Consider the following 330129-nt stretch of genomic DNA (forward strand, 5'->3'; position numbering starts at 1 on the left):
AAAACTTTGAACAGCTAAAGACATAATTAATCAAAAATTTAAGAATCAAAAAAAGAACTCTACTCTAAAAACTCTAAAAAAAATGTAGCAGAAAAATATATGAATATAATAGACGAAAAATATAACACTAAGTGTGCAATACTTAATTGCCCACTAGAAGAAAAAATAAAAATATTAGAAATAGGCAAACAACACAGAGAAAAACTTACAAAGGCTCTTCCAAACAAAATAAAGATAGAAAAAGAATATCATAATCTAAGGTCATTATATGATCCAAAAAAAGCAAAGGGATACTATTACCCACTAAGGAATTTTCAATTCTTGAAAATAATCTAAGAACTAGGTTCAAGCAACTGGGGGATAGAAGTCAATGATAATCCCCTCCCCCATAAATGATAAATGTGGTCACGGGGACTCCGTCACTTTCGTGCCGATGCCAGAGTGCCCTAGGGCACGGTTCTTCGATCCGTAGTGAAAGGAAGAAGAGATCCTAACTCTGCCTTTCGCTTCCTTCTTGAGCAATTACTTATAGACGTACCTTGCTCCAGCTCGATCGTCTCTTAAGAAACGAACAGGTGAATTAACATATGAGCATGAGGCTTACCACTGGCATGTGCCTCATAAGTAATAAGATAACGCAAATGCTTACCAGTATTGAATCGTAAACGCTTCAAAAACCTGGTAATCTTTTAACCAAAATCAAGATAAAGCAAATGATCTTCCTTGGTCTCAGCATTATAAATGGTTTATTTATAATGCTGTACCTCATCACGAAAACGATAACTAAGAAAAGTAGACAACATAGTAACAAAACTATCAGAGCCAAATAAAGAATTAGACAGCCCATAATAATTCGTACAAGGAAAAACAGGATATTTATAATTTATTGAAAAACTTCCTTCAGAATCAAAAATAATAGAAGAATAAATATTTAAAAAAAAAGGACTTTTAGTCTAAAATCTAATGAATAACTCAATTTATTAACTCGTTTTACTATAACCAGCTACGTAAAATTGAAACACGTTTAGTTACTTACGTTAATTAAACGAGCGCCTCCAAACTATCCTAAAATCGATTAATGAACAAAAAAGCTTAGGGCTGAACTTGCTCAGGAGATTAATAACTCTTTTAATAAAACTGAGCTCGAAGATCTCTACTTACCTACCCATGGCGGGATTCCACTTTGGTTAAATATCGACCAAAGAACCTTGGCTTATAAATTTGCTGTTCCAAACAGCACGATTTCGTTTACTTGACGTGCTGTCCTGATCTTATTTTGCTTCAACAACGCAAGACTTCTCATAATACTTTGATTAATAATTTGTTGTGTAAAGAATCGTTTATCGACTTCACTAATCGCTTTTAATTGTTAATACTTACAAAGTCCTAATCCCTTGTGCGCTGAAAATTGTTGATAATCAGCAGTTAATAGTTTGTGCAACGAGCCAAATTCTTTTTATAAGTTTTCAGCCAATATTAAAACCGGAAATCCAAGAAATCATGTGCGAATAAAAATGGCCAAAAGCTCTTGATCAATTAATTATGATGCCCCATAAGATAAAAGCTTTTCTCTAGGTTGAAGTGCATAATTTATTTCGTCCATATGTTTTTCCTGTCTATTTCCTTGTAGCTTTGACAGTTTACAGCATGCCAAAATATAAGCAAAAATTTTCTAGCTTAGTTGCGTAGCTTTTTGCAAAAAAGTTTTTTTATAGATAAAAATTGATGGTACTATCACCTAAACTTCAGCTTATGGTAATATCAGTAGACTCATCACTTGAATTTGGATATATATGATGGCAGAACTTACAGGTAAACATATCGTACTTGGCATTGGTGGTGGTATCGCTGCTTATAAAACACCAGAATTAGTTCGTCGTTTGCGTGACCATGGTGCAATTGTACGTGTGGTAATGACGAATGCCGCCAAATCTTTCATTACACCGTTGACGCTACAGGCTGTTTCGGGCTATTCAGTTGCAGATGATTTATTGGATCCTGCCGCAGAGGCTGCAATGGGTCATATTGAATTAGCTAAATGGGCAGATTTAATTATTTTAGCGCCTGCAACTGCAGATTTGCTGGCTCGTTTATCCGTTGGTATGGCTAATGATTTATTAACAAATGTCTGTTTAGCTTCAAAGGCAAAAATAGCTGTCGTACCGGCAATGAATCAGCAAATGTATCGCGCTAATATTACTCAGAAAAATATTGCAATACTTAAAGAACTCCATGTTTTAGTTTGGGGCCCAGATGAAGGTAGTCAAGCTTGTGGTGATGTTGGCCCTGGTCGAATGTTAGAGCCGTTGGCTATTGTTGAATTAGCTAAGAATAGTTTTCAGCATAAGCTAGATATGGTAAACCTGCATTTAGCAATTACTGCGGGACCAACAAAAGAAGAAATTGATCCCGTTCGTTTTGTGACTAATCATAGTTCAGGGAAAATGGGTTTTGCGATAGGACAAGCTGCTGCAAAACGAGGAGCTAATGTAACACTTATTACCGGTCCAGTTAATTTACCAACACCTGCAGGCGTTAAACGTATTAATGTTGTCAGCGCGTTGGAAATGTATAGTCAAGTACATAATATAATTGACAAACAAGATATTTTTATTGGATGTGCCGCAGTTACTGATTATCGACCAAAAGAGTTTACAAAAGAAAAAATTAAAAAGCAGGCAGATGAAATTACTCTGACATTGGTAAAAAATCCTGATATTGTGGCAAGTGTTGGTAAATTGACTAAAAATCGTCCTTATGTCGTTGGATTTGCAGCAGAAATACAAAATTTAGAAGAATATGCCCGTAATAAGCTTACCCAAAAAAATCTGGATCTCATTTGTGCAAATGATGTTTCATTAGCTGATCATGGGTTTAATTCAGAAAGCAATGCCTTGAATTTATTTTGGGAAGATAAAGAGATACATTTACCACATAGCCATAAATTAGAGCTTGGTCAGCGTTTACTCGATGAGATACTTCAACGTTGTGAAGAAAAAAATAGACATTAAAATTCTTGATCCTCGTGTAGGAAATAAATTTCCGTTGCCAAATTATGCGACAGAAGGATCTGCTGGGTTAGATCTACGAAATTGATTCAGGCTATTCAATTAGAATCAGGTCAAACTGAGCTATTACCTACAAGATTAACAGTGCATATTGCAAATCAACAAGGGTCAGCGCAGAGGAAGTTATTGCTTTTCATGAAATTAAGTTAAGGTGTTTTTTAAAATTGTTAGACACACTTGTATTGCTATGGTCGAGAATGTTGCAACAAAAAAATTAAAATATTTGTTTTTTTGCTTATAAAAAACTCACTTCAAGCTTTTTTGATGATTTTTTACTATAGTAAATATTTAAATACTCAATAGTATAAATTTTTTATTTACTATATAAGATTATATCTTGCAATTAGTGCACATATAATAATATAAAATATTTAGTTGTATAACGAATATATATATAAATATTTTCCATATTATATTAATTCTAAAATAATCATTAAATAAAGTGTTTTAATTTATAAAAACTTGATTTAAATATGCCAAATGATCTACTAACTATAAAAAAAATATTAATAGGAATAACAATGATATTATTTCCTATTTTATCAATATTGGTTATCTTATATTATTTTTATTTAATGAAAAATACTACGATAAGTTGGTTGCCCTTTAGCTTTGTTACTCTTTTAATTGTTTGCATTGGATGCGGCCCTATACCGTCACTACTAATCAACAACTTACAATATCAATATAAAGATAATCTATTATTTTCTGAGTTAAAAGAAGAGAACATAATTATTTTACTTGGCAATGGTACAACTACTATCAAAGAAAATCCTATAATTAAGGTAGATCCTTCTCCTCAATCTTATTCTAGAATTTTTGAAACAATCCGACTTTATAGATTATGCAAACAAAATCGCAAAAATTGTACAATTATAATCAGTGGTGGAGATCCACAAAAACATGGTATATCAGAAGCTGATGTATATGGTGAAAAATTATTAGAAGTAGGAATAGATAAAAAAGACATTAAACTTGAAACAAAATCATTGAATACATTTCAAAATGCAAAACTATCTCTTCCTATAATAAAATCAATTATGGGTGATAAATCAAAAACCAACATAATACTAGTGTCTTCTGCATATCATTTACAGCGTAGTCAATTGTATTTTAAAAATTTAGGGATTAATACGATAGCCTCTCGTGCAGACTATATTAATGTTAAGTATAGCTTTATCCCTTCAATTATCAATTTTAATATTACTGCAATCGCTCTTAAGGAATATTTAGGGATAGGTATTTGGTTTTCAAATATAATGAGCTAATATATTAATAGATTTAATCTTAGCAAGATCTATCATTAGTATATATGAAATTATATCCTTATTTTATTATTAATGCTAGAAATGATATTTTTTATAAAAGTAACATTTATAATAACGGAATTATTGTCTATGTCTGAATTTAAATCTGATTTTCTTAGAACCCTTTCTGAGAGAGGATTAATTTATCAAATATCTAATCCTCAAGAGCTTGATGATCTATTTTGCAAAACAATAGTAACAGCATATATTGGATATGACTTAACAGCCCTTTCTTTACATGCCGGTCATTTAACTCAGCTAATGATACTTCATTGGCTGCAAAAGACAGGTCATAGGCCTATTTCTCTAATGGGTGGCACAACCAGCATGATAGGTGATCCATCTTTTAAAAATGATAGCAGAGTAATGTTGGGTTCCGAAGAAATTAAAAAGAACACTTTAGCTATTAAAGACATATTCTCAAGATTTTTAAAATATGGAAACGGCCCTACCGATGCTTTAATGGTAAATAATTCAGATTGGTTGTCAGAAATTAAATATATAGATTTATTACGTGATATTGGTAGTCATATTTCAGTTAATCGTATGCTTTCATTTGATTCTGTGGCGCTACGCTTGAAACGTGAACAATCGTTATCTTTCCTTGAGTTCAATTACATGATTTTACAAGCTTATGACTTCGTAGAGCTTGCAAAAAATTATAATTGCCGTCTACAGGTAGGAGGATCAGACCAATGGTGTAATATTATATCTGGTATTGATCTGGGCGCCCGCTTAGAAATGGAAAAGTTGTTTGCACTTACCTCTCCCCTTTTAACTACTTCTTCTGGTACAAAAATGGGAAAAACAGAAAAAGGAGCAATTTGGCTTAATAGTAAAATGACAACTGTATACGATTTTTGGCAATATTGGCGTAATGTAGAAGATAATGATGTTGTACGTTTTTTAAAAATTGTTACAACCTTACCAATGTCCGAAATTGATAAGATATCAAAATTAAAAGGTAAGGAAATAAATGAGGCAAAAAAAATATTAGCAACAGAGATTACAGCAATAGTACATGGAAGATCTGCAGCAGAACAAGTTGCAGCTACAGCTACAGAAGTATTTGATATGGGTATAAATTCTCACAATATGCCTAAATTATCTATTTCAAAAAATGAGTTAGAAAAAACTATAGGGATTTTGAATGTTATTGTAAGAGCAGGTTTTGCATCTTCAAATACTGAAGCACGTCGACATATAAGAAGCAATGCTATAAAAATAAATAACGAAGTAATTTCTGATGAAAATATGAATATTGGTATGAAAGATTGCAATGATGATGGAATTTTCAAACTTTCTCTTGGGAAAAAACGTCATATAATTTTTTATATTTGTAATTGATATTATGATCATATCATATACTATTTAAGATATAAATATTTTAATACTATTTAAGATATAAATATTTTAATACTATTTAAGATATAAATATTTTAAAAGCAGTGTTCAATATCTTAGGTAATTATAGAATATAATCAGTATGCATTGTTATTTATCAATTCTACTTTAGTTTAGCTTTATGATATCATTTGCGGAATCTAAACTTTAGTATAAAACGATTTTTTAATTATGATATCAAGTGAATTTTTAAGAAGGATCTTTTCTTATTCCGTTTTCTATAAAATAAGTTGGGTGATACATTGTTACCAATTCTTCCGATGAAGTAGGATGTAATGCCATACACCGATCAAAATCATCTTTTGTACATCCGGCTTTCAAACAAATTCCCAAAACCTGAATAATCTCACTAGCTTCATTACCAAGTATATGCACTCCAATAACTTTACGATCATCAACGTTTACAATAATTTTAATTATTGAACTTTCAGAACGTTTAGAAAGAGCTGATTTCATAGGATAATATTTTACTTTATATACTTCCAGCCTGTTGAACTTATTTGCAGCATCTTTCTCTGTTAATCCAACAGAACCAATCTCTGGATGAGAAAAAATTGCAGTAGGGATTAAATCGTAATCAGGAACAGTTGGATTGCCTTTAAATTCTGTTTCAATAAAACAAGCAGCGGCATGTATAGCCACAGGTGTTAACTGAATTCTACCAGTAACATCACCAAGAGCAAAAATTGACTTAACATTAGTACGAGAATAATTATCCGTAATAATAGCTCCATTTGACATATCTATTCCCAATTTTTCAATTCCTATATTCATAGTGCGAGGAATACGACCTATTGCAAGCATAATTTGATCAGCAAATATAATCTCTCCAGATTTAAGAACTCCTTTTAATTTCCCACTTTCTCTAATCACACTATCAATTGTATCATTGTTAATGATTCTAATTCCTTTAGATATCATAATATCGGTCAATCCATCTGTAATATCTGAATCAAAATTGGAAAGAATACTATTGCTACGAGTAATTAAAGTTACCTTTGAACCTAAGGAATTCAATATACATGCGAATTCAATAGCTATATATCCACCGCCTATAATCAAGATAGAATGAGGTAAACTTTCTAGAGAGAAAATATCCTCTGAAGTAATACAAAGATCACAACCTTCAAAATCAATTCGATTTGGTAATCCACCTGTCGCGATAACAATATAGTTAGCTGTAACGGTACGATCCATATTTGAAAGATAAACAGAATGAGGAGAACTAATAATCGCTTTACTTTTAAATAAGGAAACACCTGTGTCGTCTAAAAGACGAGCATAAAAAGATTCAAGACGAGCAAGTTCCCTATTTTGTGCAGAAATAAAATAATTCCAATCAAAATTGATATGATTAATACTCCATCCAAAACCTTTTGCATCCTCAAAATGATCAGAATATTGAGACGCATAAAACATCAATTTTTTAGGAACACATCCCCTTATTACACAAGTGCCCCCAACTCGATATTCTTCACAAATTGCAACTTTTTTTCCAATTTTTGCAGCTAAACGTGCAGCGCGAACGCCAGCAGATCCAGCACCTATCACAAGCATATCATAATCGTAACCAGGCATAAAAAACCTCTTAATTCTAATATATCTTAAGAGAAAAATAATACTATTACTCTATCTAAAGTATTATTAACTAATATGACTTATATCATAAAAAACAGATGATTAAAGAATATTATTCTAATAATACGTTACTGCTAATCCATATAAACAAAAAACACTAAATTCAATAAGAAAATATATTAAATTATATCGTTATTAAGGCATCTTATATAACAGATGATAGATAACCTAATAAACCCTATAACAAAAATAATCCAATAAATAAAACAACAAAAATACATGTAATATATATCCCCCTATATTTTATTTATTATGCTTTTAATATAGAACATGTACCATCGTACATTCCAACTATAGCGCACTCAGCCATACCTATAAACATGCCATGTTCAACAACTCCAGGTATAGCATATAATGCATCAGAAATAAATCCTGGATCAGGGATAAATCCGAAATAAGCATCAATAATATAATTACCTCCGTCACTAACGAATAAATCAGAGCCATTGCGACGCAAAAGAAATTTTTCATTTAATCCAAACTGAAATGCCAATTTTTTAAGAGCAGAAATTGTTGCTTTAATTCCAAATTGATCAATTTCTATTGGTAGAATCCCTTGACCAATAGGATTAGATATTTTGCTCTCATCTCCAATAAATATTACACGAGAAGAGGCATTAGCTATTATCTTTTCACGTAATAGAGCCCCACCATATCCTTTAATAAAACGTAAGCGAAAATCTACCTCATCGAAGCCATCTATACTTAGATCAATACAAGATACATCTTCAATTGATAACAAAGGAATATTATTTTTTTTACAGAAATTCTCTGTATCTACAGAAGTTGCAACAGCCTCAACACTCAAGCCATCCATAATCTTTTGAGCAAGCAAAAGCATGAATTCCTTGGAGGTTGTTCCTGTTCCCATTCCTAAAATCATACCATCCTCAACATACTGAATCGCTTGTCGGGCAGCATTTCTCTTCATATGAAGAGATTCCATTATATTTACTCTTTTCTATATATTATTATTTAATAAGATAAAACATAGCAAAATATACTCGTATTTTAAAAAAATAATCGTGGCATATCTTTACATATGTATTACGAATATCAAAATTAATTACATGTGAATTGGCCTATCAAAGTTAGCCAACGCTGCCTCTCTTACAGCTTCTGACATAGTTGGATGAGCATGACAAATACGAGCAAGATCCTCAGAAGAACCTCCGAACTCCATTAAAACAACTGCCTCATGTATAAGTTCTCCAGCTCCAACACCAATAATATGCACTCCTTCTACTCGATCAGTATTCTTATCTGCAAGTATTTTGACAAAACCATCAATAGAATTTATAGCACGAGCTCTGCCATTAGCACTAAAGGGAAACTTTCCCACTTTATAAGATTTATTCTCAAATATCAACTGCTCCTCAGTCTTTCCCACTGAAGCAATTTCAGGATTTGTATAAACTACACTAGGAATCACCGAATAATTAACATGCCCTCTTTGTCCAGAAATAATCTCAGCTACAGCAATTCCTTCATCCTCAGATTTATGAGCCAACATCGGACCACGAACGACATCTCCAATAGCATAAATATTTGGAACAGAGGTCTGAAAAACATCTCCTATTTCTATGAATCCACGAGAATCAACCTTTATTCCTAGATCTCCCAAACCAAGACCTGAGGTATATGGCTTACGACCTGTAGCAACCAAAACAGCATCAGATTCAAATTCTACACGTTTACCATCTGCAACAGATTCACAGATAACTTTCGCCTTATTCTTAATTTTATTAATGGAAATAACTTTCAATCCAAACCTTAAATCCATACCCTGTTTAGATATAATACTTAAAAACTGTTTTGAAACCTCCTTATCTACACCATTTAACAGAATATCAGAATGTTCAATAACAGTGACTTTAGAACCAAGGCGCATCCAAACAGATCCTAATTCCAAACCAATAACCCCTGCCCCTATAACCAATAAATTTTTCGGCACAGAACTAAATGATAAAGCACCTGTAGAAGATACAATTACATCATCCTCATCTAAATTAATCGATAGTCCAGGTATAACAGATGCATTTGACCCAGTCGCAACGACAATATTTTTGGCTTCTATAATTTTTTCCAAACCTTCATTACAAACAGAAATTTTACTTGAAGAAATAATTTTCGCTATCCCATGATAAGTAGAAATTTTATTTTTCTTTAAAAGAAAATCTATTCCCTTAACATTCGCTTGCACCACAGATTTTTTATAAAGCATCATCTTTTCTAAATTCAATCTAGTAGATGGAATGATTATTCCCATATCATCCATTCCTTTAGAAACATGCGAATAAACTTCCGATGAATGAAGTAATGCTTTTGAAGGAATGCAACCAATATTCAAGCAAGTTCCACCATAAGTTTTTTCTTTTTCAATTATGGCAACTTTGTTTTTTAGCTGAGCAGCCTTTATCGCACAAGCATAACCCGCTGGACCTGCTCCTATCACAACAAGATCATACATCATCAACATTCTCGCTTTCATATGATTAAATTTTAAAATAATTCAATAAGCAACTAAAAAATAAACCAGTATCAATTGCGTAAATATTGCAATTTAATGGGATATCAAGCAACAATAAAAAACAATAACTATCAAAAATTTAATGAACAACCTCTATATCTTTAAATATTTAATATAAATCTCTCAGGATCCTCAAGCAATTCTTTAATACGAACTAAAAATGTAACAGCTTCCTTACCATCAACTATACGATGATCATAAGACATAGCAATATACATCATAGGACGAGCTACTATCTGCCCATTTTCTACAATAGGCCTTTCTTGAATCTTATGCATTCCAAGAATACCTGACTGCGGAGGATTAAGTATTGGTGAAGATAAAAGAGATCCATAGACACCACCATTAGAGATAGTAAATGTACCTCCTTGTAAATCTTGCATCGATAGCTGACCTGAACGAGCGGTTTTTCCTAGACGATTAATTTCTTTTTCAATTTCTACAATAGACATTTGATCAGCATGACGTAAAACAGGAACAACAAGCCCCTTATCCGTGCCAACTGCTACACCAATATGGCAATATTTATTATAAATGATGTAATCATCATCAATTGCCGCATTAATAATTTTAATTTCTTGAAGAGCATGACATACAGCTTTAGTAAAAAATCCCATAAAACCTAATTTTATACCATGCTTTTTCTCAAAAAGATCCTTATATTGTGCACGAATAGAAATTATACGAGACATATTAATTTCATTATAAGTAGTCAGAATAGCTGCAGTATTTTGAGCATCTTTTAGACGCTTAGCAACAGTATGACGAAGACGAGACATCTTAACACGCTCTTCTCCGAGAGAATTTTGTTTATCAGGATAATTATTAATCGAAATACTTCCCTGTTCAGATGAAAAGGATTTTACCTTATTAGATATAGATTCAGTAGAATTATTAATTACAGAAACAACATCTGATTTAAGTATTTGCCCTCTTTTTCCTGTACCATTGATATCAGAGGGAGATAAACCTGCTTCCTCAATCAACTTAGCAGCTGATGGAGATTGAGGCATACGATATTCATCTTTTTTAGTTTGTTCGGAGATATTATTCGAAGTAGAAGAAACTGATTTTTTCGCAGATGTAGGCTCATATTCTGAATTTTCAGAAACAAATCCCAGGAATCCGCCAGGAGATATTATCTCACCTTCTGAAACAGAAATTTCAGTCAACTTGCCCGAGATAGGAGAAGGAACTTCAATAGTAACCTTATCGGTTTCAAGCTCCAATAAGGGTTCACCAATTTCTACAATATCACCAATCTTCTTAAGCCAAGAACCAACTGTTGCCTCTTGTACAGACTCCCCTAAAGAGGGAACTAAAATTTTTGTAGCCATAACATCAACTTTCATTTTCTAAACAATAAATTGCAAATAATACAAGTATTTTCTAATTATCTAGAGCTTCCTTAATAAAAACAGATAACTGTGATAGATGACGCGATATATTACCTACAGCTGTAGATGCTGATTCTGGACGCCCAACATAACGAAAACGAGAATAACTAGATCCAACAGACTTAAGTACCTTTTCTAAATAAGGTTCAATAAAATTCCATGCACCCATATTCTTAGGCTCTTCTTGACACCAAACCATCTCAGCCTTTACAAAACGCGAAAGAACTTTTACCAAATCATCAAATGGAAATGGATATAATTGTTCAATGCGCAACAGATAAATATCTGAAATATTTCTAGAATCACGATTTTCTAAAACATCATAATATACCTTTCCTGTACAAAGTATAACACGACGAATCTTAGAATCATCTACAAGTTTTAAAATATTATATTCATCCTCTAATAATATAGGACTAAAAGAACTTCCACAATCCATCGCGGATAGAGAAGAGATAACTCTCTTATGTCTCAATAAAGACTTTGGAGTCATTAATATCAAAGGCTTGACTGAATCAGAGTAAATCTGACGACGTAAAATATGAAAATAGTTGGCAGGAGAAGTACAATTAGCAACACGCATATTATTTTCTGCACACATTTGCAAAAATCTCTCAAATCTAGCAGAAGAATGTTCTGGGCCCTGACCTTCGTATCCATGTGGCAACAAACAGACAAGATTAGAACAGCGTGACCATTTTTGTTCACCAGAAGAAACAAATTGATCTAATATAACCTGTGCACCATTAGCAAAATCACCAAATTGTGCTTCCCATATAGTAAGACAATTTGGGTTCTCCAAGGAATAACCATATTCAAATCCTAAAACAGCTTGTTCAGATAGAAAAGAATTAACAATTTCACAATGACCCTGATTATCTGATATATGAGATAGGGAAAGATATCGCGATTCTGTTTCCTGATCATATAAAGCCGCATGACGATGCGAAAATGTACCCCGTTCACAATCCTGTCCCGATAAGCGAACCTTATACCCCTCATTACAAAGAGAACCAAAAGCTAAAGCTTCAGCCATAGCCCAATCAATCCCCTCACATTTATCTATCATTTTTCTGCGATTTTCCATAAGACGTTGAATAATCTTATGCGCCTTAAAAGTCTTTGGAATAGAAGAAATCTTATAACCTATATCTTTAAGTATATCTATAGAGACAGAAGTATCATTAGGATCCCTACCACTAACACTATTAATTATATTAGAAGAATGATTAGATTTAATATCTACTTTTTGAGGAGTATAACCATCTATCTCCTTAAATTCACTTTCTAGATGAGAACGCCAATTAGCATTCAAGGCACTTAAATCATTTTCAGAAATCACATTTTCAGATATTAACTTATCAGCATATTGACGAAGAACAGATTTATGTGAACGTATTTTTTGATACATTTTAGGTTGAGTAAAAGACGGCTCATCTCCTTCATTATGACCAAAACGGCGATAACAAAACATATCAACCATAACTGATTTATGAAATTTCATACGAAATAGCGTTGCTATTCTTATAACACGAATAACAGCTTCTGGATCATCCCCATTAACATGAAAAACAGGAATATCCATAGCTTTAGCAACATCTGAAGGATAATGACAAGAACGAGCTGAAGAAGGATTAGTAGTAAATCCTATCTGATTATTAATAATTATATGAACACTCCCTGCGACAGTATATCCAAATAAACCAGATAATTCAAAAGTTTCATATACAACTCCTTGACCAGCAAAAGAAGAATCACCATGAATAATAATCGGTAAAACCTTTGATCGATTTACCAATGAAACATTATCTTCTCCAGATAATGATCCTATAATATCTTGTTTGGCACGCACACTTCCAATCACAACGGGATCAACAAATTCAAGGTGTGAAGGATTATTGCTCAACGATAATTTAACTTCTTTCCCAAAAAAATCACGCTTACAAAAAGCACCTAAATGATACTTAACATCTCCTGAATAACTTGCGTCTCCATTATATTCACCCTTAAATTCATAAAATATAGCACGCGCCGGCTTATTCATTATCTGAGATAAGACATTAAGACGACCTCGATGAGCCATTCCTAAAACAATCTCTTCAGATCCGTGCTTCACTCCTTGTATAATAACTTCTTCTATGGCAGGGATAATTGATTCAGATCCATCTGCACCAAAACGTTTTGCACCTTTATATTTAATATCAATAAACTTTTCAAAGCCTTCTGCTTCAATTAACTTATCTAAAATAGATTTTTTCTCTTCTATTGAAAGAATAGAAGAGAAATTATATTTTTCAATAGAACTTCTTATCCAATCCCTTTCTTCAAGATTAACTATATGCATAAACTCTACACCTATATTTGCGCAATATAAACGTAAAAGTAGCTTTAAAACTTCATTAATAGTAGTAATACCAAGGCCTAATACTCCTTGCATATCAATCTTGCGATTATAATCTTGTTCAGTAAAACCATAATAAGAAGGAGATAACTCTTGTAATTTTACGCGCTTGTAATTGTTTAATGGATCAAGATTAGAATTTAAATGACCTAGAGAACGGTATGCATCAACCATTCTCATCATATTAAAATAATCTTTCAATGGTTGTTCATTATTTGAGACACGATTAAAATCGCAATCTTTTTTTTCATCAGAAAAAACTTGGTTAGCCACCTCTGTTTCTTTTAAAAAACAAGCAATACTTTCTTCTAAACTATCACAATTACCAGATTTATCGTCAAGAAATAAAAAAAAAGGATACCAATCTTTACAAACACTAAACGGATCATCTTTATAACTGATATATAAATCTTCAATATAAGATAAATTTGCGCCGTCTAAAAAAGAAGCAAAAGAAAAATTTTTATTTAAATTACTCTGCACCATTCATTTCTTTCATTCTTACTAAAAATAAATTTCTTAATTCTTAATCTCTTAATCCATAAAAACGTCAGTATAACAAAACTATAAACTATTTAAAAGCTCTGTGAGAGTTCTACCAATACTAGCAGGAGAAGATGCCATACGAATACCTGCTTCTTGCATAGCAGCTATTTTATCTTCAGCTCCTCCTTTCCCAGCCGATACAACCGCTCCAGCATGACCCATAGTACGACCAGGAGGCGCTGTTAATCCAGAAATAAATCCAACAACTGGCTTTTTATGTCCACACTTAAACTCATCTTTTAAAAACTGAGCAGCCTCTTCTTCTGCTGTTCCACCAATCTCACCAACCATAATAATTGATTTAGTATCATCATCAGATAAAAACAATTCAAGAATATCAGTAAACTCTGTTCCCTTTATAGGATCACCACCAATACCAACGGCAGTACTTTGCCCCAAACCTTCCTGAGTTGTTTGCAATACAGCTTCATAAGTAAGAGTCCCAGAACGAGATAAAATACCTACAGATCCTTTGCGAAAAATAGAGCCAGGCATAATACCTATCTTACACTCTTCAGGTGTCAATAATCCAGGACAGTTAGGCCCAATAAGACGAGAAGAAGAATTCTCAAGACGAGCCTTTACTCGAACCATATCCAAAACAGGAATACCTTCAGTAATGCAAATAATTAAAGGAATATTTGCCTCAATAGATTCAATTATAGCATTACACGCACCACTAGGCGGAACATATATAACAGAAGCATTGGCACCTGTGCGCTCTTTTGCCTCTATAACTGATGAAAAAACAGGAACCTTGCTATTTGCACCAGACCAATAAGATCCACCCTTAGAAGGATGTATACCTCCAACAATTTGAGTTTTACAATAAATAATGGATTGTTCAGTATGAAAAGTTCCGGCTTTACCTGTTAAACCTTGGACAATTACCTTAGTATTCTTATCAATTAAGATAGACACAGCTTTTAACCTCCTTTAACTGAATTAACTATTTTTTTAGCAGCATCATCTAAATCAGTTGCTGTGATAACATTCAACCCACTATCCATTATTAATTTATTACCAATATCTACATTAGCTCCTTCAAGACGAACAACAAGAGGAATATCTATACCTACTTCCTTGATAGCAGATAAAATTCCTCTAACTAAAACATCACATCTCATAATTCCACCGAATATATTGATCAATATACCTTTTACAGAAGGATCTAACGTTATAATCTTAAAAGCCGAAGCAACTTTATCTTGATCTGCCCCACCACCAACGTCAAGAAAATTAGCCGGATTCCCGCCATAATGTTTAATGATATCCATGGTTGCCATAGCTAAACCAGCTCCATTAACCATACAGCCTATATTCCCATCAAGAGCTATATAAGAAAGATCGTGTTTTTTTGCCTCTATCTCTCTATCATTCTCTTCAGATAAATCACGTAATTCAAGAATATCTGGATGCCTATATAATGCATTATCATCAAAAGAAACCTTAGCATCCAAAACTCTCAGGTGCCCATTTTTCATAATAATCAAAGGATTAATTTCCAAAAGGCTCATATCCTTTTCATAAAAAGCCTTGTAAAGGCAAGGAAAAAGATTCTCAGCATCAATACGAGCTTGATCTTTCAAATTAAGGGCATAGCATAAATCAGTAATATCTTTAGAAGTTATACCTTTGATGATATCAATGGTTATCTTATGGATATTTTGCGGACAAGTTTTAGCAACCTCTTCAATATCCATACCACCTTGGCTAGAAGCAATAAAACAAATTTTACCAGATGATCTTTCTATCAATAATGAAAGATAAAGCTCTTGAACAATATCAGCTCCATCCTCAATATATAAAAAATTAACTTTCTTGCCGCTATCTCCTGTTTGTTTTGTAACAAGAGTAGAACCTATCATCTCACGACAATCATCAATAACAGATTCAATAGATTTCTCAATTCTAACTCCACCTCTAAAATTAGAAGGTAGTTCTTTAAATTTACCTTTACCACGCCCTCCAGCATGAATTTGACTTTTGACAACATACAAAGGGCCAGGAAGATCTTTGACCCTCAAGTTAGCTTCTTCGACAGATGAGACTAAAACTCCTTCAGCAACTGGAACACCATATCTTTTTAACAAACTCTTAGCTTGATACTCGTGAATATCCATATTAAAATCACTATTCCCATAAAAAAATTATACTAGACTAGGCACAAATTTAGTACAAGTATTACATAAACCAACAGTAGCTTTTACCGATTTTTCAAAAGCGGTTTTTTCATCAGAAGAAAGATCCAATTCAATTATCTTTTCAACACCTCCACGACCAATAACTACAGGAACACCAACATAAAACCCATCAACACCATATTGCCCTGAAAGACGAGCTGCACATGGTAAAACATTCCTTTTATTTTTAAGATATGACTCAGCCATTGCTATAGCAGAAGAAGCTGGAGCATAATACGCTGAACCAGATCCAAGCAATCCTACAATTTCCGCCCCACCATCACGAGTTCTCTGCACAATTTGGTCAATTTTTTCCTGCGTAGTCCAACCAAGTTTTACAAGATCAAGAACGGGAATGCCAGATACAGTAGCATATTTTAACATGGGAATCATCGAATCTCCATGACTACCCAAAACAAGAGCTGTAACAGCTTCAACGGAAACATTAAATTCCTGTGCTAAGAAATATCTGAACCTAGCTGAATCTAGAACTCCAGCCATACCTACAACCATATGGCTTGGCAAACCAGAAAATTTCTGCAAAGCCCATACCATTGCATCAAGAGGATTAGTAATACAAATAACAAAAGAATTAGGTGCATACTTTCGTATACCAGCAGCTACCTTTTCAATAGAATTTAAATTATCAGATAGCAAATCATCACGGCTCATAGAAGGTTTACGCGGAATACCAGCTGTAACAATACAAACATCTGCGTCAGCAATATCAGAATAGTCGTTTGTTCCATATAAATTAGCATCAAAACATTCAACAGGAGCAGATTCTGAAATATCGAGAGCTTTACCACGTGGCATACTATCAACTATATCAAGCAAAACTAGATCTCCAAGCTCTTTGAGAGATGCAAGATGTGCCATCGTCCCTCCTATCATTCCAGATCCTATAAGAGCAATCTTATTCGACATTATTAATAATCCTTCCCTATCTATATAAAGGCAACATATCTAATTTATAGGCTATATATCATTTAAAAATAATATATCAATTAACTTGATAACAAAAACTTACAAGCATCTATTACATTTTTATGATTTTTTATATATTTTACACTAAACATCTCAAACAAACGTGAAACAGTTCTCCTAAATTCAAACTCATCCAATCCTAAACGGTTAGAAAAAAATTTTTCTATACCTATTTCAGATGACATTATCAAACAAACCTTATTCTCATAAAAAACATCTATAAGCATAATAAAACGTTTAATCCAATCGCGTCTATCACCATCAAAAAATGGAACATTATCTATAAATATTATATTAAATCTATCGGCAATTTCCATAAAATCACTAGCAGAAAATGCTTTATCACAAAGATCAAAAAAAGAAAATCTAGATACTTTACCAGAGGAGAAAGGAACATGAATATTATATCCTCCTTTAGCAGTAATATCTAAAGAAATAGATGGATTATCTCCAATTATATAAAACCATAATTTATCCATAAGTTCTGATGTATAGGAATTTAATGGACTAATATAAGTAGGAAAAAAAGAATGTTTTTCTCGACGATAGTCTGTTTCTGATTCTAATGAAATAACTTCCATCTTATCTTTTAAAAGATTAATAAATGAAGCAAAAAAATCACCATTAATTTCATCTTTATAAAGATTATCTGGTTTAACATTAGAAGTTAAAACCAAAATACAACCAGCCGCAAATAATTCAGTAAATAGACGGGATAAAATAACAGCATCAGCAATATTTGTTACCATAAATTCATCAAAGCATAATAATTTTGATTCCATAGCAATGGAATGTGCTACCAATGGTATTGGGTCATATTCTTTTGATCTACCTGATTCAATTTTATTGCGATGCTCGTTAAGTCTACAATGAACATCTTTCATAAATTCATAAAAGTGAATTTTACGTTTTTTTTCTACACAAGCCAAAGAAAAAAAAATATTCATCATCATGCTCTTTCCCTGGCCAACACCACCGTACAGATAAATGCCCTTAATAAAGACATTCTTACCTGTAAAATAACGCCATAACCTAGAAAAAAATTCAAAAATACTTTTATCAGCTTGTTTATGAAGATCAGTTAAAAGACGATCAAAAGAAGTTGCTACCCTATGCTGTTCAGAACTGTATTTTAATTTTCTATTCTGAACTAACAATAACAGTTTACTACTGACAAAACGAATTGACATTTAGTTATACAACAAAGTAAATATTGGAATATAAAATATTTTATACCTTTCGAACGAGATAAACTGTTTCATCTTTACCACTAAATCGCCCCTCAAAGTGTTGATCATCTATTTTGTCTAAAACAATTATATTATCACCACGAAAATTTTTAAGCTCAAGTTGATCATCAACTATATTCCAAGCAGATAATAATGCTAATTTACCGTAACAATCTCGTGAAGTTCCTCTAAAATTTTTCTTAAATTTAGTTAGCGTCAAAATAACATCACATTCTGTATCTTGATAAGACATTTTCCACGCACCAATCATATAAACCTTTAATGCATAATAATCAGTTGATGGAACAGGAATATTTTTTACATTCGACAATTCATATTCTGAAACAGGTGGCGGCAAAGTTTCTGATTCAATTATAGGAAAATTAGCATCTCCTTGTTTTTTTTTTGAAAAAAAATCAAAATATTCTAAATTAATACAGCCGGAAGATAATGTTATGCAACAAAACAATAAAAAAAACCTGCAGTATTGCATATATCATATTCCTATATCTAAATAAATAAAACTAATAACACATCATAACTAAAAACTATATCAAAATAATAAAAAAATACATAATTATATTATTATATTTTACGATCTAACATCAACATCTTTATTTTCGAAATCGCCTTAGCAGGATTGAGACCTTTAGGACAACTTTGAGCACAATTCATAATCGTATGGCAGCGATATAGACGGAAAGGATCTTCTAAATCATCAAGACGATCGCCTTTTTCCTCATCTCGAGAATCGACCAACCAACGATACGCCTGTAACAATACCGCAGGGCCAAGATATCTATCACTATTCCACCAATAACTTGGACAAGAAGTAGAACAACAGGCACACATAACACATTCATAAAGACCATCTAATTTCTGACGATCAACATGACTTTGTAGTATCTCCTTAGATGGTTTTGGAGAAACAGTTTTAAGCCAAGGATCAATTGAACGATGTTGTGCATAAAAATGAGACATATCAACAACTAAATCCTTAACAACAGACATGTGCGGGAGTGGATATATCTTTATTACACCTTTAACTGAATTCATATCTTTGATACAAGCTAAAGTATTAGTGCAATCTATATTCATGCCACAAGATCCACAAATACCCTCTCTACATGAACGACGTAAAGTCAATGTAGGATCAATCTTATTCTTTATATATAAAAGACCATCAAGAACCATAGGTCCACAATCATCTAAATCAACATAATAAGTATCAATAGAAGGATTTCCTCCTTCGTCTGGATTCCATCGATAAATACGATATTCGCGTAAATTACTTATATTAGAAGGAGCTTCCCAAGTTTTTCCTTGCTTTAAACGAGACTTCTTTGGCAATAAAATTTCAACCATATATACACCTACTATTAATAAACACGTGCCTTAGGAGCAATCTTAGAAAGATCAATTCCATCCTTAATTAAATCAGTATGAACAGGACGATAATCAATTTTTATCTCACCTGTTTTATCAATCCAACACAGTGAGTGCTTGCGCCAGTTCACATCATCACGACCACCAAATGCTCCATCTTTAAAATCTTCTCTCGCATGTGATCCTCTACTTTCCTTACGAGCTTCAGCAGAATAAACTGTAGCTATTGCATTAACCATTAAGTTCTGCAATTCAAGTGTCTCCATAAGATCAGAGTTCCAAATCAATGATCGATCATAAACTTTAAGATCTTTCATTTCATCCCAAATTAAAGAAATATTCCGACACCCTTCTGATAAAGATTCCTGTGTTCTAAAAACACCTGCATCTAATTGCATCGAACGCTGCATTTTTTCACGTAAAACAGCAGTTGGAATATTGCCATTAGAATATCTCAAACTATCAAATCGATCAACAATAAGTTCGCAAACACGCATATCTAAACTAGGCACAGGCTCTGATTTGTTGATTATTTCAGTAGCACGGATAACAGCAGCTCTACCAAAAACAACCAAATCAATCAATGAATTAGATCCAAGACGATTAGCGCCATGAACAGAAGCACAACCAGCTTCACCTATAGCCATAAGACCAGGAACCACTATATCAGTATTTTTATCATTAGAATTTAAAACCTCACCCCAATAGTTCGTTGGAATTCCACCCATATTATAATGGACCGTAGGCAAAACAGGTATTGGATCACGTGTTACATCTACACCTGCAAATATCCTAGCAGAATCAGAAATACCAGGCAATCTTTCATGTAATACAGAAGGATCAAGGTGATTTAAATACAAGTATATATGATCTTTATTCTTGCCAACACCTCTTCCTTCTCGTATTTCAATCATCATACAACGAGAAACGACATCCCGAGAAGCAAGATCCTTTGCTGTAGGGGCATAACGTTCCATAAAACGTTCTCCTTCAGAATTAACAAGGTACCCACCTTCCCCCCGAGCACCTTCAGTAATAAGGCAACCAGCCCCATAAATACCAGTTGGATGAAATTGCACAAATTCCATATCCTGTAAAGGCAAACCAGCACGAGCAACCATACCTGATCCATCACCTGTACAAATATGAGCTGATGTAGCCGAAAAGTATGCACGACCGTATCCACCTGTGGCCATTATAACTAACTTAGCAGAAAAACGATGTATTTCACCAGTTTCTAGCTGCCAAGCCACAACTCCAACACATCGACCTTCTTCATTAATTACAATATCAAGAGCAAAATACTCAATAAAAAACTCTGCATTATTTTTTAATGCTTGACCGTATAGAGTATGCAAAATAGCATGACCTGTTCTATCTGCAGCAGCGCAAGTTCTTTGCACCGGAGGACCATTGCCATAATTTTGCATATGACCACCAAAAGGACGCTGATAAATTTTACCTTCTTCATTACGAGAAAATGGAACCCCATAATGCTCAAGTTCATATAAAGCTTTCGGAGCTTCCATAACAAGATACTGGATAGCATCAACATCGCCAAGCCAATCAGATCCCTTAACAGTATCATACATATGCCATTGCCAACTATCAGGTGTCATATTGGCAAGAGATGCGGCAATACCTCCTTGAGCTGCAACAGTATGAGAACGAGTTGGGAAAACTTTTGTGATACACGCCGTCTTAAATCCCTGTTCAGCCATACCCAAAGTAGCACGTAAACCAGCTCCTCCGGCGCCAACAATGACAACGTCATAACAATGATCAACATAAGTATAAGCAGATCTATGATTAGAATTATCCTTCATAATTTACCTACAAAAACAATTTTAAAAATTGAAGCCAAAAATAAAACAAAAGAACAAAACACGAAGAACCTATTAAATAAAAGAAGTAAAATCTTTAAAAATTTAGAATGAATATAATCTTCAATTATAGTCTGCATACCAAGATGCATATGTACAGAAATAGAAAAAAATCCTATTGCCATAACAGATGATATAAAAATATTAGAAATAGCAGATATAATTTCTTCATACGGCCTAGAGCTATAAATAATAAAAAATGCAATAAAAAATATTACACAAGGAATATTTGCAATAGCAGTAACTCTCTGTTTTAAAAAATGGATAGATCCATCTTTAGCAGATCCCATCCCTCGAACTTTTCCTAAACTGCTACTCATAACGCTAAAATCCTCATATAATCTTGATAAACATTCTTAATGATCCATATTATTAAAACCAATAAAACAGAAGAAAAAATGTTTATTTTTGCAAATTTCGTAGCAAGATGCTTATCAAAACATAACCCAGCATCCCAAATAAGATATCTCAAACCACCCAACATATGATGTATAACAGACCAAGTATACAAGAAAAGACATATCTCAAATAAATTATTATCAGCATAATATTTAAAAGTATTAAATGTATCAATTCCACCTGCTAAAGACAAAAAATATAAAACAAAAAATGTAGTTCCAAAATATAAAAATGCCCCAGTTATACGATGCACAATAGATACAAGCATAGTTGGGATCAATTTATAGATCTGCAAATGTGGTGAAAGAGGACGATTATTAGTTTTATTTGACATTAAATTTAAAATTGCCTTTCGAACTATATCCAAAAAATATTAATATTATTAGTTATCTATATAATAACTTTAAAATTAATTATATCATTAATGATCAAAATTTTATTAATCAAGAGGAGGATTTAAAAGATTGCCCATACGACATACTTCAACATACTCCAAAAATGTTACAGGCTGAACCGAAAGACGAGGAAAAGAAATTAGAGCCATTTCTGATAACATAGGATTACACTTTATATCATGAAGACTAATATGAGAAGGCATACTACAAACTGCACGTATATCAACACATTCCCATCTAGACGACAAATCAGATGTAGGATCAGGATAAGAACTCGCAATCACTTCAAATATACCAACAATTTCACGCCCATAATTAGAATGATAAAAAAAGCCTTTGTCACCTATCATCATTTTTTTCATATAATTAAGCGCCTGATAATTGCGCACGCCTGTCCAAGCTTCTCCTATAAATCCTTTATTTTGTTGCATATCCCAAGACCAAACATTTGGTTCGGATTTAACAAGCCAATATGCCATATTATATCTTTCAATATACTAAAACAATAACTATATAATGAGCTGATAATATATAAAATCATCATAATTTAAAAAAATATTTTTTTATTTATAGATAAAAGAGCTTTTAAAAAAATTTTTTATAGCTTCATCCACAGTAATATTACCAACAACAACATCTGATATAGCCTTGAAAATAGGCAAATTAAGGCCAAAATTAAACGCTAATTGAATTGCTCGTGAAGCAGCAAAACCCCCCTCCACAAGTCCCATTTTGTCGACATCATACTGATTGCCTTTTCCAAGCAGTACTCCAAAACTAAAATTACGAGATTGTTCACTCGTAGCGGTCAATACTAAATCCCCCAAACCAGACAAGCCATAAATAGTATCAGAACGACCTCCCATAGCATGCGATAATGCGGCCATTTCTGATAAACCACGCACCATAATTACTGCACGAGATGAATCACCAATTTTTCTACCCTCTAAAATGCCGATAGCTATAGCAACAATGTTTTTTAAAGCACCTCCTAATTGAACACCAATACGATCATCCGAACAATCAATACAAAAAGAATTATTAGAAATAATATCAGCAATATATCTTGCTCTTTTAATATCTTTTGAAGCCAAAGTGACTGCTACTGGTAATCCTCTTGCAAGTTCAGTAGCAAATCCAGGCCCAGAAAGAACTGAAAAATTATGTGACGGCAAAGTTTTTTCAGAATAATCGCTTAAAACTGTTCCAGTATGACGCTCAAACCCCTTAGAGCAAATAACAATATCCGCCGAATCACTCAACCATTTTCCATAAAAATTAATAGCTTCTCCATATCCATAAGAAGAAGTTGCAAAAAAAACGATATCAGCTTCTGACAATCGTTTATAATCTGTTGAAAAAAATAAACGATTGGAAAGTTTTATGCCCGGCAAAGCTTTAGTATTAATCCCAGAATATTCTAATTGTTTTATCAAAGCTTCTTGCCGTCCTAGCAATGTAACACAAGACTTACCAGATGAAGCAATAACACTAGATAAAGCCGACCCAAAAGCTCCAGAACCAACAACAAATATTATGGGATATTTTTTCATGCTTTGGCTCCACGCTTTCCAAATCCTATTTTAGAACACGATTTTTCGTCTAGAGGCCAGCGAGAACGTGGCGATACTAACAAACCATCTGACATGAAACCAGCCTCCATCCTTTCCAAAGCTGCCCAAGCAATCATTGCTGCATTATCTGTGCATAAATTCAATGGAGGAGCAATAAAAATAAAATCATTCAAAGAACAAAGGTCCTTAAGAGAAGAACGAATAAATTGATTAGAAGCAACGCCTCCAGCAACGACCAGCACAGGTTTTTTGTCTGGAAATTCTTTGCGAAATCGAACTAATCCTTGCTCTAATCTATTACAAAGAATACGAGTAACTGTAAATTGAAAAGACGCACTAACATCAGAAATATCACTTTTATCAAGAACACCAAGAGAACGTATTTTCTGTTGAACTGATGTCTTTAATCCAGAAAAGGAAAAGTCATATACTGAATCTTTTACAATAGGACACGGAAATTTAAACCTTTTAGCGTCTCCCGATAGTGCATTTTTTTCTATTGATACCCCTCCTGGATAAGATAATCCCAAAGATTTGGCTACTTTATCAAAACATTCTCCAAGAGCATCATCAATTGTAGTAGCCCAACGATCATATTGAGAAATGCCCCTTACTAATACTAACTGTGTATGGCCTCCTGATACCAATAGCACAAGGTAAGGAAAATCCAATCCATCCGTAAGACGAGCTGTCAAAATATGCCCCTCTAAATGATTAATCGCATATAAAGGCTTATTACTAGCATAAGAAATAGCTTTAGCTGTCATAATTCCTACTATTAATCCTCCTATTAAACCTGGGCCAGATGTAACTGCTATTGCATCCATATCAGAAATTTGCATACTAGCATTAGATAATGTCTCTTTAATTAAAATATCTAAAACTTCTATATGAGCACGAGCGGCAATTTCAGGAACAACTCCACCGTAATCACGATGTTTATCAATCTGAGAAAAAACAACATCTTCAATAATATGACCACGAGGACCTTCACGATGAACTAAAGCAACAGCTGTCTCATCACAGCTAGTTTCTATACCTATAACTTTGTATTCTTTTTTAATCATTGCAATGCTTAAAGTTGTAATATTTAAATTAATATAAACAGTTATTGTCTTAACCACTATAATAGATGAATACAAATGGGAAAAAAAGTTTTTAAAATAGGAACACGTCGCAGCCCATTAGCAATAACACATGCATTTGAAGCACGATCTCGCCTTATGGAGTATCACAAACTATCCGAAGAAAGATTTGAAATCGTTCCTTTATTAACAAAAGGTGATATAATGACAGATATAGCATTACGCGAAATTGGTGGAAAAGGACTATTCACTGAAGCGATAGAAAAAAAATTAATATCTGGAGAAATTGATTTTGCCGTACATTCTGCAAAAGATATGCCCACAAAATTATTAAAAGGGATTAAAATTTCAGCTTATCTAAAACGAGAAGATATTCGCGATGTTTTAATTAGCAAAAATAAAAAAGGATTGAATGATCTTTCTATTAATAGCGTTATTGGAACATCATCTTTACGCCGCAAAGCACTACTACTTAGATGGAACCCCAATATATCAGTTATAGACTTCCGAGGCAACATAAATACACGTATTAATAAACTAGCAAATAACCAAGCTGATGCTATCGTTTTAGCTTTTGCGGGAATTAAAAGGCTGAAAAAGGAGACAATAATAACAGAAATTCTTAATCTTGAAGACTTTCCTCCTTCTCCTGCACAAGGAGCAATATGTATTGAAACACATGAAAGTAATATAAAAGCGCAAGAACTTGCATCAGCTATTAATCATAAAAATACATGGGATGCTGTAAGCTGCGAACGTGAATTCCTTTCCGAACTTGACGGATCTTGCAAAAGTGCAATAGCTGGATTTGCATATTGTAGAGAACAATATCTTTATTTTTATGGAATAATTTTGACACCAGATGGCAAACTTTTTTATGAAGTATCTAAAAATGGAAAGTGTGATGACGCCGTTCATATAGGACGTGAAGCTGGTAAACACATAAGGCTTATAGCTAATAAAAGTGTTTTTAGTAGTTAGATATAAAAAAATAATATGTAAATTAATAGTGTATATATTTTATAATAAAGGCTTCAAATATTGTTAATTTATAATATTAGGTCTAAATATTTGCCTTAGGATATAAAAAATTACAACCTTAAAAGAAATCTTAAAATAAATTTATACAATCTTGGGAACTTGATAAAAAATAAAGTCATGCGCATTGTTATAACAAGGCCTAAAGAAAAAGCATTTTGCACGTCGGAAAAAATAAAAAAAATGGATCATACACCTATTATGATGCCATTATCATATTTTACTCACGATAAAGAAGCTGTAAAAATAGCTTGTCAGCAACCATATGCGGCTATAGCCATAACAAGTAGTGAAGCTATAAAGACATTACCTCCTAATGTTTCTCATCATACGCCGATATTTGCTTCTGGAGAAAAAAGTGCATTAATAGCTCAAAAAAAAGGATTTTATAATATATTTCACGGGATTGGTCACAGTATTGATCTAGCTCAAAAAATTATTCAACAAAAAAAAATATTTAAATCAAAAATCCCATTATTATATTTAGCTGGGAAATCTAGAAACACCTATTTTGAAAATTATATGATCGAACATCAAATACCTATTAGAATAATTGAATGCTACAGTACTTGGAGCATTACTTACACTAAAAATGATGTAAAAAAATCACTACAAAATGCAGATGCAATACTTTTTTATGCAAAATCTGCAGTTTCCCGTTTTTTCCTGCTGCCTTCATACATAAAAAAATCTGCTTATTTGTTTTGTTTAAGTCATAATATAGCAAAAGAAATACCTGAATCGTGCAAAAACAAGGTTTTTATATCAAATTTACCAAAAGAATCTTCAATATTAGAATTATTAAAAGACAATATTTAATTTTCTATAAAAATTAATATGTTATTTGTATTATGTTTACAAATATTATAATCAATTAAATATAGTTAAGAAAAAAATAACATTATATTGATTTATTATTATCAATATTAGCTTAATCAGTCAGGATAAATGCTTATGACGCCTAATGATAATAATCCCCCAAAGGAAAACAATAAGTCATGCAATAAAGAAAATATGGACCATATCGACAACAACATTGATTGCCAAGAAAAAATATGGAATACAGAATTAGGTGGCTATCAGTATAATAAAACATATCGAATAATTGCTAGAATACTTATTGGAATACTGCTATTATCCTGTCTATTTGGAATTTCATTTGCTATCGTTTTAGGAATAAAACTTTATCATGGAAGTAGCATATTCTTTACATATAAAGATCCATTATTGGAACAAATATCAAATCAAAAAAAAGAAGAAAGTCATAATAATAGCATAAATCAATATGATCTAGATCAATCATTGACATATATCCATGATAATCAACAAATAAAAAATGCTGATAATTCAGAAAAATCAAATGGAAATAATAAGGATTTAAATCAAATAAATCAACTTATATCTGATCAAAAACATAAAGAATCAAAGGATTTATACAAACAAGAAAATGTTAGTGTAAAATTATTTAACGAAGAAATATATCATTTAAAAAGATTAATATTAAATATTAATAAAAGCTATGACGATATTAAAAGTCGTCTGGAAAAAACAGAGAAAATAATTGAAAATCCACTAAAAAATTCCAATATTCAACGAATGATATCTTTGATTATCATTAATGACTCGATAAATAGAGGTGAATATCCATTTGATAAAAAAATGATCACAGATGGAATATCCATATTAGATCCATGTACCTCTGTACTTATGAAATTCGCTAATGCAAAAATACCAACACTTTTAGAAATTGCCTTACAATTTCCGAAAGTTTCTGAAGAGATGATTGCAGAAACTGAATCTATGGATAAAGATATGGGATTTATAAAATATTTGTTTTACCAATTAAAAAAATTAATCAAAGTACGTTTTATAGGAAATACTGAGGGTGATAACATAACAGCATTAATTTCACGAATCGAAAATAATCTAAAAAATGGAGATCTTATAAAAGCCTCTTCTGAATGGGATAAAATACCAGAAAAAGCACAGAAACCTGGTATATTTTTAAGAAATGCAATTGATGCACATATCTGCTCTGATAAGATAATAAAAGAAGAATTGGCAAAAATTTCAAATAAAAACCTATAACAGGATATATAATGCTACGTATCACATATTATTTTTGCATAATATTTATTGTTATATCGAGCTTAATTACTGCTTCATACTATTCAAAAGATATATCCATCATATTAGGAAATCAAGTTTATCAAACTAGCTCTATAGTTGCACTATCTTTTGTTTATGTTCTGCTATTCGCATTAACATTTATATTGGCAATATTAAGATTTTTTTTCGACTGTCCACATGCTATAGTTCGAGTATTCAACAAACACAACTATAATAAAGGATACAATGATTTATCAACGGGATTAATAGCACTTGCAGCTAAAAATAAAGTTTTAGCTAGAAAAATAGCTTCAAATATATCAAGTAAAATAAATCCCACCACTGAACCATTAGTACTTCTACTAGAGTCACAACTTGCTATAGCTGATCATCAGCACCTTGTTGCACTTGAAAAATTCGAAATGATGTTAAAGATACCAGCGACAAAAGAATTTGCACTTTATGGATTATATAATGAATCATGTCGTATAGGCGATTTAAAATCAGCAAAATATTATGCAGAAGAAGCAATAAAAAAATCTACTAATTTAGAATGGTGTATTGATGCTGTTTTGCAACACTATGTGCATGAAAAAGATTGGTCTAATGCTATCAATTTTTTAAATCAGCAAAAAAAGAGTAATTGTATTAAAGATTATAATCGCAAAAAATCTATACTCTTGATAGCTAGATCATTAGAAAATTTATCAATTGATAATGCAACATCTGCTTACAACGATGCTATGGAAGCTCTAAAAATATGTAATGATTCAATTGTTGCCGCAATATCTGCTGCTAAAGCTTTAATTATACAAAATAAGATTAATAAGGCTGAAAAAGTTTTAGAACAAATATGGAAAATTAATACTCATCCTGAAATTGCTAATATTTACATAACACTCTCATCAAAAAATTCATCAGATAAAATAAAGAGAGCCTTAAAATTAGAATCTATCAATAAAAATAATGTAGAATCTCTAATCGCTGTTGCAAAAACTTTGTTGAAAGAAGGAAATATAAATCAGGCACGCAAGAAAGCAATGTATGCAGCTGAAAAATATCCTAGAAAAGGAATATTTTTGCTTCTAGCTGAAATAGAAAAATCCTTTCCTGAGAATATTAATTCTGTAATATATTGGACAGAAAAAGCAATAAATGCTATACCAGACCCAATTTGGATAGCAGAAGACGGCTCATTATCTGAAGAGTGGATTCCTGTATCACCCGTCAGCGGTAAAATATGTATATTTTCATGGAATATAATCACAAAAAACAATGAATATATTTATCATAAACATCAAACATCATTTTTCAGACAAAATATTCCTGAAAATAATTTAAACCTATCTAAACAAAATAAAAAAATACCAAAAGAATCAAAGGTTTTCATAAACTACCATTCCAACAATAGACATCAAGAAAATAATTTATTACGACAACCAGACGATCCAGGGGTAGACAAAAAACATTCTAATATCGTATGAAATAATATTTAAAAAATAATTGTTAAAAGTTATAAAAATGATGATTTTATTCACGATATATATTATTTGAAGAGAAAATAAGCAAGCAAATAAAAATCATTAAGTAGTTACTGCTTGTATTATTATATTCTATTTATTAATAAAGTATAATCTTTAATAAATCATATTTTTAAAATTTGATCTCATATAAATATACAAATTGTATATTTTTCTAATACAAAAATAATTTTCATTTATAATATTAGCATATAATATAAATTTTGTTTAATTGTGATATATCAATTAAATATGACAAAATGATATTATAGGTTTTAATTACTATCTATATATTCTTTCATAGAAAGGGCATTTTTGGATAAATGAAAATTACACAAGCTTTTACATTTGAAGCCGCACATAGACTTCCACATGTACCAAAAAACCATAAATGCTATAGAATGCATGGACATTCTTATAGGGTAGAGCTTATAATGGAAGGAGATATAGATCCTAAGACAGGATTTGTAGATGATTTTTTCAATATTGAAAGATATTTTGAACCATTACTTGAAAAATTAGACCATCAATATCTTAATGAAGTTCCAGGATTAGAAAATCCTACAGCAGAAAATATTGCTATATGGATTTGGGAACGTTTACATAATGTAATAAAAATATTATCAGCAATACGAATTTATGAAACACCAATGTCATGGGTCGAATACACGGGTGATTTATGAATGATAATATAAAAAATAAATATTCCGCTCTATTACTATTTTCTGGAGGACAAGACTCTTCTACATGTCTCGCGTGGGCGCTAAACAAATTTGATAGTGTAAAAACTATTGGATTTGATTACGGACAGCGCAATAAAATAGAACTAAAGTGTAGAATTAATATACTTAAAAAAATTATAAAATTAATACCAGAATGGCAAGAATCTTTAGGAGAAGATTTTATATTACCACTTACAACAATTGGAGAAATTTCTAATTCATCCCTAACAAAAAATATTGAAATGAAGATTAAAAATAACGGCTTACCTAATACATTTGTTCCGGGACGTAATATAATTTTTTTAGTATTTGCAGCAGCATTAGCATATCGTCTTGGTATAAAAAATATTATAGCTGGCATGTGTGAAACAGATTATTCAGGATATCCTGATTGTCGCGATAATACCATTAAAGCTGTTGAAACAGCTCTTAATTTAGGGATGGAAAATAATTTCATCCTACACACGCCGCTAATGTGGTTAAAAAAATATCAAACTTGGCAAATGATTCAAGACATTGGAGGAAAAAAATTAGTAGATCTAATCATTGAAGAAAGCCATACTTGCTACTTAGGAATAAGAGACAAACGCCATGAATGGGGATATGGATGCGATTCATGCCAAGCATGTAATTTAAGGAAAAAAGGTTGGATAAAATATAATAAAGGTATAAAATTATGAAATAGAAATAATTACAAAATGATCTCATATAAATAACTTAATATCATATACAGGAATACAAGTAATATACATATATATTATAGATATATAGCGTAGATTTCCTTTCTTAAAGAAAAATTAGTTTTAATAAACGTATTTGATAATTATCTAATTGTTTACTAAATTATATGTGATAAATAGATTTTGTTAGGTTGTTTTTTATACAAACTATATATATTCGTATGAAAAACTACTTTCGAGCATTAAAAATAAGAAAGATCAAGGATGTTTTTAAAGAAAATAGTTGGATTGAACTATAAACATAAAAAAGCACTATTTTATATATTTTCTATATCAATAGGCATACTCTCGGGAGTAAGCAATATTCCTATTTTAAATGAATTAGCAGAGTTTATTGCTAATGCTTTTGTAAGGATTTTTGCATTTATCAGTTTACCATTAGTATCTTTGTCATTAATTGTAAGTTTATCAAGATATTCTCCTGAACAAGGAATGGGAAATATATGGTTAAAAACTGTATTTTATGCAATGTTAACAACTGTAATTGCAGCATCTGTGGCATTGATATTGTATAACATAATTTCCCCTGCTAATATGACAATCAAAGTAGATAATAATCTTATTATATCAAAAAGCAGTTATTTTTCATATATCTCTACATTAATTCCAAATAACTTCATATATCCATTCTTGCATGGTCAAGTGATAACAATACTTGCTATATGTCTATCTATAGCAATTGCTATCAATTTTATTGAAAATGAGCAGGTAAAAGGCACCTTAATATCATTTTTTAGGGGAATGCATAGCGTATTCCTAACAATCACTGGATGGATTATGAGTGTCATACCTATAGCTGTAGGAGCTTTTATAGCATCAACTATTTTACGAATTAAATCCGGATCTGATGTTAGTGGCTTAGGAGAATACTTCTATGTCATAATCTTATCTAATCTAGTGCAAGGAATGATAGTTTTACCAATATTCCTATCACTATACGGCCTAAATCCATTGAAAATTGCTAAAGGTATGATGCCAGCTATATTGGTAGCTTTTTTCTCTAAATCGTCGACTGGTACCTTACCAGTAACAATGCAATCTATAGAAAAAAATCTCGGTGTTTCCCCTCAAATTAGCAGAGCAATTTTACCTTTTTGCACATCTATTAATATGAATGGCTGTGCTGCTTTTATATTTACAACTATAGTATATGTAATGCAAAATAACGGTATAGAAATGAGCCTTAGTCAAATGTTTTTATGGGTTATAATTGCATCTGTAGCTGCAGCTGGAAATGCAGGAGTGCCTATGGGATGCTTCTTTTTAGGTGGTAGCCTCTTAGATAGCATGGGTGTCCCTACAAATATAATGGGAATGATTCTACCGTTTTATGCCGTAGTTGATATGCTTGAAACAGCATTGAATGTATGGTCAGATGCTTGTGTGACAATAGTGGTGGATAAAAAATTCAGTCATAATAAACAAAAATTAGAAAATGAATAACTAAACAATATATCTAAGGAGATAGTATTTTAAAATAAATAAATGAAAATATTTCTTATTACATTCTATTTTTGATCTCATCTTAAATCGTATGTATTGAAATATATAAATTATATCTTTTAATATATAGTTTTCATTATTTAGTATTAATTTTTATTAAATATTATTATAGAAAGAATCTAAATAATTAGATATTGCAATATTATAGTTAAATCTTTTTTAATACTATTTTTGTTAAAATTTAGGAATATAATCTTATAATGATATAACTAAAATTTTTACCTAAATTAATTATATATTTCATAATTAAAAGGCAAAACTTAAACAATATATTCTCATTTGTTTTTAAATATAACAATCACATATAATAATAAAAAATTTAATAGTCCTAAATAATATAAAGAATCAGTAGCAATAAAAAAATTATAATACAATAAATTTTAATTCAAACATATTTAATTAAAGATAAAAAATCATTCTCATACATGATTTCAATACCAAGTTTATCTGCCTTATTAACTTTAGTTCCAGCATTACTGCCTACTATAACAATATCTGTTTTACTAGAAACAGAGTTAGAAACTTTAGCTCCTAATTTTTCAACTAATTCTTGAGCCTTATCACGATTAATATTATTAAGAGTTCCTGTAAATACCAACCTCTTGCCTTCTAGACGTGAACTAGATTTAGATATATTTTGATCCATGATTGGCTTTATTTTTACTTCCTGCAAAAGAGAAGCTATAGCACGATTATTACCATCATTTTTATAAAACTCTACAATAGATTCTACTATTACATCTCCAATAAAAGGTATTTTTTTTAATAAAACATCACTACCATTTATTTTATTAATAATATTGCTTATATCATTTATAAAATTATCATAGGAAAGATAGTATTTTGCTAAAGATTTAGATATATGCTTTCCAACATTGCGAATGCCTAATGAAAATATAAATCTATCTAAAGAAATTTCACGCCTCTTATTAATAGATTCGTATAAATTAGAAACACTTAATTTTGCAAAACCAGGAATATTCTCAAGATTTAAATTCGAATTTGCCTGACGATATTGCAGAGTAAAAATATCTGCAGGAATTTTAATTGAAAGGGAATAGTCATTTGATTTAAAGAAAAAATCAAGTTGTTTATCTCCTAGACCTTCTATGTTAAAAGCATTACGTGATACAAAATATTTTAAATGCTCTAATTGTTGGGCTGGACATATATAATCTCCTGTACAACGTCTAACAGAATCAACTTTGCCTGTTTTAGAATTGAAGCAACGGATTGCATCACTTTTACAAACAGGACAAACAGAAGGGAAAGAAAAAACCGCTGTATCAGTTGTACGATGTTCAATTAATACATCTATAACCTGAGGAATAACATCGCCTGCACGCTTTACGACAACCATATCCCCTATCCTAATATCTCTACCTTCACGAATTATTTTACCAGAAGAATCACATCCTCTAATATAATCTTCGTTATGTAATGTTGCATTACAAATAAGCACTCCACCTATATTAATTGGCTCAAGACGAGCCACCGGAGTGAGGGTTCCTGTGCGACCAATCTGAATATCAATATCTAAAAGACGAGTAATACCCTTATTAGCGTTAAATTTATGAGATATAGCCCAATTTGGACTAATAGAACTAAAACCTAACTTTTCCTGAAAATCAAATTTATCAACTTTATACACTACTCCATCAATATCATATTCTAAGCTAGAACGTATTTTTTCAATTTCATGGTAATAAGATAAAATATCATTAAATATATAACATATTTTGTTTCTGTCATTTACTGGAAATCCTAAATTACTAATTTTTTCGAACATTTCTGATTGGGATTCAGCAAACTTTTCAGAGACACTTCCTATTCCATGAACTAAAAATTTAATATTATGAGTTGCTACAAAATTATAGTCAAAAAATCGTATTAATCCAGAAACAGCATTTCTAGGAGTAGAATAAGCACTTTTCCCTGATTCAATTCTTTTCTCATTAATAACTAAAAAATCACTTTTTGAGATGTAAATCTCACCACGAACTTCTAAAACTTTTGGTACTTTTGATGATAATACCTGTGGGATCATATGAATAGTTCGTATATTGCGACTGACATTTTCTCCACTAAAACCATCTCCACGAAGTCCAGCATGAATAAATTTTCCATTCTCATACCTAATTGAAATAGATACACCATCTATTTTTGGCTCAAGAATAAAAGGAATACTATTTTTAACTTTTATTTTTAATCGCCTATAAACACTAGAAAAAAAGTTTTTAAGATCTTTTTCTGAATAAGACTTTTTTAGTGATAACATCGGAACAGAATGTTCAACCTTAAAAAACTTAAGATTTTTTTCTTGTCCTACTGCGATTAAATGCTTATTTGCAGGTTTAAGCTCGGCTAAAGATGGAAAATATTGCGCTATAGATTCATAACGTTGATACAATTGATCATATTTAGCATCAGAAATTATAGGTTTTGATTTATCATAATAAAGATCATTATGATAAGATATTTCACTTGCTAGAAATAAAAAATCATTTCTAGCCTGCTCAAAAGTTAAACTTTCGAGAGGAATAATTTCCTTAATAGACATTAATTATTCCCAAATAATTTATCAAAGCCAAATAAAAAAATAATTTATTAATGAGATATATTTCCATTATAGAAAAGTAGCATCATTATTAAATGGTTTATATTATTTATAAACATAAAAATATTCAAAATAAATTAATCCTTAGAATTATCTTTAATTGCTTTGTAAATATATTTTATATATTTGTTATATACTAACGACTTAAATTATGATTTAGTCTAGGAATTGCAGATAATAGTGATTTAGTATAATCACTGCTTGGATCTTTAAAAATTTTTTCTGTAGTACCTCTTTCAATACAACGACCTGAGTACATAACCATCACATAATCAGCAATATGCTCAACAACTGATAAATCATGAGAAATAAAAACATACGATAAAGCAAAATCTTTTTGCAAATCCATCATTAAATTCAATACCTGTGCCTGAACAGATACATCTAGTGCAGATACCGGCTCATCGGCAATCAAAATATTAGGCTCAAGTATTAATCCTCGCGCAATTGCAATGCGCTGTCTCTGTCCACCTGAAAACACATGCGGATAACGGTATAAATGCTCTTCACTCAAACCGACCTTTTTCATAATATTTAATATTTTTTCCCTACGTTCAATATTAGACAATTGAGTATTAATTAATAATGGCTCTTCTAATATCTGACATATTCTTTTCCGAGGATTAAGCGACGCATAATAATTTTGAAATATAATTTGGATCTTTTGACGCCATAATTTCTTAACATTTTTATCTTTATTAAATATAAGATGATCTTGATCATGGTAATTAATATCACCAGATGTTGCAGTATCTATCATAGTTAAAATACGTCCTAAGGTAGATTTACCACAACCTGATTCTCCAACTATAGCTAATGTCTTACCCTTATATACCTCTAGTGAAATACCATCCAAGGCTTTAACTACCTTAGCGGATGAAAAAATTCCACTTTTAACAGTATAATATTTTTTTAAATCTACTGCTTTTAATAAGGGAGATGTTGATTTATCATTACATTCATTCATATTTTTAACTTACCATTATCATCAAGATAAGAATGGCATTTCACTTTTCTATCCGAAATAACATTAAATGACGGCTCATTAATCAAGCATTTTTCCATGACATAAGGGCAACGAGAATTAAGCAAGCAGCCATTTGGACGATTATACTTTCCTGGAACAACACCAGGTAATGAATCTAAACGCTGCTTATTAATTGCAAATTCTGGCAAAGATCTTAATAGTGCCTGAGTATAGGGATGACGAGGAACAGAAAAAACATCCTTAGCTTTTCCAGACTCAACAACTTGCCCAGCATACATCACAATAATATGATCAACTGATTGTGCTACTAATGCCAAATCATGTGTAATCAATATTAAAGCCATATTATTTTTTTTATGTAGTCTCAATAAAAGATCCATAATTTGTGCTTGAATGGTAACATCAAGTGCAGTAGTTGGTTCATCGACAATCAATAACTTAGGTTTGCATGCAAGGGCCATAGCAATAATAACACGCTGGTTCATTCCTCCTGATAATTGGTGAGGATAACAACTAAAACATGATATTGGATCAGGAATTTCAACCATAGTCAATAATTCAATAGCCAATTTATAACGGCTATGACGATCACATCTTTGATGAATTTTTATGGCTTCAATAATTTGATAACCAACAGTAAAACAAGGATTAAGACTAGTCATAGGATCCTGAAAAACCATTGCTATTCCAGAACCAACCAACTTAGATCGCTCTTTTACTGTCATTTTTAATAGATCTTGACCATTAAAATTCAAAACATCAGCAACCACATGGCCATGATTATCAATCAATCCCATAATAGCAAGCGAACTTACAGATTTCCCTGAACCAGACTCACCAACAATACCAATGATTTCTCCTTCTTCTACCTGATAACTGACATTATCAACAGCACGAAAAGATGATTTTTTATCACCAAAACTAACAAAAAGATTTTCTACATCTAATAATGCCATAAGATCACCTATTTATTGTTTTAGTTTGGGATCAAAAGCATCACGCAAACCATCACCCATTAAGTTAAATGCTAACACCGTTAGCAAAATAGCTAAACCAGGAAATGTAACTATCCACCAAGCACTTTGCATAAATTGCAAAACATCTGATAGCATAGATCCCCATTCTGCGATTGGTGGCTGAACCCCCATTCCCAAGAACCCAAGAGCAGCCATATCTAAAATAGCATTAGAAAATGATAAAGAAGCCTGAACAATTAAAGGGGTAAGACAATTGGGTAAAATATTAATAAACATTTGACGTAATGCACTAGATCCAATCGATTTAGATGCCAGAACATACTCGCGATTTACTTCCACCAATACTGTTGCACGTGTCAAACGTACATAATGAGGGGAAGCAATAAAAGCTAGTGCTAAAGACGTATTAATAACTGAATGACCTAAAATGACTACCAAAACCAATGTTAATAATAAACCAGGTAAGGCTAACATAATATCAACAATACGAATAATAATAAGATCAATCAATCCACCAAAATACCCCGAAATCAATCCTAATGATACTCCTATAATAAAAGAAATAATAACTACTAAACAACCAACAAATAATGACAAGCGAGTAGCATGAATTAATCTTGATAACATATCTCGACCTATATCATCAGTTCCTAAAATAAAATTCAAACTGCCACCTTCTTGCCAAAAAGGTGGATTTAATAAACTATTTCTAAATTGTTCAGTAGGTGAATAAGGAGCAATAAAATCAGCTAATAAAGCAACAATAAGCATCAGAAAAATATAAAACATCCCAAAAACAGCAGCTTTATTTTGACTAAAATAGCACCAAAATTCTTGTAATACTGTCAAAGACTTAGGAAAATTATCTTTTTTGATTTTAACCAATTTAGACATTTTTAAATTCCCTATTTTTTGCAGCGTATTCTTGGATCTATGATCCCATATAAAATATCAATCATCATATTAACAAATATAATAAAAATTGAGATCAACAAAACTCCACCCTGCAAAACTGTATAATCACGACTTTTCAAACCTTCAACAATCCAACGACCCAAACCAGGCCAAGCAAAGATTGTTTCTGTTAAAATTGCTCCAGACAATAACATACCAACTTGCAAACTTATTACCGTAATTATAGGAAGCAAGGCATTACGTAATGCATGAACAAAAATAACCCTCATTCTACTCAATCCTTTAGCCCTAGCTGTTAGAATATAATTCTCACCTAGAACTTCTAACATTGAAGAACGCGTCATACGTACAATGACAGCTAATGGCACAGTGCCTAAAACAATAGTTGGCAATATTAAATGTCTTAACGCATCAATAAAACTACCACTACTTCCCCAAAACAAAGTATCAATTAACATAAAGCCAGTCAGTGGATAAGCGCTATCATCAATAAAAAAACTATCACATACCCTACCTGCAACAGGTGTTATCCCCAAATGAACTGATAACAACATTATCAGCATTACTCCCCACCAAAAAACAGGCATAGAGTAGCCAATTAATGAAAAAAAATAGATAGATAGTCTATAAAAGAACCAACTTTAACAGCCGCTAACACTCCGAAAGGTATACCAACTATAGTTGCAAATATAATTGCACAAAATCCCAATTCTAAAGTGGCCTTAAAACGCGGCCAAAATTCATCCAAAATAGGCAAATGACTAACTAAAGAAACACCTAAGTCTCCTCTTAATAAACCATAGATGTAACTTAAATATTGCCGCCATAATGAACGATCTAATCCTAATATCTTCATAACATTTGCATGATTTTCAGAGCTTAATACGCGTTCACCCATCATAATTGTAACAGGATCACCAGGAAGCATACGAATAAAAGTAAATGTAACTAATGTAATGCCAATAAAAGTGACAACAAAAATGCCTAAGCGTCGGGAAATAAATTGTAACATCAACTTAATCCTATATCAAATGTTGACCTGATATTATCAAGTCTTATGGAATAACTAATAAATCAAATGATATAATAAATCAGCTAGATAAGCCGATTTTTAGTTTATGATATCAATTTTCCCAAAATAATGACTACCCATAGGGCTCATCACAAAACCGCTCACTTCTTTACGTACAACATCATATATAGTTGAATGAGCCATAAAAACAACAGGGGATTGTTTATGCATAATAACCTGAGCTTGCTTATATAATTTAATACGTTTATTTGTATTAAACTCCACACGAGCTTTACTGATTAACCCATCAAAATCCTTATCATGCCATCTAGAAAAATTCATCGAGGCATTTGCAAATAAAGAAAAAAAGTTATCTGCATCTCCATTATCACATATCCAACCTAGTGTTAAAGATTGATGTTCTCCATTCGTAGCACGCTTAAGGTATTCACCAAACTCATAGCTAACTATTTTTGCTCTAACACCAATTTTGCGCCCAATCAAACTGAATCATTTCACCCATACGACGGGGGTTAGGATTATATGGACGATTCACCGGCATAACCCAAATATCGATATCAAAACCATCAGGGAAGCCAGCCTCTTTTAGCAAACTCTTAGCTTTTTTAGGATCATAATTATAATCCTTAAGAGATGAGTTATATCCCAATACTGTTGGAGGAATAAGAGTTTTAGCTTTCTGCCCTGTACCCTGATATACAGCATCAATAATAGAATCTTTATCAATTGCCATTGAAAGCGCCTGCCGAACTTTTACATTATCTAAAGGCTTCTTCTCAACATTAAACAAAATATAACCGATATTCAGAGCAGGATATTGCATCAATACAATATTTTTATTTTTTCTAATACGATCAATATCAGATGGGTTTGGATATGACATAATCTGACATTCATTTTTTTCTAACTTAGCTTGTCGGATTGAAGGATCTGTAGTAATTGAAAAAACCAAACGATCAATCTTAGGCTTACTTCCCCAAAATTCAGGATTAGCCTTATAAATAATACGAGAATCTTTCTCATATTTAACTAACTGAAACGGACCAGTACCAATCGGATCATTATCAAATTTCTCAGGATTACCTGCCGCCATCATTTTATCTGCGTATTCTGCCGATAAAATAGATGAAAATCCAGCAGCAATATTAGATAAAAACACAATATTAGGAAGTTTAAGAGTAAAACGTACGGTATAATCGTTAACTTTTTCTACTTTATTAATTATTCCATCTAATAAGCTATCAAAAATTGTATATTTTCCACCAGAAACATTATGGTATGGATGAGAGGGATCCATCTGCCTCATGAAACTATAGACAACATCATCTGCATTAAATTCACGACTTGGCGTAAATTGTTTGCTTTGTTGCCATTTGACACCTTTTCGTAAATAAAAAGTATAAACCTTCCCATCATTACTAATTTTCCATCTCTCAGCTAACCCAGGCTAAGATCTGTCGTGCCTTCTTTAAACTCTACTAGGCGATTATATATAGTATTAGCAACTGCATCAAAATCAATTAAGCTCATATTAAACTGTGGATTAAAAGATCCATTAGGAGATCCCTCAGAACAATATACAAGAGTTTTCGCTTGCGCTATATTAGAAAAAAATATAGAAATTGGACTAACTAAACCAGCCAATAACGCAAATTTTCTAATAATACTCTTCATACTAAAATTCCACTGATCTAATTTATTACAACTAAAACTAAAGATATAATCTTATAATATAGTGCAACTAATTTAATAAATTTAGGGCAGTAAATCAGTTAATAATTAATATGTCAATGCTAAACAATTAAATTAATAATTGTGCTATTATCAGATAAAAAAAATATTTTAAGGATTTTCTGATAAAAATAAGTCTCATAACTAAGCAAAAATAATAGATAATTTATGCATGATATAAATTATTTTTATAAAAGTATAATTTAACCAACCAAATATAGTTCTATTTTATACTTATAATCTATTACAACCAATCTGATTAAAATCTAAAAGTCTTCTCGCAGCAGCCCTAGCTTCTTCAGTTATATGACTACCAGCTAACATACGAGCAATTTCTTCACAACGTTCTTGTTTTGTCAGAATTGAAATATGTGTTTCCATCCTTTTTTCTGTTTTAGATTTGTTTTTTTTGTATACTAAAAAATGGTTATCGGCAAGAGCAGCTACTTGTGGTGCATGAGTAACAACAAATAATTGAGATTTTGCCGATAGCTTCTTAAGACGACAACCTATAGCATCTGCAACATCACCACCTATTCCAGAATCAACTTCATCGAAAACCAATGTAGGCACTGTACCTTTATCAAAAAAAGCAATTTTAAAAGCCAATAATAGCCTAGATAATTCACCTCCTGATGCTAATTTCATCAAAGGGCCTATGGCCTCTCCCACATTAGTTCTTACATGAAACTCTACTTTATCAATTCCATAAGGAGAAATATCATCAACATCTGAAGCAATATTCACTACAAAACTGACATTCTCAAGTTTTAACGCAGGCAACTCGCCCATAACACTATTTTCTAATATTTTTGCAAATCGACGCCGTTTATAAGAAATATCTTGTGCAAGTTCATTATAGATATTTCTAGCTTCAAGAACCGACTTTTCTAAAAATGAAATTTTTTCACTACCTGAAGAAATATCAGAAAATTCAGCAACCATTTTCTTCTCTAGATCAGGCAAATCATCAACTGAAACAGAATATTTACGGCTAATTGCACGCAATGCAAATAATCGTTCCTCAATTTTTTCTAACTCTTTTGCATCATATTGAATCTCAGAAAAAACTTTTTCCATCTCATTTTGTGCCTCAGATAAATTATCAAGAGCTTCATTTAAATAACAAATACTTTGACTTAATAAGTCAGGAAATTCAAAACTTTTACGTTCCATTCTACGTAAAAGAGACGAAATAACCGAAATGGGCGAAGAGGACTTATTAAATTCTTCAATAATTTCCGACAAATCAACAACTATACGTTCACGCTTTAATATAGATGATCGAATTTCAGATAATTCAGCTTCTTCTCCTGGCTTTACAGCAATATCTTGTAATTCTTTGACAGCAAAACGCAAAAAATCAACATCTTTTTCAGAGGATTTTATTTTCTCTTTATAGTCTTGCAATTCATTCTCTGCTTTTCGAAAATTTCTATATAATCTGCCAAGATTTTGAAGATCTACTTCTATTCCAGAATAAGAATCAAGCATTCTACGATGTCCACTTATATCAATTAAAGCACGATCTGAATGCTGACTGTGAATTTCAACAAGAACTGATCCGACCGAACGCATAAAACTGACACTAACGGGCTGATCATTAATATAAGCCTTTGTCCTACCATCAGGAAATTGAATGCGACGCAATATCAAATTATCCTCAATAGGAATACCAGCTTCATCAAAAATATTCTTAAGTGATTGATAATCAACGGAATCAAAAACAGCGGTTACCTGTCCTTTTTCAGAATGATTACGAACAATACTACCATCTCCTCTTCCCCCAATAGCAAGTGAAATAGCATCTAATAAAACAGATTTACCAGATCCAGTATCTCCACTTAATATAGAAAGGCCAGAAGAAAAATCTATATCAAGATTCTCAACAAGAACAATATTACGGATTGAAAGATGAATTAACATATCAAAACAACAATAATTCTAGAAAAATAAATTTTATAGATAAAACTAATCATTACTCATAGCATCGCTATTTATGGAATAGATTTCATAATTTTTTTGGCATATTGACACCAAAATCCTTGAGGATAATTATTCTGTAGAATATACGATACATTACTAGCTTCATTAACTAAACCCATCATAACATAAACTTCAATAATTCTAGCAAGCGCCTCTTCTATCTGCTCTGTATCGAAATATTCTCTTACAACATTATGAAACCGCAAAATAGCTGATGTATATTCCTTATTTTGAAGATAATAACGACCTATATCCATTTCCTTAGCAGCCAGTTGATTCCTGCCAAGACGAATATAGAATCTAGCACTTTCTACATAGTTAGAGCCAGGATACTCTTTGACTATCTTATTCATATATTCAATCATACTAATCGAAGATAGCTGATCATATGATACGTCACGTATCATATTAGCATAACATACCCCTATAAGATAATAAACATAATCAATATTGGGATACCTAGGATATTTATCAATATATTGCTTACCTATAGCCGCAGCTTTTGAATATTCTTTTATACTGTACTTGACAAAAGCAGACATCAAAAGAGCCTTACGACCATCTTCAGAAAAAGGAAAATTAACAGATATTTCTTTAAATTTATTATAGGCATCGCTAAATCTTCTATTTTGAAGATAATCTAATCCTTGAGAGTACAAAACATTTTTCGGTTGAGAACTGATCCCAACCTTAGAAATGTCTATATAGCCACCACATCCTATCAAAGAAAATATGGTAATAATAAGAAATATATTTAACGACAACTTATACAAACAAGATCTCACTGCTTAAAAATAAAAACTATATTGATTATACATTAGGTAATAATAGTAATTAACACTTTAACAGAACATGTTAACCTATCATTATAACTAAATCAAATTGATTATTATATACAAATAAAATTATATCTTATACAATATATTGAAGATGATTTATATGTAATAATATGATAAATATAATGAGTATTTCTTAAAATAAAATATCATATATAGTTAATATATAATTATCTATATTTATAATTTTTGTTTTAATTAATAATAAATGACAATTAAAATTGTCAAAAAAAATTAACTATAATATATAAATATAACATATATAAATGTATAAATATTATTTTTATTATATAAATTTATATCTATATTATAAATTATATTTTTATTGTTTAATACTTTTATAAATAGTAACTATTATACTTAATAATTATACATTGCCTTAGATATTATCTATGGCATTTAAAATCGATAATTATAGGAGAAGACTGATGTATAATATAAAATCTAAATCCATCTACTGTGCATTTTTTTTAGGATTACTATCTTCTAGTTCTCTTGCTGACACAGGAAATTATTTTGCTTTTGTCCCTAATAAAGCAAATAATAGTAGTTTTTTTACGACAAACAGCAATGTACCATCCTGGCAAGGCATATATATAAATTCAAAATATACCAATTATGATAAAAAAGATAATATATCTATAACAGGAGTTTCTATAGGCTACGATTCACAAGATGGAAATCTTGTATACGGTATGTCGCTTGGTTTAGATAAAATGGATCAATATGACATAAACGAAAAGTCAAAATATTTAGGAGAAAAACCCTATTTATCAGCATCTATACGTAGTGGGTTTACACTTAATAATGACAACTCATCAATATTTCAAAACACTCTATTCTATGGATTAGCAGGAGTTCGCGCTAAAAATATAGAAAAGGGAGATATAACTAATTTAAATAGATTTGTCGATAAAATTAAATCTGTTAACAAAGACAATACAGATATGTTTGTCGGCGTTGGTCTTGAGAAAAAATTAGCTAGCTTTCTATCTTTAGACTTATCATATCGCTACACATTCGATCATTTAACAGAACTAAAATCATATGATAAAATTTTAAATAATGCGCTTTTTTCCGCTGGATTATCAATACGCTTATAACGAATATAAGTAAATTATTAAAATAATTAATCTGCAAAAATAAATCGCAAATATAAGTATCCCGAACGTTTTTTCAAATGACGCTCGGGATATATAATTAAAACAAGGGCAAAAGAAACAAAAAATAAATCTTATATTAATTTAGATAGTATTAGTTCAAACAATTTACATAATATTCAAATAAATAATTTAAATCATCTTTATAAGAAATTATAACTAATAAATATTGTTACATTTCATAATAACAAGGACCATCATCTCCTTGCGGAGGTTTCCATTCAATATTACGATTAGGATCTTTTACTACACATGTTTTGCAATGAATACAATTCTGTGAATGTATAATATATTTATACTCACCGTTATGCTCATGCCATTCATATACTCCTGCTGGGCAATAGCGCATTGAAGGACCGGAATATACACCTAGTTCTGATTTTTCTTGTAAAACTTTATCTTTAACAATAATGTGATTTGGCTGATCTTCAGAATATCTGACCTTAGACAATAAAAGGGAAGAGCTAATATCAAATGTTAATTTACCATCATATTTTGGATAATTTATTCTTTTATGTTTATCGGCAGAATCTAGAGAAGCATGGTCTAATTTATAATGTTTTAAAGTACCTAAAAAAGAAAAACCTAAAATTCTTTGAAACCAAATATCAATAAATCCTAAAGATAATCCGATCAATATACCAAAACGAGATAATAAAGGCTTAAAATTCCTTACAATCCATAAATCCTTACCTATGCATGTATTGCGCCAACTACTTTCAATTTCAATTGGATCATCATTTTTATATCCATTAGACAAGCGATCTACAATTTTTTCTGCAGCAAGAATTCCTGATAAAACAGCATTATGAGAGCCTTTAATACGAACTAGATTTACGAAACCAGCTGAACATCCAATTAGGCTGCCTCCAGGAAAAGAAAGCTTGGGCACTGACTGCCACCCTCCTTCACTTATAAGGCGCGCTCCATATTCAATACGCTCTCCACCATCAAATATAGACTTAATATTAGGATGTGTCTTAAAACGTTGTAATTCATCATAAGCAGATAACCAAGGATTTTGATAATCAAGATGCAGTATAAAACCCACAGAAACCAAATCTTGATTAAATTGATATATAAATCCACCTCCAGAAGTTTTCATATCTAGCGGCCAACCAAAACTGTGAAGAACAGATCCTTTCGTATAGTTTTTAGGATTAACTTTCCATAATTCTTTAACGCCAAGACCGAACTTCTGAGGTTGACATCCTTCAGATAAAGAATAGCGTTCTATCAATTTTTGAGTTATAGAACCGCAAGCGCCCTCACCTATTAGCATATATTTACTTAGTAATAGTGTTGGAGCAATATAGTTTTTACCTAATGTTCCAGAATAATTTCTACCTTTTTCTCCAGTAAATATTCCAATAGCTTCACCGTTTTTTCCATAACAAATTTCAGCTGCTGTAATGCCACAATAAATTTCTACACCTATTGCTTCAGCTTTAACCTTCAACCAACGACAAACTTGACCTAAAGAAACAATATAATTGTTCTTATTATCCATAAAATTTGGAACAAAAAATCCTGGTAGATTGATTGATTTTTTTGAATTTAAAAAACAGTAAATATCTTGTTCTACTAATGTTAGAAATGGATGGTCTTTTTCTTCACGCCATCTTGGTAATAATCTATCTATTCCGATTGGATCAATAATAGCACCTGAAAGAATATGATCTCCAACCTCTGCAGATTTTTCAATTATAACGACAGATAATTTAGGATTGATTTGTTTGCAACGTATAGCAGCAGCTAAGCCTGCTGGCCCTGCACCAACAACTACTACATCATATTCTAATACATCTATATCAAAAGACACAATCCACCTGTATAATAAATAGATCCTATCCTTTGAAAAGGATAGATAAAAAAATAATATAACATTCTTATAAACATTTTTAACAAATTTAACAAATAAGAATTCTTCTTTATAGAAAAATGCAATATATTATAATTTCTATTATATTTTGAGTACTTAGCGATGCAATCATAATATTTATTATTTAGTCCATAACATTGAATTAATCAGAATAATTTACTCTTTAGGAAATAAAAAAGACTATTGATCATAAAAATATAGATAAATTTAACATAAATTAATATTTATTTTGTCTGGACAAATAATATAAATACTGTTACCTGCTCTCTCAGAGTTCTGATAATTTTATAGAATCAGAATTTTGATATAGGAAATTTTATGTAATTGACCAATAACAAGGTATGAATGTAAAATATTATGATACAGCAATACAACACAGAATATAAAAAGGTATATCCTGGTAAAAGATGGATAGTCCACTGTAAGATGATATCTTTTTATATTATAACCGGAATTACAATTAGTCTTTCAGATATAATAAGCACAATGTTTTCATAGTGACTTTATCAGTAAAAATTGTCCCATCAATCCTAGCAGCAGATTTTTCTCGACTAGGGGAAGAGGTATACGAAATAACCAAAGCAGGTGCGCAACAGATACATTTTGATGTTATGGATGGCTGTTTTGTTCCCAATATTTCTTTTGGTGCGGATGTTATAAAGTCATTGAGAAAATATAGTACGGCTATTTTTGATTGTCATCTGATGATTTCATCTGTTGATCAGCATCTACAAAAATTTGTAGATGCTGGATGCGACATAATAACAATACATGCGGAAGCTTCTACAGATATAAGTAAATCATTAAAAACTATACGAGATATGGGGAAAAAAGCAGGAGTTGCAATAAATCCAGCCACTCCAATTGCAGTATTAGAAAAAATTATAGATGATATTGATATGATTATAATAATGACGGTCAATCCAGGTCTTGGTGGCCAGAAATTAATTGATCACACTATACCAAAAATAAAACAAGCTAGATCCCTAATAAATGGAAGATCTATAGAACTTGAAGTTGATGGCGGTGTTAAATTGCAAAACATTGGATTATTAGCAAATGCGGGAGCCAATCTTTTTGTAGCCGGATCGGAAATTTTTAATCGAAAATCAGAAATATCTTATGAAGATTGCTTAAACAAATTAAAAAAATCAGCATTAAAATATATCAAATAATAAATCTATAGGATCATAATTTTATTTAAATACTGCACTATTCTTTCTGTAATTAAATTAATGTTTTCAAAAAAAATAAGCTTGATGTAAAGATTTTTATATTTTAGTGTCTTGATATTAAAAGTATTTACTAAAACAATATATCTATTGCTTGTTTTTTAGACTTTTAATTAATAGCGTATATATTCACCTATTATTAAAACTAAAAATGGCTTATATCAACGATCGGCTTAAATATGATACCTCGCTACTCTAGAAGAGAAATGACATCAATATGGTCACATGAAACAAAATTTAGAATATGGTTTGAAATAGAAGCGCATGCATGTGATGCATTAGCTGAAATTGGCGTTATCCCTAAAGAATCGGCACGAAATATTTGGGAAAAAGGCGGCAATGCAAATTTCGATATTGAGAGAATATCTGAACTTGAATCAGTGATAAAACATGACGTAATTTCGTTTCTAACACATCTTGCAGAAATCATAGGATCTGATTCGCGTTTTATTCATCAAGGTATGACCTCTTCAGATGTTCTTGACACATGTTTTAGTATTCAGCTTACTCGATCTACTGATATCTTGTTAAAAGATATTGATTTATTATTAGAAAGCCTTAAAAAACGAGCTTTCGAACATAAATATACGATGACTATTGGCCGCTCCCATGGAATACATGCTGAACCAACAACTTTTGGTCTTAAACTTGCAATGGCTTATGCAGAATTTTCTCGTGCAAAAAAACGCCTTCTCAATGCTAGAGAAGATATAGCGATTTGTGCAATTTCTGGTGCTGTTGGCACCTTTTCAAATATACATCCATATGTTGAGCAACACGTTGCAAAATCTATGGGCCTAAATCCTGATCCAATTTCAACACAAATCATTGCTCGTGATCGTCATGCAATGTACTTCGCAACAATCGGGGTAATCGCATCATCTATTGAAAGATTAGCTACAGAAATTAGACATCTTCAACGCACTGAAATACTTGAAGTAGAAGAGCTCTTCCATGCAGAACAAAAAGGATCATCATCGATGCCGCATAAGCGTAATCCTGTTTTAACTGAGAATTTGACAGGATTGGCTAGATTGATTCGATCGCATTCAATACCAGCAATGGAAAATGTAGCACTATGGCATGAGAGAGACATATCGCACTCTTCTGTTGAACGAGTGATAGGACCTGATGCAACAATTCATCTTGATTTTGCACTAATAAGACTAAGAGATGTTATAGAAGAGTTAATTGTTTATCCTGAAAATATGATGAATAATCTTGAACAACTTAGAGGATTAATTAATTCTCAGCGTATCCTTCTTGCTCTAACACAAGCCGGTCAATCGAGAGAACAAGCATATCATCTTGTTCAGCGTAATGCCATGAAAATTTGGAGAAATAAAAATAGCTTTCTAGATGAATTACTTATGGATCCTGAGATACTTAAAGTGCTATCCGAAGAGGAAATTCGTGATAAATTTGACTATAGCTATCATACAAAACACGTTGATACTATTTTTAAACGTGTCTTCGAAATGAATTAACTATCAATATATTTGTATGTATTATAATATTAAGCTATGATAGCAAGGATTTATATCAAAGATATATCTCAGATAATATTATAATTAAGGAGAGGATTTATGAAACAACGAAATCCTATTCATGAGATAAAAGCTAAAATTATTTATGAAGGACCTGAACCTGGAACCCTTATCCAATATTTCAAAGACGATGATATTACAGAGGATGAACATAAGTTCATTATTATAAATGGAAAAGGAATATTAAATAATAAAATATCTGAACATATATTCATTCAATTAAATAAAATTGGCATACATAGCCATTTTATTCGCAGATTAAACGTAAGAGAACAATTAATAAGAGAATCTGAAAATATTCCTTTAAGAGTTGTTATAAGGAATACCGCTGCGGGATCTTTGTCTAAAAGACTAAGAATTAAAGAGGGACTAAGCCTTCCAAGATCGATTGTTGAATTTTATTATAAATACGATTCTATGAATGATACATTAGTATCTGAAGAGCATATAACCGCTTTTAATTGGTTAAATCATTCTGAGCTTGAAGATATAACGTCATTGGTAATTAGAATAAATGATTTCATGACAGGCCTATTTTTGGGAATAGGAATTCATCTTGTGGACTTTAGCATTGAGTTCGGACGCATAATGGACGGAGATACAGTTCGTATCATCATTGCAAGTGAAATTTTTCCAGACTGCTGTCGATTATGGCATATTGAAAAACAAGCAAAATATAATAACAAATTATTTATTCAAAATTATCAATCATTAAAGGATTATAATGAAATTGCACGTCGTTTAGGTATATTTAAAAGAAATGATCCAGAAACAATCGAAACAACTATAACGCCAATTAGAAAATAAAACAGGAGAATTAATTTGTGATAAAGGCTAGCGTCATCGTTAAACTGAAAAAAGACGTTCTTGATCCTCAAGGGAAAGCGTTAAAAGTAGCTCTTTCCAATATAGGATTTCATAACATTAATCAGATTCGTCAAGGAAAAATATTTGATATAGAGATAAAAGAAACAGATTACGACGCAGCTCTAAAAGAACTTGAAACCATATGCAAAAATCTTCTTGCTAATCTAGTGATAGAAGATTACGATATCCGCATCAAAAATCAGTAAATTTTAAGTAATATATGATGTATTATTTTTATCTATTTTATAGTGATTATATTACTTTTTAGATTACATTGAGGTTTTTGTATTTTTATTATTTGATGTTGTATTAAAAACCATTTCCAAGGTAAATTCGGAATATATTGATGAAAGTTGCCATAGTACAGATACCAGGTCTAAATCGAGATAAGGATATGGTTATGGCTGTTGAAAAGGTAATCGGCATCACTCCTAGTTTGATATGGCAAACAGATAAAAACATACCTGATGTTGACTTAATTATTATACCAGGCGGTTTTTCTTATGGGGATTATTTGCGTTGCGGAGCAATTGCAGCACGTACTCCTGTCATGCAAATTGTTAAAAAAAAAGCTCAAGAAGGAGTAAAAGTTCTTGGAATATGTAATGGATTTCAAATTCTTTTAGAACTAAATTTGCTCCCTGGTGTATTAATGAGAAATGCTTCATTGAAATTTACTTGTAAACACGTTTCAATATCAGTGGCTAATTCTAAGACAGCATTTACAAAATCTTATCGAGATAATCAGATTTTAAAATATCCCGTTGCTCATCACGATGGAAATTATTTCATTGATTCAGTAGGACTAGAAGAATTAGAAAACAATAATCAGATTATATTTCGCTATTCCTCTGATACAAATCCTAATGGATCAATAAACGACATTGCAGGCATTATCAATCGTCAAGGAAATGTATTAGGAATGATGCCTCATCCTGAAAACATAATAGAAGATATCCATGGAGGAACGGATGGGCGTGGTATATTTACATCTCTAATCAACTGAATAATTCATCAAAATTAAAATTGTTATTATAGCGACTAACTAAATCTAATCCTTTATAAAAAATAACAGTAGTTTTTAAGATTTTTTATAGCAATATAAAATATATGCATTCGAAATGTTTTTAGAAACTACAAATAATATATATTGTATATGATGTATAATTTGTCTTATCATATGAATACAAAATATTTTGTTGTCTAACAATCGTCGAGTATTTCGTGAATTATACTATATTAAAGTTATGCCGAGATATCAATTTATAAATGTCTAATATAATATTTATAGTTTCTGTTTAAGTATTTACTCTTCTCAACATAGGTTAAGTAATAATTAATGTCTACTAAATCACTTTATATAATTGAATTGCTTACTAAGCATGGTCTTACTCAGAGTGATCAAGATAGAGTTTTTAAAATTATGAAACGAGAACCTACATTGACAGAAATAGGAATTATATCGGCAATGTGGAATGAACATTGCTCGTATAAATCTTCAAAAAAATGGCTAAGAACTCTACCAACTACTGGAAAGAATGTTATTCAAGGACCAGGAGAAAATGCTGGAGTTATTGATATCGGAGATGGTGATTGCCTAGTATTTAAAATGGAAAGCCATAATCATCCATCGTATATAGAACCATATCAAGGAGCTGCAACAGGTGTTGGCGGCATACTAAGAGATATCTTTACAATGGGAGCTCGACCAGTAGCCTTAATGAATTCTCTGCGCTTTGGATCTATCGATCATCCTAATACCAAACATCTACTCTCAGGAGTAACATCAGGCATTGCAGGTTACGGCAATTCTTTTGGGGTTCCAATGCTAGGAGGAGAAGTTGAATTTAATGATTGTTATAATGGTAATATCATAGTCAATGTATTTGCCGCAGGAATTGCTAAAAAGAATGCAATTTTTTCTTCAAAAGCACAAGGGATTGGACTGCCTATCGTATATTTAGGAGCTAAAACAGGTAGAGATGGTATTGGCGGCGCTTCTATGGCTTCGGAAGAATTTGATGCAAATATAGAAGCAAAACTTCCCACTGTACAAGTAGGCGATCCATTTACAGGAAAATGTTTATTAGAAGCTTGTATGGAACTAATGAAATCAGGAGCTGTTATTGCAATTCAAGATATGGGAGCAGCAGGATTAACATGTTCAGCAGTAGAGATGGGTGCCCAAGGAAATCTTGGAATTAAACTAGATCTTGATAAAGTACCAACATGTGAAGAAGGAATGTCAGCCTATGAAATGATGCTTTCGGAAAGTCAAGAGCGCATGCTGATGATTCTAAACCCAGAAAAAAAAAAGGAAGCAGAAAATATTTTTCAAAAGTGGGGCCTTGATTTCGCAATAATTGGTATCACAACAGATGATAAATTATTTCGCGTTATTCATCATAATGAAGAAATGGCTAATATACCCATAAAAGCTCTAAGCGATGAATCTCCAGAGTATGATAGATGTTGGAGTGAACCACCTCTTATTTATCCTTCTGATCCTAAAATATTTCATTCAAATGAAAACTATTCATCCATACTTCTAAAGCTATTATCTTCTCCTAACATATCTTCTAAAAGATGGATATATGAACAGTATGATACTATTATCCAAAATAATTCTATACAACTTCCAGGTGGTGATGCAGGAGTTATTAGAGTTGATGGGAATGATAAGAAAGCATTAGCTTTTTCTTCGGATGTAAATCCTAGATATGTTAAATCTGATCCATTTGAAGGAAGTAAGCAAGCTGTTGCTGAATGCTGGCGTAATATTATATCTACTGGCGCAAATCCAATAGCAATAACAGATAATCTAAATTTTGGAAATCCTGAAAAAGAAGAAGTAATGGGTCAATTTGTTTTATCCATAAAAGGTATTCGTGAAGCTTGTCAAATTTTGGATTTTCCCATTGTTTCAGGCAATGTATCATTTTATAACGAAACAGATGGTAGGCCTATATTTCCTACTCCCACAATTGCTGGCGTTGGCATAATTCCAGATTTATCACTGATGATGCGAATTGGAAGTGCTAAGGAAGGTGATCTCGTTTATATGATTGGGAATGATGGATCGCATCTTGACTGCTCAACATACAGTCTTGAATGCACATCTGCAAATATCGGCCCTCCTCCTAAAGTTGATTGTAATATTGAAAAAAATCATGGAGAATTTGTACTTTCAATGATACGCAATAAACAAATTACAGCTTGTCACGATATTTCGACAGGAGGATTAATCATTTCTTTGGCTGAAATGATTATATCTTCTGGAAAAGGAATGAAAATTTCTATACCTGAAACTCAAGATTTAACAGCATTTCTTTTTGGAGAAGACCAATCTCGTTATGTAGTTTGTATATCTAGAGAAATGCGCGATGTAATAACACATAAATCTTATGAAGATAATATTCCTATTCGCTATTTAGGTGAAATATCAGGCAATAAATTCCTTATTAATGATGTATTGAATATTCCTGTATATATGTTACAAAAAAAATATGAATCATGGTTACCTGAGTTTATGAATTAAAAGATATTAAGATAAACTAAGATTGTAGAGGCAATAAAATGTCGATGGACTTACAGGAAATAGAAAGAATGATCAGGCAAGGAATACCTGGTTCAAAGGTTACTATCCACGATTTAGCAGGAGACGGAAATCATTATTCCGCAGAAATTATTTCTGATAAATTTTATGGTAAAAATCGTGTTCAGCAACATCAGATGGTTTATACCGCATTAAAAGGTAAAATGGGAAATGATCTTCATGCTCTTGCGATTAAAACTTCAGTTCCAACATCTGATAATGTAAATGATAGATGATATGTTCGTTTGTTTTTATCATAACAATTTAATTAAATGCTAAGATTTATATGGGAGTGTTGATATATATGATTGATATAGTTAATTCTTATATACAAGAGGAAATTAAGAAAAATGATGTAGTATTATTTATGAAAGGATCTCCAGAATATCCGCAATGTGGATTTTCCGGAAAAGTAGTACAAATTCTTGATTCTCTTGATGTAATATACAAAGGAATAAACGTTCTTGAAGATGAAAATCTTCGTCAGGGCATTAAAGAATACTCACAATGGCCAACTATTCCTCAATTATATGTAAAAGGTGAATTTATCGGTGGTTGCGATATTATATGTGAAATGTTTCAATCAGGAGAAATTCAGAAAATTCTAAAGTAAATAAAAATATATTATCCATTGTATGATTAGAATCATATACACCGATGAAAATACTATTTGTAAAATTATGTATTAGTTATTACATTATTTTTTATACGCAACTATTAGTTTTGAAAGATTCCTATCGTGAGATATCAACCTACCCTAAAACTAAAAAATGTAAATGTTAGCCATAGAGAATTTGTAATAATAATAGCAATGTTGATGGCTATCAACTCTCTTGGGATAGACATAATACTTCCATGCTTGCCACAAATTAGTAAATTCTTGGGGATTGAAAATGAAAACCACAGACAACATCTAATATCTTTTTATCTTATTGGTTATGGAATTGCACAAATTTTCTATGGACCGTTATCAGATCGTTTTGGTCGCAAGATAGTAATGATATGCGGACTAATTGTATATATAGTATCTACAATAGCGGTATTATTTGTAAGCTCATTTTCTGAAATGCTTTTTGTTAGATTTATACAAGGCATAGGAGGAGCAGCTCCTCGTATAATCACGATTTCAATTGTACGTGATATTTATGATGGGAAAAAAATGGCAAAAGTATTATCTATTGCCATGATGATTTTTATGATTATACCGATTATAGCTCCAAGCATAGGTCAAATTATAATGTTCTTTTCAGGCGATTGGATAGGAATATTTACTTGCATGGGTATAGGAACTACAATGATTACACTTTGGTATTATATACGTATGCCAGAAACGCTTGATCCTCGAGATGTTCGTCCTTTAAGCTTCAGCTTGGTAAAACATAGCTTTTCTCTCATATTTAAAAATAAAACTGCGATATATTATAATATTGCAAATAGCTTAACAATGGGTGCTGTTTTAGGATTTGTAAATTCTTCACAGCAAATCTATACTGAAGTGTATAATCTTGGCCACTGGTTTCCCATTGCTTTTGCAATAGGTGGAGTGGCGATGTCTATCTCTTCTTTTGTTAATTCTAGTCTAGTAGATAAATTCGGAGTAAGAATTGTATCACATTATTCGCTTTTATCACTACTTATAATCACAGGAATATGGCTTGCATTTCAAATAAACAATGGAGAGTCCATAAGTATCTTTTTATTTATTTTCTTTTTTTTCTTGTCATCTTTTCAATTTGGATTAATTAATTCTAATTGCAGCAGCATATCTATGGAGCCTTTTTCTAATCTTGCTGGTACAGCATCATCTGTATTTGGTTTTATAAACACAGTAATTAGCACAATTGTTGGAACTATTATAGGACAATCATTTAACGGAACAACTTATCCAATAACCATAGGATTTTTTGTAATATCAGTTTTAAGTATACTTTCTGTTATTTCTATTGAGAAAATTAGATTTTGTAAAAGATAATAAATATAATTATATTGATCTATAATAATGAAGGTAAATTATAAAATTAAATGGTATTTAAATGATATAATCTTATTAATAAATATTTATCGGTATTTATTAAAATATTTTGTATAATACAACTGAGTATATAAATATAAATAATAGGTCAGATATTTATAATCTAAATAAATAAATTATCTTAAAAAAATGTATTAATAAGAATTAATGTTTAATTTATATCTACCACCCTATTCTCATATGTTATAAATTTATAAAATAAATACAAAAGAATATACTTATAACTTAAAAGTACTTATTATAATTAAAATATTATAATTATATTTTATTGTGATGAATCAAATAAAATTTTACCTTTTAGCTTTTCAACAATATTATCAACTATTGGGAAAAACATAACTCTCTGCGGATCGATGGGAGCAGGAAATATAATAGCTTTCCATGGGACACTTTTAAATCCTAATCTACTATAATAAGAAAAATCACCAACTAATATAACTACGTCAGATCCTTTAGATTTCGCAGCATCAATAGCCATCTGTATTAATTTTCTTCCAATTCCTTTATTTTTATATGATGGACGAACAACTATAGATCCCAGAAGATATCCTTTGACTATACCTATATAAATAGGAGTCATACGAACTGATCCAATAATCTCTTCATCATTTCTACAACAAAAAGAGGAGTTGATATCATGCTTTCCTGTCTCACGCAATAATACAGCTGCTCTAACAAAACGACCAGGACCAAAAGCCTCTTCATTCATTGCACAAATAGCAGAATCTTGATCAGGAGTTTCAGTAGAAAATATTAATTTTTTTTCTTTAACAATTATAATCTACCTCAAAAAATATCTTATTAATGAAATACAACAGCATACGTAATAAATGAATTAATAATATAACTATATATAACTATATTATATAACACTATATAATACATTATGGTTTAAAATATCGAATGAATACAGATTATAATAGTATAAATATAACTATTGATTATAAATGATTATCAAATGTGAAAATTCAATAATCATTTATATTACTCTATAAGATAACTTTTATAGCAATTATTAGCAATGCAACGGCGAAAATTCTATTCTGCATTTTTACAAAATTAGAAGATCTAAATATTAATCTCAAACGACTAGATATAGCAGAATAAAATAAAAGAACCATAGTATCCATCGCAACCATTGTCATAGTTGTAATGGTTATTTGTGGACACATGGGATATCTGTTATCAAGATAAGCTGGAAGCATTGATACAAATAACGCAATTGCCTTTACATTAGTAATATCTGTTATGAAACCTAGTAAAAAGCGAGATAAATTACTGGTTTTAGGGATAGAATCAATAGAAATATCAAAAACGGGAGAATTCAACACATTCCAAGCAGTATATACTAACCAAATGGAGCCCAATATTTTAACAATTAACATAACAGTAGTAAAATCAAAGACTGATTTTAGGCCTATATTGACCAAAAACATCAAAGTAAATACTGCTAATTCTTGACCAAGTATCAACATCAGAGTTGGCTTCCATCCGTGCTGTATAGAATGATTAATTGTTAAAATACATCCAGGACCAGGAAGTGAGGTTATTATAAAAGCAAATAACAAAAAGGACAACCAATTTTCAAAAGACATAATATCTCTCCTTTGTTAATTGTAATATCAAAACTAATAAGAAAATCAATTTCATAACTTAAAATCAATAATTTTATATGTGATGTTTTATTAAAAAGATCAAATTATGATATATAATAAGGTTATATTAAAGAGATTATATAACCTATATCAATGATTTACAATATATTAATAAAAAGAGTAAAAAACAACTTTTAATTTATAAATTAAAAAATAATATTTATATATATTAAGTGATAATATAAATTACAATTTATCTATTTAAACAAAAATATTATAAACTTTAGCAATAAAAAAGTTAGTTGATTAATTTATGATCAGGAATAATTGTTGTCCAGTATATATATTTTCCATAACAATTAATCTTAAAGATTTACTTTAAGATTAATTCCTATAATCAAAGATAATCATAATAATAGATTTGCTTATAAATATTACTTATTTTGATCACAGTTTATAACTTTATATTTGTTGACAACATAAATGATAATTTAGATGTTAATTGGAAATATCTAAAAAATAAAAATATAATTTGATAATAATCATTAAATTACGGAATATTTATAGAAATAATTTATTTATAAAATAATACAATTATTGATAATGATAAATCATATTTATACTGAAGTATATAATAATAAAACATCTTAAAATAATTATGATAAATTAAAATACAATTCCCTTATTTAAAAATATAAAAAATCCCAGTCATATTTATGGCTGGGATTTAGAAAACTAGTCGTCATAATGTCACTAAAAAATTAATTTTAGTTTTTTAAAAAACTATCCAAATATTTTTTGATTTTTCCTTCATTAACATAAACAGGATAATTGTTTTTAATTCCAACAACAAACTCAAGAATAGTATCAGCTCTAAACATCTTTTGATAATGATCAAATATTTTTTTGCCTCTTTCTCCATTATCAACAACAACTTTAGAAGTCTTAACTGTGAAAATAATATTTTGTTCTCCATTCTTAATAGGAATAACCCTAGTTATTCCTATAGGTCCAGAAAATACTTCAGATACTCCATCTTCTCCTAAAATATCACGCTTAGAAACATCAGATGGAATAAAAGGAAAACGACTAATACCATTAATACTTAAGATTTTTTTATTTAGTTTAAATCCTATATCCCCTAATTTTTTATTATAATTAATCAATTTATTAGCTTTGAGAGATAGTTCTTCCTTCTGTTTAGCAATTTTCCAATCTTTTTTAACTTGTTCTATCACTTCACTTAATTTCTTATTACGAGAAGCAACAATATCTTTTACATTAATCCAAACATAGCTCCCATTATCCAATCTAATGAGCTGAGTTTTATTAGCACCATCTCTCAATGAAAAAGCAAAATTTAATACCATATTGGGAACATCTAAATTGAACTTTACTCCCAGCATATCTTCCGCTGATTCACTAAGTAAAGGAAGATCTGTAATTGAAACATTTTCCATCTTAGCAAGATCTACAATACTACTGCCAGAAGATATCATAGACTGCTGTTTTTTAATATCATCTGACATCATCTGAGACGCACGTGAATAACGGACTTCTTTTTCCAGAGTTTCTTTTACATCATTGAATGATTTAACATAAGAAGGATTTATCTCACTCACACGAACAATAACAAATCCATAAGATCCCTTGATAACACCTGTATATCCGCCTTTTTTAGCAACAGAGAAAATTGAATCCGCCAATTTATTATCAGGAACATTTTCTTTAGAAAAAGTTCCTACTAGCATGTCACTAGCGGTTTTCCCTTTTTGATTAGCTAATTGCTCAAAAGATTTACCTTTTTGCAATGATTTAAAAGCTTCATTTGCCTCATTTTCATCTAAAAAGAACAATTGATCATATTTGCGAGTTTCTGGAACAGAATAACGAGACTTTACTTTCTCGTATTCTACACGCAAATCATTATCTGAAAGATTAACTTTATTTAACTTATCATTAATATTGATCATCATATAAGATATTTTCCTATATTCAGGAGCAATATAATTCTTCTCAAACTTATCAAACCATGCTTTGAGAACTTCTTCTGACGGATCAGCAGGAACAGGCATATCGCTTCTATTGATAATTAAATAATCTATATCTCTTTTTTCAAAAAGTTGTCGTTTAATCTGATCAAGCATTATACTAGGAAGGTAAATACTCTCTGAAATCATTTGCAACAAACTATCACGGGATATCATTTTTCTAAAGGAATCAACGAAATCTCTTTCACTAATCATTGATTTTTTTATCATATCTAAAAATAAGTCATGACTATATTTTCCATCTTCTCCATGGAAGGCTGGATATCCTTGAATTATATCAAACGCGTGTTTTAAGGGAGTTATAAAACCTATATCTTCATTAAACTGATTTATAGCGCACTCAATTATGAGTTGCTGAATAACTTGTTGATCTATTTCCATAGATATAAGATCTGCGACAGATATATCATATCCATATTGTTGTGATAAAATGTATAATGTCTTCTTCAACCTATCAACGAATAGATCAAAAGATACTTTCTGTTTTCCAACAGAGACAACTGTTTCTGATCTCTTATAAAAAGAAAAAATGCTAGACAAGCCCCATACAAAAAAAGGAGCAATCAAGATAACAAGAAAAATTTTTGCAACCCAAGTACGAGAAGCTTTACGCATCATTTCTATCATGAAAATTATAATCCCCTAAGCTATTTGAAACAATTTATCACATCTCATTACTATATAATACAAATAATTACTATATAATACAAATTCGCTCTATCAATAGCACTGTAAAATAACACACACACATTACAAATGACTTATATAATCTAATATTTATATACATAATAATTAAGCAAATATCTTATAAACACACACACTTTATCTTACACTTCGTTCTAATTAACTAATTCAAAAACTCATGTTATAAAAGCAAATTAAAAATAATAAGCAAATAAAAAAAACCAGTTATTTATAATTTTATATGACAATAAAATTATCGAATATCAATTCAACAATCAATATACCATATCTTTATATTAGATAAATTGTTAATCTTACAATAAATCCTCAATGAAAATAAGCAATAAGAAAGTTCAGAATCACTTATACATTAACTATATATAATAATAAATACCAACAATAGCAATTATTTAACCTGTGACAATAATTTTCTTAAATATGAAAATTAGTACCTAATAATTTCATTATAATGTACTAATTAATAGATTCAAGATAAAGATTATGATAATCTATTAATCATATAATATCTTTGTGATCCAAATAAATATTATACAGTTATTTTGAATTGCATAGTACAATATTTAATCGTGCTTTTCCTATTATGGTACAATAAAGTGTATATTTATGAAATATAGCTCCAATATTAAACGATTATTTGTCGATTTTCCTTTATCGAACGGATATAAAGGAAAAGCCAGTGAGTATCAGTATAACTATCTATCAAATGTATTGCGTATGAAAGAAGGAGAAAACATTCTACTTTTTAATGGAAAAGACGGAGAATGGATGGGAGAGATTTCTTATAAAGATACTAAAGGAATTATATTAAAAGTAATAGATCAAACTAAAACTCAAACTCAACCATTTGATTTACAATATATTTTCTCACCAATCAAAAACAAACGCCTTATTTATATGATTCAAAAATCAGTCGAAATGGGAGCAGGTTCCATTCATCCAGTTATCACTAAATACACACAAAACAAGAATTATAATATGGATCGTATACGGACTTATATAATAAGTGCAGCAGAACAATGCAATATTATCTCAATTCCTTCTATATATCCTCCAGTTGAACTAGATGTTATTTTGGAAAATTGGGATAATAATCGACTAATCATTTTTGCAGACGAAACATATAACGAAAAAAATTCTTTGAATATTCTTAAGAAAATACCTAATAAATCTCCCCTAGCAATCCTTGTAGGACCAGAAGGAGGATATCATCCTGAGGAAATAAAAAAATTACGATCTCTTCCTTTTGTAATTCCTATATCATTAGGACCAAGAATATTGCGATCTGATACCGCAGCGGTTGCAATAATGGCATTAGTTCAATCTATTTGTGGAGATTGGTATAGATTACTATAAAGCATTAAGAATGATTATTTACCCAAAAAGTTACTAATTATGATTAATTGGATTTTGCGTACATATCAATTTAAGCATTGTTTTTCATATATTTTAAGGAATAAATATGATTTCTAATTTATCGAGAGAAAATATCGTAATTTCTATAGAGGATCTAGTTAATCATATCGCATCTGGTGTTAAATCAAAACACGATCTTTACATCGGAGCAGAACATGAAAGCTTTATCTTTTCACAAAAGGATAATAGCCCTGTCCCTTATAAAGGCGAAAGAAGTATTGAAACTATTTTATCTAATATCAAAAAAAAACTTATATGGGAACCAATTATGGATCAGCAAAATCTTATTGGGCTCAAAGATCCTTTTAGCAAAGCTGCAATATCCCTAGAGCCAGGAGGACAATTTGAATTATCAAGTACAACTTTAAAAAACATACATCAAATCAAAGAAGAAATGTTTAAATATATAAAAAATCTAAAAGAGGTTACAAATGACCTTGATATGAAAATTATGGGAATGGGAGCTAATCCAAAATGGAAAATAAGTGAAATTCCAATAATTCCTAAATCACGATATAAGATTATGAAAGAATACATGCCACAAATAGGAACGAGCGGTCTAGATATGATGTTTAGAACTTGCACCACACAAGTAAGCCTTGATTTCCATAGCGAAAAAGATATGGCGGTCAAGTTGCGTGTATCTTTAAAATTACAGCCAATTATTACAGCAATATTTGCATCTTCTCCTTTTACTGAAAAAAAAATTAATGGATTTCAATCATGGCGTAGCGAAATATGGATCAATACAGACAAAAACCGCACAGGAATTATTCCATATGCTTTTGAAAATAATTTCGGATTTGAAGATTACACCCAATGGGCTCTTGATATTCCAATGTATTTTGTTATACGCGACGATCAATATTACAAATGCACAAATATAACGTTTCGTCAGTTTATAAATGGAGCCCTCAAAGGAAAAATTAAACAATGGCATGCTACAATAGAAGACTGGGAAAATCACCTGTCAACATTATTTCCAGATGTTCGTTTAAGAAATTGTCTCGAAATGCGTGGCGCAGATTCAGGAAGGCCAGAACAGATTCTTGCTATATCAGCTTTTTGGACAGGTATTCTTTATGATGATTCAGCATTGCAAGAGGTAAATAATTTAACATCTGAATGGTCTTTTGATGACATCAATAAATTACGCTATAGCGTGACACATAAAGGAATAAGATCGAAAATTAAAGGTCAATATATATCAAGTATTGCAGATAAAATTATTAATATTTCTAGAAATGGTTTGAGAAATCGAGGACATTTAAATCATAGGAAAGAGGATGAAACTATTTTTTTAAAACCAATAGAAAAAATAATTAATGAAAATAAAAGCCCTGCTGATGAAATGATAAATTCTTATCATGGAAAATGGAAAGAATCAGTAGAACCATGCTTTGAAGAATATACTTATTAAATTAGCCTAATACATAGCTTTTAAACAAGTAAGCATATAAATATTTGATAATAATTACATAGTAATCTTATCTAAGATAAATCTAAAACATTTATCTTATCAAGATATAAATTATATATCCTGACAATAATAACTATATAAAATAATTTTTATAGATTTTTTTTAAAATAAAAAATAAAATTGCGGCATGCATGTGAATGCTTGAATATAAATTATGATATAAGCTTAATTAATAGAATTGTTTAAATTAAGATAATTATTTAATATTTTACATATTTATAAAAAATATTTTTTTATGGGTATAACATAAATTTTTCCCATTTATCCATAATTGTCTTACGAGAAAATACAATCCGCTCATGAAGACGATAAGGTCGTTCTTCCCAAAATTCTATATGCAAAGGACAAATTCGGAAACCACACCACCAAACAGGCCGAGGTATTTCACATGATTGGTAGATACTTGTATACTTTTCCACTGATCTTTTTAAAATATCAGCAGATTCCATTATCTGCGATTGTTTAGAGGCCCAAGCGCCTATTTGACTACCACGTGGACGAGAAGCATAATAGGAATCTGATTCTGAATCGCAGCACTTGTTAACAAATCCACGCAAACGAACTTGCCTACACAAAGATTTCCAATAAAAACATAATGATACCTTTGGATTATCTTTCATTTCATAGCCCTTACAACTCTCACTATTTGTATAGAATACAAAACCATCATTATCAAAATACTTCACAAGAACTACACGAGCATTAGGAAAACCATCTTTATTAGAAGTTGCTAACACCGCCGCATCAGGATAATGCGGCTCACAACGTTGCGCATCTTCCATCCATTGAGAAAAAAAAGAAAGAAATTCGTAATCATCAACGATATGATCTTTTTTCACTTTATAAACCGCCTACTTATTGCTTATATAAAAAACATGCAAAAGCAACGCTTTTGATATTTAGTCAAACTTGAATCTATAAAAAATCTATGTAATACAAATATTAAAATTAGATCAAGTAGTTTTTAGGAGTTTTAGTATGCCTCAAATAGATGGCCTAATGAAAAATAAACGGGGCATTGTTTTCGGTGTTGCAAACAATCGCTCTCTTGCGTGGTCAATTGCTAAAATGTGCCATGATGCAGGCGCTGAGGTTGCGCTGACATGGCAAGGGGATGCAGTGAAAAAACGTATTGAAAATTTAGTTGATGGAATGAATTTTTTTATGGCCGGACATTGCAATGTTTCTGATGTAGAAACAATTAAAAATGTGTTTAGAAATGTAGAAAAACGTTGGGGAAAAATAGATTTTATTGTCCATGCTGTTGCATTTTCAGAAAAAAGTGAATTGACAGGTCCTTACATAAATACAAGCCGCGAAAATTTTATTAACACAATGGATATATCAGTATATTCGTTTACGTCATTAGCTGCTCACGCGGAACCAATGATGAATGCCAATGGAAGCATGTTAACTTTAACTTATATTGGATCAGCAAGAGTTATGCCTCATTATAACGTGATGGGTCTCGCTAAGTCAGCTCTGGAAACTTCTGTTAGATATCTCGCTATGGATTTAGGGAAAAAAGGGATTAGAATAAATGCAATATCTGCTGGGCCTGTTAAGACCCTTGCATCATCTGCTATTGGTGATTTTAGATATATTTTAAAATGGAATGAGTATAATTCTCCTCTAAGACGTAATATAACTTATGATGAAGTTGGGAAATCTGCACTTTATATGCTATCTGACCTTTCTAGTGGCGTTACTGGTGAATGTCACTATGTAGATGCCGGGTACCATGTTGTTGGCATGAAAGTAGAAGATGCTCCAGATATATCTGTTGTCATGGATAACAACAATAAAACAGAATAGATATCCTATATACAGCACGTAATTAACTATATCCCGAATATAATACATTGGGATATAGTCTTGTTTTTTTTGTTTAGGGTAATAATAAAAATCTAACATAATTTACAATATGATTTTTAGATTATTTTTTGATTTAAAATCAAATGGACATAACTAACAATATGCGGAATGATAAATTTTAAACCAATAACTATATTAATAGCCGTTTCTATTGCTCATCTTTAAAGTCAGAAATTTTAGAATTAGTTATAATATCAGCAATTAAATTATTAGAATAATAGTATTCAGGTATCAAAATAACAGATTCATGTTCAGAGGATGATAGTTTAAAGAAATTGCGTTGACTCGAGTTCTTCTTTAAAATTTCCAAGAGATAATTATTAGGAATACCATCTACAGTAACATCAATTATTCTTTGAAAAGACATAATAGCTTTCCTAGTCATATCGTTAAAAGATCCGTCACAATCACCATGGTATAGATCACGTTTTTTTAATTCTTTTTGTATTTCTTCTAATAAACTAATTTTATTATCGCTAATAATAGAACTTTTAAATGAAGATTTTTCATCATTATATTCTACTCTTTCTAATCTAAAAGTCATGCCATCATCTTTAATAGGATCCATCATACTGCGAATAGAACCTAAAATAATCTGATCAAATTGATAATTACGAGTAACTAATAATGGTGAAGGATGCCTACCCTTCTGATGATATAACGCATTATATAATATCCATATAAAAATTATACCATATCCTATTGTAATAGATATGAATTTAGGATGCATATATATAATTTTTCTAAATAATTTTATAAAATAAGAAAAAAAACCAAGAAAACTAATATTATATCCTTTTCTAAACATTATCTCTATAAACACCTATAATATATGTGTATACATATATTTTTTAATAGATTAATTCAACGAACAATTATTAGCATAAAAAACAAAATCCTATATCAATAGAAAGCAACAACAAATAAATCTAAAAAAGATACTACATGATCAATAGAACTGAAAATCATGCAAACAATCAATAAATATTATAAATTAATTTCTTTATTCATTTAATTTAATTTTTTTATATTAATAAATTACATAAATATATATAATAAAAAACACATGTTATAAAATAATAATAATAAATTTAAAAATGCACGCATATACTTTTTTTAAAAATATAACTAAATTCCTTAGCTATTGTAAGGCAGATCTTACATACAAATGATAAATCTAAACTACTATAAGAAGATTTATATAAGTATATTAAAAGTAAATTATAATGAATATTAAATACTGGTTTAATAATAATCAACAAAATTAATCATATTATACTATTGTTATCGAAATTTGATTTGTTATAATGGTGTGTCATGATATTAACTTTGGGATAGTTGATAGGGTGTTTTCTATTTTTAAAAAAATCTTCTGGATATCAATGGCTTTTTTTATTTTGTCAAAATTATATCCAGAACATCTTAGTAAACAAGAAAAATCAGAATCAGATATTCACTCTGACATAAAAGATATAGCAACTATCACATCTAATACATTTAATTACGCAAGTAATGTTTGCAACGTACAACCTGATACATGCGTCGTATGGCATAGAGTAGTTTCTAGCTTTAAAAAACATACTATACACGGCGCAAAAATTGCATATAGATTTATAAAATCAAGTATTGATTCTAATGAGAAAAATCCTAAAGTAGAAATAACTAATCAAAGCAATGATTTAAGGAAACATACCTAGATTTTCTTTAAATTGTTATTGATTGTATATTATGATTATTACATCTTGAAATATAACTTTATACTGGTATATACCGTGATTCATATTGACCAAATTATAAAAGATATGGAAATAATGGACGATGATAACGACCGTTATCAATATCTAATAGAATTAGGTAAAAAACTACCTATTTTCCCAAAAGAAAAACAGATAGAAAGCAATATGGAGAAAGAATGTGCTAGCGCTTTATGGAGATCTATCGAATTTGAAAATATAGAAGGCGATTATCACATTATAAAGCTATATCTATTTTCAGATTCTCATATAATACGTGGACTTTTATACATAGTTCAAAGTATATATGAAGGCAAAAAAGCTCATGAAATAGCTAAAATAAATTCTACAAAAATCTTTAATGAGATGCAATTAATTGAAATTTTATCTATAAAACGCACTAATGGAATTTATTCAGTAATAGGAAAAATTAATACAGCAGCCAAACAATGTATGATCAATAATCATTTAAAATAATAGCAAAAAACATAAATTAAAATATTTTTCTATCTTTTTATTTATAAATATATACTTTGTTAATTGATAAATATATATTTATCGTGATAAAGTGATACATAAGAAGGTTATTATTTTTATTAAAAATATCAATAAAATATAAAGGAATGATATATTATATTCCCTTTGATTATTATGTTTTTTATATAATATAATTTTTGATTATAGTGGATTGTGTTTTAAGCCCTTGTAGCTCAGCTGGTAGAGCGCCTGATTTGTAATCAGGAGGTAGCGGGTTCGAGTCCTGCCGGGGGCACCAAAAAAGTTATAACTCATTTATCTTACATCGTTTTTTTATAAATTTGGTCGTACCTTTTAAAAGGTAACACCAGAAATATTTAATTTTACACACTTAATAATTCCGCTTACGCTTCTCTTCTAACCACTAATACTTTTAACTTTTTTCTAATATCTAAACCAATCTTGTACATTATTTATATTCTTCTTCAGAATTTTATTAATTCACCTTCTTTTTAAAAGTGATTTTGAGATATCTGATAATACCAAGATTAAACATAAAATTTTTTAACATCTTATATTATTCAGTTTTTATTATAATCCAGAAGAATTAGGCCCCCATTAAAAACGTGATATAAACATTTATAAATATATTTACTATAATATCTTCTGATCGATTTTTAATAATGTTTAAACCTTCGTAAAAATCACATTCAATATGTTCATCACTTAAATATAAAACACAATGAACACAGATAAGCTGTTAAATACAAACCTTCAAACCGCTTGATTAAGTATATTAATTTTTAGGAATATCATTTATATATTCTTTCTTTTGCTTGTATTATATAGTTATGAATAACAATGTGGCAAAATAAAAAAGCTAAAACATATTATCCTAATATTCTTACAGAGCATCTCTTAACTTTTATTGAAGAAAAAATATGATAGGATGGAGGGAAAAATAAGATATCTTATAAAGATCATACTCGTTTTGATTTTCTTATCAATAAAATATATAAAAAGTATAAAAGATCAGATCACCGCATGTAGCATTATTTCTGATTGAATTTTGGGGATTTCATAGCTGTTGCTTTTGGGATTGGCAAAAAATAATTGCTAAAGGATTATCATTGATATTATCCTAAATCCTATCTTGCACAGTTTTATATGTCTATCAAAAGCCTGTAATACAGGATATTTATATCCTATGGTCTGTTGACTTTATCTACCCATAAGATAAATAAACAACAACGGATAAAAAATAATGATAAATAGAATGAACTAAAGCATTAAATTAATCTATCCTATCCATTTTAGATAGTTGATCTTTAATCTGAACTAATCTGATAAGTTTATATGCTTTAAGTTATTCAATATCCACTCTGCAAGATCAATTTTAGTATAATTATTTTGTCCAATTCTAACATCATCTTATCATATTATATCGACTGTTTATACATCAGATATTCTGCTACAAAATCAACTATTTTCTCAAAAATGAGGGAACAAAACGAATAAGAAACCTTAATATACCATATCGCTAAAAACGATGTAATAATTGTGAAAACATTTTTTAAAACTTATTATAGAATAGATAAAGTATTCTATAGAAGAAAAATTTGTATTTTTAAATATTCCTGTTTCTTAGCAATTGAACTTTTCTTTTACGATATTTTACTTATAAAACTTCTGAACTTTGTTGGAATCAAATTATCATAAAACTGAATCTTTTAAATAAGTTAGTTAAAAAGTTATTACATGCATGTTAGATCATGTTAGATATTGAATAAAATTTATAATGATTGTAATTTTATATGAAATAAATCATGAGTTTTTTTATTAATAATAAATTAAAAACATCTACTTTAATGCTACTTAGTATGGCAACACCAAGTTATGCACTAGCTGATGCTTTTGATCTACGCCAAGTAGCAATGAAAGCCCACAAAACGTTGGTAATATATAGCTGCTAACCAAGATGCTGCAAAAGTCAAGAAGGAAGCGCACAAAATACTGGTTCTGATCAAGGAAGTGCGCACAACAGTAGTGATAACATCCCAACATATGTTAATACTACATTAAATCCATCTTATGGGCCTTATGTAACAAACTGGAGTGATACTGAAAGCAATTGTATTTATCCTACATCTATCCCTTATGAAAATTTTTATGATCAATCTTCAGAACCTTCAAGACCAGATCCATTAGATGATTATCCTAGATAAACTTCATAGAAGCATTCTTCTAAATCAAAATATAGAAATTAAATACCGAGAAATGCTATTATCTAGATGTTAACGCTAAATTATTGCTAGTATTAATGTGATTTATCTCAATTATTAAAACTTAATATTAATATTTCACTATACATTTAAATCGATATTTATTGGATACTAATGCGATAATTTCATTACGCAAGTATATCGCAAAAATTAAGGGAAAGGCTTAAAGGCTATTTCCCTTAATTTGTCTTGAAAGAATAGTATAAAACTCATCAGCAAATTCTTCCATTTGCACAGAAAATTTCCTTACATTTTCCATCAATATATTATAAGCAAATGTTGATGTAATTGAAACTAATAAACCAAGCATAATACTAATCAAAGCTCCTGTTATCTCTGGCAGAACAACAACAATACTTGTAAACCTATATGCAGCAATAATTTGAAGAGAATTTATTAAACCTAAAACTATTCCTAACAAACCTATAAGGAAGCTAATTGATGCTATAGCAGATAAAATGCCTAATTTATCGACTATATCCTCTAATTCACGGGAAATAGCAACGTTCATCATACGATCTATTCTACCTTGCACCCCACCATCATGAGAACATGCACCTTTCTCAAAACTTTTTTTCCATTCGCACATAGCAGAAATGAATATTAAAGCTGATCCTATATTTTTACGATCTATTAGTAATTTATACAATTCTTCCAGAGATTGACCTGACCAAAAAATCTGATCAAATTCCTTAGATTTTTGACGTATTATAGCAAATTTCAAGACCTTTTCAATAATAATGCTCCAAGAAAAAATAGAAAGAAAAATCAATAAAATTATGATAAACTTAATCGCTATTCCTGTTTGAATAAACAATGAAAAAATATTCACATCCACAATATCTAATGCAGCACTACTCACAGCTCCCCCATAAATAAAAATCAGATCTAAATCATATCAAATAAATTTCAAAGAAAAATAATATTATTATTTATAACTTATAACTAATAATAAAAATTTGATAATAATGATCAGCTCAAACTTATACTAAAAAATCATATCTTAAAAATTGATTTAAATCTAATTTTAAAATTTCAGACAAAAATATATCTAAATTTTAATATTATTTTGTTCTGATCTTTTGAGCAAAATATATTGAGTATTATCCTTATAAAATTAGTTATTAAAAATTATAATACTATAGCATAGTTTAAATTATTTAGATAAGGATCAACAAACAGATCTATTTTAACTTGTTATTACTATCGCTATCATCTTTTGAATAATTCATCGGATATAAGAGACCAAGATGTTCAAAAGCAATAGGCATCAAGATTCGTCCACGTGGGGTCCTCTGAATAAAACCTCTTTGTATCATATAGGGTTCTATTAAATCTTCTATTGCATCGCGTGGTTCAGAAAGTGCTGCTGAGATGGTTTCTATTCCAACTGGGCCTCCTCTAAAATTACAAGCGATCATATTTAAATAGCGCAGATCAAGTTGATCAAATCCCATCTTATCAACATATAAGCGTATAAGAGCGTCATTTGCAATATTCTTAGTAATGGTATCAAAATGCGCGACTTCAGCGAAATCCCGTACACGACGCAAAAGTCTACCAGCTATACGAGGTGTTCCCCTAGAGCGCATAGCAATTTCATAAGCAGCATCATCTGTTATAATAAGACCTATTAATGAAGCACCTCTCTGTACTATTTTTTTCAAATCATCTATCTCATAAAAATTCAATCTGATTGGAATGCCAAAACGGTCTTGCAGAGGATTACTCAAAAGACCAGCCCTAGTAGTAGCAGCTATAAGAGTAAAACGAGATAAATCGATTTTTACAGAACGAGCAGCTGGCCCTTCTCCAACCATAATATCAAGTTTAAAATCCTCCATAGCAGGATAAAGAATTTCTTCTACAACGATACTTAATCTATGTATTTCATCAATAAATAAAACATCACGATCTTCTAAATTAGTTAACAAAGCTGCAAGATCACCTGCTTTAGCTATTACAGGACCTGAAGTTGAACGAAAATTAACCCCTAATTCTCTAGCAACAACTTGTGCAAGAGTAGTTTTACCTAATCCTGGAGGTCCTACAAATAAAACGTGATCCAATGCCTCAGAACGAGCCTTTGCCGCCTCTATAAAAACCTTTAAATTAGCACATACCTCAACTTGACCAATGAATTCATCTAAGCTATTCGGACGAGATAAATAAATATCATTTTCTTCATTAGATGCATTATGAGATAGTAATCCATCGCGATTCTTCATCTTACTAATATCTTAATAGCAATAACATGTCTAAAACTATTAATTAACATGACACTTCCTTCAAAGCTAATTTAATGATCTGACCATCACAAGTAATATTTTTTTCTCGTTTGATAACTGCAGAAACAGCAATTGTCGCTTGATCACGGCTGTAACCCAAGTTAACTAATGCTGATATAGCATTATTTGCGACAGATGAGATAGAATCTAAATTAGAATTCTTATCTCCATTAGAATTAATAATCTGCCCCTGTGAATAGCTTGATAAAGAAATTGCCTTATCTTTAAGTTCTGTAATAATACGACTGGCTACTTTCAGACCAATTCCAGGAATTTTAGCAAGAACCTTATTATCCTGCAATATTATAGAATCAACTAATTCTGAAGGAGCCATATGAGATAATATACTAATAGCAACTCTTGCACCTATACCTTGTACATTTTGTAATAAAACAAACCATTTACGATCTAAATCAGATAAAAACCCGTAAAGTTTAATTTGATCTTGCCGGAAATGTGTTTCAATGAATAAAATACAGCTATCTCCTAACTCTCCAATATTAGACAATGTACGCATAGGACAATGTATTATATAACAAACGCCTTTAACGTCAATTAATACATAATCATCATATAATTCATCAATATTACCTTTGATTTTTCCTATCATATCCTATCTAATTCCCTGATCATATATTAAAATAATATGATATATTAATAATTCAATAGTTTCCATAATTTGAATGATGAGCATGACAAACAGCTATAGCTAATGCATCAGCAGCGTCTTTGCCTTTAAACATAACTCCTGGCACTAACATTTCTAGCATCATATGAACTTGTTTCTTATCTCCATGACCAACACCTGTTATTGCCTTTTTAATGGTATTTGGAGCATATTCAGACACGGGAACCCCTACAATAGCAGGAGATAAAATTGCTATTGCACGAGCTTGACCCAGCTTAAGAGTAGATGCTGCACCCTTATTAACAAAAACTTGCTCAACAGCAGCCATCTCAGGATCCCACTCTTTAATTACACTGCTTAAACCGTTATACAACTGACATAGGCGATGATCCAGAGATTTTTGTGCAGAAGAGATTATCGTACCAGAAGAAACAAAAATTAAATTATCACCTATTACATCAATAATTCCCCATCCAGTACGACAAAGACCAGGATCTATACCTATAATTCGATTTGATTTTCGCATCATTTAAATGGCTTCCTTAAAGTATAGAAAATGTTATCTTTTCCTATATAAGAAAATTATATCGTTGCATATGATTATAATCGAGATTATGCTGAAGCTTATCAAATATAAAGCGTAAGAATAATATATCAAACATCATATTATAAAAGATATATATTTGTAAATTGATTAAAAAAAAGATGATCTTTTATAAGTAACTATTATTTTTATATTAATTGATGATATTTTTAAAAGTGTAATGCCTTTTAGATATTACTGTAAAGGTCCCGTAGCTCAGCAGGATAGAGCACCAGATTCCTAATCTGGTTGTCGCGCGTTCGAATCGCGCCGGGATCACCATAAAAAATATAAATAATTGATTTTATATCTTTTTTATAATTTTAGGCGCACCTTTTAAAAGATAATATTAAACCAGTACACACCAAAATATAATCTTATAAATATCAAAGTTTATTAAAATATAGCCAATTATATATTAAATTGTTGACATAATTAATAAGTTAATGATAAAGAGCGAGCGATATTTTTAGTTAAATATTCTACGATAGAGTGTAAATAAGAATGATTTATTAATGTATTTTATTGTTGAAAATCAAAAATAGACCAACCTGTTTTAGACGATAAAAGCTCAAGAGCATTTGCCCCTAACAAAGAATTACCAGCTTTATTCAAACCAGGAGACCATACTGCAATAGATGCTTTAGACGGAACGACAGCTAAAATTCCACCACCAACACCACTTTTGCCAGGCAAACCAACACGACATGCAAAATCACCAGAATTATCATAATGACCACACGTAAGCATTAAGGAATTTATAAATTTACAATGTTGCGGAGATATTATATGTTGATTTATTAACGGATCGAAACCACGACATGAAAGATATAATCCCGATCTTGCAAGTTGCGCACAATTCATAACAATAGCGCAATGATTAAAATAAACTTTTAAAACATCCTCAATATTATGATTTAAATTTCTATATGAATGAATAGAGTTTGCAAGAGCATAATTACGATAGCCAGTAGAAATTTCTGAATCTGCAACAATAGAATCTATATAAATAGATTGATCATCAGAAATCTTTCTCATAAAAATTAGGAAGTTTTCTATTGCACAATCAGTAGAAATTCCTTCAAGCATCATATCAGCCATAACTATAGAGCCAGCATTAACAAACGGATTACGCGGGACACCATGCTCATATTCAAGTTGAATTATTGAATCAAAAGACCATCCTGTTGGTTCACGACCTATACGTTTCCAAACATCATCACCAAAATTTTGCAAAACCATCGTGAGAAGAAAGACTTTTGAAATACTTTGTACTGAAAAAAATACATCAAAATCTCCTACAGAATACACATTTCCATCTGGCAGAGCAATAGACATTCCAAAGTGATCAGGATCCACTTTAGCTAATTCAGGGATATAATCAGCCACAAGGCCTTGACCAATGCAAGGCTTTATATCTTCATAAATATCATATAAAATTTTCTTTAAATCCAAATATCATATGCTCCAAATATCAATAAAATTCATACTCAATTATTATCTAGAGTAAAACTCAACAACAAGATTTGGCTCCATCACAACTGGATAAGGAACATCGCTTAAAGAAGCAGGAACCCTTACAAAAGTTGCAACCATCTTCTCATGATCAACACTGATATGATCAGGGACATCTCGTTCAGAAAGCTGTATGGCATCTAAAACAGAAGCGAGCTGCTTAGACTTTTCCTTTACTTCAATAACGTCACCAGCCTTACAACGATAAGATCCAATATTAACAGATGAACCATTAACCAAAACATGACAGTGGTTAACAAATTGACGAGCAGCAAAAATGGTTGGAACAAATTTAGAACGATATACTATCGTATCAAGACGAGATTCAAGGAAAGATATCAAGTTCTGAGAAGTATCTCCTCTAGCACGATCAGCTTTTTTAAATATTGAATGAAATTGCTTTTCACTAATATCACCATAATATTTTTTCATCTTTTGTTTAGCACGCAATTGCAATCCAAAATATGAAGGTTTTAACTTACGACGCTGACCATGTAAACCTGGACCATAAGAACGAGTATTAACAGGCGATTTTGGACGACCCCAAAGATTTTCACCTAGACGACGATCTATTTTATGCTTGGCCGATTCACGTTTACTCATTACATTCCTTTCAAATTACCGTTTCCGTAGATTTATATATAAATTGCATAACCAGGAAACGCACCCTCCTTATATTTCACAATGAAAATTTGACAGATCATAGAAGATATAAATGCTTAAAAGCATCAAAACTATGATCACGGGATACGTCTAACTAATAAAAAAAGCAAAACATTAATTTAATATAGCACTCTATAAAGCTAATCTATATAAAACAATCCACTTATAAGATCAATAATAAAAACAACATCATATTACTTATAACTAATTTTTTTTAAACTTTCTTATAAAAAAACTAATAATACAATAAAAAATACAATATAAGAAAACTTAAATTATAATTATAAAAGAATTTTTTGGGATTATTATTTTGAATCAAAAAAAGTGAAAACTTATAAAAAGCAATAATATAAAATATTTATATACACAGTTATAAATTTTACTAAAATAGTTTAGGATTTTAAACCAAATCCCTGCACTAGTCGTCGCATATTAATATCAGGCTTCCCTGATATAAAAACAGCGAGATCATTAAATGATCCAATCTGATAATTATCAATTTTAGGGCATAATGAGCGTGCATGACGCGCAATTGAATCTGCAGTGTCGATCCAATCAACTGGCCAAGGAGCCAATCGCCTAAAGAGGCATATCATAAATGGATAGTGCGTACAAGCAAGCACTACGATATCTGTCCTTCGATTATCTTTTATGACGAAGCAATCATTTATCTCACTTTTTACTTCTTCTTCACAAATCATTTTGCCACAAGCATATTCCTCTACTATAGACGCTAGTTTTGAAGAAATAACAAATTTAATATCACAGTGAGATGAAGAAGAAGAATTAATAACATCGCTATTATATACGCGTCTTAATGTTGCAGGTGTAGATAAAATAGAAATCAGACCAGTAGATGTATAGTTCATCGCCTGCTTTATAGCAGGAACAGCACCAATAAAAGTCATATGCGGAAAAATCGATCGCAATTCATCTTTAGCAAGGGTAAAAGCCGTATTACAAGCTATTATTGATAATGTTGGATTATACCTATCCAATATATCTGAAAAAATAGATATTATACGATTTTTAAGCGAAGCATCTTCCCAATTTCCATAAGGAAAACCTACATCATCAGCGACATAAATAAAATTATACTCAGGTATCAGAAAACGAACTTTCTGCAAAACACTTAGTCCGCCAACACCACTATCAAATATAATTATATTATTTTTTTTCTTTATTAACACAATTAGATCTTGCGATTATGATTGTTCTGATCTTTAGAAAGAAATCTATTTCCACGTGGATTTTTTCTGGAAAAACGATCTAAAGCAGAAACAATTCCACGCAATAAAAAAACCTCATTTCGCGTAAATTCAGAAAGAATAAACACGGAACGCAAATCATCCAACATCTTTTTCTTCCTCTCAACAGGACGAAAATATCCACGCTCTTCTAAAGAATTCTCAAGATAAGATAAAAAACTAAATAGCTCACCTTTTGTAGCAGGAGAACCAAAATCTTTTACATCTTTTTCTAAATAAAATTCACAATTTTCCATCCACTCCCAAGCCATTAATAAAACAGCTTGTGAAATATTTAAAGAAGGAAAATTTGGATTAACAGGAAAACTTATAATAGCATCAGATAATGATATTTCCTCATTCGTCAATCCCCAACGCTCACGACCAAAGACAATACCAACTTTTTGATCCGCATAAACCCTATTTCTCAATATAACAGCCGCTTCTTTCGGGCAAACAACAGATTTAAAATTATTACGATTTCGAGCTGTAGTTGCATAAGTAAAATTAAGATCAGCGATGGCTTCTTGCAGATTAGGAAAAACACGTACCCCATCTATAACATAATCTGCATTAGCAGAAGAAGATCTTGCTTTTTCACTAGGCCAACCATCTCTAGGATTAATAAGACGCAACTGCGTCAATCCAAAATTATACATAGCCCGTGCAACCATACCAATATTTTCAGCAAGCTGTGGGTCGACAAGAATAATAACCGGAGCATTTTCAGAATTGATTTTCTTTTTGTCATATTCCGACATGAAAACTCCTATTATCGTAAAATCAATTAATATTGCTGTTGATATCACATATATTTATTAAAATAATGATATATAGCAATCAAATGCATAAAAATATGTAAAATATCTTAATATTTTTGAAGAAAATACATTTTCTATCTAGACAAGCAGAATCTGCTTTGATTCACTGTTTATAATTCAGGGAAAGTAACAACCGTTTCCCAATATTATTATTTAGATTAAATTCCAAGGAAATTCTCATGGAAAATCTGCAAAACGTCGCATCAGAATGTGAAACATATTATCCGTGCAATAAAAATAAACTATCTCAATTCTTAATGCAAATGTTAAGCAGAGTAAAAGAATATATAAGGGGCATTATGCCCCCTTATTATTTGTCATCTAATTATATAATATCAACGACAAGCATATTTTTAATTGTTTTTATGGGTATATTTATTATAGTAAAAGTTAATTTAAATTATGCAAAAATGGAGAAAATATCAAATCAAACATCACTTTTCATTTTAAAGTCAATTGAAAATATTTTTGAAAAAGATGATATGACATTTGATTTAAAATTCAGAAAAGAAGCAGAAGAAATACTAAAAAAAATCATTGCAGATCAGAAATTATTAGTAGAAAACTTGATCTTTCTTGTTCAGAAAGATGGAATAGTTTTTGCATCATCAATTGATAGTTCAATATATATAGGAGAAAAAGTTGGAAAAATTATTCCAAAACTTTCAACTATAGATAATATCCAAATATCAGAATATTATTTTGACGAAAAACCATATCAGATTTTATCAAAAAGCATTAAAAATAACAATGGATCAATTGTGATCGCAAGATCTCAAGCGCAACTTTTAGACTTCTGGCGCAATGAAGTAACATCAGGAGTAACACTATTTTCTAGCACTTCTGCTATCATGTTGTTCATACTATTAAGTCATTATCAACAAATAAAACGCACAAAAGAAATTGATGATATTTTATTGGAAGCCAATACATGTATTGAGGCCGCTTTATCTCGAGGAAGATGCGGAATTTGGAATTTTAATTTAATAAACAAAGAATTTAATTTATCACAATCTATGTATGAAATACTTGGTATTCCATATTCCGATAATCCAATATCATTTAGAAGTGTGGCGCGTCTCATACATTCAGATGATAAAAAAATATATGACATAGCACGATCAATATCAAAAGGAGAAACTTCACAATTAGATAAAATATTTCGTATTCGTCATTCCAACGGAACATATGTCTGGATAAGAGCTCGTGGTCAAGTAATGCATAAAGAATCAGTAGGAATTAACATCATAGGCATAGCAATGGATGTCACAGAACAGCATTATCTGGAAAAACGTTATGCAGAAGCAGATAAAAGATTAGCAGAAGCAATTGAATGCACTTCCGAAGCTTTCGCCTTATGGGATAAAAATGAACAGCTGGTGATGTGCAATGTTCATTATCAACAAGCTTATGGATTGCCTGATCACATACTTTTGCCAGGAACAAAACGTTCGGTTATTAAAAAGGCTGAAACTCATCCAATTATCGAATACTATGTACCTGATCCAGAAAATTCAAGTACAACTAATAAAGAAATAAAACTTGCTGATTCAAGATGGTTACAAATTAATGAATGGCGCACTCATGATGGTGGAACTGTTTCAGTAGGGACTGACATTACACAAATAAAGCGCAATCAGAAAAAACTAATAGAATCTGAACGTAGGCTCATGGCTACAATAAATGATCTTTCAACTTCGAGACAAATACTTGAACGCCAAAAAACTGAACTTTCAATTGCTAATTCTAAATATCAAGCTGAGAAAGAACGCGCTGAAATGGCAAATAAAGCTAAATCAGAATTTTTAGCAAAAATGTCTCATGAGCTAAGAACACCTCTTAATGCTATTTTAGGATTTTCTGAAGTTATTAAAGAAGAAATATTTGGATCATTAGGATCAAGTAAATACTATGAATATGCAAAAGATATTCACTATAGCGGAAAACATCTGCTAAATCTTATTGATGATATACTTGAAATGTCAAAAATAGAAGCAGATCATATCAATATCAATAAAAAAACTATTGATTTAACTCCAATCATTAAGCAAAGCATAAACTTGATCTCTGCTTCTTGTATGAATAAAAATATCACAATTGAAGAAAAAATTTCACAAGAATTAATTATTAGTGCTGATGAACGTATTATCAAACAAATTCTCTTTCATATCCTTTCTAATTCTCTTAAATTCACTAATAATGGAGGAAAAATAATAGTTCGCGCCTCTAAAATAGGTAAGCTTACTATTATAACAGCCGCCGATACAGGAATAGGCATTCCTAAATCAGATTTAGAAAAAATTGGGAAACCTTTCGAACAATTGCAAGATCACTATTCAAAGAACAAGAGTGGATCTGGCCTTGGCCTTGCAATATCTAATGCTTTAATTAATCTACATGGAGGAAAATTAAAAATTCTATCTCAAGAAGGAAAGGGAACAACCGTCATAATTTGCTTGTCAAAATAAAATTTATATTCATCCATAAAATAATATTTGCTGACACATATATCAATTAAAAAATCAAATATAAATCATCATGAGCTATCGCAGGAAATATCTGATATAAGTTATTTATGAATATTACAATATTTTGCCATATATACTTGATTGATTATTAGACAATATATTATGTATTATAAGTTTTAACTTGAATATGAGTAATAGAAGCTATTTTTAGCAAACTTTGCTTGATATGGAATAAGGCCATGTAAAAATTTATTTACTATAGCTAAATAACTATAAAATAAATATTTTAATCAACTAATAACTAAACAAAACAATATATCAACAAATATAATTGATTATAAGCGAGTATTTTTATTTATAATAACACAGTGCATCTTTGATAAGATTAAATTATAAATAATTTTTCATAAACAATACCACCTATTCTTTTATTTTTTTACCTCATCCATAAGATAAATATAAAGCAATTATAAACTAATTAATTGTGAGATATGTATCTCATCATATCTATCCCAAAGGGAAAGATAGTATCCGTATATGGATAATAACTTCACGAATTATTTACTAAGTGATTAAGTTGGATATTCCAAAATCGCAAAATAAAAAGCAAGGAATATCTGTAAAAAATATTAAATAAAATACTTAATATCGTTTTTAAATATTCCGATATTAGGACACGATTAACGATTTAATTTAGAATAAATTTATCTTATTGAGAATGGAAAAGATATAACTGACAACAGTCATAATAAGTATTAATACAATAAAATAAATTGTTATTTAAGATAAATATAAATTATATATATTTTTTATTGTATTATTATATATAATTTTATTATATATAATAATACAAATACATAGTTATATTATTATACATAACAATATAACTATATTTTATTAATCATATATTAGTATATTTTAACAAAAACATTGCAATAATATACTATAGCATATATAAGAACGTAATATATTTATATATATAATATGTTTTAATTTATTATATTATAAATATATCATATTAATTTAATAAAAATATATTTTATGAAATATAACATATAATTTATATTAATAATTAAACTTATAAAAAAAATATACTTAAAATTTATATGATTGGAGAAATAAACAATGAATATAAAAAAATATATTATTATCTTTAATTCTATCAACCTCTGCAGTTGAAGGATGCATTTTCAAAATAGAAGATCAAAATAATGAACAAGTAACAACAAATAAAAGAGAACCGGAAATAGAAAAAGAAAAAGAAACTAAAGATCAAGTAAAATCTATTACGCCACCTAATACTTTCGCCTTTCATACAATTAATTTTTAAAAATAGATTAAACAGCTAGTCAGACAAAATAAAAAATAAGCAAGACAAAATCAGTTAAAAATCAGCTAGGGAATGTAATAGAAAAAAGATGAGATAAAACATCATTATAGTCAATCAAGGAAGGCAATTCTATAAAATAAAGATTAGCAATATTAATTCACTAATCTAATAAAATAGAAGCCAAAACCAACATATCGATTGGGAGATATAAAATAAATCCCAATCGATAATAAAATCAGTAACATTAAGAATGTCATACACATTTATTAATTTTTTCTAAATGCTAAAATGAAGAGATATATGCCAATAAAAAACACATAAGGGAACTAAACAGGAAAAAGTAAATTCCACACCTATTAATTCCTCCTCATCTTTTATATTATTTTATCGATTATTTAAATTATAGCTATCCATTGGAAATCTCATAATCATCTTTTTTATAAAATTTATACAAAAACCGAAAAAACTTTAAAATAAATAACTTATCTATCCCTAACCCCTATTCGGTAAGTCATTGATTATACTTAGTTTTCCTTATTGCAACCCCGCACCTTTTGAATTATATACGGCAGGATGGAAAAGGGATTAAAAAATTACAAACAAATCCGAAAAAGACAACATCTACAATTCACCTTTAGAATGCAGGGTGATATTACTTGAAAATGGATATGAATGACTTGAGAAGAAAGTTGATAGTCTCTCTGATAAAATCGATCAAGAGTTTAAAAGTATTCGTATTGATATGAGTAACGAATCTAAACAGGTCTTTAAAGAAATAGGCAATGTTTGTGTATAAATGCGGGATATGATATGGAAAATACCTGCATTATTGGCTGTTATCATGATCATAGTTGGAGAAATAGCTAAAGGCTTCCACTGGATTTAACCCTCCCTTCTCTACTGAATAATTTTATATTTGACTTAAATTAAAGAAACTATTTGATTATACAATACTTATCGATTTTTTTTGATGTTTAATTTTGACTACTAGTGCCGATTTATAGAAATAAGTTGTCTTTGAATCGATTACAGTACATAATTATCTTAAATGGAGAAAATTATGAACATATTGTCTAATGAAAGATCACACGATTCCAGAGCAGTAGCTAATTATATTTTAGAGAAATCAAGGATTAAAAATAAAGGTGTAGATTGCCTTACAGTAATGCATCTTTTAAAGCTTGTTTATTTTGCTCATGGTTGGTCGCTTGCGGATAGTGATACTCCTATTGTAGAACAATCGCCTAAAGCATGGCTATATGGTCCTGTCTATATAGAAATATATAACCCGTTATCAAAGTTTGGGACAAAACCTATCAAAACCCTTATTGTTGACAAAGAAAGCAACATACCTTATGGGTGTGAGCTGTCAGATAACCAGAAAAGAGTTATAGATTTTGTATTGACTAAATACGGAAACATAGATCCCTTAAAGTTATCTCAAATTACACATGAGAAAAATTCTCCTTGGGATATGGTAATAAAGGCATTGGGTAAATATTCAGAAATAGACAATGACGTGATACAAAGATATTATAAAAAACAAAAAATAAATAGAGATTATGCAATGGATATAGAGTGTAATAGCCGAGATGAATAATCCCAAAGATAAGACAGAAGATAAGGAAGAAAATAAGATATGTATTTTAGAGCAAAATATCCGTAATATTACTGGAAATACGGAGTGTTTAGCATTAACGATAGATCAAATTGATCAAAAAATCTGTGGATATACAAAATTGCAAAAAGAATTGCAAAAATCATCTGATGAGTACGTCAAAGAATGCAAAAGAGAAATAAATAATGCATTAGTTTGGAGAAATAGTTTTTTAATAGGGTTATCCATTTATTTTGTAATGATAAATATTTATGTATTTTGTATAGTGTTTGGAACATCGACAACTATTGATAATAGTGCAATTAACTTGTTTTATGTTTTAATGGTTCACAACGCTTGTATTTTGATTACCCCTATTGTATCTTTGTTTAAATCTTATGGAGAACGAAATAAAAATGAATATTTCCCTCCTGCTATGAGGACCGCAATGGACTTGGCTAAGAAAAAAATTAGCCAGATTACTAACTAAATTACCTTCTCTTCTGGCACTATTTATCCCTATACCAAAAGCCTAAGATGCAAGCGACAATCTCTTGTGTGAATGGACTTAACATCATTATAAAGAGGCACTAGTTATTATGCCCTCTTTAACTAGATAAAGTGTCAATAAAGGATAAACAATAATCCAAAAAAGAGTTGTTATAGGACGCACTAAAGCCTTAAAACCATCAATCCACTTAATGCCACTTTTGGCTTGTTGAGACTTAATCTTAGCCAATCTTATATGTTTATCTGCTTTTAATTCTTCGATACCGTATTTAATCTCCGCAAGATCTATTTGAGTATAACCCTTTATTCTAGCTAATTCTAGCTTAATTTTAGTCTTTATCTTATAAATAAATATAAAAAATCAATAATTAAAAATAAGATCATGACAGAAATAAAACTATCTTAATTCAAATCAGATGAATGTGGAGCAACTAAACAAGAATTAATGACAACCTATTTTTAAAACATCAATAACTAAAGTTAAAGAATACATCCAAATGAAAAGATAGTATATGGATAATAACTTCACAAATTATTCCATAAGTTAATAAGCAGCAAACAATAAAGCCAATTACGATTTGTAAAAAAACAAGATTAAATCAAATTCTTAATGTTGTTTTTGAATATTTATATAAATATTTTATCATATTTAAATTTACTGCCATAATATTTAATTATTTAATAGCCATAAAAAATCACATATGATATACTTAGCTATTTTAAAGTCATATATTTATATCATTTTTATTGATTAGGTGTTACAATTGATTAATCATCTTTAGTATTATTTGTAGTATAATTTAGTTTTGATCTATTTTAGGATTGACTTACGTGAAAAAAATAAAAGTTACTAACCCTATTGTAAATCTAGATGGCGATGAAATGACTAGATTGATCTGGAAACTAATCCAAGAAAAGCTCATATCTCCATACCTAGATCTTAAAATAAAATACTTTGATCTATCGATTCAAAATCGAGATTTAACAAATGATCAGGTAACAATTGATGCAGCTAATGCAATTAAAAAATATGGCGTTGGAATTAAATGCGCAACCATCACTGCTGATAAAAATCGTGTTAAAGAATTTAACCTGAAAGAAATGTGGAAATCACCCAATGGGACTATTCGCAATATTATTGGAGGAATTATATTCAGGGAGCCTATAATTTGTAAAAATGTTCCTCGACTTATCCCAGGATGGAAAGAGCCGATTATAATTGGAAGGCATGCTTTTGGAGATCAATATAAAGCAACTGATTTTCAATTTTCTGGCAAGGGAAAATTAATTTTAAAATTCGTTGGTGAAGATGGAAATATCATAGAAAAAGAAGTTTTTAATGCTCCTAGTGATGGAATCGCAATGGCGATGTATAATCTAGATGAATCAATTAGAGAATTCGCACGAGCATCGATGCAATATGCTTTAAAACGCAACTTTCCTTTATACCTTTCTACAAAAGACACTATTCTTAAAACTTATGATGGACGCTTTAAAAATATTTTTGACGAAATATATGAAACTGAATTTAAAGAAAAATTTGATCAACTTGGCATTTATTATAATCACCGTTTAATTGATGATATGGTAGCATCATCTGTAAAATGGTCTGGAGGTTATGTATGGGCTTGTAAAAATTATGATGGAGATGTGCAATCAGACATAGTAGCTCAGGGATTTGGATCACTTGGACTTATGACTTCTGTTTTAATTACAGCAGATGGAAAAACAATGGAAACAGAAGCAGCCCATGGAACAGTCACAAGACATTATCGCCAACATCAAGAAGGAAAAGAAACTTCTACTAACTCTATTGCTTCTATTTTTGCTTGGAGTCGCGGCTTACTTCATAGGGCAAAATTGGACGATAATTCTGAGTTGAAAAATTTTGCTCAAAAATTAGAGAAAATATGCATTAAAACAGTAGAAGATGGCTTCATGACAAAAGATTTAGCATTACTCATTGGCCCCAAACAAGATTGGTTGTCAACCAACGGATTTATTGAAAAAATTAGTGATAATCTAGAAATAGCATTGAGATAGTTATCAATATTTTTAAATTAGTATCTAATAGCTTAATTAATTCATGGAAGGATGATTCTTTATTCGCCATCATTCTGGTTAATTGTGTATATAATCGGACTGTTTTTTCGACATTAATTGCTCAATATCATTACATATGATATTATAATAAACAAAAAACAAACTTTATTAGTTTATATCACCACATTAATAATTATTTTTATAAATAAAATGCCTTGTAAAATATAAAAGAAATATCCAGCATCTATTAAATATGATAAAAAATTCTAGATTATAAAATATTACTATATTGAAAACTATATTACATAAGTAATATCTCATCAGTACAGCTATTAACAATTAGAAGATGATTTATTTGCTTTTTTATTTTAATAAATATAAATCAATAACTTAAGGATTTATAAGATATCAAAAAATATTCAAATTAAAGGTTAAGAAGATATATAAGTATTATTATATAATAGAGATGCTTTAATAAAACTTACAAAAAGAGGATGAGGATGTAAAGGACGGCTCTTAAACTCGGGATGATATTGCACTGCAACAAACCAAGGATGATGCTTATATTCAACAACTTCAGGAAGTGAGTTATCTGTAGAAAATCCTGAAAAAATCAAACCACACTCTTCTAATACATTCATATAATTAAGATTAACCTCATATCTATGCCTATGACGTTCTGAAACTTGGCTAATACCATATATTTTATGAACATGTGTCTGTTCTTTTAAATAAACATCATAAGCTCCTAATCTCATGGTTGATCCCATATTACTAGATTTCGAACGTATTTCTTGCACCCCTCCTTTCATCCACTCATTCATAAGAGCAATAACAGGCTCTCCATCTTTGCATAATTCAGTAGAACAAGCATTAGGAATATTTGCTAAATTACGAGCAGCTTCTAAAACAGCCATTTGCATACCAAAACAAATACCAAAATAAGGTATATTATTTTCGCGTGCATATTTTATAGCAACTATTTTTCCCTCTGAACCACGCTTATCAAATCCTCCTGGGACAATAATACCATCCATTCCCTTAAGATAAATTTCTGGATTTTTATTTTCTAAAACATCTGCTTCAATCCAAGACAAATTAACTTTTGTATAATTTGCAATTCCAGCATGACGTATTGCCTCTATCAAAGATTTATAAGCATCTTTAGTATTAGTATATTTACCTACGATAGCAATTGTAATCTCATGTTTAAGAGAAAAAGCACGATCACAAAAACTATTCAAAACTTCTAATTTTAATGATTTAACATGATCAATATTAAAGCAACTTAATACAGCACTATCTATTCCCTCTTCATGATAGACAATAGGAACTTTATATATATTATCAACATCAAGAGCTTGAATAACTGCTGACATTGGAACATTGCAAAATAACGATATTTTGCGACGCTCTTTTTCAGGAATTTTTCGATCAACACGTATCAATAGAATATCTGGATGCACACCCAAAGCTTGCAATTCTTTAACAGAATGCTGTGTAGGCTTTGTTTTAAGTTCACCTGCTGAAGGGATATACGGCATTAGAGTCAAATGGATATAAATAGATTTACTACCTTGATCAAATAAATCATTACCAAGCTGACGAATTGCTTCTATAAAAGGCATTGCCTCAATATCACCGACAGTACCACCAATTTCGCAAATTACAAAATCAATACCTTCATTCCCTTGAGTAATAAAATTCTTGATTTCATTTGTAACATGAGGAATAACTTGCACAGTAGCCCCAAGATATTCGCCTCTACGCTCCTTATCAATAATATTTTTATATATACGCCCAGTGGTAATGTTATCAGATCTAGTAGAAGAAACTTCCATAAATCTTTCATAATGACCAAAATCCATATCAGTCTCAGCACCATCATCAGTAACAAAAACTTCTCCGTGCTGAATAGGACTCATTGTACCAGGATCAATATTAATATATGGATCAAGTTTACGTATTTTAACCTGATATCCACGAGCTTGCAACAACATTCCAAGAGATGCTGCAGCTACTCCCTTGCCAAGAGAAGAAACAACCCCGCCGGTTATAAAAATATATCTAACCACTGATATCCTTTTCAAAATACTAAATACCTAATTACATTATATATATTATCAAGGATCAACCTAATTCAACGTAAAACCATTAAAAATATTCAAAATTATCTATTTTTTAGAATTATGTGGGATAGATTCATTTTTTCTACTATTGGACATAGAAGATTTTTTTGAGGAATTATTAGATGCAGAAGGTTCATTACGTACAGCAACTTTCTTATCAGTTACAGACGATGACTTAATAGGATTATAATCTACTGTTTTATCTTTAGAAGCTACTACATCTTTATGCATACTTTTCGTATATTGCATATATTTATATCTCGAAATAAATCCAAGAAGAATAGAAGTAGAAAAGAAAAGAAAAGCAAGTACAGCAGTAATACGAACTTGAAAATTATTAGAAGCACCCCGACTTAGAAACCTAGACGGCGAAGAAGATCCAAAAGCAGTACTATCAGATGATTGAACTAAAATCACACATACTAGTCCAAATACAATTAAAAGATGCATGACTATAACAAAAATTTCCATTAAACAGTTCCATTCATTATATTTTAAAAGATCAATATAAGTTAATATTTAAGTGACATTTTTACAAATATGAATCAATATATACACGTTCAAAAAAGTCAACTATCGTTAAAAAAACCTCATGTTGAAGACTAGCACCACCAACTAATACACCATCTATGTTATCAACGTGTAAAAATTCTTTTACATTAGAAACACTAACAGATCCGCCGTAAAGAATACGTATATTATGACCATCATCAGGAAAACGATCAGATAAAAAACAACGAATAAAAGAATGGACTTTTTCAAGATCAGAAGCAGACGGCAAAAGCCCAGTACCAATTGCCCATACCGGCTCATAAGCAATTACTAAATTATATGCTTTTAATATATTTGGCAAACTAAATTCTAGTTGTTTTTGTAGAATATCAATTGTTCTACCACAACGGTATTCATCATCGGTTTCTCCAATACATACTATCGGAATAAGTCCAGCTTCACATGCAGCTTTTACCTTAGATTGTATAATTTGGCTTGTTTCTTTATGACCTATACGTCGTTCAGAATGCCCTAAAATTACAAAAGAGGCTCCGCTATCAGCTAACATATTAGCCGAAATATCACCTGTATAAGAACCAGATTGATACATATGACAATCTTGCGCCCCAATCATTAATGTAGACCCTACACAAAGACGCGATGAAGGATATATGAGAGTCGCTGGAGGACATATAGCTACATCAACCCTACAATCTTTAACATTAGTGTGTTCAGCAATCTTTTCAATTTTTTCAAGAGATGAACACAAGCCATGCATTTTCCAGTTTCCAACGATAAGTGGACGTATGCCTACTCTCATAATAACTCCTTTTTAAAAACAGTATGATTGAAAGATATATTAATAAATCGTATATCCACAATTATTGTAACGATATATTACAAATTTTTCTTATAAATGAATCACTATTTCATAAAATAATTCAAATGTTCATAATTATTAAATAATATCTATAGTATCTAATTAAGATCACATATACTAAATTTATAATCAAGCAACAGTTATAATAATTTAAAAACACCTGAATATTAAAATGACTTGTTATTATAAATTGAAATTTTCATCATACTGATTATACAGTTTAATTTTAATACACACAATAATAAAAAAATTGAACTAATTTTATAAAACTATAATTTAATCGATCTAAAGATAAAAATTATAAAAGTAGCATTAGTATATAATTATAATATACCTTCATATATAAAAAATATTTATTATATCTTTAAACATTATATCACATCTTATTTATAAAATATGTAATAAAATTTAATATAATAAAGTAATGCAATATCTCGTTATACAATAATGATAAAATATAGCCATATACATTAATCACGTAGATATATAAGCAATTTTATAATACAGAGATGTACTTAACATATAAAACAATAAGTATTATGCAAGCGAAGAAACTAATTCTAATATTAAAACCAGCAAATCATGTAAATAATTAGAAGTTAATGATAACCTAAAAAATCTTCTGCAATATATTAATATAAGAAATAAAAAATATAACCGTATATAATATTTGTAATCTAATGAATATATAGATTATTGATCATGCCCATAATAAAATCCAAAAAACAGAAAACGTAATTGGGAAAAGGTATTATCAATATATTATGTTGCGACAACATGGTAAAAAATTTTTAATATAATCAAATTAGTTAAATCACAAATTTTATAATTTAAGCATTCACTTGTAATTAATATTTAATATCTTTAATAATATAGATATTAACTGATTGAAATATTGCCTCAATGGATAGTATAATATCGGATAGTGTAATATCCGGGCATTGTAAATCAATATATTTGATTGCATCATTGTTTTTCTAATGCAATTAATTATATAAATAATTGTAGGTTAGGAAAATTTTTTTATTAGTATGCGATTAAAATTATAAAATGGACGATAATACTGATCTTTTTTCAAAATCATCAATTACAAACAAAGAAACATCTGAAAATAAAGACTATTTAAAAGATGATTCTATGAATAATAATATAGATGTAAATCAAAGAAATTCTGAAGACTACGATGCATCATCTATTCGCATTCTAAAAGGATTAGAGCCTGTGCGAATGAGGCCTGGCATGTATATAGGTGGAACAGATGAAAATGCACTCCATCATCTGTTTTCAGAAGTAATTGATAATGCGATGGATGAGGTTATTGCTGGGCATGCAGATGTTATTGATGTATCTTTAGATGATGAGGGATTTATAACCGTTACTGATAATGGACGTGGAATACCTGTAGAAAGACACCCTCAATTCCCAGAGAAGTCAACTCTAGAAATTATTATGACCACATTACATTCTGGAAGCAAATTTGATGGATCTGCTTATGAAATTTCTGGTGGATTACACGGCGTAGGGATATCCGTAGTAAACGCCCTATCGGAAACGCTAGAAGTTACCGTCATAAGAAAAAACGAAATATTCTTTCAAAAATTTTCCCGCGGCATCCCATTGAAACCTATTGAAAAAATTGGTAAAATTCGCAATAAGCGGGGAACTAGCATAAAGTTTCGCCCTGATCCAAAAATATTTGGACCAATGACTATTTTCAATGCTGCTACTATTTTAAAAATGACCAAATCTAAAGCCTATTTATCTGGTCGGGTAAAAACTTGCTGGTTATGTAGTAAAAGAATAGCAGAAAAATACAAAATTACAGAAAAAGCAGAGTTTTATTTCCCTGGTGGATTAGAGACTTATCTACAAACTAAACTAAATGATAAATTACTCATTTCTTCTGAGATATTTTCTGGTAAATACGAAAGAAAAGGCAAAAACAGCGGTACTGTTGAGTGGGCAATAGCCTGGTGCGAAGAAGAGCCAGAAATCATATCATACTGTAATACCATTCCTACAGATGAAGGAGGATCTCATGAAGCCGGATTAAGAATTGCTCTTACTAAAGGAATAAAAAAATACGCAGAGCTAACTCAAAATAAAAGAGCATCTGCAATAACTAGTGATGATCTAATCATTTCAGTTGTAGGAATTTTATCCATTTTTATTCGCAATCCTGAATTTGTGGGACAAACTAAAAACAAACTATCATCAGTAGATGCCCAGCGTTTGGTTGATCATGCGTTACGAGACTCTTTTGATCATTACTTAATTAAAAATCCTATCAATGCAAGTAAACTGCTAGAATCAATTATTGAGCGATCTGAAGAAAGACTTAAGAAAAGAAAACAAAAGGACGTTAACCGTAAAACTGCAGTACGAAAGCTTCGTCTTCCAGGTAAATTATCCGACTGTTCACAAAATATTTCTAAAGGGACGGAGCTATTTATTGTAGAGGGAGATTCTGCAGGCGGATCAGCCAAACAAGCAAGGAATAGAAAAAATCAAGCAATTCTACCACTAAGAGGCAAGCTTCTTAACGTTGCAAGCGCAGGTGCAGATAAAATTAGAAATAATCAGCAGCTTACAGATCTTATTCAGGCTTTGGGATGCAATACAAGATCGCAATATCGTGAAGAAGACCTAAGATATGAAAAAGTTATTATAATGACAGATGCTGATGTAGATGGGGCACATATAGCATCTCTTCTTCTAACTTTTTTCTATCAAGAAATGTATAGCCTTATTGAAAAAAAACATCTTTTTGTTGTGTTACCTCCACTTTTTAAAATTACTCAAGGATCAATGTCAGTATACGCTCGTGACGAAGCACATAAGGAAGAAATCTTAAAAACACTCAAAAACAAAGGGAAAATAGAAATTAGTCGTTTTAAAGGACTTGGAGAAATGCTAGCATCACAACTGAAAGAGACTACTATGGACCCTAAAAAACGTACTCTTTTGCGAGTAGAAGTTAATAAAGACAAGGAATCTTTATCAAAAACACAAGATTCAATTAATAAATTGATGGGAACAAAAGCAGAAGAAAGATTTAGATTTATCCAAGAAAGAGCAACTTTTGCAGATGACAAAGATGTGTAATATACTAAATGAATAATAATGATATGTGATATATGTTATACTGTATGTTATATGGCATAACATATTACTTCATAAATTAATGTTGAATAGCAAAAAATAAGTTAAATCTTAAAAAAATACAAATTTTTTTTAAATATCAGGATATTAAGATATAATTAGTGAAGGCATAAACATGAGAGAAGAAATATTAAATCCTAAAGGATTAACTCGATGGACTATAATCTTTTTGAGTTGTATAACTCTTTACTTTCTAAAAGGTTTTTTCGCTCCTGTTCTTGTGGCTCTAGTCATAGCTTTTACAACTTGGCCTATATATAGTTTGTTTATTAGTAAGGAAGATAAATCCTCAACTTTTATGGCTACATTAGCAATCTTAGCTATTATTGTTTTGATTATAGTTCCAACATCATTTATTAGTTATCATGCAAGTGCGGAAATAAAAAGCTTGGCATTTAAAATTATATCATTAAATGAAAAAGGATTACCAGCTCCTAATTTCTTGTATAAATTAACTTCATCAGAAAAGATGATAAAAAAATGGAATGACGCAATAGCCAAACCTAAAGGTCCGGAAGCTTTTGTTGAAGGTTGGTTAGATAAAGATGAAATAATAGGCGCTATATTAAGTTTCAGCTCCCTCATTGTTGATTGTTTTCTGTCTACAGTCTTTATGATTATAGCTTTATTTTTTATGTATCGTGATGGCGTTTCAATATATCGACAATGTAATACATTGGGAGAATATATTTTCCCTGCATATTGGCATAAATTATCAGCAATGATCCCTAAGATTATTAGATCAACTTTTCTTGGAATGACTATTATAGCAATTGGTGAAGGAATTATATTAGGATATGCTTATTGGATTGCAGGCGCTCCATCACATGTTCTTTTGGGGATTTTAACAGCTATAATGGCTATAATACCTGGAGGCGCACCTTTATCGTTTACATTGGTATCAGTTTATCTAGTATTAGAAGGAAATGTTTTTAATGGTATTTGTCTATTATCTTGGGGAACGATTGAATTGTTTATTATTGATAAGACACTTAGACCATTTCTTGTTGGAGGTCCAATAAAGCTTCCATTCCTACCTACTTTTTTAGGTTTAGTTGGGGGAGTTAGAACGATGGGATTATTAGGATTATTCATCGGCCCAGTCCTAATGGCACTAATAACAAATATTTGGAAAGAAGTTATAATAGCCCTAAGAGAAAATAATAAAAAACAAAAAATCAGAGGATAAATAAATTTATATGAATACAATAGTATTTTTATAAGATTTTATAAGATATTAATTTTATGTAGCTATAAAATAAATAATAGTGCTTTATTAAATAGATATTCGACGATCTATTTATTTAAGATATTACTTTTATAATTAATGTAGAGTAAATATTTAAATGTAGTATTGGTAATTTATTTTTTAAAAGATAAAAATAAACATCATATAATATAAAATTATCATTGATTTATTAAAGGAAAATAATTAGCAATCACAACCGTAATTTTGTTATTAAACTATTGTTTTAGAAGGATTTTATAAGTTCCTGTAAAATATTTAGCAAATCTTTACGTGATAATTGAAAAAAAGAATTTATCCACTCATCCTTGCAATGATCTAAAATATAGCCAACTTTTTTACCTGGATTTATTCCTAATTTAAGAACATCATATCCTCTCAAGGGGAAAATAGGCTTTCTCCAATAAGGAATATCTTCAATAATTTTAATAATTTTATATGCATACTGATTATCAATATGTCTGTGATTAAGAGCTAAAAATATTTTCAGTTTCGCTATTACTACATCTGATCCATAAATATAAAATAATTTAATAATCTCTTTTTCTGTAATATTAATAGGTATATTACACTGTATAAAGGCAAGAAAAAAATGTTTTATTGCAGTGGATAAACATAATTTTTTTGATATATAGCGGATAAAATTTTCATCTTGTGAATAAATTAGTACAATAAAACGCAATAAAGGATCAATGCTCCATTTGAATTTTTGTTCTCCTTCAATAAGAAAAGAAAATTTATCAATGTGAAAACATTGTATATATGGGAATATTTCTTTAAATACACCACTATCATGCATGTGTATAACTGCTTGGATTGGATTTTTTGCTTCCAATAATTTTTTAATTTCTGACCAGATACGCTCTATAGAAACTATTTTTAAGCCTACTTTTGTTTGTTTAATTGCAGAAAATCCATTAAAATCAATATTATCTTTACCATAGTGAGCAAAAAAACGAAAAAATCGTAGAATACGAAGATAATCTTCCTCAATCCTATGATGTGCATTCCCAATAAATCTTATAGTATTATTCCTGATATCATTTAATCCACCTACATAATCAATAATCTGACCATATCGATCGGCATATAAAGCATTTATTGTAAAATCTCTTCTGAGTGCATCCGCATGCCAATCTTTGGTAAAAATAACTTTTGCATTACGTCCATCAGTGATATAATCACTTCTTAAAGTTGTTATATCAAAACATTTTTTACTCAATAATACTGTGACAGTGCCATGATAAATTCCTTTTGGAATAACTGCACACTTAGTTTTAGAAAAAATCTTAATCACTACATCTGGCAATATTGTGGTAGCAATATCAACATCTTTCACATCAACGTTCATCAGGCTATCCCTAACAGCCCCTCCCACAATGCAGGATTTTTCGTTTCCTTGATTTAGCAAAGACATTATATATATAAGATCTGGATCACAAAACCATTTACATTTAGCAACTGATACCATTTATATTCCCATGGGATCTTATATGATTATAGATTTATATACTACTCTTCAAAAAAATGACAAAATATATAAAAATGTTTATATAATCATGACTATATGTTTAGCGATCATTATAAAACAAAAATCAAAAAAATATAAAATGATGTTAATTATTTTATAAAAAATAATTAACATATCACGCAAGATAAGTATCTTTCTAGAATATAATTTATATTTAAGTAATTCACGATATATCTTGCAACATAAAATTAACTAATATAAACCAAAATCATATTTCAATATCAAGATTATACTGTATAAAGTTATAATAAATTATATACTGATTATTTAAATTATGACTTTAGCACACCTAAAAAAATATTTTTACCTGCATTATATCAAAAAAAAACGTCATAATTCTAAAAAATATATGATGTATCAATTTTGATTATATAGATTCAGATTTTGATCTAATATCAGATATATATGATCGAATAACACGAATACGTACACCATCGCATATTTCTACTTCTAACTCAGAATTATCCAAAATCCTTGTGACTTTTCCTGTGATTCCTCCTGCTGTAAGCACATGATCTCCTCTGCGCAAACTATTTAATTTTTCTTCACGAAGCTTTATCTGTTGACGCTGCGGACGAATAATTAAAAAATACCAAACAAAGGCTAGAAGGAGAAATAAAGAAATAAGTTCAATAGGTGATGTTACAGAGCCTATAGATTGAACATCTGATTGTGCATAAACTTTTGTAAATAACATAAAAAAAACCTCTCCTCTCACAGGACACAATAATAATTTTACATAAATAAATTATAAAAACGGTGCTACTTCATAACTAACTATAGAACAATTGCATATCTATTTTAAGATATATAACAAAAAAAACTCAACGTCATTATTAAACATGTTCGTTTCATATTCAATATATTAAAATAAAATAATCCAAACAATTCAAAAATTAAAAATATTGTTTTCTAATATTAAGAAGAAATCACTGGGGAAAAATATTTTTATGATAGTAATATTTTAAGCCCAATAAAGATGAAATACATTAAAAAACAAAATATGGTTCAATTAACTTCTAAATAATTGATAAAATAGAAAAATCTTATTATCAAATATATGGATTAATTCAAAGGTATTAGTTTATATCATTTATAATTAAGGTATTAGTTTATACCATTTATAACAATTAATAGTTTTATGGTCTAATAATATTTAATGATGACTAAAACGGATTATTATAGCTGCATATTATATAATAAGTAGGTATATTAATTATTATATTAATTAATTTTTAGTATTGTTGAGAGTCATGAATTTAAAAAATAAATACACTATTGTTATTCCTTTAATATTATCTACATTATCAGGATGCGGGGAAAATGATGATGTAATTTATTATAATAAAATGGCATCTATATATATAGATCAAATAGATAATATTGATAAAAAACTTAATGAAGTTAATACAAGAGTTAATACAAAACTTAGTGAAGTTAATACAAAACTTAATGCACTTGATAAAATAGTTGATACAAGTGTTAATAAAAACTTAACGACCCTAGCAAATAAGTTACAGTACGTACGGGATTTTAAAATAGCACTTCAAAATTAGCTAATAATAAGTAAATAAATATTTTTATATAAAAATAAATTTTACGCAAGAACGTCTATATATTATATATGTTAGTATTTATATAAATGTAATTTACAATATAACTATATGCAATAATTCAGCATTATCTTATATATCTGTACATTAGTTAAAGCAAAAGTCTTAATTATAGTCTAATTCACATTAATATCATGTATACATTTATTATTAGTATTTTAATTTTATTAATTATAAATATATTTATATATATTTATTAACTAATAATAAAATAAATCGGAGAATAATAATTAAATATATCAGTAGCAAAACAAAGCGACGAAATCCACTAACTGGTTTGTATATCACTGTAAATAAAACTAAAGATAGATTCATCAATAAATCTACTAAAAAATCAACATTACTATTTTGCTTATACCACAACACTATAGAATCTATAAAGGCGATAAGAATTATCATGTCTCTTATAAGGAACATAAAGTTTCTCCTAGCCTTAAAAATAATTGACATAACTATTCCCAACAAAAAATATTTACATAAACAAAGGTTTTAATATAATTAGTAAAATATTATATATAATGTTAAAAAAATCTCAATAAAATATATTTATGTACATTAAATTATAATAATGACATACCTTATAATCAATAATTTAACCATTTTATAAACTCAAAAGAATGTTAAAATAAGATCATTGATTATACTATGTTTTACTTTTATTATTTCATAACTTTTTTACATCAATATCTGAATAAAAATATAGAAAATTATTAGTTAATTGATAATTAAATTATTTACAGCAGATAATACAATATTTTGTTAAGATTTATTTACATTTATTAAAGATTAGCAAAATAAATTTGAGTCTTAAATACAAGAATAATTACCCGCTTAATTATGCAAAAAAACATATTAACTCGATAAAAGCTATGCCTTAGACCTCTGCAGATATAATTTAACCTCATATCCTAATTCCAAGATGAATTTTGGGATTAGCATGAATGACTAATGTAGGCATAAACGATTTCTTGTATTTTTTGCTAATTCATTTATCCGATGGTCTGATATTTTTAAAATTAAAACCATGATCACCCATTGAAAATATTTTATATTCAATCAAAAAATACATTTAATATAATGAGTAATAGTATGAAAAAATATCCATAAAACAGAATTATAGAAACATTAATACCGTTCTATAGGTTTAGTATGAATAATTTAGCGATAATTATTTAAAAAATACCATTTGAATAAATTTAATTATATTAAAAAATAAGTTCATATATATTAGCTATAAAATATTGTACTATATTGATAATAATACTATTTAAAACTAATACTTCATGCATTCAAAACGATACTATATTTACTTTTAGAGATAGAATTAGAAATATTTTTAAAAACTTTCAAGAGAGAATTAATATCTGATACATTATAGTAGTCTTCAATAGAACTAGCACACTTTTTCAACAGATTCACTCCTACTGCTGGAGCATTAATAGATATCGTAAATATTCTTATGGAGTGATTCTTAGCTTTGTTGCATGTTTTAAGGGTCCTTTTATCACTTGATACATTATTATTTTCTCCATCAGTCAGGAATACAATATATTTACGAAATGAAGTAGACGGAACTTTGAATCTTGTAAGAAATATTCTGTTAAAAAAATTAGTTCTCTCATCGGCAGTCAATATTTTATATGCTTTTTTCATCGCTGGACTAGAATCAGTTTCAGCAAATTTAACTGCATCCATTCCTTTTAGAGTATATTCCCTTATATCTTCTCCACCCCATGATGGAGATATTTGCTTAACAATCTTTTCTGTATATCCGATTAATCCCATATAAAATCTTTTTGTCACATTTGGCAAACTCTCAATAGTATCAAGAAGAAGCAACATTGCCTTCTTGAGAGCTGTTATTTTAGAGCGTTTTCTATCTTTTACGCAAGGAACGGAAGAAGAATTAAGATTATTTTCCGGATTATCATCTATGGGACAATGCATAGAACCAGATAAATCTATTAAAAATTCCAAAAAAGAAACATCATCATTAGTGCTATCCATAGTTAAAACAGCAGATACAAAAGAAACAACTGTAGCATATTTATTATCACCTAAAATATTTCCTAAAAGTGGAAAATGATAATAATAATATGTTGTCAAATTAATGTCATAAACATTCTTATAATTATTACGGGGAGATATATTAATATTAACATTATCAGATATAAAGTTTATATCCTTTTTGTCAAATATAGATACAGATAGAGATTCTTTAATATTATTCTTAATAAATGTTTTTATATTATATATAATAACCCCTTCCGAATATTTGCTAATATTATTGCTAAAATAACTAAAATTTGATGCCATCTTTGATCCAGCAGATAATATGACAGAATTGATCGTAGTATCAATTGCTATTTTTTTATGATATAAATCAACCAAAGATATAATAAAAAATATGATTATCAATAATGGAATTATAGAATAACAAAAAATGATTAGCAAACTTGCTTTATCAGATAAAATAATTCCTTTTATCTTAGATAAGAATATCCTAAATAAACGCATTAAAAAGTCTTTATATTAAAAATTTATTACTATACAAATATATAAAATAAATAGTCCTATTTCGATTTTTGATTAAAATCAATTATAACTTTTAATAAAAAATATAGTATTACTATATAGAACACTCTTTGTCTATTTTAGACTTTAATGCTTAATCTATTATGCATAAGGTAATCTAAATATTATATATCTAATTTATGAGGCTATCAATCTATTGAAAGAATTATAACATATATTAAAGTATAGAAAAAAATTATCATATAAGTCAGATTAGAGATTAACTCACATTATTTTATTAAGCTCAATTTTGAATAAAATAAAAGAAATATACTCAAAAACAAGTTAAATATAAATTACAAATAAACAAATTATATTGATATGTATCATTTATAAGAATTTTAAAGTTATACCCCATCTTCATTTAAAAATACATCAATTAAAATAGGACTGATATTAGAAAGTTAATATTTGATAGAACATATATAAGCGATTATAGCGAATGCCATCGAAAAATTGATTCCATAATCTCATTATATGATATAATGCTTATCAATAGTGAAATAAAATATAAATAATTATTCTTTAAGAGGAATAAATTGATGAATGATATTGCACGATTGAAATTACAAGACAATTCAAAGCGCATAGAATCTATACTAGATCGTCTATTATCTAGAGAAAATTTCCAATGTAAATCACATAATGATAGACTAATATCTGCAATGAGGTACGCTATCTTAAATGGAGGTAAAAAATTACGTTCTTTTTTATTAGTTGAGTGTGCAGCTCTATTCGAATTTTACGATCCTGTAGTCTTGCAAATAGGAGCTGCTATCGAATGTATTCATTGTTATTCTTTAATACATGACGATCTACCATCAATGGATGATGGTCATATTCGCCGTGGGAAACCAACTGTTCATATAAAATATGATGAAGCAACTGCTATTCTTTCAGGAAATAGTTTATTAACATATGCTTTTGAGATAATTTTCTCGCCAAAAACAAAATTAGAAGATAAAATAAGATGTGAGTTGGCTTTTTCGCTATCATGCAGTTCAGGAGCAAAAGGTATGCTCGGTGGGCAAATGATGGATGTTCAAGATGAATATCCCGACGAAAACAATCCTTTCATAGTACCAGAGATGAAAACAGGAGCGCTGATGAGATTTGCCTGTGAAGCAGGAGCAATTATCGCAAATGCAAGTCAAGAAGACAAAATAAGACTAAGAAATTTTGGAAATAATTTAGGAATTATTTTCCAGTTGGTTGATGATATACTTGATTTTAAAAGTAATACACATAAAGTCGATAAAAAATCTATGAAAAATGCAACTAATAAGAAAAACTGTCTTATAAAAATAAAAGGTGAGCAGTGGATAAAACAAGAAATTGATAAACAAACTAATAGTGCAATTGATATATTAAGTTGTTATGGAAAAAAATCTCAGCCTCTTATTGAATTTGCACGCTTTTTATCTTCTTAAAAATAGATAATTAAAAACTATAAAAATACGTGTTTTAATAGATTAATATGGCATAGTTTATTTATAATATCATAATAGTTATTTTAATACCGAATATTAAATGATAACTTTTGCCAAATTACGTTGAAGCAAGCCGTATATAATATGATTAAAATGCGGTAAATAATTATAGGTATGATAATATGTATTATTTTTGCTGTCGTTTAAAACAATTATTCCTTTCAAAATACAAATACGTTGTATTAACAATATCATTTGTGACATTTATAGCTTTTTTATTTATTTATTCTAATAATGAATCATTTAATACGAATCAAAAACATATACTCCGCATTGGAACAGATGGAACTTATCCTCCTCATAGTTTTCATACTGATAATGGAAAAGGAGAACTGATGGGATTTGATATTGATCTTATTAGGGAAGTAGCAAAACGCCTTAATTTAGAGGCAAAATTTTTCGAAACAAGAACTGATAGTCTTATTTTCGGAATTGATACAAATAGATATGACGTTTTAGTAAATGTTGCTATTACAGAAGAACGAAAAAAAATATATAACTTTTCAATACCATATCTATCAAATAATCTACTATTAATCGTAAGAAATGATGAAAAAAATATAAATAGTTTTAATGATATTAAAGGGAAAAAAGTTGCCCAAATACTTGGCACAAGTCTTTTAAAATTAGCAGAAAAATTAAAAGCAGATTTAATCTACAGTGATAATTTTGAGCAATCATTACAACTTCTGTTTAATAAACGTACAGATGCAACTATGGTCCCTGAAAATCCTTTTATTTATTTTACCAAAAATCATAGAAGTAAGAGCAATCAATTTAAAATAGCTGATAGTATCAATGAAAAATGGAGTATTGGTTTTATGATTTCCAAAAAAAATGATAAATTGAAAAAAAATATTGATAAAACCTTGTGTGAAATAATTTCAGATGGCACTTATAAGAAAATATTTAATAGATATTTCGAGAAAAACGATTCTCCTAACATAGTTAATTGCACTTCATAGTTGATAATAAGTTTTTTGGTTATAATTTCATGATACCTGAATGGTTAAATCTTGTTATCGATTCATTCCCACAGCTTTTCTATGCTACTGTAGTTTTTACTATACCAATCGCATTGATTTCTTTCGTATTAAGTCTAATCATTGGGCTGTTTCTCGCTATTGCTTGGATCTTTTTTACAAGAAAAGTTACCTTTATAATATATATTTATGTATGGATTTTTCGAGGAACCCCCCTTCTAGCGCAATTATTTTTAATATTTTATGGACTGCCACATATTGGAATTGTAGTGAGCGCATTTAACGCAGTTGTCATTATCCTTACACTTAATTTTTCCGCCTATATTTCGGAAGTAATACGATCCTCTATTATGGCTATTTCAAGAGGACAATGGGAAGCATCCTATTCTATTGGATTAACATTATATCAAACTATGCGACATGTTATATTACCACAAGCCGCGGCTACATCTATAGCTCCTTTATCAAGTGAATTTATATCCATATTAAAAAGTACTTCGCTTGCTTCAAGTGTTACAGTGCCAGAACTATTCCAAATATCAAATAGGATTGTCTCAACAACTTTTCAACCTCTGATTATATATCTAGAAATTGTTATCATTTATCTTGTTTTGACTTCATTGTGTTATTTGATACAAATAAAATTAGAATCTTTTTTTACGAGATATACATGTCCTGATAATTATAGAAAAAAAATGAGTTTAAAAAAAGAAAAACAAAACTTTTTTTGGTTATCCTCTTGAAAAGTAATAATATATTGAAACCATAATAAAAAATATTTAGAAACAAAAGTTATTGTATTGGTTTAGAAAATTAAGTCATTCTATGATAAAAGATAATTGAGCAAGTTATATCCATCATCATTAAAATAAGAATAGTTATAAAACTTCAACAATATAAATAATTTACAATTAGATTACATTCACGCTGCTACTATAAAACGAGAAGATTTAGAAGCTAAAGAACGAATAAGTTTTCTATTGGCATCTAGACATATCCTTTCAATAATTTCATATAGTTCTTTTGCTGATAAACCAGCAATATCTTTTTTCTGAATTATTTTAATCAGCTTTTCTGATATAACTAATGGATCTATATTGATAGAGTTAGCGTACATTTCTCGTATAATCATAGTAGCTTCAACGAAAATTACACTCACTTCAGATTCAAGACCTATCGACTCATAAAGAGCACGAACCACGTTAAAACCGCCAGTGTACAAAATAGAACGAATCCGATCTATTCTCTCTCCAGAAATATTTTCAATAACTAAAGAAACAAAATTAATAGCTCCTATAATCAAAGCATTAATTAAAAGGGCTGGAGTAAGCTGTTTATCATGTTGTAAAATTACTACTAACTCACGCATACTATTCATATCATCAACATTTAATATCATATCAATAATACCGTTCATAATACTCTCTGTAGATAAAATTTTGGCACGTTGTGAAGTAATAAATCTATTAACTATAACTGATTTACACAAGTCATTGCTAACACTTTTCATTAATAAATATCTAGCCTTTAGTGGAAGATCAGATCTTGATGATAAAAGAGATCTTGCATCAGGAACATGACAAAAACGTTCTGATATACTCATTAATAATGAAGATGATAAAAAAGCTGACTTATTTTCTAACAATGCAATTACACTATATAATTGCCCATTCTCTATTAAATTTTCTGCAACATAATTAGATAATTTATATCTTGAAGCTATGAAAACACGTGTCAAATCACTTCCTTTACGAATTAAATAAATAAGGTCATCATCATTCAAAATAGGAGAATGCAAAATAATGGTACCTGAAACATCTGGATGATCCTCACTAAGAGCTAAAATAATATTTCTTGGCACTGTATTAGATAGAGCTATAGAACGCGCAAGAGATAAACGAACAGCGGGAGCGGGATCGTCTAATAAATGCATCATTGCTAAAATCAAGTAATCTTTTTCTTTATCTAAAAACTTCTGTGGACACCAAGTTTTGCCCATAATACGAGCAGCGCGAATTCTTTCCTGTAAATTAGCATTTTTAGTCCATGATATAAATGATTGTAAGCTCACTATTGCCCCCAAAGAAATAATATTAATTTCACTAAATTGATTTCATATAAATTAAATGCAAATCTACACTGGAAAGGTTAATGCATGATAACAAAAAGCATAAATTATTGCTTTTAAATTTTCTTTTTTAATAAATTATCTGGAAAAGACAGGTGCTTAATAAATTATAAATTTTACAAATATTAATAATAAAAATAGCAATAAAATGTAGTTATAATATTTAATTTAAACATAGTAGTAATTTCGATCTACTGAAATAAAAAATTATTGTTTATATACTTTTTTATAAAATAGGATGTATAAAAACTAAAAGTATAATTATATACTTAGTTACAATTAGGAGATTTTTTTGTGTTGATAATATCTGGTCTTGGCAATCCTGGAGATAATCATTGCAATGACCGTCATAATCTTGGTTTTATGGCAATTGATTGTATTCATTCATTTTACTCATTCTCCTCATGGAAAAAAAAGTTTTGCGCTGAAATATCAGATGGAAGCCTCGACGGTATAAAAACAATTTTGACAAAACCTCAAACATTTATGAATTTATCAGGAAAATCTATTATTGAAACAATAAATTTCTATAAACCTTTGCTGAAAAATTGCATAATAATACACGATGAAATGGATCTTCCTGTTGGGAAAATACGCATTAAAACTGGAGGAGGAGATGCTGGACATAATGGATTAAAATCTATCAGTGAAAAATGCGGCAGAGATTATAAACGTCTAAGAATTGGAATTGGCCGTCCCCAGAATGCAGAATGTGTTTCAAAATATGTTTTAAGTAGTTTTTCTGCTGAAGAAAAAAACATACTAGAACCAGTATTAAAAAATATTGCAAAATATGTTCATTTACTTGCTAAAAACGAGGACAATATGTTTTTAAATCGTATTTTGCAAAACTAGTACCTTATACCTTAAGGTCAATATATTTAAAATATGTAACAATTAATCCGCATGAAGATGAGATAATATCTATGAATTAAGACTGAAACATAAAATTAATTTTCTATAATAAATATATGTATCTCATTAATTTAAAAATTAAAACTTAAAAGCATATTCCTGCATTTATTAAATATTATCAATCATAACAAAAACATTAATTATTTGCTGATATTAAAAATCATTAAATTAAATAATTATACTTAAATTTAAAAATACAGTAATTATGATAGCAAATAGTATATGCATATTGCATCTTATCATTTAACCTATTTCGGTGCTTTATTGATAGTAATTTTAAAAGGAATAAAATTTATGGGTTTTAAATGTGGTATTATAGGACTTCCTAATGTTGGCAAATCAACGCTTTTTAATGCATTGACTCGCACTGCATCAGCACAAGCAGCAAATTACCCATTTTGTACGATAGAACCAAATTCTGGTGAGGTAGCTGTACCAGATCCACGTATGAAAAAATTAGCTGAGATTGCTAAATCAAAAGATTTGATTCCAGCTCGTATGTCATTTGTAGATATAGCTGGAATAGTACGTGGAGCTTCAAAAGGAGAAGGACTTGGAAATCAATTTCTAGCAAATATTAGAGAAGTAGATGCAATTGTGCACGTATTAAGATGCTTCGAAGATGAGAATATTATTCATGTTGAAGGTAAAATCGATCCCATTAATGATATTGAAACCATCGAAACAGAATTAATGTTGTCTGATCTTGAAAGACTTGAAAAGATTTTTGAAAAAAACAAAAAACTAAAAAATAATAAATCTAAAGAAAATGTTCTTACACAAGAAATAGTTTCTCAATCTTTAAGTCTTATAGAAAAAGGACAACCTGTCAGAAGCTTATTGAATAATCTTGATCCTGATTCAAAACAAATCTTCAAAAGCTTAAACCTGCTAACCTCTAAACCGGTTCTATATGTGTGCAATGTATCAGAAAATGATTGCCTTATAGGGAATGAAAATACGAACGCAGTTAAAAAAATAGCTGAAAAACAAAATGCAGAAACTATTATCATTTCTGCAGCTATAGAAGCAGAAATAGCCCAACTTCCTGAAGAAGAAGCATCTATTTTCATGAAAGATTTGGGAATTTCTATATCAGGACTTGAATCACTTATTAATTATGGATACCGACTACTTAATTTGATCACATATTTCACAGTAGGAGAAAAGGAAACTCATGCTTGGACAATTCCATGTGGAATGAATGCTCAAAAAGCAGCTGGTATAATTCATTCTGATTTTGAAAAGGGTTTTATACGTGCCTTAACTATATCTTATGATGACTATATAATGATGGGCGGAGAAAATGCAGCCAAAGAAGCAGGAAAAGCACGTGATGAAGGGAAAGATTATATAGTGAAAGATGGAGATATAATGCATTTTCGATTTAATGTATAACACATACTAATAATCAATAAATAATAATTTATAAAATTTGCGGACTAATAGTATAACTCCATCTATTTGTATATATAAATAATAAAAGATATATGTTGGATTTCAAAATTCTATTATAATCATACTTACCACTAACTTCAATTAACGTGCTTTGAAAGTTATTCAAAATATCAGCAATTTAATCTGAAATAGGCAATATATATATTTATTTAATTCCAATTAATAACAAAGAACAAATGCAATTTTTGAGATAATATTTAATGTAATTTTATTATAAGAAAAATTAACGCTAACTACAATATTATGCAATTATCTACGCAACTCATCATGTTATTTATCCAATTATCTACCAAATCTTTTGACAAAAATAGATTTACATCTGCATCATATTTTTTTATGCAAACGCATATGCCTTCACATTTCCCTACTAATAACATATCCTATAAACATAGTCATTATGATAGTAAAAACAGCAAAACTCTTTACGATTATCTGCCAAACACTACTCTAACATCATGCGCAATATAGTAAAAAGAAGAAAATAATTCTGCAATTAAATTAAAGTTACTAATGGCAAATTATATTAATACTTTGCTTTTATCAGATCTTTGTAGCAAAATATGTACCAAGGTTAATTATCGTTCTGCTAATTAGCAATACAATAAAATTAGGATTATTAAGTGAATAATAGCAATAATAAAGAAGATTATGTGAAAAACTATAGCCTAAATAATAGTAGTGATTATATTAATCGATTAAATACACAACAAAAGCATGCTGTCACCTGTATTGACGATAATCCACTATTAATATTAGCTGGATCAGGAACTGGCAAAACTACAGTTTTAATTGCACGCATGCTCTATTTGATAGACCAAAAAAAAATATCTTCATCAAAAATACTTGCTATTACTTTTACTAATCAAGCAGCACAAAATATAAAAGATAGATTTATTAGCTTGGGATATAATATACCTAAAATAAAAACTTTTCATTCATTTTGTTCAGACTTGTTACGTAAAAAAGCAGATCTTATAAATATGCAGCCTAATTTTACTATTATTAACGGCAATATGTCTCAAAAAATTATAAAAGAGATCATGAAAGATCAGGGAATAGAGCCGAAAGAGCATCTTAAATATTCCACTGAAAGAATAACTTATTGGCAAAATAATGGATTAAGTCCAAAAGAAATTGACAGATATTACAAAAGTAAAAATGATGAAATAGCTATTGATATTTATCATCGTTATACAGAAAATCTACAAAAACACAATAGTATAGATTTTGGAGGATTAATTATAAAAAGCATAGAAGTGCTACGTAATCCGCATATTTTAAAGGAATATCATCAATATATTTCACATGTCATGGTAGATGAATATCAAGATGTAAATCCTTCACAATATATGTTATTACGATTATTGTACCAAAAAGAAGACGAAAAACAAAGAATTAAATTATGCTGTGTTGGCGATGAAGACCAATGTATTTATGAATGGCGTGGCTCAAGAGTTGATCATATCACACATTTTGAAAAAGATTTTAAAGGGGCTAATATAATAAAACTTGAGCAAAATTATCGATCAAATTATCATATTCTAAATACCGCGAATAAATTGATTTCTCACAATAAAAATCGCATTGGAAAAACACTATTTACAGAAAGAAATTTTCCAAGCGATCAAAAAGTCAAAATACATGTGTTCCAAGAAAGTATTTCAGAAACATCTACTATAACTAAAGAAATTCAAGAATTCATGGAAACAGGAATTCCTTTAAATGAGATAGCAATTTTAGTTCGTACATCATTACAAATAAAAAGTTTCGAAGATGAATTTATAACACAAAAAATTCCATATGAAGTAATAAAAGGAAGAGGCTTTTATGACCTTCGAGAAATAAGAAATGCCATCTCTTATTTACGATTAACATTTAATAAGAATAACTATCATGATTTTATGGAAATAATTAACACTCCTAAAAGAGGAATAGGAAAAGAGAGCTTAAAAAAAATTAAAGAATATGCTGATCAACATGAAATATCAATGTTCAAGGCTACAGAAGCAATAATTAAAACCGATAAATTACAAAACAAACAAATCAAAACACTAATAAATTTTATAAACGATATTTACCGTTGGGAAAAAGGATTAAAAAAACACTCAAAATATAATAATATTGCCGAAATAATTCTTGAAGAAAGTGGATATATTGAGATGCATAGAAATGATGTATCTTCAATAGGATCAGAAGAAAGGATTAATAACTTATACGAATTAATTTCCACTGTAGGAGAATATAAATTAATAGATCAATTTATTGAAGATGTATCTTTGAGAGAAAATAATAATCGATTATATCAATCCCTCGATTGTGTAAAAATAATGACTCTACATGCTGCAAAAGGTCTAGAATTTGACACAGTATTTATCTCAGGATGGGAACAAGGCCTTTTCCCTCATCAAAATTCCATTGATTCAGAAGATTATGAAAAGGAATTGGAAGAAGAGAGAAGACTAGCATATGTAGGGATTACTCGGGCAAAAAATAATTGTCATCTTTGTTATGTAATCAATCCAAGAAATCACTTTTATAATAATAATTTTGGTCATAAGAACGAACCATCTCAATTTTTGTTAGAAATGTATAATCCCGATCATGTTCAAGACATAATGTATGACGATATTTTCTGTAGTTTCAATGAATATTGGGAGAATTCGTTTCTAGAAAGTAATATTTTATATAAATATTATAGTAAATTTAATCCCGGCGATCTGGTAAGACATGAAAAATTTGGAACTGGCAAAATTATCCATGTTTTAGATAATAAATCAGACATTGAATTTGATAATAATCATCGAAAGTTAATATATAACAACTTTATAAAAAAATTATAATGTTAATACAATTAAATGCGATAATTTTAATAATTAAGTTCTATATTTAAACTAATGATCTGGACGAATTATAATATATATTATCAATACTGTTTTATAATATAAAAATTATACTTAGTCTTAAATCAAAATTACAAAAATAATATAAAATTAAATTATAGTATATTTAAATTATTTTCTTATATAATTATAATTTTACACATAAAATAATAATTATATAAGATTGATAATCATCATAACATAGTTTCTTTATACTCTTACTACTAATTATTTTATAATTGATTTCCTCCTTCGTAAAAGCGTTATCAGCATTTTAAAATGAATTTTATACAATAAAATTTTGCTAAATACATCTAACATTATTACCGATATTATAATCATTTGATCTAAAATTAAAAATAAATACTTATTTATAATCAATACGTAAAACCTTTTTATATCAATAAATCAAATAATTATTTAAATAATTGAAACATTTTTAATAAATTTGATGTATTCAGATATATACACATATTAAAAATTGAATTAAATAAAAAAAAGGAATAAAATCATGAGGATAAAAAAGATAGCTGCTTTATCTATGCTTTTAGTAAGCCCCTTAATTTTAACTAGTTGCCGTGGTAAACCACCTCCTAATAAGAAAAAATTTAATAAGAATCATTCTATACCCAAAAAGAAAGGGATTGTTTAGTAGATAGTATAGTATGTGTTATATAATATATCTTTTATATCTGTATGGTATAAATTGATTATTTTAAATTACGGTGTAAGTACAATTGTCTAACAATAATTTTTTTAGCACAACAAGATTAATAGATTCATTGATGCCGCCTACCCTACTGGCTTATAATATATTGCTGATTTTTATAAGTCTTGTTGTGCTATAAATTATATAATGATCCCTTTATTTCCATGCAAAAACTTTTATTGGAAATATTTAAAATATCTATAATCAGCACCATTACTCGTTTTTACAGTATCAATAAATAGCTTACAATTTTATAATTTATGTCATTCTACAATATGTATTGTATAAAAGTAATATTTAAAAAAATACGAATTTGACTATAAAATAATTGATTAATCAATATTTATCTCATAATCATTGTGAAAATATTATAACTTCTTTCAAAACAATTATGGGGATATAGAATTGAAAATTAAATCCATAATAACATTTTATATCATTTTATTGACCTCAATATCAAATAGTTGTGATAACGCAACTATTGATGATCCGACAATTAAAATTTTTAAGCAAATAGAAACATGTATAAAAGAATCCGATAATCATTTGTTAAAATTACAATATGTAAAAATGATAGAAAATGACCTTACTAATATGATAACAGACTGTAAATCTACATATAGGGAAGTTACTTTAGATACTATTAGCAAATCAGATGATATGAGTAGATAAAATTTAAAGCATATTATCCTTTAATATTTTTATTTCATCACGTATCCGTGCAGCTTCTTCAAAATTAAGGTGATCAACAGCAATTGCCATTTGTTTTCGCAAATATTTTAAATGCATATCTAATTCATCTTTAGATAGAGAAATATTTTCTTTGATATATGGCTTCTGATCCTGTTCTCGCAACATTGGATCATCTATATCCAGTATTTTTTCTGTAACTGATTTTGGAATTATATTATGTTTTGTATTATATTCTATTTGTTTTTTGCGTCTTCTTGTAGTCTCATCAATTGCATCTTTAATAGATTTAGTAACATGATCAGCATAAAGAATGACTTTGCTATCAATATTCCTTGCTGCACGACCAATAGTTTGTATCAAAGAAGTTTTAGAACGCAAAAAACCTTCTTTATCAGCATCAATAATTCCTACAAGGCCACATTCAGGAATATCAAGTCCTTCACGTAGTAAATTTATTCCAACTAGTACATCAAATTTTCCAAGACGTAAATCTCGTATAATTTCTATTCTCTCTAAAGTATTCACTTCGGAATGAATATATCGAACTTTAATAGATTGTTCGTAAAGATATTCAGTTAAATCTTCAGCCATACGTTTGGTAAGAACTGTTAATAAAACGCGAAAACCTTTCTTAATGGTTAATTTAATCTCATTAAAAACATCATCTACTTGTGCGCTAGCAGATCTAACCTCTATAGGAGGATCAACAAGGCCGGTAGGACGAATAATTTGTTCAACAAAAACTCCCTTACACTGTTCTAATTCCCATGTTCCTGGAGTCGCTGATACCAATATAGTAGTTGGACGTATACAATCCCATTCTTCAAAACGCAAAGGACGATTATTCATACATGAAGGCAAACGAAAGCCATATTCTGCCAAGGTTGCTTTGCGTCGAAAATCTCCTCGATACATACCGCTGATTTGAGGAATTGTGACATGACTTTCATCAACGAATAATAAAGAGTTTTCAGGAATATATTCAAAAAGAGTCGGTGGGGGATCACCAAAATCACGACCGGTTAAATAACAAGAATAATTTTCAATAGATTGACATGAACCAGTCGTCTCTAACATTTCTAGATCATAATTTATACGCTGTGCAACTCGTTGAGCTTCAAGCAATCTTCCTACTTCTTCTAATTCAATAATGCGACGTTTTAATTCCTCCTTAATATGTTTCATAGCCTCATTGAGTGTTGGCCTAGGAGTGACATAATGGGAGTTAGCATATATTTTGATTGATTGTAAATTTCTAGTATTTTTCCTAGTTAATGGATCAAATTCAACAATAGTTTCAACCTCATTCCCGAACATGCTGATTCTCCATGCAGAATTTTCAAGATGAGAAGGAAAAAGTTCAATTGAATCACCATAAACACGAAAAGAACCTCTAGTAATTTCCATATCTACTCGTTTATATTGCAGTTTCACTAGAGATGAAAGCAATGTTTTTTGATCTATTTCATCACCAATCTTAATCTGCAAAATCATTTTAGAATATGTTTCTACAGATCCTATACCGTATATACAAGAAACAGAAGAGACAACAATACAGTCATTTCGTTCTAAAAGAGAACGAGTAGCAGAGTGTCTCATACGATCTATTTGTTCATTAATAGAGGTTTCTTTTTCAATATACGTATCGGTACGAGGTACATAAGCTTCTGGTTGATAATAATCATAATAAGAAACAAAATACTCAACTGCGTTATTTGGAAAAAAATTTTTAAATTCTGAATAAAGTTGTGCAGCTAGAATTTTATTAGGAGCCATAACAATGGTTGGTCGTTGCATTTTTTCAATTACTTTAGCCATAGTAAAAGTCTTTCCTGATCCTGTTACACCAAGTAAAAGCTGTATTTTTTCTCCTGAATAAATTCCGTCTACTAGAGCAGATATAGCTGAAGGTTGATCACCAGAAGGCACATATTCTGTTTGTAATTTAAAAGGTATGGCGTTTTTAAATTGTTTATGATTGGAAATAGGACGATTGGGAGACCAAAGCTTTTCATTCTTAAAAAGAGGATTATCTGATTGTATTAAACGCGTAAGCTTTTGAACCGAAGTAGTCATTTCAGTTTCAATAATATCTATTTTTTTTTTATTATTTAATGAAGGAGAAGTTTTGTTTTTTGAATCAATAATTATTTCAGATTTATAGTAATTTTTTGATTTATTTTGTTTTAACTTGTTTTGCAGCTTTTCTTTGCTCATGCGCTTAGATACACTTTTACGATGCTTTCCTGCGCTAGAACGTATTAAACGCAATTCATTTGCAACAAGGTTTTTTTCCTCTTCAAATTGCCTATAATCAAAAGAATCGTCTGACTTATCAGAAATTAGCTTTAACTCCTTGCTATAACATCTTTTGATGTCGCGATAATTGGTATTATTTTTATATTTTAAAAGCCTGAATAATAATTTTTAAATAAAACTATTATTAATAAAATTCATATACTACATCTATCCTATACTTTTATTAATTGCTTTTGGAAGACCTTGATCATTAACACATACCATTACTATAGTTGCTTCTGATGCTTTTTGTAAAGAATCTTGATCACTACGACCATGAGTCCATAGTTCACAATATACTGTCACGGAAGTTTTACCAATTGATATAGTTTTAGTATAAAAACAAGCTAAATCACCTAATTTAACTGACTTTTCAAATAATAATTCTTTGACAGCTTTTGTTACTACACGCCCTTTACATATATAAGTTGCATGTATTCCACAAGCAATATCCATTTGAGACATAATCCAACCGCCAAAAATATTCCCATCTAGATTGACATCAGTTGGCATAGTTTGAACCTTTAGTTTCAATTCTCCGATAGGAGAAGGTAATCCTGTCATTAATAGTCCCTTTTAATGCATATTCGATTTATATTATTAAAAATTTATACCGTTTATTACTTGGTTAAGAAGCTGAAATATAAATTTATTTATTTTAATAAAATAATAAATTTATAATTAATATGTTATATAGTAGTAATTATTAATACTAAAAGTTGCAATATTAGTAAAAAAAAAACTATCTTTATAATATTACAATATAGTAAGTGCATGCAACTTTTTTTTATGCCAATATAACAAGCGCATGCAATGTTTTTAACGTATATTAACGTTTCTTACAATAATTGCTTGGTTATGTTTTGAGGGATTTTATTTGTGGATTACGTTTGTTTGCTTTTTACCGCTAGTTTTCTTTCTGCATTCCTTTCTGGATTATTTGGTATGGGTGGCGGTTTGGTAATGGTACCAATATTAGCCAAAGCATTTCAACTATCAGGAGTTGATGACTCCATCTGCATGCATGTTGCTATGGGTACATCTTTAGGAGTTATAGCCCCAACCTCAATTTTGTCTTTTATAGAACATAAACGACATGGAACAGTTGATATGAGAATCTTTAAATCTTGGATTATTGTACTGCCAGTTAGTTCGCTAATAACATCTATCCTAACAACTCGCCTAGATAATAACTTATTAAAAATAGGATTTTCTGTTTTTTGCTGCTTTATAGGATTTTTAATGATATTTAAAAATTATCTCGTTTTTAAGTATGATTTTCCTGATAATTATCTCAAATATGTTTGGGGAATAATTATAGGAATATTCTCCGGAGCTATGGGAGTAGGAGGAGGTATATTGAGCGCTATAATAATGTTGCTATGTGGTCGCTCAATTAATCAAGCAACAGCAATATCAGCAGGAGTTAGTCTCTTAATAACTATTCCTGGATTATTTGTTAGAATTTACAGTGGATGGGGAGAACTAGAACAAAATCCAATGTCGCTGGGTTATGTTGATGTATTAACTGTATTAACAATTCTACCTATTAGTTTTATAGTATCGCCAATATCTACTAAAATATCTTATATGATGGAAAAGAGACATCTTGAATTTGGATTTAGTCTTGTAATGTTTTTTGTGGCATTTTCCTTTATATGATCAAAGGCAAAATTAAAGTTAATTCGAAATACAAATATATATTAAGTGTCAAAAAATATTAGATATTATGTTCCAAGATTAGTATTTTTGTTTTTCATAATTATGTCACTATATTCCATCAAATTGTATTTTCTTAATAAAAAATACATGACAATTTTTATCTGTCTAAACTTAATACTTTTTAAAATATTGTTGCAATATTACATTATATAATATTATGAATAAAAATATTTAGTTTAATATTACTATATAACAGTAATATAACCTTATATTACTAGATAAACCAAATTATGACAAATTTTATAATTTAATTATAAAAAATAAAAACTTTATTAACTACTTGCAATAACATCATTATACATGTATAGAGATTAGTCTCTATTTTAGTATATAGTCTATATATACTAAAAATTTTTCAATTATTTTTATAAATTATATTATTACAGTTATTACGGAAAAAAAATGTTTTTTTTATACCCAACTAAATTTAATAAAAATAAATGTGGTTCTTTTACGATAATGACCGCTATTATTTTGCCAATTTTGATTATGCTTATTGCTTTTATAGTTGATGTTTCTAATATAGTTTATACTAAATCAGTAAATCAATATTTAACTGATAAAGTCGTTATAGATTCATCCTTAGATATAATTTCTGATAGTGATTATATTACAGATAATCAGGTTAGAGAGAGTATATTTGAAAATATTAAAAAAGTTCTAAAAAAAGAATTTAGTAAAAATGAACTTGAAAAAATATTAGATGAAGCGAAGATTAATATCAATAAAGATGCTAACAACAATCGTCATATTACACTAAATATAAGTTATCCGTTCTATCACAATAAATTAAGCATATTATACTTAATAAAAGATAATGGAAGTACCAGATTAGAAAATACAAGTACGGTCTTATCAATTCCAGAAAGAAAGAGCATTAATTATGTATATCAAGCACTATCCTCTTACTTTGTTATTGATGTTTCTGGTTCTATGAATAATAGATTTGGTAATAAACCCTTAGATATTAATGATGTTAATGAGATTAATTTATATCTTGATGATGTTATTGATCCTTATAATTTTATTGATCCTAATAATAACGAACAAAAATATAGAAAAAACTCAAAAGCTGAATATATGGTAAAATATCTCAAAGAATTTATCAAAACACTGGAAAATAACTATAAAGATGATAAATTATTGCGAACTGGGCTCATATCATATAATACTATAATAGTAAAACACTTGCCTATAAATAATGGAACAAAACATATAAATGATTACATAGATAAAATATACCCTTATGGCCTGACTAATTCATATATTGCAATGGAAAAAGCATATAAATCATTTATAAACATTGAAGATTCAGTTGATAACATTAATAATGAAAAGTATATTGTATTTATGACAGATGGAGAAAATACACATTCGACTGATGATGATTTAACTATTAAAATTTGTGATATGGCAAAAAAAAGAGGCATAAAAATTATTACAGTTGCTATTGATATTAATAAACCAGGTCCAATAAGTCTTTTGACTAGGTGTTCTTCCGAAAATCGTGTATACATTGCTAATAATCATAATGATATGAAAAAAATATTTATGAAAGTTGCCAAAAGTATGATTGATTCACATAAAAGAATTATAATTAGCAAATAAAAAAACAAGTTAATTGTTTTTATGTTTTGATAAAATATTTTTTATGAAATAGTAATATTAATTAATAGTACCCATAGAATTTGCGATCTATTTAAAAAATAGCTGTAAAACAGTTTGGTTTCAAGATATTTATCTCGAGTTATTACTTATAAAAGTAATTCACATTAGTTATTATATATTTTGCAAAATAAACTAGCTATCCTATTTATAAATTAAATTGGATTATGTAACAGAGATTACTCTTTTACTGACTTAAATTAATAATATTTAAATATTTTTAAATAGCCTACTATAATATTAATTCATAATATTAATCCAGCTATAAAATTAATTTTATAGTATATATGATGTTCTATATTTCAATATAATTTTTATAAAATATTGTTTACAATATTATACCATAGTTTATTACTATACTATACTATACTATACTATACTATATAAATTCATTCTAAAATAGAATAATTTATTATTTTTAATTTATTTTATAGTATTAATTATGAATATCAAAAATATTATAAATAATAATTTAGGTAATATTGGATTAGTTACATCTATTATTATACCTATTATAATTACTTTTGTCGGATCAGTAATTGACATAACAAATTCATTTTTAATAAAGACAACTCTACATGATATTACAGATCGTGCCCTTATGCATACAGCATCTTATATAGCCTCTTCAAATACAATACCAGCTTATACAAAGGTTAATGATAATTTGATTAGTAATATGACAACTGAGTTAAAGGAATATTTTTCTGATACTGACAATAAAGATATCATAAAAAATGCTAATATTTCTATTATAAAAGATCCAAAATTAGAACAATATACAATATCGATAACTCCAGTTTATCAAATGAAAGCTAATATTTTCAATATATTATCTTATGTAATAACTAATTATAAAATTAATATAACAATACATAGCTCTATTATTGCAAGAATAGGAGGAACAAAAAACGAATCGCTTAATGCAGTATTAGTTTTAGACGCATCTGAATCCATGAATCAGAAATTTACTAATGAAAAAAAACATGAAAAAACAAAAATAGATATAATGAAAGAAGCTGTTCGTAATTTTCTCAAGCAAATTGATAAAAACAAAAAATTAAATGAAAAATCCTTGATAGGAGCTGTGACATTTAATGATAAAGTTAAAGATATATTCCCTGTTAGCTTTGGGACAAAAAATCTTAAAACAAAAATAAATAGTATAAAAGCTTTTGGCTCTACTAACTCAGATCCTGCAATGAAAAAAGGATATGAGATGATTAATGACAAATCACAAAAAAAAGAAAATTATAAACGATATCTCATACTAATGACTGATGGTAAAAATACAAGTATTGGATACAATTATAATACCATCAAAACTTGTGAAATGGCTAAAAAAGATGGTATTAATATTTTTGTTGTATCTCTAAGAGAGAAAGAAAAAAAAAACAATAATCACACACTATCTTTTCCTGAGGCATGCGCCTCTTCTGACAAGGAAATACTTAATATGTATTATGCTACTAGCTACAATGATATGAATAATATTTTTACTGAAATCGGAAAGAAAATATCACAGAAAAAGCATGTACAGTTGAAGAAATAAATTACTATTTAATATCTTATCGTATTTAAATATTTATTTAATGAATCAAAAAGTATAGTACCACCAATTATATAAATTATTTATCATTTTTATATCCTAATTGAATAAGTATAAAAATAATAAAAATAAAGTCTTTATATACTCATATATCAGATTATCTATTATACAATAAATAATACTTATTATGTATTATCTACCCTTTAATATCTAATCAATCTATAACAAGCATATCAGAAATTATAATATTCAGAACTAGTATTATGCGAAAAATCATACGCTAATAAAGATATCATAATCTACAACATGATGATATAATCATTTTTCGATATTGTTATCTTAAAATATCTTTTTAGAACTAGGAAAGCATTATATGATTACTCGTGTGGTTTGGCTACGAAATGATCTTCGCATTACCGATAATAAGGCATTGCATGCTGCATGTAGCGATCCAAATGCAAAAGTAATTGCAGTATTTATTGCTACACCAGAACAATGGCGTCAACACGACATGTCAGCACGTCAAGCAACATTTATTTATAAAACGCTCCTAAAAGTACAAGAATCATTAGCTAAAAAAGGAATTACGCTTATATATCATCAGTGTACTGATTTCGATAATTCAATAAAATGGTTAGAAGATTATTGTAATAAACAGCAGGTTTCAGAACTTTTCTATAATTATCAATATGAAATTAATGAGTATCGACGTGATCGTAAACTAGAACAACGTTTAAAAAATAAAGTCATATGTAGAGGATTTGACGATAGCGTCATGCTTCCACCTGGAAGTATACTAAATGATAGCGGCAAAATGTATAAAATATATACGCCATTTCGCAAAGCATTTATTAGTCATATTACTGAATCAGATATGCAATCTTTACCAGCGCCTAAAATACGTAAAAATGGACCTATATCCATAAAAACATTACCTCCGCCTTTTAATTACCCATATCAAGAAGTTGACCCAATATTCCCTATAGGTGAAAAAAACGCGCTACAATTATTGCGAGATTTCTGTAAACACAAAGTACAAAATTATGCTGAACAACGAGACATTCCATCCATTAAAGGCACTAGTAATTTATCACCATATCTATCTATTGGAGCAATTTCAACTCGTCAATGCTTTAATAGGTTAAAAGCTGAATTTCCAGATATCTTTATTAAAAACGCTTTTAGTTGGCTAAATGAACTAATTTGGCGTGAATTTTATCGTCATTTAATAGTCGCTTACCCATTTTTATGCATGGGCAAACCATTTATTAAATGGACTGAACAAATAAAATGGAACTGTGATAGTAAATCTTTTCAAGCTTGGAAACAAGGCCTTACGGGGATACCTATAGTTGATGCAGCAATGCGACAACTAAATTCTATAGGATGGATGCACAATCGTTTACGCATGATAAGTGCAAGTTTTTTAGTTAAAGATCTTCTCATAGATTGGCGACTTGGAGAAAAATATTTCATGTCGCAACTAATAGATGGAGATCTAGCATCTAATAATGGAGGATGGCAATGGGCAGCTTCTGTGGGTAGTGATTCAGTCCCCTATTTTCGAATTTTTAATCCTATTACTCAAGGGAAACGTTTTGATAAAGAATGTATTTTTATACGTCAATGGATACCTGAACTAAAAAATATTTCAGATAAACAGATACACACAATTAATGATTGGAACAATGAAGAAAGACAATATATAAATTATCCTATTCCAATTATAGATCACCAAGAAGCTCGTCAAAAAAGCCTTACTGAATATTATAGAGCTAAAAATGCATCAATAACATAATATTCATAAGCATATCATATAATCAAAATTATATTTTTCTCTATTAATTATATAATTAAGCCATATTTATTGATAAAAGATAATCATCTAATATAGCATTAACAATTTATTGAGATTTCATTATAAAATAAGAGATCAAACTACATATAACATATCGCCTATCATTGAACGATTATATAAGAAGTATAATAAAAAAACAGTTGAAAAAAAATAATTATTGCCTCCATCTTTCAAAATGTTATAAATGAATTTTTAGATTATAATCTAGCATTGATATCTCCAAATGAGTATATTATCATGCAATGTAATTTATAAAAGTATTTTTTAAACTTTTGAAAAATATATTTAAAATATTTGAATGAAAAACAGTACATTACTTAAAAGCGTTATATATCATTGTCGATGGTCTATTTTTATTACAATAATTGCTATTTTACTCAGCATATGGATTGGATGGACGACAACTAAAACTGTATCACTAACAATCGAAACAGTTTATATATGCATTATACTAGCAATAATGGAAATATCTCTATCCTTTGATAATTCTATTATTAATGCACGCAATCTACAAAAAATGTCACCTATTTGGCAAAAAAGATTTATGACTTGGGGAATATTAATCGCTGTATTCGGCATGCGAATCATATTTCCAATAGTTATTGTCTGCGTTTCAGCAAGTATAAATCCAATTGAAGCAATCAATATTGCTATATTTAATCCAAGCGACTACTTAAAAATTATCACTAATGCACACCTACCTATTGCAGGATTTGGCGGTACATTCTTAATGATGGTTAGCCTTAACTTCTTCTTTGATACTAAAAAAAATGTTCACTGGATCAGCTTTTTAGAGCGTCATATATCAAGATTTGCTAGAATTAAAGGACTGAAGATCATTTTAGTATATTTATTCATTATAGGAATATCATCTAGATTAAAAACAGATGATATTTACATATTATTATATTCTTCGGTTTTTGCTTTGATAATATTTTATGCAATCAATTTTTTAGAGCTTATAATATCAACTAATAACAATAAAAAAATTGCCGGACAAACAAAATATGGACTTAGCCTTTTCTTATATCTCGAAATAATTGATGCCAGTATGTCTTTTGATGGAGTCATAAGTTCATTTGCAATTACTAAAAATTTTCCTATTATAATTATAGGACTCGCAATTGGAGCAGTATATGTTCGCTCTATGACTATTTTTATTCTTAAAACAGGGATTATCAATAAATATAAGTACCTTGAACATGGATCATTTTATGCCATCTTCGTTCTTTCAATGGTAATGTTTTTACAGACTATATTTAATATCCCAGAAATATTTACTGGAACAAGCAGCGTTATATTAATAATTTCATCTGTTATTTCATCAATGTATAGCGATAGTAATCATCTAACAAAACGATTATAATGATCTCCATCATCAAATAATTTTCTATTACTATTACTATCAGTTTTTGCGCAAAATATAAAAAATTGATCGGATTTATAAAATTTTTTAAAAATAATGTATTAATCAAACAACTTTATACTACCAAGTAAATTATATTATAAAAATTATAATCTATTGGTTTTTAATAATTTTTTAGAACAAATTTCCTAATTTATTATAGTATATTGTGCATTATTAGCAGATTAATATAAATATCATAGTCATATCCCCAACTTGCAGAAAATATTACTGTAATTCATCATAATATTATTAATATGTACCCTTAAAAAAATAAATAGATGAAATAATTGCATATAAAAATCAATAGCAGATAAACATTGAAATATAAGACAATAGTTATAAAAAAATGATCTCATTGATTTATACTTATACAATCGTATTTAATCTATTAATTTTTAAATTAGAATTTGCCTAAAGATAAAACTATAATATTAATAATAGATTTTTTTATAATATTTTATAAGTTAGCTAATAAAATTTATGATTATTTTTATAAATAGCAAAATGATTTATATATTTACATGTGAAACAAGTTCTACTACTCGATTTGTAGGCAAGTGAAAATAATCAGATGGAGACTCCGCATGAGAAAAAAGAATTATAAACAAATGATCCTGCCATGAAGGCATCCCAGAACGAGAGATAGGAACTAATTTACGTCTTCCTAAATAGAATGATGTATTCATAATCTCAAATTGCAAACCATTATTTATAAGATCTACAAGCGCTTGAGAAACATTTGGTCTTTCCATATATCCAAAAAATAATTCTAAACGTGAAAAACGTTCTGAAATTCTTTCATGAATAAAACGTTCATTATCTGGCACACGGGGTTTATTAGCGGTATTAATTGTCATAATAATATTATGTTCATGTAATACGTGATTATGTTTGATATTCTGTAATAATGCATCCGGAACAGCTCGTGCATCATTAGTAAGGAAAATTGCAGTACCAGGAACTTGATGACTTAATTTCTCTATCGAAGCAATAAAAGAAGCTAATGGAATATCTGAATATTGTGTAAGTTTTGATAAAAGATTTATACCTCTTCTCCATGTAGACATTACAATAATACATAAAAATGCAATAAATAATGAAACATATCCTCCATCAAAAAATTTAAGCATATTTGATATAAAAAAAGTCATTTCAATTAAAAATAAAGGAAGAATAAATAAGATGGTTTTATAAAGCTTCCATTGCAAATATATACGCGAAAAAATACAAAACATTATTGTGGAAATAATCATAGTTCCACTTACAGAAATACCATATGCCGAAATCAGAAATTCAGATTTTTTAAAATAAATCACAAATATAATTACACAAATTAATAAAAATAAATTAACGCTTGGTAAAAAAACCTGTCCCTTAAATGTCTCTGAAGTAAAAATCACCTTCATTCTTGGCAAAAATCTCAAATTAATTGCCTGTTGAGTTAGTGAAAATGCGCCTGTAATAACCGATTGACTAGCAATAACAGTTGCACATGTTGCTATAAAAACTGCCACCGGCAAAAACCATCCTGAAAACATAAGATAAAAAGGATCTTGAGCATACATAGGATTGGCAAGAACTAAAGCACCCTGCCCTAAATAATTAATTGTCAAAGCAGGAAAAATCATAATCATCCAAGCGTATTGGATAGGTTTACGGCCAAAGTGTCCAAGATCAGCATAAAGAGCCTCAGATCCCGTAATAGTCAAAAAAACCGAACCTAATATTATTAGAGAAAGACTACCTTCTCTCATCAATATATTAAAAGCATATAGAGGATTAAAAGCAGCAAGAATGCTAAGATCATAAAAAATATTGATTAATCCAGATATTGTTATCATTAGTAGCCAAATCCCCATAATAGGAGAAAAAAAACGAGCTATACCTACTGTCCCATGAGACTGCATTGAAAATAAAAAAACTAATATGACTAATGAGATGGGAACAGCATAATTAATTAATCCAGGAGCCATATATCTTATGCCTTCTACTGCAGACAGAACAGAAAGAGCTGGAGTTAATATTGTATCGCCAATGAATAATGCAGCACCGATTAATCCTAAGAAAATTAATATAGATGATCCTTTTGGATATTTCTTTAACAGTAGTGCAAGAAGAGATAATATCCCTCCCTCACCATCATTATCAGCTCTCAACAATAATAGTATGTATTTTATTGTTACAACTAAAGTAAGAATCCAAATCATCAAAGAGACTAGACCTATAACCTCTATCCTTCCTACAGAAGAAGATTGATTAATCACCTTCAACGATTCTTTAAAAGAGTATAAAACACTGGTTCCAATATCCCCATAAACAACACCTATAGATTCAAAAACAAGATAAAAAAGGCCTAGATTATTATTCGTAACATTTTTGCTATGAGTGGTCATGAATATACGTCTCTATAAACTAATTACTATTAGTAACTTAATATATTTGATCAAAAAATTAATTAATTTTTATATCTAGAAAATACGAAATATTCAAAAAACATTATTCGCATATGATATACAGTAATTTATTATATAATTTAATTCAATAAAATCTATAACATGGAAATATGCTGATAACATCAATTAAAATATTTATTTTATATTAGATATAAAAATCACAAAGTATAAAAAAAAGTAATCACCGAAAACTATTTTAAAAATATCTAATATTTTACAAAATTCTACTTGATGATCTTCCCTTCTCAAGGAACTGTTGAACACGATCTGCAATTTTTTTATATGTAACTGACAATACTGAATCTGGATTACTCAAAACAATTGGAAATCCTAAATCTGAACTAATTCTAACGTCAGTATCGAAAGGAATTGATTCTAAAAAAGGTATACCCATTTTCTCTGCTTCAGAAACAACACCACCTTGTCCTAATATATCATATTTTTTACCAGTATCATAATCCATAAAATAACTCATATTCTCAATCATACCAATAATAGGAACATTCAATTTTTGAAACATAGATATAGATCTTCTAACATCAATCAAAGCTAATTCTTGTGGTGTAGAAACGACAATGACGCCTGATAGAGGTATTTTCTGAGCAATAGCTAATATTGCATCTCCTGTTCCTGGAGGCATATCAATTAACATAACATCGATATTTCCCCATGTAACATATTTTAACATATTAATCACAGCGGACTGGACCATAGGTCCTCTCCAAATCATAGCAGATTTATTATCGACTAGAGCAGCTATTGACATAATTTTAATGCCATATTTTTCGATAGGTTTAAGTTTATTTTTTCCCAATATTTCTGCTTTACAATCAATGTCTAGTAGTTTTGGGATCGAAGGACCATGGACATCCGCATCCAAAATCGCAACTCTATTTCCAATAGAACTCAAAGAACACGCTATATTAACTGCTGTCGTCGATTTGCCAACACCTCCTTTACCAGAGGCAACAGCTATAAAACTTACAATACCTTTAACAAAACTATTCTTAGAAGAAACTTTAAATACCTTATCATCTGTCAAAGTTACAACAGCACTTCCTATCTCAGGAACATCTTTAACTAATTCTTCAGCTCGTAAACGTAATGAATCTAATCCTGATGCTTCATCTATATCTACTCTTATCGAAAGATAGGCCTTATCCTTAACTATACAGATATCAGAAACACGACCCATATCAACAATGTTATGTTCATCACCTGATATATGCAATATCTTCAAAGAAGATATTATTCGGTCCTTTATATCTTTAATCATTATCAAAAAACCCACGATTAATATGGTTGCGGGGGTAGGATTTGAACCCACGACCTTCAGGTTATGAGCCTGACGAGCTACCATACTGCTCCACCCCGCGATAAAATAAAATCCGTGCTTTATAGACCTGGCAACGACCAACTCTCCCGCATCTTAAGATGAAGTACCATAGGCGCTGGGGCATTTAACGGCCGTGTTCGGAATGAGAACGGGTGCAGTAACCCCGCAAAAGCCACCAAGTCTATAAAAAACGGATATCTTTATACTATATATTATATATATGACTATTGACAATAAGAGCAATCAAGCCAATCGAGCTATTAGTACTGGTAAGCTACACTGGTTACCCAGCTTCCACATCCAGCCTATCAACGTGGTAGTCTACCACGGCTCTGATAGGGAATACTAGTTTTCAGGTGGGCTTCCCACTTAGATGCTTTCAGCGGTTATCCTTTCCGTATTTAGCTACCCTGCTATGCTCTTGGAAAAACAACAGGTCCACCAGAGATACGTCCATCCCGGTCCTCTCGTACTAGGGAAAGATCCTGTCAATATTCCTACACCCACGGCAGATAGGGACCGAACTGTCTCACGACGTTCTGAACCCAGCTCACGTACCGCTTTAATTGGCGAACAGCCAAACCCTTGGGACCTTCTCCAGCCCCAGGATGCGATGAGCCGACATCGAGGTGCCAAACAACCCCGTCGATATGGACTCTTGGGGGTCATCAGCCTGTTATCCCCGGCGTACCTTTTATCCGTTGAGCGATGGCCCTTCCACTCGGAACCACCGGATCACTATGACCGACTTTCGTCTCTGCTCGACTTGTCAGTCTCACAGTCAGGCAGGCTTATGCCATTGCACTCAACAAGCGATTTCCGACCGCTCTGAGCCTACCATCGCGCGCCTCCGTTACTCTTTCGGAGGCGACCGCCCCAGTCAAACTACCCACCATACAATGTCCCGGCACCGGATAACGGTGCGCGGTTAGACATCCACATCAATAAGGGTGGTATTTCAAGGATGGCTCCACAAAAACTAGCGCCTCTGCTTCAATGCCTACCACCTATCCTACACATGTCAATACAAATGCCAATGTAAAGCTATAGTAAAGGTGCACGGGGTCTTTCCGTCTAACCGCAGGAACCCCGCATCTTCACGGGGAATTCAATTTCACTGAGTCTGCGTTGGAGACAGTGGGGAAGTCGTTACGCCATTCGTGCAGGTCGGAACTTACCCGACAAGGAATTTCGCTACCTTAGGACCGTTATAGTTACGGCCGCCGTTTACTGGGGCTTCAATTCAGAGCTCTCACCCCTCCTATTAACCTTCCAGCACCGGGCAGGCGTCAGGCCCTATACTTCGTCTTACGACTTCGCAGAGCCCTGTGTTTTTGGTAAACAGTCGCTACCCCCTAGTTTGTGACACCTCTATCTGGTTGCCCAAATAAAGGTCACGCTTATCCCTAAGTTACGCGTGCAATTTGCCGAGTTCCTTCAACGCAGTTCTCTCAAGCGCCTTAGTATTCTCTACCTAACCACCTGTGTCGGTTTAGGGTACGGTCTATACGGTGGAGCTATTTCCTGGAACTAATTCAAAGCACATCTAATCCAATAAAATGTACAACTTACTTAATCCGTCACTTCCACCAGGCCCACAAATATTAATGTGGTTCCCATCAGCTACGCGTCTCCGCCTCACCTTAGGGGCCGGCTAACCCTGCTCAGATTAACTTTAAGCAGGAACCCTTGGTCTTTCGGCGAGAGGGTCTCTCACCCTCTTTATCGTTACTCATGTCAACATTCTCACTTCCGATACCTCCAGAGGTCCTCACAGATCCTCCTTCATCAGCTTACGGAACGCTCCGCTACCACTCGTTATAAAACAAGTCCTCATCTTCGGTGCATGGCTTTAGCCCCGTTACATTTTCGGCGCAGAAAACCTTATCTAGACCAGTGAGCTGTTACGCTTTCTTTAAATGATGGCTGCTTCTAAGCCAACATCCTGGTTGTTTTGGGATCTCTACTTCCTTTCCCACTTAGCCATGACTTCGGGACCTTAGATGGAGGTCAGGGTTGTTTCCCTCTCCACAATGGACGTTAGCACCCACTGTGTGTCTGCCAACTATTACTCCTCGGTATTCGGAGTTTGGCTAGGATCAGTAAGGCGGTAAGCCCCCATAGCCTATCCAGTGCTCTACCCCCGAGGGTATTCAGTTAACGCTCTACCTAAATAGATTTCGCGGAGAACCAGCTATCTCCGAGTTTGATTGGCCTTTCACCCCTATCCACAAGTCATCCCAATCTATTGCAACAGATACGGGTTCGGTCCTCCAATTGGTGTTACCCAATCTTCAACCTGCTCATGGATAGATCACTCGGTTTCGGGTCTAATGCAACAAACTAATCGCCCTATTAAGACTCGCTTTCGCTACGCCTACACCTATCGGCTTAAGCTCGCTTGTCACACTAAGTCGTTGACCCATTATACAAAAGGTACGCCGTCAGCCTCGCGGCCTTCGACTGTTTGTAGGCATTCGGTTTCAGGGTCTATTTCACTCCCCTAGTAGGGGTTCTTTTCGCCTTTCCCTCACGGTACTAGTTCACTATCGGTTATGCACGAGTACTTAGGCTTGGAGCGTGGTCGCCCCATATTCAGACAGGATTCCTCGTGTCCCGCCCTACTCAAGTATAAATATATCCATTACGTGTACAGGGCTATCACCTACTATGGCATACCTTCCCAGGTATTTCTACTTAAAATATATCTATCACTGGCCTGGTCCGCGTTCGCTCGCCACTACTAACGGAGTCTCAATTGATGTCCTTTCCTACAGGTACTTAGATGTTTCAGTTCCCTGCGTTCGCTTCTTTTACCCTATTTTATTCAAGTAAAGATACCCAAAAATACCTAAAAAATTAAACCTTACAGTTCACTTTCCTAGACATCTTAAGGTGGGTTCCCCCATTCGGAAATCTACGGATCAAAGCTTATTAGCAGCTCCCCTTAGCTTATCGCAGCATATCACGTCCTTCATCGCCTGTGCATACCAAGGCATCCACCAAATGCCCTTTTGCGCTTGATCACTCTCATTGTCAATAGTCATAATTATCATTATAACTTAAAATCAATCAAAAAAACATCATCTCTATAACAATGCTTCTTCAAGACCTATTCCTGAGATAAATTATCAACGTCCGGTTATCTAACGTCGGTAATATAAATGCTCGCATACAATGCAATCATCTATAATACAAAAAAATCTATCTTCTATTCAATTTTAATATATCTTATGTATTAAAACAAAAAAATATTAATAATTGCAAATGGTGGAGCCGAGCGGAATCGAACCGCTGACATCCTGCTTGCAAAGCAGGCGCTCTACCAGCTGAGCTACGGCCCCTAAAAATGGGTGGTGGGCCCAGGTAGACTCGAACTACCGACCTCACCCTTATCAGGGGTGCACTCTAACCGCCTGAGCTATGGGCCCTATTTAATAATAAACGACCCCATCATTCGCAAAAACATGGGAAAAGAAAGAGAAACTTGGACGGCGACATAAAAAACTGTCATTAATAAATAACAGATCATATCTTGAGCTTAACGCTCTATCTTTAAAAAATGCTAATATCATCAAATTAATCTAATAATAATAAACATCTTCCTTAGAAAGGAGGTGATCCAGCCGCAGGTTCCCCTACGGCTACCTTGTTACGACTTCACCCCAGTCGCTGACCCTACCGTGGCCGGCTGCCTCCTTACGGTTAGCTCACCGTCTTCAGGCAAAACCAACTCCCATGGTGTGACGGGCGGTGTGTACAAGGCCCGAGAACGTATTCACCGCGGCATGCTGATCCGCGATTACTAGCGATTCCAACTTCATGCACTCGAGTTGCAGAGTGCAATCCGAACTGAGATGGCTTTTAGGGATTAGCTCCGCCTCGCGACTTTGCAACCCTCTGTCACCACCATTGTAGCACGTGTGTAGCCCAGCCCATAAGGGCCATGAGGACTTGACGTCATCCCCACCTTCCTCCGGCTTATCACCGGCAGTCCCTATAAAGTTCCCAACTTAATGATGGCAAATATAGGCAGGGGTTGCGCTCGTTGCGGGACTTAACCCAACATCTCACGACACGAGCTGACGACAGCCATGCAGCACCTGTGTGTGGGTCTCCGAAAAGAAAATATCATCTCTGATATCGTCCCACCATGTCAAGGGCTGGTAAGGTTCTGCGCGTTGCATCGAATTAAACCACATGCTCCACCGCTTGTGCGGGCCCCCGTCAATTCCTTTGAGTTTTAATCTTGCGACCGTACTCCCCAGGCGGAGTGCTTAACGCGTTAGCTGCGCCACTGAATGGTAAACCACCCAACAGCTAGCACTCATCGTTTACAGCGTGGACTACCAGGGTATCTAATCCTGTTTGCTCCCCACGCTTTCGTGCCTCAGCGTCAGTATCAGGCCAGTGAGCCGCCTTCGCCACTGGTGTTCCTCCGAATATCAACGAATTTCACCTCTCCACTCGGAATTCCGCTCACCTCTCCTGAACTCTAGACAAACAGTATTAAAGGCAGTTCCAAGGTTGAGCCTTGGGATTTCACCTCTAACTTAATCGCCCGCCTACGCACCCTTTACGCCCAGTTATTCCGAACAACGCTCGCCCCCTTCGTATTACCGCGGCTGCTGGCACGAAGTTAGCCGGGGCTTCTTCTCCGGTTACCGTCATTATCTTCTCCGGCGAAAGAGCTTTACAACCCTAAGGCCTTCTTCACTCACGCGGCATGGCTGGATCAGGGTTGCCCCCATTGTCCAATATTCCCCACTGCTGCCTCCCGTAGGAGTCTGGGCCGTGTCTCAGTCCCAGTGTGGCTGATCGTCCTCTCAGACCAGCTATAGATCATCGCCTTGGTAGGCCTTTACCCCACCAACTAGCTAATCTAACGCGGGTTCATCTTTCTCCAATAAAATCTTTCCCTCTAAAGGCGTATACGGTATTAGCACACGTTTCCGTGCGTTATCCCGTAGAAAAAGGTAGATCCCCACGCGTTACTCACCCGTCTGCCGCTAGTACTTGCGTACTCGCTCGACTTGCATGTGTTAAGCCTGCCGCCAGCGTTCGTTCTGAGCCAGGATCAAACTCTCATGTTATTGCTAAAAACGCAAACATGCTCAAATCCTTCCGCTAATAACGTATATAAACGCATCAACTAGTTAGAAAAACATCTTAAACGTTCCTAAATCCATAATATTAATAAATAATATTACAAATATTAAAAATCGCCGTCCATGTCTCCCTTCCTTCTCCTTATTCCTTTGTCAAATACCAACCCGCAATATTAAACAGATCATTCTACTTTAGTCAACAAAAATACAAATACATATATATTTTTATATCACTTAATCTTATAACATATCTCTTATATCTTTTTTTAAACCTTATTTGACTCTATCAAATAAAAACTATATCCCCTAGAAACGTAAATCCTTAAAAAATAATAAAACAACAATAATATGTAGAGGTCATAATAATGGAAACCCTCTCCAAAGCTTATATAGCAGAATTACCAAATTATTATTCTGGCAAAGTACGTGAAAATTACTTTTTAGATAACGGCATTCGTATAACAATAGCAACAGATAGATTAAGTGCTTTTGACCGTAATATTGCCTGCGTTCCTCATAAGGGGCAAATATTAAATCAGATGACAAAATACTGGTTTAAAAATACATCTGATATATGTAAAAATTATGCTATAGATTATCCTGACCCCAATGTTTTGGTCGGGGAACAATTAAAAATGATTCCTATAGAATTAATTGTACGTGGCTATCTATCAGGCAATACGAATACTTCTATCCTTACGTTATATAAAAAAGGAGATCGTATAATATATGGCCACCGTCTCCCTGATGGAATGAGTAAGAATCAAAAACTACCGCAACCAATCATAACTCCTACCACCAAATCTGCAAAAAATGATCATGATCTCCCAATATCCGCACACGAAATTATTCAACAGGGCATTCTTACAAAAAAGCAATGGGATATAATTTCAAATTATTCTCTATCTCTCTTCAATCGCGGATGTAAAATAGCGGCAGATAGCGGTTTAATTCTTGCAGATAGCAAATACGAGTTTGGATTAAATAAATCAAATGAAATAATATTAGCAGATGAAATACACACTCCTGATTCTAGTCGTTATTGGACAATAGAAGGTTATAAACAATCTATTATAGATGGCATTATGCCGTCTGGATTAGATAAAGACATTATTAGAAATTGGATACTTAAACGTTGCTATCCTTATAAAGATAAAATACCTAAAATACCCAATGAACTTATACTTGATGTATCAAAGGCTTATATAACAGCTTACGAAAAAATCACTAAATCAAAATTTATATTCAACAATAATGATTGTAGCATTTTACAAAGGATTCGTAATAACTTATGTAAATATTATGTATAATTAAGAGTGTGATTACAGTATTATACAAATAATTTCTAAAGATAAATTAATTATTATTGTTTTATAAATCCATTGAGATATCATTGTGTTAATAATTTTATAAAAAATAAATAACATTAAATAATGTTATGGAAGATATATATTGTAAAAAAATAAATTATCGTAATCTAATCTGAATACTGTATATTAGATAAGAGTGATAAAAATACTATATAATCATCATAAATTATCTTAGACGTATAATAGAATTGATCTTAATAATAACTTCCTTCTAAGTTATTTTCCTAGTAATTAACTAAATAGTAGCGTGTTGATATAATAAAAAGTTTAAGAGTCTAATTATTTATGCAAAAAGAAAATAAGCATATTTTCCTAGTTGATGGATCAAGTTTTATATATAAAGCATTTTACGCAACGCCTCCCCTTTATCGTAAATTAGATGGATTGCCAGTAAATGCTATTTCTGGTTTTTGCAACATGTTATGGAAATTACTACAAAATTCGCGTATAGAAAACACGGCATCCCATTTTGCTGTAGTGTTTGATCATTCTGGGAAAACTTTCCGAAATGACATTTATCCGGAATATAAAGCCAATCGTAGTCAAATTCCTGAAATGTTAATACCTCAATTACCGATTGTGCGTTTAGCAACAAAAGCATTTGGAATACAATCTATTGAACTCAAAGGTTTCGAAGCTGACGATATTATTGCAACATATGCTATCTTAGCAGAGAAAGAAGGTTTTTTAGTTACCATTATATCTACAGATAAAGATTTAATGCAACTAATAAGTCCTAATATTTGCATGTATGATACAATCAATGAAGAAAAAATCGATGTTGAAAGCGTTATTAAAAAATGGAATGTCAAACCAGAACAAATGGTGTGTTTGCAAGCATTAGCGGGAGATCCTTCTGATAATATTCCAGGAGCTCCGGGAATAGGATATAAAACAGCCATATCTCTTCTACAAGAGTATAAAAATGTTGATAATATTATTAAAAATGCAAATCAAATAAAACAAAAAAAAAGACGTGAAAGCATATTAAATAATATAGATATAGTGCTAACTTCTCGTAATCTCGTTAAACTTCGCACAGATGTACAAATCAGCATCCCGATTGATAATCTAATATTAGAGGATAAAAACGGACCTAAGATAATTTCTTTTCTTAAGGCTTTAGAATTTACTAAACTAATAAACCGTGTTGCTAAGGCCTGCGATTGCAATGCAAATAACATTGATCCTTTATTTATAGATATAGATTTTGTACCTAATAAAGCAATAGCGGGAAAATATAAAAATTATAACGACGATATAATTTCAGGAAAACTTGAGGGAAGTATATCAAAAAATAGCACTAAAAACTTATTTTTAGAACGTTATAAAATTTTATCTAAATCAAATATCGAATATAATGCATATATCAAAATAATTGATATTGAAGATATTAAAAAATGGATTGGTATATTAAAGAAAAGTAACATAGTTTCTTTCAAAATTATAACTGATATAATAGATGCTTTTAATTCCAAGCCAATTGCAATTTCGTTCAGCATTCTTGATAATTACCCTTCCTATTCAAAAGAGGAAAATATTACAATATATATTCCATTGAATTTTAGAAAAGAAAAATACTCAATAGAAGATGTTTTATCCCATTTAAAAGATTTATTTGAAAATGAAAAAATACTTAAAATAGGACATAACATAAAATATGATAAACTTGTTTTACATCGCTATGGAATTACCATAAACGGATTTGATGATATCATGATCATGTCCTATGTATTAAACTCCAGCAAATCTTCTCATGATTTGCAATACATTGCCAATAAATGGCTTTCTTATAATATTATGAAACGAAAAGATATATTAGGATCAAGAAAATCATTTATACCAATTGATGAAATCAATGATTTACAAATTCAAGAATATGCCAAAAATAACAGTTATGTTATTTTAAAATTATGGTTGCTACTTAAGGCAAAGTTAATTTCTGAAAGATTACTCTGTGTATATGAAAGATTGGACAAGCCAATAATTAATGTCGTAGCACAAATGGAAATAGAAGGAATAAAAATAGACAAAAAATTGCTTTTAGATCTTTCGTATGAATTATCAAAAGATCTGTCAGTATTAGAAGAAAAAATATATAATGAGTCTGGAGAAAAATTTAATATTGCCTCACCCAAACAACTAGGAGATATTTTATTTGAAAAACTTAAATTACCAGGCGGAAATAAAACCAAAACAGGACAATGGAAAACCAAAGCTGAAGATATTGAACAAATAAACTATGGAAACAGTCCTCTTATTCCGTATATTCTTGAATGGCGTCAAATATCAAAAATAAAATCAACATATTCTGACTCCTTACCACATCATATAAATAATAAGACAAATCGCATACATACGTTTTATTCAATAGCATCCACAACTACTGGACGACTTTCCTCTTTAGAACCAAATCTTCAAAATATTCCCATAAAAAGCGATTTAGGGAAAAAAATTCGAAAATCATTCATAGCTTCTCCCGGGAAAAAACTTGTTTCAGCAGACTATAATCAAATTGAATTAAGAATTTTAGCACATATTGCACAAATAAACCCATTATGTAAGGCCTTCGAAAAATCACTGGATATTCATACAGTTACAGCATCAGAGATCTTTGGGATAAGCTCAGATAAAGTATCTCAAGATATGAGAAGACGCGCAAAAACTATAAATTTTAGTATAATATACGGCATATCACCTTTCATGCTCGCAAAACAGCTTAAGATAACACGTCATGAAGCAGCTGACTATATTAATAGATACTTTAATCGCTTCCCAGGAATATATGAATATATTGAAAATACAAAAAATTTTGTAAGAGAAAATTCTTTTGTAGAAACTATTTTTGGACGTCGAATATATTATGAGGATATCAACTCACCTAAAAAATCTATTAGAAGTATTAGTGAAAGAGCCGCAGTTAATGCTCCTATACAAGGATCAGCAGCAGATATCACAAGAAGAGCTATGATCAAAGTGCAAAAGTTATTTGATTTACATAATTTATCAACAAAAATGTTATTACAAATTCACGACGAACTTCTCTTTGAAGCAACAGAAGAAGAAATAGAACAAGCTTCTAATATTATTATGCAATCAATGAAAAACGCATGCTTACCTAGAATTAAATTAATGGTACCATTAAAAGTAGATATAAAAATTGCAGATAATTGGCAAGGAATGAATTAAAAATATGTTTTATAAATTTTATCATATAAGATATCAAATAAATCCTCTCTTTATTAATAAAAAATATAAAACACTTCCCTAGTTTAGAGGTATATCCCTGAAATATAAAACAATTTTACTTATAATTTATAAAATTTTATATATCTACAATACATTAAGATAATGTATTGATATTTAGATTAATGATTGATAAAGAGCATCGATAGTTTATGGTGATTTATAAGATTAAAACATAGTCCAAAATGATTTTAACATAATTGATCATATTATAAATAATTATAAAAAAAGTTAAGCGTTAAATAATAATAAAAACCAATATAATTATATTATGTACTATATCATTTAATTTTATCTAAACTATGTCTTTCTAAAAATCTTTTTTGAAATCACGGTTGAATCTGTATTTAAATGATATAAAATTGGCTCTCCTGTATCTATATTTACATCAGCAATACTATCTGAATTTATACCGTCTAAAACCATTAATAAAGATCGCAAGGAATTACCATGTGCCGTCACAAGAACTGATTTATTTTGTAGTATAACTGGTAAAATAGAAGTAAGATAATACGATAAAACACGAGCGCTTGTATCTCTAAGACTTTCTCCTCTTGGAGGAGATACATCATATGAACGACGCCAAATATTTACTTGATAATCCCCCCATCTTTTCCTAGCATCATCTTTATTCATCCCAGAAAGATCACCATAATCACGTTCGTTAAGAGCAGCTGAATAAATTGGCTGAATATTTTCTTGATTAACTTCTTTTAAAATTAACTTACAAGTATCCTGAGATCTTTTTAATGAAGAGCTAAAAGCAGCATCAAAAGATATTCCATGCTCGATAAATTTCTTACCAACCGATATCGCCTCATTTACTCCAACAGGCGTTAAAGGAGGATTCATCTTACCGGTGAAAAGATTTTTAAAATTCCACTCGCTTTGACCATGACGAACAAGAACAAGCATCCTAGTCATAAATTTTATTCCTTATCAAATAATTCCATATCTAAAACATCCAACATCGAATATAATCCATTATCTTTAGATAATGCCCATAAAGCTGCAGTAATAGCACCATTTGCGAAAATAGATCTATCATAAGCACTATGCGATAATGTTATAGATTCACCTTCACCAGCAATAATAATAGAGTGATCTCCAACGACAGATCCTCCTCGCAATGTTGCAAATCCAATAGAACCTTCTTTACGCAGTTGATGTTTTTTATTGCGATCTAACACATAATTCTTAGAAAGATCTACATTACGACCACTAGATATAGCATCTCCAAGAAATAATGCCGTTCCTGAAGGGGCATCTAATTTATGACGATGGTGCATTTCTAAAATTTCAAAATCCCATTTATTCCCGGGAAAATACCTTGCAGATATTTTTGCCAACGCACCCAAAAAATTAATACCTAAGCTCATATTTCCTGATTTAACAATTTTAGCATTTCTAGAAAAATCATTAATTATATTATTATCATTATCAGAAAAACCCGTTGTGCCAATAATATGCACGATATGCATATCAGAGGAGATTTTCAAAGCTTCTAAAGTAAATGCAGGAGAAGAAAAATCAATCACTCCATCTACAGAATGCAATGCTTTTTTAATATCATCGGTAAACTGAACACCAATAAACGGCATTCCCGCAACAACACCAGCATCCTTTCCCAAAAGAGGAGAGCCTGCACGTACTATTATAGATTGTAAATTGACAGAGGAATTTTCATGAATCGCCTTAACCAAGGCCTTACCCATACGTCCTCCTCCACCTAAAATAGCAATTCTCATCGGAGATTTTTGCATATTACTTCTCTCAATAAATAAATATTATATGATTAAAAATAATATAATCGTACACACATGAAAAAATAGTCAATACCAACGACGCTTAATTCCCTCATAATGTAACACATAATTATAAGATTTTCTTATATATGAAAGCATCCCCAAAAGAGCAATGTTAGGATTTGTTACAAGATATATCGGTATTTTACGCATCAGATCTTTATGGGGTGATTTATTTTCAAAAGCATAACGAAAACTAGAACTATGTAAAAAATTTTTAATAACATAAGAAATACCACCAGAAATATACACACCACCTCTCGCCATAAATAATAATGCAAGATCTCCAGAAAAGCGTCCTAGATATTCACAAAAAAGATCAATGGCCTCACATGAAATAGGATTTAAACCCTTAGATAGTATATCTTCAGGATAAAATATACTATTATCTTCAATACCATTAGCAACACAAACTGCTTTGTAGATACTTACGAGACCTCTACCAGAAAGCAAACTTTCAGCAGAAAATCTTCCATCAACATATTTTGTCAAATAAGGGAAAATCTCAAAATCACGCTTAGAAATAGGTCCTATATTCATATGACCACCTTCTCCAGCAATGGGAACCCACGAATCATTAACACGTATTAATCCTGCTACACCCAATCCAGTACCAGGACCAATAATAACCTTAGATGAGTAAACACAACTAATATTTTTCGTATTATTAGCAATACAAACATAATTACTATCATCTAATGAAGAAATCGCTAGAGCTTGCGCTTCAAAATCATTAATAATAAAAACATCCTCAAAAGACATATAAGATATCAATATATTTGGACTAATAACCAATTTAGAGTTTGTCATCACTATACTATCTTGAGAATAAATTGATGCAGCAACAGCTAAAAATACAGAACGTAGCCTTACTTTTATTGATATCTTATTTAAAATTAAATCATTTATTGCATCCTCTAAACTATTATAATCAGACGTTTTTAATGTATAAATAAATTCAAGATCAGATTCTATGCTAAACAATATCGCAAAGCGAATATTAGTACCACCTATATCAGCAAGAAGTAGCGGAAATGAAATAGGAAATTTTTTATTCGGCATATTCATTCACATTTAAAAAATAATCTAATATAAAGCACAAATACCTATTATTTACTTGTAATGAAAAAATATTATAAAATAATAATATACAACAATCTTAAATTTCCTTCATCAATCATAACCATAATGCTAAAATTGATAATGTCATTTATAATAAAAATACTTTTACATATAAACTTGCCTTTCACATACATATATATATATTCTTTATATGGGTATACATGCTTAAAACAGAAAAATATTCTATAGACTGTGTAATATAATATTTATAAGTAATTCATTTTCAGCATATTTCATATTGTAAAAAAATTAACGTTCATAAATAAAAAACCAACTTATATAAAAAATAATATCCTTGTCCATAAATTTATTAAATTATAATAATAAAATAACTAAAATTATTAATATCAATTATTAAATAAAACTTTTACCAATGTAAAAATAGATTAATAATATAATTATACTATTTATAAAAAAAACAAATAAATCGATTAATCACTATAATAAACAACAATATATGAAATAAGATTACTATATTAAATAAATGATTTAAAATGATTTAAACTGGCATCTTATTACTATTTTCTGCAATTAATCGATTAATTTTATTAATAGCAGATGATGAATCTTCTTGATAAGCAATGGTACCTACAATACTACCAGAAGCATTCAATAATAATAGAGCTGTTGTATGATCTACAAAATACTTATTTTCCGAATCTGACTTGTTTTCCAAAACATCATTTACATAGATACGAAATCTCCTAACAACTTTCATAACATTCACAGGATCTCCAGATAATCCTATAATACGATCAGAAAATTTAGTAACGAATTTTTTCATTAATTCAGGATTATCCCTTCTAGGATCAACCGTAATAAAATAAGCACCAATCAAATTTCCTGTTGGATCAGCTTTCTTCAACCAACCATCCAAGTTAGACAATGTAGTAGGACACAATTTAACACAATTTGTAAAGCCAAAAAAAACTATAGAAGGCTTTCCATATAAAGAATTAAGCGTAAATTGTTTACCTTCTTGAGTTATAAGATTAACATCAATATCCAAGCGATTATTTAATGGCACAGATCTTGAATCAAAGGATACATAATAAATAGCTATCAATAAAAAACAAATTATAGTTACTAAAGTTATAGACCAAAATTTCATATTATCTATCCATAAAGTTTGATTATCATAACACTGCGCAGATAATTTATAACATAGTGTTAAAAATAAAACTAGATAATAGCGTGAATAATTATTAATACATAAATTCAATAATAATAATAACCAACTATTTTTATATCCGAATATTATAACACTAAGGTATTTTTCACGATTATATAACTATGAATAATTTTAATTTAAAATTGCCAATTTTTAGATTTTAGAACAATAAAATCCCTAAAAGCCTTTAATTTTCCATTATTTTTCAAAAAATCAGGATAACAGAAATAAACTTCGAAAGATGGCATATCAAAATTCGACATTATCCTTACAAGATTTGAATTATTTTTGATAATATAGTTCGGCAACATTGCTATACCAGATCCTAGCATACAACACTTCATAATAGATAGATAGCTATTAACCTGTAAATAAGGAATTCTAGGAAGATCAGGAGGACGACCTAAGACTGCAAGCCAATTAAAATTTGCCATAGATTTTGGAACACAATCCCCAAAAGTAATCAAATTATGATTATCAAGATCTTGTATAGACGTAGGCTCTCCATGAGATTCTAAATAATTAGGAGAAGCATAAGCATGCATATTAATAGTTACCAATTTGCGCTGTATTAAAGAAAGATGGTGTTGTTTTCGAAGACAAATAGCACAATCGGCATAATTCATACTGATATCTATATCTTTATTATCAAGAATAAACTGAATTTTTATATCTGGATATAAACATAAAAATTCTTGAAAGTTATCACCCAATAAATTTTGTCCTAAATCTATCGTAGTTGCAATTCTTAGTTTACCCGCAGGCTTGTTATCTGATTCACTCAATAAAACCTGCACATTTTCTAATTTAATAGCAATATCAGATGCAGTACTATACAGCATATTACCTTGTTCTGTTAACATCAAACCACGTGCATGACGACAAAAAAGCTTGACACCTACTTCTACTTCAAGTCCACTTATCTGACGACTGACAGCAGATTGGGATAGATTTAATTGCTCAGCAGCATGTGTAAACGAACCGGATTCGGCAACCACCTGAAAAACCCGTAATTTATCCCAATCAAAAGACATGATATATCCTTTTTTTTAAATATGATTTGTTTTATAATAAAATAAATTAAGAAATATAAATATCGTTTATAGAAAGATAACGCTCCGCCTCTAATGCGGCCATGCATCCCATAGCAGCCGAAGTAATTGCTTGTCGATAATTATCATCGGCAATATCACCAGCTGCGAATACACCAGGCACACTAGTAACAGTAGAATTAGGGGCAGTCCATATATAATTTGAATCTGTTAATCGTAATTTATTTAAAAAAATATCTGTATTCGGTTTATATCCAATAGAAATAAAAACACCATCAATAGGAACTTCAAAAACTGTATTATCATCATTACGACGCAAACGAACACCTGATACAGATGGCAAAGCACCAGAATTGGGAGATGATCCAATAATTTCGACAACTTCAGTATTCCACATAAAATCAACATTAGATTGTGCAAACAATCTATCTTGAAGAATTTTCTCCGATCGCAAAGATGAACGTCGATGTACTAATGTAACTTTTAGAGCAATTTTAGCAAGATGCAAAGCTTCTTCAACAGCAGTATTACCACCTCCTACTACCAAAACTTCCTTGTTTCTATAAAATAAACCATCACAAGTAGCACATGCAGATACACCAAATCCCTGCAAAATACGCTCGCTTTCTAATCCAAGCCATTTAACCTTAGAACCCATCGCAATAATTAGAACATCAGTATGCCAAATATCTCCAGAATCAGTCTCAACAATAAATGGACGCTGATCTAGATCAACTGATACTACAACTTCTCTTATTATCTTTGTTCCAAAACTCTCTGCTTGAAGTCTCATCTGTTCCATCAAAAAATTTCCTTTAATCGGATCAGAAAATCCTGGATAATTTTCGATGCTTTCAGTTATCATCAGCTGTCCACCAAATTCCAACCCAGATATAATAACCGGATCAAGCATAGCGCGAGCAGAATATATAGCTGCAGTATATCCAGCTGGACCAGAACCAATAATCAATACTTTGGATTTATGAGAAGCCATTAATTTAAAAACCTTGCATTATAAATTGATATAAAAATATGAATTTCTATATGTAACACCCTATTAAAAAATATAAACTAAAAATAATTTGTAAACTACATATAAATAAATAAAAACATAAACTTTATACATTATAAAACAAAAGAAACGGATAAAAACGACATAATACGAAATAAAAACAACAAAAACTGTCTATTAACACTATATTATAAAGTCAATTACCATAAAAGTATAAGAAATAACAAAATCTCACTTTAATTTTACTAAATCATAATATCCTAAAAACCATATATATCTGGAAAAATTTACCAGCACTAATCAATATTTGATTGAGCCTAATTTTTGATATTATTTCTTACAATACTGCTAGATACATGATTTCTTTTATCTTTATTGATATTATATAAATCAACCGGTTTCTCTTGCGAGTCCAACAACCTAGTTTGTTTTGGAGAAGATGGCTTTTTACCTGTAACCCGATCATAGACCTCACTAACTTGATTATCAGATATATCATCTTCTGATTCTGAAGGAATAATTTGAACTGGATCCTTAATCGCAGATATAATATGCGTGTTGCCAGTATAGTATTCTACTTCACGATGCAATTGAAAAAACCAGTAAAAACCTAATATTATTATAACTGTAACATATCCTATCAACCAAAAGCGACTACTGCGAATTATCGTCACACCTTTATCATGTTTATTTCCCGTAGTTGATAATTCTATTTTTGTAAGATCTTCTCCAGAATATACATCATTATTAAAATTCAAATCTTCATATCCTTTTGTATCACTGCGCAAATTATCTCTCTTTATTCCATTAGATACATTTTGAAAGGAATAATCATTATCAACTTTATCATAATTAAAGCTCATATTATCAATACACGCTTTTTCATCATCAAATAATGATGGTATAGGCATATTATTATCATTTAATACTTCCGGCAATCTATTAAAATTAATAATTTTATTAGAGTCAAAAATAATGCTATTTCCTTCTGAAGTAATGCCAAACTTTTCTTGATTATCAAAAGAAAATTCGCCAGAATGAGGCACACCTTTTGGAAAAGAAGCAACTGAAAAAAGCTCTTTTTCAATATCATTAATATCTAATTTCAAACTGTCATCAACATCATTTTCAGGATAAAATGAAGTTTCAATTTTTCTTTCAGACTGATTAGATAAATGAAAACCACTAGTTTGCAAAGATCTTGAAGACACGTCATTTGAAATCGCAATATTTTTTAAATCATCTTTAAAAATGACATTATTTTCTTCTTTATTCTTTTTAAAAGAAATAATATTATCAAAATCATTCAATGTTCTAGAAAAATTGCTATTTGTAGAATCATTAACATCTTCTGATAATTTATTATTTAAAACGGGATCTTTATCTATTTCAGGCTTAATATAATTATCATAGTCAGCTTTAAATGACTTCTCCAAACAATCATCTAATTCATCAACAAAGTCGCCAGTAACACTTGTACTTGTATATAGTTTTGAATAATTTGTTGTCACTTTACTTTGATCGAATGATGCTGAATTTTCTGAATTATTCTCCAAAGATGAATTTAATTTCTTATAATCTATATTTTCTTTTTTGCTTAAAACAGAACTTGCGACAGGAACATTATTTTTATCAAAATCACTACCACATACTCTATTATTTTCATCGACAACAGGAAAAGCGTAATTAACATCTGAAACACTATTCTTATTAAAAGACTTGTAAGATTTTTTTAAATTTGATAATGATTTATCTAATAAAGGAGAACGAGTAGACTTTTTTGCAGTATCATAACAAGATATGTTTCCCTCACTAAGATTACTAAGAGATACAAGTAATTCTCGTTCAAGATCATCAAAAAAAATTTTGTCTTTTAAAAAACCATCTGCCAACTTATATGCAAGAATTTTAATGTTAGAATCTAACTCATTTGATGAAGAAATATCTTTTTTTTGTGAAATACAACCATTTCTCTTATCAAAAAAGCCAAGCTTACTTTCCATAACTAACACCATCCAATAATAATGAATTCATTCCTATAAAAATAATATCTTTCTATATTCAACTCATTTCATTAGGAGATGCAACCCCTATAATATCAAGCCCAGAATTGATAACTAAAGCAACAGCATATGCTAACTGCAATCTTACCATAGTTAATTCTCTATCATTTTCTTTTATAAATCTTAATTCAGGAGATTTTTTACCATGACTCCAATGACTATGGAAAAGGCTAGCAAGATCATATAAGTAGAATGCAAGCTTATGCGGCTCTTGCAAAACAGTTGCATTTTCAATAATACGAGGATACTCTAAAAGCTTTACAATAAGTTGCAATTCACTAGCTTCCCAATGGAAACCTCTAGGAATTTTATTTGATTTAAAAGAATCAAAATCAACATCATCGAAAAAATATTTTGCTTGTCTAAAAATTGATCTGCATCGTGCATAAGCATATTGTACATAAAATACGGGATTATCTCTAGATTGTTCCCTTATTTTATAAAAATCAAAGTCTAATAACTCTGAATTCTTACGCCATAGCATCATAAATCGTACAGAATCACAACCAACTTCGTCTACAACATAACGAAGAGTTATAAAATCTCCTGCACGTTTTGACATCTTGATAGGCACACCATCACTATAAAGTCTAACCAACTCGCATAAAATAACTTTAATATCTGCCTTGTTATCCGATACGGCTGCTGCTATTGCTTCAAGGCGTTTCACATAACCACTATGATCAGATCCTAAAACATAGATAATATCGTTAAAACCACGTTTATACTTATATTTAAAATATGCAAGATCAGCAGCAAAATAAGTATAAGATCCATCTGATTTCAATAAGGGGCGATCAACATCATCTCCAACTATAGTAGAACGGAATAATATCTGCGGACGTTCATTTTCCAAATCATTTACAGTCCTTGATTTTGGTGGAGGTAAAGTTCCCTTATATACATACCCTGCATGTGTTAAATCAGAAATTATACTTTTTATGGAAGATGCATTATCATCGTGGAACTCTTTCTCTGAGACAAATATATCATGTCTGATATTAAGATATCTTAAATCACTTTTTATGATATCCATCATTGCCCGAACAGAATAATCTCTTATTTTTGGCAGCCATTCTTCATCAGATAAATTCAATAATTCCGAACCGTATTTGGCGACTAAATCTTTTCCTATAGGCTTCAAATAGCTACCTGGATAAAAACCTTCTGGAAGATCAAAATCATCATTTTCCAGAGCTTGTTTATAACGCAAAAATACAGAGCGAGCCAGTATATCAATCTGTGCACCAGCATCATTGATATAATATTCCCTAGTAACCTCATAACCAGAAAATGACATAAGATTAGCAAGTACATCTCCTACAACAGCACAACGACAATGTCCCACATGCATCGGACCTGTTGGATTAGCGGATACATATTCAATATTAACTTTTTTTCCTTTTCCAATTGATAAACGACCATAATCTATACCAGCCATAATAATTGAAGAAAGATTTTTTTCTAAATAAAAAGTTGAAAGGTATAAATTAATAAATCCTTTCCCTGCAACAAATACAGAATCGACATCGCTATCCATCCGAATACGCTCAGCAATTAATTCTGATATTGCAATAGGAGATAGCCCTAGTGGACGGCTCAAAATCATTGCTGCATTAGTAGTTAAATGGCCATGAGCCACGTCACGTGGACGCTCTACAATAATGCGATCTAAATAAATTTCATCTATAGTTACGTTGAAATCAATATCTTTTATATATTTTCTAATCCTAAAACTAAAGTCTGTAAACAGATGCATCATCATTACCACTTAATAAGAAATATAAGACAAAAACTGGACAAAAAACCTTAAAAATTGATCCATGGCAAATCAGGAATAACACCAAATAAAGAATGATATGCACGCAGTGCATAACTATCGGTCATCCCAGCTATATAATCACCTATTCGCCTTGCTTTAACAGAATCACTCATACTAGTAAAATCATCCATTGAATTACAACAATCCCCCATTGCTTGAGGATTAGACATATATGCATTAAATATTTCACGGACAATATTTTCTACCTTACTACGAGCAACAACAATACTAGGATGAGTGTAAACTCTACTTCTAAGCATATATTTGATTTGTCTATCTATCACAGACATACCTTCGGAAAAATCTATTATACGGCAACCTGAACCTCGAATATCATCAATCGAACTAGGCTTTAACACAGATAATCTATCTTGTGCAACATCTATAACATCCTCAACCATAGCTGTTATTTGTCGTCGTACAATTTCATGTGCAATTCTTTTCTTATCCAAATCTGGATATAGATCCCTTAATTCAGCAATATGTTTTTTTAAAAAAGACACCTCTTCCAACATATCAAAAGTTAATAAATTGGCACGCAAACTATCATCAATATCATGAGCGTCATAAGCTATATCATCAGCAATAGCAGCTATCTGAGATTCAAGGCTAGCAAAATTAGAAAGACTTAATCCATGAACTTCATAATTATCAAAAAATATCCTAGGAAATGATTTCGTTTCTTCCGAATCTTTATCTAATACTGGACCATTATGGCCTATTAATCCTTCAAGAGTCTCCCAAGTAAGATTTATACCATCAAAATCAGCATAGCTATGTTCTAATTCCGTTACGATACGAAAAGACTGTATGTTATGATTAAAGCCACCACAAAAAGAGAGAAGATCATGCAATACATTCTCTCCAGCATGACCAAAAGGAGGATGTCCAAAATCATGTGCTAAAGCTATTCCTTCAGCTAAATCTTCATCAAGCTTTAATGCACGTGCTAATGATCTAGCTATCTGCGACACCTCAATTGTATGCATCAATCTAGTCCGATAATGATCTCTATTTTGATCAAAAAATACCTGAGTTTTATCTTTCAATCGACGAAATGCAGTAGTATGGATCAATCTATCTCGATCACGTTGGAATTCAGAACGAGTCAAACTTTTATTTTCTGGATATATCCTACCTAAACTACGAAGAGGATTCGCAGCATAAACAGCTCTTTTTTCATAACCAAATCCTAATTTACTTATAGCTATCACTTTTTTCCTTTTCATCTTAGAAGAATATTTTACAGAATCAATGTATCATTTAAGAACAAATTACACTAGCATAGGTATCGATATATATCCACGGAGGAATTAATGGAAGAACTGATAAAAATCACTGATGAAGCTGCCAAACAAATAAAAACAATACTTAAATCCGAAAGCGATAAACAAGCTATAAGGATTTCCGTAGAAGGAGGAGGATGTTCTGGATTTTCTTATAAATTTGATATTGCATCTAATTTGTCTGAAGATGATGTGGTATTTGAAAAACAAGGAGCTAAAATATTTATAGACAAAATATCACTTGAATATCTTAAAAATTCAGAAGTAGATTTTGTAGAAACCCTATTAAGTAAATCTTTTCAAATAAGAAATCCAAATGCTAGTAGTAGCTGTGGATGTGGAATAAGTTTTTCCATATAAAATAGGAAAAATTAAATGCTAAATATCAAAATTGCAACATGGAATGTAAACAGTATTCGAGCAAGGATAGAAAACGTAGTTACATGGATAAAAGACAACAATCCTGATATTATATGTTTGCAAGAAACTAAAACAGAGGATATAAATTTCCCCGTTGAGATAATTGAATCATTAGGTTATCACGTTGAAATACATGGACAAAAAGCTTATAATGGAGTCGCTATTATATCAAAATTTCAACCAGAAGAAGTAATAAAAAGACTTCCTGGAGATGATCTTGATAATCAAGCAAGGTTTATAGAAGCTACGTTTTCAATTAGTGGGAAAATTTTACGTATAGCTAATATTTACCTTCCTAATGGCAATCCAATATCATCCCCCAAATACGATTATAAATTATCATGGATCAAGCGTCTTTTACAATTTGCATCTCAACGGCTTGAATTAGAAGAGCCTTTTATACTGATAGGAGATTATAACATAATTCCGCATCCTAGAGATTGCTACGATCCAAATATATGGAAAAATGATGCGTGCTTTAGCTTAGAAGTGCGACAATATTTTCAGCAATTACAAAATATAGGCTTTATAGACGCAATACGCGCTATAAGCGATGAAGATAATCTTTACTCTTTTTGGGACTATCATTCCGGTTCATGGAAAAAAAATAAAGGAGTTCGCATTGATCATATAATGTTGTCTCCAGAGGCAACATCTTTCCTTGTATCATCTTTAATAGATAAAACACCAAGAGGATGTGAAAAACCTTCAGATCATACGCCAGTTATAGCATATTTAGAATTAACTTAAAAATATTGATGTATAATTGAAATCTAATCTTGTTTTAAGGTTATACCATACAATAATGATATATAATATTTATATATCATTACAATAATTGGCTATCTGCAAACAATATAAAAGATTATGTGCATAAATATATTGAAGCTACATTAAACATATAAGAATAAATAGCTTTAGTTCATAAAAATTATTATAAACATATAATATTTGTAAAATACTATCAAATTGAAAAATTATACTATATAGCAATCAATAAATTATAAAAAATAATCTGTTAAACATGTACAGATATATATTAAAAATAAAAACAGATCAATTGATATACTATAATGTTATTCAATCTTATAAATATAAAAAATGCCTATAAATTTCATATTTATACAAAAAGCATTTTAAAATAATCAATATTCAGATAGAGATTGTTATTTAATAATGCAAGATAGCAATAATAATATTTATGTATCATAAATATATATATAACTGATGCCATAAACAATAATCATATTATTCAAATTCCCTCAATAAAAACTAAAATAAAGTCAAAATGTCCAACACGAATAATAAAAAATACCGTTAAATATCGTAAGGAAGATTATTAGCAATCCAAAAAACTTCTTAATTTTTTAGAACGACTAGGATGCTTTAATTTGCGAATTGCTTTAGCCTCTATTTGACGAATACGCTCACGAGTAACACAAAATTGCCTTCCAACCTCTTCAAGAGTATGGTCAGTATTCATTCCGATACCAAAACGCATACGCAATACTCTCTCTTCTCTAGGCGTCAAAGAAGCTAGGACTCGAGTTGTAGTTTCACGCAAATTTGCCTGAATTGCAGAATCAACCGGGGATACCGCATTTTTATCTTCTATAAAATCGCCCAGATGTGAAGCGTCCTCATCACCTATAGGAGTCTCTAAAGAAATCGGCTCCTTGGCAATTTTTAAAACTTTTCGCACTTTTTCTAAAGGCATAATAAGCTTCTTGGCCAATTCATCGGGAGTAGGCTCACGCCCTATCTCGTTTAACATCTGACGTGATGTACGAACAATTTTATTAATAGTCTCAATCATATGCACAGGAATTCGGATCGTACGAGATTGATCAGCTATAGAACGAGTAACTGACTGCTTGACCCACCACATTGCGTATGTAGAAAATTTAAATCCCATCCACCAATCAAATTTTTCAGTTGCTTTCATCAAACCAATATTGCCTTCTTGAATTAGATCCAAAAACTGCAATCCGCGATTTGTATATTTCTTAGCAACAGATATAACTAGACGCAAATTAGCCTCTACCATCTCTTTTTTAGCAATACTAGCTTCACATTCCCCTTTTCTTACCATCGAGACAATATGACGAAATTCGGATATTGATATACCTGTTTCAGATGTTATTCCTTTAAGCTCATCTCTAATTTGAAATATAGAATCCGCCTCACAAGAAATAAAATCTTTCCATCCCGCATCAGGAAAACTTTTCGCATTATCTAACCAATTAAGTTCTGTCTCATTATCTTTATATCTTTCTAAAAAGACATCTCGCTTAATGCCATAAGATTCTGCTAGTCGTAGCAACTTACCTTCATTATGCATAATACGTTTTGAAATGTCATATAATTGCTCAACCAAAAGATTAATACGAGTCTGATTAAGAGAAAGAGATCTTACCAACTTAACCAATTTTTCTTTTAATGCTCTACATCCTGCAGATATCTTCTCATCATGCTTGTTATTCCCACCATCCTGAAACATCCTCAATTGCTGATATGCATCAGCAATCTCATTAAGAGTATTCATGACCTGTGGTCTTAGTTGTTCTTCCATAGCAGATATTGTATGTACAGAGTCATCTTCATCATCATACTCATCATCTTCATCTGCTACTATATCTTCAATATCATCGTTACTATCTGCTAACTTATCATTATCACTTATTTTTCTCTTATTGTTTCTTAGATTCTCATCATTACTATCTTCTAATTTATCATTATCGCTTCTTTTTCTACTATCACTTCTTAGATGCTCATCATCTCTCTGATTTGAAATAAAATCTTCTTCTGATCTTCTAAAAATGGACATTTTTGATCCTGGAACAGCACATGCCCCCTCCAGATCTATAATCTCACGCAAAAGCGTAGTACCCTCATTTAACTCATCACGCCAAATAATAAGAGCTTGGAAAGTAAGAGGGCTTTCACATAGACTCGCCATCATCATTGCTCGGCCAGCCTCAATCCTTTTAGCAATCGCAATCTCACCCTCTCTCGAAAGTAACTCTATAGATCCCATTTCTCGCAAATACATACGTACAGGATCATCAGTACTACGATCAACCAAATCTTTACGTCTCTCAGCGAGTGCAGTAGAATTACCCGAAACCAAATCTAAAGAATCTTCAGAAGCTTCTTCTAAATCTTCTAAACTATCTCCTTCAATTACGCTGATTCCCATATTCGAAAACACAGCAATAGTATCTTCTATATGCTCGGAATCGGCATCATCAAGATTCAGGACAGAATTTAATTCTTCCATAGTCACATATCCACGCTGCTTAGCAGCTTTGATCATTTTTTTGCAAGAATCATCTGAAAAATCAATAACTGGAGAATATTCAGAATCTTCATTCATAGGATCAGAAGGTCCATTGCTTTTTTTGCGTATTATCATCTACCCTACCCTGTCACTTACATTTCTATTCAATTGCATAATACCCAGCAAAACAAGATACTCAATATACCATAATAAAATATAATTACATCCATCGATCTATAATTAAAATAATAAACATTATTTTACTATTAATCACAAATAAAAATCATAGGTCAACATCATAACAACAATAATATGACGAAGCATTCATAATGACATAAGTTATGTCTGTATTAAATAATTTAAAATACATAAAATTAAAAATATAACTTCATACAGAAGATTTCATAAAACTAATTCATAAAACTAATCTGATATACTATACGACAAAATAAGAATTTTATCTGTGAAAAATAGAATGCTCTTTTCACTTTATATATGATGAATAAATTAGTTGGTTTTTTATACTTAATTTCTGTAAAAACATCCTAATACAATTTATTATATAAATAATAATATCAAAAACAAAACAACAATTTATAAAAGGATTGAATAAATGATAACTTTCAAAAAAATGAGATGCATCGCACTTTCTCATTATGGAAGTACAGATGTTATGTATATCAAAGAAACAACTATACCAAAGCCAAAAAATGAAGATATTCTTATTAAAGTTGATGCAATTGGCGTTAACAGACCAGATATAATGCAAAGAAAAGGATTATACCCTGCACCAAGAAATGCTTCTCCTATATTGGGACTTGAAGTAGCTGGGAAAATTGTAGAAATCGGGAAAAATGTGATTAATTGGGATATAGGAGATGAGGTATGCGCTTTAGTTAATGGAGGAGGATATGCTGAGTACTGTATTGCACATCAAGGACAAGCTCTTAGATATCCTGAAGGTTATGATGCAATAAAATCATCCGCTATACCCGAAACATTTTTTACTGTTTGGGCAAATCTATTTCAAAATGAGAAACGATATGAACAAAAAAGCGTGCTAGTTCATGGAGGATCAAGTGGTATAGGCACAACAGCGATTCAATTGCTATCATCTTTTGGTGCAAAGGTATATACAACAGCAAGATCAAAAGAAAAATGCATTGCTTGCTTAAAACTTGGAGCAAAATATGCAGTCAATTACCTAGAAGAAGACTTCGTTAAGGCTATACAAAAACATACCAAAGGAAAAGGAATTGACATCATATTTGATATGGTAGGAGCAAAATACTTCAATAGGAACATCAATCTCCTAAATAAGGGAGGAAAATTGATATTAATTTCCTTTTTAGGCGGTAAAAATGTTAAAGAATTTGACCTTACACCAATCATGACTCAAAAACTAACTATAACTGGATCAACTTTAAGGCGTAGAACAGACTTGGAAAAACAACTAATTCGTGATGAATTACTATTAGAAGTTTGGCCTCTTTTAAGCTCTAATCACATAAAGCCAATAATACATGCAGTTCTTCCACTAGAACAAGCTTCCACAGCACATAATATAATGGAAAAATCCGAAAATATAGGCAAAATCATACTTACTACATAATAAAAATCAAAAAACACAAAAAATTCACATCGAATAATTTCAGCTATCAAACAGCTTATCAAATATAATAATAAAATCAATTTAATGCCGCCACAATATTATAATATTATCGATAAGATTAGATAATATTAGATAAGATTAGATAAGATTAGATAAGATTAGATAAGATTATTAAATAATATATTTATGAATATATTATAGGATATACGATGTATTTATATTAATTAATTCATTATTTATTAGTAATAATAGCAAGCATCATGTTCAAAAATAAATATTTAAATAATATTTTATATCTTTCAAAAAATGGTAATATAGCAATTTTAGCAGCATTATTATTTCCATTTATAGTAATGATATCTATCATGGCTATTGATATATCACGTTATTTTTTATGCAAAAACTATATAGAAATGGCAATACTTAAAGCAATAGAAGATGAATCCTCTAATGTATGCGTTGAAAATAGCTCAACAGTAGAAACAAGAATACTTAATAATATCAGAATAACTCTTTCAAATAGTTTTAACAGTGAAGATATAAATAGATTATTACATGATACTAAAGTTAAATTACAATTTATGCATAAAAAAAATAATGAATTTGATGAATATATTTTAGAAGTTAATTCCTATTATAGCATAGAAACTGATCCTGTTATAAAAGCTATAGGCTTTCCTAAAATGAATATGAAAATTAATATTAGTCAATTTATCAGATGCACTAACATATCAGGCATACTGATGGCTGATATAAACATATGGAGACCAATAACAGCAGAAGGATTCACAAAACAACAAAACAGATTCAGTGAAAAGGAAAGGCATGATTGGGAAATAAGCAATAAAGAATTTATAAGCAAAGTCAAACAATTTTCATTTGATAAAAAGGTTTACTCTTACATACTATCTGGAAATATGACAGATTTCGGAGAAGAAAATCAAACCTATGAGTTCGAAAAGACTATTTTAAACGGCTTACCTGATTACAGCTCTTTAGATAATAAAACTATTGTATACCCTTCAATGGGGCCAGCTGAATATTTTTTTAATGTGGATAATTGCAAAATTGATGATTTTATTCTTTTTAACAGTGGATGTGCTTTTAATGTAGTTAGACATTTCCTTTATAATATAAATAAAATAAAAAATGACAATCCTAATCATAAGATTAATTTTGATAGTAATTATGAAATTAACACAGTTATAGGTCTTATTTTAAAACATAATATAACAAAATCTCAGGCTTATTCATGGGATATAGGAAATCTGCATTTTATACAAACTAATCATAATCTATTTTATCATACTTATTTGGTTGACTACTTATCTAGAGTAAATGTAAACATCGAGCCGATGATTGAAGTATCAGAAAAAGTTTGCGATTGGCTTATTTCAGATATCAAAAAAGCAAAATCAGAAAATAAAAAAATATTTATTATCACATCTAATTTAGATGAGAGATACAATCATATTTATAGCTATTATCAAGATTACGCTTTTAAAAAGCTATTAAAAGATTATAATGTATCAGCCATAATATCCACATCAGATTATACTCATAATGGATTTTACGGTCAGACTCCTATCTATTATATAGGTCATGCTTGGAAAAAAATCTTGTTCTATTCGAAATGAAGGGATCAAAAAATATAAAATTCACAGCTTTTCAAGAAAAAAATGGAACAATCGTCAAAACGAAAGAAATGACAACTCTAAATTTATATTAATTGATACCAAAAAGGATCGCTGATATCATCTTTATTATTGAGCAATCATATGAGATAAAATTTGATTATTAGATAATCAAATAATGAATATTTAGAATATAAAATCAAATTTATTATAAGCCAATGGGAACTAAAATTCATTCTTAATAATTACATCTAAGCAATGTTATATAAAAATTATAGTGATACTTATGAGTATAAATTTATAAGACTTTAAAAAACTGAAAACTATCATACTAAAAATTAAACTAATTCATTGGAATAATAATTATTTAATGATAAATAAATTTATATTAATATTTTTTATAACTAATATCATAAAAGATTGGATAATATCTGTTATACTGATATTATCCGTAATTGGCGGTCGTATGATCACAAAATATATATTGTATTCTTGCTATATATAAATTACAAAAGGTAGGATATATATCGTGACATAGAAAACATACTTTTTTGTTTGTATTATTTTATTTCAAGTTATTACATGTTATTGACTGATTGATAAGTATATTATATCAGTTAGTCTGGTGTGTGTTCAAGGTGAATAGAAATTTATTCTAGGAAATGCATGTGGAAGCATATATCCAATGCATGTATGTTTTGGGTTAGTTGTGTAAGATAAGGAAAATCATTAATGATAACTAGCTTCTTTCAAAAATCGAGTGAAGTGAAAAAAAAATGGATATTAATCGATGCTAAAGGGTTGATTTTGGGAAGACTTGCTTCTCAAATAGCTATTCGTTTGAGAGGGAAAGATAAACCAACATATACGCCTAGTGTAGATGATGGTGACAACATAGTAGTTATAAATGCAGATAAAGTCGCCTTTTCTGGAAATAAATACGAACAAAAGGTTTATTACCGCCATACTGGATATCCTGGAGGCATAAAAAAAGCTACTGCAAAAGAAATCATTGAGGGACGGTATCCTATTAGAGTGCTTAAAAAAGCAGTTGAAAGAATGATCCCGAAAGGTAATCTTGCGAGAAAACAATTGAAGAATTTGCATGTATATGCTGCATCTGATCATCCTCATGAAGCTCAGAAGCCAACATTCGTAGATATTGCGAAAATTAATCCCAAAAATTCTAGGAGAAGTTAGTTATGGAAGATCTCGCAAATCTTAAGGAAATTATCAAAGAAGGAGAATTGTCTGTTGAACAAGATCCTGTTTTAGGATCAGAGGATAAAACTCCTTCTACCCCCGTCTATTCTCGTACTGTTGATAAGTTGCAACGGGCTTATGCCACAGGAAAGAGGAAGACTGCTGTTGCACGTGTATGGATTAAAAGTGGCAGCGGGAAAATTACTGTAAATAGAATAGATGCAGCACAATATTTTAAAAGAGATGTTCTAAAATTAAATATAAAGCAGCCTTTAATTGCATCTTCTAAAGATAACATGTTTGATATTATGGCTACTGTATCTGGAGGAGGAATATCTGGTCAGGCTGGAGCAGTTCGTCATGGAATTTCAAAAGCTTTGACATATTTCGACCCAACTTTGCGGCCGCAACTCAAAAACGGCGGATTTTTAACTAGGGATAGCCGTATTGTAGAACGAAAAAAATATGGGAAAGCGAAAGCGCGTCGCAGTTTTCAGTTTTCAAAACGCTAGTCATAATCACATTACCGCTCGCAATTGTTATTTTATTTTTAATTTATTTGCAAGTTTTAGTGCGCGATAAAATTGCGAGTTAACCATTTTATACCTTTATTTATATTGCTTGCTAAAAGTTTGCTTATTGGATAGTTTTGGACTAATTTTTTTTTTAAACTATTATCCTTTTTAATTGGGCTCTAGATGTATAAAATATTTGTAGATGGCGAACACGGTACTACTGGATTAAAAATTTGTGATCGCATAAGGCAAAGACGTGATTTGCAATTGCTATCACTTCCATTCGAAAAGAGACATAATGTTGCCTACAGAGAAGACCTATTAAGCAAGGCAGACGTTTCTATCCTTTGCTTGCCGGAAGACGCATCTTTGCAAATAATAAAATCAATAGAAAAAAATAGAATTGAGACTCGGATAATTGATACATCAACTGCTCATCGTACATCAAAAGATTGGATATACGGCTTCCCAGAAATGGATATATCTCAAACCAATAAAATACGATCTGCTAAATACGTATCAAATCCAGGATGCTATGCTACAGCTGCTATTTCGATTCTACGTCCGTTGCGAAAAGCAAAAATTCTACCAGATTGCTATCCAATTATTATAAGCGCAATTTCCGGATATACAGGAGGCGGGAAAAAATTGATATCCCGTATGGAAAAAAAAAATATTGAAGATACAATTAAAATCAACCATTTTTTTTATAGCCTTGATCTTACACATAAACATTTATCGGAAATAACTAAATACGGACTTATCAAAAAAAAACCTATTTTTTCACCTTCTGTCGGACGTTTTCCACAAGGAATTGTTCTCCAAATTCCTTTATACCTTGAAAAACTTTCTTGGGATAGCACCTTAAAAGAAATACATAATATTTTTCATGAATACTATAACTATAAGGGACAAGATGTTATCTCTGTAATACCATTAGAGATAAGTAGCAAAATGGACTTTGTAGATTGTGAAATGATGGTTGGAAGCGATAAGATGAATATTCTTATTTTTGGCTCTCCTAAATCACCACATATAAATATTATGGCAGTTCTTGACAACTTAGGCAAAGGAGCATCAGGAGCCGCAATTCAAAATATGGACATAATACTATCATCTTATTTATAACCTAATACTATTATCTTATTTATAAGATGTACATCAAGTGCTAAGTGCAAAACTATCAGGAAATTCTACAGAATGAAAATAAAGCCCTTCAGGTGGAGATAAAGGACCACATGATTTTCGATCTTGTGATAACAATGCTTTTTTCAAATCATCTGGAGTCCATTTTCCTTCACCTACTAATTTCAAACTTCCCACAAAAGAACGTATCTGAGTATGAAGGAAACTCCGTGCAATCACTTTTATTTCTATCAAATTACCAGATCTATTAATATCAATATGATTGATTGTGCGTATAGCAGACAATGCCTGACATTGCGCTGATCTAAAAGTAGTAAAATCATGTCTACCAATTAAATTATGAGCTGCTATTCTAATCATTTCACAATCTAAATCATTTTTAACCCACCATGCACGCCCTTTTTCAAGGGCAAGAGGTGAATATCTAGTGATAATACGATAAATATAACTACGCCTAATAGCAGAAAAACGTGCGTGGAATTGATTACTTACAACTCTCAATCTAAGTATAGAAATAGCATTGCCAGCAATTTTTAAATAAGCATTTATAGCTTGAAACAATTTATTTGGAACCCATTCTCGAACTAAATCAAAATGAGCCACCTGTCCAAGAGCATGAACACCTGAATCAGTGCGGCCTGAACCATATACAGTCACATTTTCTGAGGTTGCTAAAAATATAGCTTTTTCTAGTTCACCTTGTATTGAATTGCCTACTTTTTGTCTTTGCCAACCAAAGTATGCCCCTCCATCATATTCAATAATCAAACAATAACGCATCATCAATCAATTATAGAACCAGTCAAAATTGGATTTCCTAAAAGAAAATCTTTAACACTCGTAATTGCATGACCACCTGCTCGTTGCAATCGCTTAATACGTACAGCCCCTTTAGCACATGCTATAGTAAAATCTGAACTTATAATCTCACCAGGATATCCTTCACCATCTACCAATTCAGATTCAAGTAATTTAATGCGCTCAAATCGATTCTTAATAGATATTTCGAACCAAGCTCCAGGAAAAGGAGAAAGGGCCCTAATATGATTATGAACCTCTTCTGAAGATTTTTTAAAATCGATACGAGTCTCACTTTTTGAAATTTTTTTAGCATAAGTAACACCATCTTCTTTCTGTGGAGAAAGAGGTAGATTATTTTGTTCTAGTTTATCCATAGCTTCTAACATCGCATCTGCGCACATAATACTTAACTTATCATGTAACAATCCAGCAGTAATATTAGGAGATATCTCAATATTTTTCATAATGGCAACAGGACCCATATCTAAATTCTCATCCATCTTCATAATCGCTATACCTGTTTCATTATCATTAGACATAATGGCACGTTGTATTGGAGCAGCCCCGCGCCAACGAGGCAATAAAGATGCGTGGCCATTATAAAAACCTAGCCTAGTAGCAGATAAAATATTACTAGGAATAATCAATCCATATGACACCACTATAGCTACATCAGCATTAAAATTCAGAAACTTTTCATATTCTTCTTGTTCAAAACATGTTGGAATAAGTATCTCAATATCTAATTCACTTGCAACTTGATGTAATGCAGAAGGTATAATTTTTAAACCACGTCTTCCAGAGGGACGAGGAGGCTGAGTATAGACAGAAACCACGTTATGAGATGAAGCTACAAGAGCCCTTAATGTAGGAACTGCAAAAGCAGATGTTCCCATAAAAACAATCCTTAATGCCAAATAAATATATCCTTTTATTCTGAATAAAAAATTTATTTTTGCAATTTTGCTAACTTTGCAAATTTATTTTTCACCATATTTCTCTTTAAAAGAGATATATGATCTATAAATAATATTCCATTTAAATGATCAATTTCATGTTGCAAACATGTTGATAATAAGCCATCAGCATATATGATATTAGGTTGCAAATCGCAATTAAGATACTTCACAGTTATATAAGAAGGACGCTTAACTTCATATCTATAGTCAGGAATAGACAAACAACCTTCCACACAAACAGAACAATCTTTTGATGAAGATAATATAACAGGATTTATAAATACCATATGATTATTATTTTTATAATCCCTACTTACATCAATTACAACTAATCTATATAAAAATCCGATTTGAACAGCAGCTAATCCAACACCATTATTATAATACATAACATCTAACATATCATCTACTAAACTAATAATATCAATATCTACTCGTTCTATAGGCTGAGATATTTCCCTTAAAATAGGATCTGGAAAAATTATAAGAGGCTTCATTTTAATATATTAATATTTACTCCTTTAATCCTAAGATTATGAAATAATTCATGGGCTATAATACCACATATAACATTTATCTTATTATTATTTATTTTACAGGATATATAAAAATTATGAATACATATATTACTTTCTTATGAAAATAAATGTATTTTTCTTAACAAGCAATAGTTATAATATCAGTTTCTAAAATAAAAAATCACTATAAATTATTAAAATAAATGCATATATTTTAGTAAATAGATAATATCAATATAAAAATATAATTATTATATCTTTAATTAAATAAAGCCATTGTAATTTTATTATCAAATATAAAGTATATTTACCATAATAATAACATCATGAAAAAACAATATTTATAGAAATATTTTAGATTAAATAATCTAATAATAAGATTAATCAACAAAGTATTTTATTCAACGAATTATCAGTATAAATAACATTGATAATAATATTTGAAATACTGCAGCAATGGGCTTATTAATCATCATAAAATATAATTTTCTTGACAATTTGGACAATAAATGTTTCAATTTAGGAGTTGCGTGGTACGCTATATCTTAAATATATCCATAAAGTTAACATATTTTCTAAATGTATTTTCCTGATGCATTTCGACAGTGGCTCTAAAGCAACCAACACTATATTGTTTTATCTTATCTATCATTGCTGGTCTTAATGTATCATCAGTACTAAAGAGATTTGATATGGGAGTAAATTTCTTGTCATCTTGATTTGAGGAATAGCTAGAATCTATATCACTCTCAAGTTATAAACCTGACTGTGAAGGGAACCATAAAATGAAATGGGCAATTTTTTTATTAAATATCATAATTAGCGTTATGTCTTTTGTATGTGTAAAGATATCATCATCAATTCAACAAGATACAAATTCTATCCTATATACTCCTATTTTTAACTATTGTAACCTGTTTTATTGGCTTGGTTTTATGTTTTACACCTCAAGTTTTTTTTGTTATGCTATACTTATAGATCAACTGCCAATACAAATAGCACAAACTGTAGTCACATGCCTAATTATAATAATTATTAGCCTAATTGCATCAATATTTTGGAAAGAACCATTCTCTATGTCAACTGTTATTGGAATATCTTTGATAACTGCTGGCATGGCGATAATCAACTGCCACTGATATGATAAAAAATATGCTTATAGTTAAAATAGATATAAATTATTGTCCCAAGATAAAATATTTAACCAATAACTCATGTACGGAAATTCAAAACAAATAACCTCATTATATAGATAATAGATATAATTACGAATAATATTCATTTAATCTTATCTAAAATTATTACAAAAACATCAATAACGTGTAATGTATTAAATTTAAGAATGAAAATACTATAAAAGACGATCATCTGCATTTTACTATTATAAAAAATAAACAAATATAATCTTTTAATATAAAAATAAATTAAATATTTTAAATAAAAACCACCATTTTATTACAAGTTAATTATAAAAAAAGATATAAAATACTGTTAAAATGGTGGGCCCGGAGGGACTCGAACCCCCAACCTAACGGTTATGAGCCGTGGGCTCTAACCATTGAGCTACAGGCCCATAGACATATAAACAAACTAACATTATCCACATCAGATAAAATAATCAAGCATCCATAACATATTTATTATATAATAAATAGTTAAAATTCAACAATCATGATACAGTATATTATATAACAATTACCATTTAAGCTAGCATTACTAAATAGTATATTGATATATATAAGTTCTAAACCTTACTTAATAAATTATATAATATCATTATAAATAAATTAAAATTATAATTAAAACTTAACATATTTTGATAAAATTAAAAAAATGCTATTAAATTTGTAAATCAAAAACCAAATAAAACAAATAGGTATATGACTTATAAGGATAAAATTTACAAATAATAAAAAAAATGGAAAAATCAACATATTATTATAATACTATCAATAATATCTAATGAAATTACAACATAATCATCTAATTCATAAACCAATACATAACGTTATGAAAAAAGGTAATTTTATAGCATTAATAAAAATCAAGTTATTTTTATGATGCAGATGATTTACTACGCAACTTCTGAACATTAGCATTATGATATTTAAGATTATTAGAAAATAAATGACCTCCATCTCCATCGCTAACAAAATACAAATCATCTGTATTTAATGGATTAGCAACAGCTTCTAAAGAAAAACGACTCGGATTAGAAATAGCAGTCGGTGGCAAACCATTTATAAGATAACTATTATAAGGTGTTTTTTTTGCTAAATCAGAACGATTGATTTTTCTATCCAATAAATGATAATTTCCATCACATATTCCATAAGCAACTGTTGAATCAGATTGAAGCCTGATATCTTTTAAAAGACGATTTATAAACACAGAGGCTACATGAGCGCGCTCGTCGGCACGCGAGGTCTCTTTTTCGACAATAGAAGCAAGAATAACTAAATCTTCCTTGTTTTTTATAGGAATATTGAGATTACGGTTTGCCCAAATATCATCAACTACTTTTTTTTGAGCTAATATAGCTTGATCTATAATATCTGAACGATTAGTTCCCAAGGGGAACATATAAGTGCTGGGATATAAATCACCTTCACGAGGCAACTTAGATGGTAATTCTCCTGTCAAAAAAGGATTATCTTCCAGTCGTTTAAAAATCTGTTTTACAGTAAATCCTTCGGGAAAAGAAATTGAATGAAGAAAAGTTTTGCCGTGAAACATTTTTTCAGCAATTTGAAACATAGACGATCCAATATCTATCTTATATTCACCGGCCTTTAAAACTTGAGACCCTAATCTTAGCCTTGTTGTATACTGAAATATACATGAATTATCTATCATTCCATTACGAAATAATTCTCTTGAAATATCTCGCAATGTCATACCATTCTTTATTAAAATTATAGAACTATTTTTAAGAGGCCCTGATTTATTATAATAAACCGTCGCATAATAATAAATCCCGACACCAAATAGTAATATAACAAATGAAACAATCAAAATTGCCCAAAGCAAAATTAATTTTAATCTACAAAATTTCAAGAAACATGAATCCTATAAATGTGAATTTATTATAAAAAACAATAAATCAGCAAATTTATTTTAACAAAAAAAATAAATATATACACAAATAAAACCAAGTATAGAAAAATAAATCATTAAAATATAAACATTAATCTAAGAACCTACTGAAAATCAAAGAAACATTTGTTCCGCCAAAACCAAAAGAGTTTGACATGACAACATTTATATCTTTTTTCTTTGCATTGTGAGGCAATAAATCAATTAAAGTTTCTCTTGATGGATTATCAAGATTAAGTGTCGCAGGAACTATATTATCACGAATAGCAAGGTTGCAAATAGCAGCTTCGACAGCACCTGCAGCCCCAAGCAAATGCCCCATAGATGATTTAGTAGAAGACATTAAAACTTTAGAACAATGATCTCCCATTAATCTTTCAACAGCTCCAAGCTCTATAATATCAGCAGCCGTCGATGTCCCATGAGCATTTATATAATCAACATCACTAGGAAGTAAATTTGCATTAGAAATAGCGGAAGACATACAACGATACGCACCATTCCCATCTTGAGGAGGAGCAGTAATATGGAAAGCGTCACCAGAAAGACCATATCCTACCAATTCAGAATAAATTCTAGCACCACGAGCCTTTGCATGTTCTAACTCTTCTAATACCAGAGCTCCAGCTCCTTCGCCCATAACAAAGCCATCTCTATCTCGATCAAACGGCCTAGATGCTATACCAGGATTATCATTAAAATGAGTAGACAATGCTCTACATGCAGCAAAACTCGCAATACCCAAACTACAAATAGCAGCTTCAGCCCCACCAGCAATCATTAAATCTGCATCACCATGGGCGATAAGACGAGAGGCATCGCCAATAGCATGAGCACCACTGGAACAAGCCGTTGTTACAGCATGATTAGGCCCTCTTAATTTATGTCTAATAGAAATATTCCCAGATAAAAGACTGATAATACTTCCAGGAACAGTAAAAGGCGATATTTTGCGAGGGCCCCTATCACGAAGAACATAACTGCTCTCCACTATCCTATGTATACCACCCATCCCTGATCCGAATACTACCCCTGCAGAATCATGATCCTCATCTGTTTTAGGACACCAATTAGAATCAGCAATTGCCATATCAGAAGCAACCATGCCATATAAAATGAATTTATCAATTTTACGATACTCTTTAGGAGAAATCCAATCGTCAGCATTAAAAGTTCCTTCAGAACCATCTCCACTAGGAACATATCCAGCAATTTTACAAGAAAGACCATCTAGATCAATATCACTTGCCAAAGGCTGTATTCCTCTCTCTCCTGCAATAAGTCTAGACCAACTGTTTTCAAAACCGCATCCAAGAGGAGTAATCATTCCAATCCCAGTTACAACTACACGTCTCATTCTTTAATGCGCGCCCTTCAAATAACACTGGAAACAACTAAGATATAAAATGCGTAACATAACATATGATTAAACCAAGACGAAGAAATTAAATAAAAAATAAACAATTTTATTTTTTATTTTGTAACTCATGAGTTATAAATTTTACTGCATCACCCACGGTCATTATTTTGTTAGCAGCTTCTTCCGAGATATCAAGAGAAAACTCTTCTTCAAAAGCCATAACAAGCTCTACAGTATCCAAAGAATCTGCGCCTAAGTCTTCTATAAAACGAGCATTTAAAACCACTTGGGACGGATCAGCGGTAAGTTGCTTAGAAACCATGCTCTTTACACGCTCTAAAACATTTTTTTCCAAAGCATCATCAGTCTTATTTAACAAAACATCATCAGTCATACTTAATAGTCATTTCCTTTTTTTGTGATTCACTTCAACTTTATACAGAAAAACCTTAAAAGGCCTGTACAATCACATACACAATAGCTAATCATAATGTCAACAAAAACTGCGATTTAACACAAGAAAAATCTGATTTAATACGGATAAAAAAATATTAAATATAATCAATGAGTAAATAAAATGTCATATTTACAAATATAAGAACTATTTTCAGATCAAATCATCGCCATACCGCCATTAACATGAATAGTCTGACCAGTTATGTAAGAGGCCTCCGAAGAAGCAAGATAAAGGACAGCTGAAGCCACTTCATCAGCACTACCCATACGATTCATAGGCACTGAAGAAATGATTTTATCTTTTTGCTCTTCAGTTAAACCAGATGTCATATCGCTACCTATAAAACCAGGAGCCACACAATTAACCGTTACGTTACGCTTACCTATTTCTTGAGCAAGAGCTTTTGAAAACCCAGTTAGCCCCGATTTTGTAGAACAGTAATTAACTTGTCCAGCATTTCCTGTAAAACCGACTACAGATGTAATGCTGATGACACGACCAAAACGGTTTTTAATCATTCCAGCAACTAACTTACGTGTCAAAATAAATGAAGAAGTCAAGTTAACGAATAAAACATCATCCCAATCCTTATCTTGAGAACGCAAAAACAACGAATCTTTGACAATTCCTGCATTATTCACCAAGATATCAATCCCTTGCATTTCTAAATCAATTTTTTTAGCAAAATCTGCCACAGATAAGTGATCGGAAAATTTTGATTGAAACAACTTAATACGGCAACTATTATCAAATTGTAGCGCAACTTTTTGCAATTTTTCTTCAGAAGTACCATGCATTCCAACAATAGCACCTTGCCTATGTAAAACCTTTGCAATTGCACAACCAATTCCACCACTGGCACCAGTAACCAATGCTTTCTTCCCAGTCAAATCAAACATAAAATATCCTAACCAATTATAAACCTAAGTGCTTTATCTATATCTTCAATCGAACTAATCGAAACAGCAGAAATTGACCTGTCAATACGCTTAGCCAGACCTGTTAACACCTTTCCAGATCCAACTTCATAAATGCTAGTAGCTCCGTGATCTAAAAGCCACTGTATTGTTTCTCTCCAACGAACCCTTCCTGTCACTTGTCGGACTAGAAATTTAGAAATCTTATCAATATCAGAAAATGGGCTTGCACAAACATTAGGAAGTATAGGGACAATTGGATCACTTTTATTTATTACACTTAACATTCTCTCCATTACTTCAGCAGCAGGAGACATCAAAGAAGAATGAAAAGGAGCAGATACATTCAAAAAAACAGCACGACTAGCCCCCTTTTCTAAGCAAGAATCAGCAGCCCACTTAACCGCATCTTTTAATCCGGAAATCACTAACTGATTACCGCCATTATCATTTGCAATCTGACAAGCACCAATTCTAGAAGCATGATCGCAAATATTCTCAACCACAGAAACATCAAGCCCAATAATAGCAGCCATTCCTCCTAATCCTTCTGGGACAGATTCCTGCATTGACTTTCCACGCTCACGAACTAACCTAATAGTATCAGCCAAAGAAAAAGCTCTAGCCGCACAAAGAGCTGTATATTCCCCTAAAGAATGCCCAGCAACATAATCTATATGTTTATCAATACATAAACCGCCCTTTTCCATAATACGAATTAATGCCATAGAAACTGCTGTAAGCGCTGGTTGAGCATTATGGGTAGCAGTTAAATCCTCCTGAGGGCCATTCCACATTATATCTGAAAGTTTATGATCCAAAGCATGATCAACTTCTTCAAAAACGAGGCGAGCTTCAGGAAAAGCCTTATAAAGCTCATAACCCATACCCAGTATTTGACTGCCCTGTCCTGGAAAAGTTAAGACCATAACCATATTTATAAAAAGTCCTATATATTAAAATTGAAAATTAAATACAAACAAAGCAAATCTATGCCATATCCTAACTAACTTTTGCAAGTGTTAAACTTAATTTTATCCAATTTAACAATAGATCGCATAGAAAAGTCTTAATAAATTATTTACTGATAGAAAAATAATCTTACATTGATAAGAATATCATATATTTATCATACGTTTAAAGTGAAATCAAAAATAGATTAAAGACATAAATATAATCATCTCATATTGAAAAAAAATTATGATAATTTAACCGGTCAAAAACGATAAAGATAGTATATTTATAAATTGCTTGACCTAATATTTTCGAAGATATAAACTTAATTCTAAAGATTTTGTTTTTTTTTATTTAGAGTATAAGTTTTGCGTTATTTACCATATTTTTTATTCTTATATTTAGCTACTAATCCATTTTTTTCTTACGCAGAACAACAAAAAAAAATAGTTTTAACTAGTTTTCCAATAATTGCAGATATGGCAAGAAACGTTGCAAAAGACTTGATAAAAGTCGTTTCTTTAGTTCCTATTGGCGCTGATCCTCATAATTACCAAGCTATACCATCAGATGTGATAAAAATAAAAAATGCAGATCTTGTATTATGCAATGGTTTGCACCTTGAAGAAGGTTTTATGAATTTTTTTAGCTCTCTAAGAGATAATGTGAAAATAGTTGAAATCAGCAAAGGTATTAAAATTATTAAAAATGGCGAATCCGAACCGAATCCGCATGCATGGATGTCTGTAGATAATGCAATAATTTATATAAATAATATTCGAAAAGCATTGGAAGAATTAGATCCTCAAAATGCTAAAAGATATGAATTAAATGCGCAACAATATGAGAATACAATTAAAAGGACTATATTGCCCTTTAAATCCAAGCTTGATGGTTTAAAAGAGGAAGATCGCTGGCTAGTAACAAGCGAAGAATGTTTAGTATATTTAGCAGAATATCTCGGATTTAAATCACTTTATCTATGGCCAATAAATTCCCATTCAGAGATTAATCCAGGACAAATGCGCAAGGTTATTGATCAAATGCGAAAGCATAAAATTAAGTTTATTTTTTCAGAAGGAACTAACTCTGATAAACCAGCCAAACAAGTGGCCTATGAAACTAACGCATCTTATGGAGGAGTTTTATACGTTGATACACTCACCGAATCGGATGGCCCAGCTCCAACATATGTGGATATGCTTAAATTATCCTTCAAAACAATTACAGATCGCTTAGCAATATGATATATGATAAGTCTAACCATAAAAGATGTGGAGTAGAATTAAAAAATGTTTCTATTACATATCGAAATGGGTGTTGCGCCTTAGAAAAAGTTAGTTTTTTTATCCCTGAAAACACAATAACAGCATTGATAGGCATGAATGGAGCTGGTAAATCCACTTTATTTAAAGCTATTATGGGATTTATTCCATTAGAAGAAGGATCTATATCTGTTTTTGATCACACAGTAGAAGAAGCTATTAAAGAAAATATGGTCGCCTATATTCCACAAGTTGAGTCTATAGATTGGAGCTTTCCAATTCTCGTAGAAGACATAGTAATGATGGGTCGATATAAGCATATGAATTGGTTACGTATACCATCATCAGAAGATCATCATATTGTAACAGAGGCATTAGAAAGCGTAGGAATGGCTTTCATGCGAAAAAGACAAATAGGAGAACTTTCTATTGGTCAACAAAAGCGTGTATTTATTGCTCGTGCATTAGCTACAAAGGGAAGAATAATAATTTTGGATGAACCATTCGCTGCTATTGATTTTAAAACAGAAAGGGAAATCATCTCCCTTTTAAAAGAACTAAGAAATGCAAATAGCATGATATTAGTTTCTACACATAACATTAATTCTGTACCAATGTTTTGCGACCTTACCATTTTTCTCAAAAAAAGAGTAATAGCATATGGAAAAACATCAGATGTTTTTATATCAAGCAATATTCAAGAAACATTTGGAGATACCATAAATATTAAATCTGACGATGATCATAAGCTATACATCGCAGAGAATGGATAAAACAGTATGACTTTAAATAAAGTTATAACTATGATTATAGAACCTTTCACGTATAATTACATGAGTACGGCTATTTGGGTTGGATCGCTGATAGGATGTATTTGTGGAATTTTATCAGCATACGTAATATTAAAAGGATGGTCTTCTCTTTGTAACGGCATGTCACACGCAATTTTACTAGGAATAGTTTCATGCTATAAATTTAAACTACCATTATCTATCGGAGCTAGCTTTTCAGGACTGTTAGCCGCAAGCATAATGGTAATAATCAATGAAAAGACAAAACTAAAAGAAGATGTATCCATTGCAGTGGTTTATATGACTTTTTATTCTATAGCTATGTTCATATTATCACTATCACCAAATTCTATCTATATAGATAATATTTTTTTAGGAGGTCTACTTTCTATAAGTAACATTGATATTATTCAAGTTATGATAATAAGTTTTTTTGTTTTATCAATTATTTGGATGAAATGGAGAGATTTCCTATATTTGTTTTTTGATGAAGAACACGCTCGTTCAACAAAAATAAATGTAAAATTTTTAAAAATATTATTTTTTACTGTGCTTATAACATCAATAGTTGTTAGCTTCCAAACAGTTGGCATATTACTTGTAACAGCAACAATAATAACACCTGGAGCTACCGCTATAATGATATCAAAAACTTTTGGAAAATATCTAATACTAAGTGCCTTTATTGGCTTTATTACTTGTTTTATAGGAACTTATATCAGCTATTTTATAGATTGTAGCCCTAGTGGAGTTGTCGTAATAACACAAATTTCAATATTCTTAATTTCTATTTTCTCCTTCCCTAAACAGCGCAAAGCATTTTAAGATGAAATAAAGTAAGCAATTTTGCATATTACGAAAGATTTTTTTATGAATAATTTAATTGATTATATTATTTTACCATTAAAAACCATGCAAACTAGTTTTTTAATCGCAATAATAATTGTGATTCCTATGTCAATATTATCCTGTTTCGTTATTTTAAAAAAACAATCTTTCGTAGGAGAGGCTATCTCTCATTCAGTTCTTCCTGGAATAATTATAGCTCATATTATAGGATTACCATTAGAGATAGGAGCATTCATTGCAGGTATGATCTGTACATTATTTACAGGATATCTTAAAGAAAAAAGTAATTTTCAAGAAGATATATTACTCAGTATAGTATTCTCTGGAATGTTTGCAATAGGTATGATTATAATGTTAAAAGTCCAAAGCTCAATACATTTTAACCATATATTATTTGGAGATATGATCGGAATTTCTAAATCAAGAATAATAATAACAGTCATATTCTCTTTGATTTCTGTTACTTTTCTAATTTTAAAAAGGAAAGATCTTCTCATAATGATATTTGATCCAGAATATGCACATACAATGCATATACCTATTAAATTATTACATTATATTTTTTTAGTTATACTATCTTTGGTTATTGTCATCTCATTAAAAGCAATTGGGATTATACTTCCACCCGCTGTTTTAGTTCTTCCCGGAGCAACCGCTTTCCTTATATCTCAACATCATACAACAATGATATTAATTTCAGTTATTACATCCATATTATGCACCTTGATAGGCATATATATAAGTTTTTTACTAAACAGTGCGTGTGCACCTACAATAGTTATGCTAATGTCAATTTGCTTTTTAATAAGCCATCTATATTCATTAAATAAAAATAAAATCAATAAGAAAAAAAAATATATACTTGATAATACTAAGTAATTTACACTGCGCAAAATATTGTGACTTAATTGATATATCAATTGTCTTAAGTCTAATTAAAGGTTCATAATCTAGTTAATTTTAATTTATATATAAAAAATATATTTTATGCTTGAAAAACCTGTTAGCTCATTAAAATAATATTTAATAAAAAATACAGTTGTAATATGACATATAGTATACTTTTATACATTAGTTTGTATGTTTTTTAGATGTTATAATATAATTACAAATTACATTAATCATTAATATTAATATTTTTATCATTGCTAACGACTGCGTTCTCATCATTACTAGCAACTGAATAATTTTCATTATAATGAGAAGATTTTATAGGATTTTTACATCTTATTAACCAAATATCATATATAGCATGATCAAGGGCATTCATTGAGGGACTATCTGCAAACATCCAACCAGAAAAAATTAATCCGGAATTATGATCTATAGGCGTATCTGAAATTTCAACAAAAGCATCTACTCGCTGCGCTTCGCGATCATCTCTCGAATAACAAACTCTTGGCAATATCTTTAAAGATCCGAATTGGGTCAATTTGTTTATTTCAACGTCAAAAGTCAAAACACGACTCGTAATCTTATCAAGCCCAGCAAATTCGGCTACTCTATTCTCTAATCTAGAAGATTTTACAACAGTAGCACTATTAGCTAAGAAAAATAAAGTTGATATTAAAACTACATACTTCAAAAGATATAACCCAAAATATATTACTTAACAAACTGATACAAAAAGTTAATCAGGTGACCATGCTTTATACTCACCTGTCAACCTATATCCAATATCCTGACAATTCTTTGATTTATTTGGACAATAAGCATCAGGAGATCCAGTAGCATTTAAGCGGTGTGATTTCTGCCAATCAAATATATTTTTATGCTCATGATTTTCAGGAAAATCAATCCTACGATGATGAATCCATCCATGCCATATAGGTGGAATAGAAGAAGGATCCGCATATCCACTGTAAATAACCCAACGCCGCGGCAAATTATATGAAGTTTTATTACCTTCATAATATTTATTCCCGAACTCATCTTTACCAACATAACGACCAAAACGCCAAGTAAACAACCTTGTTCCTAATGTTTGACCATTCCACCAAGTAAAAAACTGTAATAAAAAATCTCTCATGAACACCTCTATCTATAATAATATAATAAAAAAATTTATATTTATAAACAAAAAAGAAAAAATCAAAATAATAGAACTAATATGTTTCAACTATGGCAATAAAAACTTCGTTACTATTTTAAACATATATAATTAATCATTGGATAACAGAAACTAAATCATCAACAATACGTTTTACCTTAGATAAATCATCTCCTTCCGCCATAACGCGAATCATAGATTCTGTTCCAGAAGCTCTAACAACCAATCTACCCATGCCCTGTAACTCAGCTTCAGCATCGGAAATAGCTTGTACAACCAATGCATTGTTTAAAACAGAACTATCCTTTACTTCTATACTACGTAAAAATTGAGGATATTCTTCGAAGCAATGACAAACTCTGCTAACTGGCTGATCATATTTTTTTATGCAACGTAATACCTGTAAAGCTGCTACAAGTCCATCTCCTGTTGAACAATAATCAGATAGGATAATATGACCTGACTGTTCACCTCCAACATTAAATCCGTTATTTCTCATATACTCAACAACATAACGATCACCAACTTTAGTGCGTTTTAAAGATAAGCCAATGTCAGACAAAAATATTTCAAGACCAATGTTAGACATAATAGTCGTTACAATACCACCTCCATTTAATGAAGAAATATTCATCCATTCCCGAGCGATAAGAGCCATAATTTGATCTCCATTTACAACAGAACCCAATTCATCAACAATTATAACACGATCACCATCTCCATCTAAAGCAATACCGATATCTGCACGAACTTCATGCACCTTCTTTTGTAATGCAAGTAAATTCGTAGAACCACAATCAAGATTTATATTTAAACCATTTGGCTTGTCTCCAATAACGATAACATCTGCTCCCAATTCCCATAAAACAGCAGGAGCAACCTTATAAGATGCACCATTTGCACAATCAACAACAATACGCAAACCTCGCAAGGTAACATCACGTGGTAAAGTACGCTTAGCATACTCAATATAACGATCATGGACACCATTTATACGTTTTACTTGTCCAATGCTATTGCAGCAAGATAAATGTGACAGGCAATCTTTTTCAATAATGCATTCAATACTATCTTCAATATCAGTAGACACCTTATAACCATCGGGACCGAACAGTTTTATACCATTATCTTGATACGGATTATGCGAAGCAGAAATCATAACACCAACATCAGCACGAATAGATATGGTTAACATGGCAACAGCAGGAGAAGGAATAGGTCCTAGCATGAAGGCATCAACTCCAGCAGAAGTAAAACCTGCTACTAAAGCATTTTCAATCATATATCCAGATAAACGAGTATCTTTCCCAATAATCACTCTAGGACGTTTTCCAGCATTGCGGAACAAATGTCCTACAGCAATACCAACACGCATCATAATATCAGGCGTTATTGGAAATATATTGGATTTACCACGAATCCCATCCGTGCCGAAATAACGCCGCCTCATACCTGATCCTTAAAATTATTATCCTTATAATATTTATATGTAAAAAAAGATAACTAAGTAAAAAATGCAAATATGTTACAAAAAATAATAAAATATAATATCTTAAATAAAACATAATTATATCTATATTTACTAGATATAAAAAATAATCAATTTTGTAATATATAATAATCAAGCATATTATAAAAATAATAATATAATAACATACTTACTTAGTATCAGTATCCTCTTCACTAATTTCAGAACAATCATCAATCTTCTGAGGAACCGTTTTTTCTATTTCATTATTATCAGTAACATCAGATTTTTTAATACCCGCTTTTGGAACAGACGAACAATTCAAAGAATCAGCATCTTCATCTACAAATCTATTTACTTTTTCTCCTTTAATTAAAGAAGATATTTCTTGTCCAGATAAAACCTCATATTCTAGCAATCCTTTAGCAACTGCAATAAATTCATTATTTTTTTCTTGTAGGATACGTAATGCATCTTGATATGCATCATCTATAAGACGGAAAACCTCACTATCTATCTTTTGAAAAGTTTTTTCAGAAATATTTCTAGAACGAGAAGAAGGATTAGCAAATGAAGCTTCTTGCTGACCATCCGCATAAGAAACCCTTCCTAATAATTCAGAAAAACCATACTGCGTAACCATAAGACGTGCTAATTTAGTCGCATATTCAATATCTGACATAGCACCAGAAGTAATATTTTCCTTACCAAAAACAATTTCTTCAGCAACTCTACCACCCATTAAAATAGCTAAACGTGATATCATCCATTTATAACTTGTAGAGTAACGATCTGTTTCTGGAAGCTGCATAACCATACCTAATGATCTGCCTCGAGGAATTATAGTTGCTTTATGCAAGGGATCTGATTCTGGAACATGAAATGCAACAACAGCATGTCCAGCTTCGTGATAAGCAGTTATCTTCTTCTCTGATTCTGTCATTGCTGTAGAGCGACGCTCCGCACCCATGAGAATTTTATCTTTAGCATCTTCAAATTCTTTCATAGTAACCAAACGCCTGTTACGACGAGCAGCCATCAGAGCAGCTTCATTCACCATATTTCTTAAATCTGCCCCAGAGAAACCAGGAGTACCTCTAGCTAAAGTTTTTAAAATAACATTTGGAGCTAATGGCACATTACGACTATGAACCTTAAGTATTTTTTCTCTTCCAACAATATCAGGATTTGGAACAACAACTTGACGATCAAAACGACCAGGTCGTAATAAAGCAGGATCTAAAACATCAGGTCTATTAGTTGCAGCTATTAAGATAACACCTTCACTGGATTCAAAACCATCCATTTCAACAAGTAACTGATTTAAAGTTTGTTCACGCTCATCATTACCTCCTCCTAGGCCTATACCTCGATGACGACCGACTGCATCTATTTCATCAACAAAAATAATACATGGTGAATTATTTTTAGCTTGCTCGAACATATCACGAACACGAGATGCCCCAACACCAACGAATACCTCTACAAAATCAGAACCAGATATAGTAAAGAATGGAACATTAGCTTCACCAGCAACAGCACGAGCTAGCAAGGTTTTTCCTGTTCCTGGAGGACCTACAAGAAGAACTCCATGAGGAATACGTCCACCTAAACGTTTGAATTTTTGAGGATCACATAAAAAATCAACTATCTCTTGTAAATCAGACTTAGCTTCATCAACTCCAGCTACATCCGCAAATGTTACACGACCATTTTTTTCAGTTAATAACTTAGCCTTTGACTTTCCAAATCCAATAGCACCACGTGCACCACCACCCTGCATCTGCCTTACAAAAAATATCCAAATAAGACCCATTAAAATCAAAGGAAACCAGCTGCCGAGATAACCTATTAATCCAGGAGAATCATCCTTAACAGGTTTTGATGATATCTCTACATTTTTTGATTCTAACTGAAGCAATAGCTTATCGTTTATTATAGGAGCATATGTCTGGAAAGAAGTTTCTTCCTTGACATAATTCCCTGATATCGATTTTCCTACAATTGATACCTTTCGAATCTTTTCATCATTTAAATCTTTAATAAACTGAGAATAAGAGATATCTCGTACATTACCCTGCCCGAAATACGGGGTTTGGAATATAGAAAACATCGCTACACAGCATAATAATACGATAACCCATACAATAAAATTCTTTAAATTAGAATTCATTTAAGACACCTCAGAATACTAAAATTCAATATTTTTCAAAAACTAACGATCTACTTATAGACAAACAATAACAATAATTAAATAAAATCAATTAAAATCTATACTTTTCATAGAAAAACGGCACTTGAGGTATATTTTTTTTCCCAAACGATGCAGAAAACGCATAGGCAATAGGTAAATCGAAGCCTGTTAAAAAGCGAGAAAATGGAGCCATCAAAGGCTGCCCTCCATTCATAGATGGCATGCTTAGAAAAGCACGATTTGCTACAATAGGCGGAATACCAAAAATACTCTCTTTACGCCCACACGACCTTGAAGAAATAACAATCGTTTCTTTAGATAAATTTTTAAACTTATACCTACCATCCCATATAACAGTTTCTCCTGAAGAAACATTTTGAATAGGAAGATCTCTAGTTGAACGTGTTATCCATAAATAACCTAAACGCCAATCCAATACAACCCTTCCAACACTTATAGATCCATTTTTACCATATTTTAAAAACGACATTACTCTTTCTATCGCACTATAGCCTGGTAAATAATTTTGCCCCCCACAAACTGCAACAGAAATCCTTAGTAAATGAGATAATACAAATGGATCAATTGTTAAAACATCTTGTGATATCGCAATCACTGATTGTAAGTATACCTTTAAATATTTGGGAATTAATTTAGAAACATTATCCCCTAATAATATACGCCAATTTTGAAATTCTTCTATCTTTTTAAACATGGCATTTACATCTATTCCTTTAATCAATTTTCTTGTTCGAACACGCTCAAATCTACAATCATCGTTACTTGGATCATCACACCAACTGATATTATATTTCAACAAAAAATCACGTATTGATTCTCTCCTACATTTTAAAAATGGGCGATAAATCCACAGTTTCATCTTATAGAGAACAATATTAGAAATACCAGCAACTCCAATGCCCTTACCTAAAAAATCACGCTGAGAACGCATATAAACTGTCTCTAATTGATCATCAAAAGTATGAGCAGTTACAACTATCGTAGCACCAATTTCCATAGCATTAGCATAAATTAAATCATAACGTGATTCTCGAGCAGCAGCCATCAATCCAGTTTTTGGCTTCTTACCTTCCCAACAAACGACTTTATGAGGAATGTCTAATTTCATACAAAGATCAGCAACATATTTAGCTTCATATTTTGCCTCATCTCTTAATCCATGATCAATAGAAATAGCTGATAAACTAATATCTCTAAAAGATTTTTCTAAAATAACAGAATGTAAAGATACAAGAAGTCCTATAGAATCTGATCCGCCAGAAACTGCAACTAGTATATGAGCAGGACGCATTATACTGCATAAGAAATTTCTAGAACTTTCTATTGGAGAAAAAAAACAAGACAATTTAGCTATAAATCAACTACTTAAATCAATTTTCATATTCTGAAAATTGCATATTATTCTTTATTCGATAACTTCCAGTCATAATATACTTAATTAATTTAAATATCATTTAATTTTCTCTATTTTAAATTATATAGATCAACCATAATACCATTGGATTTATTTTTATCAAAACTGCGAACAAATTATAACATTTTATAAATTCATATTATTTAAAATAATTTATCAAATAAAATTAAATTTCCAACAATATTTTGTAATTTAAACCAATACAATGATATATTATTATTAAAAATAAAGCTTATAATAACAATTAAATCATTTAAATAAAACAATCAAACTATATAAGTATCATAAAATTATCTACATCTTTTCAAAACGATAACAACACGTCTATTTTTAGAAAAAGAATTTTCATCTTGACCAAAAACAGCAGGAGATTCTTTGCCATATGAAGTAATCTTCATACGAGAAGAATTAATGCCTCTAGCTAAAAAATAATTAAAAACTGATTGTGCACGACGAAGACCTAAAGCAAAACTATAGTTGCGAGTACCTATAGCATCCGTATGACCTTCTATTATAAAATCACAGTCGTTAGTTTCAAGCCAAGAGCCTAAAGCTGATAATACTTGGATATCCTGAGGACGTATTGAATGCGAAGAATCATTAAAAAACACAGTGTTACCAATAGAATTAGATAAGTCATAATTCTTAGTAGATATATCAATAATATCAGGATCTGATTTTGAAACAGACGAATCGTTAATAAACTTATAATTTAATTGACAACCATTAATCATGAGAATTCCCGGAAAAAAAATCACAAAAAAACTGAAATTAAAAATATAAATACTCTTCATAAAATATCCTTTCACTATCATATTTTTTTTGCATAGTTTAAAATTTAAATATCAGATAATATTAAAAATTAAAGCTTGATCAAATAAGAAAATATATTTTTATAAATAAACGAATTCTACCATATAGATAAAATACACAGAAATATAATCAACCCATTACTGATACCCAATGAGGATCTGAAGCATACTCAGGAGTATTAATCATACTTTCATTTCTTCCATTTAAATCAATTGAATATAATTTTGATCCTAATTCATTGACATTTTTTCTAACGAAAATCAATGAACGACCATTAGGTGACCACGAAGGACTTTGAATATTATTATCTGTTATAATAATACGCTCTTTTGAACCATTACTATTCATTACGCCTATACTAAATTTTCCATTGGAAAATTTAGTAAATGCAATAAGATCTTCCCGAGGAGACCATACACAATCAAAATATGATGATTCTTTATCAAGAGAAATACGATGCTGATCAGATCCATCTGAGTTCATAACATATAGCTGTTGATTGCCTTCTCTATCACTTGAAAAAACAATTCGTGAAGAATTAGGCGAATAAGAAGGAGAGATATTTACAAATAGTGTATTTGTTAAACGTTTTACAATATTAGAATAGTAATCTAAGGTATAAATATCAATAGATTCATCTTTTTGTACTCCCATAATAATATGACTACCATCAGGGGAGAAACTAGGAGAAAAAACCATGCCGCGGGAATTTCCAACAATCTTAGGTTGTCTTTCGGTCCTAGTATCCATTAGATAGATTTTAGGAAGGCCTTCACTATCATGTGATACATATGCTATCTTTTGCTGATTAGGTGAAAAATGGGGAGTGAAAATGCTATTACTATATGACTTTAAATAACGTATATTAAAGCCATCTCTGTCCATGACAGATAAACGACGTTTCGTCTCACCAGAAACTATATTTTCAGATACAAACAAAATTCTTGTATTAAAAGAACCCTTATAGCCAGTGATAATTTGATTAATATGGTCGGATATTGTATGTGCAACGGTCCTCCAATCTTCTGGAAGGGAAAAAAGTTTCTTTCCTAACACTTGTTTACGATTTTTGACGTCCCATAAACGAAATTCAACACGCAAGCGATTGCTTCCTTCTTTAATTACTCGACCCGTAACTAGTACTTGGGCTTTTAGATCATCCCAATACTCAAAAAGAGGCTTGTTATCTGGATTCGTAATCTTTTGCAGAAAGCTACCTTTAGGTATTCGCACGAATAAATCTGATCTATCAAGATCTGATGATATAACTTCTGAAAATTCAATCCCCAATTTATCCAATGAAATAAAATCTGTTACTGCAACTGATATAGGAGAATAATTAGGATTATTAGTATTAATTTTCACTAAAGCCTGTGCTGGAAAAACAAAAAAGCTACTAATAAAAACCAATAATAGATAGAAATTTATCCTCATAATTATACCCTTCAAATTACAAAAAACATAAAGAAAATTATCACTCTATGAACTATTCTAACAGTATATAATAACCAATAAAAGTAAATACTACATTTTAGATGGATTAAGGTTAAGTGTAATATTACGCCAATTATCATAATTATTAGCTGGAAGATAGAATGGTTGTGACTTCATAACGGCTCTAAATGCGTTATCTGTTAGTATTCTATTTATAATTGTAGTGCCGCCAACAACCTTAATATATGGTTTTTCAAGGATATAACCATCTTTCTTAAATCGCAAATTAATTTTAATATGCACTTTTCTTAACTTTTTCAAATCAGGCGGAATATTCCAATTTTTTATAATCTTGCTACGTATAATATCTGTCTCATTTTGATGAATAGGATAATTAATACGTTTTTTTACCGCATGAGATAACTTATTCTTACCATTTGCACGATTAATAATATGATCAACTTTCACCCTGCTTTTAGAAGAAATTTTATTTGCTTTTCTTTTTTTTACTGATCTACGATTAACATTAAATTTATTTTCAATATGGCCTTTCTTTTCAGCACTATTATTCAAAATAGGAGCAATAAAAGAAGTTTTACTTGACGCATTACTTCCATCATCAAAATCAAGATGATTCGATCTATCAAAAACTGAAAGTGTCTTTACATCACTATTAACTTTAGAAATTTCTTTATATAATTCATTCTTTTTATTATAATGACGGTCATCTTTATTAAATATTTCTGATCCATTTTCCACCTGCGAATTAATAATATGTTCTTTTTCAGCCATATCATCTTTTTTATGATTTGCAGATTGATGATCTGATCTTTCCATAAAAAGAATATCAGAAGTTAAACTCAATGTTTTAACGCTTAAAATTACATAAAACAGAGCTAATAAAACAATATGCAATACCAATGATATAGCGAAACATCTCTCTGTATGCACAATCAATAAACCTTCTATTCAGGACAAATACAATTGTATTATGAATAAAAATATCAAATAAACAAGGAAAAACCCATCTTCATGCCGTAACCATATCGTGGCATTGATATCAATTTTAATCAAAAAAGCATTAGCATAGATTGCTAGTACTGCTATCAAAAAGCTATGCTTTTCTGAAATATTTTATATTGTATCACTTCACATATTAACTGATTACTTTATAAAACGCTAATTCAAATAAACAGATCATAACAACCTTAATGATAAAAATAATAAAACTGAAAAAATATTTTTTCATCGTTTAATCAACTGAGATTTTTTATGATATTTATCCAATTTTTATTACAAACTTCAAAAAATTACTCTAAAAAGTGTATATCTTTGCATAATACTCAACTTATAATAAATATATTTAAACTTTTAATAAATAAGTAACAAGCATAATAAGAATATAGAAATATAAATGTTAGCTATTATAATCCAAGTCAAAAATAGAGGAACAAGGAAGAGGTAAAAAATCAAATGATAATGTCTAAAAAGTAAAATAGCAAATAATAACCCAATTGGCGTAAGTTGATGCAATATACAGTATAAATCTCAAAACATATTTCGATAAAAATATTAAATATAGATATCAGCAAGTAATAATTAAGATTATCGACTTTGTTGGATTTTTAATTCAATCCATTCATTTACAGCATAATTTATTGTATTAATTGATATATTATCATCTCTTCATAAACTATTTTACAATGTTTTTTATTTTCTCATATTCAGTAAGATCTTGATAATAAACTTTAACGTATGAAACATTTTATCCTTGTAATATAGCTGTTTAAATTTATGCTTCAGCAATGAAAGAAGACGAAACCATCACTAACTTTAATGTGCCCAATGTTGTTAAAGCTCATATCAAATATATCAACAATTATATTATTTTATAATAATATGAATGAAAATAGCCGAAAAACAATTATACATACAGTAAATTGATTTTGTTTTAATATGGAATAAGCAAATATAATACAAGAAAATGATAATATTTAATTTATATCATGCTTATATAATCATAGTCATTAAAATGATACGAACGTATTTTTTCAAAATCAACGAAATTAAATAAATAATTTTTATATATTATTAGCAAAAAAATTGAATAGCTGGTTAAGAACTTCTGAATATATTATTATTAGTATCATATTATATCGTTACTAGAATTTCTTAAATTAGATATTTTCCAAAAAATTATTTTTTAGATACGTAAACATTGGAGATAAATAATCTCTTTAAAAAAAATAATAACTTAACACGAAAACATATCTTATTTAAATATAAAAACACAATATTTATGATTATATGCTCTATAATCAGAATAAAAGGGAACAAATCAAATGATTGATGAAGCAAATAAAATAATACAAAAAATCAAACAAGAAGATATTAAATTTGTGGACTTTCGTTTTACTGACTTAAAGGGGAAATTCCATCATATATCGATGGATAGTTTTTTGATAAGTGCAGAACTGCTTCTTAATGGTATACTATTTGATGCTTCTTCAATAGAAGGATGGAAATCTGTTAAGCTATCCAATCTTGTTTTAATGCCTGATCTGAAAACAATGCATATAGATCCATTTTATGCGCAATCAACAATGGTTCTAATTTGTGATATATACGATTCTATAAATAATAAACCTTATAGCAAGGATCCTCGCCATATTGCAAAAAAGGCAATAGAATACCTAAAAAACACAAAAATAGGCGATAAAATACTTTTAGAAATGGAAACTGAGTTTTTTATATTTGATAGCGTTAATTTTAAAGTTTTGCCTGAAGAAGCAGGATTTGCACTAGAATCTTCTGAATTTCCACTAATCGGACTTAATATAGAGAGAAATACAGGGAATAACATAGATAGAAATAATGGCGGATATACATTGCCTCCTCAGGATAGACTACATGACATGCGATCTGAAATCGTAACATCTTTAAAAAACATGGGTGTTATAGTAACAAAATATCATCATAAAGAAAATCCTGCTCAGCATGTAATGAGTTTGCAATTTGATACATTATTACACTCCTCAGATAATATTCAGAAATATAAATATGCAGTACGTCAGGTAGCAGATTCCTATTGTAAAACTGCTAGCTTTATGCCTAAACCAACAAATTCCAACAACGGCTCAGGAATACATTTAAATATGTCAATTCACAAGAATGAAATACCTATTTTTGCTGGAGACGCATATGAAGGTTTTTCTAATAATTGCTTATATTACATAGGAGGAATTATTAAACACAGCAAAGCTATAAATGCTTTAACAAATTCTTCAACCAATTCATATAGACGCCTACTTTATTTTAATGATTCGCAAATACAACTAGGTTATCCAAACAATAATAGATCAGTATCTTTTCGAATTCCATTTGATAAAAAAATAAGCGACAAACAAATAAATATAAGATTCCCTGACCTAACATCAAACCCATATCTTGCCCCTATTGCAATCCTCATGGCGGGATTAGATGGCATTAAAAACCAAATAAACCCTAGAAAAAATATAAAAAATACTAGTAAAATATACCAAAAAGAACTAATTAAATCGCCAAAAATGTGCAATTCATTACGTGAATCTCTAGAAAATCTAGACAAAGATCGAGATTTTTTAAAAGAAGGAAATGTTTTTGATGATGATCTAATTGATTCATTTATCGAATTTAAAATGAAAGAAGTAATGCGATTAGAAAAAAGTCCTTCACCTATTGAATTTGAAATGTACTATTCCATATGAATAGTTATAGAATAACGATAGTAAATATCGGATATATAAAACATATGTTTGATAAAACTTATTAAAAATCAAATTAAACATTTTTTTCAGTATAATATGTCATAATTAAGTCATAAAATTGCATCATACAACCATAAATTAAATCATTCTTTTGTAATATGCAAAAAAATCATTTACGCTTTAGCAATGATATATTTAGAAAAATTCATGATATAAAACAATAGATATTAAAATTAAAAAACAAAAAAATCACTTTATCTATTGATATCCCTAATCCCAGATAAGTAACTCCCTATAAATTCACCTTTATTTGTAAAACTATAACCAACATCCATAAAAGCAACATCGTCACAACCATGACAAGATCTCAAAGCATAAGGGAAAATCAGTTTTATTCCTTTATCATTCTGCTCTTTCCTTAAAAGTCCTCCTAAAGAATAAGGTAAAACGACCGGATTATTCTTTGAAAACCTTTTCCAAGTCAAAGAATTACTTAAATTAAAATTTTTATCAAAAGTATGCTCAATATCAATAGGCTTGCCTATGGCAGGCACCAATATAATTCCACTATTTTCATTAGCCCTCGTAGGATATTCAATATATAAAATATCTATTAAACCTTCTCTCTGATATCCGCTAACATAAGCAGGTTCAATGTTCCGTGATAAATATTCAGCTGCTTGTACTGCTTCTATAGTTCCACCACTTTCCTTGATGCTTTCAATAATACGATCGTGATCACTAACTGCATAACCCCAATCCTTAAAGTAAATATCAGAATTAAATTTCCAAATAGATTTTTTGGAAAAAACAAAGTTTCGCTTTTTCTGTTTTAAAAATTCTTGGTCTACAGTATTTAAAGTAGATTTTTTATTAATGATTATTTTAGTTTTGCTTTCATTAGTGACAGACTTATTATAACCATTTATAATGGTACAACCTTCCATAAATAAGACAAATACTACAACATATAAAATATCTTTTTGCATCAAACACATTCCTATATAAGTTAGCAAGATAAATAATCTTCTATAATCTCATATATAATAATATTGAAACTTCCATAAATAATAATAAATGGCAAAAAAAATATTTCTTACAAAACTATTTAAATTCAATACACAAAGAAAAACTAATTATTAAAGTATTGCAGCTCATAATTTAACAAGCTAATTCATCGATTAGTAATAAACAAGAATATTAAGACAAATTAAAAGTAAGCATCAGATAATATATTTAGTGATATAATAAAAGATATTTAAAATTTATATATGATAAAATCAAATTAAAAAACATAATATAAATAATTTATAAATATACTATAAGTGCTATAATATAAAAAATAATCAGTTTTCTTAAGTATTAAAATTACTAATGCTTAATATATTGACGTAATTCACGAATGATAGGATCAATAGCCTCATCCGGATTAGTAAACCAATCTACAGACCAAATACGTCGAATTTTCCAACCCATTCTCTCTAAAACTTCCTGTCTAAGACGATCTCTATCTCTTGCAGATTTAGCAGAATTATAAACTGCTCCATCACATTCAATACCCATTAAGTATTGTCCTGGATTAGATGGATCACGCACAGCAACATCAAGGGAAAATCCCATATTTCCAAGTTGAGAATCACAACTAAAACCTTCTTTTTTAAGTTTAGCCATTACAGATACAGCAAAATCAGTATCTTGTTTTCTATCAATATCTTTAGAAGAATGTTCCATGAATCCTGTCTCAGCAAAACGCAAAAAGTCACGCATTACACGAACTCCACGCTTCGAATCTATATCAACCAAAACATCTAAATATCGCATTGTACTAAAAACATTGATTCGTTTTCTAGCACGAGTAAACATAACATTAAGACGTCTCCAACCAATATCAGAATTAATAGGACCAAAACGTTGAAAAACACGCCCTCCTGCCTCACTTGGGCCATAAGTAAATGAAATAAAAATTGTATCCCGTTCATCTCCTTGAACATTTTCTAGATTTTTAACAAAAAACGGATCCCGATGAACTCGCAACTTACTAATAGCTTGCTCTACTACAATATCATTACGACATAATTTATTGATTGCATTCTCAATCTGATCACGCTGCTTAGCATTCATTGCAACAACCCCTAAAGATTCTTGAGGATATTTAATTGCATGTTCTTTTACGGCTAGCGCTATAACTTTAGCTTCTTCAGGATTACACTGATCTATCATCTTGCCATTTTTTATATGAGTAAAATCGATTCCATACATATCTGCATTAGTATAAGGAGATGGAAAAACGATTAGATCATTGTCATAAAAATGATAATTCGAACAAGCAATAAGATTTTCATTGAGCGATCTATAATGCCATTGCAATCTACGCATTGAAAATAAAGGCAATAAAGCATCTAAAATACTCTCAGTTTGACTGACTGCTGCGATATCCTCATCATAATCTTCCTGATCGTCGCTATCATGATCAAAGAATCTAGTAGGGGGTAGCTGTTTAGGATCTCCTACGACAACGATTTGTTTGCCGCGAGCAATAACACCTAAAGCATCTTCTGGTTTAATCTGAGAAGATTCATCCATAATGACAAGATCAAACTGTATATCCCCAGGTTCCAAATAGCTAGCAACAGACATAGGGCTCATCATAAAACAAGGCTTCAATTGCAATAAAGAATTCTTAGCCCTAGAAATTAATTGTCTAATTGGAATATTACGCGCCTTTTTACCTAATTCACTGCGAATTAAAGATAACTCAGTATAATCAGACTTACGCCCTCCTGAAATTCCTTGAATAATCTTTTGATTTCCAATTACGCTCGCAATACGCGTTCTTTGATGCAATTGCAAACTCTTGTCATATTCACGAAATCTTTTCTGCTTAGCAGAAAATTGCACACCTGAATAATGCATCAAATGTGGTTTATCAGTAAAAATCTCATGAGCGAGTTGATTATATATAACAGCAAGCAGACATGATTCTAATTGTTTAACACCAATAGTATTATCAAAAACCGCTTCTTGAATCGAATGCAATCCATTATCTTGCATATCTTGAACCATATGCATTAAATTTATCCATCCATTTAACCATCTAGGCTTATTAACAGCATCTTCATTACGTGCAATTAATTTTACAAGATTATCATCACAACGTGAAATCCATTGTGATATATCAAGTTGCGTATCCTGTATAAATAATTCACGCTTATCAATCTGTTTTTGCCAGATGTTTTTTAAATTTTTTAAATCTTTTAATAGATTGTTATAAGAATTACGATCATGTACATGACTAATACCTATCAGCAAAGCATCAAACAATACATTTTGTTTTATAGAATTTGCAAATTCTAATGTGCTATTAATTATAGCAAAACACCGAGACGTCTCTTTATCGTATGCATTAATAACACTAGGTCTAACATCTTTCCCGAACAAACTTATGATTACAGATCTTTCTTCCAAATCAAATCTTTGTTTCTGTATTGTATGTAATTGCTGTCCTATCTCTTTAGCATCTCGCAAAATAATATCATCCCCTTTAAACCAAGCTTGTAAAGGCGAGAAAGAATCAGATAACCTTTTAATAATAGGAATGAAAATATTGTTTTCGCCAATAAACATGGCAGAAAGATCTTGAAATACTTTTTGTTGTGGCAATATTTTTTCAATTTCAAGAATACTATCAAGAACACTAGTTATTTTCTTACTTAATCCATCAGATTGAAGTTTCTGAATGCCTTTGAAAAGTTGGCTATCTATTATTAAAAATCTATCGGCTGGTACAACAGATAGTCCAGGATTATCACGCCAAACTTGCCGTACCCTGCGATACCAATTCCTTATTTTTTGTAGAGCGATAACGTCAGTTCCTAAACCTTGATAATGCTCTCCTAAAATGTTACCAAAATTTCTCTTTTCAAGTTTATCCCTCTCAACAACAAATTGATAAGCACTTGGCAAATTTGCGTAAAGTGACTTCCAAGAAATACTAGGATTTTTTGCCAACTCAAGAAGAGATTTTTTAGCATTTTTCCATGAAGCATTAAATGATGAAAACAATCCTGATGAATGTAGTTCCTTGTTCAGTCTTTGCAAAACTTCCGCACTAGGAAGTTTTTTTATTTTAAAAATATCACGTAAAGATTCTTGGAGAACCTTCAAAGAATCTAGCCTTTCAGATAACTCTTCTAGTGTAGAATCTATAGCATCATTATCAAACAAGCTATCTCTATAACGCAATAATGATACGGGTAATTCAACGGCTAAATCCATCAACAACACAATATTTTGGAAACCTTGCCTATTAGCAACAATATTTTTAGAAAAAGACGGCGGGAAATTTTGTATTAATTCTGAAAATAATGCCCAATATTTATCACAAGATGCCATTATCTCCTGCAAAGAAGATATAAGAACGCTTATATCTCCTAAAGAAATATCGGCACTAATACCAAATTCTTTGCACAAATCGGCAAAAACTGGTACATCATCAAATTTCCTTAAATCATCTAATTTCTTAGTAAATAAATAAGGCTTAATATTAGAAAAATTATCTCGTATATGATTAAAATCATCTATCCATTTCTGAATAGAGGCTATGGATTCATCATCAAATTTTTTAAATGCTTCAAAATCAACAGATTTAGATAAAACAGGCATTTTATCAGATTCAAGCAAAAGTTGCTCTTGCCAGCACAATAAATGCTGCATCTTATCCGTAATAGCATATCTATCCATAAAATTGTAATAATTTTTCTGCCAATCAATAAGTGTAGATTGCCAATTTCTTAATGACGAAATAGCATTACGATAATTTAATACATGAATTTCTGAGCTATGTACACCATACCAAGGATGACTAGTTAATTCCATATTTTCGCCAGCCTGTTTATGAAATTCCATAACAGAATCTTTAAACGTTTTCACTTGATCTTCAAGACGAGATCTATATAAACGATCTGCGTTTTCTCCAGATAAACCTTTTATATGTAACTGTGCAGGATCTAATTTTAATTCACAACGATATCTAGAAGCTCTCATCAAAATCTGATTAATAGTTAATTCACTTTTTTTCCAAATTTGATTTATCTCATGAGCATAACAATTTAATTGTAATTTTAATTCTTCATATCGGGCAATTTCTGTGTCAATTTCTTTCGGATTTTCTTTTATATTTCTATTATCAATTATCTTGCGAAGATCCTCAATAACAGCACGTTTATGTGCTTTATGACTATGCAATTCTAAACAAAAATCTCCTAATCCAGCTTTTGCCAAACGTTGTTTTACTACTTCAATTGCAGCCATTTTCTGGGCACAAAAAAGAACTTTTTTGCCGTGCAACATAGCAGTAGCAATAATATTTGTAATAGTCTGTGATTTCCCTGTTCCAGGAGGACCTTCAATAACTAGATTCTTACCATTAATAACATCAATTAAAGCACTATGCTGAGAACTATCAGCATCATCAATTAAAGGAAAATTATGATGAATATCTTCTATTTCATCGATTTTATACTCTGTATCTTTGTTAGATCCTATAGTATCTTTATCATTATCCGAAGACTGAGCAATAAAAAGACGCTGAATTATCTCGTGATTAAGTATACTATCTTTCCCCTCAGGCCAACGGACATAATCAAGGTCAAGACACATCAACATCTTACTAAAGTTTAATAATCCTAAGACACCATAACGTCTAATTGCCCAATGTGATTTGCTTTTGTCTATAATATCCTGAATTTGAATAAAGTAGTCTTCCGGCCACATACCCTCTGTAATAGGAGGTAAAATAATACCAAAATCGCTTTGTAATTTTTCTTTTAAAGATAAATTTAGAAGTATTTCCTCACCTGTATAGCGCAAGTGATATTGACTTATCCCTGGCTGAGAAGCTAAATTACCTTTTTCTAAAGACACTGGTATTGTAAAAAGCGGAGCTAATCTTGGATTTTCATAATCGTCCGCTTCATACCATTCTAAAAAACCTAAAACAATATAAAGTATAGAAGTTCCAGTTTCCCTTATAGAGCTTTGTGATTTCTCATTTATTGATCTTAATACAACATCCAAATTATCAGGAAAATAAAAAGTCTGTATCTGATTATCAGACAAACGAATCTGAAAATGACGTGGTTTTAAAGGAGAACCATCTCTTATAGAACACTGAAAATCCTCTAAATCCTTATAACCGTAATTTTGGACAATAGAAGTTAATTTATTTAAGCTAAAACCTATTTTCCCTTCTAAATCATTGATATTAATTAGAGAATTATTCTCTTTTATATGCTTAATAACTACGTCTCTTACCCTTTTAATAGTCTCATAATTATTCTCTTCATCATCGAATTTATACTCCATAGGCAAATCATAATTTACATTAACACATAATCTATCAGCCCATAATTGTTCATCTATAGGTCGAAAATCACCAGAAGATGAAAGATTATATTCTTGAATCTCTTTGCGAGTTGGCATAGGAATCGTTGCAAATTTCATCACATCTTCTCTAAAAATTTGCTGATATAGCTGATTAGGAGATGTATTAATAATTCGCAACGCATATAAATTTTGATTTATTGGGAAATTCAATAGCTTATTTCGCACAGTACGATCTAAAAGTTTGCGTCGCATATCCTCAAGAGATTGAAGCACATATTTTCTTTTAGAGCTATCAATCCGAACTTTCTCGTCCATAAAATATCCTTATAAGAATAATTATAATCCGAATGCATTTAAAAACAAAAAAATGTTTAAAAGAAACATAATTATTGCATAGATTATAAAGTTTGTTTTCTTAGATACATAATACAAAAATAAAGAAAAAACTTTTCCTCAACTAACAGTTCTCTAAGAATAAGTAATATTAAAGCATTACTATTTAAAATAGATAATGCATAATACACAGCTTATATTTTAATTTCTAATCCCCATATTTATGTAATATAACAACAACTTTATTAAGGTTATTAAATTAAATTTTACATGTTTTATGAACATGAAAACCTAATTTTATATTTTTATAATATGAAATTACAAATACAATATGTATATTCATAACTATAGTATTAAAAAAAACAAAATATATTCGATATTATATTATTAAAATTTACACTATTTTACCAAAAATATTCTTAAAATCCTAATATTTTATTGAAATATCGATTATATCAGGAAAAAAATACAAAAAACATATTTAATACAACGATTTGATGATATAATTTGTAGCAATGAAAAATATAGAATTTATTAAGGATAATAAAATGAGTTCTAATGAAATTCCAAAAAATAAAATTCAAAAAATACCCGCGAATAAAAATAACAATTCCATCAATACAGCAAAAAAAAACAATGATCTAACATATATAAAAAACGATATACGAGATATAAAAATCGATATAAGAGAATTTAGAGCTGATATTTATTGCGAAATGAAAGATGCAAGCACAGTTTATTCTATATTAAAAAATGGTGATACGAGAGTACTTTCATCTATACAAACATTAATGGATGTTATTGAAGAAAATTCTGATAATAGTAATAAAAAATTAGAACAAATCACAAAAGAATTAAAAAAAACCAGAATATTTTTAATCTTATCAATATTAACAATTATTATATTAAATTTATTAATATTGATATATTAAAATAAAATTATAGATACATTTGTATTATAATATTATTAATTGTCAAAATAAATAAAAAATATTTTATTAATCTTAATTGTAAATATATAATATGTTTATATATAAACATGTTCTAATTAAGAGTTTAGCAAATTAAATATCGTAACTAATGTAATTTTTTCTGAAATAAAAATATTTATTTTTATGAGATTGTTTATAATATTAATTATGACTATGAGAAATATGTTAGATTAAGCATATATTGCAAATAAACTCCTAATAATACATTTAAGGAATATAAGATGAACATTACTTTAAAAATCATTTATATTATTTTGACATTATATGAGAAAACTCTGTTAATACGATTTATATTTTCTTTTCTATACGACTATAACGTGTTCAATACATCAAACTCATTAGTTAACTTAATAAGACAATTTCTATTTAAAATAACAGATCCTCTTTTAAATCTAATTCGACAGAATATTCCAATAATTAAACAAAATTTTGGATATATTATAGATCTATCACCTCTTTTGGCTTTGATTATAATATATACACTTCAATATCTATTGAATAATATGATTTATTGGGATGTTTTTATTTAAAACTAATGTTTATAATTGATGTGCAAATTATCTCTAATGCAAAACGAAGTGGATTAGTATCACTTAAAATTCTACAAAACAGTAGTGTTTATATTAAAATCAAAGTAAATTCACCTCCAGAAAAAGGCAAAGCCAATCAAGAGATGATAAAAATGCTCTCTAAAATATTATCAGTTAAAAAGTCTTCCATTAAAATTATATCCGGAGAACGTATTTCATCAAAAAAACTTCATATTGATGCAAATAAAAAAGATTTAATGGAAATTCTAGAACAACAAATCTAATAACTATTTAGTATATCTATTAATAGCAGATTCTATTAACTTGTGCGCAACATCAATTCCTTCCCAACCATCTAATTTACTCCATTTTCCAGAATCAAGATCCTTATAACTTTTAAAAAAATGCTCTACTTTTTGTAAAAATGCGTTAGGAATATCCTTATAGCTTTTAACTGAATCATATAAATTTGTTATATGTTTTGATGGCACAGCTATGATTTTTTCGTCCATACCTCCATCATCTTCCATTTTCATTACACCAATAGGACGTGCACTAATAACAGCGCCTGGTAATATAGAATCTGCGCTATATATAATAACATCAATAGGATCCCCATCATCAGATAATGTATGAGGAATAAAACCGTAATTTCCTGGATAAAACATAGAAGTAGAAATAAATCTATCAACGACAAGACGGCCGCTATTCTTATCCATTTCATATTTTATAGAATGACCACCTAGTGGAATTTCGATCAAAACATTTACATCAGTTGGAGCATTTATACCAATAGATATCTCATCTAATTTCATAAAATCTTCTCCTATATTATCATGAGCATGCTGCATTTAACTAAAAAACATCATCCATTGCGATATCTAAAATATATATCCTAATTAAACAAAAAATATAAAGATAATTTAAATAATTATAGCTGCATTATAATAATTTATTCAGCAATTAATATCAAAAACCATAAACTGAATCTAACGTCTTCCCTTGTCTTTTGCGTTCATTAGGATCTAAATATATTTTCCTCAAACGAATAGATTTAGGTGTTACTTCCACCAGCTCATCATTTTCTATCCAAGATAAAGCCTGTTCTAAAGTCATCTTAGTAGCTGGAACCAGTTTGACAGCCTCGTCTTTCCCTGATGCACGCATATTAGTTAATTTTTTACCCTTTAGAACATTTACTTCTAAATCATTGTCTCGAGTATGAATTCCAACTATCATCCCTTTGTATACTTTATCACCTGGCTCTACAATCATAGATCCACGATCCTCTAAATTAAATAAAGCATATGCAACTACCTTACCTTCATCATTAGACAATAAAACACCATTAGTACGCCCACCTATTTCACCTTTATAGGGACTATAAGAATGGAACAATCGATTCATAACAGCCGTACCACGAGTATCAGTCATCAATTTTGACTGATATCCAATTAAACCACGAGTAGGAGAAAGAAATACAAGACGAACACGTCCAACACCGGAAGGGCGCATTTCCATGATTTCAGATTTATACAAAGTCATTCGCTGTACAACTGATCCGGAATATTCTTCATCGACATCAATAACTACTTCTTCAATTGGTTCTAAAATCTCATCCCCTTCCTTTTTCATCACCACACGAGGACGAGAAACAGCAAGCTCAAAGCCTTCACGACGCATAGTCTCAATCAAGACAGAAAGTTGTAATTCCCCTCGTCCAGATATAAAAAAAGAATCTTTAGAGCTACTTTCTTCAACTTTTAAAGCTACATTACCTTCTACTTCTTTAAAAAGACGATCTCGTATCATACGACTCGTTACCTTATCTCCTTCAATACCAGCAAAAGGAGAATCATTAACAAGAAAGGTCATAGTTACAGTTGGCGGATCAATAGGTTGAGCTTCTAATTGTTCAACAACTGATAAATCACAGAAAGTATCAGCAACAGTAGCTTTAACTAATCCAGCTATAGAGACTATGTCTCCTGCAGATGCCTCATCAACTGGTTGACGCTCAATACCACGAAAAGCAAGTATTTTAGAAATACGCCCATTTTCTACTAAAGAACCGTCAGGGCTTAAAGCCTTTATGTTTTGATTAGATTTAACAATACCAGAATGAATACGACCAGTTATAATACGACCTAAAAATGGATTTCTTTCTAAAATAGTGCCTATCATCTTAAATTCTCCCTCACCAATAACTGGTTCAGGAACATGTTTAAGTATAAGATCAAAAAGAGGAGCTAAACCCTGATCTTGTGTACCATCAGGCGAATCACTCATCCATCCAGCACGACCAGAGCCATAAAGAATAGGAAAATCAAGTTGATCATCATTCGCATCTAAAGATGCGAATAGGTCAAAAACCTCATCTACAACCTCATCAGCACGAGAATCAGATCGGTCTATTTTATTAACAACAACTATTGGACGAAGGCCCACTTTTAAAGCTTTACCGACAACAAACTTAGTCTGAGGCATTGGACCTTCTGCTGAATCAACTAGAACAACAACACCATCTACCATAGACAAAATACGCTCAACCTCACCACCAAAATCAGCGTGACCAGGAGTGTCAACTATGTTAACACGCACTTTCTTCCATACAACAGAAGTAACCTTTGCAAGAATAGTAATACCACGCTCTTTTTCAAGGTCGCTAGAATCCATAACACGTTCAACAACATGCTGATTATCACGAAAAATTCCAGACTGCTTAAGAAGCTCATCAACCAATGTTGTCTTCCCATGATCTACGTGAGCAATAATAGCAACATTGCGAATTTGCATATATTTTATATCTTTCTACTTTATAAATCTAAATCATCTACATTAAGGATAAATATACCTAATACACATATATTCAGATTAAATCTTTAAAATTTTTATCATGAAGATCAAAAACGACGATACAATCAATCAGATTCTGACTTAATTATATTTAAATATTTTTTACGCCTAGCAATAGTACGCAAGCGCAAAGCATGCAACTTTATAAAACCCTCAGAATCTTTCTGATCATACGTATCCGCATCGTCTTCAAAAGTTACGAGTTGATCAGAATACAAAGATCTATCACTTTTGCGGCTAACAACTATTACATTACCCTTATAAAGTTTTAATTCAACACTACCCTCTACGCATTCTTGGCTCTTATCAATTAATGCCTGCAACATCTCTCGTTCAGGAGAAAACCAAAAACCTGTATAAATAATCTCAGCATATCGAGGCATTAAATCATCTTTTAAATGACTAGATCCTGCATCCAAACAAATTGACTCAATAGCACGATGTGCAGCAATTAGAATAGTACCTCCAGGAGTCTCATATATCCCTCGAGATTTGATGCCGATAAATCTATTTTCTACCATATCAATTCTACCAATACCGTTAGAACAGCCGTATTGGTTTAATTTTTCCAACAATATCTCCGGCTGCATAAATTCACCATTAATAGAAACAGCATCTCCATTTTTAAATCCAATATTAATAAAAGTTGAAATATCAGGAGCTTTTTCAGGAGACATAGTAGTCTTATATACGTATTCTGGCGCCTGTTGCGATGGATCCTCAAGGATTCTACCCTCAGAAGAAGAATGTAATAAATTAGTATCAACTGAAAATGGAGCCTCTCCCATTTTATTTTTATCAATAGGGATCGCATGTTTCTCTGCAAACTCAATAAGATCATGCCTACCTTTAAATGACCAATGCCTCCACGGAGCAATAACTTTGATATCTGAATCCAATGAATAAGCTGATAATTCAAAACGAATCTGATCATTCCCCTTGCCAGTAGATCCATGTGCAATTGCGTCTGCTCCTATTTCATTAGCTATATCAACTAAATATTTTGCAATCAAAGGCCGAGCAATAGCAGTTCCTAACAAATAGCATCCTTCATATAAGGCATTAGCTCTAAACATGGGGAACACAAAATCACGAACAAACTCTCTACGCAAATCTTTAACATAAACCTCTTTTGCGCCAAGCAACCTAGCTTTATCACAAGCTATTTGTAACTCTTCTCCCTGACCAAGATCAGCTATAAACACCACTACTTCTAAGCTCTTCTCTACTTGAAGCCACTTTAATATAATAGAAGTATCCAGACCTCCTGAATAAGCAAGAACCACTTTTTTAATATTTTCAGACAAAAAAAACCCCATCTATATATCAAAAAAAACCACAATAAAAGACAATATTCAAATGAACATCTTGCCTACATCATACCCACATATAAAAAAGCATTCATTATTAGCAAAACAAGTAAATATAATCAAAAACGACCATATCTTCCTCCCTTATATTCTTCAAAAGAAATACATATTTAAATAGGAGAAAAAACAAACATGACGTAGCAATAGAATAAAAATCTCTCATAAATTAGGATAAAATATTAAAAAACAAATCAAAAATAATAAATCACTTTGCCTTGCTGGCTCTATAATCCATATCTTTCCCCTTTGCATCAAAATCCCGATCAACAAATTCGATTACGGCCATTTGAGCATTATCACCATGACGGAAACCTGCCTTCATAATTCGCAAATAACCTCCAGAGCGTTCAGCATAGCGAGCGGCTATAACACCAAATAATTTAGAAACCACACCAACATCTCTAATTTTAGATATTGCTAAGCGCCTAGAGCTTAGATTTTGTTTTTTTCCTATAGTAACAAGCTTTTCGACGATTGGACGTAATTCCTTTGCCTTTTGAAGCGTAGTCACAATTTGCTCATGATGAATCAGAGAAACAGCCATATTCGCAAACATAGACTTGCGATGACTAGAAGTCCTATTTAACTTCCGTCCACTCACAGCGTGGCGCATCACATACCTCCTATTTTATTTAATATAGTTATCTCTAATTTAACACTTATCTTCATACTGTTTAGCCAACTCTTCTACATTTTCTGGAGGCCAATCTGGCAAATGCATGCCAAGAAATAGCCCCATTGTTGCCAAAACACTCTTGATTTCAAATAGAGACTTCCTACCAAAGTTAGCCGTACGAAGCATTTCAGCCTCGGTTTTTTGAATCAAATCGCCGATATAAACTATGTTATCTCCTCTCAAACAATTTGCAGAACGAACTGAAAGCTCTAATTCATCTACTTTTCTCAGCATAGCAGGGTTGAAAGGAAGACGATCAACGTCCATATCTTCTTTTTCTTCTTTTTTAGGTTCTGCAAAATTTATAAATACACTTAACTGATCCTGAAGAATACGAGCAGCAAATGCAACAGCATCTTCTCCACTTATAGAGCCATCAGTATCAATAACCATACTTAATTTATCATAATCAAGAACCTGCCCTTCACGAGCGCTTTCTACTTTATAAGAAGCTTTCTTAATTGGAGAATACAATCCATCTATAGGAATTAAACCAATAGGATCATTTTCAGATTTATTATACTGAGCAGGCACATAACCATGACCTTTAGAAACCGTAAGCTCTATACGAACAACCGCATCTATATCAAGATTACAGATAACATGATTTGGATTAAGTATCTCGATGTCATTGACAGTTTGTATATCTCCAGCAGTAACCACACCAGGACCACGCTTAAATACAGTAACTTTTCTAGAAGCATCACCCGACATCTTTAAATTAATCCCTTTAATATTAAGGATTATATTTGTCAGATCTTCTCGAACTCCCTTTATAGAGGAAATCTCATGCAAAACACCATCAATCTGAACAGCAGTTATAGCCGCACCTCTCAAAGAAGAAAGCAACACACGACGAAGAGCATTCCCTAAAGTATTTCCGAAACCACGAGGAAGAGGCTCTGCAACCAGCATCGTCCTATTTTCTTCTTCATTTTCAAGCACTTTAAATTCAATGTTGCTCGGTTTAATTAATTCTTGCCAGTTCTTCTGGATCATATCCATTAACCTTCTTTCAATCTCTAATAATCAGTATAAACATCCAGACAACACCATATTAAACAGAAACTATTATCCGAAGAGGAGTTAAATGCGACGCCTTTTACGTGGACGACACCCATTATGAGCTATCATAGTAATATCACGAATTGATACAATAACAAATCCTATTGCTCGCAAAGCACGCATAGCAGAGTCACGTCCAGCACCTAATCCAGTGACTTTAACCTCTAGCAAAGACATACCATGAGCCTGAGCTTTCTTTGAACAATCCTCAGTCGCAACTTGAGCAGCAAATGGACTGTTTTTACGAGATCCAGAAAACCCCACAACCTTAGGAGAGGACCACGCAATAGTATTGCCATGAACATCCGTTATGGTAATTCTAGTATTATTAAATGTCGATTCAATATAAGCAATCCCAGAAGTGATATTTTTTCTCTCACGATTCCGAATGCGCACAGGCTCCACCTTAGGCATAAGACCTCCTATCAATCACATAAAAACGCATCAAAAAGATAAACAAATTTAACTCCCATATAAAAAATAGTAAACATAAAAAAGCACATATAATATATGCTATTTGACTTTGAAAACCACACCATTACCTATTCTTTTTACAGTACGAGCATTGGTATGAGTACGCTGCCCACGAACCGGCAGATTACGACGATGCCTCAAACCACGATAACAGCCCAAGTCCATTAAACGCTTTTTATTCATAGCAACCTCTCGACGCAACTCACCTTCAACCTGATAACCTTCCTGATCAATAACTATACGAATTTGAATAACATAATATTCTGTTAACTGATATACTCGACGTTCAGGAGGAATGCTTAACTTAATACAAATATCCTTTGAAATCTTTGAACCTATACCATATATGTATTGAAGCGCTATAACTACACGCTTCTCATTTGGCAAATTGACACCAGCAATACGCGCCACACCAACATCTCCTTATTAATTACGACAAAAGCATAATAATTAAAATTTTTTAATTATTATACATCCAAACAAAAACAAAACCTATAATATAGATTTAACGAAATAATAAAAAATAATCAACCTTTACAGCATTTGTTTCCTACAGAAACAATAATTGAATTAATACGATCAGATATTTCATCAATACCTAACATACCATCAATCTTGTATAAACAACCACTAACGCGATAATAATCGGCTAAAGGCTTATACTCATTGCGATACTCCTCAATTCTTTTGATAAATACATCATATTTATCATCAGATCGAGCAGCCTTATTAGAATCAATAGCATTAGAAATACGATTTTCTATTCTTTTAAACATAGCAAGATCATCAACTACAAGATCAATAACAGCATTTATACTCATTCCCATAGACAAAAGAAAATCTTGTAAAGAATATGCTTGATCCACAGTTCGAGGATAACCATCAAGAATAAATCCAGAAGAACAATCAGAATACTTTATCCTATTATAGAGCAGACTATTCACAATATCACTTGGGACCAAGCATCCGGATTCAATAATATATTGTATTTTCTTTCCAATATCAGTATTTTTGCTAATCTCAGAACGTAAAATATCCCCTGTTGATAATTGCGGCACACCTAATTTCTTAGATAAACGAAAAGCTTGGGTCCCCTTTCCTGATCCAGGCGGTCCTAGAAACACAACCAACATCAGCATTTCTTTCTACTACGGAATTTAGATTTTTTAACAAATCCTTCATATTGATGCGCTATTAAATAACCCTGTATCTGCATGATAGTATCAAGGATAACACTAACAACAATTAAAACTGAAGTTCCACTAAAAGATATAGGCACTCCAGAAAAAGAAACTAACGCTTCTGGAAAGATACAAACAACTACAAGATAAATAGAGCCAACAACAGTAATACGAGTCAAAATATTATCAATATATTCTGTAGTACGATCACCCGGACGAATACCAGGTACAAAACCACCATTTTTTTTAAGATTATCTGATGCATCCTTTGGATCAAAAACTATAGCAGTATAAAAGAACGAAAAAAATACAATAAAAATAGAATATAAAAGCATGTATAATGGATTGCCGTGATTTAAAGAATTAGCTAAACTACTTACCCATTTCGGAGATGAATTAACATCAATAAAGCCAACAATAGTAGTAGGCAATAATAACAACGAAGAAGCGAAAATTGATGGGACCACACCAGCAGTATTAATCTTTAAAGGCAAATAAGAAACATCCTCTTGAAAAATGCGATTGCCAACTTGACGTTTTGGATATTGAATTAACAAACGGCGCTGCGCCCTCTCAAAAAACACGACAAAAGCGATGATCAAAACAACAAAAGCAAACACCAATATTATAAACAGAGAAGAAATACTACCTATTCTACCTAGCTCAAGAATATTAATAAAAGAAGAAGGCAAGCCAGCTACTATACCACTAAATATAATAAGAGAAACACCATTACCTACCCCCGATGAGGTAATCTGCTCACCTAACCATACAAGAAACATAGTACCACCGAGAAGAGTAACAACTGTCGAAAAGACAAAAAACGAATCCGAAGCAAAAACTATGCCTTGACCATTTATTAAGCCAACAGCAAGTCCAAAAGCCTGTAAAGCCCCGATTAGAACAGTAGCATAACGAGTATACTGATTAATAATCCTACGACCTTGTTCTCCATCTTTTTTAAGAGTCTCAAGAGCAGGAATAGATGCTACAACTAATTGAACGATAATAGAAGCGGATATATAAGGCATAATCCCTAGAGCAAAAACTGCCATACGCTCCACAGCTCCTCCTGAGAACATATTGAATAGGCCAAATATTCCAGAGCTTTTTGACTGGAAAGATCTAGCATAAGCGACAGGATCGATACCTGGTAAGGGCACATATGTGCCTATACGACACACCACAAGAGCAAAAATGGTAAATAAAATTTTATTCCTTAAATCCTTAGCCTTTGAAAACGACGAAAGACTAAGATTTGAAACGAATTGCTCTACTGCAGATGCCATAAATAGTATATCCTTACTAAAAAAAAGTCACAATAATAGCAAATTGGACTCTTTTGATGCAAAAAAAACATCAAAATACAAAAAAAAAAAAATCAGCTTAAAGAATATTAGTTTACAATAACTTGACCACCTAATTTCTCAATTTTAGCGACAGCAGACGCAGAAGCGCCTGAAACACGCAACACAAGCTTAGACTTTAAACATCCATCAGAAAGAATGCGAACTCCGGCATCAGAGCGACGAATTAGACCTAAAGAAGCAAGAGAATCTTTATTTATTTCTAAAGAGCAATCTAATTTACCCTTATCTACGCACTCTTGTATTTTACCTAATGATACTATTGCAATTTTAGATGCAAAAACATTAACAAAACCGCGCTTTGGCAATCTCCTATATATAGGCATTTGCCCACCTTCAAATCCCTTAATACTAACTCCGGACCTAGATTTCTGTCCTTTAACACCTCGTCCAGCAGTCTTTCCTTTGCCAGATCCAATTCCACGAGCAACACGTTTAGGGCTTCTAAAAGCCCCCTTTTCACAACTAATTTCATTTAATCTCATCATCTTTTAACCTTTAATTATCACTATTCAACAATACGAACAAGATGACTAACCGCGCTAATCATACCACGCACAGAAGGAGTATCTTCTAAAGAACGACAACGATTAATTTTATTCAGTCCAAGACCTATCAATACTTTACGCTGAACAGAAGGACGGCGAATAGGACTACCTATTTGCTTAACAGTTATTTTTTTGCATTAACAGAAATCACTATAAATCACCTCATAATTTCTTAGAATCAGAAACAGTACCTGCTTTCGCAACAGAAACAGTAGAAGCACGCCTTGCTTGAAGAGAAGAGTGTTTTATACCTCTACGAGCAGCAATGTCTCTTGGATGAGATTGGGATCGTAGAGCTTTAAAAACAGCCCTCACCACATTATGAGAATTAGAAGAACCTACAGATTTAGCAACAACATCATGAATACCAAGAACTTCACATACTGCACGAACAGGGCCACCAGCTATAACACCAGTACCTGCTTTAGCAGAGCGCATAATCACCTTTCCAGCACCATGACTTCCAGTGATATCATGATGTAAAGTACGACCTTCTAACAATGAAACGGAAATCATATTATTTTTAGCAGCCTCAGTCGCCTTACGAACAGCTTCCGGTACTTCACGAGCAGTACTATGAGCAAAACCAACTTTGCTTTTTGTATCACCTATTACAACCAAAACAGAAAAAGCAAACCGACGACCACCTGGAAGAGCCGTAGAAACTCTATTAATAGATACTATACGATCAACGATATTATTATCACGCTCTTCACGATCATGCCAGTTATCACGTTGAGAACGCTCTTTTTGTGCCATTACTAATTATTCCCTTCTAAAAAACAATAAAAAATCGCAATCCATCAAGCACTACAAATCAAAATGCAATTCCACCTTCACGAACTGCATCAGCTAATGCTGCGAGCGCTCCACAATACACAGACGATCCACGATCAAAATAAACAGTTTTAATACCAGCTTCTACAGCGCGCTCTGCTAACAACTTGCCTACAGCGGTAGCAGCAACAATATTCGCTCCCGTCTTTAAAGAAGAACGAAGAGGATCATTCAAGCTGGACGCAGAGGCAATGGTATGTCCTATTTTATCGTCTATAACCTGCGCATATATATGTTTAGACGAACGATATACGCTCAAGCGCAAACGACCTTTTGACACAAGCTTTAGATTTCTACGTATACGATCGGCACGACGAGCAAGATTTTTTTTATTAGCAGCCATATTAAAAGACCTCCTTATTTCTTCTTGCCTTCCTTACGAACAATAACTTCATCGCTGTACTTAATCCCCCTACCCTTATAAGGCTCAATAACTCGATAATCACGAATCTTAGCAGCAACATCTCCAACCTGCTGTTTATCTATTCCAAAAACAATAATTTCGGTAGGCTTAGGAACTGAAATTGTAATCCCTTCTGGAGGAGAATAAATAATATCATGGGAATATCCCAACTTTAAGTTTAAATTACCTTCAGACATGGAACAACGATAACCAACACCACTAAGCTCAAGCTTAATTTCATGACCTTTTTTTACGTTAAGCAAACAGTTATTAAGCATAGTACGTGACATGCCCCATGCAGCACGAGATTTTCTCGAACTATCTACAGGCACAACAGATAATATACCATCCGAAAAAGACACATTTACATTATTAATAAGCTTAAAAGACAAACGTCCCTTAGGACCGCTAAAAATTACCACATGATCATCAATTACAATATCAACATCATCAACGTTCTTAATACACTTTTTCCCAATACGAGACATCTTAAAAACTCCAATCAGAATAAAGCACAATGAAGAAAGAACTTAAAACACAGAGCATAAAACCTCTCCTCCAACCTTATGTTCTCGAGCTTTATGATCCGCCATAACACCTTTGGAAGTAGTAACAACAGTTATACCTAAACCATTATAAATCTGAGGAATATCCTTATAAGAAGAATAAAAACGCCTCCCTGGTTTAGATATACAATTGATTTCACGTATTACGGGATCACCATTGTGATATCTTAGATCAGCTTTTAATTGAAGCTTATTTTTTCCTATATCAATTATATCATAACACTTTATATATCCTTCTTCTCTTAAAACATCCAAAACCTTAGCATGCAATCCTGAAAAAGGAATCACAACTGATGATTTGCGACGAAGGACAGCGTTACGGATACGAGTCAACATATCCCCTAAACAACTCATAATATTTTTCCTTACCAACTTGACTTAGTAACACCTGGAATCTTGCCCATACTGGCCAACTCACGAAAAGCTATTCGCGACAATCGAAAATCCCTATAAAAACCACGTGCCCTACCAGAAACCTCGCATCTATTACGAATCCTTACTTTAGAACCATCACGAGGCATAGCCCCTAACTTAAGAACAGCAGCAAACCTCTCCTCCAAGGTTATAGACTTATTCATTATTAGCTTCTTCAAAGCAGATCTCTTTGCAGCTTGAATTGAAACGATTCTAACACGGCGCTTGTTCTTCTCGATAGAACTTACCTTAGCCATATACTAAAAACTCCTTTTAATCATCTTGGAAACGGGAATCCAAATAACTTTAACAAATGCTTAGCTTCTTTATCATCCTTAGTTGAGGTACAGATTGACACATCCATACCCAAAACACAATCAACTTTATCATAATCAATTTCTGGGAAAACAATATGCTCTTTTATACCAAAAGAAAAGTTTCCAAAACCATCAAAACTCCTAGAATTCAAACCTCTAAAATCACGAAAACGAGGAAGAGCCATATTAATTAAACGATCAATAAACTCATACATCTTTGATCCACGCAGAGTTACTTTTACACCTATTGGCATACCTTCCCTTAACTTAAAGCCAGCAATAGAACGCTTTGCCCGAGTAATAACAGGCTTTTGCCCAACTATCAAAGCAAGATCAGCAGCAGCAACTTCTGATTTCTTAGAATCAGAAATCGCCTGACCAACACCCATATTAACAACTACTTTTTCAATTTTTGGAATCTGCATCACATTCCCATAAGAAAACTCTTTCTGCATTTCATCACGAATACGAGAAAAATACTCACTTTTTAAACGCGGCACATATTTATCTGCAATCATCAAATAGGCTCCCCAGAACGCTTCTCTACACGAATTTTTTTTCCATCAACTATCGAAAAACCAACTCTGACGCCCTTACCACACTTACCAACCAAAGAAATATTAGAAAGATCTATAGAAGATTCTTTAGAAAAAATACCCGCTTCCTGAGTAGGGGTTTGACGCTGATGCCGTTTTACAATATTTATCCCTTGAACAAAAGCACGACCATACTTACGACAAACTTTCATAACTTGTCCAATTCTGCCTTTGTCTTTGCCAGCTAAAACTATAACCCGATCGCCTGTACGAATCTTTTTCATTCCATCAATCCTTTACATAACTTCCCCAGCTAAAGAAACAATTTTCATATAACCCTTGTTACGCAATTCACGCGGCACTGGGCCAAAAACACGACTAGCTAGCACATCTTTTGAACCATCAAGAAGAACAACAGCATTTGTACCAAAGCTAAAACTACTTCCATCAGGACGACGAACATTTTGAGCAACCCTAACTATAACAGCTTTTTGAGTACTGCCCGCCTTTACTCTACTACGAGGAACAACATCTATGATCGACACAACAATCATATCACCAATAGACGCAAAACGACGTTTAGACCCCCCCAAAACCTTAATACATCTAGCCCAACGCGCACCAGAGTTGTCTGCTACTAAAAGTTTTGTTTCCACCTGAATCATAACAAAAACATCCTATTTATCAAAAAAAAAAATTGATATAACACATAAATTCTATAAATACATACATCAAAACAAGATATTCTTAAAAAGAAAATATTTCTAGAATATCAGGTCAAAACCTTAAAATAACCAATCACCTTCCAAGTCTTCCTCCTTGAAAAAGGCCTACTTTCCTCTATGTAAACAAAATCTCCAATTTTGAATTTGTTTTCTTCATCATGAGCAGCATATTTCTTAAACTTACGAATTGTCTTCCTAAAAAGATTATGAGAGAAACGCCTCTCAACCCTAACAGAAACAGTTTTATCAGAATTGTCAACAACAACTACCCCCCGTAAAATCCGCTTTGACATCTATACTCCCTTAAGACCTTTCTTTAAAACTCTTACTATTCATTGCAGTTTTTATACGAGCAATATCACGACCTATTAACTTAATACGCGTAGGATTCTCAAGCTGACCAGAAGCTTTTTGAAATCTAAGGTTCAACTGCTCTCTCTTTAAGTCAACTAATCGCTCTTTTAACTGCTCAATACTCATGACACAAAGATCAGAAAATCTCAAAACTTTATCTTTCATTCTATAATCCGTTGTACAAATTTAGTCTTTACAGAAAGCTTGGCTGCACCAATACGCAAAGCTTCTTTCGCAACCTCTTCACTAACACCATCAAGCTCAAATAAAATACGCCCTGGGCTAACACGACATACCCATTTATCAACACTTCCTTTTCCTTTACCCATACGAACCTCAGTAGGCTTGGCAGTCACAGGAACATCAGGAAAAACACATATCCACATACGCCCATCACGCTTCATACTACGACGTATAGCACGACGAGCAGCTTCTATTTCCCTTGCTCCTATTCTGTTAGAGCTTTGAGCTTTAAGAGCAAACTCACCAAAGTTAATTGTAGATCCTCCCTTTGTCGCACCTTTTATACGCCCCTTAAATTGCTTGGGATACTTAGTGTTTTTCGGCTGAAGCAACATTTTCTAACTCTCTTTAAAACTTAAAATTACGAACCATCAGTCATAACCATATAATAAACAACCTTAACTAGCCTTATCTAACGAACGACGATCAGATGAACTAGCGTTTTCAGAAGAAGCAATATTGCCTTTACAAACATATACTCTCACACCACATATTCCATACGCGGTCTCAGCAGAAGCACACCCATAATCAATATTGGCACGAAGCGTCTGAAGAGAAACCCTTCCTTCCAAATACCATTCAGTACGAGAAAGCTCTACACCATTAAGACGACCAGCACAAATAACCTTGATACCTTCAACACCTAAACGCATAGCAGATTGCACCGCACGTTTCATAGCACGACGAAACACAACTCGCCTTTCTAACTGTTGAGCAATAGACTGGGCTATTAACGCTGCATCAATCTCTGGCTTAGGAACTTCAACTACATTTAAGTGCACCTCTGAACTAGTCATAGCAGAAATCTTTTTCCTGATTCTATCGATATCAACCCCTTTTTTCCCAATGATCAAACCTGGACGAGCAGAGTGAATAGTAACACGACACTTCTTATGCGTTCTTTCTATCAAGATCTTAGCAATACCTGCCTGCTTTAAATCTTTTTGCAGATACTTACGAATCGATAAATCTTCATGCAAAAAAGAAGAATAATCTGAACCATTAGCAAACCAACGACTATCCCAAGTACGATTAACACCAAGCCGAAACATTATAGGATTAATTTTCTGTCCCATTACACAGTTTTCCTTTCATCTCGCACTTCACGAACAACAACAGTCAAATGCGAGAAAGGCTTGGTAACCCGACCAATACGCTGACGACCACGACAATGAAATCGCTTCATAACAACAGACTTGCCCACATAAGCTTCTGATACAACAAGACGATCAATATCAAGATCATGATTATTTTCCGCATTTGCTATAGCAGAGGCAAGAGTCTTCCTAACCTCCTTAGCAATTCTCTTACGAGAAAACTCTAGATCAGAGAGAGCACGAGAAACTTTCATTCCCCTTATCATAGCAGCAACAAGATTTAATTTTTGAGGACTAACTCTCAGCATACGTGCGACAGCATTAGCCTCATTATCTCCAAGACGACGCTTAACTGCAGCAGCCCTTGATTTAAGCATAAACTACTTCCTCTTACTCTTTTTATCACCACCATGCCCCTTATAATATCGAGTGGGGGCAAAATCACCAAATTTAAATCCAACCAAATCCTCGGTCACTAATACAGGTATATGTTTTTTTCCATTATAAACACCAAATGTCAAACCAATAAACTGAGGTATAATTGAACAGCTCCGACACCATATAAGCAAAACACCACGACTATTAGAATCACGAGCCTTAGAAACCTTCTTAAGGAGAGATTTAGTGACAAAAGGACCTTTCCAAATTGAACGAGCCATTTAAATATATACCCCTTTACTTCTTACTTTTATGTCTAGAACGGACTATAAAAACATCCGTTGATCTATTTGAACGCGTCTTCTTTCCCTTCGTAGGCTTGCCCCAAGGAGTACAAGGATTACGACCACCTGATGTCTTACCTTCACCACCACCAAGAGGATGATCAACAGGATTCATAGCAACACCTCTAACATGAGGGCGAAAACCACGCCAACGAGAACGCCCAGCCTTAGAGTCATTTATGTTAACATGATCTTGATTTGAAACCGAGCCTATGGAAGCCATACATGAAGACTGAACCAAACGCCTTTCACCAGAAGAAAAAAGCAAAAGAGCTCTATTCCTATCACGATCTACAACCTGAGCATACGATCCAGCAGAACGAGAAACTTGCCCGCCCTTACCTGGCTTCATTTCAACATTGTGTACCATAGTGCCTACGGGAATAAAACGCAATGGCATAGCATTTCCCGGCTTTATATCAACAGCATTGCTCGAAGAAACAACTTTATCACCTACAGATAAACGCTGAGGAGCTAATATATAACTAAACACACTTTCTGAATATGAAATAAGAGCAATAAAAGCCGTTCTATTCGGATCATACTCTAATCGCTCTACTGTACCTTCAACGTCATAATTACGACGCTTAAAATCAATCATCCTATAGCTATTTTTACACCCTCCACCTCTAAAACGAGCAGTTATTCTGCCAACATTATTACGACCGCCTTTAGAACACAAGCCTCGAGTCAAAGGCTTAAATGGCTTACCCCGATGTAAACCATCTCTGCTTACAGTAACAAGTTGACGCCTACTTGATGTAACAGGATTAAAACTCTTTAATGCCATAATACTGCTCCTATATAATAAACATCTTTAAAGACCAACTGAAACATCAATAGAACATCCCTTAGCTAGCGTTACAAAAGCCTTCTTATAATCTTTCCGCACAACATACAAATCACGAGATGACTTGATACCACTACGGGCAGCAGAAATCCTACTAAGACGCTTTGACTTACCCTTACGAATAAGAGTATTCACAGAAACAACTTTTACATTAAACAGGAACTCAACAGCTGACTTAATATCAGACTTTGAAGAGCCTTTCTTAACATTAAAAACAAACTGATTATCGCCCGATAATAAAGTAGATTTCTCAGTTATAACGGGAGAAATTATTGTGTCATAAAATAGAATATTTTTCATTTAAAACGATCCTCCAAAGCCTCAATAGCGGACTTAGAAAGAACCAGCTTAGAACATCGTAAAATATCATAAACATTAATACCCTGAACAGGCAATAGATTAATATTTGGAATATTCCGACTAGCAAGCTGAAAATTTTTATCCAATTTGAAACCATCTATAATAAGAGCATTAGACATACCAAGCGCATTAAAAAGACTTGCCAAATACTTAGTCTTGCACTCTTTAGACACTAAACTATCAATAACTAAGATATCATCAGACGAAAACTTATCAGATAAAGCATGGCGAAGAGCAAGAGATCTTACCTTCTTTGGCAAATCACGTTCACTTTTTTCAGAAACCGGGCCAAAAGCTTTACCCCCACCCCGAAACTGAGGAGCACACTTGGAACTATGTCTAGCACGACCTGTTCCTTTTTGAGAATACATCTTAGATCCAGTATACGAAACTTCGGAACGACCCTTCGACTTAGAAAAAGATCTTTTCCTACGCCAAGACTGCCAATAAAGAGCCCTTGCCAAAATACTTTGTTTAGGCTCTAAACCAAAAACTTTTTCAGAAACAGAAACGCTTCCCATATCCGCTCCATCAAGAGCCTTAACATTTAACTCTATCACGAAACTTTCTCCTTATTACTTGCCATAGATTCAAAAGAATCACGAACAAGAAGCCAAGAATCATTTTTGGCGCCAGGAACAGAACCCTTAACTAAAATCAACCCCCGCTTATCATCGACTGACAAAACAGTTAAATTTTTAACTGTCACACGGTTACACCCCATATGACCTGCCATCTTTTTATTTTTAAAAACACGACCCGGATCTTGACGACAACCTGTAGAACCATGCGAACGATGTGAAATTGAAACACCATGACTAGCACGAAGACCACCAAAATTATGCCTCTTCATAGCCCCGGCAAATCCCTTGCCGATACTAACACCGGTCACATCAACTAACTGCCCAACGTTAAAATAACTTGGCTGAAATAAATGACCAACTTGCACTAGATTATCTTCCTCAACGCGAAATTCAAATAATTTTTTCTTAGCAGGCACATTTGCAGAAGAAAAAACACCTCTCATTGCTTTAGAAACATTTTTAACCTTCGCATCTCCTGCGCCAACTTGGACAGCCACATAACCATTTTTCTGCAAAGTTCGATGAGCAACGACCTGACAATTATCCAAGAGCAATACAGTCACGGGAAGACGAACACCCTCAAGATTATATACACAGGTCATTCCCACCTTTTGCGCAACAACGCCTGAACGCATCAGATTACCTCCCATAAAAAAAAAGCTAAAGCTTAATAACCACATTAACACCGGCAGCAAGTTCAAGCTTCATTAAAGCATTAACCGTCTCAGAAGTAGGCTTCACAATATCAATCAAACATCTGTGAATACGAATCTCTAACTGATCCCTACTCTTCTTATCAACATGAGGGGACCTATTAACAGTAAACTTACGTATACTCATAGGCAAGCGAACAGGACCCATAATACTGACACCAGATTTTTTAGTTGTTTCCACAATATCGCCCACAGAAGAATCAAGTATCCGCGAATCAAACGCCTCCAAACGTATCCTTATCCGCATACTGCGACTATGACCTACCATTTACTCCGCCCTTTTCTTCTAAAAAACTGATTTATATATCGCCAATACTAAAAACATTATATTTAAATATTAAATCACTCAATAATATCAGTCACAATACCAGCACCAACAGTTCTACCACCTTCACGAATAGCAAAACGACGACCTTTTTCAATAGCTATAGGATAAATAAGCTCTACAGTTATAGAAACGTTATCCCCAGGCATTACCATCTTAGTATCACCATCCAATATAACCTTACCAGTAACATCAGATGTACCAATATAAAACTGCGGACGATAATTGTCAAAAAAAGCAGTATGACGACCACCTTCAGACTTCTTCAAAACATAAACCTTACATCTAAACTTATGATGCGGCTTAATAGAACCAGGAGCACAAAGAACTTGCCCTCTAACAACATCTGAACGTTGTATACCCCTAAGCAATATCCCAACATTATCACCAGCAATACCACTATCCATCACTTGTTGAAACATCTCAACACCAGTACATGTCGTACTAGCCGTCGGACGAATACCTACTATCTCAAGGGGATTACCTACCTTAACAGATCCTCTACTAATACGCCCAGTCGCAACAGTACCACGACCACCAATAGAAAATACATCTTCTACATTCATCAAAAAAGGTCCGTCAACATCTCTAACAGGAGTAGGAATATAACTATCAACCGCTTTCATCAATTCATGAATAGAATCTTCTCCTATCTCCTTATTCTTCCCCTCCATCGCACAAAATGCAGAACCTCTAATGAAAGGTATCTCATTACCGGGAAAACCATTCTCGGTCAAAATCTCGCGAAGCTCCATCTCAACAATCTCGATAACCTCTTTGTCAGCATCGCTAATCATATCAACCTTGTTAATGTAAACAACAATAGACGGAACACCAACCTGACGAGCAAGAAGAATATGCTCCTTAGTCTGAGGCATAGCACCATCATTGGCAGAGCAAACAAGTATCGCACCATCAACCTGCGCAGCACCAGTTATCATATTCTTCACATAATCAGCATGACCAGGACAGTCAACATGACAATAAGACCTGCTATCTGTCTTATAGGAAACATGCGCCGTAGAAATAGTAATACCTCGCGAACGCTCTTCCGGAGCCCTATCAATCTGATCATACGCAGTAAAATCACCGTAATACTTCGTAATAGCAGATGTAAGTGTCGTCTTACCATGATCAACGTGACCTATAGAACAAACACCTATATTCTCTCTGTCTCGAACAAAACTTACCTTAGCCATCCTATAATTTCCCCTTATCCCTCGTTATCCATAATAATTAAAAATAATCATGAACAACCAACACAACGATATACAATATCGAAAACAATCTCATTTCTCAGAAGAATACTTTTCTTGTATCGTCTGAGAAACATTAGAAGGAACGGCAGAGTAATGATCAAAAACCATCACATACTGACCCCTTCCTTTAGACATAGAACGCAAACTATCAACGTACTTGAACATATTAGCCAAAGGAACATGCGCATTGATAACAACAGAAACAGAGCGGCTCTCCTGCCCTTGAATTTGCCCTCTACGAGAACTCAAATCACCAATTACATCACCAACATACTCCTCAGGAACTACAACATCAACATTCATGATAGGTTCCAATAATTGAACTCCCATTTTAGATGAAGCCTCTCTAAAACAAGCTCTAGCAGCAATTTCAAACGCAAGAACAGAAGAGTCAACATCATGATAAGAACCATCAAGCAATACAACTTTCATTCCCAACATAGGGAAACCAGCCAAAGGACCAGAAGCAAGCATACTTTCTATTCCTTTTTTCACACCAGGAATATACTCTTTTGGAATAGAACCGCCAACTATTTTAGATTCAAAAACAAAATCTTCACTTTCAGTATTAGGCTCAAAACCTATCTTAACTTTGGCGAACTGACCAGCACCACCAGATTGCTTTTTATGTATATAATCATGAACACAAGCTTTAGTAATAGACTCGCGATAAGAAACATAAGGAGCACCGACATTAGCCTCAACCTTAAACTCCCTAAACATACGATCAACAATGATATCTAAATGCAATTCACCCATACCAGCTATAATAGTCTGACCAGAATCTTGGTCAGATATTACTTTAAAAGAAGGATCTTCAGCAGCAAGACGGCTCAAAGCCAAAGACATACGCTCCCGATCAGCTTTTGATTTGGGCTCAATAGCAACTTGTATTACAGGATCAGGAAAATCCATTCTCTCTAGGACTACAGGATTCAAAGGATCACACAGCGTATCCCCAGTCGTTGTCTCCCTCAATCCTGCTAAAGCTATTATATCTCCACAATAAGCCTCTTCTATATCCTCACGAGAATTAGAATGCATCTTCAACATACGGCCAATACGCTCTTTCTTTTCTTTGACCGTATTTAAAACAGAATCACCCTTAGATATTTTGCCGGAATAAATACGACAAAATGTCAACGAACCAACAAAAGGATCAGTCATTATCTTAAAAGCCAACATAGACAAAGGAGCATCGTCTGATGCCGGCATCTCAATATCAGCAGAGGTTTTAGCATTAATACCCTTAATAGACGGAACATCTAAAGGAGAAGGCAAATAATCAACGACAGCATCTAACAAAGGCTGAACACCTTTGTTTTTAAAAGAAGAACCACATAAAACAGGCACAAATTTTGCCGCAATTGTACCCTTGCGGATCAAAGAGCGTATCTTATCGACGCTGATTTCATCACCTTTAAGATAGGCTTCCATAGCAGCATCATCAAACTCAACAACGGATTCAATCATTTTTTCTCGATAAGAATTAGCAAGATTCTTCATATCTTCAGGGATGTCAACTACATCCCAGCTCGCACCTAAATCTTCACCATTCCAAATCAGAGCTTTCATATCAATTAAATCAACAACACCCCGAAAATCATCCTCAGAACCAACCGGCAATTGTATAACTAAAGAGTTTGCACCTAAACGACTAGAAATCATTTCAACAGATCGATAAAAATCAGCGCCCAGTTTATCCATCTTATTACAAAAGATCATACGAGGAACAGAGTATTTATCCGCCTGACGCCATACAGTCTCTGTTTGAGGCTCAACCCCAGCATTAGAATCCAAAAGAGCAATAGCGCCATCCAAAACCCGAATGGAACGCTCAACTTCCATAGTAAAATCAACGTGACCAGGGGTATCAATAATACTTAACTGCTTCGTACCTCCATCACGCCCCTTCCAAAAAGTAGTGGTAGAAGCAGAAGTTATAGTTATGCCACGCTCTTGCTCTTGCTCCATCCAATCCATTGTGGCAGAACCCTCATGAACTTCGCCAATTTTATGCGATTTTCCAGTATAATACAATATACGCTCGGTAGTAGTCGTTTTACCAGCATCTATATGAGCCATAATACCGAAATTCCGACTATCTTCTATCCTACACTTACGAGACATTACCAATGCACCTTCTTCAATATTTTAAAAACGAAAGTGCATAAAAGCACGATTAGATTCAGCCACTTTATGCGTTTCTTCACGCTTTTTAACAGCAATCCCACGATTATTAGAGGCGTCAGCAATTTCCCCACCCAAACGATCGATCATTGTAGTTTCATTACGCTTACGTGCAGCAGATATTATCCACCGAATAGCAAGAGCTTGACTACGCCTCAAACCAACTTCACCAGGGACACTATAAGTAGCCCCTCCTACACGGCGAGTACGAACCTCAACCTGCGGGCTAACATTGCTCAAAGCTTTATGAAACAACTCTATAGGATCTTGCTTTTCTTTGCTTCTAACAAATTCAAAAGCACCGTAAACTATCTTCTCTGCAACAGATTTTTTTCCATCATACATAACGGCATTCATAAACTTAGTCACAATAGAATCAAAAAACTTCGGATCAGGCGATACCTCACGTATCACTGCTTTACGACGTCGGGACATAACAACTCTCTGTCTTTTACAAAATATAAAACAAAAAAAATACTGACAAAAAATCAGACACTTTCACAAAAAATAACATAACTACTTAGGACGGCTAGCACCATATCTAGAACGACTCTGCTTCCTATCCTTAACACCCTGGGCATCAAGAACACCTCTAATAACACGATACTTAACACCTGGGAGGTCTTTTACACGCCCTCCACATAACATGACTACTGAATGCTCCTGAAGATTATGACCCTCTCCTGGAACATAACCTATAACCTCAAACCCGCTAGCAAGGCGAATCTTAGCAACCTTACGCAAAGCAGAGTTAGGCTTTTTAGGCGTAACAGTATAGACACGGAGGCAAACTCCTCTCTTCTGAGGGTTTCCATTAAGAGCAGTACTCTTGGGACGAAGAGAGCCACTTCTACGAGGCTTACGTATAAGCTGATTAACAGTAGGCATTAATAAAACTCTTCCTGAACATTTTCATATTCCTCACATTCACAACAAAAAAAGACAACTGATGCATACGCGCCAGCAAACATATCCCAAAGACGTATAAAAAGGAAAGCACATCGCATAACGACATGTTCACGAAAAAACCTTATCATCTAAGCGATCAAGCTAGAGAAAGGACACCAATAAATAAAAATTTATAGGAGCATATTGTCGTCGTAATATTTTCTTCCTCTCACGTCAAGACAAAACCGTACAAAATTCTTATAAAACATTAAATATAGTTTCCTTAGTAACAGTTTTCTTATACAATTCATAGTTTTTAATTTTATAACAAAGCCTAATTAAGTGAATATTTTTAATTTTATTAATAATAAAAATTTAAATTATAAAATGAGATCTTAGTATATACGATAAATAGCCACTATATGTAAAATAGAATTTTGATATAATATATATCAATATCATGCACAATATCATGCAATAGATATATTAATATCATGAAATAGAAATTTACAATTCAACACTTGGATAATAATTATTCATTACAACTTACCTTAGTAATTAATTATAACTTATCTTAGTATATTTGTATATTTAAACTTATATTAAAAAATATAGTTTGGTAAAAAAAGTTTTAAAATAGCCTATAATATAGGATTGTTCTATGAACAATATGTTTTTATTATACAAAAATTATTATACATAAAAAATTAAGATATTTGTAAAATGATTATCTGTTTTCAATTGTAGTATTTTATATTAATGATATTAATTAATAGATTAAGAACGATTGTAATTCAAAAACAAATAGCTTAACAAAAGAAAATGAGAAGTTTAAATTAACATCGATGACTGATAAAAAACAGAAATTCAACCTAGCAATGATTCGCAACCTTGCAAATATAATAAACGAAACTAATTTAACAGAGCTTGAAGTAGATAGCGATGGTACACGTATCCGCTTGCTACGATCTCAACAAAAGAGTAATATAACAGGATATTGCTCTCAAGAAAACGAAGAGTACTCTTTAAAAACATCATCTTCTTCAACTGAAAAAGTAAATGAAGAAAGCAAATCAAACAATACAGATCAATATCCCATTAATAATCATATGGTTAATTCACCAATGGTTGGAACGGCATATTTAGCAAGTAAACCAGGAGCTAGCCCATTTGTAGAGGAAGGAAGTCTCGTAACAAAAGGACAGACACTCCTAATAATTGAAGCTATGAAAACTATGAATCATATAGTATCGCCTTATGCTGGTAAAGTACATGATATTACCGTAAAAATGGACAACTTGTAGAATATGGTGAACCTCTATTAATATTAGAGTGCAAAGAGGAAAATTTATGATTTCTAAAGTTCTAATAGCGAATCGCGGAGAAATTGCCCTAAGAATTTTAAGAGCTTGCAAAGAACTAGGTGTTTCAACAGTCGCAATACACTCAACAGCAGATTCTGGCGCAATGCATGTGAGATTAGCAGATGAAAGCGTATGTATAGGACCTCCTCCATCAAGAGATAGTTATTTGAATATACAACAAATAGTAGCCACATGTGAGATAACTGGAGCTGATGCTGTTCATCCAGGTTATGGCTTTCTTTCAGAAAATGCAAAATTTGCAGAAATATTAGAAGCTCATCATATAAAGTTCATTGGACCATCATCAGAACATATAAAGATTATGGGAGATAAAATTACCGCAAAAAAAACCGCAAGAGAACTTGGAATACCTATAGTACCAGGATCTGAAAAAATTTTAGATGATGAAGCTTTACATACCGCAAAGAAAATAGGATTCCCTGTATTAATAAAAGCAGCTGCAGGTGGAGGAGGACGCGGTATGAGGATATCACGATCAGAAGATGATCTGATGGAAGCTATCGATCAAGCACGTTCTGAAGCGTTAAACGCTTTTGGAAATGATGCTATTTATATGGAAAAATATCTTAATCGACCACGCCACATTGAAATACAAATCTTTGGAGATGGCAGGGGTCAAGCTGTACATTTTGGCGAACGTGATTGCTCATTACAACGCCGTAATCAAAAGATATGGGAAGAGGCACATTCTCCTGCAATTAGCGCAGATGAGCGAGAACAAATAGGACAATTATGTGTTAACGCAATGAAAAAAATTGAATATTGTGGCGCTGGAACTATTGAATTTCTATATGAAGATGGGAATTTCTATTTCATCGAAATGAATACACGATTACAAGTAGAACATCCTATTACAGAAGCTATTACAGGAATAGATCTTGTTCACGAACAAATCAATTTAGCCTCGGGAAAGAATTTATCAGTTAAACAGGAAGATATAGTTTTTTCTGGGCATGCAATTGAATGTCGTATAAATGCTGAAGATTCAAAAAGATTTATTCCATCTCCAGGGAAAATAACTCATTTCCATGCACCTGGAGGTCTCGGAATTAGAATGGATTCCGCAGCCTATCAAGGCTATATAATTCCTCCTCATTACGATAGTCTTGTTGCTAAATTAATCGTTCATGGAAGAAATCGCATGGAGTGCATGATGAGATTGAATCGAGCACTAAATGAATTTGTAATAGATGGGATTAAAACAACAATACCATTATTCCAAAAACTAATAAATAATGAAGACATAATAAATGGTGATTATGACATACATTGGTTGGAAGAAAAATATCTAAATAGTGAAAAAAATTAGTTATTAACTTATGTAAATTAATTAGTGGAAAAAGTATTTCATTGATATACGGCTGAAATAATAGAATTAATTCCTATTATAGTATGTAATTATCCTATAATAGCCATAAAATTTATTTTATGTAAGATAAATTTGCATTGTCTCTATTTTATAATTTTATAATAAATTATCATTTTGCTTGAAAGAAGCACAAATACATATTAACTTCATTAACTTATAGATTATATGGATTTAAATAATATTATACAGACCAGCATTATACAACATAAACCTATACGATAAAAATATACATTATAAAACATCTACATATTAAAAACTATAGATTTAAAGCTGACATCGAAAATTATTAATGGGGCAACGAACTGTCTTTTTTATTACTACTATCTATAGACAAAGGTAAGGTACGACTATCTTGACTAAATTCATCAGTTTCTGGCATTCTTAACAATGCATGTTTCAAAACATCTTCCATAAAAGAAACAGGTATAATCTCTAAGCCATTTTTAACATTTTCAGGAATTTCAACCAAATCCTTGACGTTATCCTCAGGAATTAATACCTTTCGAATACCAGCACGCAAGGCTGCAAGCAATTTTTCTTTAAGTCCACCTATCTGTAACACTTTACCGCGTAGTGTTAACTCCCCCGTCATTGCTACATCTCTACGAACGGGGATACAAGACATTACGGAAACAACCGCTGTAGCCATTGCAATCCCTGCGGAAGGACCGTCCTTTGGAGTAGCTCCTTCAGGAACATGAATATGTATATTGGTATCATTAAATGCAGATTGAGCAATACCAAAATTCAAAACTCTTGATCCTACATATGAAGATGCAGCTAAAATCGATTCCTTCATAATATCCTTAAGATTGCCAGTAATTATCATTTTGCCTTTCCCAGGCATTATAACAGCTTCTATTGTTAATAATTCTCCACCCATTTCAGTCCATGCCAATCCATTGACAACACCTATCTGATCATCTCCTTCGATTTGTCCATATTTATAAATAGGAACTCCAAGATAATCTTTCAAATTATCTACTTTAATAGAAACAAACTTATCAATACCCTTAACAATTTTTGTCAGAGCTTTACGCGCCAATTTCATCAAAGATCGCTCAAGACCACGAACTCCAGATTCACGAGTGTAGTGCTGAATTATCTTAGGAAACACGTCATCATTAACAGAAAACTCCTCAGAACTAATAGAATTCTCCTTCATAACTTTATCCATAAGATAACGCTTGGCTATCTCTAATTTTTCTTCCTCTGTATAACCAGCAATACGAATAATCTCCATACGATCCATTAATGGAACAGGTATATCTAAAGTATTAGATGTCATCAGGAACATAACATCAGATAAATCGTATTCAACCTCTAAATAATGATCAATAAAAGAAGAATTCTGTGAAGGGTCTAAAACCTCTAATAAAGCTGCAGATGGATCTCCTCTAGAATCTTTACCCATTTTATCTATTTCATCAAGTAATATCAAAGGATTGTTTTTTTTTGCCTTTTTAAGGGACTGTATTATCCTACCAGGCATAGAACCTATATAAGTTCTACGATGACCACGAATATCAGCCTCATCATTAACACCACCTAGAGACACTCTAACGTACTGGCGCCCAGTAGCCCTAGCAATAGATCTTGCCAAGGAAGTTTTACCAACGCCTGGAGGACCTACAAAACATAGAATTAAACCTTTATTATTAGCAGATCGTATTTGAACCGCCAAATATTCAACAATACGCTCTTTCACTTTTTCAAGGCCAAAATGATCTTTATCAAGAATACTAGAAGCTAAACCTAAATCTTTTTTAATTTTTGATTTTTTATCCCATGGAATACTCAAAAGCCAATCTAAATAATTTCGAACAACAGAAGATTCCGCCGATATCGGGCTCATCAGACGTAATTTTTGTAATTCAGATAAAGCTTTTTCTCGCGCTTCCTTTGAAAGCTTAGTCTTAGCAATACGTTCTTCAAAATCACTTAGTTCATTACGATCGTATTCAGAATCGTCCAGCTCTTTTTGAATAGCCTTTATCTGCTCATTTAAATAATATTCACGCTGTGTCTTTTCCATTTGGCGTTTAACGCGAGAACTTATCCGCTTTTCAACCTGTAAAATGGATATTTCGCTCTCAATAAAAGAAAGCAAATGCTCAAATCTATCTTTAACAGATATAGCCTCTAATATCTTCTGTCTTTCAACTATCTTAATAGATAAATTAGCAGCAACAACATCAGCTAATTTTGAAAAATCTTCGATCTGAGAAGTAATACCAACGAATTCAGGAGAAATCTTTTTGTTTAATTTTACATAGTTGCCAAATTCCGATAAAACAGAGCGAGAAAGGGCCTCAAGCTCTATTAAATCCTCAACAGGCTCAGTCAATACCTCAGTTACAACTTCCAAAAATTGATCAATTTGCTTATATTCGACAATAGAAGCTCTTAATTTACCCTCCACTAAAATTTTAACAGTTCCATCGGGCAATCTAATAATCTGCAACACATCAACTATAGTACCAATTTTATAAACAGACGAAACAACCGGATTCTCATCATCTGAATTCATTTGAGCAACCAACATAATTTTCTTATGAGACTTCATTGCTTCATCAAGAGCATGAATTGACTTCTCTCTTCCAACAAACAATGGAACAATCATATGTGGAAAAACTACAATATCACGCAGAGGTAAAAGAGGATACACTGATTTATCGCCAGAGTGATAACCCGATTTATCGTCACACGCAATATCTATTTCTTTTTTATCATTCTGACTCAAAATAAACCACCAAATAACAAATAGCACTAGTCATTAATATCAAAAGCAAAGATTAATATATAAGATCCCAACCTTTTAGCCAATATAAAAATAGCTTAATTGTTAATAAAGACAAATAAAGCATGCAAAATAAGGCTTTAATATCATCTTAATACTACATATAAAACTATATAAAACAATATAAAAGGAAATTATATATCAAAAAACTATCTCATAACTTTAAACATCTTAATTTAAGCAGATACATTGGTTTTTTCTTTGCCCACATCAGCATATACATTAAGAGGACGAGAATTGCCTTTAACTACATCATCAGATACTATCACACCAGTAACCCCCTTCATAACAGGCAATTCAAACATAGTATCAAGAAGTATTTTCTCCATTATAGAACGCAATCCTCTAGCACCCGTCTTATGAACGATAGAACGTCTGGCTATTTCCCTTAAAGCATCTTCATGGAAAACAAGCTCTACATCCTCCATATCAAAAAGACATTTATATTGTTTAACCAAAGCATTCTTAGGTTCAGAAAGAATTCTAATTAGAGAATCTTCATCAAGATCCTCAAGAGTTGCCAATACAGGAAGACGACCTACAAATTCTGGAATCAATCCAAATTTTACAAGATCATCTGCTTCAATTCCACGTAAAACTTCTCCTACCTGACGGTCATCTGAATTCTTAACAACTGCAGAAAAACCAATAGATGATTTTTCTCCACGAGCAGAAATTATTTTATCTAACCCTGCGAATGCACCAGCACAAATGAATAAAATATTTGTTGTGTCTACCTGTAAAAATTCTTGTTGAGGATGCTTCCTTCCACCTTGCGGAGGAACAGAGGCAATGGTTCCTTCCATAATTTTGAGAAGAGCTTGCTGAACACCTTCGCCAGAAACATCACGAGTAATAGACGGATTATCTGATTTTCTGGAGATTTTATCAACCTCATCAATATATACTATACCACGCTGAGCACGTTCTACATTATAATCTGCAGCCTGTAACAACTTAAGAATTATATTTTCAACATCTTCACCAACATATCCAGCCTCAGTGAGTGTAGTAGCATCTGCCATTGTGAAAGGAACATCAATAATGCGCGCTAACGTTTGAGCAAGATAGGTCTTACCACATCCTGTAGGGCCAATCAAAAGAATATTAGACTTTGCAAGCTCTACATCACTATTTTTTGAATAATGAGACAAACGCTTATAGTGATTATGAACCGCAACCGATAAAACTTTCTTTGCATTTCCTTGGCCGATAACATATTCATCAAGAACACGAAGGATCTCCTGAGGAGTAGGAACTCCTTCACTTGATTTGGCAACAGAAGATTTATTTTCCTCACGGATAATATCCATACACAGTTCAACACATTCATCACATATAAAAACCGTAGGACCTGCAATCAACTTGCGAACTTCGTGCTGACTCTTGCCGCAAAATGAACAATAAAGCGCGTTCTTTGGGACATTGCCATTGGATTTGTTCATTGAACCTCCCTATTGTACCACATAAAAAATACTTTTAATCAGTAATAATATATCAACTATTATCTATAATAAAACAAATACACATTACAATCTAAGTATAAAACACATTTCTACAAACCAAAAAAATTATCCACTAGTGCTTGCAAGACAATCTACTCAATAACAAAGATGAATAAAAAAACAGGAAATAAATAATAATTACTTTACACATATGCATTAATAAAATTCATATGTTAAAAAACATAGAATCGTTTCACTATTTATTCTCACTTTCAATATCGGCACGAGAAATTAATACCCTATCAATTAAACCCCAATCAAGAGCTTCATCAGCAGACATAAAATGATCTCTATCTAATGTTCTCTCAACCTCTTCGTACGGCCTTTCACAATGTTTAACATATATGTCGTTCAAACGACGCTTTATTTTAATGATGTCCTGCGCATGACGCTCGATATCAGATGCTTGTCCTGAAAATCCTCCTGAAGGCTGATGAAGCATAATTCGCGCATTAGGCAAGGCAAAACGCATCCCCTTTTGGCCCGCAGATAAAAGTAAAGATCCCATAGAAGCAGCTTGCCCTATACAAAAAGTTGATACAGGAGGCTTTATAAATTGCATAGTATCGTATATTGCCATCCCAGCGGTAACAATCCCACCTGGAGAATTAACATAGATAGAAATTTCCTTTTTAGGATTTTCTGCTTCAAGAAATAAAAGCTGAGCACATACAAGTGTTGACATATGATCTTCAATCTGACCAGTTATAAAAATAATACGCTCCTTCAAAAGACGCGAGTAAATGTCATAAGAACGCTCCCCCCTATTTGTTTGTTCGACTACCATTGGAACAAGACCAGAGGAAACATTTATAGAATTATCCACACTCTCTTTAAAAAACACTTATAAGACTCCTTATCAGAAAGTTTACACATATATAAAAATCATTATCAACTAAAGACTAACAGAATCTGTAATTATTCACAAAAAGAATAACAAAACCTTCACATATAAACACATAAAAAATATTAACATGCTTTATAAACAATAAAATTAATAACTTCATAATCATCAAAACACGAAATATATATAAATGTGACTTACATATAAAAAACAACTTCTAATACAATTACAATGAATAAATCAACTCTACAATTTAGTCATATAAATTATATTAATATACTAAATTGCATTAATAAATCTATTACGAACTACTCAGAAGATCTTATCAAAAAATTGCAAAACAAATATAATCACTATTAACTATGATTGTTATTTACAATTAGTATAGTTTTATATCAAAAAAATACAAAAAACCTTCTTTGAAGATAATACAAAAAATACATCTCATGTATAACATATGTTAACAAAAAAAAGCAAAATCAACCTTATAAATTTACAAATTTATCAACCATTATTTATCATTTCAACTATTTCAAAATGAAACAGAAAAATTGCAATCTAACCATTCAATAATATTTTATAATGATTAGAGGCAACAATCATCACTAATGAAACAAAGAAGTATTGAAAAATATATACGTAGAAATAAAACTTTGAAAATGAGATACAAGTCGTTACCATATTTAAAGAATTAGATTATTATCTATAATATATATTCTAAAATCATTCCAAGGGAAAATGATAATAATGACGCAATATAGCATATCAAAACAATAGAAAACGAAGAAGATGATTTGCTAAAATGTAAAAACATTATAACCTTATAATATTCATATAGACTTATCTGAAACTAATCTATACTACTGCGAGACAATTTATCTTTTTCATAATCTGCAAAATTACCCTCGAACCACTCAACACGACCATTACCTTCAAAAGCCAAAATATGAGTCGCTAGACGATCTAAAAACATACGATCATGACTAATAATAACAGCACATCCTGCAAAATGCTCCAAAGCATCTTCAAGAGCAGACAACGTTTCTGTATCTAAATCATTGGTAGGCTCATCAAGTAAAATTACATTTCCCCCACTTTTGAGAAGCTTAGCCAAATGGACACGACCTCTCTGCCCCCCAGAAAGAGAACCAACACATTGCTGTTGATCCGATCCTTTGAAATTGAAGGATCCACAATAAGCACGTGAATTAATCTCATGATCACCAAGCCTAATAATTTCATCTCCGCCAGAAATTTCTTCCCAAACTGTTTTCCCTGCAATCAAAGATTCCCTACTCTGATCAACATAACTTAAATCTACAGTATCTCCAATATGAATAGATCCAGAATCAGGAGGTTCAATACCAGTAAGCATCCGGAACAAAGTGGTCTTACCAGCTCCATTAGCACCAATAACACCGACGATTCCCCCAGGAGGCAACTTGAATGAAAGATTATCAATCAACACACGATCATTGTAAGATTTTGAAATATTCTGAGCTTCAATTACAACCTTACCTAAACGCTTCCCTACAGGAATAATAATCTGAGCATTTCCAGGATTACGACAAGCAGCAGATTCAACCAATTCTTCATAAGATCTAACACGGGATTTTGATTTAGATTGACGTGCCTTTGGTGAAGAAAAAATCCATTCCCTCTCACGTTCTATAGCTTTTTGACGATAAATCTCTTCACGATTTTCTTGAGCCATACGCTTAGATTTCATTTGCAGATATGAAGAATAATTACCCTGATATGGAATTCCCTTGCCTCGATCAATCTCTAAAATCCAACTTGTAACATTGTCTAAAAAGTAACGATCATGTGTTACCATTATAACTGCTCCCGCATAATCTCGTAAGTATTTTTCCATCCAAGCTATGCTTTCAGCATCGAGATGATTGGTAGGTTCATCAAGCAACAAAAGATCTGGCTTAGAAAGCAACAACCTACAAAGCGCAACACGACGCTTTTCTCCTCCAGAAAGAGATCCTATAGGAGAATCTCCGCTAGGGCACAAAAGAGATTTCTTAGCAATTTCCACCTCTGTTTCCAAATCCCACAACCCTTTAGCATCAATGACATCTTGTAATTTAGTAACTTCATCCACAGCATCTTCAGAATAATTCATTATTAATTCGTTATAACGATCAAGAATAGATTGCTTATCCGCAACACCTTCAATAATATTTTCATTGACGTTTTTAGACATATCTAGTTGTGGCTCTTGAGGGAAATAGCCAACAGTAAATCCTGTAGCTAACCAAGCTTCTCCACTATAATCCTTGTCTATCCCAGCCATAATCCGTAAAATTGTTGATTTACCCGAACCATTAGGACCAAGAATTCCAATTTTAGCATCTGGATAAAAAGAAAGATTAATATTATCTAATATTTTTCTATTCCCGAAAACTTTATCAAGTCCTGACATATGATAAATGAACTTAAGTGTCATAAAAACAACTCCTATCTTTTAATATAGTTTTAAGCTAAATTACATTCTCAAATCAATAACCGATGATTCGACTCAGACAATAGTTTTTTGATGGGCAAATATCTTTACAATTATATAGAAAAATAGGATAAAATTATATGCAACAAAAAACGCAACTAATTGAAAATTTAATAACAGATAATATAGCCAACCATCAAACAAACTTCTCTCCTCGAGCCGCTATACTAATCTGCCAAAGCATTGAAGAAAATATCGAAGATTATTCATTGTTTTGTAAGCATCTTACTGATGAAGCCATATCAATTTATATATATAACTATCTAGATACAAAGAAAATATCCAATAATATTGATTATAACGACCGTAAATATAATAATATTACGAATAATGTAATGACATTACGAAAATCAATTTCTGAAAATCACGGTAATATACCTGTTTTTTTATTCGGATACTCGTTTGGAACAATTATAGCTCTATCAACTATTGCAAAATATCCTAAAGATTTTTCCGGAATTATTCTATGGAATCCAGACTTGTACTTTGAAAAGTATAATTGTCTTATTACAAAAATAATATTAGCATCAGAAAAATTCTTCAAGGGATCCGATACACCTAGTAGATTTATGCGCCATATAACATCAAATATAATGATCAGAAACAGCAAAAATTGGCAATCCTTTTTAAACGAATCATTATCAGATTTAGACCCAAACATAGAAAAAACAAAACTAAAAAGTGAGGCTTATAATTTACCTATATCAATATGGACAGAATTAATCTCATTAGCAAATAATATAAACTCTGCGGGATATTTCAATTCAATACCAAGATCTACTTCTTTTTTCCTAATCGGTGGAGGAAATATCACAAAGGGAATTGAAGATTATTCTCAAATACAGAATCTATCATCAAGACTATATAAAGAAGAATTTTGCGATGTATCTCTTATGATTCTACCACATGATCAAATTGATAAATTAAAGAATAAAACAAACAATAAAGCAATCAAAGAAATATATAATTGGATATTTAAATCATATTTACCAAAGGTTACGCCCCTAATAGAATATTATAAAAAATAGCTTATATATCAATTATATGCTCTGATACTTTGATTGTCGACTTTATAATAAAACATTGTACCTTTCAAATATCATGAAACTAATTGCAAATATCATAGTTTTATAGCTGTTCATTACATAAATAATAATCAAATATTACGATAATTAATCAAAACTTAAAATTATAAAGCGAAAATCTGATGAATTAAGAATTTAATCTTTGATGCAAATTTTTAATTTATTAATATAAATAACATGAATCTATATTAATACTAATAAAATAGTATATCTTTGATTGGTTAATTAATTTATATTGATTGAATATATGTATTTAAATAAAATAATATGGATAACAAATAAAATGCAATTATAAATCATTTTTTGAGTTGACCTGAAGATAATGTCTGCATATGTTCAATGTTTCGAAGATCACTTTCCGCAATGGAAAAATCTGAGAGCGCGTAGCTCAGATGGTAGAGCAACTGACTTTTAATCAGTGGGTCCTGGGTTCGATCCCCAGCGCGCTCACCAGGAACTGTATTCAGGCAATATTTAAATTCAAAATTTTGATACAATGTTATAAAAAATTATCATTGTTAAAGTCTATATTTGGATTTAATAAAGAATGGATGCATTTCAATGTATTGAACTATTATGGTTTTCAAATGTTAAATGAATATAGATATAAAGATAATATTTTATTTCATAAGATAAATTTATATAAGCAATATAATTAAAAAATATTGAATTTATTAATCAGAAAAAACAAAATAATAGATTATACTAATGAATAGGAAACAAAATATTGTCCTTCCTAATTATCATTATCCCTGCCAATGATAATTAATGCTCCCGAAGTAAACGGCTTTTTTGGCGGTCCCAATCACGTTTTTTTTCTGTCTCACGCTTATCATAATTTTTCTTACCTTTAGCAATAGCAAGATCAATTTTTGCAATCCCCTTCTCATTAAAATAAATTTTCATTGGGACAAGTGTCATGCCATCTAGACGAACAGCTGCATACAAACGATTTATCTCTTTTCTACATAGCAAAAGCTTACGACGTCTTAGTGGAACATGATTAAATCTATTAGCCTGAGTATATTCCGGAATATGCGCGTTTAACCACCAAATCTCATTATTTTCACAAACGGCATAAGACTCAGAAATATTTACCTTTCCTACTCGCAACGACTTAACTTCAGTGCCAGTCAATACAACACCTGATTCATATGAACGAACAATATGATAATTATATCGAGCTTTCCGATTTTCGGATATAATCTTTCTAGATAATTTATTTCTAGATTTAGAATTCATGTATTTCCCTATAGACAGATAAGATGTATCAAAACACTAGAATATAACTAGAATATAAAAAGTATTGCAAAACCTAAGATATACCGAAATTATCCCGTTTTAAGATCCGCATATTCAAGCGCCTGATCAATAGCCATAATGGTACTCTTTTCAAGAGAAGAAACCATAGGTGATCTAACAAAAATAGGAATGTTTCTGCCCAAACGAGATAAAGCATATTTAACTCCACATATAGAAGTCTCCATGAATAAAGCCTGATGGAGAGGCATAAGCCTATCTTGATATTCAAGTGCCAAGCTATAATCACCTCTACGTGTTGCATCTTGAAATTCAGCACAAAGCTTGGGGGCTACATTTGCTGTTACAGAAATACAGCCAATACCTCCATGAGCATTAAAACCTAAAGCAGAAGAATCTTCTCCTGAAAGCTGAACAAAATCATGTCCACAGGCAATACGCTGTCCAGAAACCAACTCAATCCTTCCTGTAGCATCCTTCACTCCAACTATGTTAGAATGCCTCTTTGCTAACTCCGACATCGTATCAGTACTCATCTCAATAACTGTACGACTTGGATTGTTGTAAATATAAATCGGCAAATCAACCGACGTTGCAATCAAACCAAAATGCTCTAATAAGCCTTTTTTATTCGGCTTATTATAATAAGGAATAACAACTAATAATGCGTCAGCACCGATATTTTTACAATGTCGAGCTAACTCAATAGCTTCCTTAGTATTGTTAGAACCAGCTCCAGCCATAACAGGAACACGACCAGCAGAAGCCTTTACGCATAACTCAACAACCTTACAATGTTCTTCATGCGATAAAGTCGAAGCTTCACCAGTAGTACCAGCAGGAACAAGTCCAGTAGAACCCTCAGATATTTGCCATTCAATATGCTCACAAAAAGAAATTTCATCAATTAAATCATCTTTTGTAAACGGCGTAATAAGAGCAGGAATAGAACCTTGAAACATAAAATACCCCTAAATATAGTTTTCGTATTCCAAAATAACAAAAAAAACGCCAAATATAATAAAGAATCTCATAGAACACTAATATCATATATAAAGCATATAAGTATTGTATTCATTAAAACAAAATTGACAATTGATAGATATAAAGAAAAAACACCTCTTCATTTAAATATGTTATATAATAGTACACTATCACATTCTTAAATTAAATGATTATCATTATAACTATAAGCAAAATTATATATAAATTTATTATATGCAGTAAAAATCCTATATTATCTTTGAAAAATTAACGTATTTTATCAATAAAAGTTTATTTTAATAATACAAAATCAAAAAATATTTACTAGATTCAGCATGTGTTCATGGCTGTAATGATATTACAAAATCAAAATATTATATAAAACAAATTCTCATCTAGTTTTGAACAATATGATAAACATTTACAAATATCTATCGTCAAGAATACTTCAAAAATATATTTTTTAAGATTTAGCAAAAAAAATAAAAATAAGATATATCAAAACTGATCATATATTGCGATCCAATCTCTTAAAATAAAAAGCAGTAGCGATTAAAATTATTTTTTATAATAAAGCAATATAAAAAGAAGTAAAATAAATAATTAGGAAGTTCATCAATATAAATCATATAATTGATAAAATCAAAAAAATTATCAATTGCGTATATACGAGATAAATAAATGATTAAATATTAAATAATTATCGATATCTCCCCAAAATAAATAGATTATATAGCTATAACCCCTAATACTATGGTTTATATTCAACGTGGTTTTCTTTTTATAGCAATCCCATACCTTTAAAATAAATTTGTTTTTGCCTATTATTTATGCCAATTATAACTTTATCTTATCATATTATATATAATGCTTGTGCGTCATATATTCTGATAATAAAATCTAATATTATATTAAAAATAGAGAAGATAAAAAGAAGTAAAAACCTAAATATACATCATGCTAAAAAAGATATTATCATGACTTAAACCATTTTTTAGTTGATATATAAAATAGAAAATAACAACATTAGACTTAATAACTTATGCTTGATGTATCAAGATGCTCAATGCTATCTGTATAACATGCTGTTATTGATCTCTCATTATGTAACTCACATGTCTTTAAAAATAATGAATTGAGTATGTGCTTTACTATTATATTATTTTTATCAAGTTATGCAAAAAATCAGGAAATTTTAAATATAAAAATCTATGCTTTCGTTATTCAAAAGAGCATGTAAAAAAAATATATTAAAAAAAATACCTGCCATGAAATAAAAAACAGATAAATTTAAAACTTGAAAAAATAGAAAAATTACAAAAATTTTGGGATTAAGGGACGCAACAAAGTTTGGCTTGTGAGTTTACTTTATATAAAGACTTGATGCATGCCGTAAACTATAACAGATTGAATATTAAAACTCAAAAAGTAATAACAATAGTTATAGTTGAACTGCCAGATAGTTATATTATAACTTCTTCAAATAATACACTAAAGCAAAGATACCTTTGCTTTAGTAAAAAAATCTTCGATGAATGCCTTACTATTTTATGATAGAAAAAAAATTAAAAAGCCTTCGGATTGTTATGCAAAAACTCATTATAATAAAATGTTTAAATGTTTTTATGACATATTCAATAATTAATATAATTTAGGAGGTGAATATAATAAAATTATATTAGATATATTTACAGTAAAAAATATCAATTAGTTATGCCAATAAAGCATTATTATCATGTTATTTACCTAATAATTATATTATATTCATAATCTGATGCACAGCTTAATCAATATAAGTTAAAGCTAAAGCAGCAACCGCGAAAGCTATAAAATAACATGTGAAATAAGTTGCAAATACTAGAATTAAATATATAAGATAAGTTAGATATGCTGCAGTTTAAGTTATAAAAGTATCTTAAAGATATGCAGAGAAAGATGAAACTAAGATTATTAGAAGATAAGACGCAAAATCTAAAAATAAAATTGATTTTGCTTATTTTATTTATTAGATATACTAACAAAATATTTGGATCAAAAGACGATGGTTTTTTTTATTATTTTATCTGTACTTTGTTGTTTTTATTGTGTTCCAGAACGATTTCAAGGATATGTCTTGAATGCATTAACTAAAGATAAAATTGCTTTTTATATAATAAATTTTATTATTTGGTTTATACCTTTTATGATTATACCATTACCTTATAATAATAAGAATATATATTTTGAATTTGGATTTTTGCTTACTACTTGTTATATATTAAGCTGTTATATGTCATCTAGAATTCAAGGACATAATAGCGTAGCACGATATTTTACAGAATACGATGCAAAAATAAAAGAGCCATTAACATTAATAGCTTTATGTCTAGTGCTGATATACGTTGGTCATAATATGATTAACATAGTGTTGGACACATATATAACATACAAATTTTTAGAGTATTATACTATTTCTGAATTAGTCATTAAAGTATGGATGATGATTATAGGAAATACATTTTTGTCAATATTATTTTTACAATTATATAAAGCATTAAGAGGAAAATTGGAATCGTAAATTACAATCCACAAAAATGTAAAAAATCAAGGATATAATGACTGCATTTATATATAATTAATAATATATTTTAAAAAATATTATATAAAAACTAATTTTTATGTAATATTTGTAGAACTTCTCTTATAATATGGATTACAATAAGGCAATATTGAATTGCTATTATATAGCCAAGCTATTAAATAAACTTATATGTGAGAGAGTATGGAGAAAGAAGTCAAAATTAAAGCAGAATTACCTCGTGGATTTGTTGACTATACAACACGTGAAATACGTATTCGAACAGAAATTATAAATAATATTATAAGTATATATGAACGCTATGGATTCGATCCTATAGAGACACCCTTATTTGAATATTCTGAAGCTCTAGGCAAATTTCTTCCAGATGAAGATAGGCCTAATGAGGGTGTTTTTTCTATTCAAGATGATGATGATCAATGGATGAGCCTACGTTATGACCTAACAGCACCTTTAGCGCGTCATGTTGCAGAAAATTTTGAAAAAATAATATTTCCGTACCGTACATATAGAATTGGTCCAGTTTTTCGCAATGAGAAACCAGGACCAGGAAGATTTAGGCAATTCATACAATGTGACATAGATAATATCGGATCAGCAGGAAAAACATCTGATGCAGAAATGTGCATGATGATGGCTGATACACTAGAAGCTGTAGGAATAAAACGTAAATATTATCAAATTAATATAAATAATCGAAAAATACTTGATGGAATATTAGAAAAAATTGGACTTGATAAAAATAATAAAATTAAAGAGAGACTAACTGTACTACGTGCAATCGATAAGTTAGACAAGTTAGGAACACAAGGGGTAGAATCTTTACTTGGAAAAGGACGTAAGGATGATTCTGGCGACTTCACTATAGGAGCTAATCTCGCGCCAGAACAAATTAATGTTATTATGTCTTTTATCTCAATCGATTGCGAAAAATCTATCAAAGATTTATACGAATTGATAAAAGGAACAAATTATGGAGAAGAAGGACTAGATGAACTAATAAGTATTACTGAACTAACTTCGAAAGCGGGATATAATACAGATCGTATTAAAATATCACCAAATGTTGTCAGAGGACTTGAATACTATACAGGATGTGTATACGAAGCTAATTTACAATTTTCAGTCATGAATAAGAAAAAACAACCTGTAGTTTTTGGAGCTGTTGGAGGTGGCGGTCGTTATGATGGGCTTATATCACGATTTAAAGATGGAAAAGTACCAGCAACTGGTTTTTCCATAGGACTATCGCGTCTTATAGTTGCATTAGAAAGCCTAGAAAACTTAGAAAAAAAAATAGAACTAGGACCCGTACTGATAACTGTAATGGATAATGATATTGAAAGCATTAATAAATATCAAGAATATACTCAATTATTGCGTAAAGGAGGTATACGCGCAGAAATGTTTCAAGGATCTGTTAAAAATTTTGGGAATCAATTAAAATACGCAGATAGACGCAATTGTCCTCTTGCTATTATTCAAGGCAAGAGAGAATTATCTCAGGGAATGGTTCAAATAAAAGATTTAATTAAAGGGAAAGAATTGTCACAAGAAATTAAAAATAATAAACATTGGCGCGAATCTCAATTAGCACAAATAATGGTATCTGAGCATGAATTAGTGTCCACAGTTAAAAAGATTCTATATGATAAGAATATTGATAAATAGATATCTCAAATATCGTAAATAATGTTATTTAATAAGATTATTGGGAAAAATAAAAAGTAAATTATTGGTAATTTTAAAATTCATATGATTTTTTAACGATGAAATATAAATTCATAATTTATACGTTTACATGATTTAAACATATTAATATAAGTTAATACTGAAAATTACTTTTCAAATAATTAAATGCATATACGTTCTATCAACGCACCGCATCTGCTCAATTTATGTTCCAAATCTTCAAATCCGCGATCAAGATGGTAAACGCGAGAAATTTCCGTTTTACCTTTAGCAGCTAATGCAGCTATGACTAATGAAACAGAAGCTCGCAAGTCCGTTGCAATAACAGGAGCGCCCCTCAGTTGACTAACTCCTTCAACTCTTGCAGTTCTACCAGTAATAAATATTCTGGCACCAAGACGAGATAATTCTTGAACATGCATAAATCGATTCTCAAAAATAGTTTCAGTAATATGAGAAATCCCATTAGAACAACACATAGTAGCCATAAATTGCGCCTGTAGATCAGTTGGAAAACCAGGGAAAGGAGATGTGGCAATATCGACTGGAAAAAGCCTATCACCATTCCAGCGTATACGAACACCTTCATCAACAGGATCTATCTTAACCCCAGAACAACGCATCACTTTAAAAACTGTATCCAAAAGGGAAATATCTGTCATTTGCAATACTACATCTCCTCCTACCATTGCTACAGCAAGAGCATAAGTTCCAGCTTCTATTCTATCAGGAATAATTTTATGACGAGCTCCTGATAAACTTGTAACACCCTCTATTTTAATGGTAGGAGAGCCGATACCAAAAATTTTAGCTCCCATAGCATTAAGACAATTGGCAAGATCTATTACCTCTGGTTCACATGCCGCGTTATTAATATAAGTATCACCATTAGCTAAACTAGCTGCCATCATCATAACTTGTGTTGCGCCAACAGATACTCTAGGAAAGGTATAATATGTTCCAACTAATCCATTGCTAGGAACACGAGCATCCACGTAATCACCATCAATATTTATAATAGCACCAAGAGATTTTAGCGAATCAATGAATAAATTTACAGGCCTTAGTCCAATTGGACATCCACCTGGAAAAGATATACGAGCGTGACCTTTTCTAGCTAATAATGGACCAATCAACCAAAATCCTGCTCTTATTTTAGAAACAAGATCATATGATGAAGTAATATTAGTAATATTGCGACAACTAAATAACATACTGGAAGTATAATTATTATAATCATCATCTGACTTATGGTTAGATATCTCAACCCCGTGAGATTCTAAAATAAGCCTAAGTATTTTTACATCTGCCAAATCAGGCAAATTATCTAATATTAACGCTTCACTAGTTAATAAAGATGCTATCATTAATGGCAAAGAAGCGTTTTTTGCTCCAGAAATGGGGATAATCCCGTTTAATTGATTACCTCCTATAACATTTATACGATCCATATTATCTAAGGATTAGCAAATCCAAACCTTTCCACTAAAAAATTGAGGGACTGATTATATTAATCAATAAACGAAAAAAATATCATATAATATAAAAAATGTTTTATAGCATATAAAAAAACCTTATCATCATATATAATCATCATATAATCCAGATATACTAATCTTTTAAACGTGATCTTTCTTGAGATTTACGGCGATGAAGATTTTTTCGCAACATATTTGATAATCGCATTTTTCTATTTTCGCGCGATTCCACGGATCCTATCTTATAACAAGTAGTTTTTTCATTATTGCCATTATTGCCTCTCACTATTACACCTCACTTAAAATTCCCTTCAAGCAAAATAAAAATATTTCATATAAAAATCATTGGATAATTTTATATGTATAAATAATTTTTCCATTTATATAACAGTAAACTATAGAAATAATTTTGTAACTACTGTATGTAAATATCTGTACATAGCTGCAGTAGCTCAGTGGTAGAGCACTCCCTTGGTAAGGGAGAGGTCGAGAGTCCGATTCTCTTCTGCAGCACCATGTAGTATATAAAATATACTACATAGTCCTTTTTAATAATAATAAAGCGAAATAACAACAATATATTAGATTAATATTATTGATTGATAACTTAAGTGATATAAAAAAGTATTTATTATTAAATGTATGATTAACTACATACTACTATGAAAACGCAAATCTCCGAGGAATAATAGTATTGGCGCAGCGATAAATATGGAAGAAGATGTGGCTATAAAGATACCAAATACCATGGGTAATGCAAAACTTGATAAAATACTGCCACCAAAAATAGACATCGGCAATACTGAAATAAAAGCTGTCATGGAAGTGTAAATACTCCGAGATAAAGTCTCATTGATAGATAAGTCTATTAACTTGCGCAAAGAGACCTTAGGATATAGAAGCATGTTTTTACGCATAGCATCATATACTACTATTTTATCGTTTACCGAATAACCAATAAGCGTTAAAATCGCAACAACAGCAGTTAAATTGAATTCAATTCCAATCAACGAAAATAAACCTAAATTTTTTGTGATATCTAATACCAATGTTACTATTGCACCTATAGCGAAATACCATTCAAAACGAACCCATATATATATTAGCATTGCAATCGAAGCAACTATAACTGCTAATATTCCTTTTTTTATTAATTCATATGAAATTTTAGGACCAACCATTTCTGCATGACTTATATTAGCGAAAGGAATAACTTCTTTTATTTTTTGTTTAACTAATTCTAAAACATTTTCTTGAGAATGAGATCCTCCTCCTCCTGACTGATCTTTTAAGCGAATAAGAAAATTATTATCACCATCAAAATTTTGAAAAGAAATATCTCCTACTTGTAAAGTTTCTAAATTAGAACGAACACTTGATAAATCTACACGCTTATTTGCATAAACACCAATCTGGATCCCACCATCAAAATCTATGCCATAATTTAGTCCATTCATAAACAATAAAACGATAGATGTAATTGAAAGTATGATAGAAGTTCCAATTCCTAGAAAACGAGCATTCATAAATTTAATAGTAGTATTATCGGGAATAAGAGAAAAACCTAATAATGACTTGATATCTATAAATTTAATTTTTTTATATCGAACAATAAAAATCATTATAGCTCTAACAATAGATATTGAAGTAAACATAGAGATTAAAATTGATAAACCCATTGTAATAGCAAAACCACTAACTGGACCAGATCCATAAAAAAATAAAACAATAGTCGCTATAAATGCCGTCATATTAGAATCTATAATTGTAGAATAAGCACGAGTAAAACCCATGTCTAAATTATAAAAAGCACTACGATCTCTTCTACTTTCTGATCGTATTCGTTCATTAATCAATACATTAGAATCAACAGCTAATCCTATTCCTAAAACCATCCCAGCAATACCAGGTAAAGTAAGTGTAGCACCAAGGAATGTTAATATCGCAATAGTAAGAATAATATTTAAGACAAGAGCAAAATTAGCAAGTAATCCCCACTTTCCGTATAGCATAAACATAAATATGGCAATAAGAAAGAAGCCTATAAAGCTAGAATATATACCTTTATGGATAGAATCAGATCCAAGATCTGCACCAACACTTCGCTCTTCTACAACATTTAATTTTACAGGCAAAGAACCAGAACGCAACATAGCAGCTAGCAATCCAGCTGTTTCTATCGTAAAATCGCCATATATTTGAGCTATACCGTTAGGAATAGCCTGATCAACCAATGGAGCAGTTAATATTTTATTATCTAGAACAACTGCCAAAAGATTACCAATATTATTACGTGTTACCTCAAAAAAAAGACGAGTACCAACATCATCAAAACTAATTTTAACAACAGGTTTACCTGTTTGATTATCAAAAATCGCAGAAGCACTTTTCAAGTGAATACCTGGTATCTCAAGTTTATTGTCAATTAAATACTCATTCCCTTTATCGTCACTTAAAACACTAGTGCCAACCTTCTGATAAGGATCTATACGATGAGCGCTCTTTAAAACTTTATGAAAACTCATTTTTGCAGTAGTTCCCAAAAGCTGACGCAAACGCAATGGATTTTCTTCACCTGGAAGCTGAACAAGTATACGATTTGAGCCCAAACGCTGTATAATAGGTTCAGTTATACCAATTTGATCGATACGCTGACGGATAATCTCCATACTTTGCTCGATATTAAAAGATATTGCTTTTGAAATACTACCTTGGCTTAATCCAATTAATATCTCATTATCCCCATTTCCTGTAATCAAGAAATTATCTGTGCCTTTAATATCTGTTAATTCAGTAGATGAATGAGAAGAAATTCTATTTAAAAAATCTCTTATTTTCCCACTAATAGCAATTTTTGAAGCATAATCTAAAAGAGAAACTATAATTTTATTTTTACTCTGATGAATCGAAGTAAATTTTATGCCTTCTTTTTCTAAAAAAGATCGCAATTCTCCTAAATACGTCTTTAGATATCGACGGGAAAAATCTTCTTCATCTATTTCGAGAACTAAATGAGATCCTCCCTTCAAATCTAGACCCATCACCATATGATTTTTAGGCATAAAACTAGGCAATTTATCAATTATATCTTGTGAAATAAAATTAGGTAAGGAAATTAATAATCCCACAAAACAAACAACTGAATATAATCCAACAAGCCAAGAATTATTTCGCATCTACACTCTCATTTTAAAAATACTAAAACAATAAATTGCATTATAATCAATCGTATCAAAAAAAATTAAGTAGAGATAAACTGATCATCTAAAAATTAATTAAATAACACAACATAAAATTGAAAAACACAATATATAACAAGGAATGTTTTATATTAATATAATAATATATTCAAAATATATGTTTTTTAATATTATAACTTATAATTAAAACTAGACTCAATTATATCGCAATTACTAAACTAATCATATGTAATACTTTCATGATGCACTTGATTCAATCTATCTAACATACCAAATGCAATTTCACGAGAACCTATAACAACGGTGTCCGCTCCATAACGAGTTAGATGTTCTACTTCAGCCTCAGAATCAGCAAGGGATATAATTAATATAGAAGGATTAGCAGACCTTGCTTCTTGAGTTATATATGCTGTTTCAAAAGCATTTGGAATAGAAATAACAAGAGAGCGAGCCTCTACAATATTTGCCATTAATAGAACTTTTTTAATAGTGGCATTACCGTAAATTACCTCAATTCCCAATCCACGCAATTCATTAATCTCTTTCTCAGAGTCTTCTATTACCAGAATTGAAATTCCTGCAGCTTTTAAATTTTGACCTATTATTTTCCCAATACGACCATAACCTACTAAAATAGCATGATCTACTAACTCTGTATTCTGAACAACAACATCTTCTTGATCCACTTTAGATTCTGCAATCATATCTGGTTCTAAATCCGCTTCAACACGCGAAGATGATACAGTTTCAACCCCATGTCTATATAAATTTCCCGCATATTTTGCAAAACAAAAAACAATCATAGGTTGTATATATTCAAATAAAATAAATACAAGCGGATTTAAAATAATAGATATAATAGCAGCACCAAGAATTAGATCTCTAGCTAGATCTGGTAACATTTTAAACTCCACCCCAAGACCAGCTAAGATAAAAGAAAATTCTCCAATTTGTGCTAAACTTGCTGAAATTGTAAGAGCAGTTGAAACAGATCTACCAAAAGCAATGCATATAATAAATGCTATCAAAGATTTACCCAAAACAACAATTATTACTGTCATTAACAAAAGCATAGGATTGCTAAGGAGGATGTCCGGATTAAACATCATTCCAACTGAAATAAAGAATAGAACAGAAAAAGCATCACGTAGAGGAAGGCTCTCCTGAGCTGCATTATGACTAAGCTCACTTTCTGCTAAAATCATTCCAGCAAAAAAAGCACCCAATGATAAAGATACCCCGAAAAGTTTTGCTGATCCATAAGCAAAACCTAAGGCTATAGCTAATACACCAAGACGGAATAGTTCTCGGGATCCAGTAAAAAATATAGTATGCAATATCCAAGGAATTACTCTACGACCAATGACCAACATAGCTCCAACAAAAGCTAAAACCTTTAGTAATGTAATAACAATCAATCCTAGAATACCAATATCATATCCCAAAAATTGATTAACGATAAAAACTAAAGGATCTGATGAAGAGTACTTATCTGAACCAATGCTAGCCATAGCTGGTATGAAAACAAGAGCAAGAACTATTATAAGATCCTCAACTATTAACCAACCAACAGCAATCTTTCCTCGATCTGTTTCAAGTATACGATTCTCTTGTAAAGCTGTTAAAAGTACAACAGTAGAAGCAACCGAAAGAGCCAAACCAAAGACAATACTTCCTACGATAGACCATCCCATTACTTGCCCCATTAAAACGCCAAATAATGTACCTAAAGCAATTTGAATAATTGCCCCAGGTAGAGCTACACCACGCACAGAAAGGAGATCTTTCACAGAAAAATGCAATCCGACCCCAAACATAAGCAAAATAATTCCTATTTCTGCAAGGGCAGGAACCAAAGATTCACTAGCAATGAATCCTGGAGTACGAGGACCTACAAGAATACCAGCAACTAAATATCCTACTAATGTAGGCAAACGACATCGATTAGCAATAGCTCCGAATATAAAGGATAGGACGAACCCCCATATAATGGTAGATATAAAAGAAGAATGCGTCATACAAACCCTCGCAGAGTGGTACTAATCAATAATCCTAACATAGCGGATAATAGCATAAAACGTCTTGCAATCATATATAATAGGATTGAAAAACTATAAATATAATTTAACTGATACCCTATTATTTACAACAAAATATAAATAATTTTATTACGCATTTGATGCGCTTTGTCATATAATAAATAAAAAACAAAAATTAATCTAAAAATAGGAATCTGTTAAAAAGAATCGTCTTCTACTTTATATTATAGAAAATTACTAACAAATCGTGTATTATGCTCTATAATAAAGACAAATAAATGAGTTAATTTAAATAAAATTTATAAATCCACTTTAGTGTTTTATCGTATTATTTTTATAGTAACTTGTAAGAATATACACTTAATATAACTTATTTAATTGCTTTGCACGAATTAAGGCAGAAATATAAGCTTATCTTCTATTATCAATATCTGTTAGTAATCGAAAAAATATTTCTCTATATAACATATATCTCAAGATATTTTTTATAATTGTCAATAAATATCATTAAATATTTTATAAGAGAATTCCCTATGATAAAAATCTATCTTTAGATAGTATAATATAAAATATGTGATTATATATTATATTAATTAAAAACAATCGTTATTTTAGCATGTAATCTTAATTATAGAGTTTGAATTGATAAAATGTCTAACTATATTCTAACAGCTACTTGTTTTTATCATACAGAAATTATTGCAGTGATTTCTGGATATCTATCTGAAAAAAGATGTGAAATATTAGAAATATCTCAATATTATGATTTAAATAACAAAAAAAAATTTATGAGAGTAAATTTTATATTAGGGGAAAATATAGCTTTAAAAAATATAATTGAAGATTTAAAAATAATTGCAAATCAAATTTCATTAGAATTTGCTATAAATAATCCAAGAGAATTAGTAAAAACAATAATTCTAGTCTCAAGGTTTGATCATTGTTTACGTGATTTATTGTATAGATGGCATAACGGCGCTCTTTCTGTAGATATCGTAGGCGTGATATCTAATCATCCACAACATCAAAAATTAGTTATGGATTACGATCTCCCATTCTATTACATTCCTGTAAATAAAAACAGCAAAAGAGAATCAAATGATAAATTGATTACTATAATTGAAAAAAACAACGTAGAATTATTAATACTAGCACGCTACATGCAAATTTTATCAAATGAAATATGTGAAAAAATGTCAGGACGTATAATCAATATACATCACTCATTCTTACCATCTTTTAAAGGAGCTAATCCATATAAACAAGCTCATGAAGCTGGAGTAAAAATGATAGGAGCAACAGCTCATTATGTTACTTCCATACTAGATGAAGGACCAATCATTGAACAAGATACAATTAGAGTTACACATGCACAAAACATTGCTGATTATGTCGTAATGGGAAGAGATCTAGAGACAAAAGTACTCGCATATGCCGTGAAAGCACACATACAATATCGAGTCTTTATCAATGACAAAAAAACCATCGTATTCCCCGAAGGAGATAATTATTACTCTTAGTAATATGGAATAATATGGATATTACCTAAGTATGATATATGTTAGAATTTTCTTCTGATAATTTTTCTATGAAATCATCTATACCGTTATGAAGACGATAACGACGAATTCTTTCAACCTCAACTATGGATTTCAATATTTTTACAGTATCATCTAAATCATCGTTTACGATTACATAGTCGTAATCTTTCCATTGTTTTATTTCTGAATAAGCATTAAGTAATCTCAGTTTAACTTTTTCTTTATCTTCACCGTTTTTTTCTGTACGAACATTCAATCGAGAACGAAGCTCACGCATTGTTGGTGGTAAAATAAAACAAGATACTATATCAGACTTCATCTGTTTTTGAATATTCAAGGCTCCTTGCCAATCAATATCAAAAATCATATCTCTTCCCTGAGAGATAACTTTATTTATGGGAGAACGAAAAGTACCATAAAAATTACCATGGACTTCTGCCCATTCTATAAAAGCATCTTTTTGCATCAATTCTTCAAACTTATTAAAATCTAAAAAATGATAATCTTTGCCATCAACTTCATTAGGTCGACGATCCCGAGTTGTAACACTTACTGACATATCAAAATTATCATCTGACTGAATAATCCGATTCGTTATAGTTGATTTTCCAACCCCAGAAGGAGATGAAATTATCAACATAATACCTCGACGATTAACAGCTATAGGTAAAAAATTATTTCGTTTCATAAAGTAATAATATTGTAATTTACCGAAAAAAACAATTTATTATTTTTGAGAGAGTTATTTAGGTTATAAATATAAAATTGTAAAAAAAAATTTATCATCAAATATATATCATTAATATAAATATTTGTAAAACTATCCCCAGCCACATAAATAAACAAACAATTATATTTTGAATACTAAAAATACAAAATAAGTAATCAATAGATAGCTGTTAAGGGAGATTTTTTATAATCAATTTATCGATTTCTATTTAGTATATAAATACTATATTATATGCGTTATATTTTAAAAATATTATTATTAAAATATAATATAATATAACAATTATACTTTTATGTTTATTAAATAATATATTGTATTATTCCAAATAATTAAGTTAATAAAGAACATATAATAATATACAAGGAATATTAAGAATAATAAAAATTATTAAATATATAATATTTATAAAAAATAAATAATTGCTTATATTAAGTAATATAATTTGTGTTTATACATATATAATACATATTAAAACAATTATTTTAAAATTAAAGTATAAATTTAATATATTAATAGTAATAAATTATGAATTATCCTTAATTACTTATGCGTATATTGGATATATAAAAATTATTAATTTATATAATCAAAATATTGATTATAGATAAACGAACAACAAACTATGAAAATGAAGATTTTGCAAAAATACAAGTTTTTCAATACATAGTGAATTGTTGAACTCTAAAATCAATTGTCAAAATGATAAATTTTAGTATAAGGAATATTATAATGAAATTGTTAAACTACAAAACATCTTTATTAATCTTTTTAACAATCAGCAGTGTAGCTTTAACTGCCTGCAAACCAACAGAAGATACAAAAACAGTAACACCACAAGTCAATTGCACTACACTAGGCAGTGAGGTTGATAATTTAAAACAAGAAGCTAAAAAAGCATGCAAAGACAAAAAAGATACGGTTGAATGCACAAATGAAGTAAATAAAGTTAATGACAAAATACGTGAATATAATAAAAATGGATGTACTCCAAAATTAGAAGAGGTCACAAAAGATCAAATGGCAGCATAATGATAGTGCAGATATAAAGGTAAAAAAATACAACGGACGTAATATCCCTAAAATGTAAAATGTCAAGAGAGTATTAGCCCAAAAGCAGAGACTCTCTTGACAAATGCAATACATTTTTAGAGTAATATGCAAATTACAATATCAGCTAATGTTAATTAGATATCAAAATGGAAAATTATAATAAAGCTGATTTTATCCAATATAATGAAAGATATAGGAAATGTTTGCTTTAACTGCTTGAATTATATGAATGATAGTAAAAATAATAATCCCACTGTGATAAAAAGAAATTATATTTCAACTGTAATTGTGTATAGAGATATAAAAATTATGCAAAATACAGAAAATAATAGAGACATTATAATATTGTAATTGCACCAAACTACCTTATATCAAAGAACTACTAAAATTGAAATATATAATAATATATTTCTAAAATGTCATTTTTATACTGATAATCAATAATTTATAAAATACATCAAAAAATAAGTATAATATAAATAAATATTATTAATAGCGATGTTTCAAAATATATAAATATAGTCTTAAGACTATATTAGCAAACAAAAAATTAATCAACAATTATTCGTTATAGTAGTAAGCGATAAAATAAAATTTAAGGAATAAATACTTAAAATGACTTTATTAAGAAAAAAAAACTATTTATTAATAGCACTAATCACCTGCAGCATATCTGTAACCGCTTGTGATGCAGTCACATCTCAGACACCTATTACAAATGATAATATAGAAAATATCTCAATCACAAAAATAATTATTAGAAAACTTCACGCTAATGCACGTGAGGTATGTACTAAAAAAATGAATTTTATAAATACAACACTTTGTTTGTCAAAAATTGCATTATTGAACAAGGCTATATCTACATATAATGCTCTTAATCCTAACGATCCATACATACCAAGTTCATACACAATAGAGACAATAAACTCATAAATACTAATCACAAATCAAAACATAAAAATGCCCTAAATATGCATTCTTATAAAACAACAAACACAAACCACAAACTTAGGATACATAAAAAATGAAAGTAGAAAACAACCTATACAAAGCTTTATTAACTGTAATAAGCGCAGCTTTAGCATCATGCGATAACGTATCATCTCCTGAAAATAAAAGATCTAATCAAACATTATCTATAAAAGAATCTATAGCTACAGAAAAATTATTAAATGATATAAAGGAAAAAAGCAATACACCGAAAGAAAAAAACCTTATTACTTCTTTGGTAGATACAACTAATAAGCTTATAGACACATGTTCTGACGCAATAAACGCAAAAGAAACAATATGTAATAAGGTTGAAAATATAATTAATACGATAAAAAACACCGATTCAGAACTTATAAATGAAAAAGAAAACTCAGATTATGAATATCAAAATGATGACAATACAAATAGTATAAAACAAAATAACGATTCAGAACTTACAAATTAAAAAGCAAAATCAGAAGGAGACATTTCCTAATAAAAAAATAATTAAGTAATTAATTTAATTATATATATAATTATACAGTGTTCCAGAAATGAAATATTTTTATTTATTTATATTAAAACATAGACAAAGATAAATTATATATTAAAAATACTTAAATTTATGAAGTTACTTAAATATAGATAGATAGATAGATAGATAGATAGATAAATAGATAAATACATTATGTATCGTGAGTTAAACAATATTTTCTTGCGATACTAATATAATCTGTTATGAACATATTTCATTAACACGATATAAAAAATTATTATATCTCAGAAGAGATAATAGTTTTTAAAAAGTTGCGATACTTATATTATATAATTATCATCAGGAGAATATATAATATAGAAAATACGTGTTATATAGACAACCTAAGTTGGATTAATCTTTATATAATTATCGGATATTATATGATTTATATCCCAAGTGATTTTATTTTTCGGTGCAATGCAGAACGCTCCATCCCTATAAATTCTGCAGTACGAGAAATATTGCCACCAAATCTGTTAATTTGTGCTGTTATATAGTTTTTTTCAAAAACTTCTCTAGCTTCACGCAATGATAGATTCATAACTTGATCTCCATGTTGCACAGTAGCTGTAGGCAAAAACTTACCAAGATTAGATGGCAACATATCAATGGTAACTTCTAATCTAGGATCTTTATCACGCATAGAAAAAATAATATTCTCAAGATACTTTTTCAATTCAAGAATATTTCCAGGCCAATCATAAGCCTGTAAAAATGCCATAGCATCATCACTAATATGACGAGGATGCAATCCTGATTTATGGGAAATCCTACAAATTAAATTCTCCGCAATGATAGGTATATCTTCTTTTCTTTCTATAAGACCTGGAACTCTAATTAATACAACTGCCAAACGATAATAAAGATCCTCTCTTAACAATCCCTTGACAATATAATTATTAGGATTAACTGCAGTAGAAGAAATGATCCTAACATCTAAAGGAATTGACTTAACACCATTGACACGCTTAAATTCTTGTTGAAGAAGTGCACGTAATATCCTATCTTGTACGCTGCAAGGAATATCTGCAATTTCATTAATATAAATAGTTCCATGACGAGCCATCTCTAAATATCCAATTCTTTGAGGCTCTCCTGCAGGATTATCCATCCCAAATAAAGCAATTTCCATAAAATCAGGTGGAATATTGGGAGCATCAAAAAAAATAAATTCACCCTGAGATCTAGCTGATTTATTATGGATAAAACGAGCTATAAATTTTTTTCCAGAACCAGATGAGCCAAAAATCATAACACGACTATTAGTTGAAGCAATCCGATCTATTGATTGACGCAAATGAACAATGGGAGCAGACCCCCCTATCAATTCTTCTTCTATTTCTTCCTTGTTTTCGTTAAACACCTTAAAACGAGAATTTCCTATTGCTCTATTCACTATAAGCAATGCTTGATCTGTATTGAAAGGCTTTTCTATAAAATCAAAAGCACCATGTTTTATAGCCGCAATTGCTAATTCCAGATGATCGCTATATGAAGTTACAACAAAAAGAATCTCTGGATAAATATCCTTTATTTTATTGAAAAAAGAAAAATTTTTTTCCGGATAGACTATCAAATCAATATCAAGAAATACTAACCTAGGCATAAATTTATTAATTTCTTCAATAGCATTGTCCATACTCTGTGCAATAATAGTACTGTATCCATTATCCTCAAGAGAACTAGAAATCAAATTACAAATATTTTTTTTGCCATCAACTATAAGCACGTCATATTTCATAGTACTTCCATAATATCTACTATTAATATTATTATTTCATTTATAATATTAGAAAAAACAATATTAACTCATCTATAAAAAAATCAAAATAGTAAAAAATTTTGGGTTTTAATAACAATATAATCTCAATAATAATAATAGCATTTTTATCTTCCATGATTAATAAAACTAATATAAAAACATCATTCAACATGAATGGGAAACAGATATAGAAGTGATGCAAAAATATTTGCATAGGTTATTGGTAATACTTAAGGCAATACTTAAACAAAATCGATAGTATATAGTATGTTATATAGGAACCAAATTAATTTTGGTATTTTTAATACATTTTCACGAAATATATTATTGAAATTTTGCAGATGAAACATCATCATGTTTTGACTAAAAAGCAATCAAATAACAATTAAAACATAATGGGTCAAAATATTTTTTATGTATAAACCAATTAATAATGCCTTATAATCTATCAAAATAGCGCCAGCATATCATACTTATTAATAATGAAAGTTATGATAATAACTATCCTTGTTTACTAAAGATTACACTAATTAATAATGAAATTATATAATTGAAAATGTAAAAATATCTGTATCAAGCAATCATATTACAACAATTAAAAACGCTTTTTAATAAATGCAGATAATATATATAATTGAAGTATACATTGATGAATCTTATAAGGATGATCAAATATTTTTATACCAATATCACAAGCATTTTCTAAAATATTACCAGTTATACTCATCGGAACAAATGCAGGAAAAATATTTTTCGCAATATTTTTAGACAACTTTCTTGCTTTCAATAGATGTTCTAACCCTAATTCTGCAAAAATCTTTATAGCAATAGATATTTTTTCCTTATCCTTCCCAAATAAAAAAGATTCACGATCAAGACCTGCGGCTCCAAGTATATCAAGAGGTAAATATAGCTGACCTCGACTATTATGTTTCGATAAGATCATCAATAATTCAGCAATAAGCTGTGCTATCCCAGCATGTTTTATCAATTCATGATCACAACGATGCTGTTTTCCATCCAAAATCATAATAGCAAGATTAATAAGATAAGACGATACTTTAACAGCATAAGATTCTAAATGTTCGCAGTCACACATCGGTTCACTATAAATATCAAAAAAACGAGCTTCAATCATATCAATAAAATTATGATATGGTAAATTATATTGACAAATAATTGATAATAATTTGTCGACGAAGGGAGATGTGCTTTTAGACAAAAAGCCATTACCAAAAGATTCAAAAATACCTTTCCACCATTGCAGACGTATTTCTCCAGCTAATTGATTGCTTGTAACTTCTCTTATACGAATCAATTCAGAATTAAATCCATATAAAATAGCCAATGGAATACGTATATCAGAAGGTAACAACAAACAAGAAAGATAACGATTACGATCCATATCTCGCAAATTATTTAGATAAAATTGATCATGGATAGAATCGCTATGCATATTGAAAAACCTTTTTTATTGGATAATCATCTCTGAAGACTAAAACAATGAAATTATTTATTCATATTTCATAGAATAAAAATTTATGTATGGTGTCTATGCAATAGAAAATAATAATCAATAGGGGAAAATATATAAAATATATTTTGACTACATTTCATATAGTCAAATAATTAAATGAAGACCGAAAAAATAAATCAAATTATAAAATAGATATATTAAAATAGCATAGATTATAGTTATATTTATTGTTATAAGAGTATTTTCATATAAAATTATACTATAGTAGTTAAATAATCAGTCTCATTTTTAACTTTACCTTCTCCTTTTTCAGGATAAACGACTGAAGAAGAATTATCAATCTCAAAACAAATAGGTGAAGAAGCATTATTATCTAGGTCTAAAGAAATTATTACCATCCCACCGCTTTCCTTAAGTCTTCCAAAAAGAATTTCGCTAGCTAAAGGCTTCTTTATATACTCTTTAACTATACGCTCCAATGGCCTTGCACCCATCTTTAAGTCATAACCGTGTTTTACAAGCCAATCAATAACATCTTCTGAAATCTGTAAAGTAATTTCCTTATCATGTAATTGAGATTCAAGCTGCAATATGAACTTATGAACTATATGACGCATAGTTTGTGAAGATAAGGGAGAAAAAGGTACAATCGCATCAAGACGGTTTAAAAACTCCGGCGAAAAGAAACTTCTTAAAGCCTCTTTATCTGCATCATAATTTTGTGAATCACCGAAACCAATTTTTGCCTTAGAGGCATCCAAAGCACCCGCATTGGTTGTCATAATTAATATAACATTTCTAAAACTAATTTTTCTTCCACTTTGATCAGTCAACATAGCATAATCCATTACCTGCAATAAAATACTCACAACATCTGGATGTGCTTTTTCAATTTCATCAAGCAAAACAACGCTGTAAGGATTTTGCTCGACAGAATCAGCCAAAATACCACCACGATCAAAACCAACATAACCAGGAGGAGCTCCTATTAAACGTGAGACAGCATGACGTTCCATATATTCCGACATATCAAATCGCAAAAGCTTAATACCTAAAAAATTAGCTAATTGTTTGCTTATTTCAGTTTTGCCAACACCCGTTGGACCAGAAAATATATAGCAACCAATTGGTTTTTGAGGGTTAGAAAGACCTGCTCGAGCCAACTTTATTGAATCAGAAAGTGTCTTAATTGCATCTTTTTGCCCATAAACAACTTGCTCTAAATCTTTTTCTAATCTACTCAAAACGAAATCTTCATCTTTAGGAATGCTCTTCGAATGAATATTACGATTCATTGATGAAACAGTCATCTTGATATCCTTAGCACTAATAAGTTTACTCCGCTTCGAAATAGGAAGTAACATCTGTGCTGCACCAGCTTCATCAATTACATCAATAGCTTTGTCAGGAAGCTTTCGAGATATAAAATGTCGCATTGATAAATCCACTGCAGCTTTAATTGCATCATTAGAATAGCGCAAATGATGATATTTTTCAAAATAAGGTTTTATACCTTTAATAATCTCAATAGTCTCTTCGACTGATGGTTCGTCAATATCAATTTTCTGAAAACGACGAACCAATGCTTTATCCTTTTCAAAAAACTGCCTATACTCACTATAAGTTGTTGATCCTATACAACGCACATCTCCAGAAGATAAAGCTGGTTTCAATAAATTTGAAGCGTCTATGGAACTTCCTGAAGAAGATCCTGCTCCAACTAGTGTATGTATTTCGTCAATATATAGTATAGCATTTTCACAAGATGCAATTTCTTTGATAATCTTCTTAATACGTTCTTCAAAATCACCGCGATAACGAGTCCCTGCAATAAGATTCCCTATATCCAATGAAAAAATACTAGCATTAAGTAAACATTCTGGAACCATGCCATCAACGATCTTCTTAGCAAATCCCTCTGCTATTGCCGTTTTACCTACTCCAGGATCTCCAACATAAAGAGGATTGTTTTTTGAACGCCTACAAAGTATCTGTATAGTACGATCAATCTCATCATTTCTACCAATTAGAACATCTATTTTGCCTTTTTTAGCTTTGTCAGTAAGATCTACACAATAAGCACTTAAAGCGGGAAGAGAATTTGATGAAGGTTGACTTTTATCTTCATTACCAAAGCTTTCCCCCTCTAAACCGGATTTATTCATATTTATTGATGATTTAAAATTTGAAAAATCTCTTTTTTTCCCAATGCCATGCGAAATAAAATTGACAGCATCATATCTAGTCATATCTTGCGCCTGCAAAAAATAAGCGGCATGACTATCTGGCTCAGAAAAAAGTGCGACAATTATATTAGCGCCTGTTACCATATTTTTACCAATTGATTGAACGTGAACAACAGCTCTTTGAACAACCCTTTGAAAACTAGCAGTAGGCTTACACTCCGTGTTAGAATTATCCTTTAATACATTAGAAAAGTCATTATCTATATGATGCGTAAGAGCTTTTTTTAATACATTAATATCAACATTACAAGCAATCATCACAGCTACCGCATCTAAATCATCAGTTAGAGATAAAAGAAGGTGCTCTAATGTAGCATATTCATGGCGTTTTTCATTTGCTAAAACCAAAGCTTGATGAAAAACTTTTTCAAGATTTTCTGAAAAAAAAGACAATATTAATTCCTTATTCTTTTTCCATTACGCATTGCAAAGGATGTTGGTGATTACGTGCATAATTCATAACTTGATTCACCTTCATCTCAGCAATCTCATACGTATAAAAGCCACAATCAGCAGATCCATTGTAATGAACTTTTAACATAATACACTTTGCACTTTCATTATCCTTGTGAAAGAATCTCTGTAAAATATGCACAACAAAATCCATAGGAGTATAGTCATCATTAATGAGCAAAACTCGATATAATCTTGGAGTTTTAATTTTGGCAGCAACCTTTGTGTGAGAAAAGTTATCAGTTCCAATCGAATCATTTTGATTGCTAGAAGCCTTAGCCGTACAAATTACCAGAACCGTCACTCGCTATCTCTCTATATTGTTAAAATATTTAAGAATAAATATAAAATATGTTCCATTAACAAAAAAACATTATTTTATTCTAAATAAGCACTAAAACTATCTTGTAACTTGCGACTTTTTTGATTAAATCATATAATATAACTTTTGATTAAATCATATAATATAACTAAAGCATACAGTTTAAAACCAAATAAAAAAATCACATAAAATTATTATTTTGATATTTTTTTAACAATAATTACTTAAAGATCATCGTTTAAAATAGACATAGAAAAATTGTAGGATATTTCACCATCTTCATCATCTTTATAAATAAGGCCGATAAACTCTGAATTTATAAAAACTTCAACTGAATCAGTCTGATTTACTCGTGGTTTAATATCTATACCAGAGCCAAACATACGTTTAAAATACACATTTAATTTTTTAATCTCATAAGGGTTCATAATAAAACTCCATATAAATTGCTATTACCTATAATCAAACACAAAAACGATAATCAATTTAATTATTCAATAACCTAAAAGAAAGAACATCTTATAATTTAAGGAAACAATCTGTGAATAAAAAACAAAAGTTTGAATCATAAGTCTATTAATTACAATAAAAAGTTAAAACTTATAATAAATAAAACAATATACAAAAAATAAGATATAAGAAGATATAAAAAAATATTTTTCCTATATAGACATAGTGAAATTATGAAAATGACATAATTTTATAGTCAAATGATGCAATAATGACTTATTAAATGACATTTAAATAGAAATCTACAACTCCTTGTTTAAACTGCTTATCACCAACAGACAACATATGATCTTTGTCTAAAATATTTAAAAATCTACTATTAGGAAAAAAAACCATTGCATCTTGAGGGGATCCCGCAATATGATCCTTAGATCCTACAGCAATTAAAACAGGAACATTAATTCTATTTAAATCATCTCTATTAAATAGCTTTCTTGTCATAGCTAGACATGAAGCAAGGACCTTTAAATCGTTGCCAGGAACACTTTCAGCAAATTTTCTGAATGTTTTTCCTAAAACACAATTTACATCGTCAATTGACGGCAATAAAAAAGCATCTATAACAGGGCTCCAATCAATAACTTTTGAATCAAATAGAGCACTACCCACCCCACCTAAAACTAAAGATTGTATATAAGAAGGATAAAATAAAGCCATAGAACAGGCTATACGAGCTCCCATAGAATAGCCCATAACAAGTGCCGATTTAATTCCAAGATAATCTAACAATGAGACAGCATCAGCAGCCATAAATACTAAGTTATAGTCATCAATATTTTGCGACTTATCGCTTTCACCATGACCAAGATTATCAATCGCAATGACTCGATAACCATGATAACACAATAACTCTATCCAACCGGTGGAAAACCAATTTATCTTTGCAGATGAAGTAAATCCATGAATTAATAAGACAACGGGAGATAATCTATCTCCCTCATCAAAAAATGCCAGCTGAAATCCTCTCCATGAACTGAATAATTTGGTTTTAATCATCATAATCTCTCAAATAATTTATTGCACGTATATTTTAATTATAAGATTGTATAGCTTATAAAAAATATGTTATATTGTTGCGCTTACTAATAGATTATATCCTATGATTATGTAATTAGAAAAGGAAAAGTTATGGATAATCGTATTAATCATTTCCAAAATGACAAGGGATATAATATCATAAAAATTGGCGTTAAAAAATTCATGTGCGCCGGAGCATCTCCCCCGATGGATCATCCACATATATTTATAAATATGGGCGATGAAAATGAAAAGAGATGTCCTTACTGCTCAACTATTTATTGTTTCGATAGTTCTCTTGGACAAGAAGAAACATCACCCAAAGGGTGTTTGCTTTTAATTTAGGAATTATCAAGGTGTACGGCAAAAATTATAAATCAAACTTGCCATCTGTTGCTATAGTTGGAGCTGGTATATCTGGTCTCTCTCTAGCTATATCTTTGTGTGATATTGGAATAAAATCTCATATATTAGAAAAAAAGGATAAATTATCCGAAAAGGGATTTGGATTACAAATATCACCTAATGCATCACGCATATTAAAAAAAATTGGTATCATCGACGAATTAAAAGCAGTATGGATAGAACCGAAAGAGTTTATCTTTCTATCAGGATTAACACTCAATGAGTTGTGTCGCATTCCATGCAAAGAGCATGCTATGAGCAATTGGAATGGAGACTATGGAGTTGTAAAGCGGTCAACACTGCAAAGGATTCTTTTATCAAAAATAAACTCACAATCTTTAGCTAAATTACATTTATCAACCTATATAAAAAGCAATTCTTTAACAGAAATCTCACATATAACTAATAAAAAAATAGATCTATTAGTAGGAGCTGACGGAGTTAACTCAAATATACGAAAACAAATAGATAATAAACCTTTGGTCTTTTCGGGGCATATCGTGTTGCGTGCTACAATACCAAAAAATGAAGCTCCAGAATTTATAGATTCCAAATCAGTTAGTCTATTTTTGGGTGCTGATTCCCATATGGTAACTTATCCTCTGCGCGAAGATGATACAATAAATATTGTTGCAGTAAGCAGCAATCATTTCTTGGATAAAATCCATCTATTAAAAGAAAATCAATTAAACTTTCATAATGAATATAAAGAATTATTTTCAAGAAAGTTCATGAATTGGAATAATAAAATCAATAATTTTATTACAAATATTCTTCATACTTCATTTTACCAATTATTTGAATGCAAATGCAGTCGATGGCATAATTCTAAAGATACAGTTTTAATTGGCGATGCAGCACATACATTTTTACCTTTTGCTGCTCAAGGAGCAAATATGGCAATTGAAGATGCTTATCTTTTATCAAGATTACTGAAAAATACTAATCCTTCTGAGGCTATTACTAAATACCAAAATATCCGAGCAAAACGCATTAATAATATATATTCTAGAACTAATTTTAATGGCCTATTCTACCATCTAAATGGCCCAATGCGATTATGCAGGGATATAGCACTTCGTTTTGGGCCACGATCAATACTGTCTAAAAGTGTTGATTGGATATATAATTATAATATCCAAATATAAAACATATAATCACAATATGACGATTTATTTGCTAACCTTCTATTGAAGTTTTAATGCACGGAAATCAATAATTAAAAACAACAAGATAATATAGCACTCAAGCTAAATACGATGATATCTTTTTAAACAATATCTAGATAAATATATTTATGTTATCATATATAATGATATTATGATTGCCTTACGAAATGTAGTTAACATACTACGCAAGTAAACTCTATTATAGATATAAAAAAACGTCTAAATTGTTAATATGATAAGTAAGAATCAACCATTAATATTACTCTCATAAAACTTGCAAAACCGATATTTCATACATTATGGAACATAAAAATATATAATTTAATAGCAATATCCATTAAAATATATTGTCAAAATACAATTAATGCACACACAAAAAATCTTCTATATAACAGAAAATTATGACTTAAATTACAAATTAAACTAAAGAATCATAACTTTTATAAAAAATTAATTCAATAATATTAACTAATATAATTATTATAATTTATATTGTCATTATACATAAAAAACATCTAATGCTCTAAAATCAATTTAAATTGATATATTTTTATCGTATGATAATTTGCAATATATATGTACATAAAAACATAAAAACATAAAAATAAAATAAATATAATAAGCTTGAAATGATATTAACTTAAAATTTAGTTTTTTATTTATCAGATGTTGAAAGTTTTTGTTAAAATACTTGAAATTATAAAATGATTGCTTAATCTCATGATTTGGCAGATTGAACATCAAATTCTTTTTTTTTATGTTATATTATCCTATCTACCCAATTTGGTTCTGTCGAAAAAAGTTGTTGTACATTAGTGTACTAATAACACAATTAATATTTTTCAAGGAGAACAGATTTATGTATAATTGTAGATTTTTTTTTACAGGTATTATTTTCTTGATAAATTTATATTTTATAAGTTTTAATGCTCAGGCCAATATTTTAAAAGAAGTTCAAAGCAGAGGTTTCTTAAATTGTGGGATAAACACTGGACTAGTTGGTTTTTCAGAAATGAATGCTAATGGGCAATGGAATGGATTTGATGTTGACTTTTGTAAAGCTATATCTGCTACAATATTTGATGATGTTGATAAGGTTAAATACATTCCATTAAATGCAACAGACCGTTTCATCACTTTACAGTCAAAACAAATTGACATATTAAGTCGAAATACAGGATGGACACTGACTCGTGAAACTACTTTAGGTCTTGCATTTCGCCCTATTACATATTTTGATGGACAAGGTTTTATGATGCGCAAGAAACCAAATATTTCTTCATCTCTTCAACTGTCTGGAGCAGCAATATGTGTTCAAGCAGGAACAACAACAGAGATTACATTATCAGATTATTTTAGAACTAATAAAATGAAATATCATCCTATAGTATTCGAACGTGTTGAAGAGATTAATGCTGCATATCTTTCTAATCGTTGTGATGTTTATACTGGAGATAAATCAGCTCTGTACACCTTGAGGCTCAGTACATCTGATCCAAGTGAACACATAATTTTACCAGAAACTATTTCAAAAGAACCACTTGGGCCAGTAATTATTCAGGGCGATAGTGTTTGGAATAATGTTGTCTCTTGGACACACTATGCATTAGTAAATGCAGAGGAATTAGGAATCACTAAGGAGAATGTTGAAAATATGCGTAATTCTAATAGTCCTGATATAAAACGTTTTCTCGGAACTGATGGCAATAAGATTGGCTCAAGTCTTGGCTTAACAAATGATTGGGCCTATAGGATTATTAGACATATGGGTAACTATAGAGAAATATTTGATAGAAATCTTGGAAAAAATTCTATTTTGAAAATTCCTCATGGATACAATGCATTATGGTCCAATGGAGGAATTATGTATGCTCCACCTATCCGTTAAACTTAGTGTTTTATGATGATCTTCAGTATATGCATTCTATGTATATTAATCAATAAATCTGATGATAAATATCGGCAGCGCTCATTTAAAAATAAGACTTTAGTTGCTGAATTGAGGTGAATATATGATTGAAAATATTAAAAATACAGTACTATGCCGTATAAAAAATATTAAATTTTTATACGATATACATTTTAGAAGCATGTTTACTCAAGCTCTTATCTTATCTTTAATTGTAATAGTTTTATCAAAAATAATAAGTAATATTTCTTATAATATGGATAAATCCAATATATCATTAGGCTTAGATTTTCTTCAATATCGTGCTGGATTTGAAATAGATCAAGGTATCATACCTTACAATGGAGATGATTCGTATGCTAGGGCTTTATTAGTCGGTTTCACTAATACTTTCACATTAGCATTGTTAGGAGTAATTCCTTCTACCATTATAGGAATTTTTATTGGCATAGGACGATTATCTTCTAATAAGCTCTTATCATGGATTTGCAGGATTTACGTAGAGATATTTCGTAATATACCTCCATTAGTAGTAATATTCTTTTGGTATAGATCCCTTCTATCTGCTCTTCCATCCCCTGAACATTCAGTATATTTTCCACTTGGAATATTTTTAAGCAATAGAGGAATATATTTTCCTAAATTAATAATGGATATTAATGCACAAATTATTTTATTTGTCTTCTTATTAGGAATAGTTTTAAGCATCGTAACAATAATATTATCTCGTAAATTTCACGAAAGAACTGGCCGTGCATTGCCTGTTTACTATATTTCCATTTTTTTAACATTCGGGTTGCCGGTAATATTATTGTACATAACTAATTTGAAATTAAGTTTTGATTATCCTGTGTTAGGTAATTTTAACTTTGATGGAGGATTTGCAGTTTGTCCTGAATTTATTTCGCTGTACATAGCTTTATCATGTTATACAGCTTCTTTTATAGCAGAAATTATACGATTAGGAATAACTTCAGTGCCACGTGGACAAATGGAGGCTGCAACAGCACTGGGCTTGAACCGTGGAAAGGCAACACGATTTATCATTTTGCCACAGGCGATGCGAGTAATTATTCCTCCTCTTACCAGTCAATATTTGAACCTTCTAAAGAATTCTTCTCTTGCTGTAACAGTAGGTTTCTCTGATCTAGTTTCAGTTGGAGGAGTTATAATTAATCAGACAGGTCAAGCAATTGAAATTGTGCTGATTTGGATGTTTATATACTTAAGCCTTTCAATAATGACGTCTCTATTAATGAACTGGATAAATAAAAAAATTGCTTTAAGGGAGGTAAAATGAGCTATCCTAGTGGTAAATTCTATGTACGTAAAAGGTTGTTATCACCCAGTTTACCTCCTGTTAGTCAACGTGGAATTATAGCATGGATTCACACCAATTTTTTCTGCAATATTAGGGATTCAATTCTGACTATTTTAGCAATAACATCTTTAATATATTTAATACCTAATATAGTTGAATGGCTTTTTATAGACGCTGTATGGACAGGAAGTGATAGAAGATCATGTATGACAATATCTCAAGGAGGAATTCAGCCAGAAAATTGGAGCGGCGCTTGTTGGGCTTTTGTAGTTGATAGATATAATTTATTTATATTTGGCAATTATCCTGAAGAAGAAAGATGGAGACCTGTTCTTATATTTATAATTGGAATTTTATTGATTATACCAATGCTAATTCCGTCTTATCCTCGAAAGCTGCTAAATGGTATATTGTTGTTTATCTTATTCCCAGTTTTTTCCTTCTTCATATTGCATGGCGGAATAGTACTTAGTGTTGTTGAAACATCGAAATGGGGAGGATTACTAGTTACTTTAGTTATCTCATTCTTTGGAATTGCTTTTTCTATGCCGATAGGTGTATTACTAGCATTAGGAAGACAAGCTGATATGCCTGTTTTGCGATATGCTTGCGTTACATTAATTGAGACATTTCGCGGAGTTCCTTTAGTCACAGTGCTTTTTACTGCAAGTATAATGTTACCCCTATTCCTACCTGATAATTGGAATATAGATAAGTTATTGCGAGCTCTTGTGGGAGTTACAGCTTTTGCCGCCGCTTATATTGCGGAAGTTGTTAGAGGCGGATTACAGTCAATTCCTAAGGGTCAATTCGATGCTGCTAATTCATTAGGATTAAGCTATATTCAGACAATGAGATTTATAGTTGTTCCTCAAGCAATTAAACGAGTTATACCAGGAATTGTGAATACATTTATAGGTTTATTTAAAGATAGCACTCTTATTTCTATAATAAATATGTTTGATCTTTTGGGCATAGTAAGAGCAAACTTCAGTGACTCATCATGGATATCTCCTGTTACTCCTATAAGCGGATTAGTATTTGTTGGATTTGTGTTTTGGGTATTCTGCTTTAGCATGTCATTATATTCTATATTTATAGAAAAATATCTTAATAAGGGAATGAAAAAATAAGGATTCTTGTACTGATGAAAAAAAATCTAATCGATTCAAAAAAAATAGATCAGAACAACTTTGCTATTGAAATAAAGCTTCTAAATAAGTGGTATGGTAATTTTCATGCACTACGCGACATTAATCTTAATATAACAAAAGGTGAGATAGTTACTATAGCTGGACCTTCAGGATCTGGTAAATCTACTTTGATACGTTGCATTAATAGAATCGAAAAACACCAAGAAGGTGAAATAATTATCGATGGAATTCCCCTTAATAGTGATGTAAGAAATATTGAAGAAGTACGTCGTGATGTTGGAATGGTTTTTCAACATTTCAATCTTTTCCCAAATCTAAGCATACTGGATAATTGTACCCTTGGACCTATTTGGGTTAGGAAAATGCCTAAGAAAGAAGCAGAAGAACTTGCCATGTATTACCTTAATAAGGTAAATATTGCTGATAAAGCAATGAGATCCTCTCTTATGTTATCTGGCGGAGAAAATCAGCGTGCTGCCATTGCACGCTCTTTATGCATGAAACCAAAGATTATGTTATTTGATGAGCCGACATCTGCATTAGATCCAGAAATGGTAAAAGAAGTGTTGGATACAATGGTAGATCTTGCAAAAGAAGGAATGACTATGATTTGCGTAACTCATGAAATGGGTTTTGCTAGACAAGTAGCTGATAGAGTTGTATTTATGGATCAAGGACAAATTGTTGAACAAAATATCCCTGAAGACTTTTTTACTAATCCTCAACACGAAAGGACAAAAGCTTTCTTAAGTCAGATAATTTATTAAATAAAAATTTTTCAGTTACATATTATTATATCTTTTCATTTAAATAGAGATATATTATTTTAGTCATGATTTATATTATGACTTGATTAGTTGTTATATAAATATATATACTTCATGGATTAAAGTATTTGTATACGGAGTGTAGCGCAGCCTGGTAGCGCATCTGGTTTGGGACCAGAGGGTCGGGAGTTCGAATCTCTCCACTCCGACCATTTTTGTTCGATTTTTATGTATTGAGATATGGGATTAAACTTATTTAGCATGTTAGCAAAAATTTACTATAAATGTAAAACATCTACTCAATCAGGAAAAAAAGGACGCATAGGAATGTGGGTGTTGGATTTTGAGAGACAAGATCCAACTTATGTAGAGCCATTATTAGGTTACAAATCTTCCAAAGATACTATGCAACAAGTTAAACTATTTTTCCCATCTTTAGAAAAAGCAAAAAAATATGCTGACGGTCATAGTATTGAATATTATGTAATACCATCTTATACGTCGGTTGTTCATACACAAAAATCTTATCAAGATAATTTTTCATACGATCGTCTTCAGCCTTGGACGCATTAAATATATGATAGTAAAAGTAATTTTGGCCCCTTAGCTCAGCTGGATAGAGCGTCTGCCTTCTAAGCAGGATGTCGCAGGTTCGAATCCTGCAGGGGTCACCATTATAATTATAAATTATTGATTTTACAGCATTTTTTGTAAGTTTAGTCGCAATTTTGAAAAGGTAACAAGCTGTTCACTTCATCTTAAAAATAAATCTATATATTCTTTTATTATTTTTTTGAATAATTCCCTCCTCAATAAAGACAACTAACATTCTATTGAGAACAGTATTAAAAATCTTCTTCGTCGATTATTCTCATAAAGTGGATATATTGTAATATCTGATAATAAAAAAAATTAAAACAAAATCGTCAAATGATGATATTAGATTTTAATTAGAAGATAAAAGAATAAGATAAGTTTTAAAAATTAATATAAACATTACCAAATATATTGATAATTAACAGCTTTTCTATCTGTTATTAGGTTATGTTTAATACCTATAAAATCTAGTATCATATAACCAAAAGTAAAATAAACATCAAGGCAACAATAAACTTCTAAAATTCAATCCTTAAAATCATTTAATTCATTCAATTAACCGTTATGAAATCATAATAAATTTATTTTTAAATAATTAAAAAATTAACTTAGAATAAGACATATTGTATTTATATATTATATATATTCTAATTTGTTAATATAATAAAATATTTCTTACTCAAAATTTTTAAATACGTAAAAATACAATATGATTAAACTGAAATCAAGGAAAACAAAACCCAATAATACTACAACATAGGCTATTCTCCTAAATTTTTCCCTTTAAAAATCCAAAAACCTTAAATACGTTTCTATTTGCAATAAAACAAACTAATAAGGTATAAAAAAATAGTCAAAGAATGTCATCAATAAACTTATTAATTCGATATTATTTTTAAATTATTACTATTTTATCTTCTTTTAATTATAAAATATCTTGTTAAATATTTGCTTGTTTATTCTATAATTTTAACTCGAGATTATATAATATTATACACTCATATTTGTTGCATTATATGGGTTGCTCATATTTCATATATTAAGAATATAGGATATATAGCTAATATCCAACCTAAATAGTACTTCTGCTATAACTATTAAATCATTTGAAAATATCAACTAAATCAGAGAAATACTCCTTAGACGATAAGATAATATTGTAAACCATAATAATATAACTTATTGATTATGATAATAAATGATATGTAAACAATATATTATTATGCATATTTATTATATATATAACATATTCTTAAAGATTAATTGTTCAATGATATGTTATATTATTTAATATAAGTAACTATTATTAGTATAATTTAAATAAAATAATCATCTTCATAATTAATATATAAAAAAACAAATACCTATTAAGTGTATCTATATTATTAATTATTTCCCTTGTTTTTAAGTACATTAAATATAATATTTGACTAAGCAAGATAAAGGAACAATTAAAATATCCTTCATATAATCTTCCTTCAACCATTGCAAAATCTCTTCAATATTTTCATCGAAAGAAACCACTACACCTATTGCCTTTCCTGAAACTCTAGCCTTATACTCAAGAGACTTTAATTTTTTTCTAATATCATTTCGGTTATATTGATAATCTAAATACAAATCAGATGATATATAAGGAAGATTGATATTAGCAGCTAATTCCTTGCTAATGTTATTATGCCTTGAACTGCCATCATCTAAAAAGAACAGTTTTCGATTAGCAAGCTCATTAAATAAAATCATAATAGAAGATTTATCAGAAAGGAAACTTGAACCGAGATAATTCATAATACCATAATAGTTAGTTGCCTGATTTAAAGAATTATAGATTATATTACTAAGTTCCTTGGGTGATCGATTGGTTTTTAAAACATAAGGATCATCTTTAGAATTTAATATCGTAAAGTCTTGCATAGGAATTTGCAAAATAGTCTCTTGTCCTTTGTTTAAAGATGTTTCCATAAATTTTTTTAAATTATTACCATTAGAAGCAAAAGCAAGAGTAAAATTTTCAGGTAATAAATTGATAACACGTTGCGTTCCATTTTTGCTTATGCCTAAACCAGAAATTACAATAGCAATACGCGGACCAACACCAGGATCTGGACAATATTTTGTATAATCTTCAAAGGAAGTTGATGAATTATCATCTTTAATAGATAGAAAACCACGACTTTTATTTGTAACTAATCTATCTTTATGAATAACAGATACAAATTTTTCTTTTTTATTATTTAATGGATCAATGACACTGCTAAACTTATTTGTATTAACAGATATAATCTTTTTTTCCTTTGTCTTCAAAGGATCAATAACATTGACAGTATTATTTTTATTGATAGAAAATTTACCGTTATCACCTTTAAATGGTTCAATTGATTTTTCTGGGTATTGAACAGCATCAATAGCGCTACTGTTTGATTTAGAAATTTCCGGAATAAAATAATATTGATCTGTTTTAGAAACTATACCATTAAAAGAATCATATCTAATGATATGAATTGAAAGACAAATAACACATATAGAAAACAAAAGACAAAATCCAAAACGAGAGATAATCTTTAGATAAAAAGATCTCTTTGTGATAGATTTTTCCCCTAAAGGGCGATTAAGATTAGTACTCAAAAGTTATGCACTTTATTTAAAAATATTATATAATCTACGTATAACCACATGTTATTATATAACCTCAATAATGCAAATGGAAATAAGTAATTCATCATAGAATTCAATAAAAAACATAAATATAATTTATATTGACTATTGTATGGTATTATATACATAAATTAACATAAAATATGTTTAACTTTAATAGATTATATACTTAATATATTATCACAAGTATTTATTAGACATAACAAAGTGATTAAATAAAAATATTCTACCAAATATATAGTAAATAATCTATATTACTAATAAAATTCAAGGGTAATATAATTACTTAAATTATTAGCAAAAAATAAAGATGAATAACTTGTATCGATATCAAATCATCATTAATATTTGGAATGTTAGTAAATTAAGGCTCAATATGCAATAATAATTATCAAAAGACATATTAAAGATATACTATTAACAAGAATGAAATGAATTTACTACCTAATTTTAAATTATAAAACACTCCCAAAATCAAATGAAAACACATCAACAGATAAGTCTAGTAATCTGTTATCTAAATTAATTATAGTATAACAACACAAGTAACAGATTTATCCATAGTTTCATATACCAAAAAGAAAAGATACCAATTATAAATAATACTTTTATGTCCACATAGATTCTAAATCATATAACTTACGAGATTCAGGATGAAATATATGAACCATTATATCACCTAAATCAACTAAAACCCAGTTAGAGGCTAATAAACCCTCAACTCCATGCACATCGATTTTTTTCTGTTTAAGATAAGAAATCAATTTATCAGCAATAGAAGAAACGTGTTTTGTAGACCGACCTGAAACAATAATCATATTATCACATACTAAAGGACGATTAGGTGTAGCCTTTATATGAGATATATCATCAGCCTTAGTTTCTTGTAAAACTTCTATTACCAACTGAAGGCAAGAATCAGAATTATTGTTTTTTTGATTTTTTTTCTCTATATCTGCAGACATCACTTTTCTCCCTAACCTAAATTTTCCAAAACCAGTAATATAATATTATTTTTATTAAGGGAATAATTAAAAAATTATATATATTTTTTCGCTAATAAACATATTATAAAAAAATAAGATACATTTTGTGTCATTCGAATAAATGATAACGAACTAGCTTATTATAAAACTAATATTATGATCATTATATTAACAAGAATAATAAATAAGTATTTATATCAAAATCGTTGAGTAAAACATTTCACGCATATATAGCTAATAGATTAAATTTGTTATTTTAATATACGAAGATATTTTTCATAAAAACACAAAATTGTATTTTTAAAATTATTTAACCACCCAAAAAATAAATTATTTAAAATAATAACTATATTATTGATAATATGGAAAAAATAACACGCATACGCATTAGATTAACTAACGTAGTACTCACTGAAAACTTTAGAAATGTTTAAGGCAATAAATCATAAATATAATCCAAAATAAAAGTAAATATTATATAATAATAAAAAATAAAAAAAGAATTATTTAAATGCTAGTGTTTTTGAAAATCTGTATTATAGATTAAAATATTGAATCTGTATCCTATATTTTCTTAAAACAATATCCCATATGAGGTTTAGGAATAGAAATATCTGATAAGATAAAAAATATTATTTTATCCTTAATTGAAAAAATTAAATTAATAATAAACTAAGTAATTTTATATAATATGCTAAATATTTAATAATTAATAAACATAAGCGCTATGACTATTGTTAAATAAAAAATTAGCTATTATATAACCTATTATGTTTTTTATTTGCTCATAATTATATATGAAATAAATATATGTAAACATAAAATATGACAACTTAATAGGCTTTTAGATTGAATGCAAAAAATAAAGATTAAAAAAAATATTTTTTACTTCAAAATTAGAAAAAATAGTATACAATAATATTGTATTGAATTTCGTATGGAAATATTATTGAAATTTTATATGAGATAAAATGTGTGGATGTGGCGGAATAGGTAGACGCAGTAGACTTATGTTATTGGGTGCCCATGGAAAAATCCATGGAGTAGAACTGCTCAAATTCGGGGAAGGCTATTTTTTTGCTAATCCCGAGCCAAACCTTTGGTTAAAAAAAGTCAAAGGAAGGTGTAGAGACTGGACGGGCAGCATCTAAGACGTGAACAGTTATGATGAAGGGACAGTCCAGACCACAAACACAAACGTAGTGGCAACGAAAGTTGTAGTGGTAAGAAAATCTGCTTCTTTATGTGAGAGTGCGGGTTCGAGTCCCGCCATCCGCACCATTTGACAAACTAAAATATTGATATTTATACATATGCTATTGTTTAAAGTTAGTTTGTTTTTAATTAGCAAATAAGATTATATAACTAATATGCAAAAGAATACAAAAATATATAAACTTAATTATTAATGTGTATAAATTCATAAATATGAATACATGCTATGAAATAGTATTGATCATAAATAAATTAAAAAAATAATAGCCTTAATAGCTTTTTTAGACAGCATATTAAATTACGTAAATAAAAGGTAGTATGACAAAATACTCTATTCACTACTTTGCATTTCTTCTAGTACCTCTGCAGCCAAAGACCTAGTTATACCTATACCTCTAGAAAAAGACAAATAATCCATCCTATCAACCAAAGATTCAGCATAAACTAAAGACCTTTCCATACGCTGAACAATATATGATACTATTCTCCTATCAATAAAAATCTGACGATCAGAAAACATTTTTACTATTATTTTTTCCAAACAATCATCGCTTGGCAAACTTATCTTTACTACCGTTGCAGCCTGTAAACGAGAACATAAATCTGGAAGATTAACAGGCCATTCAATAGGAAAAGTACGCGCTGTGATAAGCAAACTGGAGTCATGCTGGGCAATACTATTAATAATATGAAACAATTGAGTGTCATCAAAATTGATACGATCAGCATCTTCTAACATCATCGGCTGTGCATTTATTTGCACCGTTTCCAAGCCTTTAGCAGAGCTATAAATCTGCCTAGATCCGCTCTTATTAGACCAAATCTTGGCCAAAAAAGACTTTCCTGAACCACTTGGACCAACAATAATAATTACAGAAGATGGCCAAGATGGCCAAGCATCAATAATGCGAATAGCCTGATCAATGGAATCATGAGATAAAAGATCATCACGATTAATCTTATCAGCAACTCTAGGGAAAGATAAAAAAAACTGTTCTTCTCTCTTCATTCAAAATACGTGTTCCCTGGGAAAAATTTACAAAATTTCATAATTAAATTTCAACTCTACAACTAATCATCAGAAAATTAGCCATTTGACAAAATATTAACTCGGATATTGCATAAAAACATAGCCCAATATAATAGTACTTGAGTTAAGAATCTAAGATAAGCAAGACGCAAATACAATAAGTTATTTTTAGAAAAAAATAATAACATCTATATCACCGATTAATAAAATCAAAATCACCTAAGATCTATAGGAGAATAAATGTGAAGCACGAAGAAGGAAATGAGCTCACATATAGTGATGCTGGAGTCAACATCAAAGCAGGAAATCTAACCGTTGAAAAAATTAAATCAACTGTAAAATCTACAGAACGTGTAGGATGCATCGGGGAAATAGGCGGATTTGGAAGTTTATTCGATATAAAAAAAGCAGGTTTTACAGATCCCATTATAGTATCATCCAGCGATGGTGTAGGCACCAAACTCAAAATAGCTTCTGAAATGAACAAAAATGATACTATCGGAATAGATCTTGTCGCAATGTGCGTAAACGATATCTTAGTCAATGGCGCAGAGCCTTTATTTTTTCTTGATTATTTAGCAACGAGTAAACTTGATCCTAATCAAGCAAATATAATAGTCAAAGGAATAGCTGAAGGATGTCGCCAAGCTGGATGTGCGTTAATTGGCGGGGAAACCGCTGAAATGCCAGGAATATACAGCGGAAAAGATTATGATCTTGCAGGATTTGCTGTAGGAGCCGTAGAACGTAAACAAATATTATCTTCTGATAACGTATGTGCAGGCGATTTAATACTTGGATTGGAATCCTCAGGCTTACACTCCAATGGATTTTCATTGGTAAGAAAAATTGTAGAACTATCAAAATTATCTTGGGAAGATCAATCCCCTTTTTCTAAAAATCAAAATCTAGGAGAAGCGCTTCTGACGCCAACTAAAATATACGTTAAATCCATTCTTAAAACAATTAGAAAAACAAAACAAATAAAAGCACTGGCACACATCACAGGCGGAGGACTTACAGAAAATATACCTAGATCTATCCCTAATAATCTTATAGGAGAGATCGATTTGAATTCGATAAAAGTGCCAAAAGTTATATCATGGATATCTAAAAAAGCTAATATTAACTCCACAGAGATGCTTAGTACATTTAACTGTGGAATTGGAATGATACTTATTGTAAGTCCTGAAAGTGCGGATTATGTCATAAAAATTTTACAAGAAAATGGAGAGAACATAATATACTGTGGAAAAGTAATACAACGTAATAACAAGGTATCACCTATTCTCTATAAGGGATCTTTAATTATATGATTTATAAAAATATTGTTGTATTTATATCGGGTAATGGCACAAATATGCTTTCTATTATCCACGCAACAAAAAAAACAGGATATCCTGCCAAAGTTATTGGGGTTATTTCAGATAACCCTAATGCAAAAGGCATTATCAAAGCAAAAGAAGAGAATATACCTATATATACGATTCCTTATAATAATTATAAGTCAACAAAAGAACACGAAAAAGCAATTATCACACAAATTTCTTCCATAAAACCAGATCTGATATGTCTCGCAGGATATATTAGAATTCTAAGCAAGGAATTTATAGAAAATTATAAAAATAAGATTCTTAATATTCATCCATCTCTGTTACCACTATTCCCCGGCCTCCATACTCATCGTCGCGCTCTAAAGTCTGGAGTTAAAATAACAGGATGTACAGTACATATAGTAACAGAAAATATTGATGAAGGTCCTATCGTTGCTCAAGCAGCAATACCTATATTATCTGACGAAACAGAAGAAAGCCTTTCAAAAAGACTATTATCTGTTGAAAATATTTTATATCCTTTAGCACTTGAAAAAATTATTCTTGGGAAAATAGAAAAAGTTGAGGATAGATTTCATATTATAGGAATATGATGATTTGCTTATCAGCTTATTGGCAAGACATCATTTAATTTTAGAATATAAAAATTATTACACAAATAATAAAATCATAAAAGTCGTAATCTTATAAAACTATATTATCAGATTATATACTAAACTTATGGTTATTTTGAAATATCTTAAACGCAAATCAATATTCTAAGCCAGTAAAATCTTTTGATATAAAATACTTATATATTAATTAAATTGAAATTTTGGTAATGAATCGCTAACACTCATTGTAATAGCAAATAAATTAACAATCTAACTTATTCATTAAACACGTATAAATATATTAACAAATTTGACATTGTAAAAAATATTTAATAATACTTAAAAAACAAATTTAGCATAGCAGCACATATTGCTAATCTAAAAATTGATCAAAAATAAAAATTAGATTTGATTGAATATATTATCAACAATATCTGCTCAATCGTTCTAATTAATACAATCATAACAAGTGATTATCTCACCTAGACGCTGACGGTAATAAAAAGTCCTATTAATTTTTATATCTTTAATATAAGAAGGAGAAAAATCCTTAGGAAAAATGGTATAAGGATAAGATCCAGATACATCAGAGCAAACTATAAATACAGAATTATCTATCATAGAATCCGGAATTTTACAGTTTGAAGAAGATGATTTATCAGAAGACCAAAACCATTTCCTATGAATAACTGATCTATCATCAATCCAATAACCTACAATCTTTATAGAAATTTTATGATTAATACTATTATAACTATAAGGATACATAGTAGCTTTTGCTAAAAGAGAAAAATTATCTAAATATCTGTTATTAATACTATTCTCTTGCGCAACAATATCACCTATAGATCCCGCAACACGAGTTATCCTTTTAGAAAAAGAATAAATGTTGGCAATCTCATAGGTAAAAATATAAATACATATTAAAATTGGAAAAATTATAGCCATTTCTACTGCGGCTACGCCGTGATGACAATGGAAAAATCTCAAAAAATATCTTCTAATAAACTTCATTTATCAAATAATTCATTTTTAAATACTACAACTGAAGCCATCAAGTAATCTGATGTTTTTTTATCAGGATGCTTTACTGCAGCAAGATACTTAATCATAAAATTGCTAAATACCGGCCAATGATAGAAAGCTCTAAAAACATTATAACTTCCAGGATCACCAGGATTAAAACCAAAACCTACATCATTTATTGGAGCATCGACATTCGTACCAAGACGAGGTATATCTCGAGGAATATCTCCTAAAGAGTTAATTTTTTTAACGTCAATATAAAGATCGCGCACTTTTTGTGGTTCTGTTGAAGAGCAAGATATCAAATATCTGACTTCACGACAAAACAAAGAACGAATATTCCTAATACTGCTATTATCTTTATTAAGCTCACCTGTACGTATCTGACGTGATATAGTATATGAAGCATTATCAAATAATTGCTGAGCTGAAAAACAAATGCAAATCTCCAATATAGCGAAAACAACAAAAAAATAAGGGAATGCCAATATAGAAAATTCTATAGCAACAGAACCTTCACTAACCATAATCGAATGCTTAATACCTTTAATCATGGTATATCTCATAAATCTGACCTATATTAAAATATCATTCTTATGAATGAAAATAATGCTTGCGTGTCATATAAAAATTGAAAAGTACACAAGTGCATTAGATAATATAAACAACTAAAATTAAAATAAATATAAGATATCTCTATTTTATAAAATAGTTATTTTTTTGAAACTAATATCCTTTTGTTGATAATATTCATATTAATATCAAAGATAATTTAAAAAGCATACATCAATCTATAATAAAAATATATAATAAAAACATAATTACAAAAATTACATATGTCTTATTTCTTTGCAATATCCAGAAAATCCATAGATATGTTCTCAATTATTTTAATGATTAAATGTATTGTTTAAACAAGAATACAAATATATATAAAACCTATTTTCATCTAAAAACTGGCTGCATCTTACTGATCGTAAATTAAAATATTGTTAATATAATTGCACATATTTATAATATAATTAAATATAATTGCACATATTTATAATATAATTAAATATAATTGCACATATTTATCATATAATGTTGATATATTTTTATTATATTACAAAATACTGGGTATTTCCTTGCACAAAAAAATTAACTAAAATTAATATAGCTTCGGTAAGTAATGCAAATGTAAGTTGATATAGTAATATTTATTTTATTTTTAAAAAATTAAATTTATCAATATTAGATTGAAAAAATTAGTTTAATCTGGGCAATATAAATCCAATTTATAAATGTTTTTAGCCACAGCTTTAACTAGATCAACATATCAAAGGTCTTTTTATGAAAAATAAGCTTAAGATATACAATACCCTCGAACGAAAAACAACTGAATTCCAAGCAATAGATACGTGTAACGTGAGAATGTATGTTTGTGGCCCCACTGTTTATGATTTTGCACATATTGGCAATGCTAGACCTATGATAATATTTGATATATTATATCGCCTTTTGCGACATATATATGGTAATAAGTGTGTAACTTATGTCCGTAATATCACTGATATAGATGATAAAATCATTAACCGTGCACGTATAGATTATCCATACATGCCAATAAACGAAGCAATAAATGAAATAACAAATAAGTACACACAACAATTTATCCATGATATAACAAAATTAGGCTGTCTTCTTCCTACTCATCAACCAAAAGCTACAGAACATATTTCTCAAATGATAGATTTGATCAAAAAGATCATGAGTAATGGCCATGCTTATGAAGCTAATGGAGAAGTTTTATTCGATATAAGTTCTATAAAAAATTATGGATTGCTATCTAATCGTAATATCTATGAACAAAAGATCGGAATACGTATTCCTGAAAAAAGCCATAAAAAAAATCCTGCCGATTTTGTGCTATGGAAAAAATCATCTGACAAAGATCTGGGATGGGAATCTCCTTGGGGAAGAGGTCGTCCTGGATGGCATATAGAGTGTTCTAGCATGTCTTATCACTATCTTGGAAAAGTTTTTGATATTCATGGAGGAGGAATTGATTTAATTTTTCCACATCATGAAAACGAAATTGCACAATCATGCTGCGCTAATAACACAGATAATATAGCTAACTTTTGGATTCATAATGGATTTTTAAACCTTGAAAGTAATAAAATGTCAAAATCTACAGGGAATTTTATTACTATTAATGAACTTTTAGAAACAAAAAAATTTGGAGGAAAATCTTGGTCAGCTCCGGTAATACGTCTTGCAATGCTAATGACTCACTATCGAGAACCAATAGATTTTACTATACAACGTTTAAAAGACGCAGAAAAATTGATATCTAAATGGCCAAGTGATGAAGTATATAGCGATGTTCATCATAGTCCTGTGATTTCTGCACTATGCAATGATCTAAATACTGTATCTGCAGTACAAGCCCTGCATAAATTAGCTCGCGATTGCGTTAAAAATCACGATTTAATTCCTATATTTAATACTAGTGCGGAAATTTTAGGAATAAAAGTCAATAGATCTATTATAAATGAAAAGCTGTCAATTGATATTGAAAAATTGATTCAAGATAGAATCAATTTTTTAGAAACAAAAAACTTCAATGCAGCAGATAGTATTAGAGAACAAATTGAAAGAAATGGGATCATGTTAGAAGATCACAAAGATCCAAAGAATGGCAAAAAATTTAGTACATGGAAATACAAATAATAACTTTTATATAAAAAAATAATAAAAATATAGCAAAATTACTAATAAACCTTTTCAAAAGGATTATTATTACTATTATACACAATGTATTTTTTCTTAAATGTTTTATGAATGTTATATAAAGTGTAGGATGAGATTGTGAATAGTAAAAATAATTCAACAAAAAGATATAATTATGAAAGCTCTTTAGGCGTTTGTCTTGTGTTTTTTGCATATTCTATGTGGGGACTCACCCCCCTTTATACACAGTTCTTGGAACATGTACCTTATTTTGAAGTCATAATTCATCGTGTTTTATGGTCGCTGCCTGGTGTATTTTTGGCATTTAGATGTTTTTCTGGAGATATGGCTTCATTAAAATATACTGTAAAAAATACTAAAGTATTGTTGATGTTGATATTAAGTGCAACATTACTCGCATGCCATTGGGGAGTATTTATATATGCACTATTAGCAGGAAGGGGATTTGAAACTTCTCTTAGTTTTTTTATCACTCCTATTATTTCTATTGCTTTAGGAACTTTGTTTCTAAAAGAAAAAATGAGCAAAATGCAGGTTGCTGCAACAATTATTACAGTTACTGCTCTACTAATAATGACATTTTACAAAGGATTACCTTTTTTATCATTGAGTATAGCAATTACATGGAGCTCTTACTGCTTTACTAGGAAAACAATTGCAGCTAAATCCATCGACGGTTTTCTTTTGGAAATGTTCTTTCTATCTATTCCATCTATAATTATCGCTGTTTGGTTATATAATAAAGGTGAAAGTCATTTTTTAAATGGTTTTTCTGATACAATGCTATTGGTAGGATATGGAATTATTAATTCTATTGTATTTTGTGTATTTTCATATGCTATTAAAATCACTAAATTATCCACCGTTGGAATCATGGAATATCTTGCTCCAATCGTAATGATGATAAACACCATATTCGTACTAAAACAACCTATTAGTAAAATAGATATAATTGTATTCATTCTAATATTTGTTTCTTTGCTCATATACATATTGCCTGTAGTTTTAACGAATAAAGAAACAGTAATTAAATCTAAAAATAATAAAAACTAAATATAAATTGATTTAAGATATGTTTTTCAATTGATTTAAAGTATATTTTACAGAGATATGTATAATAATACTAAATTTCATGTCTTTAATATAAGAAAATTTGTAGCGATATTGAAAGACAATATTTAAATCTATATTTGTTATATTGTTGAATAAATTATAAGTAAAGAAGTGGATCAAATGTCATCTTCATCTAACAATTCATTGAGTGTTCTAAAAAAAATTTGGCCATATATATGGCCAAAAGGCAGTTTGGATTTAAAAATACGCATATTAGGATCAATATTTTTTCTTATTGCATCAAAGGTCATGTTACTTGGAGTTCCTTTTCTATTCAAGTGGATAACAGATGCTTTGAATGAACAAATTAATCAACAAAACACAACATTTCATATAACAACTGGTGTTATTGTTTTAATATCTTCTTATGGTACAGCGCGTGTATTAAGCTTGATAATGAACCAATTGCGAGACTGCTTATTTGCTAAAGCTGCTCAAGGAGCCACATGCAAGCTATACCATCAAGTAGTATCGCACATATATAGATTATCACAACGATTTCATGTTGATTATAAAGTTGGAAAACTATCAGCGGCAATAGGAAATGGCACCAAAGCTATTGAAACAATCTTACGAATAATGGTTGTTCATCTTATACCAACAGTTATTGAATTTTTTATTGCTATAGCATTTTTATGGTATAGTTATGGATATTTTTACGTCGCTGTAATCGCAATTACAGTTTTATTTTATACTACATTTACTGTAGTAACAAGCAATTGGCGCGTGAGACTTTTTCGACAAATGAATCAATTAGGAAATGAAACACACGCTAACGTCTTTGATTCTCTCATAAATTTTGAAACTATGCAATATTTTAATGCTGAAAAAGCAGAAATTAAAAGATTTGAAAAAGCTATCTCAAAATATGAAAAGGCAGCTATATCTATTTCAACTTCTTTAGGTTGGCTAAATTTCGGACAAGGACTGATTCTTAGCATAGGGATAATAATAATAATGATTATGTCATCTCATGCTGTTAATATAGGTCAACAAAGCATTGGAGATTTTGTATTTATAAATGCATTACTATCACAGCTTTCTATCCCATTAAATATTATTGGAACAATATATAGAGATACTAGGCAGAGCTTCATAGAAATAGAAGAACTATTTAATATTCTCAGCGAAAAAATAGAAATAAAAAATATTACGAATGCTGATAATTTAAAAATAACAAAAGGCACAATAAATTTCGATAAAGTTTTCTTTTCCTATAACCTAGACAATCAAATTATTAAGGGTTTCTCTCTTGAGATCCCTGCTAGAAAAAAAACAGCATTGATTGGAAAATCAGGGGTCGGTAAATCCACTATTTCAAAGCTTATTTATAGATTATACGATATACAAGATGGCTCTATTAGTATTGATGGACATGACATAAGGATGGTAACCAAAGAATCTTTAAGAGAAGCTATAGGAATAATTGCACAAGATACCGTTTTATTTAATGATACTTTGCGCTATAATATTCTTTATGGACGTCCTGATGCATCTGAAAAGGATTTAGAAGCCGCTGTAGAGGTTGCACATCTTAAATCTTTTATCATGTCTTTGCCAAATGGATATGATACTATGGTAGGAGAGCGAGGTCTAAAATTATCTGGAGGGGAAAAACAGCGTGTGTCTATAGCACGTGCTGTAATCAAAAATCCACCTATAATGATCTTTGATGAAGCCACATCATCTCTTGACACAATTACAGAAAGATCTATCCAAAATGCTTTAGATTCGTTATCAACAAATCGTACTACTCTAATTATTGCTCATAGATTATCTACTATTGTAAATGCTGATGTAATAGTTGTTTTAAATGAAGGTAAAATCGCAGAGCAAGGCAACCATAAACATTTAATGTCGTTAAATGGTATTTATTCTTCAATGTGGAAAAAGCAGCAAGAACATATGATTGAATAAAAAATCGAAATTATTTCATATCATTACGATATATCTTAATATAATAATATAAAATATACCAGTAACGTTAACTTTAATTTTTACATTTATAGTATAATATATGTTAATCTTAATTATTTTAAAAATAGCAGATTTTAAGTAGTTATGGAAAGTATTAATCTAAAAAAGAACACTCTATTTTAAAGGAGAAATTCTGTTCATGAATTTTATAAGAACGATACGCAAAATTTTATTTCCTATCCATTTTCATGGTTGGCCTTTTATAATATCTTTTCTTGCAATTGCAGTAATACTAGGAATGTGGAGTAATGTATTATTTTGGATAGGAATCATACTAACTGTTTGGTGCTCTTATTTTTTTCGAGATCCAGAGAGAGTAACACCGATTGATCCTAATTTATTAATTAGTCCTGCTGATGGTCGTGTGTCCGCAATATGCGAAGTTACCCCACCTCCAGAATTAGAACTAGAAGATGATGTGATGTTTCGTGTTTCAATATTCATGAATATTTTTGATTGTCATGTCAACCGCAGTCCTATTAGCGGTGAGATTATAAGTGGCATACATCGTAACGGACAATTTATGAATGCTGAATTAGATAAAGCGAGCGAAACAAATGAGAGATATAGTTTAGTAATTGAGACGATTCATGGTAAAATTGGCGTTGTACAAATCGCTGGTTTTATTGCACGTAGAATAGTTTGCTGGGTCAAACCAAATATGAAAATCGAAACAGGAACGAGATTTGGGTTAATAAGATTTGGTTCACGAGTAGATCTTTTCGTTCCTAAAATTGCTAATATACGTGTTGCAATTGATCAAAAAACAGTGGCAGGAGAAACAATTATAGCTGAATTCAATTCAAATAAACCACCTTTATTAGTACTCCGCGGATAATTATCTAATATTTTTTATAGGATAAGGAATTTTATAGTGGAAGAAAAAAAACCTGATATCAATGCAAATGATTTTATCACTAAACATAGTCAAGAAATAAAAGGAGACACCCAAGAAAAGGATATTATGCCTCTTAAGCTTGTTTTTCCTAATTTAGTAACGATTCTCGCTATATGTTCGGGGTTTAGTGGTATTGGCTCAGCATTGGAAGGTAAATACGAAAAAGCTGTATTTATGATACTAATAGCAGCTTTTCTTGATGGGATAGATGGGCGTATAGCTCGTTTCATGAAAGCAACTTCAAAGTTTGGAGAACAGTTAGATTCGATAGCAGATGTTATTAATTTTGGCATCGCCCCTGCATTGGTCTTATATATCTCCCTACTATCAAAGGCTAATACATTTGGATGGAGTATAGCTTTAATGTATACTATCGCAACAAGTTTGCGTCTGGCAAGGTTTAACATTATGAATGAATCAAGCCATAAAGAACCTTGGGAAAAAGAGTATTTTATTGGCGTCCCAGCTCCACTTGGAGCAATACTATTAATGTTACCTCTATATATAACTTTTTTGGGAATTAATATAGTAGGAATATACATCTATTTATCAACAATTTACGCAATGATAATCAGCTTTTTATTATGTTCTAAGTTACCAATATGGTCTTTTAAAGAAATCCAAGGAACTATTCGTAAAGATTTGGTGTTACCAATTATTCTATGTGTAACACCTTATATAGCATTTATGATACATTTTTTATGGGAAGTTATAATAATTAGTGTATTAAGTTATATAATATTAATCCCGGTATCATACTACTCATGTCATAAAAAATATCATAAATTAAATAAAAAAATAACGTTTAGAAATACAATATTTTAGATAAAATATACCAAAATAAAATTAAAATATATATTATACAATCTATAAATGTTATTTTTTGTCGGTACTTTATTTTTTGTCATTATAATTTTTTAAAAAACTTCATTAATGCAAAATAAATATTTGATGTCTTTGATAAATAACTTATATAAAAATATATTATTGAAATTTATTATATATCATATCAATATTCATATAAATTAGATTAAATTGGCTAATTGAAATAAATAATATTCAAGAAATAACGTTATTCTGTGACCTATGATAAAACATTTTAGCTGTAAGCGGAAGATTTAAGTGAGGATTATCTTTAATAGTCTCTAACAAGAGTATTTCACTCTCATGTTCCATCTTTATCTGGAATTCTTCGAAGAATTTTTTCCTGGGCATATCAGGTGGAATTGGATTTAAAACTCGTACTTTAAAATATCCTGGATAACGTACAAATCGCCCTTTTGGCCAAAACAAGCCAGCATGAACAACAATTGGTATTACTGGCACTTTAAGAGAATCATATATATGCGATATGCCTTTTTTATATATAGCCTTTTCACCCGGAAGAAGACGTGTCCCCTCAGGATATATTATTAACTGGCGATTATTATCCACTGCTTGTCTAGAACGATCTATGATATTTTTCATATCAAGCCTCTTTGAACTGCGATCAACTCCAATCATACCCTGTTTTAAACAATAAAATCCTATTATTGGTATGAAAAAAACAGTATGTTTTAATATAAATATAGGATCTTCTACACAAGTTAAAAAATAAAAAGTATCCCAAGATGATTGATGTTTAATAGCTATAATACAGCCCGTTTTAGGAATATTATCTAATCCTTCAATTACAACATTAGTTTTTGTAACATATTTTAACAATAATTGATTTATCTTTGCCCATATTTTAGCAATATGCGCACATTTTTTTCTTGTGATGAATAAATGAGATATACTTAAGACTATTAGCGTAAAAAAAGTATTGATGATAAATAAAATATTAAAAATCAAAGATCTAATAAAAATCATATTTTATCCTATTATTTCATAGTAATAATCTAAGTTAAATTATAAAATTATGCAAAAAATTATGTGAAAGCAATAATATCATTTTTAAATATTCTATAAATAATTTTTTTATCATCTTTATATCTAACATAAAAATATTTGTTTTGAAATTATAACTAGTAATTGAATATGGAATAAAGTTTATAGTAAAATCAATTTTGCGTAATTCAAAAAGTATTCTAGGCATATGATAACTGCTTGTTACTACAATAATATCACGATATCTATTTTTTTTTATCCAGTTATATGCCTCTCTAGCATTACCAGCAGTATCTAGAGCTTCATATCCTATATCTACACAACACATTGCTAAATCTGATTTTATAGGGATCTTTTGATATAATACCTCCTTATTAACAGAACGATGCACCCCTGATATAAGCAATCTTTGTCCTATTTTTTGCTCTAATAATTCAAATGCTTTCTCTATCCTACTTCTTTCTCCAGTCAATACTATAATAGCTTGTGCAGATATATTTTCCAATGGTTTGATATTATCAATATATCTTATAAATGAGATAAACCCTCCTATTATCAAAACAAAAAATATGGATATAGTATAAATAAGATAACGCAATTTCTACCTTTAGACATTTTGTATTAAAATTATATTTTAAAATATCGTTTAATATATAAATTATGTAATGTATTTTAAAATCATAATTTTATCATAATAAAATTATTGAATAGGATGAAAATAGATATTATTTACATATGATAGCATTTTTCATAAGTTTAAATATAGCATTATGTGATACCAAATAATTCTAATAAACCAAAATCATATCATATTTAATATAAAAAATACAATGTCCAAATAATAAATAAAATTAGTATATTAAAGCACAGCAAAATCTAATATCTGAAGATATGCATATAAAAATTTCTTAGATCAAATCACATAGAAGTAATAAAATAATATAAGATTATTATCAATTTTTTTCAAACTCAACATTTGCTTAGGGATAAATAAAAAGCATATTTCCAGCAATATATAACCAGCATACATCAATAAGTATTAAATAATGATATTCTTAAAAAGCCAAATAAAGAACAATTATAATAAAATCGACAGAAGACTATAAAGAGGCAAATTTGTTGCGCCCTACCATATATGAATAAAAGGATAAAGCAGTACCTGTTTGCCTTTGGCAATAATATAATAAAGAAATTTAATATTCAAATACTAATACGACGTCCTGTTAGAGCATTCCATATTATCAATAATAATTCTGATATACCATCTATAACCAAATCATAAAAATATGAACTTTAAAATTTTCTAAATTAAATAATATCAACTCGAATTCAAAATAATCTGTTATAATTGATCTATAAACCATATAATATAACCGATATTTTAAAGATTAATGCAGATATCAACATAAAAAATTGATTCAAAGGGATAATAAACTGTGAAATATCTGGAAATAGCCACAAATCTTTATAAAGACAACTTTTGTATCATAGTTCATTATAATAAAAATAACTTAACAGCTGCTATAGATTCTCCTGATACTGATACAATATTGAAGATGCTAGATAAAAAAAAATGGAATTTAACACATATTTTCAATACACATCATCATTCGGATCACACAATAGCCAATTTAGAGTTAAAAAATATTTTTGATTGTATAGTATTTGGACCACTAATTGAATTAGATAAAATCCCTGGTATTAATCACGGACTTATATGCGGAGAAATAATAACATTCGGAGAACATCCAGTGAGAATTATTGCTACTCCTGGACATACAAAAGGTCACATATGTTATCATTTTTTAGAAGATAATATTATTTTTGTAGGTGATACTTTATTTTCAATAGGATGCGGCAAAATCTATAAAAACAGTTATCATGAAATGTTTGAATCACTAAAAAAGATAAAATCATTGCCTGAAAAAACACAAATTTATTTCGGTCATGAATATACCTATAATAACGCTAGATTTGCATTATCTTTTGATTCAAATAACTTAGAACTACAAAAATATTTTGCTAGGATAGAATATTTATATAACACAAAAATATACACTAATCCCACTATGCTATCTATTGAAAAAAAGACAAATCCTTTTTTAAGAACTGAAAATTTAATACTAAGAAAAAATATACAAATGGAAGATGCAAGCGAGATAGATTTTTTTACTGAACTTCGTAGACGCAAAGATTTATTCAAATAAAATATCAATTTATAAATCTAGTTGTATCAAGTAGCAGTTTTCTTTTAATATAGATAAAAAGAACAGACAATATAAGACAAATCAATATAAAAATTATTACAGGGGAAAATTAAATTATACCTTAACAAATGATTGTTATTATTTAATAATATATTAACAATGATGTAAATATAAAATGGCTAATTAACATTGAAACAGGACTAGTATTTTTTGAATTATAGATGTATGTAATTATACTGAATGAAAGTGTATATATAGTCTTCTATAAGGAATAGCCGTATTTGTGCTGCCTGACATATAAGACCGGTTGTTTATTATAAGAATGCCATCATAGTAATCAAGATAAAATAAGGGAATTGTTATTTTCTTAAAAGCTGTAAAAGGAGCAGATGTATGTCTCGCGTATGTGAATTAACAGGAATAAAAGTAATGTCGGGGAATAAAGTAAGCCACGCTAATAATAAAACAAAGCGTAGGTTTCTGCCTAATCTGTGTAATATTGCGCTAATTTCAGATGTTCTTGGGCAAAAATATCAGCTTCGTATTTCAAAACATGCTCTGAGATCAGTTGAACACATAGGTGGACTCGATCAGTATCTTTTAAAATCTAAAAAGAATAATCTTTCTGATCGTACAAGACTTTTGCGTGATCAAATAATAAAGAAAATGTCTAAAGAAACCTCTTAATAGGTTATTATCAATATTATATTTTGTATTTAATCAAATTAATATTATATCACCTTTTCATTATAAAGTTTTGATTAATAGTTGATCAAATTTATATTCAATTCTCATATTATATTGCGTATATTAAATATTTTTATAAAACATATTAGCTGTTCTCGATTACTTTAATAGCAATATATATGCATATGATGATATGTAAAATAAGAAAATTCAGAAATAAACAAATGATATGTGGAATATTAGCTAAAATAATATAACACTTTAAAGTCAATTAATTGTTACACATAGTTTATTTAGCACATTCCAGATTGTTTCAATAATCTATAAGCCTGAATGACTGCTTGAAAACGCTCTTCTGATCCACGATCCCCCCCATTAAAATCTGGATGATGTTTTTTGATCAAACTTTTGTATCTTAGCCTTATATCTTCAGGGGAAGAATCGGATAATAAACCCAATATTTCTAATGCATTAAACTGCATTGAGCTGATGCGACTATCTCCACGATCAGCAAAATTACCATAAGAAAATTTATTTTCTTTATAAGTAGAAGAATGACGTTTTGAGTATAATTCGTCAGTCCAAGTAAAACGCCCCCCTGTAACTGCTTCTTTCTGATAAAATCCAACTTCATCATTAGAAAGTTCTAAGAAGTAATTATACCCTTTGTTATATCTTTTAACATGCTCAAGGCAGAAAAGGAAAAAATGATTTTCAGCACTACGACCAACTGGAGCACGGTATTCGCCTATGCACTTACAGTTATCCCACTGGCACATAGAAGACTTATTGCTAGAAGTATTGCCCTTCCGCTTTTTATTCGTTCGGATACGATCAAAATATTTAGAATCAAGTTTCATAATAGCTTATTATTAACTACTGTAAATTATAAGACAAGGGTATTTATAAACAACCATTGTTAATATATAAGTCAAAATATACAATAAATAGGAAATACAATGCAAACTAATCATATATCTCTTATAAATAGAATAACAAAAAAAATCAGAATCGCACTATCTCCAAGCGAATTAGAAATAATAAACGAAAGCAATTTACATATAGGACATAAACCAGAATTCGATGGATCTGGCGAAACTCACATTCGCATAAGAATTATATCACAAAAATTCAAAGGAATGAATAAAATAATGATACATAAAAAAATATATGAGTTACTTAATGATGAAATAAATAATGGATTACATGCAATTTCCATAGAAGCTTTTTCTCCAGATAAAAAACAGGCTCTTTAAAACAATTAATCTAATTATATATTGAAAAAACTGCATAACTAAATGATATGAATACTAATAATAAAATTAATGATTACTAATGCACTTAATAATATTACAATTGATAAAAACATAATCTATCCTGGATATAAATTATAGTTAATTAAAAAAGATAACTTATAATTTGTTGTAATTATTAAAAATTATAATCAGCTAATTTGCTTATAGCATTATCAACTGTCTCTTCTATTGAAAGGTCAGATGAAACTAAAACCATATCTGCTTTTGCATATATTGAATTTCTAGATTCCATTAATTTTCTTAACGTTTCCTTTGGATCAGACAGATTAAGCAAAGGACGTTTGTCTAAGCTATTATTTATCCTATTCCATAATATGTCAAAATTAGCTTGTAACCACAAAGTTATTCCTTTTTCTAGAATATATTCACGAATTTCATCGTTAATAAACCCTCCTCCTCCAAGTGCAATAATACGATTAGTTCCTTGTAAAAAAAACTTTGTAACCCGCAATTCTAGATCTCGAAACGCATCTTCTCCGTGATAATTAAAAAAATCTTCTATACTCATTGAAGATAATTTTTCAATTTCATGATCAACATCAACGAAAGGAATTTTAATTATAGAAGACATAATGCTACCAACTGTCGTCTTCCCTGCTCCCATTAATCCAACAAGAACAAAATTCTTCTTACTTAAAGTAGAACGTATATGACTATCTCTATATATATGACTATCTTTTTTAATTCTAAAAATCACTTATAAAACACTATCATTTTATTAATTAAGAAAAATCAATAACTTAACTATCTCTTAATACAGAGTAAGGTAAAATTAAGGTTATTGATTATACGATGTTTTCTATTTTTATCACCATAATTTTTTTAGATCAATATTTTGATCAAAATATATAAAATTATCAATTTTTAGTTGAATTATATTTACCAAATTAATACGATAATCTTAGAAGACAATCAGCATTTTTTTAGTTAAAAAATCTATGATAGAAAGCAAAATGAATATCATAGACATGAATATTACAATAATTACCTTATTGTAATATTCATATATATTATATGGATATGACTTCTTAGAGACGGAGGGAAAATTTTCAGATATTGAAGAAAAGGCAATGATTTTAGGAACTTGATTAATTTTAGAAATATTGGAAGCTCAAGAAAAATTAGAAAGATTGCTAAATGAATTAAACTCAGAGATATCTAATCTAAAAGAGATGATTAAAACTGATATAAATCAACTAAACAGCTTCATAAATTAATCAATAATTTATTAATCAGGATAAATTATGGTAGAATATTACATATAATTTATATCTAAATGGATAACTCAACAAGAATGCATAAAAATAAATCTATGCATATATATGATTCCAAATACTATATAACAGAAGATATGGATAAATTTAAAAACTATTGGAAAGAAATGTCTATTCCACGCCTCGCTTTTGAATTTATTCTTTATACTCAATTACCTTGTTCAAATGCATGTAGAGCAGAAAATCAACATTTAAATTGTAATCTCTTTTCTATAAAAAACCAAAAATCTGGGACAATTATATCTATAGAACTATCCGATAATTTCATAAAATTACTTTAAATTATATCAAATGCTAAATAAACGTTTTTTATAAATAATTAATGAAGAACAATAAACGTCTAAAATTTAGTATGTGGTTTGCATATAGAGATAAAAAGTAGTATTTAATAAATATGCTAATGAAATAATATCAACAAAATATGGAACTAAATATCAAAATATAACGATATTATAGAACAACAATATCTCAAGATGAAACATATCCCAAATAATAAAATATTATACATCTAGGAACCAAAAATTCCAAGCTTATTCATTTATCAATTAAGATAACCTAAACTTAGGTAAGGATGGTATAAATAATTGCAAAAAAAACATCATTAAATCAAATGCTAATTTGAATAATTATAAAATAGTGTAATAATTCAATCAAAAACAGGTAAAACAATCTGTATATATGAGTTTGATATAATTTAATACAAATTATTAATGTTAAATAAACAATCTAATTGACATAATTGCCAAAAGCATATTATTAGCGTTATATGCTTTTATTAAAATATAAAGCATATGTTGATTAATAATAGATATTAGAAAAATTAAAATATATTTTAAAAAGATCTTGAAAATAAGAATAAAAGAAAAAACAGATCATGAAAATCTAATAGAGCGTTTCCTTGAAATGATGAGCTCTGAACGGGTTGCCAGTACCAATACGTTGTCTGCTTATAAAAGCGATCTTACAGAAGTTTTTATGTTTTTGAAAGAAAGGGGATTGATGTTATCATCCGCCTCTTCAAACGACATAGTTCTTTATCTGCATAATATTTTTGAAAAAAAATTAGAATCAAGTTCTCAGAGAAGGAAAATATCTACGATTCGACAATTCTACACTTTTCTTTGCACAGAAGGCATTAGAAAAGACAATCCTGCTAGAATACTTGAATTCCCAAAAAAAAATCATAATCTACCACGTATTATAGGGAAAAAATCTGTTACAGATCTTCTGAAACAAGCATCTATAGAATCAAAAGAGCCTTCTATAGACAAGTGGAAGCGCATCAGGATGCTTTTACTGGTGGAGCTATTATATTCAACTGGAATGCGAGTTAGCGAACTTGTAACTCTACCTGCTAGCACTTTAAACTTAAATGAGCGAACAATAATAATTCGAGGAAAAGGAAATAAAGAACGCCTCGTAGTTTTTCCTCCTTCAGTTTTAAACGCAATGCAAAAATATAAAGAAATAAGATCTAAAATTGTTGGAATGAAAAATAGCCCATGGTTATTTCCATCATCTTCAAAGAAAGGGCATCTAAGTCGCCAAGTATTCGCACGAGATTTAAAAAATCTAGCTTCTCGCGCGGGAATATCAATGAATAGCATATCTCCTCATGTAATACGACATGCATTCGCAAGTCATCTACTTGAAGGAGGTGCTGATCTTCGAACTGTGCAGGTTCTGCTAGGTCATGCAGACATATCAACAACTCAAATATACATACATTTAATGCCAGAAAAATTACAAAAATTAGTTCAAAATTACCATCCTCTTGCTAATAAATAAAAGCGGCATTAAAGTTATAATATAGTATAATTCTTTCATTAATAGGCTAATAAATTATTCCATGCATAATTACCTCGATTTTGAAAAACCAATATCTGATATAGAAGCAAAAATCCATGAGCTAAAAAAGATATCTAATGGAGAAGAAGATTGCGATAATTCTAAAGAAATAACTAAATTAGAAAATATGGTCCATGAAACTCTATCTGAGATATATTCGAAGCTGGATCCTTGGCAAAAAACCCAAGTTTCTAGACATCCAAATAGACCACATTTTGTTGATTATGTAGCAGATATTTTTACCAATTTTATACCTCTATCTGGAGATAGATTATTTGGTGATGATCAAGCAATGCAAACAGGACTTGCAAAATTTGATGGACAATCTGTTGCCATTATTGGGCAAGAAAAAGGATCGGATACCAAATCAAGGATTAAACATAACTTCGGCAGCCCACGTCCAGAAGGATATCGTAAAGCCGTGCGTATTATGCAGTTAGCTGATCGATTTGGATTGCCAGTTATTTCGTTTGTAGATACGGCTGGCGCTTATCCTGGAATTGATGCTGAAGAACGCGGACAAGGAGAAGCTATTGCACGTTGTACTGAAATGTGTCTTAACTTAAGAACGCCAATTATAGCAGTCATCATTGGAGAAGGAGGATCTGGAGGAGCAATGGGGATAGCTGCAGCAGATCGTGTTTATATGCTAGAAAACTCTATTTACAGCGTTATTTCCCCGGAAGGCGCATCTTCTATCCTTTGGAAAGATCCATCTCGCGCTCCTCAAGCTGCTGCCGCTATGAAGATAACAGCAGATGATCTAAAAAGATTTTCTGTTATTGACGGGATTATCCCAGAACCTATAGGAGGCGCTCATAGAAATCATTCTAAAACCATCTTCTCTGTACGTGAAACAATCAGGATGGCAATATCCGATCTATCAAAATATTGCGCTGAAGAGATCCGTCAGAATAGACATCAAAAATATCTAAGTATTGGAAGAAGTATATAAATGATTTAAATGTTAGTTTTTTTATCTTAAGCTGTAAAGTATAGTTGGTAAACATGAATCATTTTAGTTTATATGGTAGCTTCGTAATTGCATTATTGATATTAACCAGCGGATGTGGATGGAGAAAAGATTTTATAGATAGAGCAGAATATCCTTTATCTAAAACCATTATTCGTAAGATGCATTTAATGCAAACAGATCAGAATTATCCAAGCTTAATCAGGATTTTTAAGAAAGAAAACGTTCTCGAAATATGGAAGTATACGAAAAATGAAAAATATGTTTTGCTAAAATCATATAAAATATGTGCATGGTCAGGAAAGCTCGGATCTAAAATAGAGGATGGAGATAAACAATCTCCTGAAGGGTTCTATAAAGTAAGATTGGAAAATTTAAATCCTAATTCACAACACTATCTCTCAATCAACATTGGATTTCCCAATGAATTTGATAAAGCAAATCATCGCACAGGAAAAGATATAATGATTCATGGAGGGTGTTCCTCAGCAGGATGCTATGCAATGAACGATATACAAATGCAAGAAATTTATGCTATAATTAGGGACTCACTCCAAGGGAAGATACAAGATTATGTACAAATACAATCATTTCCTTTTCGTATGACACAAAAAAATATGAATATTTATAAATCACACCCAGAATACAATTTTTGGCAAATTATTCAAATAGGATACAATTACTTTGAAAAAACTAATAAAGAACCTATAGTAGATGTATTTAATAAATATTATGTCTTTTTAAAATCATAGATATACTGACATAAATAGGCATAAAATATTAGTATAGTAGTAACTATAATAATATTTACTCAGATAATAATTTATATAATTGTAAAAATTCATGATTATCAGCTATCGTCAAAAAACAAATAAAACAATTAATTATAATATATGTATCTATTAACTATTATTTTTCAAAAAAAGATAAACAGCTATTTTAAAAATAAATTAGGAAAAATTGTAATTTTTTAATTTAAAACAACTATACTATTAGCTATTTATACAATATCCTGTTAATTAAAATTAGATTCTTCGCTGTATTAAATGATTATTATTTGATAATATCATTTAGTTTTATATTGAACTGTTTGCATTTATCTAGCTGGGAGTATGAACTGTGGGAAGCATGAGAAATACGAGAAAGAATGTTAAGGATAATGATAACATTCTATTAAACGAAAAAATGCAAGTTGCTATTGAGTATCAAAATGAAGCTTGGGCTGGAGGAATGGCAGATGGAATAGAACCAGAAATACTCGCTAATGTCGCAATGGCGCAAGCGATTCGCGAAACAGTTCGAATACACGGGGAAGAAAAAGTAGAAAGCCTGCTAAACTCGCTTATAGCACGTATGTTAGCAGGAGAATTCTCTCCTGATCGTATTATTCAATAATTTTTTAAGTTATTGGAACCTTTTTCGTGTAAATATATGATCTATTTTTAATCATCTTGAATAGATCTATTGTTTACATCATTAGTTGGATATTTAATACGTTCTTATAAAAATATATTAATCATGTTTTATTTGCATAATATTATAACTTATCAATGGTATTACTTTTTTATAAAATAGTTTTATTAAGGAATTATAATGCCATCTGTTTACTTACCAGACAAATCTTTTATAAAAGTTAGTGGTAAATGTTCTTCTTCCTTTTTGCAAAGAATTATCACAGCAGATGTAGATAGCATACCTTTTGGGATAGCACGAGGTAGTGCTGTACTTACACCCCAAGGTAAAATTTTATTTTATTTTATAATCAGTAAAATTGAGGAAAATGTTTTTTTATTAGAGATAGACGAGAGTAAATGTATTTGTTTTATAGAAAAACTTCTTTGCTATAAACTGCGCTCAGATGTTGTTATAGAATTGCAAAAAACTAACGGAGTAAGCATATATTGGTCCCATGATAAATATGAAAATGATTCATTAGTAGATGAAAGATTTTTAATATCTAGTAATATAATAGTTCATAGGATAAAAGGACGTACTAAAGATAAAATGTCCGATCCTAAAAGATACCATGAGCTAAGAATTGATAATGGTATCGTTGATCCTAATTTTGATTTTGCGCCAACTACATTATTCCCTCATGATATATGGATGGATGCTTTGAAAGGAATTTCATTTACTAAAGGTTGCTATATTGGACAAGAAGTTGTTTCAAGAATACAACACCGAAGCTCTATACGCAAACGCTCAGCGATTATAATCGGAGATCACAATATATCGCATGATAGCTTACATGTTATAATAAATAATATTAAAATTGGAACAATCGGAATAATAATAGGGAAAAAAGCACTATCAGTATTTCGTATAGATAAGCTAACAGAATATTTAGAGAAAAATCTTTTGGCAACAGTAAATGAAATAGGAATAAAAATACAGTTCCCTTTTGATAGTGATTTAAATTCTATTATGAAAGACAAATTCCTAGATAATATCTGATATTATATTCATATATATGGATAATGAAAAATATAATTGTAATTTTATCTCAATAACTTATTAATTATATCATATAATATGATGTAATTTCTATGTTTATATTAAAATTTTAATTGATGTCTACTAGTGAATTAAGTAATATGAATGTTATTTATTGCATATGATTAAAAAATTAAAGGAATAAAATGATAATTTATTTTCATAGAGTTTATTCTTATTTGCTATATTTAAGAAGGATCTGCAAGCATATTGCGATTATAAGCATAATTACATTAGAATCAAGTTGTGGTTTTAGTGGTTATTCCCGTTTAGCCATACCTGATCTAAATTCCCTTGAAAACATTACTCATGTGGAATTATTGGATATAACAAATGATATTGGAAGTAAATATCAATCAAATCCTAAAAATAAAGTGATAGGCATTGCATATGCAGATGCATTGCGAAGGATAGGAAGATATTCACAAGCGGTTGCTGTAATGCAACAAATTGCGATATTGTATCCAAATGATACAGAAGTGCTGTCAGCTTATAGCAAAGCTTTAGCAAATTCTGGACACTTAGAGGAAGCGTTGGATTCAGTTGAACGTGCCCAAAGACCTGATATGCCAGATTGGACACTAATATCAGCAAAAGCATCTATTCTATCTCAAATGGGAAAATATTTGGAAGCGCGAACAGAGTATAATAAAGCTTTAGAAATAGCTCCTAATGAGCCATCTATTGTATCTAATATAGCGATGTCATACCTATTAACAGGAGACATAAAAATGGCGGAAGAAAAAATGCGTTACGCCTCAAGGATGTTAGGAGCTGATAGCCGTATAAGACAAAATTTAGCCTTAGTTATTGGATTGCAAGGACGAATCAAAGAGGCTTATGATATCGCCTCTCAAGAATTAGATCCTGAAGAAGCAAAAGAAAATATAGCTTATCTTAAATCGATACTTTCCCAAAAGGATCCTTGGTCTAGGATAAGATCAAGAGAATATCGATCTAGTAATACTAGTCAAAAAACAACAGATAAATAAAATATGAGTAGTAAAATATTTTTTATAATAAATTGGGCTGTCCTTATGTAAAATGATAATAGAGAATAAAGACAATATTTTAAAAATCTCAAATACAGATGTTTTTAATACTCAATTAAAAACTATATTTTATAATTAGTTAATTTTTATATTTAAGCCGATAAAAAATAAATAACAAACTATTGAATAATTTTTTCATGTAAAAACATAATATTAAAAGCTATATAATCGATCAAATTATAAGATTGAAATAACATCATTCTAAAAAATCAATCATCCTAATAATAATCCTATAGAACCAACTACTATTCTCCATATCGCAAATAATGTATATCCTTGTTTTGACATAAAATTTAACAAAAATCTTACAACAATCAATCCGCTTATAAAAGAAGCAAAACAGCCAATAATAATTCCAACACCTATATCATTGATAATGATCGTGCTATTTCTATAAAAGTCCAGTAAACAAGCACCAATAATTGTTGGCATTGCTAGGAAGAATGAAAAATCTATAGCTGAACGCTTATCAGCACCCAAAATCAAAGAACCAACAATTGTAGCTCCTGATCGAGAAGTGCCTGGAATCATAGATAAACACTGAAATAATCCTATTCTAAACGCTAAAGATATAGGATATTTTTGAGCATCAAAGTATTTTGCTTTCAAATTTACACGATCAACTATCAATAATATAATACCACCCATAATCAAACTAATACACATAGTTGTATTTTCTTTGAATAGCACTGATTTGATAAAATCATGGGCTAAGAAGCCTAAAATAGCTGAAGGGATAACTCCTATACATAAACATATTGAGAAATGACGAGCATAAGGATCATATGGAATAGACTTAATAATGGTGATAATCCTTGAAAAATATACATATAGCAAAGCGGCAACAGCGCCTAGTTGAACTAAAATAATAAAACTATCTCCTGGTGATTTTATCCCCATCATCTTACTTATAATCAATAAGTGTGCAGTTGATGACACAGGTATAAATTCCGTTAATCCCTCAACTACACCTAAAATAAGTAAACAAATTATAGAATTTTCAGAAATCATGTTTAAAAATATTTTGCTTGATTATTACTATTAACTCTTGTATCCGTCATATCTGTATAACACAATAACTTATTTGAAATTAATATGCACTTTCATATAACCAATTGAACTTTTGAAGGTAAAATGTCCTCACTTTATCATAATCCAATGTCATCTAGTTCACGCTTTATAAGATTGATTCTCCACGAATATGATTTTAAACCCAATATGATAGAAGAATTTCCATGGGAAAAGCGTCGTAATTTTCTAGAAATTAATCCAGCAGGAACATTGCCCGTTTATGTAGATGACGATAATAATATATTCTGTGGATCTACTGTTATATCGGAATATATTAACGAAACACAGATAGATATCAAAAATAATAAAAACTTTCTACCTTCTAATTCTTTACAAAAAGCTGAAATTCGAAGATTAGTAGAATGGTTCTTGCAAAAAATGGAACAAGACGTGACTTATCCTTTACTTAACGAACGCGTATATAAACTACAAATGAAGGTTGAACAAGGTGGAGGCTCTCCTGATTCAACAATATTACGTATAGCACGTAATAACATGCAACAACACATTAAATACATGACATGGCTAATCAAATCACGTTCTTGGATTGCAGGAAACCATATAAGTTATGCTGATTTTGCAGCTGCTGCGTCTATTTCCACACTTGATTACATAGCTGAAATAAACTGGGATAGTATTTCTGTTATTAAAGAATGGTATCAAAGTATCAAATCAAGGCCTTCTTTTCGACCTTTGCTTTCAGAGAGAATAAGAGGATTATTACCTGTATCTCATTACGCTAATCTTGACTTTTAAATATTAAATTTATCAAACAATACATAGATAAAGTATAAAAATATTAAGTTATGCATAATACTGCTTTTAAATTTCTTATAATAGGTGTGTAGAATATGTATCTCATGATACTAGGCGCTGGTTATACAGGCAGCTTCATAGCAAGTGAAGCACTACAAATAGGGATAAATACATCTGGAACTACACGTTCGATAATCAATTTACAATCATTATATGAGAAAGGAATATCTCCATTTATATTTAAAAATAAAACAATATGCACTGAATTACAAAATCAACTCCATTCTATAACACATATAGTACAGTGTATTAAGCCTGATACTGAAGGAGATCCAGTAATTAATGCTATGAACGGAGAATTACATAAATTTTGTCCAAATCTAAAGTGGATTGGATATCTTTCTACAACTGGTGTATATGGTAATCGGGAAGGTCAATGGGTTAGCGAAAACACACCATTAAATCCAATTTCTTGCTCTGCTACTAGACGATTTGAAGCTGAAAAAAAATGGCTTTTAATATCAAAACGATTAAATATAAAACTAGCAATATTAAGATTAGCTGGTATCTATGGTCCTAAACGTAATCCTTTTATTAACATATGTAAAAAAAACGCTGTAAGAATAATCAAAAAAGAACAGGTATTCAATAGAATTCGCGTAGAAGATGTTGCTAAATGTGTGGTTTTTCTTATGAATAAAAATATTGAGGGTGTATTTAACATCAGTGATGATGAACCATCTCCTCCTCAAGATGTAATAATGGAAGCCACTTCTATCATGAATATAGAACCATTAATAGAAATAGATTTTGATAAAGCAAATATATCTCATATGATGAGATCATTCTATGCAGACAATAAAAGAGTATCAAATAAAAAGATTAAATCTATTGGTTTTCAACTGTTATATCCAAACTATCGTATCTCATTGCAACAATTATGGGATAATAATAACTATATATAAAATTGATGTATTTACGATATGCATAACATGTTCAAATACGAGATAATAATTAAATCAGCAATAACCAATTAATACAAAACGTTTTTCTTTGATAATGCAAATATATATTGTAAAATCTACTAAAAAGACTTTGCTTCATTATTTTATATACTTATAGAATAATATCACTGTGGATTATCAAAACTAAAAAGTTCAGTTTGATCATCATAAGAAAATAATTCAGCATATCTTCCCCAAGATACAACTGTATTAATAGTTTCTTTAGCATATTCCTCAGACATATAGTCTTCGAGTTCATTACGAAATCGTGCAGCAGGAGCACTATGCGATCCACGCTCATCAAGTACTCGTCTAATAAGATTAACTAAAGGAACATATTTCAAAAGATGTTTTGCAAATAGTCTTTTGCGAGAATCTGTGCCAAGATTTGCAAAATTTTTTCCTGCTTCCGTTAAGGTAATATCACCTTCACTCAAATGAACGAATCTGAGCAATTGAAGTGATTCTCCAATATGAAAAAGCTCATCAGTTTCAAGCTGCAACCTACCACCGGCCAATTCAGGAAGATCCGCTTTGCCATCATAAGGAGGTGCCATAATAGCCTCTATAAGCCCTGATAACAAATTAATCGAAACATGTCTAAGGAACATCCCTACCCCAATACTTGCACTATTGCCTAAAATGCCAATATTGCTTTCTTCTTTTTTAGTCATAAGATAATATATCTTATCAACAATCTGACGAAATTCTGGAGAAAGGCGATTACGCGGATGCAGCATAGGAACAATAACTTCTTCTGCTATACGACCAGGATTAGATGAAAAAATCAGAACACGATCACACATCAAAACAGCTTCTTCAATATTATGGGTCACCATTAAAATAGATTTAATGGGAAGTTTACGCTCAATCCATAAATCAATAATATCAGTACGGAGATTTTCAGCGGTAAGAACATCGAGCGCAGAAAACGGCTCATCCATCAAAAGTAAACTAGGATATACTACAAGAGCACGTGCAAAACCTACACGTTGAAGCATACCTCCTGAAATTTCGCTTGTATAAGCAGATTCAAAGCCATCTAATCCAATAAGATCTATCGCAAATAATGCTCTTTTACGACGTTCTTCCTTATCTATACCTATAGCAGCTAAACCTAATTCAACATTTTCCAATACAGTTAACCATGGGAATAAAGCAAAAGATTGAAATACAACACTAATATCTTTTGGAGGACCTTTAATTATCTTATTTTGGAATCTAGCTTCTCCTGAAGTAGGATGAACTAAACCTGCGATAATACGCAATAAAGTTGATTTACCAGAGCCAGATCTACCAAGAAGTCCAACAATTTCACCGGAAGCAATATTAAAATTAACCTTATCTAATACTAGTAAATTACCAGATGCCCTCTTGAAAAAAAACTTTTGGCAAATATCTTTAACCTCTAAAAGATTATTATTATAGAAATCATTTACCATATAAAGATCCACGAAATTAAAAATATCAATTAAGCTTTAAATAACGTTCTCCATATATATAGAGAGGACGCCAAAAAAACTTATTCAAGAAAAAAACAAAACAGCACATCAAAAAAACACCAAGGAAAACATCCGGATAGAGATTACTATCTGCAGCTTGAGTAATATAAGAACCTAAACCTTTTGCTATAAGACGTATCTTTCCCCAACTGATCACTTCAGCAACAATACTAGCATTCCAAGCTCCTCCACACGCGGTAATAGCTCCTGTAATATAGTAAGGGAAAATACCCGGAAGGATAACGTATCTCCACCATCTCCAACCACTTACATGAAAACTTTTTGAAACTTCTCTTAAATCATTTGGGAATGCACTCGCCCCAGCAATAACATTAAAAAGAATATACCACTGAGTTCCTAGTATCATTAAGGGAGACAACCATATATTGGGATTAAGATCATAATATACAATAATAGAAGCTGCTATCGGGAAAAAAACATTAGATGGGAATGCAGCTAAAAATTGTACAAAATGCTGTGTTTTACTAGCAATATGTGGACGCAGACCTATCCATATACCTATAGGAACCCAAATAATAGTTGCAATAATAAGAAGAATAATTACTCGCATCATGGTAATACAACCAAGCCAAAATGCATGTAAAATATGTTGATAAGTTAAATTATCCATAATATATGCGAAAGATTGCCAAAATATACCAATGCTAACACTAAATATAATTAAAAACCAAATTATATCTAATAAATAAGACACCTTTCGATTATAGAAAATAATGAACATATTTTCTATGAAATCACATTGAATTTCTCTAATGAAAAATAATGTTTTCCTAAGCTTATTAGATAATGGCAAAAAAATATTAAATAAGTTACAACCTACAAAACGTAAAAAATTTGTTCTTCGAAATAAAGATAGAACCCAAGAATCAGATGAATACATAGTGGTTGTTCGTTCAAAACGAAATTTATTTGACCAAGAAATCATAGGGCGAAATAACAGTTGATCATAAATTATAATTACAAAAAGCATCACTATCAATGCATAAAAAACAGCTAATAAATTCTGTTCTTTAATCGCTAACCATATGTAGGATCCAATACCAGGAAGAGGTATTATATTATCACCAACCATAATTACTTCAGATGCAACTACAAAAAACCAACTTCCTGACATTGAAATCATCATATTCCAAATTAATCCTGGAATACTAAAAGGAACTTCTAATTTCCAAAACTTTTGCCAACCAGAAAGATGGAAACTACGAGCAGCTTCATCTAAATCTTTGGGTATATTACATAAAGACTGATATAAGCTAAAAGTCATATTCCATACTTGGCTTGTAAAAATAGCAAAAATAGCAGCCATTTCAGCTCCAAACAGTCTTCCAGGACATAAATTCATGAAGAATAAAACTGTAAATGTCAAAAATCCAAGTATAGGAATAGATTGCATAACATCTAAAATAGGAATAAGAATTATACTGAAACGACGACTCTTGGCAGCAACAGTTGCATATATAAATGTAAATAACAGTGAAATGACTATCGCTATTAACATACGTAAGGTAGTGCGCAACGCATAATGTGGCAAATATTCTAAATCAAGATTAATCGGAATAATATCAACTATATTACGTGATAATGTTGTCTCATGAAAACCATGAAACAGAATGATAATTACACTAATAACTAAGATAAATGCTAAAAAATCAAAAAAATTTGGTGCAATTCCGCGATAGACAGAAGATGGTAATAAATTATATAAAAAAATTGCCCTTCTCCTAAAAAATTAGTTTAAACTATATATATTTAGTAGTCGACAGTCATGAATACATTTACTAAAGAACAAAAAATTAATTAGTGTTTCGCAATATAAAACAGTTGGCACGAAACATTGATTAAATCAATATAATACCAAGTTATAATAAGAAAGTAATTTGTCACTGATATAAAAACAAAACCGGGCTTTAGGCCCGGTTTTAGTAATAGAATAGTCTATAAATTATAATTTCATAGCTAAGCCAACAGAAATAGAATGTTGGTATCCGTTATCTTCGTTAGCAGTATTATTATAATAACCAAAATTATATCCAACACGAGCAGATACGCCGTCTAACAGCATAACATCAACCCCTGCTCCTAAAGTTGGACCAATAGCTAATGAATACTCTTTTGTAGAATCACCAGCTGATTTAGCATGAACTTCACTAGCAACAGATAATCCACCAGATACATAAGCTAAAACAGGATCAAAAACTTCATAACCAAAACGTGCACTTAAAGAACCAGAAGGGCCAATCATTTCTGATTTAGTCTTCTCAGAAGTTAATACATCATTTTTAACGTCAAATAAGTAGCTTAAATCAGAATCAACACCATAAACAAAAGGACCATTTTGTAAGTTAAAACCAGCAAATGCTGAAGGACCGATAGAATAACTATATTTATTGTTAATCATACCTTTTCCTGCTAAACCCAAATATGATCCAGACCAATCCTGATATGAAATAACATTTCTATTGATGTGAGTAGGAACAACAGGTCTAGAATGACCGTGATTGTGATACTGACGACGCACAGCATCAGCAGCTTGCACAGAAAAAACAGATGCCAGAGAAAGACTCGACACTCCAACAGCTAAGAAAAATTTACGCATCATTCATATTCTCCATTTTATTTACTAAAAAAAGCAAATCCCCTAATATCCTAGATACCAGAGGTAATCTACTAAAAGGTCTCTAATAACACAAGTGCAAATATTCGCTTCCACTAATAACGTAGTCAGCAAAACACTAAAGGTTGGCATAAACCAGAAACCACAATCAGATTTATGCATCAAACCTATCAATAATCAAAGAGGTTAAAAGGGTTTTTTTTCATTTACCACAATGTCAAAAATAATAGTTGCAAAAAAGCAACATATATATACTATACCCAACATTAACCTCTCCCGTATAAACGGGAATAAGTATTATCATACATAATATAAATAACACTTTATCGTTTAAAATATAATAATAAATAAAAAAATTATACAATATATTTCTATATATTATAGTTAAATTACTATTATAGTATAAAAAAGCATAAATTTATGCTAAGCATTTTCTTAAAAAATAATACAGAAAACATCAACTCATAAGCCTAATATTTAAATGGTGATGATTTGAAATAGATAATAACTATACTAGTTATGCATATATATACAATAAGAAAACATAAAAAGTATGAATATTATAAAAAAATTTATAAAACAAATACCGGAAACTCCGGGAGTTTATAAAATGTTAGATTCTAATGGGAAAGTTTTATATATAGGCAAGGCATATAATCTGCAAAAAAGAGTAAAAAATTATACTAAAATAACAAATCATACCAATCGTATTACATGCATGATTAATCAAACTAGCAATGTTGAATTTATAGCAACTTGCACAGAAGTAGAGGCCCTTCTTTTAGAAGCAAATATGATCAAAAATTTAAAGCCTCAATTCAACATACTTTTACGTGACGATAAATTCTTCCCTTATATCATGATTACAGATGATCATAAATTTCCAGCATTATATAAACACCGCGGACCACAAATTCGTAAAGGAAGTTATTTTGGTCCATTTGCGTCTGTAGATGCAGTGGAAAAAACAGTAAGCGCCCTCCAACGTGCCTTTTTTATACGCAATTGCAATGACAACATATTTGAATGCAGAACAAGACCTTGCCTCCTATTCCAAATTAAACGCTGTTCTGGGCCATGCACCGGTGAAATAAGCGCAGAAAAATATATTAAGTTGGTTAATGAAGCCAAAGATTTTTTATCAGGATATAATCAAAATATTAAAGAAAAAATCGCATATGAAATGAATCAAGCGACAAAGATAGAAGATTTCGAGACAGCTATAAAACATCGTGATAGGATAGCAGCTCTCTCTCTCATACAAAATCACAGCGATTTTAACACAGAAACAACGGATTTCTTTTCTATATATCGAGATAAAAATACTGCTTGTATACAAACAGTGTTCTTTCGATTTGGACAAAACAGAGGTTCCAATGCTTTCTTTCTAAAAACAGATCCACAGCTAAGCAATGCACAAATTATTAAATCATTTCTAACACAATTTTATGATGATAAACCTTGTCCAAAAAATATCTTATTATCAGAAGAAGTGGAAGAATCTAAATTATTAGAAAAGTCTTTTACTAAAAAATATGGGCACAAAGTAAAAATAAATGTACCTAATAGAGGAGAAAAAAAAAAGATTATTATACAAGCTCTTGTAAATGCTCGTGAATATCATTCACAAAAAATTACTACTGAAATCTTCCATAAACAATCTATAAAAGATTTTGCAATAAAATTTTCATTAAAAAAAACACCAAAACGAATCGAAATATATGATAATTCACATGTTATGGGCTGCAGTGCTGTTGGATGTATGGTTGTAGCTGGAGATAATGGATTTATAAAAAATCAATATCAAAAGTTTAATCTAAATCCTAATGATGTTAGCACAAAGGATGATTGCGCTATGATGCGATTTTTATTAGAAAGAAGATTCTCAAAACTACTTAAAAATAAAATAAATCATAATATTGAAAAAAATGAATACTCTTTTCCTTCTTGGCCAGATGTAGTTATAATTGATGGAGGGAAAGGCCAATTATCTGCCGCATATAGCCTATTAAAAAAATTAGGAATTGAAAATCGTTTTAAAGTAATTAGTATTGCGAAAGGAAAACAACGTAATGATAGACAAGAAAGGTTTTTCATAGAAGATGGAAAAGAAATTGTACTATCAATGCGTGATCCTGTACTTTATTTAATGCAACGTCTCCGGGATGAAGCACATCGTTTTGCTATTACTTCTCATCGTAAGCGCAGAAAAAAATTGACTTATAGTCCTCTTGATGAAATTGATGGAATTGGAAAAACTAGAAAATATTCACTTCTGCAGTCATTTGGGACAATAAGAATGATCTCAAGAGCATCTCCCGAGACACTCGCATTGACGGAAGGAATTTCAAAAAAAATAGCAGATAAAATTTATCGTTATTTTCATAGAAATAATATATAAGTATATAAAGAAATTAAATTGTGATTCGTGTTTTCCGTTTTAAGTAAAATTCATATAATCTACATCAAAATTCCATAAGAGGAATAAATGGCTAGCCGTTCCTATAACATTCCAAATATGCTAACTTACGGTCGAATACTAGTTGTCCCTGTGATTTGCCTATGTTTTTTCATGAATGAAATAGGCTTTTTTCCAGATACATATATTATGCGATGGATATCTCTTTTTTTATTTACTATCGCTTCAATTACTGATTTTTTTGATGGTTATCTTGCCAGGATCTGGAATCAAACTTCTAATATAGGTAGAATGCTTGATCCTATAGCAGATAAACTACTAGTATCTTCAATTATCTTATTAATGACAGCAGATGGAACAATTGATATATATTCAATATGGGCTTCTATTACAATTTTATGTCGTGAAATTTTAGTATCTGGACTGCGCGAATATCTAGCAGAACTAAAAGTAAGTGTACCTGTTACACGCATTGCAAAATTCAAGACCGTAATTCAAATGATATCTATCGGATTTTTACTAGCAGGCCCTGCTTGCGAAGAGTGGACATTTTATGTGAAAAAAATAGGAATTACACTTCTATGGATATCAGCAATTTTGACAATTTATAGTGGTCATGATTACTTTATAGTTGGATTGAAAAATATTGATTTAGAGGAAGAGTAAAATCAATATTTTTCAATTACATGTATCATATTAAAAAAGTAAATTAATGATTATAATTCAGTATGTTGAGAAATCCAAGTAATATTTTATATCGTATAAATTTAACCACTAAATGATCTTCTAGACTTACTAAATTTTCTATCCGCCATACCATAGCGAGTACCACGATTCATAACACCAGATGATCTGTTACTTTTAAAATCAGGCCTTCCGCCGTTCAGAGACCTGATCTGAATACCTCTATCTAATTTAATGGAAGTATTTAAAAACTTTACTCCATCTGATGAAATTTCTATAAAAGTCTGTTCCGGTTGAACACGAATTGCCCCAATACTATTGCGACTAATCCCAATGTTACGACATAACATAGGTATTAACCAGCGAGCTTCTGCTTTATCTTTACTTCCTACAGAAAGAGAGAACCAAGATGAATTTCTAAAATTATCACGCGAATTTTCCCTTGATAATTTAGAATCACCTCTAGAATAAGAGCCTCTTCCTGAAGAATTGAGAGAAACAGGATTCAGTTCTTCTGGAACACAACGTCCAGCACGGTTGATACGCAAAAAACCAACTGCTATATTCTCAGGAGAATGCTGAGATAATAATTCATCTACAAGTTTTCTTTCATCTTCTTTAATAGGTCCAAGCAAAGATGAATCTTTAAGCATTCTTTGAGAATCACGTTCTATTATTTCTGCCGCTGTTGGAGCTTGTTCCCAATTTGCAGAAACATTTGCATCTCTTAACAAACGTTCAGCACGGCGCTGCAAATTTTGAGGAATAACAAAAACACTAATACCCTTGCGTCCCGCTCTACCTGTACGGCCACTGCGATGCAATAAAGTCTCTGGATTAGAAGATAATTCAGCATGGATAACAAGATCAAGATCTGGTAAATCAATACCACGCGCAGCAACATCTGTCGCTATACATACTCTAGCTCTTCCATCACGCATCATCTGAAGCGCATTACTACGTTCTTGCTGACTTAACTCTCCAGATAAAGCAACAACTTGAAACAAATGATCTGCTAATACTTTAGTATAACGAGCTACAGATGCACGTGTAGAACAAAATACTAATGCGTTTTTTGCGTCATGATAACGCAATATATTAACGATCGCGTTATCGCGATCACTAACTCTTACTAGCATTGCACGATAATCTATATCACTATGCTGACGACTATCAGAAGATATATTAATGCGTACAGCATCTTTCTGATAATTCTTAGCTAAAGTAATAATTGCAGGAGAAAGAGTAGCTGAAAACATCAACATTCGACGTTTCTTTGGGGATGAATCCAAAATGAATTCAATATCATCTCGGAATCCCAAATCAAGCATTTCATCAGCTTCATCAAGAATTACAGACTTAAGATGAGATATATCCAAACTCTTACCCCTAATATGATCACATAACCTACCAGGAGTTCCAACAACAATATGCGATCCTTTTCGCAAATCCCTACGTTCAACATTGATACTCACACCACCAATACAGACAGAAATGACAACTCCAGTTTTTGCATAAAGCCATTCTAACTCACGACCAACCTGCATAGCCAATTCTCTAGTAGGAGCTATTACAAGAGCTAAAGGAGCGCCATGGCTATCAAAAAGATCCTTATCACCCAAAAGATTTGGAGCCAAAGCCAATCCAAAAGCAACAGTCTTACCAGAACCTGTTTGAGCAGAAACTAGGATATCTTTATCAACCAAATCAGAATTAAGAATAGCTTTCTGCACAGGTGTTAAATTAAAATACCCCCGCTCAGAAAGAGCATCTCCTATAACTTTAGGGATATCTTCAACAATTTTCATATATAAATTTTCCAGACCTTATCTTCATTGTTTTACTATAATCAAACTATAATTATAATATACAATAAGAATATATTAACTTAAAAACGAAATGATAATTGAACTTTAAAAGCACCCATTATCAAGAGCAAAATTACAATATAATTGATATATAGTTATTGCAAATAATAACTTTAATCAATTAAAACACAAAATGAAAATCCATAGATATGGACTTCCTCAAAACAACGACAAAACAAATGGCGATAAACTCATAAATATATATGAGCAATACTCCAAGTCTATATCGAAAACTAAATTTTAACGAGATTTAATAGAATAAGCAAATATTCACCATTTACATGGCACAATCAAATACAAAGAAACCGCAAAACATACCTAAATTTGTCAATATTATTATGCTTAGCAAAGCATCTTTTGTCAATTTTAACAGCAGTACCTATAATACAAAAACATTACATCTATTAAGTCACCAGGAATAATAAAAGCTATTGGCCCCTATTACATCCCAAATCTATCGGCACATAATGCCATATACTTAGTCTATTATATGATCTATCATAAAATTGCAACAACCATAATATAAATAAATCATTAAAATGAATAGAGTTTTTTATACAACATATAAAAATTATAAATACAACCAAAATAACCTATTTGCACGAATCACAAAATTTCTTGATAAGTCTACACGCTCTTTCCAAAATATTATCCGAAACAGCATAAGAAATACGCACATTTGGACCATAACCAAAAGCCGAACCATGAATAACAGCCACCTTCTCAACCTCTAAAAGATCATTCACAAAATCTAAGTCCGTTTTTATCACATTCCCAGCAGGAGATACCTTGCCAATTAAACCACGACAAGATGGATAAATATAAAAAGTACCATCAGGCATCCTAAATTCCATGCCTGATGCCTCGCTTAATATAGAAAAACACATATCAAGACGACGTGCAAAAACTTTCTTATTATTTAAAATAAAATCTTGAGAGTTATTTAACGCTTCGACAGCTGCCCACTGTGAAATAGAACATACACCTGAAGTCTGCTGACCTTGCAAAATAATCATGGATTTTATCAAATCAGGCATACCAGCAGCATAACCAATACGCCAACCAGTCATAGAATATGACTTAGAAACGCCATTGACAACAAGAGTACGATCATACAGAGACGGCTCAACGTTTATAATATTTCTAAATACGCAATCTTTATAAATAATGTGTTCATAAATATCATCAGAAATAATTCTAACATGTGAATGCTTGAGCAATACTTCAGATAAAGACCTTAATCTATCTTCAGAATAAACCGAACCTGAGGGATTAGAAGGAGAATTCAAAATCAACCATTTTGTTTTGGCAGTAATTGCTCGCTCAAGGCTCTCTGGAGAAAGCTGAAAATTATCATCTTGATTTGTATCAATAAAAACAGGCTTACCACCGCAAAGAATTACCATATCTGGATACGAAACCCAATAAGGCTTAGGAATTAATACCTCATCGCCTGGATTAAGCGTAGACATAAAAGCATTAAAAATAACATGCTTAGCACCGGAACCTACAATAATCTGATCTAAGGAATAGTCAAGATTGTTATCTCTCTTAAGTTTACTAACTATAGCCTCCCGCAATAGCGATATCCCAGCAACAGCAGTATACTTAGTCTCACCCATCTCTATAGCACGGAAAGCAGCATTCTTCACGTTATCAGGAGTATCAAAATCAGGCTCTCCAGCGGTAAGGCTCAATACATCAAAGCCCTTAGATATTAAATCTTTAACTTTCTGTGAGGCAGCAATAGTAGCCGATGGACGTACATGACATAAAATATTAGAAATAAATACCATCTCATTTTATCCCTATCTTAAGATACATACAAAAATCATCGAAAATGAACTGATATTCGTAACATAAAAAATTAAAAATACATATAATGCAAAATACAACGCTACTTAAAGACAAAATGTGGAGCGGATAGCGGGAATCGAACCCGCATATTCAGCTTGGAAGGCTGCTGCTCTACCATTGAGCTATACCCGCATAAATAAATATCACAAAATATAATGGTGGAGAGAGTTGGATTCGAACCAACGTAGGATAAACCAACGGATTTACAGTCCGCCCCCTTTAACCACTCGGGCATCCCTCCCATAAACTAATATAAAAACAAAAATCACTTTTAAAAAACAAACTACAACATCTATATGAGCATCAATAACACAACTGTCAACAGATTACACTTAAAAAGTGATAAAATTGTTCTTTATACCTACATGAATATCTATAAACTACAACCAAATTATATACATAGTTATATTAACAAGATCATTATAAATATTATGTTAGATTTTTAAATAAAAGAATTGCATTTGATTTAATTATTTGAAAGTTTAGAAGATGATTTAATAATATCATATTTTATCCAAAGCTGTTCTAAGCTTGAAACCAAATATTCAATATCATAATCGGTATGCATGGGAGTAATAGTTATGCGCAACATCTCCTTTGTCCTAATGACAGTTGGATAATTGATTGGTTGTATATAAATACCAAAGTCTTTTAGTAAAGAATCTGATATCCATTTACATTTTCTAGCATCACCGATCATGACAGGAATAATATGACTTGAATTATTAACATAAGGAATAGAAGTTTTATCAAGAGCACTACATAATTTTTTTACACGATTCATATGAATTATTCTTTCATAATTATGCTCTTTTAAATGTTGAATCGAGGTTATAGCCGCACTAGCAATCGCTGGCGGCAATGATGTTGTAAAAATGAATCCTGAAGAAAATGATCTTATAAAGTCACATAAATTAGCAGAAGCAGCAATATATCCTCCGTATGATCCAAATCCCTTTGCAAGAGTTCCAGATATTATCGTTATTCTATCCATTACTCTTTCACGCTCTGATATACCACCACCTCTTGCTCCATATATTCCAACTGCATGCACTTCATCTACGTAAGTCATTGCATTATATTTTTCTGCTAAATCACATATTCTACTAATAGGCGCAATATCACCACCCATTGAATATAAGGATTCAAAGATGATAATTTTTGGCACGGAAAGACTAATTGAAGACAGATGCCTTTCTAGATCATCTAAATCATTGTGTTTCCATATAATTTTTTTGCATTTAGATTGCCTAATACCTTCAATAATAGAAGCATGATTATTAGCATCAGAAAAGCAAACCATATTTTCAATTTTAGAGCAAAGTGTATCTATAGTAGTCCAATTAGCAATATAACCAGAGTTAAATATAAGAGCAGATTCCTTACAATGCAGATCCGATATTTCTTTCTCAAGCATCACATGATAGTAATTATTGCCTGAAATATTCCTAGTTCCACCAGAGCCAACACCGCACTTTTTAATAGCATTTTGAACTGATTCTATAACTTTTGGATGTTTTCCCATACAAAGATAATCATTACTACACCAGACAATTACCTTTTTGGCTCCAGTATCAGAATTATACGTTGCATAAGGAAATTTATGTTTACCATATTCTATCTCTGTAAACACACGATAACATGATTCACGGCGTAAATTCATTATCTGATCTTTGAAAAAACTTTCAAAATCCATACTTAGTCCTTTAAAACAAAATAATTTTTTATTAGAATAAATTATATACATAGATAGAAATCTATTAGCAATCTTTCACAATTTAATATGTATGAAATAGCTATTTCAATTTTAACGGCATAATTATTGGCAAAATTATATTAATAACGATGATATAATCTTATATAAAAATATATACTATATTTTTTAGTTATATAAACAGAGTAGATGTTTTTTTGATAAATAGTATTAAAATAATAAGATATAATTTTTAAAAAAATTAAAAGTAATCTTATTTTATTTATAAAATAAATTATAACGATTTTAATTTAAAATGGTTTTGAACTATATAAAGGGAAAGAGCTGAGGCGTTTGATACGTTAAGAGATTTTATTTCGCCAGGCATATTAATTTGAGCTATCACATTTACAGTTTCTTGAGTTTTTTTACGTAATCCTTTGCCTTCAGATCCTAGCACAAGGGCAATTTTATCGCTACAAAAAGATTCTTCAAGATCAATGTCACTATCTGAAGAAAGCCCTATTGTTTGAAAACCAAAAGAATGAATTTTTTGCAAGGCCTCTGCTAAATTGCCAATACGAATATATGGAATGTGCTCTAATGCACCAGAAGCAGATTTAGCAAGCACTGATGTTTCATCAGGAATATGTCGCTTGGTTGTAATAATAGCATCACATTTAAAAGCGACAGCTGATCGTAAGATAGCACCAACATTATGTGGATCATTTACTTGATCTAACACAATTAATAATTTGCTTTTACGAATTATATCAAATGACGGATACTTTAAAGGAAGAGTTTCTAATAAAACGCCCTGATGGGCGGTATCCTTCCCAACAATATTATCTATCTCTCTTGGAGATACTATCTGGATAGGGAAAACACTAGATGAATGCTCATTATAGTTTAAATTTGCTAAAGCATTGCGTGTTGCCAACAATCGGAATATCTGTCTTTTAGGATTATTAATAGCTGCACCCACAGTATGAATTCCATATAGCAGCAATCTTTTATCCTGTGATGAAAGTTTTTTTTCTATCTTAAATTTATGATCTAACTTTTTTCTATCCCGATAATTACGTCGAAGTTTTGCATAGTGAGAATCCTTGGCAGCAGAGGTTATTTCTTTGGATTTATTTAGTGTAAAACTCATAATTATGTCATCCTTCAGATAATTTTTCTATTAAGTATACAATGAGTTATCCATGCTATGGGCATAGAAATACTCTTAATAAAATTAAGAAATATTTCATCTCAAACAGGGAAAGTAGCATATAATAACCATTCCATAACTTTTTCGTCATCTATAAGGGGAGAAAGAGTTTTATACACATGTTCATGATAATCATTTATCCACATTTTCTCTTCGGGAGTAAGAAGATCAATTAATATAGGATTTTTATCGATCGGACAAAGAGTAACTGTTTTAAAACTATGCATCAAACATTCACCACCATCAATTTTTTCTAGATCAGAAACACAAAGAATATTCTCAATACGGATCCCAAAATTACCATGCTTATAATAACCAGGTTCATTCGAGAGCATCATCCCAGGTAGCAAAGGCTGACGGTTAATCCTAGAAATACCTTGAGGCCCTTCATGGACTGATAAAAATGAACCAACTCCATGCCCTACTCCATGAGAAAAATCTGATCCTGCTTTCCATAAAAAAATACGAGCTATACTATCAAGATCACAGCCACGTATTCCTTGTGGAAATCTTGCTGTAGAAACAGCTATCATACCCTTCAATACCAATGTAAAAAATCTCTTTTTTTCATTGTCTAGATTCCCGACAGCCACTGTTCTAGTGATATCTGTAGTTCCATTCACATATTGAGCACCTGAATCTAGTAATAAAAATTCACCATTTCGCAATAATCTATTGCTTTCAATAGTAACTTGATAATGAATAATAGCAGCATTTGAACCAGAAGCAGATATCGTATTGAATGAAATATCCCTAAGAGGATTATTCATCTTGCGACCTATCATTCCACGAAAAACTTCTAGCTTCTTTGCAATATCAATTTCAGTTAATTCTTCCAATTTTTGCGAATAAAACCATGAAAAGAAATAAACCATCGCAATACCATCTTGGATATGAGATAACATCATACCTTCAATTTCAGTTTTGTTCTTTACAGCGCGCGATAGACGAGAAGGATCAGGGCATTCAATTATTGTACAATTGCCTTGAGAAAGTATATCGAATAAACGATATGGAACCCACTTAGTATCAATAAGAATAGATATATTTTTCAATGAAATGGTAGTTAAACGAGAATAAATCATATCAAGATCGAAGATAGACGCTCTTGAACACAGAAAACAATTTAATTCTTCATTAAGACTACGTTTATCAATAAAAATTTCAGCAGTTCCATCCACATATAAAATAGCACGAGATAAAGGATAAGTAACACGTGGAATATCAAACCCTCGAATATTAAAAATCCATGCAACAGAAGCAGGATCGCATATAAAAACAGCTTCTACTTTCTTCATATTAAGATCAGCACAAATATCATTGATCTTTTCTTCAGGCATTTTACCAGAATAAGCTATATCCTGAATCGCAATGTTTTTTACTGATTGAGCAGGTCTATCTTGCCATAATTTATCAATAGGATTATGAGATAAATCAACTATCACCCCACCTATTTTACACATTGCTTCACTCAAATTACATACTTCAAAAGCTGAATGTAACATTGGATCAATTCCTAGACGTATATGTTCTTGAGAATGATACGATAGCCATATATGCAAAGGTTCAATGGTCAGATTATTTATCTCAAATAATGTAGTATCAACTTCCTGTTTTGCCTGAATTATATAACGACCATCAACAAAGATAATAGCTCTCTGTCGCAACACTAGAGCTGCTCCTGCAGATCCTGTAAAACCTGTTAGCCAAGCAAGTCTTTCAGAATGTGCAGCAACAAATTCACCCATATATTCGTCTGCACGCGGCACAAGAAAAGCATCTATTCCTAATTGATCAAAACAAAGTCGCAGATTTTTCAATCTTTCAAATGAATGCTGTGGAGATGATTTAACATCAAAAGATTGAAACATATTTTTATCCTGCATTAATATATTAAGGCTTAAAAAATTAAAAATAATTAAGGGAAAAAATAAAATTAATTATTATATGCTCATCACATAATTATCATATTATACAAAAAACGATATACCACCAACAAAAAGCTTATAATAAATAACCCTTCATATTACTAGTGAACTATCCCAATGGTTTAAAGCATTCAATGATAGTTTTGCAATACAATCACCTATATAATAAACTACAGTTATCATCATATGATATCGCAATTCAAAAATTACTCTATAAATTTGAATGAACAATGGGGCTATATTTAAAATAAAATATTTACTTACTACTATCATCTCACTTCAAAAACAATAAAATAAAAATAATATTCAATATTCAAACGAATGGATTATATTTCAGAAGTAAATTGTTAACTGATTTTCACTAATATCACTTATAAAGGTAAAATTAACCTTAGTGGATAAAATGAAATTCTCAAAAATTGAATCATATTGGCAAAATACTGTGAAAAAAAAAGTGAATATAAAACGTTCTCTACCACCTTGGCACGAGGCATTCCTTATCTCACCCAATGTTCGTTTTACACGAACACCTGAAAACGAGATAAATCGATATCATAAAGGTTATTTATCGCAAAAATCAGAAAATATAGAATCTGATTTTAGGAAAGATAAGGCAAAAAAATTAACGGAAGAAAGATTGAGATCATCTTGTTCTCTTGTAAATTTAAAAAATAAATTAATGATGGATAAGAATAATGCTGTCTCCCAGCAAGAAAGAGAAAAAACTTCTTGTAAATTAAAGATTGTAAATAACGATAATTATGGCTACGAACTTAAGACAAAAAAGCAAGAATTTCAAAGCTATTTGAAAGATGAAGACGTTGAAGAAGGAAAGAAATATTCAGAGCATTCTTCTCATCAAACTAATCATAATCTCACAAATTTTATGTGGATTTCAGACTCTGCTTTCTTTGAAGAATTAAACCCTTCTTTTCTGGTTAATGATCAAGGAAACATCATATCAAAACAATTTAGGTTATCAGAGAATAAAAATTTTATTTCAAAAATACTTAATAAAACACCTGAATGCAGTCAAATAGAAGGATCAAAAACTGTTTGCAATACTAATAGTAATACAATGGATAAAAAACAAAGGATTGATGATAAACATTCCATTTGCCAAAAATCATTCTCTTCTGAAATAATTAATAATAATTATACCCATGAAATGTCGAAAAAAATTAAGCAAACAGAAGTAAACTATGAGCATCCTTGCATTTCTTTACTACAAGAAAAACCAAATCTTAACTTTCAAAATATAAACCATGAATATATTGAAAAAAGCGCCGGAATATTGGAAAATATACTTGAAGATTTCGGAATTAGAGGTGAAATAGTCAATGCAAATCCTGGCCCATTGGTAACACTTTATGAGTTTGAGCCTGCTCCAGGAACAAAATCATCAAGAGTGATAGGATTAGCTGATGATATTGCTCGTTCCATGTCATCATTATCAGCTCGTGTTGCCGTCATCCCAAAACGTAATGCCATCGGCATAGAATTGCCTAATGATGACAGAGAAATTGTTTATTTTCGTCAACTAATTGAATCTAAAAGTTTTTCAAATTCAAAAGCAGATTTACCTTTATGTCTTGGAAAAACAATCGGCGGAGAGCCTGTAATAGCTGATCTTGCAAAAATGCCCCATATACTTGTAGCAGGAACTACTGGATCGGGGAAATCTGTAGCTATAAATACCATGATCATGTCATTACTATACCGCCTTCGTCCTGATGAATGTCGTATGATCATGGTGGATCCTAAAATGCTTGAACTATCAATTTATGATGGGATCCCACATCTTTTAACTCCAGTAGTAACAGATCCTAAAAAAGCTGTTATGGCATTGAAGTGGGCAGTGCGAGAAATGGAAGAGCGTTATAAAAAAATGTCACGCCTATCTGTACGTAATATTAAGAGCTATAATGAACATATCACAATAATGAGACCTGAAAAGAAAGGAAATATTGATGATAATCAATATAAATATAAAGAAATAAAAAATAATGATATGTCACCTATGCCTTATATTGTCATAGTTGTTGATGAAATGGCAGATCTAATGATGGTTGCAGGAAAAGAAATTGAAGGTGCTATCCAAAGATTGGCACAAATGGCACGTGCTGCAGGTATACATTTGATTATGGCAACACAGCGACCTTCAGTAGATGTTATTACTGGAACTATTAAAGCAAACTTTCCTATCCGCATATCATTCCAAGTAACTTCAAAAATTGATAGTCGAACAATATTAGGAGAACATGGAGCAGAACAACTTCTTGGTCAGGGAGATATGCTATACATGTCTGGAGGAGGAAGGATTCAGCGTGTACATGGGCCGCTAGTATCTGATATTGAGGTTGGAAAAGTTGTCCAACATCTTAAAACACAAGGCAACCCTCAATATCTCAACACCGTTACAGCTGATAATAATCAAGATATTTACAATACAAAAAACAACTCTAATAATATAAAAGATGGTTGTGATCTTTATAAAAAAGCTATCGCTCTAGTAATGACTAATAAAAGATGTTCAACATCTTTTATCCAACGTCGCCTGCAAATAGGCTATAATAAAGCGGCACTATTAGTAGAAAGGATGGAAGAAGATGGACTAGTTAGCTCTGCAGATCACGTAGGAAAAAGAAACGTTTTTTCCGATAATAATACGTGAATGTAATTTTTGGGAAATATTGAATATGTATATTTATATATTAACTAATCATAGCATATATCATATAATGAACAAATTAAATCTAATAATGATTGAAAATAGACATCATTATTTATCATAAGCGCTTGAAACATACATCAGTGCTATAGTCAAATCCAAATGAATCCCAAGTTTTAGCCATATGATCTGATAATGGAGCTGTAATTTGTAGTCTGCCGCCTGACGGATGAGGGAAATCTATATAACGGGCATGAAGATATAGATGATTTTTAATTTTACTTGAATAATCACCTATAGAATTATTTATATAATATTTTTTATCTCCTACAATAGGATGTCCTATATGAAGAGCATGAACACGCAACTGATGCGTACGTCCTGTATGGGGCTGCATTTCTAACCAACAAAATTTTTCTGAACAATCAATTATTCTGAAATATGAAATTGCATGATTTGCTCCTTTTTCGCTATTATCTGCCACTTGCACATAGTCGCCTCCAATCCGGCATTTCTTTATTAACCAATTAGAAATAAAAAACTTATTCTTGTTAGGAACACCTCTAACTAGAGACCAATATATTTTCTTAACCTTACGCATTCTAAACGCTTCCGTAAGACTTTGAGCAGAAGCACGTGTACGAGCCACAATAAGTATACCTGATGTTTCTTGATCTAACCTATGGATAAGATAGGTTTTTTCTCCTTTTGATCCTAACCAATAATTCAATAGACCATCGATATGATAAGTAATCCCTGAACCACCCTGCACGGGAATGCCTGAAGGCTTATTAAACACATAAATCTCGCTATCTTCATAAATCAAAATGCTATTTAAAAATTTCGAAGCATCCAAATAATTTATGGATTGATCAATCAGGGGTTTTTTATCATTTTTTATAATTGAAGCATGAACAATAGGTGGAATGCGAACATCTTGCCCAGCTCTTAGTCGAAAATTTGATTTAACACGCCCTCCATTCAGACGTATCTGACCAGATCGTAAAAGTTTTTGTAAATGAGCAAAGCTAATATGATGATAATGAATCATAAACCAACGATCAAAACGCATATTATCTTCATCATCATCAATTGTTATATGCTTAACATATCTCATCAAAGGAATCTCCTAATTCAAACAAACTGAACCATTTGAATATTTAAAAGAAAAATCTCTATAAATTAAATACCTTATTAAATTCATCGAATCCATAATAAATATAGAATTAATAAAAAAGATATTTTATATAATCGATTTTATATATATAAGTAAAATAATGTTTTGATGTTCAATACAAGCTTAATAACATAATTTCAAATTATGACATACAACATCGTATAAAAAGCAAACTACTTGATAGATAAAATAATTTATTTTACATATATAGATATTTACGAAGCAAAGTAATAAGAAGTTATACATAATTGATATGTTTATATTAGCGCATATATCTGATCTTCATCTAACTGCTCCCCTGTATTTATATGAATTATCACCCAAAAGAATCATTGGATTGCTAAATTGGAAATTTAATAGACAAAAATACTTTGCTAATAAAATCGCTGATTTATTAATTAATGATATTGCTTTGCGTAATACAGATCATCTTGTAATAACAGGAGATCTTGTTAATCTATCAGGTAAAAGAGAGATAGATAAATCTACAAGTTTGCTCAAAAGAGCTGGTAATCCTGATAGTATCTCAATTGTACCAGGGAACCATGATAAATATGCAAAAAGTGCACAAAAATATTCTCTAAATGCATGGAAAAATTATATCGTTGGAGATAAGCCGTATATTAAAGAAAGATTATTCCCTTATATGCGCGTGAGAGATAATATTGCTTTAATTGGATGTTCAACATCAATATTAACCCCTCCTTTTATTGCAAATGGATATTTCGGCAAGAAACAAGCTGAAGACACCTCATTACTATTAAGGCAAGCAAAGAAGGATGATCTCTTTAGGATTATTATGATGCATCATCCACCTGTTTTAGATAAAACTTCATTACATAATCGTCTGTTTGGCATTAAAAGATTTCAAGACATGATTAATCGAGAAGGAGCAGAATTAATACTTCACGGTCATACGCATATAAACAGCGTTCAATGGTTGCCAAATCCTAAAAACATAACACCAGTAGTTGGCGTATCATCAGCATGTCAAGCGATTAAAAGCAAAAAACAACAGGCATCATATAACCTTTTTTATATAGAAAAACATGAAAATAATTGGCGATTAAAAGGAGAAAGATATACTTTATTGCCTGATGCTACTGGTATGCAAGAAAAAGGTTATAATATATTTCACGATGATTATATATAAAAAGTAATTTTGACGTAATAAGGATATCAATAAATTGACATCTAATGAGCATACCAGTATATAATACTGGAACTTTCTTTTAATTTACAATATAATATGATATAATTGATTATTTTTCTATCTAAATATAATGTATTACCACATGATTAATTTTATTTCTATAAAATGAGATAGATGGATTTATGTGATTAGATTTGAGATAGATCATTGTGGAACAAATCGATTGAATTTAATTTTTTAAATATTATGAAAATTATATTAGATGGCTGCACGAATAATAACATTTCATTGATAGCAGATCATGCCAGTACGGAAAGAATTGACAAGTGGCTGAACTTAAAATTAAAAGAAAAAATTTCACGCTCATATATAAAGAAACTAATCACTAACGGCTATATAAGTGTTGACGATAAGATTGTCAGCGATCCATCACAAAAAATCGTCTTAGGAAACAAAATTTATATACGAATTCCTAAGATAAAACAACTTAACATCCCTCAAGAATATATACCTTTAGATATAATATATGAAGATAATGATATCATAGTAATAAATAAACAAGCAGGATTAGTAGTACATCCTGCACCAGGGAATTGGAGTGGAACTTTGGTAAATGCACTTTTATACCACTGCAAAAATAATCTATCTGGTATAAATGGAGAAGAACGCCCTGGCATCGTGCATAGATTAGATAAAGACACAACAGGAATTATCATAGTAGCAAAGAATGATATTGCACATAGAGAACTTTCAGAACAGTTTGCAGATCATGGACTATCTCTTGGCCTCAAACGATTATATTATGCGATGGTATGGGGAACGCCATTTCCGTTATCTGGAACAATTAATGCACCATTGGGACGTTGTAGATTCAATAGATTAAGACAAGCTGTAAAAAAAACAAATGATAAAACAGCATGTAAAGCTGTAACTCACTATCAAACAATAGAAAGCTTTAACAATAATTCAAATTGCGCTATATCCTTATTAAAATGCCAACTGGAAACAGGAAGAACACATCAAATTCGCGTACATATGGCATATAAGGGACATCCACTAGTTGGCGATCCATTGTATGGATTAGGATTTAAAACTAAAGAAAATCTTGTTAATTATGATACGAAAAATGCAATTAATAAACTTGCAAGACAAGCGCTACATGCGTATCATCTATCCTTCTATCATCCTCGCAATAAAGAAAGAATGATTTTTGAAGCCCCTATTCCTGAAGACATGGCCAAAATAATAAAAGTTATATAAAAAATTTGTATGTTATAATGATTGATATTTGAGAATGAAATTAGCTATACTATGAAATAGTAGTTTACTTCAAAATGTGATATAATGTAGCGATATATTTTAAATCAAGAAAAGGCAAAAATCTCATGATTAATAGAAACATGACGATAATAGCAGATGGCGAAATTGGAATCAGCCGTTATATTAATGAAATAAAAAATTTTCCACTGCTAGAAAAACAAGAAGAGTATATGCTCGCTAAAAGATATATTGAGCATAGTGATTTGAATGCAGTACATAAGTTAGTTACAAGCCATCTAAGACTAGTTGTAAAAATTGCAATGGGATATCGTGGCTATGGAATGCCTATTTCCGAAGTAATATCTGAAGGCAATGTAGGGTTGATGCAAGCAGTTAAAAAGTTCGATCCAGAACGTGGTTTTCGCCTCGCTACATATAGTATATGGTGGATCAAGGCAGCAATTCAAGAGTATATCTTACGCACATGGTCATTAGTCAAAATAGGCACAACAGCAAATCAAAAAAGACTTTTCTTCAATTTACGTCGTTTAAAAAAACATCTTCAAGCTGTCAATGATAAAATATTAAAACCTGAACAAATTACTGCAATTGCAAATAAACTAAATGTTTCAGAATCGGAAGTAATATCAATGAATTGCCGTTTAAGCGGAGATCAATCTCTAAATACTCTGATAAATTCCTCAGAGGAAGATTCAATCAAATGGCAAGAATGGCTTGTAGACGAACATGATAGTCAAGAACAAACTCTTATAGCAAATGAAGAATCAATAAATCGTAAAAATATGCTTATAAGCTCTATGTCAGTTTTAAATCCGCGTGAAAGAAAAATTTTTGAAGCAAGGCGCTTACGTGATAATCCTGTTACACTAGAAAATCTATCTTCCGAATTTGAAGTTAGTCGTGAACGAATAAGACAAATAGAAGCGCGAGCATTCGAGAAAGTGCAATCGGAAATAAAAAAGCAAAAGGATCAAGCATCTCAATTTCCTAACTAAGTACGATGATATAAAATAATTAATATAAATACACTCCGTAATTATTATATAATAATTATTATATAATAATTGGTTTGTAATTTATTTATTCTTTACTTGTAATTCTAACTGATGCTTTTCTTAGTTTGGCTTTCCCAATTAGATATTGCCATTTTAAAAATATCTGCTCCTGTACGACCCTTATCTATAGTAAGAATTATCCTTTTACCATTACTATAGGTAATTGGAATATCCATCCAGCGGTATTCTGATAAAACTTCTGAATTATTCAAAGAATTTTTCAAGGAAATTAAATAAGAGTTTTTAGCTGTCCTAAAAATATTGGAATCAAAAAAAACACCTGGTCCTTTTTCTGTCTTTCTCATGGATATTTGTCGTAAATCTGTAATATCACCACCTTGATTTCCTTTTTCTAAAGAAAAAACAATTTCTATCAAATGAGTTGCTGCTAAAGATATATCAAAGTTTCGCTTTATAACAATTAACGCTGATAAATCACTACCTATAGTAGGTATATTGCCTTTTATCATCAGGCCTTGAGAACCTTCTTGTAAAGACCACGCTATATTCTTCGCAAAAGCCAACGGATTTCCATAACCTTTGTTGATAAATGCTATACTTGCCCCTTCATTTCCAGCTGTTTTTTCTAACTTGCTACCCTTTGATAAACTAACAACATTATTATTAACATCTTTATCATCTACTAAAGAATTATGAACAAAAACGTTATTAAAAGAAGGATTAGAAAGATCAGAGGCATTAGATGAATCCATATCAACTTCAGATCCATCTGCTAATAGTCTTCTAGTAATTTTTGGAACAGTATTAGTAAGAACAGACAATTTATTTTTACTATTATTATCTAGTAATTTATTGATATAACCAATTGTATTTACTTGGCTTTTTGAAATAGAATAGGATATTCCAATAAAACAACCCAAAAATATAAAAGATATTGCTGAATATTTTAGAATATTATTATCATATAACTTGAAAAAAAATGATAAAAAGCCATATTCCTTACTTAAAAAATATTTTTTTATAACAATAAATAAATAATTATTTATGCAGGAAAATTGTTCTAAACCAATTTTTTTTAAGACACCTTGGGTGTAATCTGCATTAATAAAAATAGATTTGTTGTTATAACTATGCTGTGAGTAACTAGAGAATCTAAAAATATTTATAAATTTGTTGTATATACTTCTTGCAATAAAACTATATGTTATACTCATATTTTTTCCAGCATATTGCTTATCTGATATAGTATTACGATTACTGATGATATCATCATTATGCGAAAAAGAAGAAACAGGCAATCGAGATGCAAGTAAAATACAATTACTGGAATTAATGCCACCGTTATCAGGAACATCTAAAGACATCTTTTGATCTGTAACACTAATAATTTTATGTTGCTTACTCTCAACCTGAAAAATAGCATTTTCTAATTTTCTCAACTGACGATCAAGTATTTCTTGTGGAGGACGTGGCTTCATCTTCTCTAGCTGTCGCGAAACAACAATCCGTGCACGATCATATACCTGAAAACGCATATCAGGAGTATTTTCAGGTAAACTATCTATAGCTCGTTTAATTACTGATACAAAATCAACCATTTATTATATTTCTATCATCTATTTTATAAATCTATCTATAATTTATATAAAAACACACCTCTAATTTTCAAATGGGTTAGATACAACAATAGTACTATCCCTCTCTGGTCCAACTGATATTAAAGAAACTTTAACTCCCAACACATCTTCTATTTTACTTATATAGTTAATTGCCTGTATAGGCAAATCATTCCATCTACGAACTCCAGAAATAGATTTTTTCCAACCCTCTAATACCAAATAAATAGGCTCAAAACGAGAATTAGGGTCAAAATAATCTGGGAAAAAGTCTACTTCACGATCATCAATACGATATCCAACACAAATTTTTAATTCATCAAAACTATCTAAAACATCAAGTTTAGTCAAAGCTATACCTTTAACACCATTAACAATAATAGAGCGACGTATTATAACTAAATCTAACCAACCACAACGACGTTGCCTTTTAGTGACAGTCCCGACTTCTTTACCAACTGTTCTCAATAAATCACCAGTTTCGTTGGTCAATTCAGTAGGAAAAGGACCCTCGCCAACACGTGTCGTATAAGCCTTAACAATACCTATCACATACCCTAAAGAACAAGGACTAATTCCAGAACCAATTGATGCTTGTGCAGATACTGTATTTGAGGATGTAACAAAAGGATATGTTCCATGATCAATATCTAATAAAGATCCCTGAGCTCCCTCAAAAAGAATACGAGATCCTCTTCTAGATTCATTATCAAGGAAAAAACATATATTTTCCATAAAAGGAAGAATTTTTTCTCTCGCAAATGTCAATTCTCTTAATATTGTTTCATACAAAACTTCACTCTGGCCGAAAGAACGTCTTAATGCATTATGATAAAATAATATTTGATCAATCTTTGACGAAATAAAATCAAGATCAATAAGATCCATCACCCTAACAGCACGACGACCTACTTTATCTTCATAAGCAGGACCAATCCCCTTTTGTGTAGTACCAATCTTAACACCATTACAAGTGGTAGCATTCTCCCGCAACATATCAAGATCTCTATGAACAGATAGTATTAAAGAAGCATTATTGGCAATTCGTAGATTACTTGGTGTAACATTTATACCTTTTATTCTTAAAGATTCAAGTTCAGAAACTAAAGCATGAGGATCTATAACAACACCATTTCCTATTACAGATATCTTATCAGGACGAACTATACCTGAAGGAAGAAGAGATAACTTATACACAACATCATCAATATCTAAGGTATGACCTGCATTACTACCACCTTGAAACCTTACAATGATATCAGATTTTTTAGATAGCCAGTCAACTACCTTACCTTTTCCCTCATCGCCCCACTGCAAACCAATTACAACTACATTTGACATCAATAATCTCTTTCTTCGTTACCTTATCCAATAAATAACTTTTACAAAGAAAATTTGTATAAAACCAGTATATTAGTTAATTAATCAAATAAAAATAAATAAATACAATAATCGAATATCAAATATTAATTATCTAATCAAAGTCCACAACTTAACAAAAAAATAAATTCATCCCATTTCAAAATACTAAGCATAAGCAATAGATACAATTAATTTTTGATAAAGATGCACAAATGATTGTAAATATCACAAAAATTATCTATAATCATTGCCATAGACTATAAAATAACAGATGATCTCTGTAACTTGTTTTATTTTTTATAAAAATATAGGCGGATGTGGCGGAACTGGTAGACGCGACGGATTCAAAATCCGTTTTTGGTGACAAAGTGTCGGTTCGATTCCGACCATCCGTACCAATTATTGTGAATTTTAGTTTGTATATATTTTCTATACAATAACTGGATAATTTATCATCAATTTTATATATATACATAGTGATTTGGATAAAAATATAGGAGCTGCAATGATTGCTTATGTAATTGGTATTTTAAAGCAATTAATATAATATCATTATTTAGCACAGCAATGTATCAAATAAAATAATAATCCTTATATGTAGAAAAAAATTAAAAAAGCAGATAGATAAAGATTAGGTATTTCAAATTATAATAAGATTAATTTTAAAATATAAAATATATCAAAAAATAATTATTGTTTTTCATTAATATAAAAAGATACATCTATTCGCGAATAACGCTTTATAATATAATGAAAATTATTATCGTAAACTATCGCGCACTAAAGATAGATCTAATAAAAGTTGCTGCAACTTAGATTTATGATCAACATCATCAACACTTTTAATGTCATATGTAATTTTAAATATGTGATTATCTAATTCATCAATACACAATTCATCTACTGGAAAAATATTTTCAGATAGCACAGTACAACGAGATGATGAAGCATCGGCAATTCCATCAACAACTACATAACGATAAACATCTCCAGAAGCTAGTTCAACTATGATTATGCCAGGTCTTATAATAGACAAAACAGAAGAGTGACCTGAAAGAATTGTTATATCGCCATTTTCAGAAGGCAATACAACAGACTTAACTTCTCCAGAAAAAACACATTTTTCTGGAGAAACCAATTCAAAACAAAAACTGTTCACTATAGACATAATATCCTATTATATTGCAAATATTGTAAATCATAAAATTACTAAATCATACTCCTGAAGATAAAGATTCAGCTTTCTTAACAGCTTCATCTATCGATCCTACCATATAAAAGGCAATCTCAGGTAAATGATCATAATCTCCTTGTATCAAACCTTTAAATCCTTTAATAGTATCTTCTAAAGCAACAAATTTTCCTGGGAACCCCGTAAATGCCTCAGCTACATGAAAAGGCTGGGACATAAAACGCTCAATCTTACGAGCACGAGCCACAACTAGTTTATCTTCTTCCGACAACTCGTCCATTCCAAGAATAGCGATTATGTCCTGTAAAGACTTATAGCGTTGTAATACCTCTTGAACTTGACGAGCAACATCGTAATGCTCTTTTCCAACAATATCTGGTTCTAGAATACTAGAGCTTGAATCAAGTGGATCAATAGCTGGATAAATACCTTTTTCTGATATTTTACGTGATAAAACAGTTGTAGCATCAAGATGGGAAAAAGATGTAGCAGGCGCTGGATCTGTCAAATCATCCGCAGGAACATAAATAGCTTGGACAGAAGTAATAGATCCCGTTAAGGTTGTAGTTATGCGTTCTTGCAGCTCTCCCATTTCTGCAGCAAGAGTAGATTGATATCCAACCGCTGATGGTATACGTCCTAATAGAACCGAAATTTCCGCATTAGCTTGGGTAAACCGGAAAATATTATCAACAAAAAATAAAACGTCTTGACCCTGATTTCGAAAATGCTCAGCAACTGTCAAACCTGTCAAAGCAATACGAGAACGAGCACCTGGAGGCTCATTCATTTGACCATAAACCAATGAACATTTAGATCCCGCAGAAGAACCATTATTCTTTAGAGGATCAACATTGACTTTTGAATCAATCATCTCACGATATAAGTCATTACCCTCACGAGTACGTTCACCAACACCAGCAAATACAGAATAACCACCGTGGGCCTTCGCAACATTATTAATTAATTCCATGATTAACACAGTTTTTCCAACACCTGCACCACCAAAAAGCCCTATTTTCCCTCCTTTTTGATAAGGAGAAATCAAATCAATAATTTTAATTCCTGTTGTAAGGATGCTGGCATCAGTAGACTGCTCTATATAAGAAGGAGATAATTGATGAATAGCACGTCTTTCTGAGGAAAGAATTGGCCCCTGTTCATCAACAGGATCACCTACAACATTCATGATACGGCCCAAAGTAGAATCGCCAACAGGAACAGTAATCTGTGCACCAGTATCAATAACAGAACAACCTCTGCTCAAACCGTCTGTCATACCCATAGAAATACACCTGACTGTTTTTTCCCCTAAATGCTGAACAACTTCAAGCACAATGCGAGAGTTATCATTCATAACTTCAAGAGAAGTAAAAATCGTTGGCAAGGAATCAGGAAACACAACATCTACAACAGCACCCATAACCTGCTGTATTTTACCAACATTCCTTATTACCTCTTTAGTAGCAACCATAACGCTAAACCTCTTTTGTGTATCAATTATTTTATTGCTTCTGCTCCTGCAATTATTTCAACAAGCTCAGTAGTAATACGCATCTGACGCTGACGATTATAAGAAAGAACCAAGTCATCAACCATACGACCAGCATTACGAGTAGCGCTGTCCATAGCAGTAATCCTAGCTCCTATTTCACTAGCCTTATTTTCCAAAAGACTCCAAAAAATATGAGCAGAAATATTCTTAAATAAAATTTGCTCTAATAACTTATATAAACTTGAATCATAAAGATAAATAGAATAATTACATTCCTTTTTCTCTTGTAATTCATCTAAAAAATCGACAGGAATTAACTTGAAAATTATAGGAACCTGCTGTACAACTGATTTAAATCCTGAGTGTATACAAAAACAGATATCAAATATATTATCAAAAAAAAGAGATAATACCTTATTTGCTATAATATTTGCATAAACAAAATCTATTGGCTTGTTATGAGGCATTTCCACATAGTCAATGATTATAGATGAAAAATCAGAAAATAATCCTTCATAACCTTTTTTACCTATTACTATAATCTTAGCTTCTTTGCCTTCTGATACTAATTCCTTAATACGATCTCTCGTGAAACGAATAATTTGGGCATTAAAACCTCCACATAATCCCTTTTCAGATGTAAAAACAATCAGCAGATAAACCTTATTTCTACCAGTTCCTCTTATAAGAGGTGAGAGATCCTCTTTTGAGCAATTATCAATCGCACATTTCATCAACAAATCTTTTATATGAAACTTATAAGAAGAAGCATCCTTGATATCAGATTGTGCACGACGCAATTTATTAACCGATACCATTTGCATAGCCTCAGTAATCTTTTGCGTTTCCTTCAAAGAGCGTATACTATTTTTTAGTTCTTTTAGCGAAGACATTTTCTAATATGCACCCGATATCTTAATTGAAACATTCTAAAAAGCGATCAATTTCATTTTTTAACTTACTAATAACATCATCAGTCATAACCTTTTGTGAACCTATATCTTCTAAGACATCCTTAGCAAAAGTACGAAGATGATCTAAAAATTCTAACTCGAATCTTCCAATTTGAGACACTTCAATTTTATCAAGATATCCATTAACAGCTGCAAATATCATTACTACCTGTTCTTCCATCTTTAACGGAGAAAACTGCGGCTGTTTTAAAAGTTCTGTCAGTCTTTTCCCACGTGTTAAGAAGCTCTGGGTAGTCGCATCAAGATCAGCACCAAATTTAGCAAAAGAAGATATTTCACGATATTGAGCTAATCCACCCTTTACAGAACCAGAAACCTGCTTCATAGCCTTTGTTTGAGCCGCAGATCCAACACGAGAAACAGATAATCCAATATTAATAGCGGGACGAATACCTTGAAAAAACAACTCTGTTTCCAAAAAAATTTGACCATCTGTAATAGATATAACATTAGTTGGTATATACGCAGAAACATCATTCTCTTGAGTCTCTATAACAGGCAACGCTGTCAAAGACCCACCGCCTAGGTCATCCGACATCTTAGCAGCCCTTTCTAATAGCCGAGAATGCAAATAAAATACATCGCCTGGATAAGCTTCTCTTCCTGGAGGACGACGCAAGAGAAGTGAAATCTGCCTATAAGCAACGGCATGTTTATGCAAATCATCATATGCAATTAAAGCATGGCAACCACGATCACGAAAATACTCTCCCATAGTACAACCTGTAAAAGGAGCTAAAAACTGCATTGGAACTGGATCTGAGGCTGTTGCAACAACCACTATAGAATATTCTAACGCACCATTTTCTTCCAAATATTTAACAAATCTAGCAACAGTAGAACACTTTTGACCGATAGCGACATAAATACAATAAACTTTATCACTTTTTACACCAGAATCATGGATATATTTTTGGTTTAAAAAAGTATCCAAAATAACTGAAGTTTTACCGGTTTTACGATCTCCAATTATTAGTTCACGCTGACCTCGACCTATCGGTATGAGAGCATCTATAGCTTTTATACCTGTTGATAGCGGCTCACATACTGATTGACGTTGTATAATACTTGGAGCATCAACTTCAACACAAGACCTTTGCTTATATTCAATTGGACCTTTTCCATCAATTGGATTGCCAAGCGCATCTACAACACGACCAAGCAATTCTAAACCTACAGGGACATCAACAACTCTCCCAATACGCTTTACAATATCTCCTTCTGATATTTCTGTGTAACTTCCAAAGACGACTATCCCAACATTATCTACCTCTAAACTGAGAGCCATCCCATAAACACCATGGGGAAACTGAACCATCTCCCCAGCTTTAATCTTATTAAGACCATATGCACGCACAATTCCATCTCCAACGGAAAGAACGTGCCCCACTTCAGAAACTTCAGAAACTTCACTAAAACCCCTAATCCTTTTTTTAAGAATCTCAGAAATTTCTGCGGCATGGATATCCATTAATTAACCTCTTTCAATATAAGACTAAGACTAAGACTAAATAATTTTGTACGTAGAGAAGAATCAATATAATTACAATCAACCTCTACCACAAATCCCCCCATAAGAGATCGATCTTCAACTAAATCTAATACAATACTCTTACATACAATCTTTTCCAAACAAGAACGTAATTTATCTTGTTGATCTGACGACATCTTTGCAAAGGTCCTCACATGCGCAATAATCTCATTACGATAATGCAAACAAACATTATTGAATGATTTAATAATAGATGACAGAATATTCAGCCGACCATTTACTAATAAAATCCTCAGAAAATTGCCAGTAGTGCCACATAAACTTGCCTTGATTATCAAATCTTCAACTACTATCTTTCTTTTGCTGATAGGAAAAACAGGACTAGTTAAAAAATAATTGAAATCAGTAGATTCAAGCAAAATAGCTTCTAAAAGAGAGATATCATTCGAAACAACGTCCAAAACACCAAGTTCGCTAGATATACTAAACAAGGAATGAGAATATCTACCCGGCAAATCAGAAAATAGACCTAACGAATTCAACACTAAAAACAATACCTCAATCAAACATGATCTAAAAAACTAATACTAAAAAATAAGCACTTATATAAAATATCATCCATAACCTAACACAAGATTACAAATCTCGCAATAATTATCAACAATATCTAAAATCATTTCACATAAAGAACATAATAAAAAAACAGACCACCTTAATTCTTTAACGAAATACTGATAAATAATCAGTTTATTATAATATTAATCTAAACAATTCTAATAAAATTAATTTTTATTCAAATCACTATATTTTTGTTTAAAAAGACAACACTATTAAATAATTGATCGTTACATATCACATAATTGGCAAATAACTCAATATATTATCGAAACTGTCTAAAAAAAACTTTGTGGATCTATGTCAACCTGTACACGCAAGGAATTATTTTTTTTAGGGGACTTAGCACACATGTCAGCAATAAATTTTTGTGAATTAGCCTTATTCTTAGCATGGATTAAAAGCCGAAAACGATACCGCCCACGCACCATCAATAGTGGAGCTTCTGCCGGACCAAAAACTGAAATATCTGAATTTATAGGAGCATTTTTTTTCATATTATAAGCATATCTTTCTGCTTCATTATATACTTTACCAGAAACAATTACTGCAGATAAACGTCCAAATGGAGGTAAAAAAAGTTCTTTTCTTGCTTTAATTTCAGTTTCATAAAATGAATTGGCATCACCTGAAATAAGCGCCTGCATAATAGGATTCATTGGATAATATGTCTGGATCAAACCAAGGCTTTTTAACCCAAAACGTCCAGCACGGCCCGTTACTTGAGACAAAAGCTGATAAGTTTTTTCTGATGCACGCAAATCAGCATTTGCAAGGCTGAGATCTCCATCTATCACTCCAACAAGAGATATTCTGGGGAAATTATGACCCTTTGCAATCAATTGTGTTCCAATAATAACATCAAATTTCCCTCTGGTAATATCTTCCATCTGCAATCGTATTTTTTCCATTCCACCATCTAAATCAGATGATAAAATAGAAATTCGTGCCGCAGGAAAAAAACTAAGAACTTCCTCAGCTATACGCTCAACTCCTGGACCGCAAGCTATCATATGATCAGCAGAACCACATTTAACACAATATTCTGGATAATTTGCCATATAACCACATTGATGACAACTTAACTTCTTCCTAGATCGATGCTCTACCAGCCAACAAGAACAATGAGGACATTTTAGGCGATATCCACATGACTTACATAAAGTAAGAGGAGCATATCCTCTTCTATTCAAAAAAAGTAAAGCTTGTTCATTCCTTTTTAAAGTATCATTAATACTTTCTCTCAGTTCTAAAGAAATAAATTTTCCATATCCTAATGACTGATTTCTCATATCAACCAATCGCAAATCAGGCAAAACACTATTAAAGCGTCTTATAGGCAGATGTAATAAATGGTAACGCCCACGCATACAATTCACTTTGCTCTCTATAGATGGAGTAGCTGAAACAAGTACTATAGGAAATTTTTCAATTTTACCGCGAACAACAGACATATCTCGCGCATTATATAATATTCGATCTTCCTGTTTATATGAAATATCATGCTCCTCATCAACAACAATTATACCTAGCCTTTTAAACGGCAAAAAAAGGGCAGATCTAACACCAACAACCGCAGATATTGTGCCTTTTGCAATATTTCTATAAATTTTTTCACGAACACTCAAAGAAAGAGAAGAGCTCCACTCAGCAGGACTTGTACCAAAACGATTTTTAAAACGCTCTACGATAGAAGCGACCAAGGAAATCTCCGGCAGTAAAATTAATACTTGTTTTCCTGAGCGCAAAACTTCAGCAATAACTTCCAAATACACCTCTGTTTTTCCAGAACCAGTAACTCCATCAATAAGTGAAACCGAAAAAACATCCCTACATAGGGGGATAATATGATCAACAGCTTCTTTTTGCATGATGTTTAATATAGGAAAAGAAAAATTTGGGTCAGGCTTTTCTGAAAATTGCAAAGGTATTACAGTAACTTTTTTAATAATACCATGATTTTTTAATCCATCAATTACCTTAGGAGAAACTTTAGCAGCACTTATCAGATCTTTTATTCCCCATATACTGCCATCTTTAATCTCATTGATAACACGAAGACGAGCAGCTGTTTTAATTTTAGGGTAAATACCAGTAAACTGAATTTTTTCTTCTATTTTCTCTATTAAGGATAAAGAAGAAACAACCATCCGAGCAACTAATCCTGTTGAAGAAAATGTATATTTTGATACCCATTGGATAAATTCACACATTTTATGAGAAATTGGGTCACACTCAAAAATATATTCAATAGGACGTAATTTGCAATTATCAATTACATTATTTGAGCTATACCAAACTATTCCAAGAACAGAACGAGATCTCAGAGGAACGCGTACAATAGAACCTAATTCCACTCGCATTCCACATGGGACAGAATAGCAATATGGTCCTGAAATTGATTGTAAAATTAATACAAAAACACTCAAACAAACAGTATCTCCTAAAATTATTTCAGAAGATGATATAGGATTAGCTTTCACAATTTGCATCATAATCCTTGAATAATAAATAAGAGGTAATCTGCTGATATATTATAGTATATAACTAAATCATTAATCTGGTATTTTTATTAAACTTAATTATAACAATCAATTCAATATTTTTGAAATTGAAATTGACCATAGCTAGATAGCAAAATATGGGAAATAACTATTATTAGCTGATATAAAATAGTACCACGGTTTAAGCTATTAATAAATAATCAATCATCAAACATCATATAGAAAGCCATAACAGTAATTATGCTAACCTATAATAATAAAAGACTAAAAAATGAAAAGTAAGACAAAGTATATCTTTACATAATTAAGAGAAGATAGAACAACATTTAACATATGTATAGATCCAAATCTATCTCGAACTAAATATCCTGTAGAATATTTAGTTAAAAAATAAAAAATCATTTAGTACACTAAGAAATAAAAGATAATAGTAGAATAGATAAGACCACCGGCCAATCAACAACTATCTCCATCATTTTTAAATAAATTTGCAGTATGAAAAATTATTATGTAGATTTAAAAAAATAAAACAGTAATTAGAAAAGCTCGACTGTAAAGGCAAACATCTTATTTCCTGGAACGAAACATTTAAACGATATTTACCTTTTCAAAATTGCAAAAAATATTAAAAATCAAACAAATTACACGCTTTTAAGATATTAGAAAAAATATATTCATATAAAATTAACTGACCACATAATGCATATACTATAATCAGTTTTATTAATTAAATTAAATTTTAACTCATATAATCTATGTACTAATATCCAAAAAAATAAAATTAGCAGCAAAACAACATTATAAATGAACAAACTATAAAATATAGATACAACAAAATAAAGAAGAGATGAATAAATCACCTCTTCTTCAATATATAATCATGCAGCACAAGACGGCTCTCGCTTCTCAATCATATTTGTTTCTTTTTTAGAAGATTGAGAAATTTGAATACGACGCGGTTTCATCTTTTCTGGTATATTTCGTAATAGCTCTAAATAAAGAAGCCCATTTTCTAAAGAAGAAGATGTAACTTCCACGAAATCAGCAAGTTGAAAACGATGCTCAAAAACACGCTTTGCTATGCCACGATGGAGATACTCAACAGAATCTCTTCCTTCAGATTTCTTTTCACCTCTAACCATCAAAATGCCAGCATCAACTTCTATATCAAGTTCTGAAATATCAAAGCCAGCGACTGCTATAGTTATCCTATAAGCATTTTCACCTGTACGCTCTATGTCATAAGGGGGATAAGCAGAAGATTGACCTACAGAGCTTAATCCACCTAACATTGAAAGCACAGCGTCATAACCAACAGCAGAATTATAAATTCGAGAAACATCTATACGCATAACGTCCTCCTTATGAAGCGACTATTGTAATAAAAAACAAACTTATCTCTTTACTTTTATAACAGAAATAAGATCGAAGATCCTACTAGGCATCATCACTTATAATATAGTAATAAAACAAGTTTTTTTCAAGTTACATGATAAAATCTTAATCATAAAATTATCAAAAATATTTGTATTATCATATAAAATATCAATAATCGTAAAATAAAAAAAACCGAAAATAAATTAAAAAAAATTAATAATATACGCGTATAAATACGATTTACATAAATAATAAAAAACTAAAAAATATACAAACATATTAGATCAAAAAATTCACATCTCAGCTCGACAATTAAATCAAGCAACATACTAGCAAAATATATCTTTAATATAATGAGCTTATCTCCAGCATAAAATCAAAGATTGATATACTTATTTAAATAAAAAATATTCTAAAGATTCAGCTACCAAATAGAGTTGAAAACAACGGGTAATATTTTAAAATGATATAGAGGATTATAGTACTAACATCTAGAACATGATGTTAAAAGAGCATGATTTGCTTGTAGATATATCTACATATACTTTCAAAATTTAGACCCTATAAAAACTATCGATCTTCTCAAAACATTTATACATCATACTGTGCAATAAAATTGGATTACATAATAATATCCATTACCAAGAAAATGAATTATACCTTAATAATAAAAAGCAGATGCAAAAGTATATGATAAACAGATCATAATAAATCACTAATTGAATATGATCACCGTAACTATTAATTAGTAATGTGAATGAAAATTATATATAAATCTAAAACTAATCAAAGCCATATTGAGGCATAATATATCATGGCAGGAACAGAAATAACATCTTCGTTAACGCATTATAATAATACAAATAAAATCAATACTTTTATAAAGTAAAATAGTTATAGTATGTAATAGTAATTACATACTTTCTAGCAAGATAATAGCAAATCCCTATCGCATAATAATATTATAAATAAATGTAAAAATGACTCCACACATAACTAATGTTTTTAGAAAAATATACGAATAATTAGTTACTGGTTCTTTATAGCAAGAAGAAGTATTTTCATTTATCGGCGCCTGTACCAATAAAGTGGATATTTTTTCTATTGAATCAACAAAATCAGGAGTTATCTGTACTAATCTTATAGCTGATTTTATTCCATCTTGTAAATCAATAATTCTTTTTTTTGGCCCAATTCTATCACGAATCCAAGCCTCTACAATAGGCTCAGAAGACGCCCACATGTTGAACTGTGGATTCAACATACGTGCAACCCCTTCCACAACTACCATATTTTTTTGCAGCAATACTAATTCAGGACGAGTTTCCATATCAAATAACTCTGTTATTTCAAATAGCATTGTCAGTAATTTACCCATAGATATCGTCTCAGATGAGAGCCCATGTATTGGCTCTCCAATAGCACGTAATGCTTGCGCAAAAGAAGCAGTATTATGTTTATGAGGAACATAACCCGCCTCAAAGTGAACATCTGCGACACGCTGATAATCACGAGTAATAAAACCATATAATATTTCAGCAAGAAAATTACGCTCTTTTTTACATAATCTACCAGTGATCCCCATATCAACTGCCACTATACATCCTTTGGAATCAACGAATAGATTTCCAGGATGCATATCAGCATGAAAAAATCCATCTCGCAACGCATGCAATAAAAACGACTGAATAAGTGAAACCGACAAACATTCTAAATCATGACCAACATCACGCAATTTATCAATATCTGATATTTTTATTCCGTCTATCCATTCCATAGTAACTACATCACGCCCTGTCCGATCCCAGTCAATTTTAGGGACACGAAATCCTCTATCATCAGTGATATTATCAGCCATTTCCGAAAAAGCTGCTGCCTCAAGTCGTAAATCCATTTCAATTTTTGTAACTTGCTCCAAAGTACGAACTATCTCCAATAAGCGCATCCTATTCATGGAAGGAATAAATTTCTCCTGTATGCGCGCAATAAAGTACATAGTTTTAATATCTTTAAAAAATTGTTTGCGCACACCGGGGCGTATGACCTTTACAGCTACCTTTCTATATCCATCAACATCATTTACAATTGCAGGATGTAATTGCGCAATAGATGCCGCTGCAATAGGATCAGAAAAATCATAATACAGCTCCTCAATTTGGCGATTCAATGAAGAGGATACTAAAAGCTTAGCAATATCAGTAGAGAAAAAACCCATTCTATCTTGTAGCAAAGAAAGATCCTCAGATAATTTAGCCCCAATAATATCAGGTCGAGTAGCCAAAAACTGGCCCATTTTAACATAAGACGGACCAAGACGTTCCATAGCTCGAGCCAAACGATGACTATGTCGATAATTCCTTGACTTCCCTCTAGCAAAAAAAGAACTTATTTTTTGAAAAAATACCAACTTATAAGGCAACTGATCAAAGGATAAAGATGATATAACGCCTTCACGTACTAATACCCAAACAATACGAAATAGATTATAATATTCTCCGAATAAAATATGCATATCATCCTCAAAATTTCCATCCAGAATGGAGCGCCACAATACCACCTGTATAGTTTTTAACTGATATATTAGAAAATCCAGAATCAGCAATCATCGCAGAAAAATCCTGTTGATTGGGGAACCTTCGTATAGACTCAACTAAATATCGGTATGGTTCTTCATCGCCTGCAACTAATTTTCCTATATGAGGTATGACTTGAAAAGACCAAATATCATATATTTTATTAAGAATAGGATACTGAACTTCAGAAAATTCTAATATAAGCAATCTTCCTCCATACTCAAGGATACGATAAATCTCCTGCAGAACTAATTTTATACGTGGCATATTGCGAATACCAAAAGCTAATGTGCATGCACTAAAACTACTGGATTCAAAAGGAAGATGCTCAGCATCTGCTTCAACAAAGGTTATATTATTTTGTAATTTTTCTTTAAAAGCGCGTTCCTTACCTATAGAAAGCATCTCCTTGTTAATATCTGCAACTACTATATGAGATTTGAAATCCGAAGATTCTGCTATACGAAAAGCAATATCACCTGTACCACCAGCAACATCTAATACACGATAATTTGCAGATTTTCGAGGATTAAGAGCAGAAACCATTGCCTCTTTCCAAAACCTATGCAATCCTAGAGACATAAAGTCATTCATAACATCATAACGATAGGCTACTCTCGAAAAAACATTGTTAACCATGCCTTGCTTATCTTCTGCTGCAATTTTACGGAATCCATAAGATATTTCCATTTCTTCAGCAGATCCAAAACGATCTTTTATCATATTCACTTAATCCAATCAAAAGGAGAACTCCTAATAATTAAACCCGAAAAAACAAAATTGTAATCAGATATAAATTATTATAAATTCACTATTACAGAAGACCTATATTGATATTTATTAATAAATTATATTGAATTATAATCTATATGTTTTGAAAGATTATTACTAGAACAAAGAATACAGATTGTCTGTTAATAATATTTATACATTAAATATTATCCTCAATATCTTTATCCACAATTATGATATAAAATTTTCAAAAGAACTACTATAATGCCTGAATTGCCAGAAATAGAGACAATTAGACGCAATCTTACTCCAATTATGGAAAATATGCTATTAACTGAACTGTGTTTGCATAGAAAGAATCTTCGTTTTGATTTCCCTGAAAATTTCAGCTCATTGGTCAAAAATAAAAAAATTATAAGAGTTTCCAGACGAGCCAAATATTTTATAATTGAACTGGAAGGAGATATGTCAATTATTGTGCATCTTGGAATGTCAGGATCATTCATAGTAGAAAGTAAAACGACTTCAACTATCATAAATAAAAATATAATCAAAGATCCTAGACACAATCACGTAATAATCTCGATTGAGAACGATGATAAAACACTGAAATATAGAATTATATATAACGATCCTCGTCGTTTTGGATTCATGGATTTAGCAAAAACTAGCTTAATAGAAAAATATCCTCCATTTGCAAAAATGGGACCAGAACCAATAGATATAAATTTTAATACCGAATACTTAACGAATCAATTTTACAAAAGAAAAAGCAGCATTAAAAACGCATTACTTAATCAACAAATAGTATCAGGACTTGGTAACATTTATGTTTGTGAAGCGCTGTGGCGAGCTAAATTATCTCCTATGCAAAACGTAAAAAGCCTAGCACAAGAAAACATATCGACAAATTTTAAACTATCTAAATTGATTGAAGAAATTAGAAATGTTCTTTTCGATGCCATAAATGCTGGAGGATCTTCTCTACGTGATTATATACATGCAGACGGATCAATTGGACGTTTCCAGAATTCATTAGCTGTCTATGGCAGAACAGGAGAAGCTTGTCCTGCAAATTGTGGACAATTTATAAGTCGAATCGTGCAATCAGGACGATCTACTTTCTACTGCTCACATTGTCAGCAATAAAATATAACGATCCTACTTAATCACTAGGTTTTAATATTGACGACAATGAATTCTGAGGTTATTGTAAGGATGGTTTTTTAAAAAATAATCCTTATGTTTTTTATGTTATTTTTACTCCCTATATCGCCAAGGAATGGAGAAATGACTTTCCGCGCGTTTTATAACTTTTTATATTGGGTGTAATTTTCTTGATATTGACGAAAGGCGCCTAATGGCCAACACAAAATCTGCAAAGAAAATGGTTCGCAAGATAGCTAGCCGTACATTGATTAACAAAAATAGACGATCTCCTGTCCGTTCTTTTATACGACATGCAAACGAAGTAATAACTTCTGGAAATATTACGGAAGCGATAGAAGCTTACAGACTAGCTCAATCAATTATACAGAGTGCTAAAAGCAAGGGGATATTCCATAGGAACACAGCTTCTCGCAAAGTTTCCCGACTGTCGAAGCGTTTAAAAAGCATGAGCGTATCATAATACTGAAAAGTATTTTTTCACTTTTGTGATATCTTGAGAAGGAGCTACTTATTAGTCTATGGGTAGATCCTTTTTTTATTTTAAACTTAATACAAGTACGTAATACTTAATCATGATCATCTGATCTATAATCAAAAAAATTATTACTATAAAAAGACAGTAAATCTTTAATTAATTTAATAATAAATTATATAATTAATATAATTTATATATCATCAATAAGATTTATTAAATCAAAAAACATGCATACTCATTGCCTCCCCCCAGAAAGTTAGTTTTTTATTTTATTAAATATATTTTTTTATATCGAATCGATAAAAGAGCATTTTTTTGAATCTTATTGATTCAAAAGCGATTCTTTCTCCAACACAAAAATCCATAAAATATCTATATAAAAGTCAATCCCTGAAAGCATTGTTGACTGCAAAAATCATCATTGATCTTATCGAATGTTCCTGCCTAAATAGAGTGGGTGATAAAGTTTATATTAGAAAGGTGGAAATGTTTATTAAAGATGTTTGGGGATAAAATTATCAATTAATAATTTGGAAAATAATTAATTTTGAAAAGTTTAGATGAAATATAGCAGATTAAATTATGGAATTTATGACTTACGCAATTATAAAA

Annotated in this window: 269 protein-coding genes, 13 tRNA genes, 3 rRNA genes and 2 pseudogenes (1 of these 287 running past the window's edge); 113 read left to right on the forward strand and 174 right to left on the reverse strand. The window is 30.7% G+C overall.

Annotated elements, in window-relative coordinates:
- Nucleotides 1–2, reverse strand: partial view of a hypothetical protein gene (locus LAM_RS05415; RefSeq protein WP_187287992.1) — a 2-nt sliver only. It extends 160 nt beyond the left edge of the window; a 2-nt sliver of its 162-nt coding sequence is all that appears in the window; only part of the start codon is in view: it crosses the left edge, with 2 bases visible at nucleotides 1–2; its stop codon lies beyond the left edge, outside the window.
- Nucleotides 3–99: 97 nt separating this feature from the next.
- Here LAM_RS05415 and LAM_RS03695 point away from each other — a divergent pair, with 97 nt between their 5' ends.
- From LAM_RS03695 to tyrS, 4 genes are all read left to right on the forward strand, one after another.
- A complete protein-coding gene (locus LAM_RS03695; protein WP_007557317.1) occupies nucleotides 100–336 on the forward strand; it encodes a hypothetical protein in 237 nt (78 codons plus the stop codon).
- A 1460-nt stretch (nucleotides 337–1796) separates the two neighbouring features.
- The gene (coaBC, locus tag LAM_RS03700) at nucleotides 1797–3011 is read left to right on the forward strand and encodes a bifunctional phosphopantothenoylcysteine decarboxylase/phosphopantothenate--cysteine ligase CoaBC (protein ID WP_007557316.1); all 1215 of its coding nucleotides are present in this window, start codon (nucleotides 1797–1799) and stop codon (nucleotides 3009–3011) included.
- A gap of 578 nt (nucleotides 3012–3589) precedes the next feature.
- Nucleotides 3590–4336 (forward strand): YdcF family protein, encoded by a 747-nt coding sequence (locus LAM_RS03710; RefSeq protein ID WP_007557313.1) that lies wholly within the window; start codon nucleotides 3590–3592, stop codon nucleotides 4334–4336.
- Between the two features lie 129 nt (nucleotides 4337–4465).
- Nucleotides 4466–5722, forward strand: coding sequence for a tyrosine--tRNA ligase (tyrS, locus tag LAM_RS03715; protein ID WP_007557312.1), 1257 nt, complete (start codon nucleotides 4466–4468; stop codon nucleotides 5720–5722).
- A 246-nt stretch (nucleotides 5723–5968) separates the two neighbouring features.
- Here the strand turns inward: tyrS and gorA are convergent, their stop codons facing one another.
- The 17 genes from gorA to tsaD form a co-directional block, all read right to left on the reverse strand.
- Nucleotides 5969–7357, reverse strand: a complete 1389-nt coding sequence (gene gorA / locus LAM_RS03720; protein WP_007557311.1) for a glutathione-disulfide reductase — start codon at nucleotides 7355–7357, stop codon at nucleotides 5969–5971.
- Nucleotides 7358–7667: 310 nt separating this feature from the next.
- Nucleotides 7668–8363, reverse strand: a complete 696-nt coding sequence (rpiA, locus tag LAM_RS03725) for a ribose-5-phosphate isomerase RpiA (protein ID WP_007557310.1) — start codon at nucleotides 8361–8363, stop codon at nucleotides 7668–7670.
- A 120-nt stretch (nucleotides 8364–8483) separates the two neighbouring features.
- Nucleotides 8484–9890: a dihydrolipoyl dehydrogenase gene (gene lpdA / locus LAM_RS03730; RefSeq protein WP_007557309.1), complete on the reverse strand. Its 1407-nt coding sequence runs from the start codon at nucleotides 9888–9890 to the stop codon at nucleotides 8484–8486.
- Between the two features lie 158 nt (nucleotides 9891–10048).
- Nucleotides 10049–11284 carry a 2-oxoglutarate dehydrogenase complex dihydrolipoyllysine-residue succinyltransferase gene (gene odhB, locus LAM_RS03735; protein ID WP_040055901.1) on the reverse strand — a complete coding sequence of 412 codons (1236 nt, stop codon included), beginning with the start codon at nucleotides 11282–11284 and terminating at the stop codon, nucleotides 10049–10051.
- Between the two features lie 52 nt (nucleotides 11285–11336).
- The gene (locus tag LAM_RS03740; RefSeq protein ID WP_007557307.1) at nucleotides 11337–14231 is read right to left on the reverse strand and encodes a 2-oxoglutarate dehydrogenase E1 component; all 2895 of its coding nucleotides are present in this window, start codon (nucleotides 14229–14231) and stop codon (nucleotides 11337–11339) included.
- Between the two features lie 78 nt (nucleotides 14232–14309).
- The gene (sucD, locus tag LAM_RS03745) at nucleotides 14310–15212 is read right to left on the reverse strand and encodes a succinate--CoA ligase subunit alpha (protein WP_007557306.1); all 903 of its coding nucleotides are present in this window, start codon (nucleotides 15210–15212) and stop codon (nucleotides 14310–14312) included.
- A 5-nt stretch (nucleotides 15213–15217) separates the two neighbouring features.
- Nucleotides 15218–16414: an ADP-forming succinate--CoA ligase subunit beta gene (gene sucC, locus LAM_RS03750; RefSeq protein ID WP_007557305.1), complete on the reverse strand. Its 1197-nt coding sequence runs from the start codon at nucleotides 16412–16414 to the stop codon at nucleotides 15218–15220.
- A gap of 27 nt (nucleotides 16415–16441) precedes the next feature.
- Nucleotides 16442–17404, reverse strand: coding sequence for a malate dehydrogenase (mdh, locus tag LAM_RS03755; RefSeq protein ID WP_144079413.1), 963 nt, complete (start codon nucleotides 17402–17404; stop codon nucleotides 16442–16444).
- 77 nt (nucleotides 17405–17481) lie between these two features.
- Nucleotides 17482–18651, reverse strand: coding sequence for a cell division protein ZapE (gene zapE, locus LAM_RS03760; protein ID WP_051050881.1), 1170 nt, complete (start codon nucleotides 18649–18651; stop codon nucleotides 17482–17484).
- Between the two features lie 40 nt (nucleotides 18652–18691).
- Nucleotides 18692–19159: an AprI/Inh family metalloprotease inhibitor gene (locus LAM_RS03765; protein WP_240532040.1), complete on the reverse strand. Its 468-nt coding sequence runs from the start codon at nucleotides 19157–19159 to the stop codon at nucleotides 18692–18694.
- Nucleotides 19160–19275: 116 nt separating this feature from the next.
- Nucleotides 19276–20055 carry a succinate dehydrogenase iron-sulfur subunit gene (locus LAM_RS03770; RefSeq protein ID WP_007557300.1) on the reverse strand — a complete coding sequence of 260 codons (780 nt, stop codon included), beginning with the start codon at nucleotides 20053–20055 and terminating at the stop codon, nucleotides 19276–19278.
- 14 nt (nucleotides 20056–20069) lie between these two features.
- On the reverse strand, nucleotides 20070–21902 hold the full coding sequence (gene sdhA / locus LAM_RS03775) for a succinate dehydrogenase flavoprotein subunit (protein ID WP_007557299.1): 1833 nt from the start codon (nucleotides 21900–21902) through the stop codon (nucleotides 20070–20072).
- On the reverse strand, nucleotides 21899–22279 hold the full coding sequence (sdhD, locus tag LAM_RS03780; RefSeq protein WP_007557298.1) for a succinate dehydrogenase, hydrophobic membrane anchor protein: 381 nt from the start codon (nucleotides 22277–22279) through the stop codon (nucleotides 21899–21901). The genes sdhA and sdhD overlap by 4 nt, the downstream gene beginning before the upstream one ends.
- Entirely contained in the window at nucleotides 22276–22692 is a 417-nt protein-coding gene (gene sdhC / locus LAM_RS03785; RefSeq protein WP_007557297.1) for a succinate dehydrogenase, cytochrome b556 subunit, read from the reverse strand. The genes sdhD and sdhC overlap by 4 nt, the downstream gene beginning before the upstream one ends.
- A 105-nt stretch (nucleotides 22693–22797) precedes the next feature.
- On the reverse strand, nucleotides 22798–23232 hold the full coding sequence (locus tag LAM_RS03790) for an EVE domain-containing protein (RefSeq protein ID WP_007557296.1): 435 nt from the start codon (nucleotides 23230–23232) through the stop codon (nucleotides 22798–22800).
- Between the two features lie 84 nt (nucleotides 23233–23316).
- On the reverse strand, nucleotides 23317–24306 hold the full coding sequence (locus tag LAM_RS03795) for an NAD(P)H-dependent glycerol-3-phosphate dehydrogenase (protein ID WP_007557295.1): 990 nt from the start codon (nucleotides 24304–24306) through the stop codon (nucleotides 23317–23319).
- Entirely contained in the window at nucleotides 24303–25394 is a 1092-nt protein-coding gene (gene tsaD / locus LAM_RS03800; RefSeq protein ID WP_023466356.1) for a tRNA (adenosine(37)-N6)-threonylcarbamoyltransferase complex transferase subunit TsaD, read from the reverse strand. Before tsaD ends, LAM_RS03795 begins: the two co-directional genes overlap by 4 nt.
- Before the next feature lie 75 nt (nucleotides 25395–25469).
- Between tsaD and hemC the strand changes: the two genes are divergently transcribed.
- The 7 genes from hemC (at nucleotide 25470) to LAM_RS03835 (ending at nucleotide 32984) form a co-directional block, all read left to right on the forward strand.
- Nucleotides 25470–26393: a hydroxymethylbilane synthase gene (gene hemC / locus LAM_RS03805; RefSeq protein WP_007557293.1), complete on the forward strand. Its 924-nt coding sequence runs from the start codon at nucleotides 25470–25472 to the stop codon at nucleotides 26391–26393.
- Nucleotides 26394–26552: 159 nt separating this feature from the next.
- Nucleotides 26553–27269, forward strand: coding sequence for a uroporphyrinogen-III synthase (locus LAM_RS03810; RefSeq protein ID WP_240532039.1), 717 nt, complete (start codon nucleotides 26553–26555; stop codon nucleotides 27267–27269).
- Nucleotides 27270–27404: 135 nt separating this feature from the next.
- A complete protein-coding gene (locus LAM_RS05185; protein WP_007557291.1) occupies nucleotides 27405–28538 on the forward strand; it encodes a COG4223 family protein in 1134 nt (377 codons plus the stop codon).
- 11 nt (nucleotides 28539–28549) lie between these two features.
- The gene (locus tag LAM_RS03820; protein ID WP_007557290.1) at nucleotides 28550–30043 is read left to right on the forward strand and encodes a heme biosynthesis protein HemY; all 1494 of its coding nucleotides are present in this window, start codon (nucleotides 28550–28552) and stop codon (nucleotides 30041–30043) included.
- A 359-nt stretch (nucleotides 30044–30402) separates the two neighbouring features.
- Nucleotides 30403–30762 (forward strand): 6-carboxytetrahydropterin synthase QueD, encoded by a 360-nt coding sequence (gene queD, locus LAM_RS03825; RefSeq protein ID WP_007557289.1) that lies wholly within the window; start codon nucleotides 30403–30405, stop codon nucleotides 30760–30762.
- Complete coding sequence (gene queC, locus LAM_RS03830) at nucleotides 30759–31481, forward strand: 7-cyano-7-deazaguanine synthase QueC (RefSeq protein ID WP_007557288.1); 723 nt, start codon at nucleotides 30759–30761, stop codon at nucleotides 31479–31481. Before queD ends, queC begins: the two co-directional genes overlap by 4 nt.
- 264 nt (nucleotides 31482–31745) lie before the next feature.
- On the forward strand, nucleotides 31746–32984 hold the full coding sequence (locus LAM_RS03835) for a dicarboxylate/amino acid:cation symporter (protein ID WP_007557287.1): 1239 nt from the start codon (nucleotides 31746–31748) through the stop codon (nucleotides 32982–32984).
- Nucleotides 32985–33429: 445 nt separating this feature from the next.
- Here LAM_RS03835 and ligA read toward each other — a convergent pair whose 3' ends face one another.
- The 10 genes and pseudogenes from ligA to LAM_RS03875 all read right to left on the reverse strand — a co-directional run bounded on the left by ligA (nucleotide 33430) and on the right by LAM_RS03875 (nucleotide 44064).
- A complete protein-coding gene (ligA, locus tag LAM_RS03840) occupies nucleotides 33430–35604 on the reverse strand; it encodes an NAD-dependent DNA ligase LigA (RefSeq protein WP_007557286.1) in 2175 nt (724 codons plus the stop codon).
- A gap of 193 nt (nucleotides 35605–35797) precedes the next feature.
- A complete protein-coding gene (locus LAM_RS03845) occupies nucleotides 35798–36628 on the reverse strand; it encodes a dipeptide ABC transporter ATP-binding protein (RefSeq protein WP_007557285.1) in 831 nt (276 codons plus the stop codon).
- Entirely contained in the window at nucleotides 36625–37605 is a 981-nt protein-coding gene (dppD, locus tag LAM_RS03850; protein WP_007557284.1) for a dipeptide ABC transporter ATP-binding protein, read from the reverse strand. The genes LAM_RS03845 and dppD overlap by 4 nt, the downstream gene beginning before the upstream one ends.
- A gap of 12 nt (nucleotides 37606–37617) precedes the next feature.
- A complete protein-coding gene (gene dppC / locus LAM_RS03855) occupies nucleotides 37618–38520 on the reverse strand; it encodes a dipeptide ABC transporter permease DppC (protein ID WP_007557283.1) in 903 nt (300 codons plus the stop codon).
- An 11-nt stretch (nucleotides 38521–38531) separates the two neighbouring features.
- Nucleotides 38532–39553, reverse strand: a pseudogene (locus LAM_RS03860) (ABC transporter permease subunit).
- Between the two features lie 99 nt (nucleotides 39554–39652).
- Nucleotides 39653–40057, reverse strand: a complete 405-nt coding sequence (locus LAM_RS05585) for a periplasmic substrate-binding domain-containing protein (RefSeq protein ID WP_007557280.1) — start codon at nucleotides 40055–40057, stop codon at nucleotides 39653–39655.
- Nucleotides 40032–40997 carry an ABC transporter substrate-binding protein gene (locus LAM_RS05590; protein WP_338029012.1) on the reverse strand — a complete coding sequence of 322 codons (966 nt, stop codon included), beginning with the start codon at nucleotides 40995–40997 and terminating at the stop codon, nucleotides 40032–40034. Before LAM_RS05590 ends, LAM_RS05585 begins: the two co-directional genes overlap by 26 nt.
- 14 nt (nucleotides 40998–41011) lie before the next feature.
- Nucleotides 41012–41248: a hypothetical protein gene (locus LAM_RS05595; RefSeq protein ID WP_007557278.1), complete on the reverse strand. Its 237-nt coding sequence runs from the start codon at nucleotides 41246–41248 to the stop codon at nucleotides 41012–41014.
- A gap of 291 nt (nucleotides 41249–41539) precedes the next feature.
- Nucleotides 41540–43231 (reverse strand): DNA repair protein RecN, encoded by a 1692-nt coding sequence (gene recN, locus LAM_RS03870; RefSeq protein WP_007557277.1) that lies wholly within the window; start codon nucleotides 43229–43231, stop codon nucleotides 41540–41542.
- Between the two features lie 71 nt (nucleotides 43232–43302).
- Complete coding sequence (locus tag LAM_RS03875; RefSeq protein WP_007557276.1) at nucleotides 43303–44064, reverse strand: outer membrane protein assembly factor BamD; 762 nt, start codon at nucleotides 44062–44064, stop codon at nucleotides 43303–43305.
- 491 nt (nucleotides 44065–44555) lie between these two features.
- On the opposite strand from LAM_RS03875, the gene LAM_RS03880 reads away from it, so the two are divergent.
- Nucleotides 44556–45230 carry a CLIBASIA_05150 family virulence factor gene (locus LAM_RS03880; protein ID WP_007557438.1) on the forward strand — a complete coding sequence of 225 codons (675 nt, stop codon included), beginning with the start codon at nucleotides 44556–44558 and terminating at the stop codon, nucleotides 45228–45230.
- 229 nt (nucleotides 45231–45459) lie between these two features.
- Here the strand turns inward: LAM_RS03880 and LAM_RS03885 are convergent, their stop codons facing one another.
- Complete coding sequence (locus LAM_RS03885) at nucleotides 45460–47109, reverse strand: electron transfer flavoprotein-ubiquinone oxidoreductase (RefSeq protein WP_007557437.1); 1650 nt, start codon at nucleotides 47107–47109, stop codon at nucleotides 45460–45462.
- A gap of 557 nt (nucleotides 47110–47666) precedes the next feature.
- Here LAM_RS03885 and rpe point away from each other — a divergent pair.
- From rpe to LAM_RS03930, 9 genes are all read left to right on the forward strand, one after another.
- Nucleotides 47667–48344 carry a ribulose-phosphate 3-epimerase gene (rpe, locus tag LAM_RS03890; protein WP_007557436.1) on the forward strand — a complete coding sequence of 226 codons (678 nt, stop codon included), beginning with the start codon at nucleotides 47667–47669 and terminating at the stop codon, nucleotides 48342–48344.
- Nucleotides 48345–48580: 236 nt separating this feature from the next.
- Nucleotides 48581–49888, forward strand: coding sequence for an adenylosuccinate lyase (purB, locus tag LAM_RS03895; RefSeq protein ID WP_007557435.1), 1308 nt, complete (start codon nucleotides 48581–48583; stop codon nucleotides 49886–49888).
- Nucleotides 49889–49987: 99 nt separating this feature from the next.
- Complete coding sequence (locus LAM_RS03900; RefSeq protein WP_007557434.1) at nucleotides 49988–50755, forward strand: phosphoribosylaminoimidazolesuccinocarboxamide synthase; 768 nt, start codon at nucleotides 49988–49990, stop codon at nucleotides 50753–50755.
- Between the two features lie 17 nt (nucleotides 50756–50772).
- A complete protein-coding gene (purS, locus tag LAM_RS03905) occupies nucleotides 50773–51021 on the forward strand; it encodes a phosphoribosylformylglycinamidine synthase subunit PurS (protein ID WP_007557433.1) in 249 nt (82 codons plus the stop codon).
- Nucleotides 51022–51161: 140 nt separating this feature from the next.
- Nucleotides 51162–51821, forward strand: a complete 660-nt coding sequence (gene purQ / locus LAM_RS03910) for a phosphoribosylformylglycinamidine synthase subunit PurQ (RefSeq protein WP_007557431.1) — start codon at nucleotides 51162–51164, stop codon at nucleotides 51819–51821.
- A 333-nt stretch (nucleotides 51822–52154) separates the two neighbouring features.
- Nucleotides 52155–54353 (forward strand): phosphoribosylformylglycinamidine synthase subunit PurL, encoded by a 2199-nt coding sequence (purL, locus tag LAM_RS03915; RefSeq protein WP_007557430.1) that lies wholly within the window; start codon nucleotides 52155–52157, stop codon nucleotides 54351–54353.
- Nucleotides 54354–54391: 38 nt separating this feature from the next.
- Nucleotides 54392–54646, forward strand: coding sequence for a BolA family protein (locus tag LAM_RS03920; RefSeq protein WP_023466359.1), 255 nt, complete (start codon nucleotides 54392–54394; stop codon nucleotides 54644–54646).
- A gap of 68 nt (nucleotides 54647–54714) precedes the next feature.
- Nucleotides 54715–55023 carry a Grx4 family monothiol glutaredoxin gene (gene grxD / locus LAM_RS03925; protein WP_007557428.1) on the forward strand — a complete coding sequence of 103 codons (309 nt, stop codon included), beginning with the start codon at nucleotides 54715–54717 and terminating at the stop codon, nucleotides 55021–55023.
- A gap of 126 nt (nucleotides 55024–55149) precedes the next feature.
- The gene (locus LAM_RS03930; protein WP_007557427.1) at nucleotides 55150–56382 is read left to right on the forward strand and encodes a multidrug effflux MFS transporter; all 1233 of its coding nucleotides are present in this window, start codon (nucleotides 55150–55152) and stop codon (nucleotides 56380–56382) included.
- A 325-nt stretch (nucleotides 56383–56707) separates the two neighbouring features.
- On the opposite strand, the gene LAM_RS03935 is transcribed toward LAM_RS03930, so the two are convergent.
- The 3 genes from LAM_RS03935 to LAM_RS03945 form a co-directional block, all read right to left on the reverse strand.
- Complete coding sequence (locus tag LAM_RS03935) at nucleotides 56708–57151, reverse strand: GNAT family N-acetyltransferase (protein WP_007557426.1); 444 nt, start codon at nucleotides 57149–57151, stop codon at nucleotides 56708–56710.
- Between the two features lie 280 nt (nucleotides 57152–57431).
- The gene (locus LAM_RS03940; RefSeq protein WP_007557425.1) at nucleotides 57432–58037 is read right to left on the reverse strand and encodes a LysE family translocator; all 606 of its coding nucleotides are present in this window, start codon (nucleotides 58035–58037) and stop codon (nucleotides 57432–57434) included.
- 767 nt (nucleotides 58038–58804) lie between these two features.
- Nucleotides 58805–60715: a SurA N-terminal domain-containing protein gene (locus LAM_RS03945; protein ID WP_007557424.1), complete on the reverse strand. Its 1911-nt coding sequence runs from the start codon at nucleotides 60713–60715 to the stop codon at nucleotides 58805–58807.
- Between the two features lie 681 nt (nucleotides 60716–61396).
- On the opposite strand from LAM_RS03945, the gene LAM_RS03950 reads away from it, so the two are divergent.
- Both LAM_RS03950 and LAM_RS03955 read left to right on the forward strand, forming a co-directional pair.
- Nucleotides 61397–62146, forward strand: a complete 750-nt coding sequence (locus LAM_RS03950; RefSeq protein ID WP_007557423.1) for a 16S rRNA (uracil(1498)-N(3))-methyltransferase — start codon at nucleotides 61397–61399, stop codon at nucleotides 62144–62146.
- 106 nt (nucleotides 62147–62252) lie between these two features.
- The gene (locus LAM_RS03955; protein ID WP_007557422.1) at nucleotides 62253–63626 is read left to right on the forward strand and encodes a glutamate--cysteine ligase; all 1374 of its coding nucleotides are present in this window, start codon (nucleotides 62253–62255) and stop codon (nucleotides 63624–63626) included.
- A gap of 293 nt (nucleotides 63627–63919) precedes the next feature.
- Here LAM_RS03955 and pdxH read toward each other — a convergent pair whose 3' ends face one another.
- Nucleotides 63920–64525 (reverse strand): pyridoxamine 5'-phosphate oxidase, encoded by a 606-nt coding sequence (gene pdxH / locus LAM_RS03960; protein ID WP_007557420.1) that lies wholly within the window; start codon nucleotides 64523–64525, stop codon nucleotides 63920–63922.
- A 139-nt stretch (nucleotides 64526–64664) separates the two neighbouring features.
- Here pdxH and fabI point away from each other — a divergent pair, with 139 nt between their 5' ends.
- A complete protein-coding gene (fabI, locus tag LAM_RS03965; protein ID WP_007557419.1) occupies nucleotides 64665–65501 on the forward strand; it encodes an enoyl-ACP reductase FabI in 837 nt (278 codons plus the stop codon).
- Nucleotides 65502–65709: 208 nt separating this feature from the next.
- Here fabI and LAM_RS05190 read toward each other — a convergent pair whose 3' ends face one another.
- Entirely contained in the window at nucleotides 65710–66369 is a 660-nt protein-coding gene (locus LAM_RS05190) for a peptidoglycan-binding domain-containing protein (protein ID WP_007557417.1), read from the reverse strand.
- Nucleotides 66370–66943: 574 nt separating this feature from the next.
- On the opposite strand from LAM_RS05190, the gene LAM_RS03975 reads away from it, so the two are divergent.
- The 3 genes from LAM_RS03975 to LAM_RS03985 all read left to right on the forward strand — a co-directional run bounded on the left by LAM_RS03975 (nucleotide 66944) and on the right by LAM_RS03985 (nucleotide 68069).
- On the forward strand, nucleotides 66944–67258 hold the full coding sequence (locus LAM_RS03975) for a DUF5330 domain-containing protein (protein ID WP_144079414.1): 315 nt from the start codon (nucleotides 66944–66946) through the stop codon (nucleotides 67256–67258).
- Nucleotides 67259–67333: 75 nt separating this feature from the next.
- On the forward strand, nucleotides 67334–67771 hold the full coding sequence (locus tag LAM_RS03980; protein ID WP_007557415.1) for a SufE family protein: 438 nt from the start codon (nucleotides 67334–67336) through the stop codon (nucleotides 67769–67771).
- A 222-nt stretch (nucleotides 67772–67993) separates the two neighbouring features.
- Nucleotides 67994–68069, forward strand: a tRNA-Thr gene (locus tag LAM_RS03985).
- 2147 nt (nucleotides 68070–70216) lie between these two features.
- On the opposite strand, the gene LAM_RS03990 is transcribed toward LAM_RS03985, so the two are convergent.
- From LAM_RS03990 to ruvC, 4 genes are all read right to left on the reverse strand, one after another.
- Nucleotides 70217–70915 (reverse strand): MotA/TolQ/ExbB proton channel family protein, encoded by a 699-nt coding sequence (locus LAM_RS03990; protein ID WP_007557414.1) that lies wholly within the window; start codon nucleotides 70913–70915, stop codon nucleotides 70217–70219.
- 322 nt (nucleotides 70916–71237) lie between these two features.
- On the reverse strand, nucleotides 71238–72281 hold the full coding sequence (gene ruvB / locus LAM_RS03995) for a Holliday junction branch migration DNA helicase RuvB (RefSeq protein ID WP_007557413.1): 1044 nt from the start codon (nucleotides 72279–72281) through the stop codon (nucleotides 71238–71240).
- A 43-nt stretch (nucleotides 72282–72324) separates the two neighbouring features.
- Nucleotides 72325–72951 carry a Holliday junction branch migration protein RuvA gene (ruvA, locus tag LAM_RS04000; protein ID WP_007557412.1) on the reverse strand — a complete coding sequence of 209 codons (627 nt, stop codon included), beginning with the start codon at nucleotides 72949–72951 and terminating at the stop codon, nucleotides 72325–72327.
- A 52-nt stretch (nucleotides 72952–73003) separates the two neighbouring features.
- Complete coding sequence (gene ruvC, locus LAM_RS04005; protein ID WP_040055916.1) at nucleotides 73004–73495, reverse strand: crossover junction endodeoxyribonuclease RuvC; 492 nt, start codon at nucleotides 73493–73495, stop codon at nucleotides 73004–73006.
- 262 nt (nucleotides 73496–73757) lie between these two features.
- Here ruvC and LAM_RS04010 point away from each other — a divergent pair.
- A tRNA-Arg gene (locus tag LAM_RS04010) sits at nucleotides 73758–73834 on the forward strand.
- A gap of 240 nt (nucleotides 73835–74074) precedes the next feature.
- Here LAM_RS04010 and LAM_RS04015 read toward each other — a convergent pair.
- From LAM_RS04015 to LAM_RS04030, 4 genes are all read right to left on the reverse strand, one after another.
- On the reverse strand, nucleotides 74075–75007 hold the full coding sequence (locus tag LAM_RS04015) for a glutaminase (RefSeq protein WP_007557410.1): 933 nt from the start codon (nucleotides 75005–75007) through the stop codon (nucleotides 74075–74077).
- Between the two features lie 42 nt (nucleotides 75008–75049).
- Nucleotides 75050–75670: a 30S ribosomal protein S4 gene (rpsD, locus tag LAM_RS04020; RefSeq protein ID WP_007557409.1), complete on the reverse strand. Its 621-nt coding sequence runs from the start codon at nucleotides 75668–75670 to the stop codon at nucleotides 75050–75052.
- Between the two features lie 452 nt (nucleotides 75671–76122).
- The gene (gene murI, locus LAM_RS04025; RefSeq protein WP_007557408.1) at nucleotides 76123–76920 is read right to left on the reverse strand and encodes a glutamate racemase; all 798 of its coding nucleotides are present in this window, start codon (nucleotides 76918–76920) and stop codon (nucleotides 76123–76125) included.
- 2 nt (nucleotides 76921–76922) lie between these two features.
- A complete protein-coding gene (locus tag LAM_RS04030) occupies nucleotides 76923–77738 on the reverse strand; it encodes an RNA methyltransferase (RefSeq protein WP_007557407.1) in 816 nt (271 codons plus the stop codon).
- A gap of 239 nt (nucleotides 77739–77977) precedes the next feature.
- On the opposite strand from LAM_RS04030, the gene LAM_RS04035 reads away from it, so the two are divergent.
- From LAM_RS04035 to LAM_RS04045, 3 genes are all read left to right on the forward strand, one after another.
- Complete coding sequence (locus tag LAM_RS04035; RefSeq protein ID WP_007557406.1) at nucleotides 77978–80266, forward strand: PAS domain-containing sensor histidine kinase; 2289 nt, start codon at nucleotides 77978–77980, stop codon at nucleotides 80264–80266.
- Nucleotides 80267–82656: 2390 nt separating this feature from the next.
- Nucleotides 82657–83196, forward strand: coding sequence for a Panacea domain-containing protein (locus tag LAM_RS05195; protein ID WP_007557510.1), 540 nt, complete (start codon nucleotides 82657–82659; stop codon nucleotides 83194–83196).
- Nucleotides 83189–83683 (forward strand): hypothetical protein, encoded by a 495-nt coding sequence (locus LAM_RS04045; RefSeq protein WP_007557512.1) that lies wholly within the window; start codon nucleotides 83189–83191, stop codon nucleotides 83681–83683. Before LAM_RS05195 ends, LAM_RS04045 begins: the two co-directional genes overlap by 8 nt.
- 19 nt (nucleotides 83684–83702) lie before the next feature.
- Here LAM_RS04045 and LAM_RS04050 read toward each other — a convergent pair.
- Nucleotides 83703–84058, reverse strand: a pseudogene (locus tag LAM_RS04050) (hypothetical protein).
- Nucleotides 84059–84534: 476 nt separating this feature from the next.
- Between LAM_RS04050 and LAM_RS04055 the strand changes: the two are divergent.
- Nucleotides 84535–85746, forward strand: a complete 1212-nt coding sequence (locus LAM_RS04055; RefSeq protein ID WP_007557514.1) for an NADP-dependent isocitrate dehydrogenase — start codon at nucleotides 84535–84537, stop codon at nucleotides 85744–85746.
- 431 nt (nucleotides 85747–86177) lie between these two features.
- On the opposite strand, the gene LAM_RS04060 is transcribed toward LAM_RS04055, so the two are convergent.
- The 3 genes from LAM_RS04060 to tpiA all read right to left on the reverse strand — a co-directional run bounded on the left by LAM_RS04060 (nucleotide 86178) and on the right by tpiA (nucleotide 89187).
- Nucleotides 86178–87821, reverse strand: coding sequence for a CTP synthase (locus LAM_RS04060; protein ID WP_007557515.1), 1644 nt, complete (start codon nucleotides 87819–87821; stop codon nucleotides 86178–86180).
- 99 nt (nucleotides 87822–87920) lie between these two features.
- Nucleotides 87921–88346 carry a preprotein translocase subunit SecG gene (secG, locus tag LAM_RS04065; RefSeq protein ID WP_007557517.1) on the reverse strand — a complete coding sequence of 142 codons (426 nt, stop codon included), beginning with the start codon at nucleotides 88344–88346 and terminating at the stop codon, nucleotides 87921–87923.
- A gap of 61 nt (nucleotides 88347–88407) precedes the next feature.
- Nucleotides 88408–89187 carry a triose-phosphate isomerase gene (gene tpiA / locus LAM_RS04070; protein WP_007557518.1) on the reverse strand — a complete coding sequence of 260 codons (780 nt, stop codon included), beginning with the start codon at nucleotides 89185–89187 and terminating at the stop codon, nucleotides 88408–88410.
- Between the two features lie 1110 nt (nucleotides 89188–90297).
- Here tpiA and LAM_RS04075 point away from each other — a divergent pair.
- Both LAM_RS04075 and LAM_RS04080 read left to right on the forward strand, forming a co-directional pair.
- The gene (locus LAM_RS04075; RefSeq protein WP_007557519.1) at nucleotides 90298–92352 is read left to right on the forward strand and encodes a DNA gyrase/topoisomerase IV subunit B; all 2055 of its coding nucleotides are present in this window, start codon (nucleotides 90298–90300) and stop codon (nucleotides 92350–92352) included.
- A gap of 172 nt (nucleotides 92353–92524) precedes the next feature.
- Nucleotides 92525–93598, forward strand: a complete 1074-nt coding sequence (locus LAM_RS04080; RefSeq protein WP_007557520.1) for an AI-2E family transporter — start codon at nucleotides 92525–92527, stop codon at nucleotides 93596–93598.
- Between the two features lie 283 nt (nucleotides 93599–93881).
- On the opposite strand, the gene LAM_RS04085 is transcribed toward LAM_RS04080, so the two are convergent.
- A complete protein-coding gene (locus tag LAM_RS04085) occupies nucleotides 93882–95126 on the reverse strand; it encodes a CCA tRNA nucleotidyltransferase (RefSeq protein ID WP_007557521.1) in 1245 nt (414 codons plus the stop codon).
- Nucleotides 95127–95553: 427 nt separating this feature from the next.
- On the reverse strand, nucleotides 95554–95883 hold the full coding sequence (gene yajC, locus LAM_RS04090; RefSeq protein ID WP_007557523.1) for a preprotein translocase subunit YajC: 330 nt from the start codon (nucleotides 95881–95883) through the stop codon (nucleotides 95554–95556).
- Nucleotides 95884–96439: 556 nt separating this feature from the next.
- On the opposite strand from yajC, the gene LAM_RS04095 reads away from it, so the two are divergent.
- Nucleotides 96440–96742, forward strand: a complete 303-nt coding sequence (locus LAM_RS04095) for a hypothetical protein (protein ID WP_007557524.1) — start codon at nucleotides 96440–96442, stop codon at nucleotides 96740–96742.
- A gap of 1338 nt (nucleotides 96743–98080) precedes the next feature.
- Here the strand turns inward: LAM_RS04095 and LAM_RS04105 are convergent.
- Nucleotides 98081–99316, reverse strand: a complete 1236-nt coding sequence (locus LAM_RS04105; RefSeq protein WP_007557126.1) for a vWA domain-containing protein — start codon at nucleotides 99314–99316, stop codon at nucleotides 98081–98083.
- Between the two features lie 599 nt (nucleotides 99317–99915).
- On the opposite strand from LAM_RS04105, the gene LAM_RS04110 reads away from it, so the two are divergent.
- The 3 genes from LAM_RS04110 to LAM_RS04120 all read left to right on the forward strand — a co-directional run bounded on the left by LAM_RS04110 (nucleotide 99916) and on the right by LAM_RS04120 (nucleotide 102589).
- On the forward strand, nucleotides 99916–100803 hold the full coding sequence (locus LAM_RS04110) for a polyprenyl synthetase family protein (RefSeq protein WP_007557125.1): 888 nt from the start codon (nucleotides 99916–99918) through the stop codon (nucleotides 100801–100803).
- A 182-nt stretch (nucleotides 100804–100985) separates the two neighbouring features.
- On the forward strand, nucleotides 100986–101828 hold the full coding sequence (locus LAM_RS04115) for a transporter substrate-binding domain-containing protein (RefSeq protein WP_007557124.1): 843 nt from the start codon (nucleotides 100986–100988) through the stop codon (nucleotides 101826–101828).
- A gap of 32 nt (nucleotides 101829–101860) precedes the next feature.
- Complete coding sequence (locus LAM_RS04120; RefSeq protein ID WP_187288006.1) at nucleotides 101861–102589, forward strand: amino acid ABC transporter permease; 729 nt, start codon at nucleotides 101861–101863, stop codon at nucleotides 102587–102589.
- A 179-nt stretch (nucleotides 102590–102768) separates the two neighbouring features.
- On the opposite strand, the gene LAM_RS04125 is transcribed toward LAM_RS04120, so the two are convergent.
- Entirely contained in the window at nucleotides 102769–103917 is a 1149-nt protein-coding gene (locus LAM_RS04125) for a DUF2336 domain-containing protein (protein WP_007557122.1), read from the reverse strand.
- A gap of 351 nt (nucleotides 103918–104268) precedes the next feature.
- Here LAM_RS04125 and pth point away from each other — a divergent pair, with 351 nt between their 5' ends.
- The 5 genes from pth (at nucleotide 104269) to LAM_RS04145 (ending at nucleotide 110607) form a co-directional block, all read left to right on the forward strand.
- Complete coding sequence (gene pth, locus LAM_RS04130) at nucleotides 104269–104829, forward strand: aminoacyl-tRNA hydrolase (protein ID WP_007557120.1); 561 nt, start codon at nucleotides 104269–104271, stop codon at nucleotides 104827–104829.
- Between the two features lie 354 nt (nucleotides 104830–105183).
- On the forward strand, nucleotides 105184–106287 hold the full coding sequence (ychF, locus tag LAM_RS04135; RefSeq protein WP_007557119.1) for a redox-regulated ATPase YchF: 1104 nt from the start codon (nucleotides 105184–105186) through the stop codon (nucleotides 106285–106287).
- Between the two features lie 680 nt (nucleotides 106288–106967).
- A complete protein-coding gene (locus LAM_RS04140) occupies nucleotides 106968–109187 on the forward strand; it encodes an ATP-dependent helicase (protein WP_007557118.1) in 2220 nt (739 codons plus the stop codon).
- Nucleotides 109188–109737: 550 nt separating this feature from the next.
- Nucleotides 109738–109878 (forward strand): hypothetical protein, encoded by a 141-nt coding sequence (locus LAM_RS05420; RefSeq protein WP_023466368.1) that lies wholly within the window; start codon nucleotides 109738–109740, stop codon nucleotides 109876–109878.
- A gap of 462 nt (nucleotides 109879–110340) precedes the next feature.
- The gene (locus tag LAM_RS04145; RefSeq protein ID WP_007557117.1) at nucleotides 110341–110607 is read left to right on the forward strand and encodes a hypothetical protein; all 267 of its coding nucleotides are present in this window, start codon (nucleotides 110341–110343) and stop codon (nucleotides 110605–110607) included.
- Nucleotides 110608–110610: 3 nt separating this feature from the next.
- Here the strand turns inward: LAM_RS04145 and uvrB are convergent, their stop codons facing one another.
- Together uvrB and LAM_RS04155 are read right to left on the reverse strand one after the other, a co-directional pair.
- The gene (gene uvrB / locus LAM_RS04150) at nucleotides 110611–112899 is read right to left on the reverse strand and encodes an excinuclease ABC subunit UvrB (RefSeq protein WP_007557116.1); all 2289 of its coding nucleotides are present in this window, start codon (nucleotides 112897–112899) and stop codon (nucleotides 110611–110613) included.
- Between the two features lie 195 nt (nucleotides 112900–113094).
- Complete coding sequence (locus tag LAM_RS04155; RefSeq protein WP_007557115.1) at nucleotides 113095–113490, reverse strand: acyl-CoA thioesterase; 396 nt, start codon at nucleotides 113488–113490, stop codon at nucleotides 113095–113097.
- 315 nt (nucleotides 113491–113805) lie between these two features.
- Between LAM_RS04155 and LAM_RS04160 the strand changes: the two genes are divergently transcribed.
- From LAM_RS04160 to LAM_RS04180, 5 genes are all read left to right on the forward strand, one after another.
- Nucleotides 113806–114588, forward strand: coding sequence for a sulfite exporter TauE/SafE family protein (locus tag LAM_RS04160; protein ID WP_007557113.1), 783 nt, complete (start codon nucleotides 113806–113808; stop codon nucleotides 114586–114588).
- Nucleotides 114589–115050: 462 nt separating this feature from the next.
- Nucleotides 115051–116256 carry a vWA domain-containing protein gene (locus LAM_RS04165; protein WP_007557112.1) on the forward strand — a complete coding sequence of 402 codons (1206 nt, stop codon included), beginning with the start codon at nucleotides 115051–115053 and terminating at the stop codon, nucleotides 116254–116256.
- 499 nt (nucleotides 116257–116755) lie between these two features.
- Nucleotides 116756–117865, forward strand: a complete 1110-nt coding sequence (locus LAM_RS04170; protein ID WP_007557111.1) for a VWA domain-containing protein — start codon at nucleotides 116756–116758, stop codon at nucleotides 117863–117865.
- A gap of 370 nt (nucleotides 117866–118235) precedes the next feature.
- Nucleotides 118236–119660 (forward strand): deoxyribodipyrimidine photo-lyase, encoded by a 1425-nt coding sequence (phrB, locus tag LAM_RS04175; protein ID WP_007557110.1) that lies wholly within the window; start codon nucleotides 118236–118238, stop codon nucleotides 119658–119660.
- Between the two features lie 358 nt (nucleotides 119661–120018).
- A complete protein-coding gene (locus LAM_RS04180) occupies nucleotides 120019–121086 on the forward strand; it encodes a DUF475 domain-containing protein (protein ID WP_023466374.1) in 1068 nt (355 codons plus the stop codon).
- A 551-nt stretch (nucleotides 121087–121637) separates the two neighbouring features.
- On the opposite strand, the gene LAM_RS04185 is transcribed toward LAM_RS04180, so the two are convergent.
- The 8 genes from LAM_RS04185 to LAM_RS04220 all read right to left on the reverse strand — a co-directional run bounded on the left by LAM_RS04185 (nucleotide 121638) and on the right by LAM_RS04220 (nucleotide 130010).
- Nucleotides 121638–123521, reverse strand: coding sequence for a potassium transporter Kup (locus tag LAM_RS04185; RefSeq protein ID WP_007557107.1), 1884 nt, complete (start codon nucleotides 123519–123521; stop codon nucleotides 121638–121640).
- Nucleotides 123522–123795: 274 nt separating this feature from the next.
- Nucleotides 123796–124857, reverse strand: a complete 1062-nt coding sequence (locus tag LAM_RS04190) for an Mrp/NBP35 family ATP-binding protein (protein WP_040055866.1) — start codon at nucleotides 124855–124857, stop codon at nucleotides 123796–123798.
- A gap of 23 nt (nucleotides 124858–124880) precedes the next feature.
- A tRNA-Met gene (locus LAM_RS04195) sits at nucleotides 124881–124957 on the reverse strand.
- Nucleotides 124958–124982: 25 nt separating this feature from the next.
- A 5S ribosomal RNA gene (gene rrf / locus LAM_RS04200) occupies nucleotides 124983–125097 on the reverse strand.
- A 59-nt stretch (nucleotides 125098–125156) separates the two neighbouring features.
- Nucleotides 125157–127943: ribosomal RNA gene (locus LAM_RS04205) — 23S ribosomal RNA — on the reverse strand.
- Nucleotides 127944–128185: 242 nt separating this feature from the next.
- A tRNA-Ala gene (locus tag LAM_RS04210) sits at nucleotides 128186–128261 on the reverse strand.
- Nucleotides 128262–128271: 10 nt separating this feature from the next.
- Nucleotides 128272–128348 (reverse strand) — tRNA-Ile (locus tag LAM_RS04215).
- A 179-nt stretch (nucleotides 128349–128527) separates the two neighbouring features.
- Nucleotides 128528–130010: ribosomal RNA gene (locus LAM_RS04220) — 16S ribosomal RNA — on the reverse strand.
- Together the 16S, 23S and 5S rRNA genes with 3 tRNA genes alongside form the textbook arrangement of a ribosomal RNA operon.
- Nucleotides 130011–130390: 380 nt before the next feature.
- Here LAM_RS04220 and LAM_RS04225 point away from each other — a divergent pair.
- Both LAM_RS04225 and polA read left to right on the forward strand, forming a co-directional pair.
- A complete protein-coding gene (locus LAM_RS04225) occupies nucleotides 130391–131335 on the forward strand; it encodes a phosphoribosylaminoimidazolesuccinocarboxamide synthase (protein ID WP_007557106.1) in 945 nt (314 codons plus the stop codon).
- A gap of 345 nt (nucleotides 131336–131680) precedes the next feature.
- Entirely contained in the window at nucleotides 131681–134584 is a 2904-nt protein-coding gene (gene polA, locus LAM_RS04230) for a DNA polymerase I (protein WP_007557105.1), read from the forward strand.
- A 357-nt stretch (nucleotides 134585–134941) separates the two neighbouring features.
- Here polA and LAM_RS04235 read toward each other — a convergent pair whose 3' ends face one another.
- From LAM_RS04235 to LAM_RS04275, 9 genes are all read right to left on the reverse strand, one after another.
- A complete protein-coding gene (locus LAM_RS04235) occupies nucleotides 134942–135565 on the reverse strand; it encodes a 2,3-bisphosphoglycerate-dependent phosphoglycerate mutase (protein ID WP_007557104.1) in 624 nt (207 codons plus the stop codon).
- A gap of 5 nt (nucleotides 135566–135570) precedes the next feature.
- On the reverse strand, nucleotides 135571–136404 hold the full coding sequence (gene dapB, locus LAM_RS04240) for a 4-hydroxy-tetrahydrodipicolinate reductase (RefSeq protein ID WP_007557103.1): 834 nt from the start codon (nucleotides 136402–136404) through the stop codon (nucleotides 135571–135573).
- A 69-nt stretch (nucleotides 136405–136473) separates the two neighbouring features.
- Nucleotides 136474–137508, reverse strand: coding sequence for a glucokinase (locus LAM_RS04245; protein WP_007557101.1), 1035 nt, complete (start codon nucleotides 137506–137508; stop codon nucleotides 136474–136476).
- Nucleotides 137509–138067: 559 nt separating this feature from the next.
- Nucleotides 138068–138679 carry an SCO family protein gene (locus tag LAM_RS04250; protein WP_007557100.1) on the reverse strand — a complete coding sequence of 204 codons (612 nt, stop codon included), beginning with the start codon at nucleotides 138677–138679 and terminating at the stop codon, nucleotides 138068–138070.
- 197 nt (nucleotides 138680–138876) lie between these two features.
- Nucleotides 138877–139773, reverse strand: a complete 897-nt coding sequence (locus LAM_RS04255; protein WP_007557099.1) for a LysR family transcriptional regulator — start codon at nucleotides 139771–139773, stop codon at nucleotides 138877–138879.
- Between the two features lie 46 nt (nucleotides 139774–139819).
- Nucleotides 139820–140785 carry a thioredoxin-disulfide reductase gene (gene trxB / locus LAM_RS04260; RefSeq protein ID WP_007557098.1) on the reverse strand — a complete coding sequence of 322 codons (966 nt, stop codon included), beginning with the start codon at nucleotides 140783–140785 and terminating at the stop codon, nucleotides 139820–139822.
- Nucleotides 140786–141120: 335 nt separating this feature from the next.
- Nucleotides 141121–142806 carry a hypothetical protein gene (locus tag LAM_RS04265; protein WP_007557097.1) on the reverse strand — a complete coding sequence of 562 codons (1686 nt, stop codon included), beginning with the start codon at nucleotides 142804–142806 and terminating at the stop codon, nucleotides 141121–141123.
- 58 nt (nucleotides 142807–142864) lie between these two features.
- Nucleotides 142865–144625, reverse strand: coding sequence for an arginine--tRNA ligase (gene argS / locus LAM_RS04270; RefSeq protein ID WP_007557096.1), 1761 nt, complete (start codon nucleotides 144623–144625; stop codon nucleotides 142865–142867).
- 50 nt (nucleotides 144626–144675) lie between these two features.
- Nucleotides 144676–145902, reverse strand: coding sequence for a deoxyguanosinetriphosphate triphosphohydrolase (locus LAM_RS04275; protein ID WP_007557095.1), 1227 nt, complete (start codon nucleotides 145900–145902; stop codon nucleotides 144676–144678).
- Nucleotides 145903–146004: 102 nt separating this feature from the next.
- Here LAM_RS04275 and erpA point away from each other — a divergent pair, with 102 nt between their 5' ends.
- Both erpA and xth read left to right on the forward strand, forming a co-directional pair.
- A complete protein-coding gene (gene erpA / locus LAM_RS04280; RefSeq protein WP_007557094.1) occupies nucleotides 146005–146334 on the forward strand; it encodes an iron-sulfur cluster insertion protein ErpA in 330 nt (109 codons plus the stop codon).
- Nucleotides 146335–146349: 15 nt separating this feature from the next.
- Nucleotides 146350–147144, forward strand: a complete 795-nt coding sequence (gene xth, locus LAM_RS04285) for an exodeoxyribonuclease III (RefSeq protein WP_007557093.1) — start codon at nucleotides 146350–146352, stop codon at nucleotides 147142–147144.
- 589 nt (nucleotides 147145–147733) lie between these two features.
- On the opposite strand, the gene rpoD is transcribed toward xth, so the two are convergent.
- Nucleotides 147734–149809: an RNA polymerase sigma factor RpoD gene (gene rpoD, locus LAM_RS04290; RefSeq protein WP_023466380.1), complete on the reverse strand. Its 2076-nt coding sequence runs from the start codon at nucleotides 149807–149809 to the stop codon at nucleotides 147734–147736.
- A gap of 478 nt (nucleotides 149810–150287) precedes the next feature.
- Here rpoD and LAM_RS04295 point away from each other — a divergent pair, with 478 nt between their 5' ends.
- The 5 genes from LAM_RS04295 (at nucleotide 150288) to argC (ending at nucleotide 155766) form a co-directional block, all read left to right on the forward strand.
- Entirely contained in the window at nucleotides 150288–151286 is a 999-nt protein-coding gene (locus tag LAM_RS04295; protein WP_007557091.1) for an NAD(P)H-quinone oxidoreductase, read from the forward strand.
- 260 nt (nucleotides 151287–151546) lie between these two features.
- Entirely contained in the window at nucleotides 151547–152923 is a 1377-nt protein-coding gene (locus LAM_RS04300; RefSeq protein WP_023466381.1) for a TadE/TadG family type IV pilus assembly protein, read from the forward strand.
- A 732-nt stretch (nucleotides 152924–153655) separates the two neighbouring features.
- On the forward strand, nucleotides 153656–154120 hold the full coding sequence (gene rplM, locus LAM_RS04305) for a 50S ribosomal protein L13 (RefSeq protein WP_040055877.1): 465 nt from the start codon (nucleotides 153656–153658) through the stop codon (nucleotides 154118–154120).
- A gap of 2 nt (nucleotides 154121–154122) precedes the next feature.
- On the forward strand, nucleotides 154123–154635 hold the full coding sequence (rpsI, locus tag LAM_RS04310) for a 30S ribosomal protein S9 (protein ID WP_007557088.1): 513 nt from the start codon (nucleotides 154123–154125) through the stop codon (nucleotides 154633–154635).
- A 186-nt stretch (nucleotides 154636–154821) separates the two neighbouring features.
- Entirely contained in the window at nucleotides 154822–155766 is a 945-nt protein-coding gene (argC, locus tag LAM_RS04315; protein ID WP_007557087.1) for an N-acetyl-gamma-glutamyl-phosphate reductase, read from the forward strand.
- Nucleotides 155767–155799: 33 nt separating this feature from the next.
- On the opposite strand, the gene truA is transcribed toward argC, so the two are convergent.
- The 10 genes from truA to fabD form a co-directional block, all read right to left on the reverse strand.
- Nucleotides 155800–156567 carry a tRNA pseudouridine(38-40) synthase TruA gene (gene truA / locus LAM_RS04320; RefSeq protein ID WP_007557086.1) on the reverse strand — a complete coding sequence of 256 codons (768 nt, stop codon included), beginning with the start codon at nucleotides 156565–156567 and terminating at the stop codon, nucleotides 155800–155802.
- Complete coding sequence (gene fmt, locus LAM_RS04325; protein ID WP_040055865.1) at nucleotides 156567–157502, reverse strand: methionyl-tRNA formyltransferase; 936 nt, start codon at nucleotides 157500–157502, stop codon at nucleotides 156567–156569. Before fmt ends, truA begins: the two co-directional genes overlap by 1 nt.
- A gap of 32 nt (nucleotides 157503–157534) precedes the next feature.
- Nucleotides 157535–158047 (reverse strand): peptide deformylase, encoded by a 513-nt coding sequence (gene def, locus LAM_RS04330; protein WP_144079415.1) that lies wholly within the window; start codon nucleotides 158045–158047, stop codon nucleotides 157535–157537.
- 994 nt (nucleotides 158048–159041) lie between these two features.
- Nucleotides 159042–159179 carry a hypothetical protein gene (locus tag LAM_RS05425; RefSeq protein WP_187287993.1) on the reverse strand — a complete coding sequence of 46 codons (138 nt, stop codon included), beginning with the start codon at nucleotides 159177–159179 and terminating at the stop codon, nucleotides 159042–159044.
- A gap of 380 nt (nucleotides 159180–159559) precedes the next feature.
- Nucleotides 159560–159635 (reverse strand) — tRNA-Ile (locus LAM_RS04335).
- Between the two features lie 482 nt (nucleotides 159636–160117).
- Complete coding sequence (gene mltG / locus LAM_RS04340; protein ID WP_007557082.1) at nucleotides 160118–161119, reverse strand: endolytic transglycosylase MltG; 1002 nt, start codon at nucleotides 161117–161119, stop codon at nucleotides 160118–160120.
- Nucleotides 161120–161249: 130 nt separating this feature from the next.
- Nucleotides 161250–162515, reverse strand: a complete 1266-nt coding sequence (gene fabF / locus LAM_RS04345) for a beta-ketoacyl-ACP synthase II (protein ID WP_007557081.1) — start codon at nucleotides 162513–162515, stop codon at nucleotides 161250–161252.
- Nucleotides 162516–162624: 109 nt separating this feature from the next.
- A complete protein-coding gene (gene acpP / locus LAM_RS04350) occupies nucleotides 162625–162912 on the reverse strand; it encodes an acyl carrier protein (protein WP_007557080.1) in 288 nt (95 codons plus the stop codon).
- A gap of 218 nt (nucleotides 162913–163130) precedes the next feature.
- On the reverse strand, nucleotides 163131–163874 hold the full coding sequence (gene fabG, locus LAM_RS04355) for a 3-oxoacyl-[acyl-carrier-protein] reductase (RefSeq protein WP_007557079.1): 744 nt from the start codon (nucleotides 163872–163874) through the stop codon (nucleotides 163131–163133).
- An 8-nt stretch (nucleotides 163875–163882) separates the two neighbouring features.
- On the reverse strand, nucleotides 163883–164827 hold the full coding sequence (gene fabD / locus LAM_RS04360; RefSeq protein WP_007557078.1) for an ACP S-malonyltransferase: 945 nt from the start codon (nucleotides 164825–164827) through the stop codon (nucleotides 163883–163885).
- A 387-nt stretch (nucleotides 164828–165214) separates the two neighbouring features.
- Between fabD and LAM_RS04365 the strand changes: the two genes are divergently transcribed.
- From LAM_RS04365 to LAM_RS04380, 4 genes are read left to right on the forward strand one after another with little or no spacing between them, the layout of a single operon-like run.
- On the forward strand, nucleotides 165215–166093 hold the full coding sequence (locus tag LAM_RS04365; RefSeq protein WP_007557077.1) for a metal ABC transporter solute-binding protein, Zn/Mn family: 879 nt from the start codon (nucleotides 165215–165217) through the stop codon (nucleotides 166091–166093).
- A complete protein-coding gene (locus LAM_RS04370) occupies nucleotides 166090–166884 on the forward strand; it encodes a metal ABC transporter ATP-binding protein (protein ID WP_007557076.1) in 795 nt (264 codons plus the stop codon). Before LAM_RS04365 ends, LAM_RS04370 begins: the two co-directional genes overlap by 4 nt.
- A gap of 6 nt (nucleotides 166885–166890) precedes the next feature.
- On the forward strand, nucleotides 166891–167727 hold the full coding sequence (locus LAM_RS04375; RefSeq protein WP_007557075.1) for a metal ABC transporter permease: 837 nt from the start codon (nucleotides 166891–166893) through the stop codon (nucleotides 167725–167727).
- A gap of 45 nt (nucleotides 167728–167772) precedes the next feature.
- Complete coding sequence (locus LAM_RS04380) at nucleotides 167773–168630, forward strand: metal ABC transporter permease (protein WP_007557074.1); 858 nt, start codon at nucleotides 167773–167775, stop codon at nucleotides 168628–168630.
- Nucleotides 168631–168868: 238 nt separating this feature from the next.
- Here LAM_RS04380 and LAM_RS04385 read toward each other — a convergent pair whose 3' ends face one another.
- The 8 genes from LAM_RS04385 to LAM_RS04420 form a co-directional block, all read right to left on the reverse strand.
- Complete coding sequence (locus LAM_RS04385) at nucleotides 168869–169336, reverse strand: DUF2155 domain-containing protein (RefSeq protein WP_007557073.1); 468 nt, start codon at nucleotides 169334–169336, stop codon at nucleotides 168869–168871.
- Nucleotides 169337–169381: 45 nt separating this feature from the next.
- Nucleotides 169382–169780, reverse strand: a complete 399-nt coding sequence (locus LAM_RS04390; protein WP_007557072.1) for an NADH:ubiquinone oxidoreductase subunit NDUFA12 — start codon at nucleotides 169778–169780, stop codon at nucleotides 169382–169384.
- A 136-nt stretch (nucleotides 169781–169916) separates the two neighbouring features.
- The gene (gene glmM / locus LAM_RS04395; RefSeq protein WP_007557071.1) at nucleotides 169917–171251 is read right to left on the reverse strand and encodes a phosphoglucosamine mutase; all 1335 of its coding nucleotides are present in this window, start codon (nucleotides 171249–171251) and stop codon (nucleotides 169917–169919) included.
- Between the two features lie 208 nt (nucleotides 171252–171459).
- A complete protein-coding gene (gene ftsH / locus LAM_RS04400; RefSeq protein WP_007557070.1) occupies nucleotides 171460–173442 on the reverse strand; it encodes an ATP-dependent zinc metalloprotease FtsH in 1983 nt (660 codons plus the stop codon).
- 91 nt (nucleotides 173443–173533) lie between these two features.
- The gene (tilS, locus tag LAM_RS04405; protein ID WP_040055864.1) at nucleotides 173534–174829 is read right to left on the reverse strand and encodes a tRNA lysidine(34) synthetase TilS; all 1296 of its coding nucleotides are present in this window, start codon (nucleotides 174827–174829) and stop codon (nucleotides 173534–173536) included.
- A 359-nt stretch (nucleotides 174830–175188) separates the two neighbouring features.
- Entirely contained in the window at nucleotides 175189–175632 is a 444-nt protein-coding gene (locus tag LAM_RS04410; protein WP_144079416.1) for an OmpA family protein, read from the reverse strand.
- Nucleotides 175633–175840: 208 nt separating this feature from the next.
- Entirely contained in the window at nucleotides 175841–177145 is a 1305-nt protein-coding gene (gene tolB / locus LAM_RS04415) for a Tol-Pal system beta propeller repeat protein TolB (protein WP_007557067.1), read from the reverse strand.
- Between the two features lie 90 nt (nucleotides 177146–177235).
- Nucleotides 177236–178096: a hypothetical protein gene (locus LAM_RS04420; RefSeq protein WP_007557066.1), complete on the reverse strand. Its 861-nt coding sequence runs from the start codon at nucleotides 178094–178096 to the stop codon at nucleotides 177236–177238.
- Nucleotides 178097–179490: 1394 nt separating this feature from the next.
- Between LAM_RS04420 and glnA the strand changes: the two genes are divergently transcribed.
- A complete protein-coding gene (gene glnA, locus LAM_RS04425) occupies nucleotides 179491–180891 on the forward strand; it encodes a type I glutamate--ammonia ligase (protein WP_187288007.1) in 1401 nt (466 codons plus the stop codon).
- A 254-nt stretch (nucleotides 180892–181145) separates the two neighbouring features.
- Here glnA and LAM_RS04430 read toward each other — a convergent pair whose 3' ends face one another.
- Complete coding sequence (locus LAM_RS04430) at nucleotides 181146–181880, reverse strand: hypothetical protein (protein ID WP_007557064.1); 735 nt, start codon at nucleotides 181878–181880, stop codon at nucleotides 181146–181148.
- A gap of 382 nt (nucleotides 181881–182262) precedes the next feature.
- Entirely contained in the window at nucleotides 182263–187590 is a 5328-nt protein-coding gene (gene hhe, locus LAM_RS04435) for a DUF4011 domain-containing anti-phage protein Hhe (protein WP_007557063.1), read from the reverse strand.
- Nucleotides 187591–188156: 566 nt separating this feature from the next.
- On the opposite strand from hhe, the gene LAM_RS04440 reads away from it, so the two are divergent.
- The 3 genes from LAM_RS04440 (at nucleotide 188157) to LAM_RS04450 (ending at nucleotide 189414) form a co-directional block, all read left to right on the forward strand.
- Complete coding sequence (locus LAM_RS04440) at nucleotides 188157–188540, forward strand: hypothetical protein (protein WP_007557061.1); 384 nt, start codon at nucleotides 188157–188159, stop codon at nucleotides 188538–188540.
- Nucleotides 188541–188821: 281 nt separating this feature from the next.
- Nucleotides 188822–189130, forward strand: coding sequence for a YggT family protein (locus LAM_RS05635; RefSeq protein ID WP_007557060.1), 309 nt, complete (start codon nucleotides 188822–188824; stop codon nucleotides 189128–189130).
- 20 nt (nucleotides 189131–189150) lie between these two features.
- Nucleotides 189151–189414 (forward strand): DUF167 domain-containing protein, encoded by a 264-nt coding sequence (locus tag LAM_RS04450; protein ID WP_202949924.1) that lies wholly within the window; start codon nucleotides 189151–189153, stop codon nucleotides 189412–189414.
- A gap of 3 nt (nucleotides 189415–189417) precedes the next feature.
- Here the strand turns inward: LAM_RS04450 and ppa are convergent, their stop codons facing one another.
- From ppa to LAM_RS05430, 35 genes are all read right to left on the reverse strand, one after another.
- The gene (gene ppa, locus LAM_RS04455; RefSeq protein WP_007557058.1) at nucleotides 189418–189945 is read right to left on the reverse strand and encodes an inorganic diphosphatase; all 528 of its coding nucleotides are present in this window, start codon (nucleotides 189943–189945) and stop codon (nucleotides 189418–189420) included.
- 154 nt (nucleotides 189946–190099) lie between these two features.
- Nucleotides 190100–191926, reverse strand: a complete 1827-nt coding sequence (gene typA / locus LAM_RS04460; protein WP_007557057.1) for a translational GTPase TypA — start codon at nucleotides 191924–191926, stop codon at nucleotides 190100–190102.
- Nucleotides 191927–192051: 125 nt separating this feature from the next.
- Nucleotides 192052–193293: an argininosuccinate synthase gene (locus tag LAM_RS04465; RefSeq protein WP_007557056.1), complete on the reverse strand. Its 1242-nt coding sequence runs from the start codon at nucleotides 193291–193293 to the stop codon at nucleotides 192052–192054.
- Nucleotides 193294–193561: 268 nt separating this feature from the next.
- Nucleotides 193562–193969 (reverse strand): 50S ribosomal protein L17, encoded by a 408-nt coding sequence (gene rplQ, locus LAM_RS04470; protein ID WP_007557055.1) that lies wholly within the window; start codon nucleotides 193967–193969, stop codon nucleotides 193562–193564.
- A 39-nt stretch (nucleotides 193970–194008) separates the two neighbouring features.
- Entirely contained in the window at nucleotides 194009–195031 is a 1023-nt protein-coding gene (locus LAM_RS04475; protein ID WP_007557054.1) for a DNA-directed RNA polymerase subunit alpha, read from the reverse strand.
- 87 nt (nucleotides 195032–195118) lie between these two features.
- Complete coding sequence (gene rpsK, locus LAM_RS04480) at nucleotides 195119–195511, reverse strand: 30S ribosomal protein S11 (RefSeq protein WP_007557053.1); 393 nt, start codon at nucleotides 195509–195511, stop codon at nucleotides 195119–195121.
- Between the two features lie 99 nt (nucleotides 195512–195610).
- Entirely contained in the window at nucleotides 195611–195982 is a 372-nt protein-coding gene (gene rpsM, locus LAM_RS04485; RefSeq protein ID WP_007557051.1) for a 30S ribosomal protein S13, read from the reverse strand.
- Between the two features lie 116 nt (nucleotides 195983–196098).
- Complete coding sequence (locus LAM_RS04490; protein ID WP_007557050.1) at nucleotides 196099–196704, reverse strand: adenylate kinase; 606 nt, start codon at nucleotides 196702–196704, stop codon at nucleotides 196099–196101.
- Nucleotides 196704–198041, reverse strand: coding sequence for a preprotein translocase subunit SecY (gene secY / locus LAM_RS04495; protein ID WP_007557048.1), 1338 nt, complete (start codon nucleotides 198039–198041; stop codon nucleotides 196704–196706). Before secY ends, LAM_RS04490 begins: the two co-directional genes overlap by 1 nt.
- Nucleotides 198042–198148: 107 nt before the next feature.
- Nucleotides 198149–198604 carry a 50S ribosomal protein L15 gene (gene rplO / locus LAM_RS04500; protein ID WP_007557047.1) on the reverse strand — a complete coding sequence of 152 codons (456 nt, stop codon included), beginning with the start codon at nucleotides 198602–198604 and terminating at the stop codon, nucleotides 198149–198151.
- Between the two features lie 23 nt (nucleotides 198605–198627).
- Nucleotides 198628–198795: a 50S ribosomal protein L30 gene (rpmD, locus tag LAM_RS04505; RefSeq protein WP_041185278.1), complete on the reverse strand. Its 168-nt coding sequence runs from the start codon at nucleotides 198793–198795 to the stop codon at nucleotides 198628–198630.
- A gap of 34 nt (nucleotides 198796–198829) precedes the next feature.
- Nucleotides 198830–199426 (reverse strand): 30S ribosomal protein S5, encoded by a 597-nt coding sequence (rpsE, locus tag LAM_RS04510; RefSeq protein WP_007557044.1) that lies wholly within the window; start codon nucleotides 199424–199426, stop codon nucleotides 198830–198832.
- A 58-nt stretch (nucleotides 199427–199484) separates the two neighbouring features.
- Entirely contained in the window at nucleotides 199485–199847 is a 363-nt protein-coding gene (rplR, locus tag LAM_RS04515) for a 50S ribosomal protein L18 (protein ID WP_007557043.1), read from the reverse strand.
- A gap of 14 nt (nucleotides 199848–199861) precedes the next feature.
- Nucleotides 199862–200395, reverse strand: a complete 534-nt coding sequence (gene rplF / locus LAM_RS04520) for a 50S ribosomal protein L6 (RefSeq protein WP_007557042.1) — start codon at nucleotides 200393–200395, stop codon at nucleotides 199862–199864.
- A gap of 42 nt (nucleotides 200396–200437) precedes the next feature.
- The gene (gene rpsH / locus LAM_RS04525; protein ID WP_007557041.1) at nucleotides 200438–200827 is read right to left on the reverse strand and encodes a 30S ribosomal protein S8; all 390 of its coding nucleotides are present in this window, start codon (nucleotides 200825–200827) and stop codon (nucleotides 200438–200440) included.
- 11 nt (nucleotides 200828–200838) lie between these two features.
- Complete coding sequence (gene rpsN / locus LAM_RS04530) at nucleotides 200839–201144, reverse strand: 30S ribosomal protein S14 (protein WP_007557040.1); 306 nt, start codon at nucleotides 201142–201144, stop codon at nucleotides 200839–200841.
- A gap of 20 nt (nucleotides 201145–201164) precedes the next feature.
- On the reverse strand, nucleotides 201165–201719 hold the full coding sequence (rplE, locus tag LAM_RS04535) for a 50S ribosomal protein L5 (RefSeq protein WP_240532032.1): 555 nt from the start codon (nucleotides 201717–201719) through the stop codon (nucleotides 201165–201167).
- Nucleotides 201720–201721: 2 nt separating this feature from the next.
- Nucleotides 201722–202024, reverse strand: a complete 303-nt coding sequence (rplX, locus tag LAM_RS04540; protein WP_007557038.1) for a 50S ribosomal protein L24 — start codon at nucleotides 202022–202024, stop codon at nucleotides 201722–201724.
- Nucleotides 202025–202036: 12 nt separating this feature from the next.
- On the reverse strand, nucleotides 202037–202405 hold the full coding sequence (gene rplN, locus LAM_RS04545; RefSeq protein ID WP_007557036.1) for a 50S ribosomal protein L14: 369 nt from the start codon (nucleotides 202403–202405) through the stop codon (nucleotides 202037–202039).
- Nucleotides 202406–202512: 107 nt separating this feature from the next.
- On the reverse strand, nucleotides 202513–202758 hold the full coding sequence (gene rpsQ / locus LAM_RS04550) for a 30S ribosomal protein S17 (RefSeq protein WP_007557035.1): 246 nt from the start codon (nucleotides 202756–202758) through the stop codon (nucleotides 202513–202515).
- Between the two features lie 10 nt (nucleotides 202759–202768).
- The gene (gene rpmC, locus LAM_RS04555) at nucleotides 202769–202984 is read right to left on the reverse strand and encodes a 50S ribosomal protein L29 (protein WP_007557033.1); all 216 of its coding nucleotides are present in this window, start codon (nucleotides 202982–202984) and stop codon (nucleotides 202769–202771) included.
- Nucleotides 202981–203394 (reverse strand): 50S ribosomal protein L16, encoded by a 414-nt coding sequence (gene rplP, locus LAM_RS04560; RefSeq protein WP_007557032.1) that lies wholly within the window; start codon nucleotides 203392–203394, stop codon nucleotides 202981–202983. The genes rpmC and rplP overlap by 4 nt, the downstream gene beginning before the upstream one ends.
- A gap of 66 nt (nucleotides 203395–203460) precedes the next feature.
- Entirely contained in the window at nucleotides 203461–204138 is a 678-nt protein-coding gene (rpsC, locus tag LAM_RS04565; protein WP_007557031.1) for a 30S ribosomal protein S3, read from the reverse strand.
- A complete protein-coding gene (gene rplV, locus LAM_RS04570; protein WP_007557030.1) occupies nucleotides 204138–204536 on the reverse strand; it encodes a 50S ribosomal protein L22 in 399 nt (132 codons plus the stop codon). Before rplV ends, rpsC begins: the two co-directional genes overlap by 1 nt.
- A gap of 3 nt (nucleotides 204537–204539) precedes the next feature.
- Nucleotides 204540–204818 (reverse strand): 30S ribosomal protein S19, encoded by a 279-nt coding sequence (rpsS, locus tag LAM_RS04575; RefSeq protein WP_007557028.1) that lies wholly within the window; start codon nucleotides 204816–204818, stop codon nucleotides 204540–204542.
- Between the two features lie 16 nt (nucleotides 204819–204834).
- Nucleotides 204835–205671, reverse strand: coding sequence for a 50S ribosomal protein L2 (gene rplB, locus LAM_RS04580; RefSeq protein WP_007557027.1), 837 nt, complete (start codon nucleotides 205669–205671; stop codon nucleotides 204835–204837).
- 27 nt (nucleotides 205672–205698) lie between these two features.
- Nucleotides 205699–206031, reverse strand: a complete 333-nt coding sequence (gene rplW / locus LAM_RS04585) for a 50S ribosomal protein L23 (protein ID WP_007557026.1) — start codon at nucleotides 206029–206031, stop codon at nucleotides 205699–205701.
- Nucleotides 206028–206648 (reverse strand): 50S ribosomal protein L4, encoded by a 621-nt coding sequence (gene rplD / locus LAM_RS04590; protein WP_040055870.1) that lies wholly within the window; start codon nucleotides 206646–206648, stop codon nucleotides 206028–206030. Before rplD ends, rplW begins: the two co-directional genes overlap by 4 nt.
- Nucleotides 206648–207310, reverse strand: a complete 663-nt coding sequence (gene rplC / locus LAM_RS04595) for a 50S ribosomal protein L3 (protein WP_007557024.1) — start codon at nucleotides 207308–207310, stop codon at nucleotides 206648–206650. The genes rplD and rplC overlap by 1 nt, the downstream gene beginning before the upstream one ends.
- A gap of 25 nt (nucleotides 207311–207335) precedes the next feature.
- Nucleotides 207336–207656, reverse strand: a complete 321-nt coding sequence (gene rpsJ, locus LAM_RS04600; protein WP_007557023.1) for a 30S ribosomal protein S10 — start codon at nucleotides 207654–207656, stop codon at nucleotides 207336–207338.
- Nucleotides 207657–207730: 74 nt separating this feature from the next.
- Nucleotides 207731–208912: an elongation factor Tu gene (gene tuf / locus LAM_RS04605; protein ID WP_007557022.1), complete on the reverse strand. Its 1182-nt coding sequence runs from the start codon at nucleotides 208910–208912 to the stop codon at nucleotides 207731–207733.
- 90 nt (nucleotides 208913–209002) lie between these two features.
- Nucleotides 209003–211102, reverse strand: a complete 2100-nt coding sequence (gene fusA / locus LAM_RS04610; RefSeq protein ID WP_007557021.1) for an elongation factor G — start codon at nucleotides 211100–211102, stop codon at nucleotides 209003–209005.
- A 24-nt stretch (nucleotides 211103–211126) separates the two neighbouring features.
- Nucleotides 211127–211597 carry a 30S ribosomal protein S7 gene (rpsG, locus tag LAM_RS04615; RefSeq protein ID WP_007557019.1) on the reverse strand — a complete coding sequence of 157 codons (471 nt, stop codon included), beginning with the start codon at nucleotides 211595–211597 and terminating at the stop codon, nucleotides 211127–211129.
- An 81-nt stretch (nucleotides 211598–211678) separates the two neighbouring features.
- Entirely contained in the window at nucleotides 211679–212050 is a 372-nt protein-coding gene (rpsL, locus tag LAM_RS04620; RefSeq protein WP_007557018.1) for a 30S ribosomal protein S12, read from the reverse strand.
- Complete coding sequence (locus tag LAM_RS05430) at nucleotides 212050–212199, reverse strand: hypothetical protein (protein ID WP_187287994.1); 150 nt, start codon at nucleotides 212197–212199, stop codon at nucleotides 212050–212052. Before LAM_RS05430 ends, rpsL begins: the two co-directional genes overlap by 1 nt.
- A gap of 696 nt (nucleotides 212200–212895) precedes the next feature.
- Here LAM_RS05430 and LAM_RS04625 point away from each other — a divergent pair.
- Nucleotides 212896–213354, forward strand: a complete 459-nt coding sequence (locus tag LAM_RS04625) for an acetyl-CoA carboxylase biotin carboxyl carrier protein (RefSeq protein ID WP_023466394.1) — start codon at nucleotides 212896–212898, stop codon at nucleotides 213352–213354.
- A 46-nt stretch (nucleotides 213355–213400) separates the two neighbouring features.
- A complete protein-coding gene (gene accC / locus LAM_RS04630) occupies nucleotides 213401–214744 on the forward strand; it encodes an acetyl-CoA carboxylase biotin carboxylase subunit (protein ID WP_023466395.1) in 1344 nt (447 codons plus the stop codon).
- 346 nt (nucleotides 214745–215090) lie between these two features.
- Here the strand turns inward: accC and lon are convergent, their stop codons facing one another.
- From lon to ettA, 4 genes are all read right to left on the reverse strand, one after another.
- Nucleotides 215091–217517 (reverse strand): endopeptidase La, encoded by a 2427-nt coding sequence (gene lon, locus LAM_RS04635; protein WP_040055868.1) that lies wholly within the window; start codon nucleotides 217515–217517, stop codon nucleotides 215091–215093.
- Between the two features lie 263 nt (nucleotides 217518–217780).
- Entirely contained in the window at nucleotides 217781–219049 is a 1269-nt protein-coding gene (gene clpX, locus LAM_RS04640) for an ATP-dependent Clp protease ATP-binding subunit ClpX (RefSeq protein WP_007557014.1), read from the reverse strand.
- A gap of 256 nt (nucleotides 219050–219305) precedes the next feature.
- Nucleotides 219306–219935, reverse strand: a complete 630-nt coding sequence (locus tag LAM_RS04645; RefSeq protein WP_007557012.1) for an ATP-dependent Clp protease proteolytic subunit — start codon at nucleotides 219933–219935, stop codon at nucleotides 219306–219308.
- A gap of 868 nt (nucleotides 219936–220803) precedes the next feature.
- Nucleotides 220804–222411, reverse strand: a complete 1608-nt coding sequence (ettA, locus tag LAM_RS04650; protein ID WP_007557011.1) for an energy-dependent translational throttle protein EttA — start codon at nucleotides 222409–222411, stop codon at nucleotides 220804–220806.
- A gap of 137 nt (nucleotides 222412–222548) precedes the next feature.
- Here ettA and LAM_RS04655 point away from each other — a divergent pair, with 137 nt between their 5' ends.
- The gene (locus LAM_RS04655) at nucleotides 222549–223496 is read left to right on the forward strand and encodes a serine aminopeptidase domain-containing protein (RefSeq protein WP_007557010.1); all 948 of its coding nucleotides are present in this window, start codon (nucleotides 222549–222551) and stop codon (nucleotides 223494–223496) included.
- Between the two features lie 434 nt (nucleotides 223497–223930).
- A tRNA-Lys gene (locus tag LAM_RS04660) sits at nucleotides 223931–224006 on the forward strand.
- Nucleotides 224007–224318: 312 nt separating this feature from the next.
- On the opposite strand, the gene smpB is transcribed toward LAM_RS04660, so the two are convergent.
- Both smpB and dapA read right to left on the reverse strand, forming a co-directional pair.
- On the reverse strand, nucleotides 224319–224795 hold the full coding sequence (gene smpB / locus LAM_RS04665) for an SsrA-binding protein SmpB (protein WP_007557009.1): 477 nt from the start codon (nucleotides 224793–224795) through the stop codon (nucleotides 224319–224321).
- Between the two features lie 89 nt (nucleotides 224796–224884).
- On the reverse strand, nucleotides 224885–225775 hold the full coding sequence (gene dapA, locus LAM_RS04670) for a 4-hydroxy-tetrahydrodipicolinate synthase (RefSeq protein WP_007557007.1): 891 nt from the start codon (nucleotides 225773–225775) through the stop codon (nucleotides 224885–224887).
- A 2063-nt stretch (nucleotides 225776–227838) separates the two neighbouring features.
- On the opposite strand from dapA, the gene LAM_RS04680 reads away from it, so the two are divergent.
- A complete protein-coding gene (locus tag LAM_RS04680) occupies nucleotides 227839–228354 on the forward strand; it encodes a hypothetical protein (protein WP_007556530.1) in 516 nt (171 codons plus the stop codon).
- A 204-nt stretch (nucleotides 228355–228558) separates the two neighbouring features.
- A complete protein-coding gene (gene hisS / locus LAM_RS04685; RefSeq protein ID WP_007556531.1) occupies nucleotides 228559–230046 on the forward strand; it encodes a histidine--tRNA ligase in 1488 nt (495 codons plus the stop codon).
- 182 nt (nucleotides 230047–230228) lie between these two features.
- On the opposite strand, the gene murA is transcribed toward hisS, so the two are convergent.
- Nucleotides 230229–231518 carry a UDP-N-acetylglucosamine 1-carboxyvinyltransferase gene (gene murA / locus LAM_RS04690; RefSeq protein ID WP_007556532.1) on the reverse strand — a complete coding sequence of 430 codons (1290 nt, stop codon included), beginning with the start codon at nucleotides 231516–231518 and terminating at the stop codon, nucleotides 230229–230231.
- Nucleotides 231519–231678: 160 nt separating this feature from the next.
- Nucleotides 231679–231831 carry a hypothetical protein gene (locus LAM_RS05435; RefSeq protein WP_187287995.1) on the reverse strand — a complete coding sequence of 51 codons (153 nt, stop codon included), beginning with the start codon at nucleotides 231829–231831 and terminating at the stop codon, nucleotides 231679–231681.
- Between the two features lie 155 nt (nucleotides 231832–231986).
- On the opposite strand from LAM_RS05435, the gene LAM_RS04695 reads away from it, so the two are divergent.
- Nucleotides 231987–232061: transfer RNA gene (locus tag LAM_RS04695), tRNA-Thr, on the forward strand.
- Between the two features lie 134 nt (nucleotides 232062–232195).
- Here the strand turns inward: LAM_RS04695 and secD are convergent.
- On the reverse strand, nucleotides 232196–234721 hold the full coding sequence (gene secD / locus LAM_RS04700) for a protein translocase subunit SecD (RefSeq protein WP_007556533.1): 2526 nt from the start codon (nucleotides 234719–234721) through the stop codon (nucleotides 232196–232198).
- Nucleotides 234722–234963: 242 nt separating this feature from the next.
- Nucleotides 234964–236763: a cation:proton antiporter domain-containing protein gene (locus LAM_RS04705; RefSeq protein ID WP_007556534.1), complete on the reverse strand. Its 1800-nt coding sequence runs from the start codon at nucleotides 236761–236763 to the stop codon at nucleotides 234964–234966.
- 671 nt (nucleotides 236764–237434) lie between these two features.
- Between LAM_RS04705 and purU the strand changes: the two genes are divergently transcribed.
- Nucleotides 237435–238304 (forward strand): formyltetrahydrofolate deformylase, encoded by an 870-nt coding sequence (gene purU, locus LAM_RS04710; protein WP_007556535.1) that lies wholly within the window; start codon nucleotides 237435–237437, stop codon nucleotides 238302–238304.
- A gap of 25 nt (nucleotides 238305–238329) precedes the next feature.
- Here purU and gmk read toward each other — a convergent pair whose 3' ends face one another.
- Nucleotides 238330–239013, reverse strand: a complete 684-nt coding sequence (gene gmk / locus LAM_RS04715) for a guanylate kinase (RefSeq protein ID WP_007556537.1) — start codon at nucleotides 239011–239013, stop codon at nucleotides 238330–238332.
- Nucleotides 239014–239784: 771 nt separating this feature from the next.
- On the opposite strand from gmk, the gene LAM_RS04720 reads away from it, so the two are divergent.
- From LAM_RS04720 to LAM_RS04730, 3 genes are all read left to right on the forward strand, one after another.
- Entirely contained in the window at nucleotides 239785–240084 is a 300-nt protein-coding gene (locus LAM_RS04720) for a hypothetical protein (protein WP_007556538.1), read from the forward strand.
- Nucleotides 240085–240720: 636 nt separating this feature from the next.
- Nucleotides 240721–241041 (forward strand): hypothetical protein, encoded by a 321-nt coding sequence (locus LAM_RS04725; protein ID WP_007556539.1) that lies wholly within the window; start codon nucleotides 240721–240723, stop codon nucleotides 241039–241041.
- 91 nt (nucleotides 241042–241132) lie between these two features.
- Nucleotides 241133–241546 carry a hypothetical protein gene (locus tag LAM_RS04730; RefSeq protein ID WP_007556540.1) on the forward strand — a complete coding sequence of 138 codons (414 nt, stop codon included), beginning with the start codon at nucleotides 241133–241135 and terminating at the stop codon, nucleotides 241544–241546.
- Between the two features lie 457 nt (nucleotides 241547–242003).
- Here the strand turns inward: LAM_RS04730 and LAM_RS04735 are convergent, their stop codons facing one another.
- From LAM_RS04735 to LAM_RS04760, 6 genes are all read right to left on the reverse strand, one after another.
- Nucleotides 242004–243359, reverse strand: a complete 1356-nt coding sequence (locus tag LAM_RS04735) for a sigma-54-dependent transcriptional regulator (protein WP_007556541.1) — start codon at nucleotides 243357–243359, stop codon at nucleotides 242004–242006.
- Between the two features lie 616 nt (nucleotides 243360–243975).
- Nucleotides 243976–244836, reverse strand: coding sequence for a squalene/phytoene synthase family protein (locus tag LAM_RS04740; protein ID WP_007556542.1), 861 nt, complete (start codon nucleotides 244834–244836; stop codon nucleotides 243976–243978).
- A gap of 275 nt (nucleotides 244837–245111) precedes the next feature.
- The gene (gene clpA / locus LAM_RS04745) at nucleotides 245112–247496 is read right to left on the reverse strand and encodes an ATP-dependent Clp protease ATP-binding subunit ClpA (RefSeq protein WP_007556543.1); all 2385 of its coding nucleotides are present in this window, start codon (nucleotides 247494–247496) and stop codon (nucleotides 245112–245114) included.
- Between the two features lie 10 nt (nucleotides 247497–247506).
- Nucleotides 247507–247806, reverse strand: coding sequence for an ATP-dependent Clp protease adapter ClpS (gene clpS / locus LAM_RS04750; protein ID WP_240532020.1), 300 nt, complete (start codon nucleotides 247804–247806; stop codon nucleotides 247507–247509).
- A gap of 296 nt (nucleotides 247807–248102) precedes the next feature.
- Nucleotides 248103–248306, reverse strand: coding sequence for a DUF3126 family protein (locus LAM_RS04755; RefSeq protein ID WP_007556545.1), 204 nt, complete (start codon nucleotides 248304–248306; stop codon nucleotides 248103–248105).
- 301 nt (nucleotides 248307–248607) lie between these two features.
- On the reverse strand, nucleotides 248608–249387 hold the full coding sequence (locus tag LAM_RS04760; protein WP_040055808.1) for an alpha/beta fold hydrolase: 780 nt from the start codon (nucleotides 249385–249387) through the stop codon (nucleotides 248608–248610).
- Between the two features lie 129 nt (nucleotides 249388–249516).
- On the opposite strand from LAM_RS04760, the gene LAM_RS04765 reads away from it, so the two are divergent.
- The 9 genes from LAM_RS04765 (at nucleotide 249517) to LAM_RS04805 (ending at nucleotide 256804) form a co-directional block, all read left to right on the forward strand.
- Entirely contained in the window at nucleotides 249517–249750 is a 234-nt protein-coding gene (locus tag LAM_RS04765; RefSeq protein ID WP_007556547.1) for a zinc-finger domain-containing protein, read from the forward strand.
- 11 nt (nucleotides 249751–249761) lie between these two features.
- A complete protein-coding gene (locus LAM_RS04770) occupies nucleotides 249762–250958 on the forward strand; it encodes an FAD-dependent monooxygenase (RefSeq protein ID WP_007556548.1) in 1197 nt (398 codons plus the stop codon).
- Nucleotides 250959–251838: 880 nt separating this feature from the next.
- Nucleotides 251839–252867, forward strand: a complete 1029-nt coding sequence (locus LAM_RS04775; protein WP_007556549.1) for an amino acid ABC transporter substrate-binding protein — start codon at nucleotides 251839–251841, stop codon at nucleotides 252865–252867.
- A gap of 124 nt (nucleotides 252868–252991) precedes the next feature.
- Nucleotides 252992–254188 (forward strand): amino acid ABC transporter permease, encoded by a 1197-nt coding sequence (locus tag LAM_RS04780; protein WP_007556550.1) that lies wholly within the window; start codon nucleotides 252992–252994, stop codon nucleotides 254186–254188.
- Nucleotides 254185–255342 (forward strand): amino acid ABC transporter permease, encoded by a 1158-nt coding sequence (locus LAM_RS04785; RefSeq protein ID WP_007556551.1) that lies wholly within the window; start codon nucleotides 254185–254187, stop codon nucleotides 255340–255342. The genes LAM_RS04780 and LAM_RS04785 overlap by 4 nt, the downstream gene beginning before the upstream one ends.
- Nucleotides 255343–255356: 14 nt before the next feature.
- Complete coding sequence (locus LAM_RS04790) at nucleotides 255357–256130, forward strand: amino acid ABC transporter ATP-binding protein (RefSeq protein ID WP_007556552.1); 774 nt, start codon at nucleotides 255357–255359, stop codon at nucleotides 256128–256130.
- A gap of 135 nt (nucleotides 256131–256265) precedes the next feature.
- A tRNA-Pro gene (locus LAM_RS04795) sits at nucleotides 256266–256342 on the forward strand.
- 49 nt (nucleotides 256343–256391) lie between these two features.
- Nucleotides 256392–256703, forward strand: coding sequence for an NADH dehydrogenase ubiquinone Fe-S protein 4 (locus LAM_RS04800; protein ID WP_007556553.1), 312 nt, complete (start codon nucleotides 256392–256394; stop codon nucleotides 256701–256703).
- 24 nt (nucleotides 256704–256727) lie between these two features.
- Nucleotides 256728–256804 (forward strand) — tRNA-Arg (locus LAM_RS04805).
- 1336 nt (nucleotides 256805–258140) lie between these two features.
- Here LAM_RS04805 and LAM_RS04810 read toward each other — a convergent pair.
- The 3 genes from LAM_RS04810 to LAM_RS04825 all read right to left on the reverse strand — a co-directional run bounded on the left by LAM_RS04810 (nucleotide 258141) and on the right by LAM_RS04825 (nucleotide 262592).
- Nucleotides 258141–259352 carry a divergent polysaccharide deacetylase family protein gene (locus LAM_RS04810; RefSeq protein ID WP_007556554.1) on the reverse strand — a complete coding sequence of 404 codons (1212 nt, stop codon included), beginning with the start codon at nucleotides 259350–259352 and terminating at the stop codon, nucleotides 258141–258143.
- Between the two features lie 638 nt (nucleotides 259353–259990).
- Nucleotides 259991–260347: a ribosome silencing factor gene (rsfS, locus tag LAM_RS04815; RefSeq protein ID WP_007556555.1), complete on the reverse strand. Its 357-nt coding sequence runs from the start codon at nucleotides 260345–260347 to the stop codon at nucleotides 259991–259993.
- 1567 nt (nucleotides 260348–261914) lie between these two features.
- Nucleotides 261915–262592: a P-loop NTPase family protein gene (locus LAM_RS04825; RefSeq protein WP_007556556.1), complete on the reverse strand. Its 678-nt coding sequence runs from the start codon at nucleotides 262590–262592 to the stop codon at nucleotides 261915–261917.
- Between the two features lie 263 nt (nucleotides 262593–262855).
- On the opposite strand from LAM_RS04825, the gene purM reads away from it, so the two are divergent.
- Nucleotides 262856–263929 carry a phosphoribosylformylglycinamidine cyclo-ligase gene (purM, locus tag LAM_RS04830; protein WP_007556557.1) on the forward strand — a complete coding sequence of 358 codons (1074 nt, stop codon included), beginning with the start codon at nucleotides 262856–262858 and terminating at the stop codon, nucleotides 263927–263929.
- Nucleotides 263926–264540 carry a phosphoribosylglycinamide formyltransferase gene (gene purN, locus LAM_RS04835; RefSeq protein WP_007556558.1) on the forward strand — a complete coding sequence of 205 codons (615 nt, stop codon included), beginning with the start codon at nucleotides 263926–263928 and terminating at the stop codon, nucleotides 264538–264540. Before purM ends, purN begins: the two co-directional genes overlap by 4 nt.
- Nucleotides 264541–264987: 447 nt before the next feature.
- Here purN and LAM_RS04840 read toward each other — a convergent pair whose 3' ends face one another.
- Nucleotides 264988–265530, reverse strand: a complete 543-nt coding sequence (locus LAM_RS04840; protein WP_007556559.1) for a TadE/TadG family type IV pilus assembly protein — start codon at nucleotides 265528–265530, stop codon at nucleotides 264988–264990.
- A 20-nt stretch (nucleotides 265531–265550) separates the two neighbouring features.
- Nucleotides 265551–266132, reverse strand: coding sequence for a TadE/TadG family type IV pilus assembly protein (locus LAM_RS04845; RefSeq protein ID WP_023466403.1), 582 nt, complete (start codon nucleotides 266130–266132; stop codon nucleotides 265551–265553).
- A gap of 766 nt (nucleotides 266133–266898) precedes the next feature.
- Here LAM_RS04845 and cysS point away from each other — a divergent pair.
- The 5 genes from cysS to pssA all read left to right on the forward strand — a co-directional run bounded on the left by cysS (nucleotide 266899) and on the right by pssA (nucleotide 273115).
- Nucleotides 266899–268281: a cysteine--tRNA ligase gene (cysS, locus tag LAM_RS04850; RefSeq protein ID WP_023466404.1), complete on the forward strand. Its 1383-nt coding sequence runs from the start codon at nucleotides 266899–266901 to the stop codon at nucleotides 268279–268281.
- A 138-nt stretch (nucleotides 268282–268419) separates the two neighbouring features.
- Nucleotides 268420–269355, forward strand: a complete 936-nt coding sequence (gene rarD / locus LAM_RS04855) for an EamA family transporter RarD (protein WP_007556562.1) — start codon at nucleotides 268420–268422, stop codon at nucleotides 269353–269355.
- A gap of 180 nt (nucleotides 269356–269535) precedes the next feature.
- The gene (locus LAM_RS04860) at nucleotides 269536–271332 is read left to right on the forward strand and encodes an ABCB family ABC transporter ATP-binding protein/permease (RefSeq protein WP_007556563.1); all 1797 of its coding nucleotides are present in this window, start codon (nucleotides 269536–269538) and stop codon (nucleotides 271330–271332) included.
- Nucleotides 271333–271531: 199 nt separating this feature from the next.
- Nucleotides 271532–272230 (forward strand): phosphatidylserine decarboxylase, encoded by a 699-nt coding sequence (locus LAM_RS04865; RefSeq protein ID WP_007556564.1) that lies wholly within the window; start codon nucleotides 271532–271534, stop codon nucleotides 272228–272230.
- Nucleotides 272231–272266: 36 nt separating this feature from the next.
- Nucleotides 272267–273115 carry a CDP-diacylglycerol--serine O-phosphatidyltransferase gene (gene pssA, locus LAM_RS04870; protein ID WP_007556565.1) on the forward strand — a complete coding sequence of 283 codons (849 nt, stop codon included), beginning with the start codon at nucleotides 272267–272269 and terminating at the stop codon, nucleotides 273113–273115.
- 234 nt (nucleotides 273116–273349) lie between these two features.
- On the opposite strand, the gene LAM_RS04875 is transcribed toward pssA, so the two are convergent.
- Both LAM_RS04875 and LAM_RS04880 read right to left on the reverse strand, forming a co-directional pair.
- Entirely contained in the window at nucleotides 273350–274141 is a 792-nt protein-coding gene (locus LAM_RS04875; protein ID WP_007556566.1) for a lysophospholipid acyltransferase family protein, read from the reverse strand.
- 34 nt (nucleotides 274142–274175) lie between these two features.
- Nucleotides 274176–274757 (reverse strand): YdcF family protein, encoded by a 582-nt coding sequence (locus LAM_RS04880; protein WP_023466406.1) that lies wholly within the window; start codon nucleotides 274755–274757, stop codon nucleotides 274176–274178.
- A gap of 838 nt (nucleotides 274758–275595) precedes the next feature.
- Here LAM_RS04880 and gloB point away from each other — a divergent pair.
- Nucleotides 275596–276366: a hydroxyacylglutathione hydrolase gene (gloB, locus tag LAM_RS04885; protein ID WP_007556568.1), complete on the forward strand. Its 771-nt coding sequence runs from the start codon at nucleotides 275596–275598 to the stop codon at nucleotides 276364–276366.
- A gap of 393 nt (nucleotides 276367–276759) precedes the next feature.
- Complete coding sequence (rpmB, locus tag LAM_RS04890) at nucleotides 276760–277053, forward strand: 50S ribosomal protein L28 (RefSeq protein ID WP_007556569.1); 294 nt, start codon at nucleotides 276760–276762, stop codon at nucleotides 277051–277053.
- A gap of 293 nt (nucleotides 277054–277346) precedes the next feature.
- On the opposite strand, the gene LAM_RS04895 is transcribed toward rpmB, so the two are convergent.
- The gene (locus LAM_RS04895; RefSeq protein ID WP_023466408.1) at nucleotides 277347–277913 is read right to left on the reverse strand and encodes a J domain-containing protein; all 567 of its coding nucleotides are present in this window, start codon (nucleotides 277911–277913) and stop codon (nucleotides 277347–277349) included.
- 99 nt (nucleotides 277914–278012) lie between these two features.
- Here LAM_RS04895 and LAM_RS04900 point away from each other — a divergent pair, with 99 nt between their 5' ends.
- The gene (locus LAM_RS04900; protein WP_007556571.1) at nucleotides 278013–278309 is read left to right on the forward strand and encodes a BolA family protein; all 297 of its coding nucleotides are present in this window, start codon (nucleotides 278013–278015) and stop codon (nucleotides 278307–278309) included.
- 175 nt (nucleotides 278310–278484) lie between these two features.
- On the opposite strand, the gene LAM_RS04905 is transcribed toward LAM_RS04900, so the two are convergent.
- The gene (locus LAM_RS04905) at nucleotides 278485–279066 is read right to left on the reverse strand and encodes a shikimate kinase (RefSeq protein ID WP_007556572.1); all 582 of its coding nucleotides are present in this window, start codon (nucleotides 279064–279066) and stop codon (nucleotides 278485–278487) included.
- A gap of 597 nt (nucleotides 279067–279663) precedes the next feature.
- Here LAM_RS04905 and LAM_RS04910 point away from each other — a divergent pair.
- The 7 genes from LAM_RS04910 to LAM_RS04940 all read left to right on the forward strand — a co-directional run bounded on the left by LAM_RS04910 (nucleotide 279664) and on the right by LAM_RS04940 (nucleotide 285949).
- Nucleotides 279664–279924 carry a hypothetical protein gene (locus LAM_RS04910; protein WP_007556573.1) on the forward strand — a complete coding sequence of 87 codons (261 nt, stop codon included), beginning with the start codon at nucleotides 279664–279666 and terminating at the stop codon, nucleotides 279922–279924.
- Between the two features lie 562 nt (nucleotides 279925–280486).
- Nucleotides 280487–281431, forward strand: coding sequence for a site-specific tyrosine recombinase XerD (locus LAM_RS04915; RefSeq protein WP_007556574.1), 945 nt, complete (start codon nucleotides 280487–280489; stop codon nucleotides 281429–281431).
- A 61-nt stretch (nucleotides 281432–281492) separates the two neighbouring features.
- The gene (locus LAM_RS04920; protein WP_007556575.1) at nucleotides 281493–282446 is read left to right on the forward strand and encodes an acetyl-CoA carboxylase carboxyltransferase subunit alpha; all 954 of its coding nucleotides are present in this window, start codon (nucleotides 281493–281495) and stop codon (nucleotides 282444–282446) included.
- A gap of 53 nt (nucleotides 282447–282499) precedes the next feature.
- The gene (locus tag LAM_RS04925; protein WP_007556576.1) at nucleotides 282500–283216 is read left to right on the forward strand and encodes a L,D-transpeptidase family protein; all 717 of its coding nucleotides are present in this window, start codon (nucleotides 282500–282502) and stop codon (nucleotides 283214–283216) included.
- 376 nt (nucleotides 283217–283592) lie between these two features.
- Nucleotides 283593–283859 carry a hypothetical protein gene (locus LAM_RS04930; RefSeq protein ID WP_144079431.1) on the forward strand — a complete coding sequence of 89 codons (267 nt, stop codon included), beginning with the start codon at nucleotides 283593–283595 and terminating at the stop codon, nucleotides 283857–283859.
- Nucleotides 283860–284057: 198 nt separating this feature from the next.
- Nucleotides 284058–284918 (forward strand): CAF17-like 4Fe-4S cluster assembly/insertion protein YgfZ, encoded by an 861-nt coding sequence (gene ygfZ / locus LAM_RS04935; protein ID WP_007556579.1) that lies wholly within the window; start codon nucleotides 284058–284060, stop codon nucleotides 284916–284918.
- A gap of 185 nt (nucleotides 284919–285103) precedes the next feature.
- The gene (locus tag LAM_RS04940; protein WP_007556580.1) at nucleotides 285104–285949 is read left to right on the forward strand and encodes a tetratricopeptide repeat protein; all 846 of its coding nucleotides are present in this window, start codon (nucleotides 285104–285106) and stop codon (nucleotides 285947–285949) included.
- A gap of 273 nt (nucleotides 285950–286222) precedes the next feature.
- On the opposite strand, the gene LAM_RS04945 is transcribed toward LAM_RS04940, so the two are convergent.
- Complete coding sequence (locus LAM_RS04945) at nucleotides 286223–287017, reverse strand: undecaprenyl-diphosphate phosphatase (protein WP_040055818.1); 795 nt, start codon at nucleotides 287015–287017, stop codon at nucleotides 286223–286225.
- A gap of 126 nt (nucleotides 287018–287143) precedes the next feature.
- Here LAM_RS04945 and LAM_RS04950 point away from each other — a divergent pair, with 126 nt between their 5' ends.
- Together LAM_RS04950 and LAM_RS04955 are read left to right on the forward strand one after the other, a co-directional pair.
- Entirely contained in the window at nucleotides 287144–287836 is a 693-nt protein-coding gene (locus tag LAM_RS04950) for a glutathione S-transferase family protein (protein ID WP_007556582.1), read from the forward strand.
- 95 nt (nucleotides 287837–287931) lie between these two features.
- Nucleotides 287932–288801: an NAD-dependent epimerase/dehydratase family protein gene (locus tag LAM_RS04955; RefSeq protein ID WP_007556583.1), complete on the forward strand. Its 870-nt coding sequence runs from the start codon at nucleotides 287932–287934 to the stop codon at nucleotides 288799–288801.
- A 164-nt stretch (nucleotides 288802–288965) separates the two neighbouring features.
- Here the strand turns inward: LAM_RS04955 and LAM_RS04960 are convergent, their stop codons facing one another.
- The 3 genes from LAM_RS04960 to LAM_RS04970 all read right to left on the reverse strand — a co-directional run bounded on the left by LAM_RS04960 (nucleotide 288966) and on the right by LAM_RS04970 (nucleotide 292962).
- Nucleotides 288966–290282, reverse strand: coding sequence for an ABC transporter ATP-binding protein (locus LAM_RS04960; protein WP_007556584.1), 1317 nt, complete (start codon nucleotides 290280–290282; stop codon nucleotides 288966–288968).
- A 25-nt stretch (nucleotides 290283–290307) separates the two neighbouring features.
- Nucleotides 290308–292074, reverse strand: a complete 1767-nt coding sequence (locus tag LAM_RS04965) for an ABC transporter permease subunit (RefSeq protein WP_040055809.1) — start codon at nucleotides 292072–292074, stop codon at nucleotides 290308–290310.
- Nucleotides 292075–292305: 231 nt separating this feature from the next.
- Nucleotides 292306–292962 carry an outer membrane protein gene (locus tag LAM_RS04970; RefSeq protein ID WP_007556586.1) on the reverse strand — a complete coding sequence of 219 codons (657 nt, stop codon included), beginning with the start codon at nucleotides 292960–292962 and terminating at the stop codon, nucleotides 292306–292308.
- Nucleotides 292963–293530: 568 nt separating this feature from the next.
- On the opposite strand from LAM_RS04970, the gene uvrC reads away from it, so the two are divergent.
- Both uvrC and pgsA read left to right on the forward strand, forming a co-directional pair.
- Nucleotides 293531–295378 (forward strand): excinuclease ABC subunit UvrC, encoded by a 1848-nt coding sequence (gene uvrC, locus LAM_RS04975; RefSeq protein ID WP_007556587.1) that lies wholly within the window; start codon nucleotides 293531–293533, stop codon nucleotides 295376–295378.
- A gap of 87 nt (nucleotides 295379–295465) precedes the next feature.
- A complete protein-coding gene (gene pgsA / locus LAM_RS04980) occupies nucleotides 295466–296062 on the forward strand; it encodes a CDP-diacylglycerol--glycerol-3-phosphate 3-phosphatidyltransferase (protein WP_007556588.1) in 597 nt (198 codons plus the stop codon).
- A 101-nt stretch (nucleotides 296063–296163) separates the two neighbouring features.
- On the opposite strand, the gene LAM_RS04985 is transcribed toward pgsA, so the two are convergent.
- From LAM_RS04985 to LAM_RS05015, 7 genes are all read right to left on the reverse strand, one after another.
- Nucleotides 296164–297888, reverse strand: coding sequence for a DEAD/DEAH box helicase (locus LAM_RS04985; RefSeq protein ID WP_007556589.1), 1725 nt, complete (start codon nucleotides 297886–297888; stop codon nucleotides 296164–296166).
- 653 nt (nucleotides 297889–298541) lie between these two features.
- Nucleotides 298542–299744 carry a pyridoxal phosphate-dependent aminotransferase gene (locus LAM_RS04990; protein WP_007556590.1) on the reverse strand — a complete coding sequence of 401 codons (1203 nt, stop codon included), beginning with the start codon at nucleotides 299742–299744 and terminating at the stop codon, nucleotides 298542–298544.
- 119 nt (nucleotides 299745–299863) lie between these two features.
- Nucleotides 299864–299937, reverse strand: a tRNA-Gly gene (locus tag LAM_RS04995).
- Nucleotides 299938–299961: 24 nt separating this feature from the next.
- A tRNA-Tyr gene (locus LAM_RS05000) sits at nucleotides 299962–300046 on the reverse strand.
- 225 nt (nucleotides 300047–300271) lie between these two features.
- Nucleotides 300272–301501, reverse strand: coding sequence for a 5-aminolevulinate synthase (gene hemA, locus LAM_RS05005; RefSeq protein WP_007556591.1), 1230 nt, complete (start codon nucleotides 301499–301501; stop codon nucleotides 300272–300274).
- A gap of 292 nt (nucleotides 301502–301793) precedes the next feature.
- Nucleotides 301794–302654 (reverse strand): 23S rRNA (guanosine(2251)-2'-O)-methyltransferase RlmB, encoded by an 861-nt coding sequence (rlmB, locus tag LAM_RS05010; RefSeq protein WP_007556593.1) that lies wholly within the window; start codon nucleotides 302652–302654, stop codon nucleotides 301794–301796.
- Between the two features lie 101 nt (nucleotides 302655–302755).
- Nucleotides 302756–304585, reverse strand: a complete 1830-nt coding sequence (locus tag LAM_RS05015) for an aminopeptidase P family protein (protein ID WP_007556594.1) — start codon at nucleotides 304583–304585, stop codon at nucleotides 302756–302758.
- Nucleotides 304586–305045: 460 nt separating this feature from the next.
- Here LAM_RS05015 and LAM_RS05020 point away from each other — a divergent pair, with 460 nt between their 5' ends.
- A complete protein-coding gene (locus LAM_RS05020; RefSeq protein WP_023466415.1) occupies nucleotides 305046–307316 on the forward strand; it encodes a DNA translocase FtsK in 2271 nt (756 codons plus the stop codon).
- Nucleotides 307317–307431: 115 nt separating this feature from the next.
- Here LAM_RS05020 and LAM_RS05025 read toward each other — a convergent pair whose 3' ends face one another.
- Nucleotides 307432–308430 (reverse strand): RluA family pseudouridine synthase, encoded by a 999-nt coding sequence (locus tag LAM_RS05025; protein WP_007556596.1) that lies wholly within the window; start codon nucleotides 308428–308430, stop codon nucleotides 307432–307434.
- Between the two features lie 313 nt (nucleotides 308431–308743).
- Between LAM_RS05025 and LAM_RS05030 the strand changes: the two genes are divergently transcribed.
- The 3 genes from LAM_RS05030 to rpoH all read left to right on the forward strand — a co-directional run bounded on the left by LAM_RS05030 (nucleotide 308744) and on the right by rpoH (nucleotide 311919).
- Entirely contained in the window at nucleotides 308744–309643 is a 900-nt protein-coding gene (locus tag LAM_RS05030; RefSeq protein WP_007556597.1) for a metallophosphoesterase family protein, read from the forward strand.
- Between the two features lie 207 nt (nucleotides 309644–309850).
- Entirely contained in the window at nucleotides 309851–310903 is a 1053-nt protein-coding gene (locus tag LAM_RS05035) for an RluA family pseudouridine synthase (RefSeq protein WP_007556599.1), read from the forward strand.
- A 125-nt stretch (nucleotides 310904–311028) separates the two neighbouring features.
- Nucleotides 311029–311919: an RNA polymerase sigma factor RpoH gene (gene rpoH, locus LAM_RS05040; RefSeq protein ID WP_007556600.1), complete on the forward strand. Its 891-nt coding sequence runs from the start codon at nucleotides 311029–311031 to the stop codon at nucleotides 311917–311919.
- A 104-nt stretch (nucleotides 311920–312023) separates the two neighbouring features.
- Here rpoH and LAM_RS05600 read toward each other — a convergent pair whose 3' ends face one another.
- Both LAM_RS05600 and LAM_RS05050 read right to left on the reverse strand, forming a co-directional pair.
- Nucleotides 312024–313538, reverse strand: coding sequence for a hypothetical protein (locus tag LAM_RS05600; RefSeq protein WP_007556601.1), 1515 nt, complete (start codon nucleotides 313536–313538; stop codon nucleotides 312024–312026).
- 60 nt (nucleotides 313539–313598) lie between these two features.
- On the reverse strand, nucleotides 313599–314897 hold the full coding sequence (locus LAM_RS05050; protein ID WP_007556602.1) for an adenylosuccinate synthase: 1299 nt from the start codon (nucleotides 314895–314897) through the stop codon (nucleotides 313599–313601).
- A gap of 332 nt (nucleotides 314898–315229) precedes the next feature.
- Between LAM_RS05050 and LAM_RS05055 the strand changes: the two genes are divergently transcribed.
- Nucleotides 315230–315316: transfer RNA gene (locus LAM_RS05055), tRNA-Leu, on the forward strand.
- Between the two features lie 362 nt (nucleotides 315317–315678).
- Here LAM_RS05055 and atpC read toward each other — a convergent pair.
- The 9 genes from atpC to ubiE form a co-directional block, all read right to left on the reverse strand.
- Entirely contained in the window at nucleotides 315679–316086 is a 408-nt protein-coding gene (gene atpC, locus LAM_RS05060; RefSeq protein ID WP_007556604.1) for an ATP synthase F1 subunit epsilon, read from the reverse strand.
- Nucleotides 316087–316132: 46 nt separating this feature from the next.
- Entirely contained in the window at nucleotides 316133–317584 is a 1452-nt protein-coding gene (atpD, locus tag LAM_RS05065; RefSeq protein WP_007556605.1) for a F0F1 ATP synthase subunit beta, read from the reverse strand.
- A 26-nt stretch (nucleotides 317585–317610) separates the two neighbouring features.
- Entirely contained in the window at nucleotides 317611–318498 is an 888-nt protein-coding gene (gene atpG, locus LAM_RS05070) for an ATP synthase F1 subunit gamma (protein WP_007556606.1), read from the reverse strand.
- A 22-nt stretch (nucleotides 318499–318520) separates the two neighbouring features.
- Nucleotides 318521–320050: a F0F1 ATP synthase subunit alpha gene (gene atpA, locus LAM_RS05075; RefSeq protein ID WP_007556607.1), complete on the reverse strand. Its 1530-nt coding sequence runs from the start codon at nucleotides 320048–320050 to the stop codon at nucleotides 318521–318523.
- Nucleotides 320050–320616 (reverse strand): ATP synthase F1 subunit delta, encoded by a 567-nt coding sequence (gene atpH / locus LAM_RS05080; RefSeq protein ID WP_007556608.1) that lies wholly within the window; start codon nucleotides 320614–320616, stop codon nucleotides 320050–320052. Before atpH ends, atpA begins: the two co-directional genes overlap by 1 nt.
- Nucleotides 320617–320964: 348 nt before the next feature.
- Nucleotides 320965–323178 carry a primosomal protein N' gene (locus tag LAM_RS05085; protein ID WP_007556610.1) on the reverse strand — a complete coding sequence of 738 codons (2214 nt, stop codon included), beginning with the start codon at nucleotides 323176–323178 and terminating at the stop codon, nucleotides 320965–320967.
- A gap of 890 nt (nucleotides 323179–324068) precedes the next feature.
- Nucleotides 324069–324542, reverse strand: a complete 474-nt coding sequence (locus LAM_RS05090) for an Hsp20 family protein (protein ID WP_007556611.1) — start codon at nucleotides 324540–324542, stop codon at nucleotides 324069–324071.
- 971 nt (nucleotides 324543–325513) lie between these two features.
- Nucleotides 325514–327079: a 2-polyprenylphenol 6-hydroxylase gene (gene ubiB, locus LAM_RS05095; RefSeq protein ID WP_007556613.1), complete on the reverse strand. Its 1566-nt coding sequence runs from the start codon at nucleotides 327077–327079 to the stop codon at nucleotides 325514–325516.
- Nucleotides 327080–327086: 7 nt separating this feature from the next.
- Nucleotides 327087–327863 (reverse strand): bifunctional demethylmenaquinone methyltransferase/2-methoxy-6-polyprenyl-1,4-benzoquinol methylase UbiE, encoded by a 777-nt coding sequence (ubiE, locus tag LAM_RS05100; RefSeq protein WP_007556614.1) that lies wholly within the window; start codon nucleotides 327861–327863, stop codon nucleotides 327087–327089.
- Nucleotides 327864–328136: 273 nt separating this feature from the next.
- Here ubiE and mutM point away from each other — a divergent pair, with 273 nt between their 5' ends.
- Together mutM and rpsT are read left to right on the forward strand one after the other, a co-directional pair.
- On the forward strand, nucleotides 328137–329021 hold the full coding sequence (gene mutM, locus LAM_RS05105; RefSeq protein WP_007556615.1) for a bifunctional DNA-formamidopyrimidine glycosylase/DNA-(apurinic or apyrimidinic site) lyase: 885 nt from the start codon (nucleotides 328137–328139) through the stop codon (nucleotides 329019–329021).
- 211 nt (nucleotides 329022–329232) lie between these two features.
- Nucleotides 329233–329502 (forward strand): 30S ribosomal protein S20, encoded by a 270-nt coding sequence (gene rpsT / locus LAM_RS05110; RefSeq protein ID WP_007556616.1) that lies wholly within the window; start codon nucleotides 329233–329235, stop codon nucleotides 329500–329502.
- Nucleotides 329503–330129 lie beyond the last annotated feature (627 nt).

The organism is Candidatus Liberibacter americanus str. Sao Paulo (assembly GCF_000496595.1).
In the GTDB taxonomy this organism is placed as follows: Bacteria; Pseudomonadota; Alphaproteobacteria; order Rhizobiales; family Rhizobiaceae; genus Liberibacter; species Liberibacter americanus.

What these genes read in the sequence shown, in the direction of transcription:
- LAM_RS03695 (WP_007557317.1), top strand. Translation starts at nt 100, where the DNA reads ATGAATATAATAGACGAAAAATATAACACTAAGTGTGCAATACTTAAT.
- coaBC (WP_007557316.1), top strand. Translation starts at nt 1,797, where the DNA reads ATGGCAGAACTTACAGGTAAACATATCGTACTTGGCATTGGTGGTGGT.
- LAM_RS03710 (WP_007557313.1), top strand. Translation starts at nt 3,590, where the DNA reads ATGATATTATTTCCTATTTTATCAATATTGGTTATCTTATATTATTTT.
- tyrS (WP_007557312.1), top strand. Translation starts at nt 4,466, where the DNA reads ATGTCTGAATTTAAATCTGATTTTCTTAGAACCCTTTCTGAGAGAGGA.
- gorA (WP_007557311.1), bottom strand. Translation starts at nt 7,357, where the DNA reads ATGCCTGGTTACGATTATGATATGCTTGTGATAGGTGCTGGATCTGCT.
- rpiA (WP_007557310.1), bottom strand. Translation starts at nt 8,363, where the DNA reads ATGGAATCTCTTCATATGAAGAGAAATGCTGCCCGACAAGCGATTCAG.
- lpdA (WP_007557309.1), bottom strand. Translation starts at nt 9,890, where the DNA reads ATGATGTATGATCTTGTTGTGATAGGAGCAGGTCCAGCGGGTTATGCT.
- odhB (WP_040055901.1), bottom strand. Translation starts at nt 11,284, where the DNA reads ATGGCTACAAAAATTTTAGTTCCCTCTTTAGGGGAGTCTGTACAAGAG.
- LAM_RS03740 (WP_007557307.1), bottom strand. Translation starts at nt 14,231, where the DNA reads ATGGTGCAGAGTAATTTAAATAAAAATTTTTCTTTTGCTTCTTTTTTA.
- sucC (WP_007557305.1), bottom strand. Translation starts at nt 16,414, where the DNA reads ATGGATATTCACGAGTATCAAGCTAAGAGTTTGTTAAAAAGATATGGT.
- zapE (WP_051050881.1), bottom strand. Translation starts at nt 18,651, where the DNA reads ATGTCAATTCGTTTTGTCAGTAGTAAACTGTTATTGTTAGTTCAGAAT.
- LAM_RS03770 (WP_007557300.1), bottom strand. Translation starts at nt 20,055, where the DNA reads ATGGTTGAAATTTTATTGCCAAAGAAGTCTCGTTTAAAGCAAGGAAAA.
- sdhA (WP_007557299.1), bottom strand. Translation starts at nt 21,902, where the DNA reads ATGAAGGATAATTCTAATCATAGATCTGCTTATACTTATGTTGATCAT.
- sdhD (WP_007557298.1), bottom strand. Translation starts at nt 22,279, where the DNA reads ATGAGTAGCAGTTTAGGAAAAGTTCGAGGGATGGGATCTGCTAAAGAT.
- sdhC (WP_007557297.1), bottom strand. Translation starts at nt 22,692, where the DNA reads ATGTCAAATAAAACTAATAATCGTCCTCTTTCACCACATTTGCAGATC.
- LAM_RS03790 (WP_007557296.1), bottom strand. Translation starts at nt 23,232, where the DNA reads ATGGCATATTGGCTTGTTAAATCCGAACCAAATGTTTGGTCTTGGGAT.
- LAM_RS03795 (WP_007557295.1), bottom strand. Translation starts at nt 24,306, where the DNA reads ATGAAAAAATATCCCATAATATTTGTTGTTGGTTCTGGAGCTTTTGGG.
- tsaD (WP_023466356.1), bottom strand. Translation starts at nt 25,394, where the DNA reads ATGATTAAAAAAGAATACAAAGTTATAGGTATAGAAACTAGCTGTGAT.
- hemC (WP_007557293.1), top strand. Translation starts at nt 25,470, where the DNA reads ATGGGAAAAAAAGTTTTTAAAATAGGAACACGTCGCAGCCCATTAGCA.
- LAM_RS05185 (WP_007557291.1), top strand. Translation starts at nt 27,405, where the DNA reads ATGACGCCTAATGATAATAATCCCCCAAAGGAAAACAATAAGTCATGC.
- LAM_RS03820 (WP_007557290.1), top strand. Translation starts at nt 28,550, where the DNA reads ATGCTACGTATCACATATTATTTTTGCATAATATTTATTGTTATATCG.
- queD (WP_007557289.1), top strand. Translation starts at nt 30,403, where the DNA reads ATGAAAATTACACAAGCTTTTACATTTGAAGCCGCACATAGACTTCCA.
- queC (WP_007557288.1), top strand. Translation starts at nt 30,759, where the DNA reads ATGAATGATAATATAAAAAATAAATATTCCGCTCTATTACTATTTTCT.
- LAM_RS03835 (WP_007557287.1), top strand. Translation starts at nt 31,746, where the DNA reads ATGTTTTTAAAGAAAATAGTTGGATTGAACTATAAACATAAAAAAGCA.
- ligA (WP_007557286.1), bottom strand. Translation starts at nt 35,604, where the DNA reads ATGTCTATTAAGGAAATTATTCCTCTCGAAAGTTTAACTTTTGAGCAG.
- LAM_RS03845 (WP_007557285.1), bottom strand. Translation starts at nt 36,628, where the DNA reads ATGAATGAATGTAATGATAAATCAACATCTCCCTTATTAAAAGCAGTA.
- dppD (WP_007557284.1), bottom strand. Translation starts at nt 37,605, where the DNA reads ATGGCATTATTAGATGTAGAAAATCTTTTTGTTAGTTTTGGTGATAAA.
- dppC (WP_007557283.1), bottom strand. Translation starts at nt 38,520, where the DNA reads ATGTCTAAATTGGTTAAAATCAAAAAAGATAATTTTCCTAAGTCTTTG.
- LAM_RS05595 (WP_007557278.1), bottom strand. Translation starts at nt 41,248, where the DNA reads ATGAAGAGTATTATTAGAAAATTTGCGTTATTGGCTGGTTTAGTTAGT.
- recN (WP_007557277.1), bottom strand. Translation starts at nt 43,231, where the DNA reads ATGTTAATTCATCTTTCAATCCGTAATATTGTTCTTGTTGAGAATCTT.
- LAM_RS03880 (WP_007557438.1), top strand. Translation starts at nt 44,556, where the DNA reads ATGTATAATATAAAATCTAAATCCATCTACTGTGCATTTTTTTTAGGA.
- purB (WP_007557435.1), top strand. Translation starts at nt 48,581, where the DNA reads ATGATACCTCGCTACTCTAGAAGAGAAATGACATCAATATGGTCACAT.
- LAM_RS03900 (WP_007557434.1), top strand. Translation starts at nt 49,988, where the DNA reads ATGAAACAACGAAATCCTATTCATGAGATAAAAGCTAAAATTATTTAT.
- purQ (WP_007557431.1), top strand. Translation starts at nt 51,162, where the DNA reads ATGAAAGTTGCCATAGTACAGATACCAGGTCTAAATCGAGATAAGGAT.
- purL (WP_007557430.1), top strand. Translation starts at nt 52,155, where the DNA reads ATGTCTACTAAATCACTTTATATAATTGAATTGCTTACTAAGCATGGT.
- LAM_RS03920 (WP_023466359.1), top strand. Translation starts at nt 54,392, where the DNA reads ATGTCGATGGACTTACAGGAAATAGAAAGAATGATCAGGCAAGGAATA.
- grxD (WP_007557428.1), top strand. Translation starts at nt 54,715, where the DNA reads ATGATTGATATAGTTAATTCTTATATACAAGAGGAAATTAAGAAAAAT.
- LAM_RS03935 (WP_007557426.1), bottom strand. Translation starts at nt 57,151, where the DNA reads ATGAATGAAGAGGCTTTTGGTCCTGGTCGTTTTGTTAGAGCAGCTGTA.
- LAM_RS03940 (WP_007557425.1), bottom strand. Translation starts at nt 58,037, where the DNA reads ATGTCTTTTGAAAATTGGTTGTCCTTTTTGTTATTTGCTTTTATAATA.
- LAM_RS03945 (WP_007557424.1), bottom strand. Translation starts at nt 60,715, where the DNA reads ATGATAGAAATGATGCGTAAAGCTTCTCGTACTTGGGTTGCAAAAATT.
- LAM_RS03950 (WP_007557423.1), top strand. Translation starts at nt 61,397, where the DNA reads ATGAAATATAGCTCCAATATTAAACGATTATTTGTCGATTTTCCTTTA.
- LAM_RS03955 (WP_007557422.1), top strand. Translation starts at nt 62,253, where the DNA reads ATGATTTCTAATTTATCGAGAGAAAATATCGTAATTTCTATAGAGGAT.
- fabI (WP_007557419.1), top strand. Translation starts at nt 64,665, where the DNA reads ATGCCTCAAATAGATGGCCTAATGAAAAATAAACGGGGCATTGTTTTC.
- LAM_RS05190 (WP_007557417.1), bottom strand. Translation starts at nt 66,369, where the DNA reads ATGTTTAGAAAAGGATATAATATTAGTTTTCTTGGTTTTTTTTCTTAT.
- LAM_RS03975 (WP_144079414.1), top strand. Translation starts at nt 66,944, where the DNA reads ATGGCTTTTTTTATTTTGTCAAAATTATATCCAGAACATCTTAGTAAA.
- ruvB (WP_007557413.1), bottom strand. Translation starts at nt 72,281, where the DNA reads ATGAAGAATCGCGATGGATTACTATCTCATAATGCATCTAATGAAGAA.
- ruvA (WP_007557412.1), bottom strand. Translation starts at nt 72,951, where the DNA reads ATGATAGGAAAAATCAAAGGTAATATTGATGAATTATATGATGATTAT.
- ruvC (WP_040055916.1), bottom strand. Translation starts at nt 73,495, where the DNA reads ATGCGAAAATCAAATCGAATTATAGGTATAGATCCTGGTCTTTGTCGT.
- rpsD (WP_007557409.1), bottom strand. Translation starts at nt 75,670, where the DNA reads ATGAGTAAACGTGAATCGGCCAAGCATAAAATAGATCGTCGTCTAGGT.
- LAM_RS04030 (WP_007557407.1), bottom strand. Translation starts at nt 77,738, where the DNA reads ATGTCGGAATATGACAAAAAGAAAATCAATTCTGAAAATGCTCCGGTT.
- LAM_RS04035 (WP_007557406.1), top strand. Translation starts at nt 77,978, where the DNA reads ATGGAAAATCTGCAAAACGTCGCATCAGAATGTGAAACATATTATCCG.
- LAM_RS05195 (WP_007557510.1), top strand. Translation starts at nt 82,657, where the DNA reads ATGAACATATTGTCTAATGAAAGATCACACGATTCCAGAGCAGTAGCT.
- LAM_RS04045 (WP_007557512.1), top strand. Translation starts at nt 83,189, where the DNA reads ATGAATAATCCCAAAGATAAGACAGAAGATAAGGAAGAAAATAAGATA.
- secG (WP_007557517.1), bottom strand. Translation starts at nt 88,346, where the DNA reads ATGGAAATTTTTGTTATAGTCATGCATCTTTTAATTGTATTTGGACTA.
- tpiA (WP_007557518.1), bottom strand. Translation starts at nt 89,187, where the DNA reads ATGAGAGTAGGCATACGTCCACTTATCGTTGGAAACTGGAAAATGCAT.
- LAM_RS04075 (WP_007557519.1), top strand. Translation starts at nt 90,298, where the DNA reads ATGGACGATAATACTGATCTTTTTTCAAAATCATCAATTACAAACAAA.
- LAM_RS04080 (WP_007557520.1), top strand. Translation starts at nt 92,525, where the DNA reads ATGAGAGAAGAAATATTAAATCCTAAAGGATTAACTCGATGGACTATA.
- LAM_RS04085 (WP_007557521.1), bottom strand. Translation starts at nt 95,126, where the DNA reads ATGGTATCAGTTGCTAAATGTAAATGGTTTTGTGATCCAGATCTTATA.
- yajC (WP_007557523.1), bottom strand. Translation starts at nt 95,883, where the DNA reads ATGTTATTTACAAAAGTTTATGCACAATCAGATGTTCAATCTATAGGC.
- LAM_RS04095 (WP_007557524.1), top strand. Translation starts at nt 96,440, where the DNA reads ATGAATTTAAAAAATAAATACACTATTGTTATTCCTTTAATATTATCT.
- LAM_RS04105 (WP_007557126.1), bottom strand. Translation starts at nt 99,316, where the DNA reads ATGCGTTTATTTAGGATATTCTTATCTAAGATAAAAGGAATTATTTTA.
- LAM_RS04110 (WP_007557125.1), top strand. Translation starts at nt 99,916, where the DNA reads ATGAATGATATTGCACGATTGAAATTACAAGACAATTCAAAGCGCATA.
- LAM_RS04115 (WP_007557124.1), top strand. Translation starts at nt 100,986, where the DNA reads ATGTATTATTTTTGCTGTCGTTTAAAACAATTATTCCTTTCAAAATAC.
- ychF (WP_007557119.1), top strand. Translation starts at nt 105,184, where the DNA reads ATGGGTTTTAAATGTGGTATTATAGGACTTCCTAATGTTGGCAAATCA.
- LAM_RS05420 (WP_023466368.1), top strand. Translation starts at nt 109,738, where the DNA reads ATGAGGATAAAAAAGATAGCTGCTTTATCTATGCTTTTAGTAAGCCCC.
- LAM_RS04155 (WP_007557115.1), bottom strand. Translation starts at nt 113,490, where the DNA reads ATGACAGGATTACCTTCTCCTATCGGAGAATTGAAACTAAAGGTTCAA.
- LAM_RS04165 (WP_007557112.1), top strand. Translation starts at nt 115,051, where the DNA reads ATGTTTTTTTTATACCCAACTAAATTTAATAAAAATAAATGTGGTTCT.
- LAM_RS04170 (WP_007557111.1), top strand. Translation starts at nt 116,756, where the DNA reads ATGAATATCAAAAATATTATAAATAATAATTTAGGTAATATTGGATTA.
- phrB (WP_007557110.1), top strand. Translation starts at nt 118,236, where the DNA reads ATGATTACTCGTGTGGTTTGGCTACGAAATGATCTTCGCATTACCGAT.
- LAM_RS04180 (WP_023466374.1), top strand. Translation starts at nt 120,019, where the DNA reads ATGAAAAACAGTACATTACTTAAAAGCGTTATATATCATTGTCGATGG.
- LAM_RS04185 (WP_007557107.1), bottom strand. Translation starts at nt 123,521, where the DNA reads ATGACCACTCATAGCAAAAATGTTACGAATAATAATCTAGGCCTTTTT.
- LAM_RS04190 (WP_040055866.1), bottom strand. Translation starts at nt 124,857, where the DNA reads ATGATTAAAGATATAAAGGACCGAATAATATCTTCTTTGAAGATATTG.
- LAM_RS04225 (WP_007557106.1), top strand. Translation starts at nt 130,391, where the DNA reads ATGGAAACCCTCTCCAAAGCTTATATAGCAGAATTACCAAATTATTAT.
- polA (WP_007557105.1), top strand. Translation starts at nt 131,681, where the DNA reads ATGCAAAAAGAAAATAAGCATATTTTCCTAGTTGATGGATCAAGTTTT.
- LAM_RS04235 (WP_007557104.1), bottom strand. Translation starts at nt 135,565, where the DNA reads ATGACTAGGATGCTTGTTCTTGTTCGTCATGGTCAAAGCGAGTGGAAT.
- dapB (WP_007557103.1), bottom strand. Translation starts at nt 136,404, where the DNA reads ATGCAAAAATCTCCGATGAGAATTGCTATTTTAGGTGGAGGAGGACGT.
- LAM_RS04245 (WP_007557101.1), bottom strand. Translation starts at nt 137,508, where the DNA reads ATGCCGAATAAAAAATTTCCTATTTCATTTCCGCTACTTCTTGCTGAT.
- LAM_RS04250 (WP_007557100.1), bottom strand. Translation starts at nt 138,679, where the DNA reads ATGAAATTTTGGTCTATAACTTTAGTAACTATAATTTGTTTTTTATTG.
- LAM_RS04255 (WP_007557099.1), bottom strand. Translation starts at nt 139,773, where the DNA reads ATGTCTTTTGATTGGGATAAATTACGGGTTTTTCAGGTGGTTGCCGAA.
- trxB (WP_007557098.1), bottom strand. Translation starts at nt 140,785, where the DNA reads ATGGCTTCTCATAAATCCAAAGTATTGATTATTGGTTCTGGTCCAGCT.
- LAM_RS04265 (WP_007557097.1), bottom strand. Translation starts at nt 142,806, where the DNA reads ATGGAAAGTAAGCTTGGCTTTTTTGATAAGAGAAATGGTTGTATTTCA.
- argS (WP_007557096.1), bottom strand. Translation starts at nt 144,625, where the DNA reads ATGCATCTGTTTACAGACTTTAGTTTTAGGATTAGAAAATATATAAAA.
- erpA (WP_007557094.1), top strand. Translation starts at nt 146,005, where the DNA reads ATGGAAGAACTGATAAAAATCACTGATGAAGCTGCCAAACAAATAAAA.
- xth (WP_007557093.1), top strand. Translation starts at nt 146,350, where the DNA reads ATGCTAAATATCAAAATTGCAACATGGAATGTAAACAGTATTCGAGCA.
- rpoD (WP_023466380.1), bottom strand. Translation starts at nt 149,809, where the DNA reads ATGATAATACGCAAAAAAAGCAATGGACCTTCTGATCCTATGAATGAA.
- LAM_RS04295 (WP_007557091.1), top strand. Translation starts at nt 150,288, where the DNA reads ATGATAACTTTCAAAAAAATGAGATGCATCGCACTTTCTCATTATGGA.
- LAM_RS04300 (WP_023466381.1), top strand. Translation starts at nt 151,547, where the DNA reads ATGTTCAAAAATAAATATTTAAATAATATTTTATATCTTTCAAAAAAT.
- rpsI (WP_007557088.1), top strand. Translation starts at nt 154,123, where the DNA reads ATGGAAGATCTCGCAAATCTTAAGGAAATTATCAAAGAAGGAGAATTG.
- argC (WP_007557087.1), top strand. Translation starts at nt 154,822, where the DNA reads ATGTATAAAATATTTGTAGATGGCGAACACGGTACTACTGGATTAAAA.
- truA (WP_007557086.1), bottom strand. Translation starts at nt 156,567, where the DNA reads ATGATGCGTTATTGTTTGATTATTGAATATGATGGAGGGGCATACTTT.
- LAM_RS05425 (WP_187287993.1), bottom strand. Translation starts at nt 159,179, where the DNA reads ATGCCAGCAGTTATCAAAGATATTCCAATAACAGTTGACATAGAGAAT.
- fabF (WP_007557081.1), bottom strand. Translation starts at nt 162,515, where the DNA reads ATGAGACGTGTAGTTGTAACTGGGATTGGAATGATTACTCCTCTTGGA.
- acpP (WP_007557080.1), bottom strand. Translation starts at nt 162,912, where the DNA reads ATGACTGATGATGTTTTGTTAAATAAGACTGATGATGCTTTGGAAAAA.
- fabG (WP_007557079.1), bottom strand. Translation starts at nt 163,874, where the DNA reads ATGTTTGATTTGACTGGGAAGAAAGCATTGGTTACTGGTGCCAGTGGT.
- fabD (WP_007557078.1), bottom strand. Translation starts at nt 164,827, where the DNA reads ATGGTTATGGTCTTAACTTTTCCAGGACAGGGCAGTCAAATACTGGGT.
- LAM_RS04370 (WP_007557076.1), top strand. Translation starts at nt 166,090, where the DNA reads ATGATATATGATAAGTCTAACCATAAAAGATGTGGAGTAGAATTAAAA.
- LAM_RS04375 (WP_007557075.1), top strand. Translation starts at nt 166,891, where the DNA reads ATGACTTTAAATAAAGTTATAACTATGATTATAGAACCTTTCACGTAT.
- LAM_RS04380 (WP_007557074.1), top strand. Translation starts at nt 167,773, where the DNA reads ATGAATAATTTAATTGATTATATTATTTTACCATTAAAAACCATGCAA.
- LAM_RS04390 (WP_007557072.1), bottom strand. Translation starts at nt 169,780, where the DNA reads ATGAGAGATTTTTTATTACAGTTTTTTACTTGGTGGAATGGTCAAACA.
- glmM (WP_007557071.1), bottom strand. Translation starts at nt 171,251, where the DNA reads ATGAGGCGGCGTTATTTCGGCACGGATGGGATTCGTGGTAAATCCAAT.
- ftsH (WP_007557070.1), bottom strand. Translation starts at nt 173,442, where the DNA reads ATGAATTCTAATTTAAAGAATTTTATTGTATGGGTTATCGTATTATTA.
- LAM_RS04410 (WP_144079416.1), bottom strand. Translation starts at nt 175,632, where the DNA reads ATGATTAATGGTTGTCAATTAAATTATAAGTTTATTAACGATTCGTCT.
- tolB (WP_007557067.1), bottom strand. Translation starts at nt 177,145, where the DNA reads ATGAGGATAAATTTCTATCTATTATTGGTTTTTATTAGTAGCTTTTTT.
- LAM_RS04430 (WP_007557064.1), bottom strand. Translation starts at nt 181,880, where the DNA reads ATGCAAAAAGATATTTTATATGTTGTAGTATTTGTCTTATTTATGGAA.
- hhe (WP_007557063.1), bottom strand. Translation starts at nt 187,590, where the DNA reads ATGGACGAGAAAGTTCGGATTGATAGCTCTAAAAGAAAATATGTGCTT.
- LAM_RS04440 (WP_007557061.1), top strand. Translation starts at nt 188,157, where the DNA reads ATGAGTTCTAATGAAATTCCAAAAAATAAAATTCAAAAAATACCCGCG.
- LAM_RS05635 (WP_007557060.1), top strand. Translation starts at nt 188,822, where the DNA reads ATGAACATTACTTTAAAAATCATTTATATTATTTTGACATTATATGAG.
- ppa (WP_007557058.1), bottom strand. Translation starts at nt 189,945, where the DNA reads ATGAAATTAGATGAGATATCTATTGGTATAAATGCTCCAACTGATGTA.
- typA (WP_007557057.1), bottom strand. Translation starts at nt 191,926, where the DNA reads ATGCAAATTCGCAATGTTGCTATTATTGCTCACGTAGATCATGGGAAG.
- rplQ (WP_007557055.1), bottom strand. Translation starts at nt 193,969, where the DNA reads ATGCGCCACGCTGTGAGTGGACGGAAGTTAAATAGGACTTCTAGTCAT.
- LAM_RS04475 (WP_007557054.1), bottom strand. Translation starts at nt 195,031, where the DNA reads ATGATCCAGAAGAACTGGCAAGAATTAATTAAACCGAGCAACATTGAA.
- rpsK (WP_007557053.1), bottom strand. Translation starts at nt 195,511, where the DNA reads ATGCCTAAGGTGGAGCCTGTGCGCATTCGGAATCGTGAGAGAAAAAAT.
- LAM_RS04490 (WP_007557050.1), bottom strand. Translation starts at nt 196,704, where the DNA reads ATGTTGGTTGTGTTTCTAGGACCGCCTGGATCAGGAAAGGGGACCCAA.
- secY (WP_007557048.1), bottom strand. Translation starts at nt 198,041, where the DNA reads ATGGCATCTGCAGTAGAGCAATTCGTTTCAAATCTTAGTCTTTCGTCG.
- rplO (WP_007557047.1), bottom strand. Translation starts at nt 198,604, where the DNA reads ATGAGATTAAATGAAATTAGTTGTGAAAAGGGGGCTTTTAGAAGCCCT.
- rpsE (WP_007557044.1), bottom strand. Translation starts at nt 199,426, where the DNA reads ATGGCACAAAAAGAGCGTTCTCAACGTGATAACTGGCATGATCGTGAA.
- rplR (WP_007557043.1), bottom strand. Translation starts at nt 199,847, where the DNA reads ATGGCTGCTAATAAAAAAAATCTTGCTCGTCGTGCCGATCGTATACGT.
- rplF (WP_007557042.1), bottom strand. Translation starts at nt 200,395, where the DNA reads ATGTCTCGTATTGGGAAAAAGTGTATTAAGAACGTTGATGATGTTGAT.
- rpsH (WP_007557041.1), bottom strand. Translation starts at nt 200,827, where the DNA reads ATGAGTTGTTTAGGGGATATGTTGACTCGTATCCGTAACGCTGTCCTT.
- rpsN (WP_007557040.1), bottom strand. Translation starts at nt 201,144, where the DNA reads ATGGCTAAGGTAAGTTCTATCGAGAAGAACAAGCGCCGTGTTAGAATC.
- rplX (WP_007557038.1), bottom strand. Translation starts at nt 202,024, where the DNA reads ATGAAAAAGATTCGTACAGGCGATCGGGTTATAGTTTTAGCTGGCAAA.
- rplN (WP_007557036.1), bottom strand. Translation starts at nt 202,405, where the DNA reads ATGATTCAGGTGGAAACAAAACTTTTAGTAGCAGACAACTCTGGTGCG.
- rpsQ (WP_007557035.1), bottom strand. Translation starts at nt 202,758, where the DNA reads ATGTCAAAGCGGATTTTACGGGGGGTAGTTGTTGTTGACAATTCTGAT.
- rpmC (WP_007557033.1), bottom strand. Translation starts at nt 202,984, where the DNA reads ATGAAAGATAAAGTTTTGAGATTTTCTGATCTTTGTGTCATGAGTATT.
- rpsC (WP_007557031.1), bottom strand. Translation starts at nt 204,138, where the DNA reads ATGGGACAGAAAATTAATCCTATAATGTTTCGGCTTGGTGTTAATCGT.
- rplV (WP_007557030.1), bottom strand. Translation starts at nt 204,536, where the DNA reads ATGCTTAAATCAAGGGCTGCTGCAGTTAAGCGTCGTCTTGGAGATAAT.
- rpsS (WP_007557028.1), bottom strand. Translation starts at nt 204,818, where the DNA reads ATGGCTCGTTCAATTTGGAAAGGTCCTTTTGTCACTAAATCTCTCCTT.
- rplB (WP_007557027.1), bottom strand. Translation starts at nt 205,671, where the DNA reads ATGGCATTAAAGAGTTTTAATCCTGTTACATCAAGTAGGCGTCAACTT.
- rplW (WP_007557026.1), bottom strand. Translation starts at nt 206,031, where the DNA reads ATGAAAAATATTCTATTTTATGACACAATAATTTCTCCCGTTATAACT.
- rplC (WP_007557024.1), bottom strand. Translation starts at nt 207,310, where the DNA reads ATGCGTTCAGGCGTTGTTGCGCAAAAGGTGGGAATGACCTGTGTATAT.
- rpsJ (WP_007557023.1), bottom strand. Translation starts at nt 207,656, where the DNA reads ATGGTAGGTCATAGTCGCAGTATGCGGATAAGGATACGTTTGGAGGCG.
- tuf (WP_007557022.1), bottom strand. Translation starts at nt 208,912, where the DNA reads ATGGCTAAGGTAAGTTTTGTTCGAGACAGAGAGAATATAGGTGTTTGT.
- fusA (WP_007557021.1), bottom strand. Translation starts at nt 211,102, where the DNA reads ATGTCTCGTAAGTGTAGGATAGAAGATAGTCGGAATTTCGGTATTATG.
- rpsG (WP_007557019.1), bottom strand. Translation starts at nt 211,597, where the DNA reads ATGTCCCGACGTCGTAAAGCAGTGATACGTGAGGTATCGCCTGATCCG.
- rpsL (WP_007557018.1), bottom strand. Translation starts at nt 212,050, where the DNA reads ATGCCTACTGTTAATCAGCTTATACGTAAGCCTCGTAGAAGTGGCTCT.
- LAM_RS05430 (WP_187287994.1), bottom strand. Translation starts at nt 212,199, where the DNA reads ATGATAAGGTTTTTTCGTGAACATGTCGTTATGCGATGTGCTTTCCTT.
- LAM_RS04625 (WP_023466394.1), top strand. Translation starts at nt 212,896, where the DNA reads ATGACTGATAAAAAACAGAAATTCAACCTAGCAATGATTCGCAACCTT.
- accC (WP_023466395.1), top strand. Translation starts at nt 213,401, where the DNA reads ATGATTTCTAAAGTTCTAATAGCGAATCGCGGAGAAATTGCCCTAAGA.
- clpX (WP_007557014.1), bottom strand. Translation starts at nt 219,049, where the DNA reads ATGAACAAATCCAATGGCAATGTCCCAAAGAACGCGCTTTATTGTTCA.
- ettA (WP_007557011.1), bottom strand. Translation starts at nt 222,411, where the DNA reads ATGACACTTAAGTTCATTTATCATATGTCAGGACTTGATAAAGTTTTC.
- LAM_RS04655 (WP_007557010.1), top strand. Translation starts at nt 222,549, where the DNA reads ATGCAACAAAAAACGCAACTAATTGAAAATTTAATAACAGATAATATA.
- smpB (WP_007557009.1), bottom strand. Translation starts at nt 224,795, where the DNA reads ATGAATTCTAAATCTAGAAATAAATTATCTAGAAAGATTATATCCGAA.
- dapA (WP_007557007.1), bottom strand. Translation starts at nt 225,775, where the DNA reads ATGTTTCAAGGTTCTATTCCTGCTCTTATTACGCCGTTTACAAAAGAT.
- LAM_RS04680 (WP_007556530.1), top strand. Translation starts at nt 227,839, where the DNA reads ATGGTTTTTTTTATTATTTTATCTGTACTTTGTTGTTTTTATTGTGTT.
- hisS (WP_007556531.1), top strand. Translation starts at nt 228,559, where the DNA reads ATGGAGAAAGAAGTCAAAATTAAAGCAGAATTACCTCGTGGATTTGTT.
- murA (WP_007556532.1), bottom strand. Translation starts at nt 231,518, where the DNA reads ATGGATCGTATAAATGTTATAGGAGGTAATCAATTAAACGGGATTATC.
- secD (WP_007556533.1), bottom strand. Translation starts at nt 234,721, where the DNA reads ATGCGAAATAATTCTTGGCTTGTTGGATTATATTCAGTTGTTTGTTTT.
- LAM_RS04705 (WP_007556534.1), bottom strand. Translation starts at nt 236,763, where the DNA reads ATGACGCATTCTTCTTTTATATCTACCATTATATGGGGGTTCGTCCTA.
- purU (WP_007556535.1), top strand. Translation starts at nt 237,435, where the DNA reads ATGTCTAACTATATTCTAACAGCTACTTGTTTTTATCATACAGAAATT.
- gmk (WP_007556537.1), bottom strand. Translation starts at nt 239,013, where the DNA reads ATGAAACGAAATAATTTTTTACCTATAGCTGTTAATCGTCGAGGTATT.
- LAM_RS04720 (WP_007556538.1), top strand. Translation starts at nt 239,785, where the DNA reads ATGAAATTGTTAAACTACAAAACATCTTTATTAATCTTTTTAACAATC.
- LAM_RS04725 (WP_007556539.1), top strand. Translation starts at nt 240,721, where the DNA reads ATGACTTTATTAAGAAAAAAAAACTATTTATTAATAGCACTAATCACC.
- LAM_RS04730 (WP_007556540.1), top strand. Translation starts at nt 241,133, where the DNA reads ATGAAAGTAGAAAACAACCTATACAAAGCTTTATTAACTGTAATAAGC.
- LAM_RS04735 (WP_007556541.1), bottom strand. Translation starts at nt 243,359, where the DNA reads ATGAAATATGACGTGCTTATAGTTGATGGCAAAAAAAATATTTGTAAT.
- LAM_RS04740 (WP_007556542.1), bottom strand. Translation starts at nt 244,836, where the DNA reads ATGCATAGCGATTCTATCCATGATCAATTTTATCTAAATAATTTGCGA.
- LAM_RS04755 (WP_007556545.1), bottom strand. Translation starts at nt 248,306, where the DNA reads ATGAACCCTTATGAGATTAAAAAATTAAATGTGTATTTTAAACGTATG.
- LAM_RS04760 (WP_040055808.1), bottom strand. Translation starts at nt 249,387, where the DNA reads ATGATGATTAAAACCAAATTATTCAGTTCATGGAGAGGATTTCAGCTG.
- LAM_RS04765 (WP_007556547.1), top strand. Translation starts at nt 249,517, where the DNA reads ATGGATAATCGTATTAATCATTTCCAAAATGACAAGGGATATAATATC.
- LAM_RS04775 (WP_007556549.1), top strand. Translation starts at nt 251,839, where the DNA reads ATGTATAATTGTAGATTTTTTTTTACAGGTATTATTTTCTTGATAAAT.
- LAM_RS04780 (WP_007556550.1), top strand. Translation starts at nt 252,992, where the DNA reads ATGATTGAAAATATTAAAAATACAGTACTATGCCGTATAAAAAATATT.
- LAM_RS04785 (WP_007556551.1), top strand. Translation starts at nt 254,185, where the DNA reads ATGAGCTATCCTAGTGGTAAATTCTATGTACGTAAAAGGTTGTTATCA.
- LAM_RS04790 (WP_007556552.1), top strand. Translation starts at nt 255,357, where the DNA reads ATGAAAAAAAATCTAATCGATTCAAAAAAAATAGATCAGAACAACTTT.
- LAM_RS04800 (WP_007556553.1), top strand. Translation starts at nt 256,392, where the DNA reads ATGTTAGCAAAAATTTACTATAAATGTAAAACATCTACTCAATCAGGA.
- rsfS (WP_007556555.1), bottom strand. Translation starts at nt 260,347, where the DNA reads ATGTCTGCAGATATAGAGAAAAAAAATCAAAAAAACAATAATTCTGAT.
- LAM_RS04825 (WP_007556556.1), bottom strand. Translation starts at nt 262,592, where the DNA reads ATGAAGAGAGAAGAACAGTTTTTTTTATCTTTCCCTAGAGTTGCTGAT.
- purN (WP_007556558.1), top strand. Translation starts at nt 263,926, where the DNA reads ATGATTTATAAAAATATTGTTGTATTTATATCGGGTAATGGCACAAAT.
- LAM_RS04845 (WP_023466403.1), bottom strand. Translation starts at nt 266,132, where the DNA reads ATGAGATATACCATGATTAAAGGTATTAAGCATTCGATTATGGTTAGT.
- cysS (WP_023466404.1), top strand. Translation starts at nt 266,899, where the DNA reads ATGAAAAATAAGCTTAAGATATACAATACCCTCGAACGAAAAACAACT.
- LAM_RS04860 (WP_007556563.1), top strand. Translation starts at nt 269,536, where the DNA reads ATGTCATCTTCATCTAACAATTCATTGAGTGTTCTAAAAAAAATTTGG.
- LAM_RS04865 (WP_007556564.1), top strand. Translation starts at nt 271,532, where the DNA reads ATGAATTTTATAAGAACGATACGCAAAATTTTATTTCCTATCCATTTT.
- LAM_RS04875 (WP_007556566.1), bottom strand. Translation starts at nt 274,141, where the DNA reads ATGATTTTTATTAGATCTTTGATTTTTAATATTTTATTTATCATCAAT.
- rpmB (WP_007556569.1), top strand. Translation starts at nt 276,760, where the DNA reads ATGTCTCGCGTATGTGAATTAACAGGAATAAAAGTAATGTCGGGGAAT.
- LAM_RS04895 (WP_023466408.1), bottom strand. Translation starts at nt 277,913, where the DNA reads ATGAAACTTGATTCTAAATATTTTGATCGTATCCGAACGAATAAAAAG.
- LAM_RS04900 (WP_007556571.1), top strand. Translation starts at nt 278,013, where the DNA reads ATGCAAACTAATCATATATCTCTTATAAATAGAATAACAAAAAAAATC.
- LAM_RS04910 (WP_007556573.1), top strand. Translation starts at nt 279,664, where the DNA reads ATGCATAAAAATAAATCTATGCATATATATGATTCCAAATACTATATA.
- LAM_RS04920 (WP_007556575.1), top strand. Translation starts at nt 281,493, where the DNA reads ATGCATAATTACCTCGATTTTGAAAAACCAATATCTGATATAGAAGCA.
- LAM_RS04925 (WP_007556576.1), top strand. Translation starts at nt 282,500, where the DNA reads ATGAATCATTTTAGTTTATATGGTAGCTTCGTAATTGCATTATTGATA.
- LAM_RS04930 (WP_144079431.1), top strand. Translation starts at nt 283,593, where the DNA reads ATGAGAAATACGAGAAAGAATGTTAAGGATAATGATAACATTCTATTA.
- ygfZ (WP_007556579.1), top strand. Translation starts at nt 284,058, where the DNA reads ATGCCATCTGTTTACTTACCAGACAAATCTTTTATAAAAGTTAGTGGT.
- LAM_RS04940 (WP_007556580.1), top strand. Translation starts at nt 285,104, where the DNA reads ATGATAATTTATTTTCATAGAGTTTATTCTTATTTGCTATATTTAAGA.
- LAM_RS04950 (WP_007556582.1), top strand. Translation starts at nt 287,144, where the DNA reads ATGTCCTCACTTTATCATAATCCAATGTCATCTAGTTCACGCTTTATA.
- LAM_RS04955 (WP_007556583.1), top strand. Translation starts at nt 287,932, where the DNA reads ATGTATCTCATGATACTAGGCGCTGGTTATACAGGCAGCTTCATAGCA.
- LAM_RS04960 (WP_007556584.1), bottom strand. Translation starts at nt 290,282, where the DNA reads ATGGTAAATGATTTCTATAATAATAATCTTTTAGAGGTTAAAGATATT.
- LAM_RS04970 (WP_007556586.1), bottom strand. Translation starts at nt 292,962, where the DNA reads ATGATGCGTAAATTTTTCTTAGCTGTTGGAGTGTCGAGTCTTTCTCTG.
- uvrC (WP_007556587.1), top strand. Translation starts at nt 293,531, where the DNA reads ATGAATATTATAAAAAAATTTATAAAACAAATACCGGAAACTCCGGGA.
- pgsA (WP_007556588.1), top strand. Translation starts at nt 295,466, where the DNA reads ATGGCTAGCCGTTCCTATAACATTCCAAATATGCTAACTTACGGTCGA.
- LAM_RS04985 (WP_007556589.1), bottom strand. Translation starts at nt 297,888, where the DNA reads ATGAAAATTGTTGAAGATATCCCTAAAGTTATAGGAGATGCTCTTTCT.
- LAM_RS04990 (WP_007556590.1), bottom strand. Translation starts at nt 299,744, where the DNA reads ATGGTATTTATTTCTAATATTTTATGTCATGTACGTCCATCGGCTACT.
- hemA (WP_007556591.1), bottom strand. Translation starts at nt 301,501, where the DNA reads ATGGATTTTGAAAGTTTTTTCAAAGATCAGATAATGAATTTACGCCGT.
- rlmB (WP_007556593.1), bottom strand. Translation starts at nt 302,654, where the DNA reads ATGAGTTTTACACTAAATAAATCCAAAGAAATAACCTCTGCTGCCAAG.
- LAM_RS05015 (WP_007556594.1), bottom strand. Translation starts at nt 304,585, where the DNA reads ATGTTTCAATCTTTTGATGTTAAATCATCTCCACAGCATTCATTTGAA.
- LAM_RS05020 (WP_023466415.1), top strand. Translation starts at nt 305,046, where the DNA reads ATGAAATTCTCAAAAATTGAATCATATTGGCAAAATACTGTGAAAAAA.
- LAM_RS05025 (WP_007556596.1), bottom strand. Translation starts at nt 308,430, where the DNA reads ATGAGATATGTTAAGCATATAACAATTGATGATGATGAAGATAATATG.
- LAM_RS05030 (WP_007556597.1), top strand. Translation starts at nt 308,744, where the DNA reads ATGTTTATATTAGCGCATATATCTGATCTTCATCTAACTGCTCCCCTG.
- rpoH (WP_007556600.1), top strand. Translation starts at nt 311,029, where the DNA reads ATGATTAATAGAAACATGACGATAATAGCAGATGGCGAAATTGGAATC.
- LAM_RS05600 (WP_007556601.1), bottom strand. Translation starts at nt 313,538, where the DNA reads ATGGTTGATTTTGTATCAGTAATTAAACGAGCTATAGATAGTTTACCT.
- LAM_RS05050 (WP_007556602.1), bottom strand. Translation starts at nt 314,897, where the DNA reads ATGTCAAATGTAGTTGTAATTGGTTTGCAGTGGGGCGATGAGGGAAAA.
- atpC (WP_007556604.1), bottom strand. Translation starts at nt 316,086, where the DNA reads ATGTCTATAGTGAACAGTTTTTGTTTTGAATTGGTTTCTCCAGAAAAA.
- atpD (WP_007556605.1), bottom strand. Translation starts at nt 317,584, where the DNA reads ATGGTTGCTACTAAAGAGGTAATAAGGAATGTTGGTAAAATACAGCAG.
- atpG (WP_007556606.1), bottom strand. Translation starts at nt 318,498, where the DNA reads ATGTCTTCGCTAAAAGAACTAAAAAATAGTATACGCTCTTTGAAGGAA.
- atpA (WP_007556607.1), bottom strand. Translation starts at nt 320,050, where the DNA reads ATGGATATCCATGCCGCAGAAATTTCTGAGATTCTTAAAAAAAGGATT.
- LAM_RS05085 (WP_007556610.1), bottom strand. Translation starts at nt 323,178, where the DNA reads ATGCAAATTGTGAAAGCTAATCCTATATCATCTTCTGAAATAATTTTA.
- LAM_RS05090 (WP_007556611.1), bottom strand. Translation starts at nt 324,542, where the DNA reads ATGCGTATAGATGTTTCTCGAATTTATAATTCTGCTGTTGGTTATGAC.
- ubiB (WP_007556613.1), bottom strand. Translation starts at nt 327,079, where the DNA reads ATGCATATTTTATTCGGAGAATATTATAATCTATTTCGTATTGTTTGG.
- ubiE (WP_007556614.1), bottom strand. Translation starts at nt 327,863, where the DNA reads ATGATAAAAGATCGTTTTGGATCTGCTGAAGAAATGGAAATATCTTAT.
- mutM (WP_007556615.1), top strand. Translation starts at nt 328,137, where the DNA reads ATGCCTGAATTGCCAGAAATAGAGACAATTAGACGCAATCTTACTCCA.
- rpsT (WP_007556616.1), top strand. Translation starts at nt 329,233, where the DNA reads ATGGCCAACACAAAATCTGCAAAGAAAATGGTTCGCAAGATAGCTAGC.